Source organism: Streptomyces changchenzhani (genome assembly GCF_039766235.1).
In the GTDB taxonomy this organism is placed as follows: Bacteria; Actinomycetota; Actinomycetes; order Streptomycetales; family Streptomycetaceae; genus Streptomyces.
Genome location: NZ_JBDHNH010000005.1, coordinates 57,476 through 518,848 on the forward strand (window position 1 = coordinate 57,476; position 461,373 = coordinate 518,848).

At 69.8% G+C, this 461,373-nt stretch carries 365 protein-coding genes, 29 pseudogenes and 1 riboswitch (2 of these 395 only partly in view); of the genes and pseudogenes, 226 read left to right on the forward strand and 168 right to left on the reverse strand.

Features of this window, described 5'->3' with window-relative positions; translation table 11 throughout:
- Both ABCR94_RS17300 and ABCR94_RS17305 read right to left on the reverse strand, forming a co-directional pair.
- A pseudogene (locus tag ABCR94_RS17300) lies at positions 1–352 on the reverse strand (trypsin-like serine peptidase) (it extends 831 nt beyond the left edge of the window).
- 297 nt (positions 353–649) lie between these two features.
- Positions 650–1,873 (reverse strand): trypsin-like serine peptidase, encoded by a 1,224-nt coding sequence (locus ABCR94_RS17305; RefSeq protein WP_347120211.1) that lies wholly within the window; start codon positions 1,871–1,873, stop codon positions 650–652.
- 295 nt (positions 1,874–2,168) lie between these two features.
- On the opposite strand from ABCR94_RS17305, the gene ABCR94_RS17310 reads away from it, so the two are divergent.
- The 5 genes from ABCR94_RS17310 to ABCR94_RS17330 all read left to right on the forward strand — a co-directional run bounded on the left by ABCR94_RS17310 (position 2,169) and on the right by ABCR94_RS17330 (position 10,323).
- Positions 2,169–3,548: a diaminobutyrate--2-oxoglutarate transaminase family protein gene (locus tag ABCR94_RS17310; RefSeq protein WP_521977180.1), complete on the forward strand. Its 1,380-nt coding sequence runs from the start codon at positions 2,169–2,171 to the stop codon at positions 3,546–3,548.
- Between the two features lie 28 nt (positions 3,549–3,576).
- Positions 3,577–5,517 carry an IucA/IucC family protein gene (locus tag ABCR94_RS17315; protein ID WP_347120213.1) on the forward strand — a complete coding sequence of 647 codons (1,941 nt, stop codon included), beginning with the start codon at positions 3,577–3,579 and terminating at the stop codon, positions 5,515–5,517.
- Positions 5,518–5,556: 39 nt separating this feature from the next.
- Positions 5,557–6,348, forward strand: a complete 792-nt coding sequence (locus ABCR94_RS17320) for a GNAT family N-acetyltransferase (protein ID WP_347120214.1) — start codon at positions 5,557–5,559, stop codon at positions 6,346–6,348.
- A gap of 76 nt (positions 6,349–6,424) precedes the next feature.
- Positions 6,425–8,296 (forward strand): IucA/IucC family protein, encoded by a 1,872-nt coding sequence (locus ABCR94_RS17325; protein ID WP_347120215.1) that lies wholly within the window; start codon positions 6,425–6,427, stop codon positions 8,294–8,296.
- Positions 8,297–8,352: 56 nt separating this feature from the next.
- A complete protein-coding gene (locus tag ABCR94_RS17330) occupies positions 8,353–10,323 on the forward strand; it encodes an ATP-dependent DNA helicase (RefSeq protein ID WP_347120216.1) in 1,971 nt (656 codons plus the stop codon).
- Positions 10,324–10,430: 107 nt separating this feature from the next.
- Here ABCR94_RS17330 and lexA read toward each other — a convergent pair whose 3' ends face one another.
- Positions 10,431–11,216: a transcriptional repressor LexA gene (lexA, locus tag ABCR94_RS17335; RefSeq protein ID WP_347120217.1), complete on the reverse strand. Its 786-nt coding sequence runs from the start codon at positions 11,214–11,216 to the stop codon at positions 10,431–10,433.
- A gap of 497 nt (positions 11,217–11,713) precedes the next feature.
- On the opposite strand from lexA, the gene nrdR reads away from it, so the two are divergent.
- Both nrdR and ABCR94_RS17345 read left to right on the forward strand, forming a co-directional pair.
- Positions 11,714–12,232 carry a transcriptional regulator NrdR gene (nrdR, locus tag ABCR94_RS17340; protein WP_347120218.1) on the forward strand — a complete coding sequence of 173 codons (519 nt, stop codon included), beginning with the start codon at positions 11,714–11,716 and terminating at the stop codon, positions 12,230–12,232.
- Between the two features lie 123 nt (positions 12,233–12,355).
- Positions 12,356–15,295, forward strand: coding sequence for a vitamin B12-dependent ribonucleotide reductase (locus tag ABCR94_RS17345; protein ID WP_347120219.1), 2,940 nt, complete (start codon positions 12,356–12,358; stop codon positions 15,293–15,295).
- Positions 15,296–15,357: 62 nt separating this feature from the next.
- Here ABCR94_RS17345 and ABCR94_RS17350 read toward each other — a convergent pair whose 3' ends face one another.
- Complete coding sequence (locus ABCR94_RS17350) at positions 15,358–15,888, reverse strand: TerD family protein (protein WP_347120220.1); 531 nt, start codon at positions 15,886–15,888, stop codon at positions 15,358–15,360.
- A gap of 189 nt (positions 15,889–16,077) precedes the next feature.
- Between ABCR94_RS17350 and ABCR94_RS17355 the strand changes: the two genes are divergently transcribed.
- From ABCR94_RS17355 to ABCR94_RS17380, 6 genes and pseudogenes are all read left to right on the forward strand, one after another.
- Positions 16,078–16,683, forward strand: a complete 606-nt coding sequence (locus ABCR94_RS17355; protein WP_347120221.1) for a YdbC family protein — start codon at positions 16,078–16,080, stop codon at positions 16,681–16,683.
- A 101-nt stretch (positions 16,684–16,784) separates the two neighbouring features.
- Positions 16,785–17,444 (forward strand): histidine phosphatase family protein, encoded by a 660-nt coding sequence (locus ABCR94_RS17360; RefSeq protein ID WP_347120222.1) that lies wholly within the window; start codon positions 16,785–16,787, stop codon positions 17,442–17,444.
- Between the two features lie 12 nt (positions 17,445–17,456).
- Positions 17,457–18,365 carry an ADP-ribosylglycohydrolase family protein gene (locus ABCR94_RS17365; protein WP_347120223.1) on the forward strand — a complete coding sequence of 303 codons (909 nt, stop codon included), beginning with the start codon at positions 17,457–17,459 and terminating at the stop codon, positions 18,363–18,365.
- 759 nt (positions 18,366–19,124) lie between these two features.
- A pseudogene (locus tag ABCR94_RS17370) lies at positions 19,125–20,679 on the forward strand (DUF4153 domain-containing protein).
- A 252-nt stretch (positions 20,680–20,931) separates the two neighbouring features.
- Entirely contained in the window at positions 20,932–21,642 is a 711-nt protein-coding gene (gene rnhB / locus ABCR94_RS17375) for a ribonuclease HII (protein ID WP_347120224.1), read from the forward strand.
- Between the two features lie 95 nt (positions 21,643–21,737).
- Complete coding sequence (locus tag ABCR94_RS17380; RefSeq protein ID WP_347120716.1) at positions 21,738–22,397, forward strand: hypothetical protein; 660 nt, start codon at positions 21,738–21,740, stop codon at positions 22,395–22,397.
- Positions 22,398–22,494: 97 nt separating this feature from the next.
- Here ABCR94_RS17380 and ABCR94_RS17385 read toward each other — a convergent pair whose 3' ends face one another.
- The 3 genes and pseudogenes from ABCR94_RS17385 to ABCR94_RS17395 all read right to left on the reverse strand — a co-directional run bounded on the left by ABCR94_RS17385 (position 22,495) and on the right by ABCR94_RS17395 (position 26,650).
- Complete coding sequence (locus tag ABCR94_RS17385; protein WP_347120225.1) at positions 22,495–23,124, reverse strand: hypothetical protein; 630 nt, start codon at positions 23,122–23,124, stop codon at positions 22,495–22,497.
- Between the two features lie 217 nt (positions 23,125–23,341).
- A pseudogene (locus ABCR94_RS17390) lies at positions 23,342–24,421 on the reverse strand (phosphoribosyltransferase family protein); the annotation flags it as partial.
- Between the two features lie 57 nt (positions 24,422–24,478).
- Positions 24,479–26,650: a RecQ family ATP-dependent DNA helicase gene (locus tag ABCR94_RS17395; RefSeq protein WP_347120226.1), complete on the reverse strand. Its 2,172-nt coding sequence runs from the start codon at positions 26,648–26,650 to the stop codon at positions 24,479–24,481.
- Positions 26,651–27,342: 692 nt separating this feature from the next.
- Between ABCR94_RS17395 and ABCR94_RS17400 the strand changes: the two genes are divergently transcribed.
- The 5 genes from ABCR94_RS17400 to ABCR94_RS17420 all read left to right on the forward strand — a co-directional run bounded on the left by ABCR94_RS17400 (position 27,343) and on the right by ABCR94_RS17420 (position 37,965).
- A complete protein-coding gene (locus tag ABCR94_RS17400) occupies positions 27,343–31,029 on the forward strand; it encodes a DEAD/DEAH box helicase family protein (RefSeq protein ID WP_347120227.1) in 3,687 nt (1,228 codons plus the stop codon).
- On the forward strand, positions 31,026–32,495 hold the full coding sequence (locus ABCR94_RS17405) for a restriction endonuclease subunit S (protein WP_347120228.1): 1,470 nt from the start codon (positions 31,026–31,028) through the stop codon (positions 32,493–32,495). Before ABCR94_RS17400 ends, ABCR94_RS17405 begins: the two co-directional genes overlap by 4 nt.
- 5 nt (positions 32,496–32,500) lie before the next feature.
- Positions 32,501–34,063, forward strand: a complete 1,563-nt coding sequence (locus ABCR94_RS17410; protein WP_347120229.1) for a class I SAM-dependent DNA methyltransferase — start codon at positions 32,501–32,503, stop codon at positions 34,061–34,063.
- Between the two features lie 163 nt (positions 34,064–34,226).
- On the forward strand, positions 34,227–35,657 hold the full coding sequence (locus tag ABCR94_RS17415; protein WP_347120230.1) for an HsdM family class I SAM-dependent methyltransferase: 1,431 nt from the start codon (positions 34,227–34,229) through the stop codon (positions 35,655–35,657).
- Between the two features lie 166 nt (positions 35,658–35,823).
- Positions 35,824–37,965: an AIPR family protein gene (locus tag ABCR94_RS17420; RefSeq protein ID WP_347120231.1), complete on the forward strand. Its 2,142-nt coding sequence runs from the start codon at positions 35,824–35,826 to the stop codon at positions 37,963–37,965.
- 86 nt (positions 37,966–38,051) lie between these two features.
- Here the strand turns inward: ABCR94_RS17420 and tyrS are convergent, their stop codons facing one another.
- From tyrS to ABCR94_RS17465, 9 genes are all read right to left on the reverse strand, one after another.
- Positions 38,052–39,458, reverse strand: a complete 1,407-nt coding sequence (gene tyrS, locus ABCR94_RS17425) for a tyrosine--tRNA ligase (protein ID WP_347120232.1) — start codon at positions 39,456–39,458, stop codon at positions 38,052–38,054.
- Between the two features lie 75 nt (positions 39,459–39,533).
- Positions 39,534–40,472 (reverse strand): glycosyltransferase family 2 protein, encoded by a 939-nt coding sequence (locus ABCR94_RS17430; RefSeq protein ID WP_347120233.1) that lies wholly within the window; start codon positions 40,470–40,472, stop codon positions 39,534–39,536.
- Positions 40,469–41,569 (reverse strand): glycosyltransferase family protein, encoded by a 1,101-nt coding sequence (locus tag ABCR94_RS17435; protein WP_347120234.1) that lies wholly within the window; start codon positions 41,567–41,569, stop codon positions 40,469–40,471. The genes ABCR94_RS17430 and ABCR94_RS17435 overlap by 4 nt, the downstream gene beginning before the upstream one ends.
- Positions 41,566–42,273 carry a methyltransferase domain-containing protein gene (locus ABCR94_RS17440; protein WP_347120235.1) on the reverse strand — a complete coding sequence of 236 codons (708 nt, stop codon included), beginning with the start codon at positions 42,271–42,273 and terminating at the stop codon, positions 41,566–41,568. The genes ABCR94_RS17435 and ABCR94_RS17440 overlap by 4 nt, the downstream gene beginning before the upstream one ends.
- Positions 42,274–42,306: 33 nt before the next feature.
- Positions 42,307–43,323 carry a hypothetical protein gene (locus ABCR94_RS17445; protein WP_347120236.1) on the reverse strand — a complete coding sequence of 339 codons (1,017 nt, stop codon included), beginning with the start codon at positions 43,321–43,323 and terminating at the stop codon, positions 42,307–42,309.
- Positions 43,320–44,228: a radical SAM protein gene (locus ABCR94_RS17450; protein ID WP_347120237.1), complete on the reverse strand. Its 909-nt coding sequence runs from the start codon at positions 44,226–44,228 to the stop codon at positions 43,320–43,322. The genes ABCR94_RS17445 and ABCR94_RS17450 overlap by 4 nt, the downstream gene beginning before the upstream one ends.
- Complete coding sequence (locus ABCR94_RS17455; protein ID WP_347120238.1) at positions 44,222–45,361, reverse strand: hypothetical protein; 1,140 nt, start codon at positions 45,359–45,361, stop codon at positions 44,222–44,224. The genes ABCR94_RS17450 and ABCR94_RS17455 overlap by 7 nt, the downstream gene beginning before the upstream one ends.
- A 15-nt stretch (positions 45,362–45,376) precedes the next feature.
- On the reverse strand, positions 45,377–46,321 hold the full coding sequence (locus ABCR94_RS17460) for an alcohol dehydrogenase catalytic domain-containing protein (RefSeq protein ID WP_347120239.1): 945 nt from the start codon (positions 46,319–46,321) through the stop codon (positions 45,377–45,379).
- A gap of 65 nt (positions 46,322–46,386) precedes the next feature.
- Positions 46,387–47,190, reverse strand: coding sequence for an HAD family hydrolase (locus ABCR94_RS17465; protein ID WP_347120240.1), 804 nt, complete (start codon positions 47,188–47,190; stop codon positions 46,387–46,389).
- Between the two features lie 395 nt (positions 47,191–47,585).
- On the opposite strand from ABCR94_RS17465, the gene ABCR94_RS17470 reads away from it, so the two are divergent.
- From ABCR94_RS17470 to ABCR94_RS17590, 25 genes are all read left to right on the forward strand, one after another.
- Positions 47,586–48,824 (forward strand): helix-turn-helix domain-containing protein, encoded by a 1,239-nt coding sequence (locus ABCR94_RS17470; RefSeq protein WP_347120241.1) that lies wholly within the window; start codon positions 47,586–47,588, stop codon positions 48,822–48,824.
- Positions 48,825–48,931: 107 nt separating this feature from the next.
- The gene (locus ABCR94_RS17475; RefSeq protein WP_347120242.1) at positions 48,932–49,372 is read left to right on the forward strand and encodes a hypothetical protein; all 441 of its coding nucleotides are present in this window, start codon (positions 48,932–48,934) and stop codon (positions 49,370–49,372) included.
- A gap of 364 nt (positions 49,373–49,736) precedes the next feature.
- Positions 49,737–50,246: an ATP-binding protein gene (locus ABCR94_RS17480; protein WP_347120243.1), complete on the forward strand. Its 510-nt coding sequence runs from the start codon at positions 49,737–49,739 to the stop codon at positions 50,244–50,246.
- A 266-nt stretch (positions 50,247–50,512) separates the two neighbouring features.
- On the forward strand, positions 50,513–51,046 hold the full coding sequence (locus ABCR94_RS17485) for a hypothetical protein (RefSeq protein WP_347120244.1): 534 nt from the start codon (positions 50,513–50,515) through the stop codon (positions 51,044–51,046).
- Between the two features lie 326 nt (positions 51,047–51,372).
- Complete coding sequence (locus ABCR94_RS17490; RefSeq protein WP_347120245.1) at positions 51,373–51,930, forward strand: hypothetical protein; 558 nt, start codon at positions 51,373–51,375, stop codon at positions 51,928–51,930.
- A 220-nt stretch (positions 51,931–52,150) separates the two neighbouring features.
- On the forward strand, positions 52,151–52,774 hold the full coding sequence (locus tag ABCR94_RS17495) for an SAF domain-containing protein (RefSeq protein ID WP_347120246.1): 624 nt from the start codon (positions 52,151–52,153) through the stop codon (positions 52,772–52,774).
- Positions 52,774–53,637 (forward strand): CpaE/TadZ family protein, encoded by an 864-nt coding sequence (locus ABCR94_RS17500; protein WP_347120247.1) that lies wholly within the window; start codon positions 52,774–52,776, stop codon positions 53,635–53,637. Before ABCR94_RS17495 ends, ABCR94_RS17500 begins: the two co-directional genes overlap by 1 nt.
- Complete coding sequence (locus ABCR94_RS17505; RefSeq protein WP_347120248.1) at positions 53,634–54,968, forward strand: TadA family conjugal transfer-associated ATPase; 1,335 nt, start codon at positions 53,634–53,636, stop codon at positions 54,966–54,968. The genes ABCR94_RS17500 and ABCR94_RS17505 overlap by 4 nt, the downstream gene beginning before the upstream one ends.
- Positions 54,965–55,837 carry a type II secretion system F family protein gene (locus ABCR94_RS17510; protein WP_347120249.1) on the forward strand — a complete coding sequence of 291 codons (873 nt, stop codon included), beginning with the start codon at positions 54,965–54,967 and terminating at the stop codon, positions 55,835–55,837. Before ABCR94_RS17505 ends, ABCR94_RS17510 begins: the two co-directional genes overlap by 4 nt.
- Complete coding sequence (locus tag ABCR94_RS17515; protein WP_347120250.1) at positions 55,834–56,730, forward strand: type II secretion system F family protein; 897 nt, start codon at positions 55,834–55,836, stop codon at positions 56,728–56,730. The genes ABCR94_RS17510 and ABCR94_RS17515 overlap by 4 nt, the downstream gene beginning before the upstream one ends.
- A gap of 27 nt (positions 56,731–56,757) precedes the next feature.
- Complete coding sequence (locus tag ABCR94_RS17520) at positions 56,758–56,955, forward strand: hypothetical protein (RefSeq protein ID WP_347120251.1); 198 nt, start codon at positions 56,758–56,760, stop codon at positions 56,953–56,955.
- Between the two features lie 49 nt (positions 56,956–57,004).
- Complete coding sequence (locus tag ABCR94_RS17525) at positions 57,005–57,358, forward strand: TadE/TadG family type IV pilus assembly protein (protein WP_347120252.1); 354 nt, start codon at positions 57,005–57,007, stop codon at positions 57,356–57,358.
- Complete coding sequence (locus ABCR94_RS17530; RefSeq protein ID WP_347120253.1) at positions 57,355–57,783, forward strand: TadE/TadG family type IV pilus assembly protein; 429 nt, start codon at positions 57,355–57,357, stop codon at positions 57,781–57,783. The genes ABCR94_RS17525 and ABCR94_RS17530 overlap by 4 nt, the downstream gene beginning before the upstream one ends.
- The gene (locus ABCR94_RS17535; RefSeq protein WP_347120254.1) at positions 57,780–58,256 is read left to right on the forward strand and encodes a pilus assembly protein TadG-related protein; all 477 of its coding nucleotides are present in this window, start codon (positions 57,780–57,782) and stop codon (positions 58,254–58,256) included. The genes ABCR94_RS17530 and ABCR94_RS17535 overlap by 4 nt, the downstream gene beginning before the upstream one ends.
- Before the next feature lie 2 nt (positions 58,257–58,258).
- On the forward strand, positions 58,259–60,922 hold the full coding sequence (locus tag ABCR94_RS17540; RefSeq protein WP_347120718.1) for a BTAD domain-containing putative transcriptional regulator: 2,664 nt from the start codon (positions 58,259–58,261) through the stop codon (positions 60,920–60,922).
- A 1,102-nt stretch (positions 60,923–62,024) separates the two neighbouring features.
- The gene (locus tag ABCR94_RS17545) at positions 62,025–63,089 is read left to right on the forward strand and encodes an AAA family ATPase (protein WP_521977315.1); all 1,065 of its coding nucleotides are present in this window, start codon (positions 62,025–62,027) and stop codon (positions 63,087–63,089) included.
- Positions 63,090–63,241: 152 nt separating this feature from the next.
- Positions 63,242–65,062 (forward strand): hypothetical protein, encoded by a 1,821-nt coding sequence (locus ABCR94_RS17550; protein WP_347120255.1) that lies wholly within the window; start codon positions 63,242–63,244, stop codon positions 65,060–65,062.
- Positions 65,063–65,196: 134 nt separating this feature from the next.
- Positions 65,197–65,928: a DUF317 domain-containing protein gene (locus ABCR94_RS17555; protein WP_347120256.1), complete on the forward strand. Its 732-nt coding sequence runs from the start codon at positions 65,197–65,199 to the stop codon at positions 65,926–65,928.
- A 74-nt stretch (positions 65,929–66,002) separates the two neighbouring features.
- Entirely contained in the window at positions 66,003–66,386 is a 384-nt protein-coding gene (locus tag ABCR94_RS17560; RefSeq protein ID WP_347120257.1) for a hypothetical protein, read from the forward strand.
- 73 nt (positions 66,387–66,459) lie between these two features.
- Complete coding sequence (locus ABCR94_RS17565; protein WP_347120258.1) at positions 66,460–66,936, forward strand: hypothetical protein; 477 nt, start codon at positions 66,460–66,462, stop codon at positions 66,934–66,936.
- Between the two features lie 65 nt (positions 66,937–67,001).
- Entirely contained in the window at positions 67,002–67,433 is a 432-nt protein-coding gene (locus ABCR94_RS17570) for a hypothetical protein (protein WP_347120259.1), read from the forward strand.
- 242 nt (positions 67,434–67,675) lie between these two features.
- Positions 67,676–67,981, forward strand: coding sequence for a hypothetical protein (locus ABCR94_RS17575; RefSeq protein WP_347120260.1), 306 nt, complete (start codon positions 67,676–67,678; stop codon positions 67,979–67,981).
- On the forward strand, positions 67,978–68,151 hold the full coding sequence (locus tag ABCR94_RS17580; RefSeq protein WP_347120261.1) for a hypothetical protein: 174 nt from the start codon (positions 67,978–67,980) through the stop codon (positions 68,149–68,151). The genes ABCR94_RS17575 and ABCR94_RS17580 overlap by 4 nt, the downstream gene beginning before the upstream one ends.
- 88 nt (positions 68,152–68,239) lie before the next feature.
- Positions 68,240–69,373: an IS630 family transposase gene (locus ABCR94_RS17585; protein WP_347120262.1), complete on the forward strand. Its 1,134-nt coding sequence runs from the start codon at positions 68,240–68,242 to the stop codon at positions 69,371–69,373.
- 518 nt (positions 69,374–69,891) lie between these two features.
- Positions 69,892–70,248 (forward strand): SH3 domain-containing protein, encoded by a 357-nt coding sequence (locus tag ABCR94_RS17590; protein WP_347120263.1) that lies wholly within the window; start codon positions 69,892–69,894, stop codon positions 70,246–70,248.
- Positions 70,249–70,300: 52 nt separating this feature from the next.
- Here ABCR94_RS17590 and ABCR94_RS17595 read toward each other — a convergent pair whose 3' ends face one another.
- Positions 70,301–70,729 carry a hypothetical protein gene (locus ABCR94_RS17595; protein WP_347120264.1) on the reverse strand — a complete coding sequence of 143 codons (429 nt, stop codon included), beginning with the start codon at positions 70,727–70,729 and terminating at the stop codon, positions 70,301–70,303.
- On the opposite strand from ABCR94_RS17595, the gene ABCR94_RS17600 reads away from it, so the two are divergent.
- Entirely contained in the window at positions 70,728–70,979 is a 252-nt protein-coding gene (locus ABCR94_RS17600; RefSeq protein WP_521977199.1) for a transposase, read from the forward strand. The two genes, ABCR94_RS17595 and ABCR94_RS17600, sit on opposite strands and share 2 nt — an antisense overlap.
- Positions 70,980–71,062: 83 nt before the next feature.
- Positions 71,063–71,332, forward strand: a complete 270-nt coding sequence (locus tag ABCR94_RS17605; protein ID WP_347120265.1) for a hypothetical protein — start codon at positions 71,063–71,065, stop codon at positions 71,330–71,332.
- Positions 71,333–71,368: 36 nt separating this feature from the next.
- On the opposite strand, the gene ABCR94_RS17610 is transcribed toward ABCR94_RS17605, so the two are convergent.
- From ABCR94_RS17610 to ABCR94_RS17620, 3 genes are all read right to left on the reverse strand, one after another.
- Positions 71,369–72,606 (reverse strand): IS3 family transposase gene (locus tag ABCR94_RS17610; protein ID WP_347117015.1). Its coding sequence is split into 2 segments (ribosomal slippage): positions 71,369–72,333 and positions 72,333–72,606, totalling 1,239 coding nucleotides; the frame shifts between segments, so codons are not numbered across the junction.
- Positions 72,607–72,817: 211 nt separating this feature from the next.
- A complete protein-coding gene (locus ABCR94_RS17615) occupies positions 72,818–73,738 on the reverse strand; it encodes an IS3 family transposase (RefSeq protein ID WP_347119122.1) in 921 nt (306 codons plus the stop codon).
- Positions 73,735–74,064, reverse strand: coding sequence for a transposase (locus ABCR94_RS17620; protein ID WP_347116874.1), 330 nt, complete (start codon positions 74,062–74,064; stop codon positions 73,735–73,737). Before ABCR94_RS17620 ends, ABCR94_RS17615 begins: the two co-directional genes overlap by 4 nt.
- A 99-nt stretch (positions 74,065–74,163) precedes the next feature.
- Here ABCR94_RS17620 and ABCR94_RS17625 point away from each other — a divergent pair, with 99 nt between their 5' ends.
- Together ABCR94_RS17625 and ABCR94_RS17630 are read left to right on the forward strand one after the other, a co-directional pair.
- Positions 74,164–76,170, forward strand: coding sequence for a glycosyltransferase (locus ABCR94_RS17625; RefSeq protein ID WP_347120266.1), 2,007 nt, complete (start codon positions 74,164–74,166; stop codon positions 76,168–76,170).
- 150 nt (positions 76,171–76,320) lie between these two features.
- A pseudogene (locus ABCR94_RS17630) lies at positions 76,321–76,970 on the forward strand (IS701 family transposase); the annotation flags it as partial.
- A gap of 46 nt (positions 76,971–77,016) precedes the next feature.
- Here the strand turns inward: ABCR94_RS17630 and ABCR94_RS17635 are convergent.
- On the reverse strand, positions 77,017–77,916 hold the full coding sequence (locus tag ABCR94_RS17635) for an alpha/beta fold hydrolase (protein ID WP_347120267.1): 900 nt from the start codon (positions 77,914–77,916) through the stop codon (positions 77,017–77,019).
- 369 nt (positions 77,917–78,285) lie between these two features.
- Between ABCR94_RS17635 and ABCR94_RS17640 the strand changes: the two genes are divergently transcribed.
- The 4 genes from ABCR94_RS17640 (at position 78,286) to ABCR94_RS17655 (ending at position 91,914) form a co-directional block, all read left to right on the forward strand.
- Positions 78,286–79,797, forward strand: coding sequence for an integrin alpha (locus ABCR94_RS17640; protein ID WP_347120268.1), 1,512 nt, complete (start codon positions 78,286–78,288; stop codon positions 79,795–79,797).
- A gap of 32 nt (positions 79,798–79,829) precedes the next feature.
- On the forward strand, positions 79,830–83,537 hold the full coding sequence (locus tag ABCR94_RS17645) for a LamG-like jellyroll fold domain-containing protein (protein ID WP_347120269.1): 3,708 nt from the start codon (positions 79,830–79,832) through the stop codon (positions 83,535–83,537).
- Between the two features lie 97 nt (positions 83,538–83,634).
- Positions 83,635–90,501, forward strand: coding sequence for a polymorphic toxin-type HINT domain-containing protein (locus tag ABCR94_RS17650; protein WP_347120270.1), 6,867 nt, complete (start codon positions 83,635–83,637; stop codon positions 90,499–90,501).
- A gap of 1,092 nt (positions 90,502–91,593) precedes the next feature.
- A complete protein-coding gene (locus ABCR94_RS17655) occupies positions 91,594–91,914 on the forward strand; it encodes an Imm53 family immunity protein (protein ID WP_347120724.1) in 321 nt (106 codons plus the stop codon).
- Between the two features lie 180 nt (positions 91,915–92,094).
- Here ABCR94_RS17655 and ABCR94_RS17660 read toward each other — a convergent pair.
- Positions 92,095–92,301: pseudogene (locus ABCR94_RS17660) on the reverse strand (IS30 family transposase); the annotation flags it as partial.
- 264 nt (positions 92,302–92,565) lie between these two features.
- Here ABCR94_RS17660 and ABCR94_RS17665 point away from each other — a divergent pair.
- On the forward strand, positions 92,566–93,129 hold the full coding sequence (locus ABCR94_RS17665; protein ID WP_347120271.1) for a DinB family protein: 564 nt from the start codon (positions 92,566–92,568) through the stop codon (positions 93,127–93,129).
- An 11-nt stretch (positions 93,130–93,140) separates the two neighbouring features.
- Here the strand turns inward: ABCR94_RS17665 and ABCR94_RS17670 are convergent, their stop codons facing one another.
- The 13 genes from ABCR94_RS17670 to ABCR94_RS17730 form a co-directional block, all read right to left on the reverse strand.
- Complete coding sequence (locus tag ABCR94_RS17670; protein WP_347120272.1) at positions 93,141–93,803, reverse strand: transposase family protein; 663 nt, start codon at positions 93,801–93,803, stop codon at positions 93,141–93,143.
- 81 nt (positions 93,804–93,884) lie between these two features.
- Positions 93,885–95,125, reverse strand: a protein-coding gene (locus ABCR94_RS17675) for an IS3 family transposase (protein WP_347120273.1) whose coding sequence is annotated in 2 segments (ribosomal slippage) — positions 93,885–94,852 and positions 94,852–95,125 — 1,242 coding nt in all. Because the reading frame shifts where the segments join, the coding sequence is not laid out codon by codon here.
- A 124-nt stretch (positions 95,126–95,249) separates the two neighbouring features.
- Positions 95,250–95,708: a hypothetical protein gene (locus ABCR94_RS17680; RefSeq protein ID WP_347120274.1), complete on the reverse strand. Its 459-nt coding sequence runs from the start codon at positions 95,706–95,708 to the stop codon at positions 95,250–95,252.
- 506 nt (positions 95,709–96,214) lie between these two features.
- Complete coding sequence (locus ABCR94_RS17685) at positions 96,215–97,210, reverse strand: hypothetical protein (RefSeq protein WP_347120275.1); 996 nt, start codon at positions 97,208–97,210, stop codon at positions 96,215–96,217.
- A 216-nt stretch (positions 97,211–97,426) separates the two neighbouring features.
- Positions 97,427–98,410, reverse strand: coding sequence for an extensin (locus ABCR94_RS17690; protein WP_347120276.1), 984 nt, complete (start codon positions 98,408–98,410; stop codon positions 97,427–97,429).
- Positions 98,407–99,330, reverse strand: a complete 924-nt coding sequence (locus ABCR94_RS17695; RefSeq protein ID WP_347120277.1) for a C40 family peptidase — start codon at positions 99,328–99,330, stop codon at positions 98,407–98,409. Before ABCR94_RS17695 ends, ABCR94_RS17690 begins: the two co-directional genes overlap by 4 nt.
- Positions 99,327–100,319 carry a replication-relaxation family protein gene (locus tag ABCR94_RS17700; protein ID WP_347120278.1) on the reverse strand — a complete coding sequence of 331 codons (993 nt, stop codon included), beginning with the start codon at positions 100,317–100,319 and terminating at the stop codon, positions 99,327–99,329. Before ABCR94_RS17700 ends, ABCR94_RS17695 begins: the two co-directional genes overlap by 4 nt.
- A gap of 17 nt (positions 100,320–100,336) precedes the next feature.
- Positions 100,337–102,718 (reverse strand): type IV secretory system conjugative DNA transfer family protein, encoded by a 2,382-nt coding sequence (locus ABCR94_RS17705; RefSeq protein ID WP_347120279.1) that lies wholly within the window; start codon positions 102,716–102,718, stop codon positions 100,337–100,339.
- Entirely contained in the window at positions 102,715–104,544 is a 1,830-nt protein-coding gene (locus ABCR94_RS17710) for a VirB4 family type IV secretion system protein (RefSeq protein ID WP_347120280.1), read from the reverse strand. Before ABCR94_RS17710 ends, ABCR94_RS17705 begins: the two co-directional genes overlap by 4 nt.
- A complete protein-coding gene (locus ABCR94_RS17715; protein ID WP_347120281.1) occupies positions 104,544–105,452 on the reverse strand; it encodes a PrgI family protein in 909 nt (302 codons plus the stop codon). The genes ABCR94_RS17710 and ABCR94_RS17715 overlap by 1 nt, the downstream gene beginning before the upstream one ends.
- 23 nt (positions 105,453–105,475) lie before the next feature.
- On the reverse strand, positions 105,476–107,128 hold the full coding sequence (locus ABCR94_RS17720) for a TrbL/VirB6 family protein (RefSeq protein WP_347120282.1): 1,653 nt from the start codon (positions 107,126–107,128) through the stop codon (positions 105,476–105,478).
- 410 nt (positions 107,129–107,538) lie between these two features.
- Positions 107,539–107,838, reverse strand: coding sequence for a pilin (locus ABCR94_RS17725; protein ID WP_347120725.1), 300 nt, complete (start codon positions 107,836–107,838; stop codon positions 107,539–107,541).
- A 353-nt stretch (positions 107,839–108,191) separates the two neighbouring features.
- Positions 108,192–108,950 carry a hypothetical protein gene (locus ABCR94_RS17730; RefSeq protein WP_347120283.1) on the reverse strand — a complete coding sequence of 253 codons (759 nt, stop codon included), beginning with the start codon at positions 108,948–108,950 and terminating at the stop codon, positions 108,192–108,194.
- Between the two features lie 266 nt (positions 108,951–109,216).
- Between ABCR94_RS17730 and ABCR94_RS17735 the strand changes: the two genes are divergently transcribed.
- Together ABCR94_RS17735 and ABCR94_RS17740 are read left to right on the forward strand one after the other, a co-directional pair.
- Complete coding sequence (locus ABCR94_RS17735) at positions 109,217–109,402, forward strand: hypothetical protein (RefSeq protein WP_347120284.1); 186 nt, start codon at positions 109,217–109,219, stop codon at positions 109,400–109,402.
- A gap of 135 nt (positions 109,403–109,537) precedes the next feature.
- Positions 109,538–114,853 (forward strand): sacsin N-terminal ATP-binding-like domain-containing protein, encoded by a 5,316-nt coding sequence (locus tag ABCR94_RS17740; protein ID WP_347120285.1) that lies wholly within the window; start codon positions 109,538–109,540, stop codon positions 114,851–114,853.
- 503 nt (positions 114,854–115,356) lie between these two features.
- On the opposite strand, the gene ABCR94_RS17745 is transcribed toward ABCR94_RS17740, so the two are convergent.
- Positions 115,357–116,025: a hypothetical protein gene (locus ABCR94_RS17745; RefSeq protein WP_347120286.1), complete on the reverse strand. Its 669-nt coding sequence runs from the start codon at positions 116,023–116,025 to the stop codon at positions 115,357–115,359.
- Between the two features lie 641 nt (positions 116,026–116,666).
- The gene (locus ABCR94_RS17750) at positions 116,667–116,945 is read right to left on the reverse strand and encodes a hypothetical protein (protein ID WP_347120287.1); all 279 of its coding nucleotides are present in this window, start codon (positions 116,943–116,945) and stop codon (positions 116,667–116,669) included.
- A 56-nt stretch (positions 116,946–117,001) separates the two neighbouring features.
- On the opposite strand from ABCR94_RS17750, the gene ABCR94_RS17755 reads away from it, so the two are divergent.
- Both ABCR94_RS17755 and ABCR94_RS17760 read left to right on the forward strand, forming a co-directional pair.
- A complete protein-coding gene (locus ABCR94_RS17755; protein WP_347120288.1) occupies positions 117,002–117,961 on the forward strand; it encodes a TRM11 family SAM-dependent methyltransferase in 960 nt (319 codons plus the stop codon).
- A gap of 52 nt (positions 117,962–118,013) precedes the next feature.
- Positions 118,014–119,207, forward strand: coding sequence for a DNA cytosine methyltransferase (locus tag ABCR94_RS17760; RefSeq protein ID WP_347120726.1), 1,194 nt, complete (start codon positions 118,014–118,016; stop codon positions 119,205–119,207).
- Between the two features lie 322 nt (positions 119,208–119,529).
- On the opposite strand, the gene ABCR94_RS17765 is transcribed toward ABCR94_RS17760, so the two are convergent.
- A complete protein-coding gene (locus ABCR94_RS17765; RefSeq protein ID WP_347120289.1) occupies positions 119,530–121,164 on the reverse strand; it encodes a recombinase family protein in 1,635 nt (544 codons plus the stop codon).
- Between the two features lie 29 nt (positions 121,165–121,193).
- Positions 121,194–122,291: pseudogene (locus tag ABCR94_RS17770) on the reverse strand (RecQ family ATP-dependent DNA helicase); the annotation flags it as partial.
- A 169-nt stretch (positions 122,292–122,460) separates the two neighbouring features.
- Between ABCR94_RS17770 and ABCR94_RS17775 the strand changes: the two are divergent.
- From ABCR94_RS17775 to ABCR94_RS17815, 9 genes are all read left to right on the forward strand, one after another.
- Positions 122,461–122,946 (forward strand): phospholipase, encoded by a 486-nt coding sequence (locus tag ABCR94_RS17775; protein ID WP_347120290.1) that lies wholly within the window; start codon positions 122,461–122,463, stop codon positions 122,944–122,946.
- Between the two features lie 386 nt (positions 122,947–123,332).
- Positions 123,333–124,379: a fatty acid desaturase family protein gene (locus ABCR94_RS17780; protein WP_347120291.1), complete on the forward strand. Its 1,047-nt coding sequence runs from the start codon at positions 123,333–123,335 to the stop codon at positions 124,377–124,379.
- Positions 124,380–124,769: 390 nt separating this feature from the next.
- The gene (locus ABCR94_RS17785; RefSeq protein ID WP_347120292.1) at positions 124,770–126,113 is read left to right on the forward strand and encodes a DUF4192 domain-containing protein; all 1,344 of its coding nucleotides are present in this window, start codon (positions 124,770–124,772) and stop codon (positions 126,111–126,113) included.
- Between the two features lie 132 nt (positions 126,114–126,245).
- The gene (locus ABCR94_RS17790) at positions 126,246–128,267 is read left to right on the forward strand and encodes a glycogen debranching N-terminal domain-containing protein (protein ID WP_347120293.1); all 2,022 of its coding nucleotides are present in this window, start codon (positions 126,246–126,248) and stop codon (positions 128,265–128,267) included.
- A gap of 152 nt (positions 128,268–128,419) precedes the next feature.
- On the forward strand, positions 128,420–129,184 hold the full coding sequence (locus ABCR94_RS17795; protein ID WP_347120294.1) for an NUDIX hydrolase: 765 nt from the start codon (positions 128,420–128,422) through the stop codon (positions 129,182–129,184).
- A gap of 321 nt (positions 129,185–129,505) precedes the next feature.
- Positions 129,506–131,242, forward strand: a complete 1,737-nt coding sequence (locus tag ABCR94_RS17800) for an ATP-binding cassette domain-containing protein (RefSeq protein ID WP_347120295.1) — start codon at positions 129,506–129,508, stop codon at positions 131,240–131,242.
- Between the two features lie 160 nt (positions 131,243–131,402).
- Positions 131,403–132,287 (forward strand): FadR/GntR family transcriptional regulator, encoded by an 885-nt coding sequence (locus ABCR94_RS17805; RefSeq protein WP_347120296.1) that lies wholly within the window; start codon positions 131,403–131,405, stop codon positions 132,285–132,287.
- Positions 132,288–132,664: 377 nt separating this feature from the next.
- The gene (locus tag ABCR94_RS17810) at positions 132,665–134,245 is read left to right on the forward strand and encodes an RNA polymerase sigma factor (protein ID WP_347120297.1); all 1,581 of its coding nucleotides are present in this window, start codon (positions 132,665–132,667) and stop codon (positions 134,243–134,245) included.
- Between the two features lie 178 nt (positions 134,246–134,423).
- Positions 134,424–135,257 carry a S1 family peptidase gene (locus ABCR94_RS17815; RefSeq protein WP_347120298.1) on the forward strand — a complete coding sequence of 278 codons (834 nt, stop codon included), beginning with the start codon at positions 134,424–134,426 and terminating at the stop codon, positions 135,255–135,257.
- A 115-nt stretch (positions 135,258–135,372) separates the two neighbouring features.
- Here ABCR94_RS17815 and ABCR94_RS17820 read toward each other — a convergent pair whose 3' ends face one another.
- A complete protein-coding gene (locus ABCR94_RS17820) occupies positions 135,373–135,603 on the reverse strand; it encodes a DUF7455 domain-containing protein (protein WP_347120299.1) in 231 nt (76 codons plus the stop codon).
- A 431-nt stretch (positions 135,604–136,034) separates the two neighbouring features.
- On the opposite strand from ABCR94_RS17820, the gene ABCR94_RS17825 reads away from it, so the two are divergent.
- The 3 genes from ABCR94_RS17825 (at position 136,035) to ABCR94_RS17835 (ending at position 140,381) form a co-directional block, all read left to right on the forward strand.
- Complete coding sequence (locus ABCR94_RS17825) at positions 136,035–138,155, forward strand: DNA gyrase/topoisomerase IV subunit B (RefSeq protein WP_347120300.1); 2,121 nt, start codon at positions 136,035–136,037, stop codon at positions 138,153–138,155.
- 154 nt (positions 138,156–138,309) lie between these two features.
- On the forward strand, positions 138,310–138,792 hold the full coding sequence (locus ABCR94_RS17830) for a DUF485 domain-containing protein (protein WP_347120301.1): 483 nt from the start codon (positions 138,310–138,312) through the stop codon (positions 138,790–138,792).
- A complete protein-coding gene (locus ABCR94_RS17835; protein WP_347120302.1) occupies positions 138,789–140,381 on the forward strand; it encodes a monocarboxylic acid transporter in 1,593 nt (530 codons plus the stop codon). The genes ABCR94_RS17830 and ABCR94_RS17835 overlap by 4 nt, the downstream gene beginning before the upstream one ends.
- Before the next feature lie 67 nt (positions 140,382–140,448).
- Here the strand turns inward: ABCR94_RS17835 and ABCR94_RS17840 are convergent, their stop codons facing one another.
- The 5 genes from ABCR94_RS17840 to ABCR94_RS17860 form a co-directional block, all read right to left on the reverse strand.
- Complete coding sequence (locus ABCR94_RS17840) at positions 140,449–140,883, reverse strand: SsgA family sporulation/cell division regulator (RefSeq protein WP_347120303.1); 435 nt, start codon at positions 140,881–140,883, stop codon at positions 140,449–140,451.
- A gap of 136 nt (positions 140,884–141,019) precedes the next feature.
- On the reverse strand, positions 141,020–141,622 hold the full coding sequence (locus tag ABCR94_RS17845; protein WP_347120304.1) for a hypothetical protein: 603 nt from the start codon (positions 141,620–141,622) through the stop codon (positions 141,020–141,022).
- Complete coding sequence (locus tag ABCR94_RS17850; RefSeq protein ID WP_347120305.1) at positions 141,588–142,685, reverse strand: DUF6286 domain-containing protein; 1,098 nt, start codon at positions 142,683–142,685, stop codon at positions 141,588–141,590. Before ABCR94_RS17850 ends, ABCR94_RS17845 begins: the two co-directional genes overlap by 35 nt.
- Complete coding sequence (locus ABCR94_RS17855) at positions 142,685–142,879, reverse strand: hypothetical protein (protein WP_347120306.1); 195 nt, start codon at positions 142,877–142,879, stop codon at positions 142,685–142,687. Before ABCR94_RS17855 ends, ABCR94_RS17850 begins: the two co-directional genes overlap by 1 nt.
- Before the next feature lie 14 nt (positions 142,880–142,893).
- Positions 142,894–143,403, reverse strand: a complete 510-nt coding sequence (locus ABCR94_RS17860; RefSeq protein ID WP_347120307.1) for an Asp23/Gls24 family envelope stress response protein — start codon at positions 143,401–143,403, stop codon at positions 142,894–142,896.
- 293 nt (positions 143,404–143,696) lie between these two features.
- On the opposite strand from ABCR94_RS17860, the gene ABCR94_RS17865 reads away from it, so the two are divergent.
- From ABCR94_RS17865 to ABCR94_RS17890, 6 genes are all read left to right on the forward strand, one after another.
- Positions 143,697–144,290, forward strand: coding sequence for an RNA polymerase sigma factor (locus ABCR94_RS17865; RefSeq protein WP_347120308.1), 594 nt, complete (start codon positions 143,697–143,699; stop codon positions 144,288–144,290).
- On the forward strand, positions 144,281–144,979 hold the full coding sequence (locus ABCR94_RS17870) for a hypothetical protein (RefSeq protein WP_347120309.1): 699 nt from the start codon (positions 144,281–144,283) through the stop codon (positions 144,977–144,979). Before ABCR94_RS17865 ends, ABCR94_RS17870 begins: the two co-directional genes overlap by 10 nt.
- Positions 144,976–145,305: a hypothetical protein gene (locus ABCR94_RS17875; RefSeq protein ID WP_347120310.1), complete on the forward strand. Its 330-nt coding sequence runs from the start codon at positions 144,976–144,978 to the stop codon at positions 145,303–145,305. Before ABCR94_RS17870 ends, ABCR94_RS17875 begins: the two co-directional genes overlap by 4 nt.
- 186 nt (positions 145,306–145,491) lie before the next feature.
- Complete coding sequence (locus ABCR94_RS17880) at positions 145,492–145,728, forward strand: hypothetical protein (RefSeq protein ID WP_347120311.1); 237 nt, start codon at positions 145,492–145,494, stop codon at positions 145,726–145,728.
- 111 nt (positions 145,729–145,839) lie between these two features.
- The gene (locus ABCR94_RS17885) at positions 145,840–147,561 is read left to right on the forward strand and encodes an ATP-binding protein (RefSeq protein WP_347120312.1); all 1,722 of its coding nucleotides are present in this window, start codon (positions 145,840–145,842) and stop codon (positions 147,559–147,561) included.
- Positions 147,558–148,235, forward strand: a complete 678-nt coding sequence (locus ABCR94_RS17890) for a response regulator (protein ID WP_347120313.1) — start codon at positions 147,558–147,560, stop codon at positions 148,233–148,235. Before ABCR94_RS17885 ends, ABCR94_RS17890 begins: the two co-directional genes overlap by 4 nt.
- A 150-nt stretch (positions 148,236–148,385) precedes the next feature.
- On the opposite strand, the gene ABCR94_RS17895 is transcribed toward ABCR94_RS17890, so the two are convergent.
- From ABCR94_RS17895 to ABCR94_RS17905, 3 genes are all read right to left on the reverse strand, one after another.
- Positions 148,386–148,862 carry a DUF6082 family protein gene (locus ABCR94_RS17895; protein WP_347120314.1) on the reverse strand — a complete coding sequence of 159 codons (477 nt, stop codon included), beginning with the start codon at positions 148,860–148,862 and terminating at the stop codon, positions 148,386–148,388.
- Between the two features lie 258 nt (positions 148,863–149,120).
- A complete protein-coding gene (locus tag ABCR94_RS17900; protein ID WP_347120315.1) occupies positions 149,121–150,353 on the reverse strand; it encodes a citrate/2-methylcitrate synthase in 1,233 nt (410 codons plus the stop codon).
- Positions 150,354–150,460: 107 nt separating this feature from the next.
- Positions 150,461–150,697, reverse strand: coding sequence for a hypothetical protein (locus tag ABCR94_RS17905; protein WP_347120761.1), 237 nt, complete (start codon positions 150,695–150,697; stop codon positions 150,461–150,463).
- Here ABCR94_RS17905 and ABCR94_RS17910 point away from each other — a divergent pair.
- Positions 150,645–151,793: pseudogene (locus ABCR94_RS17910) on the forward strand (citrate synthase); the annotation flags it as partial. The gene ABCR94_RS17905 and the pseudogene ABCR94_RS17910 sit on opposite strands and share 53 nt — an antisense overlap.
- A 13-nt stretch (positions 151,794–151,806) precedes the next feature.
- The gene (locus ABCR94_RS17915; protein WP_347120316.1) at positions 151,807–152,868 is read left to right on the forward strand and encodes a CobW family GTP-binding protein; all 1,062 of its coding nucleotides are present in this window, start codon (positions 151,807–151,809) and stop codon (positions 152,866–152,868) included.
- A 32-nt stretch (positions 152,869–152,900) separates the two neighbouring features.
- On the opposite strand, the gene ABCR94_RS17920 is transcribed toward ABCR94_RS17915, so the two are convergent.
- Positions 152,901–155,354, reverse strand: a complete 2,454-nt coding sequence (locus ABCR94_RS17920; RefSeq protein WP_347120317.1) for a DNA gyrase/topoisomerase IV subunit A — start codon at positions 155,352–155,354, stop codon at positions 152,901–152,903.
- Between the two features lie 214 nt (positions 155,355–155,568).
- Here ABCR94_RS17920 and ABCR94_RS17925 point away from each other — a divergent pair, with 214 nt between their 5' ends.
- The 4 genes from ABCR94_RS17925 to ABCR94_RS17940 all read left to right on the forward strand — a co-directional run bounded on the left by ABCR94_RS17925 (position 155,569) and on the right by ABCR94_RS17940 (position 160,483).
- Entirely contained in the window at positions 155,569–156,924 is a 1,356-nt protein-coding gene (locus ABCR94_RS17925; protein WP_347120727.1) for a M16 family metallopeptidase, read from the forward strand.
- A gap of 20 nt (positions 156,925–156,944) precedes the next feature.
- Complete coding sequence (locus ABCR94_RS17930) at positions 156,945–158,327, forward strand: M16 family metallopeptidase (RefSeq protein WP_347120728.1); 1,383 nt, start codon at positions 156,945–156,947, stop codon at positions 158,325–158,327.
- 222 nt (positions 158,328–158,549) lie between these two features.
- A riboswitch (cyclic di-AMP (ydaO/yuaA leader) is annotated at positions 158,550–158,710 on the forward strand.
- Between the two features lie 13 nt (positions 158,711–158,723).
- A complete protein-coding gene (locus tag ABCR94_RS17935) occupies positions 158,724–159,542 on the forward strand; it encodes a M23 family metallopeptidase (RefSeq protein WP_347120318.1) in 819 nt (272 codons plus the stop codon).
- Positions 159,543–159,799: 257 nt separating this feature from the next.
- Positions 159,800–160,483 (forward strand): GntR family transcriptional regulator, encoded by a 684-nt coding sequence (locus tag ABCR94_RS17940; protein WP_347120319.1) that lies wholly within the window; start codon positions 159,800–159,802, stop codon positions 160,481–160,483.
- A 158-nt stretch (positions 160,484–160,641) separates the two neighbouring features.
- On the opposite strand, the gene ABCR94_RS17945 is transcribed toward ABCR94_RS17940, so the two are convergent.
- A complete protein-coding gene (locus ABCR94_RS17945; RefSeq protein ID WP_347120729.1) occupies positions 160,642–160,923 on the reverse strand; it encodes an HPr family phosphocarrier protein in 282 nt (93 codons plus the stop codon).
- A gap of 152 nt (positions 160,924–161,075) precedes the next feature.
- Between ABCR94_RS17945 and ABCR94_RS17950 the strand changes: the two genes are divergently transcribed.
- The 4 genes from ABCR94_RS17950 to ABCR94_RS17965 are packed head-to-tail and all read left to right on the forward strand — an operon-like array spanning position 161,076 to position 166,700.
- A complete protein-coding gene (locus tag ABCR94_RS17950) occupies positions 161,076–164,132 on the forward strand; it encodes a bifunctional acetate--CoA ligase family protein/GNAT family N-acetyltransferase (protein ID WP_347120320.1) in 3,057 nt (1,018 codons plus the stop codon).
- A gap of 39 nt (positions 164,133–164,171) precedes the next feature.
- The gene (locus ABCR94_RS17955; RefSeq protein ID WP_347120321.1) at positions 164,172–164,759 is read left to right on the forward strand and encodes a DUF5998 family protein; all 588 of its coding nucleotides are present in this window, start codon (positions 164,172–164,174) and stop codon (positions 164,757–164,759) included.
- Complete coding sequence (locus ABCR94_RS17960; protein ID WP_347120322.1) at positions 164,759–165,946, forward strand: alkaline phosphatase family protein; 1,188 nt, start codon at positions 164,759–164,761, stop codon at positions 165,944–165,946. Before ABCR94_RS17955 ends, ABCR94_RS17960 begins: the two co-directional genes overlap by 1 nt.
- A gap of 55 nt (positions 165,947–166,001) precedes the next feature.
- Complete coding sequence (locus ABCR94_RS17965) at positions 166,002–166,700, forward strand: thymidine kinase (protein ID WP_347120323.1); 699 nt, start codon at positions 166,002–166,004, stop codon at positions 166,698–166,700.
- On the opposite strand, the gene ABCR94_RS17970 is transcribed toward ABCR94_RS17965, so the two are convergent.
- The gene (locus ABCR94_RS17970) at positions 166,675–167,451 is read right to left on the reverse strand and encodes a VOC family protein (protein ID WP_347120324.1); all 777 of its coding nucleotides are present in this window, start codon (positions 167,449–167,451) and stop codon (positions 166,675–166,677) included. The two genes, ABCR94_RS17965 and ABCR94_RS17970, sit on opposite strands and share 26 nt — an antisense overlap.
- 225 nt (positions 167,452–167,676) lie before the next feature.
- On the opposite strand from ABCR94_RS17970, the gene ABCR94_RS17975 reads away from it, so the two are divergent.
- Positions 167,677–168,504, forward strand: a complete 828-nt coding sequence (locus ABCR94_RS17975; protein ID WP_347120325.1) for a sulfurtransferase — start codon at positions 167,677–167,679, stop codon at positions 168,502–168,504.
- Positions 168,505–168,591: 87 nt separating this feature from the next.
- Here the strand turns inward: ABCR94_RS17975 and sepH are convergent, their stop codons facing one another.
- The gene (sepH, locus tag ABCR94_RS17980) at positions 168,592–169,701 is read right to left on the reverse strand and encodes a septation protein SepH (protein WP_347120326.1); all 1,110 of its coding nucleotides are present in this window, start codon (positions 169,699–169,701) and stop codon (positions 168,592–168,594) included.
- Positions 169,702–170,190: 489 nt separating this feature from the next.
- Between sepH and ABCR94_RS17985 the strand changes: the two genes are divergently transcribed.
- Positions 170,191–171,162, forward strand: a complete 972-nt coding sequence (locus tag ABCR94_RS17985; RefSeq protein ID WP_347120327.1) for a hypothetical protein — start codon at positions 170,191–170,193, stop codon at positions 171,160–171,162.
- A 60-nt stretch (positions 171,163–171,222) separates the two neighbouring features.
- On the opposite strand, the gene ABCR94_RS17990 is transcribed toward ABCR94_RS17985, so the two are convergent.
- Both ABCR94_RS17990 and ABCR94_RS17995 read right to left on the reverse strand, forming a co-directional pair.
- Entirely contained in the window at positions 171,223–172,539 is a 1,317-nt protein-coding gene (locus ABCR94_RS17990) for an FAD-linked oxidoreductase, L-gulonolactone oxidase family (protein WP_347120328.1), read from the reverse strand.
- Positions 172,502–173,746 (reverse strand): MFS transporter, encoded by a 1,245-nt coding sequence (locus ABCR94_RS17995; protein ID WP_347120329.1) that lies wholly within the window; start codon positions 173,744–173,746, stop codon positions 172,502–172,504. The genes ABCR94_RS17990 and ABCR94_RS17995 overlap by 38 nt, the downstream gene beginning before the upstream one ends.
- A gap of 118 nt (positions 173,747–173,864) precedes the next feature.
- Here ABCR94_RS17995 and ABCR94_RS18000 point away from each other — a divergent pair, with 118 nt between their 5' ends.
- A complete protein-coding gene (locus ABCR94_RS18000) occupies positions 173,865–175,004 on the forward strand; it encodes a ferrochelatase (RefSeq protein WP_347120330.1) in 1,140 nt (379 codons plus the stop codon).
- Between the two features lie 95 nt (positions 175,005–175,099).
- Positions 175,100–175,900: an inositol monophosphatase family protein gene (locus tag ABCR94_RS18005; RefSeq protein ID WP_347120331.1), complete on the forward strand. Its 801-nt coding sequence runs from the start codon at positions 175,100–175,102 to the stop codon at positions 175,898–175,900.
- 252 nt (positions 175,901–176,152) lie between these two features.
- On the opposite strand, the gene ABCR94_RS18010 is transcribed toward ABCR94_RS18005, so the two are convergent.
- Positions 176,153–176,326, reverse strand: coding sequence for a hypothetical protein (locus ABCR94_RS18010; RefSeq protein ID WP_347120333.1), 174 nt, complete (start codon positions 176,324–176,326; stop codon positions 176,153–176,155).
- Between the two features lie 342 nt (positions 176,327–176,668).
- Here ABCR94_RS18010 and ABCR94_RS18015 point away from each other — a divergent pair, with 342 nt between their 5' ends.
- From ABCR94_RS18015 to ABCR94_RS18030, 4 genes are all read left to right on the forward strand, one after another.
- Positions 176,669–177,322 (forward strand): response regulator transcription factor, encoded by a 654-nt coding sequence (locus ABCR94_RS18015; RefSeq protein WP_283518844.1) that lies wholly within the window; start codon positions 176,669–176,671, stop codon positions 177,320–177,322.
- 6 nt (positions 177,323–177,328) lie between these two features.
- Positions 177,329–178,561 (forward strand): sensor histidine kinase, encoded by a 1,233-nt coding sequence (locus ABCR94_RS18020; RefSeq protein ID WP_347120335.1) that lies wholly within the window; start codon positions 177,329–177,331, stop codon positions 178,559–178,561.
- 399 nt (positions 178,562–178,960) lie between these two features.
- On the forward strand, positions 178,961–179,257 hold the full coding sequence (locus tag ABCR94_RS18025) for a DUF4193 domain-containing protein (protein ID WP_214929381.1): 297 nt from the start codon (positions 178,961–178,963) through the stop codon (positions 179,255–179,257).
- Positions 179,258–179,269: 12 nt separating this feature from the next.
- Positions 179,270–180,124, forward strand: a complete 855-nt coding sequence (locus ABCR94_RS18030; RefSeq protein WP_347120337.1) for a hypothetical protein — start codon at positions 179,270–179,272, stop codon at positions 180,122–180,124.
- Between the two features lie 7 nt (positions 180,125–180,131).
- Here the strand turns inward: ABCR94_RS18030 and ABCR94_RS18035 are convergent, their stop codons facing one another.
- Complete coding sequence (locus ABCR94_RS18035) at positions 180,132–180,590, reverse strand: DUF3093 domain-containing protein (protein ID WP_347120339.1); 459 nt, start codon at positions 180,588–180,590, stop codon at positions 180,132–180,134.
- Between the two features lie 136 nt (positions 180,591–180,726).
- Here ABCR94_RS18035 and ABCR94_RS18040 point away from each other — a divergent pair, with 136 nt between their 5' ends.
- The 11 genes from ABCR94_RS18040 (at position 180,727) to ABCR94_RS18090 (ending at position 192,134) form a co-directional block, all read left to right on the forward strand.
- Positions 180,727–181,269, forward strand: coding sequence for a PaaI family thioesterase (locus ABCR94_RS18040; RefSeq protein ID WP_347120730.1), 543 nt, complete (start codon positions 180,727–180,729; stop codon positions 181,267–181,269).
- Positions 181,266–181,781 (forward strand): dUTP diphosphatase, encoded by a 516-nt coding sequence (gene dut / locus ABCR94_RS18045; protein WP_347120341.1) that lies wholly within the window; start codon positions 181,266–181,268, stop codon positions 181,779–181,781. Before ABCR94_RS18040 ends, dut begins: the two co-directional genes overlap by 4 nt.
- Before the next feature lies 1 nt (position 181,782).
- Entirely contained in the window at positions 181,783–182,553 is a 771-nt protein-coding gene (locus tag ABCR94_RS18050) for a DUF3710 domain-containing protein (protein WP_347120343.1), read from the forward strand.
- Between the two features lie 311 nt (positions 182,554–182,864).
- The gene (gene kdpF / locus ABCR94_RS18055) at positions 182,865–182,954 is read left to right on the forward strand and encodes a K(+)-transporting ATPase subunit F (RefSeq protein ID WP_347120344.1); all 90 of its coding nucleotides are present in this window, start codon (positions 182,865–182,867) and stop codon (positions 182,952–182,954) included.
- A gap of 8 nt (positions 182,955–182,962) precedes the next feature.
- Positions 182,963–184,627, forward strand: a complete 1,665-nt coding sequence (gene kdpA / locus ABCR94_RS18060) for a potassium-transporting ATPase subunit KdpA (RefSeq protein WP_347120345.1) — start codon at positions 182,963–182,965, stop codon at positions 184,625–184,627.
- A complete protein-coding gene (gene kdpB / locus ABCR94_RS18065) occupies positions 184,624–186,726 on the forward strand; it encodes a potassium-transporting ATPase subunit KdpB (RefSeq protein ID WP_347120347.1) in 2,103 nt (700 codons plus the stop codon). The genes kdpA and kdpB overlap by 4 nt, the downstream gene beginning before the upstream one ends.
- Positions 186,727–186,730: 4 nt before the next feature.
- The gene (locus ABCR94_RS18070; protein WP_347120349.1) at positions 186,731–187,417 is read left to right on the forward strand and encodes a potassium-transporting ATPase subunit C; all 687 of its coding nucleotides are present in this window, start codon (positions 186,731–186,733) and stop codon (positions 187,415–187,417) included.
- Positions 187,418–187,637: 220 nt separating this feature from the next.
- The gene (locus ABCR94_RS18075) at positions 187,638–190,181 is read left to right on the forward strand and encodes a DUF4118 domain-containing protein (protein ID WP_347120351.1); all 2,544 of its coding nucleotides are present in this window, start codon (positions 187,638–187,640) and stop codon (positions 190,179–190,181) included.
- 70 nt (positions 190,182–190,251) lie between these two features.
- Positions 190,252–190,935 carry a response regulator gene (locus ABCR94_RS18080; protein WP_347120353.1) on the forward strand — a complete coding sequence of 228 codons (684 nt, stop codon included), beginning with the start codon at positions 190,252–190,254 and terminating at the stop codon, positions 190,933–190,935.
- A gap of 56 nt (positions 190,936–190,991) precedes the next feature.
- Entirely contained in the window at positions 190,992–191,390 is a 399-nt protein-coding gene (locus tag ABCR94_RS18085) for an OB-fold nucleic acid binding domain-containing protein (RefSeq protein WP_347120355.1), read from the forward strand.
- A gap of 3 nt (positions 191,391–191,393) precedes the next feature.
- Positions 191,394–192,134 (forward strand): DUF3159 domain-containing protein, encoded by a 741-nt coding sequence (locus ABCR94_RS18090; RefSeq protein ID WP_347120357.1) that lies wholly within the window; start codon positions 191,394–191,396, stop codon positions 192,132–192,134.
- A 121-nt stretch (positions 192,135–192,255) separates the two neighbouring features.
- On the opposite strand, the gene ABCR94_RS18095 is transcribed toward ABCR94_RS18090, so the two are convergent.
- Together ABCR94_RS18095 and ABCR94_RS18100 are read right to left on the reverse strand one after the other, a co-directional pair.
- Entirely contained in the window at positions 192,256–192,933 is a 678-nt protein-coding gene (locus tag ABCR94_RS18095) for a potassium channel family protein (RefSeq protein WP_347120359.1), read from the reverse strand.
- Positions 192,933–193,601, reverse strand: a complete 669-nt coding sequence (locus ABCR94_RS18100; protein WP_347120361.1) for a potassium channel family protein — start codon at positions 193,599–193,601, stop codon at positions 192,933–192,935. The genes ABCR94_RS18095 and ABCR94_RS18100 overlap by 1 nt, the downstream gene beginning before the upstream one ends.
- Positions 193,602–193,889: 288 nt before the next feature.
- On the opposite strand from ABCR94_RS18100, the gene ABCR94_RS18105 reads away from it, so the two are divergent.
- The gene (locus tag ABCR94_RS18105; RefSeq protein WP_347120362.1) at positions 193,890–195,938 is read left to right on the forward strand and encodes an APC family permease; all 2,049 of its coding nucleotides are present in this window, start codon (positions 193,890–193,892) and stop codon (positions 195,936–195,938) included.
- A gap of 115 nt (positions 195,939–196,053) precedes the next feature.
- Complete coding sequence (locus tag ABCR94_RS18110; protein WP_347120364.1) at positions 196,054–197,493, forward strand: class I SAM-dependent RNA methyltransferase; 1,440 nt, start codon at positions 196,054–196,056, stop codon at positions 197,491–197,493.
- A gap of 385 nt (positions 197,494–197,878) precedes the next feature.
- Here ABCR94_RS18110 and ABCR94_RS18115 read toward each other — a convergent pair.
- The 5 genes and pseudogenes from ABCR94_RS18115 to ABCR94_RS18135 form a co-directional block, all read right to left on the reverse strand.
- A pseudogene (locus ABCR94_RS18115) lies at positions 197,879–198,349 on the reverse strand (nucleotidyl transferase AbiEii/AbiGii toxin family protein); the annotation flags it as partial.
- Between the two features lie 49 nt (positions 198,350–198,398).
- The gene (locus ABCR94_RS18120) at positions 198,399–199,817 is read right to left on the reverse strand and encodes a serine/threonine-protein kinase (protein WP_347120365.1); all 1,419 of its coding nucleotides are present in this window, start codon (positions 199,815–199,817) and stop codon (positions 198,399–198,401) included.
- On the reverse strand, positions 199,814–200,623 hold the full coding sequence (locus tag ABCR94_RS18125) for an FHA domain-containing protein (RefSeq protein WP_347120367.1): 810 nt from the start codon (positions 200,621–200,623) through the stop codon (positions 199,814–199,816). Before ABCR94_RS18125 ends, ABCR94_RS18120 begins: the two co-directional genes overlap by 4 nt.
- 245 nt (positions 200,624–200,868) lie before the next feature.
- On the reverse strand, positions 200,869–202,902 hold the full coding sequence (locus ABCR94_RS18130; RefSeq protein ID WP_347120369.1) for a DUF8189 domain-containing protein: 2,034 nt from the start codon (positions 202,900–202,902) through the stop codon (positions 200,869–200,871).
- 17 nt (positions 202,903–202,919) lie between these two features.
- Positions 202,920–204,431, reverse strand: coding sequence for a M23 family metallopeptidase domain-containing PLL-type lectin (locus ABCR94_RS18135; protein WP_347120371.1), 1,512 nt, complete (start codon positions 204,429–204,431; stop codon positions 202,920–202,922).
- 304 nt (positions 204,432–204,735) lie between these two features.
- On the opposite strand from ABCR94_RS18135, the gene ABCR94_RS18140 reads away from it, so the two are divergent.
- Positions 204,736–207,162, forward strand: coding sequence for a penicillin acylase family protein (locus ABCR94_RS18140; protein ID WP_521977228.1), 2,427 nt, complete (start codon positions 204,736–204,738; stop codon positions 207,160–207,162).
- A gap of 72 nt (positions 207,163–207,234) precedes the next feature.
- Entirely contained in the window at positions 207,235–208,278 is a 1,044-nt protein-coding gene (locus ABCR94_RS18145; protein ID WP_347120731.1) for an alpha/beta hydrolase, read from the forward strand.
- A gap of 107 nt (positions 208,279–208,385) precedes the next feature.
- On the opposite strand, the gene ABCR94_RS18150 is transcribed toward ABCR94_RS18145, so the two are convergent.
- Positions 208,386–210,047 (reverse strand): PLL family lectin, encoded by a 1,662-nt coding sequence (locus ABCR94_RS18150; RefSeq protein WP_347120375.1) that lies wholly within the window; start codon positions 210,045–210,047, stop codon positions 208,386–208,388.
- A 156-nt stretch (positions 210,048–210,203) separates the two neighbouring features.
- On the opposite strand from ABCR94_RS18150, the gene ABCR94_RS18155 reads away from it, so the two are divergent.
- Positions 210,204–210,872 carry a cutinase family protein gene (locus ABCR94_RS18155; protein WP_347120376.1) on the forward strand — a complete coding sequence of 223 codons (669 nt, stop codon included), beginning with the start codon at positions 210,204–210,206 and terminating at the stop codon, positions 210,870–210,872.
- Here the strand turns inward: ABCR94_RS18155 and ABCR94_RS18160 are convergent, their stop codons facing one another.
- On the reverse strand, positions 210,873–211,958 hold the full coding sequence (locus ABCR94_RS18160) for a BTAD domain-containing putative transcriptional regulator (RefSeq protein ID WP_347120378.1): 1,086 nt from the start codon (positions 211,956–211,958) through the stop codon (positions 210,873–210,875).
- Positions 211,959–212,185: 227 nt separating this feature from the next.
- Between ABCR94_RS18160 and ABCR94_RS18165 the strand changes: the two genes are divergently transcribed.
- The 6 genes and pseudogenes from ABCR94_RS18165 (at position 212,186) to ABCR94_RS18195 (ending at position 217,202) form a co-directional block, all read left to right on the forward strand.
- Positions 212,186–212,698 carry an NAD(P)H-binding protein gene (locus tag ABCR94_RS18165; protein WP_521977231.1) on the forward strand — a complete coding sequence of 171 codons (513 nt, stop codon included), beginning with the start codon at positions 212,186–212,188 and terminating at the stop codon, positions 212,696–212,698.
- A 96-nt stretch (positions 212,699–212,794) separates the two neighbouring features.
- Positions 212,795–213,537, forward strand: a pseudogene (locus ABCR94_RS39125) (extracellular catalytic domain type 1 short-chain-length polyhydroxyalkanoate depolymerase); the annotation flags it as partial.
- 217 nt (positions 213,538–213,754) lie between these two features.
- Positions 213,755–215,167, forward strand: coding sequence for a tannase/feruloyl esterase family alpha/beta hydrolase (locus tag ABCR94_RS18180; RefSeq protein ID WP_347120382.1), 1,413 nt, complete (start codon positions 213,755–213,757; stop codon positions 215,165–215,167).
- Between the two features lie 197 nt (positions 215,168–215,364).
- Positions 215,365–215,837: pseudogene (locus ABCR94_RS18185) on the forward strand (SDR family oxidoreductase); the annotation flags it as partial.
- 62 nt (positions 215,838–215,899) lie between these two features.
- Positions 215,900–216,136, forward strand: a pseudogene (locus tag ABCR94_RS18190) (MFS transporter); the annotation flags it as partial.
- 280 nt (positions 216,137–216,416) lie between these two features.
- Positions 216,417–217,202 (forward strand): IS5 family transposase, encoded by a 786-nt coding sequence (locus tag ABCR94_RS18195; protein WP_347117076.1) that lies wholly within the window; start codon positions 216,417–216,419, stop codon positions 217,200–217,202.
- On the opposite strand, the gene ABCR94_RS18200 is transcribed toward ABCR94_RS18195, so the two are convergent.
- From ABCR94_RS18200 to ABCR94_RS18215, 4 genes are all read right to left on the reverse strand, one after another.
- Positions 217,165–217,683 carry a zinc ribbon domain-containing protein gene (locus ABCR94_RS18200; RefSeq protein WP_347117077.1) on the reverse strand — a complete coding sequence of 173 codons (519 nt, stop codon included), beginning with the start codon at positions 217,681–217,683 and terminating at the stop codon, positions 217,165–217,167. The genes ABCR94_RS18195 and ABCR94_RS18200 overlap by 38 nt on opposite strands.
- A gap of 495 nt (positions 217,684–218,178) precedes the next feature.
- Positions 218,179–219,264, reverse strand: coding sequence for an ABC transporter ATP-binding protein (locus ABCR94_RS18205; protein WP_347120384.1), 1,086 nt, complete (start codon positions 219,262–219,264; stop codon positions 218,179–218,181).
- Complete coding sequence (locus ABCR94_RS18210) at positions 219,261–220,850, reverse strand: ABC transporter permease (protein WP_347120386.1); 1,590 nt, start codon at positions 220,848–220,850, stop codon at positions 219,261–219,263. The genes ABCR94_RS18205 and ABCR94_RS18210 overlap by 4 nt, the downstream gene beginning before the upstream one ends.
- 6 nt (positions 220,851–220,856) lie before the next feature.
- Complete coding sequence (locus ABCR94_RS18215; RefSeq protein ID WP_347120388.1) at positions 220,857–221,876, reverse strand: iron ABC transporter substrate-binding protein; 1,020 nt, start codon at positions 221,874–221,876, stop codon at positions 220,857–220,859.
- A gap of 265 nt (positions 221,877–222,141) precedes the next feature.
- Here ABCR94_RS18215 and ABCR94_RS18220 point away from each other — a divergent pair, with 265 nt between their 5' ends.
- The gene (locus ABCR94_RS18220; protein WP_347120389.1) at positions 222,142–224,955 is read left to right on the forward strand and encodes an AMP-binding protein; all 2,814 of its coding nucleotides are present in this window, start codon (positions 222,142–222,144) and stop codon (positions 224,953–224,955) included.
- A gap of 53 nt (positions 224,956–225,008) precedes the next feature.
- Positions 225,009–225,371, forward strand: a pseudogene (locus ABCR94_RS18225) (tyrosinase family protein); the annotation flags it as partial.
- 128 nt (positions 225,372–225,499) lie between these two features.
- Here ABCR94_RS18225 and ABCR94_RS18230 read toward each other — a convergent pair.
- Together ABCR94_RS18230 and ABCR94_RS18235 are read right to left on the reverse strand one after the other, a co-directional pair.
- Positions 225,500–227,728, reverse strand: a complete 2,229-nt coding sequence (locus ABCR94_RS18230; protein WP_347120391.1) for a glycosyl hydrolase — start codon at positions 227,726–227,728, stop codon at positions 225,500–225,502.
- A 112-nt stretch (positions 227,729–227,840) separates the two neighbouring features.
- Positions 227,841–227,981 carry a hypothetical protein gene (locus ABCR94_RS18235; protein WP_347120393.1) on the reverse strand — a complete coding sequence of 47 codons (141 nt, stop codon included), beginning with the start codon at positions 227,979–227,981 and terminating at the stop codon, positions 227,841–227,843.
- A gap of 553 nt (positions 227,982–228,534) precedes the next feature.
- On the opposite strand from ABCR94_RS18235, the gene ABCR94_RS18240 reads away from it, so the two are divergent.
- A complete protein-coding gene (locus tag ABCR94_RS18240; protein WP_347120395.1) occupies positions 228,535–231,732 on the forward strand; it encodes an ATP-binding protein in 3,198 nt (1,065 codons plus the stop codon).
- On the opposite strand, the gene ABCR94_RS18245 is transcribed toward ABCR94_RS18240, so the two are convergent.
- Positions 231,687–232,478, reverse strand: a complete 792-nt coding sequence (locus ABCR94_RS18245) for an ABC transporter permease (protein WP_347120396.1) — start codon at positions 232,476–232,478, stop codon at positions 231,687–231,689. The two genes, ABCR94_RS18240 and ABCR94_RS18245, sit on opposite strands and share 46 nt — an antisense overlap.
- Positions 232,475–233,500, reverse strand: coding sequence for an ATP-binding cassette domain-containing protein (locus ABCR94_RS18250; protein ID WP_347120732.1), 1,026 nt, complete (start codon positions 233,498–233,500; stop codon positions 232,475–232,477). The genes ABCR94_RS18245 and ABCR94_RS18250 overlap by 4 nt, the downstream gene beginning before the upstream one ends.
- Here ABCR94_RS18250 and ABCR94_RS39130 point away from each other — a divergent pair.
- Positions 233,499–233,705 (forward strand): annotated as a pseudogene (locus ABCR94_RS39130) (hypothetical protein); the annotation flags it as partial. The gene ABCR94_RS18250 and the pseudogene ABCR94_RS39130 overlap by 2 nt on opposite strands.
- A gap of 127 nt (positions 233,706–233,832) precedes the next feature.
- Here ABCR94_RS39130 and ABCR94_RS18255 read toward each other — a convergent pair.
- Complete coding sequence (locus ABCR94_RS18255) at positions 233,833–234,231, reverse strand: YrdB family protein (protein WP_347120397.1); 399 nt, start codon at positions 234,229–234,231, stop codon at positions 233,833–233,835.
- 343 nt (positions 234,232–234,574) lie between these two features.
- Here ABCR94_RS18255 and ABCR94_RS18260 point away from each other — a divergent pair, with 343 nt between their 5' ends.
- Positions 234,575–235,918: a discoidin domain-containing protein gene (locus tag ABCR94_RS18260; protein ID WP_347120399.1), complete on the forward strand. Its 1,344-nt coding sequence runs from the start codon at positions 234,575–234,577 to the stop codon at positions 235,916–235,918.
- A gap of 34 nt (positions 235,919–235,952) precedes the next feature.
- Here the strand turns inward: ABCR94_RS18260 and ABCR94_RS18265 are convergent, their stop codons facing one another.
- The gene (locus ABCR94_RS18265) at positions 235,953–237,014 is read right to left on the reverse strand and encodes a TolB family protein (protein WP_347120400.1); all 1,062 of its coding nucleotides are present in this window, start codon (positions 237,012–237,014) and stop codon (positions 235,953–235,955) included.
- Positions 237,011–238,279: an MFS transporter gene (locus ABCR94_RS18270; protein ID WP_347120401.1), complete on the reverse strand. Its 1,269-nt coding sequence runs from the start codon at positions 238,277–238,279 to the stop codon at positions 237,011–237,013. The genes ABCR94_RS18265 and ABCR94_RS18270 overlap by 4 nt, the downstream gene beginning before the upstream one ends.
- A 296-nt stretch (positions 238,280–238,575) precedes the next feature.
- Between ABCR94_RS18270 and rpmF the strand changes: the two genes are divergently transcribed.
- Both rpmF and rpsR read left to right on the forward strand, forming a co-directional pair.
- Positions 238,576–238,746: a 50S ribosomal protein L32 gene (gene rpmF / locus ABCR94_RS18275; protein ID WP_347120402.1), complete on the forward strand. Its 171-nt coding sequence runs from the start codon at positions 238,576–238,578 to the stop codon at positions 238,744–238,746.
- 118 nt (positions 238,747–238,864) lie between these two features.
- Entirely contained in the window at positions 238,865–239,101 is a 237-nt protein-coding gene (gene rpsR, locus ABCR94_RS18280) for a 30S ribosomal protein S18 (RefSeq protein WP_347120404.1), read from the forward strand.
- Positions 239,102–239,119: 18 nt separating this feature from the next.
- Here rpsR and ABCR94_RS18285 read toward each other — a convergent pair.
- Positions 239,120–239,392, reverse strand: a pseudogene (locus tag ABCR94_RS18285) (LysR substrate-binding domain-containing protein); the annotation flags it as partial.
- A 229-nt stretch (positions 239,393–239,621) separates the two neighbouring features.
- Between ABCR94_RS18285 and ABCR94_RS18290 the strand changes: the two are divergent.
- From ABCR94_RS18290 to argF, 11 genes are all read left to right on the forward strand, one after another.
- Positions 239,622–240,005, forward strand: coding sequence for a cell division protein SepF (locus tag ABCR94_RS18290; protein WP_347120405.1), 384 nt, complete (start codon positions 239,622–239,624; stop codon positions 240,003–240,005).
- Between the two features lie 55 nt (positions 240,006–240,060).
- Positions 240,061–241,221: an AAA family ATPase gene (locus tag ABCR94_RS18295; RefSeq protein WP_347120407.1), complete on the forward strand. Its 1,161-nt coding sequence runs from the start codon at positions 240,061–240,063 to the stop codon at positions 241,219–241,221.
- Positions 241,218–241,568: a nucleotide pyrophosphohydrolase gene (locus ABCR94_RS18300; RefSeq protein ID WP_347120408.1), complete on the forward strand. Its 351-nt coding sequence runs from the start codon at positions 241,218–241,220 to the stop codon at positions 241,566–241,568. Before ABCR94_RS18295 ends, ABCR94_RS18300 begins: the two co-directional genes overlap by 4 nt.
- A 138-nt stretch (positions 241,569–241,706) precedes the next feature.
- Entirely contained in the window at positions 241,707–242,225 is a 519-nt protein-coding gene (locus tag ABCR94_RS18305) for a DUF6099 family protein (RefSeq protein WP_347120409.1), read from the forward strand.
- 252 nt (positions 242,226–242,477) lie between these two features.
- Entirely contained in the window at positions 242,478–243,401 is a 924-nt protein-coding gene (locus ABCR94_RS18310; protein ID WP_347120410.1) for an LLM class F420-dependent oxidoreductase, read from the forward strand.
- A gap of 65 nt (positions 243,402–243,466) precedes the next feature.
- Positions 243,467–244,378: a homocysteine S-methyltransferase gene (mmuM, locus tag ABCR94_RS18315; RefSeq protein ID WP_347120736.1), complete on the forward strand. Its 912-nt coding sequence runs from the start codon at positions 243,467–243,469 to the stop codon at positions 244,376–244,378.
- A gap of 48 nt (positions 244,379–244,426) precedes the next feature.
- Positions 244,427–244,828: a glutaredoxin domain-containing protein gene (locus ABCR94_RS18320; protein ID WP_347120412.1), complete on the forward strand. Its 402-nt coding sequence runs from the start codon at positions 244,427–244,429 to the stop codon at positions 244,826–244,828.
- Between the two features lie 98 nt (positions 244,829–244,926).
- The gene (locus tag ABCR94_RS18325) at positions 244,927–246,471 is read left to right on the forward strand and encodes a 3' terminal RNA ribose 2'-O-methyltransferase Hen1 (RefSeq protein ID WP_347120414.1); all 1,545 of its coding nucleotides are present in this window, start codon (positions 244,927–244,929) and stop codon (positions 246,469–246,471) included.
- On the forward strand, positions 246,468–249,026 hold the full coding sequence (locus ABCR94_RS18330) for a polynucleotide kinase-phosphatase (RefSeq protein WP_347120416.1): 2,559 nt from the start codon (positions 246,468–246,470) through the stop codon (positions 249,024–249,026). Before ABCR94_RS18325 ends, ABCR94_RS18330 begins: the two co-directional genes overlap by 4 nt.
- A 170-nt stretch (positions 249,027–249,196) precedes the next feature.
- Positions 249,197–250,429, forward strand: coding sequence for an arginine deiminase (locus ABCR94_RS18335; RefSeq protein ID WP_347120418.1), 1,233 nt, complete (start codon positions 249,197–249,199; stop codon positions 250,427–250,429).
- Between the two features lie 85 nt (positions 250,430–250,514).
- A complete protein-coding gene (gene argF, locus ABCR94_RS18340; protein ID WP_347120419.1) occupies positions 250,515–251,540 on the forward strand; it encodes an ornithine carbamoyltransferase in 1,026 nt (341 codons plus the stop codon).
- A 69-nt stretch (positions 251,541–251,609) separates the two neighbouring features.
- Here the strand turns inward: argF and ABCR94_RS18345 are convergent, their stop codons facing one another.
- Complete coding sequence (locus ABCR94_RS18345; protein ID WP_347120421.1) at positions 251,610–252,041, reverse strand: ATP-binding protein; 432 nt, start codon at positions 252,039–252,041, stop codon at positions 251,610–251,612.
- Between the two features lie 228 nt (positions 252,042–252,269).
- Between ABCR94_RS18345 and ABCR94_RS18350 the strand changes: the two genes are divergently transcribed.
- Both ABCR94_RS18350 and ABCR94_RS18355 read left to right on the forward strand, forming a co-directional pair.
- Positions 252,270–253,097: an enoyl-CoA hydratase family protein gene (locus ABCR94_RS18350; RefSeq protein ID WP_347120422.1), complete on the forward strand. Its 828-nt coding sequence runs from the start codon at positions 252,270–252,272 to the stop codon at positions 253,095–253,097.
- Between the two features lie 218 nt (positions 253,098–253,315).
- Positions 253,316–255,583: a bifunctional salicylyl-CoA 5-hydroxylase/oxidoreductase gene (locus tag ABCR94_RS18355; protein WP_347120424.1), complete on the forward strand. Its 2,268-nt coding sequence runs from the start codon at positions 253,316–253,318 to the stop codon at positions 255,581–255,583.
- A gap of 32 nt (positions 255,584–255,615) precedes the next feature.
- On the opposite strand, the gene ABCR94_RS18360 is transcribed toward ABCR94_RS18355, so the two are convergent.
- Together ABCR94_RS18360 and ABCR94_RS18365 are read right to left on the reverse strand one after the other, a co-directional pair.
- Positions 255,616–256,014 carry a RidA family protein gene (locus ABCR94_RS18360; RefSeq protein WP_347120426.1) on the reverse strand — a complete coding sequence of 133 codons (399 nt, stop codon included), beginning with the start codon at positions 256,012–256,014 and terminating at the stop codon, positions 255,616–255,618.
- The gene (locus ABCR94_RS18365) at positions 256,011–257,120 is read right to left on the reverse strand and encodes an acyl-CoA dehydrogenase family protein (RefSeq protein WP_347120427.1); all 1,110 of its coding nucleotides are present in this window, start codon (positions 257,118–257,120) and stop codon (positions 256,011–256,013) included. Before ABCR94_RS18365 ends, ABCR94_RS18360 begins: the two co-directional genes overlap by 4 nt.
- 86 nt (positions 257,121–257,206) lie before the next feature.
- Between ABCR94_RS18365 and ABCR94_RS18370 the strand changes: the two genes are divergently transcribed.
- Both ABCR94_RS18370 and ABCR94_RS18375 read left to right on the forward strand, forming a co-directional pair.
- The gene (locus ABCR94_RS18370; protein ID WP_347120428.1) at positions 257,207–258,841 is read left to right on the forward strand and encodes an AMP-binding protein; all 1,635 of its coding nucleotides are present in this window, start codon (positions 257,207–257,209) and stop codon (positions 258,839–258,841) included.
- Between the two features lie 4 nt (positions 258,842–258,845).
- Positions 258,846–259,799, forward strand: coding sequence for a PaaX family transcriptional regulator (locus tag ABCR94_RS18375; RefSeq protein WP_347120430.1), 954 nt, complete (start codon positions 258,846–258,848; stop codon positions 259,797–259,799).
- Positions 259,800–259,990: 191 nt separating this feature from the next.
- Here ABCR94_RS18375 and ABCR94_RS18380 read toward each other — a convergent pair whose 3' ends face one another.
- Positions 259,991–261,250, reverse strand: coding sequence for an LmeA family phospholipid-binding protein (locus tag ABCR94_RS18380; RefSeq protein ID WP_347120431.1), 1,260 nt, complete (start codon positions 261,248–261,250; stop codon positions 259,991–259,993).
- A gap of 73 nt (positions 261,251–261,323) precedes the next feature.
- Here ABCR94_RS18380 and ABCR94_RS39135 point away from each other — a divergent pair, with 73 nt between their 5' ends.
- Positions 261,324–261,617: an MOSC domain-containing protein gene (locus tag ABCR94_RS39135; protein WP_521977243.1), complete on the forward strand. Its 294-nt coding sequence runs from the start codon at positions 261,324–261,326 to the stop codon at positions 261,615–261,617.
- On the opposite strand, the gene ABCR94_RS18385 is transcribed toward ABCR94_RS39135, so the two are convergent.
- From ABCR94_RS18385 to ABCR94_RS18405, 5 genes and pseudogenes are all read right to left on the reverse strand, one after another.
- Positions 261,556–262,770 carry an MFS transporter gene (locus ABCR94_RS18385; RefSeq protein ID WP_347120433.1) on the reverse strand — a complete coding sequence of 405 codons (1,215 nt, stop codon included), beginning with the start codon at positions 262,768–262,770 and terminating at the stop codon, positions 261,556–261,558. The two genes, ABCR94_RS39135 and ABCR94_RS18385, sit on opposite strands and share 62 nt — an antisense overlap.
- Positions 262,767–263,426 carry a TetR family transcriptional regulator gene (locus ABCR94_RS18390; RefSeq protein ID WP_347120738.1) on the reverse strand — a complete coding sequence of 220 codons (660 nt, stop codon included), beginning with the start codon at positions 263,424–263,426 and terminating at the stop codon, positions 262,767–262,769. Before ABCR94_RS18390 ends, ABCR94_RS18385 begins: the two co-directional genes overlap by 4 nt.
- Positions 263,415–263,537, reverse strand: a pseudogene (locus ABCR94_RS18395) (MFS transporter); the annotation flags it as partial. The pseudogene ABCR94_RS18395 and the gene ABCR94_RS18390, both read right to left, overlap by 12 nt.
- 68 nt (positions 263,538–263,605) lie before the next feature.
- A complete protein-coding gene (relB, locus tag ABCR94_RS18400) occupies positions 263,606–265,135 on the reverse strand; it encodes a type II toxin-antitoxin system RelB family anti-toxin (protein ID WP_347120434.1) in 1,530 nt (509 codons plus the stop codon).
- A 14-nt stretch (positions 265,136–265,149) separates the two neighbouring features.
- Positions 265,150–266,595 carry an FAD-binding oxidoreductase gene (locus ABCR94_RS18405; RefSeq protein WP_347120435.1) on the reverse strand — a complete coding sequence of 482 codons (1,446 nt, stop codon included), beginning with the start codon at positions 266,593–266,595 and terminating at the stop codon, positions 265,150–265,152.
- Positions 266,596–266,752: 157 nt separating this feature from the next.
- Between ABCR94_RS18405 and murJ the strand changes: the two genes are divergently transcribed.
- The 4 genes from murJ (at position 266,753) to acnA (ending at position 273,046) form a co-directional block, all read left to right on the forward strand.
- Positions 266,753–268,321, forward strand: coding sequence for a murein biosynthesis integral membrane protein MurJ (murJ, locus tag ABCR94_RS18410; protein WP_521977319.1), 1,569 nt, complete (start codon positions 266,753–266,755; stop codon positions 268,319–268,321).
- 151 nt (positions 268,322–268,472) lie between these two features.
- Positions 268,473–268,880 carry a YciI family protein gene (locus tag ABCR94_RS18415; RefSeq protein ID WP_347120438.1) on the forward strand — a complete coding sequence of 136 codons (408 nt, stop codon included), beginning with the start codon at positions 268,473–268,475 and terminating at the stop codon, positions 268,878–268,880.
- An 8-nt stretch (positions 268,881–268,888) separates the two neighbouring features.
- Entirely contained in the window at positions 268,889–270,103 is a 1,215-nt protein-coding gene (locus ABCR94_RS18420; protein ID WP_347120739.1) for an RNA polymerase sigma factor, read from the forward strand.
- Positions 270,104–270,334: 231 nt separating this feature from the next.
- The gene (acnA, locus tag ABCR94_RS18425) at positions 270,335–273,046 is read left to right on the forward strand and encodes an aconitate hydratase AcnA (RefSeq protein WP_347120439.1); all 2,712 of its coding nucleotides are present in this window, start codon (positions 270,335–270,337) and stop codon (positions 273,044–273,046) included.
- A gap of 97 nt (positions 273,047–273,143) precedes the next feature.
- Here the strand turns inward: acnA and ABCR94_RS18430 are convergent, their stop codons facing one another.
- Complete coding sequence (locus ABCR94_RS18430; protein WP_347120441.1) at positions 273,144–276,983, reverse strand: GH92 family glycosyl hydrolase; 3,840 nt, start codon at positions 276,981–276,983, stop codon at positions 273,144–273,146.
- Between the two features lie 467 nt (positions 276,984–277,450).
- Here ABCR94_RS18430 and ngcE point away from each other — a divergent pair, with 467 nt between their 5' ends.
- The 9 genes from ngcE to ABCR94_RS18475 all read left to right on the forward strand — a co-directional run bounded on the left by ngcE (position 277,451) and on the right by ABCR94_RS18475 (position 289,575).
- A complete protein-coding gene (ngcE, locus tag ABCR94_RS18435) occupies positions 277,451–278,896 on the forward strand; it encodes an N-acetylglucosamine/diacetylchitobiose ABC transporter substrate-binding protein (protein ID WP_347120443.1) in 1,446 nt (481 codons plus the stop codon).
- Between the two features lie 49 nt (positions 278,897–278,945).
- Positions 278,946–279,869, forward strand: coding sequence for a carbohydrate ABC transporter permease (locus ABCR94_RS18440; protein ID WP_347120445.1), 924 nt, complete (start codon positions 278,946–278,948; stop codon positions 279,867–279,869).
- A complete protein-coding gene (locus ABCR94_RS18445; RefSeq protein ID WP_347120447.1) occupies positions 279,869–280,792 on the forward strand; it encodes a carbohydrate ABC transporter permease in 924 nt (307 codons plus the stop codon). Before ABCR94_RS18440 ends, ABCR94_RS18445 begins: the two co-directional genes overlap by 1 nt.
- A gap of 232 nt (positions 280,793–281,024) precedes the next feature.
- Positions 281,025–282,224, forward strand: a complete 1,200-nt coding sequence (gene rok7B7 / locus ABCR94_RS18450) for an ROK family transcriptional regulator (protein ID WP_347120448.1) — start codon at positions 281,025–281,027, stop codon at positions 282,222–282,224.
- Positions 282,225–282,357: 133 nt separating this feature from the next.
- Entirely contained in the window at positions 282,358–283,455 is a 1,098-nt protein-coding gene (locus tag ABCR94_RS18455) for a sugar ABC transporter substrate-binding protein (RefSeq protein ID WP_347120740.1), read from the forward strand.
- A gap of 191 nt (positions 283,456–283,646) precedes the next feature.
- Complete coding sequence (locus ABCR94_RS18460; RefSeq protein ID WP_347120449.1) at positions 283,647–284,435, forward strand: ATP-binding cassette domain-containing protein; 789 nt, start codon at positions 283,647–283,649, stop codon at positions 284,433–284,435.
- Entirely contained in the window at positions 284,432–285,727 is a 1,296-nt protein-coding gene (locus ABCR94_RS18465; protein ID WP_347120451.1) for a sugar ABC transporter permease, read from the forward strand. Before ABCR94_RS18460 ends, ABCR94_RS18465 begins: the two co-directional genes overlap by 4 nt.
- A gap of 190 nt (positions 285,728–285,917) precedes the next feature.
- Positions 285,918–287,837: a 1-deoxy-D-xylulose-5-phosphate synthase gene (dxs, locus tag ABCR94_RS18470; protein ID WP_347120452.1), complete on the forward strand. Its 1,920-nt coding sequence runs from the start codon at positions 285,918–285,920 to the stop codon at positions 287,835–287,837.
- A gap of 232 nt (positions 287,838–288,069) precedes the next feature.
- A complete protein-coding gene (locus ABCR94_RS18475; protein WP_347120453.1) occupies positions 288,070–289,575 on the forward strand; it encodes an amino acid permease in 1,506 nt (501 codons plus the stop codon).
- Positions 289,576–289,655: 80 nt separating this feature from the next.
- On the opposite strand, the gene ABCR94_RS18480 is transcribed toward ABCR94_RS18475, so the two are convergent.
- Positions 289,656–290,054 carry a PIN domain-containing protein gene (locus ABCR94_RS18480; RefSeq protein WP_347120455.1) on the reverse strand — a complete coding sequence of 133 codons (399 nt, stop codon included), beginning with the start codon at positions 290,052–290,054 and terminating at the stop codon, positions 289,656–289,658.
- A gap of 98 nt (positions 290,055–290,152) precedes the next feature.
- On the opposite strand from ABCR94_RS18480, the gene ABCR94_RS18485 reads away from it, so the two are divergent.
- The gene (locus tag ABCR94_RS18485) at positions 290,153–291,262 is read left to right on the forward strand and encodes a DUF8189 domain-containing protein (protein ID WP_347120742.1); all 1,110 of its coding nucleotides are present in this window, start codon (positions 290,153–290,155) and stop codon (positions 291,260–291,262) included.
- Positions 291,263–291,347: 85 nt separating this feature from the next.
- Here the strand turns inward: ABCR94_RS18485 and ABCR94_RS18490 are convergent, their stop codons facing one another.
- The 5 genes from ABCR94_RS18490 to ABCR94_RS18510 form a co-directional block, all read right to left on the reverse strand.
- On the reverse strand, positions 291,348–293,480 hold the full coding sequence (locus ABCR94_RS18490) for a 3-hydroxyacyl-CoA dehydrogenase NAD-binding domain-containing protein (RefSeq protein WP_347120456.1): 2,133 nt from the start codon (positions 293,478–293,480) through the stop codon (positions 291,348–291,350).
- Positions 293,477–294,697, reverse strand: coding sequence for a thiolase family protein (locus ABCR94_RS18495; protein ID WP_347120458.1), 1,221 nt, complete (start codon positions 294,695–294,697; stop codon positions 293,477–293,479). The genes ABCR94_RS18490 and ABCR94_RS18495 overlap by 4 nt, the downstream gene beginning before the upstream one ends.
- 199 nt (positions 294,698–294,896) lie before the next feature.
- Entirely contained in the window at positions 294,897–296,201 is a 1,305-nt protein-coding gene (locus ABCR94_RS18500) for an HRDC domain-containing protein (protein WP_347120459.1), read from the reverse strand.
- Between the two features lie 78 nt (positions 296,202–296,279).
- Positions 296,280–296,942: a helix-turn-helix transcriptional regulator gene (locus tag ABCR94_RS18505; protein ID WP_283520055.1), complete on the reverse strand. Its 663-nt coding sequence runs from the start codon at positions 296,940–296,942 to the stop codon at positions 296,280–296,282.
- A gap of 275 nt (positions 296,943–297,217) precedes the next feature.
- Entirely contained in the window at positions 297,218–297,895 is a 678-nt protein-coding gene (locus ABCR94_RS18510; RefSeq protein WP_347120461.1) for a DUF3000 domain-containing protein, read from the reverse strand.
- A 91-nt stretch (positions 297,896–297,986) separates the two neighbouring features.
- On the opposite strand from ABCR94_RS18510, the gene hemE reads away from it, so the two are divergent.
- The gene (gene hemE / locus ABCR94_RS18515) at positions 297,987–299,093 is read left to right on the forward strand and encodes a uroporphyrinogen decarboxylase (RefSeq protein WP_347120462.1); all 1,107 of its coding nucleotides are present in this window, start codon (positions 297,987–297,989) and stop codon (positions 299,091–299,093) included.
- Between the two features lie 246 nt (positions 299,094–299,339).
- On the opposite strand, the gene ABCR94_RS18520 is transcribed toward hemE, so the two are convergent.
- Both ABCR94_RS18520 and ABCR94_RS18525 read right to left on the reverse strand, forming a co-directional pair.
- Complete coding sequence (locus tag ABCR94_RS18520) at positions 299,340–300,719, reverse strand: FAD-dependent oxidoreductase (RefSeq protein ID WP_347120463.1); 1,380 nt, start codon at positions 300,717–300,719, stop codon at positions 299,340–299,342.
- Positions 300,720–300,757: 38 nt separating this feature from the next.
- Positions 300,758–301,774 carry a DUF4349 domain-containing protein gene (locus tag ABCR94_RS18525; RefSeq protein WP_347120465.1) on the reverse strand — a complete coding sequence of 339 codons (1,017 nt, stop codon included), beginning with the start codon at positions 301,772–301,774 and terminating at the stop codon, positions 300,758–300,760.
- 127 nt (positions 301,775–301,901) lie between these two features.
- Between ABCR94_RS18525 and hemG (ABCR94_RS18530) the strand changes: the two genes are divergently transcribed.
- Complete coding sequence (gene hemG, locus ABCR94_RS18530) at positions 301,902–303,344, forward strand: protoporphyrinogen oxidase (protein WP_347120467.1); 1,443 nt, start codon at positions 301,902–301,904, stop codon at positions 303,342–303,344.
- Between the two features lie 4 nt (positions 303,345–303,348).
- Positions 303,349–304,080 (forward strand): hydrogen peroxide-dependent heme synthase, encoded by a 732-nt coding sequence (gene hemQ, locus ABCR94_RS18535; protein WP_347120469.1) that lies wholly within the window; start codon positions 303,349–303,351, stop codon positions 304,078–304,080.
- 30 nt (positions 304,081–304,110) lie between these two features.
- Here the strand turns inward: hemQ and ABCR94_RS18540 are convergent, their stop codons facing one another.
- The 4 genes from ABCR94_RS18540 to ABCR94_RS18555 form a co-directional block, all read right to left on the reverse strand.
- The gene (locus ABCR94_RS18540) at positions 304,111–305,700 is read right to left on the reverse strand and encodes an alpha/beta hydrolase (protein WP_347120743.1); all 1,590 of its coding nucleotides are present in this window, start codon (positions 305,698–305,700) and stop codon (positions 304,111–304,113) included.
- A 119-nt stretch (positions 305,701–305,819) separates the two neighbouring features.
- Positions 305,820–306,623 carry a TIGR04222 domain-containing membrane protein gene (locus ABCR94_RS18545; RefSeq protein ID WP_347120470.1) on the reverse strand — a complete coding sequence of 268 codons (804 nt, stop codon included), beginning with the start codon at positions 306,621–306,623 and terminating at the stop codon, positions 305,820–305,822.
- A gap of 92 nt (positions 306,624–306,715) precedes the next feature.
- Positions 306,716–308,161, reverse strand: coding sequence for an MbnB/TglH/ChrH family RiPP precursor modification enzyme (locus tag ABCR94_RS18550; RefSeq protein WP_347120471.1), 1,446 nt, complete (start codon positions 308,159–308,161; stop codon positions 306,716–306,718).
- A 117-nt stretch (positions 308,162–308,278) separates the two neighbouring features.
- Entirely contained in the window at positions 308,279–309,064 is a 786-nt protein-coding gene (locus ABCR94_RS18555) for a DUF4142 domain-containing protein (RefSeq protein WP_347120745.1), read from the reverse strand.
- A gap of 433 nt (positions 309,065–309,497) precedes the next feature.
- Between ABCR94_RS18555 and ABCR94_RS18560 the strand changes: the two genes are divergently transcribed.
- The 8 genes from ABCR94_RS18560 to ABCR94_RS18595 all read left to right on the forward strand — a co-directional run bounded on the left by ABCR94_RS18560 (position 309,498) and on the right by ABCR94_RS18595 (position 313,185).
- The gene (locus tag ABCR94_RS18560; RefSeq protein WP_347120472.1) at positions 309,498–309,788 is read left to right on the forward strand and encodes a transposase; all 291 of its coding nucleotides are present in this window, start codon (positions 309,498–309,500) and stop codon (positions 309,786–309,788) included.
- Positions 309,776–310,498: an IS3 family transposase gene (locus tag ABCR94_RS18565; protein ID WP_347120474.1), complete on the forward strand. Its 723-nt coding sequence runs from the start codon at positions 309,776–309,778 to the stop codon at positions 310,496–310,498. The genes ABCR94_RS18560 and ABCR94_RS18565 overlap by 13 nt, the downstream gene beginning before the upstream one ends.
- Positions 310,495–310,701, forward strand: a complete 207-nt coding sequence (locus tag ABCR94_RS18570; RefSeq protein WP_347120476.1) for an integrase core domain-containing protein — start codon at positions 310,495–310,497, stop codon at positions 310,699–310,701. Before ABCR94_RS18565 ends, ABCR94_RS18570 begins: the two co-directional genes overlap by 4 nt.
- 72 nt (positions 310,702–310,773) lie before the next feature.
- On the forward strand, positions 310,774–311,103 hold the full coding sequence (locus ABCR94_RS18575; RefSeq protein ID WP_347116874.1) for a transposase: 330 nt from the start codon (positions 310,774–310,776) through the stop codon (positions 311,101–311,103).
- 50 nt (positions 311,104–311,153) lie between these two features.
- On the forward strand, positions 311,154–312,020 hold the full coding sequence (locus ABCR94_RS18580; RefSeq protein WP_347118397.1) for an IS3 family transposase: 867 nt from the start codon (positions 311,154–311,156) through the stop codon (positions 312,018–312,020).
- A gap of 204 nt (positions 312,021–312,224) precedes the next feature.
- A complete protein-coding gene (locus ABCR94_RS18585; protein WP_347120477.1) occupies positions 312,225–312,455 on the forward strand; it encodes a hypothetical protein in 231 nt (76 codons plus the stop codon).
- The gene (locus ABCR94_RS18590) at positions 312,442–312,993 is read left to right on the forward strand and encodes a hypothetical protein (protein ID WP_347120478.1); all 552 of its coding nucleotides are present in this window, start codon (positions 312,442–312,444) and stop codon (positions 312,991–312,993) included. The genes ABCR94_RS18585 and ABCR94_RS18590 overlap by 14 nt, the downstream gene beginning before the upstream one ends.
- Before the next feature lie 15 nt (positions 312,994–313,008).
- Complete coding sequence (locus ABCR94_RS18595) at positions 313,009–313,185, forward strand: hypothetical protein (RefSeq protein ID WP_347120480.1); 177 nt, start codon at positions 313,009–313,011, stop codon at positions 313,183–313,185.
- Between the two features lie 351 nt (positions 313,186–313,536).
- On the opposite strand, the gene ABCR94_RS18600 is transcribed toward ABCR94_RS18595, so the two are convergent.
- From ABCR94_RS18600 to ABCR94_RS18615, 4 genes are read right to left on the reverse strand one after another with little or no spacing between them, the layout of a single operon-like run.
- Positions 313,537–315,114 carry an amidase family protein gene (locus tag ABCR94_RS18600; RefSeq protein WP_347120481.1) on the reverse strand — a complete coding sequence of 526 codons (1,578 nt, stop codon included), beginning with the start codon at positions 315,112–315,114 and terminating at the stop codon, positions 313,537–313,539.
- Entirely contained in the window at positions 315,111–316,313 is a 1,203-nt protein-coding gene (locus ABCR94_RS18605; RefSeq protein ID WP_347120482.1) for an MAB_1171c family putative transporter, read from the reverse strand. The genes ABCR94_RS18600 and ABCR94_RS18605 overlap by 4 nt, the downstream gene beginning before the upstream one ends.
- A 12-nt stretch (positions 316,314–316,325) precedes the next feature.
- Positions 316,326–316,874 carry a hypothetical protein gene (locus ABCR94_RS18610; protein WP_347120484.1) on the reverse strand — a complete coding sequence of 183 codons (549 nt, stop codon included), beginning with the start codon at positions 316,872–316,874 and terminating at the stop codon, positions 316,326–316,328.
- A 22-nt stretch (positions 316,875–316,896) separates the two neighbouring features.
- Positions 316,897–317,529 carry a hypothetical protein gene (locus ABCR94_RS18615; RefSeq protein WP_347120485.1) on the reverse strand — a complete coding sequence of 211 codons (633 nt, stop codon included), beginning with the start codon at positions 317,527–317,529 and terminating at the stop codon, positions 316,897–316,899.
- A 266-nt stretch (positions 317,530–317,795) separates the two neighbouring features.
- Between ABCR94_RS18615 and ABCR94_RS18620 the strand changes: the two genes are divergently transcribed.
- A complete protein-coding gene (locus ABCR94_RS18620; protein WP_347120486.1) occupies positions 317,796–318,053 on the forward strand; it encodes a hypothetical protein in 258 nt (85 codons plus the stop codon).
- Between the two features lie 363 nt (positions 318,054–318,416).
- Here the strand turns inward: ABCR94_RS18620 and ABCR94_RS18625 are convergent, their stop codons facing one another.
- The 6 genes and pseudogenes from ABCR94_RS18625 to ABCR94_RS18650 all read right to left on the reverse strand — a co-directional run bounded on the left by ABCR94_RS18625 (position 318,417) and on the right by ABCR94_RS18650 (position 323,574).
- A complete protein-coding gene (locus ABCR94_RS18625; RefSeq protein ID WP_347120488.1) occupies positions 318,417–318,695 on the reverse strand; it encodes a hypothetical protein in 279 nt (92 codons plus the stop codon).
- Between the two features lie 33 nt (positions 318,696–318,728).
- Positions 318,729–318,887: a site-specific integrase gene (locus tag ABCR94_RS18630; RefSeq protein ID WP_347120490.1), complete on the reverse strand. Its 159-nt coding sequence runs from the start codon at positions 318,885–318,887 to the stop codon at positions 318,729–318,731.
- Between the two features lie 212 nt (positions 318,888–319,099).
- A pseudogene (locus tag ABCR94_RS18635) lies at positions 319,100–319,501 on the reverse strand (transposase); the annotation flags it as partial.
- A 60-nt stretch (positions 319,502–319,561) separates the two neighbouring features.
- Entirely contained in the window at positions 319,562–319,858 is a 297-nt protein-coding gene (locus tag ABCR94_RS18640; protein ID WP_347120492.1) for a hypothetical protein, read from the reverse strand.
- The gene (locus ABCR94_RS18645; RefSeq protein ID WP_347120493.1) at positions 319,855–322,467 is read right to left on the reverse strand and encodes a multicopper oxidase domain-containing protein; all 2,613 of its coding nucleotides are present in this window, start codon (positions 322,465–322,467) and stop codon (positions 319,855–319,857) included. The genes ABCR94_RS18640 and ABCR94_RS18645 overlap by 4 nt, the downstream gene beginning before the upstream one ends.
- 309 nt (positions 322,468–322,776) lie before the next feature.
- On the reverse strand, positions 322,777–323,574 hold the full coding sequence (locus ABCR94_RS18650; RefSeq protein ID WP_347120495.1) for a DUF2249 domain-containing protein: 798 nt from the start codon (positions 323,572–323,574) through the stop codon (positions 322,777–322,779).
- Between the two features lie 66 nt (positions 323,575–323,640).
- Here ABCR94_RS18650 and ABCR94_RS18655 point away from each other — a divergent pair, with 66 nt between their 5' ends.
- From ABCR94_RS18655 to ABCR94_RS18675, 5 genes are all read left to right on the forward strand, one after another.
- Positions 323,641–324,435, forward strand: coding sequence for a helix-turn-helix transcriptional regulator (locus ABCR94_RS18655; protein ID WP_347120497.1), 795 nt, complete (start codon positions 323,641–323,643; stop codon positions 324,433–324,435).
- Positions 324,432–325,580 (forward strand): DUF8744 domain-containing protein, encoded by a 1,149-nt coding sequence (locus tag ABCR94_RS18660; RefSeq protein ID WP_347120498.1) that lies wholly within the window; start codon positions 324,432–324,434, stop codon positions 325,578–325,580. The genes ABCR94_RS18655 and ABCR94_RS18660 overlap by 4 nt, the downstream gene beginning before the upstream one ends.
- Positions 325,581–326,127: 547 nt before the next feature.
- Entirely contained in the window at positions 326,128–326,358 is a 231-nt protein-coding gene (locus ABCR94_RS18665; protein ID WP_347120500.1) for a FeoA family protein, read from the forward strand.
- A complete protein-coding gene (gene feoB / locus ABCR94_RS18670) occupies positions 326,352–328,592 on the forward strand; it encodes a ferrous iron transport protein B (RefSeq protein ID WP_347120502.1) in 2,241 nt (746 codons plus the stop codon). Before ABCR94_RS18665 ends, feoB begins: the two co-directional genes overlap by 7 nt.
- Positions 328,589–328,915, forward strand: coding sequence for a FeoC-like transcriptional regulator (locus ABCR94_RS18675; RefSeq protein WP_347120504.1), 327 nt, complete (start codon positions 328,589–328,591; stop codon positions 328,913–328,915). Before feoB ends, ABCR94_RS18675 begins: the two co-directional genes overlap by 4 nt.
- 401 nt (positions 328,916–329,316) lie before the next feature.
- Here ABCR94_RS18675 and ABCR94_RS18680 read toward each other — a convergent pair whose 3' ends face one another.
- Entirely contained in the window at positions 329,317–330,585 is a 1,269-nt protein-coding gene (locus ABCR94_RS18680; RefSeq protein WP_347120506.1) for a TIGR04053 family radical SAM/SPASM domain-containing protein, read from the reverse strand.
- Between the two features lie 330 nt (positions 330,586–330,915).
- On the opposite strand from ABCR94_RS18680, the gene ABCR94_RS18685 reads away from it, so the two are divergent.
- Genes ABCR94_RS18685 through ABCR94_RS18715 form a run of 7 tightly spaced genes read left to right on the forward strand, consistent with a single transcriptional unit; the run spans position 330,916 to position 339,875 of the window.
- Complete coding sequence (locus ABCR94_RS18685; protein WP_347120507.1) at positions 330,916–334,611, forward strand: nitrate reductase subunit alpha; 3,696 nt, start codon at positions 330,916–330,918, stop codon at positions 334,609–334,611.
- Complete coding sequence (gene narH / locus ABCR94_RS18690; protein ID WP_347120508.1) at positions 334,611–336,158, forward strand: nitrate reductase subunit beta; 1,548 nt, start codon at positions 334,611–334,613, stop codon at positions 336,156–336,158. The genes ABCR94_RS18685 and narH overlap by 1 nt, the downstream gene beginning before the upstream one ends.
- Entirely contained in the window at positions 336,155–336,910 is a 756-nt protein-coding gene (gene narJ, locus ABCR94_RS18695; protein WP_347120510.1) for a nitrate reductase molybdenum cofactor assembly chaperone, read from the forward strand. Before narH ends, narJ begins: the two co-directional genes overlap by 4 nt.
- Positions 336,907–337,680 (forward strand): respiratory nitrate reductase subunit gamma, encoded by a 774-nt coding sequence (gene narI / locus ABCR94_RS18700; protein ID WP_347120511.1) that lies wholly within the window; start codon positions 336,907–336,909, stop codon positions 337,678–337,680. The genes narJ and narI overlap by 4 nt, the downstream gene beginning before the upstream one ends.
- Before the next feature lie 28 nt (positions 337,681–337,708).
- On the forward strand, positions 337,709–338,281 hold the full coding sequence (gene epsC, locus ABCR94_RS18705) for a serine O-acetyltransferase EpsC (RefSeq protein ID WP_347120513.1): 573 nt from the start codon (positions 337,709–337,711) through the stop codon (positions 338,279–338,281).
- A complete protein-coding gene (cysK, locus tag ABCR94_RS18710) occupies positions 338,278–339,204 on the forward strand; it encodes a cysteine synthase A (protein ID WP_347120515.1) in 927 nt (308 codons plus the stop codon). Before epsC ends, cysK begins: the two co-directional genes overlap by 4 nt.
- 38 nt (positions 339,205–339,242) lie before the next feature.
- On the forward strand, positions 339,243–339,875 hold the full coding sequence (locus tag ABCR94_RS18715) for a vitamin K epoxide reductase family protein (protein WP_347120517.1): 633 nt from the start codon (positions 339,243–339,245) through the stop codon (positions 339,873–339,875).
- Positions 339,876–340,281: 406 nt separating this feature from the next.
- On the opposite strand, the gene ABCR94_RS18720 is transcribed toward ABCR94_RS18715, so the two are convergent.
- Positions 340,282–340,551: a pyridoxamine 5'-phosphate oxidase family protein gene (locus ABCR94_RS18720; protein WP_521977323.1), complete on the reverse strand. Its 270-nt coding sequence runs from the start codon at positions 340,549–340,551 to the stop codon at positions 340,282–340,284.
- A 777-nt stretch (positions 340,552–341,328) separates the two neighbouring features.
- Between ABCR94_RS18720 and ABCR94_RS18725 the strand changes: the two genes are divergently transcribed.
- From ABCR94_RS18725 to ABCR94_RS18740, 4 genes are all read left to right on the forward strand, one after another.
- Positions 341,329–342,600 (forward strand): nitrate/nitrite transporter, encoded by a 1,272-nt coding sequence (locus ABCR94_RS18725; RefSeq protein WP_521977262.1) that lies wholly within the window; start codon positions 341,329–341,331, stop codon positions 342,598–342,600.
- A gap of 27 nt (positions 342,601–342,627) precedes the next feature.
- Positions 342,628–343,110 carry a hemerythrin domain-containing protein gene (locus tag ABCR94_RS18730; protein WP_347120519.1) on the forward strand — a complete coding sequence of 161 codons (483 nt, stop codon included), beginning with the start codon at positions 342,628–342,630 and terminating at the stop codon, positions 343,108–343,110.
- A 144-nt stretch (positions 343,111–343,254) separates the two neighbouring features.
- Positions 343,255–344,769: a protoporphyrinogen oxidase gene (gene hemG, locus ABCR94_RS18735; protein ID WP_347120520.1), complete on the forward strand. Its 1,515-nt coding sequence runs from the start codon at positions 343,255–343,257 to the stop codon at positions 344,767–344,769.
- Between the two features lie 239 nt (positions 344,770–345,008).
- Entirely contained in the window at positions 345,009–346,544 is a 1,536-nt protein-coding gene (locus tag ABCR94_RS18740) for an ISL3 family transposase (protein WP_347119465.1), read from the forward strand.
- A 225-nt stretch (positions 346,545–346,769) separates the two neighbouring features.
- Here ABCR94_RS18740 and ABCR94_RS18745 read toward each other — a convergent pair.
- The 4 genes and pseudogenes from ABCR94_RS18745 to ABCR94_RS18760 all read right to left on the reverse strand — a co-directional run.
- Positions 346,770–347,003: pseudogene (locus ABCR94_RS18745) on the reverse strand (nitroreductase family protein); the annotation flags it as partial.
- 15 nt (positions 347,004–347,018) lie between these two features.
- Positions 347,019–347,465 (reverse strand): hypothetical protein, encoded by a 447-nt coding sequence (locus ABCR94_RS18750; protein WP_347120521.1) that lies wholly within the window; start codon positions 347,463–347,465, stop codon positions 347,019–347,021.
- Entirely contained in the window at positions 347,466–350,066 is a 2,601-nt protein-coding gene (locus tag ABCR94_RS18755) for a multicopper oxidase domain-containing protein (RefSeq protein ID WP_347120523.1), read from the reverse strand.
- A 664-nt stretch (positions 350,067–350,730) separates the two neighbouring features.
- Positions 350,731–351,195 (reverse strand): radical SAM protein, encoded by a 465-nt coding sequence (locus ABCR94_RS18760; protein WP_347120524.1) that lies wholly within the window; start codon positions 351,193–351,195, stop codon positions 350,731–350,733.
- A 390-nt stretch (positions 351,196–351,585) separates the two neighbouring features.
- On the opposite strand from ABCR94_RS18760, the gene ABCR94_RS39140 reads away from it, so the two are divergent.
- Both ABCR94_RS39140 and ABCR94_RS18770 read left to right on the forward strand, forming a co-directional pair.
- Complete coding sequence (locus tag ABCR94_RS39140; RefSeq protein WP_521977266.1) at positions 351,586–352,089, forward strand: hypothetical protein; 504 nt, start codon at positions 351,586–351,588, stop codon at positions 352,087–352,089.
- Positions 352,090–352,707: 618 nt separating this feature from the next.
- Positions 352,708–354,153, forward strand: a complete 1,446-nt coding sequence (locus ABCR94_RS18770) for a nitronate monooxygenase (protein WP_347120526.1) — start codon at positions 352,708–352,710, stop codon at positions 354,151–354,153.
- Positions 354,154–354,494: 341 nt separating this feature from the next.
- Here the strand turns inward: ABCR94_RS18770 and ABCR94_RS18775 are convergent, their stop codons facing one another.
- Positions 354,495–355,289 (reverse strand): peptidyl-tRNA hydrolase, encoded by a 795-nt coding sequence (locus ABCR94_RS18775; RefSeq protein WP_347120528.1) that lies wholly within the window; start codon positions 355,287–355,289, stop codon positions 354,495–354,497.
- Between the two features lie 87 nt (positions 355,290–355,376).
- Between ABCR94_RS18775 and ABCR94_RS18780 the strand changes: the two genes are divergently transcribed.
- Positions 355,377–356,048, forward strand: a complete 672-nt coding sequence (locus tag ABCR94_RS18780) for an AIM24 family protein (protein ID WP_347120529.1) — start codon at positions 355,377–355,379, stop codon at positions 356,046–356,048.
- 268 nt (positions 356,049–356,316) lie between these two features.
- On the forward strand, positions 356,317–356,844 hold the full coding sequence (locus ABCR94_RS18785; RefSeq protein ID WP_347120531.1) for a GNAT family N-acetyltransferase: 528 nt from the start codon (positions 356,317–356,319) through the stop codon (positions 356,842–356,844).
- Between the two features lie 23 nt (positions 356,845–356,867).
- Here ABCR94_RS18785 and ABCR94_RS18790 read toward each other — a convergent pair whose 3' ends face one another.
- Both ABCR94_RS18790 and ABCR94_RS18795 read right to left on the reverse strand, forming a co-directional pair.
- Entirely contained in the window at positions 356,868–357,707 is an 840-nt protein-coding gene (locus ABCR94_RS18790; protein ID WP_347120532.1) for a polysaccharide deacetylase family protein, read from the reverse strand.
- Positions 357,708–357,896: 189 nt separating this feature from the next.
- Entirely contained in the window at positions 357,897–358,454 is a 558-nt protein-coding gene (locus ABCR94_RS18795) for a replication initiator (RefSeq protein ID WP_521977269.1), read from the reverse strand.
- A gap of 434 nt (positions 358,455–358,888) precedes the next feature.
- Between ABCR94_RS18795 and ABCR94_RS18800 the strand changes: the two genes are divergently transcribed.
- Both ABCR94_RS18800 and ABCR94_RS18805 read left to right on the forward strand, forming a co-directional pair.
- Complete coding sequence (locus ABCR94_RS18800) at positions 358,889–359,164, forward strand: hypothetical protein (RefSeq protein WP_334476569.1); 276 nt, start codon at positions 358,889–358,891, stop codon at positions 359,162–359,164.
- The gene (locus tag ABCR94_RS18805; RefSeq protein ID WP_189897941.1) at positions 359,161–359,571 is read left to right on the forward strand and encodes a type II toxin-antitoxin system VapC family toxin; all 411 of its coding nucleotides are present in this window, start codon (positions 359,161–359,163) and stop codon (positions 359,569–359,571) included. The genes ABCR94_RS18800 and ABCR94_RS18805 overlap by 4 nt, the downstream gene beginning before the upstream one ends.
- Before the next feature lie 62 nt (positions 359,572–359,633).
- On the opposite strand, the pseudogene ABCR94_RS18810 reads toward ABCR94_RS18805, so the two are convergent.
- From ABCR94_RS18810 to zapE, 4 genes and pseudogenes are all read right to left on the reverse strand, one after another.
- A pseudogene (locus ABCR94_RS18810) lies at positions 359,634–360,457 on the reverse strand (PPK2 family polyphosphate kinase).
- 213 nt (positions 360,458–360,670) lie between these two features.
- Positions 360,671–362,128, reverse strand: a complete 1,458-nt coding sequence (locus tag ABCR94_RS18815; RefSeq protein ID WP_347120534.1) for an alkaline phosphatase PhoX — start codon at positions 362,126–362,128, stop codon at positions 360,671–360,673.
- 140 nt (positions 362,129–362,268) lie between these two features.
- Positions 362,269–362,694: an OsmC family protein gene (locus ABCR94_RS18820; RefSeq protein WP_347120536.1), complete on the reverse strand. Its 426-nt coding sequence runs from the start codon at positions 362,692–362,694 to the stop codon at positions 362,269–362,271.
- Positions 362,695–362,738: 44 nt separating this feature from the next.
- The gene (zapE, locus tag ABCR94_RS18825; protein WP_347120538.1) at positions 362,739–363,830 is read right to left on the reverse strand and encodes a cell division protein ZapE; all 1,092 of its coding nucleotides are present in this window, start codon (positions 363,828–363,830) and stop codon (positions 362,739–362,741) included.
- 36 nt (positions 363,831–363,866) lie between these two features.
- Here zapE and ABCR94_RS18830 point away from each other — a divergent pair, with 36 nt between their 5' ends.
- From ABCR94_RS18830 to msrB, 4 genes are all read left to right on the forward strand, one after another.
- The gene (locus tag ABCR94_RS18830) at positions 363,867–364,688 is read left to right on the forward strand and encodes a pyrimidine reductase family protein (protein WP_347120539.1); all 822 of its coding nucleotides are present in this window, start codon (positions 363,867–363,869) and stop codon (positions 364,686–364,688) included.
- A gap of 151 nt (positions 364,689–364,839) precedes the next feature.
- Entirely contained in the window at positions 364,840–365,310 is a 471-nt protein-coding gene (locus tag ABCR94_RS18835; protein ID WP_347120541.1) for an indole-3-glycerol phosphate synthase, read from the forward strand.
- Between the two features lie 42 nt (positions 365,311–365,352).
- On the forward strand, positions 365,353–366,786 hold the full coding sequence (gene murC, locus ABCR94_RS18840) for a UDP-N-acetylmuramate--L-alanine ligase (protein ID WP_347120542.1): 1,434 nt from the start codon (positions 365,353–365,355) through the stop codon (positions 366,784–366,786).
- A 26-nt stretch (positions 366,787–366,812) separates the two neighbouring features.
- Positions 366,813–367,220 (forward strand): peptide-methionine (R)-S-oxide reductase MsrB, encoded by a 408-nt coding sequence (gene msrB, locus ABCR94_RS18845; protein ID WP_347120543.1) that lies wholly within the window; start codon positions 366,813–366,815, stop codon positions 367,218–367,220.
- A 62-nt stretch (positions 367,221–367,282) separates the two neighbouring features.
- Here msrB and ABCR94_RS18850 read toward each other — a convergent pair whose 3' ends face one another.
- The 5 genes from ABCR94_RS18850 to ABCR94_RS18870 all read right to left on the reverse strand — a co-directional run bounded on the left by ABCR94_RS18850 (position 367,283) and on the right by ABCR94_RS18870 (position 371,071).
- Positions 367,283–367,378 (reverse strand): DUF397 domain-containing protein, encoded by a 96-nt coding sequence (locus ABCR94_RS18850; protein WP_521977325.1) that lies wholly within the window; start codon positions 367,376–367,378, stop codon positions 367,283–367,285.
- Positions 367,375–368,073 carry a 4'-phosphopantetheinyl transferase family protein gene (locus ABCR94_RS18855; RefSeq protein WP_347120544.1) on the reverse strand — a complete coding sequence of 233 codons (699 nt, stop codon included), beginning with the start codon at positions 368,071–368,073 and terminating at the stop codon, positions 367,375–367,377. Before ABCR94_RS18855 ends, ABCR94_RS18850 begins: the two co-directional genes overlap by 4 nt.
- The gene (locus ABCR94_RS18860) at positions 368,070–368,960 is read right to left on the reverse strand and encodes a metallophosphoesterase family protein (RefSeq protein ID WP_347120750.1); all 891 of its coding nucleotides are present in this window, start codon (positions 368,958–368,960) and stop codon (positions 368,070–368,072) included. Before ABCR94_RS18860 ends, ABCR94_RS18855 begins: the two co-directional genes overlap by 4 nt.
- 135 nt (positions 368,961–369,095) lie before the next feature.
- Complete coding sequence (locus ABCR94_RS18865; protein ID WP_347120546.1) at positions 369,096–369,740, reverse strand: LuxR C-terminal-related transcriptional regulator; 645 nt, start codon at positions 369,738–369,740, stop codon at positions 369,096–369,098.
- Positions 369,728–371,071, reverse strand: a complete 1,344-nt coding sequence (locus tag ABCR94_RS18870; protein ID WP_347120547.1) for a sensor histidine kinase — start codon at positions 371,069–371,071, stop codon at positions 369,728–369,730. Before ABCR94_RS18870 ends, ABCR94_RS18865 begins: the two co-directional genes overlap by 13 nt.
- 312 nt (positions 371,072–371,383) lie before the next feature.
- On the opposite strand from ABCR94_RS18870, the gene ABCR94_RS18875 reads away from it, so the two are divergent.
- Both ABCR94_RS18875 and ABCR94_RS18880 read left to right on the forward strand, forming a co-directional pair.
- On the forward strand, positions 371,384–372,067 hold the full coding sequence (locus ABCR94_RS18875; protein WP_347120549.1) for a GntR family transcriptional regulator: 684 nt from the start codon (positions 371,384–371,386) through the stop codon (positions 372,065–372,067).
- Between the two features lie 475 nt (positions 372,068–372,542).
- A complete protein-coding gene (locus tag ABCR94_RS18880; protein ID WP_347120551.1) occupies positions 372,543–374,879 on the forward strand; it encodes a M9 family metallopeptidase in 2,337 nt (778 codons plus the stop codon).
- Between the two features lie 80 nt (positions 374,880–374,959).
- Here ABCR94_RS18880 and ABCR94_RS18885 read toward each other — a convergent pair whose 3' ends face one another.
- From ABCR94_RS18885 to ABCR94_RS18895, 3 genes are all read right to left on the reverse strand, one after another.
- Positions 374,960–375,985, reverse strand: a complete 1,026-nt coding sequence (locus ABCR94_RS18885; protein ID WP_347120553.1) for a dipeptidase — start codon at positions 375,983–375,985, stop codon at positions 374,960–374,962.
- 115 nt (positions 375,986–376,100) lie between these two features.
- On the reverse strand, positions 376,101–379,139 hold the full coding sequence (locus ABCR94_RS18890) for an alpha-mannosidase (protein WP_347120751.1): 3,039 nt from the start codon (positions 379,137–379,139) through the stop codon (positions 376,101–376,103).
- 259 nt (positions 379,140–379,398) lie between these two features.
- Complete coding sequence (locus tag ABCR94_RS18895) at positions 379,399–380,661, reverse strand: glycoside hydrolase 5 family protein (RefSeq protein WP_347120554.1); 1,263 nt, start codon at positions 380,659–380,661, stop codon at positions 379,399–379,401.
- 501 nt (positions 380,662–381,162) lie between these two features.
- On the opposite strand from ABCR94_RS18895, the gene ABCR94_RS18900 reads away from it, so the two are divergent.
- A complete protein-coding gene (locus tag ABCR94_RS18900) occupies positions 381,163–382,245 on the forward strand; it encodes a LacI family DNA-binding transcriptional regulator (RefSeq protein WP_347120555.1) in 1,083 nt (360 codons plus the stop codon).
- A 114-nt stretch (positions 382,246–382,359) separates the two neighbouring features.
- Positions 382,360–382,440: pseudogene (locus ABCR94_RS18905) on the forward strand (IS5/IS1182 family transposase); the annotation flags it as partial.
- A 273-nt stretch (positions 382,441–382,713) separates the two neighbouring features.
- Here ABCR94_RS18905 and ABCR94_RS18910 read toward each other — a convergent pair.
- Positions 382,714–383,106 carry a VOC family protein gene (locus tag ABCR94_RS18910; protein WP_347120557.1) on the reverse strand — a complete coding sequence of 131 codons (393 nt, stop codon included), beginning with the start codon at positions 383,104–383,106 and terminating at the stop codon, positions 382,714–382,716.
- Between ABCR94_RS18910 and ABCR94_RS18915 the strand changes: the two are divergent.
- Together ABCR94_RS18915 and ABCR94_RS18920 are read left to right on the forward strand one after the other, a co-directional pair.
- A pseudogene (locus ABCR94_RS18915) lies at positions 383,105–383,785 on the forward strand (nucleoside/nucleotide kinase family protein); the annotation flags it as partial. The gene ABCR94_RS18910 and the pseudogene ABCR94_RS18915 overlap by 2 nt on opposite strands.
- A gap of 75 nt (positions 383,786–383,860) precedes the next feature.
- Entirely contained in the window at positions 383,861–384,985 is a 1,125-nt protein-coding gene (locus ABCR94_RS18920; RefSeq protein WP_347120752.1) for an aminopeptidase P family protein, read from the forward strand.
- A gap of 138 nt (positions 384,986–385,123) precedes the next feature.
- Here the strand turns inward: ABCR94_RS18920 and treZ are convergent, their stop codons facing one another.
- Both treZ and ABCR94_RS18930 read right to left on the reverse strand, forming a co-directional pair.
- Complete coding sequence (gene treZ / locus ABCR94_RS18925) at positions 385,124–386,881, reverse strand: malto-oligosyltrehalose trehalohydrolase (protein ID WP_347120559.1); 1,758 nt, start codon at positions 386,879–386,881, stop codon at positions 385,124–385,126.
- A 40-nt stretch (positions 386,882–386,921) separates the two neighbouring features.
- A complete protein-coding gene (locus ABCR94_RS18930) occupies positions 386,922–387,056 on the reverse strand; it encodes a hypothetical protein (RefSeq protein ID WP_347120560.1) in 135 nt (44 codons plus the stop codon).
- A gap of 143 nt (positions 387,057–387,199) precedes the next feature.
- Here ABCR94_RS18930 and ABCR94_RS18935 point away from each other — a divergent pair.
- Together ABCR94_RS18935 and ABCR94_RS18940 are read left to right on the forward strand one after the other, a co-directional pair.
- Positions 387,200–387,791, forward strand: a pseudogene (locus ABCR94_RS18935) (DUF1707 and FHA domain-containing protein).
- A 252-nt stretch (positions 387,792–388,043) separates the two neighbouring features.
- Positions 388,044–388,946 carry a putative protein N(5)-glutamine methyltransferase gene (locus ABCR94_RS18940; protein ID WP_347120563.1) on the forward strand — a complete coding sequence of 301 codons (903 nt, stop codon included), beginning with the start codon at positions 388,044–388,046 and terminating at the stop codon, positions 388,944–388,946.
- A 100-nt stretch (positions 388,947–389,046) separates the two neighbouring features.
- On the opposite strand, the gene treY is transcribed toward ABCR94_RS18940, so the two are convergent.
- Both treY and glgX read right to left on the reverse strand, forming a co-directional pair.
- Positions 389,047–391,434, reverse strand: a complete 2,388-nt coding sequence (gene treY / locus ABCR94_RS18945) for a malto-oligosyltrehalose synthase (protein ID WP_347120564.1) — start codon at positions 391,432–391,434, stop codon at positions 389,047–389,049.
- Between the two features lie 226 nt (positions 391,435–391,660).
- Positions 391,661–393,799 carry a glycogen debranching protein GlgX gene (gene glgX / locus ABCR94_RS18950; RefSeq protein ID WP_347120566.1) on the reverse strand — a complete coding sequence of 713 codons (2,139 nt, stop codon included), beginning with the start codon at positions 393,797–393,799 and terminating at the stop codon, positions 391,661–391,663.
- 196 nt (positions 393,800–393,995) lie between these two features.
- Between glgX and ABCR94_RS18955 the strand changes: the two genes are divergently transcribed.
- From ABCR94_RS18955 to ABCR94_RS18970, 4 genes are all read left to right on the forward strand, one after another.
- Complete coding sequence (locus tag ABCR94_RS18955) at positions 393,996–394,859, forward strand: Tat pathway signal sequence domain protein (protein ID WP_347120567.1); 864 nt, start codon at positions 393,996–393,998, stop codon at positions 394,857–394,859.
- 92 nt (positions 394,860–394,951) lie between these two features.
- The gene (locus ABCR94_RS18960) at positions 394,952–396,331 is read left to right on the forward strand and encodes a copper amine oxidase (RefSeq protein WP_347120568.1); all 1,380 of its coding nucleotides are present in this window, start codon (positions 394,952–394,954) and stop codon (positions 396,329–396,331) included.
- Between the two features lie 110 nt (positions 396,332–396,441).
- Positions 396,442–397,677, forward strand: a complete 1,236-nt coding sequence (locus ABCR94_RS18965; protein WP_347120569.1) for a DUF5919 domain-containing protein — start codon at positions 396,442–396,444, stop codon at positions 397,675–397,677.
- Between the two features lie 126 nt (positions 397,678–397,803).
- On the forward strand, positions 397,804–398,526 hold the full coding sequence (locus ABCR94_RS18970; RefSeq protein WP_347120571.1) for a 3'-5' exonuclease: 723 nt from the start codon (positions 397,804–397,806) through the stop codon (positions 398,524–398,526).
- A 50-nt stretch (positions 398,527–398,576) separates the two neighbouring features.
- On the opposite strand, the gene ABCR94_RS18975 is transcribed toward ABCR94_RS18970, so the two are convergent.
- Complete coding sequence (locus ABCR94_RS18975) at positions 398,577–399,431, reverse strand: phosphotransferase enzyme family protein (protein ID WP_347120573.1); 855 nt, start codon at positions 399,429–399,431, stop codon at positions 398,577–398,579.
- Positions 399,432–399,624: 193 nt separating this feature from the next.
- Here ABCR94_RS18975 and ABCR94_RS18980 point away from each other — a divergent pair.
- Positions 399,625–399,918, forward strand: a pseudogene (locus tag ABCR94_RS18980) (sugar ABC transporter permease); the annotation flags it as partial.
- A gap of 17 nt (positions 399,919–399,935) precedes the next feature.
- Here the strand turns inward: ABCR94_RS18980 and tnpA are convergent.
- A pseudogene (gene tnpA / locus ABCR94_RS18985) lies at positions 399,936–400,196 on the reverse strand (IS200/IS605 family transposase); the annotation flags it as partial.
- Between the two features lie 78 nt (positions 400,197–400,274).
- On the opposite strand from tnpA, the gene ABCR94_RS18990 reads away from it, so the two are divergent.
- The 3 genes and pseudogenes from ABCR94_RS18990 to mgt all read left to right on the forward strand — a co-directional run bounded on the left by ABCR94_RS18990 (position 400,275) and on the right by mgt (position 403,732).
- The gene (locus tag ABCR94_RS18990; protein ID WP_347120574.1) at positions 400,275–401,555 is read left to right on the forward strand and encodes an RNA-guided endonuclease InsQ/TnpB family protein; all 1,281 of its coding nucleotides are present in this window, start codon (positions 400,275–400,277) and stop codon (positions 401,553–401,555) included.
- Between the two features lie 23 nt (positions 401,556–401,578).
- Positions 401,579–402,468, forward strand: a pseudogene (locus ABCR94_RS18995) (ABC transporter substrate-binding protein); the annotation flags it as partial.
- A gap of 17 nt (positions 402,469–402,485) precedes the next feature.
- Positions 402,486–403,732, forward strand: a pseudogene (mgt, locus tag ABCR94_RS19000) (macrolide-inactivating glycosyltransferase).
- Positions 403,733–403,758: 26 nt separating this feature from the next.
- On the opposite strand, the gene ABCR94_RS19005 reads toward mgt, so the two are convergent.
- A complete protein-coding gene (locus tag ABCR94_RS19005; RefSeq protein WP_521977334.1) occupies positions 403,759–403,926 on the reverse strand; it encodes a hypothetical protein in 168 nt (55 codons plus the stop codon).
- Positions 403,927–404,483: 557 nt separating this feature from the next.
- On the opposite strand from ABCR94_RS19005, the gene ABCR94_RS19010 reads away from it, so the two are divergent.
- The 4 genes from ABCR94_RS19010 (at position 404,484) to ABCR94_RS19025 (ending at position 407,778) form a co-directional block, all read left to right on the forward strand.
- The gene (locus tag ABCR94_RS19010; protein WP_347120577.1) at positions 404,484–405,680 is read left to right on the forward strand and encodes a S8 family peptidase; all 1,197 of its coding nucleotides are present in this window, start codon (positions 404,484–404,486) and stop codon (positions 405,678–405,680) included.
- 98 nt (positions 405,681–405,778) lie between these two features.
- Positions 405,779–406,348 carry a DUF1697 domain-containing protein gene (locus tag ABCR94_RS19015; protein ID WP_347120578.1) on the forward strand — a complete coding sequence of 190 codons (570 nt, stop codon included), beginning with the start codon at positions 405,779–405,781 and terminating at the stop codon, positions 406,346–406,348.
- The gene (locus ABCR94_RS19020) at positions 406,341–406,724 is read left to right on the forward strand and encodes a nuclear transport factor 2 family protein (RefSeq protein ID WP_347120579.1); all 384 of its coding nucleotides are present in this window, start codon (positions 406,341–406,343) and stop codon (positions 406,722–406,724) included. The genes ABCR94_RS19015 and ABCR94_RS19020 overlap by 8 nt, the downstream gene beginning before the upstream one ends.
- A gap of 28 nt (positions 406,725–406,752) precedes the next feature.
- Complete coding sequence (locus ABCR94_RS19025) at positions 406,753–407,778, forward strand: ketopantoate reductase family protein (RefSeq protein ID WP_347120580.1); 1,026 nt, start codon at positions 406,753–406,755, stop codon at positions 407,776–407,778.
- 69 nt (positions 407,779–407,847) lie between these two features.
- On the opposite strand, the gene ABCR94_RS19030 is transcribed toward ABCR94_RS19025, so the two are convergent.
- From ABCR94_RS19030 to ABCR94_RS19090, 14 genes are all read right to left on the reverse strand, one after another.
- A complete protein-coding gene (locus tag ABCR94_RS19030; RefSeq protein WP_347120581.1) occupies positions 407,848–408,594 on the reverse strand; it encodes a sirohydrochlorin chelatase in 747 nt (248 codons plus the stop codon).
- Positions 408,595–408,600: 6 nt separating this feature from the next.
- Positions 408,601–409,485 carry an ABC transporter permease gene (locus ABCR94_RS19035; RefSeq protein ID WP_347120582.1) on the reverse strand — a complete coding sequence of 295 codons (885 nt, stop codon included), beginning with the start codon at positions 409,483–409,485 and terminating at the stop codon, positions 408,601–408,603.
- A complete protein-coding gene (locus ABCR94_RS19040) occupies positions 409,472–410,266 on the reverse strand; it encodes an ABC transporter ATP-binding protein (protein ID WP_347120583.1) in 795 nt (264 codons plus the stop codon). The genes ABCR94_RS19035 and ABCR94_RS19040 overlap by 14 nt, the downstream gene beginning before the upstream one ends.
- A 33-nt stretch (positions 410,267–410,299) precedes the next feature.
- Positions 410,300–411,415 (reverse strand): ABC transporter substrate-binding protein, encoded by a 1,116-nt coding sequence (locus ABCR94_RS19045; protein WP_347120584.1) that lies wholly within the window; start codon positions 411,413–411,415, stop codon positions 410,300–410,302.
- A gap of 218 nt (positions 411,416–411,633) precedes the next feature.
- Positions 411,634–412,962 carry a sulfate adenylyltransferase subunit CysN gene (gene cysN, locus ABCR94_RS19050; protein WP_347120586.1) on the reverse strand — a complete coding sequence of 443 codons (1,329 nt, stop codon included), beginning with the start codon at positions 412,960–412,962 and terminating at the stop codon, positions 411,634–411,636.
- Positions 412,963–413,901: a sulfate adenylyltransferase subunit CysD gene (gene cysD, locus ABCR94_RS19055; protein ID WP_347120588.1), complete on the reverse strand. Its 939-nt coding sequence runs from the start codon at positions 413,899–413,901 to the stop codon at positions 412,963–412,965.
- A complete protein-coding gene (gene cysC / locus ABCR94_RS19060; RefSeq protein ID WP_347120590.1) occupies positions 413,898–414,455 on the reverse strand; it encodes an adenylyl-sulfate kinase in 558 nt (185 codons plus the stop codon). Before cysC ends, cysD begins: the two co-directional genes overlap by 4 nt.
- Entirely contained in the window at positions 414,455–415,189 is a 735-nt protein-coding gene (locus ABCR94_RS19065) for a phosphoadenylyl-sulfate reductase (protein ID WP_347120592.1), read from the reverse strand. The genes cysC and ABCR94_RS19065 overlap by 1 nt, the downstream gene beginning before the upstream one ends.
- A complete protein-coding gene (locus ABCR94_RS19070) occupies positions 415,186–415,365 on the reverse strand; it encodes a hypothetical protein (RefSeq protein WP_274563445.1) in 180 nt (59 codons plus the stop codon). Before ABCR94_RS19070 ends, ABCR94_RS19065 begins: the two co-directional genes overlap by 4 nt.
- Complete coding sequence (locus ABCR94_RS19075) at positions 415,362–417,059, reverse strand: nitrite/sulfite reductase (protein WP_347120593.1); 1,698 nt, start codon at positions 417,057–417,059, stop codon at positions 415,362–415,364. Before ABCR94_RS19075 ends, ABCR94_RS19070 begins: the two co-directional genes overlap by 4 nt.
- A 195-nt stretch (positions 417,060–417,254) precedes the next feature.
- Positions 417,255–417,338, reverse strand: coding sequence for a putative leader peptide (locus ABCR94_RS39145; protein ID WP_349362105.1), 84 nt, complete (start codon positions 417,336–417,338; stop codon positions 417,255–417,257).
- 126 nt (positions 417,339–417,464) lie between these two features.
- Positions 417,465–418,037, reverse strand: a complete 573-nt coding sequence (locus ABCR94_RS19080) for a GNAT family N-acetyltransferase (protein ID WP_347120594.1) — start codon at positions 418,035–418,037, stop codon at positions 417,465–417,467.
- Between the two features lie 51 nt (positions 418,038–418,088).
- Positions 418,089–419,411: a GAF domain-containing protein gene (locus ABCR94_RS19085; RefSeq protein ID WP_347120596.1), complete on the reverse strand. Its 1,323-nt coding sequence runs from the start codon at positions 419,409–419,411 to the stop codon at positions 418,089–418,091.
- Positions 419,412–419,662: 251 nt separating this feature from the next.
- Positions 419,663–421,309: an acyl-CoA dehydrogenase family protein gene (locus ABCR94_RS19090; protein WP_347120598.1), complete on the reverse strand. Its 1,647-nt coding sequence runs from the start codon at positions 421,307–421,309 to the stop codon at positions 419,663–419,665.
- Between the two features lie 17 nt (positions 421,310–421,326).
- Between ABCR94_RS19090 and ABCR94_RS19095 the strand changes: the two genes are divergently transcribed.
- From ABCR94_RS19095 to ABCR94_RS19105, 3 genes are all read left to right on the forward strand, one after another.
- A complete protein-coding gene (locus tag ABCR94_RS19095; RefSeq protein WP_347120599.1) occupies positions 421,327–422,553 on the forward strand; it encodes a YihY/virulence factor BrkB family protein in 1,227 nt (408 codons plus the stop codon).
- Positions 422,554–422,835: 282 nt separating this feature from the next.
- A complete protein-coding gene (locus ABCR94_RS19100) occupies positions 422,836–423,666 on the forward strand; it encodes a response regulator transcription factor (RefSeq protein WP_347120601.1) in 831 nt (276 codons plus the stop codon).
- Between the two features lie 23 nt (positions 423,667–423,689).
- On the forward strand, positions 423,690–424,793 hold the full coding sequence (locus ABCR94_RS19105) for a sensor histidine kinase (protein WP_521977329.1): 1,104 nt from the start codon (positions 423,690–423,692) through the stop codon (positions 424,791–424,793).
- A gap of 90 nt (positions 424,794–424,883) precedes the next feature.
- On the opposite strand, the gene ABCR94_RS19110 is transcribed toward ABCR94_RS19105, so the two are convergent.
- The 9 genes and pseudogenes from ABCR94_RS19110 to ABCR94_RS19150 form a co-directional block, all read right to left on the reverse strand.
- On the reverse strand, positions 424,884–425,966 hold the full coding sequence (locus ABCR94_RS19110) for an enoyl-CoA hydratase/isomerase family protein (RefSeq protein ID WP_347120754.1): 1,083 nt from the start codon (positions 425,964–425,966) through the stop codon (positions 424,884–424,886).
- Positions 425,967–426,003: 37 nt separating this feature from the next.
- Entirely contained in the window at positions 426,004–427,008 is a 1,005-nt protein-coding gene (gene meaB / locus ABCR94_RS19115; RefSeq protein ID WP_347120603.1) for a methylmalonyl Co-A mutase-associated GTPase MeaB, read from the reverse strand.
- A 4-nt stretch (positions 427,009–427,012) separates the two neighbouring features.
- A complete protein-coding gene (gene scpA, locus ABCR94_RS19120; protein WP_347120605.1) occupies positions 427,013–429,232 on the reverse strand; it encodes a methylmalonyl-CoA mutase in 2,220 nt (739 codons plus the stop codon).
- Positions 429,232–431,121, reverse strand: a complete 1,890-nt coding sequence (locus ABCR94_RS19125; protein ID WP_347120607.1) for a methylmalonyl-CoA mutase family protein — start codon at positions 431,119–431,121, stop codon at positions 429,232–429,234. The genes scpA and ABCR94_RS19125 overlap by 1 nt, the downstream gene beginning before the upstream one ends.
- A 138-nt stretch (positions 431,122–431,259) precedes the next feature.
- Positions 431,260–432,090 (reverse strand): annotated as a pseudogene (locus tag ABCR94_RS19130) (ThuA domain-containing protein); the annotation flags it as partial.
- Between the two features lie 29 nt (positions 432,091–432,119).
- Positions 432,120–432,455 (reverse strand): annotated as a pseudogene (locus tag ABCR94_RS19135) (coagulation factor 5/8 type domain-containing protein); the annotation flags it as partial.
- A gap of 17 nt (positions 432,456–432,472) precedes the next feature.
- Positions 432,473–432,769, reverse strand: a pseudogene (locus ABCR94_RS19140) (zinc ribbon domain-containing protein); the annotation flags it as partial.
- A 143-nt stretch (positions 432,770–432,912) separates the two neighbouring features.
- On the reverse strand, positions 432,913–433,962 hold the full coding sequence (locus ABCR94_RS19145) for a chitinase (RefSeq protein WP_347120608.1): 1,050 nt from the start codon (positions 433,960–433,962) through the stop codon (positions 432,913–432,915).
- Positions 433,963–434,062: 100 nt separating this feature from the next.
- Positions 434,063–434,956, reverse strand: a pseudogene (locus ABCR94_RS19150) (glycoside hydrolase family 16 protein); the annotation flags it as partial.
- 497 nt (positions 434,957–435,453) lie between these two features.
- Here ABCR94_RS19150 and ABCR94_RS19155 point away from each other — a divergent pair.
- The 4 genes from ABCR94_RS19155 to ABCR94_RS19170 all read left to right on the forward strand — a co-directional run bounded on the left by ABCR94_RS19155 (position 435,454) and on the right by ABCR94_RS19170 (position 441,789).
- Positions 435,454–436,083: an alpha-ketoglutarate-dependent dioxygenase AlkB gene (locus ABCR94_RS19155; RefSeq protein ID WP_347120610.1), complete on the forward strand. Its 630-nt coding sequence runs from the start codon at positions 435,454–435,456 to the stop codon at positions 436,081–436,083.
- Between the two features lie 116 nt (positions 436,084–436,199).
- Positions 436,200–438,704, forward strand: coding sequence for a SpoIIE family protein phosphatase (locus ABCR94_RS19160; RefSeq protein WP_347120612.1), 2,505 nt, complete (start codon positions 436,200–436,202; stop codon positions 438,702–438,704).
- 343 nt (positions 438,705–439,047) lie between these two features.
- Complete coding sequence (gene rsgA / locus ABCR94_RS19165) at positions 439,048–440,217, forward strand: ribosome small subunit-dependent GTPase A (protein ID WP_347120755.1); 1,170 nt, start codon at positions 439,048–439,050, stop codon at positions 440,215–440,217.
- 165 nt (positions 440,218–440,382) lie between these two features.
- Complete coding sequence (locus tag ABCR94_RS19170) at positions 440,383–441,789, forward strand: DNA-3-methyladenine glycosylase 2 family protein (RefSeq protein ID WP_347120614.1); 1,407 nt, start codon at positions 440,383–440,385, stop codon at positions 441,787–441,789.
- Between the two features lie 101 nt (positions 441,790–441,890).
- On the opposite strand, the gene ABCR94_RS19175 is transcribed toward ABCR94_RS19170, so the two are convergent.
- The 3 genes from ABCR94_RS19175 to ABCR94_RS19185 form a co-directional block, all read right to left on the reverse strand.
- Complete coding sequence (locus tag ABCR94_RS19175) at positions 441,891–442,262, reverse strand: PPOX class F420-dependent oxidoreductase (RefSeq protein ID WP_347120616.1); 372 nt, start codon at positions 442,260–442,262, stop codon at positions 441,891–441,893.
- Positions 442,263–442,428: 166 nt separating this feature from the next.
- Positions 442,429–442,911, reverse strand: a complete 483-nt coding sequence (locus ABCR94_RS19180) for a DUF456 domain-containing protein (RefSeq protein WP_347120617.1) — start codon at positions 442,909–442,911, stop codon at positions 442,429–442,431.
- Positions 442,912–442,980: 69 nt separating this feature from the next.
- On the reverse strand, positions 442,981–444,027 hold the full coding sequence (locus tag ABCR94_RS19185) for a helix-turn-helix transcriptional regulator (RefSeq protein WP_347120618.1): 1,047 nt from the start codon (positions 444,025–444,027) through the stop codon (positions 442,981–442,983).
- A 310-nt stretch (positions 444,028–444,337) separates the two neighbouring features.
- Between ABCR94_RS19185 and ABCR94_RS19190 the strand changes: the two genes are divergently transcribed.
- From ABCR94_RS19190 to ABCR94_RS19205, 4 genes are all read left to right on the forward strand, one after another.
- The gene (locus ABCR94_RS19190; RefSeq protein ID WP_347120620.1) at positions 444,338–444,973 is read left to right on the forward strand and encodes a hypothetical protein; all 636 of its coding nucleotides are present in this window, start codon (positions 444,338–444,340) and stop codon (positions 444,971–444,973) included.
- 4 nt (positions 444,974–444,977) lie between these two features.
- Positions 444,978–446,738, forward strand: coding sequence for a protein phosphatase 2C domain-containing protein (locus ABCR94_RS19195; protein ID WP_347120621.1), 1,761 nt, complete (start codon positions 444,978–444,980; stop codon positions 446,736–446,738).
- Positions 446,739–446,818: 80 nt separating this feature from the next.
- Positions 446,819–448,561 (forward strand): pyruvate dehydrogenase, encoded by a 1,743-nt coding sequence (locus ABCR94_RS19200; protein ID WP_347120622.1) that lies wholly within the window; start codon positions 446,819–446,821, stop codon positions 448,559–448,561.
- 192 nt (positions 448,562–448,753) lie between these two features.
- Positions 448,754–449,266, forward strand: a complete 513-nt coding sequence (locus ABCR94_RS19205; protein WP_347120624.1) for an ATP-binding protein — start codon at positions 448,754–448,756, stop codon at positions 449,264–449,266.
- A 77-nt stretch (positions 449,267–449,343) separates the two neighbouring features.
- Here ABCR94_RS19205 and ABCR94_RS19210 read toward each other — a convergent pair whose 3' ends face one another.
- Both ABCR94_RS19210 and ABCR94_RS19215 read right to left on the reverse strand, forming a co-directional pair.
- Entirely contained in the window at positions 449,344–450,414 is a 1,071-nt protein-coding gene (locus ABCR94_RS19210) for a DUF2637 domain-containing protein (protein ID WP_347120626.1), read from the reverse strand.
- Between the two features lie 192 nt (positions 450,415–450,606).
- Positions 450,607–451,467 carry a (2Fe-2S)-binding protein gene (locus ABCR94_RS19215; protein WP_347120628.1) on the reverse strand — a complete coding sequence of 287 codons (861 nt, stop codon included), beginning with the start codon at positions 451,465–451,467 and terminating at the stop codon, positions 450,607–450,609.
- A 125-nt stretch (positions 451,468–451,592) separates the two neighbouring features.
- Between ABCR94_RS19215 and ABCR94_RS19220 the strand changes: the two genes are divergently transcribed.
- Positions 451,593–452,339, forward strand: coding sequence for a GntR family transcriptional regulator (locus ABCR94_RS19220; protein WP_347120629.1), 747 nt, complete (start codon positions 451,593–451,595; stop codon positions 452,337–452,339).
- A 93-nt stretch (positions 452,340–452,432) separates the two neighbouring features.
- Here the strand turns inward: ABCR94_RS19220 and ABCR94_RS19225 are convergent, their stop codons facing one another.
- Positions 452,433–453,197, reverse strand: coding sequence for a hypothetical protein (locus ABCR94_RS19225; RefSeq protein WP_347120756.1), 765 nt, complete (start codon positions 453,195–453,197; stop codon positions 452,433–452,435).
- 199 nt (positions 453,198–453,396) lie between these two features.
- A complete protein-coding gene (locus ABCR94_RS19230) occupies positions 453,397–455,109 on the reverse strand; it encodes a PucR family transcriptional regulator (RefSeq protein ID WP_347120630.1) in 1,713 nt (570 codons plus the stop codon).
- A gap of 253 nt (positions 455,110–455,362) precedes the next feature.
- Here ABCR94_RS19230 and ABCR94_RS19235 point away from each other — a divergent pair, with 253 nt between their 5' ends.
- The 5 genes from ABCR94_RS19235 to ABCR94_RS19255 form a co-directional block, all read left to right on the forward strand.
- Positions 455,363–456,253 (forward strand): FAD binding domain-containing protein, encoded by an 891-nt coding sequence (locus ABCR94_RS19235; RefSeq protein WP_347120631.1) that lies wholly within the window; start codon positions 455,363–455,365, stop codon positions 456,251–456,253.
- A gap of 2 nt (positions 456,254–456,255) precedes the next feature.
- Positions 456,256–456,858, forward strand: a complete 603-nt coding sequence (locus ABCR94_RS19240) for a (2Fe-2S)-binding protein (protein ID WP_347120632.1) — start codon at positions 456,256–456,258, stop codon at positions 456,856–456,858.
- A gap of 5 nt (positions 456,859–456,863) precedes the next feature.
- On the forward strand, positions 456,864–459,248 hold the full coding sequence (locus tag ABCR94_RS19245) for a xanthine dehydrogenase family protein molybdopterin-binding subunit (RefSeq protein WP_347120633.1): 2,385 nt from the start codon (positions 456,864–456,866) through the stop codon (positions 459,246–459,248).
- A 291-nt stretch (positions 459,249–459,539) separates the two neighbouring features.
- Positions 459,540–461,021 (forward strand): NCS2 family permease, encoded by a 1,482-nt coding sequence (locus ABCR94_RS19250; RefSeq protein ID WP_347120635.1) that lies wholly within the window; start codon positions 459,540–459,542, stop codon positions 461,019–461,021.
- 38 nt (positions 461,022–461,059) lie between these two features.
- Positions 461,060–461,373 carry the beginning of an XdhC family protein gene (locus ABCR94_RS19255; RefSeq protein WP_347120636.1) on the forward strand. It continues 838 nt past the right edge of the window, so only the first 314 of its 1,152 coding nucleotides appear in the window; it begins with the start codon at positions 461,060–461,062; the stop codon falls past the right edge of the window.

Here is a 461,373-nt window from a genome sequence, read left to right on the forward strand (position 1 = left end):
CGGCCATCGTCTTGGCCGGGTCCTTCGCCGTGTGCTGCCGCTCGGGCTTCCAGAGGCCCTTGATGACGGGGTTGACGAAGTCGCCGGCCTCGCGGAGCCAGTCGTCCTTGCTCCAGTTCTTCCAGCCGCCGTCCTTCCACTTGTCGACGTCGAAGTCGACGCCGCGCTCCTTGAGCCTGTCGGCCAGGTCCGCGGGGATGCCGGGGCCGTCCTCACCCGCGGGGGTGGAGGCGGCGGGCTTGTCGGCGGCGGACGGGTCGGCCGGCTCCGCCTTGGGGCCGCAGGCGGTGGCCGTCAGCGCGAGGGCTGCGGCCAGGGCGGTGGCGGCCAGCAACGGGCGTATGGAGTGCATGGAAGTAATTCCCCCTGTAGTGCCGTGCGACTGTGCGTGCGGCTGTGCGTGTGCTGTGCGTGCGACTGTGCGTTCTGTGTGGTGACGCGTGCGGTTCCTGGGGCAGAAAAGATGCCTTGTGCATGTCATGTGTAGGGGTGGTCTGCGGCGACCGCCTCAATGCAGGCCCCCACTGTGCCGGTTGTGTCCGGGGAGCAAGGTGTGAGGTCTCCCCGGCCGGGCGAGGGGCCTCCGGCTGTGTGCACCGAAGGCCCCTGACGTGCTGTCACCCGCCGTACGGCAGGCTCCGTAGTGTGACTACTGGCCCGCGAACTTCTTGCTGACCGCGTCGTAGATGCCCTTGGCCTCGTCGCCGAGGCGCGGCCCGGCGAGCCAGCCGGCCGTCACAGGGCCGATCGAGGTGTTGGACACCAGCGACGGCTTGCCGTCCTGGCCCTGCGCCACCCAGCCGCCGCCGGACGAGCCGCCGGTCATGGTGCAGCCGATGCGGTACATCGTCGGGGCGCCCGCCGTGACCGACAGCCGTCCCGGCTTGTCGGCGCACTGGAGCATCTTCTGGCCGTCGTACGGCGGGGCCGCCGGGTAGCCGGTCGCCGTCATGTTCGCGATCTCCGGCACGGCCGGGGCGTTGAAGTCGACGGGGAGCGCGGAACCGACCGTCTCCTCCAGGGACTTGCCGCCGCCGCCCTTCTCCGGAGTCACATGCAGTACCGCGAAGTCGTACGGAGCGCCGGCGCCGCCGGTCGGACCGCCCTGGGCGATCCACTGCTCGGAGGCCTGTGCCCAGTCGCCCCACCACACACCGAGCGGAGCGACCTCGTTCTTGGGTACGCCCTGGAGGTCCGCGGCCGACTTGCCCGCGTCGTTGTAGGACGGGACAAAGGCGATGTTGCGGTACCAGCCGCCCTTCTTGCCGGCGTGCACACAGTGGCCGGCGGTCCACACCATGTTGGACTTCCCGGGGTGCGCCGGGTCCTGGACGACCGTGGCCGAGCAGACCATCGAGCCCTCGGGGCCGTCGAAGAAGACCTTGCCCGACGCGGGGGCACTCTTGCTGTACGGGGACGTCACCGGCTGCGCCTCGACCGGGGCGGGCGTCGGGTCGGTAACACCCTCGTCACCCGAGATGTCGTTGTCCACCGGCTGCTTGTCGGGCTGCTCCGCGTCCCGCATGCGGTCCGGGTCCCACAGGTCCTCGATGATCGGGTTGATGTAGTCCTCGGCCTCGCGGAGCCAGTCGTCCTTGCTCCAGTCCTTCCAGGCCCCGTCCTTCCACTTGTCCATGTCGAAGCCCTGCTCCTTGAGCCGCTCCTTCAGATCGTCCGGAATCACGATCTTGTCGTCGCCGCCCAGAGTCGCGCTGGCAGCGGGCTCACCAACGGCGTTGTCCTCGCTCGGCCCGCAGGCGGTGGCGGTCAGCGCGAGGGCGGCGGCGAGGCCGACGGCGGCCAGTACGGGGGAGGTCCCGCGACGTGCGCTCCTCCCACGACGTGCTGAGAAGGTCGGGCGAATGGGTCGCATGTCGTGATCCCCCTGGGACTTCGAATTCGTCTGCTGTGAACACCGCGCACTCGTCGCTCACCCCGGCGGTGGAGCTCCGGGCCCCGAGTGCGGACCCCACTATGCCGGTGTCGATGGGGACGGCGTTCGGCAGGGCTTCGGTTCCCCCGGCGCAAGGATCTTCTGCTTGCCCGTGATCCCGCGCCACCGCCGTCGTTGGTACGTACGGGGGATGCCGGGTCACTGTTCAGCCCTGCGGGGCAACGGATCCGCAACACCCCGCGATGGAGTCGTCACCGCGGGAGGATCAACAGACGTGGCCATGACCGAACCTGCTTCCGCAGCGCTGCCTGCCGTGCAGGAGGGCATTCTCAGGCGTCAGTCGCTGCGTGAATCGGCAGCTCGTACCTACGCGCGCTCGCTGCCCATCGTTCCCGTACGCGCGCGAGGGCTGACGATCGAGGGGGCCGACGGGCGGCGCTATCTGGACTGTCTCTCGGGGGCCGGGACCCTCGCACTGGGGCACAACCACCCGGTGGTCCTGGAAGCCATCAAGAAGGTCATCGACTCCGGGGCCCCCTTGCATGTGCTTGACCTCGCCACGCCCGTGAAGGACGCCTTCATCACCGAACTGTTCGCGACGCTGCCGCGCGAACTGGCCGACAACGCGCGCGTGCAGTTCTGCGGTCCGGCGGGCACCGACGCGGTCGAGGCGGCGCTCAAACTGGTCCGTACCGCGACCGGGCGCAGCGGACTCCTGGCCTTCACCGGCGCGTACCACGGCATGACGGCAGGGGCGCTCGACGCCTCGGGCGGCGCGCAGGACGTACGCGTGACCCGGCTGCCCTATCCGTACGATTACCGATGCCCCTACGGGGTGGGCGGTGAGCGCGGCGCCGAGCTGTCCGCCCGCTGGACCGAGAGCCTCCTGGACGACCCCAAGGGCGGGGTGACTTCACCGGCCGGCATGATCCTCGAACCCGTACAGGGGGAGGGCGGTGTGATCCCCGCCCCCGACACCTGGCTGCGCCGGATGCGCGAGATCACGGCAGCCCGCTCCATCCCGCTGATCGCCGACGAGGTGCAGACAGGGGTCGGCAGGACCGGCACCTTCTGGGCCGTTGAGCACAGCGGGGTGGTGCCCGACGTGATGGTGATGTCCAAGGCGATCGGCGGCAGCCTTCCGCTGGCCGTGCTGGTCTACCGGGCGGACCTCGACGTCTGGCAGCCGGGCGCCCATGCCGGGACCTTCCGCGGCAACCAGCTGGCGATGGCGGCGGGCGCGGCCACCCTGGCGTACGTGCGTGAGCACCGGCTCGCTGAGCGCGCCGGCGTCCTCGGCGCCCGCATGCTCGGCCAGTTGCAGGGACTGGCAGCCGACCACCCCTGTATCGGGGATGTACGTGGCCGGGGGCTGATGATCGGCATCGAACTTGTCGACCCGGACGCGGCGGAGCGCACCGTGTCGGGAGCTCCGCCGGCCGCCCCCGCACTGGCCGCCGCCGTCCAGCGGGAGTGCCTGGACCGCGGCCTCATCGTGGAACTCGGCGGACGCCACTCCGGCGTCGTACGCCTGCTGCCTCCGCTGACCCTCACCGACGACCAGGCCGCCGCGGTTCTCGACCGCCTGGCCGATGCCCTGTCGGCCGCCGAGCGCTCCCCGCAGCGCCGGCAGCGGACCGGGCAGTCGCACTGACCCCGGACGAGCCCACAAGGAAGACCCCGTGAATCCCACCTCTGCATCCGACGCGTCAACGGCCGACCGCCGTCCCACCGCCCACGACCGGGGGCAGGGCGCACCGGGCACGCACAACAGCCTCGCCGTCGAGCAGGCCACGGTCCCGCGGCAGGGCGGGGGAGGCCGCGGGGGCCAGCGTCCGCCCGGGCCCGACGGCCGCCCTGCCGCCGCCGACCCGTATCTCCCGGACGTCCCCGACCTCCTCGACCATCCGGACCCGCACACCGCGGCGGAGGCGGCGGCCGTCGAGAACCTGCTGCGGTGCTGGGTCCGGGAGAACGACCTCGCCAAACCCGCGGGCCCGTCCCTGCGCATCCCGCTCGACGCCAGCGCCGCCGCACTGCTCGTCCCCGTCCGCTACTGGTCGGCCACCGGCTGGCACCGCTTCGGCCTGCCGGACCTCGAAGGAGCGCCGCAGAGCGCGCCGCACGCCGACGCCGTCACGGTCGCCGCACTCCTGGGCCGCGAGGCAGCCACGAACGAGGGGGGCCGGGGCGAGGGGGCCGATCTCGTCGGCCGGGTCGCCGACTCGGTGCGACACACCGCCACCTTCATCACCGACCGGCGCCACCGACCGCAGGCCGCCGACCACGCGGACCTCTTCCTCACCGCCGAGCAGTCCCTGCTCCTCGGGCACCCGCTGCACCCCACGCCCAAGAGCCGGGAGGGACTCTCGGAGTCGGAAGCGCGGCTCTACTCACCGGAGTTGCGCGGATCCTTCCCGCTGCACTGGATGGCCGTCGACCGCTCCGTACTGGCCGAGGACTCGGCCTGGACCGAGCGCGGTCGCACCGTGCCGGCCGGCCGGCTCACCGCCCGCATCGCCGACGGGCTCCAACTGCCGCACAACACCGTGCCGTTGCCGCTGCACCCTTGGCAGGCCCGGGAGTTGACGCAGCGGCCCGCCGTCATCGCGCTCCTGGCCGCGGGCCTCCTGCACGACCTCGGTCCCTACGGTGAGCACTGGCACCCCACCTCCTCGATCCGCACCGTGCACCGCCCCGGCGCCCCCGCCATGCTCAAGCTCTCGCTCGGCGTGCGCATCACCAACTCCCGCCGGGAGAACCTCCGCAAGGAACTCCACCGCGGCATCGAGGTGCAGCGGCTGCTGCGCGGCGGGCTCTCCGCGCAGTGGCGGTCCGCCCACCCCGACTTCGACATCGTCCGCGACCCGGCCTGGCTCGCCGTCGACACGACGGACGGCGTACCGGTCCCCGGACTCGACGTCCTGTTGCGCCACAACCCGTTCGGGCCCGGCGACGACGCCGTCTGCGTCGCGGCGCTCACCGCACCGCGCCCCTGGCCGGGCCGGACCGCGATGCGCTCCCGGCTCGCGGACGCCGTCGCCGGGCTCGCCGCCCGCACCGGCCGGCACACCGGAGCCGTCGCCGCCGAGTGGTTCCTGCGCTACCTCGACCAGGTCGTACGCCCGGTTCTCTGGCTGGACGGCGTCGTGGGCATCGCCCTGGAGGCCCACCAGCAGAACACCCTGGTGCTCCTGGACCCGGACGGCTGGCCCATCGGTGGCCGCTACCGCGACAACCAGGGCTACTACTTCCGTGAGTCCCACCGGGCCGCGCTCGAACAGCGCCTGCCCGGCATCGGCACCACCAGCGACACCTTCGTCTCCGACGCCGTCGCCGACGAGCGCTTCGCCTACTACCTGGGCATCAACAACGTCCTCGGCCTGATCGGCGCATTCGGCGCCCAGGGCCTGGCCGACGAGCGTGTGCTGATCGCCGCCCTCCGCCAGTTCCTGGGGAAGAACACAGCCCTCGGCTCCTCGCTGCCCGCCCACCTTCTGGAAACCCCCGGACTGCGCTGCAAGGCCAACCTGCTGACCCGACTGCACGGCCTGGACGAGCTGGTCGGCCCGGTCGACACCCAATCCGTCTACGTCACCATCGCCAACCCCCTTCGCACCTGAAGGACATGACCCACCCGAACTGCCGAGAGGAGCGTCGCCGTGCCTCCCACCGATGCGAGCACCGACGCCGGAACCAACTCCGCTCCCCGCGCCGGATCCAGCGCCGAGGACACCCTGGACCTGAGGCTGTCCGACGAGCTCATCGCGCTCTTCGGAGATGACCAGTTGGGGACGGGCGCCCTTCCCGGACCGGACGCCTCTCCCGGCACCGGCATCGCAGCCGGGCTCCCCGCGGGCACGGGTTCCCAGCAGGCCGACGACGACCTCCTCGACAGCCCGGCCGACTGGGGCCCCGTCACCACCCCCGTCGGCGTCTTCCGGCTCGTCCCCGTACGCGTGGAGCGGGACCTGCCGATCATCGCCCGGTGGATGAACGACCCCGCCGTCGCGGCGTTCTGGGACCTGGCGGGCGAGGACGAAGCCACCGCGGCCCATCTGCGCGGGCGGCTCGACGGGGACGGGCGCAGCGTCCCCTGTCTCGGCGTACTGGACGGCGTACCCATGAGCTACTGGGAGATCTACCGCGCCGACCTCGATCCGCTGGCCCGCCACTACCCGGCCCGCCCCCACGACACCGGTATCCATCTCCTTGTCGGCCCAGTCGCCGACCGCGGGCGGGGCATCGGCACCGCACTCCTCAGAGCCGTCGCCGACCTCGTTCTCGACCAACGTCCTTCGTGCGCCCGGGTCGTGGCCGAGCCGGCCCTGCGCAACACCCCGTCCGTCGCGGCATTCCTCGGCGCAGGGTTCCGCTTCGCGGCGGAAGTCGACCTTCCCGACAAGCGGGCCGCGCTGATGGTCCGCGAACGTGCCCTGCGCAAGCAGTTGTGATCGAATCGCCTGCGAACGACTCATCACCTCGCCCGCAACGCTCGCCCCCCAAAGGGTTCCATCCCGAGGAGTCCCCGTGCCGAACCCCGCTGTCGCCCCCGACTTCGAGGAGCCGGCCCCGCTGCCGGCCCCGCCCGAACTGAACCCGGGCACCTGGGAAGTGGCCGCCCGCCGCCTCCTGGCCAAGATGCTCGGCGAGTTCGCGTACGAGGAGATCATCGAGCCCGTCCCGCACGCCGAGCAGGATTCCGCCGCGGACAGACCCGGTGATCACAGCCGGACTCTGCCGAGCCACACACTCCCGCTCGACGACGGCGGAATCCTTTCCTTCCGGGCCCGGCGCGGCTCCTACGACAGCTGGACCGTGGACCCGGACACGATCGAACTGCGCGAGTGCGCCGACGACCTCGCGGGCCACCCCTTCGGTGACCCCCTGCGCTTCCTCGTCCTCGCCCGCCGCCTCCTGGGCCTCGATGGAGCCACCCTCGGCCACCTCATCGGAGAAGTGAGCGCCACCCTCGCCGCCGACGCCCGCCTCGACCACACCGCGCTCTCCGCCGCCCGGCTCGCCGACCTCGGATACGCGGAGCTGGAGGGCCACCAGACCGGCCACCCCTGGCTCGTCCTCAACAAGGGCCGTATCGGCTTCTCCGCCACCGACTCCGCGCGCTGGTCACCCGAGGCGCGCAGGCCGGCCAAACTCCCCTGGATCGCGGTGAGTACCGCCCTCGCCGACTACCGCGGAGTGTCCTCACTCGCCACACCGGAGCAGCTCTACGCCCGCGAACTGGACGGCGCCACACTGGAGTTGTTCGCCGCCACCCTCCGGGCCCGCGGTCTGGACCCGCAGCGCTACCTCTACCTCCCCGTGCACCCCTGGCAGTGGGACGAGGTGGTCCTGTCGCTCTTCGCCCCCGCTGTCGCACAGGGCGACATCGTGCCGCTGCCCACCGACGGCGACGTACGGCTGCCACAGCAGTCCATCCGGACGTTCCTCAATACGAGCCGGCCCGACCGGCACACGGTCAAGCTGCCGCTCGCCATCCTCAACACCCTGGTCTGGCGCGGCCTGCCCACCGAGCGCACCCTGGCGGCACCCGCCGTCACCGCCTGGGTCCACTCACTGCGCGACAGCGACGCCTTCCTGCACGAGGAATGCCGCGTGATCCTCCTCGGCGAGGTCGCCTCGGTCGCCGTCGAACATCCGCTGTACGACGGCCTACCCGAAGTCCCGTACCAGTACAAGGAATTGCTGGGCGCGATCTGGCGCGAGCCGCTCACCGGCCGGCTGGCACCCGGCGAGCGCGCCCGCACGCTGGCCTCCCTGCTCCACACGGACCCGCAGGGGCGTGCCTTCACCGCGGAGCTCGTGGCCCGCTCCGGCCTCACCCCTGAGGCATGGCTGAAGCGACTCCTGTCGGCGCTGCTGCCCGCGCTGCTGCACTTCCTGTACCGCTACGGCACCGTCTTCTCCCCGCACGGCGAGAACGCCATCGTCGTCTTCGACGACCAGGACGTCCCCGTCCGGCTCGCGATCAAGGACTTCGTCGACGACGTGAACGTCAGCGCGCAGCCGCTGCCCGAGCACGACTCCATGCCGGACGACGTACGCGAGGTGCTGCTCACCGAGCCTCCCGGCTTCCTCACCCAGTTCATCCACTCCGGTCTCTTCGTGGGCGTCTTCCGCTATCTCGCGCCCCTGTTCGAGGAGCAGCTCGGCCTGCCCGAGGACCGGTTCTGGTCACTCGTACGGGCCGAGATCCTGCGGTACCAGACCCGCTTCCCGGAGCTGAAGGAGCGCTACGAGATGTTCGACCTGCTCACTCCGCGGATCGAGCGGCTCTGCCTCAACCGCAACCGCCTGCACCTCGACGGCTACCGCGACCGCCCCGAGCGCCCGCACGCGGCCGTGCACGGCACCGTTCCCAACCCCCTGCACCTCTCCTGATGCGCCGGTCCTGTGTGATCCGGGCTGTCAGTGGTGCCCCGTAGGGTGGTCGAGCTATGACGAAGCCCTCACTCCCCGAGCTCCTCCATGCCGCCGTAACCGCTGTCGGCGGTACGGAGCGGCCCGGCCAGGTCACCATGTCCGAGGCCGTTGCCGGAGCCATCGACGACCATTCCCATCTGCTGGTCCAGGCCGGCACCGGCACCGGCAAGTCCCTCGGCTACCTGGTCCCGGCCCTGGCGCACGGTGAGCGCGTGGTGGTGGCCACGGCGACACTGGCCCTGCAGCGCCAGCTCGTGGAGCGCGATCTTCCGCGTACGGTCGACGCGCTGCATCCGCTGCTGCGCCGCCGTCCCGAGTTCGCCATGCTCAAAGGCCGCTCGAACTACCTGTGTCTGCACCGGCTCCGCGAGGGTGTCCCGCAGGAGGAGGCGGACGGCCTCTTCGACCAGTTCGAGGCCGCCGCCCCCACCAGCAAGCTCGGTCAGGACCTGCTGCGCATGCGCGACTGGGCGGACGAGACCGAGACCGGGGACCGCGACGACCTGACGCCGGGCGTCTCGGACCGTGCCTGGGGCCAGATGTCGGTCTCGTCGCGCGAGTGCCTGGGCGCGACGAAGTGCGCCTACGGGGCCGAGTGCTTCGCCGAGGCCGCCCGCGAGCGCGCCAAGCTCGCCGATGTCGTGGTCACCAACCACGCCCTTCTCGCCATCGACGCCATCGAGGGCGCCCCGGTACTGCCGCAGCACGAGGTGCTGATCGTCGACGAGGCGCACGAGCTGGTCTCGCGGGTCACCGGGGTGGCCACCGGGGAGCTCACCCCGGGCCAGGTCAACCGTGCGGTGCGAAGGGCGGCCAGGCTGGTCGACGAGAAGGTCGCCGACTCCTTGCAGACCGCCGCCGAGTCCTTCGAGCGGCTGATGGAGCTGGCGCTCCCTGGCCGTCTGGAGGAGGTCCCCGAAGACCTCGGGTACGCGTTGATGGCGCTGCGTGACGCCGCCCGCAACGTCGTCTCGGCCCTCGGCAACACACGGGACAAGTCCGTCCAGGACGAGGACGCCGTACGCAAGCAGGCCCGCGCCGCCGTCGAGACGATCCACGGCGTCGCCGAGCGCATCTGCAACGGCTCGGAGTGGGACGTCGTCTGGTACGAGCGGCACGACCGCTTCGGCGCCTCGCTGCGGGTCGCCCCGCTCTCCGTTTCGGGTCTGCTGCGCGAGAAGCTCTTCACCGACCGCTCGGTCGTCCTCACCTCGGCCACGCTCAAGCTCGGCGGCGACTTCAACGGGGTGGGCGCCTCCCTCGGCCTGGCACCGGAAGGCACCGAGGGGGAGGACGTCCCGGTCTGGAAGGGGCTCGACGTCGGCTCGCCGTTCGACTACCCCAAGCAGGGAATCCTGTACGTCGCACGGCACCTGGCCACGCCGGGCCGCGAAGGTTCGCGCGGCGACATGATGGAGGAGCTCGCCGAGCTGGTGGAGGCCGCCGGCGGTCGCACGTTGGGGCTCTTCTCCTCGATGCGCGCCGCGCAGGCCGCGGCCGAGGAGCTCCGCGGCAAGCTCGACAAGCCGATCCTGCTCCAGGGCGAGGAGACGCTGGGTGAGCTGATCAAGAACTTCGCCGCCGATCCGGAGACCTGCCTGTTCGGCACGCTCTCCCTCTGGCAGGGCGTCGACGTCCCAGGCCCGAGCTGCCAGCTCGTGATCATGGACCGGATCCCGTTCCCGCGCCCGGACGACCCGCTGATGAGCGCCCGCCAGAAGGCGGTCGAGGAGGGCGGGGGCAACGGCTTCATGGCCGTCGCGGCGACCCATGCGGCGCTGCTGATGGCCCAGGGATCCGGGCGGCTCGTGCGCGCCACGGGCGACCGTGGTGTTGTCGCGGTGCTCGATCCGCGGCTGGCCAACGCCCGCTACGGCAGTTACCTCCGGGCCTCACTGCCCGATTTCTGGTACACCACGGACCGCAATCAGGTCCGCCGGTCGCTCGCCGCGATCGACGCCAAGGCCAAGGCGGAGGGCCTGTAAAGCCAAGGCGGAGGGCCTGTAAGCGGGGCAGCGCACTTTGAGGGCACAAAGCAGGGCCCCGGGACCGGCGCAGTAGGTCCCGGGGCCCGGTCTTGGCCGGCGCGGTGTCACACCCGCCGCAATACCGCCACCACCTTGCCGAGGATGGTGGCCTCGTCGCCGGGGATGGGCTCGTACGAGGCGTTGTGCGGGAGCAGCCAGACATGGCCGTCCTCGCGCTTGAACCGCTTCACGGTCGCCTCGCCGTCCAGCATGGCGGCCACGATGTCGCCGTTCTCCGCGACCGGCTGACGGCGTACCGTCACCCAGTCGCCGTCACAGATGGCGGCCTCGATCATCGAGTCTCCGACGACCTTGAGGACGAACAGCTCACCGTCACCCACCAGTTGGCGGGGGAGCGGGAAGACGTCCTCCACCGACTCCTCGGCCAGGATCGGGCCACCGGCCGCGATCCGGCCGATGAGCGGTACATAGGACGCGGCGGGCTTGCCCGCCGTGTCGGTCGGCTGGTTGCTCGGCTGGTCGGAGCCGCGCACTTCGTACGCCCGGGGGCGGTGCGGGTCCCGGCGCAGGAAGCCCTTACGTTCGAGAGCCATCAGCTGATGGGCCACGGAAGAGGTACTGGAAAGGCCCACCGCCTGACCGATCTCGCGCATGGACGGCGGGTATCCCCGCCGCTGCACCGAATCCCTGATGACCTCGATGACGCGTCGTTGCCGATCGGTGAGACCGGAGCTGTCCGCCCGGATTCCCGGAGGACGGCCTGGCAGCGAACGCGAGGGCTTTGCGCCCTCCGGATTTGTGGCTGCTTCATTCATTGCATGCACCGGCTCGAGTCGGCTCTGGGAGCGGTCCTGGGCAGTGATGGTTGCGCTGTCAGCGGTGGTGGTCACGTCGTCGGCCCCTCTTCGAGATGTTCTCTCCCTGGCTGGCACAACGGTAGTAGCTTTCGAAAGGTTGCGCCAAACACACGTTCGAGTGAAAAACCGCAGAATGCCTTACGCGATTACGCGTTCGGGTGTATATGAGGGGCCTTTTGGGTGAAAGGCAATTCGGGCATTTACGGTAACCTTCGCCGCCGGGCCGACGGGCGGCCAGGGTGGCCCCCAGTGTGCCATTGCGCGGCACCGGCCTCGGGAGCCCGGGGTGTGTCCCGTACTCTCGTGGGCGGCCCGCAGGGCCTCCGGAAGCGCAACACGCGCGACACGCGCAGACACGCTAAGTGCGACCGAACCCCAGATCTAGTGGTTGGATTGCCACAGCTGCCCACAAGTTGTGGTCCCGGGTCTCTCAGGAGCCTGGCGATCGCCTATGCTGGGAGCTGCTTCAAGAGGCTCCTCGTGGGGCTGCCGAGGCTATTCAGTCGTGCTGTGAAGGAGGCTTGGGACCCATGCATTGCCCCTTCTGCCGGCACCCCGACAGTCGCGTCGTCGACAGTCGGACCACGGATGACGGCACCTCGATCCGCCGTCGCCGCCAGTGCCCCGACTGCACCCGCCGTTTCACGACGGTGGAGACCGCGTCGCTGATGGTGGTCAAGCGCAGCGGTGTCACCGAGCCCTTCAGCCGCACCAAGGTCATCTCCGGCGTGCGCAAGGCGTGCCAGGGGCGGCCGGTCACCGAGGACGCCCTCGCCAAGCTCGGCCAGCGGGTCGAGGAGGCGGTGCGCGCCACCGGCAGCGCCGAGCTGACCACTCATGACGTGGGCCTGGCCATACTCGGGCCCCTGCAGGAGCTCGACCTCGTCGCGTACCTGCGCTTCGCGTCCGTCTACCGGGCGTTCGGCTCGCTCGAAGACTTCGAGGCCGCGATCTCGGAGCTCCGCGAGGAGCAGCCCCCGGCAAGCGACTGCGGCTGTGGTGCCGGCGTGACCCCAGAGGTCCCCGTGCCCGCCGCTGCCACCGACTGACCGAATCGGCGGCACAACACAGACCTGTCCTGGCGCCGAGCGTGACGTCAAGGACATCCAAAACATGTGACCCGGGAAGAACTGGGCACTTCAGGGCGTTTTCGTCCGTATATGGGAGGCGGCATGACAGAGACGGCGAGCGGTTCGGCACGAGGGGCCCGCACCAAGGGCCCCAAGGGTTCGACCGCCAATCGGCAGGGACTGCGCATCGAGCGCATTCACACCACCCCCGGCGTGCATCCGTACGACGAGGTGGCCTGGGAGCGCCGTGACGTCGTCCTGACCAACTGGCGCGACGGCTCGGTCAACTTCGACCAGCGCGGCGTCGAGTTCCCCGACTTCTGGTCGGTGAACGCGGTCAACATCGTCACCAGCAAGTACTTCCGCGGTGCTGTCGGTACGCCGCAGCGCGAGACCGGTCTCAGGCAGCTGATCGACCGGATCGTGAAGACGTACCGCAAGGCCGGTGAGGACTACAGCTACTTCTCCTCTCCCGCGGACGCCGAGATCTTCGAGCACGAGCTGGCGTACGCCCTCCTGCACCAGGTCTTCAGCTTCAACTCGCCGGTGTGGTTCAACGTCGGCACCCCCCAGCCGCAGCAGGTCTCCGCCTGCTTCATCCTGGCCGTCGACGACTCCATGGAGTCGATCCTCGACTGGTACAAGGAAGAGGGGATGATCTTCAAGGGCGGCTCCGGCGCCGGCCTGAACCTCTCCCGCATCCGCTCCTCCAAGGAGCTGCTGTCCTCCGGCGGCAACGCCTCGGGACCGGTCTCCTTCATGCGCGGCGCCGACGCGTCCGCCGGAACGATCAAGTCCGGTGGCGCCACCCGCCGCGCGGCCAAGATGGTCATTCTCGACGTCGACCACCCCGACATCGAGAACTTCATCGAGACCAAGGTGAAGGAAGAGGAGAAGATCCGCGCCCTGCGCGACGCGGGCTTCGACATGGACCTGGGCGGCGATGACATCACGTCCGTCCAGTACCAGAACGCCAACAACTCGGTCCGCGTGAACGACGAGTTCATGAACGCGGTCGAGGCGGGCGGCAAGTTCGGCCTGCGCGGCCGGATGACCGGCGACGTCATCGAGGAGGTCGAGGCCAAGTCCCTCTTCCGCAAGATGGCCGAGGCCGCCTGGGCCTGCGCCGACCCCGGTATTCAGTACGACGACACCATCAACAAGTGGCACACCTGCCCCGAGTCCGGCCGGATCAACGGCTCGAACCCGTGCAGTGAGTACATGCACCTGGACAACACCTCGTGCAACCTTGCCTCGCTGAACCTGATGAAGTTCCTCAAGGACGACGGCCTGGGTCACCAGTCCTTCGAGGTGGAGCGTTTCACCAAGGTCGTCGAGCTGGTCATCACGGCGATGGACATTTCCATCTGCTTCGCGGACTTCCCCACCGAGAAGATCGGTGTGAACACCCGCGCCTTCCGCCAGCTCGGCATCGGTTACGCCAACCTCGGCGCCCTCCTGATGGCGACAGGTCACGCGTACGACAGCCACGGCGGCCGTTCGCTCGCCGGCGCCATTACCTCGCTGATGACGAGCACGTCCTACCGCCGCTCCGCGGAGCTGGCCGCGGTCGTCGGCCCGTACGACGGCTACGCCCGCAACGCCGAGCCCCACAAGCGCGTCATGAAGCAGCACTCCGATGCCAACACCACAGCCCCCCGGGTGGACGACCTGGACTCGCCGATCTGGGCCGCTGCCACGGAGTCCTGGCAGGACGTGCTCCGCCTCGGTGAGAAGAACGGCTTCCGCAACGCGCAGGCCTCGGTCATCGCGCCCACCGGCACCATCGGTCTCGCGATGTCCTGCGACACCACCGGCCTGGAGCCCGACCTCGCGCTGGTCAAGTTCAAGAAGCTGGTCGGCGGCGGCTCGATGCAGATCGTCAACGGCACGGTGCCGCAGGCGCTGCGTCGTATGGGCTACCAGGAAGAGCAGATCGAGGCGGTCGTCGCCCACATCGCCGAGAACGGCAATGTGATCGACGCCCCCGGTCTCAAGGCCGAGCACTACGAGGTCTTCGACTGCGCGATGGGCGAGCGTTCCATCTCCGCGATGGGCCACGTCCGGATGATGGCGGCCATCCAGCCGTGGATCTCCGGCGCGCTCTCCAAGACGGTGAACCTGCCGGAGACGGCCACCGTCGAGGACGTCGAAGAGGTCTACTTCAAGGCGTGGAAGATGGGCGTCAAGGCGCTCGCGATCTACCGCGACAACTGCAAGGTCGGCCAGCCCCTCTCCGCCAAGACCAAGGACAAGACCAAGGACAAGGACAAGGTCAAGGCCGAGGTCACGGCGAACACCGAGGCGACGATCCGTACCGCGGTCGAGAAGGTCGTCGAGTACCGCCCGGTGCGCAAGCGCCTCCCGAAGGGCCGTCCCGGCATCACCACCTCGTTCACGGTGGGTGGCGCCGAGGGTTATATGACCGCCAATTCCTACCCGGACGACGGTCTCGGCGAGGTTTTCCTGAAAATGTCCAAGCAGGGGTCCACCCTCGCGGGCATGATGGACGCCTTCTCGATCGCCGTCTCGGTCGGTCTGCAGTACGGCGTTCCGCTGGAGACGTACGTCTCGAAGTTCACGAACATGCGCTTCGAGCCGGCCGGTATGACGGACGACCCCGATGTGCGTCTCGCGCAGTCGATCGTCGATTACATCTTCCGCCGCCTGGCGCTGGACTTCCTGCCCTTCGAGACGCGTTCGGCGCTCGGAATCCACGCGGCGGACGAGCGTCAGCGTCACCTGGAGACCGGTTCGTACGAGCCCCCCCTGGACGACGACGAGATGGACGTGGAGGGCCTGGCGCAGTCCGCTCCGCTCCAGCCCGCTCCGCGCCCGGCGGAGCCGCTGAAGGCCGTCGCCGCCCCCAAGGGGGAGAGCATCCCGGCGCCGAAGCAGGCGCACACCTCGGCGGAGCTCGTCGAGATGCAGCTCGGCATCAGCGCGGACGCGCCGCTGTGCTTCTCCTGCGGGACGAAGATGCAGCGCGCGGGCAGCTGCTACATCTGTGAGGGCTGCGGCTCGACCAGCGGCTGCAGCTAGCCGACGGTGGTAAACGCAAGGTGAGAGAGGGTGCCGGCCGGTGGCCGGCACCCTCTCTCACGTCAGGTGGGAGCATTGCCCATCTGCTGGGCGAAGGAATTCGGGTCGGTGTCGAATCCGCGCACGACCTCGAACATCTCCCATCCTCCGGTCTCGTCCCTGGTGAACTCGGCGATGGTGGCCGCTGTGGACGACGAGACGACAGCGAAGTCCTCTTCCGTCAGAACGGTGTGGCCCTCACTGATGCGGACGTTCGTATTCACTATGTCGCCGAACGTCTTTTGACCGCCGCCCTGCTGGATCGCCACGCCCACCATGACCCGGGCGTACGCGGCGGACAGCCGGTCGAACTCCAGGGTCATGACCTCGTCGTAGCCCAAGCCCAGACCGGTCCTGCTGTCCCGGTTGAGCGTGATGGTGCCGTCCGGCGCACGGCTGCCGAAGTGCACGACGTACACGGGACTGCCGTGCGGCTCTTCCACGGAGTACGTCGCGGCGATGATGTCCAGGTCATTGGCGGGGGCACCAAGGGGACTGGGGTCCCACTTGAGCGTCACTTCGACCTTCCCGATCCCCTTGTTGAGACTGCTCACCGGTCTCTCCTTCCCACAACTGTCAGGCGATTCAGGTTGATTGGCCATGCTGTCACGCACGGGCACCGGGCGGGCCGCGAATGATCACGGCAGGTCACGGCGGGTCACGGCACGGGGTACGCCGCAAGGAGACGTCAACCCGGCTCCGGAGCGTGACCGACGACACGTTCGTGGCCGTACGATGGCGCCGTGCTGGTCAAGTGGATTCGCTGCACTGTGATCGACCGTCGCGGTTTCGAGCAGGGGCAGCGGAAGTGGGCGGGGCTGCTGGGCGAACCGGGTTTTCGGGGACAGGGCGGTGGTTGGAGCCGGGGACGGCCGGGGGTGGCGCATGTCTTCACCTTCTGGGAGAGCCGCGCGTTCTACGACTCCTTCATGGCGAGCGCCCACCATCGGCTCGCATCGGCACAGTCGGGCACGTTCAAGAATCCCCAAGTTGCGCTCTTCGACCACCGGTTCGACGTGAAGACGGGCTTCGAGCCGCGGTTCGCGGACGCCGATGTGGTGCGGGTTGCGCACTGCAAGGTGCACGAGGGCCGGGTCGAGCACTTCTCGCTGATGCAGGCGAAGATCTGGAATCCTGCGATGGCCGGATCGCCGGGGATGCTGCGCGGAATGTTCGGTGAGGCGCCGGGCAACGAATTCCTGGTGCTGTCCATGTGGCAGTCCACCGCCGAGCACGGCAAGTACCGCGCCGAGCGGGTCGAGCGGCTGTCGCTCCGGGCCCAGACCGAGGCCGACGTGGCCGATGTGGCGGGCGACGTCGTCCAGCTGGAGCCGTCATGGACGGTGTGATCACCATCCGTACTATCTGCATCATCTGCATCATCCGCCGGATGGAGGTCGGGCGGCGGCCCCGTTGAGCCGCCGCGGATCTCCCGTTCTAGGGTTTCGGCATGGCCAGACCGCAGCGCATCGTCCTCGTCCGGCATGGAGAATCAGAGGGCAACGCCGATGACACGGTGTACGAACGCGAGCCCGACCATGCGTTGAGACTCACCGAGACCGGTCTTGGCCAGGCCCGGGAGGCAGGCGTGCGGCTGCGTGAACTGTTTGGCGACGAGCAGGTCAGCGCCTATGTCTCCCCGTACCGCCGGACCCACGAGACCTTCGCCGCGTTCGAGCTCGACCCGGAGCGGGTACGGGCCAGGGAGGAGCCCAGGCTGCGCGAGCAGGACTGGGGAAACTGGCAGGACAGGGACGACGTACGGCTGCAGAAGGCCTACCGGGACGCCTACGGGCACTTCTTCTACCGGTTCGCGCAGGGGGAGTCCGGCGCCGATGTGTACGACAGGGTCGGGGCGTTCCTGGAGAGCCTCTACCGCAGCTTCGAGGCGCCCGACCACCCGCCGAACGTTCTGTTGGTCACCCATGGCCTGACCATGCGGCTGTTCTGCATGCGCTGGTTCCACTGGTCGGTGGCCGAATTCGAGTCGCTGTCCAATCCGTGCAACGCCGAGGTGCGGATCCTCCAGCTCGGCGGGGACGGCCGCTACAGCCTTGACCGGCAGTTCGAACGCTGGCGGGTTCCCGAGCCGTACGGCATCACCGGATAGAGTGGCAGCGCGATGACCGTTGACTTCTCCACCGACCGGCGCTTCGAACGCGCACTGGCCAGCCTGCACGGGCTGTCCCTCGGTGACGCCCTGGGCTCCCAGTTCTTCGTCCCCGTCAACTACCCGCTGCTCAAGAGGCGCGAGCTGCCTCCGGGGCCCTGGCAGTGGACCGACGACACCGAGATGGCCTGCTCCGTGCTGGCCGTGCTCGCCGCGCACGGCCGGGTCGACCAGGACGCGCTGGCCCGCTCCTTCGCCGAGCACCACGACTTCGACCGGGGATACGGCCCTGCCGTCAACCGGATGCTCCGGCTCATCAGGGAGGGCGGCGACTGGCGCGAGCTGGCCGCGGCGCTCTTCCAGGGGCAGGGGTCCTGGGGCAATGGCGCCGCGATGCGCATCGCGCCGCTCGGGGCCTGGTACGCGGACGATCCCGAGCAGGCCACCCATCAGGCCGAAGTCTCGGCGTACACCACGCACCAGCACCGCGAGGCCGTGGTCGGCGCCATGGCGGTGGCCGCCGCCGCGGCGTTCGCCGCGAATCCGGCCGGGCCGCCGGGGCCGGCCGAACTGCTCGACGGGGTCATCGCACTCGTGCCGCGCAGCGCGGTGGGTGCGGGGCTCCGGCGTGCCAAGGACATGCTCGACTACGACGACGCGGGGACCGTGGCCGCGGTACTTGGCTGCGGTCGGCGGACGAGCGCGCACGACACGGTGCCGTTCGCGCTGTGGTCCGCGGCGCGGTCGCTGGGCGACTTCGAGCGGGCGTTCTGGGCCACCGCGCAGGTGGGCGGCGATGTCGACACGACCTGCGCGATCGTGGGCGGGGTGGTTGCCGCGGGGGCGGCGGGTGCGCCGCCGGCCGCGTGGTTGGAGCAGACCGAAGCTGTGCCGGGGTGGATGCCCTCTCGGGTCGGCTGAGGGGCGGCTGGGCGTCGGGTGCGCGAGGCCGCGGTGCGGGTGCGGCGGAGCGGGCCCGGGTGGAGGGTGCGGGCGCTGCTTCGGTGTGGGTTGTCTGCGGCGCTGTCCCCTACCCGCCCCTTCCCGCTGTGTCATTGTGCGGCTGCCGCCGCGTGGTGGGGCTCCGCCCCAGACCCCGGTCCTCAAGCTCCCCCATTGCCTTAAGGGCATAGGAGGGACCCCCTCGCCGGGCTGAATGGGCCTGGGTGGGGTTGACTGGTGGCTCGGGGCTTGCGTGCCGGCGGATGTGCTGGGGCTTGGGTGCTTGACGGGCTGGCGGTGGCGCGGGGGCTCGCGCTGTGCCTGACGGGCCGGTGGTGCCGGACGGCTCGGCCGTGCGGGGTGGGGGCTTGAGTGGTGAGCGGTGGGCCGGTGGTGTCTGACGGGCCGGCCGCGTCGTACGTGCCGCGTGGGGCGGGGACTGTCACGGTCCTGCCACATCACGGCCCTGGCCTCCCCCGGCGCGTGGGGCGGCGTTAATCTGGCGGCCACGCCGCCCGATGATCATGACGGGCGCGCGCCGACGAGACGCCGGGTCGAACGCGCAGCCTTCCAGCCGCGTGTCGTGCCCGGTCGGGAGGGGGTCCCGTGTCCGACACGCCAGCCACTACGCCATCCACACCGCCGCCCGCAGAGCCCGGTTCCGGGCAAGGCCGACGGACGCGAGCCGGAGCGGGAGCGAGTGACGCCGTTCCGCAGGCGCCCGCCATGCCTTCGTACATGCAGCAGCACCGCGCCGCGACCCAGCGGCAACCGCAATGGCCGCCGCCCAAGGCCGAGCCGCCCAAGTGGGTGACCGCGGTGCGTCCCGGCCCGCCGGCCACCATCCGCCCCGCCACCCTCTGGGCGGCCCTGGCCACCGCGCTGCTGAGCGCCCTGCTGCTCGGTGACGGGCTCGGCCCGAACCTGGTCCTCGTGGCGGTCCCGGCCGCTCTCGCCGCGTACTTCGCCGCGCAGGCCGCGGGCCGCCGGGTGCGGCCCTGGACGCTCGTCTGGGCCGTCGGCGGCCTGGCCCTGCTGGCGGTCCCCGCGCTGCGCGACGCCGGCTGGCCGACCCTCCTCGCCGTCGTCTCCGCGCTCGCGCTCGGCTCGCTCGCCCTGCACGGCAACCGGACCTGGCCCGGCGTCCTCATCGGCTGCCTGGGCATCTTCGGCTCGGTCGGCTCCGGCACCGCCTGGGCCTGGCGCGGTGTGCGCGAGCGCGCGGAGGTCTCGCGCGGCCGCTGGGCGCCCATGGTCCGTACGACCGTGGTCGCCGTCGTGCTGCTCGTCGTCTTCGGCACGCTCTTCGCGGGCGCCGACGCCGCCTTCGCCGACCTGCTCGGCGGCCTCATACCCGACGTCTCCGTGGCGGACGGCCCCTGGCGGATCTTCCTGTTCGCGCTCGGTCTCGTCGGCGCGCTCGCCGCCGCCCGCACGGCCGCCGCGCCGATGCGCTGGGACCGTATCGAGGTACGACCCGCACGCGCGCGTGGCCGTGCGGAATGGGCGCTTCCGCTCATCTTCCTCAACCTGCTCTTCGCCGCCTTCATCGCCGTCCAGCTCGCGGTCCTGTTCGGCGGCTACGAGAAGGTGCTGAGCGACACCGGGCTGACGTACTCCGCGTACGCACGCCAGGGCTTCTGGCAGCTGCTCTGGGCAACGGTCCTGACCCTGGGTGTCATCGGCCTGGCGCTGCGCTGGGCCCCGCCCGGGGGCGCCCGCGACCGCACCCTGGTCCGCTCGGTGCTCGGCACCCTGTGCGTGCTGACGCTGGTCGTCGTCGCCTCCGCGCTGCGCCGCATGAATCTGTACATGGACGAGTACGGGCTGACGCGGCTGCGGGTCTCGGTGACGGCGATGGAGCTGTGGCTCGGCCTGGTGATCGTACTGATCATGGCGGCCGGGGTGTTCGGCTCCCGCTGGCTGCCGCGCGCCGTCGCGGTGAGCGCCGCGGCGGCCGTGCTGGTCTTCGGTCTCGTCTCGCCCGACGGGCTGGTCGCCGAGCGGAACGTCGAGCGGTACCGGACCAGCGACAAGATCGACGTGCGCTACTTCCAGGACCTCTCGGCCGATGCGGTGCCGGCGCTGGACACGCTGCCCGAACCGCAGCGTTCCTGCGCTCATGGGCATCGAGAGGCGCCTCGACGACAAGCTCGGGTCCTGGTACGCGACGAGCCTCGGCGAGGCCAGGGCGCGGGAGATCCTCGACGAGCGTCCGTTGGACATCGACATTGCGGAGTGTCAGAAACTTGGTGTGCACGACGGCGGGCGCGGGATCTCCGACGAGTACTGATGCGTTGCTTCACGCATGCGACAGGACGGCGGCCAAGCGGTTTCTCGGACTGATTCCGGCCCGGAACTGCGTCGTTCGCGACGCGGTTCCGGGCCGGACGACGCACCGCTCGGCAGTGTGCGGCAGTGAATGGGCGGACCGGAGGAGAGACGGATTCGGCCGTATGATCATGGCGCCGCGGCCTCGTCCGGGTAACGGCTGGGCGCCCGGGGTGTCGCAGGGGGGTCCCGGCGGCGTAACCTGACTGGCGCCATGCCGTACGAACCTCCCACTCACGCCGTCGAGCGCTCCATGCGCGCCACCACCGGTGCCAAGATCATCGCTGGTGTCGACGAAGTCGGGCGCGGAGCATGGGCCGGACCCGTCACCGTGTGCGCGGCTGTCACCGGTCTGCGCCGCCCGCCCGACGGTCTCACCGACTCCAAACTGATCAGCCCCAAGCGCCGCACGGAGCTGGCCGGACTGCTGGAGGACTGGGTCACCTGCCATGCCCTCGGGCACTCCTCGCCCGAGGAGATCGACGAGCTCGGGATGACCGCCGCTCTTCGGCTCGCCGCCGTACGTGCCCTGGAGGCGCTGCCGGTGCGTCCGGACGCGGTGATCCTCGACGGGAAGCACGATTACCTCGGGCTGCCCTGGAAGGTCCGTACGGTGATCAAGGGCGACCAGTCCTGCATCGCCGTCGCCGCCGCCTCGGTGATCGCAAAGGTGCGGCGGGACGCGATGATGGCCGAACTGGGCGCGCAGTCACAGGATTTCACCGACTTCGCCTTCGCGGCCAACGCGGGATATCCCTCGCCCGTGCACAAGGCGGCGCTGGCGGAGCGGGGGCCCACCCCGCACCACCGGCTGTCCTGGTCGTACCTCGACGCGCTGCCCCAGTGGCGGCACCTGAAGAAGATCCGGATCTCGGCGGAGGCCGCCGCGCTGGAAAGCGGGGGCCAACTCGGCTTCGACTTCTGATCCCGAACGCACCCAAGTACCCACCCGCCGCTGTATGTCGCGGCGGCATTTGATAGACATCCACGTCTTGCACGTCATCCCCCGAGGAGTCTCAGATTCACGAGAGTGCCCAGGGTCCCCGCGCCACTCCGGCCGCCGGCCGCCCCGCGTCGACCCCCAGTCCCGTACCTGGTCCGCGTACCGCGGCCACACCGCGTCCCGGGCGTCCCGTGCCCGGTCCGCCCAAGCCGAGGCCCGTACCGGCTCCGGCCCCCGCGCCCGCTCCGGCGCCTGCCCCCGCTCCGGCGCCCGCTCCCGTGCCTCCGGCCCAGCCGGCGGCCACGGTCGTGGACCCGTCCCCGGCGGCCGGGGAGGAGAACCGTTCCGCGCCCGAGACCGAGGTCGTCCCGGTCCTCGCGTCCGGTGCGCTCGACGCCGCCGACGAGGCGGTCGACCGGCTGCTCGACTCCGGTCGTGCGCCCGGCGACATCCTGGTGCTCACCACCGGTGAGCGACACCCGTGGGCGGCGCACGAGCTGTCCTTCGGCGAAGCGGCCTACTGGGCGCAGCACGAGGCCCGTGACGACGTCTTCTACGCGGACGCGTCCGTCGCGGAGCGGGCAGCCGCCCGCCCCGTGGTGATCGTCGCGGTCAACGGCGAGGTCGGTGACGCGGTGACCCGTGCGCTGTCCGTCGCCAGGGACCGCGCCGGCGTGCTGCTCATCGTGTGCGGCGAGCAGGAGAAGGTCGACGCCGTACTCGGCGCGGGCGTCTGACCGGCTCGGACGTCCGAGCCGTACGGCGCCGCCGCCGTACGGCCGGTGCGTGCCGGCTTGCGGCCCCGCCCCGGACCTGGCGCCCGGCCGCCCGCTCTCAGCGGGCGGCCGCCCGCCGCAGTGCGTCCGCGGCCCCTCCACCCGTGCTCAACGGGGAGAGGTCGGCCTCGGAAGCGGCGTCCGCCAGACCACCGGGGCGTGATCCGGTGTTCGGGCGGCGGCCACCGCGGCCCTCGCCCAGCACCTGCCAGCCGCCGTTCGTCAGCGTGATGTACGCGCCGCAGCGCAGCCCGTGCAAGGTGCAGGCGTCGCGCAGGCCCCACATCCAGGCGCCGTCCTCCTCGGTCCAGCGCTCGTCGCCCTGGCGGCAGTAGAGCAGCACCGCGGTCCGAACCGGCGTACGGCGGCGCAGATCATGCGGGATCACCCTGCGCAGGTGCGCCAGCAGGGCGTTGCGGAACTCCCAGCCGTCGGCCGGGGCGGAGCGCCGGACGAACGAGGCGCTTGCCGTGAGCCGCTCCTCGGAGTCGAGGACGGCCAGCACGGCGGTGTCCGGCGCGGGCAGATGTCTGGCGTGCAGTCCGCTGACGACCTCACGCGGATTGCGCAGCAGTGGGATTCCCGCCGCAGCCCACTCGGCCGGTTCGAGTGTCCGGCCGAGACGATTGACGCTGTCGGCGGGCGTGGGGTTCAACGAGGCAGCGGACGGAGCGAATCCGAAGGCCACGGTCCTCCCTTCGCGTACGCGCCCACAGTGCGGGCAAGGTCGGATGGGACGCCCCGCGGCACAGCCCTTCCGGTCCACAGGAGGGGCGTGCGGGGAGCGCTTCCAATTCTCGCTGCCCCATGGGGCATGCGGCAACGAGCAATTGGCGCGGTCGACTGGAATCTACGGGTATGGCGCGGATATCCCTGCCCAGTAGGGCCGCCCGGAACGCCTGACGTTACGCCTGAATGGCGAGCACCAGTGGATACACCTCCCGCGCTCCGGCCCGGCGCAGCAGCCTGCCCGCCACCGCGAGGGTCCAGCCGGTGTCCGAGAGATCGTCGACGAGCAGCACCGGGCCACCCGCCTCCGCCAGGGCGGCGGCCAGGTCGGGCGGTACGGTCAGGGCCTGGTGGAGGGCCCGTACGCGCTGCGCACTGTTGGTCTGCGACATCCGCTCGCCCGCCGCCTCCTGCGTGTACACGACGGAACCGAGCAGCGGCATCCGGCCGACCTCGGCGATCCGGCGGCCCAGCGACTCAATTAGCACCGGCCTGCTGTGCGAGGCGACCGTGACCACGGCCACCGGCCGCGCCGAGGCGTCGGCCTCGCCGGAGGCCCAGCCGCCCGGCCCCTTCGCCCAGTCCGCCAGGACACTCACCACGGCGTCCGCCACATCGTCGGGCACCGGCCCGTCCGGCGCCGTCCGGTCGCCCAGCATGGGGCGCAGTCGGTTCCCCCAGCCGATGTCCGAAAGCCGTCCCAGCGCGCGGCCCGAGGAGACCAGATCCCCCTGGGCGATACGGCCCTTGAGGTTCACCCCGACCGCGGCGAGGCCCGTCGGCCACATCTTGCGTGGCTCCACCTCCGCGCCCGGCCTGCCCAGCTCGCCGCGGGCCGCGTCCAGGGCGCCGGTGGACACCCCGTCGCCGAACCGGCCCCCCGCGCAGTTGTCGCAACGGCCGCAGGGGGCCGCCTCCTCGTCGTCCAGCTGGAGCCGCAGGAACTCCATCCGGCAGTTCTTCGTCGTCGCGTAGTCCCGCATGGCCTGCTGCTCGGTCGCCCGCTGCCGCGCCACCCACGCGTAGCGCTCCGCCTCGTACACCCAGGGCTGCCCGGTCGTGGTCCAGCCGCCCTTGACCCGGCGCACCGCGCCGTCCACGTCCAGGACCTTGAGCATCGCCTCCAGGCGCGTACGCCTCAGGTCGACGAGCGGCTCCAGCGCGGGCAGCGACAGCGGGCGCCCCGCCTGGGCCAGCGTGTCGAGCGTGCGGCGCACCTGCTCCTCGGGCGGGAAGGCGACCGATGCGAAGTACTTGCAACTCAATCGCGGATGCAGCCTTAAGAACTTTGGAGAGCTGCAGCCCGTTCCGGGTTAACCCCGCAGGGCGAGCACCAGCGGCATTACCCCCGCGGCACCCGCCTGGCGCAGAAGTCTCGTGGCCACTGCCAGAGTCCAGCCGGTGTCCGTGAAGTCGTCGACGAGCAGCACGGGGCCGTCAGCGGCCTTGAGCGCCTCCGCCAACGCCGGTGGCACGACGAGGGCTCCGTGGAGTGCGCGCAGCCGCTGAGCGCTGTTGGAACGCGACACGTGTGTATCGACCGAATCAGCGGCGTACGCCACGGAACCGAGAAGCGGCATGCGCCCGATCTGGGAGATCCGGGCACCCAGCGACTGGATTAGTTCGGCCCTGGTGTGGGAAGCCATGGTGACCACTCCGGCCGGCCGGACGAGTGACTCGGTATCACCGGACGCCCAGCCCCCAGGGCCCTTGGCCCAGTCGCCCAGCACTCCGACCACGGCTTCGACGACGTCATCGGGAACGGGCCCGTCCAGCGCTTGTGGAGAAAACATCGGGCGCAGCCGGTTGCCCCAGCCGATGTCCGACAGCCGCCCGAGAGCGCGCCCGGAAAGGGCCTGCTGGCCCTCGGGGATACGTCCCTTCAGATTGACTCCGATGGCGGGGAGTCCGGTCGGCCACATCCGGCGCGGCTCCACGTTCACGCCCGCACGGTTCAGCTCGCCGCGCGCCGCATCCAATGCGGAAGAGGCCACCTCGGCCGAGAACCGTGCCCCGGCGCAGTTGTCGCAGCGACCACAGGGCGCGGCCTCCTCGTCGTCCAGCTGCCTGCGCAGGAACTCCATTCGGCAGCCGGTCGTCGTGGCGTACTCGCGCATGGCTTGCTGCTCGGTGGTCCGCTGTCGCGCCACCCACTCGTACCGCTCGGTGTCGTACGACCATGGCTGACCCGTGCTGGTCCATCCGCCCTTCACCCTGTGGACTGCTCCGTCCACGTCGAGGACCTTGAGCATGGTCTCCAGGCGAGAACGCCGTAGCTCTACGAGCGGTTCCAGTGCGGGCAGAGACAGCGGCTTCTCCGCGCGGGCGAGCACGTCGAGGGTACGACGGACCAGCTCCTCCGGCGGGAAGGCCAGCGAGGCGAAGTACTCCCAGATCGCTGCATCCTCGCGACCGGGCAGGAGCAGCACTTCCGCGTGCTCGACACCTCGGCCGGCACGGCCGACCTGCTGGTAGTACGCGATGGGGGAGGAGGGCGAGCCGAGGTGGATGACGAAGCCGAGGTCGGGCTTGTCGAAGCCCATGCCCAGCGCGGAGGTGGCGACCAGCGCCTTGACCTTGTTGGCCAGCAGATCTTCCTCGGCCTGCACGCGGTCGGCGTTCTCAGTCTTCCCGGTGTAGGCGGTGACGGCGTAGCCACGCTGCCGCAGGAACGTGGTGACCTCTTCGGCGGTAGCCACGGTGAGGGTGTAGATGATCCCGGACCCTGGAAGCTCGTCGAGATGGTCGGCGAGCCAGGCCAGCCGCTGGGCTGCGTCAGGGAGTTGTAGCACGTTGAGGCTGAGGCTTTCCCGGTCCAGCGGGCCGCGCAGGACCAGGGCGTCCGTCCCCGCTCCCGTACCGAGCTGCTCGGCGACGTCGGCGGTAACCCGGGAGTTGGCGGTCGCGGTGGTGGCGAGGACCGGGACGCCCGGCGGGAGTTCAGCCAACATGGTGCGCAGTCGTCGGTAGTCGGGGCGGAAGTCGTGTCCCCAGTCCGAGATGCAGTGCGCCTCGTCCACCACGAGTAGCCCGGTGGAGGCGGACAGCTTCGGCAGTACGTTGTCGCGGAAATCGGGGTTGTTGAGCCGCTCCGGACTGACGAGCAGCACATCGACCTCCCCCGCCGCCACCTCGGCCTGGACGGTCTCCCACTCCTCGACGTTGGACGAATTGATGGTGCGGGCGCTGATGCCGGCGCGCGCCGCAGCCTCGACCTGGTTACGCATCAACGCCAGCAAAGGAGACACGATCACCGTCGGTCCGCTGCCGCGCTCGCGGAGCAGAGCGGTGGCAACGAAATACACGGCGGACTTGCCCCAACCGGTCCGCTGCACGACCAGAGCCCTGCGCTTGTCCGCGACGAGCGCCTCGATGGCCCGCCACTGGTCCTCACGCAGCCGGGCCGTACCGCTCGCGTCTCCGACGAGGCGGGCGAGAACTGTGTCAGCCGCAGCGCGGAGATCCGCGTTATTCGTGTGCTCCATGCCCCAATACAACAGGACAGGACTGACAACTGGGGAGCGAGTCGTTACGGGGGGCCACATCAAGCAGGAGCGACAGCAGGCTGTGTGCCCCTGAAGGCTGCTGCCGAGGCAGAATGGCACCGGACATTGGAGTGGTCAGCTCACCACAGGTTCGAGTCCTGGGCGGGAGCCACAAAACATGGCTGGTCACGCGCGCGGCGCTGATCTGCGCATTTGTGCCACGGTGCGGGTGGAGGGGCGGGCGCGGCTGGTCCCGATGCCCGCCGACGGGGCTGCGGCGGAATGAGCGGGAACCCGGAGCAGCGAGCCGGAGTTGGGAGTCGTCGTGGGCGGCGACGTGGCTGCGTTCGATGGTTTGTCGGAGTGCCTCCATCACATAAATCGGGTGCTCTGAGGGAGCGGGTCTTGATGTCGCACGGCATGGCGAGGGACTGGCTGCCGAGGGCGATGGTTGGTGTGCTGGTCCGTTTTGGCCGAGGTGGGGCACGGCGGCTTGACGGGAGGGGGAACGGGCTGGGAGTCGGAACGGGCCGGGAATCAGTGCCCGCATGGCGTCGCCGGAATCCTTGGCGGTGTGAGGACCTGCCCCGTTAGGGTCGATGGAGGATCACGCGCGAGTTTGGTCAGAGGCGTGATCACGCTGGAGGCTCGATGAGCGGGTACGAACTACTTAGAAAAGGCGGAAGGGCCACATGAGTGCAGGCGGCGCAGTCGGTTCTACGGCGGACCCCAGACTGGTACGACTCGCCCAGCAGTCCAGGAACTTTGGATTCCTTCTGACCGACCTCCCGCTCCTCGTCGCCTATGGGGCCGCTGCCGAGAGCCACGTCTTCGACGACCCCAACACCTCGCTGATCAAGTCGCGGCAGTTCGGAGAAGCCCTCGCAGAGGATCTGGTGAGCCGGGGCCGGGTCCGGGCCGAAGGAAGTACCCACTTCGACCGACTCAGGGCCCTGGACCGGGAGGGCTATCTCCACCACGACGTCGGCAACGCCTTCCACGAGGTACGCAGACTCGGCAATGACGCCAACCACAAGGGCCACGACAGCGCCGAAGATGCTTTCCGTGCCCTGCGGACCTGTTTCCGTCTCGGTGTCTGGTATCACCGTCTGCTCACCGGTTCCCGCGTACAGCTCACCTTCGTACCGCCGAGCCCAGACCGAACGCCAGCCGCTCGGAACGCTCGCCTTGCGGACGATGTCGCCGCCGCCCGCAAGGCGCTTGAGGAGGCCCGGCTCAGCTACCGGGACCAGGCATCCCAGGCCCAGGTCGAGCAGGCTGCGCGTACCGCGGCCGAGCGTGAGCTCGCCCAGGCCCAGGCCGAGCGCGAGGAGCTGGCCCGCCAGGTTGCCGCGATGCAGGCGCAGCTGGCGGCTATCGAGACGGCGGCCGACCAGGAGCGTGCTCACCGTCGCCGTGCCGACGCCACCAGCACGGCCGCTGCCTCCGCCGCGGTCGCAGAGCGCGCTCGCCTCCTCGACAACGCGGAGCAGGCCTCTCGAGAGCCCCTCACTGAGGCCCAGGTCCGTTCCAGGCTCGACGAGATGCTGAGGCAGGCCGGCTGGGACGTCCAGAACGCCGCATCGGGTCTCAACCTTCATGTCCAGGGTGACCGGCGCGGCAGCGGTGTCGCCGTCCGTGAAGTGACCACCGCACGTGGCCGCGCCGACTACGCCTTGTACGTGGAGGCCAAGCTCGTCGGCGTCATCGAGGCCAAGCGAGAGGGCGCCGACCTCTCGGCAGCAGAGACCCAGGCCAATGGGTACGCCGACCACCTCACCGACGCACAGCAGCGCCTGGTGGCCTGGCGCACCCCGCTGCCGTTCCGGTACGTGAGCGATGGCGGCGAGACCCGCTTCCGTTCCACCCTCGATCCGGACTCCCGCACCCGTCGGATCTTCTCCTTCCACCAGCCGCGCACCCTGGCACGCTGGATGCGCCAAGCCGACCAGGACCCACAGGCCCCCAGTTACCGGGCCCGGCTGCGGCTGCGGATGCCCGAACTCGACGAGCGCCCGCTGCGCCCAGCTCAGATCACTGCCGTCCAGGGGGTGGAAAACTCCGTCGCCCTCGGCCGGGGCCAGCACGGGATGGGGCAGTCCCGCTCCCTTGTCCAGATGGCCACCGGCGCTGGCAAGACGTACACGGCCGTCACGTTCTCCTATCGCATGCTCAAGCACGCCCGCGCTGAACGGGTGCTCTTCCTCGTCGACCGCAACAACCTGGGCGCACAGGCCTTCGCGGAGTTTGAGAACTTCACCACCCCGGATACCCACCGAAAGTTCGCCGACCTCTTCAATGTGCAGCGGCTGGGCGCTGAGGGGATGCTCGCCTCGTCGAAGGTCGTCATCTCCACCGTCCAGCGCCTCTACATGGAGCTCACCGGCCGCCGGCTTCCCGACGCGGCCCCTGAAGGGGAGGGCGACGAATCCGACCTGCCGTACGACGTGCCGGGAGACATCGAGGTCGGATACAACGACACCATCCCCCCTGAAGCCTTCGACCTGATCGTCGTCGACGAGTGCCACCGCTCCATCTACGGCAAGTGGCGCTCGGTCCTGGAGTACTTCGATGCCCCGATCGTCGGCCTCACCGCCACCCCCGTCGCCCAGACCTTCGGCTACTTCAACGGCAACCTGGTCAGTGAGTACAGCTATCGGGAGGCCGTCGCCGACGGAGTCAACGTCGACTTCTCCGTGTATGAGATCGAGACGCGGATAACAGGCGAGGGCGGGGTCATCGCCAAGGGAACGGTCCCGGTCCGCGACCGTCGCACCCGCCGTGAGCGTTACGAGGACATCGCCGAGGACATCGACTATGGAGCGAAGGAAGTCGGCGTCGGCATCATCAGCAAGGACCAGTTGCGCACGGTGGTCCAGACCTTCAGAGACCGGCTCTTCACGGAGATTTTCCCGGAACGGGCCAAGCACGACCCGGATACCGGCGCGCTGTTGTGGGACGAGATGTATGTCCCCAAGACCCTGGTCTTCGCGAAGAACGACAATCATGCCGAAGAGATCGTCGAGGTCATTCGGGACGTCTTCGGCAAGGGCAACGACTTCTGCGCCAAGATCACACACGCGGCCCGGAAACCGGCCGAACGGCTCGCCGACTTCCGTAACCTTCCCCAGCTCCGCATCGCGGTCACTGTCGACATGATCGCCACCGGCACGGACGTCAAGCCCCTCGAATGTCTGATCTTCCTTCGGGACGTCAAGAGCTGGGCCTACTTCGAGCAGATGAAGGGCCGGGGCGCGCGCACGCTCTCCCTCACCGACTTCGAACGGGTGACACCCGGCGTCGGCCCCAAGACCCGCTTCGTCATGGTCGACGCGGTCGGCGTTACACGAAAGCCCAAGGTCGACGCAGCTCCCCTGGAGCGCCACAGCGACAAGCAGATCAGCTTGGAGAAGCTGCTCCGCAAGACCGCCGCGCACACGATCGAGGAGGAAGAGGTCTCCACGCTCGCTGCCCGCCTCGCCAAACTCGACCTTCAGATGACGAGCGAGGAACGTGCCGAGATCGAGCGCATCAGCGGTGGGGTACCGCTGAAGGACATCGTCCACGGCATGGTCAGGGCGGTCTCGACCGATGATCAGCTGGAGGCCAGGGAAGCCGCCGAACGTACTGGCCGAGACCCCGACCGCGCGGTCCGCGACCTCATCGAGCATGCGCTGAAGCCACTTGCCGCCGCACCGGTACTGCGCAGCAGGCTTCTGGAGATGCGTCGCGCCAAGGACATCCTGTACGACGAGAACAGCCGCGACGCGCTGGTCCGGGCGGGCGCGGCCGTCGACAATGAGGAGAGCGCACAGGCCACCGTCCGCGACTGGAAGCAGTACATCGACGACAACCGCGACGAGATTGCTGCCATGACCATCGCTTTCGGCGCCGACTCCGCCGTCCCACCCGCCGTCGCACTACGGCGCCTCCAGGACGTGGCCCGCAGCGTCGCCCGCCCGCCGCGCTCCTGGACCCCCGACATGCTCTGGAAGGCGTACGAGAATGTCGGCGAGGCGCTGGTACATAAGCGAGCCAAGCGCACCGCTGCCGACCTTCTCGCCCTCCTGCGTTACGAACTTGCCGGCGGTGCGGAACATGGAGCACCGGCGCCTCGCCCTCACGAAGAGGCTGTACGGGAGCGGTATTCGGCCTGGCTCGCCCGCCAGGAACAGTCCGGCGTCAACTTTAGTACGCGCGAACGCTGGTGGCTCGACCACATCGTCGGTGCGACCATTGAGCGTGTACGCTTCGACACCGCCGACCTTGACTACGCCCCGTTCACTACACGTAACGGAACCGACGGATTCCTCGCCGAATTCGGAGCGAACCGGGCGGAAGAAATCATTGACGAATTGGACAAGGAGCTGGGCGCGTGACGAACTCGGGCGTGGGGGATTCAGTGGCGATCGCGCCAGGGGATGGGCTGCCGGAGGGATGGGTTCGGGCGACGCTCGGGGAGCTCGGTGTCGAGGCGCAGCCGGGATTCGCCAGCGGCAAGCACAATCGCGACGGAAACGGCATCGTTCACCTCCGGCCGATGAACGTAACGCGTAACGGCGTCATGGATACATCGGATGCCCGGTATGTGGCTGATGATTCTGCTCGCCGTGTCGAATTCGGCGATGTGCTCTTCAATAACACGAACAGTCCGGCCTGGGTGGGGAAGACTGCGTGGATTAACTCGGTCGAACCCTTGGCGTACTCGAACCACATGACGCGCCTGCGAGGCCCTGAAGGGCTGGATGGAAAGTTTCTTGCGGTTCAGCTTCACCATCTGTGGGCGATCGGTCACTTCAAGACGGTGCTGAACAACCACGTGAACCAGGCGAGCGTGGCGCGGAAGGCGCTGTTGGACACCTCGATTGTGGTGCCGCCTCTCCCTGAACAGTACCGAATCGTCACCAAGCTGGACGAACAGCTCGTCCACATCGAGGCTGGCGAAGCGGCAGCGCGTACCGCACTAGCGAGTTCCGAAATCCTCCGAGACCGGATTACGGGTCAGGGTGCCTGCGGAGGCCTGGATGGTGCCGAACTTTTCCCTGCCGAACTGGAAAAGGCGGATGCCGATGACGGAGTACTTCCGAATCTCCCGTTGGGGTGGAGATGGGCTCGGCTCTGGGAGATCGCAGCAGTCGCAGGAGGCGTGACCAAGGACAGTAAGAAGCAGAGCGACCCTGACTATGTTGAGGTGCCATACCTCAGGGTTGCGAATGTCCAACGGGGCCGACTCGTGCTTGACCGCATCGAGAGGATCCGCGTCCCCGCAGTCAAGGCTGATGCATTGAGGCTTATGAAGGGTGATGTTCTCCTCAATGAGGGAGGGGACCGCGACAAGCTCGGACGCGGGTGGATCTGGGAAGAGCAGATCGAAGATTGCATTCATCAGAATCACGTATTCCGGGCAAGGGTTGTAAGTGATGTCCTCGACCCCCTTCTGTTGGCCTGGCACGCGAACAGCTTCGGGAAAGACTGGTGTGATCGAAATGGAAAGCAGACAGTCAACCTGGCGTCGATCAGCCTGCGCAAGATAAAGCTGCTTCCTGTACCTATCCCGCCACAGGAGACGCAAGCACAGCTCGTCAAGGTTATCCAGAGTCATGTTGAGGAAGCAGCTATAGCGCACCAGTTGGCGCAGGGGGCCCTTGCTCAGGCGTCGGAGCTTCGCGGCGCGCTCCTCCACGCAGCTTTTACCGGTGTGCTTGTCCCGCAGGACCCTGCCGACGAGCCCGCCTCGGTCCTGCTCGACCGCATCCGCGCGCAGCGCCTGACTGCTGCCAAGCCCGTTCGTAAACGTGTCCCCCGCAAGACGGCTCCCCCGGGCCAGGAAGAGCTTCCTCAGTGAGCACCATGAGTACCGACAAGTCGGCGATCCCGATCCAGTCCTCTGAACAGCAGGTCCCGACCTCCACCCTCGTCAACCGTCTCTGGTCGTACTGCGAGCTGCTCCGCCACTCCGGCGTCTCGACTCTCGACTACGTCGAGCAGCTCACGTACCTCCTCTTCCTGAAGATGGCCGACGAGCGCGCCAAACGCCCCGCCAAGTTCCGCCGCAACGCTCCCGAAGCCCCGCTCGTCCCCGAGGGGCGCGACTGGACGAGCCTGACCACCCGGTCCGCCGAAGCACTGGTCGACCACTACGAGTTCATCCTCAAGGACCTCGGCCAGCGTGGCGGCACCATGCTCGGCGAGGTCTTCACCAAAGCGTCGAACAAGATCCATGAGCCAGCCGTCCTGGAACGCCTGATTAAGGATCTGATCGACGCACACACTTGGACCACCGAGAACCAGGACCTCAAGGGCGACGCCTATGAAGGCCTCCTCCAGCGTGGTGCGGAAGACCGGAAGACGGGTGCGGGTCAGTACTTCACCCCCCGTCCGCTCATCGACGCCATGGTCGACTGCGTTCAGCCGAAGATCGGCGAGACGATCACCGACCCGGCTTGCGGCACCGGCGGCTTCCTCATCGCCGCGCACGCGCACATCGCCACCCGCTACGAGGACGAGCTGTACGGCGACGAGGGGCGCAAGCTCCAGACCGGTTCGATCACCGGTTACGAGCTGGTCCGCGAGACCGCCCGCCTCGCCCTGATGAACATGCTGCTGCACGGCATCGGAACCTCCGAGGCCAAGCCGCTGATTACCATTCAGGACTCGCTGGCCAAGCCGATTCACAAGCACTACGACATCGTGCTCGCCAACCCGCCGTTCGGTGTCGGCTCGGTGACCGGCGAGGCGTACACCGCCCGTACCGACTTCTGGGCGCCGACCACTAACAAGCAGCTCAACTTCGTCCAGCACATCTACAACCTGCTGAAGACCAACGGGCGCGGCGCTCTCGTCCTCCCCGACAACGTCCTCTTCGAGGGCGGCGCGGGCACCACGATCCGCCGCAATCTCCTCGACTTGTGTAACGTGCACACGCTCCTCAGGCTCCCGACCGGCATCTTCTATGCCAACGGAGTCAAAGCCAACGTCCTGTTCTTCGACAAGACCGGCCAGCGTTCCGGAGGCCGCCCAGGCACCCGTCAACTCTGGGTCTACGACTTCCGTACCGACCAGCGCTTCACGCTCAAGCAGCGCCAGTTGCGCCGCGAGCACCTCGACGACTTCGTCGCGGCCTATCACTCCGGTGGTTCCGACTATGCATCGCGAAAGCCCAGTGAACGGTTCCGTGCGTTCGATTACGATGAGTTGGTCGCTCGCGACAAGGTGAACCTGGACCTGACGGTCCTTCAATCCGCCTCGTCCTCCGACACGGTCTTCGCGTCCCCTGACGTGATCGCCCAGGAGATCGTGGACGAGCTGGAGACGGCCCTGGCCCAGTTCACCGCAGTGGCCCGTGCGCTCAAGACGGGTGTGCAGACTGCGGACGACAGCACCACCGAAGGCGAAGAAGCACAGGAGCGGTAAGCCGCCGTCACCCGAGCGGGTCGGTGGGGCCGTGAGGCCCAGGCCCGCTCGGGAGCGCGACAGAAGGTAGGGCGAGAGAATGATGGTCGGGCGGGGCAGCGGTCGGGGTGCGGTGGGGGAGCCGCGGGAAAGCGATTGGACGAGCAGGCGGATCACGGAGCGCTTGTGGAAGTTCTATCGGGAGAAGACCAGCACCAAGGCCTTGACTCGTCTTGAGTTCGTCGAGCACATCGCTTACTTGCTCTTCCTCAAGCTCGACCACGAACACACCCAGCGTCCCAGGCGGTTTGCCAATCCACCCATCGCCCCGGTCGGCACGTGGCCCAAGCTCACCGACCTCAACGGCGAGGACCTGCATACCTTCTTCGCCGGCCTGATGGACGAGCTCGGCGCCCCCAACCCCGCCGATCCGCGCAGGGCCACCGCGAGCGTCCTGTTCCACGATGCTCAGCCCTGGAACGTAGACCGGATGTCCGAGCTCAGACGGCTCATCGTCGAGGAGTTCGCCCCGTACCGGTGGACAGATATCCCGTCGGGCGTTCTCGGCGAGGCATTCTCCTCCATGCTTGCTGAGTGTCGTGAGGACTTCCTTACCAAGCGACAGACCGGCCAAATCCTCACGCCGCCGCCGCTCCTTGCCGTCGTCGTGAAGGCCCTCGCCGTCACCGGAGAAGACAGGGTGATCGACGCGGCTGGCGGCCTCGGCAGCACGCTGATTGCCGCGCACCGTGAGATGGAAGCCTCGAGTGCGTATGTCGACTCGACCGCTATTGCGGCGGCCGACATCGATGCCCAGATGTGCCGGTTCGCCACGATGAACATCTTGCTCAACACAGGACGCGTCCTCTCAGACATGCCGCCCGTTCTGCGCGCCGACTCTCTCAAGGCGAAGGGTGTCGCCGTCCACCGGTATCACCGGGACGTGGCCGCGACCGTGGCCATCTGCAACCCTCCGTTCAAGAGCGGGGACGTTGTGCCCGACACCGACCAGCGTGACGACTTCTGGGCGCAGAAGGCTGACCTGCCGACCAATTTCCTCCAGCACCTTGCCATCACCTTGCCGCAGGGAGCCCGGGCTGCCGTGTTCGTTCCCGACGGAGTCCTCTTCGGTAGCGGAGCTGCCGCCACCGTCCGCGAAGCGCTCCTCAAGAACTGCGACGTCCACACCCTGCTGCGGCTGCCCACGGGTATCTTCCACGGCACCAACTCCAAGTCGAACATCCTCTTCTTCACCAAGTCCGTCCCCCGGCCGACCGGTGAGCCCGCCACCCGCGAGCTGTGGGTGTATGACGCCCGGACCGACAACCACCACACGGACACGGGAAGGCCCCTCACCGAGGGCGATTTCGCGGACTTCCTCACCGCCTACCGCCCCGGCGAGGTCGACCACCGAGGGCGCACCACGTCCCCGCGTTTCCGTTCGTATCCGGTGAGCGAACTACTCCAAAGGCCAGGTGTCAGCCTCGACTTGAAGGCCAGCCTCGCCGCGACCGTCGACGACTTCGGCTCCCCAGGAGAGATCGCTCTGTCCATCGCAGAGCACCTTGACGAGGCGGGCAAACGATTCCGCACGGTGGCGCAGAGTCTCACGTAAGGCCGGTCCGAGCTCCCGGCGGGGAACCCCACGCGCCGCTGGGCAGTTCTCCGCCCATCCAGCCGCAACGCGTCGACGGAGCCCGCCGACGTACGGAAGATCGAGGTTTCACGCGCACATGCCCGCACCGCACCGCACCTCTCGTCCGTCCGCTCAGGATGTGCCCATGCAGGTCCGTCAGGTTGCCCGGGCCCTGGATGAGACGTATGTCGATCTCATTGATGTCAGCGACTTCGCCAATCACTCCGAAGACAGCCGGGTCAGCAACTTCCGGAGCCGGGCGCTGGCCGCGCACGCCGTACGGATTGTCACCGGCTGGAGTCCGAGTGACGCCGCGCTCACCGTCATCGACGGTGGAGCCGACCAGGGCATCGACGCGATCGCAGTGGACCACGACCGCAAGCACGTCTACCTGGTGCAGAGCAAGTGGTCCAACAAGGGGAACGCCACGGCGAAACTCCCGGTGATCCACGGCCTCTTCGCTGGCCTGCGACTGATCGACAGCGAGCAGTTCGCTCAGTTCAACCCGCGCGGACGGCTCCTCGCGGAGCAGGCGAAGCAGCTGATGGGAAGCGGTCCGGTTCCGGTTACGCAAGTCATCGTGCTAATGGGAACCGATCCGCTGTCGGCCGAACTGAACCAGGCTCTGGTCAACGGCGAACGGGAGTTCAACCACCACGGTGACCGGCTCGACCACAAGGTGATCCTCGCCCGCGAGATCTACGCCCTGGTACGCGACGACATAACAGACCAGCCCATCAACTTGGAAGCGGACCTCAGCCCCTGGTTCAAGCTTCCCAACCTGTACGAGTCCTATCAGGGCGTGGTGTCAGCGGATCAGGTCGCTTCCTGGGCGCAGACGGGCAACGGTCTCTTCGCGCGCAACATCCGCAACCCGCTTGGCCTGACCTCGATCAACAACGAACTCGTCACCACGCTCGTCGAAGAGCCCAATCACTTCTGGTACTTCAACAATGGGATCACTGTCCTGTGCGAGTCCCTGAAGGCGACGCACCGGCAGATCGGAGTGCCGGAAAGGTATCCGCTCAACCTGAAGATTCATGGAGCGAGCGTCGTCAACGGTGCCCAGACGGTCCGCTCGATCGCCGATGCCGTCGCCAAAGGCAGCAACGACGCGTACGCGGCAGACGTCGGGATCAGGGTCATCGTCACCGGTGGGGCGACAGAGTTCGCGAAGCAAGCTACCCGCGCCACCAACCGCCAGAACAGCGTGGAGGCCAGGGACTTCATCTCCCTCGACCCGGTACAGGCAGCGCTCATCGAGGAGATGGAGGCCGAGTTCGGCCTCCTCTACGGGGTGCGGCGTGGCGAACTGGAACCGATGCAGGACGCCGGCTGCTCCGTGGTGGAGGCGGCGTGTGCCCTTGCCTGCGCACATCCGGGAAGCCAGTACGCGGCCCGCATCGCGTCGAACCTGGACGTTCTGTGGGAGCGGGGTGGGCAGGGCGTGTACGACGCGCTCTTCCGCCCGCAGCCGAGCGTTTTTCTGCTGTGGAACGCGGTGAGGGTGCTGCGTGCCGTACGCGCCGGACTGGCCGAGCTCCGCAAGAGCTACTCGGGTCGGGCTGCCGCTGCCGTCGAGCACGGGACGTACCTGATCGCCCACCTGGTGTTCCGTCAGCTCCGTGACGCGGACGAGGCTAACGGGACCATCGAGGAACCCGATCCCACGCTTGCCTGGGCGGAGAACGCCATCCGGCAGGTGCCCGAGCTGCTTGCTCGTACAGTCCCCGCTCTGGTTATGGCCATGGACGCGGTCGGCGAACGCTCGCGTATCCAGTATCTGTGCGCGGATTCCGGGTCGGCGCGTGCACTGGTGACGGACGTACTCGACACCCTTGACTCGGGGGCGACCGTCGGCAGTGAGCTCCCGGAGAAGTACCGCAATCGTCCGACCAAGGAACGCAAGCGCCGTCGGCCCAATGCTGTACACGTCATCGTTGGCCAGGGTGCGTTGAAGGACGAAGCGCCGATGTTCCTGCACACCTACATCGAGCCCGAGCGCAGGGCCCTGGAGCCCTGGCTCGCCGCCAACGAACTGCGCGGGCGAGCCACGTGGGTCAATCACCACACCAAGCCGCTTCTGTGGGCCGCCGACGGCAACCGATACTCACCCTCAGGGCTCATTGCCCGTATGTGGGAACTCGCTGAATGGGAGGAGCGTCCCGTCTCCAACCAGGGCACGGCCCGTTGGGTGACTGAGAACGGAGAAACCCTCGTGGACCTCGCTCGTCGACTGCTCGAAGACACAGAGGGTGAGGGAGCGGGCGAGCAAGAGGCAAGTTGATCGGTTCAGTCTTGGCCGACGCTACGAGGGGAACCTTAGACCGGGGGCACCCCAGCACATGGTGGGGTGCCCCGACAAGCCTCCGGTCAGTCTGCGAGGCGCGCGACCTTACGACCCACCTTGAGGTAGAGGCTGGCCCCTTCGGGGACGTCGTCCTTGGTCACTACGGTGAGCAGGGCCTGCTGCACGTCGGCTTCGGACAGCGGGGCGCTGTGCTGCTCGCCGTCGCCGGTCTCCGCGATGAGGCGGAGACCGTTTTGCTGGGCGACGCGGCGGACCGCCGAGTTGCTGGTGGCGAAGCCCAGGACCTGGTTGATGAGGGTGCCCAGCAGGGTCTCGGCGTGCTCCTGGAGGGAGATCGTCGGGAGGTTCTGGGTGTCGCCGAAGGACCGCTTGGAGAAGCGGGCGGTGAACTCGGCGCGGGCCGCCTCGGCGGCCTTGAGGCCGTGGAGGGTGGCAGTGACCTCGCCGGCGAGGATGCGCTTGACGGCCATGGGGTGGGCGGTGCCGTCGGCGATGCGGGCCGTGACTACGGCGATCTCTTCGTCGGTCCACTCGGTGAGCTGCTTGAGGTAGGGCTCGATGAGATGGTCGGGGATGGACATCAGGCGGCCGTAGATGTCGTCCGGGGTGGAGGAGAGACCGACGTAGTTGCCCTTGGACTTGCTCATCTTGGAGCCGTTGCCGTCGGTGCCCTCGATGAGGGGGGTGGTGATGACTACCTCGGGGGTCTGCTCGCGGATTTCCATGACCTTGCGGCACATCTGGAGGTTGAGGAGCTGGTCGACGCCGCCGAGTTCGACGTCGGCGGTGATGGCGACCGAGTCGAGGGCCATGACGACGGAGTAGACGAACTCGGCGACCGAGAGGCCGTCACCGGCGGCCAGGCGGTTGCGGAAGTCCTCGCGCTGGAGAGTCATCGAGACCGGGACGCGGGCCAGGATCTCCACCAGTTCGGGGAGGCTGACCTTGTTGAGCCACTCGCCGTTGAAGCGGAGGTCGGCGCGTTCAAAGTCGATGAACGGCGTGACTTGCTTCTGGTAGCCGGAGAGGTTGGCCGCGATGTCGGCGTCGGTGAGCGGCGGACGGTCCGAGGTGCGTCCGGAGGGATCGCCGATCTTGGCCGTGACGTCACCGATGATGAAGACGACGTGGTGGCCCATCCGCTGGAAGCGGTTGGCGATGATGATCGGGACCGAGTGGCCGAGGTGAACGTCCGGCGAGGTCGGGTCGATGCCGTACTTCACGACGAGCTTCCGGCCCTCGGCCTGCGCGGCGGTGATCTTCTCGGCGAGCTTCGAGGCCGAGGGGATCACGTTGATGGCGCGGCCTTCGACCAGTGCGGCCTGCTCCTCGGGGGAGAGGTCGGTGAGGTCCAGGGAGCGGCGGCTATATGTCTCTTCCAGGAGCCGGGCGACCGTATAGTCCGCGGCCAGGTCCGATCCGTCGAGGATCTGCATGGCGCGGGTTACGGACTCGCTGAGGCGGCTCATGGTGCCTAATCGCTCCTGAAGTGGGGTGTTGGGCTGACCAGCAAGAATGGGAAGCCGTGATTTTAGCATCGTGCGTTATGCCGCCGTATTTGCTTGATCACTTTCCGTCTTGGTGTGTGGCGCGTGTGGGAGCGGTGCCAGGGGGTGGTTGGTCAGGGTGCTGCGGAGTGAGCGGAGCCAGCCGGAGAGTGGATCTTTGGCACGGAGGGTGTGGATCAGCATTGCGGCGAGAAAGAGAAGGCTGCGCGGGCGGGTGCCGAGTTGGAGGTGGGCTTCGACGCGGTGGCCTGCGGCGAGAGAGCGGAAGTGGCTCTCGATGTGGGGGAGGGTGCGGGGGTCGGCCCAGGGGAGCGGGGTTTGGCGCAGGGTGTGGAGGCGGTCGGCGAGGGCTGTGCATGTCTCGGCCCGGTATTGCTGGGAGATTCCGTGGTTGCGGCGGTCGGTCATGCTCAGCGGGTGCAGGCGGTAGTACGTCAGCGGGGTGCGGAGGACGTGGCCTCGGCCCGCCTCTTTGAGGGCGTGGAAGAAGATCTCGTTGGTGACGGGGAGCAGGGTGAGGGCCGCTTCGCGTTGGACGAGGAGTGTGCTGGTGTTGCCGCCGGGGTGGGGGTCGGGGAGGAACGGGTGGCCGTTCGCGTCGACGACGTACTCCCAGTGTTCGAGGTAGAGGCGGTCGTCACCCATGGCTTCGGCGCAGGTGCGGAGCTTGGCGGGGTGGAAGAAGTCGTCGGCGTCGAGCGGGGCGACCCAGTCGCCGGTGGCGAGGCGGAAGGCGTCGGTGAGGGTGGGGCCGAAGCCCTGCTGGTCGCGGCGGATCACGTGGATGCGGTCCCGGTGGCGGTCGCAGATGTCCGGGGTCTCGTCGGTGGAGCCGTCGTCGATGACCAGGATCTCGTGCAGAACGTAGTTGCCGGGTTCCTGTTGCAGGCAGCTGGTGATGGCGCGGTCGAGGTAGCGGCCGTAGTTGTGGCAGAGGATCACGCAGGAGATGCGGGGCCGGGCATCGTCGGTCATCGGTCGCCTCCGTAGACCTGGGCGTACGCGGTGAGGATCGTCTTGTGTTCCTGGACGCGGTAATCGAGGAAGGCCGGGTCAAGGTGGCGTGGGGCGGCGGTCAGGCGGGCGGTGGCGTTCTCTACGGCGGTGAGGAAGCGTTCGCCGTAGAGGTTGGGGTGGCCCGTGGACCAGTCGAACCACTCGGGCTCGGGGGCCAAACCCTGGTGCTGGCGGTGTTGTTCGGAAAAGTGGCCGGTGCGGGAGCAGACGGGGAGGAGGTTCAGGTCGAAGGCGAACTCCAGTTGGCCGGAGTGGCTGCCCCAGAGGTAGGGGAGCAGTATGACGTCGGAGGCCAGGCCGGCGTTGATGACGTCGTCGTCGGTGGGGTACGGGCGCATTGTCAGGCGGATGCGTGGGTCTTGGCGGGCTGTCTCCAGCAGGAGCGGCGTGCGGCTTTCGTTGGTGAAGTCGGCGGGGCTGAAGGCGCGGAGGAGGAGCTGGAGGGTGGCACCGGGGTCCGGAGTGCCGAGGCTCCAGTTGATGACGGGGGATATCTGGTCACGGCTGTGGCGAGCGGCTCCGTACATTAGGAAGCGGGCGGAGCCCGAGCCCTGTTCCCGTTCGCGGCGGAGGAGCTTTTCCGGGGGTGCGACGTAGCCGTGCGGGATGACTGTCGCGGGTGGGGGTGCGCCGAGGAGGTCGGTCAGCGCGGAGCGGGATGTGTCGGTGAGGCAGATCCAGTGGACGTTGGCTGCGAGGAGCAGGCGCAGACGGGCGGCGAAGTCTGCGGGAGCCCCGTGCATGGGGGTGGTGTCGTGAGCGGTGAAGACCACGCGGACGCCGGCGGTGGTGCAGGCGTCGAGTAGGCGTTCCAGAGTGGCGGGGTCTTCGGCGTCGATGTGGTGCAGGTGTAGGACGTCGAGCCAGGTGAGCGGGGTGTGGTCGAGGAGCCAGGCGGCGTTTACGGCGGCGGGGATCACTTCGCCGGTGGGGAGGGGGGTTTCGTTGAGGATGTGGAAGTCCGGGCCGTGCAGCTTGCGGGCGTACGGGGTGCGGGCCGGGACGTGGACCACGCGTAAGCCTTGAGGGTGGGCGGGGGCGTGGGCGGTGGTCATGGGGTCTCCGCCTCTTGGGCCAGACCGACGAGTACCAGTTGGGTGGACATGCCGTGGGAGACGTCGTCGCTGCGGGTGCGTTCGGCGGACAGGACGGCGAAGCCCGAGGCGCGCAGCAGGGCCTGCAACTCGTCGCTGGCCCACTCGCGGACGTGGCTGGGATTACGGGGCGGGCCGAGGGTGTCGTATCCGCTGCGGAACTCGCGGGCGGGCGTGGAGAGGACCGCGGCGGCGCAGCCCTCTTCAAGGAGACGGCGGAGGAGGGCGAGGGCCGGGCGCGGGTCGAGGAGGTGTTCCAGGACGTCGGAGCAGACGATCACGGAGCGGCTGATGAGGGCGGGGTCGAGCGGGAGACTGCGGGCGGATTCCAGGTCGGCTTCGATCCACTGGCCGAAGGCGTGGTGGTTGCTGCACCAGTCGAGGTTGGCACCGAAGTCGACACCGACGTAAGACCAGTTGGGGTGCGCGGCGGCCAGTGAAGCGAGCTTGCCTGCACGGCCGCAGCCGATGTCGATCAGGACGTCGCGGCCGTACTCCTCCATGCGGGCGGCGGTGTACGGGTAGACGTCGGGCTGCCAGACGGTGGTGTCGTCCGTGGCGTCGGCGAAGTACTCGACGGTGTCGCGGCTGCGGTAGCCGTACCGGATGAAGTGCGTGGTGAGGTCGCCGACGGGGGCGCTGGAGGGGGCGGGGGCTGTGTGCATGGGCGGGCTCCTGCGGTGGTGGAGGGCTTCTGATTACTTCGGCCAGAGCGAGAACATGGCGATCACGCGCTCGACGAGCGACTCGCGCAGCTCGTTCCACTCGGGATCACCGGAGCGACGGGCAGTGGCGGCCCGGTCGTAGGCCAGGCCGTCGACGTCGGGCAGACAGGCGTACATCTGGAGCAGGGCCGAGCCGTTGTCCTCGTGGGCGGAGTCGGTGTCCGTGGTGAGCAGGGCGCGGATGTCATCGGCGGGCATCGAGGCATCAATGCCGGAGCCGGGGATGCTCTTGCTCATCTTCGGTAGGCCGCCCAGGCCGGGGATCATCTTGGTGTAGATGCCGGAGAGGCGGTCGGCGGGCAGGCCCCAGCGTTCGGCGCCTCTGCGGGCGAGAGCCACGTACTTGTGCTCGTCGACGCCGAGCGAGACCAGGACGTGCCGGCCTTCGGACAGCAGGTGGACGAAGTCGGCGGCCATGAGGAGCGTGGCCTGTTTCATGCCGTAGTTGAGGTGGTCGAAGACGCCGTGGTTGCGATAGAGCCCCGAGAGGTCCTCCTCCGCCCACTGGAAATCCTCGTCCTCCAGGTGTCGGGAGAGGAGGAACGCGGTGGCGAGGACGTCGGTGCGGCCTTCCTGGCGGCGCAGTACTCCGAGGCGCTCATCGAAGCCGAGGAGGCGGATGAACTGCTCGTACTGTTCGGCGGTGCGGCGCACCTTTTCCAGCGGGGTGCGGCGAGCGTTGTAGGAGTCCAGGTCGCCCAGGACGATCTGGACGTCCAGCCCCTGCTGCTGGAGCTTGATCGCGCGCAGTAGCTGGAACAAGGTTCCGGCGTGGGGTGGGCCGCCGAGGCCGACTCCGGTGGTGACGGTGGCGGGCTGGCCGGCGGCGACCGCATCGGCGAACTCGCGGGCGCCGGTGTGGCACATCCACTTTGTACGCAGGTCGTCCGGGCTCATTCCGACGAGGCCGAAGTCTATGGCGCCGAGGCCGAGGCGCTCGTATCGGTGCTGGACGACGACATTCTCGTAGTACGCGGTGTCGAACTTCATGAGGTCACTTCCTGAGCAGTAGAGGTAGGGGTGTCGGCGCGAAGGGCGAAGGCTTCGCGGACCAGGGGTTCGAAGCCGTCGGCCAGGAGATTGCCGAGTACGGCGTTGCGCGGTGCGGCGACGCTGCCGAGATCGGCGGTGACCGTGCCGTCGGCCAGAACCCAGACGCGGAACGGGTAGGCGTCGTCCGGGGCGCGGGTCGGCTGGGCGTAGACGGGAAGGCCGGGGAGTAGAGCGCGTACCGAGTCCACGGCCTGGAGGAAGTCCTCACGGCCGAAGCCGTAGATCTCGGCCTTGCGGGTGCTGGCGCGACCGATAGGTCGGTATTGGGAGATCAGCCAGTACTCGGCGGGAGTCGTGGCGGCCAGATCGGCGATGAGCTGGGCGAGGCGGGGGAGCGACTCGATGGAGTGCTGGGTGGTGAAGGTATTGAAGGCCAGGTGGCGTTGGTCGGCGGCGAGCGTAGCGGTGTTGGCCTGGAAGCGTCCGAAGTAGCCCTGACCGCGGAACCAGTCGGCCGTCTCGGCGTCCGGGCCGTCGACGGCCAGGGAGTAGATGCTTACGTGGTCGCGCAGTCCCGGGTAACGGCCTTGGAGGAGCAGGCCGTTGGTGTGCAGGTTCGTCTCGAACCCGGCGGCGCGCGCATGCTGGAGCGCGGGCTCCAGGTGGTTGTCGTACGGCATGACGGGATCGCCGCCGGTGAAGACGATGCGGTACGCCTGTGACTCGTGCCGGATGCGGTCGATGACCTTCGCGGCGGTGGCTGCGTCGGTGGCGACGCGGTTGCGTTCGCGGTAACAGAAGCGGCAGACACCCGGGGAAGCGGTGGTTGGGGCCAGGTCCCAGGCGTTGCAGTCGGTGTTGAGGACCAGGTGAACGATGCCCAGTTCGTCGCGGTTCAGCACGGCGCCTTCTCCCTGTGCAGTACGTGCACGGCGACCGGCGGATGCAGGAGCGCGTCGATCGTGTGGGGAGTTCCGCCGGTGAGGCGGACGAAGCGGATGAGGGTGTCCAGAGCCGCGCCGGTACGGAGGATGGCAAGTGCGGTGTCGAGGCCGGCCTGGAAGGTCGGGACCGTGCGGGCGGCCAGCAGGAGCAATGCCGCGTTGAGGGCGACCGCATCCCGGGCAGAGGAGGCGTCGTGGCCGGCCAGGAGGCGAACTACGGCGGCGACGTTCTCGCGCGGGTCGGCGTGCTGCGCGATCGCGCGCAGGTTGCGGGGCAGGGGGGACGCGGCGCGAGTGACGTCGTCGGCCAGAGCCGGGTCCTCGTCGCCGTTGTAGATGCGGCAGGCGCGGACGGTGGTGCCGGGCAGGAGTTCGTCCACCTGGAGCGAGGATTTGATGGAGGAATTGACGACGGTGACGTCCGGGAGCCCGAGCCGGGAGAGCAACTGGGCGGATACGCGGGTCGCGGGATGCGACAGCCCGTACACGAAGGCGGAGCAGACGACAGGGCTCAGCAGGGCGGGGAAGGCCAGGCTGAGGGCGTGCACCGCCTGGAACCTCCCGCCGTAGCACCGGTCGAACTCCGGCACCCGGTGCTCGATGGAGAAGAACCCGAACCCGCACTCGGCCGCTATGGCGACCATGTCGTGGTGCGGCACAGCCTCGCCCTTCCCGCCGACCAGATCGATGAAGTCGCGGGAGCCGGTCCTGGAGGAGGCGCTGCGGGAGCCGAGCTTGGCGATGTGTGCTCCGCCGGTGGCCGCGACGAGCGCGCTGGCAGAGCTGAGGTTGATCGTCTTGAAGGTCTTCTTGCCGCTGCCGGTGTAGCCGACGAACCGAACCCCCGTTGGCGGCTGGTGGAAGTCCCAGCCGCTCCGGTCCAGGTGCGTGGCGGCGCGTATGGCGGCCTCGACTTCCGCGACCCTCGGCCCGCGTAACAACAGGCCGGTAAGGACACTTCCCAGCATGACGTCGCGGGTGTGGCCGGCGGGGAGGCCGAGGATGCGAAGGATGCCGTCGTGCACGTCCTGGGGAGCGATGTCGGAGGGGGAGTTTATGCGGTGTATCAGCAGGGGGGCTTGGGAGGTCACGGGGTGCTCCATGGGTCAGGTGTCGGAGGTGAGCAGGACTTTGGCCGGGCGGTTCGGGGAGTCGTGACGCATCGCTGCCAGGGCGCTGGGGAGTTCGAGAAGCGGGTAGCGGTCGTGGGTCAGCAGGTCGGCCCAGGCGCCACCGAGTGAGAGAAGGACGAGCGCGTCGCGGAAGTCGTCGTGGCCGTCGGCGCGGCAGTACGAGAAGGAGCCGCGCACCGTGATGGAGCGGGCGAAGAGGTCACGGAGCGGGAGGGAGAGCGCGACGTACGGGGCGTAGGCGTTCTGGACGAGAACGGTGCCACCGTCGCGGACTGCGGCCGCGGCCTGGCGTAACGGGGAGTCGTTGTGTCCGGAGGCGGCGTCGACGACTGCGTCGCAGTCAGGGAGAGTGCGGTGATGAACGTCGATGTTCAAGTTGGCCAGCGCGTCTCGGAGTTGAATGACGCGGGCGGGGGAGCGGGCGGCCAGGTGTACGTCCCAGCCCGCGTGTGCCGCCCGCACGGCGGTGCATACGCCCAGGGCCCCGGAGCCGATGACCCCCAGGCGGCCGGAACGGGCCCGGAGCCCGCAGCGCACCCCGTGTACGGCCACCGCCATGGGATCGGCGAGCACCCCGTGCGCGTGGTCACGCAGTACCGGGAGCTGCACCACGTTGGAGCTGGGCACGCGGACCGCTTCGGCGAGACCGCCGGGGAGGTCCCAACCGATGCGCTGGAGGCGGCGGCATAGGTGCGTACGCCCGTGCTCGCAGTCGGGACACGCACGACAGGAGACCAGCGGATCGACAGTGACCCAGTCGCCCGTCAGGGCGTCGAGTCCGACGATCTCGTGCCCGGGGAACCAGGGGTCGGGAACCGGGGCGTTCCAGGTCGGGTGCAGCTTGGGGAGGTCGCTGCCGCACAGGCCGGCGTACCGAACGTGGATCAGGCGGGTATCGCCATCAAGGGCGGTTGCCACGGGTGCCGTTGGGGCTGAGATGAGCCGAGGAAGGCCTTCGCGCACCGCCCAGGCGCGCGCCGCGCTCATTGGCCCCACCCGTCAGCCAGTGCGGAAGGAAGATCTTCTACGGACGCCAGCGACACTCCGGGCCACGGCTTCTCGCCGAAAGCGAGACTCTGGTTTCCGCCCCGTCGCGCAACCTTCACGGGCCGCATCCCAAAGCGCTGCGCACCGGTGAGCTCGTTTCCGCCCCCGTCACCGCAGTAGACGACCTCGTTCGACCGGACACCGAGAAGGCTCAACGCCCGTGCGTAGAGATGGGGATGGGGTTTCAGTACGCTCTCTCGGCAGCTGAACACCGCCGCTTCGAAGTGGGACGAGACGGCAGCCGTCACATCCCACTGCTCGGCGACATCCGGCGAGGCGTCACTCAGCAGCGCCAACTTCAGTCCGTTGCTTCGGAGTTCCTTCAGCGCGTGGAGGACCGAGACATCAATCCGTAGCCGTGAGGACACGAGGCGGTGTAATGCCGCCTCCACGGCGCTCGTACGGTCGGAGGGTGCATCGCACTGTTCGACGAGATGCGCGGCGACGGCTTTGGTGGAGCGGAGCGTGCCGTCGTGCCTGGGCCGCCAACTGTTAATCAGGGCGGCCTCAGCGGCCTTGGTTGTGATGCCCATGGCGGCGGCCAACTCGGCGGCAGCAGACGCGCGTTCCGCAGGGAGTGGGGCCGGGACGAGCGTCCCGAACAGATCAAGCACCACGGCCTTCGGCAGTGCCCCCGGCTCCCGCTGGAGGGGCAGTGCGGCGAGGGGACGGGCGGAAGCGGTCGGCCAGAGACGGGGCGGTGCCGTTCCGAGTGAAATGGGGGTGTGCGGGTAGCGCATTTCGAGACTCCCTCACCTGTGGAGTGGACTCGTGCGGCGGAACCGAGCGCGCTGGAGGACCGGATTTCTGTTGAGGAGTGGGGTGCGATCGGTGCGCGCTGTATACAGACGATTCCACCGGCGAGGGGATCGACAGCGGACAAATTGTCCGGAGTGCCTTTCCGTGGAACTCTTGACAGGTGAACCGAGCAGCGCGTACTGCGCGCAGACGCATGCAGCGGGCTGTCGTGCGGTGGTATGAGGGATTTCAGTCGGTTCGACGCGTCATGCGGACCGGCCGGCGGAGTTCCTTTTCGTGCCGCCCGGGAAGGCGGCTCCGGTCGAGGTTCCGCCCTGTGCTGGACAGCGAAAGTACGCTGACCGAAGTGCTCCGTCGCGAAGGGACTGTTCCACCGATGAGTGAAAACCTGACGCTGGGAGACCGTCTCCGTATCGCTCGTAAGACACGGAATCTGTCTGCCGCCCAACTGGCACAGAAAGCCGCGATCTCCCCCAGCTATGTCCAGAAGCTTGAGTCCGGCGCACGCAAGGCGCCACCGTCGCTCGTGCTGGCGCTGGCGAAGGCGCTCCACTTCGGCCCCGAAGTCCTGACCGGACAGCCGTACTACGGAGAGCCCGAGGCTGAGGACGGGGTGCACGCCGTCATCCCCGAACTGCGCAGGATCCTGCTCTGCTATGACACCCCGGACGACCTGGACATCGCACCCCGGCCCCTGCCGGTCCTCGCCTCCGAGGTCGACCAAGTGGCCACGCTGCGCCGGGACGGCCGCTACGCCCCCATGGGGCCTCTCCTCCCGGCCGTCATCACCGAGCTGTCGCACATCGCGCTGAGCGGTCGGAATGGCGAGCGGGAGGAAGCGTTCGGCCATCTCGCCCGCGCATATCGGGCCGTGAACTCCCTCGCCCACAAGATGGGGCACCACGACCTGTCAGGCACCGCACTCGAACGCGTCCGCTGGGCGGCGGACCGCTCCGGGGACCCGTTGATGCAGTTCACCGCCGGCTACCTCGTCGTCGGCGCGATGCTCCGGCAAGGCGCGTACATGTCGGCACGTCGCAAACTCTTCGCGCTGCGCGCCGAGTTGGAACGACTTCAGCCCGAACGCTCCTACACCAATGACGCGCTCGCCATGGACGGGGCGCTACTGCTCAAACTGGCCGTCCTCGAAGCCCGGGAGAACAACCCGGAGGGCGTGGACGACTGCCTGCGGGAGGCCGAGAGCGTTGCCCGCCTCGCCGGTAACCGGGACTCCCTGGCGTACGAGATGTCTTTCGGGCCGACCAACATCCGCATCCACGAAGTGCACACGCTGATCGACGTGGGTGACGTGGAACAGGCCTTGGCACGTCTCAACCAGTGGTCCACCACCCGGGGTCAGGAATGGGCACCTCCGGCCTCGACGGTGGGGGAGCGCTCCAGCCACCACTTCATCGATGTGGCCTCGGCGAAGCTCGCTGTCGGCGACCGTGCCGGCGCCTTCACCGACCTGCGCAGGGCACGCAAGGCCGCCCCGAACCACACCCGCTTCCACCCGTCCGTACGTGAGACGTCGGCTGCGCTCCTGCGTATGGATGCCCACCCGTCCAATGAACTCGCCTCCTTCGGGCGATGGGCAGGGGTTACCACAACTTAGAGCGGACGTAAGGGGGTTCGGCGAAAAGGACTCCGCACAGTCTGTCCGCCCGTGGCGGTGACCACGTGGAAGTGTCTCCTTACCGACGAGGGTGAGGAGACACTTCCATGTCCGAGGGCAGCCCCCGCTTCTCCGCGGTCCCGCCGCGCTGGATGCCGATCGGCGACGATCCAGAAGTCTGTCCCATCGGAGAGTGGTGGGACGTGGTGCGAGTGGCAGAGGACATCGGCGACCGTGCGATAGCCATCCTCCGGGCGGACGGAGAGAACGTCGGCCCGGTGGTCCTCGGCGACGAGGGGACCTCTCTGCGCATGTACTTCCTGATGCCGATCGGCACGTCCACCGCCTGGCAGGTACCCGGCACCGTGCCACTCGGAGCGAGGAGCCACCTCGTCGTCCCGCCGGTGGCAGCCATCGAGCCCCCTGGACTTCACTGGCTCGTCCTCCCGACCGGGCCACGCCTACTGACGCATCCCGTAGCGCTGCGCCGAGCGATTGGCCGGGCTCGCAGGGAGCGGGGTGTTGTCGCGGGCACCGAGGAGTCGTGATCTGACTCCGTATCTCCCTCTTCTTGTCGGGCGGAGCCGCTTTTGCGAGCCCGGAAGCAAGCGCAGAAATTCTTTAAAAGAGCTGGTGAGAGTGGGGTTCCGCTCTTCGCGGAGCCGAGGTGTGGTGGTCGCGTTCCGCAATCGCGATCACCGTGGAGGTCCTTGTCGTGGCACCGATTCTGTTCACCGCTGTGCTGTTGCTGCCGTTCGTGACGGCCGCCGGCCCGTTCGCCCTGTACGAGGCGCGCGATTGTGTACTTCCGGGGCGGGGGCGCCACCGGCTCGTTGTACGTGGGCGGCATGCTGCCCCGGTTCGGGGAGGTCGACGATGAGCGCGCGACGGTCTTCGGGTACTGCCCCGAACGTGCTTCTTCGCTGGGGGAGTTGTGCCCCCGGCGCCCCGGCTCAGGCGCGAGCCGCGCTGCGGTGCGCGTTGGATCAGCTCGGCTATGACGGCGAGACGATCAGTGATGCGGTGATGGCCGTGTCGGAGTTGGTGGCGAACGCGACGGAGCATGCGGTGGGGCCGTACGAGATGCGGCTGCGGTGCACGGCGGCCGAGGTCATCTGTGAGGTCGAGGACGGGGACCCGTGCATTCCGGAGCTTCCGGGGTTCCCGGTGGCGGCTCCGTTCGAGCCGGTGGAAGAGGGGCGTGGCGGCGGGCTGGATGCGCTTTGCGCGTTGCTGTCGGAGCGTGGGCGGGGGTTGCACATCGTGCAGGTACTCACCAAGGGGGCTTGGGGATTCACGAAGGCGCGTCGCACGAAGGCGGCCTGGGTGGCGCTTCCGCTGCCACCAGGTGGTGCGGATGGTGGGTTCGCCATCCGGCGCGGCGGCGTACGGGGCTCCGGGCGTTGCAGCGAGGGCGTGTGAGAGCGACGTGAGGGGGTCCCCGATACCCGGGCATGGAGTCGCTGAACCGCGAACTCCATGCCCGTACGGGTGATTTGGAGTGACGGCTCTCGGCTGTTCTGGCCGATATTCACACCTTAAGAGTGAAAAGGAGCTGGTCATTCCGAATTTCGTTTGAGGCGCTGGAAGTCTGGGGCATGACGGATTCGCCAGTGACCGTTTGGCCACATTCAGTGATGAGTGGCTGGTGAAGTGGGGGTTTCATGCGAAGGACTGGAGCGCGGAGGGTGGCGATGGCCCTGTCTGCGGCGGTGGCGTTGGGGCTCGGGGCGGGCGCGTGCGGAGAGAGTGCGCCCCGGGCGGAGGGCGTGAGTGCCTCGCGGGAGGCGAAGGCTCCGACGGGCAGCGCCTCGGCGCTGCCCAGTGAGGCAGAGAGTGCGGCCTTCACGGCGTACCGAGCGATGTGGGCGGACGCTGTGGAGGCGTCCCGAACCTCGGACTCGAAGCACCCGCGACTGGACGACCACGCAAAGGAGAAGGCGTTGTGGTTGCTCCAGTTCATGATGGAAGAGATCCACAAGGCGGGGGCGACGAGTACGGGTGGAGTTTCCGTGGAGCCCCGAGTGGCGAAGGCGGACAAGTCCAAGGTTGAGCTGCTGGACTGCGTTGACGGGACCAAGTGGGTTCAGGTAAAGCCGAACGGGTCTCCCGATGGGCTGCCGGGCGGTCACTACCGGACGGAGGCAACTGTCGTGCTGGCCGACGGCAAATGGACGGTCTCGGATCTCTACTGGGGGGAGGCCGGGACATGCCTGAAGTGAAGTTCCGCGGCACTTCGGTGGTGAGAGGGACGGTTGTCTTCGCGGCATCGTTGTCACTGCTGGGGCCTCTGGCCGGCACGAGTTGGGCGGAGAGCGGCGCAGGGAGCATGAACGTTGCCGCCGCGGTTGCTTGTAGCCAGTCCGGGCGCTGCGGGCTCAGTGCGAGCAGTGGGTCGCGTCCGCCGAGTCGGAGTCGTCCGGGATCCTCAGCGGCCTATGGCGCTCCGGGCGCTCCGGGCGCTTCTGGATCGGGAGCTGGCCACGGGGGTGTGCGGTACGACGGGCGGTTGCCGGGGCAGTTGTACGGGCCGCGTGGAGTGCCTCTGGTGCCGCAGGTGCCGGATACGGACGCCGTCGCTGGTGGGGAGGAGGGCGGTGGTGGGGCGGTACGGCCTGCGCCGCCGGATCCTGCGGTGGTGGCGCAGCAGGCGGTGGGGGAGTTGGTGTTGCCGAAGCCGGTGATTCGTATGAACCCCGACGAGAAGTATGCGCAGTTGGTGCGGGTGCCGACGTGGATGTGGCTCGATCCGGGGATGTGGAAGTCGGTGTCGGAGACGGTGGCGGTGCCGGGGGTGTCGGTGACGGCGAAGGCGACGCCTCGTTCGGCGACATGGGTGATAGGGGACGGCACGAGGGTGGTGTGCAAGGGGGCGGGGACGGCGTACTCGGCGAAGTTCGCGGCGGACGCGAAGTCTCCGGACTGCGGGCACACCTACCGGCGCTCGTCTGCGGGGAAGCCGGGGGAGGCGTTCGCCGTGTCGGTGACCGTGGGCTGGGACGTGGAGTGGCAGGGCGGGAGCGAGCAGGGCGTGGTGCCCGGGATGCAGACGGCGGCGCAGATGCCGTTGCGGGTGGCCGAGGCGCAGGCGCTCGTCACGTCCTGACCTGAGGGTGTGACCGCCCTGGTAGGGCGGATGTGGGGCGCCGGTGAGCGCCGTTCGTTCGGTGGGTTTCTTCGAGCAGGTGAGGTGGCGTGTGGGGACCTCTGTGTCTTCTTCCGGGTCGAAATCGGCTGGTGTGAACGGGAATATGGGTGGGCCGTGGGCGCGTTTGAGGCCGTCTCCGGCGGCTGAGGGAGGGCTTTCGGTTCCGTCTGGTGGTCCGGTGGGGGAACGGCGGTGGCGGCCGGGGCTGGTGGCGCTCGGGCTGGCCGGGGCGATTGCGTGTGCGGGTGGAGTGGCATGGGTGGTGGGCGCGTCCGGGGAGCGGCAGCCCGTGCTGACGGCGGTACGACCGGTTGCGGCAGGGGCGGTGATCGAGGCCGGGGACCTGGGCGTCGTACGGCTTGGGGTCGATGACGCCACACAGGTGGTCCGGGCCGGGGATCGGGGTGCGGTGGTGGGGCGGCGGGCCGTAGTGCCTTTGGTGGCGGGGCAGTTGCTTGCCTCCGGGCAGGTCGGGGATGCGGCGAAGTTTCCGGGGTTGGGGCAGGCGCTGGTGGTGATCGGGGCCGAGCCGGGGATGTTGCCTGCGGGGCTGGCGGCCGGGCAGCGGGTGGCCGTAGTGCCTGGACCCTCTTCCGGAGGTGCGCCGGCAGCAGAGGAGAAGGAAGGGGCGAAGGTGCCCGATCCGGTGCTCGGAGTGGTGCATGCGGTGAGCCGCCCGGAGACGACATCGGGGAAGGGCGCGGTGACTGTGCTGGTGGATGCCGGGGCGGTGCGGCGGGCGGCGCAGATGGCGGAGCCGAGGGTGGCTGTGCTCGGTGGTGGCGTGAAGGAGGTGTCGTGATGCGGAAAGTCGTGGCGTTGGGTGCGTTCAAGGGTGCGCCGGGGGTGACCACGCTGGCCATGGCGCTCGCCTCGGCCTGGCCCGCCGAGGGTTCGGAGGGCGGGGTGCGGCCGGTGGTGGTGGAGGCGGACATGGCGGGAGGTGATCTTGCGGCGCGCTTCGGGCTCTCCGACATGGAGGGGCTGCTCGCGCTGGCTGCCGGAGGCCACCGGGACGGGCAGGACGACGAGCTGGGCGGGTGCGTGCAGGAGGTGGCCGGCGGGCTGCGGGTCGTGGTCGCGCCGACCGGTGGGGATCAGGCGCTGGCCAGTGTCGGCGAGGTGGTGGCACGCCCGTCCGTACTGCGGGGCGGGGGCGACAGCGAGGGCATGGTGCTGCTGGACCTGGGGCGACTGGGAGCGCGTCCGTCGCGGGAGTTGGCGCGGGGCGCGGATCGGCTGGTGCTGGTGAGCCGGGGCAGCGTGGAGGCGCTCGCGCACGTGGCCGCGCGGGGTGAGTGGCTGGATGGGGCCTCGTACGAGCTGGTGGTGGTCGGGGTGTGCCGGTTCAGCGAGGCGGAGATCGCGGCGGCGTTGGAGATGTCCCCGGAGCGGGTGCGCAAGGTGCCCTGGGACGTACGGGCTGCTGCTGCGCTCGGCGGGGCCGGGCAGGTCGGGCGAAGGCGGTGGGTGCGTTCGCCGCTCACGCAGGCGGCCTCGGCGCTGGCACACCACCTTGACGGTGGCGGCGGGCGTGGAGGTCAGGGAGGCGCGCGGGGTCTGGGTAGTGAGCTGGCTCAGCTCCGTGCCAGGGCGCTGCCCGGTGCGGTGCGCGCACGGCTGGGTGCACCGCGCGCCCTGTCCAGCGGGGGAGGGGCACAGTGACGGCCGATGTGGGGCTTGGTGTGCAGCACACCGTGGAAGCCTTCCGGGAGGCCATCGCCGCTGAACTGACCGGGTTCGCGCATACCCGCAGCGAGGCCGGGCTGCCGGTGCAGAACGCGGCGGAGCGGCGCTCGCTGGCCAACAAGCTGCTGGCCGACGAGCTCGCCGCGTACAACCAGCAGCGGCTGCGCGCCGGGCAGATGACGCTCACCGGTGAGGAGCGGACGGAGCTGGAACGGCAGGTGATGGAGGGCCTGTTCGGGCTGGGGTCGTTGCAGGAGCTGCTGGAGGACGACCGGATCGAGAATATCCAGATCAACGGGGCCGACCAGGTTTTCGTACGGTACGCCGACGGCGCCGAGGAGCAGCGGGCTCCGGTGGCTGCCTCGGACGGCGAGCTGATTGATCTCGTACGGCAGATCGCGGCGCGCTCGGGGCTGGAGGAGCGGCGCTTCGACCGGGGGTCGCCGAGCCTGAACATCTGTCTGCCGGACGGCTCGCGGCTGTTCGCGGTGATGGCGCTCTCGCACCGGGTGGGGCTGACCATCCGCCGCCACCGCTTCAAGCGGGTCACCATGGACGACCTGGCGAACCGGCTTCAGATCTGCGACGAGCGCCTCGGCGCGTTCCTGACCGCTTTGGTGCTGGCGCGGAAGAACATCATCGTCGGCGGCGGTACGAACGTCGGCAAGACCACTCTCGCCCGGGGGCTGGCGTCGGTGATTCCCGCGCAGGAGCGGCTGGTGACCATCGAGGACACCTTCGAACTCGGCCTGCACGAGGACACCGTCGCCCACCCGAACGTCATGGCGCTCCAGGCGCGGGAAGCGAATCTGGAGGGTGAAGGGGCTGTGGATCAGGCGGAGTTGGTGCGGTGGGGGCTGCGGATGTCGCCGGAGCGGGTGATCGTCGGGGAGATCCGGGGCCCGGAGGTGGTGCCGATGTGCAACGCCATGAGCCAGGGCAACGACGGCTCGCTCTCCACCATCCACGCCTCGACCTCGCGCGGGGTGTTCACCAAGCTCGCCGCGTATGCCGCTCAGTCCCCGGAGCGTTTGTCGCTGGAGGCGACGAACCTGCTCGTCGCGTCCGCGGTGCACTTCGTCGTCCACCTCGGCTGGGACGCCGAGGGCCGGCGGGCCATCGACTCCGTACGGGAAGTAGTGGACGCAGACGGTACGCAGATCATCTCCAACGAGGTCTACCGGCCCGGCCCCGACGGCCGCGCCGTGCCCGCAGCGCCGCTGCGCACGGAAACTTTCGACGACCTGGTGGACGCCGGACTCGATGTCGCACTGCTGCGCGGCGAACGCTGGGGGACGGCGACATGACTCAGGACGTGTTGACCGGGCTGCTGCTCGGGGCGGGGCTCGCGCTGTCGGTCGGGCTCGTGGTGCTCGGTGTACGGCCACGAGCGGAGGGCGAACGGGTCGTACGGAGGCGGCAGTTGCCGTTCCGGGCGAGCGGGCGGCAGTGGGTTGTGGCTGCGGTGGTGGGCCTGCTGGTCGGGGCGGCGACCGGGTGGCCGGTCGCCGGCATCCTCACCCTCGTCGGTGTCCTGACGCTCCCGAATCTGCTGGTCGGAGACCGGCATGCGGCGGCCCGTACCGAGAAACTGGAGGCCCTCGCGCTGTGGGCGGAGATGCTCCGTGACACCCTGTCGGCTGCGGCCGGTCTGGAGCAGGCGATCCTGGCGACCGCCCCGGTCGCCCCGCAGGCGGTGCAGGCAGAGGCGGCCCGGCTGGCTGGTCGGATCGAGGACGGGCAGCCGCTCGGCGAGGCACTGCGTACCTTCGCCGAGGAAGTCGATGACGCGACCTGCGACATGGTGACCGCCGCCCTGGTGATGGCCGCCGAACGCCAGGCCCGTCAGCTGGCTCCGCTGTTGGGGCAGCTGGCGGCGGCGACGCGGGAGCAGGTGACGATGCGGCTGCGTACCGAGGCCGGACGCTCTCGGGTACGTACCTCGGTACGCGTGATCACAGTGACCACGCTGGGCATGGCGGGCGGGCTGGCCGTCCTCAACCGCGCCTATCTCGACCCGTACTCCACAGCGACGGGGCAGATCGTGCTGGCCGGGGTAGGCGGGCTGTTCGCGGTGGCCTTCTGGTGGCTGATGAAGATCGCCACCCTGGAGGAAGACCCCCGCATCCTCAAGGGCGTTCGGCCCGCTGCCGGTGTAGAGGTGGTGGTCCGATGACGGCCCTGCTGCTCGGACTCGGACTCGGCGGCTTCCTCGCGCTGGTGGCGTACGGACTCAACCCGCCGCGTCCCTCCCTCGCCGAATCGCTCGCCCGGCTCGGCCGGTCGTCGGTCGTACCGCCGCCTTCGACTGCTTTGGACGGCGAAGGGTGGGCGCGGCGCTGGGGACGCAGGGGTGTGCCCGCGCTGCGGGCGTGCGGGCTGCCGACCGCGAAACTGCGGCGGGACCTGGTCGTCGCCGAGGTGCCGGTCGAGCAGTTCCTGGCGGAGAAGGCTGCGGCCGGGGTGGTCGGCTTCCTCACGCCGAGCGTGTTCTCGTTGCTGGTGTGGGCGCTGACGGGGAGTGGACTGGACTGGCAGCTGTCCGGGATTGGTTCGCTGATCCTCGGGGCGGTGCTCTTCCTCGCCCCGGATCTGACCGTACGGGCCACTGCGGCGCGGCGGCGCAAGGAGCTGCGGCACACCCTGTCGGTGTTCCTCAACCTGGTGGTCATCGCCCTGGCCGGCGGCGCCGGAGTCCACCAGGCCCTCACCGATGCCGGAGCCAACCCGCACGGATGGGCCGCCGCCCAGCTGCGCCGGGCACTGACCGCCTCGGAAGTCGGACGCACGAACGTCTGGCAGGAACTGGGCGAACTCGGTTCCCGCACCGGTGTCCGTGAACTCGTCGAGCTCGCCGCGACGATCTCCCTGGCGGGCAGCGAGGGCGCCAAGATCCGAATCTCGCTGGAGGCCAAAGCGTCCGCCATGCGCACCCGCGCTCTCACCGAGGCAGACGGTGCCGCCCAGTCCGCGACCGAGCGGATGTCGCTTCCCGTGGTCGTCCTCTTCGGTGGCTTCCTCGTCTTCATCGGCTACCCGGCGATGCAGAACGTCCTCGCCGGACTTTGAACCCTCTGACATGAAGTGGAGCTGGACATGAACTACCGCACTCTCGCTGCCCGTACCCGCGCCTGGGGACGCAAGGTCAGGGTTCGGATGACCGAGGCCGGTGATGCGGGGTACTCCACCGAGGCGGTCATCGTTACAGCGCTGCTGGCCGTCCTCGGTCTCACCGTCATCGGCGTCATCGTCGCCAAGGTGATGGCCAAGGCGAACGGCATCGACCTTGGCTGACACCTGCCGCCGCACGCGCACGAAGAGACGCCTGCGTGACCGGGGAAGCGTGAGCACGGAAGCCGTACTCACCGTGCCGGTGCTGATGGTGCTGCTGCTGTTGATCGTGCAGTTCGCGCTCGCCATGCACGCTCAGCACATCGCCCAGACGGCCGCCTCCCGGGCGCTGGCCGCCGCCCGCGCCCAGGACGCCTCCTCGGCCACTGGGAACGCGGACGCGGCGGCGACGCTGCGCCTCGTCGGCGGCCGGGTCCTTCACGCCCCCACGGTGCAGGTCAGCCGCACTGCGGAGAGCGTGACGGCGCATGTGGAGGGCCAGGTGGTCGTGGTGGTTCCGGGGCTGCGCTTGCGGGTCTCCGGGCATGCCGCGGGGCCGGTCGAGAAGTGGAGCGTGAGCCCGTGAACCGTCGCGTACGGCATAGCGGGAAGGAGCGGGAGCGGGGATCGGCTACCACGGAACTCGTCCTGGTGACCCCGCTGTTGATCCTGCTGGCGCTGGTGGCCGTTGCCTTCGGGCGGCTGGCCGGTGCCCGACTGGACGCCGACGAAGCCGCCCACCAGGCCGCCCGCGCCGCCTCCCTGGCCCGCACCGCAGACCGGGCCCACGGTGATGCCCTTCGCGCCGCGCGGGCCAGCCTGGCCGGAGCCGGGGCCTCCTGCACCAGCCCCCGTATCGCCCCCGCACTGGGCGGACTCGTGCCCGGCGGGACGGTTCGGGTCACGGTGACCTGCCGGGCCGATCTCGACGTACCCGGCATGCGCAGCATGGACGTCACCTCGACAGCGGCCTCCGTGGTGGACCTGTACCGAGGAGGAGTGGAGACATGACACGACCAGTCCCGCCGCAGTCGCGGCGCGCGCGTGCACGGCGGCGCGAGGATACGGGGCAGGTGACCGCCGTGGTCGTGGTGTCGGTGGCCGGGCTGTTCCTCTTCGCCGGGCTCGTCATCGACGGCGGCCTCGCCCTCGCTGGGAAGGTACGAGCCGCCGATACCGCGCAGGAAGCCGCCCGCGCCGCCTGCCAGGAAGTCGACCTGGAGCATCTGCGGGCCACCCGCCGGATGCGTCTGGAGCCGGGCCCCGCGAGCGCCGCCGCTCACGCCCGGGTCGCCGCGGTCGGCGACACCGCGACGGTGGCGGTACGGGACGGCGAAGCGGAGGTGACGGTCACCCACGTCCAGCCCACCCAGGTGCTCTCCCTGGTCGGCCTCGGCTCCCTCACCACCACCGCCACGGCCACCGCGCACATCGAACGCGGCACGAGCACTCCCTGGGGCGAGGCGGGGGAGGACAGCCCGTGACCATGGTTCGTCGGGCACTGGGTGTCGTACAGTTCCTGGGCGCGGCTGGAGTTCTTGCGGTGGCGGTCGGGGGCATTCCGTACGTCCTGGTGATCGCGGTCGGGGTGCCCTGGCCCGAACAGGTCGCTTCGTTCGACGACCTGTTCACCCGGCTCTCCCAGCCGGTCAGCGACCCGTTCGTACTGAAGGCGCTCGCCCTGGTCGGCTGGGCGTGCTGGGCGTACTTTCTGGCCGCCCTGGTGCGTGAAATGTGCTGGGTGGTGGGGAAGTTGCCCGCCCTGCTGCGGGATGCGACCTTGCTGCGTCGGCACACCGCGACGTTGCCCGTGCACCGGGCTGCCGCCGCACTGCTCGTCGGCACGATCCTGCTCGGCCTGTGCGGCGTGGGGCGCCTGCCTGCCGCGCACACCGAACCGTACGCAGTGACTTCCCTGGCCCAGCCGGTGGCGGTCACCGCGCCCCAGTACGTTCCGGCCGCCACCGCCTCGCCGACGACGCAGCCCGCGCATACCTCGTACACCGTGCTGCCCGGCGACACCCTCTGGGACCTCGCCGCACGCCATCTCGGAGATCCCCTGAAATGGCCCAGGATTTACCAACTCAGCTGCACCATCCGCCAGAGCGACGGGCAGCTTCTCTCCGACCCCGACCTGCTCCTTCCTGGCTGGCAACTCCAGCTCCCCACCCACGTTGCACCGCCTCTCCCCGCACCCAGCGGCCCGCCGGCCGCACCTGCACAGCCGCCCCGTACGGCAAGCCCAAACCCCGCTCCCGTACCGACGCCTCCTCCTGCGCCGTCGCCTTCATCCTCCGGCCAAGGGGGCGCGCACGAGGTGGCGCAGCCCACCCGGCCCGTGGGTATCGGGCTCGGCCCCGCCTCCCTGATCGGTGTCACCACGGCGGCAGGCATCGCTGCCGCCCTCGGCTACGCGCGACGCCATGCCGCCCGCCGCCGTACACCGAGCCTCGACACCTTCGCCAGGCAGGTGACCGATGAGGGCCCGCTGCTGACCGAGGCGGTGCAACGCAGCAATCGGGCTCACCTCGCGGCCCGAGCTGCTCGCCACCACACTCCCGGTGACCTGCCCCGGCACACCGCCCCGGCCGACCCGCAGCCACCCGGCACCGTCACCCTGGCCGACCTCGGCGGACACGAAATCTCTGCCGATGTCCTCGCGATCCCCGGGGGAGTGCACGTCTTTGGGGGCGGCGCCCCGGACGCGCTGCGTCACCTGGTGATCGCCATTGCGGCGGCGGCTGAACGAGTACGGCCCGGAGCCCCTCACGTACGCCTGATCATTCCGGCTCCCTTCCTCGCCCAACTCCTGCCCGGACAAGTGGAGCTGGGCCCTGCGTGGGAGGTCACTGCGACGGGTGCCGCCGCGCTCGACGCTGCCGAACATGCTCTGCTGGAACACGCCCGCCACCGCCAGCACCACAGCGGACAGGCGGACGCCGGAACGGGGCCGACCCTGCACGTCCTGCTCCTCAACGGGGTGGCCGACACCGATATCCGCCGCCTGGAGGCAATCGCTGCCCGCGCCGCGCACAGCCAACTGGCCGTCGTCGCCTGCCAGGACACCGCCCCAGGAGTCCACTGGCACCGCCTGACGGTCGCCGCCGACGGAACCGCCGACACCACCCTCACTGCGCTGCGCGCGGCCACGCTGTTCCTCCTCGCCGCCGAACCCGCAGCGGACCTTCTCGCCCCCCTCATCCGCGCCCATGACCCCCACACCTCCCACTCGGAGGTCGACGGGGAACCCGACGACGAGGGCCCCGGCACGGGAGCAGCACCTGAACGAAGCACTCCTCCCGTGCCGCAACCCGCCCCTGCGCCTTCCCCCGTGCCCCTGACGGACTCGTGCGCAACGCATTCGGTGCAGACGGTCCATATCCGTCTCTTCGCCGGGTTCGCTCTCTCCGTGCGTGGAAAAGAATGTGCGCTCACCGAAACCCGCAAGGAAGAGACCCGGGAATTCCTCGCCCTTCTCGCCGCACATCCTGCAGGACTGCGCGGCGAAGAAATCGCCGAGAAGATGCAGATCTCCGGCAGTACGGCGGAAGTGCACCGGCGCGTGGCCAACCTGCGCCGCAATGCGCGTCGGATCCTGCGGGATGCCACTGGGCAGCAGGAAGTGGCCTTCCTCGTTCCCAGCGGTCAGCGCCACCGCCTCGATCCGCAGCACATCTCCACCGACGTCGCCGTGTTCACCGACGCTCTCCGCCAGGCCGTCGACGCCGGCTCCCCCTTTGGTCGCGCCGAGGCCCTTCAGCGTGCGACCGACATCTATACCGGGCCGCTGTGTGACGGCGCCGACTACCTCTGGGCCATCGACCTGCGCGAGGCCTTACACCGTCGCGCCGTCGACGCCCTGGCCCTCCTCGCCGAGCACACCGCCCAGCACTCCGCCGACCCCGAACCCGCCCTCGCCCTGCTCAACCGGGCCGCCGACCTGGACCCCACCAACGAACACCTCTACCAGCGCATCATCCAGCTCCAGCTCACCCTCGGCCGCCACGACGCAGCCCACCGCACGCTGCGCCTCCTCACCACCCGCCTCGCCGACATCGACGCCGCCCCCGACCCCGCCACCCTCGCCCTGCTCCACACCGGCTCGCCCAGGAGGCCTGCTGCTGCACGCGGAGAGACGACCCGTCACTGAGGTCAACTCCGTACAGGGAGCAGTTGTCGCTCGACTACCTGGCGAAGACCGTTCCGACGGGTTGAAGAACCGTTGGAGCCGAGTCCTGCAGCCCGTCCTGGCTGGCGTCCTTTCACGGGGGTCCCCCCCGGCGTCCTGCTTGGACCGGAGCACCCCCGCACCCGTATCACCCCAGGTCACGGCCCGGTCTGCCAGCGCGGACCGGGCCAGCCTGCATATCGGTACAGGTATGTGTCCCGATCTGCCGGCGCCCGGCCCCCACCCGGCTCACTTCCCGTACATCCCCCTGCTCACCCGTATGCCTGCTTCCCTCCTCCTCCTTTCTCCTCCTCCTTCCCTATCCCCTGCCGGCCCCGGCCCCGGCGGCCAGGGGAAGGCGGTGCCCCGGCGGTGCCCCGGCGGTGCCCCGGCGGTGCCCCGGCGGTGCCCCGGCGGAGCCGAGGGTGCCGCCGTGCCGCCGTGCCGCCGTGCCGCCGTGCCGCCGTGCCGCCGTGCCGCCGTGCCGCCGTGCCGCCGTGCCGCCGTGCCGCCGTGCCGCCGTGCCGCCGTGCCGCCGTGCCGCCGTGCCGCCGTGCCGGTGGATGTGGATTCGTGCGCGTGCTCGAATTTTGTAGGGGTGCCGGCGTTTTCGGCGGGTGCCAGGGCCTGGGATTCGGTCGTGGCCGGGCGGGCGCACGACGCTTCACGTCGCGCATTGGGGTATTCACGATAAAAGCGGTCGTGAATTCACGAGAATTCCAGCATTATCAAGCCGCAATTCATATTGAGGCGTCGTGCGGGTCGAGCTATATTTGAATTGTTCCCGGGGGAACCCGGAAATGCGAAACTCGAAAGGCATCTCCTCCCGGTAAAGGCTTACGGGTGAGGTGTGCCTAAAAGGCGGCCGGATTCCGGTGAAAGGAATTCGACGCCCCGTACGCAGAAAGGCCGTGTGATGACGACTCCTCCTGCCGCACCCCCCGGTGCCCCGCCGCCTGCCGCCACCTCCGCCGCCTCGCCGCCTTCCGTTCCGGCCCCGCACGTGTCCGTGCCGCAGGGGAGCTCTGTGTCCGCCCCGGCGGGCGGGGGCGTGAAGGCACGGCCGGGTGAACTGCGGGCCCGTATCGCCCAGGTCCTTGCCGCCGACACGCGCATGACGTTCACGGTGACCGAGCTGGCGAAGGCGCTGGGGCATTCCGGCGGGGCGGTCGGCAACGCCTGCGAAACCCTGGTGACCCGGGGCGAGGCGGAACAGATCGGGGCGAGTCCGCGCAGGTACCGGGCCACCCCCACCACCGCCCAGGCCGCCCAGCACACCCCCGCCCCACCTTCGCCGGGCACCTCCGCACCGCCCCCGGCCCGCACGGCTCCGCCCGCCGCGCAGGGCGGGCGGCCTGACCCGGTGATCCGCCCCAACGGGATGGCCTACCACCCCCGCGCCCTGGCGGAGTTGCCCGATGTGGAGGCGTTGCGGAAGCTCCGCAAGGCCGGAGTGCCCGTGTTGTTGTACGGGCCGCCGGGCACCGGGAAGACGTCGCTGATCGAGGCCGCGTTCCCGGATCTGGTCACGGTGGCGGGGGACGGTGACACCACGGTCGGGGACCTGGTGGGTGAGTACACCCAGGACCCCGGCGGCGGCTACACCTTCGTCTACGGCCCGTTGATCACCGCCATGCAGGAGGGCCGCGCCCTGTTGTTGGACGACGCGACCCTGATCTCGCCGAAGGTGCTGGCCGCGTTGTATCCGGCGATGGACGGGCGGTGTCAGATCCGGGTCAAGGCCCACAAGGGTGAGGCGATCATGGCGGCCGAGGGGTTCTACGTGATCGCGGGTCACAACCCGGGGGTGCACGGGGCGGTGCTGACCGAGGCGTTGTCTTCGCGGTTCAGTGTGCAGATCCAGGTGGGCTCCGACTACGACCTGGCCGCCGCCTTGAAGATCCAGCCGAAGGCGGTACGGATCGCCCGACGGCTGGCCACTGCGCAGGAGGCCGGGGAGGTCGGCTGGGCCCCGCAGCTCCGCGAGTTGATCGCCTTCCAGAAGATCAGCGACGTGCTCGGCATGGACGCCGCCTTCGCCAACCTGGTCGGCGTCGCCCCGCTGGAGGACCGGGACACGGTCGCCGACCTCGTCTCCAAGATCACCGGCCGCCCGGTGGTGGCCCTGGCCCTCGGCCGCCAGCTCTAACACCCCACCCCCGCAGCCGGGTTCACCCCGGTACGCCACGGCCCGGCCGGTTCCCTGCCTGCCCCCTGCGCGGGCGGCTCCGGCACCCACCCCCGCCTCTGCCGCCTCCTCGAATTCCGTACACCCCGCCCCCGTGAAGGGACTGGTCCGTCATGCCCGCATACGCCCCCGCCCACACCCCGCACGCCCCGCCCCCGCTGACCGCCACCGAGCTGGACCTCGCCCGGTGGGCGGACGACGGCGGCCCCGCCTACCTCCCCGTACGGACTCCGGTATCCGAGCACTGGATGCGGATCGGTGCCGCCCTGGGTGACCGGCTGCCGGACCTGGCCGCCCGCAACGATGTGGTGGTCACCTGCGAGGAGGTGACCCGGTCGGGGGCCCCGGCCGCGTTCTTCCCCGCCAGTGCCGAACTCGAAATGGACCGGGGCCTGTTCGGCCGGTTGCGCCCGGCCACCATCCGCCCGGAACATCCCGGGGACGAGGACCGCTACCCGGTGGCCTTCGGCGCCCTGATCCACGAGGCCGCGCACGCCGCGCACTCGAAATGGGAGACCCCGCCCCCGGTGCGGGGCACCGCCCAAGGTCAGGCGGCCGAACTCCTGGAGGAATCCCGTGCCGAGCGCGCGCACCTGGGCCGCCGCCCGCAGGACCGCCCCTATCTGCGCGCGGCCATTCACCGGGTGGTGATGGGCGACCTGGCCGAGCCCCTGGGCGGGGACCGGTGGGGGGCCGGGGTGGCGGCCGGACTGATCCTGGCCCGCCGGGACACCGGAGTCCTGGATGCGGACGAGACTGAAGTCCTCGAGCAGAAGCTGCTGCCGATCCTTGGCACCGACACCCTGACCGCCCTCGCCCACATCTGGGCCGCCGCGCACACCACGGGGGATGCCGACCAGCAGGCCATGCTCGGTCACGCCGACGCCTGGTGCCAGGTCCTGGGTGCCGACCCGGCCGGGCCGCCGCCGGACAGTCCGGGTGCGGGGGTTGGCCTGGGTGAGGTGATCGGGCGGATCGTCGGCGAGGTGGCCGTGCAGGAGGCGGATGACGCCGCCACCCGGGCCCGCACCCGGGCCGTTCGCGAGGAGCGTGCCCGCACCCAGGTGGCGCAGGCGGCTCGGCAACGGGCAGCGGCCACCACGGCGGAGCAGGTGTTCGCCCCCGGGGCGGGCGGGATTAACCCGCACCCGGACGGACGGGGCCGGGCGGGGGAGTGTGCGGTGACCGGCACCCGCCCGCCCACCCCGCAGGAGAAGGCGGCGGCGGGGCAGTTGGCGCGGGGGCTGCGGGCCGCCGCCTACCGTGAGCGCACCCCCACCGTGACCATGTCGGCGGCCCCGCCGGGCCGGTTGAACATGCGCCAGGCCCTCGCGAGGGACGCCCAGCAGGCGGCCGGGGCGACGCCGACCGCGACCCCCTGGGTGCGCACCACCCACCGCCCGAACCCCACCCCGCCGCTCAGGGTCGGGATCGCCTGCGACGTGTCGCTGTCCATGGGGGCGGCGGCAAGCCCGGTGGCCTCGGCCGCCTGGATTCTCGCCAAAGCGACCGCGCTCACCGACCCCGACTCCCGCTCCGCGACGATCGCCTACAGCGTGACCCTGAGTGCGATCACTGCCCCCGGCCGCACCCCCGCGAAGGTCACCGAGTTCGCCGCCACCGGGCGCGGACACAACCTCGCCGACACCCTCGACGCCCTGGACGCCGGACTCGGCCTGTCCCGCCCCGGCACGGGCCGCCTGCTGGTCATCGCTTCCGACGGCTACTACCGGGGACACGAAAAGGCCCAGGCAGCACCCCGCCTGACCGCATTGATGCGTGCCGGGTGCGCGGTGCTGTGGCTCGCCTTCGCCCCCGACCCCCGCCCCTTCCCCGGTACCACCCTCGTGCAACTGACCGACCCCGCCCAGGCGGTGGCCGCGATCAGCAAGGCCGCCACCACCGCGCTGGCCCGCGCCGCGACCGGCCCCTGACCGCGCCCGGCCGCCCCGGCACCCGGGGGCGGTCCCCGCCCCCGGCCCGCACCCGCCCGGCCGGGGCCCGGGCCGGTGGCACAACCCCGCCCTTGAAACCTCCTTAACCCGTGACAGTCCCAAGGGAGTTCAGCATGGCCGACCACACCCGACCGCCTTATCTGATCGTCCCCGTCTTCCTGGCGGGCCCTGACCCGCACGCGACCCCCACCGTGGCTGATGTCCTGGCCACTGCCGGGTGGCAGCCGGTCGTCGAGTTCGACTCCGGGCGCAGGCTGCCCCTGTGGCGTCACCCGGACGGGCGTCGCACCGCCCGCCAGGTGCCTTGCCCGCAGCAGTACGCCCACCTGCCCGTGAGTGATCGCATCCGGTGGGAGTTCGCCGCCCGCACCGCCCCGGGTCAACAGCCCTTGTGGCAGGCCTGGTTCGCTCCCACCACCCCACCCGAACTCACCGCCGCGTTCGCCGCCGCCCTCACCGACCCCGTGGGGGACGGCAGCCCGCAGGGCCCCCAGCCGCCCGGGGCACCCGCCGACGCCGAGACCCTCCGCCCGCTGGCCGAGGCCGGATGGACCTGGCAGGAGGAGCGGGGCGAACACGTCTGGTACAGCCCCGGCCAACTCGCCTTCCTCGCCACCGCCGTCCCCGCCGACCCGAACACCCCCGGCGACGAGGACCGCCACTGGGTCGTCGCCGCCCACCACACCACCGGACGCACCCTCCTCTGGCACGCCCTGGGCACCTCCACCACCCCCTCCCACCTGATCACCGCCCTGTGCCGGGCGCTCACCGACCCCACCCCGGTACCCCGCCACAGCCCGCCCCCTCCCGGCCACGGAGCCCGCACCGTCCCCCACCCCCGCTGACCTGCCCATACCTCATACCCCGTGCCACCCCACCCGGGGCAGAGCACCCCACACTCGAAGAAGCGAGGACTGCCATGACACACGCCACCGCCCCCTACGCTCCCGACGCCCACCTCGGCACCCGCCTGGCCCGCGAACTCCTGGGCGTCCCCGACCCGTACACCCACCTCACGACCGCCCGGCTCTGGGGCGGGGACCGGATGGGCAAGCTGACCGGCCTGGTCCTGGAACTGATCAACGAGGTCGACGCCCTCGACCAGGACGCCGAGACGGCCCACCGCACCCTGGCGGCCACGGTGACGGCCGGACGCCGTCACACCGACGGCCCGTACGCCGACGCCGTCTCCGCCCGCACCCACGCCCTGCGCCTGGAAGAGGCCTGCGCCGCCCGCGACCGCACCGCCACCTTCCTGCGCCGCCTCATCATCAGCTACCGCACCGCCGCCACCCCCGCCTGAGCCACACCCCCGGTGCCGCCCCGCCCCGGGGCGGCACCCCACCCCCGCACCACACGAAAGGGACCGATCTGTCATGACGAGTCTTGCCGAACGCGCCCACGCCGCCGCCGTGTTCATCACCCACACCGCCGCCGTCAGCCCGCACGGCCCTTACCGGGGCGAGGAACAGGCCCGCACCGCGATCCGGCTGTCCGCCGCCCTCGGCCTGGGCCTCGACCACATCACCACGACCTCCGACCGCCTTCGCCGCCGCACCACCCCCGGGGAGCCGGTCCTGGCCACCGCCACCTGCCCCGACACGAACGAGAAATTCGTGTTCCTCGCGCGGAGCCCGCTCTACGACGACGAGGCCTTCGAACTCCTCGGCCCCTGCCCCGAATGCGCCGCCCCGGTCCCGCTCGCCGAAATCCGCCACCTCGGCGACCTCGGCACCCACCTCGCCCGCGCCCCGTACCGCCCCGAGGACGTCTCACGCGCCGCCGGGCTGCCAGACACCTTCTGGCGCGACTCCGGCCACACCACCGCCTGCCGCTACGGCGAGAACCTCTGACACCCCGCCCACCCAGGCCCGGAATACGCCCCGCCCCACGCCGCCTCGCACAGAACGGACCCATCATGACGAACCCGCCCAGCCGCGTACGCGGCACTCTCAAACTCACCCCGCCCACCCCCAGGACACCGCCTGCCGCTCGCACGGCAGGCCCCGGCGAGAGCGTCCTGCGCAAGGCCCTCGGTGACGACGGCTATGCCCTCCTGCGTACCGGCCGTCACCAGTTCCCGCAAACCCCGGTCACCCTCCTCGCCGACCTCGTGTGGAGCACCGCCCGCGAAGCCGATCGCCTCCACCAGCAGTTCGATCAGGCCTCCCGTCAAGCCCGCGCCCGCCTCGACCGCGCACTCGACGACGGCCACCCCCACGTGCAGGGCGTCCTGGCCACCTTCGGCCAGCACGCCGACCTCCTCACCGCCCGCACCGCCCAGCAACTCACCCAACTCGGCGCAGTACTCGACACCTACCGCCGCGCCACCACCGCCTCGCACGCTTGATCCCCACAGCCCCGGGGGCGCCGTGCCCGCTCGGCACCCCGGCCCACCCGAAGGAGTCCTCGCATGCCCGTCCTCGACCACCGCTACCGCGGCCTCGTCCACACCACTCTGACCGCCGCCCGCCACACCACCTGGAACTGCACACCGGGCCCGAACAGCCCACCATCTTCGCCACCCTGTTGTACGGAGCAGCCTCCACCGCAGTCCGGAACTCCGGCTGGGGCCGGCCCTCTGGTACGGGCTTGCTGTGGGCCGAGGCCGCCTTCCACCTCGCGCAGGCCGCCGGATGGACCCCCTCCGGCCTTACCGACCCCGCCCTCCCGATCCTCCTGGATCGTCTCGACCAACGCCCCCACGTGGCCCGCCTGCGACTCCTCGACACGGCCGCCGCCCGCACCGGACCCACCGTCCTCCCCCTCCCCGCACCCGCCCCGGCCACGGAATACCAGGCCGCCGCCCGCCGCGCGGCGGGCAGTTGCGGGTGCGCGTGCACGGCGGGCGGGTTCTGTGGCGGCTGCGGCCACGCCGGCTGCGGCCGACGCCGATGACCCCCACCACCCCGGCCCCGCACCACACACCCGAAGGGGACCGCCCCATGCCCAACGCCGCCTACCTCGCCGACGTCGACCGTCTGGTCACCGAAACCTGGAACCAGCCCCTCGACCGCCTCCGCGCCAGCACCGCCCCCGATCCCGTCCTCACCGGCGTATTGCGCTAGTGCCGGATCAGGCAACGTTTGCCCTGTCGTGATGTGACGCGCCGTCTGGGTGCTGTGCCGGGCGGCGCGTGGCAGCCACCCTGTCCGGGTGGCGATACGAGTGCGGGTCCGTGAGATCGACGACGACGAGGGGTGGCGGCTACTGCGGATCATCCGTAGGGGCACCGGGTCGGTGGTGACCTGGCGGCGGGCCCAGATGGTGCTGCTGTCCGCGCAGGGCATGCCGGTGACAAGGATTGCCGAGGTGTCGTTCACCAGCGACGACCGTGTCAGAGACGTGCTCCACAACTTCAACACCGACGGCTTCGACTCGCTGTATCCGAAGTACTCCGGCGGTCGGCCCAAGACCTTCACGCTGCCTGAACGCCGCGAGATCAAGAAGACCGCCAAATCCAGGCCCACCGAGCACGACCTGCCGTTCTCGACCTGGAGCCTGACCAAACTGGCGGACTTCCTGGTTGCCGAGGGGGTGGTCGACGACATCAGCCACGAGGGCCTGCGCATCCTGCTCCGCGAGGAAGGCGTCTCCTTTCAACGGCTGAAGACCTGGAAAACCTCCCGCGATCCGGACTACGCGGCCAAGAAGGCCCGCGTCGAACACCTCTACGCAATCGCCGACGGCGAGGTCATGGCCGAGGACGGCGAACCCGAAGTCATCTTCTGTATGGACGAGTTCGGCCCCCTCAACCTGATGCCCCACCCGGGCCGGCAGTGGGCGGAGCGCGGAGGCAAGCACAAGGACCCCGACCGCGAGCCCCGCCGACGGCGCCGGGCAACCTACAACCGCTACGGCGGAGTGCGACACCTGTTCGCCGCCCTCGACCTGGCCAAGGACAAGCTCTACGGCCACATCAAGCCGGTCAAGAGACGAACGCAGTTCCTGGGGTTCTGCCGCTACCTCCGCAGCCTCTACCCGCCCGAGGTCCGCATCGCGATCGTCAGTGACAACTTCTCTCCGCACCTGACCACGAAGAGATGCCAGCGCGTCGGAACCTGGGCCGCAGCCAACAACGTCGAGATGGCCCACACCCCGACCAACAGCTCCTGGCTCAACCGCATCGAGGCCCAGTTCACCGCCCTGCGCTATTTCACACTCGACGGCACCGACCACGCCGACCACAAAGAGCAAGGCAGCATGATCCGCCGCTACATCATCTGGCGAAACCGCCATGCCGACGACCAGCGCCTACGTGCCGTCGTCGACAGGGCAAACGTTGCCTGATCCGGCACTAGCGACAGGCCGTCGCCAATATCACCAGCGCCCTCGCCAACCAGCAGACGGGCCTGCACCGCCTCACCGAACCCGACCTCAACCTCAACCTCAACCTCGACAACGACGGACTGCGCCGGCTGAGCCGCCTCACCGAACAACTGCGCGTCGCCCACGGCAAGGCCACCGCCTACCAGAACGCCATCGCGACCCTCCTCAACGCCTTCCCCGAGGGCTACCTCGCCGAACTCCACCTCCTGCGCACCCACCACCTCACCAATTCCCCGGCAACTGCCCCGCCGCCGGGCCCCAACCGCTGCCCCCACCCTCACCCGCTGTGTCCCGCCGGTCGCCAGGACCGGCGGGACGCAGCCGCTCCACACCCCGGTGGGCCTGGTGACCGGTGACGGGGCGGTGTTGTCACCCGGGCAGCCGGTATTCCCTCCAAGGTGTGGATCTTCAACCCGTTTGTTCGTGCGCGTCGTTGGACCGGGCACTACCCGCCCTTGATCAGCTCTCTGGAGTGCCGCATGTCATCCACCGCCGCCCGACTGGCCGCCGCCACGCTCGCCGCCGCCCTGCTGTTCGCCGCCGGAACAGCCGTCGCAGCCCCCGCCCCCGCCCAGACCCCGGACGGCGTGCACACAGTGCGCGGCGGGGACCCGTACTGCCACATCACCGGCTCCTCCGCCCTCGTCCGCGCGAAGCCGAACGCGAAGTCCGCCGCCCTGGGCGTGGTCTACCGGGGCGCGAAGTGCACCGGCTACGAATACGACCGCACCGTGAACTGGATGAAGGTCAAGATGAACAAGACCGGCCTGACGGGGTGGGTCCACCACACCCTGGTGAGCACCGCCCGCGAGGAGCTCTCGCCAACTAGCCCCTGAACGGACGGTATTGTCCTGTGCATGCCATCATGCAACTGGGATCGTGACGGGTTCAGTCGGGCACCACCTTCCTCAAGAGGTCCACTCCGTGGGTGAAGGAACGTAAGCGCCCGTGATCGCAGGTGAGGGGCAGGCAATCCTCCTGGACGATTTCATGCGCTACCTGCATCAGCGGCGGATCGAGGGCTGCCACAGCATTCCCCAGCTCCACCTCGAACTGCGCGAGCAGGGCTTCAGCGGCGACGTCCAGTGCGTCCGGCGCTACTTCCGCCCGTTCAAGCAGCCCCACAGCACCCTTCTCAAGGACCCACCAGGAGCGCCATCCGACCCGCGGCCGCCACCGCAGCCCCGCCGTGTCGTCCGCTGGATCATGACGAACCCCGAGCACCTCCCCGAGACCGACATGGCCGAGCTCAAAGAGATTCGGGCCGTCTGCCCTGCACTTGACGCCGGCGCACGGCACGTCCGCAGCTTCACCCATGATGCGCAACCTGCAGAGCGACCAGTTGCCCACCTGGATGGACCAGGTCCTCGATGATGACCTGCCCGCCCTGCACTCGCTGGTCAACGGCCTGCGCCGCGACATCGACGCCGTGACCGCGGCGTTTTCCACCTCCTGGAGCTCAGGCCAGGTCGAGGGCCACGTGGCACGCGTCAAGCTCTTCACGCGCATGGGATTCGGCCGGGCCAACCTCGTCCTCCTCCGCAGACGCGTACTCCACAGTCCCTGATCTTGCTGCCGTCACAAAATCAGCGGCAGAGCTGAAAATCGCGATCGTCGACATGTGCGAAGCCACCGCACATCGTCTTGGTCTTGGACGCCCGTGACGGCGCGATACACACGCACACCGCACTGGCCGCCCACCACCCGGCAGCCGGTCGGATCACCCTCCACCCGAGTCCGGGCACCACCAGCGACATTGCCCTCGCCCACGATCTCCTCGCCGCCTTGGGCAGGCCGCCTGTGCTTGCCGGCTGTTTCCCCTCCGGTCGGCAGCCCGCCTGGGAAGCGGCCGCTGCCTGGATCCACGTCATGCCCGCCGTCTGGCTCGCCGTTCTGCGTGCCTGTCGACACTCCCTGTAGTTACGACATTGAACCGTTCCGGATTCGGTAGAGACTCTAGATTGTGGCTGTGACCTGCAGATTTGTCTGATGTTGGTAGTGGACGGCTTCGTATTCGGCTGGCGGGACGTGGCCTATCTCACCGTGGAGTCGGCGGTGGTTGTACCAGTCGACCCATTCGGCGGTGGCCAACTCGACGTCGCTGAGGGCCTTCCAGGGCCGCTGGGGCTTGATGAGTTCGGTTTTGTACAGCCCGATGGTCGATTCCATCAGCGCGTTGTCGAGGGCGTCGCCGACGGTGCCGATGGAGGCCGCGATCTGTTCGGACGCCAGGTGAGCGGCGAGACGGAAGCTGGTGTACTGCGAACCGGCGTCAGAGTGATGGATCAACTCCCGTGCAATGACTGGGGTGTTCGCGCGGTCGCGCTGCCACAGGCCCATTTCGAGTGCGGACAGCACGAGCGGTGTCTGCTTGTTCGTCGCGGCGGACCAGCCGATGATCCGGCGGGAGAAGGTGTCGACGACGAAGGCGACGTAGACGGTGCCGGACCAGGTGGCCACGTAGGTGAAGTCTGCGACCCAGACCCGGTTCGGGGCGCTGGCCACAAACTGCCGGCCCAGCCGGTCCGGGGCCCGCTCTGCTTCCTTGTCCGCCTTGGTGGTGACGATCTTCTTCCCGCGCACCGCTCCCGTGATGCCTTCGGCCTTCATCAGGCGCTCGACGGTGCACCGGGCCACCTGATGACCTTGCCGTTTCAGTTCGGCCCAGATCTTGCGGGCTCCGTAGACGCTGTAGTTGTCCCGGAAGATCTCCACGATCAGGAGTGCCAGTTCCGCGTCCCGCATGGCACGGGCCGACGGTGGGCGCTTCTTGTGGGCGTAGTAGGTGGACGGGTGGATGCTGCAGTCGTGCTCGGTGAGCGTCCTGCAGATCGGCTCGACTCCGCCGAAGCGGTCCCGGTGCTCGTCGATGAACGCTACGAGCGTGTGTGTGGCCGGTCGAGCTCGGCCGCGAAGAAACTTGCCGCAGCCTTGAGGATCTCGTTCGCCCGCTTCAGCTCGGCGACCTCCCTCTTCAGGGCCTTGAGCTGGGCGGATTCCTCGGTTGTGGTCCCGGTCCGGGCACCGGCGTCGACTTCTGCCTGCCGCACCCAGTTCCGCAAGGACTCCGGCCCGATGTCGAGCTTCGCTCCGATCGAGCGGATCGCCGCGGACTCGGTCTTGTACTGATCACGAGTCTCCAGGACCAGACGCACGGCCCGCTCCTTGAGCTCCTTCGGATATTGCTTCGCCATAACGCACTCGATCCTTCCAAAAGATCGAGCCTCGATCAAACCCGGAACGGTTCACATCAAGGTGCCTCTGAAGTGCAGTGCTTTGTCGTGCATGTAGCTGTTTGTTTTTTCTTGATGGTCGACGCCACCTCAAGAGCACGTAAAATTCGAATACTCAGATGCGGTCGGAATGTGGGTCGCTGAGGTTCCCCCGGTGTGCGGGAGGTGCTGATCAGCTGGTCAGGATGGGTTGACGTGGTTTCAGGTTCGCTTGTTCGGTCGTCGCCTGGTTGGCGTAGTGCTTCTCCTCGAACTCGATGGGACTGAGGTAGCCGAGGCGTTTCTGGATGCGTCGGCTGTTGTAGAAGCCGTCGATGTACTCGAACAGCGCGAGGTTGGCCTCGGCCCGGGTGACGAAGACGCGTCCGCGCACGCACTCGGTCTTGATCAGCATCCACAGATTCTCCGCGAGGGCGTTGTCGTAGCTGTCGCCCACGGACCCCATCGACCCCTCAATACCCGCACGTACCAGCCGTGTTGTGAGCTTGATGGACGTGTATTGACAGCCGTGGTCGGCGTGATGGATCAAGGTGCCGGGCACGGGCTCGCGGCTGGCCAGGGCGTACTCGAGGCAGGACAGGACCAGGTCGGCGTCCGCGCGGGCGGAGGTCTCCCAGGCCACCACCCGGCGGGAGAAGGCGTCGCGGATCGCGGAGAGCCACAGCGGTCCCTCACCCGTGGGGATCATGGTGAGGTCGGTGACCCACAGCCGGTTCGGCACGGGAGCGGTGAAGTCCCGCTGCACCAGGTCCGGGGCGAGCGTGGCCGTCGGGTCGCGGCGGGTGAAGCCCTTGCCCGTGCGGCGTGGGCTGAGGCCCGCCAGATCGGCCTCGCGCATCAATCGCTCGACCCGCTTGCGGCCGATGGCCACGCCCTCGCGCTTGAGCACGGCATGCACGCGGGGCGAGCCGTAGATCCCGCCGGAGTCGGCATGGATCTCCTCGATCTTGGTCGTCAACTCCGCGTCACGGCGGCGGCGTTCACACGGCTCCTTCTCCTGCCGGCGCCAGCGGTAGTAGGTGGACGAGGGGACGTGCAGTTCCCGGAGTACGGGCTCGACACCGAGGTCACTGCGTTCGCTGAGGAACGTCAGTACCTGCGCCGGGTCGTGTCGAGTTCCTGGGCGAAAAAAGCCGAGGCCGTGCGCAGGATCTCGTTCGCCCGGCGCAGTTCCTTCACCTCCCGCCGCAGCTGGCCCAGCTCGTCCTTCTCCTCGGTGGTCAGCCGGTCGTCGCGCTCGCCGCGGTCGGCCTCGGCCTGGCGGATCCAGCCGCGCAGTGCCTCCGGGTGGACCCCCAGCTCAATGGCCAGGCGCTTGATCTGGGGCTTCGGCTCGGCGGTGCGATACATCCGCACCGCACGCTCACGCAACTCCAGCGGATATTTCCTCGGAGCGGCCATGGTCAGAGTTCCTCTCATGAGAACCATCTGACCCGCTGTCATCGCCCTCCGCATCTCGGGGGAACCTCACGCTGCCGCCTGGCCCGCCTTTGGCGTCGGCCAATCGAGGAAATGGCCATGGGCATACCTGACATCACTGTGATTATCGGGGCATACAACGCCATGCCTTACCTGACGAAAACAATGACGTCTGTCGTCGAGCAGTCCCTCGGACGCGACCGGCTTCAGGTCGTCGTCGTTGACGATGGCTCGACCGACGCTACGGGCGACGAATTGAACCGTTTCGCTGCTCTTTACCCTGAACTGCTGACTGTGATCCACCAGGATAACTCCGGCGGCCCCGCCAAGCCCCGCAACGTCGGCCTGGACCATGCGCAGGGCCGTTTTGTGTTCTTCCTGGACGCGGACGACTACCTCGGTCCCGAGGCGCTGGAGCGGATGCTCGCCGCAGCTGAAAAGAACCACACCGATGTAGTGCTGGGCAAGATGGTCGGCGTCAATGGACGCTCCGCGCCGGCCTCGATGTTCGTTCGCAATCAGCCGCGTACCGACGTCTTCTCCTCACGCGTCTACTGGGCGCTCAACCCGCTCAAGCTCATCCGCCGCGAACTCATCGAGAGACACAGTCTGCGCTTTCCCACCGGCTATCAGGTATGCGAGGACCAGGAGTTCACCGCACTGGCCTACCTGCACGCCGACGGCATCTCGGTCGTCGCCGACTACGAGTGCCTTTACATCGTCCGCCGTGACGACGGCAACAACATCACCTCCACCACCCGCGGCGCGGGACAGCGCATCCAGGTACTGCGCCTCATGGTGGACCTGGTCGAGGAACACACCGCCCCAGGACCTGAGCGAGACACGCTCATGCACCGCCACATCTCCATCGACATGACCGATGCGCTGCATCACTTCCCGCATGAGACGGACCGGATGCTGTTGGAGAAGCAATTCAGAGAGCTGCAGGAGCTCGTCGAGGGTGTGTGCACTGACACGCTCCTGAAGCGGCTCGGCGCGGTCAACCGGCTGCGCTGTGAACTGATCCGCCGCGGCCTGCTGGATGAGCTCATTGAGCTGGAGAGATCCGAGGCCGTCCGTTCCGAACAGCCCTGCATCGAACTCGTTGTGGAAGGCGGACGCGCCTTCTCCAAGCTGCCGTACTTCCGCGACCAGGACTACAACATCCCCGACGACTTCTACGACGTAACCCGAGAACTGCAGGCACGTCACAGCCTGGACGCCGTACGTCTGGACGAAGGCCGTCTCATGCTTGCGGGCCACGCCTACCTGCGCCACCTGGCCACACCGCGGAGCAGTGCCACGCTGCTCCTGCGCGAACGGGACAGCAAGACGGAACACCGCTTTCCCATGGCCACCGCTGCCACCCCAGGTCTAGGAAGCGATGAGGACGGCGAGTCGTGCACCTATGGCAACGCTGGTTTCCACGTCACCGTCGACCTCACCAAAGCGCATGAGGACAGCAGACTGCCCAACGGACTCTGGGATCTATTCGTCGTCATCGACCACGACGGTCTGACCAAAGAGATCCGGTTCGGCAACAAGCGTCTTGCGGAAATTCCCAGCAAGCCCAGGACGTACGTCGTGGAGGACGACTCAGCCTCCGTCACCCCTGCGACGCTGTACTACACCTACCCCTACAACAACCTGACCCTCGACCTGGGAGAGAACAAGCACCGCATCGACGGCAAGATTCGAGTCGACCGGATCAGTTCCACCGACGGACCTGTCGCCCTGGCCATCGGCGGAACCCACTCCCTGGCCCAGTTGCCTGCCGGCCACCTCCAGGCCTGCCTGATCGACGCACAGGGCAACGGCAGCTCGGTACCAGCCACCGCACCCAAGGACAACCACTTTGAGATCAACCTCCCGCTCGTGCGCCTGGCTGCCGGTATGTACTCCGTGAGTCTGCGTTTGGGCGGGGACGGCACTCCGGGGTGGAACATCCCGCTGGCCATCGAGCCCACGGTCAGCACCCTGCGCTGGACCCGCTTTGGGCTGCCCTGGTACGCCAAGATCCAACAGACTGCCGGAGGGCTCCACGTGCACGTGGAGCGTGTCAGCTTCACAAAAACGGTGACCCGTCACCTCAAGGGCCGCAGTTGATCACCGTCTCACCTGACCGATCTCGGGCCCCTCCCTACAGGAGGGGCCAGCAAGGTCACCTGAGCGTGGACGGCCGCTGTCCTTGAGCGTCACCCCAGGCCAGGGTGCGGACGGACTGCTGCCAGTTCAAACCGGTTCTGGAGAAGATCCGCGTCCGCAGACTTGGCCCAGACTGAATCGTTCCGGCTCGCTCTGGAAGAACGCGGTCTCGACTACGTCTTGGGCATCTCGGCCGCGACCACCGCCCAGCCCGAGGACACAACGCCGTGCACCCCGGCCTCCCCCGCCCGGGGCAGACCTCCGATTCCTGTCTACCCCGAGCTGGCCCAGAGGGTGAAGAGCCTGGTCATCGCGGCCGGCAAATCTTCCGCGCGGCCGGTGCAGAGGAGGGAGGGATCACGGCCGGGCAGTGGCCGCAGCGGGCACAAGCGCATGTACTCGCGCTTCGTGGCCCTTCGGATCCGCCCCGCCGGACGTGAGATCCGCAAGTCCACAGCCGCCACCGGGCTTCCGGTCCGCTGGCTGCTGGCCGAATGGCCCGCCGACCAGGACGAACCCGTGCAGTTCTGGCTCTCCAACCTGCCCGCAACCACCCCGTCGCCCGTCCTCGTGCGCACCACAAAGCTCCGCTGGCGCATCGAGAACGACTACCGCGAGTAAAACAGGCCCTGGGCCTGGCCCACTTCGAGGGCCGAACCTGGCCAGGCTGGCACCGCCACGTCACCCTCGCCTCGGTCGCCCACGCCTTCTGCACCCTGCAGCGACTGAACCGATTCCCCAAAGAGACGGCGTCAGCCTGAGCCTCTACCGAGTCGTCCGCGAGCTGCAGACACTCCTCGTGATCTTCTAGGCGTTGTCGACGCGCGCCGCAATCCACTTCAGCACTTTGGCCAGCATTCCGGGTTCGTCGAGGAGGGCGCCGCCGTGTGCGGCGCCGGGGACGGTCTCGACGGTGACGCCACTGGCAGGCATGTCCTGGTCGACCTCCTCGGCCTTTTCAAGGTCGGTGGAGTGGATGACCGGTATGAAGTCATCTTGTGAGTGGATCAGGTACATGGGCGCGTCGTTCGCACCGGAGGCGCGGTTCTTGGCGACCGTGTCCTTCCACGTGTCCCAGCAACTGGCGTGCAGGGAAGTGTCGGTGTCTGCCGGGTCGGGGAAACAGCGGGCCAGGACGGTGGCGTTGTCGCGAACCTTGCGTTCTTGAAAGGTGCTGGTCTCGTGGTTTCCGTCGTTCCAGGCGCGGTATGGAGAGGCGACGGGGGAGAGGCCGACGACTCCCTTAACGGTGGTGGCGCCTGATCCGTAGGTGGCTATGGCGGTGGCAATCTGCCCGCCGGCTGAGGAGCCGAGGACGACAATCCGCTCGGGGTCGAGGTTGAACCTGGCGGCGTTGTCTCTGATCCATGTGAGCGCTGCCAGTGCGTCGTTGCGTTGAGCAGGCCACTGGGCGTCGAAGTTGAGCCGGTAGTCGGCGGAGAAGGTGGCGTAGCCGGCGTCGGCGAAGAAGCGCGATTTGGTAGCCCAGCTTGCGTCTTCGTACCAGTAGCCCCCGTGCAGGATGACGACGCCGGGCTGGGGCGTGCTGGAAGGGTTCCAGTAGGCGTCGAGCTGTTGACGGGTGTGCGAGCCGTATTTGTAGGTGGCTTCGCTGCGCCCGGCGGCCTGAGTGCTTGGTGTGTCGACCATGAGGAGCGCGGCGACCAACGCAATGCAAAACGTGAGAGGGATGAGGATGCGCCGCACTGATGCCTGCCTTGTAGAGCTGTGCAGGCGCCACTGCTCGCCGCACCGACTGAGGGCGGGCGGGCAGAAGTTGGGATGGACTCGAACGCCTGCTTGTTCGAGCGAACGAACTATAGCCGGACAGGTGGTGGCATAGCCCGGGTCGAGGGTGCTTTTAGGTGTTTGTGGTCTTGATTCAATCGATATGGGTGTCTTAGTAGGGCCGTCGTGATTCAGTCAGTTTTGTAGCTCTGTTTGGGAGTTGGGTTTGACATAGAAGTTGATATTGGTCATAACTTAGCCGCCGCTTAACTCGGTCGCGGGTTGATAAATGCGCGCAAAATGGATATTTGGGGTGGGGTTGTGCGAATACGCGCAAGCGTGATCGGGGTGGCGGTGCTGTCGGCAGCGGCTGTGTCCGTGGGGGTGATACCGCTCGGGGTGTCCCCTGCTTCGGCTGCTACCTGCACGGCAGGCACGGAGTTCGATTTCAACGGCGACGGTATTCGTGACACGGCCGTCGCCGATCCGCTCGCCACTGTGAACGGTGCTGAGCGAGCCGGCCTGGTGCGGGTGGTCCTGGGCGGGGCCAAGGGTGTTACGGAAATCTCGCAGGCGACTCCGGGCATGGGCGCTGTCGCCGAGGCCGGTGATCATTTTGGTTTCTCGATGGCTACGTATGACGCAGACGCCGACGGATGCACCGACCTGGTCGTTGGGGCGCCGTATGAGGATGTCTCGAAAGATGGCGTTGTTCTGGACGACGCCGGTGCCGTGTATGTCATCCACGGCACAGTCAACGGCATCGGCGCAGGGTCCACCGTCCGTGGATACTCCCAAGAACAGTTCGACGCGAGCACGGTCAACGAGGCCTACGACTGGTTCGGTTACGCGCTGGCGGCCGGCAAGACGTCATCCGGCAAGCCGTTCCTCGCGATAGGCGTACCCGGAGAGAACGTTGGTGATGTGACCGATGCTGGCGGCATCCATTACGCACAGGGAACGGCCAAGACCACGGTCACCCAGAACAGTTCGGGCGTCCCGGGCGTAGCCGAGTCCCACGACCGGTTCGGTTACGCCCTGGCGGCGACGCCGCGCTACTTCGCCGTAGGGGTACCGGGCGAGGCGATCGGCGACAACACCTTCGCGGGCGGAGTGGGCGTTTTCAACCACACTCTCGCGGATGGTGTGCCCACGGTGCTGGCAGGCCTTGACCAGGACGCGGCCGGAGTCGGCGGTGTCGCCGAACATGGTGACGGCTTCGGCACAGCGATCGCCCTGCTGCCCTACCGGCCTTCGGGGGCGTCTGCGGAGAGCGACGCGCTGCTGGCCGTGGGCACGCCGAACGAGGACGTTGGTGCCATCGCGGATGCGGGCACGGTACAGATCCTTCAGATACCGTCCTCTGGCACCTACACCAAAGTCAACGAATTCATGCACAGCACAGCAGATGTCGAGGGCGTAGCGAAGGCCGGAGATTTCCTCGGCCAGCGCGTAGCGCTCGCGAACACGAGTCCCGGCGCCGTGGGTTCTGCCGCGAACTTGAAGCTCGCAGTCTCGGTGCCTGGCCACGACGCCACCGGTGTGACGGAGGCTGGCGCCGTGCATGTATTTCCCGCGCTTGGTGCGCCTGGGACGGGTGACAAACTCCTGACCCGCGGCAGCGGCATCCTTCCTGGCAGCGCAGGTGTCCGTGACTTCACCGGTATGGGCCTGTCTGCCTCGTCCACCCACTTGTACGTGGGTGTGCCGTACAGCAAGTCCACGGGCGAGGCCAAGGGTGGCGTCCACGTGGTGCCGTGGTCGACGGTCGGCGGCGGCACCGCTGCGGTCAAGACCCTCAAGCCCGGCGCGGACGGCATACCGGATGACGGTCAGGCCTTCGGCTCGGTAATCCAGTGAGCCGTACAGGACGAAACTTCGAGGGTGGGGCAATGAACATCACCACGGACCGACGACGAAGACATCGGTCCATAGCAGTGACCGGCGTACTGATGGCTGGGCTGACCGCCGCGCTGGTCGGTCTTCCATCCGGAGCCTCGGGCATCGTGCCGGACGCGGCGGCTGCGGCCCCCACCACCACGAAGAGCGCGCAAGGCGAGCAGGCAGCGCAAAACGCAGCAGCCAAGTCCGGCGCTCCGGTGGAGGTATTGGCTCTCCGGGATGAGCGGACAGAAACGTTCGCCAACCCTGATGGAACCTTCACCGCCAAGGAGTACGTCCAGCCGGTCCGCACCCGCAAGAACGGCAAGTGGGCCGACCTGGACACGACGCTGGCCAAGCAGATCAACGGGAGCTACGCGCCCGTCGCTGCCACCACCGGCATGGCCTTCTCAGGCGGCGGGAGCAAAATCTTCGCCACCATCGAGAGGGCAGGCAAGACGATATCTCTCGCCTGGCCGCACAAACTCCCGGTCCCCACGGTTGAGGGCAGCACCGCGACCTACGCCAACGTCTTGCCTGAAGTGGACCTCGTAGTGCGAGCCGAGAACGACGGCTTCTCGCACCTGCTCGTGGTGAAATCCGCCGAGGCTGCGGCCAATCCTGAACTGGCAAGCATCGAGCTGCCGGTCGAAACACAGGGTGTGGAGCTCAACAAGAGAGAAGACGGCGGCCTGGTCGCTGAGGACACGAATACGGGCGGTGAGGTCTTCGAGGCGCCGCAGCCCATGATGTGGGACTCCAGTCACGACACTTCCCCGGCCACGGCGCCGCAGGCGCCGCCAACACGGCCCACACCCCACGCGCCGTCAGCAAAGAGGGCCTCGCTCGTCACCGCAAAGACTGACTCGCCTTCCGCAGCTCTCTCCGACACGGCCGACCCACAGGGCGGCCCGGCGGAAGGAGCGCAGGTAGCCGACGTCGGACTGGCCATGAGCTCCGACACCATGGTGCTCACCCCTGACTCCTCGCTGCTCAAGAGCGCCGACACTGTCTACCCGGTCTATATCGACCCGGTGACCAAGACGTCGACCCGCACGGGCTGGACGATGATCTCCTCGCACTACCCGAGTGCGGAGTTCTGGAAGTTCTCCGAGCACGAGGGGCTGGGGCGCTGCCCCTCGGATGTCTCCTACCAGTGCGCGAGCACCGACGACAGGAAGCGGCATTTCTTCGCGATCCCGACCGGCTCGTACGAGGGCAAGACCATCCTTGAGGCCGAGTTCGCCGTCACGATGGTGCACACCTACGACACGTCCGGCAAATCCGTCGAGCTGGGCCGAGTCAACAGCACCAGTGGCAGCGCCATCAGCTCCGGCACCAACTGGAGCAACCAGCCCTCCTTGAAGGAGACCATCGCCTCGCAGTCGCCGACGAACCCCGCCGGTTCGTGTACGTCGACCAACCAGAACGTGCGGTTCAACGTCAAGAGCACGGTACAAAAGGCGGCAGACAGCGGTTGGGACACCACCACGTTCCGCCTCAAGGCCGGCTCCGAGGACAACTACGCCTACTGGAAGCGTTTTTGCGGCAATGCGCACCTGGAGGTGAAGTACAACCGCGCCCCGTACCAGCCCAAGATGTCCGAGCTGTCGATGAACTATGGCGGCTCCTGTGAATACGGCGCGGCCGATGAGCACTATGCCGACCAGGTCCCCACGCTGAGGGCCGTCATCCGCGACCCCGACCACAACGACGCCGGCGGCAACACGGAGAAGCTGCGCGCCAAATTCAAGATCTACTGGACATCCGGTGGCACGACGAAGACCTACTTGCCGGTCGCCGAAGCGAAACAGACCCACAACGTGCCCCGCAACGACGACGTGGGCTATGCGACCTTCTCCTACAAGGTGGGCAGCGACGTACCGGGCGACGGCGTGGGCGCCTTCTCGATCCCGCAGAACGCAGTCATCGGCTGGGAAGTCCAGGGGCTGGACGACGCCTCGGCCGGTCCGTGGAGCAGCGCCGGTGACGCGGCCACGCGCTGTCAGTTCATCTACGACTCGACCAAGCCCAAAGCACCCGTCGTCACCTCAAGCGGCTATCCGGACGACGATGTGTGGCACGACGGTGTGGGGGACTACGGCAGTTTCGTCATGGACTCCCCATCCACCGATGTGACCCAATATCGCTACCGGTTCACCGGCCAGCCCGGTTGGAAGACGGTACCGGCGCAGTCGACGGGCGGCCCGGCGACCATTCGTTTCATGCCCGACCGCGAAGGCCCCTTCACTCTTGAGGCCAAAGCCGTCGATGGGGCCGGGCACACCCAGGAGACAGCGGTGGGGCACACCTTCCTGGTGAATGACGGACGCGCGCCCAAGGCGGCCTGGTCACTGGGCGACCCCGCAGGATCTGCCCAGGCGGCGGGCTCGGCCGGTGCACCGGCGGCACGCGCCGGATCCGGTGTGAGGTTCGGCGTGCCGGTCCCGGGACGGGCCAACGAGACGTCCGTCTTGCTGGACGGGACCAAGGACGCGTACCTGGACGCGGGTAAGCCTGCCGTCGACACGTCGAAGTCCTTTTCTGTCTCGGCGTGGGTGTCCCTCTCGGAGCTACCCGATACTCCGATGGCGGTGGTCAGCCAGGACGGTACCGCCGAACCTGGCTTCACTCTTGGCTACGACGGCGAATCGCGTATGTGGTCCTTCCGGGCGCCCGCGAGTGAAATCGAGTCGTTGGGTTCGTGGAAGGTGGCGGGCGCGAAGGCCCAGAAGAACATCCCCACGCATCTCATCGGTGTCTATGACGCCGAGCACGGTCAGATGAGGATGTACGTCAACGGCTACCTCATCAAGAACGACATTGTGGCCCGCGGTACGGCGTGGAACGCCGGCGGCGCTCTGCAGATCGGGCGCGCCCTGGCCCTGGACGACTACCGCTACCCCTTCAAGGGGCAGATCGCCGATGTGGAGGTATACGACCGGGTTATCACCGAAAGCGAGGGCCGCTTCGTCGGCGGAATCCCGCCGCACCAGCTCGCCTACTGGCCTCTGGACGATGCCGTGGCGGGCAGCACACCGGAAGTTGCCGGAGGAACCGCTCTTGGCCTGGCCGGTAGTAGTTCCATTTACCAGCCGGACGAGTCGTGCGACCCGAACGTCGATCCGGAGTGCCCGCCGGTCGCCGAGCCGCTGTGGGGAGACGGGCATCTGGCACTGAACGGCAGCACCGACTACGCCTCGCGCGGCAGCGGGCTGCTGCCTGCGGAGGGAAGCTTCACGCTCACGGCGCGCGCGAGGCTGGCGTCGCCCACCGCGACGAAGGACCAGACCGTACTGTCTTTGCCCAGTACGACCAGAACCGCCGTCGTGGTTCGCTATTCCAAGACGGCTGACCGCTGGCAGCTCGCCGTGACCGACAAGGATGCCGCGGGGGCGGTGGCCACCACGGTCAGCGACACCGCCGCGCTCCCTGCCGACAGCGGCGACGGCGACCATCTCGCGCTGGTCTACGACGCCCTGTTCGGAGAGGCACGGCTGTACGTGAACGGCCAGTTCGCGGGGGCGCAGACCGCTTGGCGCAATACGTGGGACTTCTCCAAGACGAGCGTGCAGATCGGACGCAACCTCGCCGGTGCCACCGGCGGTGAGTACTTCTCCGGAGCACTGGACGAGGCGCGCGTCTACCAGGGCGCGCTGGACTCCAGCACGGTTGCGACCGTAGCGGGGCTGGGCGCCGGCTCAAGCCTGACGGAGTAGCACTCGACCCCAACCGGGGTGGGCAGGCCGCTGGCCTGCCCACCCCGACGTATCTCTCCTCACCCTTCTCCTTGATGACCAATCCCACGGAGTCTTCATGTCCATGTCAGCCTGGTTCCGGTCTGAGAGACCGTTCCAGAGCCGTTCGACCCACCGCCGTGTCATCTTCTCGGTCGGCATCGCGCTGACCATCGGTCTGTTGCCGCAGTACGCGCCAACGGCCGAAGCCCAGGGACTGGAACGTCCCGGGCTGCAAGATACGGGCGACCCGGTTCGCGGCAAGAACGCCACCTACAAGAAGCACCAGTCCAACCCGGCAGAGAAGGCACGGGTGAGGGGCCCGGCCAGAGTGGTGTGGCCCACGGCGGGCACCGATGAAATACGCATCGGGACGAAGGCGACCAAGGTAGACGGACTGCCGCTACGGATAGGCCCGGCCAAGAAGGCGGCAAAGGCCAGTTCCACCCCCGACTCGGTCCAAGTCCAGGTCATAAACCGGCAGAAGACGAAGGCCGCCGACATCGACGGGGTGCTGCTGAGCGTCACCCGCACCGATGACCAAGCGCAGCAGGGACAGGCCCAGCTGCAACTCGACTACACCGGCTTCGCCGACGCGTATGGCGGCGACTACGGCTCTCGTCTGCGGTTCGTCCAATACCCCCACTGCCTGCTCACCACCCCGGAGAAGAAGGACTGCTCCACCCCGCGTGAGCTGCGCAGCGAAAACAACGTCGGCGCCCAGAGGCTGACCGCGGACATCCCGCTTGCCGCCTCGGACGGCGGTGTGCGCACTCAGCTGGGCCAGGCCAAAGCAGGCGGCGCCGCGGCCCCGACCGTGATCGCGGCCGTCGCAGGAACCTCCGGCGACCAAGGCACCTTTGGTGCGACTCCTCTCTCGCCTTCGGCGGAGTGGAGCGTGTCGAACTCCTCGGGCGCCTTCAACTGGAGCTACCCGCTGCGTACTCCGCCGGTCCCCAGCGGGCTCGTCCCAGCTCTCTCCTTTGGCTACAACTCGCAGAGCGCAGACGGCCAGACCGCGGCCACCAATAACCAGGGCTCCTGGATCGGGACTGGATTCGGCTACGAGCCGGGCTTCATCGAACGCCGCTACAAAGGTTGCTCCGATGACGGCCACGCCGACACCAATGGCGACCAGTGCTGGGCGTACGACAACGCCACGATCCAGCTCGCCGGTGGGGCTTCAGGCGAGCTGATCAAGGACGATGACACCGGCAAGTGGCGCATCTCCAACGACGACAACTCCAAAGTTGAACACCTCACCGGCGCAGCCAACGAGGACGACAACGGCGAGCACTGGCGCATCACCACCGCCGACGGCACCCAGTACACCTTCGGCCTCGACCGGCTGCCCGGCTGGTCCACGGGCAAGGAGGAGACCAACTCCACCTGGACGGTTCCCGTTTACGGGGACGATGCAGATGAGCCCTGTTACAACGCGACCCTTGCCAACGCCCACTGCCAGCAGGCATGGCGCTGGAACCTGGACTACGTCAAGGACTCGCACGGCAACGTGATGTCGTTCGCCTACGGACGGGAATCCAACTACTACACCCAGGGCCTGAAGACCACGGAGAACGGCAAGGCGTACACCCGCGGCGGCTACCTGCGCAGGATCGACTACGGACAGCGCGACGGCAAGGTCTACACCGAGCCGGCAGCGGGCCGCGTCGTGTTCGAGGTCAACGAGCGATGCATCGGCGCAACGGCCGACTGTGAACCCGCCGACCTGACGGACACCACGGCCACCCGCTGGCCGGATGTCCCCTGGGACCGCAACTGCAAGGTCGACACCAAGTGCGAGGGCCAGAACTCTCCAACGTTTTGGACCCGCAAAAAGCTGGATAAGGTCACTACTCAGGTCCGCGCCGGGACTGGGTACAGTGACGTGGACTCCTGGAAGTTCACCCACCTCTACACCGACAACGGTGACGGCTCCAGGTCGCTGTGGCTGAACAACATCGATCACAGCGGTCACGTCGGCGGCTCCACCGCCACGATGCCCTCGGTCGAACTTCTCGGCCAGCAGCTGCCCAACCGGGTCGACAAACCCGGCGACAACATCCAGGCGATGAATCGCTTCCGGCTCTCGGCCGTCGACAACGACACCGGTGGCCAGCTGGACATCATCTACGCCGACGCCGATTGCACGGCCACCAACCTGCCCGCGGCCGACTCCTCCACCAAGCGGTGCTACCCCGTCAAATGGAACCCGCCGGGCGTGGAAGACCCGATCACCGACTGGTTCCACAAGTACGTGGTCGACCGCGTCGTCCAGACGGACCTCACCGGTGGCGCACCGGACATGGTCAACACCTATGACTACCTGGGTGGCGCAGGCTGGAAGACTCCGAAGCCGGACGGGATCAGCGACCCTGAATACCGCACGCGCAGCGACTGGCGTGGCTACGGCAAGGTGCGGGTCACCAACTCCGACGGCACCATCAACGCGTCCAACACCCGAAGCGAGCACACGTTCCTGCGGGGACTGGGCGGAACGGTCACGGACTCGGAAGGCGCATCGCACTCCGACAGCGACGAACAGTCTGGTTTCGAACTGGAAACCGCGACCTACAACGGCGCGTACACCGCCGACAAGGTCGTCACCAAAAGCATCTCCACCCTCTGGACGCACGCAACGGCAACCCGGGTCAAGAGCTGGGGCACCAGCAAGGCCTGGTACAGCCGTCCTGCGACCATGAGCACTTATACGGCGCTGGAGGGCGGCGGCTGGCAAGAACTCGCCAGCACCACACGCTACGACTCCGCCAGCGGCCGCGTCACTGAGGTGGACGACTACGGCAAGGTCGGCGACGGCAGCGACAACCAGTGCACCCGCACGGAGTACGCCGACAGCGCCACCGCGCACATCCTCACAGCTGTCGCCCGGGTGGAGAAGGTCGCCGTCGCCTGCGCCGACCCCGTCGCACGCAAGACCCAAGTCCTCTCCGACGACCGCACGTTCTACGACGGCATGGGACTCGGTGAAGCGCCCACCAAGGGCGACACCACAAAGGTCCAAAAGCTCACCTCGCACAACGGCACCACAGCCACCTACCGCACTGTTACCGAGTCCGCTCCGGCAGACTTCGACATCTACGGCCGCTTCACCAAGGTCAAGGATGCGGCGGGCAACAGCACCTCGGTCGGCTACACCGAGACCGACGGACTGACGACGCAGAAGACCGAAACCAATGCGCTGAACTGGATCTCCAAAACCGAGTACAAAACGGCATGGGGCCAGCCGTCCGCCAAGGTCGACACGAACGGCAAGCGCACCGACATCGCGTACGACGCGCTCGGCCGTCTCACCTCGGTCTGGATGCCCGACCGCCCCAAGAACGCATCCTTCACCCCCTCGATCAAGTACAGCTACCTGGTCCGCAAGAACGCCCCCGTTGCTGTCAAGACCGAGAAGATTTCCAACGACGGTTCCTACGGAACCGAATACACCCTCTACGACGGCCTGCTGCGGCCTCGCCAGGAGCAGACACAGGGCACTGGCGGTGGCCGAATGGTCGCCGACACCTTCTACGACGGCCTGGGAAGAATCGCCAAGACCTACACGGACTACTACACCTCCGGATCGGCCAGCGACCAGCTGTTCAAAGCAGTCAACGGCGACGTCGACGCACAGACGCGCACTGAATTCGACGGCGCGGGCCGCACGACGGCAAGCATCTTTCAGGTAGCGGGGGAGGAGAAGTGGCGCACCAGCTACGCCTACGGCGGTGACCGGGTGCACGTCGACCCGCCGGCGGGCCAGGCCCCGACGACGACTGTCACCGACGCGCGCGGACACACCACCGATATCCGCCGCTACAAGGGCGACAAGCCGCTGCCGACCGGCACATCCGCCGACTACGAAGCCATGCGCTACACGTACTCCCCGGCCGGCCAGCTCAAGACTGTCAAGGATGCCGCGGCCAACACCTGGTCCTACGAGTACGACCAGCTCGGCAGGAAAACCGACGCCACCGACCCGGACACCGGCAAGTCGAGCTACACCTACGACGTGTTGGACCGCGCGGTGTCTGCCACGGACGCCAAGGGGAAGACGTCAACGAAGTACGACGCCCTCGGCCGCACCCTGTCCACGTGGGAAGGCGAGCCGGACACCGGCACCAGACTCACGCTGTCGACCTACGACAAGCTTGCCAAGGGCGAGCCGCACGGCACCTACCGCTATGCCAAGGGCGCGGTACAGTCCAGCACGGTCGTTGCCGAACTGGATGACATGTACCAGCCGACCAAGGTCAACCACACCCTGGCAGGCACCTCGGCACCAGAGCTCAACGGCACCTACGAGTACACCACCCAGTACAACCGCGACGGCACAGTCCAGTCGGTGGGCATCCCTGCCGCGGGCGGTTTGCCGGCCGAGACACTCTCCTACGTCTACGACGAGCTGCAGCGGCCGACACAGCTGAAGACCTCCCTCGGCAGCACGTACGTAAACGCCGCGCGGTACTCGCCCACCAGTCTTCTCCAGCAGCTGGAGCTGAGCACGGGGGGAGCCGCGGACAAGAAGACCTGGCTGACGTACGAGTACGAACGCGGCTCCGACCGCCTCACACGCTCACGCGTCGACCGCGAAAGCGCTCCCGCCGTCACCTACGACGCGCGCTACACCTACGACGCCACCGGCAACGTCACGGCTGTCGCCGACGCGCCGACCGGCGGCCAGGCCGATGTCCAGTGCTTCGACCATGACTGGCAGCAGCGGCTGACGGACGCCTGGTCCACGGCCAACGCCTCGGACGGCGCAGTCGGTAGCGGCGCCACGAACGCGGCGTGTGCAAGTGCCCCGGCAGCGAGCGCCATCGGCGGCCCGGCCGCCTACTGGCACTCCTTCGAATACGACGCGTCAGGAAACCGCAAGAAGCAGGTCATCCACGGCATCGCCGGCGCGGGCGACACGACCAAGACGTACGCCTACGGCGATCAGGACCAGGACGGCACGGCGGGCGAAAGCGGCGACGGCGGCCCGCACATGCTCACCAAGGTGGTCCAAGACGTCCCCCAGAGTGGCCAGAGCCCAGCGGTCCACTCACAGGACACCTTCACCTATGACGGTGCGGGCAATACCGACAAGCGCATCCTCAACGGCGACACCCAGACTCTCGACTGGAACGCCGAAGGGAAACTGACCAAGTCCACGCAGGGCACGAAGGAATCCACCTTCGCCTACGACGCCGCAGGCGAGCGAGTCCTGCGGACCGAACCCGATGCCACAACCTTCTACCTGCCCGGCATGGAACTGCGACTGGACGCCGCAACCAAGGCAACCGCGGGAACCCGCTATTACAGCATGGCTTCAGAAACGGTGGCGTTGCGGACGAAGGACGGTGTGGAATTCCTCGCCTCCGATCCGCATGGCACTGCCGAGATCGCAGTCAATGCGGTCACGGGACAGATCACGCGCCGACGCATGGACCCCTTCGGCAGCGAGCGCGGTGACAATCCGACACCGTGGGTCGATGACAAGGGCTTCCTCGGCAAGTCCACCGACAAGTCGACAGGCCTCACTCACATCGGCGCTCGTGAATACGAGCCAGAAAACGGCCGCTTCATCTCGGCCGACCCCATCATCAACGTCACGAACCCACAGCAGATCAACGGATACGCGTACGCCAACAACAGCCCCATCAGCAATGCTGACCCCACTGGCCTGTGCGCAGAAGTCGGTTGCCCGAGCATAGACAGGAACGGTGTCAACCACACACCTTTGCCCCGTGGCTCTAAGCAGGCCACTCCATGGCCGCCGCCCAGGCCATCGGTTGCCCATCATCAGAGCTATGTCACCCAGGCCCACAGGGCATCGGACGGCAGCAGGCAACGAGCGGAGGCTGCCAAACAACGCGCGATAGCGGCCGCCAAGGAGCTCGTGGACATCGCAATGGACGAGTTGGGCATCACCGATGCGCTGGATTGCTTCACCACGGGCAGTCTCGGGGCCTGCGGCGCAACAGCGCTTAATGTTGCCACCAGCTTTGTAGGTGGACTCGCTGGCAAGCTCCTTACGAAATACGGCGCTCCTTGGAAATGGAACAAAGCAGCTGACCTCGTGAAGAGCGTGTGGGGTCTCCTGAAGAAGACCACCAACGGCTTCAGATCGTGGTACAAGAACAAGAAGTCAGCCGACAGGCTGGATTCAGTTGCCGTCGGGTGTATAAGCAAAAATAGTTTCCTTCCAACTACCAAAGTCTTGATGGCAGATGGCACGGCCAAGGAGATCAAGGAAATTGGAATCGGCGAGAAGGTCTTCGCCACTGATCTGGAAACTGGCAAGACTCAGACCCAAACGGTCACTGCCGAGATTAAGGGCAAGGGAGTGAAACTCCTTGTCAAGGTCACTATTGACATAGATGGAAAGAAGGGTGACAAGACCGCCTCGGTCACCGCGACGGACGGCCACCCCTTCTGGGCCCCCGAGCTCGATGAGTGGGTCAAAGCGACTGACCTGGCGCCAGGCCAGTGGCTGTACACCAGTGCTGGCAAACGTGTCCAAGCGATCTCAGTCGACCGCTTTGAGCGCCAAAGCAAGGTCTATAACCTCACGGTCGCAGAGCTCCACACGTACTATGTGCTGGCGGGCGAGACTCCGGTACTCGTTCACAATGCAACGCCAGGTCAGAAGTGCGATCTGACGCTGGGTTCTGGTCCGAATGCCCGAGAGGGAGTAGGCCTGGAGAACGGTGACATTGAAGCAGGTGGCGTTAGAGATCTGATCAATGAATCCGGAAATAAGCACGGCTGTCACACTTGCGATGCCACGACCCCTGGCACCAAGAACGGGGACTGGATTCCGGATCACCAGCCGCCGTCTAGTCTCGTCGCTCCCGGATCTCCTCAGACGGCGTATCCTCACTGTCTGTCCTGCGCTAGGCGGCAGGGTGGGGTCGTCTCGCAACTTTCACAAGGAAAGAGTAAGAAGGAATGGTAGCTAATAGCCCTGTGGTTGCATTCCTGGCAAAAATCGAACATGGATGCCTGATCTTGCGGGATGCGAGAAGTGACGATGACGTCAGCGACTGGGACCCAGCGTCGAGCAGTTGGTATCAAGAGGGCAGCTCGCTCATCTTCGGTGTCCAGGCCAGCGTCGATGGTCCTGTCGAATGCGAGGTATGGAAGTCGACCCCACCCGTGGTGCTTCCTGCGAACCTCTTTGAGGTGTCACTCCCATGTCCGTCTGGGTGGCTCGTATTGCACGACCCGAACGAATACGCCCGAATGCAATTCACGGGATTCCGTGGCTCTGTGACCTGTTCGGCAATGGTGGATGATCCGCAATTTCCGTCAAAGGTTCAGATCTTGCTGAGGGCGGAAGGCGAGTAACTCCTTGACGCTCACAGGAACGGGCGAGGTTCTATTCGGAGGTCTCGCCAGTTTCTCACATATGGCGTGAGGGCGTCTTTCTGCTGGGGGATGTCGACCTTCCCGCGCCATTCCGAACTGCAAAGTTGAAGCCCCGTCAGGTATGTCCTGGCGGGGCCTCTGCATGTGGTGACGGCAGTAGTTGACGGCAACGTCAGCGGACGATGGTTCCGCGCAGTGGCGGGTCGTTGCCGTCGTCGCGGGTCGGCTCATGGCTGGCAGGGCCGTCGAGTGCCGTGCCTGAGGATGTCGATGCCGTCGCGCTGGAACCGGAGCCTGACGTGGGCGTAGACGGTTGCGGAACTCCATACGTACTATGTGGTTGCCGGTAGTGAATCGATATTGGTTCACAATGCACGTGGCGGTGGCCAACAGCCCGATCGTCGGGCCGTTGCCGATGGCATTGGATATCCGCATACAACGATTCAGTGGCACGGCGGTACAGGCCAGGTGAAGAAGTACCAAGACTGGCGCACGCAGACTAACCCGAAGAGTCCGCACCCGTTTGAAGCAGGCCCTCGGTTTGACCTAGAAGGGCCGGCCCATAGGAACGCGGATGGGACGTCGGTGTCGACGCCTCACATGAATGAACCGGATGGTAGCGCTCGGTCGCTGGAGGACTGTGAGAAGCCGCGTGGTTGCCAGTAAACCTCAGAGCATGATGGGTTTCCTTCAATCGTGGTATCAATCTCAGTGCGATGGGGTTTGGGAGCACGAGTTTGGGATTCGGATCGAAACGCTCGACAATCCCGGTTGGAACATCGAAATTGATCTCACTGGGACCGATGCTGAGGGACTCAGACTCCCGAAGACGGATATGCGGACGAGCCCTGATGGGAGATGGCTCTGGCTATCGTCCAACGGGGAAAAATTCGAGGCATCGTGTGACCCGGTCTCCATAGATCATGCGATTCTTCGATTCAAAGAGCTAGTGGAAGGAGGCGGGAAGGAGTCGAACGATGACTCTGATCCCGATTCCTGAAGGAATTCGCCCTCCTCGAACATCGAGAAGATATGAGATTGGCGAAGCGGGTATCAGCGGTGTCCGCGTTGGACCCCTCATTTTACGAGATGGCCGACATTCCTGAATGTGCCGCTGCCCGGAGCCTGGAGGTTCCGGGCAGCGGTGTTGTCGCGGATGCGGCCGGGCCGTGCCTTAGATTCAACCGGTCAAGGCAACACTCTCGGCTGGAGTACGGAATCCCAGGCACTTGCGCGGGCGGTTGTTGAGCTTCGTCGCGATGGCGTCGACATCGGCCTGGCTGAACAGCGACAGGTTCGTTCCCTTGGGCAGGTACTGCCGGAGGAGCTTGTTCGTGTTCTCGTTGGTGCTGCGTTGCCAGGGGCTCCGCGGAGCCGCGAAGAACACTGAGTCTTCGCCATCTTCGAACATGCAGGTCGGAGGTTCTGGCGTGGCGCTCGCTCGGGATACTCATGCTGATCTAGGGCGGGAGTCTGCGGTCTTGATCATCCGTCATGTCATCGGTCGAGGCTGCGCCGCTCGCGGCGGCGCGGCCCGAAGGGCACATCAGGATCCAGCGTCACCTCCGGTGCGGTACGTCTCGCGGCCTACGGCCAGCGACGGCGTCCGCGAGGGGCGCAGCCAGGTCTCCGCCGTATGTAGTGTGCGGAAATGACAAGAAGCGAGCGACTCGCGGACCAGTTGGACTGGTACTGGAGCAAGAACCTGCGGCCACGGCTGGAGGGTCTTACCGACGAGGAGTACTTCTGGGAGCCGGTGCGCGGCTGCTGGAGCATCCGCCCACGTGGCACGTCGGCCGCACCGATGTCGGAAGGTTCGGGGGAATGGACGATGGACTTCGCGTCCCCTGCCCCGGTGCCTGCGCCGGTGACCACGATTGCCTGGCGGCTGGCGCACATCACCGTCTCCTGCCTGGGCTATCGGGTCGGATGGCACTTCGGCGGCCAGGACCTCGTGTCCCAGGCATTCGCCTACGCGGGGACCGCTGACGAGGCGCTAAAACAGCTCGATGAGATGTATGGGAGATGGAACGCGGGGGTCCGCGAGCTCTCGGACGCTGACCTGGACAATCCGCCCACGGTGGGTCCCGAGCGGTTTCCCATGGAAAACAGGGTCCTGCACGTCAACAGGGAGCTGATCCATCACGGCGCCGAGATTTCGCTGCTGCGCGACCTCTACCGCTGGCAGGACGGAGCCGTACCGCGCCGAATATGACTGATCATCTGTCAGCGTGAAAGCTCGAGGTTCGAGAGGACCAGGAGAGCGCGCAGGAGGTCGGTGGCGCGAGCGGGCTCGGTGCGGAGTTTGGTGAGGATGCGCCAGGTCTTCAGGTGCGCGAAGCCGTGTTCGACGGGAGCGCGTGCGGCGGCCAGGACGCGGTTGGCCTGCTTCTCGCCGGGGGTGAGCTTGTGGGCGCGGGTGGCCTTGAAGCCGGTGACGATCACCGGGTCGTCGCTGTCGTCGGTGAGGCCGAGGAAGCCGAGGTCGGCCAGGGCGCCGAGGCCGACCACGCGCAGGTGGGTGAGGATGTGGTCGCGGCGGGCGGCGGTGATGTCGTGGGTGCGGCCGGGGCGAGCCGCGGAGATCCAGATCAGGCGGCCGTTCTCGTCGGTGAGGGCGAGGAAGTGCAGGCCGTGACGGCGGTGCTTGCCGGAGTAGTTGGGCCGGTTCGCGGCGCCGGTGCGGCGGACGGTGGGGATCAGGGTGCCGTCGATGAGAACGACCTCGCCACCCCGTTTCGCGATCGTCTTGCATGCACGGTCCAGGCGGAGCACGGCGAGCACGATGATCACGATCCGTCCGGGCGGCAGGGCTCGCCAGCGGGATCCGATCATCTTCAGGTGGCGGCTCAGCAGATCGGTGCAGTACTCGTTGGTTCCTCGGGACACCGGCAGGCGGCACTGGTAGACAGGGAAGCCGGTGTCCCTGGCGGGCTCGCTGATTGAACCGCTCCGGGTTCGGTAGAGACTCTAGATTGTGGCTGTGACCTGCGGTTCTTGGGTGTTCTGTTGGTAGTAGGTGGTTTCGTATTCGGCTGGTGGTACGTGGCCTATTTCACCGTGGAGTCGTCGGTGGTTGTACCAGTCGACCCATTCGGCTGTGGCCAACTCGACGTTGCTGAGGGCCTTCCAGGGATGCTGCGGTTTGATCAGCTCGGTTTTGTGCAGACCGATGGTCGATTCCATCAGGGCGTTGTCGAGGGCGTCTCCGACGGTGCCGATGGACGCCGCGATCTGTTCAGATGCCAGGTGCGCGGCGAGCCGGAAGCTGGTGTATTGCGAGCCGGCATCGGAGTGGTGGATCAACTGCCGTGCGATGACGGGGGTGTTCGCGCGGTCGCGTTGCCACAGGCCCATCTCGAGTGCGGACAGCACCAGCGGGGTCTGCTTGTTCGTCGACGCCGACCAGCCGACGATCCGGCGGGAGAAGGTGTCCACGACGAAGGCGACGTAGACGGTGCCGGACCAGGTGGCCACGTAGGTGAAGTCGGCGACCCACACCCGGTTGGGGGCGCTGGCCACGAACTGCCGGCCCAGCCGGTCCGGGGCCCGGTCGGCTTCCCTGTCCGCCCTGGTGGTGATGATCTTCTTCCCGCGCACCGCCCCCGTGAGACCCTCGGCCTTCATCAGGCGCTCGACGGTGCACCGCGCCACCTGATGGCCTCGGCGCTTCAGCTCGGCCCAGATCTTGCGGGCTCCGTAGACGCTGTAGTTGTCCCGGAAGATCTCCACGATCAGGAGTGCCAGTTCCGCGTCCCGCAGGGCACGGGCCGACGGTGGGCGCTTCTTGTGGGCGTAGTAGGTGGACGGGTGGATGCTGCAGTCATGCTCGGTGAGCGTCCTGCAGATCGGCTCGACTCCGCCGAAGCGGTCCCGGTGCTCGTCGATGAACGCTACGAGCGTGTGTGTGGCCGGTCGAGCTCGGCCGCGAAGAAACTTGCCGCAGCCTTGAGGATCTCGTTCGCCCGCTTCAGCTCGGCGACCTCCCTCTTCAGGGCCTTGAGCTGGGCGGATTCCTCGGTCGTGGTCCCCATCCGGGCACCGGCGTCGACCTCGGCCCGACGCACCCAGTTCCGCAAGGACTCCGGCCCGATGTCGAGCTTCGCTCCGATCGAGCGGATCGCCGCGGACTCGGTCTTGTACTGATCACGAGTCTCCAGGACCAGACGCACGGCCCGCTCCTTGATCTCCTTCGGATACTGCTTCGCCATAACGGACTCGATCCTTCCAAAAGATCGAGCCTCGATCAAACCCGGAACGGTTCAGATCCTCTTCATGCACACGTCGAGCCAACGGCCGCCGGGGGCATGCCGGTTACGGGCGCGACCCTCGTTCCTACGCTGCGATCTGGAAGCGTCCGTCAGGCAGTTTGCGCAGCAAGCCCCGCCCGGCGAGCTTGCTCAACTTGCCGCGCAGCGGCTCCAGTCTGCCCTTCACCTCGACCTCGAGGCCAAGCTCGACGCCGACGCCCTTGACCCGGATGGGGCCACCGGCATTCCGCACGATCTTCATGAGCCGCTGGTAGTCCGGCGGCAGGACCTCCTCGCCCGCGCCCGCCTCCCGGTGCGGGACCAGCAGCACACCGCGCCCGCCCACCTGCACCGTCGCTGCCTGCGCCGACGGTCTCTCGGCGTCCAGCTGGGCGTGCATCCGTTCCCACACGCGCATCGCCACCACGAGCTCCTCGCGCTCGGCACGGACCGCATCGAGCCGCTCGGCCAGGAGCTTCTCCTCCTCATCGAGCTCCGCCCGGCGGGCCGCAACGCGTTCGGTGACCTCGTTGATCTCCGTCATCCCGCGAGCCTACGAACCCGTACGATCCCGCGACCTGGAAACGAACAGACCGGCCTTGACCGCCGCCTGACGATCAAGAGCGCAGACTGCCGCCCACGACCAGCCCGAGCATGCTCACAGGCGATCACGCCACCCCGATGACCTGCGACTTCAAGATGGCGGGGCTTCACTGATCGACTCCCCAGCCCTCCACCGCCGCCACAAGTCGGCCTTCATCTCATCCGGCATCCCCGGCCGACCCATCCTCGCCATGCCTACCGCCCTCAACCAGCACTGTTGCTCTGACACGTTGAAGCTCAGGTCTGAGTGTGAACGAATGGGCGCTCGACCACGCTGGCATAACCTCGGTGGAAGCGGGGTTCCGCAGCGTGCAGGACACGTTCACCTCCCGGAGCTGACGGCGCCCCGGCCACCCGTCACGGGAAGCCGCCGGGCCGAGCGCAACATGTGAGGGGCTGGTCGCCCGAGGTGGGCGACCAGCCCCTCAACTCACTGCCGTGCCGCGGTTACGCAGTGACCGTTCCAGCGCGCCGGTAGGTGCGGGGCCGGTCGGTGACCTGCTCGGCGAGGCCCTGCTGGGTGAGGGTGGCCAGGGCGTTCGCGATGGCTCCGGACGAGCGGTCGATCATGCGGCTGATGCCTGTGGCGGTGAAGGCTTCGGTGGGGTGGGCAGTGAGGTGGTCGATGACCATCTGGCGCAGTCCGCCCGGTGCGAGCCGTTTGCTGCCCGTGGCCGTGGCCGTAGGCACGGGCACGGGCGCGGCCGGAGTAGCTGGAGCCGGGGTGGAGGTGTTCTTTCCGGTGGCCGTGTCCGCGGCATTCGGCGTCGGTGCGGCGGGCGGGGTGGAATCCGTGGTGTCAGAGGTGTCGGTCTGCGCCTCGGCGGCAGCCGGTCCGGGGTGGGCGGCGGGGGGAGCCTCGCCGGTGTCGTCGTCGTAGGCCGGGGTGTTGGAGGGTGTGGTGGTGCCTGCCGGGGCGGGAGTTTCCACGGGGGCGATCGCCTGTTCCTGCGCGGGCGGGGTGGGGGTGACCGGGGTCGGCGGCGTCTCCTGTGCCGTGATCGCCGTTGCGCCGCTGTCCGTGTCGGGTGAGGTCTCCGCCCGCTTTTCGTCGGTGTCCGGCGCGTTGCCGGTGCCGTGGTCGGGTGTGGAGGAGGCGGGTGTTGCCGTGTCGGCTGTGCCCGGGTCTGCCGTGTCCGTGGCGGAGGCGGGGGCGGGGGTGGGCTGCCAGCGGTCGGGGGTGCGGCGGGGGCCGTCGTGGCCGCCGGGGATGCGTACGACGAGGCGCTGTTCTTCGAGCGTGACGAGGGCTTTTCCGGCGGTGGAACGGCCGATCCCGGCGGCGAGGGCGAGTTCGGCAGTGGTGGCCGGGGCGGTGAGGGCAGCAAGTTGGGTGAACAGGGCGGCGGGGGCTCCGGTGAGTCCGGTCAACGGCTCGGTGGGGGTGCCGGGTTCGGGGACGGCGTGCAGGGTGCGGTGGGTTGGGTGGGTGGTTTTGGTCATGGTGGGGCCTCGTTCTTCCCTGTGGTGCGGATGAAGGGGGTCCCCGGCCGGGGTGTGAACGCACACTTAGCGTGCTCACGGAGTGCTGGTGCGGGCGGCGTGTACGGCGCGGTATCTGCCCGTTCCAGCGACCACCATGAACGCTCCGCTTCACCACCAAGTCAAGCCCGGTGCGCGGCGGCTGCGAGACGGGCCGGTCAGACGTGTTGTGGCTGGTCAAGAGAGTGCCGCCCGGTCGGCGGGTGGGTCGGCCGGTCGGTGCCGGTCGGTTGGTTCGCGGTGGCCGGTCGGTGGATCGGTCGGGCGGTCGGTGAGGAGCTGGGTGCGGATCTGTTCGGCGCGGGCGGTGCCGATGTGCAGCGTGGTGCGCAGCCGCCACGTGCTGACCGGCCTCCCGGTCTGGGCCTGTGCTGCCGTGTTCAGCGCGCGGGCGCGGTCCCGTAGATCGGCGTCGGTCGGCCCGTCTACAGCCGGTCGGTCCCGGTCGGTCGGACGGCCGGGAGCGGGCGCGTCGGGGCCCGGGGCGGGACCGCTGCCGCCCGGGACAGGCCCGGCCGCGTCCGACCCAGTTGGCGGGCCGGATACGGCCGGGCGCGGGGGCATGCCTGGTGGGGGCGGTTCGGTCAACAGGGCGGTCGATGGCGGGGGTTTACCGGATCGGTGGGATCTGCCCGGTTCTGACCCGCACGAAGCGGGGTCGGCGCTAGGATCGGCACAGTCGATTTGCTCGAGCAGCGGGGCCACGGCGCGGCGGTATGCGGCGGTGGTTTCGGTGAGCAGGATGAGCAGGACGGTCGGTACCGCGTGCAGGAGGATGCCGGCCGGGTCGGGGTCGGTCGGCCAGCCGAACGGGCCGGTCGGCCTGGGCAGTCGGTCGGTCGGTGCGCCGGTGGGCCAGATCGATTCCCAGGTGTTCATCAGTGTTGCCGTGATGCCGGTGAACCAGCGCAGGGCTGTGGACCAGGCGGGTGGGCGGAGGTTCCAGGCGGCGAGGCGGGCGTCCGCGTACAGGATTGCGGCGAGTGCGAGGGCGACCATCGGGTCCAGGAGCAGCGCGATCGGCCAGGGGACGCCGCGACTCGTGGCGAACAGGGTGACGTTCACCGCGGTGAACACCAGCGCGAGGACGGCCACCCCGGCCAGCGCCCGGGTGAGTGCGGTCAGCAGGGCCTGGGCCTGCGCCGGAGTGGGCGTGCTCACCGCGCAGCATCCTGAGCGGACGGCCGGGTGGCGGCGAGGTAGTCCTTCCAGCGGTAGTCCTCGATGCGGACGACGGACCGCCGGTTGGGGGCGTTGATCATCTGGTTGTTGCCGATGTAGAGGCCGACGTGATGGATACGGCCGGGAGCGCCGTAGAAGACGAGGTCACCGGGCAGGAGCGGCTGCCCGGCGGGGACTTTGGGGGTTGCCTGGTACTGGGCCTGGGCGACCCGGGGCAGGGCGATCCCGGCCGCGGCGTAGGCGGCCTTGGTCAGTCCGGAGCAGTCGAAGCCGCCCTCGGCCGGCCCGTCACCGCCCCACAGATAGGGGATGCCGAGCTGGGCGCGGGCGAATGCCACCGCCTTTCCCGCGGCAGCGGTGGGCGGGGCTGCTGCTGCCTCGTACTCGTCGGCGATCTTCAGGACGTGGTTCACGTATACGTCGTCGTGGTTGTAGTGCCAGATGGCCCGGCGCAGGTTCTTGCCGTTCTTGGCCCCGTTGGCGCAGAGCAGGCGGGCGGCGGCGAACACGGCGTCGACGGGGTCCCAGGGGGTGGGTGGGTTCTTCCCGCCCGGCGGCACCGGGTACGCGTAGAGGGGGAAGGTGGTCGGCATGAATTGCATCGGCCCCACTGCTCCCGCGCTGGACACCATGGTCGGGTGCCTGCCGTGGTCCGTTTCTACCTTCCCGATGGCGGCGAGCACGGTCCAGGACAGGCCGGGGCACTCCGGTGCGGCCCGCCGGTACAGCGCCAGCATCGGGGCCGGAATGTCGGCGAGCGCGTGCGTACTCGGCGCGGCCGAAGCCCCGCCGCCGGGGAGCAGGGACGAGAGCAGCGCGGCGATGACGAGCGCGGCGAGCAGCGGCAGGGCGAGGACTGCGCAGCCGATGCCGCCCGCTGTTTTGGTGAGTGTGCTCATGCCGGGCCGGGGGTCGGTGGGCGGGGCGGTGTGGGGTGCCAGGGGAGTGCCGCGTGGCGGCCGGAGGCGGGAACGGGCAGGAGGCTGGTGTCGGTGAGGGCGGGGGAGATGTCGGGCCAGTGGGTGGCGAGTTGGGGCGGGGTGAGCCGTCCGGTGGTGGAGGAGTTCAGCGGGAGCCAGACAGGATCGGTGGGGGTGCCGAGTTGAGTGTTGCTGGTGGCAACGGGCAGGTCGAGGCGGTCGGCGGCGTCGGCGAGACGGTGACGGAGCGCGGATTCGCGGCGGGCGCCGGCCGTGTGGATGAGAAGAGGCGTGCGGGTGGCGGTAGTGGCGGCGAGGGCAGCGTAGCCGGGGAGTTTCGCTTCCAGGCGGGCGAGGTTGTAGGAGCCGGTGTCGTACTCCAGGAAGAACGGCAGGAGGTGACTGCTGTCGGGTGCGGTGGTGTGGGCGTAGCCGTCGGGGCGGACCCAGTCGCCCCACAGTCGTGTGGCGGAGCGCTCGGAGAGCCAGATGGGGAGGGTGGTGTGGGTGGCGAGGTGGGTGAGGAGGGTGTTGACGCCGAGGGTGTGCTCCAGGGTGGGGGAGAACGCGATGCGGGCGCAGTTGTCTTTGCGCCAGCCGGTGGCGGGGAGGTCGACGCCTGCTTGGGCGGCGAGGAGTTCGGCTCCGGCTTTGCCGAGGGTGTAGTGCTCGGGGGCGGAGCCCCGGGTACGCAGGGGGCGGAAGGAGTCGAGGACGCCCATGAAGTAGAGCTCGCGCAGGCGGCGGGTGGCGGAGCGGTGGCCGGTGAAGGCGAGCGTGGTGATGTGGTGCGAGGTGAGGACCTTGTGTTCGTGGAGCATGCGGATGAGCCACAGGTCGCGGGGAGTGAGGCGTGCGGCGAGCTGGGCGAGGTCGGTGCGGGCCCGGGAGGGCTGGGCGGGGCGGCGTCGGCGGGAGGCGGCCCGGGGGATGTATCCGGGGTTGGGGTGTGGACCTGTCGTGGGCATGACCTGAACTCCTCTGGTTAGAGCGGCAGGTAGGCGGAGCGGCTGGTGGTGCCGCCGACCCGGCGGGCGGCAGCGGCGCGTAGTTCGGCCGAGCGGCCGGGGACGGCGGGGGGCAGGGGCCTTGTGGTGAGGGTGAACGCGCTCGACTCCGCACCGTCGGTGAGGAGATGGGCGGCGGCCTGGTAGGGGCCGAGGTGGGCGAGGTCGTGGGCGCCCAAGGTCGGCAGGGTGTGGCGTTCCAGGGCGTTCGCGTCTTCGGGGGAGGTGTTGAAGAAGACCTTGTTGCGGGCGTTCGCGGAGATGCCTTCGCGCAGGTCGCGGGGGAGTTGGGCGAGGTGCTGGTGGGCGAGGTTCATGGAGAGGCGGTAGCCGCGGGCCTCGGCGAGCATGTCCTCCAGGGGGTAGGGGAGGGTGAGGAAGTTGTGGGCCTCGTCGACGTAGAGCGATGCGTCGATGCGGGTGTGTTCGGGGGTGCGGGCGCGGGCGGACGCGGCCTGCCAGGTCTTGGCGACGATGAACGAGCCGAGCAGGCGGGTGGTCTCCTCACCGAGCGCGCCTTTGGGGAGGCGGGCGAGGAGGATGCCGCCGTCGAGGATGTCGGGCAGGTGGAAGGTGGACTCGCCGGAGGCGATGGCCTGTCGGGCGAAGGAGCGCAGCAGGAACGCGCGGAGTTTGTTCATGATCGGGCCGACCACAGCTGCCCGGGAGGGCTCGGAGAGGGATTCGTACCAGGTCCAGAAACCGCGGAGGACGGGGTCCTTGATGGTGGGGATCATGCGGATGCGGTATGCGGATTCGCCGAGAAGTCGCGGGATGTCGGCGAGGGTGACGAGGCGGTTGGTGGCCTGGGCGTGGCGGAGGAGGGTGAGGCAGGCGGCGCGCATGATGTCGTCGGTGCGCGGGCCCCAGAACGCGGAGAAGATGCGGCGGAAGATGCCGGTGATGTTGTCGACGACCACGTCGATGTCCTCGCCGTCCAGGACGTTGAGGCAGGGCGGGGTGTGGGCGTCGTCGGGGTCGATGACCACCAGACGGTCCGCACAGCTGGCGGGGAGGCGGTGCAGGAGGTCGGTGATCAGGTCGCCCTTGGGGTCGACGACGATCGCGCCGCGCCCATGGGCGACGTCGTCCAGGACGAGGTAAGCGATCAGGGTGGACTTCCCGGAACCGGTGGCACCCATGAGGTGGAGGTGCTGGCGGGCGTCGGGGACCGCGAGACCGACCGGGCGGCGGGTGCCGGTGTCGGAGTGGCCGAGGGGTTTGATGCCGGGGCCGGGCTGCGGCACGGCTGGCGATGGGGCCACCGAGCGGGCACCGGCGCGGGCGAGGCCGGGGGCGTCCGCGTCGCAGGGCAGGTGGGCGAGAGCGGCGAGTTCGGGCACCGACAGGAGGTCGCCGCGGCCGGTGAACTGTCGTCCTGTGAGGAGTGGTTGAGGGGTACGGAGGCGGTGTCGGGCCAGCCAGTTCCGGGCTGCGTACAGCGCGAAGGCTGAGGCCAGGGCGTGCGCCCGGCCGCGCAGTCGTGCCGGGCTGCCCTCTGTTTTGGGTGGGCAGGCGACGGCGTACCGGATGGCCACATCCCATTGCGGGCCGGTGAGCTTGCCGACGCCCTGGCGTACCTCGGCCCCGTGGGAGGGGTCGGTGGGGGCAGGGGCGGCGTGTTGGGGTGCGTGGGCGAAGAGGCGGAAGAGGGCGGAGAGGCGCGGTCCGGTGTGGCCGGCCTTGTGGCGGCGGGCGCTGTGGCGAGCGCGGCGCAGCCGGGCTCCGGTGGCAGGGCGGGCGAGGACCTGGACGAGGGCGTGATCGCCGTCGGCCATGCCGGTGGCAGCCTGGAGGAGCGGGCGTAGCGGGTCCTCCTTGTGGTCGGTGCGCAGGGGCAGGACTTCGGGCCGGGCCAGGCGCATTGCCCCGGCCGTGCACGCGTAGGTGCCGGGGAACGGTTCGCCAGTGCCGGTGAGGGTGGTGTGGGCGCCGGGCCAGGCGGCTTCGACCGCGCGGCGTACGAGGGCAGTGGGCAGGGTGCCGGGGAGCCACATCCGTACCGTCATGCCGTGGGTGTTCCAGGCGTACTCGAACCCGACGTGCGGCTGGCCGTGGAGGAGGCGTTGGTGCCACGGGCGGAGCAGACCCGAGAGCTGCGCCCAGAGGACTTCACCGCCCTTGGGCGGCACAACGGGCGGGGCCAGGATCGTTACCAGCTGGGCCCCGTCGGCGAAGACCTGCTGCCGGTGGGCACGCACCTTGCCCCGCAGCAGTGCCGTCCCACCGGCACCGATCGCGACGGCCGGAACCAGCCACGGCCAGGAGCCGGAGAGGAAGCTGACCCCGCTCTCCAGCAGCCCGGCCCAGAAGCGACCGGGGTCGGTGAGGAAGCCACCGAGCAGCCCACCCGTACTCACGGCTGGAGTCCTGTCAGGTCGGGCAGCCCGTACGGATCGCCTGCCGCATCCTGCTCCGCGTCTGCGGATTCCTGAAGTTCGGCGGGATCGGTGGTGATCAGAGCGTGTTCGGCCTCGGACGCGACCGGGGTGAAGGAGATCTTCGTGCGCCCGGACAGCAGCAGCGCGCAGCCCCGCGGCGCGGACAGCAGATGATGACGCTCGCCGCGGGAGAGGTGGAAGGCGGTGGCGATGGTGTCGATGGCCTGCGGGGCCTGGCGCATGAGGAGTTGGGTGGCGGCGTTGGAGACGATCGCCCGCCCGAGATCGGTGGCGAGGACGTCGTCGCCGTCCTGGGTGACGACGGCGAGCCCGGCCCAGTGCTTGCGGGCGGCCTTGGCCATCCGGAACAGGAACTGCGCGCCGGGCCCATAGCGCATCAGTGTCCACGCCTCGTCGACCACCACCAGCCGCCTGCGCCGCACCCCACTGTGGGCGACCTGCCGCCAGATTGCGTCCAGTGCGAGCAGCATGCTTGCGGCCTTCAGCTCGTCCGGGATCTCCCGCAAGGCGAACACCACCAGATGCCCGGTCGGGCGGGTGGTGGTCGGCCCGTCGAAGAGCTGCCGGTGTGAGCCGTTCACGTACGGATCGAGGCGAACGGCCAGCGTCTGGGCGGCGTCCTCGCCCATCGCGGCGAGCTGGTCGGCGAGGCCGGCGAGCAGCGGGGCCGGACGTGCCCAGGTGACGGGGTCGGAGGTGATGCCGGCCTGCTGGTAGGTGGCCAGTACTGCCCGGTCGAGGACCGCGCGCTCCGATGCATCGAGGTCGGCGCCGAGGAGGACGGCGAGGAAGGTGTGTAGGAACAGCACCCGCCGCGTCAGCATGTCCGCCGACGCGTCGGCGTGCGCGGGCAGGTCGAACGGGTTGAGCCGTACGGTCGGGTCGCCGAGGCGGATGATGCTGCCGCCGACCGCCTCAGCGAGCGTGAGGTATTCGTCTTCCGGGTCGATGACCATTGCCTCGGTGCCGGTGAACAGCAGGCGCAGCAGTTCCAGTTTCGTCAGGTACGACTTCCCGGCACCGGAGCGGGCGAGGGTGACGGAGTTGTAGTTGTCCTGCGCAAAGCGGTCCCACAACACCAACGAGCCACTGGAGGTGTTGAGCCCGTAGAGCACCCCGCCCGCCTCCATCGCCACCTCGGCCGGTAGATCCGGGGAGGCGAACGGGAAACAGGTGGCGAGGGCTTCGGTGTCGAAGGTGCGCCGCACCTTGAGGGTATCGAGGCCGAGCGGGAGGGTGGCCAGCCAGCCGGGCAACGCCCGGTAGGTGGCCGGTGCGGTGTTGACCAGGAGGGACTCGGCGAGCGCGCGCACCGACGCGACCTCGTCCGACAGCTCCTCCTCGCTCTGCGCGTACATAGTCAGGTAGAGGCCGAGGCGGAAGAGCTTCCCCTCGCCGCGTGCGATCCGGTACGCGAGCTCGGCGGCGTCCGCCGCTGCGGCTTCGGTGTCCGGGTCGTCCAGGCGGCCCCGGTCCATTCCGCCGCGACGGGACGACTCCAGACGGGCCCGCTGCTTCTTCAACTGCTGGGCGGCCAGGGCACTGGCGACCGGTTCGATGTGCAGGGCGACATCCAGGCGCCCCGGGTAGGTGAGGAGCGGGTCGAGCCAGCCGGGCACGACCTCGGCCGGATACCCGGTGACCACCAAGGTCGCCGCGAGATGCCCGCCGATGGCGAGGGTGCGGGCGTGCACCTCGACGGCCTCGGGACCCATCGCGGCCAGTACCTTGCCCACATCCCTGGCCTGTTCGGGAGTGGTGCGGCGGCGCAGCGTACGGAACATCAGAAGGTCCCTTCCATCGGTACGGCCTCGGGATCGGCGGCCAGCCGCAGCACCTCACCGGCCGCTCGGTGGTCGAGTGCGGACACGGTGATCTCGGCGGCTTCCAGGGCGCGGGCGGCCTCGGCGAGGCGGTGGGCGGCGCGGGGTGCACCGGAGGCGCTGGGTTCGCGGGTGGCGAGCAGGACCTGGCGGGTGAGGAGGTCGCGGTCGGCGGCCAGGGTGTCGAGGAAGTCGGCGTGCGCGAGGGCGGCCTGTTCCAGGGCCGGGTGGGGGAGGGCCGGGGCGGTGGCGGTGAGGTCATCGAGGAGCGGGCCGACGTCCAGGCGGTGGGCGCGGACCAAGAGCTGGGTGGGGCCGGTGAGGGAGTTCAGCCAGCGGGCGAACGCCTCGGTCAGCGCCTGCTGTTCGCCGCCGGTGCGCAGCGCGAAGTTCAGGGTGGAGCACACCGCCAGGGCGGTCCGGCCGTCAGGGCCGAGGTCGAGGGCGCCGGTCTCGGACACTTCGCGGCACGGCAGTTGGAGAACTGCTGGTGGGCGGCCTGTCTGCGCGCACCATGTGGCGGGGACGGCGCGGGGGAGGGCGGGTACGCCTTCGGGGGCGTGGACATGGCGTTTGGGGGAGCGGTGGAAGCGGACGGCGGCCAGCAGCAGGTGGTCGAGGCCGATGCCGTCGCGCCGGCCCACCGCGACCACCGTCACCACCAGGGCCACCGGGGTGACCAGGGCGGCGTAGGCGAGCGGCTGCATCAGGGTGCGGGTGGCCCAGTAACCCCCGTACAGGACAAGGCCGCAGACGGTGAGGAAAGCGGTCTGTCGGGCCGTCAGCGAGCCCAGAATTTGGTCACTTCTCGCCACGTCGGCGGGAATCCGGGCGGGGTGGACGATCTCGTCATCGTCGGGAGCGCTCATGAGGAAGATCAGCCTCCAAGGGGTCAGGGTGAGCGGGGCGGTTCGAAGGGCAGGCGCAGCTGTACGGGGCGCGAGGGGCGGACCCGGACTCGTGGGGCGGGGATGGGCAGGGTGGTCTGGCGGCCACGAGCCGACGGCGGCATCGGGGGTGTGGGCGGTGCCGGGGCGGGTGTGGGGCGGGGGCGTCGGGTGGCGGGGACAGGCAGGTGGGTCTGGGTGGGGCGCGGGGGGCGAGTGGGGACGCGGGGTGTCTGGATGGGCAGGGCGAGTTGCTGTCGGCGGTGTGCGGCGGAGGGGTGGGGCACGGGAGTGGGTCCTGGTGGGGTGCGGCGGCGGGGTGTACCGCCGGGGGCGGAGCGGCGGGTGGCACGGGTGCCGGGCGGGGGCGGGGGCGCGGGTGCCGGTGCCCCCGCCGGGGCCGGGGCCGGTGCGGTGGTGGTGCGGGCCGCGGGCGGGGCCGGGGCCAGGCTCCGCCGTGGTGTGCTCGGGGTTCCTGCCGGGCTGCCCGTTCTGGCGGGGGTGGGGGCTCCGGTTCCGCTGCTGGGCTGGCCGGTGCGGTTGCGGCGTTGGGCGAGGAATGCCCGTCCCCGGCGTACGGCGTATCCGGCGACCCCGCCCGGCGTCGGACGCGGCAACCGCCCGCCTCCTCCGCCAGGCCGCCCTCCGCCACCGGGCCGCCTGCCGCTGCCGGGGCGTCCGCCTCCTCCGCCGGGCCGCCCTCCGCCCCGCAGCCCACCCAGCAGCCCACCTCCTCCGCCGCCTCGTCTGCCGTGGCTGCGGCCGAGGAGGGCTGCGGAGCCGGGGACGGCCCGGTTGAGCAGCCGCCACATGGCCACCGACTGGAGCATCCGCAGCGGACCGGGCAGGCCGGTGGGGATAGGGGTGGAGCGGAAGGCGACCTGCATGCACCAGCCGGGAATCTTGAACAGGATCCAGAACAGCGCAAGTCCGGCCAGCATGGTGCCGAGCTGGTTCGGTTTCGGGAAGCCGAGCAGGGTCGCGCCGGGGGCGAAGAACAGCTTCAGCGCGACGATGAACGTCATCGACTGCGCGACCTGGATCGTCAGACAGGCGGCCAGGCCCTTCCACCACAGCTTCGCAAGCGCATCGGAGACCGGGTGGGCGTGGCAGGCCAGCGCGAGCGGCCCGCTGATCGCCAGGACGGCGATGACCGCGACGCGGACGAGGTAGCCGACGAGAACCGCGAGGATCAGCACCACCATCACGGCGCAGATCAGCAGCCCGTACAGCTTCAGCCCGCCCACCCCGAACAGCGCGAACGGAATAACCCGCTCCACCAGCCCCTTCCCGGCATCGGACAGGTCGGTTCCCATGACCGCGTGGGAAAGGGCGTTGGCGAGGTCGATCGCGTAACCCATCACGGACAACGACATCGACGACGCGCACATCCCCACCACCAGACGCGGGGCGATCTGCTTGAGTGCGTAGCGGGTCTGGAGGGTTTCGTGGCCCATGACGGTCAGGCCGCCCGCGGTGACGAACAGGACGTAGATCCCGGCCGTGATCGCCATGGAGCCAGCCCAGAGCCGTTTGATGTCGGCCTGCTTCGTGACGTCGGGTGTGCCCAGGAGGGTTTCGGCGAGGAGCCACCGCACCGGCTGCATGATCTGTTCCAGGAGGGTGCCGAGGAACGAGGTGACCGCGTTCACGAGCATCGCCGGGATGTCGATCAGAGGGCTGAGGGGGCCGAGGTCGAAGCCGCCGCCATTGCCCTCATCGCAATCCGTGCCGTTGACCTCGCACGCCGGACGCGTCGGCCCGGGAGCGGGAACCGACGACGCAGGCCACGCAGGCGATGACGGTGGGGTGGGCGGGCCCGGTGTAGGGGTGGGACCAGGGGCGGGTTCCGGGCGCGGCGGGGGTGGGGAGTTAGGAACGGTCGGGGCGGGGCCTGGCCCCGGGGCAGGCGGGGGTGGTGGGGCGGCCGGGACCGTCAGCTGTGGCACGGCGGTGGCGTCCGCAGACGGGGCACCGGCGAGGACCACCAGCAGGGTCACAGCGGTCAGCAGGACCAGCAGCACCACCTGCCGAACAGCCGCCGGGGACGAAGAACGGGGTGTTCTGCTCACGCCGCCCCCACGATGGTCTTGAGTACGGTGACCAGCACGGGGGCGAGGATCGCCAGCCCGTACCCGATGGCCGCCGCCTTCAGGGCCCGCTTCGCCGACTCCACTTCCCCCGGATCCCCGCCGGCCATCAGATAGCGCAGCCCGCCGAAGGTCAGGAACAACGTCGCCAGACCGGCCAGCAGCCCCACGATCGTGTTGGTCAGATTCGTGATGACCTGCGGAATCGTGGCCACCGCCCACGCCGGCGGCGGAGCCGAGAAGAGCTGCACCCCGGCCACCGCCACCACGGTCAACAGGCGGCGCACGAGGGGAATTCGGCGAGACGGGCAGCGCGTCACAGGCACCTCCAACACAGCGGCGGGCAGGGGAGCGAAGAACGGCGGCACACCAGCACCAGCCGAGAAGGAAGGAGAGATGGACGGAGTCCCCGGGGCCGGGGCTGGCCCGCGGCGGCGCACCACCTCCTTCATCAGGAGCGGCACGCAACGCGCGTGGGGGTGGGTGTTCGGGGTGTCAGCACGAAGCGCCGTACCCCGACCCCAGGGACTGGACGGACCGAAGGGAGACGAGAACTCTCCTCAGCCGCCGGCAGCCGGAAGTGCTCTCACTGACCTAAGGAGAAAAGCGAGGCGGATCGTGCCACCCACGCTCACCAATCGCCGCTGAACAGCCCTTTGGCCAGGCGATGTTCCGCCGCCGCCCGCCGCCGGAACATCGCCCGCACACTGATCCCCGCCGCCGACGCGACCGCCTGCGCGCTGAGCCCGTCCAGCCGGGTCCCCGCGATCAGCTCCGCCTCCGCCGAAGACAGCACCCCTGCCCCCACGGCCCGCTCCAGCACCGCGTACACCTGCGCCTGCGACCCACCCGCCCACGGCTGCGGCACGACCGAACCCTCGTCCAGCGGCTGCGGACGCAACCGCCGCTCCCGCAGCGCCGCGTACACCACCCGGTGCGCCGCCCGGTCCCCGGCCCGCACCAGCCGCAGCCCTACCTGCACGGGCTTCTCGTACGGATCCAGAGCCACCAACTCCTCCGTCACCGCGGCGAGGACCTCCTGCTCCAGCTCTCCGTGCTCCATCTCCGCCAGCCGCGGCAGCCGGGCCAGCGCTCGGCGCAGCGAGGGCAACGCCATCGCGACCCCGACCGTGCCCCACGGCTCCCCGAACATCAGCCGCCGCCGCACGATCTCCCACCACACCCGATCCCGCACCACCGAAGGCGTTGACGGGTGCGCCATCCGCGCACGCACCAGATCCACCGGCCAGAACACCCCCGGCTCGCTCTCCGACATCAACTCCGACGGAAGGGACAACGGTCGAGACTCAGCGGCCAGTTGGAGAAGGGCAGCGTCGAGCTGGTCGAATGGAGAGACGACGGTGAACGACGTGACAGTGGTACGACGCATGGCGGGCTCCTTGCCTGCGAGTGACGAAGCGGACACCGCCCATCACCCCAACCACCCCTGCCACTCCTACGCCACCAGGCAGCCGTGCCTCCGCCAACAACCGACCGCGGCCCGTCCAACCCCCGCGCGGTGTCTGGCAAATTTGCCGCTGACCAGCACATTCGTCGAGCCGAACTGCCTTATGGAATTTTCAAAAGGATTTGGAGCAACCCTCGACCGCGCAATGGCGCTCTGCCAAGACAGCGCTTTGGCGATACGTGGCAAATATGCTTCTCACCAGCGCTTATGCGGCCGTCTTCGTCGCCACCGGCGGCGATGCCATCCTGTCCGTCCACACGGCCCAGCACGTCCCGGCGGCCCAGCGCTCTCTTGGGGTGTGCCTCTTTGTCGTCTGCTACCAACTCGGTGGCGCCCTCCGTCCGTCCCTCGCCACGGTGTTCGTTCTGGCCTGACGGGTCCGGTCGGCCGGTGATCCTACACATTCCAATCTGGTGGAGCCGTGAAGGGAGAGAAAGTTCTTCACGGCTCCTCGTCACTCCGTACGGTCGACGACAACACAGGGCGGGACAGCCGAAGGTGGTAGCGAGATGGCAATAGCGGGGGGTCGTCGGCCGGCGGCCGAGCGGGTGGCGGCGCGCAAGACAGCCGCGAGGCGCAAGCGGATCCAGGATCAGGCCCTCATCGAGGTGAAGGGCTGCCTGGCGGACCTGGACCTCGGCCGTCCAGCAGCGCGCAAGTCCAAGGCAGTCACAGAGAAGATCATCGCGCCCGAGTACGAGGGACGCGTGCTTATTGAGCTCTTGCAGAACGCGCACGACGCGCACCACGAGAGCGCAGCCGACGGCCTCGTCGAGATCCTGCTGGACGAGGACGAGGGGGAGCACGGGACCCTGTACGTCGCCAATGGTGGGAGGCCCTTCGCCCGAAAGGACTTCAAGGCGTTGTGCAGCCTGGCCCTGTCGAGCAAGCGCGCCGACGCCGGGATCGGCCACAAGGGGGTCGGGTTCAAGAGTGTGACGCAATTATGCGACGTGCCCGAGATCTACAGCGTGGCGAAGGAAAGGAGCCGGGTTTTCGACGGGTACACCTTCCGTTTTGCCCGGCTCGACGACTTCGATGTCCTGGCTCGGGAAGTCGCGCCTGAACGGCCCGAGCTGGCTGACTACTTGAAGGAAAACCAGCACCCGCTGGAGGTGCCGATCTTCCAGGAGTGTGAGTCCACCACCGCTCAGCTCCTTTTGCGCCGGGGCTGCGTGACCGTGGTTCGACTCCCGCTGAGGTCCGCCGACGCTCGTGCTGCGGCCGAGGAACAGGTCCGTGAACTCATGGACGAAACGGCACCGTTCGAACTCTTCCTGGACCGGCTGGCACGCGTGCGGATCGAAAGGCGGGCTGCCGGTAAGAAGCGGTTCAAGATCTACGGGCGTACGGCAGACGTCCTCTACAAGAGGGACGGGCTGACGGTGCGCCATGTTGCCCTGAGCCGGGGAATGCGATTGATCGTCGTATCGGGGAAGGTCGATACGGACAGGGCGCGGGAAGCGCTTGCCCCTTCGATCAAGCAGAACGCGGTGTGGAGCGACTGGACGGCACTGGAGAAGAAGGCAGAGGTACGGGTCGTCGTCCCGGTCGACGAACCGTTGCAGGATGGGCGGTTTTACACCTTCCTCCCGATGGGCGAGACGGTCCGGCCACCCCTCCGCGGATACGTCCACGCCCCCTTCATGGCAGACCTGAACCGCCGCGCCTTCAACGACTCAGTGCCGTGGAACGTCCTGCTCCTCGACACCGCCGCCGAACTCTGTGTCCGCGCCGTACTTGCCGCGGCAGAAGGGCGGGTCGAGATACCGGCGGGTGCGCTTGTGGACCTGATGTGCTGGCGGTCCGGGACCCTGGAACGGCTGACCAGCGCTTTCCGGGAGCGGGGACACGACACTAAGGGGGTGTCGTTCATCCCGGCGATCGCCACCGTGAGCGGGGACTCGTCCACCTCACTCGGTCGAGGCTCCCTCTGGGAGGGCAAGAGCGATGCCACGGTATTCACTCCGTACGCCGCAGCCGCAGCCGGTGTCACCGACCTTATCGACCCCGGCCTGCATCCCACACGCCGTCGGCGGCTAGCGGAGCTGGCCAAGGGCACGTACACCTCGCTGGAGCCTGCCAAGGACCAGCTGTCGACCTGGGCGGAACGCGTGGCGGAAGCCCTGGCCCGTGAGCCGTTCGACCCCGGGCAGTGGGTGGACTTCTACTACGACCTCTCCCAGACGTTCCCGGACGGCAAGGCCCTGAGCGGCAAGCGGGTCGTCATGAACTCGGCGTTGACGCTGGTCCCGGCCGGTGATCCCGGGGTCTTCCTCGACAGGGGGGCCTCCAAGGGCGGTTCACTGCCTCCGCTGCCCGAGGGGCTCTCCGATCGCCTCTGTTTCGTGCACGAGGGCATCCATCGGTCCGGCAAACGGGGCAGGCGGAAGGCGCAGGGGAGGAGTTGGCTCGGGAGCGGTGGCCTTGCGCACGAGTTCATGGCCGAGCGGGTGCTCGACGTCGTCGCTGCCGTGCTGCGGGAGAGCGAGGACGACGGGGTACGGCTCGCCTGCCTGCGTTATGCCTGTGTGCTCTCTGGGGGCTTGGGCGGCGGAAAGCCGCGCTCTCTGGCCGGGCTCCAGGTGCCGACCCGGGCGGGCTGGACCCGGGCCAACTGGGCTATGTTCGGGCCGGGCTGGCCGGGGGAGAACGCCACTGTAGACGACGTCCTGACCCGGTTCCTGGGCGGAGTGCGGGAGCTGTCGACCGTACTCCGGATCACGGAGGGACGGCTCCTGCTGCGGCCCGAGGAGATGTGCGGGGATTCCGGCATCTCGGTGGAGGCGATGCGGAGCTTCCTGGAGGGGCAAGGGGTCAAGCACGGGCTCCAACCCCGCTACGAGCCCTTTGACGTGGGGATCGAGGGGAGGCTCCTGAACCACCCCCGGCGGTTCTGGGCCTCGTCCCGGAGGAGTCTTCTGGAAGCGTGGCGCACGACAGCCACGAGCTGGGAGAACCGCCAGTCGGTCTACTACCCCACCGTCGACTACCACGCACGGAGCCGGACTGCTGCCGTCCTGCCTGGGCAGGACGACTACGACTCCTTCTCCGACGAGGACCGCAGGCTCTTCGCGGAGCTCGTCGTGCAGGGGCTCGCCACATGGCCCGAGGTCGCGCTGGAAATGGAGTTCGTGCGCTACACCGATTCCGCCGGAACCCCCTGGCCCACCCCTCTCGCAGCCTTCCTTTCCCAGGCCGCCTGGATTCCCCAGACACCTGCCGCGCACGCCCCCTCCGAGGAGGGTACGTTCGCCGCGTCCGGCACCGCCTGGTGGTGGCGCGGCACGCAGGCCCCGCCTGCCTTCGTCCCGGTGGTGCCTGCCACTCTGCGCCGTCGGCAATCAAGTCTGCTCTCGAAACGGCTCGGCCTGCTAAACATCCGCTCCTGGGACGACCCGGGCAGCGCCCTGGCCCGCCTGCGTCACCTGCCCGAACTCGTCGAGGCCCAGGTGAGTCTCCGGGTGGGGCGCCTCGCGCACGACATTGGCCGGGAGTACGAGACGGCATGGGCGCACCTGCTCGCACCGGAGGCCGGCAAGCAGAGCTACAAAGGGCAGCAACACCCCGCACCCAAGGAGTTGTTGGTCACACGGGAGGGAGCCCTGGAGGTTCTGCCCGCAGGGGAGGGTGGGGAGTCCGTGTACGTACCTGATCCGCTCGGGGCGCAGAACCGGGCACTGCTGGACAGGGTCCCCGTTCCGGTGCTCGCTGTGCGGGACGGCGCATTGGGCAGCCGGGTGCACGCGTTCCTCGACCGCGCGAAGACGTCGTACAACGTACAGACGTGTGCGAAGGCCGAGCGGGCCGTCCACGCGGACGGGTTGCCTCTGGACGAGGCGCCCCGGACACCGTTGAGCGAGTACGCGGGGCCCTGGCTGCATACTCTGCTCGCGGCGCACGTCGAATTCGACGACGAACGGACCTCCCGCACGCGCCCCGTGACAGCAGTGGACGTGGGCGGCGCGTTGCGCGTGTGCGATGTGACCGTCGCCGGTGAAGCCGTTGTCTGGATCGCCGGACACCGCCTTGCCGAGGACGGCGAGGATTGCGCGTTCCTCCACCCGGACCCCGAGCGCCCCCGCATCGTTGTGGCGCTCCGCGGCCCGCGCACCAACTGGCGGGTGATGCGGACCGCCGCTCCCGCCGTCGCCGACCTAGTCAGCGCACCCTACCTCCGGGACAGGTTGTTCGCCGCGCTGGTCAAGCTGGAGGGACGCGGCCTCAAGACTGACCACGTCCCCGACGCGGACCTTGCCGCAGTCCTGGACCTCGCGCCGCACCAACTCCGGGCCGTCCTCGCCGAACGTCCCTCTCAACGATCCGGCAGCACCCGTGTCGTACCACTGCTGGCCTGTCTCCACCTTGACCTCGCGGACGAACTCCGAGGGCGGGCAGAGGAATTCCCCGACCGCGCCGCCCTGGCGGCCTGGCTCACAGGGAAGGTCGGTGCTCAGGATGCCGCCCTGCTCATACAGCTGCTGGAGGATGACGACCAGGAGCGGCAGCTGGCCGCCCTTTCAGTCTCCCTGTCCGATGCCAACGAGGCGTGGCGCACCCTCGACCTGCGCCAGGTCGACAACAAGGACCGCCACGAAAGGCGGTTCGCGGCCTGGCTCCAGCGGCACCGTCCCGCGCTCGCCGAACGGGTCAGGGACGCCCACGCCGAAGCACACCGGGCCGGAAGCTCGCTTGTTCCGTACGTGAAACTGCGCGACCTGCCCGATCTACTGCCCGACCCCACCTGGCACTCCACCCTCTGGGACCTCTCGGACGAGCTGCTGCGACGCCACGCGGACGAATGGATGGACAAGCGACTTCCCGCCCGTGCCGCTGCGCCCAGCCTCCTCAAGCCGCTTACCGAGGTCCGTGACGCGTCCAGCGCCGCCGTGCAGAGGGAAATGAGGCGGCTGCGTCAACTGGTGGAGGACTGGCAGCAGTTTCATCGGAACGGCCAGGGCGAGACGCTCCCGGCCATCCACGACGTACTGCAGGCGATGGACGGCCAAGGGCTCCTCGACTTCGTGACCATTTCCACGAAGGTGTTGATCAACTGGCTCGACTCACACGGGCATTGGCCTGATGGCATGCCTCTGACGGACAAGCGCACCGACCTTGGGCTCACCGGGGCTCAACCTCCCGCCCCCACGGTTCCGGGGGCAAGCTCCCCACCGCCTACCCCGGGCCCCCGCATCCTACTGAACGGCAAATCGGTGCCGGCCCCACCCGACGACCTGGCCGAGCTCGCCCGCGCGGTGGTCGCCGACCTCACCCTGGAGCAGCTCGCCACCCCGGCTGGTATCGCGACGCCCCTGACGGGAGCCGTCCCTCACCCTCGCACTCCATCGTCCGGCACCCGGTCGTCGTCCGGCGGCTCGTACCGTGCGCCCTCCGCCGACTCGGACAGGAACGAGGCCATCGGCCTCGCGGGCGAGGCGGTGGTCGCCGAGTGGCTGCGCGCGCGGTACGGCGTCGAGCCGCAGGACTCCTGGAAGTCCGCGCTGCGTGTTCACGGGCTCCCCGGCGCGGAGCCAGGCGACGACCGGCTCGGCTATGACTTTCTCATCCACGACGGCGACACGACCCTCTACTACGAGGTGAAGGCCTCCGAAGGAGACAGCGGCGACTTCTTCTTCGGCGAGTCCGAACAGCGGCATGCTCGTCAACTTGGTCCGCACGAGGAGTATTTCGTCGTATACGTCTCGCACGTACTCGATCGGGAGAGGCGTGACGTGAAAGTCCTGCCGAACCCGTTCGGCGCACCCAACCTGGCCGGTTACGAATTGATCGGTACCCGGATGAGGCTCCGCTTCCGCCTCGACTGAACGAGGGCCGTCTCGGCCGTGCACAGGCGGCTCCGTTGCCTGTCGCGCGCTGGCGAACACCAGGCACTGGGTCTTCATCGATTATGTGGCCCCGTCCCGCAGGCTTTCTTTGGGCGGTACTTGGCAGTGTGAGGGCGCTGAGGCGGGGGTAGCCCTCCGCTTCTCCCTACTTCGGTGCCCGCATCCTTGTGGCGGATCCAGCTCCGCTCGGAGTGAGTTGTTGGAGGAGGTCGTTGCGGGGTGTCTCAGCGACGAACAGTGGCGCTTGCGGGTCGCTATCGGGCCCGCCCACCTGTGGCAGCGGCTCCTGTAGAACCAACGCGGCGCGGTTGTCGCCCACGCCGTCCGCTGGGACACCGACGCATCATCTCCCGACTCTCCCTCCACCGGATCTGAACCCGGGTCGGCTGCCCCGCAACAGCCACGCCAAGCCCGGCGGTGGCGTGCCTCGGTACTTCGCCGGTGACCGAGGTGACCAGGGCAACCCCCTCGGCGCCGTAGTTTCAGAGCACCGACTCCTCTCGGACCGTGTAGCCCATCGCGCGAGCCTGCACGGCTATGGCTTCGAATTCAGCGGTGGGGGAGAGAGCGGTGACCGTCTGGCGGCTGAGCGGAGCGCCCGACAGGACCGCCTGGACTGCGACGCGGTCGACGGGCCGCTCGTAGTAGTCCTCGGCGAACTCCGCATAGGCGTCCGGGCTGCCGTCTGTGAGCAGGCCGAACAGCCAGTCCGCGCCATCCGACTCGTCGGCGTCGAACTCGACCGGACCGCACTGCCAGGCGGGATCACCTGCTTCCCGCCACGCGCACACCGTGGCGTCGAAGAACTCCTCGAACTGGAGCTCCGGCGCCACAGGGTAGGGCGCGAGTGCGGTGGGCAGGCCGTCGAGCAGGCCGGGCCAGTGCGCGCGCGGCTCCTCGCGCCACGGAGTGGCATCGCACTCGTGGTCGAAGCCGTAGAGGAAGACTCCGGCCGGGTCGAAGACGACCGCGCACTGGTCGCCCGAGCCGTTCTCCATGCACGCCAGATCCACCCCTTCACGCCAACCTGAGAAGAACGAATGCATGGGAAAGGCCTTATCGAGGATGGCGTCGAGCAGCGCGAACGCCCGGCAACGGGCTCGCAGTACGTCAGGGGCGGGCAGCAGCTTCAACAGGGCGTGAACAGTCATGACGCACATTGAACAGCGCACCACTGACATCGGCGTTCGCGCGCCAAGAACAGTGAGCCGCCCCGAAACCGACGCAGCCCACCACCGTGACTGCGTACGACTGAGGGCCCTCGACTTGGAAAACTGGGCCTGCGGCCACCTCGTAAGGCTTCTCGATTTGGAGAGCTGGCCTGGATATCTCAGTGGCGGATCGGCCACTGACCAGCACCCTTGCCTTCGAACGGCACGATCGGCGGAGAGATTCTCCTTAAGGGATGTCAGCACAAGCCCCGGCCCGCAGCGGCGCACCCGCCATGCCCCACAACTCCTCCACCCCACGGCCGAGTAGCCGTTCTTCGTCCCCGCTCCCGACCACGATCTGGCTTCCCGGCCCGCTCGACTTCGTGACCGCACCCGCCGCCCCGGCGGTCCTGCCGGACTGGGCCGTCGAGAAGTTCCTCGCCGAGTTCCCCTGCCCCGGCCCTGCCCCCCGCACGTTGACGCGCCTGCAGATCGGTGACACCGCCTGCGGCATGGATGCCCGCACCCCCTGCGCCACCAGCCCCGCCGCACCCGACAACCACGGTGAAAGGCCGGGCGGACGGCCCCAGATCCTGTTGGCCGAGCTCCACCCCAACACCCTCCCCAGCCCGAACGCTCCTCTATCTGGCAGCGCCACCACTCCAGGAGCAATCGACGACGGCTGGCCCGGCTTCTTTCACCGCGCCCACCAACTCCTCTCCGAGAACGGCGTTCTGCTCATTGCCGCTCGGCAGTGCCGGGAGGACGGGTACCTCACCGATCCGCTCGGGCTGCTCATCGCGACCGCCCGCACTGCCGGGTTCGTGTATCTCCAGCACCTGATCGTCGTCCATGCCCACGCCGTCGACGACCGCCTCCAGCCCGCCCCGCCCCCGGGCGCTCCCGGCGACCTCGTTCACTCCGACCTCCTCGTTCTAACCCGTACCGCCCGCCCCGGACAGGGGAGTTGACCGCCGTGCAGTACCAGCGACTCTCGGTGTGGAACACCGCCCCCACCTCTGCCCCCGCCCAACGACGCGGGCGCTACGTCCTCGGCTCCGCCGCCCACCCCGCGAAGATGCTCCCCGTCCTCGCCGCGCACGCCATCGCCACGTACACCCGCCCCGGCGGCTTGGTCTTGGACCCGATGTGCGGCATCGGCACGACCCTTGTGGAGGCCGTCCACCTCGGCCGCCACGCCCTGGGCACCGAGTACGAACCCGCCTGGGCGTACCTCTCCGAGCAGAACCTCCGTCACGCCGACGGCCAAGGAGCGACAGGCGCAGGCGCCGTCTACTGCGGCGATGCCCGCCAGCTCACCGAGCACATTCCGCCCGCCTTCCACGGCACCGTCGACTTGGTGCTCACCTCACCGCCGTACGGCAGCACCGTCCACGGACAGGTCCGCTCCACCCGCGAATCTGGGAAACGCGGCGTGACCAAGAGGGACTACCGCTACAGCCAAGACCCGCACAACCTCGCCCACGTCGGCCTCGACCGCCTCATCGAAGCCTTTACCGAGATCCTCACCGAATGCCGCCACCTGCTGCGCCCCGGCGGCACAGTCGTCATCACCACCCGGCCCTGGCGCGAACGCGGTGAACTCGTCGACCTTCCCACCGCCGCCCTCGCCGCCGGAGAGGCCGCCGGACTCATCCCCGCCGAGCGCAACGTCGCCCTCCTCGCCGGCATCCGCGACAGTCGGCTCATCACCCGACCGTCGTTCTTCCAGATGACCAACACCCGCGAGGCGCGCACCCGCGGCATCCCCCTGCACGTGGTCCAGCACGAGGACGTACTGGTGCTCACCAAGCCCGGAAAGGCGGTGAGTTCCGGCGAACCCAAGGGTGGTCCTGAAGGGCACCCACTGAACACTGCGGCTGCCTTCCGTTCACGCACCTGCGCCCGGACTGGGGTCAGCCATGACCACCGCTGACGGGCCGAAGATCGGCAGCGCTTGCTCCGGTGTCGGCGGCCTCGATCTCGGCGTGCTCGCGGCCCTCGGCGGGCGTGTCGTCTGGCACGCCGAGAACGATTCCCGCGCAGCCCGTGTGCTCTCCAGGCACTGGCCCGGCATCCCTAACCACGGCGACGTCACCGCCCTCGACTGGGCGGACGTCGAGCCCGTGGACGTCCTCACCGCCGGGTTCCCGTGCCAGGGCCTGTCGGTCGCCGGCCCTCGTACTGGCCTGGCCCCGGGCACCCGCTCTGGGCTGTGGCACCACCTCGTGACCGGAATTGAAGCCCTCGCCCCAGCCTTGGTCGTGATCGAGAATGTGCGCGGAATCCTCTCTACCCGAACCGACCCCCTCCCCTGCACCGTTCGCGACGTGGAACCCTGCCCGCGGTGTCTGGGAGACGCCGACGGTCAACCTCGTATGCGGGCACTCGGAACCGTTCTGTCAGGCTTGGCCGACCGAGGGTACGACTGTGCATGGACGTGCGTACAGGCTGCCGACGTCGGCGCCCCGCACCGCCGCTCCCGTACCTTCCTCATCGCCTGGCCCACGACAACCAGCGCCTCCGCTACCGCTGTTGAAGACCCCGACGGCCAACCTGGGCAGCAACGGCGGCTCCCAGCACCCCACCAAACGCAAAGCGGGCGGGCACGGGCCCACTCTGGCCGACGAGGTCGAGCACCTGCTGCCCACCCCGAGAGCCAGCGACGGCACGAAGGGGTCACCGCATCAGTGCTACCGCAACGGCACCCCGACCCTCGCCTCCACCGCCGCCACGCTCACCCCACCCCCGCAAAGCCCGTCGCCCGCGTCCGGCCGTCTGCTTCCGACCCCGACCACCAGCGATTCCCACGGTGGTGCGGGCACCACCCCCAAACGCCAAGGCGGCATGAACCTCCGAACTGCCGTCACTCGCCTGCCCAGTGGTGGGCCGAGTACCTCCCCGCCATCCGCCGCTGGGAAGACGCCACCGGACACCCCGCCCCACCACCCACCGTCCCCGGAACCCGACGCCTCTCCGCCGAATTCGTCGAATGGATGATGCTCCCCAAGGGATGGGTCACCGCGACCGAAGGTCTGACCCGCGCCGCCCAACTCCACCTCCTCGGCAACAGCGTCGTCCCCCAACAAGCCACCCGCGCACTGAAGCTTCTGCTCGCCACGGATGCGCCATGCCACGCTTCTCGACTGCGTGGCGGCGTACGCCTGGGAGGCGCCGAGTGAGCACACCGCCAAGGCCTCGCGCCGTCTCACACCGTTGCCCCCAAGACGGGGCGGCAACTGCTGGTCCAGACCGAAATCGGCGGAGAGATCCGGAGGCGCGCGCCACTCCACGCACGGCAAAGACTCGCCGCCCAGCGGCTCATCGAGACATGAGCGCAGGGGAGTGCAGCGTCCGTCGCGACGATGCCGTGTGGGCATGGGCCCGGCGACTGGCACGGGCGGCTCCCATGTGGTCGGAACGAGAGTGGAGGCGGGTGAACGCGATCCTGCGCCTGAACATCGCTACCCGGGCCGGGAACACCGCCGATCCGACACGGCGCGATCAGTCCTCGCGTTGACGGAAGTGAGGCGTCAGACGTTCGTGTACGGGGCGGCGCCTTCCTAGGGACGGCGCGACAACAACCGCTGTCAGGAGCCGTTCGATGTAAGCGCGCTTCTCGATCAGTGTGAGGTCGGGCCAGTCGGAGGCTAGATCGATGGGCGCACCCTGGGCTGCAAGCTGCCTCTTGAAGGCGCGGTTCTGCTCGGCGAGGAGGGTGCGTTCCCTGGCCTCGTATTCTGCGAGGAAGGCGAAGTACCGCTCAGCGGACACCTGTCGATTCTCACGAGCCCTCTTCAAATCGGAGATGTCCTCGCGGACTCGTACGAGTTCCTCCTTGCGTGCCCACGGAGGTGAGGTCGCGACCGCGTTCCGGCGTGCGGCCTCTTCCTCGTATTTGGCGAAGACGAGGATCTTGACTGCATTGTCGGTCTCAAGCCCCGGGATACGCACTCCTCCACACCCTCCAGCAGCCGAGCTGGAACAGTGGTAGAAGAAGAATCCATCCGGCTTCTTCTGGGCCAGCGATGCCCTGAGGCCACGCAGTGGGGCGTCGCAGCCGGCCTTGCCGCAGCGCAAGGTGCCGGTGAGTAGATACTTCCGGGTGTTGTGACCGTTGCCGGGCTGCTTGTTGGCACCAATCGCCGAGATCAGAGCCTGCCATTCCTCGCCGGACAAGATGGGCTGCCACTGGCCCGCCACCGGCTGGCCGTCGGAGTCGTAAACGATTTCGTACCGGAAGTTCTCGGTCCCGGTCTCCGGATTGACATCGCGTACGCCACGAGCACGAACTCCGCACGCCCGTGGGTTGCGCAGCGCATTCTTCAGACCGGCAGTCCGCCATACCTTGCCCTTGGCGGTGAGTACGCCCTTCTGGTTCAACTGCCGCACCACCGCAGTGATCGGAGCACCTGCGATGATTCGCAAAGCCGCATCTCGCAGCACTTTTGACTCGTCCGGGTGCAGAGTGCGTCTGTCCTCCTGCCAGCCGAAGGGACGGTTCCCGCCCGCTGGCAGACCGGCGTTCTGAAGGGCTCGGTGCTTGCGTGCGACGCGTCGAGCCGTGTCTGCGGACTGCTTGCTGCTCATGGACACGATGACTCGCGCCATGGCTCTGCCGTTGTCGGTCAGGAGATCGAGGGTTCCGGTGATATCGATGATCGGCCGCCGGAAGCTCTCTACGACTTCAATGGCGTCTTCGAGATGCCGGTTGTCGCGCGTGAGGCGATCAATGTCGTAGACGATGAGCCCATCGAGGCGCTTGCCGTTCGGCGCGGTGCCCCGCTTGAGATCCTCCAAAGCGCCCTCGAATACCGGCCGGATCACGCGGTAGCCCATCTGGCCGTCTGGGAGGCGGACCCGTTTGCGCTTCCACGCCGACGTGTCCGGTTCGTCGTACGTGTAGACGTAGCTACCGCCCCGCGATTCAACGAACCCTTTGTTGTCCTTCTCCTGCTCGTCACGGCTCTTGATGTCCCGCCCGGAGAGCGGGATGGAGGCCGCTCTTCCGGTAGTTGAGAGCTTCTTCTCGGCCGGGTCGCTTTCGTCCCCGGGTTCGAAGGAGAGACGGACTAGGCTGCCCCAATTCTGCCCGGTCAGATCACCCCAATGAGCCTTCTTTACAAGGTCGTTGGTCACGCAACCAAGCTACATTCAGCGATGTGCTGTTTCCAGATCGCCTCGTCCTCGCGGCCCGGCAGCAGCAGCACCTCCGCGTGCTCCACGCCTCGGCCCGCACGGCCCACCTGCTGGTAGTAGGCGATCGGGGACGAGGGCGACCCGAGGTGCACCACGAAGCCGAGGTCCGGCTTGTCGAAGCCCATGCCCAGCGCCGAGGTGGCGACCAGTGCCTTGACCCGGTTGGCGAGCAGATCCTCCTCGGCCTGCACCCGCTCCGCGTTCTCGGTCCTGCCCGTGTAGGAGGAGACGGTGTGACCGCACTGGCGCAGGTACGCCGTGACCTCATCGGTGGCGGCGACCGTGAGGGTGTAGATGATCCCGGACCCCGGCAGCTCGTCGAGGTGGTCGGCCAGCCAGGCCAGCCGGTGCGCGGCGTCCGGCAGCTGCAGGACGCCCAGGCTGAGGCTCTCCCGGTCCAGCGGGCCGCGCAGCACCAGGGCATCGGTGTCCGCGCCGGTGCCGAGTTGCTCGGCGACGTCGGCCGTCACGCGGGAGTTCGCGGTGGCCGTGGTGGCCAGGACAGGGACGCCGGGCGGGAGCTCGGCCAGCATGGTGCGCAGCCGGCGGTAGTCGGGGCGAAAATCGTGACCCCAGTCCGAGATGCAGTGGGCCTCGTCGACCACCAGCAGACCGGTGGCGGCGGACAGCTTGGGCAGCACATTGTCGCGGAAGTCCGGATTGTTGAGCCGCTCGGGGCTGACCAGCAGGACATCCACCTCGCCCGCCGCGACCTCGGCCTGGACGGTGTCCCACTCCTCGGTGTTGGACGAGTTGATGGAGCGGGCGCGGATGCCGGCCCGCGCCGCGGCCTCGACCTGGTTGCGCATGAGCGCCAGGAGCGGCGAGACGATCACGGTGGGGCCGCTGCCGCGCTCGCGCAGCAGGGACGTGGCGACGAAGTACACCGCGGACTTGCCCCAACCGGTGCGCTGCACGACCAGGGCCCGGCGCTTGTCGGCCACAAGCGCCTCGATGGCACGCCACTGGTCCTCGCGAAGCCTGGTCTCGCCGGTGGGGTCACCGACGAGACGGGCGAGTACCTTGTCGGCCGCCGCGCGGAGATTGGGGTCGTTCGTCTGCTGCATGCACCCCATACAACAGGACGGGTCGGACAACCGGGGAACGAGCGGTTACGGCCGGGGCCGCTCGTTCGTATGAAATGTTCACGACAGGATCATGATCCTGTCGTTGTCCGGGCAGACCTCACGTCGGGAGTCTGAGCACACCGCCCGCTCCCGTCCCGGAGGTTTCGTCATGCGCAGACTTTCCGCTCTCTCCCTGGCAGCCGTCGCTCTCGCCCTGCCCGCCGCGATCCTGCCCGCCGCCACCGCGAGCGCGGCCCCGGCCGACAAGCCGCAGGTCCTCAGTGGCTGGACCCAGACCAGCGCCGCCAGCCACAACTCCTGGACCTCGGCCCGCGCCAACCAGGGCTCCTGGAGCGCGTACGGGTTCGACTGGTCCACCGACTACTGCTCCTCGTCGCCCGACAACCCCTTCGGGTTCCCCTTCCAGACCTCCTGCGCCCGCCACGACTTCGGCTACCGCAACTACAAGCAGGCCGGCGCGTTCAACGCCAACAAGGCCCGCGTCGACAGCGCCTTCCATGCCGACCTGAAGCGGGTGTGCACCGCCTACTCGGGAGCCAAGCGCGCCTCGTGCGACGCGACGGCCTGGACCTACTACCAGGCCGTCGACAAGCTCGGCTTCTCCGCCGTGGTGGACGGCTCGGCCGTCGCCTGACACCCGGCCACTCGCGCACCCGGACATGAGAACTTCATGTCCGGGTCGTGACGACCTGGCTGTCCGAGGCCCCACGGTCGGTCACATACTCGACAGAACCATCCCCGAGGAAAGGGGGTTCGCCGTGCCGATCACGGCTGGGAATCACACCGTCGATCTCTGGGCGCTGTCACCAGCGGAGGGTGAAGATTTCACATGGGGCTCCCGGGGAATTCGGTGTCCTCAACCGGGTGCACCGGGTGAGCAGACACGCCGCGTCCGGTGATCAACCGGAAGATACGGGACATCCGGTGGTGCGGGCGAGCCGCAAAGGGGGGGCTAGCCCCCCCGGGGATTGGGGGGGTAAGGGGGTTCTGACGACCGGTCCCGAAACCGAGACTTAAGGCATGACGATCGAAGCGGCGATCACGCCATCCGTTGGGCCGGCCACCAAGGCGACAGGGAGTGATTTCGCTCAACTGTCCCGAAGGATCGCCCAGGACGGTCTTCTGGACCGCCGTCCCCTCTACTACAGCATTCGGTTCGGCATCGTGGGTCTCTCGTGCCTGGCCGGTGGGGCGGCGTTCTTCGCCCTGGGGGACAGCTGGCTCCAGCTGATCCTCGCGGTCGCGATGGCCGTCCTGTTCGGCCAGCTCGCCCTGGTGTTCCACGACTTGGCGCACTGTCAGGTCTTCTCGCGGCGACGTCCCAGCGAGATCGGCGGACTGATCACGTCCAACGTCTTCGTGGGCATGAGCTACGGCTGGTGGATGAACAAGCACACCCGCCACCACGTCAATCCCAACCACGAGGAGAAGGACCCGGATGTCGCTCCGGACATCCTGGTGTGGTCGAAGCGGCAGGCGCGAGCCGCGAAGGGGCTGCCCAGGTTCATCGGGCGCCACCAGGCTCATCTCTTCATTCCGCTGCTGACGCTGGAGGGCCTCAACCTCAGCTTCAACAGCTTCAAGGCGCTGAGCAGCCCGACGATGAAGCGGCCGGTCGTCGAAGGCGCCCTTCTCGTCGCACACTTCGTCATTTACTTCGGTGCGCTGTTCACCGTTCTTTCCCCGGGTAAGGCAATTGCCTTCATCGCAGTCCACCAGGGGCTGTTCGGTATTTATCTCGGATGCATCTTCGCTCCCAATCACAAGGGAATGGCGATGATTACCGATGAGGACCAGCTCGACTTCCTGCGCCGTCAGGTACTCACCTCGCGCAATGTGAAGGGAAGCCCCTTCATGGACATCGCCATGGGCGGCCTCAACTACCAGATCGAGCACCACCTCTTCCCCAACATGCCGAGCCCGGCCCTCAAGCGGGCCCAGGTGATCACCGAGGCGTATTGCGCAGAAATCGGTGTGCCCTATCACCAGACCGGTTGGATCGCTTCCCAGGCCGAGGCGCTGAGGCACTTGCGGCGCGTGGGCGAGCCCATTCGCGAGAAGCGCTGAGCGCGGATCGTCTGAGTCTGAGTCGCTGGATGCAAGTCCGCTGAATCCTCGGATGCGGATCACCTGAATCCGTGGATTCCGACAGGCCCGGCACTGCCACCCGTTCCCCGCGCGTGCCCATCCCGCGCGGGGAAGGCCGGATGGCGGCGCCGGGCCTGATCAGTTCTCCGTACGGCTCTATGCGCGGCTCTGCGTGCGGTTCCCTCTACGGCTCTGCGTGCGACTCTGTCTGCGGTTCTCTGTACGGATAGTGCGAGGTTCGGCCAATTCGGCCTGTGGTGGGAGCGGTTCCGCGATAGGGCGGGGATTGTGTGATGAGCGCCACCGCCCTGTGGATAAAGTTGTCCACAGGGTTGGCGGAGCAGGTGGTGTCCGCGAGAACGTCTTTCCATGAACAAGCACCAGGAATCCACCGGTCCTTCCGCAGGGTCTTCCACCTGCGACCAGATCACCCTCCGCGGCCCGGCCGAGCTAGCCGACGCCCTTCCGTACCTGATGGGCTTTCACCCCACCGACAGCGTGGTGATGGTCGCCCTGCATGGCCGCCGCGGCCGGTTCGGCGGGCGGCTCAGGCTCGGAATCCCGCGCTCGCCGAGGGAGTGGCAGCCCGTCTCGGACCAGCTCGCCGACTGCCTGGTGGACGGGAGCGAGCGGCGGGGTGACCGGCCCGACGGCATCGTCATCTTCCTGTGCCAGGACCCGGCGGCGGGGGAGTCCGGCCGGCAGACGATGGAGCGGCTACGCCCCTTCGCGCAACAACTGCGGACCGCGTGCGGCGCGTTGGACGTCCCCGTGCTCGAAGCGCTGTGCATCTCCGACGGCAGGTACTGGTCGTACTGCTGCCCCGACGCTCGGTGCTGCCCGCCCGAGGGCAGCGCGCTGGCACTGCCGGGCACCTCGGTCATGGCCGCGGCCGCCGCCTACGCGGGCATCCAAGTGCGCGGATCGCTGCGGGAGATGGAGACCCGGCTTGTGTCCGGGCCGGGTCCCGGCGATGGGGAGCAGCTGAGGGCCCTGGACGTGGCCGGCCTCGCCCTGGTGCCCCGGATTCTGAGCGGGGACGAGCGCGAGCAGGTCGGCGCCGAGACGCTGGGTCTGGCCCGGCGGCTCATGGCGCGCCTGGGAGAGAGCGGGCCGTCGCCCGAGGGGCGGCCCGGCACGGACGCCGGGGACGACGCCCTCATCGCCCCCGCCGAGGCGGCCGCGGTCATCGTGGGGCTCCAGGACCGGGAGACCAGGGACCGGGCGGCGCAGTGGATGGAAGGCCCGGACGCGCAGCGGGCACTGCGGCTCTGGCGTGCGCTCGCCCGCCGCTGCGTCGGCCCGTACGAAACCCACGCCGCCGCGCCGCTCACCCTCGCCGGATGGGTCGCCTGGTCGACCGGCGACGAGCCCGGCGCGAGGGTTGCCCTCGGCCTGGCTCTGCGGGCCGACCCCGACTATCACTTCGCCCAACTCCTGCACCAGGCCTGCAACGAGGGCATCGACCCGGAGGCGCTGCGCCGCTGCCTGCGCCAGGAACGGGCGGGACACGGGACGACCGGACCGCGGGCGCCGCGCGGGCGGCCGGGACACCGCCACACCCTGTCGCCGGTCCAGGGGCGGGCCGCCGCACGGCGCTCCAAGGGCGACCGGGCCGGAGGGAACCGCCTGAGGGCACGCCCCGGCGTGGCCGGCGCGCGTGGCCGTATCCGCCGACGCGACGGGCATCGCGGCGGCAGGAGCGGTCGATGACAGCGTTGATGAGAGCGTCGATGACAGCCGTGACCCGGTCGCCTGTGAGGACGTTCACCGGTGTGGCCCCGCCACCACCACCCCGCGCCGTTCTGGTCGGCGCGGCCGTCCCTAGCGCGGAGGAGGCACCGTATGGCCGTCGTAGTCCCGTCCCCTGCCGGCGACCGAAGGGCCCTTCCTGGCAGCGTGGGAGGAGCCCCGCCGCCAGGCGAGCTGCCCTCCGTCCACGCCCTGCTGATCTGCGCCGACCTGCCGGGACTCGCCATCTCGGCGGAGCACGGGCAGCTCACCGGAAAGGGACTCGAGGGCTTCTACCAATCGGGCCGCAGGCTCATCTCCCGCTGCGAGTTGCGGGTGGCCGGCCGCGATCCGGTCGCCCTGCAGGGCAGGCTGCTCTCGGCCGACCGCGTCCGGTTCATGGCCGTGGTGCGTACGCCGGCCTGTGTGGGGCCGGACCCCGAGGTCGGGGTGGAGCGGCTCCGGCACGCCGACGGCACCGAGCGGATCACTCTGCGCAGCTCGGCGGGACGCCCTCTGCGGCTGCGTGTGGAGATCGCCCTCGGCACGGACCTCGCCGACCTGGGGGCCGTCGCGGCGGGCCGGGCGGGGCCCGAACTGCCCGCCAGCGTTCATGGCTCCGGACTGCGCTGGTCGGTCGCCGGAGCCCACTGCCAGGTCACCGCAGACCCGCCGCCCGAGGACGCGCTGGCCTCCGCCGGGCTGCTGCGCTGGGAGCTGGAGCTGCTGCCGGGGGACTCGCGCACCATCGAGCTCCTCGTCCGGACGGACCGTGCCGTGCGGCCGCTCGCGAAGGCCGGGGCGGGGCCGCTCTCCGCAGCGACGGCGGAAGGCGACGACCCTCGGGTGCACGAGCTGCTGCGCACCAGCGTCGACGATCTGCGGGCGCTGCTGGTGCGCGACCCGGGCCACCCGGCCGACGTATACCTGGCGGCAGGGGTGCCCTGGCGCTGTGGGCTCGCGCCCGCCGAGGCCCTGTGGGCGGCGCGGATGACGCTGCCTCTCGGTACCCGGCTCGCCGTGTCCACGCTACGGACGCTCGCCCGTACCCAGCTCACGGGGGCGGGGCCCGACCGCGGTCGGATTCCGGGCCCCTTCAGGGACGCCGGCCGCCACCTCCCGCCGAGCTGCACGGGTGTCGAGGCGACCCTCGCCTTCCCCGTGGTGCTCGCGGAGGCGCGGCGCTGGGGGATGGCCGAGCAGGACCTGGAGGAGTTGCTGCCGGTGGCTGAGCGTTGTCTGCACTGGTTGCGCGGTGCCGCCGGGGACGACGGCTTTCTGCGGGACCGGAGCTCCGTGGGGCTGCGGCGCGGTGAGACGCAGGCGCACGCCCACCGCGCCGCGCTCCTCGGCGCCGACCTGCTGGCGGGGTGCGGCCGGGCGGGGGCCGAGGGGTGGCGCGAGTGGGCCGGTGCGCTGCGCCGCGGCTTCCGGCGGGACTTCTGGCTCGACGATCGCGCGGGCGGCCGTCCGGCGGCTGCCCGCACGGCCGACGGGCGGCTCGTGCCGCACCTCGGGGCCGGAGCGGCGCACTTGCTGGACACCGGCCTACTGGGCGCGGGGCAGCTCGCACCAGGGCTCCTGGACAAGGTACAGACCGAACAGCTGGCGAGGTTGCTGGGCAGCCCCGCGCTGGACTCGGGGTGGGGGCTGCGCAGCCTCGGCGTCAAGGAGGCCGGGCACAGCCCGTTCGGCCACCGCGGCGGATCGGTTCGCGTCCACGAGACGGCCGTCGCCGTGGCGGGGCTGGCTGTGGCCGGACATGAGAAGGAGGCGACCTCCTTGCTGCGCGGCGTCCTGGACGCCGCGGAATCCTTCGGCCACCGGCTGCCCGAGATGTACGGGGGCGAGCAGCGCACCGCGGGCAGTGCGCCGGTGCCACACCCGGCCGCCTGCCGCCCGGCGGCCGTGGCTGCCGCCGCCGGGATCCATCTGATCGCCACGCTCGCGGGGATCCGCCCCGACGCCCCCGCGGGCACCGTCGCCCTGTCCCCGGTGCGCTGCGCCCCACTCGGCGCCGTCCGGCTCGCCGGGCTGCGCGTCGCCGGGGAGCCCTTCGCCGTACGGATCAGCAGGCTGGGTCTCGGCATGGTCGAGGAAGCCGCCGGCAACCTTCAACTGGGAGTCCGAGGATGAGGCCCGAAAGACGCGCCGACCGACACATCGACAGGCACACCGACAGGCTTTCCGCCAGCCACTTCGACGATCGTCGTGAGGGGAGTGCGACCGCCGACCGCGCACCTGGCAGAGGGACTGTTTATCGTCAGGCAGACGACTATGATCGCGGTATGTCGCCCTACGACCCGTCGGCCTTTCCTCCCTTCGCCGTCACGGTGGATCTGGTCGTTCTCACCGTCCGCCGTCACGCGCTCTGCGCACTGGTCGTACGCCGCGGCGAGCAGCCGTACCAGGGCCGGTGGGCGCTGCCCGGCGGGTTCGTCCGGGTGGACGAGGATCTCGGGATGGCGGCAGCCCGCGAGCTCGTGGAGGAGACCGGGCTGTGCGCGCACGAGCCGGGAACGCCCTCCATCGGGAACGGGGCGCACCTCGAACAACTCGGCACGTACGGAGACCCCAAGCGCGACCCCCGCATGCGAGTGGTCAGCGTGGCTCATCTGGCGCTCGCCCCAGACCTTCCCGCGCCCCGGGCCGGCGGCGACGCGAACAGCGCCCGCTGGGCCCCGGTCGAAGCTCTGCTCAGCAAGGACGGCGGATTCGACCGCGAGGGCGAGCAGCCCGCCCCGCTCGCCTTTGACCACGCGCAGATCCTCGCGGACGGCGTGGAACGGGCCAGGTCCAAGATCGAGTACTCGTCGCTGGCCACTGCGTTCTGCCCGCCGGAGTTCACCGTCGGCGAGCTGCGCCGGGTGTACGAAGCCGTGTGGGGCGTCGTACTCGACCCCCGGAACTTCCACCGTAAGGTCACCGGCACCCCTGGGTTCCTCGTCCCGTCGGGCGGGACCACGACCAGGCAGGGCGGGCGGCCCGCACAGTTGTTCAGGGCGGGTGGGGCGCCATTGCTCAACCCGCCGATGCTGCGCCCCGAGGTCTGATCAGCCCGGATCGGTCCAGATTGCATCAGATCGGTCCAGATCGGTCCAGATCGGCCAAGATTGCTCCTTATTGGCCGCGATCAGGGCTGATCGGTGCTGAATCGATGTCTGATTCAAGGGTGCGATCAAGGGTGCGATCTCGGAGGTGATCTCGGACGGGACCTCGGATATGGCATCGGGTGCGACCCGCATGCGACCGAGGGCCCGCGCGACGTCTGACACCCGCGGTATCTCCGCTCCACCAGAAGTCGGATATATCGCGTTATCTTGCTGCGGTACGTGCCCTGCCGCCGAGCGGTCTCACCTACCGCGAGAGAAGCGATGCTCCAGGCCATCGGACTCACCAGTTTCCCCCGCCGACAGCTCCCGCCCGCCGTGGACGATCTGACCTTCGAGGCCGGATCGGGCCAGGTCACGGCCCTCCTCGGAGCCTCCGGTTCCGGCAAGACCACGGCGCTGCGGCTGATGCTCGAACTCGAACCCGGCCGTGGCGTCACCTACCTCCGCGGCCGGCCCCTGCACCGGGTCGCCCACCCGGCCCGTGAGGTCGGAGTGTTGCTCGGCGACGTCCCGGGCCACCCGGCGCGCACCGCGCGCGGCCAGCTCCGGATGCTCTGCGCCGCGGCCGGAGTGCCCGCCGCCCGCGCCGACGACATGCTCGAACTGGTCGGTCTGGCCGGTCTCGGTGACCAGCGCCTCGGGATGTTCTCGCTCGGCATGGACCGCAGACTCGGCCTCGCGTCCGCCCTGCTGGGAGACCCTCACACGCTGCTGCTCGACGAGCCCGCGGAGGGCCTGTCGCCACGCGAGAACAGCTGGTTGTACGGCCTGCTGCGCGGCCACGCGGCCCAGGGCGGCACCGTGCTCTACACCACGAGCGACGCCAAGGAGGCCGCCCGTATCGCCGACCGGGTGGTCACCATCGAGGGCGGCCGGCTCGTCGCGGACCAGGCGGCGGCCGAGTTCGCCCGCACCCGCCTGCGCCCCCGGGTCGCCGTGCGGACGCCGCACGCGGCCCGTCTCGGCGCCCTCGTCAGCAAGGAGGCCCGCGCCGCCCAGCGCTCCGTCGAGGTGGTCACCGAGGACGGCAACCGCCTCTCCGTCTACGGCAGCGACTGTGCGCGGATCGGCGAGACCGCCTTCCGGCACGGCATCCTGGTCCATCAACTCGCCGACGAGATCGGCGACACCGGCCCGGCCCCCGTCGTGAAACCGTCCCCCGCTTCCGTCGGCACGCGAATGCCCGCCGCGGCCCCCGGACCACCCCCGCCGCCCCTCCACCCGGCCCGCAGCCCCCTGCGCCCCCTGCGCTACGAACTGCGCCGCCTCCTGGGCACCAGGACGACCTTCCTGATCGCGGCGGCCGTGCTGGCCGTCTCGGTCGCCCTCTCCGTGCTGCTGGCGCGCACGGTGGGCACCCCGCTGCCGAGCCTGCTGGCCGCCTGGCCGGACATCCTGCCCCTGCCGCCCGCCGCGTTCGGCGCGGGCCTGCTCGGCGCCCTCGCTTTCGGTGACGAGTTCCGCTACCCGGCGCTCGCGTCGGCCCGCGGCACGGTCCCCCGCCGCCTGGGCCTGCTCCTCGCCAAGCTGGCCGTCTCCGCCGCCACCGCGCTGCTCCTGGCGCTCCTCGTCGCGGTGGCCGACGCCCAGGCCCTCCATCTCCTGTACGGAAGCGATTTGCTGCGGGTCCCGGAAAAGTGGCCGTCGCTCGTGGCGAGTTGGGCCGGCCTCGCGGTGGGCTGCGCCTGGGCCGGGCTACTGGGCGCCGGGGTCTTCCGCGCCACGGCCGCCGGAGTGGCCGCCGTGCTCGCCGTTCCGGTCGTTGTCGCTCCCGCCGTGCAGAAGCTGGTCGTGGGTCCGTCCGCGCGTTCGGTCGCCGGACTGCCGGGCAGACTGCGCGAACTGGTGTGGTTGGAATGGCCGTACGAACTCGACCGATGGCTCGTGGCGACGATGCGGCTCATGGCTCAACCGGTCGGTGCGGCGCTGGCGTTGTCACTCTGCGCTCTGCTCTGCGCATATCTGTTCACGGGTCTCCGCCGTAGAGTCCGTTGGTGACCGGCTTCCACTCGATGGCCGGCACATCGCCCGCAACTCCCCCGAGAACGCCCATTTCTTTCCGATAAGGCGTCAATTGTGAGGGGTGCGGCGATCACCCTTTCGTGTGCTTTTCACCAAAGACCTCAAGGGTCGCGGGACTCACGCCGACAAAGGTTCCGTGAGTACCCTTGCGCACACCATGATGACCGCCGCCCGCACCGCCGAGTCCGGCCTCGCGGCCCCGGGTGAACTCGACCGATATTCCTCCCCGCAGGCGCCCGGCGCCGACCGAGTGGGCCTGCCCTCCTGGGGTGGCGACTCGGACCTGGGCCGGGCGGGCCGCCGCTCCGCGGGCAGCCGCGGCCGTGGACTCCACGGCCAACTCGTCCAGCAGCTCGGACAGATGATCGTATCCGGCGACCTCGGCGCCGACCGCCCGCTCGTCCCCGAGGAGATCGGCCAGCGCTTCGAGGTCTCCCGTACCGTCGTACGCGAGTCCCTGCGCGTCCTTGAGGCCAAGGGCCTGGTCAGCGCCCGTCCCAACGTCGGCACCCGGGTCCGCCCGGTCTGCGACTGGAACCTGCTCGACCCCGACATCATCGAATGGCGTGCCTTCGGTCCGCAGCGCGACGACCAGCGTCGCGAACTGAGCGAGCTGCGCTGGACGATCGAGCCGCTCGCCGCGCGTCTCGCCGCGGGCCACGGCCGCGAGGACGTCCAGCAGCGCCTCTGCGACATGGTGGAGATCATGGGCCACGCCCTCGCCCAGGGCGACTCCCTCACGTTCTCCCGGGCGGACGCCGAATTCCACTCCCTGCTCATCCAGCTCGCGGGCAACCGGATGCTGGAGCACCTCTCCGGCATCGTCTCCGCCGCCCTTCAGGTGTCCGGCGGCCCCGTCACCGGCTGTGACCGTCCCACCGAGGGCGCGCTCGTGCACCACTCCCGCATCATCGACGCCATCGCGGCGGGCGACGCCCTGGCCGCCGAGAACGCGATGCGTCAACTGCTCACGGTTCACCCGGAGGTGGACCGCGTGGTGCCCGCGCCGCGCGAGCACTGACAGCAGTTCGCAGCCAGGGTGGCTGTCTTGCGGCCCTGCCGCGCCGATCAACCCCGTGTCGCCGGATCCCTTCGGGTCCGGCGACACGACTTTGGGGTGACCCGACTGTGGGGTGACGCGCGTTGAAATCCCCGCTGTTCGGCCTTGCGGCGCACGGGGTGTGACTCGGGCCACGAAGATTGGGCGTAACACTCCCCGGAACTGTGCGATGACCTAAGAGGTGACAGCCGAAGAGGAATGCAGCCGCCGTTACCGGCGCTGTAACAAGTCCGAGGTTCAACCCGCGCCGTCGGTACATCCGCAGCCGACGGTCGTCGGCAGTGGCCCGTACTCAGGGCGCAGCCGGAAGCCGTTTCCATCGTTCCGAGAGGTTGTTCGTGTCGGCCAGCACATCCCGTACCCTCCCGTCGGAGATCGCCGGGTCCGAATCTGTGATGGCGCTCATTGAGCGGGGAAAGGCTGATGGGCAGATCGCCGGCGACGATGTGCGCCAGGCATTCTTGGCAGACCGGATCCCGCCGGTCCAGTGGAAGAACGTTCTGCGCAGCCTCAACCAGATCCTCGAGGAAGAGGGTGTGACGCTGATGGTCACCGCCGCGGAGCCGCCGAAGCGCCCTCGTAAGAGCGTGGCGGCGAAGAGCCCGGTCAAGCACACCGCGACCCAGTCCGTCGCGGCCAAGGCGCCCCCCGCGAAGACCGTCGCGGCCGTAGCGCTTCCGGCTGCCGAGACCGTGGACGCGGTGACCCACGAGACGGGCGAGGTCGGGTCCGGCGAGGCCGTCGCGCCCGCACCGGTGAAGAAGGCGGCCGCGAAGAAGGCGGCGAAGAAGGCGGCGGCGAAGAAGACCGCCACGAAGAAGACCGCGGCCAAGAAGACGGCAGCGAAGAAGGCCGCCGGCAAGGGCGACGACGGCGCTGACGGCGAGGAGGAGACCACCCCCGCCAAGGCAGGTGCCGAGGAGGAGGAAGAGGGCGGCGAGGCCAAGGGCTTCGTGCTGTCCGACGAGGACGAGGACGACGCACCCGCGCAGCAGGTCGCCGTCGCGGGTGCCACTGCCGACCCCGTCAAGGACTACCTCAAGCAGATCGGCAAGGTCCCCCTCCTCAACGCCGAGCAGGAGGTGGAGCTCGCCAAGCGCATCGAGGCGGGCCTGTTCGCCGAGGACAAGCTGGCCAACAGCGACAAGCTGGCGCCCAAGCTCAAGCGCGAGCTGGAGATCATCGCCCTGGACGGCGGCCGTGCGAAGAACCATCTCCTGGAGGCCAACCTCCGTCTGGTGGTCTCGCTGGCCAAGCGCTACACGGGCCGCGGCATGCTCTTCCTGGACCTCATCCAGGAGGGCAACCTCGGCTTGATCCGCGCGGTGGAGAAGTTCGACTACACCAAGGGCTACAAGTTCTCGACGTACGCGACGTGGTGGATCCGGCAGGCGATCACCCGCGCGATGGCCGACCAGGCCCGCACCATCCGTATCCCGGTGCACATGGTCGAGGTCATCAACAAGCTGGCGCGCGTACAGCGCCAGATGCTCCAGGACCTGGGCCGCGAGCCCACCCCGGAGGAGCTCGCCAAGGAGCTCGACATGACCCCCGAGAAGGTCATCGAGGTCCAGAAGTACGGCCGCGAGCCCATCTCCCTGCACACCCCCCTGGGCGAGGACGGCGACAGCGAGTTCGGTGACCTCATTGAGGACTCCGAGGCCGTCGTCCCCGCCGACGCGGTCAGCTTCACGCTCCTGCAGGAGCAGCTGCACTCGGTCCTCGACACCCTCTCCGAGCGCGAGGCCGGTGTCGTCTCGATGCGCTTCGGTCTCACCGACGGCCAGCCCAAGACGCTGGACGAGATCGGCAAGGTCTACGGCGTGACGCGCGAGCGAATCCGGCAGATCGAGTCCAAGACCATGTCCAAGCTCCGTCACCCGTCGCGCTCGCAGGTCCTGCGCGACTACCTCGACTAAAGGATCGCCTCGGCTGAAGGTCGCCTCGACCAGAAGATCGCGCAGACCGACTCGGGCCGGGGGCCCGGAGACCCGTACGAGGGACTCCGGGCCCCCGGTTTCTGTTTGCGCGGGTGCGGCGTGCCCCTGTTCGGATGACTCTGGGTGTGCCATGTACAGCACAGAGTCAGGAGGCGGTATGTGTCGCTCTTATGCCCGGTCGTTCGCGGGGGTGCTGGCGCTGGCGGCCGCGGCCGCCGTGGCACCGCAGGTCTCGGTCGCTCCCGCCGCCGCAGACAGTGTGGTGATCGGCGGTCAGGCCGTGCAGGTTGCGAAGACCCCCTGGGTCGTGGCGGTGGCCAGTCGTGACCGGTTCGGGGGTACGCGGGCGGGCCAGTTCTGCGGGGGAGTGCTGGTGGCGCCGAACAAGGTGGTGACGGCAGCGCACTGCGTGAGCCAGGACGTGCTCGGCGTGCCCCTGGGCCGGCTGCCGGACCTGCGGGTGGTCGCCGGGCGCAGCGACCTGCGGGAGACCGGCGGCCAGGAGATCCCGGTGAGCGGCGTACGGATCAATCCGGAGTACGACGTCTCGACGAACTCGGGCGACCTCGCGGTGCTGACGCTGGCCCGGGCGCTGCCCGCGGACCAAGCCGTCGCGATCGCCGGGAAGGGCGACGCGGCGTACGAGCCCGGTACGGCCGCCGTGGTCTACGGCTGGGGCGATACGACGGGGCGCGGCACGTATCCGTACGCGCTGCGGGCGGCGCCGGTGAGCGTGCTGCCGGACGCGGCCTGTGAGCGGGCCTATCCGGGCTTCACGAACGGCAGGTACACGGCGGCCACCATGCTGTGCGCCGGGGACCCGGCCGGGGGCCACGACGCGTGCCAGGGGGACAGTGGGGGGCCGCTGGTCGCCGGCGGGCGGCTGATCGGGCTGGTGTCCTGGGGGAGTGGCTGCGGCCAGGCCCAGAACCCCGGGGTCTACACGCGGATGTCCGCCGCGGCCCCTCAACTGTGGGGTGTCACGAGCTGATTCCGTCGATTACGCTTGCAGCGTACGACGGCGGACGGCCTTCCCTGCACACCCAGGGAAGGCCGTCCGCTGAACGGTCAGTGACCGGTCCGTTGCTCGTCGTGGTTGCGAGACGTCAGTGTTCCTCGTCCTTTGTGGACGCGGGTACGGCGGTCAGCCGGTCTGATTCGTCCTGTATTTCAGCGGCGATCTTCTTGAGTTCCGGCTCGAACTTGCGACCGTGGTGGGCGCAGAAGAGCAGTTCGCCGCCGCTGGCCAGGACAACGCGCAGGTAGGCCTGGGCGCCGCAGCGGTCGCATCGGTCAGCGGCCGTCAGGGGGCTCGCGGGGGTCAGAACAGTAGTCACGTCGCCTCTTCTCTAGCTCGACGAGCTGTCGTACCAGGGTCAACATCCAACCAGGCCGAAAACGTTCCCGCTCGTGGCTTTTCCTTGAAAGTACTTCCGAGGTGGCTGTCAGTTGCCGGTCAGCGGCGAAGGAGCCGTATTGCGTCGCTTTACGGTTTCGCGTCGATTGTTGGGGTTTGCCCTCCCGGCCGGCTTGCCGGTTGTTGATGAGGACGTGCCCGGAGCCTAAATGGTTCATGCGTAGATGGGAACGTGATGTGTGCGTCACCCCTTCGAGGGATCGAACATGCATACGACTCTGGACTAGCATGAGTTTTCCTGAGGGTGGCGTTACATCGGCTCTACCAGGCCTCGGTACCCTCTGACCGGTGACCGACGCCGGACCCGTACCCCATCGGGGCCCATTTCAAATTCAGCGAGGAGCGAACCGCGTGACCGCCGATACGTCCGTGCCGTCCACTGCGCTACTGACCGGTGCAGACCGAGACGGTTCCAACTACACCGCGCGGCACCTGCTCGTACTTGAGGGGCTGGAGGCGGTCCGCAAGCGCCCCGGCATGTACATCGGCTCCACCGACAGCCGCGGCCTCCTGCACTGCCTCTGGGAGATCATCGACAACTCCGTCGACGAGGCCCTGGGCGGCTACTGCGACCACATCGAGGTCATCCTCCACGACGACGACTCCGTGGAGGTCCGGGACAACGGCCGGGGCATCCCGGTCGACATCGAGCCCAAGACGGGCCTGGCCGGTGTCGAGGTCGTCATGACCAAGCTGCACGCCGGCGGGAAGTTCGGCGGCGGCTCGTACGCGGCATCCGGCGGTCTGCACGGCGTGGGCGCATCCGTCGTCAACGCCCTCTCCGCCCGTCTCGACGTCGAAGTCGACCGCAGCAGCGCCACGCACACCATCAGCTTCCGGCGCGGTGTGCCCGGCATCTTCACCGAGTCCGGCCCCGGCGCCCCCTTCGACCCGGCGAACGGGCCGCTCAGGGGCAAGAGGGTCCCCAAGAACCGCACCGGTACCCGGGTGCGTTACTGGGCGGATCGGCAGATCTTCCTCAAGGAGGCCAAGCTCAATCTGGAGACGCTGTACCAGCGCGCCCGCCAGACGGCCTTCCTGGTGCCCGGCCTGACCCTCGTCGTGCGCGACGAGCGCGCCCTGGACGGCGAGGGCAAGAGCGAGGAGACCTTCCGCTTCGACGGAGGCATCAGCGAGTTCTGCGAGTACCTCGCGCAGGACAAGGCCGTCTGCGACGTGCAGCGGCTGACCGGGACGGGCATCTTCAAGGAGACCGTGCCGGTCCTGGACGACCGCGGCCACATGACCGCCACCGAGGTCACCCGCGAGCTGGGCGTGGACATCGCGCTGCGCTGGGGCACGGGGTACGACACCACGGTCAGGTCCTTCGTCAACATCATCGCCACCCCCAAGGGCGGCACCCACATCTCCGGCTTCGAGCGGTCCGTCACCAGGACCGTCAACGAGGCACTGCGCTCCGCCAAGCTGCTGCGCGTCGCCGAGGACGACGTCGTCAAGGACGACGCCATGGAGGGCCTCACGGCCGTCGTCACCGTCCGGCTGGCCGAGCCGCAGTTCGAGGGCCAGACCAAGGAGGTCCTCGGCACGTCGGCGGCCACCCGGATCGTCGCCAATGTCGTCGCCAAGGAGCTCAAGGCCTTCCTGACCTCCACCAAGCGCGACGACAAGCAGCAGTCGCGCTCGGTCATGGAGAAGATCGTCGCCGCCGCCCGGACCCGCATCGCGGCCCGCCAGCACAAGGACGCGCAGCGCCGCAAGACCGCGCTGGAGACCTCGTCGCTGCCCGCGAAGCTGGCCGACTGCCGCAGCGACGACGTGGAGCGCAGCGAGCTCTTCATCGTCGAGGGCGACTCCGCGCTCGGTACCGCCAAGCTCGCCAGGAACTCCGAATTCCAGGCACTGCTGCCGATCCGCGGCAAGATCCTCAACGTCCAGAAGTCGTCCGTCTCGGACATGCTCAAGAACGCCGAGTGCGGCGCGATCATCCAGGTCATAGGGGCCGGGTCAGGGCGGACCTTCGACCTCGACGCCGCGCGCTACGGCAAGATCGTGCTGCTCGTCGACGCCGATGTCGACGGCGCGCACATCCGCTGCCTGCTGCTCACGCTCTTCCAGCGCTACATGCGCCCGATGGTGCAGGCGGGCCGTGTCTTCGCCGCCGTACCGCCGCTGCACCGGATCGAGCTGATCCAGCCCAAGAAGGGCCAGGACAAGTACGTCTACACGTACTCGGACAGCGAGCTTCGCCAGACGCTCCTGGAGTACGCGCGCAAGGGTGTGCGTCACAAGGACTCCATCCAGCGCTACAAGGGCCTCGGTGAGATGGACGCCGACCAGCTCGCGGAGACCACGATGGACCCGCGCCACCGCACCCTGCGCCGGATCAACATCGGGGACCTCGAATCCTCCGAGCAGGTCTTCGATCTGCTCATGGGCAACGAGGTCGCGCCCCGCAAGGAGTTCATCACCAGCTCGGCGGCGACGCTCGACCGCTCGCGCATCGACGCCTGAGCCTTTCGGGTCCCGGCGCTCGACCCGCCGGGACCCGGCACTCGCTCCGTCACCTAATGGGGTGAAGACATCGGATTGAAGAGTCCGGGATCTTCCTAGTCTGTCCATCCTTGGGCGCGCGGCCAATCCGGCCGCGGACAAGGAGAGTTGTTCGGTGGAGAAGCACGTAGGGCGCGATGCCGCGGTGGTGCGGTTCGATGACCCCTGGTACGACGCGCTCGCCTCGGGGTGGGGCGAGCTGGACGGCACAGGTGCTCCGGCCCCGGTCGCGCCGCCCGCCGCCGATGCCGTGGGCAGCGCGCACGCTCACAGTGCGGCCGAGATCTATCTGGAGGTGCAGGCCAGCGCCGCCTTCCAGGAAGTACGCAGCCGCTACCGGCGGTTCGTCGTGCCGGCCACCCTTGCCTTCTTCACCTGGTACTTCGCCTATGTCGTCGCGGCGACCACGGCCCACGACCTGATGGCCCGTCCGGTCTTCGGCGCGGTGAACGTCGCGATGCTCGCCGGACTCGGCCAGTTCCTCACCACCTTCCTGCTGACCTGGGCGTACGTACGCCATGCGCGCCTGCGCAGGGACCGGGCGGCGCTCGATCTGCGCTGGAACACCCAGGAGATGACGCGGGGGGCCCAGAGTTGACCGGCGATCACCAGACTCTGGCGCTGCTGCTGTTCAGCGCTTTCATCGCGGCGACACTGGCGATCACGACATGGGTGAGCCGCAACCGGCACGGCTCCGCGGAGGAGTTCTACGCGGGCGGCCGGCTCTTCTCGCCCATGGAGAACGGTTTCGCCATCGCCGGCGACTACATGTCCGCCGCGTCCTTCCTCGGTATCTCCGGACTGATCGCCCTGTTCGGCTACGACGGCATGCTCTACTCCGTCGGCTTCCTCGTCGCCTGGCTGGTCGTCCTGCTGCTCGTCGCCGAACTCGTCCGCAACTGCGGCCGGTTCACCCTCGCGGACGTCGTCGCCTCCCGGATGAGCGAGCGGCCGGTGCGGATCGCCTCGGGAACTTCTTCCGTCACCGTGTCCGTTCTCTATCTGGTGGCGCAGATGGTGGGCGCGGGCAGCCTGGTCGCGCTGCTGCTCGGCGGAAGCAGTGAGGCCGCGCGCTCCTGGACGGTCGTCGGCGTGGGCGCGCTGATGGTGATCTATGTGTCGCTGGGAGGGATGCGGGCCACCACCTGGATCCAGATCGTCAAGGCAGTGCTGCTGATGGCGGGTGCCGTCACGATGACCGTGCTCGTCATGGTGCGATTCCACGGCGACTTCAACCAGCTGCTAATCTCCGCCGCGGATCGCAGCGGTCACGGCAGGGACTTCCTGTCGCCCGGCCTCAAGTACGGCGGGGGCTGGATCGCCCGCTTCGACTTCATCAGCCTCGGACTGGCGCTCGTCCTGGGCACCGCGGGCCTGCCGCACATCCTGTCCCGGTTCTACACCGTGCCGACCGCGCGCGCCGCCCGCCGCTCGGTCGTCTGGTCCATCGGCCTCATCGGCAGCTTCTACCTGATGACGATCGTGCTCGGCTTCGGCGCGGCGGCGATCGTCGGCTCGGACGCCGTACGCACGTCGAACGCCGCGGGGAACACGGCGGTTCCGCTGCTCGCCCTCAACCTGGGCGGCGGCGCGGGCTCCACCGGCGGAACGGTTCTGTTCGCCGTGGTCGCCGCCATCGCCTTCGCGACGATCCTCGCGGTCGTGGCGGGCATCACGCTCGCGTCCTCCGCATCCGTGGCGCACGACCTGTACGCCTCGCTCAGGCGCAAGCACGCCAAGCAGCGCAGCGAGGTCGCGGTGGCCCGTATCGCGGCGGCCGGGATCGGAGCCGTGGCCATCGCGCTCGGCCTGCTCGCCCGCGACCTCAACGTCGCCTTCCTGGTCGGCCTCGCCTTCGCGGTGGCGGCTTCGGCCAATCTGCCGGTGCTGCTCTACTCGCTGTTCTGGCGCAACTTCACCACCCGCGGCGCGGTCTGGTCGGTGTACGGCGGCCTGATCCCGGCGGTGCTGCTCGTGCTGGTCTCGCCGGTCGTCTCCGGCCGGGCCGGAGCGCTCTTCCCCGGCGTCGACTTCCAGGTCTTCCCGCTGGAGAACCCGGGCCTTGTCTCCATCCCGCTGGGCTTCCTCGCGGGCTGGCTCGGCACGGTCCTGTCGTCGGAGCCGCCGAACAGGGCCAAGCACGCGGAGACGGAGGTCCGGTCGCTGACGGGCGCGGGGGCGGTCTGAGGGGTGCGTCCGCGACGCGGGGGAGGCCCGGCCGGTGCAGCACCCAGGACTCCGGCCGGTGCAGCCCTTAGGACTGACGGCCGCCGGAGTCGTCGGAGGAGCCCGTGGCGAGCAGGGCCTCGATCAGCGCGTCGACGTCCAGCCGCCGACTCTCCCGCGTGGGCGGTACGGCCTTGAAGGCGTGGGCGAGGAAGTGCCGCAGGCCGCGGCGGTCCAGCTCCACCAGCGCGTAGCCCAGGGGCGCGATGAGCTTCACCGCCACCCACCGCTCGTCGTGCGGCCACACCCGTACGTCACCGGCCCCGGCGGGCACGTACAGCCCCGTCGCCAGCAGGTCACGGGCGAATATCCAGGTCACCGGGTTGCCGTCGCAGGACACGGCAGAGGGGAACGACAGATGGACGGCCAGTGGGTCGTCGCCGTCGTACGTCAGTGAGACGGTCACATCGCGCCGGACGCCGAGGCGTTCGGCGTAGAGCCGGGCCGGGACGCGGTGAGTCATGCCGGTGAGCAAGGGACTGTCCTTCTCCTCGTACGGGTCCCGGTTCCGCGCACGTGTGTCGCCGCGCGTAGGGACTCCTGATCGGCCCGGACCTCGTGCGGCCCCGGGCCCGTCGCGGGACGGGATTCGAGCCGCTTCACCGGGTGCGCCTGGCGCGATGACCCCTCACCCGGAACCGGACGCTGAGCGCAAGCCGTTCGGCCCCGGCGGCCGTGCGGGCGGCACGCAGCGGTTCCCCGGAGAGCCCGGCCAGCACCGCCGCCGGCCCGGCCCCCGGCTTCAGGAGTACGTCCAGGGCCAGCCGGGAGCGCCCACGGCGGGCGTTCCCCGACAGGCGTACGTGGGCCCTCGCCACCCCGGGAACCGCCTCCGCGTCGGCGCGCACGGCCCGCGTCAGCGCCCGCGTACTCAGCCGAAGGGCCGGCCGGGGCAGCGCCAGCCGCCGGGGATGGCGGGCCGGGGCCTGGGCCGTGAGCCAGCAGAGGAACCCCACCATGACCGTGGACACCACGGCCAGGGTGACCGGCGCGTCCCAGTCGGGCGTGCCGGGCCGCAGACCGTCGCCGGGCCGCGGCCACCAGGAGGCGTCGGTGACCCACGGAGCCGGGGAAAACAACTCCCGCGTCAGGCCGGTGACGGTCAGCCAGCCGCCGCCGACCAGGACGGCGATGCCCAGGAGCGCCGCCAGCAACCGGTTGACGCCGTCACGCAGGGGCCTGCCGCGTCGCGTTCGGCTCATGGCCGTCGAGGGTTTCCTGGGCTTCATGGTGCGGTCCCGTCTCCTTCGCTTCTTGACCGGCGCCTGTGTCAGCGCTGGTGCCAGCACCTGTGGCGGTGCCTGTGTCAGCGCCTGTGCCGTCCGGCGCGCGCCAGTTCCGGTCCCCGACGACCCGGACCCGCAGCCGCCCCGGCCGGGCGGTGCCCAGCGCGAGCAGGGCCGCGTCCAGCCGCGTGGCCACCGCTGCGCGTACGGCGTCGGGGTCGCCGAACGCCACCGTGACGCGTGCGCCGACCCGCATCCGGCGACGTACCCGGACACGCGCCGCGCTGACCCCCGGCACCTCCAGCGCGGCGTCCCGCAGCAGGCTCCGCGCGCCGCCCCGGTCGAGCTCGGCCCGTACGCCCGGCGACGGCGCCGCCATCGGCAGCCGTCGCCGGGCGCCGGGTGTCAGGGCGACCACGATCAGCCACATCCCCAGAAGCGCCGCACAGGCCCCCGCAGCCGCCACCCGGGCTCCCGTGTAGCCGGTGTCCGCGAGGCGGTCCAGGGCCCCCTCCTGCAGCCTTATGGCCGTATCACCGCCGGACGTCAGGGCGTCGTACAGGAGAGCGCCGCACAGGGCGGCCCCCGCCGACGCGAGGAGCGCGGCCGGGAGCCGCCGGGCCGACCAGGCCCGCCGTCGGGCGCGGCCCACGGTCGGCCCCGGCTGTTCGGGCGGACCGCCCGGATCCGGCGCGGGCTCCTGCCTGGGGATGTCCGCCCCGGGACGCAGCCGGGTGATCCCGACCGCGGTCGTGGACACCGTCAGGCCGGTCAACTCGGCCGTCCGGGCCGACACATGGTCCTGCACCCGCGACCCGAGCCCCGTGGTGTCCGCCGGATAACTCAGACCGATGTCCAGCGAGACGCGGGCACAGGCGCCACGCCGGACCACCGCGGCGCGCTCCGTCGTCCCGCCCCGACCCAGGCTCTCCTCGGCGGCGCGCGTGACGATGCGCCGTACCGCCCGGTCCGCGATCACCGTCGCGCCCCGGTCGGCAGCCGGCCCGGCCGACGCCCCGACGTGCTCCACCTGTTCCATCAGCGCCTCCGGTCCGAAACGCCGTCCAGGAACCGCCGCAGCCCGGACCCGTCCACGCCCTGGTCCAGCGCCCGGCCGACCGCGAATCCGATCCCGCCCAGCGCCGCGACCAGCAAGAACGCCCCGAAGCCGCCGAACCAGGCGGCGAAGGCCAGCGCCATGCCGACCAGCAGTCCCAACTGGGCTCCGCTCATGCTCGTGTGGTCCTTCACTCCACGCGAGCTTCGGCGCCGGCACCACTGTCGTCGGACTCGTCGGGCAGGTGCACGTCGTCGACGGAGATGTTCACCTCGACGACCTCAAGGCCGGTGGTCCGCTCCACGGCGGAGATCACGTTCTCCCGTACGTCACGCGCGACATCCATGATCGGTACGCCGTACTCGACGACCAGGTCGATGTCGATGGCGGTCTGGCGCTCGCCGACCTCCACCTTGACCCCGCGGCCCACATTGGGGCGCCCGCCAGGCACACGGTCGCGCACCGCGCCGAAGGTGCGCGACAGACCGCCGCCCATGTCGTGCACGCCCGGCACCTCACGCGCCGCCATGCCCGCGATCTTCACCACTACGACATCGGCGATCGAGGTCTTGCCACGCGTCCCGGCGGGCTCGGCCGCACCGGTCGCGCCGGTGCCGACGGTGGTGGTGTGCCCGGTGTCCGTGCTCTTGCGCGGAGTGGAGGCGGCGGCCGACCCGGCGGAGACTGTGTTCGTTGTCATCGGTTTTCCTCTCGGAGTTCCCGGCATGTCTGCCCTGTCACTTCGTTGGACACGGCGGGCGGCGAAGTGTCACGCGAATCCGCCGACTTCCTTCCGGGCAGGCTCGTCCCGCCACGTGCGTGACACAACGGCCGCCGCCGTGTCCAAGCAGCAGAAGACGCGGGAACGCGCCAATGTGGGCGCGCACGCAGGAACGTCAGGAACGCAGTAGTGCGGGAACGCGGCAATGCGGGAACGCGGTAGTGCGACCCACGCAGTAATGCGGCAACGCAGGAACCGAGAGGAGCCGCCGAGTGCCCGGGGACGGGGATGAACCGCCACAGCGCACGCAGGACCGGTCCGGGGCGGACGACGAGGACGCCCTGCTGGCCGTGCGTGCCCGAGAGGGCGACGAAGAGGCATTCGAAGTTCTCGTACGACGGCACGGGCCGGTGCTGCTCCAGCTCGGCGTCCGTATGCTCGGTGACCGGACGGAGGCCGAGGACGCCGTGCAGGACGCCTTCGTCAGTGCCTGGCGCCGGCTGCCCGAGTACCGGAGCGAAGCGGCCTTCCGAACCTGGATGTACCGCATCGTCACCAACCGCTGTCTGAACTTGCTGCGCACGCGGCGGCCGGTGGCGGACCTGGACGCCGTCGCGGAGCAGGCCACTCCGGAGCACGCCGGCTCACCCGCGCGCGCCGCCGAGGCGGGCGCGGCCCTGGAGGAGCTGTCGGTCGCGCTGGCCCGGCTCTCGCCGGAACAGCGGGCCTGCTGGGTGCTGCGCGAGTTGCACGGCCTGGCGTACAAGGAGATCGCGGAGGCGGTCGGGATCAGCCACCAGGCGGTTCGCGGCCGGATTTTCCGCGCACGGCGCTATCTGATGGAGGCGATGGGCGCATGGCGATGAACGCGACCCCCGTGCCGCCCGACGGCATGCCGCACGACCCGGAGCAGGGGGTTTCCGCGGGTTCGGCGGACGACGAGGTGCTGCTCTGCGGGCGTTCCCTGGCCGATGTCTGGGACGGCCGGCTGTCCGGCGACGCGTCCGACGGCCACCGGGCCAACTGCCCGCACTGCGCCGCAGCCCTGGACGAGCTGCGCGTACTCGACGACTTCGTCGGCCGTGCCCGTTCGACGGACGCGGATCTGCCCGACGCCGACGCGGTCACCGCGCGCGTGATGGACATCGTGCGCCTGGAACTGCGGCCCGGCCGCACGCTTCCCCTGGGGGAGCCCGACGAGGACAGCTGGGTATTCGAATCCGCCGCGGCCAAGGCCTTCCGCGCTGCGGCGGACGCGCTGCCGGGTGTACGGGCCGGCAGTTGCCGCATCGCACCGGTCGATTCGGCGGCGCGCGTGGAGGTGTCGGTCGCGGTCGCCCTGACCTGGAACCTGCAGGAGGCGTCCGACGCGGTACGCGGCCGGATCTTTGCCGCGGCGCGGGACGTTCTGGGTATGCCGCTGCGGTCCGTCGACGTACTCGTGACCGACATCCTCGACGAGGAGCGGGTGTGGGACGGCGTGGACGAGCAGGGCAGCGGGTACCAGCGGGGCGGCCGGGGCGAAGCGAACGAGCAGGACGGAAGCGACCGATGACAACAGCGCATCCCACTCGGGTCGATCTGGAACGTCTCGCCGCCGCCGCGGCCCTCGGCGTCCCCGGTGTCGCCTACCTGCGCCCCGGCCTCGCGGGCCTCCTGCGCGGCGCCCCGGCGCAGCGGCAGCGAGGCTCGGGCGGCGTACGGGCCAGGGCCACCGACGATCCCCGGACCTGGCGGATCGAGGTGCACCTCGCGGTCGTACGCGGCCACCGCGCACTGGACGTCACCCGCGCGGTCCGCGCGGCGGTCGAGGCCGCGACCACCGGGGCGGGGGCGGGACGGCCCGCCGGGGTCACGGTGACTGTGACGGGCGTGGTCTGACGTGCTGACTGGCGTTGCCTGACGGCTCTGGTCGATGAGGTGCGGTCTCGGAGTCTCTTCTCGCTCCGCACGCCCATCATATGGCTGAAAAGCGACGCTATTGAGGGCAGCAGGCGATAACTTAAGCCACTTCTTGGTCGTTGTTCAGCGGCCAAGTTGTTGACGTCTGTGAGAAATGGGACCCCGTTGAAGATCGTGCGCAGGGTCGGCGTACCCCCTCGTGCCCGCGGCAGCATGTCCGGTCAGACATGTCCGGACATTTTTGAACTGAATGATGGAAACTTTGCGATTATCGGCACAGATGCCACAGATGCGCTCGACGGGTCCCTGCCGGCGGATGCGGGCCGTGCCGACTATGAGCGGATCGTGGTCATCACCCGCGAAACACTGATCCGGGCAAAGGCTGATATTCCAGATATGTAACTCTGCGTGCGGAAGGGGCCCGGAGCGCCGGGCCCTTCCGCACGTCAGGTGTCAGTGGTAAGTGTCACGCCGGTTCAAAATGTCGGCTCGGGCGCTCTACCGTGCGTACATATGAGTGCCGCACCGACCACCTCCGGCAGGCGACTGCGTCTGGGCTGGCCCCAGCGCGTCTTCTCTCAGGTTCTGCTGATGCAGCTGGCCATCGCCACCGGGGTGACGGTGCTTGCCACCGGCCTCTTCCTCGCACCGCTCAGCACCCAGCTCGACGACGAGGCGATGCGGCGCGCCCTAGCCATCGCGCAGACCACAGCGGCCCGGCCCCGGCTCGCCGAGGCACTGGCCGACTCGCCGCCCCGCTTCGACGGGCCCGTGCAGACCGAGGCGGACCGCATCAGGCGCTCCACCGGCGCCGAGTACGTCGTGATCATGGACAGGCGCGGGGTCCGCTGGTCCCACACCGACCGGGACCGGATCGGCCGGGTGGTGTCCACCGATCCCAGCGACGCGCTCGCCGGCCGGGAGGTCATGGAGATCGACGACGGCACTCTCGGCCGCTCCGCCCGCGGCAAGGTACCGCTGCGTGACGCGGAGGGCGAGATCGTCGGCGCGGTCTCGGTCGGCATCGAATACGACAGCGTGCGGGCCCGGCTGCTTGCGGCGATCCCCGGGCTGCTGGCGTACGCGGGGGGCGCACTCGCCGTCGGTGCGCTCGCGGCGTATCTCATTTCCCGAAGGCTCCAGCGGCAGACCCACGACCTGGCCTTCTCCGACATCTCCGCGCTGCTCACCGAACGTGAGGCGATGCTGCACGGCATCCGTGAGGGCGTCGTGGCGATCGACGCCGCGGGCAGGATCCGGCTGATGAACGACGAGGCGCAGCGGCTGCTGGGGCTCGGCACCGAGGCCACCGGGCGGCCCCTGGACGAGGCGCTGGGCGAGGGCCGTACCGCCGATGTGCTGGCGGGCCGGGTCACCGGCGACGACCTGCTGACTGTGCGCGGTCAGCGGGTGCTGGTCACCAACCGGATGCCGACCGATGACGGTGGCGCCGTCGCGACCCTGCGCGACCGCACCGAGCTGGAGCAGCTCGGCCGCGAGCTGGACTCGACCCGCGGTCTGATCGACGCCCTGCGCGCCCAGGACCACGAGCACGCCAACCGGATGCACACGCTTCTTGGGCTGCTGGAACTGGGCATGCACGAGGAGGCGGTGGAGTTCGTCACCGAGGTCGCCGGTGTGCACCGCGCCACCGCCGAGCAAGTCACCGAGAAGATCCACGATCCGCTGCTTGCCGCCCTCCTTGTCGGCAAGGCCACGGTCGCCGCGGAGCGCGGTGTCTCGCTGCGGCTCTCGGGCGCGACGCTGCTGCCCGACCGCCTGGTGGACCCTCGCGGCCTGGTCACCGTCGTCGGCAATCTCGTCGACAACGCGCTGGACGCGTCGGCGGGCTCCCCGGACGCGCGGATCGAGGTCGAGTTGCGCGCCGAGGGGCGTACGGCCGTCCTGCGGGTGACCGACAGCGGGCCCGGAGTCCCCGCCGAACAACGCGAGTTGATCTTCACCGAGGGCTGGTCGACCAAGGAACTGCCCGCACACGGCAAGCGCGGCCTCGGCCTGGCGCTGGTCCGCAGGCTCGCGGAGCGGCAGGGCGGCAGCGCGCGGGCCGGGGCCGGCGCGGACGGCGGGGCCGAATTCACCGTCGTACTGCCGGAGGAACTGACCGATGCGGAGCTGGATACAGCGGGGCCGGACACGGCGGGGCCGGACACAGCAGGTCTGAGCACGGCGGGTCTGAGCACGGCGGACCCCAACACGGCGGGAGAAGCACGATGATCGACGTACTCGTGGTCGACGACGATGTCCGAGTCGCGGAGATCAACGCCGCCTATGTGACCAAGGTGGCGGGCTTCCGCGTCGCGGGACGGGCGCATTCCGCCGCCGAGGCGCTGGAGCAGATCCGGAACCGCTCCGTCGATCTGGTCCTCCTCGATCACTATCTGCCCGACGGGAACGGTCTCGCGCTCGTACGGGAGCTTCGCGGGCTCGGATTCCAGACCGACGTGATCATGGTGACGGCGGCGCGCGACGTCGCGACGGTCCAGGCGGCGATGCGCCAGGGGGCACTCCAGTACCTGGTGAAACCGTTCAACTTCGCCGGGCTGCGCACCAAGCTGGAGGCGTACGCCGCCCTGCGCCGCACCCTGGACGGTGGCGGCGAGGCGGAGCAGGCCGAGGTGGACCGCATCTTCGGCGCGCTGTCGGTGTCCGGCTCCCCCGACCTTCCCAAGGGGCACTCGCCGACCACGGCGGAGGTGGTCAGGCAGGTGTTGCTGGCGGCGGACGGGCCGTTGTCCGCGCACGAGATCGCGGAGCGCGGCGGTATGAGCCGGCAGACCGCGCAGCGCTATCTCAAGCTGCTTGAGCGGACGGGACGGGTACGGCTGAGTCTGAAGTACGGGGAGACCGGGCGCCCGGAACACCGGTACGCGTGGGCGTCCAGTCGCTAGGAGATGCGACGCCGGGGCGATCTCGGCACCGGGGTGAACAGCGCAGCCCGGGGGCGCGCGCCCCCGGCGTCGAGGGCAAGGATGCGCGCCGAGCGGAAAGGACGGGCGCGCGTCCGTCCTTTCGAGACCTCACCCCAGAGGGCATGTGTTTCAGGCGACCCACCACTCGTCGCGCTCCTCACTCGCCCTGGCCACGATCTCGTCCACCAGCTCGGCCAGCCGTCTCTCCTGGGAGCCGGCGGGCAGGCTCTCCCGGTGGTGACGTGTGGCGTCCCAGTAGGCCCGAAAGATGCGGCTCTGGCAGATGCCCCGCAGATGGCCGAGCGTTTCCTCCCGGTCCGTGGTGCGCAGCCGGTAGGCATGCAGCAGGTTCCCGTAAAGAGCGTTGGCCAGCAGGAACTGCCGCTGCCTCTCCGGCCGCACCTCGTCCTCGTACGTATCCAGTACGGCGGCCAGTTCCGGGTCGTCCATCGCCTTGCAGAGCAGGTCGAACTGGAGCCGGTGTTTTTCGGCCAGGTCCGCGCGCCGGTGCAGATGGCGCTGCTGAAGCATCAGGGCAGCGACGGCTGCCCCGAACGCCAGCCCGGCCGCGACCCCCCGCGGTTGTCCATATCCCCGTACATCCATACCCAACCCCCGAATGACAGGCGGCCGTCACCGGCCACCGAGCAGGTGGAGCAGGTCGGACGGGCCGGGTGAGCGGTCGTTAACTGCATGCGCCACCTCCCAGGATGCCGGGCGGCTCTGACCGGCGGGAGGCGGAAGGACGGCGCACAGGAGGAACGGTTCAGCTTTGTGCCGCACGCCGTGTCAAATGTGTGCCCGGTGCGCGCCGCTAACAATCGTTCACTTCGGGTCGCTTCGGCCCGTGTCCTGAACGGGCCGCTACGGCAACGGCTGTGGGGGGCGGGGCCCCACGTACTGCCCGCTGGGGCGCATCCGCAGCGGCCGCTCCTCGTACTCCTCCAGTGCGTGCGCGATCCAGCCCGCCGTCCTGGCCACCGCGAACACCGTCTCGCCGGCCTCCGCGGGCATCCGCGCGGAGACCGAGAGCACCGCCAGCGCGAGATCCACATTGGCGTGCAGCGGGGTGTGGCGGGCCGTCGTGCGGACGATGTCACGGGCGGCCGCCAGGGCCGGGGCCGCCCGTGGAATCTCCTCCAGGAGCGCGAACAGGGCCTGGGCGCGCGGGTCTTCGGCCGTGTAGAGGCGATGCCCGAGCCCCGGGATGCGCTGCCCGTTGCGCAGGTGGTCCGCGATCACCGGGGCCGCGCCGCCCCGTTGGACGACCTCGGCGAGCATCCGGTGGGCGAGCCCGCTCGCGGCGCCGTGCAGGGGGCCCTCCAGTACCCCCAGGCCCGCGGAGATCACCGCGTACGGATGGGCCCTGGCGGAGGCCGCGACCCGTGCGGCCAGCGTGGACGCCGCCAGGTCGTGGTCGACCAGCAGGGCAAGTGCCGTGTCCAGTACGGCGAGTGACGCATCGTCGGCGGGCAGCGCGGTGAGCCGCGGCCACAGCTGCCCGGCCAGCCGGTCGCCGGCGCGATTCGGCAGCCCGGCCTCCGGCAGTGCGCCGACCAGGGTGGGGATCAGGCTGCGCGCGCTGCCGAGCACGGCCTCGGGGGAGAGGTCGAAGCGCAGCGGGTCGGTGGCCGCCGCCGCGACAGCCGCGACACGGAGCCGGTCCAACGGCCCGCTGTGCGCGGGCAGTGCGGCGACCGTACGGCGCGCGGCCTCCAGGGTCTCGCGGGGTGCGGTGAACCGGATGCCCGGTCGCAGCGCCCCGGTCCACAGCCACTCCGCGACCTCCTCGTAGCCGTACCGGCCGGCGAGTTCGACCGCGTCGACACCACGAAAGTAGTAGCGGTTCTCCTCGATGAGGGTGAGGCGGGTGCGGAAGACCGGATCGGCGGCGGTCGAGGGCTCGCGGCGGCCGGTGCGCCGCGCCAGGGCGTCGACCTCACCGGCGTCGAGCGTGCTGCCGCGCCCGCCGGGCGCGGGACGGCTGCTCAGCCGGCCGCGGCTCACGTAGGCGTACACGGTCTCCGGCTTGACGCCGAGCCGCTCGGCGGCCTCCCGAGTGGTGAGGCGCTCCCCGTCCGTGCCCTGATCCGTCATGTGATCCACCGTATCCATGTTGATTCAATCAATATTGACAGAGATTGAGTCAAGGATAGACAGTCGAATCAATATAGGCATGGGGATGCTTCACGCTTCACGACTTCTCAGACGCTCCGGGAGGAAGAAATGCCCACCAGCACCAGCACCAGCACCAGCACCAGCTCCAGCTCCAGCTCCAGCTCCAGCTCCAGCTCCAGCTCCAGCTCCAGCTCCAGCTCCAGCACCAGCACCAGCACCAGCACCAGCTCCAGCTCCAGCTCCAGCACCAGCACCAGCACCAGCACCAGCACCAGCCACGCCCCGCTCGATGTACCGCGCGGCCTCGCGGGCGTCGTCGTCACCGACACCGCACTCGGCGACGTCCGGGGCCGCGAGGGCTTCTACCACTACCGCCAGTACTCGGCCGTGGAGCTCGCGCAGAAACGCACCTTCGAGGACGTCTGGCACCTGATGTTCTACGGGGAGCTGCCCGGCGCCGACGAGCGCGCCGCCTTCACCGCCAGGACGGCGGCCCTGCGCCACCTGCCCGTCGGCGTACGGGATGTGCTGCCCGCCCTGGCCCGCGCCGGCGCCGGGTCGGGCCCGCTCGCCGGGCTGCGCACCGCGCTCTCGCTGCTCGGCGCGGCCTCGGCATACCGGCCCGTGTACGACCTCGACGCCGACCGGCGCCGCGACGACGCGCTGGCCGCCTGCGCCGCCGTACCCACGCTGCTCACCGCACTGCACCGGCTCGGCCGGGGGCTCGACCCCGTGGAGCCGCGCGACGACCTGCCGTACGCCGCCAACTACCTCTACATGCTGACCGGTTCGGAGCCGGATGCCGCCCAGGTCGAGGCCGTCGAGCCGTATCTGATCTCCACCGTCGACCACGGTTTCAACGCCTCGACCTTCACCGCCAGGGTCGTCGCGTCCACCGGCGCGGACATCGCGGCCTGCCTGGTCGCCGCGGTCGGCGCCCTCTCCGGGCCGCTGCACGGCGGGGCGCCCAGCCGCGCCCTGGACACCCTCGACGCGATCGGGACACCCGACCGCATCGACGGCTGGATCCGCGAGCGCGTCCTCGCAGGCGACCGGATCATGGGCTTCGGGCATCCCGTCTACCGCACCGAGGACCCGAGGTCGCGGATGCTGCGCGGGATCGCGGAGCGGTTCGGCGGCCCCCTGGTGGAGCTCGCGGTCCAGGTGGAGGCACGGGTGGAGAAGATCCTCGCCGAGCTCAAGCCGGGGCGTGAGCTGCACACCAACGTGGAGTTCTACGCCGGAGTGGTCATGGAGCTGTGCGGGCTGCCGCGCGAGATGTTCACGCCGACGTTCTGTGCGGCGCGGGTGGTCGGCTGGAGCGCCAATATCCTGGAGCAGGCGGCGGACTCGAAGATCATCCGCCCGGCGGCCCGCTATATCGGCCCGCCTCCGCCGCAGCCCGTGCCCGCGCTCTGAGAAAGGCCCCCCGGTGAGCAAGAAGCAGATCCCGGTCATCGTCCTCGCGGGCTTTCTGGGATCGGGCAAGACCACCTTGCTCAACCATCTGCTGGCCCGGAGCAGGGGCACCAGGATCGGCGCGATCGTCAATGACTTCGGGGCCATCGAGATCGATGCCATGGCGGTGGCCGGGCAGCTCGGGGACTCCACGGTCTCGCTCGGCAACGGCTGTCTGTGCTGCGCCGTCGACGCGAGCGAACTCGACGTCTACTTGGAGAAGTTGGCCCGGCCCGCGGTCGGTCTCGATGTGATCGTCATCGAGGCGAGCGGTCTCGCCGAGCCTCAGGAGCTGGTCCGGATGATCCTGGCCGGTGAGAACGACCGGGTGGTGTACGGCGGTCTCGCCGAGGTCGTCGACGCCGCCGAGTTCGACGCGACCCGCGAGCGGCACCCCGAGATCGACCGGCATCTCGCCATCGCCGATCTTGTTGTCCTGAACAAGACGGACCGGGTGACGAAGGAGCAGCTCGACCGCGTCCTCGCCACCATCGGCGACCTCACCGAGGGCGCGGCCGTGGTCCGTGCGGAGTACGGGCGGATCGATCCGGCGCTGCTCTTCGATCCCGCCGTGCGGCCGGACGGCGGGGAGAGGGCGCGCCAGTTGTCCTTCGAGGACCTGCGCGCCGAAGCGGACGAGGAACACGGCGATCACGCCGGTCACCTGCACGCGGCGTACGAGAGCGTTTCGTTCACCTCGCACGAGCCCATGAACCCGCGCCGCCTGATGGAGTTCCTCGACTCCAGGCCTGTGGGCCTCTACCGGATCAAGGGGTACGTCGACTTCGGTGCGGCGGATGCCCGCAACCAGTACGCGGTGCACGCCGTCGGCCGGTTCCTGCGCTTCTACCCCGCGCCCTGGGGCCGGGAGGCGCCGCGCCTCACCCAGCTCGTACTCATCGGCGCCGGGATCGATGCCGATGCGCTGGGCAAGGAACTGGCGTCCTGCCGGGAGACCGCTCCGCAGGACGCCCCACATGCTGCCGATGAGCGCAACATGTGGGGCGTCCTGCGATACGTACAGGCGGAGGACTGAGACGGGCCCGACCGGCCCGGTCGCCTCCCCCGTTACACAGGCCCTGCCAGCGCCGCGATCTCCGCCGCCAGCGGGGTGCCCGAGCCGTCCCGGCGCGGGTCCGGGGTCGGCAGCTCCACTGGTGTGCCGTTCTTCTGGGCCGCGCGCGGTGGCGCCGTGCCCGCCCAGGCCAGGATCAGGGTGTCCTCGCCCCGGAGGAAGCGCTGGCAGCGCACTCCGCCAGTGGCCCGGCCCTTGCGTGGGTACTGGTCGAACGGGGTGAGCTTGGCCGATGTCTCGGTGTCCCCGAGCAGCGTGCCGCGTGCTCCGGCGACGGTGAACACCATGGCGTCGGCCGCCGGGTCCACCGCGCTGAAGGCGATCACCTTGGCGCCGTCGGCGAGCTTGACGCCCGCCATGCCGCCGGCGGGACGGCCCTGCGGCCTGACCTGCCCGGACTGGAAGCGCAGCAGCTGGGCGTCGTCGGTGATGAAGACCAAGTCCTCCTCGCCCGTGCGCAGTTCGGCCGCACCGACCACCCGGTCACCGTCCTTGAGGGAGATGACCTCCAGCTCGTCCTTGTTGGCCGGGTAGTCCGGGACGACCCGCTTCACCACACCCTGCTCGGTGCCGATCGCCAGCCCCGGAGAGGACTCGTCGAGGGTGGTGAGACAGATCAGGGTCTCGTCCGCCTCCAGGGACAGGAATTCCGAAACCGGCGCCCCGCCCGAGAGATTGGGCGCGGACGCCGTGCCGGGCAGCTGTGGCAGGTCGATCACGCCGAGCCGCAGCAGTCGCCCGTCCGAGGTCACCGCCCCCACGTCGCCCCGCGCCGTGGCGGGCACCGCCGAGATGATCACATCGTGCTTGGCGCGCCGGGCGTCGTCCATGACCAGGGGCTCGCCATTGGCCGTACGCGCGAGCAGCCCGGTCGACGACAGGAGGACCCGACAGGGATCGTCCGCGACCTCCAGCGGCACCGCGGCGATCGGTGAACTGCCCGACTCCAGCAGGACCGTGCGCCGGTCGGTGCCGAACTTCTTGGCCACCGCGGCCAGCTCGGTCGAGACCATCTTGCGCAGCTCGGCGTCCGACTCCAGGATGCCGGTCAGCTCGTCGATCTCGCCGGTCAGCCGGTCGCGCTCGCTCTCCAGCTCGATCTTGTCGAACCTGGTGAGCCGGCGCAGCGGCGTGTCCAGGATGTACATCGTCTGGATGTCGCTCAGCGAGAACTGCTCGATGAGCCGCTGCTTGGCCTGCGCCGAGTTGTCACTTGAGCGGATGAGGCGGATGACCTCGTCGATGTCGAGCAGCGCGACGAGCAGGCCCTCGACCAGGTGCAGCCGGTCACGCCGCTTGGTGCGGCGGAACTCGCTGCGGCGGCGTACGACCTCGAAACGGTGGTCCAGATAGACCTCAAGGAGCTCCTTGAGCCCCAGCGTCAACGGCTGGCCGTCAACCAGCGCCACATTGTTGATGCCGAAGGTCTCTTCCATCGGCGTCAGCTTGTAGAGCTGCTCAAGGACGGCCTCCGGGACGAAGCCGTTCTTGATCTCGATGACCAGCCGCAGTCCGTGCATGCGGTCGGTGAGGTCCTTGACGTCCGCAATGCCCTGGAGCTTCTTCGCGCCGACCAGGTCCTTGATCTTGGCAATCACCTTCTCGGGGCCGACGGTGAACGGCAGTTCGGTGATGACCAGGCCCTTGCGGCGCGGTGTCACGTCCTCGATGGTCGCCGTCGAACGGATCTTGAAGGTACCGCGGCCGTTCTCGTACGCGTCCTTGATTCCGCCCAGGCCCACGATCCGGCCACCGGTCGGCAGGTCGGGACCCGGCACAAAACGCATCAGCGTCTCAAGGTCGGCACCCGGGTGCTTGATCAAGTGCCGGGCGGCGGCGATCACCTCGCCCAGGTTGTGCGGGGGCATGTTCGTCGCCATGCCGACGGCGATCCCGGAAGCGCCGTTGACCAGCAGGTTCGGGTAGGCCGCCGGGAGCACGACCGGCTCCCGCTCCTGCCCGTCGTAGTTCGCCGTGAAGTCGGCGGTGTCCTCGTCGATCGACTCGGTCATCAGCGACGTGGCGTCGGCCATCCGGCATTCGGTGTACCGCATGGCGGCGGGCGGGTCGTCGTTGCCGAGGGAGCCGAAGTTCCCGTGTCCGTCGACCAGCGGCAGCCGCATCGAGAAGGGCTGCGCCATCCGGACGAGCGCGTCGTAGATCGACGCGTCGCCGTGCGGGTGGAGCTTACCCATCACCTCGCCGACGACGCGGGCACATTTCACATAGCCGCGGTCGGTCCGCAGCCCCATCTCGTTCATCTGGTAGACGATGCGGCGGTGCACCGGCTTCATACCGTCGCGGGCGTCGGGCAGCGCTCGCGAGTAAATCACCGAGTACGCGTACTCAAGGAAGGAGCCCTGCATTTCGTCGACGACGTCGACATCGAGGATCTTCTCCTCGAACGCATCGTCCGGCGGCGGGGTCTTCGTGCTGCGGCGGGCCATCGCGGCTGCGGCTCCTTCGCGGTTCTGTAGGGCAAGTTCTGGGTCTTGACGCCGACCATTGTGGACCGGCGCGCTGACATCGCCGACCTCGACCCGTCCGAAGCGCCCTCCAGGACGTTCCCTGAGGGCGTATCCGGAACGGGAACTTCGCCAGGTGTCAGCACGCTTGCATACAGTGGCAGGACTTCTCCTTATCGCGATCGAAGGGACGTACATGCCCATGGGTCACACGGCCACAGTGCAGGCCGGCTCCGGCGGCCTGACAGCGACTGAGCACCGGCTGGCCAATGGCCTTCGTGTGGTGCTTTCCGAGGACCACCTGACCCCGGTTGCCGCGGTCTGCCTCTGGTACGACGTCGGTTCGCGGCACGAGGTCAAGGGCCGTACGGGCCTGGCTCACCTCTTCGAGCACCTGATGTTCCAGGGCTCGGCGCAGGTGAAGGGCAACGGCCACTTCGAGCTGGTGCAGGGTGCGGGCGGTTCGCTCAACGGCACGACCAGCTTTGAGCGCACCAACTATTTCGAGACGATGCCCACCCACCAGGTGGAGCTGGCCCTGTGGCTGGAAGCCGATCGGATGGGCTCACTGCTCGTCGCGCTCGACGAAGAGTCCATGGAGAACCAGCGCGACGTCGTCAAGAACGAGCGCCGCCAGCGGTACGACAATGTGCCCTACGGCACGGCATTCGAGAAGCTGACCGCCCTCTCGTACCCCGAGGGGCACCCGTACCACCACACGCCGATCGGTTCGATGACCGACCTGGACGCCGCGACGCTCGAAGACGCACGGGCCTTTTTCCGTACGTACTACGCGCCCAACAACGCGGTGATCTCGGTCGTCGGCGACATCGACCCCGAGCAGACGCTCGCCTGGATCGAGAAGTACTTCGGCTCGATCCCGTCCCACGACGGCAAGCAGCCCCCGCGTGACGGCTCCCTCCCCGACATCATCGGCTCGGAGCTGCGCGAGGTCATCGAGGAGGACGTCCCGGCCCGCGCGCTGATGGCCGCCTACCGGCTGCCGCAGGACGGCACCCGCGAGGCGGACGCGGCCGATCTGGCGCTCACCGTCCTCGGCGGCGGCGAGTCCTCCCGGCTGCACAACCGGCTGGTCCGGCGTGACCGCACGGCCGTCGCGGCCGGCTTCGGTCTGCTGCGCCTGTCGGGCGCGCCTTCGCTCGGCTGGCTCGACGTCAAGACGTCGGCCGGTGTGGAGATTCCCGACATCGAGCGCGCTGTCGACGAGGAGCTGGCGAAGTTCGCCGCCGAGGGCCCCACGCCCGAGGAGATGGAGTGCGCGCAGGCCCAGCTGGAGCGCGAGTGGCTCGACCGGCTCGGCACGGTCGCCGGCCGCGCCGACGAACTCTGCCGCTACGCCGTCCTGTTCGGCGACCCGCAGCTTGCACTGACCGCGGTCGGGCGCGTGCTGGACGTCACCGCGCAAGAGGTGCAGGCAGCCGCCAGGGCCAGGCTCCGCCCGGACAACAGGGTGGTCCTGGTGTACGAACCCACCCAGGCCGACGCGGACGCCGCCGACGAGACCGAAGAGCAGGAAGGGGCGGACCTGTGACCGACACCGCTGCCGTCAGCATGACGTTCCACCCGCAGCCCGGCGCGGGCACCGCCACCCCGTGGGCCTTTCCCGCCCCCGAGCGCGGCGCCCTGCCCAACGGCCTGACCGTGCTGCGGTGCCACCGCCCCGGCCAGCAGGTCATGGCCGTCGAGATCTTCCTCGCCGCCCCGCTGGAGGCCGAGCCCGAGGGCCTCGACGGCATCGCCACGATCATGGCGAGGGCCTTCTCCGAGGGCACCGACAAGCACTCCGCCGAGGAGTTCGCCGCAGAGCTGGAGCGCTGCGGCGCCACCCTCGACGCGTACGCGGACCACCCCGGCCTCCGGGTCTCCCTGGAGGTCCCGGTCTCCCGGCTGCCCAAGGCGCTCGGCCTGCTGGCCGACGCGCTGCGCGCACCGGCCTTCGCGGACGCCGAGATCGAGCGTCTGGTGGCCAACAGGCTCGACGAGATCCCGCACGAGGCGGCCAACCCGTCGCGGCGCGCCGCCAAGCAGCTCTCCAAGGAGCTGTTCCCGGCCACCTCGCGCATGTCGCGCCCCCGCCAGGGCACCGAGGAAACGGTCAAGTGCATCGACGCCGCCGGCGTCAAGGGCTTCTACGACGCGCATGTGCGCCCGGCGACGGCCACCGCCGTGGTCGTCGGTGACCTCGAAGGTGTCGACCTGGACGCCGTACTGGCCGAGACCCTCGGGGTCTGGACGGGCAACACCGCCCCGGCCCGTCCCGTGCCGCCGATCACCGCCGACGACACGGGCCGCGTCGTCATCGTGGACCGGCCGGGCGCCGTGCAGACGCAGCTGCTCATCGGCCGGATCGGCGCCGACCGGCACGACCGTGTGTGGTCGGCCCAGGTGCTCGGTACGTACTGCCTGGGCGGCACCCTCACCTCGCGTCTCGACCGCGTCCTGCGCGAGGAGAAGGGCTACACCTACGGCGTGCGCGCCTTCGGCCAGGTGCTGCGCTCCGCCGCGCCCTCCTCGGAGGGCGCGGCCACCGGCGCCGCGATGCTCGCCATCAGCGGCTCGGTGGACACCGAGTCCACCGGACCCGCGCTCGACGACCTCTGGAAGGTGCTGCGCACCCTCGCGGCCGGCGGCCTCACGGACGCCGAGCGCGATGTCGCCGTCCAGAACCTGGTGGGTGTCGCGCCGCTCAAGTACGAGACGGCCGCCGCGGTCGCCGGCACGCTGGCCGATCAGGTCGAGCAGCAGCTGCCCGACGACTTCCAGGCCCAGCTGTACGCACGCCTCGCCGAGACGGGCACGGTGGAGGCCACCGCGGCCGTCGTCAGCGCCTTCCCCGAGGACCGTCTGGTCACGGTGCTCGTCGGGGACGCGTCGCAGATCGAGGAGCCCGTCAGGGCCCTCGGTATCGGTGACGTGACGGTGGTAACGGGCTGAGTCCGTACTACCTCACTCACATAGAGGCGCATAGCGGGACGTAGAGGGACCTCGGTGGCCAACAAGCCGCCGGGGTCCTTCTCATATGTCCGTTTTGTTGTGGTGGTTGCCTGTCTGGTATGTGGGGTGCGTTACAAAACGCTCTGTCTGTTTGGTGATTGAAAGATGTGCCGTTTAGCGTCGGTCCGGCTGTCCGTCAGCATGAGCCGCAGCCGCGGCACCGGACAGTCATCGCCGAGTCCCCGTCAGGCGCGAGCCTGGGGAGCCGGGGACCCATTCAGTCCCTGGGGTGAATCGGACGCCTCCGTACCCCGGAGGGGCCCGTAGGAGACCTTCCTGCTCCGAACCCGTCAGCTAACCCGGTAGGCGAGAAGGAAGGAAAGGACCAGCCCCTCCATGGCGTTCAGCCGCACCACCGGTAAGCACCGGCGTCCCAGCCGCATGACGCGCAGAGGCGCGAACATCGCAGGCGTTGCCGCCCTCGCGACGACCGGCGTCATCGGAACGCTCGCCTCCCCGGCCGTCGCCGCCGAGGGCAAGGGCGCAGGCGCGGCCCTCTCCGTCGAGGACACCGGCCTGACCCAGGCCATCGACATCAACGACTCCCTGGCCGACCAGATAGCCGCCCAGGCCAAGGCGCAGCAGCAGGCCGCGGACAAGGCCGAGCGCAAGGCCGCGGCCGAGCGCAGGGCCGCCGCGGAGCGCAAGGCGGAAGCCGAGCGCAAGGCCGAGGCGAAGGCCAAGAAGCAGCGCGCCGAGCGCGAGGCCAAGGAGCGCGCCGCGCGTGCCGCCGAGCGCAAGCGCCTCACCTCGTACACGCTCCCGGTCTCCGGCTCCGCCGTGACCACCGGCTACAAGTCCGGCGGCTCGCTCTGGTCCTCCGGCAGCCACTCCGGCGTCGACTTCCGTGCCGCGTCCGGCAGTTCCGTCGTGGCCGTCGGCGCGGGCACCGTCGTCGAGGCCGGCTGGGGAGGCGCGTACGGCAACAACGTCGTCGTCAAGATGAACGACGGCACGTTCACGCAGTACGGCCACCTCTCGTCCATCACCGCCACCGTCGGCCAGGCCGTCACGCCCGGCCAGCAGATAGGTGTCTCGGGCTCGACCGGCAACTCGACAGGACCGCACCTGCACTTCGAGGCCCGTACGAGCGCCGAGTACGGCTCGGACATGGACCCCGTCGCGTACCTGCGCGGACACGGCGTCAACGCCTGAGACCGCCGAGCGGGCCCCTGAGGGCCGGCCCGCTGCCCGCCGCACTGAGCATTCCCGAAGGCCCCGGCTTCCCGCCGGGGCCTTCGGCGTACGCGGTGCGACCGTGCGTACCTCTGCCCGTACACAGTCCTTCGGGGATGGCCGAAAGATATCCATGAATTCAGGCTGCCCATCGGAAATTCGCGGTTGCTGCAATAGAGTCGCAGAACAGGAGTGGATCGACCGCGTTTCGCGGGGATTAAGGCGGAGGTTCGGCCATGCGCATTCCCGCGCATTCGGTATGCACGGCAATTCGTGACGACATCGTCTCCGGTGTCTTCGCGCGCGGCGGCCGGCTCACCGAGGAGCTGCTGGCGCGCCGCTACGGCGTCTCGCGCGTCCCGGTGCGCGAGGCCTTGCGCACCCTGGAGTCCGAAGGGTTCGTCACCACCCGACGGCACGCGGGCGCCTGCGTCGCCGAGCCCACCGAGCAGGAGGCCGCCGACCTCCTGGAGGTCCGGACGCTGCTGGAGCCGCTGGGCGCCGCACGGGCCGCCAGGCGGCGCACCGACGCGCACCTCAAGGTGCTGCGCGGCCTGGTCAGGCTGGGTCAGGAGCGGGCCCGCCGGGGGCAGGGCGAGGATCTGCGCTCACTCGGCGGCTGGTTCCACGAGACCCTCGCCCAGGCCTCCGGCAGCCCCGGCCTGACGGCCCTGCTCACCCAGCTCAGGCACAAGGTCACCTGGATGTACGCCGTAGAGCAGCACGCCCGTCCGGTCGAGTCCTGGGCGGAGCACGGCGCGATCGTGGACGCGGTGGCGCGCGGCGACGCGGAGCGGGCCAGGGCGCTGACCGCGCTGCATGCCGAACGCGCGGTCCCGGCGCACCGGCTGCGCCATCCGGCACCGGAACAGGTGAGGACTTCGCAACACGCCGTAAACACCGTGGGCGGCCGTAATTAACAGGCGCGCCGTATACAAAGAAAGTGAATTGGCGGGGCCATTTTCCTGCTGCCCGAATTCAGCGCCGTAGCGCTTTCGAAATTAGAAGAGCCGTGGCGCCCCCGAATTCGGGGGCGCCACGGCTCTTCTGCACGTGTCGTACGCGTCGGACAGTCGCGTCAGACGGTCTCGGGCAGCTCGTCGAGACCCTCGGCGACCAGCTTCGCCAGCCGGTCGAGTGCGGCCTCGGAACCATCGGCCTCGGAAGCGAGCAAGACCTCTTCGCCGCCCTGCGCGCCCAGACCGAGCACCGCGAGCATCGAAGCGGCGTTGACCGGCTTGCCGTCGGCCTTGGCGATCGTCACGGGGACACCCGACGCGGTCGTGGCACGGACGAAGATGGAGGCGGGCCGGGCGTGCAGGCCCTCGGCCCAGCCGACGGTGACGCGGCGCTCAACCATGGTGTAGCCCTTCATGTTCTAACGGTTGTCTAGACCAGTCTCTCACGGTGTGCGGACTGCGGTGACCCTACCTTCGCCCCCTGTGCGGGAGTTGTCCGGCCTGCCTCAGCCTGCCCCGCTCCCTGCGCGCCCGCTACCCGTAGGCTGCCTTCATGCAGCCCCCGCTGGAGCAGGCCCCGCCGGTTCAAAACGGGCACCACGCGTACCCGGCTCACTGGGAAGCCGACGTCGTGCTGCGCGACGGAGGTACGGCGCGGATCCGGCCCATCACCGCCGATGACGCACAGCGGCTGGTCAGCTTCTATGAGCAGGTCTCGGACGAGTCGAAGTACTACCGGTTCTTCGCGCCCTACCCCCGGCTGTCCGCCAAGGACGTCCACCGCTTCACCCATCACGACTACGTGGACCGGGTGGGCCTCGCGGCCACGGTGGGCGGCGAGTTCATCGCCACCGTGCGGTTCGACCGCATCAACGAGCAGGGCCGCCCGGCCTCCGGCCCCGACGCGGACGAGGCCGAGGTTGCCTTCCTCGTCCAGGACGCCCATCAGGGTCGCGGCGTCGCCTCCGCCCTCCTCGAACACATCGGGGCGGTCGCCCGCGAGCGCGGGATCCGGCGCTTCGCCGCCGAGGTACTGCCCGCCAACTCCAAGATGATCAAAGTGTTCACGGACGCGGGCTACACCCAGAAGCGCAGCTTCGAGGACGGCGTCGTACGCCTGGAATTCGACCTGGAGCCGACCGACCGCTCGCTGGCCGTGCAGCGCTCCCGCGAGCAACGCGCCGAGTCCCGCTCCGTGCAGCGCCTCCTCGCCCCCGGCGCGGTCGCCGTCATCGGCACCGGGCGCGCGCCGGGCGGCGTGGGCCGCGCGGTCCTGCGCAACCTGCTCGCCGCCGGGTTCACCGGTCGTACGTACGCCGTGAACAAGGCCTTCCCCGACGACCTCACCGAGGTGGACGGCGTGCCCGCCCACCGCTCCGTCGGCGACATCGGGGAGACCGTCGACCTCGCCGTCGTCGCCGTACCGGCCGAGCGGGTCCCCGAGGTCGTCGCGGACTGCGGCGAGCACGGGGTCCAGGGGCTGGTCGTCCTTTCCGCCGGTTACGCCGAGAGTGGCGCGGCGGGGCGCGAGAGGCAGCGGGAACTGGTGCGCCAGGCCCGTTCGTACGGCATGCGCATCATCGGCCCCAACGCCTTCGGCATCATCAACACTTCGGCCGCCGTCCGGCTCAATGCCTCGCTGGCGCCCGAGCCGCCCGCCGCGGGCCGCATCGGGCTGTTCACGCAGTCGGGCGCCATCGGCATCGCGCTGCTCGCCGGGATCCACCGGCGCGGCGCGGGCCTGTCCTCGTTCATCTCCTCCGGCAACCGCGCGGACGTCTCCGGCAACGACTTCCTCCAGTACTGGTACGAGGACCCCGACACCGATGTCGTCCTGCTCTACCTGGAGTCCATCGGCAACCCGCGCAAATTCACCCGCCTCGCCCGGCGCACGGCGGCCGTGAAGCCGGTCGTCGTCGTCAAGGGCGCCCGGCACAGCGGCAGCGCCCCGCCGGGCCACGCGGTTCCCGTCACCCGCATCCCGGACGCCACGGTTTCCGCGCTGCTGCGGCAGGCCGGGGTCATCCGCGTCGACACCGTCACCGAGCTCGTCGACGCCGGACTGCTGCTCGCCGGGCAGCCTCTCCCGGCGGGCCCCCGGGTCGCGATCCTCGGCAACTCCGAGTCGCTGGGGCTCCTTACGTACGACGCCTGCCTGACCGAGGGGCTGCGCCCGCTGCGGCCGCTCGACCTGACGACGGGCGCGACCCCGGCGGACTTCCGCGCGGCGCTCGCGGAAGCACTCGCCGACCCCGCGTGCGACGCGGTCGTCGTCACGGCCATCCCCTGGGTGGGCGACAACGGCACGACGGAATCGGGTGACGGCGAGGTCCTGGCCGGCGTCCTGCGCGAAGCCGCCGCGACGGCTCCGGCGAAGCCGGTGGCGGTGGTCCACGTGGAGATCGGCGGCCTGGCGGAGGCGTTGTCGGCGGCGACGAGCACCGCGCGCCAGACGGGCCCGGGGCGCGGGGCGGGGCCGGGCAGCCGCCCGGCGGCAAGCACCTCGCCCCCCGCAGCCACCGCATCGATCCGCCCGGCGCCGGCAGACCCGGCCCCGGCGGCAAGCACTCGGGCCCCCGTCGGCACCCCACCGCTCTCCCCGCCCCCGGTGGCCCCGACCTCGCTCCCGGCGCCGACAGCCGCTGCGGGCACCCCGCCCACCGCAGCTCCTCCGCCGGGCGCCGCGCCCGCCGACGGCCCCGGGGGAGCGGCAGCCACCGGTCAGGAGCCCGGGCGGACCCGCCGCATCCCCGCCTACCCCGCCGCCGAGCGGGCCGTCCGGGCGCTCGCCGAGGCCGTCAGGTACGCGCAGTGGCGGCGCCAGGCCGCCGAGCCGGGGCGGGTGCCGCAGTACGACGACATCGACGAGGCCGGCGCCGCCGCGCAGATCACCGCGATGCTGGGGGAGGACACCGACCCGAGGGGACTGCCCCTGACGGGCGACGACGCCCGCGTCCTGTTCGAACGGTACGGAATCCACGTACGGCCGACCCGGCCCGCCCCGGGCCCCGACGCCGCCGTCGCCGCCGCCGAGCGGCTCGGCTACCCCGTCGCGCTCAAGACCACCGCCCCGCACCTGCGCCACCGCCCCGACCTCGGCGGCGTACGCCTCGATCTCGCCACCGAGCAGGAACTGCGGCGCGCGTACGGCGAGTTGACGGACGCCCTCGGCAAGCCGGGCGAGCTCCAGCCGGTCGTCCAGGCGATGGCCCCGCGCGGCGTCGACACCGTCGTACGGGCCGCCATCGACCCGGCCGCCGGCGCGGTCCTCTCCTTCGGTCTCGCCGGAGCCGCGTCCGAGCTGCTCGGCGACACCGCGCACCGGCTCGTGCCGGCCACCGACCGCGACGCCGCCGAACTGATCAGGTCGATCCGCACCGCCCCGCTGCTCTTCGGCTGGCGCGGCTCCGCCCCCGTCGACACGGCCGCACTCGAAGAGCTGCTGCTCCGGGTCTCGCTGCTGGTCGACGACCACCCCGAAGTGATCGGCATCGCACTGGAACCCGTGGTCGTCGCCCCGCACGGCCTGTCCGTCCTCGGCGCCACCGTCCGGCTCGCGCCCCCGCCCGCCCGTGACGACCTCGGGCCCCGTCGTCTCCCCAGTTACTGACGAGCCTGTGGGTCCCCGGCGCCCCGTAGGATGGAGGGCATGGCTAAGACCGGTACGACGACTCAGGGGCTGCGCACGGCGATCGAGCGCAGCGGCTACTACCCGGCCCTTGTGGCCGAAGCGGTGGAGGCCGCTGTCGGCGGTGAGCCGGTCTCGTCGTACCTCGTGCACCAGGAGACGACCTTCGACTCCAACGAGGTGCGCCGCCATTGCACCGTCCTGGTCCTGACCGGCAAGCGCTTCATCGTCAGCCACACCGACGAGCAGGCCGCCGACACGACCTCCCCGACGCCGTACGCCACCACCTCCACCGAGTCCGTGAAGCTCGACCGGATCTCGTCCGTCGTGGTCAGCCGGGTGGTCGCCAACCCCGAGTCGTACACCCCCGGCACCCTGCCCCGCGAGGTCGTCCTGACCATCGGCTGGGGCGCAGTCTCACGTATCGACCTGGAGCCCGCCGCCTGCGGCGACCCCGACTGCGAGGCGGACCACGGCTACACCGGCAGCACCACTGCCGACGACCTGAGCCTGCGGGTCAGCGAGGCCGGCGACGGCCCGGACACCGTCCGCCAGACGCTCACGTTCGCCCAGTCGCTCTCCGAGGCGACCGCGGCGGCCGACCACTGATGGCGCTGCCCGCCTGGTCAGAACCGGTTCCGCTCGGCCTCGGCTCCGCCCCCGTCCCCGCATACGGCAGTGGCTCGCTCGCCGACCTGCTGCCCACGCTCGCGGCCGGCATGGAGGTCCCCGGCACGAGCGCCGCGATACCCGAGCTGACGCCCGCCGACCGCAACTGCGTGTTCCTGATCGACGGGCTCGGCTGGGAGCAGATCAAGGCCCACCCGGAAGAGGCGCCGTATCTCACCTCGCTCCTCGCCACCTCCCGCGGCGGCACCGGCCGTCCGATCACCGCGGGCTTCCCCGCCACCACCGCGACCTCGCTCGCCTCGGTCGGCACGGGCCTGCCGCCCGGCGCGCACGGCCTGACCGGCTACACCGTCCGCAACCCGGACACGGGCGCGCTGATGAACCAGCTCCGCTGGAAGCCGTGGGTCGACCCGCACATCTGGCAGCCGTACCCCACGGTCTTCCAGCTCGCCGACGCCGCTGGTGTGCACACCGCCCAGGTGTCCGCCCCGGACTTCCAGCACACCCCACTGACCAAGGTCGCGCTGAGCGGCGGCACCTTCCGCGGCAAGCTCAGCGGCGAGGACCGGATGGACCTCGCCGCAGCCCAACTGGCCGAGGGCGACCGCTCGTTGGTCTACACGTACTACAGCGAGGTCGACGGCAAGGGCCACCGCTTCGGCATCGACTCCGACGCCTGGCGCGGTCAGCTGATGTACGTCGACGGGCTCGTCCGGCGCCTCGCCGAGCAACTGCCGCCCCGCGCCGCCCTCTACGTCACCTCCGACCACGGCATGATCGACATCGCCTTCGACGAGGAGTCGCGCATCGACTTCGACGAGGACTGGGAGCTGAGCGCCGGCGTCGCGCTGCTCGGCGGCGAGGGCAGGGCCCGGCATGTGTACGCCGTCCAGGGCGCCGAGGCGGATGTGCTCGCCGTCTGGCGCGAGGTGCTCGGCGAGCAGTTCTGGGTGGCGAGCAGGGACGAGGCGATCGCGGCGGGCTGGTTCGGTCCGCGGATCGACGAGCGGGTGTACGGGCGGATCGGCGACGTCGTCGCGGCGGCCCACGACGACGTGGTGATCACCGCGTCGCGCAAGGAGCCGCGGGAGTCCGTGATGGTGGGCATGCATGGCTCGATGACCCCCGCCGAGCAGCTCGTCCCGCTCCTCGAAGTACGTTCGTAACCCGCCCCGCCGGCGGAGACCCCACCTGCACAGATCTGAAAGGCCTCAACTCCCCATGCCCGAGCTGGTGTTCTTCTCCGGAACGATGGACTGCGGAAAGAGCACCCTCGCTCTTCAGATCGAGCACAACCGCTCCGCGCGCGGCCTGGCCGGCATGATCTTCACGCGGGACGACCGCGCGGGCGCGGGCAAGCTCTCCTCACGCCTGGGTCTGGTCACCGACGCCGTCGAGGCGGGGGACGGCTTCGACTTCTACGCGTACCTCGTTGCCCAGCTGTCCCAGGGCAGTCGCGCCGACTACCTGATCGTGGACGAGGCGCAGTTCCTCGCCCCCGACCAGATCGACCAGCTCGCCCGCGTCGTCGACGACCTGGACATCGACGTCTTCGCCTTCGGCATCACCACCGACTTCCGCTCCAAGCTCTTCCCGGGCTCGCAGCGCCTGGTAGAGCTGGCCGACCGGGTGGAGGTGCTGCAGGTCGAGGCGCTGTGCTGGTGCGGCGCGCGGGCCACGCACAACGCGCGGACGATCGGCGGCGAGATGGTCGTCGAGGGCGCCCAGGTCGTCGTCGGTGACGTCGACCACCGGCCGGACGAGATCGGCTACGAGGTGCTGTGCCGACGCCACCACAGGCGCCGGCTGACGTCCGCGGCCGCACGGGCCGGGGCCCTGTCACCCGATGTACTGCCCGTGGACCCGGTGGCCGGGGCCACCGGGCACACCCTGGTCAACGGGGCGTCCGTACGATCGTGAAGACCGCGCCCTCCGGGTCCGCCACGGTCGCCACCCGGCCGCTGGAGCCGTCCTGGGGCGGTTTCAGTACATGCCCGCCGAGCTCCACCACCAGGTGGGCCGCCGCGTCGGTGTCCTCGACCTCGAAGTACGTCATCCAGTGCGCGCCCCTGTCCCGCGGCAGGGCATGGCCCACACCGTGCACGGAGGCCACCGGGCGGCCTTCCGCGTGCAGGGTCAGATAGTCGAAGTCGGCTGAGACCACCGCCTCCACCTCGTAGCCGAAGACCGCCTGGTAGAACTTGCCGACCGTGGCGGTGTCGCGGGTCACCAACTCGTTCCAGGTCGGCGTGCCGTGCGTTCCTGCGAGCGCCGTGCCCAGGTGCGCCGCGGCCTGCCAGACCCCGAAGACCGCGCCCGCGGGGTCCGACGCGAGGACCAGTCGGCCTGCCTCGCCGGCGTCGAGCGGGCCCACCGCGACCGTCCCGCCGTAACTCCTGATCGCCTCGGCCGTGGCATCCACGTCCTGGGTCGCGAGATAGGGCGTCCACGCTATGGGCAGGTGCCGGTCGCGTGGCAGCTGCCCGATGCCCGCGATCTCCTTGCCGTCGAGCAGCGCACGGACATACGGGCCGAGCTGCTGCGGACCGGGCCGGAACTCCCAGCCGAACAGCTTTCCGTAGAACTCCTGGGTCGTCGCCAGGCCGTGCACCATCAGGCTCACCCAGCAGGGCGCTCCGGGTGTGCGCCACCGGGTCGCTGCCTCGGTCATCGTCATTCTCCTCGGACCATTGGAGTGGTCGTGCGGGGACACGGGCGTGCCGCTGTGGGCGCTCACCCGTGCAGATGCTTGCATCACCTGTCGCGCGACGCGCCCCGGCCGCGCCGTTTTCCGCTGCTTCCCGCAGGAGAATGGCCGATTTGCCATTTCGCGTCCATTGCGGCGCCAATGCCGCGCGGTGTCGCACTCCATGGGGGCTGCGCGAGGATGGCACCCATGAATGCCATCATCACCGCATCCGAACTCGCGAGCGACTTGGCGGCCAGCCGGCCGCCGGTCCTCCTGGACGTCCGCTACCAGCTGGGCGGGGAGCACGGCCTCCCCGCGTACGAGGCCGGGCACATCCCGGGCGCCGCCTTCGTCGACCTCGACAAGGAGCTCGCCGGGCCGCCCGGAGCAGGTGGGCGCCACCCGCTCCCCGACGTCGAGGCCTTTGGCGCGGCGATGCGACGCTCCGGCGTCCGCTCGGACACCCCCGTGGTCGTATACGACGGCGGGCAGGGCTGGGCCGCCGCGCGCGCGTGGTGGCTGTTGCGCTGGACGGGCCACCAGGACGTCCGGGTCCTGGACGGCGGTCTCGCCACCTGGACGGGCCCGGTCGACTCCGAGGTCCCGGCTCCCGGAGCGGGCGACTTCGTCCCGGCGCCGGGCTCGATGCCGCTGCTCGACGCCGACGGCGCCGCCGGATTGGCTCGAAGTGGCCTGCTGCTCGACGCGCGGGCCGCCGAGCGCTACCGGGGCGATGTGGAACCGATCGACCGGGTCGGCGGGCACATCCCGGGCGCGGTCTCGGCCCCGACGTCGGAGAACGTGGCCCCGGACGGCCGGCTGCTGCCCGCCGGGGCGTTGGCCGACCGCTTCGGGGCGCTGGGCGCGGGCAAGGCCGCCGCGGTCGGCGTGTACTGCGGCTCGGGCGTCTCGGGAGCCCACGAGGTGCTGGCCCTGGAGGTCGCGGGCATCCCGGCGGCGTTGTATGCCGGGTCCTGGTCGCATTGGTCCGCCGACGGATCGCGCCCGGTGGCCACAGGACCCGACCCGCAGTAGGACGTCTCCGGCCGACCGGAGACGGACCGTCACCCCGCATGACGAGGTCCCCGTGCGCGATGCGTACGGGGACCTCGTCAGGAGCGTCTAGTCCTGCTTCTTGCGCCGCGTACCGAAGACGATCTCGTCCCAGCTCGGCACGGCCGCCCGCCGGCCGGGGCGCACCCCGTCCGCCTCCGCCTGACGGTCCGTCGTACCGGTGAGCCGGTCGCGGTGCCCGGCCACGGCTCGCGGCATGAGCACATCGGCGTACGCCGACCCCGCCCCGGCGGAGGCCGCGGGCGCGGCGGGCTCCGCCTCGGGCTCCTGGGCGGACGAGGGCTCGTCCCTGGGCGGCTCCGGCGGCGGCGCGGGCCGCTCCGGCACAACCATGTCGCCCCGGAAGCTCGGCACGGCCTCCAGCAGGCTGGTCAGCGAGTCCCGCTCACTGGCGGTGATCTCCTCGGGCTCGGCGGCCGAGGGCGGTGCGGGGGCGCTCGGCCGCTCCAACTGCCGCTCCAGCTGGCGGTCGAGTGCGCGGTCCAGCGGCCGGTCGAGCGAACGGTCCAACGGCCGGTCGCGCGGCAGCCTGGCGATGCGCGGGACGAACGGGAAGCTCGGCTCCGGCGCGGCAGCCATCGCCGAGTCGTCCGCCTCACCGATCAGCGCGCGCGCCTCACCGTCCACCGCCTGGACGAGGCGTCGCGGCGGGTCGTACGTCCAGCTCGCGGAGTGCGGCTCGCCCGCGACCCGGTAGACAAGGAGGACTTCCCACGTACCGTCGTCGCGCCGCCAGGAGTCCCACAGGACGGTCTCCTTGTCGGCGCCGCGCAGCAGCAGTCGTTCCTGCACCGCCTCGCCGAGCTGGGGTCCGGTGTTCTCGCCGGGGCGGCGGACGGGCGTCTTGCGGGCGCGCTCGGCCATGAACGCGCGCTCGGCGAGCACGGGCCCCTCGAAGCGGCGGACCCGGTCGACGGGGATGCCGGCCTGCTGGGCGACTTCCTCGGCGGAGGCACCCGCACGTATCCGTGCCTGGATGTCGCGAGGGCGAAGGTGGCTCTCGACCTCGATCTCGATCTGGCCGAGACGGGCGCGGTCGTTGCGCACCGCGGCACGCAGCCGCTCATCGATCGGAAGCGTGTACTCCGTGCTGTCAGCAGCCTTCAGCACCAGTCGTGTGCCGTCATTGGAGACGGCCACGACACGCAGTTCGGGCATGGGGACCTCCCGGGTGGTGCCTGCCGACGTCACGTGCGTCGCTGCTTCCGCTAGTCGAGTGTGGCCTGCCCGGGTGCAGCCTGCCACAACCTTGCCGAGTTGCCCGGCGTGTCGGGCATCAGCCCTGGACCGCCGTTATGGCACGGTTACCTATTTGCGACACAAAGTGACCGACTCGTCACTCTGCGCAGCAGGCGCCCGTACGGAACCGCGGCGCCGCCGGATCGAGTGCCGCTTTTCGGCCCCCTACCGTAGGTCCCGGACGCCCAAGCGGGAGACCGGCCCCAGGGCTCGCCACAGTACTCCATTCGGGCCACTGGGGTGGACCGGCGCGCCATCGAAGTTCTTCCGGAGCGCGGGAGTTGAGCGAATCGATCCATCTTTCCGTGGGGCCGTCGCGAGCCCCATGAGTGTCCTGCTTCACAGAATCACCTGAAACGGAACTATTCGCTTCGCCGAAATGTCGTTCTCTGATGCAAGGTGCAACAGATGGGCAAGCAGAGGCTGGGCATGGGCGGTAAGCCGGAAACCGACATAGACGATCAGAAAAAGACGCGGCTCGATCTGAGCGTGCCGCAGGTGGCGGGCAGCGCACTGGCCGCGGTCGCGGCGGCGGTGCTGGCGTCGACACTCGGGGTGTACGGGACGATGATTGGCGCCGGAGTGGTGAGCGTCGTGGCGACCTGTGGCGGCACGATCTTCCAGCATCTGTTCCGGCGTACCGGGGAGCAGATCCGCGAGGTGACGGTCCAAGTGAAGCCGAAGGGCCGTCAGGTCCCGGTCCGTGACCCGCACGACCCGCACGACGGACGTGACCCGCACGACCCGCGGGCGTTCGACGACGCGACGCGGGTGATGCGCACGGTGGGCCTGCCCCGGGACATCGGGGGCGCGCCGGACCGTACACAGCTGCTGTGGAAGGCGGACCTGCCGGACGAGACGGCCGAGGAGTTCACCGACGGCACCACCCACGGCACGCGGGTCCGGGGCTGGAAGCGCTCCGTGATCGCTGCCGTCGTCGTCTTCGTGGTGGCGATGGGCGGGATCACGACGTACGAACTGATCTCGGGCGGCGACCTCAGCGGCGGCAAGGGCACGACGTTCTCGAACGTCGTGCAGGGCGGGGAGCAGAAGAAGGACGCGCCGTCCGACGTGCCGTCGGACACCCCCGACACCGGTTCGCCAAGCCCGGGAACAGGCTCGGACGGGGAACCGACGCCGGACAAGAGCGCCGGGACCGGCGGCGACTCCTCGCCCGACCCCACCCCGACAGCTTCGGGCTCCGGCGGCGATCCGTCGAAGCCCGCCACGCCGACACCCACGCCGACCCCGTCCGGCTCCACCGACGGCGACACGGGCGGCGACACGGGCGACACGAGCGACTCGGACAAGGGCACCGGCAGCACGGCGGACAGCGGCAGCGAGCGGGACGCGCAGAACGACGCCACGCCCGCCCCGTGACGGACCATCCGGTGACGCACCGTCCCGTGACGGACCGTCCGGTGAGCGGCCCGAGCGGCGTCAGTCGCCCAGGACCCGCCGCAGATAGTCGTTGGCGAAGAGCCGCTGCGGGTCAAGCCGGTCGCGCAGGGCCGTGAACTCGCCGAAGCGCGGATAGACCCCGGCCAGGTACTCGGCGTCGCGCGTGTGGACCTTGCCCCAGTGCGGCCGGCCACCGTGCGCGGTCATGATCCGCTCCACCGCGGTGAAGTACGCGCGGTGCGGGGTGCCCTTGTACAGATGCACCGCGATGTACGCCGTCTCCCGGCCGGACGCCGTGGAGAGCGTCACGTCGTCCGCCGGGGCGGTCCTGACCTCCACCGGGAAGCTGACGCGCAGCGGCGAGCGTTCGATCATCGCCTTCACCTCGCGCAGCGCCGTGACCGCGGCCTCCAGGGGTAGCGCGTACTCCATCTCCACGAAGCGCACGCGGCGCGGGCTGGTGAAGACCTTGTACGGGATGTCCGTGTACGTACGGGCGGACAGGGCCCGGCTGGAGAGCCTGGCGACCGCGGGCACGACGGGCGGCACGGCCCGGCCCAGCGAGCAGGCCACCTGGAAGAGGCCGTTGGAGAGCAGCTCGTCCTCGACCCAGCCGCTGACCCGGCCGGGCGGGGCCGCGGGGCCCGCGCTGCGGTTGTTGCGCTTGGTGGTGCAGTTCCCGGTGTGCGGGAACCAGTAGAACTCGAAGTGCTCGTTCTCAGCGAAGTGCTCGTCGAACTCGGCGGTGACCCGGTCGAAGGTCATCGGCTCCTCGCGGGCGGTCAGCAGGAACACCGGCTCCACGGCGAAGGTGATCGCCGTGACCACGCCCAGCGCACCGAGCCCGAGCCTGGCGGCCGCGAAGACCTCCGGGTTCTCCCTCTCCGAGCAGACCAGCAGCGAGCCGTCCGCGGTGACCAGCTCCAGGGCACGGATCTGCGCGGCGGTCGACGCCGAGTCGCGGCCGGTGCCGTGCGTGCCGGTGCTCGTCGCGCCTGCGACCGTCTGCTCCATGATGTCGCCCATGTTCGTGAGCGACAGGCCCTCCCGGGCCAAGGCCACGTTCAGGCGCTTGAGCGGGGTGCCCGCCTCCACCGTCACGGTTCCGGCCGCACGGTCGATGTCGCGAATGCCGGTCAGCAGGTCGGGGCGTATGAGCACACCGTCGGTCGCGGCGACCGCGGTGAAGGAGTGGCCGGTGCCGACGGCCTTGACCTTCAGCCCGTCCTCGGCGGCCCTGCGGACCGCCTCGACAAGCTCATCGACCGAAGCCGGGGTCACTTCCCTTACCGGGCGGGCGGTGACATTCCCCGCCCAGTTACGCCACGTGCTCGCCGTCCTGGATGTGGTGGCCATCTGCCCCATGCCCTCCCCGAGTCGGTACCGGCCTGCGGAGCCGGCGGTAGCCGAGAACCGCCACCACGGCCGCGAGAGCTCCCGCCACGGCGGGCACCGCGTACCCCGCTTCCGCTCCCACCGCGTCGACCACCCAGCCGGCGGCCGAGGAACCGAGAGCGACTCCGACGGCGAGCCCGGTACTGGTCCAGGTCATGCCCTCGGTCAGCTTGGAGCGCGGTACGTGCTGCTCGACGAGGGCCATGGTGGTCACCATCGTCGGTGCGATGGAAAGGCCCGCGACAAAGAGCGCCACGGCCAGAAAGGGAAGGTTCCCGGCCAGTTGGAGGGGGATCATACTCACGGCCATCGCGCAGACACCCACCAGCCACCTCGTCGAGGCGGCGCCCTTGAGGTGCAGCAGGCCGAAAACGGCTCCCGCGAGACACGAGCCGAGCGCGTAGACCGCGAGGACGAGGCTGGCGGCGGCCTTGTGGCCCTCCTCATCGGCGAAGGCCACCGTGACGACATCGACCGCCCCGAAGATCGCGCCGGTCGCCACGAAGGTGGCCACCAGTACCTGGAGTCCGGGGGAGCGCAGCGCCGAGGCGCTCGTGTGCTGCTCACGCGGCTGGGGGACGGGCTCGGTCGCGCGCTGCGAGGTCAGCCAGAACACGCCGGTCAGCAGGAAGAGGGCGGCGATCAGGGGGCCGGCCTCGGGGAACCAGGCCGTCGAAAGACCGATGGAGATGATCGGGCCGAAGATGAAGCAGAGCTCGTCGGCGATCGACTCCCAGGAGTACGCAGTGTGCAACTGGCGCGGGGACCCGCGGTAGATCTCCGCCCAGCGCGCCCTGACCATCGAACCGACACTCGGCACACAGCCGGCGCCCGCCGCGAAGACGAACAAGGTCCAGTCCGGCAGCCCCTGCTGGGCGCAGATCAGCAGGCCCGCGACCGCCGCGACCGCGACCAGGGTGACCGGCCGCAGCACCCGCCGCTGCCCGTACCGGTCGACGTACTTGGAGATCCGCGGACCGACCACGGCCGCCGCCATCGCCAGGGTCGCAGCGAGGGCGCCCGCGAGCCCGTATCTGCCGGTGAGCTGGGAGATCATCGTCACGATGCCGATGCCCATCATGGACAGCGGCATCCGGCCGAAGAAACCGGCCGCGGAGAAACCAAGGGCGCCGGGGGCCGCGAAAATCGCGCGGTAGGGACTGGGCAAGAGGCGCTCCGGTAAGGCATGGAGATGGGCCCTACAGCTTACGACCGCACAACGGTGCGCCGCGCCGTGACCGGTGTCGGGTGCGGGTCCGTCAGACGCGGGTGGCAGGATCGGTCACATGCCCGATCAGTCTGACGCAGCCCCTTACGACGCCCTGTTGCTGCTTTCCTTCGGCGGCCCCGAAGGCCCGGACGACGTGGTCCCGTTCCTGGAGAACGTCACCCGCGGCCGGGGCATCCCCAAGGAGAGGCTCAAGGAGGTGGGACAGCACTACTTCCTTTTCGGCGGGGTCAGCCCGATCAACGAGCTGAACCGCGCCCTGCTCGACACCCTCCGCAAGGACTTCGCCGAGCACGGCCTGGACGGCCCCGACGGGGTGCCGATCTACTGGGGCAACCGCAACTGGGCGCCCTATCTGACCGACACCCTGCGCGAGATGGTCGCCGACGGCCGCCGCCGCATTGCCGTCCTCACCACGAGCGCGTACGCCTCGTACTCCGGCTGCCGTCAGTACCGGGAGAACCTCGCCGACGCGCTCGCGACGCTGGACGCGGAGGGCCTGGAGCTGCCGCGCGTCGACAAGCTGCGGCACTACTTCAACCACCCGGGATTCGTACGGCCGATGGTCGACGGGGTCCTGAAATCACTGGCGGAGCTGGACGAAGGGGTACGGGCGGGGGCGCACCTCGCCTTCACGACGCACTCCATCCCGACCGCGGCCGCCGACACCTCGGGCCCGGCCGACGGGCACGGGGACGGCGGCGCGTACGTCGCACAGCATCTGGACATCGCCCGGCTCATCGCCGACACGGTCCGCGAACAGACGGGCACCGAGCACCCCTGGCAGCTCGTCTACCAGTCGCGCAGTGGCGCCCCGCACATCCCGTGGCTGGAGCCCGACATCTGCGACCACCTGGAGGAACTGCACGGCGCGGGCGCGCCCGCCGTCGTCATGGTGCCCATCGGCTTCGTATCGGACCACATGGAGGTCCTGTACGACCTGGACACCGAGGCCACCGCGAAGGCCGCCGAACTGGGCCTGCCCGTCGCCAGATCCGCGACCGTCGGTTCCGACCCGCGCTTCGCGGTGGCCGTCCGCGATCTGCTGCTGGAGCGCGCGGCGGCCGAGCGGGGGCGCGCGGTGGAGCGCTGCGCGCTGGGAGCGCTCGCGGCGAGCCACGACGTGTGCCCGGTCGGCTGCTGCCCGGCCAGGGCCCCCAGACCCGCCGCTGCGGGCGCCGACAGCCCGTACGTCTAAGCCGGCAGCCGGCAGCCGGCAGTCCGTGCGCCTGGGCCGACAGCCCGTAGGCGCAAGCAGACCCCCAGGCGCCCGTCCGTACCCCGAGGAGAGCCGTGACCGCCCCGCTCCTGCCCGAGCTGCTCGAACTCGCCCTGGAGGCCGCACGCCGGGCCGGGGCGCTGCTGCGTGACGGCCGACCCGCCGATCTGGGCGTGGCCGCCACCAAATCGAGTCCCATCGACATCGTCACCGAGATGGACATCGCCGCCGAGAAGCTGATCACCGGCTTTCTCGCCGAACACCGGCCCGACGACGGGATCCTGGGGGAGGAGGGCGCGGCCACCGAGGGCAGCAGCGGGATCCGCTGGGTCATCGACCCGCTCGATGGCACGGTCAACTACCTCTACGGGCTGCCGACCTGGGCCGTTTCCATCGCCGCCGAGCGGGACGGCGAGACGGTGGTGGGTGTCGTCGAGGCGCCGATGCGCCGTGAGACGTTCCGCGCTGTGCTCGGCGGTGGGGCGTACGTGAACGACGTATCCCTGCGGTGCCGGCCCGCGCCGCCGCTCGATGAGGCGCTGGTCTCGACGGGCTTCAACTACGTCGCCGCGGTGCGCAGGCACCAGGCGGATGTCGCTCAGCGGCTGATTCCCCTGCTGCGGGACATCCGGCGCAGCGGCTCGGCGGCGATCGACCTGAGTGATGTCGCTGCGGGGCGGCTGGATGGCTACTACGAGCGGGGGCTCAGCCCCTGGGACCTGGCGGCGGGGGATCTGATCGCCCGGGAGGCGGGGGCGGTGACGGGGGGCCGGCCGGGGCGGGTGCCTTCGGGCGAGCTGACGATCGCGGCCTCGCCCGGGGTCTTCGAGCCGCTCCAGGCGCTGCTTGAGGACTTCGGGGCGTGGCACGACTAGGGCGGGGCGCCTGCGGCGGGCTTGTTCCCCACCCCGCCCCTTCCCGAAGTCCTCAATCGCCGGACGGGCTGAAATGTGCGCAGCATCCGGAACCTCTCAGCCCGTCCGGCGATTGAGGACACGCCCGTAGGGCGTCCGGGGGTCTGGGGGCTTGCCCCCAGTTCTGGGAAGGGGCGGGTAGGGGAACAGCCCCGCAGGGCGCGAAAAGACCCCGCACCTTTACTCCGGCGCGGGGTCTCTCGTAGTGCTGGGTCAGGCTGTCGCGGCGCCGACCTGCACGCCGTGCTCCGCCGCCAGGCGGTGCAGATCGTCCAGCTCTGCCTGCTCGACCTCCGCCAGGAAGTCGTCGCCCGCCTCGCGAGCCAGCGTGAGGTCGGATTCCGTGGCCCTTATGCGCTGCAGAAGGCCTGCGGTGAAAGCGTCCATGAGTGCGCCCCCTCGTCATGGGTCGGTGGCACGGGGGTGTGCCGAGGGTGGTGGATCACATGCGCCCTCCGCCACTCCCTCTGGGGGACAGAGCGGATTGTGGCGTGCCAGGTACAGGGCGTGATCGCGGGGTGTGCAGTCGTCCTCCCCATGGCTCGCCTCAGGAAAACCTCAACTGCCCGGGGAATCGTGTGAGCCCCGTCAGGGCCCGCCAGGGGCCTGCCGGGGCTCCGTCCCGACCTCTTGCCTTACCGCCGGTTTATGGCCGAAAGGGGCAGGATGGCAGCGCACAGCCAATGGCACAGACCTGCCCCGCAAGGGGCTCAGAGAAAGGACAGCGACGTGCGCGTACTCGTCGTCGAGGACGAGCAACTGCTCGCCGATGCGGTGGCCACCGGACTTCGCCGGGAGGCTATGGCCGTCGACGTCGTGTACGACGGGGCGGCCGCTCTGGAGCGTATCGGGGTCAACGACTACGACGTCGTCGTACTCGACCGGGACCTCCCGCTCGTGCACGGTGACGACGTCTGCCGGAAGATCGTCGAGCTGGGCATGCCCACCCGCGTCCTGATGCTCACCGCCTCCGGTGACGTCAGCGACCGTGTGGAGGGCCTGGAGATCGGCGCGGACGACTATCTGCCCAAGCCCTTCGCCTTCAGCGAGCTGACCGCGCGAGTACGGGCCCTCGGGCGCCGTACGACCGTCGCGCTGCCGCCCGTCCTGGAGCGCTCCGGCATCAAGCTCGACCCCAACCGTCGCGAGATCCACCGCGACGGTCATGAGATCCAGCTGGCGCCGAAGGAATTCGCGGTGCTCGAAGTGCTGATGCGCAGCGAGGGCGCCGTGGTCTCCGCCGAGCAGCTCCTGGAGAAGGCCTGGGACGAGAACACCGACCCGTTCACCAACGTCGTGCGCGTCACGGTGATGACGCTGCGCCGCAAGCTCGGTGAGCCGCCCGTCATCGTCACCGTGCCCGGCTCCGGCTACCGGATCTGACGCCCGATGGCCGCGAGCCCGGCGCCTCCGGCAGCGCCGCCGAAACCGACCTGGGACCCCAGGGGGCAGGACCCTGCCTTCCCCTGGGTGCGCCCGACCATCCGGATACGGCTCACGCTGCTCTACGGCGGCATGTTCCTGATCGCCGGCATCCTGCTGCTCTCGATCATCTATCTGCTCGCCGCGCAGGCCCTCGCGGTGGGCAGCGACCTGCCCTTCAAGATCGTGAGCGGCCAGGTCAAGAGCACGGTGTGCGACCTGCCCGACAGTGCGACGCCCGACCAGTTCAACGCGGCGATGAACGCCTGCGTCAACGACCAGCGCCAGCACGCGCTCGACCAGCTGCTCACCCGCTCGCTGCTGGCCCTCCTCGGGCTCAGCATCATCGCCTTCGCCTTCGGGTACGCGATGGCGGGCCGTGTCCTGTCGCCGCTCGGCAGGATCACCCGTACGGCCCGCAGGGTCGCGGGTACCGACCTGTCCCGCCGTATCGAGCTGGACGGCCCCGACGACGAGCTCAAGGAGCTCTCCGACACCTTTGACGAGATGCTCGACCGCCTGGAGCGGGCGTTCACCGCCCAGCAGCGGTTCGTCGGGAACGCCTCGCACGAGCTGCGTACGCCGCTCGCGATCAACCGGACCCTGCTGGAGGTCCACCTCTCCGACCCGGGGGCGCCCGCGGAGCTCAAGCAGCTCGGCAAGACGCTCCTGGCCACCAACGAGCGCAGTGAGCAGCTCGTGGAGGGCCTGCTGCTGCTCGCCCGCAGCGAGAACCAGATCGTCGAGCGCAAGCCCGTGGATCTCGCCGAGGTCGCTTCGCGCGCCATCGACCAGGCGCGCGGCGAGGCGGAGACCAAGGGCGTGGAGATCCGCGGGGAGCGCGCGCCCGCCGTGGTCCAGGGCAACGGCGTCCTGCTGGAGCGGATCGCGCTGAACCTGGTGCAGAACGCCGTGCGCTACAACATTCCCGGGGAAGGCTGGGTCGAGGTGATCACCGAGATCGAGCACGGCCAGGCACTCCTGGTCGTGTCGAACACGGGTCCAGTGGTTCCCGCGTACGAGATCGACAACCTCTTCGAGCCGTTCACGCGCCTGCGTACGGAGCGGACCGGCAGTGACAAGGGTGTGGGCCTGGGCCTGTCCATCGCGCGCAGCGTCGCGAGGGCTCACGGAGGCCGTATCATCGCGGAGCCCCGCGAGGGCGGCGGCCTAGTCATGCGTGTCACCCTTCCGGTCTGACTTCCGGTCTGAGACGTTCACGAAGCTGTCGGCTGTTCGCTTTGCGCGGAATTTTCGGGATGTGATCCCGGACGTTCCGTGTGTGATCGATCACAGGGCAAATTTCGGACCATCTACTCTCCGTGATCACGAAATCCTGGGAAAACCCGGAAAAGTCCGGGTTTCCTAGGGGTGGGATCACGGGAAGTACACGGGGTGGCACTCGTGGAGTGCGACATTCGGACCGTGTACGGTCCCGATCGCCATCCAAACCGATCACTCAGCACGAGCTCGGTTGGGTGTCGATTGAGTAACAGACCTTGATGTGAGGCAAAATCTCCGCCTCAGGTCGGGCACAAGTCCGGCCTCTCACGCGTTACGGCGCTGAGACACCGCAACCACCCAGAGGGGGAGAGCGACATGGCAACGGATTACGACACCCCACGCAAGACCGATGACGACGTCGACCAGGACAGCCTTGAAGAGCTCAAGGCTCGTCGTAGCGACAAGACCGCATCGGCCGTTGACGTGGATGAATTCGAGGCGGCGGAAGGGCTTGAACTGCCCGGTGCCGACCTCTCCAATGAAGAGCTCGCCGTGCGGGTCCTGCCCAAGCAGGCCGACGAGTTCACCTGCATGAGCTGCTTCCTCGTGCATCACCGCAGCCAGTTGGCCAGGGAGAAGAACGGCCAGCCGATCTGCCGCGACTGCGACTAGGTCGGGTCGGCCATGGCAGGCGCGACACCGTCCTGGAAAAAGCGCTTCCGGCGGAAGGATTCCCCGGAGGCGCCGCACGGCGTGAGCGCGGCCGTCGGCGCACGTGACGACGAGCGGGGCCTGCCGGCCTCGCTCGAAGAAGCGGAAGGGCCCTCAGCACGGGCCCGGCGCCTGGCGGCGGTCAGGAAAGGCATACGGAAGGGCGGTGAGAGCGCGAAGGCCGGGATCGGCCATCTCGCCGACCGGCTCATCGAACTCGCGCCGCGCGTTCCCGTACGCGACCTGGCGACCCTGCGGAAGCACTTTCCGGGCCTCGGCCCGGAGCAGCTCGCCGACAAGCTGGTGGCCGGTGCGGCCAACGGCACCTCCACGGTGGGCGCAGGCGTCGGAGCGGCCGCGATGCTGCCCGTGCCACCCGCGATGCCGGCCGAGCTGGCAGCCGAGATCACCGGCGTCGCCGCGATCGAGCTCAAGCTCATCGCGGAGCTGCACGAGGTCTACGGCATGCGCCCGCCCGGCAATCTCAAGGACCGCACCACCGCCTATCTGAACTCCTGGTCCGAGGAGCGCGGCATCGACGTGACGAAACCGTCCACGTTGAATGTGGCGATGGGCGGCCAGCTGAAGCGCCAGCTGCGCCAGCAGATCATGAAGCGCATGGTCCGCAACCTGCCGAACCTGATGCCCTTCATGGTGGGTGCGGCCGTCGGCGCCGTGATGAACCGGCGCGACACCAGAAAGCTCGCCGACCGGATCCGCGCAGACCTGCGCAGAACGCAGATCCCTTGGGACGCCCTGCGCGAGCTGCCCCCGCTGGAGCAGCCCGCGGTCGAGCAGCAGCCCGACCGCAAGGCGCTGGAGGGCTAGGCGCGGGCTAGGCCGCCCGGACGGCCGTGAGAGCCGCAGCCAGGGCCTCGGGGTCGCGCGTCGAGAGGTACAGATACGGCGTCGGGTCCTGCGGGTCGGTGACCTCGACGCGCAGCGCCGTCGGGATGTAGCTGCGCAGCAGCATGTGGGCGCGCGTATCGGCCTTGTACGACCGCCAGGCGCGGGCCTCTTCGGGGTCGAGCACCTGAGCCTCGCCCAGGGCGGAGAGCGGGATACGGGCGTCGCCCGCGATCAGCGCGTCCGCGACCACCCGGATGCGCGGGGAGCCGTACGAGCTCACCGCGACCGCGGCCAGCGCGCTGCCGCCGATCAGACCCGCGAGCAGCGGCAGGGGGCCGAGCGGCAGCAGCATCAGCGCGAACGCGACCCCGACCAGTGCGGCGATGCCCCACCACGAACGGGGGGCGGTCAGACGTTCGGTGTACTGCGGGGCGGAAGGCTGCATGAATCCAAGCTTGGCACGGCGCGACCTGCCGGTAGCCGCGCGGGTAAGGTCAGCGCCTGTGAGTACTGAGAACTCCCGGGGGAAGGCCCCCGGATCCCGGGCCGGGTCTGCGGCGCTGAAGCCGCCGGCCGACGCCATAGCCCCGGTCAGGCATCCTGACGCACCACCGCCCGGAGAGCTGCTCGGCGCGCACTACGAGCACTGTTTCGGCTGTGGCGAGGGCCAGCCGCACGGACTGCACCTCCAGGCGCGGGCGGCACAAGGCGTGCGCGTCACGGCCGAGTTCGTGGTCAAGGCCGCCCACCAGGGCGCGCCGGGCCTGGCGCACGGCGGGGTGCTGGCCACCGCGCTCGACGAGACGCTCGGCTCGCTGAACTGGCTGCTGCGGGTGATCGCGGTGACCGGCAGGCTGGAGACCGACTTCGTACGCCCGGTACCGGTGGACACCGTGCTGCATTTCGACGCCGAGGTGACCGCGGTGCACGGCCGCAAAATCTACTCCACGGCGACCGGCAGGATCGGCGGCCCGGACGGGCCCGTCGCGGTCCGCGCCGACGCCCTTTTCATCGAAGTCAAGGTCGACCATTTCATCGACAACGGACGCCCGGAGGAGATCCGGGCGGCGATGGCCGATCCCGACCAGGTCAGGCGCGCTCGCGCCTTCGAGGTGAACCCATGACCCGTAATCCCGTCGATGTACTGATCCGCCTGGTCGACCCCGAGGTGCCGATCCCTTCGTACGGACATCCGGGCGACGCCGGCGCCGATCTGGTCACCACCGAGGCGGTCGAACTGGCTCCGGGGGAAAGAGTGGTACTGCCCACCGGGGTGTCTGTCGCGCTCCCCGACGGGTACGCGGCCTTCGTGCACCCGCGATCCGGTCTTGCCGCCCGCTGCGGAGTCGCCCTCGTGAATGCCCCGGGGACGGTGGATGCCGGGTACCGTGGGGAAATCAAGGTGATCGTGGTCAATCTCGACCCGCGCGAAAGCGTGCGGTTCGAGCGCTTCGACCGGATTGCCCAACTGGTCGTCCAGCAGGTCGAGAAGGTGCGCTTCCATGAGGTCGCGGAGCTTCCCGGCTCGGCGCGGGCCGAGGGGGGCTTCGGGTCCACCGGTGGCCATGCCGCGGTGGACGGCTCAACGGGTGGGAATCGATACGCATCGGTCGTATCCGACCGGGAAGGACAGTGACGTGTTCGGACGTCGCAAGAAGAGCGAATCCGCCGATGGCACGGCGGGCGAGGCCGAGCAGGTCGTCGACGGCGTCGAGACCGCTGAGGTCGCGGACGGCGAAGGCGGGACGCGCAGGGTGAACCTGCCGCCGAAGCCCCGCCCCGACGGTCCCTGGGACGTGTCGGAGGTCCACGAGCCCGGCGATGGCCGGGTGGACCTGGGCGGCATTTTCGTGCCCGGAGTCGAGGGCATGGAGCTGCGGGTCGAGGTCGTGGGTGACGCGATCGTCGCGGCGACGGTCGTGCTGAGCGACAGCGCGGTGCAGCTGCAGGCCTTCGCCGCACCCAAGAAGGAAGGCATCTGGGGCGAGGTCCGCGAGGAGATCGCCTCGGGCATCACCCAGCAGGGCGGTGTCATCGACGAGGTCGAGGGCCCGCTGGGCTGGGAGCTGCGGGCCCAGGTGCCCGTGCAGCTTCCGGACGGCACCGGCGGTGTGCAGCTGGTGCGGTTCATCGGGGTGGACGGGCCGCGCTGGTTCCTGCGCGGAGTGATCTCCGGGCAGGGTGCCGTGCAGCCCCAGGCGGCCGGTGTGCTGGAGCAGATCTTCCGGGACACCGTGGTCGTTCGGGGCGAGGGGCCGATGGCGCCGCGCGACCCGATCGTCCTCAAGCTGCCCGAGGACGCCCAGATGGTGCCCGAGGGCGTACAGCAGGAGGAGCAGGAGGGGTCCCGCTTCTCCGGTGGCATGGGACAGCTGCAGCGCGGTCCTGAGATCACCGAGGTGCGCTGAGGCGCTGAGCGTTGACCTGAAATCGCTGTTGCCGGTGGGTCGTACTCCCTTGTTCGGAGTACGACCCACCGGCATTTTCGCAGGTCGGCGCTGGTCAGGCCTGGCAGTCGTAAGGAAGCCGTCAAGGGGATACCAATGGCCGTAAAGGAGGTGTCAACGGAAGGCGAATCGGCTCTGTGACAAGGTTCCCTCAAGAGGTCCGCACGTCCAGATCTCTTCTAGGAGCACACGGTGGCCGACCTGGCCTTCGTCGTCACCACGATCGCGGTTTTCGCGCTGGTGGCTCTTGTCGCCAAGGGGGTGGCAAAGCTGTGACCGCCGAAAACATCGTCGGCCTCGTGGTGGCCGCCGGCCTCCTGGGCTATCTGATCCTCGCCCTTGTGTACCCGGAGAGGTTCTGAGCCCTGTGATGAGCCCCGTCCTCGCCGGTGTGCTCCAGCTGCTCGCGCTGATCGTGGCGCTGGGTCTGGCATACCGTCCGCTCGGCGACTACATGGCCGGTGTCTACAGCTCGACGAAGCATCTGCGCGTCGAGAAGTGGATCTACAAGGTCATTGGCGCCAACCCGACCGCGGAGATGCGCTGGACCGCGTATCTGCGCGGGGTCCTCGCCTTCTCCGCGGTGAGCGTCCTCTTCCTCTACTTGCTGCAGCGGGTCCAGGGCAGCCTGCCCGGCTCGCTCGGCTTCGCGTCCATCGACCCGGACCAGGCGTTCAACACCGCCGCGTCGTTCGTCGCGAACACCAACTGGCAGTCGTACTACGGCGAGCAGGCCATGGGCCACGTCGTACAGACCGGCGGTCTGGCGGTACAGAACTTCGTCTCCGCCGCCGTCGGCATCGCCGTCGCCATCGCGCTGGTACGGGGCTTCGCCCGCTCCCGCACCGGTGAGCTCGGCAACTTCTGGTCCGACCTGGTGCGCGGTACGGTCCGCATCCTGATCCCGATCTCGGTGATCGGCGCGATCCTGCTGGTCGCCTGCGGTGCCATCCAGAACTTCGCCGGCATCCATGAAGTCGGGCAGTTCACGGGCGGTACGCAGCAGTGGAACGGCGGCGCAGTCGCCTCCCAGGAGGTCATCAAGGAGCTGGGTACCAACGGCGGCGGTTACTTCAACGCCAACTCGGCCCACCCCTTCGAGAACCCCAACTCGCTGTCGAACCTCCTTGAGATCTTCCTGATCCTCGTCATCCCGTTCGCGCTGACCCGCACCTTCGGCCGCATGGTCGGCAGCGTCCGGCAGGGCTACGCGATCCTCGGCACGATGGTGACCATCTGGCTCGGCTTCACCGCCCTGATGATGTGGACCGAGTTCCACCACGGCGGCGCGGCCCTCGACCTCGCGGGCGGGGCGATGGAGGGCAAGGAGACCCGCTTCGGCATCGGCGGCTCGTCGATCTTCGCGGTGGCCACCACGCTCACCTCGACCGGCGCCGTCAACTCCTTCCACTCCTCGTACACCGGCTTCGGCGGCGGCATCACCATGCTGGGCATGCAGCTCGGCGAGATCGCGCCGGGCGGTGTCGGCTCCGGCCTCTACGGCATGCTGATCATGGCGGTCATCGCGGTGTTCATCGCGGGTCTCATGGTCGGCCGTACGCCCGAGTACCTCGGCAAGAAGATCGGCACCCGCCAGATCAAGTTCGCCGCGTGCTACATCCTGATCACCCCGGCGCTGGTGCTCTGCTTCACCGCCGCGGCGATGGCCCTGGACACTCCGGGCAACTCGATGACCAACACGGGCGCGCACGGCTTCTCCGAGATCCTGTACGCGTACACCTCGGGGGCCAACAACAACGGCTCGGCCTTCGCGGGACTGAACGCGGACACGCAGTGGTTCAACAGCACCATCGGCCTGGCGATGCTGCTCGGCCGTTTCCTCCCGATGGTCTTCGTCCTGGCACTCGCCGGGTCGCTCGCCGAACAGACGCCGGTACCCGCGACCGCGGGGACCCTGCGCACCGAGAAGCCGCTGTTCACCGGGCTGCTGGCCGGCACGATCATGATCATCGCCGGTCTGACCTACTTCCCGGCGCTCGCGCTGGGACCGCTCGCCGAAGGGCTCGCGTCATGAGCACCAACACAGTGACCCGGGCACCGCACCCGGACCTGCCCACCGGGCACAAGCCGGAGGCCGACGGCCGCGTCGGCGCGGGGCTCTTCGACCCCAAGCAGCTGGTCAAGTCCTTCCCGGACGCAATACGCAAGCTCCATCCACGGGTGATGATCAAGTCGCCGGTGATGTTCGTGGTGCTGATCGGCTCCGTGCTGACCACGGTCTACGCGATCCTGGATCCCACCGACTGGTTCGGCTGGGCGATCACCGCCTGGCTGTGGCTGACCACCATCTTCGCCAACCTCGCGGAGGCGGTGGCCGAGGGCCGCGGCAAGGCGCAGGCCGAGACGCTGCGCAAGGCCAAGACCGACACGGTCGCGCGACGCGTCGTCGGGGTGAACGAGGAGCGGGTGCCCGGCGCCGAGCTGCGCATCGGCGACCTGGTCGTCTGCGAGGCCGGCGACATCATTCCCGGCGACGGTGACGTCGTCGAGGGTGTCGCTTCGGTCGACGAGTCGGCGATCACCGGCGAATCGGCCCCTGTCATCCGCGAGTCCGGCGGCGACCGCTCGGCGGTCACCGGCGGTACGAAGGTGCTCTCCGACCGCATCGTCATCAAGATCATGACGAAGCCCGGCGAGACCTTCATCGACCGGATGATCAGCCTGGTCGAGGGCGCGGCCCGGCAGAAGACGCCCAACGAGATCGCGCTGAACATCCTGCTCGCCTCGCTGACCATCATCTTCCTGCTCGCCGTCGTCACGCTCCAGCCGTTCGCGATCTACGCGAACGCCGAGCAGCCGATGATCGTGCTGGTCGCGCTGCTGGTCTGTCTGATCCCGACGACCATCGGGGCCCTGCTCTCCGCGATCGGGATCGCCGGCATGGACCGGCTGGTGCAGCGCAATGTGCTGGCGATGTCCGGCCGCGCCGTCGAGGCCGCCGGAGACGTCTCCACGCTGCTGCTCGACAAGACCGGCACCATCACCCTCGGCAACCGGCAGGCCGCCGAGTTCCTCCCGGTCCAGGGCGTCACGGACGCCGAACTCGCGGACGCCGCCCAGCTGTCCTCGCTGGCCGACGAGACGCCCGAGGGGCGCTCGATCGTCGTACTGGCGAAGGAGAAGTACCAGCTGCGCGAGCGCTCCCAGGGCGAGCTGTCGGACGCCGAGTGGGTCGCCTTCACCGCCCAGACCCGGATGTCGGGCGTGGACGTGGCCGGGCGCAAGGTCCGCAAGGGCGCGACCGGTTCGGTCGTGGCCTGGGTCAAGGAGCGGAGTGGCGACGTCTCCGGGGACGCGCAGACACTCACCGACCGGATCTCGCAGGCCGGTGGCACGCCGCTGCTGGTGGCGCTGGAGGACGAGCGCGGAGCGCGCGTCCTGGGCGTCATCCACCTCAAGGACGTCGTCAAGGAGGGCATGCGGGAGCGGTTCGACGAGCTGCGCCGCATGGGCATCAAGACGGTCATGATCACGGGTGACAATCCGCTGACCGCCAAGGCGATCGCGGAAGAGGCCGGGGTCGACGACTTCCTCGCGGAGGCCACCCCCGAGGACAAGATGGCGCTCATCAAGCGCGAGCAGGCCGGCGGCAAGCTGGTGGCGATGACGGGCGACGGTACGAACGACGCCCCCGCGCTGGCGCAGGCGGACGTCGGCGTGGCCATGAACACCGGCACCTCGGCCGCGAAGGAGGCCGGGAACATGGTGGACCTGGACTCCAACCCGACCAAGCTCATCGAGATCGTCGAGATCGGCAAGCAGCTCCTGATCACCCGAGGGGCGCTGACGACCTTCTCGATCGCCAACGACGTCGCGAAGTACTTCGCGATCATCCCGGCGATGTTCGCGGTGGTGTACCCGGGCCTGGACAAGCTCAACATCATGGACCTGTCCTCGCCCAGATCCGCGATCCTGTCCGCCGTCATCTTCAACGCGCTGATCATCGTTGCGCTCGTACCGCTGGCCCTCAAGGGCGTGCGCTACCGGCCGATGAGCGCGGACCGGATGCTCCGCCGCAACCTCGCGGTGTACGGACTGGGCGGGCTGATCGCCCCGTTCGTCGGCATCAAGATCATCGACCTGCTCATCTCCCTCATTCCTGGCATCGGGTGACGTCATGAACAACCAACTGGGCAACACCGCACGGCTGCTCGGAGCAGCACTGCGTGCCCTTCTCGTCCTGACCGTCGTCTGCGGAGTCGTCTACCCGCTCGCCGTCACCGGTGTCGCGCAGGCCCTCTTTCCCGGCAAGGCGAATGGGTCCGAGATCAAGAGTGAGGGCAAGGTCGTCGGCTCCGAGCTGATCGGACAGCGCTACGACCTGCCGCTGAAGAAGGGGCAGGAGACACCGGACCCCGACCTCAAGTGGTTCCAGCCGCGCCCGTCCAACGGCCTGGGCTCCAACAGCGTCAACCCCCAGTACAAGCTCATCCTGTCCGGCGCGACCAACCGGTCCGCGGACAACGGCGTCAGCGAAGCGGAGGACGGCCTGTACGACTGGGTCAAGGCGGCCCAGGCCGCCGTCGTCAAGGACAACTCTGTCGGGGACTACAACGTCAAGCCGTCCGACGTCCCCGCCGAGGCCGTCACCTCATCGGGCTCCGGCCTCGACCCGCACATCTCGCCCGAGTACGCACAGATCCAGGTGCACCGCGTGGCCGAGAAGAACGGCCTCGACGTCAAGCGGGTCGACAAGCTGGTCGAGGAACACACCGACAACCGGATCCTCGGCTTCGTCGGTGAGCCCCGGGTCAACGTCCTGGAGCTCAACATCGCCCTCAAGGAGCTCACGGCCAAGGGCTGAAAACCTCGGCCCTGCTTCCTCGCGGCCCGCAGTGATTCGTCTCGTACGGACCATTGCGGGACGTTTGTCCTGTACCCGCCCAGTGGCGGTGGCGCCCATCAGAATCACGTCAAGGTGCTGCTCAGAGACCACCCCCGCCCGTTTTGCCGGATTCCGGGGCTGTAGCTTCGAAGCAGCTGCCTCATCGGGCCGCAGTGGATTTCTGGAAGACAATGGGGCCATGGGACGCGGCAAGCTTCGGATCTACCTCGGTGCAGCACCCGGCGTGGGCAAGACGTACGCCATGCTCTCCGAGGCCCATCGGCGCGTCGAGCGGGGCACCGACTGCGTCGTCGCCTTCGTCGAGCACCACGACCGCCCGCGCACCGAAGTGATGCTGCACGGCCTGGAACAGGTGCGGCGCCGCGAGATCGAGCACCGGGGCGCCGCCTTCACCGAAATGGACGTCGACGCCGTCCTGGAGCGCCGCCCCGTCGTCGCCCTCGTGGACGAGCTGGCCCACACCAACATCCCCGGATCGCGCAACGCCAAGCGCTGGCAGGACATCGAAGAGCTGCTCCAGGCCGGCATCGACGTCGTCTCCACGGTCAACATCCAGCACCTGGAGTCCCTCGGTGACGTCGTCGAGTCGATAACCGGCGTACGGCAGCGGGAGACCGTCCCCGACGAGGTCGTCCGGCGCGCCGACCAGATCGAACTGGTCGACATGTCGCCCCAGGCCCTGCGCCGCCGCATGGCCCACGGCAACATCTACAAGCCCGACAAGCTCGACGCCGCCCTGTCGAACTACTTCCGCCCCGGCAACCTCACCGCGCTGCGCGAACTCGCCCTCCTGTGGGTCGCCGACCGGGTCGACGAATACCTCCAGCAGTACCGGGGCGAGCACAACATCCGCTCCACCTGGCAGGCCCGCGAGCGTATCGTCGTCGGCCTCACCGGCGGACCCGAGGGCCGCACCCTTATCCGCCGCGCGTCACGGATGGCCGCCAAGGGCTCGGGCAGCGAGATCCTCGCCGTCTACATCGCCCGCAGCGACGGCCTCACCTCGGCCTCGCCCAAGGAACTGGCCGTACAGCGAACCCTCGTCGAGGACCTCGGCGGTACCTTCCACCACGTCATAGGCGACGACGTACCGAACGCGCTGCTTGAGTTCGCGCGCGGTGTCAACGCCAGCCAGATCGTGCTCGGCTCCAGCCGCCGCAAGACCTGGCAGTACATGTTCGGCCCCGGCGTCGGTGTCACCGTCGCCCGCGATTCAGGGTCCGACCTCGACGTGCACATCGTCACCCACGACGAGGTCGCCAAGGGCCGCGGACTGCCCGTCGCCCGCGGCGCACGCCTGGGCCGCGTCCGGATCATCTGGGGCTGGCTGGTCGGCGTGGCCGCCCCCGTGCTGCTCTCGCTGCTGCTCACCGGCCTGGAGAACGGCCCGGGCCTGGCCAACGACGTACTGCTCTTCCTCTTCCTGACGGTCGTGGCGGCGCTGCTGGGCGGCCTGCTGCCCGCGCTGGCATCCGCAGCCGTCGGCTCCCTGCTGCTGAACTACTACTTCACGCCGCCCATCCACAACCTGACGATCAGCGACCCGAAGAACATCGTCGCCATCGTGGTCTTCTTCGCCGTGGCCGTCGCGGTCGCCTCCGTGGTGGACCTGGCCGCCCGGCGCACCCACCAGGCCGCCAGGCTGCGCGCCGAGTCCGAGATCCTCTCGTTCCTCGCCGGAAACGTGCTGCGCGGCGAGACGACCCTGGACGCCCTCCTGGAGCGGGTGCGCGAGACCTTCGCCATGGACTCCGTGGCGCTCCTTGAGCGCGCCAGCGACATCGACCCCTGGACGTGCGCGGGCAGCGTCGGCCCCAAGCCGCTGGGCCGCCCCGAGGACGCCGACGTGGACGTGCCCGTCGGCGACAACCTGGCGCTCGCCCTCTCCGGCCGTGTGCTGCCCGCCGAGGACCGCCGGGTGCTCGCCGCGTTCGCCGCCCAGGCCGCCGTCGTACTCGACCGCCAACGCCTGGTCGGGCAGGCGGAGGAGGCCCGCAGATCCTCCGAGGGCAACCGCATCCGCACGGCCCTGCTCGCCGCGGTCAGCCACGATCTGCGCACCCCGCTCGCTTCCATCAAGGCCGCCGTGACGTCCCTGCGATCCGACGACGTCGCCTGGTCCGACGAGGACGAGGCCGAGTTGCTCGCGAGCATCGAGGAGGGCGCCGACCGGCTCGACGCCCTCGTCGGCAACCTCCTCGACATGTCCCGCCTCCAGACCGGCACCGTCACCCCGCTGATCCGCGAGACCGACCTCGACGAGGTGGTCCCGATGGCGCTCGTCGGCGTACCCGCCGAAAGCGTCTACCTGGACATCCCCGAGTCGCTGCCGATGGTGGCCGTCGACCGGGGGCTGCTGGAGCGCGCCGTCGCCAACATCGTCGAGAACGCCGTCAAGTACAGCCCGGACGCCACCCCCGTCAGCGTCGCCGCGAGCGCCCTGGGGGCACGCGTCGAGCTGCGGGTGACCGACCGCGGTCCCGGTGTCCCCGACGACGGCAAGGAGCGGATATTCGAAGCCTTCCAGCGCTACGGCGACGCCCCGCGCGGCTCCGGAGTGGGCCTCGGCCTCGCGGTCGCCCGCGGCTTCGTCGAGTCCATGGGCGGCACCCTCACCGCCGAGGACACCCCCGGCGGCGGCATGACCATGGTCCTCACCCTCAAGGCGGTCGCCGGACACGCTCCGGCACGCCCCGACCTCCCCGCCCAGGTGACCTCGTGACCGTGACCGTCCCCCGTATGCCGTGCGGATCCCCGACAGCCCTTACGCCCCGCAGAAAGGCAGGCCCCCGATGACCCGGGTGCTGGTGGTCGACGACGAGCCGCAGATCGTACGTGCCCTCGTGATCAATCTGAAGGCACGCAAGTACGAGGTGGACGCGGCCCACGACGGAGCGACCGCGCTCCAGCTCGCCGCCTCCCGCCACCCCGACGTGATCGTCCTCGACCTCGGCCTGCCCGACATGGACGGCGTCGACGTGATCAAGGGACTGCGCGGCTGGACCCGCGTACCGATACTCGTGCTGTCCGCCCGCCACACCTCCGACGAGAAGGTCGAGGCACTGGACGCCGGGGCCGACGACTACGTCACCAAGCCCTTCGGCATGGACGAACTGCTGGCCAGGCTGCGCGCCTCGGTCCGCAGGGCCGAGCCGGTCGGCTCGGCCGAGGGCGACGTGATCATCGAAATGGACGACTTCACCGTCGACCTGGCCGCGAAGAAGGTCCACCGCGACGGCCGCGACGTGCGGCTGACGCCCACCGAGTGGCACCTCCTGGAAGTCCTCGTACGCAATACCGGCCGCCTGGTCAGCCAGAAACAGCTCCTCCAGGAGGTCTGGGGCCCCTCCTATGGCACGGAGACCAACTATCTGCGGGTCTACATGGCCCAGCTGCGCCGCAAGCTGGAGGCGGACCCCTCGCACCCTAGACACTTCGTCACCGAGCCCGGGATGGGATACCGCTTCGAGCGGTGACGGGATACCGCTTCGAGCGGTGATCCGTGCGGCCCACTCCCCGGTACGCTTCTGGTATGAGTGCCGTACCTCGTTCGGAGAAGCCTGCCGGCCGGTTCCGCCGCATGCTCGACCGGCTGTCCACCTCGCAAGCCGATCTGCACTCCGCGGAGCTGGAGGAGGACGCCCAGGCCGCGGGGTGTTCACGCATCTGCGACTGCGACGACCGCCAGATCGTCAAAGTGACTGGTACCTTGCGCACGGTCACCCTGCGCCCGCGGTCCGGCGTGCCGGCCCTGGAGGCGGAGCTGTTCGACGGCACCGCGCCCCTGGACGTGGTGTGGCTGGGCCGGCGGTCCATCGTGGGGATAGAACCGGGACGCAGGCTCATAGCCTCGGGCCGGATATCCATGAGTCACGGACGTCGTGTGCTGTTCAACCCCAAATATGAACTCCGACCGCTCGGACAGGAGTAGCCGGTGACGTCTCTCGACAAGCCGACCACCACGGATCAAGACAGCAATGAGGCCGACACGGCGAAAGCCGTCACGGAGGCCGCACTGTTCGAGGCCTTCGGCGGGGTCAGGGGCATGGTGGAAACCGTGCTTCCCGGCCTGTTGTTCGTGACCATCTTCACGATCAACAAGGACCTGCACGTCTCGGCCATCGCCGCCCTCGGGGTGTCCCTGCTGCTCGTCGCCGTACGGCTGATCCGCCGGGACACCGTCAAGCACGCCTTCAGCGGCGTCTTCGGCGTCGCCTTCGGTGTCGTCTTCGCGATGATGACCGGCAACGCCAAGGACTTCTACCTGCCCGGCATGATCTACACGCTGGGCCTGGCCGTCGCGTACATCGGGACCACGCTCGCCGGTGTCCCGCTGATCGGCCTGATCCTCGGCCCGGTCTTCAAGGAGAACCTCTCCTGGCGCACCAGGAACCCGGGCCGCAAGAAGGCGTACGCCAAGGCGAGTTACGCCTGGGGCCTGATCCTGCTGGCCAAGTGCGCGATCCTCTTCCCGCTCTACTGGTGGGCCGACACCACGCAGCTCGGCTGGGTGCTGGTCTCGCTGAAGATCCCGCCGTTCCTGCTCGCGGTCTATCTGACCTGGGTCTTCCTGGCGAAGGCGCCGGCGCCGATCGACGTGTTCGCCGAGATGGAGGCCAAGGAGCAGGCGGAGAAGGACCGCAAGGCGGGCCAGACGCGGAGCAGCGAGGCCTGACCGTACGTATGCAGAGAGGTGGGGCCCGGAACCAGGTCGGTTCCGGGCCCCACCCGCGTATCTACGTACAAGAGCTGTACGTACGGGAGCTGTACGTACGGGAGCTGTACGTGCGGGAATATCAGCCCGACGCGTCCTGCTTGCGGACCGAAAGCAGGTCCTCCAGCTGCTCCTCGCGCGCCTGCGCCGCCACGAACAGCAGCTCGTCGCCCGGCTCCAGGGTCTCCTCCGGGGTCGGAGTGAGCACGCGCGTACCGCGGATGATGGTGACCAGCGAGGTGTCCTCGGGCCACGCCACATCGCTGACCTGCGTGCCTGCCAGCGCCGACTCGGGCGGCAGGGTCAGCTCGACGAGGTTGGCGTCGCCGTGGCTGAAGCGCAGCAGCCGTACGAGATCGCCGACGCTCACCGCCTCCTCGACCAGGGCCGACATCAGACGCGGTGTGGAGACCGCGACATCGACGCCCCAGGACTCGTTGAACAGCCACTCGTTCTTGGGGTTGTTGACGCGGGCGACGACCCGCGGCACCCCGTACTCGGTCTTCGCGAGCAGCGAGACGACCAGGTTGACCTTGTCGTCACCGGTCGCTGCGATCACCACGTTGCAGTGCTGGAGCGCCGCCTCGTCCAGCGAGGTGATCTCGCAGGCGTCGGCCAGCAGCCATTCGGCCATCGGCACCCGCTCCACCGAGATGGCGGTCGGCGCCTTGTCGATCAGGAGCACCTCGTGCCCGTTCTCCAACAGCTCGGCCGCGATGGAACGTCCCACCGCGCCGGCCCCGGCAATAGCGACCCGCATCAGTGACCGCCTTCTTCGGGACCCTGCGCGCAGGCGCCCTCGACCTTCGCGATGTCCTCCGTGTGCATCATGACGTGCACCAGATCACCCTCCTGCAGCACGGTCTGAGAGGTCGGCAGAATCGCCTCGCCCAGCCGGGTGAGGAACGCGACGCGTACGCCGGTCTCCTCCTGCAACTTGCTGATCTTGTGCCCGATCCAGGCGGTCGAGGTGTGCACCTCGGCGAGCTGCACCCCGCCGCTCGGGTCGCGCCACAGCGGCTCGGCCCCGGACGGCAGCAGCCGCCGCAGCATCTGGTCGGCCGTCCAGCGGACCGTGGCCACGGTGGGGATGCCCAGGCGCTGGTAGACCTCGGCGCGACGCGGATCGTAGATACGGGCCGCGACGTTCTCGATCGCGAACATCTCGCGCGCCACCCGGGCGGCGATGATATTGGAGTTGTCACCGCTGCTCACCGCGGCGAACGCACCGGCTTCCTCGATGCCCGCCTCGCGGAGGGTGTCCTGGTCGAAGCCGACCCCGTTGACCCGGCGGCCACCGAACCCGGAGCCCAGACGGCGGAAGGCCGTGGGGTCCTGGTCGATCACGGCGACCGTGTGCCCCTGTTTCTCCAGGGTCTGCGCGAGTGCGGCTCCCACTCGTCCGCAGCCCATGATGACGACGTGCATCGTCCCGTTACCCCGCACTCCTGGTCGCCCGGCTGACCTGCACAAACACCCTGTTCACATCTTCCTTCTCGGCTCACCGGGGTGGTGCGGGGCAGAAGTGCCCAACAGCGCCCCGCCCCTGTCTCGGTCCACCGTAGCGGCAACTCCGAACGGGCCATCGGCCATGCCGTCCATCCCGGTGGCATTGGGGGGCGACGGACGGCGGGAGAAGGACAGTGACAGGAGATTCCGTGTCCGAGGGGGGTGGTGGATGAGCGGTGTCCATACGGAACGCTTACGATCCTCTGCGTGTCCAAACTGACCGACGTGCCCAAACGGATCCTGATCGGCCGGGCGCTGCGCAGCGACAAGCTGGGAGAGACCCTTCTCCCCAAGCGCATCGCACTGCCCGTCTTCGCCTCCGACCCGCTCTCCTCCGTTGCATACGCACCCGGGGAAGTGCTCCTGGTGCTGTCCATCGCGGGCGTGTCGGCCTACCACTTCAGCCCGTGGATCGCGGCCGCTGTCGTGGTGCTGATGTTCACCGTGGTCGCCTCCTACCGGCAGAACGTGCGCGCGTATCCGAGCGGCGGCGGTGACTACGAGGTCGCCAACACCAACCTCGGCCCCCGCGCCGGTCTGACCGTCGCCAGCGCCCTGCTCGTCGACTACGTCCTCACCGTCGCCGTGTCGATCTCCTCGGGCATCGAGAACCTCGGCTCCGCGGTCCCCTTCGTCATCGAGAACAAGGTGCTGTGCGCAGTCGGCGTCATCGTGCTGCTGACGGTCATGAACCTGCGCGGCGTACGGGAGTCGGGATCGCTCTTCGCGATCCCGACGTACGTGTTCGTCGCGGGAGTGTTCCTCATGATCGCCTGGGGCGCCTTCCGCGGTTTCGCGCTGGGCGACACCATGCACGCCCCGACCTCCGACTACGAGATCAAGCCCGAGCAGCAGGGCATCGCGGGCTTCGCGCTCGTCTTCCTGCTGCTGCGCGCCTTCTCCTCCGGCTGCGCGGCGCTCACCGGCGTCGAGGCGATCAGCAACGGAGTCCCCGCGTTCCGCAAGCCCAAGAGCAAGAACGCCGCGACCACGCTCGCCCTCATGGGCGGCCTGGCCGTCACCATGTTCTGCGGCATCATCGGCCTGGCCATGGCCACCGATGTCAAGATGGCCGAGTTCCCGGCGAAGGACCTGATCCACAACGGCGTCGCGGTCGGCGCGGGCTATGTCCAGGATCCGGTGATCTCGCAGGTCGCCGCCGCGGTATTCGGCGACGGCACGTTCCTGTTCATCGTGCTCGCCGCCGCCACCGCGCTCGTCCTGTTCCTGGCCGCGAACACGGCGTACAACGGCTTCCCGCTGCTCGGCTCGATCCTCGCGCAGGACCGCTACCTGCCGCGCCAGCTGCACACCCGCGGCGACCGCCTCGCCTTCTCCAACGGCATCGTGCTGCTCGCGGGCGCCGCGATCCTGCTCGTGTGGGTCTACGGCGCCGACTCGACCAAGCTGATCCAGCTCTACATCGTCGGTGTCTTCGTCTCCTTCACGCTCAGCCAGATCGGCATGGTGCGGCACTGGAACCGACACCTGCGGACCGAGAAGAAGCAGGCCGAGCGCCGCCGCATGATGCGCTCGCGCGCGATCAACACCTTCGGCGCCTTCTTCACAGGCATGGTGCTCGTCGTCGTCCTGGCGACCAAGTTCATCCACGGCGCCTGGGTCGCGCTGCTCGGCATGGTGATCTTCTACGGGACGATGAGCGCGATCCGTAGGCACTACGACCGGGTCGCCGAGGAGATCGCGGCCGACGAGGGCCCGTCCGACGACAGTGTCCGCCCGTCGCGGGTCCACTCCATCGTCCTGGTCTCCAAGGTGCACAAGCCGACGCTGCGCGCACTCGCGTTCGCCAAGCTGACGCGCTCCGACACCCTGGAGGCGCTCAGTATCAGCGTCGACCCGATCGAGACCAAGGCGCTCAAGGACGAGTGGGAGCGACGCGGCATCAATGTGCCGCTGAAGATCCTCGACTCGCCGTACCGCGAGATCACCCGGCCGATCATCGAGTACGTGAAGGGCCTGCGCCGCGAGAGCCCGCGCGACGCGGTCAGCGTCTACATCCCCGAGTACGTGGTGGGGCACTGGTACGAGCATCTGCTGCACAACCAGAGCGCCCTGCGGCTCAAGGGGCGACTGCTCTTCACACCGGGCGTGATGGTCACCTCGGTTCCGTACCAGCTGGTGTCCTCCGAGGCCGCGAAGAAGCGGGCGAAGCGGCACCAGAACTGGAGCGCGCCGGGCGCGGTGCGGCGCGGCCCGGTGGACCGCCGGCCCAAGGAGCCCTCGGGCAAGAGCTGACCGGCGGGGGCCTCGCCGGCGCCGCTTCGCTGTGGTGAACGGCAGGACCACACCCACGTAGACTGGTGGGCTGTAGTCCTGCCGTTCCCCCTTGATCCTCTGGAGTCACCCCGTCATGCAGTCAGAATCCAAGGAAACCAAGGAAACGCAGGACGTGGCGGGGGCCCCGGACGTGGACACCGCCGACGTGACGGAAGCGCCGGACGTTTCGACTCCGGCGGAGGCCAAGGCGCCGTTCGTCCCGGACTCGCTGGTCGGCACGGAGTACGAGGTCGAGGTCGGCCCCGTCGCCCACGGCGGCCACTGCATCGCCCGTACGGCCGCGGGCCGGGTGCTGTTCGTACGGCACGCGCTGCCCGGTGAGAAGGTCCGCGCCCGTGTGACGGACGGCGACGAGACCTCCCGCTACCTGCGCGCCGACGCGGTCGAGGTCATCGAGGCCTCCAAGGACCGCATCGAGGCGCCCTGCCCCTACTCGGGGCCCGGCATGTGCGGCGGCTGCGACTGGCAGCACGCGAAGCCCGGCGCGCAGCGGCGGCTCAAGGGCGAGGTCATCACCGAGCAGCTCCAGCGGCTCGCGGGCCTCACGCCGGAGGAGGCGGGCTGGGACGGGACGGTCATGCCGGCCCCCGGCGACAAGCTGCCCCAGGGCGAGGTGCCCGCGTGGCGCACCCGCGTCCAGTACGCCATCGACGCCGACGGCCACGCCGGACTGCGCAAGCACCGCTCACACGAGATCCAGCCGATCGACGCCTGCCTGATCGCCGCCCCCGGCGTCAGCGAGCTGGGCATCGAGAAGCACAAGTGGCCGCAGCTGGCCTCGGTGGAAGCCATCTCCGCCACCGGCTCCAGTGACCGTCAGGTCATCCTCACCCCGGAGAAGGGCGGCCGGCTGCCGCTGGTCGAGCTCGACAAGCCCGTTTCGGTCCTGCGCGTGGAAGAGCACGACGGCGGAGTGCACCGGGTGCACGGCCGCGCCTTCGTGCGCGAGCGGGCCGACGAGCGCACGTACCGCGTGGGCATGGGCGGCTTCTGGCAGACCCACCCGCAGGCACCGGACATCCTGCTCAAGGCCGTCATGCAGGGCCTGATGCCGCGCAAGGGCGAGTCCGCCCTCGACCTGTACTGCGGCGTCGGCCTGTTCGCGGGCGGCATCGCGGAGCGCATCGGCGACAAGGGCGCGGTGCTCGGCATCGAGACCAGCAAGCGCGCCGTCGAGGACGCCAGGCACAACCTCCAGGACATGGACTACGTACGCATCGAGCAGGGCAAGGTCGAGCAGGTCCTACCGCGCACGGGCATCGCCAAGACCGACCTGATCGTCCTGGACCCGCCGCGCGCGGGAGCGGGCAAGCAGACGGTCAAGCTCCTGTCGGCCCTGAGCGCCCGCCGTATCGCCTACGTCGCCTGCGACCCGGCGGCGCTGGCACGCGACCTGGCGTACTTCCGCGAGGGCGGCTACAAGCCGCGCACGATGCGGGCGTTCGACCTGTTCCCGATGACGCATCACGTGGAGTGCGTCGTGATCCTTGAGCCCATCAAGAAGGATGCCTGACCTGCGGGTTTGTTGCCCGGGTGGGTCGCTCGACCTGTTTTCCTCCGTGCAACGGGTCGAGTGGGGAGTTCATCCACCGGAGATGACCTGACCTGCGGTTTTATGCGGGCAACGGCTATGGCGGCGAGAGTGTCAGGGCATCGTTCAGCGTCCTTGACGCTCATATGACGCTCACCTGAGGGTCTGGGGCAGTCTCAGGGCTCTGGCTGACAGTGGTGATCATTGAGTGGCCAGACGATCTCGTCGCGCTGGTGGAAGGCCAGGCCACGGCGGGTGCCTCAGGGCGCGGGGGAGAGAGTTCCGGAGGATGCCGTCCGACCCGCCGGTTTCCCTGCCTCTGGCCGACACGATCGGTAGCCCGGAGCTCCGGGCTCACCAGACCCAATCAGTCGGCATCCGGTTCGTCGGACTCATTGAGAAGACGGGCCGCGAGGTCGTCGGCCCACACCACGGCCCAGGCGCGCAGCGCGGTGATGGTGGCAGCGTCGAGGCCGTAGGCGGCGAGTGCCTCGTCGTCGGTCCACTCGGCGCCCGCGAGGTTGGCCTGCAGATCCTCGCGCTCAAAGCGGCCGCGGGCATGGCGGCGGCCGAACTCCTCGAGCCCGGGATTGGTCCAGCGGCGGGCTGCAGCGAATACGTCGATCAGGTCACGGGGCGCTCCGCGGTCGGCGAGGGCGCGGACCTTTGTCCCGATCACGTCCTCCTCTGCGAGGACGGGCCTATACGCGCTCTGTGTGATGGGACGCCAGAAGATCTCTTTGAGGATGTCGACCTCGCAGTCCTGCCCGGTGAGCGGGTCGGACACGATGAAGCGGGCGGACAACGGGGCAGTCTCCAGCGCATGCACCTGCCAGCCTTACGCTTCCATCGACGATCGTACGAGCGTGCGTGTGGTCGTCGGCACACTAGAGGCACTCCGGCAGCGCCGGGCGCTCCTCGGTGCGTACGGCGGAGAGCCAGGCAGTAGGGGGCTTGGAGCCGGCCGGGAGGCGGACGCGGAACCAGCGGGTGGACCGCTGGTCCTCCTCGTTGATGATGGGCTCCCCGTCGGGCACCTGGCAGTCGGCGGTGAGAACATCGCCGTGCCAGACCCTTGTCGGTACGACGTTCTCCGCAATGTAGGGCTGCACGGGATCGATCGCCAGACCCAAGCTGCACCGCGGATCCCGGTCGACCTGCTCCCGGCAGCCCCGCTCCGCGTTGTACACCCGGATCGTGCCGGGCGTCGTGACGCCCGCACGGTCGGGCGGCGCGGCCGAGGTCGCCCGCACCGCGTCTGAGCACAGGGTCGCGCCGATGATCGCGCACAGCGCGGTGGCCAGGACGGCGGCGCGGGCCCGGCCGCCCAGCCGTCCCACCCCTGCCTCGGGTGTCTCCTGGTGGGCGGCGATGCGGGCGAGCAGGCTCTCGGCGGTGTGGGGGGCACGGGCCTCGTGGGTCGGGGCGAGGCAGTCGGCGGCCAGAGCGCGCCAGAACGGCGGCACGGCGTGGTCCATGCGCAGCGGCGCACGCCCCGCGCCGTACTCCTGGACCGCGGCGCCCCGCGCCACGGGTGTGGCCCCGGCGAACGGTGAGCCGCCGGACGCGAACACCTCGTGGATGACGATGCCCAGCGCCCAGATGTCCGCGGTCGGACGGACCCGCACGCCGAGTTCGCCTAGGGGCGCCCTCCAGCGCTCGGGCGGGAAGTAGTCCAGGGTGCCCATGGGAGGCACGTACCCGTGTGTCCCCGTCAGCTCGGTGGCGAGGCCGAAGTCCGAGAGCTTCACGGAGCGGTCCCTGCCCAACAGGACGTTCTCCGGCTTGAGATCCGCGTGGACCCAGCCCGACCGGTGGAGATGGGCGAGTCCCTCGCAGATGCCCGCGATCAGCCGGCCGCGATCGGCCTCGGGCACCCCCGCGTCGACCAGTTCCCGCAGACTGCCGGCGGCCCGCTCCATGACCAGCACGATCGCGCCCTCCAGGGAGGGGCGGTCGGGTGCGGCGAGAACGAACGACTTCAGGAGGCCGATCAGCCGGGGATGCCCGGCCCTGCGCCCGAGTTCGACCTCGCGGCGGGCGGATTCCACGATCCTGCGAGCCTGGCGCGGCGCGAGCCCGGCGGTCGGCATGATCTTGAGTGCGACGTCGATAGGGCCCGGAGGCGTGGCGGTCCCGCCGGTTCGGTCCGGGTGCCCGTCGGCCGGTCGCGCCGCGTACACCGTGGACCAGCCCCCGGAACCGATCAGTTGGGTGACCACCCAGTTTCCGACCTGATAGCCGGGTGGGAGCAGGTCCGTCCGGTCGCATTCCGTTGTGCCCCCCAGGCCGTGCGGCGGTCTCATCGTGCGGCCTGCCGCTCCCGCCCGCCGGCCCTTGCCAGGGGCGGCAACAGCGCGAGGTGCTCCTCCCGTACGAGCCCGAACCGCAGCGCCAGCCCGACGATCTCCTCCCGCTTGCCGTTGCGGCGGTCGCCCTTGCCGGGCTCGTGGGCGTCCAGGACGCCGATGCGCAGCTTCTCCTCGGCGAGGTAGTCGATGTGCGAGCTGACCGCCCGCGCGGTCAGCTCGCCACAGGTGAGGTGCCCCCTGAGCCGCTCGACGATCTGGGGAGTGGTGGGGACCGCCACGCGCGACTGGTCGCGCAGGCGCGGTTCGCAGAGCGCGACCAGGACGAGGAAGTACGCGGCCGTCTCGTTCAGGGAGTACGCGGTGACCGTGCTGGTCCCCCAGGGGACACCCATGGCCTCCGGGTCCAGATAGACGTGGTCGGGAGCGAACACCTGGAAGGAGATCGTGACGTCACCGCGCACGGGCAGCACGACGCGCGAGAACTCGAACGGGATCGGCGCCCCGACCCGTCGCGGCGGAACCCTCAGGTATTCCCCCGCTCCCTCCGGGTTCTCCACGAGATAGCTGTGGGTGGTGCTGTGGTTCGTCAACTGCCAGTGGTCGTCGGTCACACGAATCTCCCCGGCGAGCCGGGAGATCGCCGGGTCGTCGAGGCGCAGCTCGACGGGGATCGTCGTGGAGCCCCGTCCGAAGCGGGCGACCTCGCCGGGACCCAGCCGTAACGTCACCGTGTCACCGTGCGGTTTGCCGCCGAGGGCGCCACCGCTTCCCTGCGGTAGATGGACGACTACGCCGCTCACCGCTCCCCCGTTCCACGCGTCGCTTGTCGGACCAGCGGAACGATACTCATCTCTCAGGGGAGTTCACCGGCGTACTTCGGCCACATATCTGGAACCGGCCGCCCGGAGCCGTGGATGCCTCGTTCCAGACCATGCACAGTGGGGAAAGTCACCGTACGGGGAGGGCAGGAGCCAGGGTCAGGGGGAGGGGCGGCGCGAACGAAGCACCGAAGCCCCGTTCACATGGCGAGATCCGCACGCCCCGCTCAGAGAGCGGGGCTGCCCGACACGAGGGGCGCGACCGTGCGATCCCCGAAGGCCGTCCACGGCTGCCACCCGCCGCTCGGCCGGGCCTGGACGCGGGTCCGCATCCGGCTCGCGACGGTGATGGCGAAGACGTGCAGCCGCCCGGCGGCGTCGAGCGCCGCCGTGGGCGTGGCGACGAGCCGGATGCCGGGCTCGCCGAACTCCCCGCCGGGATGCGCGTCCCCGCCAGGAGCGACCTGCCAGCGGTGGCCGAGTCGGGCTCCGCCGGGCGTCAGGGAGAACGTCTCCAGCCGGCCGTCGGCGTTCACGGCGAATGCCGGGGCGGCGGCGCTCCAGCCGAACAGCGGCAGCCACTCGTCCCAGCCGCCGCTCGGCACGGCCTGCCGCCGGACGAAGGTTGCCACGCCCGACGGTCCGATTGCGGCGATGGTGAGCCGGCCGCTGCCGTCCCTGGCCACCCGAGGCGCGGCGCCGGCCGCGGTGCCGAATCGGTGCCATGACGCGGTCCAGGGGCCACCGGCGGCTTCCTGCCAACGGTGGTCGATGCCCGAGCCGCCGGGGGCGAGGGCGAACACCTCCAACCGGCCGTCGGCGTTCGACGCGACAACCGGTGGCGCGCCCGCTGCCCCGCCGAATCCGGGCTCCCACGGGTCCCAGGCCAGGGACCCGGCCGACCTCTGCCGTCGCCGCGCGACGGAGGCGCCGCCGGGGCTCAGGGCGAAGACCTCCAGCCGGCCGTAGGCGTCGCGGGCGACGGCGGGGGCGGCACCAGCCGGGCCGCCGAACTCCTCCCAGTCGTGCCAGCCGCCGTCCGGCCGCTGCACCCGGTGGTGCAGGTTGGCGCCGCCAGGGGCGAGTGAGAACACCTCGAGCCTGCCGTCGGTGGTGCGTCCGAGCGTGGGAACCGCGCCGGCCGGTCCTCCGAAGGGCTCCCATTGCGACCAGCTGTCCGTGTGCGGGTCGAGCTGGACGCGCCGCAGCATCGCGCGGTCGGTGGCGTCGAGTGCGAACACCGTCAGGCGGCCGTCCACGTCGAGGCCGGCCACCGGGTTGTCGGGGCTTTGCCACGGCGGTGGCGTGTCCCGCCATGACAGGGGCGCCACGTACAGCCCGTTCCGGAACCAGCCCGCGGCGCTGGCGTACCAGGTCTCCCCGTCGCGGACCACCTCCACGGCGTGACCGGGCACATGCCCCACCCACCCGGCGAGCTCGAAATGGAACGGGTCCCGCGACGCGAGGACGTCGGTGCCCTCGTAGCCGTTGCGCGGACCGATGAACAGGTAGTACCAGCCGTCTCGTTCGACAATGCACGGCGACTCGGTGACCGAGACGGTCGCGTCCGTGCTCGCATCGGTGAACGCGACGCCAGGCTCGCCCCAGCGCAGCAGATCGGCGGAACGCCGGTAGGCCACGACATGCCGGCCGCCCGGGCCGGAGAGTTCGGTGTAGTACATGACCCACTCGCCGCCGACCCGCAGCACCATCGGGTCACGCGCCGCGAACCCCCGGAACAGCGGGCCGGACGGTTCGCGGGTCCAGGTGAACAGGTCGGTCGACGTGGCGAGGTTGATCGCCGCGCCACTCGCACCGCCCGCGGCGTAGAACATCCAGAACCTGCCGCCCGCCTCGACGACGTGCGGCGCCCACAGGTGATCCTCACCGAAATAGGACGGGTCGACGATGAGCGCGTCGGGGTGCCTGGTCCACGGTCCGTGCGGGCTCGGCGCTGAGGCGTGGGCGAAGGAGATCTCCGCCGCGCTGTCCGGAGATTCGCCGCGCGGCGCACTGTTCCCGACGATGCCGAACAGATGCCAACGGCCCTGAGCCTCGATCAGCGTGTGATCGTTGAGATAGCGCGGGCCTGCGGAGGTGGACGGGTCGTAGACGTACGTGAAGGGTCCCACGCCGACCCGGTGAGGAGGCGGGACGTCCTCGGAGGCCGCTGCGGCGACGGCCGGGTCGGCGCCCAGGAACGGGAGGGCGCCGGCGCCGGCCGCACCGCGCAACAGGCTCCGTCTGCTGATCGGAAGCATGAGTTCCTTCAGAGGCGTCAGTCGACGGCGGGGCCGGCGGAGTTGTTGAGCCAGAGCCAGCCGGACCAGGTGGCGAAGCCCGTCTGCCATCTGTGGAAGGTACCGTCGTGGTTGGTACCGAAGACCTCGATGCGGCCGTCGGCGTTGGTGGCGGCGGTGACTTCGGTGCCGCCGGTGCCGAAGGACTCCCAGTCGCTGTAGGGGGCGTTCACGGCGGTCTGCCAGACGTGCATGGCGGTGGTGCCGTTCATGGCGAAGACTTCGACGCGGCCGTCGGGGGTGCGTTCGCTGGTGAGCTGTGAGTCGGCGGGGCCGCCCATGGGTTCCCATTCGGACCAACTCGTGGGGCCTGTCTGGTACTTGTGGAATACGCCGTCCGGGCCGGAGGCGAAGACCTCCAGGCGGCCGTCGGCGTTGTGGTCGACCGTCAGGTCGTGGCCGCCTTCGCCGAACCCGGCCCACGAGGACCAGCCGCCGTTGGGGGCGGTCTGGTACCGGTGCTGGAAGGTCGTGCCGTTGAGAGCGAAGACCTCCAGACGTCCGTCGGGTGCCTTCTCCATCTCCACCCGGCTGTCGGCGGGGCCGCCCGCAGGCTCCCATTGCGACCAGCCGCCGTTCGGGGCGACTTGATACCGGTGGAAGAGCCCTTCTGGGCCTGACGCGTAGACCTCGATGCGGCCGTCGACGTTGACACCGGCCGCGGTGTCCCGGCCGCCACCGCCGAAGGTCTCCCATCCCGACCAGCCGCCGGACGGGCTCAATTGCCAGCGGTGCTGGAAGGTGTTCCCGTTGATGGCGAGCAGTTCCAGGCGGCCGTCGGCGTTCGGCGCGAGGGCGAGTTCGGCGTTGCCGGGCCCGCCGAGCGATTCCCATTCCGACCAGCTGCCGTTGACCTCCTGCTGCCAGGCGTGGTGGATGCCATCGGCTCCGGCGGCGAACAGTTCCAGGCGCCCGTCCGCCGTCCGCGCCGACACGACCCGGCCCGACTCCGCCGGATACACCAACGGTTCGGGCCGCGGACCGCTGCCCGGGGTGCAGGGCAGCACCACGCCGCGCTCCGCGAGGTAGACCTCGGGGTCGATACCGTAGGAGGTGGACCGGTCTCCCCAGATCCGCAGATGGAGGTGGGGTCCGGTGGAGTTTCCCTCGGCGCCCATCAGGGCGATCTGCTGGCCGGCCACGACGCGGTCGCCGACGGAGACATCCCGCCGGACCATGTGCCCGTACTCGGAGATCCTCCCGTCGGGGTGCAGGACCCGGATCCACTGGCCGTAGTCGCCGGTGTACCCGGAGATGGTCACCTCGCCGTCGCCCACGGCGTAGATCGGTGTCCCGACGGCGTTGGCGATGTCGACGCCGTTGTGGCCGCTGTGGAAGTGCTGGGACACGAAACCGGCGGCCGGGCAGGCCGCGGCGGCGGCGGTCCGGGCGGCTGCGGCCGGAGTCGCGGGCAGCAGCGTCGGCAGCAGCAGGGCGGCTGTTGACGCGAGAACCCAGATCAGTGCGCGCCTGGAAAGCCCTGGAAGCACGAGTTCTCCTCCCCTTGGCAGTCTCGGGGTGAGTGGGATGGACGGTTGGGGCCGTGCGGACGGACGGTACGGAAGCTAGCAACAGCGCGGGCCCGGGAGACCCCGGAAGGTTACGGACTGACAGGCGGGAGCACGTCGGCTAAGGGCTGTCCCGCCAGGTAGTGCGGGACAGCCCTTAGCCACCTGTTGTCGCTGGTCATCGAGATTTCATCGGTCCTCCTTAGGGTGGCCGCGTTCAGACGACGGCCCGTACGACAGGGGAAGGACGGCGATGGCACGGAGGAGATACAGAGCGAGGCTGCCGATGGTGGTCATGGCCGCGATGGCGGTGATGAGCTCGCTGGCGGCCACCGGGACGACGGTCGCGGGGGCGGCCGCCCCCGAACCGGGGCCGGACAAGCCGACGATTCGCTACACCGAGTACGGAATCCCGCACATCATCGCCTCGAACTGGGAGGGGCTGGGAACGGGCTACGGATACGCGGCGGCCAAGGACAACATCTGCACCCTGGCCGACACCTATCTGATGGTCAACGCCGAGAGGTCCCGCCACCTGGGGCCCGAGGGCAGGACGAGCCCCGGCCAGAACCAGAACACCACCACCAACCTCAACAGCGACCTGTACTTCCAGCGGATCAAGGACAACCGGGTGGTGCAGCGGCTCCTCGACAAGCCCGCCCCCGACGGGCCGGAGCCGGAGGTCAGAAAAGCCATTCGCGGTTATGTCCAGGGATACAACAGGTACCTGGCCGAGACCGGCGTGAACAACATTTCCGACCCGGCCTGCCGCGGTGCGGCCTGGGTGCGGCCGCTCACGGAGCTGGACGTCTACCGGCACGCGCATGCCGAGATCATCATGGGCAGCGCCGACGCGCTGCTGGACGGCCAGGTGAACGCCGCACCCCTGGGGGCCTCGGCCGCCGCGCAGCCGGCGTCCTCACCCGCGAGGACTGCGGCGAAGATCCGCGAAGCGATGGCGGTGAGCCGCCAACAGAGCATGGGCAGCAACGCGTTGGCGGTCGGCTCGCAGGGCGTGTCCGGTGGCACCAGCATGCTGCTGGCCAACCCGCACTTCCCGTGGCAGGGCAAGAACCGGATGTGGCAGAGCCAGCTGACGATCCCGGGCGAGATCAACGTCTCCGGGGCCAGCCTGCTGGGATTCCCCGCGGTGAACATCGGCTACAACGAGAACGTGGCCTGGAGCCATACGGTCGCCACGGTGGCCCCGTTCGGGCTGTTCGACGTACAGGTGGATCCGCTGAACCCCACCAAGTATCTGGTGGACGGCGTCTGGGAGCAGATGACCTCGCAGCGGGTCGGGGTCGACGTGCTGAAGCCGGACGGCTCGCTCTCCAAGGTCACCAGGACGTTGTGGTCCACCCGCTACGGCCCGATCACCACATCGATGCAGGGCGTCGCGCTGCCCTGGGTGGTCAGCGCGCACGCGGTACGCGACGTGAACATGGACAACCTGCGGGCGCTGAACACCTGGTTCCGCCTCGACCAGGCCAAGGACGTCCATGACGTGGTGAACACCCTGGAGACCACGCAGGGCATCCCCTTCTTCAACACCGTCGCCTCCGACCGCAAGGGCAACGCGCTGTACGCGGACATCCAAGCCACCCCGAACATCACCGACGAGCACGCGCGATCGTGCCTCACACAGACCGGTCAGCTGCTGTTCAACCAGTCACTACGGCTGCCGAACGTGCCGCCGATCTCCATCTTCGACGGCAAACGCAGCGCGTGCGACTGGCCCGAAGACCCGAACGCGGTCGCGCCGGGACTGCTGGACCCGCACAAGCAACCACGCCTGATCCGGTCCGACTTCGTGGGCAACGCCAACGACAGCGCCTGGCTGGCCAACCCCGAGCAACCGCTGACCTTCCCCCGGGTGATGGGCGACACCTCGGCGCCCCGATCGCTGCGTACCCAGGAACTCATCCTGACCGCGCAGAACCGGATCAACGGCACCGACGGCCTGCCTGGCAAGGGCTTCACACCGGAGACCATGGGGCAGTTGCTGTTCGCCGACAACAGCAGGGCGGCCGACCTGGCCCTCAACGCCACGGTGACGATGTGCCAGAACGTCCCCTTCGGGCTCATCCTGGTGGACGGCAACCTGGTCAACGTGAGCGAGGCCTGTCCGATCCTGGCCGCCTGGAAGAACCACGACTACACCACGGACAGCCGGGGATCCTGGCTCTTCGCGAACTACTGGTCCCTCCTGCTCAATGGACAGGGAGTCGAGAAGCTGCCGTGGAAGGTTCCTTTCGACTCCAAGGACCCGGTGCACACACCCAATTCGCTGGACTCCGGGAGCTCCGCCGTCCGTGACGCGTTCGGTCGTGCCGTGCTCGCACTGCGCAAGGCGAACATTCCACTGAACGCCCCGCTGTCGGGCATCCAGACGGTCACCCGCGGTGGTGAGCAGATCCCGATCCACGGCTCGATCAGCCAACTGGGTGTGCTGAACGTGGTCACTCCCGGCCAAGTCGATGGAAAACCGGACATCACCTACGGGTCCAGTTTCATCCAGCAGGTGCGGTTCACCGCCGCCGGTCCGCCGCAGGCGTTGTCCGTCATGGCCTACTCCCAGTCGGCCAACGCGAATTCGCCGCACTACGCCGACCAGACCAAGCTCTTCTCGGCCGGCAAGTGGGTGACCGAGCGGTTCACGGAGGATCAGATCGCGGCTTCACCGGAATTGCAGATCAAGGTTTTGAACTGAGAATGCCGACAACCCACAAGGAGGAACGTAGTGACCAAAAGAGCGCATTGGCGGCGGCTGGTGGTGGCGTGGATGCTCGCCGCCGTAACCGTGGTCGCGCCGGCGGGTTCGGTACAGGCCGCTGATGGAGGCACCGCGCCGCCGCCGATGGCGAACGGTTTCGGCCTGACCCAGATCGGTGCGGCGACCGGGAGCGCCACCAACTTCTACCTCACCGTGACCACACCCGAGGTCGCGGGCGAGCAGCACATCAAGATCATTCTGCCGAGCGGTTACTACGACGCCCCGGACCGGCGCTACCCGGTGCTGTACTTCCTGCACGGTTCACCCGACGATCCGGTCCAGCAGACGTATCCGGCGCTGTCGATGTCGGACCAGATGATCACCGTCATCCCGGACGGCGGCGCTCGGGGCTGGTATGCCAACTGGCTCAACCAAAAGACCGCGGCCGGTGCCCAGAACTGGGAGAACTTCCACCTCAAGCAAGTGGTTCCGTTCATCGATGCGAACCTGCGGACCATCGCCACCAAGAAGGCCAGGGCCATCGCCGGCGTCTCCATGGGTGGGTTCGGCGCCTTCCACTACGCCCAGGTCCGTCCCGACCTGTTCAGCCACACCGCGTCCCTGTCCGGAGACATCGACATGTCGGCCAGGTCCATGGACCTCCGGCTGGCCGTCGTCGCCTCCCTCATCGACGCGACGGGCGCGATCTGCGCATCGGCATCCGGAGCCTGCGACCCCAACAACTCTCCCTACAAGCCCGGTGTGGACAGTGACGCCGCGTTCGGCTCGCCCTACCCGGTGTTCAACGCCGACTGGCGGTGGAACGAGGTCGACCCCTCACAGCACATGGACAGACTGGCCAAGGCCAACGTCGGGGTCTCCGTCTACACGGGCGACGGAGGCGGCTCACCCCTCGAACCGGAGTTCTGGATCGCGGGGGCGGCCAAGAACGCCAAGGCGGCCATGGACGCTCTGGGCATGTCCTACTCCTACGTCAACTACGGCGACGGGGCCGCCTGGGGCACCCAGTGCAACGGCGGCCACAACGCCGGCTGCTGGGAACAGGATCTTCGGGACCTGGTCCCCAGGCTGGAAAGGGAATTCGCCGCCTGACGGCAGCGCCCGCCGTCGTCCCGCCAGCCGCTGGTGCGGTCTGCGGGACGACGGCGGGCGTGTGTTGCGGAGCTCGTTTCCGGATCGGGACCCGAGCCGGACACCTCCTAGCTGATCGCGGGGCCGGAATCGTTCAGCCAGGCCCATTCCGACCAGGCGGCGAAGCCGGTCTGCCACCGGTGATAGACGCCGGCGTGGCTGGTGCCGAACACTTCGATGCGACCGTCGGCGTTGTTGACCGCACCGATCGACGTGCCACCGCCACCGAAGTTCTCCCACTGCGAGAACGCCGCGTTCGGGCCGGTCTGCCAGGCATGGCTCGCGGTGGTGGCGTTGATCGCGAACACCTCGATCCGCCCGTCGGCCGACCGAGACGTGGCCAGCTCGGCGTTGGGGATCCCGCCGGTGCCGGTCCACGCCGACCACGAGGTCGGGCCGGTCTGCCAGCGACGGAATACACCGTCGGCGTTGGAGGCGAACACCTCGAGCCTGCCGTCCTGGTTGTAGCTGGCGGTGACGGCGCGTCCTCCGGTGCCGAAGTTCTCCCAGGCGGACCACCCGCCGTTGACGCCGGTCTGGTAGAGGTGCTCGAACGTCGAGTCGGACAGCGCGAACACCTCGAGTCGCCCATCAGGCGCGTTTTCCATGGCCAGTCGCGCGTTGGCCGGGCCGCCGTGGGTGCCTTCCCAGCCGGCCCAACCGCCGCTGGGCGCGGTCTGCCAGCGGTGGAACACACCGTCGGCGTTGGATGCGACCACCTCTATCCGGCCGTCTGCGTTGTTGCCCGCCGCCAGTCGGTGGCCCCCGGCGCCGAAGTTCTCCCAGGCGGACCACCCGGCACTGGACCCGGTCTGCCACATGTGGTCGAACGTACTGTCCGACAGCGCGAACAGCTCCAGCCGTCCGTCCGCATTGGACGCCACCGCCAGCTGGGCGTTGCGCGGACCACCCGCGAATTGCCACGGCGACCAAGCGCCGTTCACCGAAGTCTGCCACGCGTGATACACACCGTCGGCACCGGCGGCGAACGCCTCAAGGCGTCCGTCCGCGGACCGCCCGGACACGACCCGACCGGAGGCGTACGGGTGCTTGGGGCCGGCGCTCGTAGCGGACCACAACGCGTTGGCGATCAGCGTGGCGTCGCCCGCCTCGACCCCGTACAGGTAGCGCAGGTCCTCTCTCGGCTGCTGCACACGCCAGCACACCTCACCGATCGGCGCGTCGTTCCACGAGCCGCCCGAATACAGCTCTTCCATCGCGTCGAGGAAGGCGTTGGTGGCGTAGGCCGGGTCCAGACGCTGCTCCCGGCTGCCCCACCAGTCCTGCTGCTGGAACAGCCCGATGCTGGTGTAGTCAACGGCCTGGGCGTAGTTGTTCATGCTGGATTCCACGATGATCGTGGCGATGGCGATCGCCGCGGCCCTCGGGTTGAGCCCCCGGTCCTTCACCGCCTGCGTAACCATCCGCGCGCAGGACACCTTGTACGCGTTCAGATAGCCGGCCATCTTCGCGTTGAGCTGCGGGTTGAGCTGGTCGGCCATGACGCCGTCGGTGGCCGACGGACCGGCTGGATCGCACGGCGCGGTCGGAATGGCCAGGCCCTGTGGGCCACTGAAATACCGGGAGACACCGGACCGGTCGTCGCCAGGCCCCGGATCAGGTGCGGGCTGGGCGACGGCGACCGAGGCGGTCATCCCGATCACCAACGCCCACAGACTGGCCACCAAGGACAGTCTGGTGAATATGCGGTACAAGCCGCGTCTTTCCATGGTGTGCCTTCCGTCGTGAACTCCGGTCGTTGGCGGCCGACAGTAGGAAGCAGCTATGAAACACCCATGGAATCGCCCTCCCCGCGCGTTTCATCGGGATGTCATCGGCCACTGCCAATGTCGTGAGGCGTAGGCAGACCAACTGGGGAGGATCGAATGCGAGCAAAGAGGATTACGGCCGCGTTGGCTGGACTACTGCTGACGGCAGGGCTGTCGGTGGCACAGGCGTCCACGGCGCAAGCGGCAGCGGCAGCGGCTTCGTGCGAGGGGACCTACACGATCGTCGTCGGCGGTACGGGAAGTTCGTGGAACAACGACGGCTTCAGCGGCAACATCCAGCAGCACGTCGGGTACCCCACTCAGATTCCCAACGGCGCGAGCGCCCGGGCAGGCGTCAATGAGCTGAACCGGCTGGTGCGCGACCAACGTGCCGCGTGCCCGGGCCAGCACGTCAAGATGGGCGGGTACTCCCTGGGCGCCGCGGTGGTGCACACCTGGGTCACCGAGAACTGGCAGACCTTCGGCAACGTCAACGCCATTCTCATCGCGGATCCCAAGCGCCAGGGGGACCCCGGCGCCAACGGGGGATCCGTGCCGTTCGGCGGAATCATCGGCGCTCCGCTCGCAGGCGCGGACAGGTTTTTCGGCGACGTACCGGTCAAGACGATCTGCCACTGGGACTACGTCTGCGACGAATCCGCCGGCATCTGGACGTACCCGGACAACCACATCAGGAACTACCCCAACGACTTCAACATGGATCACCACAACGACGGCTCCAACGAGCAGTGGTACAACGGCGCCTGGTACCCCGCCGCCTGGTGATCACGGGCCGGTGGTGGAACCGGCCAAGGGGGTGAGGCCGAGGCCGGCTTCGTCACCGCGCAAAATCATCTGGTGCGCCCGCCGCAGCATGCGGCTCGGATGAACCCCGAGGTCGTCAGCGAGAAGGCGGCGGGCGCGCTCGAACACCGTCAAGGCGTCGGCCTGGCGTCCGTTCCGGTAAAGCGCCCGCATCAGCATCGCGGCCAACGGCTCGTTGAGGGGGTGCGCCACCGACAGGGCGAACAGCTCGGCGATCGCCTCCGAATCCTGGCCAAGGCGCAGCTGCCACTCCAACTTCCGCTGCACGATGGCGTTCCTGCGCTCCGTGAGCCGCAGCCGCTCCAGTTCGGCGAGCGGCCCCGGCAAACCGGCCAGGGGCTCTTCGTGAAACAGTTCCAGCGCCTGGGCACAGAGGCGGACCGCCTCAAGCGGTTCGCCCGCTCGATCGGCCTTCCCGATGCCGGTGACCAGCTCCTCCATGCGTGCCACGTCCAGGTCGACCGCGCCGGAGACCAACTGGTAACCACGGAGTCCGCGCTCGATGACCGAGTCCGGACCGCCCCCGACGCGCAGGGCCTTGCGTAATCGGTAGATGTACACCGGCACCACGTTCGCGACCGGCGGCTCCATCCCCCATACGTCATCGAGCAGTTCCTGCTGACTGAGGGACCGCCCCGCGCCCAGCGCCAGGGCCGCCAGGATGGCTTGCTGGCGCAGATGCCCCAGGTTCAGGGGCCGCCCGTCCCGCCATGCCTGCAGCGGCCCGAGCAGGGAGATCCGTACCTTCGGTCCCGCCGCTCGCACGGTGATGGTCCGTGGAACCGGTCTCACCGACCGCGTGCGGGGGCCACGTCCGGGGACGACCAGACCGCAGTCGAAGGCGTGGACGATGGCGGCGGCCCGGTCGCGCAGACCGAGCTTCACCAGGATCCGCGCGAGGTGCTCGGCCACGGCGTCCTCGGGGATGCCGAGGGCGGCGGCGATCTCGTCGTCCCGCAGGCCGCAGCCGACCGCGGAGAGCATCTGGCGCTCCTGATGCCTGAGCACGGTGGCGATAGGGCGGTCGGTCGTGACGGTCGTCGGCATCGCTGCTCCCCGGGCTCCGGACGCGTCGGTCTTGCGGGCGCCGTCGACAAGGTAGTGGGGGGAGCATCGGGCAAGGCATCCGGAACGATCCGGAGTGACACGCACGGCCGCATGTCATCCTCAAGCGCGCGTCGGCTGGTGGCGGGACTGGGGCGTTCGCACAGTGGGTGAGTGTGAGAGCGCGTGAGACGACGCCGCATCCGGCCGGACCAGGGGAGTGACTGTCCATGGGGACACACGCGCGGACCGAGTCCCCCGGCGAGCGGTGCCTGGTCACCGGGCCTGGTGGCTACATCGGCGGCTGGCTCGTGCCCGAACTGCTCGACGCCAGGTACGCCGTCCGCTGCCTGGCCCGCACCCCCTCCCACCTGCGCGACCACCCGTGGGCGGACCGCGTCGAGGTGGTGCGCGGCGACGTCACGGAGGTCGACAGCCTGTGCCCCGCCCTGCGCGAAGTAGAGGACGCGTACTACCTGGTGCACTCGATGACCTCCGGGCGGGACTTCGAGGAGAAGGACCGCCGCGCCGCTCGTACCTTCGCCTCGGAGGCCCGGGCGGCCGGGGTCCGCCCACTTGACGAAGTCGGGTGCGCCCGGCCGCTTCCCTGGCCTGGTCAGCCCGCCTCGGCGTCTGACCACCCGGGCGACGAGGCCGAGTTCGGCCTTCAGCTTCGCTCGGTGTTCACCGAGATGCGCCAGCCCTTGTGGACCAGCAGGATGAAGATCTTCAGTGATCCGTAGGTGCCACCCGACTCGGCGAAGGTCTCCTCGATATCGTCGGCCAGCCGCTGCCTGCGTAGTTCACGCCCGGTGGGCCGCCGGTCGCGCCACTTGTGGAAGAACGCGGTGGAACTGCGTGACCAGCGGACTGCCGTCCACGGCCTGGACCAGACCCCCGACCGCACCTCCACGATCGGGCCCAACCAGACCCGCCGAGACCAGTACCTCGCGGCCGGCGGGACGGTCGCCGTCGAGGTCAACATGGTGCCCTCCATAGCGCACGGCACCCCAGTGGAGCCGGGTAGCGGCGCCCAACAATGCGGGGCCACCGGGACCGCGAACTTCATTCGCTCGATCTGCTCCAGCTACTGGATCACCGGGTTCTTCGGCCTGGACGGTTCCGCCCCGGCCCCCGGAGGGCTCCCTGCCCCGGGCGGCCTGGCCACCACCGGCATCACCGACACCGCTGTCACCCTCAACTGGAACAGCGTGAGCGGCGCCGCGTCGTACGCGGTGTACCGGGACGGCGCCCGCGTCGCCACACCCACCGCTGCCCATTCACCGACACGGGCCTGAGCCCGGGCAGCAGCCACACCTACGCCGTGGCCGCCCGTGACAGCGCCGGAGTCGAGGGCGCCCGCTCGGCGGACATCAGCGCCACCACCACGGGCGCCGCCGCGAAGTGCTGGACCGCTAACAACTACCAGCAGGTCCAGGCCGGACGGGCCACGACCGACGGCAGCTACGTGTATGCCAAGGGCTCGAACCAGAACATGGGCCTCTGCAACACCTTCGCCACGCACACCCTGAAGGAGTCCCCGGCGGGCTACTACGTCATCGCCGACGGCACCCGTCCCTGACCTTAACCGCGCCCGAACTGCGGGGCGAGACATGCAGTCTCGCCCCGCAGCTGTGGTGTACGGCCCCACTCCCTAGGTCGGGGCTGTGGGGACCCTACCCCTGCCTGGAGTGGCTTCGTGCGGCATAGCGTCCCGCTTGCCCGCAGAAGCCACTCCACCGGAGGTACCTGTGCCCCTTGTGCTCACATCAGCATCACAGCCTGAAAGGCCGCGGCCGATGTCGCCTATCAGAATGCTGAGGCGGGCCGTCGCAGCGGCTGCGGCGCTGGTGACCCTTGCCGCCGTCCCTGCAACCGCCCAGGCCTTAAGCGGGGCGGCCTTGGGCGAATCCGGCCATTGCGCGACGATGTCCTGGCTGAGAGTGCCCGGCGCCGAACGCCAGGACAAATCCTGCCTGGACGAGCTGACCACGGCAGGGACCGTTGCCTCCGGGCATACCGACAAGGCCGACTGGGCGGGACTGACCCCGGCCGCCCTGGAAGTGCCGAGCGGCGTCCCCGGTATCCAGATCGACGGGTACTTCCCGGACACCTCGGCCAGCAACACCAACCACGGCTGGCAGCACGACGCACAGTTCGTTATCCGCCTGCCCGACCGGTGGAACGGCGGCCTGGTCATCGCCGGCTCCCCAGGAGTGCGCGAGCAGTACGCCAACGACCGAGCCATCGGAGACTGGGTACTGTCCCGCGGATACGCGTTCGCGGCAACGGACAAGGGCAACAACGGAGTCGCCTTCCACCGCGACGGCGCCGCGCCCGGTGACGCCATCGCCGAATGGAACACCCGGGTCACCCAGCTCACCCGCGCCGCCCGAACGGTGGTCGCGCAGCGATACCACCGGCCCCCGGCACGCACCCTGGCCACCGGCATGTCCAACGGCGGCTACCTCGTGCGCTGGCAGTTGGAGAACCATCCAGAGCTCTACGACGGAGGCGTCGACTGGGAGGGCACGCTCTGGCGCGAAGACGGGCCGAACCTGCTGACCTTCCTGCCGCCCGCACTCGCCGCCTACCCCGCATACGCGGCGGGAGGCGAAGGCGCCGACCGCGCCCACCAGCAGATGACCACCGCGGGCTTCCCGGCCGGCTCGGAGTTCCTGTGGCCCTTCCACCACCAGTACTACTGGGACCTCACCCAACGAATCTACCGCGAGGAACTCGACCCGGACTACGACGGCGCACAAGAGGCAGGAACCCCGTTCTGCACCCCGGGCACCCCTGCCTGCGACAGCGACTACGACTACGGCACCCGGCCTGCAGGTGTCCACGGCGCGGTGTCGAAGATCGCCCTGACCGGCCGGATCGGGAAACCCCTGATCACGGTGCACGGCACCCTGGACGTGCTGCTGCCGATCAGCCAGGACTCCGACGTATACGCCCGCATGGTCAACGACGCCGGCCGGAGCCACCTCTTCCGTTATTACCGCGTCGAGGGAGGAACGCACGTCGACTCGCTGTTCGATGCCTTCCCCGACAAGCTGCGGCCGCTGGTGGCGTGCCATCGCTCCGCCTTCACGGCGCTGGAGGGCTGGCTCGGCCGCAGCGTACAGCCGCCGACCAGCGCCACGCTGCCCCGCCCAGCCTCGGCCGGTCCCCAAACCCTGCTGACGAGCTGCCCGCTCACCCCGTAGAACCCTGCACTTCAGCAGGTCCGGAGCGGGGGTCCCCGGCCGGGGGACCCCCGCTCTTCCGCGTCCGCTAACCGCCGTCATGTCCGTCGTATGACGCCCGCAGCCACTCCCACTGGTGAAATCGCCACAGCGGTAATCGCGACTATGGCGGGCTCACACATGGGAGTGACACCCGGATGTCCCGCATGATTCCGGCCATGACAAGCGGAATCACTTCCCCGTTCGACGATCCTTCAGGTGTCGACCTGGCGGTCCGTACAGCCATGGTGACCGGCGCCGGCAGCGGCATCGGACGGGCCTGCGCTCAGGAGCTCGCCGCCGCCGGCGCCCCCGTCCACGTCGTGGACCTCGACGCGGAGGCGGCCAAGTCCGTCGCCGAAGAGATTGGCGGCCTGGCCCACGTGGTGGACTTGGCCCAGGCAGAGCTTGTGGGGGAACGTGCGGCAGGCTCTGGCGGAGCAGGAGGAACGGCCCGTGGACCATCACCTTCTGGATGGCCCACGGCATCGACCCGGAGCAGGTGGTCAGCGAAGTGATGCTCAGCCGCTCCGCGATCAAGCGAATGATCGAACCGCAGGAAGTCGCAGCCGTAGCCGTATGGCTCTGCGGACCGAACACCGGATACATCACCGGCGCCTCCATCCCCGTGGACGGCGGCTGGAGGCGCCGCCTGACCGGCCCGCCCCGCACACCCTCGCTAGACCGCTCCCAGCCGAAAAGTGTTACCCCGCCATGGCAACCCAGGCAACCCAGGCAACCCAGGGATCCAGAGGCGGCATCGGCCGCGTCATCAGCGTCAGCCTCATAGGCACCACCATCGAGTGGTACGACTTCTTCCTCTACGGCTCCGCCGCCGCCCTCGTGTTCAACAAGCTGTTCTTCCCCAGCAGTGAGCCCCTGGTCGGGACCCTCCTCGCCTTCCTCACCCACGCCATCGGCTTCGCGGCCCGCCCGATCGGCGGCATGGTCTTAGAAGCCGTAGTTCAATCGATCATGTGGCCTGGCGGTCGATCTGATGTTCCTCGCGTCGATCCCGGATAGGTGATCTTCATGGGGCGGGGCATGAAAGCAGGGCCTCTTGGAAGCGAGTGGTTGTCGAGATCACCGTTTCCAGGAGGCCCTGTTGTTCCAGTTCACCGCATCGATGGGGCCGGTGGCCAGTGGTTCGGCGCGGTCGTGTGACTGTCTCGCGCACGTGTACGGAAACGCGGCCGATCAGCCCGGCCGTGAGCGTCGGTACCCGACGGACATGACGGACGCGGAGTGGGCGCGGGTGCGCCCGTTGCTGCCGGTCCCGGCGTGGCTGGGCAAGCAGGCGGGCCGGCCGGAGTCTTATTGCCACCGGCAGATGGTCGACGCGGTGCGCTACGTCGTCGACAACGGTGTCAAGTGGCGGGCGATGCCCGCAGACTTCCCCTGCTGGGAGCGGGTGTACGCGTTCTTCCGCCGGTGGCGGGAGCAGGGGTTGATCGCGGAGTTCCACGACCGGCTGCGCGAGCAGGTGAGGGCGCGGGCGGGCAGGAACGTGGAGCCGAGCGCGGGAATCGTGGACTCACAGTCGGTGAAGGCCGCCGCCAACGTTCCGGCCGCCTCACGGGGTTACGACGGAAACAAGAAGATCAACGGGAGGCGTCGGCACATTGTGACCGACGTCCTGGGTCTGCTGCTGAGCGTCCACGTCGCCCCTGCTGACATCGGTGACCGTGACGCGTTCCAGGCCCTCCTGCCCTTCCTGAGCAAGAGATTTCACCGGCTCCGTCTCATCTGGGCCGACGGCGGCTATACCGGCCCTGTCCTCGCCGGTGCGGCGAAGGCGCTGAACATCGTGCTGGAGGTCGTCAAGCGCAGTGACGACACCAAGGGCTTCAAGATCCTTCCCCGCCGCTGGGTGGTGGAACGGTCTTTCGGCTGGCTGATGCGCTCGCGCCGTCTGGCCCGCGACTTCGAGACCACGACCGTCAGCGCCGAAGCGATGATCCTGTGGTCGATGACCATGGTCATGAGCCGTCGCCTCGCTGGCCGTCCGCGAGCGTGAACCGTCCCGCCCGCACCTCGGTCAGCCATCCACGGGCCACCATCTTCTTCGCCTTCGACCGCACCCCCTCCACCTTCGCCGGCACCAACTCCAGGCCCAGCCCACCGGCGATCTCCCTGCAGATCATCGACCGGTCACCATCCGCCCCGCCGGCCTCCCGGCCGACCAGAACACCGATGATGCGCTGATAGTCCGGCGGGAGCGCGGAGGCCGACAGGTCCGCCCGCCATTGCGGCACCATCGAACCCGACACCGTCACCGACGGGTCGGGCCGCGACTCCCCTCCCACCTCGACCGCCACGGACCCGTGGTCCACGCTCAAGGCGTCATCGAGCTCTTCCAACGCGACGACCTTCCGTTCCCAGAACGTCTCGGCCTCCCGCAGCGCGGCCAGGACCCGCTCGGCCTCCTCGCGCAGCAGTTCCACCCGCTGCCTCGCCGCACGTTCCCGCTCCTCGAACAGCCCTTTCACCGACGGCATCCCCGCACCTCCACGCTCGGACAATCATGACGCCCGAACCCTTCCGCGCTCAGCCCACTTCATACCTGACCAGCGGAAACGCAACCCTCAAGACCCTTTTAGCAACAGCTTCTTACGCCTGACGAGGGCGAGCGATCGTGACGCTCATTTGACGCACGGAGCCCCGCTTGGAACCTCTCTATGGCATCTGACCTGGGGTTTCTTTAGCTGGATATCATTTCCGCCACTTCTCGATGACGCATCACGTGGAGCTTCCGCGCTCGGGTACCTTGGCGGCTGTCTTAACGGGAGGTTGGCGGACACCAACAAGGACAACCCCGACCGTCAGGTGCGGCTGAACTCCTGGGCTGACACGGCGCGGCCGGTGGGGTTCGACCGGCGATTGGGGCCGCGCGCCTCGCGCCTCCGGCTCCCTCACGGCCACGATCGTGGACAGACCGTGTGCGCAGTAACTGGTCCAGCCGGTTTGGCGGTTGAGCCGTTCCAGCTGGTCCACTAGGTGGCCGGTGAAGTGTCCAGGTGCCTCGCGGAAGGTGCCTCGTGCAGTGTCGCCTCGCCCGTGATGCGGACGCCGGTGCGCTGACCAGGACGCACGGACACGGGACCGGTGACACGGATGCCGACCGGGTCGCCCAGGCCGTCGACGGAGACGGTGACCATCGCATCGTGGCCGTAGAAGACCACATCGGTCACGGTGCCCTGGACCGCTCCGGCGCTTTCGGTGAGCCGCAGCTGCTCGGGCCGCAGCAGCACCGTGCCGTCGCGGCGGCCCCCGGAGGGCGTTGCGAGGGGGAGACGTCCCAGCGCGGTCGAGGCAGTGCCGTCGTCGGTGGTGCAGGCCAGCAGCACGGTGTCACCGACGAAGCGGGCCACCCAGGGGTCGGCGGGGTGGTGGTAGACCTCCTGGGGCGTGCCGCACTGGGCGACGCGTCCGTCCCGTACGACCGCGACGAGGTCCGCCGTGGAGAGGGCCTCCTGCTGATCGTGGGTGACCAGGACGCCGGTGGCGCCGGTGGCGCGCAGCGCGGCTCGGACGTCCGCCCGGACCCCTGCGCGCAGGGCGCTGTCCAGCGCGTTGAACGGCTCGTCCAGCAGCACCAGGGCTGGCTCCGGCGCCAGGGCGCGGGCCAGGGCGATGCGTTGCTGCTGGCCGCCGGACAGTTCGTGCGGCATCCGGTCGCCGTATCCGCGCAGGCCGACGAGTTCGAGCATTTGCTCCATACGGTCGCGCCGCTTGCCGCGATCGAGGCCGGACAAGCCGAAGGCGATGTTGCGGGCGACGCTCAAGTGCGGGAAGAGCGCGCCCTCCTGGGGCACGATGCCGATACGCCGGCTCTCCGGGGGCAGGTGAACCCCGGGGGCCGTCAGGGTGCGCCCGCCCACCCTGACGGTGCCCGCGTCGGCCCGCAGGAAGCCGGCGATGATGCGCAGCAGGGTGGTCTTGCCGCAGCCGGACGGGCCCAGTACGGCCGCCAGGGCGCCGCCGGGAACGGTCAGGTCGAGGCCGTCGAGGACAGGTGCCCGGTCCGGGTTGCCCCGGCCGTAGGCCTTGGACACTCCGGTGATCCGCAGATCGTTCATGTGCGGTGCCTCCCAAGGAGGTAGGAGGGGATGGCGGCAAGCAGGATCAGTGCCGCGGCGTACGGTGCGGCGGCCGCGAACGACCCCGTTCCGGTCTCCGTCCAGAGCCGGGTGGCGAGAGTGTCCATGCCGGTGGGGCGCAGCAGCAGGGTGGCGGGCAGTTCCTTCATGCACACCACGAAGGTGAGTGCGGCGCCGGCGGCGACCCCCGGCGCGGCCAGCGGCATGGTGATCTCCCGCAGCACACGTAGCGGCCCGCGGCCGAGCGAGCGGGCGACGTCCTCCAGCACCGGCGGGGACTGAAGCACGGCGGCCCGGGTGGCGGCGACCGCGACCGGCAGGAAGAGCACGGCGTACGCGCAGACCAGCAACGGGTATGCCTGGTAGAGCGGTTCGGCGTAGCGGACTGCGAAGAAGACCAGCGACAGGGCGACGGTGATGCCCGGAAGCGCGTGGCCCGCGTAGGCGGACTGCTCCAGCAGATGCGCGGCCCGGCCCCGGTGGCGGGCCGCGATCACTCCCACGGGCAGGGCGAGCACTGTGGTGAGGGCGGCGCCCGCGGCGGCGACGCCGAGGGTCGTGCCGGCGATGTCCAGCAGCCCGGCCGGGTCCCAGGTCGCGGAGTTGCCGACGGCGAGCCAGTAGCCGAGGGTGCCCAGCGGAATGAGGACGGCGACCGCCGTGACCGCCGCACACCAGGCCACCGCGGGGGCCCGCCACCGGCCCAGCGTTGCGGGGACGGCGGGGCGCGCGGTGCCGGTGCCCGTCCTGGCGTGCCCCGCGCGGCCGCGGGTGCGCGCCTCGGCGGCGACCAGGGCGATGGTCATCACGACCAGGACGACGCTGAGCGCGGCGGCCGGGGTCCGGTCGAAGCTGGCCCGGTAGGAGGTGTAGATGCCGCGGGTGAAGGTGTCGTACCGCATCAGGGACACCGCCCCGAAGTCGGAGAGTACGTACAGCGCGACCAGCACCGCGCCCCCGGCCGCGGCGGGGCGTGCCTGCGGCAGCGTGACGCGCAGAAAGGTGCGCAACGGGCCGGTGCCGAGCGAGCGGGAGACCTCCTCCTGCGCCGGATCCGCGCCGCGCAGCGAGGCCGTGACGGGCAGATAGACGTAGGGGAAGCTCACCAGGGTCAGTGCGAGCGCCGACCCGGTGAAGCCCGCCAGCTGCGGGAAGGCGGACAGCCAGGCGAAGGCCGCGACATAACTGGGCACCGCCAGCGGCAGCGTTACCAGCACCGACCAGGCCCTGGCGCCGGGCAGGGCGGTCCGCACGGTCAGCCAGGCCAGCGAAATGCCGAGCAACAGGCTGGCCGTGACGACCACGGCAGCCAGTCCCAGGCTGCGGCCGAGCAGCTCGACCGTGCGCTCGTTGGCGACGACGTCCCACGCGAAAGCGGGGCCGCGCTCCAGGGAGCGGACCGCGAGATAGCCGAGCGGCAGCAGCGCGAGCACCGCCGCTGCGACGGCGGGCACGACCAGGACGAGCGGCGGGCGGCGCTCGGCGCGCAACCGCCCGGCCGGCACGGGAGGGCCGGGCGGGCGGGCGGCGGGTCCCGCCTGCACAACGGGATCCGGGATCTGCATGACGGCTCAGACCATCCCGACGTCCTGCAGCATCTTCAGGGTCTCCTGAAGCGATTCGAGCCTGCCGAGGTTGATCTTGGGGGTGTCGAGAGAGTCCAGCGGGGGCAGGCCCTCGACCGTGCTGGTGACGCCGGCGGCCAGGGGGTATTCCTTGGTGTCGTCGGCGAAGTATGTCTGCGCCTTCTTGGAGAGCAGGAAGTCGACGGCCTTCTGCGCCGCCGGGGCCTGGTCGCTGCCCTTGAGGATGCCGACACCGGCCGCGTTGACGAGCGAACCCGGGTCCCCGCCGGGCAGGAAGTGGATCTTCGCGCCGACCTTGTCCGCGCCCTTCTCGGCGACCTGCTCGTACCAGTAGTAGTGGTTGACCAGTCCGAGGGAGACCTCTCCCTGGCCGACCGCGTCCAGCACCTTGAGGTTGTTCTCGTACACCTTGGGGTCATTGGCCTTGAGGCCCCTGAGCCAGGTGCGCGTGGCGTCGTCGCCCTCAAGAACGCGCATACCGGTGACGAAGGCCTGGAAGGAAGCGTTGGTCGGGACGTAACCGACCTTGCCCTTCCACTCCGGCTTCGTCAGCTCGTGCACACTGTCCGGCACTTCGGTGACCTGGCCGGGGTGGTACGCGAGGACGCGGACGCGCCCCGAGGTGCCGACCCAGTCGCCCGCGCCGCCGCGGAACGACGGCGTCACCCGGTCCAGTGACGACTGCGGGAGCTTCTTGAGCAGGCCCTTCGTGGAGAGGGCCCCGAGGGCGCCGGCGTCCTGGGAGAAGAATAGGCCGGCTTTGGTCTTGTCGCCCTCCTCCTGGATCTGGGCGGCCAGTTCGGCACTGTCGCCGTATCGGACGGCGACAGTGGTGCCGATGGCCTTCTCCAGATCGTCCAGGAGCGGCTTGACGAGGTTCTCGTTGCGGCCGGAGTAGATGACGAGCCCGGCGTCGTCCTCGGCGTTGCTGCAGCCCGCAGCGGTGGCGACAAGGGTCGCTGCCGCGCACAGCGCGGTCAGACGTCGGGCCAAGGGGCGTCGCATGCGAAGCCTTTCTGCATGGCTCACTGCCGCCGCGCGTCGCGTCGTCAGGGAGCGAGCGGCGTAGCGGGCCGCGGAGGAACCTGGGAACGCCCAATAAATAAGGTAAAGCTAACCTAAACGTCAAGGGTGACGTATGTAACGTTCCGGCGGCGTCGCGCGGGCGGCGGAGCCGACCCTACCTGTTCTTTGCCTGTGCACGCGCAGTGGCTCGGCCGTGACGCTTCTGTGACTACCCAATCAGGTAAGGCTTTCCTAAGATGCGATCGTGAAAGCCCCTTCCGGCCTGCTCCCAGGCACCAGGACCGTCCCGTTCGCCCGCGGCCTCGCGGCCCATGGCGACCGCACGGCCGTCATCACCGCCGACGGCCCGGTGTCGTACCGCGAGCTTGCCGTACGGGTGGAAGCGACGGCCCGCCGCCTCGGCCGCGACCGCCGCCTGGTCCTGCTCGTCGCCGCCCACACCGTCGACGCTCTCGTCGTGCATCTCGCGGCCCTGACGGCGGGACATCCCGTCCTGCTGGTGCCGGGCGACCACCCCGAGGCCGTGCGGGCGTTGACCGACGCGTACGACCCGGATGTCGTGGCGCACACGGTCGGCGGGACGTGGGTGCTCGAAGAGCGGCGCGCGGTGTCCGCGCACACCCTGCACCCCGACCTCGCCCTGCTGCTGAGCACCTCCGGCTCGACCGGATCCCCGAAGCTCGTCCGGCTCTCGCACGACAATCTGCAGGCCAACGCCGAATCCATCGCCGAGTACCTGAGCATCCGGGACACCGACCGCGCCGCGACCACGCTGCCGATGCACTACTGCTACGGCCTTTCCGTCATCCACAGCAACTTGCTGCGCGGCGCCGGGGTGATCCTCACCGGCCTCTCGGTCGCCGATCCCTGCTTCTGGGAGCTGTTCCGCACCGCCCGCGGGTCCGGCCTCGCCGGAGTCCCGTACACCTTCGACCTGCTCGACCGGGTCGGCTTCGCCGGGATGGAACTGCCTCACCTGCGTTACGTCACCCAGGCGGGCGGACGCCTGGCGCCCGACCGGGTCGCGCGCTACGCCGCCCTGGGCCGCGCCTCGGGGTGGGACCTGTTCGTGATGTACGGCCAGACCGAGGCGACGGCCCGCATGGCCTACCTGCCGCCGGACCTCGCAGAAACCCGCCCCGAAGCGGCGGGGATCGCGATCCCGGACGGCTCCTTCCGGCTCCAACCGCTGCCCGAATGGCCCGGGGAGGCCACCGGCGAGCTGGTGTACGCGGGGCCCAACGTGATGCTCGGCTACGCCGAGAACGCGGAGGACCTCCGGCTGGGCCGGACAGTCGACGAGCTGCACACCGGGGACATCGCCCGGCGTGCCCCCGACGGTCTGTACGAACTGGTCGGGCGCCGCAGCCGGTTCGCGAAGATCCTGGGCCTGCGGATCGACCCCCAGCAGGTGGAGGTGATGCTGGAAGAACGCGGCATCACCTCGTGCTGCGCCGGTGCCGACGACGCACTGGCCGTGATCGTCACGGGCGATCCTGACACGGTCGACGCCGCTCGGGTGCGGAGACTGGTGAGCGGCGAATGCGGTCTGCCGCCACGCGCCGTACACGTCCGTGTCCTCCCCGCATCCGAACTGCCCCGGCTCGCCACGGGCAAGCCCGACTACCGGGCGATACGTGAGCTGGCCCGGCCCGAAGCCCCGGCCGGCGCGGCGATACCCGCGCCCGGCCCTGGGACATCACCCCGTGAACCCGTCGACCTGCGCGGGCTGTACGCGCGGATCCTCGACCGGGACGACGTCACTGCGGACAGCAGCTTCGTGGGGCTGGGAGGCGATTCGCTGTCGTACGTCGAGATGTCACTGAACCTCGAAGAGGTACTGGGGCGCCTGCCCGATCATTGGCACACGCTCCCCATCCGTGAACTCCAGCGTCCGCCCCGGCAGCCGGCCGCCGAGCGGCGCGGCACCCGCCGCCGCACCCTGGAGACCGGCGTCGCCCTGCGGGCCGTCGCCATCGTGCTCATCGTCGGCTCCCACGTCCACCTCTTCACGGTCAAGGGCGGCGCACATGTGCTGCTGGGCGTCGCCGGGTACAACTTCGCCCGCTTCCACCTCGGTTCCGCCGGCCGTCGCTTGCGACTGCGGAACATGGGACGGAGCATCGCGAGGATCGCCGTGCCGAGCATGGCCTGGCTCGCGTTGATGATGCTCGTCACCGACGACTACCGCTGGACCGGCGTCCTGATGCTCACCAGCCTCCTCGGCCCCAACGACGGCTTCTGGTTTATCGAGGCCCTGCTCTACATGCTGGTCGTCGTGGCCGCGCTGCTGGCCGTGCCATGGGCGGACCGAACCGAGCGGCGATTCCCGTTCGCCCTTCCCACGGCCCTGATGGCGCTGGGACTGATCGGCCGCTACGACCTCTTGGGCCTCGACGCCCGGGGGCACGTTCCCCTGGTGGTCACCGTCTGCTGGCTGTTCGCCATGGGCTGGGCTGCCGCGAAGGCGGCCACCGCGGGGCAGCGGTTGCTGCTGAACGCGACGGCCCTGGCCACCGTGCCGGGCCTGTTCAGCGGGGAGCCCGCTCGGGAAGTGGTCGTCATCGTCGGTCTGACCCTGCTGATCTGGGTCAGGAACGTACCGAGCGTGGCCTTCGTCAATCGCGTCGCGGGCGTACTCGCCGGAAGTTCGCTCTACATCTATGTCACGCACTGGCAGGTCTTCCCGCGCCTGGAGGACCAGTACGCGGTGGTCGCGACGGCCGCCTCGCTCCTCGTTGGCATCACGTACGCCGCCCTGGCAACCCGCGTGATGCGGTGGCGGCCCTCCCTGCGGGGCTGGGGTACGGCGCCGCGGAGATCGACCGGATACCCCCCAGCCGCGCAGTACGACCGTGAAGCTGCGCCCGTACGCGTGACGGGTGTCGAAGTCCGGCCGGGTTCCGCCGGGGACCCGGCTCACCCGTACCTTGCCGTCCGAGGTGAACTTCCGGAGCGACCGGCCGCGGATCAGGACGCTCAGCCTGTCCCGGCCCATGGTCGGGTCCGACACGGCGACGGCGGTCGGGCCGCGCCGCACACGCTGCACGATCGCTGACGCCGGCACCTGGACGCGCGTCCCGGCGGCCTCGTGGCGGCCGGGCGTGAAGGTCCGTGAGGGTCGACGGGCGCGGTTTTCTCCGCAGGGCTCTCGGATCGGGTGTGCCGCAGCTGCCGACGCGCGCGGAGGTCGACTCCGTGCTCGCCATGCCCACGTACGACACCGCGCCCTGGAACAGCGCGTCGGACGGGTTCCGCAACCACCTGGAGGGCTGGCGCGGCGTCAACCTGCACAACCGGGTGCACGTCTGGGTGGGCGGTCAGATGGCCACCGGCGTCTCGCCCAACGACCTGCCGGCCGCGGGGACGTCCAACGTCGTGGACCTCCATGACGTCATGCGCCCCTGGAACGGCGTGACGCCGGCCGACATGCTGGATCACACCAAGCACTACACCTTCGACACCGCGGCGTAACTCCGACCGCCCGGGCCTTCGTCGGGGCGATCCTCCGGGGGCTCGGAGGGGCTGCCCCGACGAAGGCGGGCGGCAGGACGTAGGCGCGGCAGGGCGTCACCGCCAGGGGGTACCACCGCCGCTGCGGCTCAGAGGGTGGTCAGTTCGTAGAAGCCCCTGCCGAAGGTGGCCGCGACCAGCCGGTGGTGCCCGGCGTCGTACTCGATGTCGTCCACCGGGACCGCGGGCATGCCCCGGCCCAGGCGCAGCCAGTGCCGCCCGTGCGACGTGGAGGCGAACACGCCCTGGTCGGTGCCGACGTACAGAAGGCCGCCGCGCGCGACGACGAGGTCGTTGACGGGTGCGTCCGGCAGGTTGCCGGACAGGTCGTTCCAGTGCTTGCCGCCGTCCGTGCTGCCGTACACATGAGCCAGGTTGGACCCGGCGCGGTAGGCGGAGTGTGTCGTGTAGACGCGGTCCCGGTCGCGCGGGTCGACCACGACGCGGGTCACCCAGGGGCGGCCTTCCGCCAGCTTCGTCCAGGTCGTACCCAGGTCCCGGGTGACCCAGACGCGTCCGTCGTCGGTGCCGGCGTAGACGGTGCGGCCGTCGGACGCCGGGGCGATCGAGGTGATCGTCCCGTAGTTGGTGTAAAGCGGGTCGGGGCCCGGGCCGCCGGACAGATCGGGGCTGATGGGCTGCCAGGTCTCGCCGCCGTCCGTGGAGCGGTTGAGTACCTCGGAGCCGTAGTAGAGGATCTTCGGATCGCGTGGGTCGAAGACAACGGGGGTGAACCAGTTGCGGCGTTTGAACGTGGTCCGGTCGGCGAAGTAGGCGAGGGTGTCACCGCCGTCGGTGGACCGGAAGCAGTTGCCGTACTGGTAGCAGGCGAACACATTACTGACGTCGGTGGGGTTGATGAGGTTCTCCTCGCCGTCCCCGCCGAGGTATTCGTTGAATCCGTTCCCGCCCCAGGAGCGCAGCGAGCCGTTGTCCTGGGAGCCGCCGGATATCCGTGAGGTGTCCTGCGGGCTGATCGCCGCGCTGTAGAGCTGGGTGTACGGCTCGTGGCGGGCCTTGACCCACCCGCCGTCCCCGTTTGCGTCGGAGCGGTAGACGCCGCCGTCATTGCCCAGGTAGACGCGGCCGGGCCGGCGTGGGTCCCAGACCATCGCGTGCTGGTCGACATGGATGGTGGTGTCGTCGTACGTCCAGGTCGCGCCGGCGTCCTTCGAGGCCAGCAGCGGTACCCCGGCGACCTGCACATGGTCGGCGTCCTTGGGGTCGGCCCATACCTTGCCGAACCACCAGCCGAAGGTCGACTGGGAGTTGGTGAGGTTCTTGTCGGCCGGTTTCCGGATCCAGTTGTCGCCCCCGTTGGTGGAGGTGTAGAAGCCCTCGAAGGGGCCGCTGGTCCTGTTGACGATGGCGTAGACCCGGTCGCCCGCGACGGCGAGGCCGATCCGCCCGATGTCCGGGCTCTGTGCGGGCAGGCCGCCGCCGAGCCGCTGCCAGGTACTGCCGCCGTCGCCGCTGCGGAAGACGCCGGAGCCCACGCCGCCGTAGGTGCGCAGTTCGGGCGTCCGGCGGTGGTCCCACATGACGGCGTACAGCTCTTGGCCCTGGACGATCACTTCGGTGGCGCCGGTGAACTCGTTCGCCCCGGTGAGGATGCGCTGCCAGGTGTTCCCGCCGTCCTCGGAACGGTAGACGCCGCGGTCACCTCCGCCGTTGTAGAGCGACCCGGCCGCGGCTACGTAGATGCGACGCGGGTCGCCGGGGTCCACCGTGATCGCGCTGATCGCACCGGAGTCGCGCAGCCCGATCGGGCGCCAGTGGGCCCCGCCGTCGGTGCTGCGGTAGAGCCCAGTTCCCTCGTAAGTGATGCTGCCGCCACCGGGGTTGGGCTCGCCGGTTCCGGCGTACAGGGCGCCGTCGGGCCCCGTGGCGACCGCTCCCATCGCCTGGGTCCAGCTGTCCGGCCACGCGGACTCGAAGGTCTGCCCGGCGTCCGTGCTGCGCCATATCCCGCCGCTGGCCGCGGCGGCGTACACGGTGTCGGCACGCTTGGGGTCGAGCGCCAGCGAGACGATGCGCCCGCCGATGTTGGTCGGCCCGACCGACTTCCACCGTCCGCCGACGGTGGGCAGCCGGTCGGCCTGCGCTGCGGCGTTCTCGTGGGCGTGGCGCGGGATCGGCTGTCCCGGCATCGTCTTCTGCAGATACCGGTACTCGGCCGGCGCGGCGGGTCCGCGAACGGGCCGGTACACCTCGGGCGGGCCGGGAGGTGCGGCGGTCGCCGGCGCCGTGACCATCAAGGCGATCGTCAGGACGCACGTGAGCGGGGCGAGGAGCAGGTGAAGCAGACGTCTTCGCACGGGCACCCTCTTCTTCGTCATGGGCATTTCAAGCCGTGCTGACGTTATGGGAGGGAGCGGTGCAACAGAAGGCCACTAATTGGACGTTGTGGCGGACGGGGAGAGGTGCATGTCAGGGGAGCTGGGGAGTTGACGGGGCGGGCGCCGGCCGGCGGAGCCAGTCGTACGCCGCCCGCGCGGTGAACTCGTCCTGCCCGCCGGGGAAGATCAGCTCGGCGGCGGGAAACGCCGGGTCGCCCTGGGTGCCGCGCATCGCAGGGGGATAGAGATGGCGATCCGGTCACTCGACGGCCGCTTCTGCGCATTTGCCGACGATTTCCGGCCAGCGGCTGCTGAGGTTTCACGTCGGATGAAGGCGATGCCGTGGACATGAGCTGCGCGATTTCCCCCGACGGCAGCGCTCTGATCGTGGGAGGTCGTCCACCGTGCTTGTGAGCGCCCGATCCAAATGAGGCAGGCGGATATCGGGCATCTCGTCAGGTACGGGCACAGATCCGGAACCGTGGATCGACGGTGACCTCCCAGACCTACCAGACGTCCCACCCCGTCGGCCCGCACAATGCCGACTACGTCCCCTTCGACCAACTCACCTTCCTTCAAAGCCCATCTCTACCGGCAAGTGATGCGCACTGGCGGCCGAGGAGCGTCTCACGGTGCCACTGCGGTCGGAGGACGTGTGCGTCGCCTTGGAGGCCCGGAGCCGGTCCGTCGATATCGAGGCAGTGGAGTAGGTGCTGGACTGTCTCGTCACCTGGGGCAATCTGCGGGCCGATCCGGGTGCTACGGGCGCTGGCTAGTCTGCGCACGTGACCTCTGAGCTGACCTTGCTGCCCCGCATCGCCTACCGCGGGCAGGAGATGACCGCGCCCCGGCTGCGCGGGCTCCTTGCGCTGCTCGCCGTCGACCTGCGGGCCGGGTGCAGCACGGGGCGGCTCGTGGAAGGCCTGTGGCCGGACGCGCAGCCGGAGCGGCCGGGCAAGGCGGTGCAGGTGCTGGTCTCCCGGGTGCGGTCGCAGCTGGACGCCGAGCTGATCGTGAGCACGCCGACGGGGTACCGGCTGGCGCTGGGCGAGACGCAGGTCGACAGCTCCGCACTGCTGCTGCACGAGGCAGCCGGCGCGGAGCGGTCCCGCAAGGGTGACCACCGAGGCGCTCTGGAGGAAGCCGAGGCGGGCCTGGCCTTCTGGGACGGGGTGGTCGCCGCGGGTGCCGGTGAGGATCTGCGCGACCCGGTGGTCGCGCTGCGTACCGCGCGGGCCGGGACCCACCGCGCGCTGATCCGTACCCGCGCACTCGCCCTTGCCCGGGTGGGGCGACGGGATGAGGCGGCAAGGCCGCTGGCCGAACTGGCCGATGAACTGCCGCGGGACGAGGAGGTCCTGGCGGAACTGCTGCGCTGCGAGGCGGCCCAGGCAGGACCGGCCGCGGCGCTGAGCCGGTACGACACCTACCGGCGAGAGCTGCGGGACGAGCTCGGCACCGACCCCGGGGCCGGACTCAGGGCCGTACACCAGGAGCTGCTGCGAGCCGAGGCGCCGGAGGTCCGGAACGGCGTACCGCATGAGCCGAATCCGCTGCTCGGCCGGGAGGCCGACATCGCCGCCGTGACCGGGCTGTTGCGCACCGGGCGGGTCGTCACTGCCATCGGCCCCGGCGGTCTCGGCAAGACCCGGCTCGCGTACGCCGTCGGCCGGGCCGCCGAACAGCGGGTGGTGCACTGCGTGCCGCTCGCCGGTGTCACCGCTGATGACGATGTGGCGGGGGAGGTGGCATCGGCGATCGGCGTCGGGGAGAGCCGGAACTTCGCCGGGGCCGGGGATCTGGTCAACGCCATCGTCGGAGCACTGGGCCCCGGCCCCGTACTGCTGATACTCGACAACTGCGAGCATGTCGTCCACGGCGCCGCCGACCTGGTACAGGCTCTGGTGTCGCGGTCGAAGGAGCTGCGGGTGCTTGCCACCAGCAGGGCACCCCTCGGGCTGACTTCGGAATCCCTGTACGCGCTGCCGGTGCTGACCCTCGCCACCTCCGTCGAACTCTTCGAGCAGCGGGCCCGGTCCGCCCGCCCCGGCGTGGAGCTGCCCGCCGCTCACGTGGCCGACCTCTGCCGTCATCTGGACGGTCTGCCGCTGGCCGTGGAGCTGGCCGCCGCCAGGGTGAGAGTGCTGCCTGTGGCGGAGATCGGCCGCCGCCTGCGGGACCGTTTCGCTCTGCTGCGCGGCGGAGCACGGGACACACCGGAGCGGCATCGCACCCTGCACGCCGTCGTCGAGTGGAGCTGGAACCTGCTTGAGCCCGAAGGGCGGGCGGCGCTGCGTGCGCTCTCGGTGTTCCCGGGAGGTTTCACCGAGGACGCGGCGGCGCGTGTGCTCGGCGGCGGTGGTGGTGGGGACGCGCTCTTCCTGGTCGAGCAGCTGGCCGATCAGTCCTTGATCAAGGCAGGTGACACTGCCTCTGGGATGCGCTTCCACATGCTGGAGACCGTACGGGAGTTCAGCGCCGCCCGGCGCGCGCAAGCCGGCGAGGAGGAGGCCGTCACCGTCGGGTTCCTCGCCTGGGCACGGGACTTCGGCCGCACCCACCACGATGTCCTCTTCAGCAGTGACCCCTTGCCTTCCTGGGGCCGGATCCGGGCCGAGCAGGACAACCTCGTCCTGGCCCTGAGGCACGCGCTGGCACGCACCGACGGCCCCACCACCGCGGCCCTCACGGCAGTGCTCTCCTCGCTGTGGGCCACCGACTCCAACCACACCCGGCTCGCCGCCCTCGCCGCCGAGACCGGTGGGCCGCTCTCCCACTTCCACCCCGGGCCCGAGGACGTCGAGGCGGCCCGGAGCGCGGCGGCTGTGTGCACGGCGGCCCTTTTTATGAGCCACGGACCGCAGGCCGTGCGCCAGCTCGTCACGCTGCGCCGACTGCCGCCCGCCGCGCCCGACACCCTGCTGAGAGCCCTGGCCGTCGTACTGTGCGCCACGTCCGACGTGCGCCCACCGGACTACACGCGCCTGCGGGAGCTGTGCGCCGCGGACGAACCCCTGGTGGTGGGCCTCGCCGAATTCGTCGCCGGCTACGTGTGGGAGTACGAGAACGAGGTGGAACGGGCGCTGGACTCCGCCCGCCGGACGCTCGCCGCTCTGGGGCCACTGAGGAATCCGGCGATGCTGCTACTGAGCCACGGCCGGATCAGCGACCTGTGTCTGCAGACCGAGCGGAGCACGGAGGCGCACCACCATCTGCGGGCCGCACTGGGCGCGCTCGACCAGTTCGAGGGCCTGTCGGACACAGTCGGTATCCGCTGGGGTTTGGTGCTTGCGTGCTTGCAGCGCGGGGATGTCGACGAAGCGGAGTACTGGTTGGAGCGGGCAGTCCTCGACCAACAGCCGGAGGCGAGCGAGATCTTCTTCACCCCGGACCTGGCGGCACGGGCGGAGATCGCGCTGGCCCGTGGTCTGACCGAGGCCGGGCTCGATCTGTGGCGGCAGGCCGTGAAACGGATGCGGGAGGGACGCCCGCCGCAGGCCACCGATTCGTTCGTTGATCCGTGGTCGCTGGAAGTGCAGTCGGCGGCACTGGCCGCGCATGCCCAGCACGGCCGGCTGGAGCTGATCGGGGAGCTGGCCGGGCAACTCCGTGAGCAGCTGCGGACGTTGCTGTCCGACGGGCCAGGGGCGGGGTTCCCCGAGCAGCTTCCGGTGTACGGCACGGTTCTGCGGGGGCTCGGTCTGGCCGGTCTTTGTCAGGGCGACACCTCGGCCGTACGGCTGATGGCGTTGGCGGAACGGATGCGCGTACTGCGGGAGTTCCCGACCCTGTCCGCCGCCCGGGCCCGGCAGGCCGCCGAGGACGCCGACAGGGCGGCGTACGCCGATGCGGTGTCGGAGTACGCCGCCCTGGAGAAAGCGGAGTTGAGGGCGGCGGCGCTGCGCGCGATCAGCGCACCGGGTCACGATGGACGGGATCAGCGTACCGGGTCGCGATTGAACTGCGCCTTCGACCAGAGGTAGCCGAGCACGGTCAGGCCCAGGCACCAGACGACGGCGAGCCACCCGTTGTGGCCGATCTCGCTGCCGAGCAGCAGACCGCGCAGGGTCTCGATGGCGGGGGTGAAGGGCTGGTACTCGGCGAACCAGCGGAACCAGCCCGGCATGGCGTCCACCGGCACGAACGCGCTGGACAGAAGCGGCAGCATCATCAGCGGCAGCCCGTTGTTGCTCGCGCCCTCGGGCGTCGGGCTGGCCAGGCCGAGACCGACGGCGATCCAGGTCAGCGCCAGGCTGAAAAGCGCCAGCAGACCGGCCGCCGCGATCCACTCCACCACGGTGGCCTCCGGCAGGAACCCGATGGCAAGACCGATGCCCAGGACCAGCACCAGGGCCGCCAATGTCTGCACCACGCTTCCGGCGACGTGGCCGATCAGTATGGAAGAACGGGAGATCGCCATGGTGCGGAAGCGCGCGATGATGCCCTCGGTCATGTCCATGCAGACGGACACGGCGGTTCCGACGGAGTTTCCGCCGATGGTCATCAACAGGATGCCGGGGACCAAGTAGGCGATGTAGTCGGCTCGGTTGGCGCCGGTGCCCGTGATGCCCGCGCTCATGACGTCGCCGAACACGTACACGAAGAGCAGCAGCAGGACGATCGGCGTCAGCAGGACGTTGAGGGTGAGGGAGGGGTAGCGCCGCGCGTGCAGGAGGTTGCGACGCAGCATCGTGGACGAGTCGCGGACGGTGAGAGACAGGGTGCTCATCGGACGGTCTCCTTGGCGGCGGGCGCGGCGGGCGCGGTGGACCCGGCGGGGTGGTTGGTCGCGGACGTGGGGGACTCGGTGGACTCGGTGGGGTGGCCGGTCAGGGCGAAGAACACGTCGTCGAGGTCGGGGGTGTGCACGGTCAGTTCGTCGGCCTCGACACCGGCCGCGTCGAGCCAGTCGAGGATGGCGCGCAGCTCGCGTTGGCTGCCGCCGCTGGGGATGGTCAAGGAGAGCGATTCCACGTCCCGGGTGGCGTCGTGCAAGGCGCCGGCCGCGTGCTCGTACGCCTGAGGCTCGGCGAACCGGAGGCGGATGTGCCCGCCAGGGACGAGCCGCTTGAGCTCCCCGGCAGTGCCCTGGGCGACGATCTTGCCGCCGTTGAGGACCGCGATGCGGTCGGCGAGCTGGTCGGCCTCCTCCAGGTGCTGCGTGGTGAGGAAGACGGTGACGCCCCCGGCGACGAGTTCTCGGATGATGTTCCACATGCTGTGCCGGCTGCGCGGGTCGAGCCCGGTGGTCGGCTCGTCGAGGAAGATGATCCGCGGGCTGCCGACCAGGGTCATGGCGAGGTCGAGACGTCGGCGCATACCGCCGGAGTAGGTGACAGCGGGCCTCTTCGCGGCCTCGGTCAGATCGAATCGCTCAAGCAACTCGGCTGCGAACCGGCGGCCTTCACTGCGGGGGAGATGATGCAGATCCGCCATGAGGAGCATGTTCTCCTCGCCGGTGATCATGTTGTCCACCGCGGAGAACTGCCCGGTGACGCCGATCGCGGCGCGCACCGCTTGGGGATCGGCGGCGAGGTCGTGCCCGGCTACCCGCAGCTCGCCGCCGTCGGCGGCGATGAGGGTGGAGAGGACCTGAACAGCGGCTGTCTTGCCGGCGCCGTTCGGCCCGAGGAGGGAGAAGACCGTGCCTACGGGAACGTGGAGGTCGACGCCGTCGAGGACGGTCTTCTCGCCGTAGGACTTGCGCAACCCGGTTGCTGAGATGGCGAGTTCGCCGGTCGTTGTTGTCATGCCGCAGAGCTTGGCGCCGAGCCGGTTCAGTACGGTTTCAGCGCGGTTGCAGCCGTCTCCACACACCGGAACCGCCCGGGGGCTCGACCTGCTCCCGCGGCTCAGGGCGCGCGGGCCGAGGCGTTGCGGTGAGAAGAGGTGCGGCTCGCGGTCCTCGCACGCACTCGAAGTCTTCCGTCGGCTGCGCGAGTCCTGCGTCCAGGAACTGGGCATCGAGCCCTCGCGGGGGTTGCGGGAACTGCACCGGTCCGTGCTCGCGTGCGATCCGGCGTTGGACTCGCCGGTGCCCACCTTGACCGCCTTTTGGTGGCTCTTGCCTTCGGGGCGGCGGGTCACTTCGTCAGCAGCCACCAGATCCGGTCGTACGAGAGGATGTGGAAGACCACGAGCACGATCAGCGCCCACTTCGCGGTCTTGCGGATCCCCAGGTCGTAGAGGGCCCAAACAGCCCCGAAGAACACCGCCAGTTCAAGCAGCAGCCGCAGCGGTCCCGGGGTCTCGACCTCGGTCTCGCCCGAGCGCGACTCGTCGCCGGACACCGCGAAAGTGCCCCACGCCCAGCCGATCGCGACCGGCAGCGCCACCACCGTGATCCAGCGCCAGGGGCTGGGGGTCTTGCGCCAGGCCCAGAGCGCGAAGCAGCCGAGGGCGGCCAGCTCGAAGAGGAAACGCAGAGCGAGCATCGCCGGGTTGTAGGCAAGTGCAAGAGTGTTCAACTCGGTGGGGTTCAACTCTGCTCCTTGAACGTGGTCTTGAGCGTTGCGCGGTGTCGCCACAGTGACCCATGCCGCTCAAGAATCAGGGAAGAAGCGCTGGAGCCCGTCAGTACGCCCGGGCCACCGGGTGGAGTAGCCGGATCGGTGACAGTTAGGAAAGTTTCCTATTATCCATTGACAGGGACACGCCCCGTTGCCAGGCTGCCCGGCAGCGGCTCGGCGCGGCGCCCGACTCTTCGTGGGCGTGACGCGCTCAGCGAGAGCTCTGACCCGGCCGCCGCACGCCATGCCCACCCTGAGGGGGCATGGCGGCAAGCAAGTTGTCCAGCTCTCGCTGTCTCAGCCAGGGAGTCCAGGCATGCGCCTGACCACCGCCCCACCACCACTCCGCACCAGGACCACCGTCCTGGCGACTGCCTTCGCCGCCGTTCTCCTCCTCATCGGCGGCCTGCTGCTGATGAATCCGGACCGGGCCGACGCCGCGGCCGATCCGCTGATCTCGGGCGGCAAGTCCGCCACCGCGTCCTCCGCGGAGGACTCCGCACTCGGCGCCGCCCAGGCCTTCGACGGCGACCCGGCCACCCGCTGGGCCAGCGTCGAGGGCAAGGACCCGCAATGGCTCCAGGTCGACCTGGGGGCCGCCGCCACCGTCTCGCGGGTCACGCTGGCCTGGGAGGCGGCGTACGCGAAGGCATATCGCATCGAGGTTTCCGACGACGCCACCACCTGGACCCGAATCGCCAACGAGGCGGCGGGCAACGGGGGTTCGGACGACTGGGCGGGCCTGTCCGGCAAGGGCCGCTATCTGCGGGTGTTCGGGACAGCGCGTGGCACCGCGTACGGCTACTCGCTCCATGAGGTCCAGGTCTACGGCAGCCTGGCCGGCGGTCCGCCGCCGACCGGGGCCTTCACAGTCGTCGCCGCCGGGGACATCGCGGCGCAGTGCACCGCGTCCTCCAGCTCCTGCGCACACCCGAAGACCGCCGCGCAGGCGCAGCGGATCGACCCGAAGTTCTATCTGACCATGGGCGACAACCAGTACGACGACGCCATGATCTCCGACTTCCGCGCCTACTACGACACGTCGTGGGGGAAGTTCAAGGCGAAGACCCGCCCGGTGCCCGGCAACCACGAGACCTATGACCCGGCCGGGTCACTCGCGGGCTACAAGAGCTACTTCGGCTCGATCGCCTACCCGCAGGGCAAGTCCTACTACAGCTACGACGAGGGCAATTGGCACTTTGTCGCCCTCGACTCCAACGCCTTCGACCAGGCCGCGCAGATCCAGTGGCTGAAGGACGATCTTGCGCGCAACAAGAAGGGCTGCATCGCCGCGTACTTCCACCACCCCCTCTACAGCTCGGGCGGGCACGGCAACGATCCGGTCGGCAAGCCGGTGTGGAAGATCCTCTACGGCGCCAAGGCCGATCTCATACTGAACGGCCACGACCACCACTACGAGCGCTTCGCCCCGCAGAACGCCGACGGGCAGGCCAAGGCCGACGGGATCGTGGAGATCGTCGGCGGTATGGGCGGCGCCGAGCCCTACCCGATCGAGGAGGTTCAGCCCAACAGTGAGAAGCGCATCAGCGGCCCGTACGGCGTCCTGAAGCTCAACTTCACCGACACCAGCTTCGGTTGGCAGTACGTCGACACCGCGGGCCAGGTGAAGGACACCGGCCCCACGCGCACCTGCCACTGACACCGAGGCAGCCATGCCGGTCCCGGCGCCCTCGTCACCCTCCGGACACCCCGGACGGTGACGAGGCGCCGGGCACCGTCAGTTCGGCCCGGCCCGAGCCGTCGGCGGGCACCGTCCAGATGGCCGAGGACCGTGCGGCGCGGCCGGGGACGGCATACGCGAGGGTCCGGTTGTCCAGCCAGGCCACCTGGTCGTCGACGGAGCGGGTCTCGGCCAGCGGCGTCTCACGCATCGTCCTGAGGTCGAGGACATGCAGGCGCCAGGGTGCCGAACCGCCGCCCGACACCCGCTTCTTGAAGGCGATGCGGGTGTTGTCGGGGGAGAGCGAGGGGCATTCGACGTTCTCGCGGACGGTGTGCGCGCTCCACTTCTTGATGTTGCCTTCGACCAGGTAGGTCTTTCCCCGGCTTGCCATCGTCGCAAAGAAGCGGTTGTCGTCGCGGGCGAAGGTGACGCCCCAGAAGTTCACGTCCGACGAGTGGTACCGCTTTCCGCCGAGGTAGACCTGGATGGTCTCCATGTTCTTGATCAGGTAGCCGGTGCGGGTGTCGAGAATGCCGCTGCGGGTCGAGAAGGACGACGAGGAGTAGGAGTCCCCGGTCACGAAGACGGTCCAGGCGACCATCCGTCCGGAGGCGGAGACCCTGGCCCGGTTGGGCACACCGGGAAGCAGGACGCTGCGCTTCTCCTTGAGGTCCCGGTCGAGGATCACCGCCTTGGTCCTGGGCGGGATGCCGGGCCTGGACGCCAGACAGACCGCCGTGGCGCCCCCGGCGTAGAACCGGTGACAGGGCATGGCGGACTCCTTCGCCTCCCGCCGGCTCCCGCCCTGGCCGACGGCCGGTGGTCGGGAGACCGACGCGAGCCTGCCCTTGTCGGTCCGGAAGAACAGCGCGGGGCCGTCCGCCAGCGACAGGACGCTCTTCGCGCCGCCGGCGGGCTCGGTGCGATGCGCGCTGTTCACGGTGTACACAACGCCCAGCGTCGTGAGCAACACGGTGGCCGCGCCCACGGCGACGAATCTGGCCCGCAGACTCATGGCGCCCATGGGGCCCATAGGGCTCTTGGTGTGGGTGGGGTCTTCGGGTGAGTTCACGGCGTCGGCTCCTGCTGTGTGGGAAGGAGGAAGAGACAGATCGGCAGAGTGAGGGCGAGACCGGCGGCAGCGAGGGCGAGGGCCGGCTGTGTGCCCCAGGTCGTCCAGGCCGCGCCGAAGAGTACGGAGGCCAGCAGGCGGCCGACGGCTTGACCGGTCTGCAGAATGGCCAGCCCGCCTGCCCGCTGGGTTCCCGGCAGAGAGGGCCCGGCGAGGGCCATGAGTACGCCGTCGGTGGCCGCGTAGAAGGTGCCGTGCAGCACCAGGGCGGCGATCAGGAGGGCCGGGCCGCCGAGTGGGGTGAGCAGCACCGCGTACACGGCCAACAGGGCGGTGTGGCCCAGGAGATAGAGCCCTCGGCGGCCGTGGCGGTCGGCGATCCTGCCGAACGGTACGGCGAGCGTCAGGTACACCAGGGCGGTCCCGAGCGGCAGCAGGGGAAGGTAGCCGGCGGTGAAGTCGAGGCGGCTCTGCAGGAGCAGGAAGATGAAGCCGTCCCCGACGGTGACCAGGCCGAGCGCCGAAGCGGTGATCAGCATCCGGCGGAAACCCGGCTCGCGCACCAGCCCCACGGTGTCCCGCAGCCTCGGCGCGGCGGCCTTGCGGTCCGCGGTGTGGCGGTGGCCGGGGACGAAGGCGAGCAGGATGAGCACGCCCAGGACGCCGAAGCAGAAGCTGACGACGAAGACGCTCTCGTACGCGTCCATGGTCACCCACAGCAGGGCGAACGCGGCAAGTGGTCCCAGGAGTGCGCCGGTTGTGTCCATCGCGCGGTGTACGCCGAAGGCGCGGCCGAGGTCGCGCGGGTCGCAGCTGAGCGTGATGAGCGCGTCGCGGGGGCCGGTGCGAATGCCCTTGCCCACCCGGTCGGCGGCCAGGGCGGTGGAGAGGGCGGGCGTCGACGTGCCGGCGAAGAGCAGGCCGAGCTTGCAGAGCGCGGAGAGCGCGTACCCCGCGCCGGCTACCGCCTTGTAGCGCTGCCGACGGTCGGCGATGTGCCCTCCGGCGAGCCGGACGAACGCGCTGATCCCGTTGTAGATGCCGTCGAGAAAGCCGAACTGGAGAGGGCTCATCCCCAGGCCGAGGACGAAGTAGAGAGGCATCACCGCGGTGACCATCTCGGAAGAGATGTCACTGACGAGGCTGACCGCGCCCAGTGCGACGACCGTCCCTGCCATGCCCTTGCGGGCGGGACCCGATCCGGGTGACCGGCCGGTGGCCGGGCCGTCGGGGACGTCCGTGGATCTGCTGGAGGCGAGATACATAGGGGCTCCGCGGCCGTGGGGGACAGGCAGGGGCCGGACACGGCTGTGCCCGGGGAGGGGGTGGAACGGAAGGTCCGACTGTTAGGAACCTTTCCTTATATTTGACTGCGCTTGTCGTGTCTCGCACAAGAGGTGTGACGGGAGGTGTGGCGGAGGTGTGGCGGAGGTGTGGCGGGAGGTTGGCGGCGGAGCGAACCGAGGACCTGTATTGATAATGGGATCCATGTTCATATAGCGTCGGTGGTGTCCGCGTAGCCCGTCCGCGCAATGCAGTGCGTAACAACAGGAGGACCGGCATGGCCGTGCCCAAGCGCAAAATGTCCCGCAGCAACACCCGCCACCGTCGCGCTCAGTGGAAGGCGGTCACGCCGCAGCTGGTGCCCATCACGGTCGACGGCTCCGCCTTTCTGGTGCCGCAACGGCTGGCCAAGGCCTACAAGCGCGGGCTGTTGGCTCCGGAGAGCTGATGGCCAGTACGTGCACGGGGGCGACGCACTGAGGCTCGCCCCCGGGGCCGACTGAGCCGTACGCCCGCCCCCACTCCATGCATCGCACGCACTGCCCCGCCCAAGCCAAGGAGGAACCGTGGCTCGTCGCAGCGACCCCCGCCAGCCCGCCAAGTCCCGCCCCAATCCGCTGAATCAAGCGCGGATCACGTACATCGACTACAAGGACACCGACCTGCTGCGGAAGTTCATCTCGGACCGGGGGAAGATCCGCAGCCGCAGGGTGACCCGGGTCAGCGCCCAGCAGCAGCGAAGGTTGGCCCGCGCCATCAAGAACGCCCGGGAGATGGCCCTGCTGCCGTATGTCTCGCGGTGAGACACCCTCTAGCCGCCTCTAGCCGCCCGCCAGCAGGGTCTGGCGGAACTCGGCGACCAGCGGCCTGAGATCGACCCGGTGCCAGGCGGCCCACAGTTGCGTTGAGGGCGTGTACCAGGGCAGTTCGCGCACCACCACGCCCTCCGTCGCGCCGCGCAGCATGCTCTTCTGGATCATCGCCGCGCCGAGCCCCGAGGCCACCAGGCGCAGGGCGGCCAGTGGTTCGGCCGCCTCCCAGCGGGCCTCGGAGGTGAAGCCCGCCGCGACGCACGAGGCGAGGAACGCGTCGCGGATACTCGTGGTGTATCACGCCGCTTCTCTCGACCGGGTGGCCTGGCTGCTCCGCCACTGACCGCGCCGGCTCCGCGCCGGCTCCGCGCCGGCCTCGCGCCGTCCCGCGTCGTCCCGCGTCGTCCCGTTTTCGGACGAGTCGCGACTGGCCCGTGTCGGTGTTGGGCCGAACGGGTGAGGCGGGTGAGAATGGCTCAATGCAGACACAGTGCGCGGGCGAGGTGGTCCGGTGAGCAGGTACGACGCCACCGACGAGCAGTGGGCCGGGCTCGCCCAGGTCGTGCCGCTGCGCGGCCGGGACCAGTGGCCGTCGCGGGTCGATCACCACACGATGCCGCAGGAGTACGCCGCCGAGCAACGGCGCATGATCGTGCTGCGCGTACAGGTCTTCGCCGACGCGCGTGAGGTCGCGGAGTACCTCGTCGCGCAGATCCCGGTCCTGCTCGATCTGACCGCCGCCGACAGTGATGTGGCGAAGCGGATCCTGGACTTCAGCAGCGGTGTCGTCTTCGGGCTCGGCAGCGGAATGCACCGGGTCGACCGCAATGTCTTCCTGCTGGCTCCGGAGGGCATGGAGGTCGAAGGGGCCGAGGCCGCCGTCCCTCGATCGTAGGAAGATCCACCAGGCGGAACGGTTCGCCGGGGCTGGCCCTGGCTACCGTCCGGCCATGACTGTGCTTCCCGGGGCGAAAGACCCCATCTCCGCTGCCGGCCCCCACCGGCAGCCCACCGTCGTCGAACTGCGGCTGTCCGCCTTCAAGTCGCACCGCGGGACAGCCGTCCCGCTCGGCCCGGTCACCCTCGTCGCGGGGGCGAGCGGCAGCGGCAAGTCGAGTGTCCTTCAGGTGTACGAGGCGCTGGCCCGGCTGGGTGGCGGCGCGGAGTTGGCCGAGGTCTTCCCCCGGCCGGTTGAGTGCGTGCCGGAACGGGCGAGGCCCGATGCGCAGGGGCGGCGCGGCTTCCGGATCGGCTGCACCGTGGACGGGCCCGTCGGACCCGTCCGGCTCGATCTCGCCGTGCAGGTCGAGCCGGAGCTGCGGATCGCCGGTGAACGGCTGACGTGCGACGGGCGGACGCTGCTGACCACCGCGTTGCGCGATCCGGCGCGGCGCTCCGTGCAGGCGGCCTGGCACACGGCGGGCGCCGCGCCGGTAACGCGCGCACCCATGCCCGACGACCGGCTGGGCACCGCCCTGCTGCCGCTGCGCGTCGCGGGCCGGACGCCGGGGCAACTGCAGGTGCTGGCCGCGGCCGAGCAGGTGATCCTCGCGCTGCGCTCGGTGTTCGCGTGCGACCCGCGACCGCCGCGGATGCGACAGCCAGTGCCGACGGGCGAGGGGCGGCTGCGGACCGGTTGCGACAACCTCGCCGAGGTGCTGTGGCGCACGCGCAGCCAGTGCGCGAAACGCCATGCGCGGCTGACCGCCATGGTGCGCGCCGGATGCGCCGGGCCGGTGGCTGAGCTGACCGTCGAGGAGCTGGTGAACGGCACGGTACGGGCGGTGCTGGCCCGCGGTGAACGCTGGTCCACCCCCGTCGAGCGGCTGGGGGACGGGGAGTTGCGCTACCTGGCACTCGCCCTGGTGCTGCTGACCGGGCCCGGAGTGCTGGCCATGGACACCGTCGCCGAGGTGCCTCCGGCGATGCAGGCGCTCACGGTCCTGGCGGACGGCTTCGACCGGTCCCTGGACGGCACGCAGGCGCGGCAGCTGCTGGGGCTGGCCGCGGCCGTCTGCGGGGAGAGGCACATGCGGCTGGTGGGGGCGGTCACGGATGCGCCGTACGCGCGCGGAGTGGACGGGGTGACGGTGGTAGACCTGGGGCTGTGACGGAACTGGATGTGCAGGGACTGCAGCGCAGGCTGGCCGAATTCGCGACGGCGCGGGGGTGGGAGCCCTACCACACGCCGAAGAACCTCGCGGTGGCGCTGAGCGTGGAGGCGGCCGAACTGGTCGAGATCTTCCAGTGGTTGACGCCCGAGGAGTCGGCTCGGGTGATGGAGGATTCGCGCTCCGCGCACCGGGTGGCGGACGAGGTCGCGGACGTTCTGGCGTATCTGCTGCAGTTCTGCGAGGTGTTGGGGGTTGATGTGCTGGCGGCGCTGGCAGCCAAGATCGATCGGAACGAACACCGTTTCCCGGTGCCGAAAACCAAGGATCGTCACTCTTCGGAGTGAGTGACATATCCACAACTGTCGATTAGTGCACAGATTTCGCCATAGCCCTGGCTTTCCGGGCCCTGAAACCTCACTCTGGGTAGTGGGTAGGAGAACGTGCGAGAAAGAAGCGGGCCATCGTAGGGACGGGGGCGGTGTATGGACGCGATGCGGCTCATCGGAGTCAGTCGGCATGCACTGGCGGAGAGCCGGGCGGCGCTGGACATTCTGGCGGAGGCCTGGCAGGCGCAGACACTGGCTCAGGCGATCGGCGGCCGACTGGCGCTGAACGGGCCGCCTGAGCTGAGAGGCGAGGCCCGAGGCCTGAGTGAGGTGGGTGGGCGGGGCTCCGGGGTGCTGGACAGTGCGGTGCTGCGCACGGGCGAGTCGTGCTTAGCGGGCGGGGTCCCTCCCGTTACCCGGCCGCGCGCCGCGCAGCTGTCCGAAGTGGCGGACGCGCATGGGACTTTGACCGGCCTGGGCAGGCTGCTCGGGGAAGTGGGGATAGCGCTCGTCGGGGTCGCATGCGCCACCGACGAGGAGGCGCTCTACTGGCAGTGCATCGAGGGGATCGACGCCGCCGACGAGTCGAGCGACCGGGTGCGCGGGATGCTGCGCCGGCTCACCGTGCGGGAGAAGGGGAGGTCGCGGAGCGCCGACCGGGACCCGGCGGCGTAGCCGCCTTGGGCCGGCTCTGCCCGGAGGGCCGTTGGGTGGGCCGTTGGGCGGGGCGTTGGGTGGGCCGTCGGGATCCGTCCGAGCGGACGACCGCCTCGGGCGGTGGTCGTCGGGGGGCGGGCGGTCACGGAGGGAGGGGCGGTATGCGGGTGATGTGAGTGGCGCGGGTGGCGAAATTTCACCCGACCGAGCAGGAGGGGGCCTGGTGGGGGAGGCAGAGTAGCCGGCAGTTCGACGGTGCAGGATGGAGTCATGGATCTTCGAATCTTCACCGAGCCCCAGCAAGGGGCGAGCTACGACACCCTGCTGACCGTGGCCAAAGCCACCGAGGACCTCGGCTTCGACGCCTTCTACCGCTCCGATCACTATCTGCACATGGGGTCGGGCGACGGCCTGCCCGGACCGACCGATGCCTGGATCACCCTGGCCGGCCTTGCCCGCGAGACCAAGAGGATCCGGCTGGGCACCTTGATGACCGCGGGCACCTTCCGGCTGCCGGGCGTGCTGGCCATCCAGGTGGCGCAGGTCGACCAGATGTCGGGCGGACGGGTCGAGCTCGGTCTGGGGGCGGGCTGGTTCGAGGACGAGCACCGGGCGTACGGGATTCCGTTCCCAAAGGAGAAGTTCGGCCGGCTGGAGGAGCAGCTGGCGATCATCACCGGTCTATGGGCGACGAAGACCGGTGAGAAGTTCAGCTATGACGGCACGTACTACCAGCTGACCGACTCGCCGGCCCTGCCCAAGCCCGCCCAGTCCAAGGTGCCGGTGCTGATCGGCGGACACGGCGCGAGCCGTACGCCGCGGCTGGCCGCGCAGTACGCCGACGAGTTCAACATCCCGTTCGCCTCGCTGGAGGACAGCGAGAGGCAGTTCGGCCGGGTGCGGGCCGCCGCCGAGAAGGCCGGGCGCAAGGCGGACGACCTGGTGTACTCCAACGCGCTGGTGGCGTGCGTGGGCAAGGACGACGCAGAGGTGGCGCGCCGGGCGGCGGTCATCGGCAGGGAGGTGGAGGAGCTCAAGGCGAACGGTGTTGCGGGCTCGCCCGCGGAGGTGGTGGACAAGATCGGCCGGTTCGGGGCGATCGGTGCCTCCCGGATCTACCTCCAGATGCTGGATCTGGACGACCTCGACCACCTTGAGCTGATCTCCTCGCAGGTCCAGTCCCAGCTGAGCTGACGGGGTAGTAGGGGCCCAGGAAGAGCTGGATCGTGCACGATCAAGAGGAAGAGCGAAGAGTCGCTGTGAAGCCGGTGCGTCCGTTGGCTGCCGCCCTCGCCGAGGGGGCAGTCGTCCTCGACGGCGGTCTGTCGAACCAACTGGAGGCGCAGGGCTGCGATCTGTCCGACGCGCTCTGGTCGGCGCGGCTCCTCGCCGATGCCCCGCAGCAGATCGCGGCGGCACACGCGGCGTATGTACGGGCGGGCGCGCAGGTGCTGATCACCGCCAGCTACCAGGCGACCTTCGAGGGCTTCGCGCAGCGCGGTGTCGCGCCGCGCGAAGCCTCGGAGTTGCTGGCACACAGTGTTGAACTGGCGCGTGCTGCCGCGGAGTTCACCGACCGGGAGGTCTGGGTGGCCGCCTCGGTCGGGCCGTACGGGGCCATGCTCGCCGACGGCAGCGAGTACCGAGGGCGGTACGGGCTGTCCGTGCGGGAGCTGGAGCGCTTCCACCGGCCCCGGATCGAGGCCCTCGTCGCCGCGGAGCCCGATGTGCTCGCGCTGGAAACGGTGCCGGACAGCGACGAGGCGGAGGCGCTGCTGCGGGTGGTGGCCGGGTGCGGGGTGCCCGTCTGGCTCTCGTACAGCATCGACGGGGACCGCACCCGGGCCGGTCAGCGACTGGACGCCGCTTTCGCGCTCGCCGCGGGGAACGAGCAGGTGATCGCCGTGGGGGTCAACTGCTGCGAACCGCAATACGCGGACCGGGCCGTGGAGTGCGCCGCTTCGGTGACCGGCAAGCCGGTCGTCGTCTATCCGAACAGCGGGGAGAAGTGGGACGCGGAAGGCAGGGTGTGGCGGGGTGGGCGTACCTACGATCCGGCGCGGGTGCGCGAGTGGCGGGCGGCCGGGGCACGGCTGGTCGGCGGCTGCTGCCGGATCGGGCCGGAGCAGATCGAGGAGCTGGCCGGGCTGCTGCGGCCGCAGGCGCGCTGACCCCGGCGCACCCACCCGTCGTTCCTCCGCCACTACCCTGGGGTCCATATGCGCAATGCACAGGAGCGGGGGACTCATGGCCGGGATTCGATTCGTGACGGTGGCAGCGACGGTGGCAGCGACGGTGGCAGTGGCAGCGACGGTGGCAGTGGCAGTGACGGTGACGGTGCCCGTGGGGGCGAGAGTGACGGTGTGGTCGTCTACTGGCGGCCCGGCTGCCCGTACTGCATGAAGCTACGGCTGAGGCTTCGCCTCGCGCGGCTGCGGCGCACCGAGGTGAACATCTGGCAGGACCCGGAGGCCGCGGCGTATGTCCGCTCGGTCGCCGACGGGAACGAGACGGTGCCCACGGTGACCGTGGCCGGGCGGGCGATGGTGAACCCGTCGATGCGGCAGCTGCGGCAGGCGGTCCGGGAGCACGCGCCGTACTTGCTGCGCAAGGCCCGCTGAGCCGCCGCGGTCAGGTGTCCGGGTGCGACCGGTCCGGACCGGTCCTGACCGGTTAAAGTCCCTGGCCGGAAAGTGTTGATCCGGCGATACTCAGACGTGTGTTTATGACGATCAGCACCACAGGAACGGATCTGCGCCCCGCCACCGACCTCGGGTTCTTGCTGCACAAGCATCCCGAGAAGGCGCAGGTGTACAAGACCTCCCACGGCACGGCGCACGTCTTCTACCCCGAGGCGTCCGCCGAGCGGTGCACGGCCGCGCTGCTGCTGGAGGTCGATCCGGTGGCGCTGGTGCGGCGGGGCAAGGGCAAGGACCGCGGGAACTCGCCCGACTCCGCGCTCGCGCAGTACGTCAACGACCGGCCGTACGCCGCGTCGTCGCTGCTCGCCGTCGCGCTGAGCACCGTCTTCAGAACCGCCCTGCAGGGCCTGTGCAAAGCGCTTCCCGAGCGTGCCGAGTCCCCACTGCCGTTGCGCATCGAGCTGCCCGCACTGCCTGCCCGGGGCGGCGCGGAGCTGGTGACGAAGCTGTTCGCACCGCTGGGCTGGACGTCGGTGGTGGCCGAGCCCGTGCAGCTGGACGAGGAGTTCCCGCAGTGGGGCGACTCGCGGTACGTACAGCTTGTGCTGGAAGGCGAGCTGCGGCTCGCCGACGCGCTGCGTCAGCTGTATGTCCTGCTGCCGGTTCTGGACGACGCCAAGCACTACTGGGTCGCACCCGACGAGGTCGACAAGCTGCTGCGGGCCGGTGAGGGCTGGCTGGCCGAGCACCCGGAGCAGAAGCTGATCACCAGCCGCTATCTGTCGCGCCGCTGGGGCCTGACCCGGCAGGCGATGGAGCGTCTTGAGCTGGTGCGGCTGGCCGAGGCCGACGACCTCGTGGTCGAGGACGTGGACAACGCCGTCGACGAGTCGGCGGACACCGAGGACAAGCCGGTCCCGCTCGCGGTGCAGCGCCGCGACGCGATCCTGGCGGCGCTGGGCGAGGCCGGGGCGAGCCGGGTGCTCGACCTGGGCTGCGGGCAGGGCCAGTTGGTGCAGGAGCTGCTCAAGGACGTGAAGTTCACCGAGATCGTCGGTGTCGATGTGTCGATGCGCGCCCTGACCGTCGCATCGCGCCGACTCCACCTGGACAAGATGGGCGAGCGGCAGGCCGCCCGCGTGAAGCTGATGCAGGGCTCCCTCGCGTACACCGACAAGCGGCTCAAGGGGTACGACGCCGCGGTGCTCAGCGAGGTCATCGAACACGTCGACCTGCCCAGGCTGCCCGCCCTGGAGTACGCGGTGTTCGGCTCGGCGCGGCCGCGGACCGTGCTCGTGACGACGCCGAACGTCGAGTACAACGTGCGGTGGGAAACCCTGCCCGCCGGGCATGTGCGGCACGGCGACCACCGCTTCGAATGGACCCGCGAGGAGTTCCGTAGCTGGGCCGCCGGAGTGGCCGAACGGCACGGTTACACCGTGGAGTTCGCCCCGGTCGGGCCCGACGACCCCGAAGTGGGGCCGCCCACCCAGATGGCCGTGTTCAGCAGGACCGCCGAGCCGAAGAGCCCGACGAGAACCGGCACCAGGACCTCAAGGGACTCAGGGGACTCAGGGGAATCGCAGAACTCGCAGAACTCGAAGGAGGAGAAGGCAGCATGACCGAAACCAAGCGCACTCTCGCCGTGCCCGACCTCTCCCTCGTGGTCCTGATCGGCGCCACCGGCTCCGGCAAGTCCACCTTCGCCAAGGCCCACTTCAAGCCCACCGAGGTCATCTCCTCCGACTTCTGCCGCGGCCTCGTCGCCGACGACGAGAACGACCAGAGCGCGAGCGCCGACGCCTTCGCCGTACTGCACTTCATCGCGGGCAAGCGGCTCGCGGCCGGGCGGCTGACCGTCGTCGACGCGACCAATGTGCAGTCCGAGAGCCGCAAGGAGCTGGTGAGGCTGGCCCGCGAGTACGACGTACTGCCCATCGCGATCGTCCTCGATGTGCCGGAGGCCGTCTGCGCCGAGCGCAACGCCACCCGCCCCGACCGGGCCGGAATGCCCCGCCATGTCATCCAGCGCCACCAGCGCGAACTGCGGCGCTCGCTGCGGGGCCTGGAGCGCGAGGGCTTCCGCAAGGTGCACATCCTGCGCGGTGTCGAGGAGATCGGGAACGTCGAGATCTCGCTGGAGAAGCGGTTCAACGACCTGCGGCACCTCACCGGACCCTTCGACATCATCGGCGACATTCACGGCTGCCGCTCCGAGCTGGAGACCCTGCTCGGCAAGCTCGGATACGTCGACGGGGCGCACCCCGACGGCCGCACGGCCGTCTTTGTCGGCGACCTCGTCGACCGCGGGCCTGACAGCCCCGGCGTACTGCGCCTGGTGATGGACATGGTCGGTTCCGGCAACGCGCTGTGCGTGCCCGGGAACCACGAGAACAAGCTCGGCCGTTATCTCAAGGGACGCAACGTCCAGCACACGCACGGACTCGCCGAGACCGTCGAGCAGTTGGAGAAGGAGGACGACGCCTTCAAGGAGAAGGTGCGGGAGTTCATCGACGGGCTCGTCAGCCACTACGTCCTTGACGGCGGTGAGCTGGTCGTCTGCCACGCGGGGCTGCCCGAGAAGTACCACGGCCGCACCTCGGGCCGGGTCCGCTCGCACGCGCTGTACGGCGACACGACCGGCGAGACCGACGAGTTCGGTCTGCCCGTGCGCTACCCGTGGGCCGAGGACTACCGGGGCCGCGCGGCCGTCGTCTACGGCCACACGCCCGTGCCCAACACCTCGTGGATCAACAACACCATCTGCCTGGACACCGGTGCGGTCTTCGGCGGGAAGATGACCGCGCTGCGCTGGCCGGAGCGCGAGCTGGTCGACGTACCGGCCGAGCAGGTCTGGTACGAGCCGGTCAAGCCGCTCAGCACCGAGGCGCCCGGCGGTCACGACGGCCGCCCGCTGGACCTCGCGGACGTGCACGGCCGGCGCATCGTGGAGACCCGGCACCTGGGACGGGTCGCCGTACGCGAGGAGAACGCGGCGGCGGCGCTCGAAGTCATGAGCCGCTTCGCGGTCGACCCGCGCCTCGTGCCGTACCTCCCCCCGACCATGTCGCCGACCGGGACCTCGGAGCGCGAGGGATATCTGGAGCACCCGGCCGAGGCCTTCGCCCAGTACAGGTCGGACGGTGTCGCCAGGGTGGTGTGCGAGGAGAAGCACATGGGTTCGCGCGCCGTGGCCCTGGTCTGCCGCGACGCGGACGCGGCGCGCGAGCGCTTCGGTGTCGACGGCCCGACCGGCTCGCTGTGCACCCGTACCGGCCGCCCCTTCTTCACTGATTCCCACAGCGGCTCCGCCGCGGGCCCCGAAGTCACCGAGGAGATCCTGGCCCGGCTGCGCGAGGCGGCCACCGAGGCGGGTCTCTGGGCGGAGCTGGAGACGGACTGGCTGCTGCTCGACGCGGAGCTGATGCCGTGGTCGCTCAAGGCCACCGGCCTGCTGCGTTCGCAGTACGCGGCGGTGGGCGCCGCGTCCCGCGCGGTTTTCCCTGTCGCGATCGACGCCCTCGAAGCGGCTCGGGCCCGTGGCGTCGAGGTGGACGGGCTGCTGGTCAAGCAGCGTGAGAGGGCCGTCGACGCGGCCGCGTTCACCCGGGCGTACCGGCGTTACTGCTGGGCGACCGACGGCCTGGAGGGCGTGCGTCTCGCGCCCTTCCAGATCCTGGCCGCGCAGGGCCGCAGCCTCGCCGGGCTGCCGCACGACGAGCAGCTCGCGCTGATCGACCGGCTGATCGAGCACGACCAGTCGGGCCTGCTGCAGACCACCCGCCGCCTGATCGTCGACACCGGTGACGAGTCCGACGTACAGGCGGGCATCGACTGGTGGCTGGAGATGACCAGCCGCGGTGGCGAGGGCATGGTGGTCAAGCCGCTCCAGGCGCTCGCGCGCGACGCGAAGAACAGGCTGGTGCAGCCGGGCATCAAGGTGCGCGGCCGGGAGTACCTGCGGATCATCTACGGTCCCGAGTACACCCGTCCGGAGAACCTGCAGCGGCTGCGCGGCCGGTCCCTCGGCCACAAGCGCTCGCTCGCGCTGCGCGAGTACGCGCTCGGTCTTGAGGCCCTGGACCGGCTGGCGGACAGCGAACCGCTGTGGCGCGTCCACGAGGCGGTCTTCGCGGTCCTCGCGCTGGAGTCGGAGCCGGTCGACCCGCGGCTCTGACGCCCGGCTCCGACCCGCTGCTCTGATGCCCGAAGGAGCCTCCTGGCCCCGGCCGTGGGGCGGCAGCCTCTCCAGCTGCCGTCCCACGGCCGGGGGCTCGCGTCCCGCAGTCCCGGGAACGAGTCGGCATTCGCCGAGTGAAGGGCGGTCCGTGTGGTGAGGATGGGGACATGGGATTCCATGTCGACTCCGAGACCGGACGGCTACGCCGTGTCATTCTCCACCGGCCCGATCTGGAGCTGAAGCGCCTCACGCCCAGCAATAAGGACGCTCTTCTCTTCGACGACGTCCTGTGGGTACGTCGGGCGAGACAGGAGCACGACGGCTTCGCTGATGTGCTGCGCGACCGTGGGGTGGAGGTGCATCTCTTCGGTGATCTGCTCTGCGAAGCGCTCCAGGTTCCGGCCGCCAGGAATCTGGTGCTCGACCGGGTCTTCGACGAGAAGGAGTATGGACCACTCGCCACCGACCATCTGCGGGAAGCCTTCGACGAACTGCCCGTGACCGATCTGGTCGAGGCGCTCGTCGGCGGCATGACCAAGCGGGAGTTCCTCGCGCGCCACCCCGAGCCGACGTCCGTGCGCTTCCACGTCATGGACCGGGACGATTTCCTGCTCGGCCCCCTCCCGAACCACCTCTTCACCCGGGACACCTCGGCCTGGATCTACGACGGGGTGTCCATCAACGCGATGCGCTGGCCCGCCCGGCAGCGCGAGACCGTCCACTTCGAGGCCATCTACAAGCACCACCCGCTCTTCAAGAGCCCCGAGGCGGGCTCCTTCCACACCTGGTCGGAGGGGCAGGTCGACTACCCGTCCACCATCGAGGGCGGCGACGTCCTGGTCATCGGCAACGGCGCGGTGCTGATCGGGATGAGCGAGCGCACCACCCCGCAGGCCGTGGAAATGCTGGCCCGCGGCCTCTTCGCGGCCGGATCAGCCACCACGATCGTGGCGCTCGACATGCCCAAACGCCGCGCGTTCATGCATCTGGACACCGTGATGACGATGGTCGACGGCGACACCTTCACCCAGTACGCCGGGCTGGGCATGCTCCGTTCGTACACCATCGAACCGGGCGCGGGGGAGCGTGATCTGAAGGTCACCGACCATCCGCCCGAGCACATGCACCGCGCCATCGCCGCAGCCCTGGGCCTGAGTGAGATCCGGGTGCTCACCGCCACCCAGGACGTGCACTCGGCGCAGCGCGAGCAGTGGGACGACGGCTGCAATGTGCTGGCGGTCGAGCCGGGCGTGGTCGTCGCCTACGACCGCAACGTCACCACCAACACCCATCTGCGCAAGGAGGGCATCGAGGTCATCGAGATCCGCGGCAGCGAGCTGGGCCGCGGAAGGGGCGGCCCCCGCTGCATGAGCTGCCCTGTCGAACGCGATTCTGTATAGTGATGCGGTCCGTCGTATAGACTTCCAGTCCTATTCCATCCGCGACCTTCCATCCGCGACCTCTCGCGCCCCAGGAGCAGCCACCATGGCGATAGACCTCGCAGGCCGTCACTTCCTCAAGGAGCTGGACTTCACAGCCGACGAGTTCCGCGGCCTGATCGATCTCGCCGCCAGACTCAAGGCGGCGAAGAAGGCGGGCACGGAGGTGCAGCGGCTGCGCGGCAGGAACATCGCTCTGATCTTCGAGAAGACCTCCACCCGCACCCGCTGCGCCTTCGAGGTCGCCGCCGCGGACCAGGGGGCGTCGACGACGTTTCTCGACCCCTCCGGTTCCCAGATCGGGCACAAGGAGTCGGTGAAGGACACGGCGCGGGTGCTGGGCCGGATGTTCGACGGCATCGAGTACCGCGGGGACAGCCAGGCCGCCGTCGAGGAGCTGGGTGCGTACGCGGGGGTCCCCGTCTTCAACGGGCTCACCAACGACTGGCACCCCACCCAGATGCTCGCCGACATGCTCACCATGACCGAGCACAGCGACAAGCCGCTGGAGCGGATCGCCTTCGCCTACCTGGGCGACGCCCGCCTCAACATGGGAAATTCCTACCTGGTCACCGGCGCGCTGCTCGGCATGGATGTACGGATCGTCGCGCCCAGGGCCTACTGGCCGGCCGAGGAGGTCCTCGCGCGGGCCCGCGAGGCCGCCGAGGCGAGCGGCGCCCGTGTCACCCTCACCGAGGATCTCGCCGAAGGGGTGCTGGGCGTGGACTTCGTCGCCACCGACGTGTGGGTGTCGATGGGTGAGTCCAAGGAGGTCTGGGGCGAGCGCATCAAGGCACTCTCGCCGTACGCCGTGACCATGGACGTGCTGCGTGCCACCGGCAAGGCGGAGGTGAAGTTCATGCACTGCCTGCCCGCCTTGCACAACCTGGGGACCAAGGTCGGGCGCGACATCCACGAGCAGTACGGCCTTGCCGAGCTGGAAGTCACCGACGAGGTCTTCGAATCCGCGCACTCCGTCGTCTTCGACCAGGCCGAGAACCGGATGCACACCATCAAGGCCGTGCTGGTCGCCACGATGGCCGGGGCCGAGGCCGGGGCCGAGTCCGAGTAGCTGTACGCCCGAGGCGGAGACGTGTGGGCACTGTGTACGCGCTCTACGGCCGCCGTCACTCGCGGCTGGTCAGCCGGGGCGGCCGGGAGCGGCGGGAAGGGTGAACCAGACCGCCTTGCCGTGCGCGGTGGGGCGGTGCCCGCAGGCGGAGCTGAGCGTACGGATGAGCAGCAGCCCGCGCCCGTGCTCCTGCCAGGGGTCGGGGGACCGGTCGGCCACCGTCCGGTCCAGATTGCCGGGCGGGGACGGGTCGCCGTCGTGCACCTCGACCTGGCAGCCGGTCGCGAGCAGCTCCACCACCAGCTCGATCGGCTCGTCCGGGCCGGTGTGCTCCACGGCGTTCGCGACGAGCTCGGCCGTCAGCAGCTCCGCCGTGTCGCTGTCCGCGGGCGCCTCGATGTCCGCGAGTGCGGTGCGTATCAGGGCGCGGGCTATCGGCACGGCGGCCGCCGTGTGCGGCAGCGCGATGCGCCAACAAGCGGGCCCGGCGGATTCGAGCAAGGCAGGATGCCCCTTTCGGGGAGTAAGAGGTCGCGCTTTCAACGATACGAAAGTGTCATGCGATACGCGTAGAGCCGCTCGGCCGCGAGGGGTGGGACCTCCGCCACACCGGAGCAGGACTTTCGCTGCGGTGCGCATCGGATATCGCGCACTCGTGACGGCAGTCACGGACAGGTGATAACTTCGCAGGGCAGGCATCGGCCCCCAGGTTGAAGGAGGGCGCAGCCCATGAGCCCCTTTCCCAGCTCAGCGTCCCGCACGGAACAGTGGCACCATCTGCGGCTGACCGTCGATGACGGAGTCGCCACCGTCACGCTTGCCCGGCCCGAGAAACTCAACGCGCTGACCTTCGGTGCGTACGCCGATCTGCGCGATCTCCTGGCCGAGCTGGCCCGTGAGCGCACGGTACGCGCACTGGTACTGGGTGGAGAAGGCCGGGGTTTTTGCTCGGGCGGCGACGTCGACGAGATCATCGGCGCCACCCTCGCCATGGACACCGCGCAGCTCCTCGACTTCAACCGGATGACCGGGCAGGTCGTACGGGCTCTGCGCGAATGCCCCTTCCCGGTGATCGCGGCCGTGCACGGGGTGGCCGCGGGCGCGGGAGCCGTGCTCGCCCTCGCCGCCGACTTCCGGATCGCCGACCCGTCGGCCCGTTTCGCCTTCCTCTTCACCAAGGTCGGTCTGTCGGGCGGCGACATGGGAGCGGCGTATCTGCTGCCCCGCGTCATCGGGCTCGGGCACGCGACCCGGCTGCTGATGCTCGGCGACGCGGTGCGCGCGCCCGAGGCGGAGCGGATCGGCCTGATCAGCGAAATGGTGGACGAGGGGCAGGCGGACCTGCGCGCGGCCGAGCTGGCACGGCGCCTCGCGGACGGCCCGGCTCTGGCGTACGCGCAGACCAAGGCGCTGCTCACCGCGGAGCTCGACATGCCGCTCGCCGCCGCGGTCGAAATGGACGCCGCGACGCAGGCGCTGCTGATGAACGGCGAGGACTACGCCGAATTCCACGCGGCGTTCACCGAGAAGCGACCGCCGAAGTGGCAGGGGCGCTAGCGATGCCGGGCCGTACGGCAGCGGACGGGGCCGGGGCGGGCGCCGGTGGCGGCCCTGCGGCGGGGCGCACAGCAGTGAGCGGCGATGCGGCTGCGACCGGCCGCACAGCGATGGCCGGGGACCCTGCGGCAACGGGGCATGGGCCTGTGGCGACGGGCTCTGGGCCCGCGACGAGCGCCGCGAGCGCGGGCGCGAGCGCGGGCGCGGACGGTCGTGTCATGCGAATCGCCGTGGTCGGTGGCGGGCCCGGCGGGCTGTACGCGGCAGCCCTCCTCAAGCGGCTCGACCCCGCCCGCTCCGTCACCGTCTGGGAGCGGGGCGGCCCCGACGACACCTTCGGCTTCGGCGTTGTCCTGTCCGACGAGACCCTCGGCGGCATCCAGCACGCCGACCCGGTCGTCTACCGGGCGCTGCAGGCCGAGTTCGTGCGCTGGGACGACATAGACGTCGTCCACCGCGGCCACCGGCTGACCTCCGGCGGCCACGGCTTCGCCGCCCTCGGGCGCCGCCGGCTCCTTGAGATCCTGTACGAGCGCTGCCGCTCGCTCGGCGTCGACCTGCGCTTCCGCGAGGAGGCGCCGCCCGCCGCCGAGCTCTCCACGGCGTACGACCTGGTGATCGCCGCGGACGGCGTGCACAGCCTCACCCGGGCGGCGCACGCCGACGTCTTCGCGCCCCGCATCACCACCCACCGCTGCCGCTACATCTGGCTCGCCGCCGACTTCGCCTTCGACGCCTTCCGCTTCGAGATCGCCGAGACCGAACACGGCGTGATGCAGCTGCACGGCTACCCGTATGCGAAGGACGCCTCCACCGTCATCGTCGAGATGCGCGAGGAGGTCTGGCGGGCGGCCGGACTCGACCGGTGCGACGAGGCCGAATCCACCGAGCGGTGCGCCAAGATCTTCACCGACGCGCTCGGTGGCCGGCCACTGCGCGGCAACAAGTCCGCGTGGATACCCTTCCGCACTGTCGTCAACGACCGCTGGTCGCACGGCAATACGGTGCTCATCGGCGATGCCGCGCACACCGCGCACTTCTCCATCGGCTCCGGCACCAAACTCGCCGTCGAGGACGCCCTCGCCCTGGCCGCCTGCATCGAGGAGCAGCCCGATCGGGCGGCGGCCCTCGCCGCGTACGAGACCGAGCGGCGCCCCGTCGTCGAGTCCACGCAGCGCGCGGCAGCCGCCAGCCTGCGCTGGTTCGAGGAGGTGGGCACGTATCTCGACCAGCCCCCGCGCCAGTTCGCCTTCAATCTGCTCACCCGCAGCCGCCGTGTCACCCACGACAATCTGCGGCTGCGCGACGCCGGTTTCACCCGGGACGTGGAGGCCGGCTTCGGCTGCCCCCCGGACACCCCGCCGATGTTCACCCCCTTCCGGCTGCGCGGTCTGACCCTGCGCAACCGGGTCGTCGTCTCACCCATGGACATGTACAAGGCGGTGGACGGCGTCCCCGGCGACTTCCACCTCGTCCACCTCGGCTCGCGCGCCCTCGGGGGAGCGGGCCTGGTCATGACCGAGATGGTGTGCGTCAGCCCCGAGGGCCGCATCACCCCCGGCTGCACCGGCCTTTACACCCCCGAACAGGCCGCATCCTGGCGCCGGATCACCGACTTCGTGCACCAGCAGTCGCCCGGCACCGCGATCGGCGTCCAGCTCGGCCACGCGGGCCGCAAGGGCTCGACACGGCTGATGTGGGACGGCATCGACCAGCCCCTGCCGGAAGGCAACTGGCCCCTGTCCGCGGCCTCCCCGCTCCCGTACCGCGCGGGCGTCAACCAGGTCCCGCATGAGCTCGACCGGGCCGGACTCACCGACATCCGCGAGCAGTTCGCCTCGGCGGCCTGGCGCGCCGCACGCTGCGGATTCGATCTCCTTGAACTCCACTGCGCGCACGGCTACCTGCTGTCCGGCTTTCTGTCCCCACTCACCAATCAACGCACCGACGCCTACGGCGGTTCCCTCGACCGCCGGCTGCGGTTCCCCCTCGAAATCTTCGACGTGGTGCGCGGCATCTGGCCCGACGACCAGCCGATGACGGTCCGGATCTCCGCCACGGACTGGGCGCGGGGCGGCACCACGGCCGAGGACGCGGTCGAGATCGCCCGCGCTTTCACCGCGCACGGGGCCGACGCCATCGACGTCTCCACCGGCCAGGTCGTCTCCGACGAGGCGCCCGAGTACGGCCGTTCGTACCAGACCCCGTTCGCGGACCGCATCCGTAACGAGCTGGGTGTCCCCGTCCTCACGGTCGGCGCGATCTCCTCGTGGGACGACGTCAATTCCCTGCTGCTCGCCGGCCGCGCGGACCTGTGCGCGCTGGCCCGCCCGCACCTGTACGACCCGCACTGGACGCTGCACGCGGCGGCCGAGCAGGACTACACCGGCCCCGGCGCGCCATGGCCCCTCCCGTACCGGGCGGGCAGCCGCAAACCCCCGACGGGCCGCACGGACGGGCCGAAGCCGCGGCTCAGCCTGACGTGAGGTGAGAGCGGGCCGGGGGAGCGGGGTGGCGCTCAGGGCAGTACGGCGATGCCGTCCAGCTCCACCAGCGCCTGCTCGTCCCACAGCCTGGCCGCCCCGATGACGGCCATCGCCGGATAGTCACGGCCCGCCAACCGCCGCCAGATGCGGCCCAGTTCGGCGGCGTTGGCCCGGTAGTCGGCGACATCGGTGGCGTAGACGGTGACCCTGGCCAGGTCGGCGGGCGCGCCCCCGGCGGCGTGCAGGGCCGTCAGAAGATTGGCGAGGGCCGTCTCGAACTGCTCGGGGAGCCCGGCGCCGACCACCTTGCCGTCCCCGTCCAGAGCGGTCTGCCCAGCCAGGAACACCAGCCGGGAGCCGGTGGCGGTGACCGCGTGGGAGAACCCGGTCGGCGGGGAGAGCTCGGCCGGATTGATGCGGTGCAGGGTCATCGGTACAGCTCCTTGGCGATGATCGTGCGCTGGACCTCGGTGGCGCCTTCGTAGATGCGGGGAGCGCGTACCTCGCGGTAGAGGTGCTCCAGGAGGTGGCCGCGCTCCAGGGCGCGGGCCCCGTGCAGTTGGACCGCGGCGTCCACCACGTACTGGGCGGTCTCGGTGGCGAACAGCTTGGCCATGGCGGCGCGCCGGGGGACGCCGGGCGCGCCCGCGTCGTAGGCCGAGGCGGCGGCGTACACCAGGAGCCGCGCGGCCTCCGTGCGGGTGGCCATCTCGGCGACCTGGTGGGCGACGGACTGGAGGTCCTTCAGGGGGCCCCCGAAAGCCGTGCGCCGGGCCGTGTGGTCGATGGTCGCGTCGAGTGCGGCCTGGGCCATGCCGACGGCGAAGGCGCCGACGCTGGGGCGGAAGAGGTTGAGCGTGTCCATGGCGACGCGGAACCCCCGGTCCACCTCGCCGATCACATCCGCGGGGGTGACGGGGACCGCGTCGAAGGTCAGGGCGCCAATGGGGTGCGGCGAGAGCATGTCGAGCGAGGTCCCGGTCAGCCCCGGCCGGTCGGCGGGGACGAGGAACGCGGTGACACCGCGGGCTCCGGCGCCCTCGGTCGTACGCGCGAACACGGTGTAGAAATCGGCGTACGGCGCGTTGGAAATCCAGCATTTCTCACCGGACAGGCGCCACCCGTCCCCCTCCGGTACGGTCATGAGCGAGAGGGCTGCGGCGTCGGAACCGGCGCCGGGCTCGCTCAGCGCGAAGGCGGCGACCGCCCGGCCCGCGATCACTTCGGGCAGCCAGCGCGCACGCTGCTCCGCGGTGCCGAACCGGGCGACGGGAGAGGCTCCGAGCCCTTGCAGGGCAAGGGCTGTCTCGGCCTCGGTGCAGGAGCGGGCGAGCGACTCACGCATCAGGCAGAGGTCGAGGGCACCGGAGGTGAACAGTCGCTCCAGGAGCCCCGACGCACCCAGTGCCTCGACCAGAGGACGGTTGATCCGGCCCGGTTCCCCCTTCTCGGCGAGGGGGCGCAGCCGGTCGGTGGCCAGCGCGCGCAGCTCCTCGCACCACCCCTGCTGTTCAGGTTCGAGCGCGAATCCCGGCATAGAGCGGCACCCCACTTTTATCGCGGACCGTTGACTGTCGTCACCCAAACGATACGCTCCAGAGGCGACAAGGGGGCGATCCCGTCATGGAGCTGAATACCTCAGCGCACATCGATACCTTTCCGCGCGACCAACTGCCGCCCACCGACCAGTGGCCGGAACTCGTCTTCGACGCACCGGATCCACCCGGTGACGCACCCGGCCCGCCCTACCCGGACCGGCTCAACTGCGGGGCCGAGCTGCTCGACCGCACCGTCGAGCGCTTCGGCGCCGAGCGGCCCGTCTTCCGGACGGCCGGCGGTGAGGTGTGGACATACGGCGAGCTCCACGACCGGGTCGACCGGATCGCCCACGTCCTGACCGACGAACTCGGCGTCGTACCCGGCAACCGCGTCCTGCTGCGCGGCCCCACCACGCCCTGGCTGGCCGCCTGCTGGCTCGCGGTGATGAAGGCGGGCGCCGTGGCCGTGACGGTGCTCGCGCAGCAGCGACCGGCCGAGCTGGCGACGATGTGCGAGATCGCCCGGGTCGGCCACGCCCTGTGCGACGTGCGGTCCGTCGACGACCTGGTGAAGGCGGAGGTGCCCGGGCTGCGCATCACGGCGTACGGCGGAGACGCGCCCGACGATCTGGTACGGCTGGCGGCCGTCAAACCCGCGCGGTACACCGCCGTCGAGACGTCCGCCGACGATGTCGCGCTGATCGCCTTCACCTCGGGGACGACCGGGCGGCCCAAGGGGTGCATGCACTTCCACCGGGACGTGCTGGCCATCGCCGACACCTTCTCGCGCCATGTGCTCAAGCCGGAGCCCGACGACATCTTCACGGGCAGCCCACCGCTCGGCTTCACCTTCGGCCTCGGCGGGCTGGTGATCTTCCCGATGCGAGCGGGCGCCTCCGCGCTGCTGCTCGAACAGGCGGGCCCCAAGCAGTTGCTGCCCGCACTCGACCGGCACCGGGTCTCGGTCCTGTTCACCGCGCCCACCGCGTACCGGGCGATGCTGGACGACATCGGCTCGTACGATCTGAGCGCCCTGCGCCGCTGCGTCTCGGCCGGCGAGAACCTGCCCGCCGCGACCTGGCAGGCCTGGTACGAGCGCACCGGGGTGCGCATCATCAACGGCATCGGCGCGACCGAGCTGCTGCACATCTTCATCTCGGCGGCGGACGAGGCGATCAGGCCGGGTACGACGGGGGTCGCCGTACCGGGGTGGCGCGCGCGCGTGGTGGACGCCGCCGGTCGGCCGGTTGCCGACGGTGAGCCGGGGCTGCTGGCGGTGCGCGGACCCGTGGGCTGCCGCTACCTCGCGGACGAGCGCCAGCGCGAGTACGTCAAGGACGGCTGGAACCTCACCGGCGACACCTATGTGCGCGACCCCGACGGCTACTTCCGCTATGTCGCCCGCGCGGACGACATGATCATTTCCGCCGGGTACAACATCGCGGGCCCGGAGGTCGAGGACGCGCTGCTGCGCCACCCCGATGTGGTGGAGGCCGCGGTCGTCGCACGGGCCGACGAACGGCGCGGCCAGGTCGTCGTCGCGTACGCCGTACTGCGCGAAGGCGTCTCGCGCGGCGAGGGCACGGCAGCCCTGCTGCGCGACTTCGCCAAGGCCGAGCTCGCGCCGTACAAATGCCCGCGCGAGATCGTCTTCCTGGACGCCCTCCCGCGCACCCCGACCGGCAAGCTCCAGCGCTTCCGGCTCCGGGCCGTAGAGTGATCGCGTGGCCGACCAGCACACTCCCCGCTCCCTGATCGTCACCCTTTACGGTGCGTACGGCCGCTCCCCGGGCGGGGGCGGCGAGCCGATGCCCGTGGCCTCGCTCATCCGGCTGCTGGCCGCGGTCGGCGTCGACGCGCCGTCCGTGCGCTCATCGGTCTCGCGCCTCAAGCGCCGGGGCCTGCTCGTGGCCGCGCGCACGACGCGGGGAGCGGCCGGCTACACGCTGTCCGACGATGCCCGCCAGCTCCTGGACGACGGGGACCGCCGCATCTACGAGCACCCGAAGCCCCGGCTGTCCGACGGCTGGGTGCTCGCCGTCTTCTCGGTCCCGGAGGCCGAGCGCAGCAAGCGCCACCTGCTGCGCTCCCGCCTGGCCCGCCTCGGTTTCGGCACGGCCGCACCGGGCGTGTGGATCGCCCCCGCGCGGCTGTACGAGGAGACGCGCCACACCCTGGAGCGGCTGCAACTGGCGCCCTACGTCGACCTGTTCCGCGGGGACCATCTCGGGTTCGCCGCGACGGCGGAGGCGGTGGCGCGCTGGTGGGACCTGCCAGCCATCGCGAAGCAGCACGAGGAGTTCCTGGACCGGCACGAGCCGGTGCTGCGGGCCTGGACGAAGGTGGGTGGCGCGTCCCCGTCCCGGCGCACGTCCCCGTCCATGTCCGCGTCCGCGTCCGAGTCCGCGCCTGTGCCTATGCCTGTGCCCGTGCGCGTATCCGCGGAGGACGCGTACCGGGACTATCTGCCGGCCCTGGACTCCTGGCGCCGCCTGCCGTACGCGGACCCGGGCCTGCCCGCGGAACTCCTGCCCAAGGACTGGCCGGGCGCCCGGTCGGCGGAGGTTTTCGCCGCGCTGCACGCGCGACTGCGGGACGCGGGGGCGGAGTTCGTGCGGGGCGAGGATACGGAATGGGTGCGGGGTGAGGGAGCGGAGTCGGTACGGGGCGAGGGATGAGCCGGGGCGACATTCGGGGCCGCGCTTGGTTGGGGGAGGGGCCCGCTCCGGGTGGGAGCGGGCCCGCTCTGGGTGGGAGGGGCCTCCTCTGGGTGGGGAAGGGGTCCTCGCCCGAGTCCCGAGTGGGGAAGGGGCCGGCTTCCGAGTCCCGAGTAGGGACGGGGCCCCCTTCGACCTTTCCCCGACGCCCGCTACTTCTTGCCTGCCGCCACCTTGCCGAAGGTCAGACCCGTGCCTGCCAGGTCCGCCCTGATGCCTTCGCTCTCCACCGTGATGTCCCGCAGTCGGAGATCGCCGGGCGTCTTCGGCAGCCGGAAGGACAGCGAGAGCTGTTCGGAGAGTTCCGGCGGCCGCAGGCTCAGCAGCGCCGCGACCAGCTTGGGATCGATGCCGACCTTCTTCAGCAGCCAGGGGTTTTCCATGACCACATCGACGAGGTTGACCTTCATCAGCTGTTCGACGAAGCGCGGTGAGCCGGTGAGCCTGCTCAGCTCCTTCTCGCTGCGCAACGCCTGATCGACCCGCGCCTTGGGCACACCGAGCCGGTCCACGACCGCCGGCACTGCCAGCATCGCCTTGATGCGCGCGCCCTCGCGGCTGATCCGTTCGGCGGCCTCGGGATGCAGTCGCAGGCCCGAGGACTTGGGGTCCTTGCCCGGCCGGTAGATCACGAGCCCGGGAATATCGAGCTGCATGTGGTCGACCGTGGTGGAGACCGCCTGGTCGCCCTCGCGCCGTACATGGGCCTCGGCTTCGATGCGCACCTCGTGCCCCGCGACGGGCAGCGAACCGTCCACCCGGACCCGGTTGGCGCCGTCCTTGGTGAACTTGGCCTGCGAGGAACCGAGTTCACGGTTCAGGTCGTCGAAGGACAGCAGTACGTCGCCGTCCACGCTGCCGATGACCGCGCCCTCGATCGAGGTCGGGAGGCTGCCGACGATGCTGATGTCCTTGGCGGTGGCCCGTACTTCCGCGAGTGAGACCCGGTTGGCGGCCACGTCGGGGACCGCGACGTCGACCTTGTCCAGTCGCTGGTCCAGGACCTGGGTGAGGAAGGGGAAGCCGTGGATGTTGACATCGGGCGCGGTCGCGAGCCCGAGTGACTCCTGGAGCTTGTCCTCGGCCTTGCCCTGCGCGTACATCACGGCGAACCGGTCGGAGAGCAGCAGGAATGAGACGCAGACCAGCCCGGTGAGGACCAGCTTGAGCGCGACGGGGACAGCCGCGAGACGGCTCTTGCCGCGGTGGTTGGGCGGTGCCCAGTCCTCGTCCTTGTCGTCCGGGGCGAGCCCCAGGCCGAGCGGGTCGTCGTGGCTGCTGCCGTCGCTCCTGGGGTGTTCGCTGCCGAGTTCCTGGTGGTCGTCGGTGGGGTCCGGCTCCGGTGGGGCCAGTTGTGCGAGCTCGTCGTAGGGGTTGGGCGGGTGTCCGGCTATGCGTGTGGGGGGTCGCATCGGCTCATCCCACCATGCGTGCCTCCCTCGAACGCAAACTCGATCGGCATTACCTCCGGTTTTGGTCAGATTCATGCCCCGTAAACGGCCTGTTCACGCTCCCGTATCGTGGCCTCGGCCGATCAGCTCTCGTTCGCGTCCACAGGGTCTTCGGCGACGCTTCCGGCCCAACCTCCTGGTGGAGGGCCCGGCTTCACCGGGCTGGGTGGGGCGCGGGATGCGCGTCGGCTCGGCGGTGCTGCGCATCGAGGCCAACTGCCCACGCTGCGTGCTGCTTTCCCAGCCCCAGCACGGGCTGCCCGCCCTCAGGCCTCGACGCGCGGTGGCTCGGCGGCCAGGGTGCCGCCCACCTTCTGTCTGCGCGTGAACATGACTACCGCGACCAGCGCGGCCAGTGCGGCGGCGACCACCGTGGTCGTCGGTACGCCCAGGGCGTTCGCGGTGGAGCCCGCGGCCAGCGGAGCCACCGCGAGGCCGCCGGTGTACGCCAGGTTGTAGATGGCGTACGCGGCGCCGTAGGCGGCGGGCCGGGTGTGCTCGGCGAGCGCGCCGATCAGTACCAGGGTGGGCGCGAGGACGAATTGGGCGCCGAAGCCGACCACGACCAGACCGGTGACCGACCAGACCGTGGAGTCGCGCCCCGAGAGCAGGAACCCGATGGCGGTGACGGCGGCCCCGATGCCCGCGACCCGCGATGCCCCCGTGCGGTCGGTGAGCAGCCCCGCGATCGGAGCGGCGAGGCTGCCGCCCAGCGCCGCCGCGGCGAAGGCGAGGCCGATGCCGGTGGTGCCGAGGCCGAGGCCGTCCAGGTGCAGCGGGAGCACCGGTTCGGGAAAGGCGATGGCCGCGGCGCCGGTCGCGGTGAGCGCGACCAGCAGCCCGATGCGGGGTCCACGCAGGATCACGCGGTAGGGGGTCCGTACGTCGAGGGTCGCCGTTCCCTTGATCAGCACGATGCGCGCGACGGCGTCGGCCGCGGCCAGCACCGCGATGACCAGGAACGGCGCGTGCCGGCCGAACGCGTCGCTGAGGAGGCCGCTCACGGCGGGGCCCAGCAGGATGCCCGCGCCGACGGCGGACAGAGCAAGGCCCATGACACGGCCGCGCCGTTCGGGCTCATGGGTGGCGGCGATCAGCGCGAGCCCCGAGGTCCAGGACGCGGCGGCTGCGATGCCCTGGGCGGCCCGTGCGAGCAGCAGCAGGGTCAGTCCGGTCGCGCCCGCGACATCGATCGAGGCGGCGAACAGCACGGTCGCCGCGGCGAGCCCCACGAGGCCGGCCAGCATGGGGGCGCGGGGACCTGAGCGGTCCACCCAGACGCCGATGAAGGGCGTCGCGCCGAGCAGAGCCACGGCGTAGACGGCGAAGAGGGCTCCCGCGATGAACGGTGAGCCGTGAACGGCCGGGAGGCCGGGCAGCAGCGGCACGATGCTGCCGTAGAGGAACATGTCGACGCCGAGCGCGATCGCCGTGACAGCGACGGCCGCGCCGGGCCTGGTGGCAGTGACTGTTTGTATCATGGCAGTGCTCCTCGAAGCAGAAGAGCGACACCCCGGGCATCGCTCGGGGGAAGAAGGTCCGGATCGGTGGCGGCGAGCAGCGCGGTCCCGCAGAGCCAGGCGAGGACGCCCGCCGCGGCGCCGTGCGGGTCGGCGGCGCGCGCACGGCCGTTGCCGCCCCGCTCCTCGGCGAGGAAGGCTTCGAGCCGCTGCTGCCAGTCGATGAGGCCGTACGCCTTGCTGGCCCGCCCGTCGGAGATGCCCTCGGGCTGGTCGGAACCGTAGGAGGCGTTGAGCGTGATCGTGAGCAGCGCCCGGAAGTGCTTGTCCTCGCGCAGCCGGCGCAGCCAGGTGATGAGGAAATCGCGCAGCCGGTCCTCGACCGGCGCGTCGGAGTCGAGCACGGCCCAGACCGGCGCGGTGACGGAATCCCAGGAATCAGCGATGACAGCCGCGTACAGAGCGGTCTTGTCGGTGAAATGGTGGTAGACCGCGCCACGTGTCAGTCCCGCGCGCTGGGCGATGTCCGCCAGTTTCGTCGAAGCCACCCCGTGCTCGGCGAATTGGAACAGGGCGGCTTCCAACAGGGCTGCACGGGTCTGGGCGGCTTCCTCGGCGGTTCGGCGCATATTTCCTACATGCATGCACGTATGAAAGCAATCCCCGATCACGCGCATCCGCCCGTACGCGTACACGCACCCGGCGAGCGCCAGGTCGGACAGCAGCATCAAGCCGATCGAGTACGAGCCCTTCGCGCTGTAGATCGCGCCCATCACCAGCGGAGGCACGCACGAGCGCCGGGCGGCCCCGGGTCCGAGAGCCGGCCGCCGCCCCTACGCGAGCCGCATCCCTCCAGCTAGATGTCCCGGAAGATCTCGATCTGCGCCCCGATCGAGTTGAGGCGCTCGGCCAGGTCCTCGTAACCACGGTTGATGACATACACGTTGCGCAGTACGGAGGTGCCTTCCGCCGCCATCATCGCGAGCAGCACGACCACGGCTGGCCGCAGCGCGGGCGGGCACATCATCTCGGCGGCGCGCCAGCGCGTCGGGCCCTCGACCAGGACGCGGTGCGGATCGAGCAGCTGGAGGCGTGCGCCGAGACGGTTGAGGTCCGTCAGATAGATGGCGCGGTTGTCGTATACCCAGTCGTGGATGAGGGTCTTGCCCTGGGCGACGGCCGCGATGGCCGCGAAGAACGGCACATTGTCGATGTTGAGCCCGGGGAACGGCATCGGGTGGATCTTGTCGATCGGCGCCTCCAGCTTGGAAGGCCGGACGGTGAGATCCACCAGGCGCGTACGGCCGTTGTCGGCGGTGTACTCGGTGGAGCGGTCGTGGTCGAGGCCCATCTCCTCCAGCACTGCGAGCTCGATCTCCAGGAACTCGATCGGCACCCGACGGATGGTCAGCTCCGACTCCGTCACCACGGCTGCCGCGAGCAGGCTCATCGCCTCGACCGGGTCCTCGGAGGGTGAGTAGTCCACGTCCACGTCGATGTTCGGCACGCCGTGCACGGTCAGGGTGGTCGTCCCGACGCCGTCGACCTGTACGCCGAGCGCCTCCAGGAAGAAGCACAGGTCCTGGACCATGTAGTTCGACGACGCGTTGCGGATCACGGTCGTGCCGTCGTAACGGGAGGCCGCGAGCAGGGCGTTCTCGGTCACCGTGTCACCGCGCTCGGTCAGCACGATCGGGCGGTCCGGCCCCGTCGAACGCTCCACCACCGCGTGGTAGATGCCCTCGGTCGCGGTGATCTCCAGGCCGAAGCGGCGCAGCGCGATCATGTGCGGCTCGATGGTCCGGGTGCCGAGGTCGCAGCCGCCCGCGTACGGCAGCGTGAAACGGTCCATCCGGTGCAGCAGCGGACCGAGGAACATGATGATGCTCCGAGTCCTGCGCGCCGCCTCCTCGTCGATGGCCGCCATGTCGAGATGGGCGGGCGGGACGATCTCCAGATCCTTCCCGTCGTTGATCCAGCGCGCCCGGACACCGATGGAGCTCAGCACCTCCAGGAGGCGGTAGACCTCCTCGATGCGCGCCACCCGGCGAAGCACCGTGCGCCCCTTGTTGAGCAACGAGGCGCAGAGCAGCGCCACGCAGGCGTTCTTGCTCGTCTTGACGTCGATGGAGCCCGAGAGGCGCCGTCCGCCCACCACACGCAGATGCATGGGCCCCGAGTACCCCAGTGAGACGATTTCACTGTCGAGCGCCTCGCCGATACGCGCGATCATCTCAAGGCTGATGTTCTGGTTGCCGCGTTCGATGCGGTTCACGGCGCTCTGGCTGGTGCCGAGAGCATCGGCGAGCTGGGTCTGTGTCCAGCCCCGGTGCTGACGGGCGTCACGGATGAGCTTGCCGATGCGTACGAGGTAGTCGTCTGCCATGGGGGCAGGTTATCTCAGATATGAGATGACGCCTCCTTGTGGTGGGCCACCGGGGTGACGGGGAGAATGTTCCGGTTGTACCGGAAAAGGTTGGCGGGGTCGAGAGCTGTTTTGAGCGCAGCCAGCCGACGGTAGGTCTCCTCGCTGTACCCGGTGCGGGTCTGCGCCTCGGTCGCCCGTTCCCCGTCGCCGTACAGGAAGGGCAGCGAGCTGCCGGTGGCCGCGCCCGCGAGCGCCTCCGTGACCAGGTCGTGCACCTCCCTGGCCGCCTCGGTGGCGCCCGGACCCTCCAGCATCGAGACGACCCGCAGGATGTACCGCGCCTCGCGGTTGCCGACCGCGCTCGCCCCGGCCGGCTCGCGCGACAGCGCGCCGCCGAGCTGCCGCAGATCCACCACGTGCATCAACGGCGCGCCGGGACCGGTCAGTTCGAGCACGGCGCGCAGCGCGGCCGGATCGAGCGCACGCACCATGGTGTTGTTGCCGCTGTACGCGTGCGGGAACGGCGGGTCCTGATAGATCGACGCGCCTTCGCTGTACGGGAGTTCCCGCAGGTCGTCGATCAGCCGGGGCCCGACCGCCCGCAGCGGCGCCACCAGCCGCTCGCCGTCGTCCGGCGTCCCGTTGAACGCGATCCGCACATGCGCGACGTACCGGCCGCGGAGCGGCCCGGGCAGCTGCGGAAGGTCCGGGTAGGGGATCAGGCCGACCGAGGACGTAACCTCGTCGGGTGCGGTCGCGGTCCAGTCGGCGTACGCACGCAGTACGTCATCGGCCCGGCCGCCGTCGAAGTACATCCCGCCGCCGTACACCGAGCCGACCGGCACCAGACCCACGGCGATCCCGGTCACCACCCCGAAGTTGTGCCCCGCCCCACGTAGCGCCCACAGCAGCTCGGGATCGCCCGCCGCGTCGACCTGCCTCAACCGCCCGTCCGCCGTGACGATTTCGGCGCAGCGCAGTTGATCGGCGGCGTACCCGAACTGCCTGGCCAGCAGCCCGATCCCGCCGCCCAGGGTGTACGAGACGGCGCCCACGCCCGGCGCCGATCCGCTCAACGGCGCCAGCCCGTACGGCGCCGCCGCCTCGACCACCTGCTCCCAGCGCGCCCCCGCCCCGATCCAGGCAGTCCGCGCCCCGGCATCGATCCGGACCCCGTCCATCCGGCGGGTACTGATCAGCACCCCGCCGTCCGCCGCCACCGAGAGCCCGTGCCCGGTGGCCTGCACGGCGACGGGAAGCCCGTACGCCGCCGCGAACCGCACGGCCGCCCGCACGTCCTCGGCCGACTCCGCCCCGACGACCACGGCGGGCCGATGCCGGTACGCCGTCTGGAACCCGGCCCGTTCCTCGTCGAATCCGCCGTCGCCCGGCACCAGGACGGGGCCGCGCGTGCGGTCGTTCAGGGCCTTGACCTCATGGGCCGGGAGGTGCGTCGTGCTCGTCACGGAGTTCGTCATGGCGGAGATCGTTCCGCAATAACCTGACACCTGCCGTCAGGTTTTTCCCCGGGCCGTGGCCGGGCCGTAGATTGCCCTCATGGTGGGGACAAAGATCAAGAAAACCAAGGGGCCGACGAAGTCTGAACCGGGGGGTCTCGCGCGTTCGTCCATGGTCATGGCCCTGGGCACGGTGGTGTCCAGGGCAACGGGCCTGATCAGGCAGGTGCTTCAGGCCGGCGCGCTCGGCACCGGGCTGCTCGCCAGCACGTACAACACCGCGAACACCGTGCCGACGAGCCTGTACACGCTGCTGATCGGCGGCGCGCTCAATGCGGTCCTGGTGCCGCAGCTCGTACGGGCCAGAGTGGAGCAGCCGGACGGCGGCCGGGCGTACGAACAACGCCTGGTGACCCTCGTGCTGTGTGTACTCGCGGTCGGCACCGCGCTCGCGGTGTGGGCTGCTCCGCAGATCGTCGGCATCTACATGCCCGAAACCCCGGACAACCACGAGGCGTTCGAGCTGACCGTGATCTTCGCCCGCTTCCTGCTGCCACAGATCTTCTTCTACGGCATGTTCGGCATGCTGGGCCAAGTCCTCAACGCCCGGCAGAAGTTCGGCGCGATGATGTGGACGCCGATCCTGAACAACGTCGTCCTGATCGCGATGTTCGGCGCGTATCTGGGCCTGATGACCGTCCCGAGCCGCGTCGAGGACATCACCGGCACCCAGGTGCAGTTGCTCGGCCTCGGCACCACCTTGGGCATCGCGCTCCAGGCCGTCGCCCTCGTCCCCTTCGTCCGCGCCGCGGGCTTCCGCTTCCGGCCGCGCTTCGACTGGCGCGGCGCCGGCCTGCGCAAGAGCGTCCAGGCCGCGCGCTGGACCCTGCTGTTCGTGCTGGCCAACCAGGTGGCCCTGGCCGTCGTCACCAACTACGCCAACGCCGCCGACCTGGCCCTGCCGCACGCCGGCGCGGGCTACTCGGCGTACACCTACGCACAGGTCATCTGGCTGCTGCCGCAGTCCATCGTCACCGTCTCGCTGGTCACCGCGCTGCTGCCGCGGATGAGCCGCGCGGCGGCCGAGCACCGCATCGCCGACCTGCGCGGCGACCTCTCCCGGGCGGTACGGGTCAGCGGTGTCGTCATCGTCCCCGCCGCCTTCTTCTTCCTCGCCTTCGGCCCGCAGCTCGCGAACCTGCTCTTCGCCCACGGCACCGCGACCGCGGCCTCGGTCGAGCCGCTGGGCCAGATGCTCCAGGCCTTCGGCCTCGGGCTGATCCCGTTCTCCGCGCAGTACCTGCTCCTGCGCGGCTTCTACGCCTTCGAGGACACCCGCACCCCGTTCTGGGTGGCCGCCGCGGCGGCCGGCGTGAACATCGCCCTGGCCACCGCCTGTCACCTGCTGCTGCCCGCCCGTTGGGCGGTCACCGGCATGGCCGCCGGTTACACGCTCTCCTGCACGGCCGGCCTGCTCCTCACCGTCCTGCTGCTGCGCCGCCGCCTCGACGGGCGCATGGACGGCCGCGAGATTTCCCGTACGTACGGGAAGCTCACGGCGGCCGCGACGCTCGCCGCACTGCTCGGCTGGGCCACGGCCCGCGCGATCGGCTCGTGGGCGGCGCCTGGCACCTGGACGATGGGCCTGATGCTGGTGGCGGGTGGGGTCGTCATGATCGCGGTCTTCCTCCTGCTGGCCCGCCTGCTGCGCGTGACCGAGCTGCGGAGTCTGCCCGGTCTGCGCTGAGGGCGCCCCGGCGCTCGCGGCGGGGCTGCGTTGATGCGGCGCAATCGGGTGTCCAGAAAATTCGGACAGCGATGTCGAGAATCCGTGGCCGGCTCCGTCCCCGCATTGAACGCGACCACAATGGGTCGCACCAGCTCCGAGGAGAAACACGATGGCCAAGTACCTGCTGCTGAAGCACTACCGCGGCGCCCCGGCTGCGGTCAATGACGTGTCCATGGACAAGTGGACGCCGGAGGAGATCTCGGCGCATGTGCAGTACATGAGCGACTTCGCGACCCGGCTTGAGGGGACCGGCGAGTTCGTCGACGGTCAGGCGCTCGCCCCCGAGGGGACGTTCGTGCGGTACGACGGCGAGGGCCGCCCGCCGGTCACCGACGGCCCGTTCGCCGAGACCAAGGACCTCATCGCCGGCTGGATGGTGATCGACGTCGACAGCTACGAGCGCGCCATCGAGCTGGCCGGGGACCTGTCGGCCGCCCCCGGGGCAGGCGGGAAGCCGATCCACGAGTGGCTTGAGGTGCGCCCGTTCCTGGCCGCGCCGCCCACCATCACGGAGTGACCTCCGAGGTGAACCAGTTCCTGCTCCGGAGCCTCACGCCGAGCGTGCTCGGGATCCTCGTCCGCCGCGGAGCCGACTTCGCGGCGGCCGAGGACGCCGTGCAGGACGCGCTGGTCGAGGCGGTCCGCGTCTGGCCGGCCGACCAGCCACGGGACCCGAAGGGCTGGCTGGTCACCGTGGCCTGGCGCCGGTTCCTCGACGCGACCCGGGCGGACGCCGCCCGCCGCCGGCGTGAGAACCTCGTCGACGAGGAGCCGGCGCCCGGGCTCGCACCAGCGGTGGACGACACGCTCCAGCTCTACTTCCTGTGCGCCCACCCGTCACTGACGCCGTCGTCCGCGGTCGCGCTCACGCTGCGCGCCGTCGGCGGGCTGACCACCCGCCAGATCGCCCAGGCCTACCTGGTGCCCGAGGCGACCATGGCGCAGGGGGTACCCCCTGCTCGAAGAGCTTGGGGGAGCATCAGCCGGGCCAAGCGCACCGTCTCCGGCGTGCGGTTCGACCAGCCCGGCGACGTCGCCACCGTGCTGCGCGTCCTCTACTTGGTCTTCAACGAGGGCTACTCCGGCGACGTCGACCTAGCCGCCGAGGCCATCCGGCTCACCCGGCAGCTCGCGACCGCGATCGACCACCCCGAGGTGGCGGGGCTGCTTGCCCTCATGCTGCTCCACCACGCCCGGCGCGCCGCCCGGACCACGCCCGACGGCAGCCTGGTGCCGCTCGCCGAGCAGGACCGCGGCCGGTGGGACACCGAGTCGATCACCGAGGGCGTCGAGATCCTGCAGGCGGCGCTCGCCCGCGACCGGCTGGGTGAGTTCCAGGCCCAGGCCGCCATCGCGGCACTCCACGCCGACGCGCCCACCGCCGCGGAGACCGACTGGGTGCAGATCGTCGAGTGGTACGACGAGCTCGCGCGCCTGACCGACAGCCCGGTCGTCCGGCTCAACCGCGCGGTGGCCGTCGGCGAGGCCGACGGACCGCGCGCCGGCCTGGCGGCGCTCCTGGCGCTGGACGACTCTTCCCCAAGCTCTCGGCTTCGCTCGAGCAGGGGATACCCCATCCCCCGCCACGCCGCGGTGGCGGCGTACCTCCACGAGCGCGACGGCGACCTGGCGACGGCGGCACGGCTCTACGCCGAGGCGGCCGAAAAGGCACCCAACCTCGCCGAGCGCGACCACCTGACGCGCCAGGCCGCCCGGCTCAACGCCCGCCGGGGTCGCTGACGGGGCGTGCTCGGCCTACGGTGATGCGGTCCAACCGGGTCCGGGCATGACCGATCCGCGGTCATGTACTAGAGTTATCTCGACATCGAGATATCTGCCGAAGGCGTACCGCAGCCGCCGACCGATAAGGGTGACCTTAGTAAGTCTTACCTTAGCGGATGGGCCAGGGGTCACGGCGGCAGGATGCGGTAGAAGGCGCGTAGAAAGCGCACATTGAAGAAGGAGACTGTCGTGTCGGCGAACAGCTTCGACGCCCGCAGCACGCTGCGCGTGGGCGACGAGTCGTACGAGATCTTCAAGCTGGACAAGGTCGAGGGCTCCGCGCGCCTCCCTTACAGCCTGAAGGTTCTGCTGGAGAACCTGCTCCGCACCGAGGACGGCGCGAACATCACCGCCGACCACATTCGGTCGATCGGGAACTGGGACTCGCAGGCTCAGCCCCGTGAGGAGATCCAGTTCACCCCGGCTCGCGTGATCATGCAGGACTTCACGGGCGTCCCCTGCGTGGTGGACCTCGCGACCATGCGTGAGGCCGTGAAGGAGCTCGGCGGCGACCCGGCGAAGATCAACCCGCTGGCCCCGGCCGAGCTGGTCATCGATCACTCCGTCATCGCCGACAAGTTCGGCACGGCCGACGCCTTCCAGCAGAACGTCGAGCTGGAGTACGGCCGCAACAAGGAGCGCTACCAGTTCCTGCGCTGGGGCCAGACCGCCTTCGACGAGTTCAAGGTCGTCCCCCCGGGCACCGGCATCGTCCACCAGGTCAACATCGAGCACCTGGCCCGTACGGTCATGGTCCGCAACGGCCAGGCCTACCCCGACACGCTCGTCGGCACCGACTCGCACACCACCATGGTCAACGGCCTGGGCGTGCTGGGCTGGGGCGTCGGCGGCATCGAGGCCGAGGCCGCGATGCTCGGCCAGCCCGTCTCCATGCTCATCCCGCGCGTCGTCGGCTTCAAGCTGACCGGTGAGCTGCCCGCCGGCACCACTGCCACCGACCTGGTGCTGACCATCACCGAGATGCTGCGCAAGCACGGTGTCGTCGGCAAGTTCGTCGAGTTCTACGGACAGGGCGTCGGCGCGACCTCCCTCGCGAACCGCGCCACCATCGGCAACATGTCGCCGGAGTTCGGCTCCACCGCCGCGATCTTCCCGATCGACGACGAGACGCTGAACTATCTGCGCCTGACCGGCCGCGACGCCCAGCAGGTCGCGCTCGTCGAGGCGTACGCCAAGGCGCAGGGCCTCTGGCTGGACCCGGCCGCCGAGCCCGACTTCTCCGAGAAGCTGGAGCTCGACCTCTCCACGGTCGTCCCGTCCATCGCAGGACCGAAGCGTCCGCAGGACCGTATCGTCCTGGCCAACGCCAAGGAGCAGTTCGCCCGCGACGTACGCAACTACGTCAACGACGACGAGGAGGCGGGCAAGGAGTCCTTCCCGGCCTCCGACTCCCCGGCCACCAGCAACGGCGTCCCGACCAAGCCGACCCTGGTCACGGCCCCCGACGGTTCGACGTACGAGATCGACCACGGCGCCGTCACCGTCGCCGCGATCACCTCCTGCACCAACACCTCGAACCCGTACGTCATGGTCGCCGCCGCGCTGGTGGCCAAGAAGGCGGTCGAGAAGGGCCTGACCCGCAAGCCGTGGGTCAAGACCACGCTCGCCCCCGGCTCCAAGGTCGTCACGGACTACTTCGACAAGGCCGGGCTCACCCCTTACCTCGACAAAATGGGCTTCAACCTCGTCGGCTACGGCTGCACCACCTGCATCGGCAACTCGGGCCCGCTGCTCGACGAGGTCTCCAAGGCCATCAACGACAACGACCTGGCCGTCACCTCGGTGCTCTCCGGCAACCGCAACTTCGAGGGCCGGATCAACCCCGACGTCAAGATGAACTACCTGGCCTCCCCGCCGCTGGTCGTCGCGTACGCCATCGCCGGCTCCATGAAGGTGGACATCACCACCGAGGCGCTGGGCACCGACACCGAGGGCAACCCGGTCTACCTCAAGGACATCTGGCCCTCCGAGGCCGAGGTCAACGAGGTCGTCGCCGCCTCCATCGGCCAGGAGATGTTCAACGACTCCTACAAGGACGTCTTCGCGGGCGACGCCCAGTGGCAGGCGCTGTCCATCCCGACGGGCGACACCTTCGAGTGGGACGCCGAGTCGACGTACGTCCGCAAGCCCCCGTACTTCGACGGCATGACGATGGAGACGACCCCGGTCGAGGACATCGCCGGTGCGCGCGTGCTCGCCAAGCTGGGCGACTCGGTCACCACCGACCACATCTCCCCGGCCGGTGCGATCAAGGCCGACACCCCGGCCGGCCAGTACCTCACGGAGCACGGCGTCGAGCGCCGCGAGTTCAACAGCTACGGCTCGCGTCGCGGCAACCACGAGGTCATGATCCGCGGCACCTTCGCCAACATCCGCCTGCGCAACCAGATCGCGCCGGGCACCGAGGGCGGCTTCACCCGCGACTTCACCGTCGAGGGCGGCCCCGTGTCGTACATCTACGACGCCTCGCAGAACTACCAGGCCGCCGGCACCCCGCTGGTCATCCTGGCGGGCAAGGAGTACGGCTCGGGCTCGTCCCGCGACTGGGCGGCCAAGGGCACCGCGCTCCTCGGCGTCAAGGCCGTCGTCGCCGAGTCCTACGAGCGCATCCACCGCTCGAACCTGATCGGCATGGGCGTCCTGCCGCTCCAGTACCCGGAGGGCGCCACGGCGCTGTCCCTCGGTCTGACCGGCGAGGAGACCTTCTCGATCACGGGCGTCACCGGCCTCAACGACGGTGGCATCCCGGACACCCTCCATGTGGTGGCGGGTGACGTCGAGTTCGACGCGAAGCTGCGCATCGACACCCCCGGCGAGGCGGACTACTACCGCAACGGCGGCATCCTCCAGTACGTGCTGCGCAGCCTGATCCGCAGCTAGTCGGTACCTGTACTACGCGAGAAGGGTCGCATCCCCGTCACCGGGGATGCGACCCTTCTCGTATGTCTGTCGGAGGCGAACGCCTGCCGGACGTACGCTACTTGGCGAGCAGCTCCACCTCCGCGAGCGTCGCGGTCCCGGTGCTCACCAGCCGGTAGTGCCGGTACGTGCCCGGGGCGTCCACCGTGAACACCCGGGTCTGCTGGTCCCAGCCGAAGGCCTCGCCCGACCGCTTGTCGATCCCGGTCCACTTCGCACCGTCGTCGGAGCCCTCAAGCACCCAGCCCGTGGGGGCCTTTGCGTGCTCCGAGGAGGTGAGGGTGTACTGGACCGCGCGGGTCGCGGACTTGACCGGCAGCTCCACCGACTCGAACTCCGCCTTCGTGGCGGAGGTGTTGTCGAAGAGCGGGCCGGTCGCGCTGATCGCGTCCGACTGCGGGGCGGGCACCTTGTCGTCCTTGGTGATGGAGACCGGCGCGGCGTCCTTGCCGGTGCCCCAGGCGGACGGCTGGGAGCCCATGTCGAACTCCAGCGTGCCGCCGCGTGCCATCAGGTCGTGCGGCAGAGCCGTGGACTTCCAGGACTTGCCGTTGACCTTCAGCCCCTGCACGTAGATGTTCTTCGCGCTGTTCTTCGGAGCCTTGACGACCAGCTTGCGGCCGTTGTCCATACGCACGGTCGTCTTGGTGAACAGGGGGGAGCCGACGGCGTATTCACCACTGCCCATGACCAGCGGGTAGAAGCCGAGCGAGGAGAACAGGTACCAGGCCGACTGCTCGCCGTTGTCCTCGTCGCCGTGGTAGCCCTGGCCGATCTCGCTGCCGGTGTAGAGACGCGAGAGGACCTCGCGGACCTTCTCCTGCGTCTTCCACGGCTGCGCGGCTGCGTTGTACATGTACGTGGCGTGGTGGGCGACCTGGTTGCTGTGCCCGTACATGCCCATCCGTACGTCACGCGCCTCCGTCATCTCATGGATGACGCCGCCGTACGAACCGGCGAAATCGGGGCTCGCCGTCTCGGGGGTGGTGAAGTAGCTGTCGAGCTTCTTGCCGAGGCCCGGGCGGCCGCCGTAAAGGTTCGCCAGACCGCGGGAGTCCTGGGGCGCGGTGAAGGCGTAACCCCAGCCGTTGGTCTCGGTGTAGTCGTAGCCCCACATGCGGGGGTCGAACTTGTCCGACGGGACGCGCCAGTCGCCCTTGAGGTCGCGGCCCTGGAAGAAGCCCGCCTTGTCGTCGAAGAGCTTGACGTACTCCTGGGCGCGGTTGCGGAAGTAGTCCGCCTCCGCCTTGTAGCGCTGCTTCTTGGTCTTCTTGTACAGCGCCTCCGCCATCTTGGAGATGCCGAAGTCGTTGTTGTAGCCCTCCAGCGACCAGGAGAGACCCTCATGGGTCTCGGTGGAGGCGTACCCGGTGAAGGGGGAGGTCTCCATGCCCTTGCGGCCGACACCCGAGGCGGGCGGCACCACGGTGGCGTTCTTCAGCGCCGCTTCGTACGCCGCCTCGGCGTCGAATTTCACGCCCTTGACGTAGGCGTCCGCGAAGGCGACGTCCGAGCTGGTGCCCGTCATCAGGTCCGCGTAGCCGGGCGAGGACCAGCGGGAGATCCAGCCGCCGTCCTTGTACTGCTGGACGAAGCCGTCGACCAGCTTGCCGGCCTTCTTCGGGGTGAAGAAGGAGTACGCCGGCCACGTCGTCCGGTAGGTGTCCCAGAAGCCGTTGTTGACGTATACCTCACCGTCGACGATCTTCGCGCCGGTGTGGGTGGGGGTGTCGGGCCCGGTCTGCTTGGAGAACGGACTCGCGTACTGCTGCTTGGGACGGGACGTGGTGCCGGTGTTCTCGAAGCCGGAGTTCGGGTACAGGTACAGCCGGTAGAGGCTGGAGTAGAGGGTCGTCAGCTGGTCGCGGTTCGCGCCCTCGACCTCGACCCGGCCCAGGATGTCGTCCCAGGCGTCCTGCGCCCGGTCCTTTATCCGCTCGAAGCGGGAGCCTGCCGGGATCTCGTCGGCGAGGTTCTTCTTCGCCTGGTCCAGGCTGATGAGCGAGGTGGCCAGGCGCAGGTTCACGGTGCGGTCGGCGCCGGCGTCGAAGCGCAGGTAGCCGGTCACGTCGCTTCCGCCGCCACCGCTGAGCTTGCCGCCCTGGGTGACCGGCGCGTCGAAGACGCCGTACACGAAGAGCCGGGTGGCTCCGGTGGACAGGCCGCTCTTGACGTCGGAGAAGCCGGTGAAGGAGCGGGTCTGCGGGTCGAGGGTCAGACCGCCGGCGTTCGACACATTGTCGAAGATCATGCTTGCGTCGTCACCCGGGTAGGTGAACCGCATCATCGCCGCGTGGTCCGTCGGGGTCATCTCGGCCTTCAGGCCGTTCTCGAAGGTGACGCCGTAGTGGTGCGGCTTTGCGCTTTCCTTCTCGTGCCGGAAGGGCAGCGCGCGCTTGGTACGGGCAGCGTCCGGGGTGCCCGCCACGGCCGACGGCATCATTTGGAAGGTCTGCCGGTCGCCCATCCAGGGGCTCGGCTCGTGGCTCGCGCTGAACGCCTGCATCGTCGGCAGGTTGTCCGCGTTGTTGCCGCGCGCGTAGTCGTAGAGCCAGCTGGTGGATCCGGCGTTGGTCACCGGCGTCCAGAAGTTGAAGCCATGGGGGACCGCGGTGGCCGGAATGTTGTTGCCGCGCGAGAAGGAACTGCTCGAATTGGTGCCGCGGGTGGTCGACGCGTAGTCCGAGAGATGCGCCAGGCGCTTCTCGGGTGCCTTGGGGGCGATGGTGACGTCGTCGATCCAGCCGCTGAACTTCGCCGGGCCCTTGGGGGAGTCGTACGCCACCAGCACCCGGTCGACGGTTTTACCCGCCGCGACCGAGCCGATCCGCGACTCCTTGTGGTTCCACTGGTTGACGTACAGCGTCTTGGAGGCTCCCTGACCCTGCGGCGAGACCACGGCTCCGTGCTGGTCGAGGGCGCGGAGGTCACTCAGATAGGTGCCGTCGGTGAAGGCCAGGTCCACCGACACATTGGTCGCCGGATAGTTGAGGTCGGTCTCCGGGAGGGAGGGGAAGACCCGGTACGACAGCTCGGTGTCCTTGGTGACGCGCGTATTGACGTCGAAGACCTTGTTGTACGAGAACGCACGGCCGTCCGGCTTGTGCGTACCCGCGTAGCGCAGCGCCCGCTTGCCCGTGAAGCCCGCGCCGGCCTTGGCGGTGGGGGAGCCCGAGGGGCCGCGGTCGACCTGGCTGCGCATGTCCTCGGGGACGGGGGTGCTGGTGTCACCGTTCGAGAATTGAACGTCCGCGAGCTGAGTGGCGTCCGAGGCACCGTTGTTCTTGCTGATCTCAAGACGGTAGTGCGCGTACGCCTGGGTGCTCTCGAAGTCGAAGGTCTTCGTCTGGTGGCGCTTCTCGAAGGCCTGCCCCTCGCGGGAGTCCAGGGACGTCCACTCCTTGCCGTCGGCGGAGCCCTTGAGAACCCAGTCCCTGGGGTCGCGCTCGGCGTGGTCATTGGCCGATGTGAGGGCGTATGTGACCAGCTTGGCCGGTTCGTCCAGGTCGAACTCGAGCCAGGCGGTGGACTGGAAGGCGAGCCATTTGGTGGAGGGCTGGACGTCGACGAGGTTTTCCTTGGTCTCGCCGCCGCCCGCGTTCTCGCTGCTGGCCCGGACCTCGACGACCCGGTCGGTCACATTGCCCGGGATTCCGGCGCCGAAGCCGCCATCGACTCCGGATGTGCGCTTCGTCCCGTCAGATCCGACTTCGACGGTGTTGCGCCAATCGGGCTGCGGCTCGTCCTCCTCGAAGGAGGAGCTGAACGACCGCGGAGCGGGCGCGGGTTGCGAGGGCTGGGCGACGGCCACGGAAGGGGCCGTCACGGCGAGAAGTGAGGCGGCCGTTACGAGAGCGGCTGCCGTGTGGCCTTGTCTGGAGCGAGGTCTGCGTGGCATCCCGGGCTGTTCCTCCCCTTGGACAACGTTGTCATAGGTGGTGCGCAGCACCTAGTAGGGAGCCAAGTGGTCGACAGTGTCAAGGGTGTTGTAAGTGTCGGGTGAGACAAAGAGGGCGCGCCGGGTTGCGCGGAGCGATGCGGGCGGCTACGTGCGCGTTCCCCAGATATCCGCGAGGTCTCAAATCGGGAAAGACTGCTGCCCAAACTTGCTTTCGATCTTGCTCAGTTGGCGGGAAGTGGACTATACCTGTCGGCGTCTGCACCACATTTTCTGGCCGCGGACCAGGGGGCGGGAAACGGTGGGGGAGCCTTGATTGTCGGCTGCCGCGTGCCGTGCCCGTATCTTCTGTAACCCAGTACGACCCAGCGTCATTTGACCGCGGTGGCGGGGCCCCTTCGCCTGAGGCGAATATGAACGGGCGACCGGTACACCGCCTGAGTCCTGTAGAAGGCGAGGACTTGAGCATGGGATCCACCTCCGCCCAGAACAATGAGGGCCTTGGCCGTCGCGACCTGATCAAGCGGTCGGCCGCTCTCGGCCTGATCGCAGTTCCGACGATGAGCTTCCTGTCCGCCTGCGCGAGCGGCGACAGCGGCGACGGCGACAAGGTCGACAAGGGCAAGAAGACCGCCAAGAATCCCCTTGGCGTCAATGAGAGCGCGGCTCTCGAGATCGTGATCTTCGACGGTGGGTTCGGCGCGAAGTACGCCGAGGACGCCAAGAAGATCTACGAGAAGAACTTCCCCAAGGCGAAGGTCAAGTTCGCTTCGACGCAGAAGATCCGCTCGCAGCTCCAGCCGCGCTTCAACGGTGGCTCGCCGCCCGACCTGATCGACAACTCGGGTGCCGAGCAGATGGACATGGGTGTCCTGGTCGGCAAGAAGCAGCTGACCGACCTGACCCCGCTTCTCGACTCGCCGTCCGTCGACGACCCGAGCAAGAAGGTCCGCGACACCCTGCGCCCCGGCATCGTCGAGATGGGCCAGTTCGACGGCGACCCGGTCTGGATCATGTACTACGCGTACACGGTCTACGGCGTCTGGTACTCCCAGACCGCGCTGGAGAAGCTGGACGTGACGTACCCGGAGAACTGGGACGACATGCTCGCGGTCTGTGCGAAGGCGAAGAAGAAGGGCATCGCCGGCTGGACGTACGCGGGCAAGCACCCGTACTACCTGCCGTTCTCGCTGTACCCGATGATCGCGAAGATCGGTGGCCGCGAGGTCCTCGACAAGATCGACAACCTGGAGCCGAACGCCTGGGGCGACCCGGCCGTCAAGGCCGCCTTCGAGGCGTACTACGAGCTCTTCAAGAAGGGCTACATCCTCAAGGGCACCCCGGGCATCGACCACATCCAGTCGCAGACCGCCTGGACCAAGGGGCAGGCGCTCTTCATCCCGAACGGCTCCTGGGTGGAGAACGAGGCCGCCAAGACGATGCCGGCGGACTTCAAGCTGTCCGTGGGCGCGCCGACCGGCCTCGACGGCTCGGACAAGATGCCCTTCGGCACCATCTGGGCGTCCGGCGGTGAGCCGTTCATCGTTCCGAAGTCGGCGAAGAACCCCGACGGCGGCATGGAGCAGCTGCGCATCATGCTCAGCGAGGCGTCGTCGAAGAACTTCACCACCAGCGTGAAGTCGCTGACCGCCCTCAACGGCGGCACGGAAGGCATCGAGCTGACCCCGGGCCTCACCTCCGCCACCGCGGCGCTGGAGAAGGCCGGGGAGAACGTGGTGAACCCCCGCCTGCAGGACTGGTACGTGAAGCTCCAGAAGGAGCAGATCGGTGTCGCCGGCCTCGGCGAGATGATGGCCGGCCGAGCGACCCCGGCCGAGACCATCAAGAAGATCCAGGCCTTCGCGGACGCGACGGCCAAGGATCAGTCCATCAAGCACTACAAGCACCAGTGAGTAAGCGTCACCAGCGGCGGCGCACGCCGGAAGATCGGGGTCGGTAACCATGCAACACGGCAAGTACCGGTTCATTGTGGGGTTCTTGGCAGCCCCACTGGCGTTGTATGCAATCTTCGTCATTTGGCCGTTCATCCAGTCCATCTACTACTCGTTCACGGACTGGACCGGCCTGAGCCCGGACTTCAAGATGGTCGGCTTCGACAATTACAGCAAGATGTTGAAGGACGACATCTTCTGGGATTCGCTGTGGAACAGCCTGCTGTTCGCGCTGTTGCTGCCGCTGGTGACGCTCGGCCTCGCACTCTTCTTCGCCTTCATGCTCAATGTGGGCGGGCGGCGCCGTAAGGGCGCCGCCATCGGGGGAGTGCGCGGCTCGTCCTTCTACAAGATCGCCTACTTCTTCCCGCAGGTGCTCTCGATCGCGATCGTCGCGGTGCTGTTCGCCTTCGCGTACAACCCGAACGAGGGCGCGATCAACGGGGCGCTGCGGGCCATCGGCCTCGACAGCTTCCAGCCGCAGTGGCTGGGCGACCCGAACTACGCGCTCTGGGCCGTCATGGCGGTGCTCGTCTGGAGCACCGTGGGCTTCTTCGTGGTGCTCTTCTCCGCCGGAATGGCGTCCATTCCCAAGGACTTCTACGAGGCGGCGCTGCTCGACGGCGCGAGCCGGTTCACCACCTTCTTCCGAATCACCATCCCGCTGCTCTGGGACACCGTGCAGTCTGGCTGGGTCTATATGGGAATCCTCGCGCTGGGCGCGGAGTCCTTCGCGGTCGTCCAGATCATGACCGTGGGCCCCGGCGGCCCCGACTACTCGACGACCGTTCTGGTGCTGTACGTCTACCAAACGGCGTTCAGGGACGGCCAGGCAGGTTATGCGACAACGATCGGTGTGGCGCTGCTCGTCATCACTCTGGCCCTCGCGGCCCTGGTGATGCGGGTGGGCCGGCGTGAGCGGCTGGAGTTCTGATGAAGACCACTGACACCCCGCCCACCGGCGCGCCCGAAGACGCCCGTCCCGTGTCGAAGACCGCGGTACAGGGACCCGCCAAGCCCAAGAAGGACGTGAGAGGCAGTACGCTCAACGTCTTCTCGCACGGCATCCTGATCCTCTGGGCCTTCATGGTCGTCATGCCGCTCCTTTGGGCGGTGATGACGTCCTTCAAGGACGACGCGTCGATCTTCGAATCGCCCTGGTCACTGCCGGACCGGCTGCACTTCGAGAACTGGTCACGGGCCTGGTCCGAAGCGCACATGAGCGAGTACTTCCTCAACACGATCATCGTGGTGGGCTTCTCGCTCGTCGGCACGCTGCTGCTGGGCTCCATGGCGGCGTACGTCCTCGCGCGCTTCGATTTCCCCGGCAACCGCCTCATCTACTTCCTCTTCGTCGGAGGAATGAGCTTCCCGATCATGCTGGCGCTGGTCCCGCTGTTCTACGTACTGAAGAACATGGGTCTGCTTGAGACCATCCCCGGGCTGATCCTGGTCTACATCGCGTACTCGCTGCCCTTCACCGTCTTCTTCCTCACCTCGTTCTTCCGCACGCTGCCCAGCTCGGTGGCGGAAGCAGCGATGATCGACGGGGCGTCGCACACCCGGACGTTCTTCCAGGTGATGATCCCGATGGCCAAGCCCGGCCTGATCAGTGTCGGCATCTTCAACTTCCTGGGGCAGTGGAACCAGTACATGCTGCCGACGGTGCTCAACAACGACCCGGAGCACCGGGTGCTCTCCCAGGGCCTGGTCGAGCTCGCGGCCAGCCAGGGTTACAAGGGCGACTGGTCGGGCCTCTTCGCCGGCCTGGTGATGGCGATGCTGCCGGTCCTGGCGGCGTACATCATCTTCCAGCGCCAGGTCGTCGCGGGCCTGACCGCTGGAGCCATCAAGTAGCGCATCCGGCGGGGAGTGTTTCCGCCTCACCCGAACCGCCCGTCGGCAGCATGCCGACGGGCGGTTCGGTGTGGTCTGCAGCTGTCTTGCAATGCTCAAGGTCTTGACGGGGGACAACCCGAAAGGCTCAGCTTAGAGTTCATATGTTGGAGGAAGGGCGGGGTCCTCACCGATGCGGCCCCGACCGGGACAGCCCTCGGGCCGTCCGCCAAGGGCAGGAGTGGATGGGTCAATGGAGACTCCGGGGTCGCAGACGTCTTTGCACCGGGCCAACCTCGAACGGGTCGTACGCGCCGTTCGCATGGCGGGTTCCCTCACTCAGGCAGAGATCGCCAGGACCACAGGGCTTTCCGCAGCCACGGTCTCCAATATCGTTCGTGAGTTGAAGGATGGCGGGACCGTCGAGGTCATCTCCACCTCCGCGGGTGGCCGCCGGGCGCGCAGCGTCTCGCTGAGCGGTGACGCCGGCATCGTCATCGGCGTCGATTTCGGTCATACGCACCTCCGCGTCGCCGTCGGCAACCTGGCCCACCAGGTGCTCGCCGAAGAGGCCGAGCCGCTGGACGTCGACGCCTCGTCCGCCGAGGGCTTCGACCGGGCGGAACACCTGGTCAAGCGGCTGGTCGCGGCCAGTGGCATCAGCCAGGACAAGGTCATCGGCGTCGGTCTCGGCGTGCCGGGCCCCATCGACGTCGAGTCGGGCACGCTCGGCTCCACCTCGATCCTGCCGGGCTGGAAGGGCATCAACCCCAGCCAGGAGCTCGCCGGGCGCCTGGGGGTGCCCGTGTACGTCGACAATGACGCCAACCTCGGCGCGCTGGGTGAGCTGGTTTGGGGGAGCGGGCGCGGGGTCAAGGACCTGGCGTACATCAAGGTCGCCAGCGGCGTCGGCGCCGGCCTGGTGATAAGCGGACAGATCTACCGCGGCCCCGGCGGCACGGCCGGCGAGATCGGGCACATCACGCTCGACGAATCGGGCCCCGTGTGCCGCTGCGGCAACCGTGGCTGCCTGGAGACCTTCACGGCCGCCCGGTACGTCCTGCCTCTGCTCCAGTCAAGCCACGCGCCCGGTCTGACCATGGAGAAGGTGGTGCAGCTGGCCCGCGAGGGCGATCCCGGCTGCCGCCGCGTCATCGTGGACGTGGGCCGCCACATCGGCAGCGGTGTCGCGACCCTGTGCAATCTGCTCAACCCCAGCAGGGTCGTCCTCGGCGGCGACCTCGCCGAAGCGGGGGAGCTGGTCCTCGGTCCGATCCGCGATTCGGTGTCCCGTTACGCCATTCCGAGTGCGGCGCGGCAACTTTCTGTGTTGCCCGGAGCGCTCGGCGGCCGGGCGGAAGTGCTCGGCGCGCTGGCTCTGGTACTCAATGAAATGGGCGATTCGACCCTTCTGGACAGTGCCTTGCCCGCCAGTACACCTGCCTTCACTTAGATAACGAATGGCACCGTTGTCATCTCGTTAAGGATTTACTCCTTGACGCTGGCAGCGGGGCCGAGTTGACTTCCAGCCACCTCGGCCGCAACGTCGCGGCCTCGTCAGGGAGGTTTCTGAAGTGAACACGCAGATGCGTCGTGCCGCCGTGGCCGTGGCCGCCACCGCTATGGCCGTTTCTCTTGCCGCTTGTGGCAGTGCCAAGGAGTCCGGCGACAAGACCAAGGACTCCGGGGAGAAGAAGGGCGACAATCTCAAGATTGGTCTGCTCCTCCCGGAGAACGAGACGGCGCGGTACGAGAAGTTCGACAAGCCGCAGATCGAGAAGAAGGTCAAGGAACTGACCGGCGGCAAGGGCGAGGTCGTCTACGCCAACGCCAAGCAGGACGCGTCGACCCAGAACCAGCAGGTCGACACCATGATCACGAACAAGGTCGACGCGCTCATCGTGGACGCGGTGGACGCCAAGGCCATCAAGAACTCGGTGCAGAAGGCCAAGGACGCGAACATTCCGGTCGTCGCCTTCGACCGCCTCGCCGAGGGCCCGATCGACGCGTACACCTCCTTCGACAACGAAGAGGTCGGCCGCGTGCAGGGCAAGGCGCTGCTGGAGGCGCTGGGCGGTAAGAAGGACGCCCAGATCGTCATGATGAATGGCGCCATCACCGACCCGAACGCCGCCTTCTTCAAGAAGGGCGCGCTGTCCGAGCTCAACGGCAAGGTCAAGATCGGCAAGAGCTACGACACCAAGGAATGGAAGCCGGTCAACGCCAACGCCAACATGGACGGTGCGATCACCGCCCTGGGCAAGGACAAGATCGACGGTGTCTACTCGGCGAACGACGGCATGGCGGGCGGCATCATCACCGCCCTCAAGGCCGCCGGCATCACCAAGCTCCCGCCGGTCACCGGCCAGGACGCCGAGCTGGCCGGCGTGCAGCGCATCATCGCCGGTGAGCAGTTCATGAGCGTCTACAAGCCGTACGCGATCGAGGCCACCGCCGCCGCCGAGATGGCTGTCAAGCTGGCCAGGGGCGAGAAGCTCGACTCCTTCGCCTCGGACAAGGTCGACAGCGCTTCGGCCAAGGCCGTCCCGAGCAAGATCATCCCGGTGGTCTCGCTCACCAAGGACAACATCCAGGACACCGTCCTCAAGGACGGCATCTACACGCTCGCCGAGATCTGCACGCCGAAGTACAAGGCCGCGTGCGACAAGCTCGGCCTGAAGTAACCGACTGGTCGTAAGTCCCCTGCCCCGCAAGGGACTTACGCACCGTTCAAGCCTGTCCGGTGCCCCGCCTTCAACTGCCCCGCCGCACTGGCGGGGCACCGGACAGAACACCTTGCCCGTATTGTTCGTTTCTGCTCAGCCTCCGCGCCCCACCCCGGCGCGGCATCCCCGCCGGTCAGGCGGCGAAGGAGATGGTTCAAGTGTCCGCTACGCCCGTAATGGCGTTGCGAGGGGTCTCCAAGCGGTTCGGTGCCGTCCAGGCGCTCACCGACGTAGAGCTTGAGGTCCACGCCGGCGAAGTGGTCGCCCTTGTCGGCGACAACGGCGCTGGAAAATCCACACTGGTCAAGACCATTGCCGGTGTGCACCCCATCGATGACGGAGTCATCGAGTGGGAAGGCAAGTCCGTGGCGATCAACAAGCCGCACGACGCCCAGGGCCTTGGCATTGCGACCGTCTACCAGGACCTCTCGCTCTGCGACAACCTCGACGTCGTCGGCAACCTCTACCTCGGCCGGGAGCTGCGCAAGCGCGGCGTCCTCAACGAGGTCGAGATGGAGCGTCGCGCCCGAGAGCTGCTGACCACGCTCTCGATCCGTATCCCCAGCGTGCGCATCCCGATCGCCTCGCTCTCCGGTGGCCAGCGCCAGACGGTGGCCATCGCGCGTTCGATGCTCGGTGAGCCCAAGCTCGTCATCCTCGACGAGCCCACCGCCGCCCTCGGCGTCGAGCAGACCGCCCAGGTCCTCGACCTCGTCGAGCGGCTGCGCGAGCGCAACCACGCGGTCATCCTCGTCAGCCACAACATGGCCGATGTGAAGGCCGTCGCGGACAAGGTGGCCGTGCTCCGGCTGGGCCGGAACAACGGTGTCTTCGATGTGAAGACCACCTCGCAGGAAGAGATCATCTCCGCCATCACAGGTGCCACGGAGAACGCCGTGACCCGTCGTGCGGCGCGCAATGGGGAGGCCCAGAAGTGAGCACCAAGAAGACCACGGGCCCCGAGGATGCACCGGGCCCCGTCGACGCACCGGCCCCCGCGGCCGACGCGCTCACCGCCGTCGACCCGCGACTGCTCGTCCGCGAGCAGGGCTTCGCCGGCTATCTGTCGGAGTTCAAGCGCAAGATGCGCGCGGGTGACCTCGGCTCGATCCCCGTGGTCGTCGGCCTGATCATCATCTGCGCGATCTTCCAGGGACTGAACTCCAACTTCCTGACCGCGCAGAACCTCAACAACATCTCGGTGACCATGGTCGCCACCGGCATGATGGCCGTCGGCGTCATCTTTGTGCTGCTGCTCGGCGAGATCGACCTCTCGGTCGGCGCGGTCAGTGGTGTGTCCGGCGCGATCGTCGCGGTGCTCAGCGTCACCAACGGCGTCAACGAGTGGCTCGCGCTGCTCGCCGCCATTGCCGGCGGTGCGCTCATCGGCGCGATCCACGGCTTCTTCTTCGCCAAGATCGGCGCCCCCGCGTTCGCCGTCACCCTGGCCGGCCTGCTGTTCTGGCAGGGCTTCATGCTCCAGATCCTCGGTGAGAACGGCACGATCAACCTGGACGGCGATGGCCTGATCGGCCAGCTGACCACGTACTACTTCACCGATGTGGCGGCCGGCTACGGCCTCGCTGTCGTCGCGGTGGCGGCGTTCTTCTTCTCGTCGTACACCGACAGCCGCCGCCGCAACGCGGCCGGTATCCCGTCCCGGCCGCTCAGCGAGATCGTGCTGCGCACGGTCCTGCTCGCGATCGTGGCCTTCGCCGCCGCGATCATGTTCAACCAGTACAAGGGCACCCCGCTGGCCGTCGTGCTCTTCCTGGTCGTGCTGGTCCTTACGGACTTCGTGCTCCGCCGCACCACTTACGGCCGCAAGGTCTTCGCACTCGGCGGCAGCGTCGAGGCGTCCCGCCGTGCCGGTATCAACGTCGAGATGGTCCGGATCTCGGTCTTCGCCATCGCCGGCATGTTCGCGGCCATCGGCGGCCTGTTCTGGGCCTCCAAGATCGCCGCGGCCAACCAGGGCGCCGGCGCCGGTGACCTGCTGATGAACGTCATCGCCGCGGCCGTCATCGGCGGCACCAGCCTCTTCGGTGGCCGCGGTCGCACCTGGAACGCGCTCCTCGGCGTCATGGTGATCACGTCCATCCAGTACGGGCTGGCGCTCGAAGGCATCGCCACCCCCGTCCAGTACATGATCACTGGTGGCGTACTGCTGGCCACCGTTGTGATCGACTCCGTCACGCGCAAGACCCAGAAGACCGCGGGCCGCGCCTGAACCGCGAAACCGCAGGCGTGCCCGGCACCGAACACCGGTGCCGGGCACGCCTGCGTGTACGGCCGCTTGTATGACCGCTTGTAGGCCGCCCGAGTGACACAGAACGCACCGCCCGCCGTCCGCGGTCGCGAGCGGAACATTAGACTCGGCAGACCGGCAAGCCAGACAGTTCAACTGCAAGGAGGCACGGGTGGCTCTGCTGACCCGCATCACGGGACCGCGCGATCTGGACAGGCTCGGCCCGGAGCAGCTGGAACAGCTGGCCGCAGAGATCCGGTCCTTTCTGGTCGACGCGGTCGCCAAGACCGGCGGACACCTGGGCCCCAACCTCGGCGTCGTCGAGCTGACGATCGCGCTGCACCGGGTCTTCGACTCCCCGAAGGACAAGGTCCTCTTCGACACCGGGCACCAGTCGTACGTGCACAAGCTGCTCACCGGCCGTCAGGACTTCGTCGGCCTGCGCACCAAGGGCGGCCTGTCCGGCTACCCCTCGCGCGCCGAGTCCGAGCACGACGTCATCGAGAACTCGCACGCCTCCACGGTCCTGGGCTGGGCCGACGGCCTCGCCAAGGCCAATGAGGTGCTGGCGAAGGAGGACCACGTCGTCGCGGTCATCGGCGACGGCGCGCTCACCGGCGGCATGGCCTGGGAGGCGCTGAACAACATCGCCGCCGCCAAGGACCGCCCGCTCGTCATCGTGGTCAACGACAACGAGCGCTCGTACGCCCCGACCATCGGCGGCCTCGCCAATCACCTGGCCACCCTGCGCACCACCGACGGCTACGAGCGTTTCCTGGCCCGAGGCAAGGACTTCCTGGAGCGCACCCCGGTCGTCGGCCGCCCGCTCTACGAGACCCTGCACGGCGCCAAGAAGGGCCTCAAGGACTTCATCGCCCCGCAGGGCATGTTCGAGGACCTCGGCCTGAAGTACGTCGGCCCGATCGACGGCCACGACCTGGAGGCCCTGGAGTCGGCGCTGCTGCGCGCCAAGCGCTTCGGCGGCCCGGTCATCGTGCACTGCCTCACCGAGAAGGGCCGCGGCTACAAGCCCGCCGTCCAGGACGAGGCCGACCGCTTCCACGCCGTCGGCCCCATCCACCCCGACACCGGCCTGCCCATCGCCGCCTCCGGCATGGACTGGACCTCGGTCTTCGGCGAGGAAATGCTCAAGCTCGGCCACGAGCGCAAGGACATCGTGGCGATCACCGCGGCGATGCTCCAGCCCGTCGGCCTGCACAAGTTCCAGCAGGCCTTCCCCGAGCGCATCTACGACGTCGGGATCGCCGAGCAGCACGCGGCGGTGTCCGCGGCGGGCCTGGCCACCGGCGGTCTGCACCCGGTCTTCGCGGTGTACGCCACCTTCCTCAACCGCGCCTTCGACCAGGTCCTTATGGACGTGGCCCTGCACAAGTGCGGAGTCACCTTCGTCCTCGACCGGGCCGGCGTCACCGGCACCGACGGCGCTTCGCACAACGGCATGTGGGACATGTCGATCCTGCAGTGCGTCCCGACCCTGCGGATCGCGGCCCCGCGCGACGCCGACCAGCTCCGCGCCCAGCTGCGCGAGGCCGTCGCCGTCGACGACGCCCCGACCGTGGTGCGCTTCTCCAAGGGCGCGGTCGGCCCCGCCGTGCAGGCCGTCGGCCGGGTCGGCGGCATGGACGTCCTGCGCAACGCGGACGCCGGCGCCGAGCGGCCCGATGTATTGCTGGTCTCCATCGGCGCGCTCGCGCCCATGTGCCTGGAGATCGCCGCCCTGCTCGACGCCCAGGGCATCTCGACGACCGTCGTCGACCCGCGCTGGGTCAAGCCGGTCGACGAGGCGCTGGCGCCGCTCGCCGAGCAGCACCGCGTCGTCGTCACCGTCGAGGACAACAGCAGGGCCGGCGGTGTCGGCTCCGCCGTCGCCCAGGCGCTGCGCGACGCGGGAGTCGACGTACCGCTGCGCGACTTCGGCATCCCGTCGCGCTTCCTCGACCACGCCACCCGCAAGGAGGTCATGGCCGAGATCGGGCTCACCGCGCCGGACATCGCCCGTCAGGTGACGGGTCTGGTGGCCAAGCTGGACGGCCGCCTGGCGGACGCGACGGCCGAGGTCGCGCGCGACTGACGCGCGAAGCGGCAACACGTACCGAGAGGGCCGGGCCCGGAGCAGCACGCTCCGGGCCCGGCCTCTCTTTTCTGCCTCTCCTGTGCCAGGTGTGCCGTTCTGGGTCCCCCGAAAGGGTCAACTGTGGAGTGGTACCGGGCGGCGGCACGCGTGGGCGCCCCGATTCGCTCCGATCATGGGTGGAACTCGCTCATTTCAGGTTGGGCGGGGGTCGATACGCGGAGGTACGCCGGTGAGTACGCAGCAGGACCCGGGCCCAGCCGGAGACGGCGTGTTCCGGACCAAGACGGTCGAACAGTCGATCCTCGACACGGAGGAACCCGAGCACGGGCTCAAGAAAACCCTTTCCGCTCTCGACCTGACGGTCTTCGGCGTCGGGGTCATCATCGGCACCGGCATCTTCGTCCTCACGGGCAAGGTGGCCAAGGAGACCGCGGGCCCCGCGACGGCCCTGGCCTTCGTCGCCGCGGGCATCGTCTGCGCCCTCGCGGCCCTGTGCTACGCCGAGTTCGCCTCCACCGTCCCGGTGGCCGGCTCCGCGTACACCTTCTCGTACGCCTCGCTCGGTGAGCTGGTCGCCTGGACCATCGGCTGGGACCTGGTCCTCGAATTCGCGCTGGGCACGGCCGTGGTGGCGGTCGGCTGGTCGGGTTACGTCCGCTCGCTGATGGACAACATCGGCTGGCAGATGCCCGAAGTGCTCTCCGGGACCGACGTGGCGGACGGCTTCGGCTTCGACATCCTGGCCTTCGTGCTGGTGCTGCTGCTCACGGTCGTCCTGGTCATCGGCATGAAGCTGTCCGCCCGGATCACCGCGATCGTGGTCGCCATCAAGGTGACCGTGGTGCTGATCGTGATCATCGCGGGCTCCTTCTTCATCGACACGAAGAACTACACGCCTTTCATCCCCGACGCCGTGAAGCAGCCCGCCGGAGCGGGCATGGACGCGCCCATGGTCCAGCTGCTGTTCGGCTACGAGCCCACCAACTTCGGCGTCATGGGCATCTTCACCGCCGCGTCCGTCGTCTTCTTCGCCTTCATCGGCTTCGACGTCGTCGCCACCGCCGCCGAGGAGACGAAGCTGCCGCAGCGGGACATGCCGCGCGGCATCCTCGGCTCGCTGGTGATCTGCACCGTGCTCTACGTCGCGGTGTCCATCGTGGTCACCGGCATGCAGCACTACAGCGAACTGTCGGTGAGCGCCCCGCTGGCCGACGCCTTCAAGGCCACCGGGCATCCCTTCTACGCCGGTGTCATCAGCTTCGGCGCCGCGATCGGCCTGACCACGGTGTGCCTGATCCTGCTGCTCGGGCAGACCCGGGTGTTCTTCGCGATGAGCCGCGACGGGCTCCTGCCGCGGTTCTTCTCCGTCACGCACCCGCGGTTCGGCACGCCCTACCGCCCGACCATCCTGCTCGGCGTGATCATCGCGATCGTCGCGGGTTTCACCAGCATCGACGAACTCGCGACGCTGGTGAACATCGGCACGCTCTTCGCATTCGTCGTGGTCGCCCTCGGCGTGATCGTGCTGCGCCGGACCAGGCCCGAGCTGCACCGCTCCTTCCGCACCCCGTGGGTGCCGCTGGTCCCGATCCTCTCGGTGGCCTCCTCGGTCTGGCTGATGCTCAACCTTCCCGCCGAGACCTGGCTGCGGTTCGCCATCTGGATGCTGCTCGGCTTCGTGATCTATTTCGCGTACGGGCGCAGCCACAGCCGGATGAGCCGCAAGTCCCGCTGACAGCAGCTGATTTGCCCGGAGTGCACCCGGCCCCGCAGGTCCCGCTCGATGCGGACAGCGGGGCCGGATGCCGTGCGCGGCTACGTACGCCCGTCGCCCTCGTCGCCCCTCACGGGCCGCACGGTGCGCGGCCCGGCGCACTGTGCGCCGTACACCTCCACCCGTCGTCTGAGCTCCCGGTCGGCGGTGACGACGAGAACAGGCCTCGCCCCCGTCTCCACCACCACCTCGACGATCCGGTCGTCCCCGCTGCCGGGCGCGGACTCGACCCGCACCCCGGGCACGGAGTCGATGCCGCGGGCCGCGCCCTCGACGACGAGGACGATGTCGAGGGGGCCCGGGTGGCCCGGGACGCCCTGCTCGGCGTACGTCCGGAGGTGGTCCCGCAGTCGTTCGGCCGCCCCGCGCCGGTCGCGCCACCAGCCGTCCGGGACGGACCCGACGACATTCGCCGCGTCCACGATCACCAGAGTTCTCATACCATCAGCGTGGCATGCGTAGCGGCCGCTACCAGCCAAAACGCTATGCTTGTTCGAAAGCAGAAAGCGTCGATGTACGGAAGGCTGGCGTGACGCCAATGAGGCCGCGGGCCGCAGGCAAGTCCGAGCGAGAGCTTCCGCCGCCACAGTCCGGCACCCCGGCGGCGACCGGTCCCCGGTCCGCGCGCTGGCTGCTGCGCGGCAAGGACGACAGGCTCACGGCGTACGCGCCCACCCCGGGCGGGGTGCTGCGCTGGACGGAGACCGATCCGGGCGGCCCCGACTGGTCGGGCCCCGACTTCTTCCCGGCCCCCGGCATCGAGCATCTGGTCCTGGCCCAGGGCCCGGACGGCTATGTGCACCTCATCGGCCGCCGCCGGAAGGGGAAGGCCGTTCAGAAGGGTCCTGCCGTCGACATCGTGCACGCGATCCAGTACCAGACGGGCCGCCCACTGACCGCCTGGTTCTCCCTCGGCAACCCGTACACGGACGCGGACCGCGTTCCGCGCATAGGCGTCCCGGCCGTCACTGTCAACGCGGCGGGTTCGGTCCATGTCTTCGTCCGCAACGCGGGCGGCGGCGTGCAGATGCGCAGGCAGGCCGCGAACGGCAAGTGGGAGAGCTGGAAGGACCTGCGCGGCAGCAAGACCCAGGACGCCCCGGCGGCGGTGGCCACGGCCACCGGCACGGTGGAGGTGCTGGCCGCCGCGGACGGCAGGGCGCTGCGCTGGACGCAGGAGAAGCCGGGCGGTGAGCTGAAGCAGGCCGAGGACATCGTGCTCGGCCCGGTGGCGGGCACCGTCACGGGTCTGGGGACCGCCGATGGCGCGGTCACGTACTACTGGAACGACGCGGCCTCCAAGGGCATCACCGCACACCGCCCCGGCGCGGACACCGTCCCGCTGGGGGGCACGCCGTCCGACGGCCCTCTCGCGGCCCTGCGCACCGCGATCGACGGCCACGACTGCACGGTCCTGGCCCACCGAGGCAGCGACGACCGCCCCGTCCTGGCGGCCTGCGTCACGCAGGCCGAGGCCGAGGGCGTGTGGTGGACGGAAACGGGCGACGAGTGCCTGGGCGCCCCGGCGCTTGCGGTGGACGCGAAGGGCCGCGTGGTCATGGCGGTGATCGGCGCGGACGGCGGGCTCCAGGTGGCCCGTCAGAAGCCCGAGACGGGCCTGGCCCTGGCGGCCTGGACCCGCGTCTGAGAGCAAGGTGCCGTAGACCGGCGGAACATACGAACGGGCCGTACGGAGAGAATCCGTACGGCCCGTTCCGCATGTCCGTCAGGCGTTACGCGGGGACGCTCGCCACGCCCTGCGCCAGGAACTTCTTGCCGTACACACGCTCCGAGTAACCCTCACGGTCCAGGTACGGCGTGATGCCGCCCAGGTGGAAGGGCCAGCCGGCGCCCGTGATCAGGCACAGGTCGATGTCCTGGGCCTCGGCCACGACACCCTCGTCGAGCATCAGGCCGATCTCCTGCGCCACCGCGTCCAGGACGCGGGTGCGGACCTGGTCCGCGGTCAGGACCTTGTCGCCCTGCTTGAGCAGCGCCGCGACCTCGGGGTCCAGCACGGGCGCGCCCGTGTCGTACTGGTAGAAGCCGCGCTTGCCGGCCTTGACCACAGCGGCCAGGTTCTCGGAGACCGTGAAGCGCTCCGGGAAGGCGCGGTTCAGGGTCTCGGAGACATGCAGACCGATGGCAGGGCCGACCAGCTCAAGCAGCACCAGCGGGGACATCGGCAGACCGAGGGGCTCGATGCCCTTCTCGGCGACCTCGACCGGGGTGCCCTCGTCGATGATGTTCTGGATCTCGCCCATGAAGCGGGTGAGGATGCGGTTGACGACGAACGCCGGGGCGTCCTTCACCAGGACCGCGGTCTTCTTCAGCTTGCGGGCCACACCGAAGGCCGTGGCCAGCGCGGCGTCGTCGGTCTGCTCGCCGCGGACGATCTCCAGGAGCGGGAGGATCGCGACCGGGTTGAAGAAGTGGAAGCCGACGACCCGCTCGGGGTGCTTGAGCTTCGACGCCATCTCGGTGACCGAGAGCGAGGAGGTGTTGGTGGCGAAGATCGCGTGCGCCGGGGCGACGGCCTCGACCTCGGCGAACACCTGCTGCTTGACGCCGATCTCCTCGAAGACCGCCTCGATGACGAAGTCGGCGTCGGAGAAGCCGTCGGCCTTGTCCAGCACACCGGTGACCAGGGCCTTGTAGCGGTTGGCCTTGTCCTGGTTGATGCGGCGCTTGCCGAGCAGCTTGTCGATCTCGGCGTGGACGTAGCCCACACCCTTGTCGACGCGCTCCTGGTCGATGTCCGTCAGGACGACCGGGACCTCAAGGCGGCGCAGGAAGAGCAGCGCCAGCTGCGAGGCCATCAGGCCCGCGCCGACGACGCCGACCTTGGTGACCGGGCGGGCCAGCGCCTTGTCCGGCGCACCGGCCGGGCGCTTGGCGCGCTTCTGGACCAGGTTGAAGGCGTAGATGCCGCTGCGCAGCTCGCCGCCCATGATCAGGTCCGCCAGGGCAGCGTCCTCGGCGTCGAAGCCGGCGCTCAGGTCGCCATCCTTCGCCGCCGCGATGATCTCCAGTGCGCGGTACGCCGCCGGGGCCGCGCCGTGCACCTTGGAGTCGGCGATGGCCTTGCCGCGCGCGACGGCCTGGTCCCAGGCGTCGCCGCGGTCGATTTCCGGCCGTGCGACCTGGAGCTCGCCGCGCAGTACCGCGGACGTCCAGATCAGCGACTGCTCCAGGAAGTCCGCGCCCTCGAAGATCGCGTCCGCGATCCCGAGCTCGAAGACCTGCTTGCCCTTGAGCTGCCTGTTCTGGTTGAGCGAGTTCTCGATGATGACCGAAACCGCGCGGTCCGCGCCGATCAGATTCGGCAGCAGCGCGCAGCCGCCCCAGCCCGGAACCAGCCCGAGGAAGACCTCGGGGAGGGAGAAGGCGGGGAGCGCGGAGGACACCGTACGGTACGAGCAGTGCAGGCCGACCTCGACGCCGCCGCCCATCGCCGCACCGTTGTAGTACGTGAAGGTGGGGACGGCCAGGCCGGACAGGCGGCGGAAGACGTCGTGGCCGCCCTTGCCGATGGCCAGCGCGTCCTCGTGGCGCTTCAGCAGCTCCACGCCCTTGAGGTCGGCGCCGACCGCGAAGATGAACGGCTTGCCGGTGATGCCGATGCCGACGATCGTGCCCTCGGACGCCTCCTTCTCGACCTGGTCGATGGCGCGGTCGAGGTTGCCCAGCGACTGCGGCCCGAAGGTGGTCGGCTTGGTGTGGTCCAGGCCGTTGTCCAACGTGATGAGCGCGAAGCGCCCGCCGTTGGAGGGCAGGTCGATGTGGCGCACGTGCGCCTGCGTGACGACCTCGCCGGGGAACAGCTCGGCCGCGCCCTTCAGAAGCTCAGCGGTAGTGGTGCTCACTTGTTGCCTCCGTCAAAATGCGGGTTCTCCCAGATGACCGATCCACCCATGCCGAAACCGACGCACATGGTGGTGAGGCCGTACCGGACGTGCGGCTGCTCCTCGAACTGCCGCGCAAGCTGCGTCATCAGGCGTACGCCCGACGAGGCCAGCGGGTGGCCGAACGCGATCGCGCCGCCGTACTGGTTGACGCGCGGGTCGTCCTCCGCGATGCCGTAGTGGTCGAGGAAGGCCAACACCTGTACGGCGAAGGCCTCGTTGACCTCGAACAGCCCGATGTCGGAGATGGACAGACCGGCCTTGGCCAGTGCCTTCTCGGTCGACGGGACCGGGCCGATGCCCATGACCTCGGGCTCGACGCCCGCGAAGGCGTAGGAGGTCAGGCGCATCTTGACCGGCAGTCCCAGCTCGCGCGCCACGTCCTCGGCGGCGATCAGGGAGGCGGTCGCACCGTCGTTCAGACCCGCGGCGTTGCCCGGGGTGACCCGGCCGTGCGGGCGGAACGGCGTCTTGAGTCCGGCCAGGTTCTCCAGCGTGGTGCCGGGGCGCATCGGCTCGTCGGACACCGCCAGACCCCAGCCGGTCTCGCCGACGTCCGGGTTGGTGCGGCGTACGGAGACGGGCACCAGGTCGGCCTGGATCTTGCCGTCGGCGTAGGCCTTGGCGGCCTTCTCCTGGGAGCGGACGGCGTACTCGTCGGAGCGCTGCTTGGTGATGGCAGGGAACCGGTCGTGCAGGTTCTCGGCGGTCATGCCCATGAAGAGGGCGGACTCGTCGACGAGCTTCTCCGACACGAACCGCGGGTTCGGGTCGACGCCCTCACCCATGGGGTGGCGGCCCATGTGCTCGACACCGCCGGCGACGGCGATGTCGTACGCACCGAAGGCCACGCCGCCCGCGATGGCGGTCACGGCGGTCATCGCGCCCGCACACATGCGGTCGATGGAGTAGCCGGGGACGGTGGTGGGCAGGCCCGCGAGAATGCCGGCGGTACGGCCCAGCGTCAGACCCTGGTCGCCGATCTGCGTGGTCGCGGCGAGGGCGACCTCGTCGATGAGGGCGGGGTCGAGATCCGGGTTGCGGCGCAGCAGCTCCCGGATGCACTTGACGACGAGGTCGTCCGCGCGGGTCTCGTGGTAGATGCCCTTCGGGCCCGCCTTGCCGAACGGGGTGCGGACGCCGTCGACGAAGACGACGTCCCTGACGGTACGAGGCACGATGGCTCTCCTCCAGGGAACGGGGTGGCACTGCTGCACGCACGGCACGCCGCGAAGGCGTGCTGCGTACCGCCATGCTACTTGCGGGTAACCAGGCTGCCCACCCCCCACGGCGGGAGCGTCGAACGTCACACGCGGAAAACCCCACGGGCCGCCTCCGGGGAGGCGGCCCGTGGGGCTCAGAGCGGTCGGGGCGCGGTCAGGCGGCGGCGGCGGCGAGCGCCGTCGTCAGCAGCGGCGTGACCAGGTCGATCTGCCACTGCCGTGCGCCGTACGAGGCCAGCGAGGCCGCGACGGCTTCCGGCGCCGGGTCCGCCGGCGGCTCCCAGCACACCCGGCGCACCGTGTCCGGGGTGATCAGATTCTCCTGGGGCATGTTCAGCTCCTCGGCGAGAGCCGTGACCGCCGCCCGCGCCGCCGCGAGGCGGGCCGCGGCGGCCGGGTCCTTGTCCGCCCAGGAACGCGGCGGGGGCGGGCCCGTCATGGCTTGCCCCGGCTGCGGGAGCTCCAGGTCCGGCAGCGCCCTGGCCCGGTCGACCACGGCCTGCCACTGATCGAGCTGCCGGCGGCCCATGCGGTGGCCGAAGCCGGGCAGCGCGGTCAGGGTCTGGGTGTCCAGCGGCACGGCGAGGGCGGCCTCGACGATCGCGGTGTCACTGAGGACCTTGCCCGGCGACACGTCGCGGCGCTGGGCGATCTTGTCCCGGGCGTTCCACAGCTCGCGCACGATCGCCATCTGACGGCGGCGCCGCACCTTGTGCATCCCCGAGGTGCGCCGCCAGGGGTCCTTGCGGGGAGGGGCGGGTGGGGCCGAAGCGATCGCGTCGAACTCCTGGTGGGCCCAGTCCAGCTTGCCCTGCCGGTCGAGCTCCTTCTCCAGCGCGTCCCGCAGGTCGACGAGGAGCTCGACATCGAGCGCCGCATAGCGCAGCCAGGGCTCGGGAAGGGGGCGGGTGGACCAGTCGACCGCGGAGTGGCCCTTCTCCAGGGCGTATCCGAGGACGGACTCGACCATCGCGCCCAGGCCCACGCGAGGGAAGCCCGCGAGCCGGCCGGCGAGTTCAGTGTCGAACAGCCGGGACGGAACCATGCCTATTTCACGCAGGCACGGGAGATCCTGGGTGGCCGCGTGGAGGATCCACTCGGTGTCGGCGAGGGCGTCGCCGAGGGTGGAGAGGTCGGGGCAGCCGACCGGATCGATGAGCGCACTGCCCGCGCCTTCACGGCGCAGCTGTACGAGATAGGCCCGCTGGCCATAGCGGTAGCCGGACGCCCGTTCGGCGTCGACGGCGACAGGTCCGGTGCCCGCGGCGAACGCCGCGACCACTTCGGCAAGTGCTTCGGCGGTGGTCACCACCGGGGGGATGCCTTCGCGGGGCTCCAACAAGGGAATCGGCGCCGGTTCGACGTCGACCGGGGGCTGCGACGCCGGCGGCAGCGGCCGCTGGTCCCCGGGGGTTCGCAGGTCTGGCTCTGCTGCGGTCGTCTCTTGGGCGTCGGTCACGTGTAAAGGGTATCTGTGTATGGACAGCGCCCGCCGACGGAACGTTCCGTCGGCGGGCGCTGGAGGGTTGCGAACCGGTCAGTGGATGATTCCGGTCCGCAGAGCCACCGCGACCATGCCGGCGCGGTCGCCCGTGCCGAGCTTGCGCGCGATGCGGGCGAGGTGGCTCTTGACGGTCAGTGCGGACAGTCCCATCGAGACGCCGATGGCCTTGTTGGACTGGCCTTCCGCGACCAGCCGCAGCACCTCGACCTCACGGCCGGAGAGCTCGCGATAGCCGCCCGGGTGGCTCGGGGACCCCGGGGGGCGACGGTGCATCCGTGCTGCCGCGGCGCCGATGGGGGCGGCGCCGGGGCGGTTGGGGTGCCCGATGTTCGTGCGGGTACCGGTGACGACATAGCCCTTCACGCCGCCCGCGAGGGCGTTGCGTACGGCGCCGATGTCATCGGCGGCGGAGAGGGCGAGGCCGTTGGGCCAGCCCGCCGCCCGGGTCTCGGACAGCAGGGTCAGCCCGGAACCGTCGGGCAGGTGGACATCGGCGACACAGATGTCGCGCGGGTTGCCGATGCGAGGGCGTGCCTCCGCGATGGACGAAGCCTCGATGACGTCGCGCACTCCAAGGGCCCACAGGTGGCGGGTGACGGTGGAGCGGACGCGCGGGTCGGCTACGACGACCATGGCCGTCGGCTTGTTCGGGCGGTAGGCGACCAGGCTTGCGGGCTGCTCGAGGAGAACGGACACCAGGCCTCCTGGGGGGAGTGGCGGACGGGCCGGCTCGGGGATGAAGCCGGGGCGAACCGTGCTGGAAGGGTCAATGACCTCTTCGGCAGCAGTGCCGCTCTCCTTTAGGGGAAGATCACGATTTAGTGAGTAACAATTCGGGCAATTCAGACGCGTGATCGATCATGTGAAGAAATGGGAACGCGATGCGAACGCGGCGGAAGCGTCCCGGAAGTGCTTCGGGCACGGATAAGGGCGCGCCCGAAGGCGCGCCCCGACACCCTCCAGTGTGTCTGTCAGGACGTCTGTGGCCCGCGTCGCTGCGGCAGCGACACCACGCCCGCACCCGCGTCCACCGAACCGGAACCCGGCCCGCCGACGGGCGCCGGCGGCAGCCCCGCGAGCTGGCACAGCAGATCGCACCAGGCCGCCAGATGGGCCGCGGTGTCCGGCACTCCGCCGCGACCCTCGCGCGGGGTCCACGACGCACGGATCTCGATCTGTGTCGCGGGGCGGCGGTCCGCGAGGCCGCCGAAGTAGTGCGACCCTGCCCGGGTGACGGTGCCGCTCGCCTCCCCGTACGACAGGTCCCGCGCCTCCAGGGCGCCGGTCAGCCAGGACCAGCACACCTCGGGCAGCAGCGGGTCGGCCGCCATCTCCGGCTCCAGTTCCGCCCGTACGAGCGTCACCAGCCGGAACGAACCCTGCCAGGCGTCGTGCCCCGACGGGTCGTGCAGGAGTACGAGTCTGCCGTCCGCGAGATCGTCATCGCCGTCGACGACCGCCGCCTCCAGGGCATACGCGTGCGGCGCGAGTCGTTTGGGCGGTCTGGTGGGATCGACCTCGATCCCTGGGCGCAGCCGCGCTGTGCGCAGGGCGTCGACCGCCTGACGGAACGCGGGCGGGGCGGAGTTGTCCTCCGTGCCACCCGTGTCGTCAGCATCATCCGAAAGTCGTCCCTGAGCCGGAGCCATGCGGGGAAGAGTAGGCGGAACGGGGTCTTCGCGCAGGGACAGACACCCGGCCGGGGACAACGGCTTAGGCGCGCATGCGAAGATTCTGGGCGTGAGTGCCAACGACGTTCCCCAAACTCTCAGGTCCCTTCGAGCAGGGGAGACCTCATCCTCGGGCCGACCGCAGAGTCAGACGTACGACTCCACCTTCCTCAAGGCATGCAGGCGCGAGCCCGTGCCGCACACGCCGGTGTGGTTCATGCGGCAGGCGGGGCGCTCACTTCCTGAGTACCTGAAGTTGCGCGAGGGCATCGCGATGCTCGACTCGTGCATGCGGCCCGACCTGGTCGCCGAGATCACCATGCAGCCCGTACGACGTCACAAGGTCGACGCGGCGATCTACTTCAGCGACATCGTGGTGCCGCTCAAGGCCATCGGGATCGACCTGGACATCAAGCCGGGCGTCGGCCCGGTCGTCGCCCAGCCGATCCGCAGCCGCGCCGATCTCGCACAGCTGCGCGACCTCACGCCGGACGACGTCGCGTATGTGACCGAGGCGATCGGCATCCTCATGGGGGAGCTCGGGTCCACTCCGCTCATCGGATTCGCGGGCGCGCCATTCACTCTCGCGAGTTACCTCGTGGAGGGCGGCCCCTCGCGCAACCACGAGCACACCAAGGCCCTGATGTACGGCGACCCGCAGCTGTGGGCCGATCTGCTCGACCGGCTCGCGGAGATCACCTCGGCGTTCCTGAAGGTGCAGATCGAGGCGGGCGCGTCCGCCGTGCAGCTCTTCGACTCCTGGGTCGGCGCGCTCTCGCCCGCGGACTACCGGCGCTCGGTGATGCCCGCTTCGGTCAAAGTTTTCGACGCGGTCGCCGGGTACGGCGTCCCGCGCATCCACTTCGGTGTCGGTACGGGCGAGCTGCTCGGCCTGATGGGTGAGGCCGGCGCGGACGTCATGGGCGTCGACTGGCGGGTCCCGATGGACGAGGCGGTGCGCCGGGTCGGACCCGGCAAGGCGCTGCAGGGCAACCTCGACCCGGCCGTCCTCTTCTCCACGACCGAGGCGGTCAGGACCAAGACCCGCGAGGTGCTGGATGCGGCGGCGGGTCTCGACGGGCACATCTTCAACCTCGGTCACGGGGTCCTGCCGACGACGAACCCGGACGCGCTGACCCGCCTGGTCGAGGACGTCCACGAGCAGACGGCGCGGTAGGGGGCGGGGGCGCCTGCGGCGGGCTTGTCCCCACCCCGCCCCTTCCCACAACTGGGGCTCCGCCCCAGACCCCGGTCCTCAAGCGCCGGACGGCTGGAATGGTTGCCGCAAGCGGCAACATCCAGCCGTCCGGCGCTTGAGGACACGCCCGAAGGGGCGTCCGGGGGTCCGGGGGCTTGCCCCCGGTTTCGGGAAGGGGCGGGGTGGGGGACAAGCCCGCCGCAGGCGGCCCGCCCGCCCCGCCCCCTACGCCCCCGCCTTCCGCACCGCGGTCACCGCCTTGCGCGCCGCCACCAGGACCGGGTCCCAGACCGGGGAGAACGGTGGCGCGTATCCCAGGTCCAGGGCCGTCATCTGGTCCACCGTCATCCGCGCGGTGAGCGCGACCGCCGCCACGTCCACCCGCTTCGCCGCACCCTCCCGGCCGACGATCTGCACGCCGAGCAGCCGCCCCGTACGCCGCTCCGCCGTCATCTTCACCGTCATCAGCGACGCGCCCGGGTAGTAACCGGCGCGGCTCGTCGACTCGATGGTCACCGTCACGAATTGCAGGCCCTCCGCCCGCGCGTCCTTCTCCCGCAGCCCGGTACGGGCGATCTCCAGGTCGCAGACTTTGCTGACCGCCGTGCCCACGACCCCCGGGAACGTGGCGTAGCCGCCGCCCGCGTTCGACCCGATGACCTGGCCGTGCTTGTTCGCGTGGGTGCCGAGCGCGATATGGCGCAGCCGGCCCGAGACCAGGTCGAGCACCTCCACGCAGTCGCCGCCCGCCCAGATGTTGTCGTGCCCCCGTACCCGCATCGACAGATCGGTGACCAGCCCGCCGGATCCGCCGAGCGGCAGTCCCGCCGCGCGGGCCAGGGCCGTCTCCGGCTCGACACCGATGCCGAGGACCACGACATCCGCCGGATACCGCGCGTCCTTCGTCGCGACCGCGGTGACCTGGCCGTCGGCGCCGGTGAGGACCTCGGTGACCTCGGCGCCCGCGACGGTGGTGATGCCCATGCCGTTCATCGCGTCGTGCACCAGGCGGCCCATGTCCGGGTCGAGGGTCGCCATCGGCTGCTCACCGCGGTTGAGCACCGTCACGTCGTAGCCCCGCCGGATCAGCGCCTCGGCCATCTCGACACCGATGTAACCGGCGCCGACGACCACCGCCCGGCGGCCCTTCGTCTTCTCCAGGGTGTCGATCAGCGCCTGGCCGTCGTCGAGGGTCTGCACGCCGTGCACCCCGGGCGCGTTGATGCCGGGCAGTGACGGCCGGACCGGACGGGCGCCCGTCGCGACGATCAGCTTGTCGAAGCCGGTCCAGGACTCCGCACCCGATTCGACGTCGCGGGAGCGGACCCGCTGCCCGGCGACGTCGATCTCGGTGACCTCGGTTCTGACGCGCAGATCGATGTCGCGCTCGCGGTGCTCCTCGGGCGTACGGGCGATGAGGGCGTCGGGGCCCGCCACTTCGCCGCCCACCCAGTACGGGATGCCGCACGCCGAGTACGAGGTGAAGTGGCCGCGCTCGAAGGCGACGATCTCCAGCTCGTTCCTGCCCTTGAGCCGGCGGGCCTGCGATGCGGCGGACATGCCCGCCGCATCGCCCCCGATGACCACCAGTCGCTCCGCCGCCATGGCGTGTCCTCCTCAGTGTGTGAACCCTGAGAACAGTCTCACTCCTGCGGCTTCTCCCCGGCGGGCGGTCCGGCCGGGGTGGCCGCCGCGACAGCAGGGACGGGGGTCCGCCGCTGCGGCAGCCGGTCGCGCAGCAGACGCCAGAGCACATAGACCACGGCGAGCGCGGCGGCGAACGGAGCGACCGCGCCGAGCGCCATGGCGACCCACTTCAGGGTCGTGATGAACGCGTCCCAGCCGCCCCCGAGCGCGTCCAGGAAACCGGGGTCGTCGGCCTTGGGGTCCTTCTTCGGCTCGGTCTCGGAGAGTTCGAGGGTGATCGTCGCCATGGTCGTGCGGTCCTTCAGCGACTCCTGCTGTGCGAGCAGCGCCTCAAGATCTGCCTGACGAGTCGTCAATTCGCTCTCGGTCATGACCAGATCGCTGATCTTCGTCGCCTTGTCCATCATCACGCGGATGCGCGCGATGCTGGTCCGCTGCGACGTGATGCGGCTCTCGACGTCCACCACCTCACCGGTGACGTCCTTGGCCTCGGCCTTGCGGCTCAACAGCTTGCCGGTGCCCGCCAGTTCCTTGAGCACCGAGTCGTACGCGTCCTGCGGGACCCGCAGGACGACGCGCGAGAACACATGGTCGTCCTCGGTCCGTTCGGTGCTCTCGTTCCCGACGATGCCGCCCGCCTTCTCGGCCGCCGCCCGCGCCTTGGCGAGCGCCTTGGGGGCGCTGTCGACCTGTACGTCGAGCGACGCGGTGCGGACCATGTGGGTCGCGGCCCGGGGGAGTTTCTGCTGCCCCGCGCGGTCGGCGGCCTTGTCGGAGCCGGACCCGGATCCGCTCCCGTTGTCCGGCGCCTTCGCCCCCGCGTCCTCGTCCGGGCCGTCGGCGACGCCGCGGTCACCGTTCTGCTCCGCGGGCGCGGCGGCCTCCTGGCCGGCGGCCTTGTTGTCGCCCCCGCGATCGCCCGCTCCGCATCCCCCGAGTGCCAGCGAAGCGGTGAGCAGGGCGGCCGCGAGGACCTTGAGAGAACGATGCCTGGGCGTACGTACTGCACGCATGTCGGCTCCCCCGAATGTCGTGATGGATGTTGCCGGTTCGACGCGGGAGGCACTGGAACGGGTTGCCCCTTTCCGGTCCCGAAGCGGTCACGGTCGGGACTCGTTCAGGGTTTGAGAGAGTGGACCCATGCAGCGTTCTTCGCACCACGTGGACACCCATGCGCCCCATGTCGTCGTCATCGGCGGCGGCATCTCCGGTCTGGCCGCCGCGCACCGGCTCACCGGCACCGGCGTGCGCGTGACCCTGCTCGAAGCCACCCATGGGCTCGGCGGCAAGCTGCTGGCGGGCGAGATCGCGGGCACGGCCGTCGACCTGGGCGCCGAGTCGATGCTCGCCCGACGGCCCGAAGCGGTCGATCTCGCCCGCGCGGTGGGGCTCGGCGACCGGCTTCAGCCGCCCGCCACCGCCACCGCTTCCCTGTGGAACCGGGGCACGCTCCAGCCGATGCCCAAGGGGCACATCATGGGTGTGCCCGGCGACCCCTCGGTGCTCGGCGGAGTCATCTCCGAGAGCGGCCTCGCCCGCATGGGGCAGGACCACGAGCTGCCCCGCACCGAGGTCGGCGAGGACATCGCGATCGGCGATTACGTCGCGGCCCGCCTCGGCCGCGAAGTCGTCGACCGGCTCGTGGAGCCGCTGCTCGGCGGGGTGTACGCGGGAGACGTGTACCGGACCTCGATGCGGGCCGCCGTACCGGCGCTCTTCGAGGCGGCCAGGACGTACGACTCGCTTCTCGACGGCGTACGCGACATTCAGCGACGGGCCGACGAGAAGCAGCAGACAGGCCCCGTCTTCATGGGCATCGAAGGGGGCGTGGGCACGCTGCCGCACGCCGTCGCCGACGCCGTGCGCGCCCGGGGCGGCGAGATCCTCCTGGACGCTCCGGTGATCGGCCTGACCCGTGCCGCCACCGGCTGGCACGTGCGTACCGACGCGCTGCTGATCGAGGCGGACGCCGTGGTCCTCGCGTCGCCCGCCTGGGCCGCCTCCGCGCTCCTCGCCGCCGAGTCACCGGCCGCGGCCACCGAGCTGTCCACCGTCGAGTACGCCTCGATGGCCCTGGTGACCATGGCGTTCCGGCGGGAGGACATGGCGGGGATGCCCCAGGGGTCCGGCTTCCTGGTGCCGCCCGTCGACGGGCACACCATCAAGGCCGCCACCTTCTCGACCCGCAAGTGGAGCTGGGTGGACGCGGGCGCCCCGGACCTCTTCGTGCTGCGCACCTCCATCGGGCGCTACGGCGAGGAGGAGCACCTGCACAAGGAGGACGCCGAGCTCGTCGGTGTGTCGCTGCGCGATCTCGGCGCGGCGACAGGGCTCGCGGCCCGGCCGGTGGCCACCGAGGTCACCCGCTGGATCGGCGGCCTCCCGCAGTACCCCGTCGGGCACCTCGCCCGCACCGCACGCGTGCGTGAAGAGGTGGCGAAGCTTCCCGGGCTGCGGGTCTGCGGGGCGGCGTACGACGGAGTCGGCATTCCCGCCTGTGTCGCGAGCGGCACGCGGGCCGCCGACGAGATCATGGTCACCCTGGCCCCGGCGCGGGGCACGGATCACGGCGCGGGAGAATAGCCCTATGACTGATGCCCCGGAGACTGCGACATCCCCCCGAGGTCCGAACGCCGGCAAGAAGGCCAAGGACCTCAACGACGTCATCCGATACACGCTGTGGTCCGTCTTCAAGCTGCGCGACGTGCTGCCCGAGAACCGCGCCGGATACGCGGACGAGGTGCAGGAGCTGTTCGACAAGCTCGCTGCGAAGGACGTCACCGTGCGCGGCACGTACGACGTGTCCGGCCTGCGCGCCGACGCGGACGTCATGATCTGGTGGCACGCGGAGACCTCGGACGAGCTCCAGGAGGCGTACAACCTCTTCCGCCGCACCAAGCTGGGCCGCGCGCTGGAGCCGGTCTGGTCGAACATGGCGCTGCACCGCCCCGCCGAGTTCAACAAGTCGCACATCCCGGCGTTCCTGGCCGACGAGACGCCGCGCGACTACATCAGCGTGTACCCCTTCGTGCGCAGTTACGACTGGTATCTGCTGCCCGACGAGGACCGCCGCCGGATGCTCGCCGAGCACGGCAAGATGGCCCGCGGTTACCCCGATGTGCGCGCCAACACCGTCGCTTCCTTCTCGCTGGGCGACTATGAGTGGCTGCTGGCCTTCGAGGCCGACGAGCTCTACCGCATCGTCGACCTCATGCGGCACCTCCGCGCGTCCGAGACCCGGATGTACGTACGCGAAGAGGTGCCCTTCTACACCGGACGTCGCAAGGACGTCGCGGACTTGGTGGCGGGGCTCGCCTGACCGGCGGTTCCGTCATCCTGGCCCGGAAGATCAGACGGCGGGCGCAGGCCTTCTGGCCACTGCCCGTTCGTCCAGCGACACCGGGTTCGGCTCCCGGTGCGGCGCGCATTGTGCGCGCCGCACCGGCGTCCGGCCGGTCAGCAGATACCTCTCCAGGTGGCCGTTGACACACGCGTTGTCGCCACCGCCGATGCCGTGCGTACCGGCGTCCCGCTCCGTGACCAGCGCGGCTCCCGGCAGCCGCCGTTGCAGCTCCAGAGCGCCCGGGTACGGCGTCGCCGCGTCCCGCTCGGCGGCCAGGATCAGCGTCGGGGGCAGTGCGCCCGGCTTCACCCGCACCTCCAGGGGCACCTGGCGCGGCGCGCTCCAGTAGGCGCACGGCAGATTCATCCAGGCGTTGGCCCAGGTCTCGAAGGGCGCACGCCGCGCCAGCTTCGTGTTGTCGCGGTTCCACACCCGCCAGTCGGTCGGCCAGGGCGCGTCGTTGCACTCGACGGCGGTGTACACGGCGTTGCCGTTCTCGTCGTCCCACGCGGCCTCGGGCTTGGGCGAGGCCTGGTCGATCAGCGGCCTCGGATTGCCCTTGAGGTACTCACTGAGCGCGGTGGCCCGCATGGCCCAGTAGTCGTCGTAGTAACCCGCCCTGAGGAACGCCGACTGGAGCTCACCGGCCCCCACAGTGCCGTCCGCCGGCTTCTTGACGAGCGCGGCGCGCACCTTCTCGTAACTGGCCAGCACCTTCCGCGGTGTATCGCCGAGCCGGTAGGTCCTGTGGTGCTTGGCGACCCAGGTGCGGAAGTCCGCCCAGCGGCCCTCGAAGGCCAGTGACTGGTCGAGGTTGTTGCGGTACCAGATCTGCCCCGGGGCCGGGTTGACCGCCGAGTCGAAGACCATACGGCGCACATGGGTGGGGAAGAGCGTCGCGAACAGGGCGCCGAAGTAGGTGCCGTACGAGGCTCCCATGAAGGTGAGCCTCCGCTCGCCGAGCGCCGCCCGCAGGACGTCCAGGTCGCGGGCGTTGTTGAGGGACGTGTAGTGGCGCAGCGCGTCGCCCGCGTTGCGGGCGCACCCCGCCGCGTACGCCTTGGCCGCGTCGATCCGTTTCTGCCGGTACGCCGCCGAAGGATCGGCCGGGTCCTGGGTCGGCGCCTTCGTGAAGTCCTTGGGGCTCTGGCAGGAGAGCGTGGCGGAGCGGCCGACGCCGCGCGGCGCGTAGCCGACGAAGTCGTACGCGGCGCCGATGCGCTTCCACTCGGGCAGCTGGGCGGCCATCGGGAAGTACATGCTGGAGGCGCCGGGGCCGCCGGGGTTGTAGACGAGCACGCCCTGGCGCTCCACGGGCTTGCCGGACGCCTTGACGCGGCTGACGGTCAGGGTGATCAGCCGGCCCGAGGGGTCGGCGTAGTCGAGCGGGACCTTCACCGTGCCGCACCGGACCGGGGCGGGCAGATCCTCGGCCTTGGGGCAGGCACCGAAGGTGATACCGGCGGTGGCCGCGCGCCGGGCGGCCACCGCGGTGCCGAGGGTCTCGGCGGCCCGTGGTTCGGCGCCGCCCGCTGGGGGGACGGCGACGAGGGCCGTCAGGACCAGGGAACCGAGGGAGGCCACCGTCCCGTACATCACAACTGCTCTCACCGCTGTCGTCCCTTCGTACGATTAGCTGACAAAGGGGATCCTGGTGAGGTGCCCGGCGATGTAAAGCACCTGGGCACGGTGTCGGGATCAATGACCCCGATGCGTCATACGGATGTCTCGTGACCGCTGTCGGTGCTGGTCAGAGCGGCCCGCAGATCGGGATCCGCGACGGCGTGGGCGCCGTGCAGGGCGACGGCGGTGAGGAACTCGACATCGGCGCCGTCATGGTCGCCGACCGGCCGGGGCGCGAGCGTGCCGAGCAGCCACAGGCCGGTGGGGGAGGCCCAGCGGGTGTTCGCGCCGACCTCGATCCGGGCCACCAGGAGACAGCCCAGACTGAGGACGAGCGGGAGCGCGAACCAGGCCACGATGTGCATCCGTACCGACTGCTCCTGATCGGGCATCAGCAGGGACACGGCGCCCAGCGCGAGCACGAGCAGCGTCGCGCCCCGCACGGTGCGCACCGCGGTGGCGAGGGACGTCCGGGTGGCGTCGGGGACGGCGAGGCCCGCGGCGACCAGGCGGTCGGCCACGCCCCGTACGGCGCCCGCGGCAGCCGTGGCGGTCCGTACGGCCGCCGTCCTGGCCTGCCCTCCTGAGCCGATCGCGCGGATGACGGAGCACTCCAGGTCGTCACGGCCCGCCGGATCCACGACGGTCGCCCAGCCGGTGTGCGCGAGCAGCAGCATGCGGTGGTGATGCATCGACAGCAGCGTCAGATCCGCGACCCTGGCCGGGCCGCCGGTGAGGAACGCGGCCTCGGGCAGGCTCAGTCCGCGCTCCGTGGCGGTGGCCTCCGCGGGCGCCGCGAAGTCGGTGGCGGCGGTCGCGGTGGCGGCGAGGCAGAGCCTGGCGCAGGCGGTCACCGCTGCCGCGCAGGCCACGACGAGGAAGAGGACCCAGAACATGGCGGATGTCTACGCGAAGGGTTCGGCGGGGCGCCATGGGCTGTCCAGCATGTGGACTGCCCGCTGTGGGTCCGGGGACCTGTCATGTCCGGTCACTTCGTCCCCTTTCGCTTGGTCCCCTTTCGCTTGGTCTCCCTTCGCTTGGTTTCCCTGGTGATCGCGGCACGCGCCGCCCGCACGATGCGGGTCGCCCGGCGGGTCGGGCGCGGCCCGGAGTGGTCCTGCCACCAGTGGGTCAGCCTGCGCCGTACGGCGGCGTCCGACGGCGGGTCGGTGACCAGCAGCCGCTCGGCGAAGTCCAGGGCGTCACGGCGGTAGCCGTCCGACATCGGAAGGGACCTGGCGTAGGCGAGGAACGCGGGCCGGTAGCCGTCGCCGAGGATCTCCGCCAGCTCCGGAGCGACCTTGGCGACGACGTCGGCCCGCTTGCCGGCGAGCGCGCGGCTCTGGACGCGCAGTCGCGTCGAGTCGAAGCCCTCGGGGGCGGGCGTACCGGCGACGAGGGCGGACAGGAGGGCGGTCTGGGTGAGGGCGACGCGCGTGCGGGTGTCGGCGGTGGTGGCGTTCGCCCCCTGGCCCGCCTCTTCGCGCAGCCGGGAGCCGGACCCAGGATTTCTCGCGGTGCGCGGCGCGGCCGGGGGTGCGGGGAGCAGGGCCGTCCCCTCGCGGTCTGTCGCGCCGGGGCGTTGGGTCTCACCGGTCGTGGGCTGTGATCGATGGGCGGTCAGTGTGGTCCGTATCTCCGTCAGCTCCGCCGCCAGTTCCTCGTGCGGGGGAAAGTTCTCGTCCCGCTCCAGGAGCACTCCCGGCGGGTCCGTGCGGGAGCGGAGTTCGGCCAGGATGTCCAGGATCGGGCGCGTCACCGGGTGCCCGTGGGTGTCGTGCCAGACACCGTCCTTCTCCATGCCGCCCGCGACATGGACGTACGCGATCGCCTCCACCGGGAGTTCGTCCAGCGCCGCGGCCGGGTCCTCGCCGCGGTTCACATGGTTCGTGTGCAGGTTGGCCACGTCGATCAGCAGCCGCACGCCGGTGCGCTCCACCAGCTCGGCAAGGAACTGGCCCTCCGTCATCTCCTCGCCGGGCCAGTTGATCAGCGCGGCGATGTTCTCCAGGGCGAGCGGCACCGGCAGCGAGCCCTGCGCGATGCGGACGTTCTCGCACAGCACACGCAGGGCCTCCCACGTGCGGGGGACCGGCAGCAGATGCCCCGCCTCCAGCCGCGGCGATGCGGTGAGCGGGCCGCCCGCCCGTACGAACGCGATGTGCTCGGTGACCAGGGGAGCGCCCAGCGCCTCCACGCGGGCCGCCAGGTCGGCCAGCCGGTCCGCGTCGGGGCGGTCCGCGCCGCCCAGGCCCAGCGAGACCCCGTGCGGGATCACCTTCGTGCCGCGGGCGCGCAGGCGCAGCAGGGATTCGGGGATGTGGCCGGGGCAGATGTTCTCCGCGACCGCCTCGACCCAGTCGATGCCGGGCAGCCGCTCCACCGTGTCCGCGATCTCGGGACGCCAGCCGATTCCTATTCCCAGACGCTCCATGTGTGTGTCCCCCTCCTGCGCTTCGTACAGGGGTAATGGCCCCGGCGCGCGGCATCGAACCCGCAGGAGGGGACGTTCAGAGGTTGATTTGAGGTTCCTGCCGCGGTGCGGTTCCTCCTACGGCGAGGGCTCGGGGCGGTTCGTATTGACCGCGGGCTTGCCGATTTCCTCCGTCGGTTGCGCGGAGGGCTTCGATGTGGCGCTCTGGCCCCCGGTCGGCCGCACGGCCGGCGCCGAGGGCACGGTGACCCCGCCGTTGGGCGGCGGCGGCCCCGAGGGGCTCGCGGTGGCGCCACCCGCTGCCTCGTTGGCCATGGCGTCGAAGTCGACGAGCCCGGTGGCCTCCAGCATGGTGATGTGGTCGAGGACCGTCTGGTTGGCGTCGGTCGCCAGCTGCCGGATCAGGGAGTTGCGGGTGGTGTGCCGCACCTCGGCGACCGCCGAGAAGACCTTGCCGTGCGCGTTGCGCAGGAGGTTGGCGAACTTACGCTCGTACTCCTGGCCGTTGGCCGCCGACAGCTCCCTGAGCCAGCCCTGCTGCTGCTCCGTGGGCTGATTCGGCAGCGGTACGTTGAGCTGCGCGGCCACCAGACGGGCCCGCTTGTCGAGGTCCGAGTGACCGACGATCAGATGGTCGCCCGCCTCCTTGATGGCCTCGCTGGGCGCCCGCTCGATCGCCTGCTGGCCCGCGGGCAGCTCCCACAGGCCCGCCAGCCGCACCTTCACCAGCAGATCGCGGTCGGCGGCGGACAGTGGGCCCCACTGGGTCCCGACGGACGAGGCGTTGAGATTGGCCTCACCGGTTCCCGAGCGGTCCGCGTAGGACCACACTGGGAAAGCGAGCGCGCCGAGAGTGGCGACAAGTGCCGCGATGATGAGCGCTGTTCCGTTGATACGTCGCAACAAAATGTGTCTCCCGAGCCGATGCGTTACCACCGTCGAACCAACCGCCTACTGAACGGCCGGACAACCCAATCACAGGTATTCCTAGGTACGTGTGACGCAGTCGACGTGTTCAACGGGACTCAGGAGGAAGGTGTTTCAGACGGGTCGCAAAGGGCGGAGCGCGGGGTGGTCGGCGACCACCGTGCAGGAGCCCGGCGCGATCTCACTGACCATCAATGTAACTCATGCACTATTCTTCGGCATATGAACGTCCTCATACCTCAGCGACCAGTCCTGTACTGCCGATTGTCCTACGCGCCCGACGGGTCACTGGAAAAGGTGGAGCGGCAGGAGGCCGATGGTCGAGCGATGGGCGCCCGCCTGTCGTGGCCCGACTTCTGAGGTTCCCCTCGTAGCGTGGAGTCCGTGGCTGCAGGGGAAGTTGAGAGTCATGGCGGAGAAGCGACGGGTGTTCAAGCCGGAGTGCCGTGAGGGGGCTGTACGGATCGTGACGGAGACGGGGAAGTCGATCCCCGTGTTTGCGCAGGACCTCGGCATCAACCAGACGACGCTGGCGAGTTGGGTGTCGCGGGTGAATCGTGCCGGCGGAGGCCAAGCGGCGGACGAAGCCGAGGAGAACGCCCGGCTGCGGCGGGAGAACGCCCAGTTGAAGAAGGACAACAAGGAGCTGGCCATGGAGCGTGATGTCCTCAAACGCTGCATGGTCCTGTGGGTGAAGTAGCTGTGGCGGACCCGGTCGTGGTGGCCGGGGTGATCAGCGACCAGAGGACCGAGCACGGCATCCCGCACACCGTCTCGTGCCGTGCGCTGGGGGTGCGCGAGTCGTGGTTCTACAAGTGGCGCATGGCCGAACCCACCGGGCGTGAGCTGCGGCGGCGGCAGCTGGAGGAAGCGATCGCGGGCGTCTTCGAGAAGTCCGGCGGCACCTACGGCTCCCCGAAGGTGTTCATCGAGCTGGTCCGCACGGGCTGGCGGATCTCGGTGAACACGGTCGCGAAGGTCATGGCCGATCTCGGCCTGGCCGGACGCAAGATCAGGCGTCGTCGGTGCCTGACCAGGCAGGGGAAACGGCCGGCCGCACCGGACTTCGTGAAACGCGACTTCACCGCGGAGGAACCCGATCTTGTCTGGGTGGGTGACATGACCGAGATCGTTACTGGAGAGGGCAAGCTGTATCTCGCCACGGTCATCGACCTGTACTCCCGGCGCCTGCTCGGCTACGCGATGGGTACCTTCCACGACGCCGACCTGGTCGTGGCCGCGCTGAACATGGCCGCGGCGACCCGCGGCGGTGACGTACGGGGCGTGATCTTTCATAACGACCCCTTGAACCTGAGGAATACACCTCACGGAAGTTCGGCCGGGCCTGCCGGAAGCTGGGCGTGTTTCAGTCGATGGGCCGAGTCGGATCCTGCTTCGACAACGCCGTGAGCGAGGCATTCAACAGCGTCCTCAAGGTCGAGTACGTCTACCGGCACACCTTCACCACCCGGGCCGAGGCCCGGATCAGGATCGCCACCTGGATCACCGACTTCTACAACACCCGTCGGCTACACAGTGTGTGCGACTACAAGAGCCCGATCGACTACAAACGCGAGTACCGGGCCGGCCTCAGCGTGGGGCTGGCTGCATAGCAAGGGCTCCACACTTCGAGGTGAGGTTCCCCCGAGATGCGGAGGGCGATGACAGCGGGTCAGATGGTTCTCATGAGAGGAACTCTGACCATGGCCGCTCCGAGGAAATATCCGCTGGAGTTGCGTGAGCGTGCGGTGCGGATGTATCGCACCGCCGAGCCGAAGCCCCAGATCAAGCGCCTGGCCATTGAGCTGGGGGTCCACCCGGAGGCACTGCGCGGCTGGATCCGCCAGGCCGAGGCCGACCGCGGCGAGCGCGACGACCGGCTGACCACCGAGGAGAAGGACGAGCTGGGCCAGCTGCGGCGGGAGGTGAAGGAACTGCGCCGGGCGAACGAGATCCTGCGCACGGCCTCGGCTTTTTTCGCCCAGGAACTCGACACGACCCGGCGCAGGTACTGACGTTCCTCAGCGAACGCAGTGACCTCGGTGTCGAGCCCGTACTCCGGGAACTGCACGTCCCCTCGTCCACCTACTACCGCTGGCGCCGGCAGGAGAAGGAGCCGTGTGAACGCCGCCGCCGTGACGCGGAGTTGACGACCAAGATCGAGGAGATCCATGCCGACTCCGGCGGGATCTACGGCTCGCCCCGCGTGCATGCCGTGCTCAAGCGCGAGGGCGTGGCCATCGGCCGCAAGCGGGTCGAGCGATTGATGCGCGAGGCCGATCTGGCGGGCCTCAGCCCACGCCGCACGGGCAAGGGCTTCACCCGCCGCGACCCGACGGCCACGCTCGCCCCGGACCTGGTGCAGCGGGACTTCACCGCTCCCGTGCCGAACCGGCTGTGGGTCACCGACCTCACCATGATCCCCACGGGTGAGGGACCGCTGTGGCTCTCCGCGATCCGCGACGCCTTCTCCCGCCGGGTGGTGGCCTGGGAGACCTCCGCCCGCGCGGACGCCGACCTGGTCCTGTCCTGCCTCGAGTACGCCCTGGCCAGCCGCGAGCCCGTGCCCGGCACCTTGATCCATCACGCCGACCACGGCTGTCAATACACGTCCATCAAGCTCACAACACGGCTGGTACGTGCGGGTATTGAGGGGTCGATGGGGTCCGTGGGCGACAGCTACGACAACGCCCTCGCGGAGAATCTGTGGATGCTGATCAAGACCGAGTGCGTGCGCGGACGCGTCTTCGTCACCCGGGCCGAGGCCAACCTCGCGCTGTTCGAGTACATCGACGGCTTCTACAACAGCCGACGCATCCAGAAACGCCTCGGCTACCTCAGTCCCATCGAGTTCGAGGAGAAGCACTACGCCAACCAGGCGACGACCGAACAAGCGAACCTGAAACCACGTCAACCCATCCTGACCAGCTGATCAGCACCTCCCGCACACCGGGGGAACCTCAAGGGGATTGACAATGGCCTCTCACGTCTGCGACCAGGCGGCCACACCGCGGCTGGCGTTGGGTGGACGCCGGCCACCGCACCACCACTTTCGAGTACGGCGCCCGCCTCGGCGTCGACGTCCACCCGGTCTACCGCGAACCTAACGTCAGGGGCTTCAAGTCATCCCGAGGCGGTGACGATCGAGCAGAGTATCGGGTGGCTCATGCGCCACCGCAGACTTGCCCGCGACTACGAGAGACACCCGCGCCGCTCCGAAGCCATGGTCCGCCTCGCGATGATCAATCTCATGACCCGCCGCCTCACCGGCGAAGCCACCCTCGACTGGCGCGGCACCTGGCCCGGGATCAAATGCCGGCCACCGGACCAAACGCTCAGGGAGTGCTTGCTATATGTACAACATTGAACCGGTGGGTTTGTTTCCTAACGCGGCCGAGACGGTGATTGGCTCAAGTTTCCCTCAACTCTGTTTCATTCCCAACGATCTTGAGGCTAGTGTCATGCCTGACCGGAGGGCGTCATTCCTGACCAGAACCGTCCTTCAAGAAAAAACGAATCGGGGATATTCGAATATGAAGCGCGCTATATCCACTCTGCTGTCCGCAACCCTGCTCGGTGGTGCTTTGTTCGTCGGTGTCGGAACTGCATCCGCCGACACGGGCCCGCGGACCGCCGCTGTAAGTGCGGCACCGCCGATCGCGATGGTCGACCCCATCGGTGAGCAGCGCTCAATGTGTACCGTCTACAAGAGCAAGAACGCTTGCAAGTCCCTCTTGATGACGAAGAAGATGAAGAAGGCAGTGAAAGACTGCCTGGTCAAGGCCGGTATCGGTGGGGCAGCTGCGCTCATCGTCGGCCGGTTCGTCAGCAAGGATCTCGCTAGCGACATCGCCAAGAAGACCATCGTCGCAGGATCTGCAGGCTGCCTCGCAGCGCTTGCTTAAGAAGGCTGGTACACCGTGATAGCCAAGATCATTGTCACCCTCGTGTGGGCGGCCTGCCTCATCCTGCTGAACAGGGCACTCGTCGATATCACCTGGGCGCAGTACGTTGCCACATTCGTGATGGCCGGTATTTACAGCCTCGTGCTGAGCAAAATGACCAGCACTGGCAGCCGCATCCAGCACGAAGGCTGACACAAACTCGATAAACCCTGGCTTCAGGCAACTGGGGGTTGCGGCGAGAATTCACTGCAACCCCTGGCAGGAACCTCGGACAATGAGCATTGAATGTTTCCCTTGTTTCGAGTCTGTCCGAGGATCTCGGACAGACTCGAAACACGTGGTGGGCGCTGCCGACGGAACCGACCAAGGGCTCCGAGCGCGGGCCGTGACGGAGCGAACGGGCAGCGTACGCGGTGCTGATCACGCGGCCAATCGCTCAGTGACAGCGAAGAGGGGACCCAGCGCAGGTTCTGTGCTGGGTCCCCTCTTCTCGTGCAGGCCCGCCCCGCCTCACCCCCGCGAGGGCAGGACGAGCCCGGTCCATCAGGCCGTCAGGGCGGGAGCCTGAGGCGGGGTGGGGAGCACCTTGGACAGGAGCTTCGCCACGGCGATAACGGTGCGGTCGGAGAGGTAGGGGCCGACGATCTGGATGGCGAGCGGACGGCCGTCGCTGGTCTGGCCGGTAGGCATCACCACAGCCGGCAGACCGACGGGGGACGCAAGGTTGACCCAGCTCGTCTGGTCGAAGAAGCCGCGCTTCTCGCCGTCCACAGTGATGTATCGGTCCTGCAAGGGCACAGAGGTCTGGTCGAGGACGGCGGCGGTCGGCGCAGCCGGGGTGATCAGCACATCGTGCTCGGCGAAGTAGTCGGCCCACTGCGCGCGCAGCTTCTGCCGGTCCTCGTCGGCGCGCGCCCAGTCGCGGTGCCGCATGGTGCGGGACTTCAGGTAGCGCGCGGACGGCGCGTCATCAGCGACGGACTCGGCGGCCTTCACCTCTTCGGCGAACGCCTCGTCGGTTGCCGTAGCCGCAGAAGTGGCGTACATCAGCCGCTCGAACAATGTGTTGCTCGCGGCGAAGTCCACGGGGCGCGTGGCGTTGTCGACGTGGGCGCCGGAGGTGCGCAGTGCGTTGGCCACCTGGCCCATCAGATTGCGCGTTGAGGCGTCCACGCGGCAGAAATCATCGTCGGCCCACAGGCCCACCCGGTACTGGCCAAGTCGAGCCTTCGTCGGGGCGGGCAGGTCGATCTTCCAGGCGTCGGCATCGGCGCCGGCCGGGGCGGCGAGGACATCCAAGAGCAGGTCGAGGTCATCGGCGTCTCGCGCGATCGGGCCGAGGGTGAGCATGTCGCTGGAGGTGAGCCAGCCAGGCGGCCGGGGGATGTGTCCGCGGGTGGGGATGATCGGTGAGGCGCCGCGTGAGGTGCGCAGGGCGAACACACCGCAGTACGCGGCGGGCAGCCTTAGTGACCCGGCGAGGTCCGAGCCGACTTCCAGGGCGCTGAGGCCGGTAGCGACGGCGACGGACGGGCCGCCTGAGGAACCACCAGCGGTGTGCGCCGGTGAGTGAGGGTTGTTCGTCCCACCGAAGATCGGGTTTGCCGTCTGGATGTCCTGGCACATCGCCGGCACGTTTGTCTTGCCGATGATGATGGCCCCGGCTTGGCGGAGCAGGGCCACGATGTCGGCGTCCGTGCTGGGGATGTGGTCGCTGAGGTCGGGGGAGCCGCACGTGGTGCGCATCCCTTTGGTCTCCAGGGAGTCCTTGATGGTGATGGGCAGGCCGTGCAGCGGACCCATAGTGCGGCCGGTCCTTGCGAGGTATGCATCGGCCTTGTCGGCGGCGGCGCGGGCGGCGTCAGCGTCGAGGGTTACGACGGCGTTGAGGCCGGGGTTGACCTTGGCGTGGTGGGTGAGGACCTGGTCCAGGAGGTCGCGGGCGGTGATGGTGCCGCGCCGCAGGGCGGAGAGCTGGGCGCGCGCGGTGGATCGGTACGGGGCGGTGCTGTTCATGGCGTCCTTGGTTGCTGCGGCTGTGGTTGCCGCGAAGGCCGTCTTCGGCAGAATGACGGCGCCCGCCGTGGTAGCGGCTGCGGCGAGGAGTGTTCTGCGGTTCAAGTGCGGACTCCAGGCGCGCAGTCGGCCTCTGATTTCGGCGCCGGTGCCGTGAAGTAGCGGGCGACTCGGACGAGGTGACGGAGGTCCTTCTGCGGGGTCGGGGTGTTCAAGGCCGCGTCAGCGTAGGAGGCCGGTTTGCTTACCGGCCCGTGCTGGCGCTGGAGGAGTGCGGCACGGATCTGGTCGGCGGTAACGGCGGCGGCCTGGTCCTTGCTCGACCGCCACCAGGTGGCGCGGCCGGTCTCGGCAAGAGCACGTGCATCGGGAGAAAGGTAGGGGCGCAGTTCGATCTGGGCGTCTCGGATCTCGACGACGTGCCGGTACAGGTCGAATGACACGTCGCGGGAGCCCTTGGCAGGCTCGACGAAGACGATGCTCGGCTCCGCAGCCGAGACGGCCTGCCAGAGCTGTTCGAGCTGCTGGTACTGCTGGCGCTCACGGCGTCCGTGGCGGGCGCCCAACAGGCGCGCGGCCACGATGGGCATGAAGTAGCCGATCTGGGTCAGGGTCGCTCCGACGTCGCCGCAGATCCAGGCGTAGGGCTCGGCGGGCCGCACGCTGAAACCGAACTCGGCCCCGAGGATGGCGCACAGGCGGATGCCGCTGTAGCCGAGGGTGATGACGGCGCCGACGGCGATCAAGCGCAGACCGCGGCTGATCCACGGGTCCGCGATCTCACCGGCGTACTTCCAGCACACACGGGCGAGGTAGATCTCGGCTGCCGTGTACGTGCACATGTAGAGCAGCAGGTACGCCTGGAACGCCGGGTCGTGCGCGTAGTACAGGGTGAAGTCAGTGGGGCGCTGTGAGACGGGCGTCAGCAGCACGAACAGCGCTGCCATCATCACGATGACCGAGAGCGCGCCGGCCATCAGCCGCTTCGCGCGGCGCGCAGCCTGCTCAGGCTCCTTCGTCCAGAACGCGAGGACGCTGGCCTGGAGGCCGAAGACGAGCATGACGCAGCCTTGCGCCAAGGGCACGGCGATGTTGGGCACGCCGAACACGCCGTCGATGCGTACCCACACCCAGGTCAGGGAGATGGCGTAGCTCAGTGCGGAGAAGAGGTACGTGAAGGCAAGCGCGACCAGTGCAGGGTCGCGCTGCTGGGGCTTGCGCCAGGCCGTGCGCAGGTCGCGTAGGAGTAGGAGGAAGCCGGAACCCGCGATGATCAAGCACAGCGGGTGAAGTATGTCTTTCATGTTTCCGTCTGGTCAGTCGTCGCGCCGCAAGAGCGTGCGCGTGATGCGGTCAGCCGACTCGCTCTGTGATGCGGGGCGGCTGGTGATGACGTGCGCCTGGAGGAAGGAGCCGACGGCTTCCGCCTCCCGCTCGATCGTCTCGGCGTAGTTCGTCCGGCCGAGCACGGTGGCCCACAGGTCCATCTCGACGTCGCCGAGAATGATCCCGTCCTGGGAGGCCGGGTCCACACGGCTGCCGCTATGGCCCATGAGGAGGTGACCGAACTCGTGGGCAATGATGTGATCTTGATGGGCGGGGCTGGTGTCAGGGTCGTACCTGACGTAGTGCACCCCGCCGCTCTTGACCACCATGCCGCAGGGGGTATCCCCGTCGGCAGCGCTGCCAGCCGCGATCTCGATGGGCTCACCGATCAGGGTCTCGATGTAGCCGCGCAGGTCGCGCACACTCGACACACGGGGGAGATCCAGGGACTGAACGAAGCTGCGGCTCTCGTCGAGAACAGGGTCCACCGGTATCGAAGGCTCAGCCTTGCCGGTGCGGCGTGAGCGGCGGCGCCTCATGGATCGCTCCTCGTGCTGGTGGTCAGGTTTTCCTCTGACTGGTGTCGGTTTCGTCCGATGGCTCGGCTGGTAGACCTTCGAGCCGTCGGACCTGTTCGATCATCGCGGCGGCGGCGGAGAGTCCTTGGTCGGATAGGCCGACCGCCCGCATGGCGATGCTGGTCACGCGAGCGTCCTGCAAGCGTTTCAGCGTGCTTGCGGTCACTCCCTGCTGGTTCATCCGGGCCAGCTCATCCAACTGTGCGACGAGAGCTTCGGGGGCGGCTCCTTCGCTCATCCGCTTCGTGAAGCTGACGAGCTGCCGTTGCAGCTGCTCCGGGGTCGCACCGTTCCCTTTGAACCCGTTGAGGCGAGCGATCAGGCGGTTGATGACCTGAGCCGTAGCGCGGCTCGACCAGTAGTCCTCCGGCACACCGAACAATGCCGCGAGTGCATCCATGTGCTTCTTGGTCGGGTTGTCGGCCCGGCCGGTGCGCAACTGCCACATGTAGGTATTGGAGAAGCTAGGCAACCCCTGCTTCTCCAGCATCTTTACGACCGTCGGGTTGGTGAACGGCCCCCGTGGGTCGTTGGAACACAAAAAATCAAGACGCTCCGCGAAGCTGCCCACATCGGGCTCCTCCTGCGGAGTCTGCGTCCCGTGGTCATGGGTCACGGTGGCGCTCCCTCCCTCCATTCATTTGAGTTGACCTAGATGAGCGTGTCGGTCAACCATCCGCTTAGAATGTTAACTCAGGTTGCTCGACCGGCTGGAGCTGGGTCGCTCGCGCGCCGCGAGCGGGGGCTCCCTGCCTGCAACAGCAGGAGCCGTCGAACTAGTACTCGAACATGGCTCAAGTGACGGGATTCCCAAACGTGACCCTTTCTCCCACTGAACGACGCCTGCAGACCCTGCCGTCGACGATGTGGCAGCACCTCACGATGGACCGCGACATCACCTTCACCATCGGCCCAGAGACGAAGCCGATCGACGCCATGAAGCGGGCCGCGGCGTTCGTCCGGCGGACGCTGCCCATGCTCCTGAAGGGCGAGCAGAGCGCCGGTGTCCTCAGCCAAGACGTCTTGGCGGTGGTCACTGAACTCGTCGACATCACCGCTCGGCACCGGTGCGGCACTGACGTCCTTGGGCGAGTCGTTTTTTTGACGGCGCGCACGTCACCGTGTCGGTGGGGGAGATGAACGGAATCCTGCCCGCGCCAGAAGACGAGCCTGGCCTGTACCTCGTGCACCGCCTTGCCGATGACCTCGGGCAGCACCCTGGTGACGCGGGCGGCTATGTCGCCTGGGCGTCCGTACCGATTCGCCCGGAGACCCGATAGCACCTCGCACCTTGTCGGCGCACCTGCTCACGCGAGCGGTTGCCCCTGCCGTTGCAGGCGTTCCTCCGCGTGGGACAGCCTCATTCAGCTGTCGGGGCAGTGGTAGTCAGTAGTGAAGTCTGGGGGGAAGGGTCTGAAGTCCCACGTGCCGATGGTGCGTCTGTCCCAGTGCACGACTCCACCGAGGTCAGGCCGGACACGTACACCCCGGTCACGAACCTCTTTATCCTCCTGGGGGTGTGCTGCCAGGCGAAAATGTCAAGGCGGGCAGCGCCAGGGAAGTCCATGGCGGGGACAAAGAGCTGGATGCTGTGGCCCGCACGTACGGCTTGTAGGAGGTGGCCGCCGACCGGTGGCGACCCGCCGGACGCATCGTCACCAGCAGGTCGGCAACCTCGATGCCGCTGCGGGCGTGGAACTCGTAGAACGTGCTGACGGCGGCGAGCTTGCGGTTCACGCTGGACGCCGTGCAGTGGTGCTCGACCGTCGGCAGCACCGCCACCGTCCCGTTCCGGGCCAGTGGCGGCAGGCGCAGTCAGGCCACGAAGGCAGCCACGACCTCCAGGTCCACCAACTTCCAGTCCAGACCGCGGCCGTCGAGGTAACTCCACCAGTCCTTCAGGTCGTGGGTGTACGCCTTGACCGTGTTCGGCGACCGCTCGATCGCCGTCAAGTAGGCCAGGAACGACTCCACCGGACCGACCGGCCGCAGATCATCCCCCAACAGCGTCCACGACTCCGTCGCCGACCCGGGTGCCAGCACCCTCTGTACGCGCATCGCGCCTCCAACCCCTCCGTGATGGACAACGGCAGATAACCGCATCCACCAAGGGAGTTGGGGGACTTTCCACGTGCTTCACGCACATGAACGACACGCTCGCGCGGGCTCAAGGTAACGGCCCGGTACTTTTTTGCCGCATCGCGCCCCGTCGACTGCGCGGGCGCTCCGGCCGCGGCGTGCACGCTCTGGGTATCGAGCACCACCAGGCTCGGGTCCGCCTTCCGACGCGCCATTTCCCGCACCTGCCAGCGCAGCAGGTCGTGAATGGTCTGGTCGATGCCGTCGTCACGCCAGGTGTAGAAGTAGTACTTCACCGCGCCGGGTGGCGGAAAGTCGTGTGGGAGCAGCTCCCACTGGCAACCCGTCCGACCCTGGTAGAGCAGCGCGTTGACGATCTCCCGCATCCCGTACCGGCCCTGATGGCCGCTGACCGAGGGATGCGCGGCCTTCCACGCGGCGATCACAGGCTCGACCAGCGCCCGCTGCTCGTCGCTCACGTCGGTCTTGTAGGGCTTGCGCTCGCTCACGGTGCCCAGCCCAACATGCCTATGGCCGCCGACCGGCCGGGATGCCGCACCGCCACACGTTCAGGTGACGACAAAACTCCTATGCACTCTCATTCCGCCCTCTGAGGCCCAGGTCACGCCCTTGTGCCAGGCCATGGCGACACCGGTGGTCAGCTGGACCGGCAGGAAGACCGCCGCGGTGAGCAGCCCGAAGCGGCGGCCGGCCTGCTGGGTGAAGCCGCTTCGGGCCTCCGGGGTGAGCATGCGCCGTGCCAGCGGCAGGACCACGAGTGACAGTGCCAGTTGTCCGCCGACCCACAGGGCCGCGCCGGTGACGTGGGCGAAGCGTACGAAGGCCCATCCGTCCACGCCGTTCACTGCCCCACTCGTACGGTGCCGTGGGCGCCGGATTCGGCGTGCCGCATGTCGTGGTCGACGAAGGGGTAGTTCCCGGCACCCGGGAAGCGGGTTTCCACGAATCCGCCCTGGGCCGGGGCCAGATCGAGCGCCTGGGCGCCGCCGCGGTCCGGATTGTCGGGGCGCAGCAGGTAGGCGCCTTCCTTGTAGACGGTGTCGAAGACGGTGCCGACCAGGTGGAAGGCGATGCCGTCGCTGGGACCGGCGGCGATGATCCAGAAGCGGGCTCGTTCTCCGGCGCGGGCGGTGAGGGGAGCCTTCGCGTACTGGGCGGCGATGCCGTTGAACACCCAGGCGTCGGGGCGGGCGTTGTTCATCTTGGCCACCTGGCCGCTGCTCCCGGGTTTGCCGAGGTACAGCTGGGAGCTGACGAGTACGTACTCGCGGTCGACGGGGGGCAGATCGGGCGGGTCGATGATGACGGCCCCGAACATGCCGTTGCCCATGTGCTGGAGCATGGGGGCGGTGCTGCAGTGGTACAGCCAGGCCCCGGCGTGTTCGGCGCGGAAGCGGTAGACGAGTTCTTCGCCCTGTTCGATGGTGCGCATGGGGCGGTCGGGTGCCAGGGCTCCGGCGTGGAAGTCGATGCCGTGTCCCATGCGGGTGTCGTTGACGAGGGTGATCTCGAAGGTGTCGCCGACCTTGCCGCGCAGGACGGGTCCGGGCGCGGTGCCGCCGAAGGTCCACATGCGCTGGCGTACTCCGGGTGCGACTTCGATGTCTTTCTCGACCGCGTTCAGGCGTACTTTGTGGACGCGCTCCGGGCTTGCGGGCGCGAGGGTGGCGGGGCGGGGTTTCCATCCTCGGGTGAAGTCGGCGCCGAGGTTCAGCTGGGCGCCGGGCGTGCCGGGAGCCGCGGTGTGGCCGTCGTGGCCGCCAGTGGCGGGGGCTGCGGCCGTATCGGTCTTCTGGACCATGATGCGCATGCTCATGCCCGCGGCGCGGTGGCCGGGCACGGTGCACCACGCGTCGCGGTCGGCGGTGACCGTGCCCACGTCCAGGCGGGCCTCGGCGTGGTGGCCGAGCAGGGGTGTGCCCGGCCCGTCCTGGACGCGCAGGTCGTGCCGCATGCTGTCCTTGTTGGTGACCTCGAGCACCAGTCGTGTACCGGCGGGGACCGTGATGGTTGCCGGGCTGACGCGCATCGCGGAGAGCGTTACTTCGACGGTGCGTGTCCCGGTAGCGGCCGTGTCGGCTGTCCCGCCCCGGGCCGGCGGCGTGCTGCCCGGCGTCATGGCCAGGACGACTGCGATGACGGTGATCAGGACACCGGCCGCGCCGCCGAGCAGGGGTGCCCCGCCCGGGAGGGTGCGCGGATTCGGCTTGTCGCTGGTGGAGCGCTGTTTGTACAGGACACCGACGCACAGCACGGCGAACGACGCCACGGAGGCGCCGGCCAGCAGCCATCCGACAAGGGCGGCCGGGTGGGGCAGGGACAGTACGAGCAGTGGCACGGCGATATTGAGGGCAGCCAGGCGGGCGGGCCATGCCCGGTCGAGTCCCGCCTGGACGGTGGCGCGGCCGGCCGGTCCTTTGCCCAGGACGACGGGCAGGAGGTGAGTCATCGCTCCGATGAGCACTTGGGCCACCGTGCCGACCAGGAGCAGCCACGTCACCGGTTCCAGGTCGGTGTGCAGATGGTGCAGGGTGCGGGTGCTCACCAGTACCAGGTCGGCCAGGACCGCGACGATGAACCAGCCGGTCGCCGTGGCGAGCATGAGGGCGGCCGGGGAGCGGGGGGCGCGGCGCCGTGCCGTGGTGACGAACAGGACGGCCGCGTCGATCAGACCGGCGGCGTAGAGAGCCAGTCCGGCCGCGGCCGGCAGTGGCGTACCTGCCAGCAGGCCGGCGGTGATCAGTGCCAGTCCGGCCAGCAGGAGTCCCAGGGTCCGTCGGGCCACCCGTACGGTGCGGTCCTCCATGCGCAGGCGCAGCACGGTGGGCCACAGCATGAACAGGGTTCCGATGACCGGCAGTCCGACCCAGCCGAGGAGGTTGACGTGGATGTGGGCGAGCATGATCTCGGTGTGCCGGCCGGCGCCCCATCCGGTGGCCAGCAGCCCGCCGAGTACGGCTCCCACGGCCAGGGCGAGTGCGGCGGCCTTGTAGTAGTGGGTGATCAGGGTCAGCCTGCCGCCGAGCGCGCGGCGGCCCATGCGCACCAGGGCCGTCAGATGCGCGAGGACGGCGGCCGTGAACGCGGCAGCCCCGGCACCTGTCAGAACGGGGATGTCAGCGGCTATGCCACCGAGTACCGCGAGGATGGCGAGGTTGAGCCCGGCCAGGCGGGTGTTGCTCCACCGGACGTCGGGTTCGGGGGCGTGGAGGAGGGCGACAGTGAAGTGCTCGCTCCATACGACGATGGCGTTGGTGACCGCCCCGAGCAGGAACATGTGCAGGGTCAGCCACCGTGCGGGAGGGAAGCTCTGGCCGACAGCGGCGGTCAGCAGCGCGGCCGCGAGCCAGCCGACGACGACAAGGTGCCGGCGCGCGTGGCTCGAACGGAGACTCGAACCGTCACCGGGCCGGTGCGGTGCGGTGGATCCGGTCGGGGAAGAGAGGGTGACCACGCGTGCTCCTTGGGAGTCCCACTTCTCGACGGGGACGTTATGGGCCTGATTCTCACCGCGGGTGACTGTCCTGGCGGGTTGGCATTGGTCCCGGTGACAGGGCTCTTCGGCCCTTTGGGGGCGGGTCTTCCGGACCCGGCCGGACGGTGAAGCATCCTCCCGTTGGCCGTGTCGCCCCGATACGCTCCGGCCGGGGCGCCGTGCGCGGCGTCCGGATGGAGGCCGGTCAGGGGCAGGGTGCCGCTGTGAAGCACCCTGCCCCTGACCGGCCCTGCGCGGGCCGGCCCGGGACCTTCGGTGCCTGCCGGGTCAGCGGTGGGTTAGCTGCAGCCGCCAGGCCTCGGGGCCGCGTTCGGCGTAACTCACCGAGAAAACGCCGGGGTTGCGGTCCTCGATCTGTCCGAGCAGAGGCAGCGGGTCGTGCGGCGCGACCAGCATCATGGCACCGCCCGAGGAGATGGCTTCGAGGGCGCCGAAGACTGTGGCGTGACGCAGGGCGTGCGGCACCTCGCGAACGTCGAGGACGGGGATGTCCTCGTCGTCGGCGTCTCCGCAGGCGCAGGTGCCTCCGCACCCGCCGCCCTCGCTGTCGGCGCCCTCCGCGACCGCCTCGTCGTGCGCCGGAGCACCGAGCAACTCATGCATGCCGTTCAGCAGTTCGGCCAGTGAGACATTGCGGGCCGAGGCGAGCAGCGGGAGTACGAGGGTGTTCTCCTTCCACAGGTGCTCCTCGAAGAGCACCTGCAGGGCGCGGGCTTCGGCTGCCGCGTGGACGGCGGAGGGAGCGGTGCGCATCGCCTCGACGAGTGCGTGGATGCGGCGGTGCTCGGCCAGCATGCCGTCGACGAGCAGCCGTGCCTCGTCGGTGCGACGGGCCGTGGGATAGAGGGCGGCCTCCTCGGCCGAAGCGTGCGGGAGGAGTTCACGGTCGCAGAAGGCGACCAGGCCGACGCGGATGTCGTCGGCTGTGCCCGGGCTGCGGTCGGCGGAGTCGAGCAGCATCGTGACGCGGCCGGCCAGTTCTCCGGCCAAGTGGGCGTGGTGTGCCTCGACAGCTTCGACTGCTGCGGCGTCCTCGGAAGTCGAGGCCAAAGTGAGACGGTTCATGGGTGTCTCCAGCGATTCGCGGCCGGGCAGACCCGCCCGGGCCGATACTCGCAATATACTACGGACATGTCCGTGGAAAATGATGGTCCCCTTCCCGGTGACGGGCCGGCCAGCCGACCGGCCCTCTCCCGGCAGCGCCGGACGGTTCTGCAGCACCTGCGGGGCCGGCCGCGTCCTGTGACGGCCACCGCGCTCACTGACCTGTGCGGATTGCACGTCAACACCGTCCGGGAACATCTGGATGCGCTGGTGGACGCCGGTCTGGCGGTGCGTGAGCGCGCCCCTGCCGCCGGGCGCGGGCGCCCGGCCTGGCTCTATCGCGCCGTGCCGCCGCAAGCGTCGGCCGCCCGCGACTACGCCGGGCTGGCAGCCGTGCTGGCCGGGCAGATCGCCCGGTTCAGCACCGATCCGCAGCGCGACGCGCTGGCTGCAGGGCAGGAGTGGGGGCGTGCCCTGGTCGCCGGACAGGAACCGGCGACCAGCGCGCGGGAGGCGCGCGGGCGGATGCTGGCCCTTCTGGGCGACATCGGCTTCGCCCCGGAGTCCGACGACGAGGGGCTCGGCGCACGGCTTCCGCAGTGCCCCTTCATCGAGGTCGCCCGCGAGTACCCAGGCGTGATCTGCGGGGTCCACGCCGGGCTGGTCACCGCTGCTACGGCCGCCCTGGGAGGCGAGGCGGAGCGGGTGGCCCTGCATCCGTTCGCGGAGCCGGGCGCCTGCCTGCTGCGGTTCGACGCCGGTCCGCAGGAAGGTTTCCCCAGGACCGGCCGTCCCGAGTCCGCGGGAGCGGACAGCGGCCGGGCAGGGGACGGCCCGGCAGACGGGCGCGAGGGGCACGCGCCCGTCGGAGATCGTCGGTGACCGCGCCCGGTGGTCTCCGCCCGCAGCGCCGGACCCGTCGAGGGCTGCTCATGCTGCCTGCCGCGTTCGCCCTGCTGTCCGGCCTCGACGCGGCACTGATGCTGCTCGGCCTGCCCAGCCCGGTGACGGCCCGGCGGCTGCCCGAGGTCCACGGGGCGCTGCTGGTGCTCGGCTTCGCAGGGACGCTGGTGGCACTGGAGCGGGCCGTCGCCCTGCGCAGCAGATGGGCCTACCTCTCGCCCGCCCTGCTGGGCGCCGGCGCAGTCCTGCTGGTGACCCCCCTCCCAAAGCGCGCCGGGCAACTGCTGTTCGTCGGGGGCACCGCCGTCCTTCTGGCGCTCTACGCGCGCTTCTGGCGCCGCCAGCGGAGCGCTGCCCTCCTCACCCAGGCCGCGGGAGCGGTGGCCGCGCTCGGCGCAGCGCTGCTGTGGCTGGGAGGGATGGACATACCCCTGCTCCTTCCATGGTTTGCCGGCTTCTTGGTGCTGACCATCGCCGGGGAGCGCCTGGAGCTGTCCCGTGTCACGGTTGTGAGCCCGCGTGCGGAACACGTGTTCCTGGGCTGTGCGGGTGCCCTCCTGGCCGGCGCGGCCACCACACTGCTGTGGCCCGCGGCCGGCAGTCTGCTGCTCGGGGCGGCGGTGCTCGCGCTCGTCGGCTGGCTCGCCGAGCACGATGTCGCCCGCCGGCTGCTGCGCTCCTCGGGACAGTCCCGTTTCACCGCCGCCTGCCTGCTCGCCGGATACGCCTGGCTGGCGCTTGCCGGAGTGTTGTGGCTCGTCATCGGGCCGATCACCGGCGGCCGGTACTACGACGCCCTGGTGCACGCTGTCTTCCTGGGGTTCGTCATGTCGATGATCATGGCGCACGCACCGGTGATCCTTCCCGCGGTGCTGCGCCGCCCCCTGCCGTATCACCCCTTGCTGGCGCTTCCGGCCTGGCTGCTGCACACCTCGCTGGCCTTGCGTGTGCTCATCGGTGACCTGCGGGACATCGAGTGGGCGTGGCGTCTGGGCGGCGCGTTGAACATAGCGGCCGTGCTCTGGTTCGTCATCGCGGCGGCGAGCCTGTCCGCGGCCGCCTCGCGCCGCCCGAGCGGCGGCACCGCGGCAGGCAGGGCAGTCCGCAAGGCGCCGGCGCCGTGAGAGAACCGTCCCGCCCGGGCGAAGGACGGGCACCGTTCGGTGAGCGGCGGCTGTCAGGGCGCTGTGCGGTACGGGAGACCGTGCACGCACTGCCGCAGGGCGCCGGAGTGGTCGTGGTGTTCGCGCGCCGCCGGCCTGTGGCGTCCCGTCAGCCTCCTCGCCACAACCGCGATGTCGAAGACGTCGGCCCGGTCGGCTTCCTTGGCCGGGGTGAGGAGGCCGAGGAGCAGGGTGCCCAGGCCCGTCCGGTCAGGACCATCGCAGTGGACCGGTTGCGCGGCTCCGACATCGGCATCGACCGCCGCGGCGGCCCGCAGCGCGGCCGCCGATCCCCACGGCCCCGGCCGCCTCCGAGCAGCGAAACCGTGCGGCTCCGGTTGATTGCGCCGGCCCCGTCAACGGGGCGCCGCCACCGGCCCGGCAGGACTCTCACGGGCCGGCCGGCCCACACGGCAGGGCCGAACGGCACTGCCCGACGTGCTGTCACGAACCTTAGATTGCAAGCAAGTCAGGTTAGCCTAACCACAGTACGAAAAGGGCAGGGCGCATGGTGCTCGGGGAGTGTCCGGCAGGTTCGCACGTTGTGCTGCGAGGGGTCGAGACACATCGGCGTGACAGGCTGCGGATGGCGGAGCTGGGCTTCGTCGTTGGCGCGCGTCTTCATGTGATCAGCCGTGATGTCACCGGCCGGATCGTCGTCGCGGTGAACGAGACCCGGCTGGGCCTGGACGGCGCGACCGGCTCGGCGCTCGTCGTGGAAGCGGAACCGAAATGGTGAGGACATCCGGCGTCCGCGGCGCGCCCCAGGCGCGGCGGACGCCGCAGTCCACCGCGTCGTGCTGCTCGCCGGCACAGAAGAAGCTTCCGGCGGACGGTCCCACATCCTTCAGGATCGCTCTGGTGGGCAATCCCAACGTCGGTAAGTCGACCCTCTTCAACGCCCTGACCGGGGCACGTCGGCGTACCGGCAACTGGCCCGGCACCACGGTCGAAGTGGCGAGCGGCTCATGGTCCGCCGCCGGCACCGTCATGGAGGTCCTCGATCTCCCCGGTACGTACAGTCTGACGCCGCGATCGCCGGACGAGGCCCTGGTGCGCGACGTGCTGGACCACCGGGCCGATCCGCAGGCCCCCGACCTGGTGGTCGCCGTGCTGGACGCGGCGAACCTGGCCCGCAACCTGTATCTGCTGGCCCAGGTGCTGGACACCGGGGTGCGGGTCGTCGTCGCCCTGACCATGCTCGACCTGGCACGCGCGCGCGGCCGCACGGTGGACGAGGAGGAGCTGTCCCGGGTCCTTGGTACCCCGGTCGTCGCGGTCGGCTCGCGATCGCGCGACGGCCTGGACCCGCTCGCCACCGAGATCCGACGCGCCCTTCATGCGCCTCCACCACTTCCGCCCCGGCTGAGCGAGCCCGTGGAGGCCGCCGTCGAGGAGCTGATCTCACGCCTCACGGCCGAACCGGCCACCTGCGATCACAACGTCGCCGGGGTCCCCGCTCGCCGGCTTGCCCTGCACCTGCTCACCGGCAGCGACAGTGACCCGGTCAAGGACACCGCGCCGCCCCCGGCCACTACCGTCACCGACGCGCTCGAGCACCATCTGGACCGCCTGCGGGCCGACATCGTCGCTCCGGGCGAGCCGCCCGGGGAAACCGGTCCGGACGAGGACCTCGACCTCGAGACGCTGCTCGCCGAGCAGCGGTACGCATGGGTGCGGCGCGTCATGGCCTCCTGTGTGCGGGACGCCGCGGAGTCCACACGTACGCTCTCGGACCGCCTGGACCGGTTCGCCACCTCCACCTGGCTGGGCATGCCGCTGTTCCTGGCCGTCATGTGGGGTGTGTTCACCGCCACGACCACACTGTCGGCCCCACTGCAGGGCGCCCTGACCGCACTGTTCGACGGGCCGGTCTCGGACGGGGTGCGCCACCTGCTGGCTGCTGGCCGGCTGGACGGCACATGGTGCGCCCGGTTCCTCCTGGGAGGGCTGATCCCCGGCGTCGGAGCGGTACTGGCCTTCGTGCCCCTCATGGCCATCATGTTCGTGCTGCTGGCGTTGCTCGAGGGCTCCGGCTATCTGGCACGGGCGGCCTTCGTCGCGGACCGGATGCTTCGTCTGATCGGACTGCCCGGCCGAGCTTTCCTGCCGCTCATCGTGGGCTTCGGCTGCAATGTTCCCGCCGTCGCCGCCACCCGGGTGCTCTCCGACGCACGCCACCGGTTGATGACCGGCCTGCTGGTCCCCTTCGTCACCTGCAGTGCCCGTCTGACCGTCTACCTGATGCTGGCCGACGTGTTCTTCCAGCGTCATGCGGGCACTGTCGTCTTCGCCATGTATGTGCTGTCCATCGTGCTGGTCGTCGTCGTCGGGCTGGCACTGCGCCACACACTCTTTCGCCACCAGCCCCGCGAAGCGATGATCCTCGAACTGCCGCCCTACCGGCTGCCGACTGTGAGGGTCGTCGCCGCGCAGTCCTGGCAGCGGCTCGCCGGCTTCCTGCGCACCGCCGCGGGCATCATCGTCGCCGCCACTGCCGCGGTGTGGCTGCTCACGGCGATTCCCGCGCAGGACGGCTCCTTTGCCGAGGTGCCGGTCTCCGAGAGCTTGTACGGCAAAGCCGGCGAAGCCGTCTCGGTTGTCTTCGAGCCCGCCGGATTCGGCGACTGGCACGCCACCGGTGCGCTGATCACCGGGTTCGTCGCCAAGGAAGCGGTGGTCTCCACCTTCGCCCAGAGCTACAGCACGGACGAACCGGACGATGTACGGCAAGCCGGTGATCTGGGCGCACGTCTGAAGGAAACGTTCGATGGCGCCTCCGGTGGGCACCCCCTGCCGGCGGTCCTGGCGTTCATGGTCTTCCTGCTGGCCTATACGCCGTGCGTGGCGACCGTGGCCGCCCAACGGGTTGAATTCGGCACCCGCTGGGCGGTGCTGGGGACGGTGGGCCAGCTCGCGATCGCCTACGTCCTTGCCGTCGCCGTGTTCCAGATCGGAAGTCTGCTGTCGTGAACCCCTTGCGTGACGTCCTCGCCGCGGTCGAGACAGCCCCTGCGGGCAGCACCCTCGCGGGTATCGCCCGTGATCTCGGGATCAGCCGGGACGAGGTCGAGGCCATCGTGGAGTACTGGGCCGGCCGCGGCCGGCTGCGGGTCAGCGCGATGGCTCCGTGCCCGCCGACGGGATGCTCCGGCTGCCGTCTGCGCTCCGCGGACAGCGGTTGTCCATCCGGTACCGGCGACGCCCCCGCTTCTTCGGTTCCGGCCCTCTCCGTCACAACCCCCGGAGCGGTGATCACCATTTCCGCCCGCCCGACGGGCCGGCATCGCACCTGACGCCGGATCAAGCGGGTCACCGGGCACCGGTGTGGGGTCTTCGATGACCGGACGACGGCCGCGCTGCGAGGCGGTCGCGGTCTCGCGGGACGGTCCACAGCCTCGGAGGTGCGGCTCCCGCTGCCCGCTGCCCAGGGGCACGTACACGGGCCGGATCAGCCGGCCCGGCGCACGCGCCGGGTCCTGCGGCGGCGCACCGCCGAGCGGCGTCGAGGGACGCGTCGAGAACCGGAAGCGTCCCGTCCGAGCATCCGAGCATCGGAGCGCGGACGCGAGGACCTGCGACGCTCCGTGCCCCGGGCCAAGGAATCGCGGGGGAGCCCGGCCCGGAGGCCGGGCTCCCCCGCGTACGTCGAGGGCGGTCCGTCGTCCCCGCCACCCGTGGTGACAGGTGGCAGGTGTCAGGGACGCGGCGCCAGTGGTGAGGCGTCGACCGAGCCGGGGCGCCCGGGGCGGTCAGCCGATGGCGATGTCGGCGCGGGCACGGTCAGCAGATCTGCCAGCTCGCTCTGGTACGGGAAGGATCCGGGCTCGTAGCCGCACCACGGCTCTTCGGCGTAGGGGTCTCCGGTGACGGCGTAGGCGCGGGAGCGCGAACCCCCGCATACGCGGCGGAACTCGCAGCGGCCGCACCGGCCGCCGAGACGCTCGGGATCGCGCAGCCCTGTGAAGAGTTCGGATTCGCGGTAGATCTCGGTCAGCGGCCGGGTGCGCACGTTCTCCGCGCCGAGAGGGAGGAAGCCGCTGGGATGCACGGTCCCGGTGTGGGACACGAAGACGAAGCCGCGGCCGGCGTTGACGTCCAGCGGCGGACGGCGGGCCCGGCGCTGCCCGTCGTTCAGGCCCAGCTCCTGCGAGCGCTGACGCAGCTGGAGGTAGAGCGGTCCGAGGCCCAGTGTCTCGACATGGTCCTCGCCCTTCGCGGTCAGCACCGCGCGCTGCAGGGCGACCCGGCGGAAGTGGTGCGCCTCGGTGGTCTTGGCCGGCAGCGACAGACCGACGTCGTAGACGAAGTTGAGCACGTCCTCCGTCTCCTGGGCGCTGAGCGAGGCCAGTTGGCGGCCCCGACCGGTGGGCACGAGGAAGAACGCGCTCCACAGCATGACCCCGTGTTCGCGCACCAGGGCGGCGATCTCCGGCAGGTCGTGGAGGTTGTGCCGGGTGACGGTGGTGTTGATCTGCACCCTCATACCCAGTCGGCGGGCGGTGTCCCACGCGTCCAGGGTCCACCGGTAGACGCCCTTGACGCCGCGGAAGCCGTCATGGAGTTCGGCGGTGGATCCGTCGAGGCTGAGGGAGAGGCCCGCTGCCCCCGCCTCGTGCACGGCACGAAGGTTGTCCGCCGTGAGGGTGGGGGTCCCAGAGGGGGACACCGCGACGCGTACGCCGGCCAGTGTGCCGTAGGCGATCAGTTCCAGCAGGTCGGGGCGCTGGAAGGGATCGCCGCCGGTGATCACGAAGAGGGGGGCGGGACGGCCGAAGGCGGCGATCTGGTCGATCAGATCCTTGGCTGCCCGGGTGTCCAGCTCGCGGGGGTCACGGTCGGGGACCGCATGGGCCCGGCAATGCAAACAGGCCAGTGGACAGGCCCGAGTCGATTCCCAGATGACGATGAAGGGCTTTTCCCCCACGTCCTGGTGTTGCCGGCGGACCGGTCGGGCGCCGCTCATCGGGGACGGGGAAAGCGCTGGGCCGCCCGCCTGACGGGGGCCGCGGGAGGGGTGGAGCAGCGGCAACCGGCCGCGGCCGCGTGCCTGGAGGGCGGCGGACACGGGGCGGGGCAGCCACTCGCGTACCAGGAGCGGTCGTACATGATCAGTACCTCCGAGTCGGTCACCCACAGCATGCGGTGGCGAAGGCGCGCATCGCGTGGGTCGGCCAGCACTCGGAGCAGGGCCATTGGTCCCTCCCGGCCGAATCGTTTGAGGGCCGTCCGGCCACTGACTGCAGGACGCTTCGGCCCCGGCCACCTGTACTGGTGGGGAACTAGCGTTCCGACCATGGAGAACGACGAAGACACGGGTGCCTCGGATATCCGTGGCGAGCAAGGCTGGCCGCTGGCCGGACGAAGGCTTTTGACGCGTCGCGAGGTGTCCGCAGACGGCCGCGCCGTGTTCGGCACAGGCGATCCGAAATGGGAGAGTTTCTACCGCGACCGCTGGTCCCACGACAAGGTGGTGCGCTCCACTCACGGGGTCAACTGCACCGGTTCCTGTTCCTGGATGGTTTATGTCAAGGAAGGAATCATCACCTGGGAGCACCAGGCCACCGACTACCCGTCGATCGGTACCGACTGCCCCGAGTACGAGCCCCGCGGCTGCCCGCGCGGTGCGTCCTTCTCCTGGTACACCTACTCACCCAGCCGGGTCCGCTACCCCTATGTACGCGGCAAGTTGCTGACGATGTGGCGGGAGGCCCGCCGCCGGCTGGGCGACCCGGTCGCCGCGTGGGCGGAGATCACCGGCGACCCGGCCAAGGCCCGTGCGTACAAGCGGGCCCGGGGCAAGGGCGGCCTGGTGCGCGCCGACTGGGACGAGGTGTCCGAGCTGGTCGCCGCGGCCCATGTGCATACCGTCAAGACCTACGGTCCGGACCGGGTGGCCGGATTCTCACCCATCCCCGCGATGTCGATGGCCTCGTTCGCCGCGGGCACGCGGTTCCTGTCGCTGATCGGCGGGACTCTGCTGTCGTTCTACGACTGGTACGCCGACCTGCCCATCGCCTCGCCGCAGGTCTTCGGCGACCAGACGGATGTGCCGGAGGCCGCCGACTGGTGGAACGCCGGCTACTTGATCATGTGGGGGTCCAATATCCCCGTCACGCGTACCCCGGACGCCCACTTCCTGACCGAGACCCGGTACAACGGCACCAAGGTCGTCGCCGTGAGCCCGGACTACGCCGACAACGTCAAGCACGCCGACGAGTGGATGGCCCCTCACCCGGGGACCGACGGGGCACTGGCCATGGCGATGGGCCACGTCATCCTGCGCGAGTTCCTGGTCGACCGCTCCACGCCCTACTTCGAGGGCTACCTGCGCCGGTTCACCGACGCCCCGTTCCTGATCACGCTGCGCGAGCGGGACGGCGACATGGTGCCGGATCGTTTCCTCAATGCGGCCGACCTCGGTGACGAGAGTGAGAACGCACAGTTCAAGACCGTCCTGTTCGACGGCGGGAGCGGTGAGCCGGTCATTCCCAACGGCTCCCTCGGATTCCGCTGGGGCGAGGAGGGCGAGGGCCGGTGGAACCTCGAACTCGGTGACGCCGAACCGGAGCTGAGCCTGCTGGAGCACGCCGAGGACACGGTCACGGTGGCCCTGCCGCGCTTCGACGAGGGCCCCACCGAGGGCGGCTCCATCATGGTGCGCGGCGTCCCGGTGCGCCGGATCGCCGGCAAGCAGGTCACCACGGTCTTCGATCTGATGCTCGCCCAGTACGGGGTGCACCGGCCCGGACTCCCCGGCGCCTGGCCCTCCTCGTACGAAGACGCCTCCCAGCCGTACACGCCCGCCTGGCAGGAGACCATCACCTCCGTCCCGGCCGTCCAGGCGGCCCGTATCGCCCGGGAGTTCGCCCGCAACGCGGAGCGCACCGAGGGCAAGTCCATGATCGCCATGGGGGCGGGCACCAACCACTGGTTCCACTCGGACACCATCTACCGGGCGTTCCTCGCGCTCACCACCATGACCGGCTGCCAGGGCGTCAACGGCGGCGGCTGGGCCCACTACGTCGGACAGGAGAAGGTCCGCCCGATCACCGGCCTGCAGCATCTGGCGTTCGCTTTCGACTGGCAGCGGCCCACCCGCCACATGGCGGGTACCTCGTACTGGTACCTCAACACCGACCAGTGGCGCTACGAGGCGTTCGGCCCGGACGAGCTGGCCAGCCCGCTGGGCGAGGGACGGTTCAAGAACCGCTCCACCGCGGACTGCCTGGCCCAGGCGATCCGGATGGGCTGGACACCCGGCCACCCGGGTTTCAACCGCAACCCGCTGGACCTGACGGACGAGGCGGCGGCCAAGGGCCGCAATGTCTCTGATCACATCGTGGAGGAGCTCAAGTCCGGCGATCTGCGCTTCGCGGCGGAGGACCCGGACGACCCGGCGAACTTCCCGCGCGTCCTGACCGTGTGGCGTGCCAACCTGCTGGGATCCTCCGGCAAGGGCAACGAGTACTTCCTGCGTCACCTGCTGGGCGCCGACGCGGCTATCCGCGGGGAGGAAACCCCGCCCGAGGGGCGTCCCGAGGAGGTCGTCTGGCGGGACGAGGCCCCGGAGGGCAAGCTCGACCTGCTGGTCGCGATGGACTTCCGGATGACATCGACCGGTCTGTTCGCCGACGTGGTGCTGCCGGCCGCCACCTGGTACGAGAAGGACGACCTGTCCAGCACGGACATGCACCCCTTCGTCCACGCGTTCACCCCGGCCATCCCGCCGCCGTGGCAGGCCCGCACGGACTACGACACGTTCATGACCATCGCCGACCGGTTCAGCGAGCTGGCCAAGGACCACCTGGGCACCCGTACCGACGTGCTGGCCGTGCCACTGCTGCACGACACCCCCGACGAGCTCGCCCAGCCCGGCGGTGTGGTCCGCGACTGGAAGACCGGCGAGTGCGAACCCATTCCGGGCCGGACCATGCCCAAGCTGGTGACCATCGAGCGAGACTACGGGGCGGTGGCGGACAAGATGCGCGCCGTCGGACCTCTGCTCGACTCGCTCGGCACCACGACCAAGGGCGTCACCGTCCACCCCGACCAGGAACTGGAGCAGCTGCGGCACAGCAACGGTGTGCGGCGGGGCGGGGTGGCCGACGGGCGGCCGTCGCTGGCCACGGCGAGCGACATGTGCGAGGCGATCCTCGCCCTGTCCGGCACCACGAACGGCCGGCTGGCCACCGAGGGGTTCAGGGCGCTGGAGAAGCGTACCGGCACGGCGCTGGCGGAGTTGTCGGCCGAGCGGGAGGCGGAGCGCATCACCTTCGCCGACACCAGGGTTCAGCCCCGGGCCGTGATCACGTCCTACGAGTGGTCGGGCAGCGAGACCGGCGGGCGGCGCTACTCGCCCTTCGTCATCAACGTCGAGCACCGCAAGCCCTGGCACACCCTCACCGGCCGGCAGCACTTCTTCGTCGACCACGACTGGATGACCGAGATCGGTGAACAGCTGCCGGTCTTCCGGCCTCCGCTGAACGCTCTGCGGCACTACGGCAATGAGCACCTCGGTGAGGACGGGCGTGCCGAGGTGACGGTCCGTTACCTCACCCCGCACTCCAAGTGGTCGATCCACTCCGAGTACCAGGACAACGCCTACATGCTCGCCCTGTCGCGCGGCGGCCCGGAGATCTGGATGAGCAACGCCGACGCCGAGAAGATCGGCGTCAAGGACAACGAGTGGATCGAGGCGTACAACCGCAACGGTGTCGTCGCCGCCCGTGCCGTGGTCACCCACCGGATGCCCGAGGGCACCGTGTACATGTACCACGCCAAGGACCGCACGGTGAACGTGCCGAAGACCGAGGTCAGCGGTAAACGCGGCGGTACCAACAACTCCCTGACCCGTCTGTTGCTCAAGCCGTCGCACATGGTGGGCGGATACGCACAGTTCACCTACGGCTTCAACTACTACGGGCCCACCGGCAATCAGCGCGACGAGGTCACTGTCATCCGTCGCCGCTCCCAGGAAGTGGACTACTGATGCGCGTCATGGCTCAAGTGGCGATGGTGATGAACCTCGACAAGTGCATCGGCTGCCACACGTGCTCCGTCACCTGCAAACAGACCTGGACCAACCGCCCCGGCGTGGAGTACGCCTGGTTCAACAACGTCGAGACGAAGCCCGGTGTGGGCTATCCGAGGCGCTACGAGGACCAGGAGCACTGGAAGGGCGGCTGGATGCTCGACCGGCGCGGCCGTCTGGTGCTGCGCTCCGGCGGCCGCCTCAAGCGGCTGGCCTCGCTGTTCTCCAACCCCGACCTCCCCACCATCGACGACTACGCCGAGCCCGTCACCTACGACTACGACAACCTGGTCAACGCGCCCGCCGGCCAGGACGTGCCCGTCGCCCGCCCCCGTTCCGTGCTCACCGGGAAGCCGGTGTCCATCACCTGGGGCGCGAACTGGGAGGACGGCCTGGGAGGTGCGTCGGAGACCGCCGCCGGCGACCCCAACCTCCGTGGCGAACTGGCCGAGAAGGTCAAGTTCGAGTTCGAGCAGACCTTCATGTTCCACCTGCCGCGGCTGTGCGAACACTGCCTCAACCCGGCCTGTGTCTCGGCCTGTCCGTCCGGCGCCATGTACAAGCGTGTCGAGGACGGCATCGTCCTGGTCGACCAGGACGCCTGCCGCGGCTGGCGGATGTGCGTCACCGCATGCCCGTACAAGAAGGTCTACATCAACCACGCCACCGGCAAGGCCGAGAAGTGCACCTTCTGCTTCCCGCGCATCGAGGCCGGGCAGCCCACCGTCTGCTCCGAGACCTGCGTGGGACGGCTGCGCTATCTCGGTCTCGTCCTCTACGACGCCGACCGTGTCGGCGAAGCCGCCGCGGTCCCGGACGAGAAGGACCTGCTCGACGCCCAGCGCAACGTCTTCCTCGACCCCGATGACCCCGAGGTCCGCGCGGCCGCACGGGCCTCGGGCATAGCCGAGGACTGGATCGACGCCGCCCGCCGCTCCCCGGTACGCGCACTGATCAGCGAGTACAAGGTGGCGCTGCCCCTGCACCCGGAGTACCGCACGCTGCCCATGGTCTGGTACGTACCGCCGCTGTCCCCCGTCCTGGACGCCGTGGGCGAGGCGGGCGGCAACGCGGACAATCCCGATCACGTCTTCGCCGCGGTCACCCGCCTGCGCATCCCCCTGGACTACCTGGCCAGCCTGTTCGCCGCCGGCGACACCGACGTGGTCGCGGGGGTCCTGATGAAGCTGACCGCGCTGCGCAGCTACATGCGCTCCAAGACGCTCGGCGAGGAAGGTGACGAGGCCGCCCTCAAGGCGGTGGGACTCACCCCGACCCAGGCCGAGGACATGCACCGGCTGCTGGCCATCGCCAAGTACTCCGACCGGTATGTGATCCCCGCCGCTCACAAGGAGGACGCCGCCGCACTCAGTGCGATGGAGAACCGCTGCCCCGTCGAGACCTCCGGTGACCAGCCCGCCTCGGAGCGCAAGGTCATGCTCGGTCTTCCCACCTTCCGGCGCCGGGCCGCCACCTCTGACAGCCCCGCAGGAGAAACCGCATGAGCGCGCTGCGTACCCTCATCCGCCCCTCCGGGCGCCGCGTTCGTCTCAGCGCCAAAGAGAGCGAAGAGCGCGCGTTCCTGCTGCGGCTGCTGTCGCTCCTGCTGCAGTACCCGGACGCCGAACTGGCCGCGGCGCGGCCCGCGCTGACCGCGGCGGTCGACGCGCTGGCGCCCTCGCCCGCTGCGGAGCACCTGGCCTCGTTCACCACCTGGTTCGCCGCCGAGCCCTCCGACGCGCTGGAGAGCCACTACGTCGAGGTCTTCGACCTGCGGCGCAAGAGCAGCCTGTACCTGACCTACTACCTCCACGGTGACACGCGGCGCCGCGGCATGGCGCTGCTCACCCTGGCCCAGACCTACCGGGCCGCGGGCTGGAGCGCCGACAGCGGGGAGCTCCCCGATCACCTGCCGGTCGCCCTGGAGTTCGCCGCCCTGGCCGGGCCCCGCGCCGGGGAGGCGCCGCTGCGCCGGCACCGGCGAGGTCTGGAACTCATCCACCACGCCCTGACGGACATCGAGTCGCCCTACCGTCATCTCACGGCGGCGCTGCTGTCGCTCCTGCCGCCGGCCACCGGCGCGGACCGGGAAGCGGTGGCGAAGCTGGCGGCCGAGGGGCCGCCCGCCGAGGAAGTCGGCATGGACCCGTACAGCGGCACGGGCTTCGCGCCGCCCGACACATTTGTCCCGCCGCATCGGGCCGAACCCACCCTGATGCCGCCGCTTACATCCATGGATTCGGAGATCCGCCGATGAGCGCGTCCAGCGGCCCGGTGGCCGCCGTGAACGGTGCCGACCTGTTGCTGTGGGTCGCCGTCCCCTACATCTGCCTCGCGGTGTTCGTCGTCGGACACGTCTGGCGCTACCGTAAGGACCAGTTCGGCTGGACGAGTCACACCAGCCAGCTGCTGGAACGCCGCTGGCTGCGCTGGGGCAGCCCGCTCTTCCACCTGGGAGCGTTGGCCGTGATCGGCGGGCACGTCGTCGGCCTCGCCGTCCCCGCGTCCTGGACCCGGGCTGTCGGTATCGACGAACACGCCTACCACACCGTCGCGGTGACCCTCGGTTCGGTGGCCGGCATCGCCATGGTGACCGGGCTCGGCATGCTCAGCGCCCGCCGTCTGCTGACCCGCCGGATCCGCCCCACCACCAGCGGCAGCGACAAGCTGCTCTTCCCCCTGCTGTCGGCGACCGTTCTCATCGGTGTGGCCGCCACGTTCGTCCACAACATCGCCGGTGGCGGATACGACTACCGGTCCACTGTCTCGGTGTGGTTCCGCGGGCTGTTCACGCTCCAGCCCCAGCCCGAGGCCATCGCCGGTGCCCCGCTGCTGTTCCAGCTGCACGCGCTCACCGCGTGTCTGCTCTTCGCCGTATGGCCCTTCACCCGCCTCGTCCACGTATGGAGCGCGCCGGTCGGCTATCTGCGCCGCCCCTACCTGGTCTACCGGCGCCAGGAGCCGGCCCCCGCGTACGGCCGGCGTCCCGCTCGGCGCAGGCCGGACGCGCGGAAGGTCATCCGGTGACCTCCGGCCGGGAAGGAAGAGCTCGGAAATGATCCTGGAAGACCTTCGCACCGCGCGGCACAAGGACCCGGCACTGCGGGGATGGAGCTGTGCCGAGGTCGTGCTCTATCCGGGATTGTGGGCAGTCTGGTCGCACCGGATCGCCCACCGGCTGCACCGGTGGCAGGTGCCGCTGCTGCCACGGGTGCTTTCCCAGCTGACCCGCTTCCTCACGGGCATCGAGATCCACCCGGGAGCCGTGATCGGCCGTCGGTGCTTCATCGACCACGGCATGGGAGTGGTGATCGGCCAGACCGCCGTGCTCGGCGACGACGTCATGCTCTACCACGGCGTGACCCTGGGCGGCACCGGGTGGTGGCACGGACCCACGGCAGCCAGACGGCATCCCGCGATCGGTGACCGGACGGTACTCGGTGTCGGCGCGACCGTGCTGGGACCTGTCTCCATAGGTCATGACACGGTCATCGGCGCGCAGTCCCTAGTACTGCACGACGTTCCCGCTCACAGTTCCGTACGGGCCACCGTCGGCACCGCCGTCCACACACCCGGGAGCACCACGCGGCCTACCCCCTTCCCGCACGAGGAGAAACAACGGACATGACAGGCATATATCCCTCGATCACGGCGCTCATCGGCCGGACCCCACTGGTGGAGCTTTCCCGCTACGGTGACGGACTTCCGGTGCGGCTGGTCGCCAAGCTGGAGTCGGCCAACCCGGGCGGCAGCGTCAAGGACCGCATCGCTCTGGCGCTGATCGAACGCGCCGAAGCCTCCGGCGAGTTGCGGCCCGGCCGGCGCATCGTCGAGCCCACCAGTGGGAACACCGGCGTCGGTCTGGCGATGGTGGCCGCGGCCAAGGGCTACGAGGTCACCTTCACCATGCCGGAGAGCATGAGCACCGAGCGACGCGCGCTGCTGCGCGCTTACGGCGCCGAGCTCATCCTCACTCCGGCCGCCGAGGGCATGAAGGGAGCCATCGCACGCGCCGAGGAACTCGCCGAGCGCGATGGGGCTTACATGCCGGGGCAGTTCACCAACCCCGCCAACCCCGATGCCCACCGCCTCACCACGGCCCAGGAGATCTGGGCAGACACGGACGGCCGGATCGACGTTCTGGTGGCCGGTGTCGGCACCGGCGGCACGATCACCGGGGTGGGACAGGTACTCAAGGCGAAGAAGCCCGGCATCACCGTGGTCGCCGTGGAACCGGCCGAGTCCCCCGTACTCTCCGGCGGATCCGCCGGCCCCCACGGCATCCAGGGTCTGGGCGCCGGATTCGTACCCGCCATTCTGGACACCGGCGTGTACGACACGGTGTGTACGGTACCTACCGCCGACGCGCGGGAGGAGGCCAGGCGGCTGGCCCGTACGGAGGGAATCCTGACCGGAGTATCGGGCGGAGCGGCGCTGTACGCCGCCGCCACCGTGGCCCGCGACCCGCGACACGCGGGCGCGCTCGTGGTGGTCGTACTTCCCGACACCGGTGAGCGCTACCTCAGCACCCCGTTGTTCGCCGGTCCGTGATCGGCCGCACACCCATCCCTGGCCAGAGGAGCACGACTGTGACTGCCGCACAGGTCGACACCGGCCCCCTTCACCGATCGACCGCCACAGGGGGCCGGCGCATCGGCGTGCTCCTGGCCTGTCTCGGCGTCATCGGCTGGCTGGCCTCCTTCCAGCTCACCGTTGAGCACTGGAACGTCCTGAAGAATCCCGGCTATGAGCCCGGGTGCAACATCAGTCCGGTGGTGGGATGCGGCAGCGTGATCTCCGGCTGGCAGGGAAACCTCCTCGGCTTCCCGAACACGCTCCTGGGCCTGGGCGCGTTCGCGGCCGTCACCGCGCTGGGCGCCGTCCTGATGACCGGCGGCCGCCTGCACCGTTCCCTCTGGCTCGCCCTGAACGCCGCCACGCTGGCAGGCGTGGTGATGGCCCACTGGCTGATCCAGCAGTCGCTCTACGAACTGGGCAGGCTGTGCCCGTACTGCGCCGTCGTGTGGGTCGTTACGATCGCCCTGTTCTGGTACGTCACGCTTCACAGCCTCAAGCACGGGGTCATCCCGGTGACAGGCCGCGGGCGAGCCGTTGTGTCGGCGCTGAGCGTCTCTCACTGGATCGTCCTGCTCACCTGGTACGGGACGATCGTCTTCTTCGTCCTCGTACGTTTCTGGAGCTACTGGACCACGCTGATCTGACGTCGGCACAGTGCGGCCAACGGCCGGGCCGCAGTGGCCGCGAGAGGGTCCGTGCAGCACGGGCACACGCAGAGTGCGGGAGACGTCGACGCGTCTCCCGCACTCTGCGTGTGCCCGTACTTTCGCGGCCATCGCGGGAAGCGCGGCGGCACTGCTCACGGATCCGTACGCGCCCCGGCGGGGAGCATCCGGCGGGATCCCTGGGGAACCCCCCCGAGAGTTGAGGACCCTGCCGCTCACGCTTTCGTCGGTATTGATGTGCGGACGGGCACGAAGTGGCGCCATCGAAGTGGCGCCACGGATCGCGCCCACCCCGGCAAGGAGAAGACAACGGTCCGCGCGGGCGGGGCCCGAGCGGGCAACGGGGCAGGCCGTGCGGGCCCGGCCGGGCCGGGGGAGTTGCGCGTCAGGCGATGCGGTAGCCGGTCACCATGTCGATGCTGATGCTGATCATCTGGTCCTTCGTCCCGGCGACCCAGTGCTGGAGAGAAGCCGCGTAGCGTTCTTGCTGGGCTGCGTCCTTGACCAGACGCGCCACTCCGGTGACGACGACGCTCGAGCCGGTGCGCATGACCGGATCGAGCGCGTCCGTTTCGTAGGCGACGACCGCGCCGTCCTGTGCGGGGCTGAGCAGCGCGGCTCCGGTGTGTGTCTGGATGATGATCCGGTCGTCCAGAGGACGTGGTTGACCGGCCGGATGGCGGGGAGCGCGTCGTGGGTGAAGACCACGCGGCCCATCGGCACACTCCTGAGAAGGGAGAGCGCCTCGAACCGGGTCAGCTCGCTCGCCAGGGCGGGCGGCCGGAATCGGTGTGTGCGGTCATGACAGGGCTTCTTCCGGACGCGGACAGAGAACGGCGGTACATCGCTCCCGCCTTTGACGGCGGGCAGGGGGAGTGCGTCTCATAGCCCAAGTGAGGCAGGCCGGACCCCGGCAGCCTAGGGCTGACCGTCCCTGATCGGCCGGCAAAGAAACCATGGCACCTTCATCGTGGACCACGCAGGGCCGCTGGTCCCGGCTCCGGGGACGGGAACCGGACCGGGCGGCCCCGGGTGTCGGGACCTTGGCCCCGGGTATCGGGACCTAGGTCCCGGGTGTCGGGACCTTGGTCCCGGGTGTCGGGTGCGCGAGGTGAGGGCGGCCTCAAGGCGGCTGAACCAGGCTGTGCATGGCTGCCGTTGGGCTGTTTCGACGCCGCGATGTCGCGGCCGCCACCCGGGGACGAGGTCCGCCGGCTGAGGGCCGGCGCGGTCGATGTCCGTCCCCGGGCGGCCTTCGGTGTACCGGCCCTGTGATGACGGCCGGTCGGCCGGGGCGGCGGGACGAATGGCCCCATGCAATCGCGGACAGGTTCAACGAATCTGGTGGTTGGGAGCCGCTGGGGCGGTGCCGGGACACCACGGTCCCGCATCCGGGCGGCGCTCCCATAACGACTCGACCGAGAGGTACACGATGCGCCCGCTTGAGGACACCGCCGACATGGCACCATCGACGGCAGGAGGCCGAACCTCCCCGGCCGGCAGTCCGTGGATGATGCTGATGCTGGCCACGCTGGGGTTCGCGGTCAACTTCTGGGCGTGGGCACTGCTGAGCCCGCTGGGTCCGCGTTTCAGGGAGACTCTGGAGCTCAGCTCGTTCGAGCAGTCGCTGCTGGTGGCGGTGCCGGTCGTGGTCGGCTCCCTGGGGCGGATCCCGGTGGGGGCCCTCACCGACCGGTTCGGGGGCCGGGTGATGTTCCCCCTGGTGTCGGCCGCGACGATCATCCCCGTGCTCTACCTGGGACTGGCCGGGCACTCCTCGCTGCCGGCCCTGCTCGTGGGCGGTTTCTTCCTCGGTATCGGTGGGACGGCCTTCGCCGTCGGAGTGCCGTTCGTCAGCGGCTGGTTCCCGCCGGAGCGGCGCGGTCTCGCGATCGGCATCTTCGGAGCCGGCATGGGCGGTACCGCGATCAGCGCGCTCACGACCGTCAAGCTGGTCGACGCCTACGGCATGGCCAACCCCTTCCTCATCACCGCCGCGGGCCTCGCCCTGTACGCCGTGCTGGCTGCGGTACTGCTGCGTGACGCCCCGGGTCGCACCGTACCCAGCGAACCGCTCTCGCGTCGGCTGGCGGACACCGTACGGCTGCCCGTCACGTGGCAGGCGTCCGCCCTGTACGCGGTGGCGTTCGGCGGTTACGTCGCCTTCTCGGTCTACCTGCCGACGTATCTGAAGACCGGTTACGGACTGGGACAGGCCGATGCGGCGAACCGGATGGCCGGCTTCGTCCTGCTGGCGGTGGCCATGCGTCCGATCGGCGGCTGGCTGTCGGACCGGTGGGATCCCACCCGGGTCCTGGCCGGCGCTCTGTCGGTCGTGGTCGTGGGCGCGGCCGTGCAGTCGGTCACTCCGTCCCTCGCCCCGGTGGGCACGATCGCCTTCCTGTCGATGGCAGCCGCTCTCGGTGCGGGCAGTGGCGCCACCTTCGCACTGGTCGCCCTCATGGCGCCGGCGAACAAGGTCGGTTCCGTCACCGGTGTGGTGGGGGCCGCGGGCGGCCTGGGCGGCTTCGTCCCGCCGCTGGCCATGGGAGTCATCTTCAGCACGTCGGGGACCTACTCCCTGGGACTGCTGCTGCTGGTTGTGGTCGCCGCCGCCGCGCTCGTCTTCACCCTCACCCGGGTGCGACGGGCCGCCGCCGGCCCCGGCCCGGGCGGGCTGCCGGGCACCGCGAACCCGGCATGACAGCCCACCTACTACGAGGACCACGCCATGTGTGAGTACTGCGGCTGCCAAGCGATCGCGGCCATCGAGGAACTGACCCGTGAACACGACGCCGTAGTCGAGCTGATCGGCGCTGTGCACACCGCCCATCACGACGGGAACACCACCCGGATGGCAGAACTGGCCCGGCAGATCACCACCGTCCTGGCCCCACACACCGAAGTCGAGGAGCACGGCCTCTTCCCCGCCATGGCCGAGGAGTTCCCCGACCACATCGCGACGCTGGAAGCGGAACACCGGCGGATCGAGTCCGTCCTTGTCCAGGCGGCCGACGGGGTGCCGGCCGATCCCGGTTGGCCCTCGGCGCTGATACAGGCCCTGGCGACACTGCGGGAGCACATCCTCAAGGAACAGGACGGGCTCTTCCCCGCCGCCCTGACGTTCCTGAGCCCCGAGCAGTGGACCGTGCTGGACACCGTCCGCGCCCAGTACACCGGTACCCCGGTACCGGGGGTGCGCGGAGCGGTGTGACCACCTGAGCACCGTGATCGAAACGCCGTCCGTGCCCGTCCCCCGGTGTGCCGGGGGACGGGTGGCACCGGACGGCGTCGACCGGCACCCCCGGTACGGGGAGAAGCGCGGTCGTAGCGCAGTCAGAAAGGCAGTGATTCCCAGATGAACGCACCCGCCGTCCGATACCGTTCTCCCTCCGCCGGCCCGGGTCCGGGCGACACGCCGCCTCACGTCGTGGTCGTGGGGGGCGGCATCGCCGGTCTCACCGCGGCTGCCCATCTCAGCGGCGCGGCGGGCGCCGGCGGCCCGCGGGCCCGCGTGACGCTGCTGGAGTCCGGGCAGCGGCTCGGCGGCAAACTGCTGTGCGGGGAGGTGGGCGGCGTCCCGGTGGACCTGGGAGCGGAGGCGGTGTTCGTCCGGCAGCCGGCGGCTGTCGAGCTGGCCCGGGAAGTCGGTCTGGGCCACGACCTGGAGCCGCCGGCCACGATGCGTGCCTCGCTGTGGACGCGCGGCACGCTACGGCCCATGCCCCGGGGCCACATGATGGGCATCCCCGGAGATCTCGACGCGCTGGCCGCCAGTGGGGTGCTGTCGGCGGACGGTCTCGCCCGGGCCGGCCGGGATAGGCAACTTCCCCGTACGGACGTGGGCGAGGACATCACGATCGGCCGGTACGTGGCGGCCCGGATGGGTCGTGAGGTTGTCGACCGGCTGGTCGAGCCCCTGCTCGGCGGCGTCTACGCCGGACACGCCGACCTTCTCTCCCTGCGTGCCACCATGCCCGCTCTGTTGGCCGTCGCCCGTGAGGAACGCTCCCTCCTCGAAGGCATCCGCCGGATGCAGCCGCCCGCGCCCGGTGCGCCGGCGGCCGGGGAGCGGACGCCCGGCGTCTCCCCTCCTCCGTTCCGCAGTATCCGGGGCGGTCTCGGCCGGCTCCCCCTCGCGGTCGCGCGGGCCTGCCGCTCCGCGGGCGTGGACATACGCACGGGCGCCGCGGCCCGGGCCATGCGGCGTACGGACAGCGGGTGGCGGCTCACCGTCGAGAGCAACGGGGGGGAGTGGGAGATCGAGGCCGATGCCGTGGTGCTCGCCGTGCCGGCACCCGCCGCCGCCCGGCTGCTGGCCCACGAGGCGGGCGTCGCCGCCGCCGGGCTGCGGGACGTCGAATACGCGGACATGGCCCTGGTCACCCTGGTGTTCGACCGGGCGGACCTGTCGGAAAAGCTACCGGGCAGCGGCTTCCTGGTCCCGCAGGTGGACGGCCACGTCATCAAGGCGTCCACGTTCCTCAGTAACAAGTGGAGGTGGCTGGAGCAGTACGCCCCCGGCAAGGTCGTCGTACGCACCTCGGTGGGCCGGCACGGGGAGAGCACCGCCATGGACCTCGACGACGGGGAGCTGGTGGCCGCTTCCCGCACGGAGCTCGCGGAAGCGGCCGGTCTGACCGCTGTCCCGTCCGACAGCGCCGTCACCCGCTGGACCACCGGGCTGCCGCAGTACACGCTCGGGCATGCCGGCCGTATGGCGGCCGTTCACGAACAGGTCCGCAAGTCCGGCACGTTGGCGGTCTGCGGGGCCGCGTACGACGGAGTGGGTATCACCAGTTGCATCGAGGGCGCCCAGCGGGCGTCCGAGGAGATCGCGGCATCGCTCCGGGACCGCGCCCCGCGTCGCTGACGGTGCTTTCCTGCTCCGTGACCGGCAGGCGGCACGGTGCACCTCGGGTACGTGCGCCGGCCGTGTGAGGGCAGACGCCCGTACACGGCCGGCCACGGCAACACCGGCATGGCCAACCACACCTCGGCGCCCGCCGGTCTCCCGTGGGCAGGAACGCGCCCAGGCGTGGGTCTGTGTAGCGAACGGATCTGGCTCACTTTCGGTGGTGACTCAGTGTGCTGGCGGGTCGTTGGCATGGCATGCGTGACGTCAACGAGCTTGTAGCCATGGTGTTTTCGGGTCTGGCCCCGCTGGTCATCGAGGACGTGGTCGATGAAGGTGAGCGGATTGTGGTGCGGGCGCAGACACCGCGCGACTCGGTGCCGTGCCCGGGCTGCGGGGCGGCGTCCGGCCGCGTGCACGGCTATCACCTGCGGACGGTGGCCGATGTGTCGGTGGACGGGCGGCGAGTGGTGGTGCGTGTGCGGGTGCGGCGCCTGGTGTGTCCCACGCGCGGCTGCCGCCACACCTTCCGCGAGCAGGTGCCCGGGGTGCTGGAGCGATACCAGCGCCGCACTGCCCGTCTGACCAGGCAAGTCAGGTCTGTGGTGAAGGAGTTAGCGGGCCGGGCGGGTGCGCGTCTGCTGACGGCGCTGGCTATGCGCCTGTCGCGTCACACCGCTCTGCGCACCCTCCTGCGCATTCCGCTGCCCAGATCGCGGGTGCCCCGTGTGATCGGTGTCGATGACTTCGCCCTGCGCCGGCGTCACCGCTACGCGACCGTGATCATCGACGCCGAAACTCACGAGCGGATCGACGTGCTGCCCGACCGTACGGCCGACACCCTGGAGGCTTGGCTGCGGACCCATCCGGGCGCCGAGATCGTGTGCCGCGACGGCTCGGCCACCTATGCCGAAGCTATCCGCCGCGCTCTGCCCGATGCCATTCAAGTCTCCGACCGCTGGCACCTGTGGCACAACCTGTGCGAAGTCACCCTCAGTGAGGTCAAAGCACACAGCAGCTGCTGGGCCACCGTGCTGGACGCACCCCTGTCCGACGGGCCCCGCGCACAGACCACCCTCGAACGCTGGCACCAGGTCCACGCCCTTCTCGACAAGGGTGTAGGTCTGCTCGAATGCGCCCGGCGTCTGGAACTGGCCCTCAATACCGTCAAGCGTTACGCCCGGGCAGACCGGCCCGAACGCATGCTCCGTGTCCCCAAGTACCGCACCAGTCTTGTCGATCCCTACCGCGAACACCTGCGCAAACGCCGGGCCGAAGACCCTGCCGTCCCCGTCCAGCACCTCTTCGAAGAGATCAAAGCCCTCGGATTCACCGGCTGCCTCAACCTCCTGCACAAGTACATCCACCAAGGCCGCGCGGACGCCGAGCGAAGCCACATCTCGCCCCGCCGCCTCGCCCGGATGCTTCTGAGCAGGCCCGAAGGCCTCAAGGCCGAGCAGCAGAACCTCCTGGACCGGCTCACCGCGGCCTGCCCGGAGATGACCCGGCTCGCTGACCATGTCCGCACCTTCGCCTCGATCCTGGTGCCCAAGCCGGGCAACACCGCCGCCCTCAGCCGCTGGGCCACCGATGCCCGCGCAGCCGACCTGCCTCACCTGCATGCCTTCGTCCGCGGCCTCGAACGAGACCACGACGCGGTCGTCGCCGCTCTCACGCTCCCGTTTCATAACGGAGGCACCGAGGGCGTGAACAACAAGACCAAGCTGATCAAGCGGCAAATGTACGGGCGAGCGGGCTTCCAACTCCTCCGCCACCGCATCCTGCTGGGCTGACCTCACCCACCGTTACCACCGAAAGTGAGACAGAGCCTAGCGAACGGTGGAACTCGCTTGGTTGATTGCTATCGGCGTCCGGAGGTGAGCCGACCGTCGAAGGCGATGTCGAAGGCGTTGAGTGAATCGCCCCGGGTTTGATGGAGACATCGAAGACCCGGAAGGATGCCGATCATGGCTGCTCCCCGTAAGTACCCCGACGAACTGCGTGAACGCGCGACGCTGCCAGCCCAGGTGCGCGGCGGCCACGCGCAGGTTGAACACGGCCGCGCCGACCGACAGAGACTGTGCTCGCCGCGCCGGATCGGCCAATGGCAGTGACCGCCGGGCCACCGCACGGACCCGGTCCAGGCCGAAGCGCCAGGGCTGGGTGTTGTGGATGGAAGGTGCCGCCATCGCCGCGCTCAGCAGCGTCTCCAGGGCCGTGGCGTCGATTTCCGGTGTTTCTGGTGTACGCATCACATCCCCCTTGTTTCAGGTGGCGGGCAGGGCGGTGGCCAGCAGAACGACACCCAGCGACCCGACCAGTGAGGCTACGGCCAGTGCGCGTGCCAGTTCGGGGCGTCCTTTGGAGTGGGCCCAGCCGTGGGCGGCCGCGGCCAGCATCACCGCGGCGAACAGGCCGAGTTTGGCGGCCATAGTGCGCCCGTAGCCCGGCTCTGCGAGCGAGGCCCAGGTGACGCCTTTGTGCCAGGCCAGGGTCCAGCCGGTGCCCAGCTGGACCGGCAGGAACAGCGCGCCGGTGAGGATCCCGAAGCGGCGGCCCGCAGCGGCCGCGAAATCAGCCCGCGCCTCCTTGGCGAGCATGCGCCGGGCCAGTGGCAGAACCACCAGGGACAGGGCCAGTTGGCCACCGACCCACAGCACGGCACCGGTGACGTGCGCGAACCGCACCAGGGTCCACAGTCCGACGGCGTCCACTCAGCTCACCTCGACGATGCCGTGCGCCCCGGCTTCTGCGTGGCGCATGTCGTGATCGACGAAGGAGTAGTGGCCGGCGTCGGGGAAGACCGTCTCGACGAAGCCGCCCTGGGCGGGTGCCAGGTCCAGCACCTGGGCGCCACCGGGCTGATCCGGCTTCAGGAGGTATGCGCCCTCCTTGTATACGGTGTCGAAGACGGTGCCGACGATGTGGAAGGCGATCCCGTCACCGGGTCCGGCGGCGATCACCCAGAAGCGCGCCCGCTCCCCGGCCCGTACCTTCAGTGGAGCCTTGGCGTACTGGGCCGCCGCGCCGTTGAACGCCCAGGCGTCCGGGGTCCCCTCGCGCATCTTGGCGACTTGGTCCTCGCTGCCGGGCATACCGCGGTAGAGCTCGGAGGAGACCAGGGCGTACTCGTGGTCGACCTCGGGAAGCCCGGGCGGGTCGATGATCACGGCTCCGTACATGCCGTTGCCCATGTGCTGAAGCATCGGCGCGGTGCTGCAGTGGTACAGCCACGCTCCGGCCCTCTCGGCACGGAACCGGTAGACGAGCCGCTCGCCCCGGTCGAGGGTGCGCATGGGGCCGTCCGGGGCGAGGGCGCCGGCGTGGAAGTCGATGCCGTGGCCCATGTCCTGGTCGTCGTTGACGAGAGTCACTTCGAAGATGTCCCCGATCTTGCCGCGCAGGGTGGGGCCGGGTGCGGTACGGCCGAAGGTCCACATCTGCTGCTTCGCTCCGGGCGCCACCTCGGCCTCGGTGTGGCCGGCGTGCAGTTCGATCCGGTGCACCTTCGCGTCAGTGGCGGGTGGCAGCGCGGCGGAGCGCGGCTTCCAGCCGCTGGAGAAGTCCTCGCCGAGGTCCAACCCGTCGCCGGCCGTCGTGGTGGTACCCGTGGAGTGCCCGCCGTGACCGCCGGCGTCTTGGGCATTCACCACGATGTCGAGGGTCATCCCGGCCGCCCGGTGGCCCGGCACGGTGCACCAGGCCTGGCGGTCGGCAGTGATGTGCCCCAGGTCGAGGGTGCGGCTCTGCCCGCCTGCGAGCAATGGGGTGGCGGGGCCGCCGTCAACCTTGAGGTCGTGGCGCTGGGCGTCCTGGTTGGTGACCTTCAGCCGCAGGGAGGTGCCGTCGGTGACCTCGATCCGGTCCGGGCTGACGCGCATGTTCCGCAGGGAGACCTCGACGGTACGAGTACTGGCGGTGGAGCCGGAAGCCGTGGCGGCGGCCCGGTCCTCCGTCGTTCCCTGGCCTCCGTTCGCCACCAGTACGGCCAGCACGGTGAGGACGGCCCCGGCGGCGGTGCCGAGCAGCAGGGGCCGCCGGGAAGCCGCGGCCGGTTCGTGGCGGCGGCCGAGCACGGACACGACGAGGACGAGGAACGCGGCCCCGGCCGCCGCGGCCAGCACCATGCCCGCCGTGCCGAAGACGCCGGGCAGCGGAAGCGCCAGCAGCGTCACCGCGAGGTTGAGGGCCAGCAGGCGGGGCAGCCAGGCCCGCTCCAGGACGGCCCGTACCGCTGCCCGGTCCTTGGGGCCGCTGCTCAGCACGATCGGCAGCAGATAGGTGAGGGCACCGACCAGGACCTGGGCGACGAAACCGATGAGGAACACCGGGACGAGCGACTCGATGTCGGCCGCCATCTCCGAGGGCGCCCGGGTCGTCATGAGCGCCAGGTCCACGGTCACGCCCGCCAGCAGCCAGCCGGTGGCCGCCGCGAGCATCCAGGCCGCCGCCGCCGAAACCGGCGGCCGCTTGCGTACGGTACGGGCGAGCAGCTGCACGGCGACGGCCACACCGGTGGCGTAGACGGCGACTCCGGCCGAGGCGGGCCATCGCCACCCGGCCGACAGTCCCGCGACCGCCACCAGCAGCCCGCCGCCGGTCAGCCACAGCACAGGCCGGGCCACCCGGGTGGTGCGTTCCTGCATCCGTACGCCCAGCACGGTGGGCCAGAGCATGAACAGGGTGCCCAGCACGGGCAGCCCGATCCAGCCGAGCAGGGTGACGTGGATGTGGGCCAGTCGCAGTCCGGTGTGCCGACCCGGGCCGGCCGTTCCGGAGGCCAGCAGCCAGCCCAGCACCGCCCCGGCGATCAATGCCGCCGCGGCCGCCCGGTAGTACGCGGCGATCGGCTGCAGCCGCCCGCCCAGGGCGCCCCGGCCCATGCGGACCAGCACCACCAGGTGCGCGGTGACCGCAGTGACCAGCAGCAGGCAGCTGGCGCCCGTCAGTACCGGGACCTCTACCCATACGCCGGCGAGGATCCCCGCCACGGCGAGATTGACGCCCGCGAGCCGGGCGTCGCTCCACCGCTCATCGGGGAGCCGGGCGTGCAGCATCGCCACGGCGAAGTGCTCGCTCCAGACCACAATGGCGGTGGTGACGGCACCGAGCAGGAACAGATGGATCGCCAGCCAGCGGGCCACCGGCGGCGTCTGCTGGGCGGTGGCCGCGAACAGGGCCAGGCCCAGCCATGCCACGACGAAGATGTGGGCGCGCAGATGGCGGGCGCGCGGCCCGGACCGCTTGAATCTGCTGGGCGGGCTGTTGGGTGGCGGGGCACTGGTCTCTTCGGGGCCGCCCCGGACGCTGGTCATGTCGCTCCTTGCGCTCGTGGCTGTGGTGGCTGCAGTGGCTCTCGTACCGGCGCCGCGTCGGCAGATAGCCGCACCACGGTTCCTCGGCGTACGGGTCGCCGGTGAGCCGTAGGCGCGGGAGCGGGAGCCGCCGCAGACGCGGCGGAATTCGCAGCTGCCGCACTTGCCGCCGAGGCGGTCGGCATCCCGCAGTCCGGTGAACAACTCGGAGGACCTGTAGATCTCGGCCAGCGGCTGCTCGCGCACACTGCCCGCGCCCAGCGGCAGGAATCCGCTGGGGTGGACGGTGCCGGTGTGGGAGACGAAGACGAAGCCGCGGCCCGCGTTGACGTCCAGCGGGGGGCGGCGGGCCCGCCAAGCGGCCCGAGGGCAAGCGCTGCCACTGGGTCTTCACCCAAGTCGGCGAGCACCTGCCGCTGGAGGGCGACGCGGCGGAAGTGGTGCGCCTCGGTCGTCTTCGCGGGCACGGTCAGCCCGACGTCGTACACGAAGTTCAGTACGTCCTCCGCCTCGGCCGGGGTCAGGACACCGAGCTGCCGGCCGCGCCCGACGGGCACCAGGAAGAAGGCGCTCCACAGCATGGCCCCGTGGTCGCGGACCAGGCGGACGATATCGGGCAGATCATGCAGATTGTGGCGGGTGACCGCGGTGTTGATCTGCACCTTCATGCCGAACACACGGGCGGCGTCCCAGGCGTCGAGCGTCCATCGGTAGACCCCGGAACCCCGCGGAATCCGTCGTGGAGTTCGGCGGTGGACCCGTCCAGGCTGAGGGAGAGGCCTGTCGCGCCCGCCTCGTGCACGGCGAGGAGCCACTCCGGGGTGAGGGTGGGGGTGCCGGAGGGGGAGACGGCGACCCGGATGCCCGAGAGGGCGCCGTAGGCGATCAGTTCCAGCAGGTCGGGGCGTTGGAAGGGGTCGCCGCCGGTGATGACGAAGAGGGGTGCGGGGTGCCCGAAGGCGACCACCTGGTCCATCAGGTCCTTGGCGGCTGCGGTGTCGAGCTCATGCGGGTCGCGGTCGGGTACCGCCTCGGCGCGGCAGTGCAGGCAGGCCAACGGGCAGGCCCGGGTCGACTCCCAGATGACGATGAACGGCTTGTCCGCGACATCCTGGTGCTGCCTGGGCACCGCGCGCACCCGTGTCACTGGTCCCGCCCTCGGTAGCGGCACCCGGGTATCGAGGGGCCGGCAGTCCGGTGTCCGGCTCCGGCCGCCTGGATGTCAGGGCAGACGTGACAGGCGGCCGGACGGTGACCGAACCGGTATGTACGCCGGGCTTGCCACGGCACTCGACGGGGGATCTGGCCGGGCGGTCGCCCCTTGCGGTCGTACACGTCGTACCTCCGGTTCGGTCACCGACAGTGTGCAACGCCGTCCGCGGCCGGCGCCTGCGCCGACCGGCCCTCGATCGCCTGCCGAAAGGCCCTGGCCAGACCGTGAGAGGTGGCCGCGCAGCCACCTCGGCAGGGCCGTTCGGCCCAGAGTGCGGGGTGAGGGCCGGGCTTAGCGTTCCGTGCAATGGAGAACGAGAACATCGCGCAGCCTTCGGGGCCGGGCGCCGAACACAGCTGGCCGCTCGCCGCCCGCAGACTACTGACCCGCCGCGAGGTGTCCGCCGACGGCCGCGCGGTGTTCGGCGAGGGCGACCCGAAGTGGGAGAGCCTGCTGGACCGGGCCACCGGCGAACCCGTCGTCCCGAACGGCTCGCTCGGCTTCCGCTGGGGCAAGGAGGGTGAGGGATGCTGGAACCTTGAACTTGGTGACATCGAGCCGGAGTTGAGTCTTCTGGAGCGGGCCGAGGACCTGGTCGAGGTCTCTCTGCCCCGCTTCGACGAGGGCGCACTGTTCTGGTACGTGACCCTGCACTGCCTGGAACGGGGGATCATGCCGCTGTCTCGGGGAGGCAGGCGTGTCCTGGCCGTCGTCCTTAACACCCGGGCGATTCTCCTCACTGCCTGGTACGCGGCGATCGGGCTGCTGGTGCTCACCCGCTTCTGGCCGTACTGGAGCAGCCTGCTTTAGCACGGGCCGTCCGGCCCTCGAAGAAGGGACCATCGGCCCACCACTCCGGCGGAGCCGGGAAGTTGGGTGCACCAAATAAGTTCGTTGGTGAACACGCCGTACCTGTCTGGCTGGGCAGGGTCATCCCCGCCCCGGTGGAGGGAGCGACCCGTGACGGGGAGGAGAAGCCGTGGAGATCCCCGTCGCACTCGGTTGCCGCTCGCCTCGAAGCCGGCCCTGGCGGTCAACCGTAGGATCGTCCGGGCCGCGCACCGCACCGCACCGCACCCGCGAGTTGGACGTCCGGCTCGACGGCCTCATGGGCCGCGACCTGCGCGGCTCTGCGCGGCCGGACCGCTGGAGTGGTCGCAGAACCTGCGAGATCGGCACCGTGCTCGGGGAGCCGCTCTCCGGCTCCGGCGGCCGCACCGCAGCCGCATGGCGTCGTGCGCCACGAGCAGCGCGTCAGTATCGCATCGGGCATATCGGCCCGATCGGCCCCGGGCGACAGGGCCAATCGGCCCTTCCGCCCAGTCGGCGGCCGGGATTTGCTAACGGCGCGCAGCGCATAGTTACGGCACCGTAGGTTACGGAGCCGTAGGTGTGCATCCCGATTTCATCGATTTGAAGCGAGGCCCCATGAGCACATCCCAGACGGTGACCAGCCAGCCATGGCTGATCCAGGGCGGAATGGGTGTAGGGGTGTCCGGATGGCGGCTCGCCCGGGCCGTCGCGCGCACCGGGCAGCTGGGTGTCGTCTCGGGTACCGCGCTGGACACCCTGGTGATCCGGGTGCTGCAGAGCGGGGACCCCGGCGGGCACGTCCGGCGGGCACTGGCCGCATTCCCCGTTCCGGAACTCGCCGAAGCCGTCCGGCAGCGGTATTTCGTCGAGGGAGGCATCGGGGACAACGAGCGGTTCCTCGCCACGCCCCGGATGAGGGCCGACGAAACATGCCCCGCTCGGCTGCTGACCGTCGTCAGTAACTTCTGCGAAGTGTGGCTCGCCAAAGAAGGCCATAGTGGGCCTGTCGGCGTCAACTACCTGGAGAAGGTCCAACTCGCCACCGTTCCGGCCATGTTCGGGGCAATCATGGCGGGCGTGGACTACGTCCTGGTCGGCGCGGGCATTCCCGCGCAGATTCCCGCTCTGGCCACCGGGCTGGCCCGGCGGCAACACGTCACCGCGCAGATATCCGTGGAAGGGGATGACCAGCCCTGGCAGCAGCACTTCGATCCGGCCTCGGTGCTGCGCGGGTCCGAGGTGGGCGAGCTGCGCCGTCCCGACGTGCTGGCCATTGTCTCGCTGCCGGCCCTGGCTTCGTATCTCAACCGCTCCGAGGAGATCCGGCCGGACGGATTCGTCGTCGAAGGCCACCGCGCCGGCGGCCACAGCGCCCCACCCCGTGGGCCGCTGAGCCTCGACACGAGCGGCGATCCCGTTTACGGCCCCCGCGACAACCCCGACTTCGCGAAGATGACAGCCCTGGGCCTGCCGTTCTGGATCGCCGGTGGCCAGTGCGGCCCCGAGTTGCTTGCGCAGGCACGGGCAGCAGGCGCAGCGGGAGTCCAGCTCGGCAGTATCTTCGCGCTCTGTGAGGAGTCGGGTCTCGATCCGCAGCTGCGGCGGGAGCTGATCGAGCGCCGGCTTCGCTCTGAGCTGACCGTGCGCAACGACCCGGCGGCCTCCCCGACGGCATTCCCCTTCAAGGTCGCCGATCTGCCCGGCACCCTCTCCGACCCCGCCGTGAGCGCCGCCCGCAGGCGGGTCTGTGACCTTGGATACCTTCGCACTCCGTACCGGACCGAGCGCGGTGCCATCGGCTACCGATGCCCGGCGGAACCCAGCCAGGCGTACGTCCGCAAGGGCGGATCCCTCGCACAGACAGAAGCCAAGCAATGCCTGTGCAACGGGCTGCTGGCCACCATCGGGCTCGGGCAGCGACGGCCCCGCTCCACTGTGGAACTCCCCATCGTCACCATCGGCCAGGACCTGGACTTCCTGCCGCGGATCTCCCCGGACGGAGTGCTGTACTCGGCAGCTTCGGTGGTGCGGTGGATGTCGACTGGCCTGGTGCCTGGCTGACGCGGTGCGGGAGGGGCGTCGGGAGGTTTGGCTCAGCCTGCCTCCCATCCTCCGGCGGCTCGGGGCAGGGGCCCGGGGGCCAGGAGCCCATTGCGGGGTATTGGAGAGGCAGTTGATGAAGCTGTAGGTGCAGTCACGGGTCCGTGTCCGTATGACCCGTCCCCCCTTGACGTGCGATGCCGGTAACGGCGTGGTGCGAAGCTCAGGGGAAAGCCCAAGGACTTCCGTTCCATCCGGGAGTTACCGGCAAGGGGAAGACCGGGCGGGTGAAGTACATGAACTCCCGATGATGCCTCGTGATCCCAAGCCCCGCCGATGGAATGCGTGAGCGGGGTGCATGCCTACGGCCGTCGTCTACGTGGGAGGGGGCAGTAGCGACTTCCGCCTTCGACTGCAAGAGTTTCCCCGGGGGCGATCTCCGTGAACCCCGCGTCCCGGACGACCGGCAGCCCGCTCGCGGTGAGCTCCCGCCACCTGTCGGCCGGAGGGGTACGTACGGACAACGGGAACCCGGCGTCCCGCCAGGCCGCGCGCTCCATCTCTGACAGTTCCCACCAGGCCAGTTGCGCCCCGTGCCCGGCCTGCGCCATCGCCTTGCCCGCCGACATGCCCAGGTCAGGGTTCAGCCACAGCACCGGGGCTGCCGGGTCGGCGGCGGGCGGCGGCTCTGGGTCGTCCAGGTCCGTCCCCGACACCTGGAGCTTCGCCAGCTCCTTGGGCCAGCCGTCCAGCGGCACGGGCGGGAAGACCCGCACCTCGACGGCGTTCGCGGCGTTCGTCGCCACCTCGGCCGCGTCCGCCGTTCCCGTTCCGCCTCCGCCTCCGCCTCCGGTGACGGTGATGCCGGGCAGCGCGGACGCCTTGCGCCACTCCGCGCCGCGTGCCCGCCGCACCACCTTGCGGATCCGGGCGTCCTGCCAGTCCCGTACGGCCTCGGCCCACTCGCCCTCACCCAGCGAGCGCTCGTCCGAGAGCATCACCAGCACCGCGCGCGCCGCGGCCTCCAGGGCGTCCGTACGGGCCGGGGGCTCGGTCTTCTCGATGTGGACGACGAGGGGCAGCACGTACTGCGGTGCCTCGTCGCGTGCCGTCGGCTCGTGCCGGAAGGGACTGTCGGGGGTGTCGTCGGTGCTCACTCGCCCCAGTCTGCCAGCCGGATCCCCTGCAGCCGGATTCCCCTTGCGTCTTGGCGGAGGGAGGCAGTCCGGGTGAGGATGCTCCCCATGAAGAGCGATCTTTTTGCCACAGAGAACATGGCGCAGCAGGCCACCGTCCCCGGGATGACCCTCCAGAACGCCAAGTCGGTCAAGTACGCCGTCAACGGCGAGATGCACGCGCGGCAGGGCTCGATGATCGCCTTCCGCGGCAATCTCCAGTTCGAGCGCAAGGGACAGGGCATCGGCGGCATGCTCAAGCGTGCCGTCACCGGTGAGGGCCTGGCCCTCATGGCGGTCACCGGACAGGGCGAGGCGTGGTTCGCGCACGAGGCGCAGAACTGTTTCATCGTCGACATCGACCAGGGCGACGCGCTCACCGTCAACGGCCGCAACGTGCTGTGTTTCGACGCGACCCTCTCGTACGAGATCAAGACGGTGAAGGGCGCCGGCATGACCGGCGGCGGGCTCTTCAACAGCCTCTTCACCGGATACGGCAAGCTCGCCGTGATCTGTGAGGGCAACCCCATCGTGATCCCCGTGACCCAGCAGCAGCCCGTGTACGTCGACACCGACGCGGTGGTCGGCTGGAGCGCCCAGCTCAACACGAGCCTGCACCGCTCGCAGTCCGTCGGGTCGATGGTGCGCGGCGGTTCCGGCGAGGCGGTCCAGCTGATGCTCCAGGGCGATGGCTTCGTGATCATCCGGCCCAGCGAGCTCACCGCGAAGCCGGCCGCCTGAGGCCTCGTAGGGGTGGGCCGCCGGTACGGCCTCGGCGGTCCGTGGGTACTGCGCGGGGTCGACCTCGGCCGCCGGCTGCCTCGGTCACCGCATCCGCATCCGCATCCGCATCCGCATCCGCATCCGCGGCCTCGGCCGGAGCGCGGCGCCGAGTCGGTCAAGGGCGTGGTGTACTGCCCGGTCTGCGAGTGGCAGGAGGCGCAGCGCACGGCCTGCTCCGGGTGAAATCCGGTGGACACCCCTCCGGTGCCCGACGATGATCCGCACGATGACAAATCACCCCGCAACCCCCCTTCGCTTCGTCGAGCTGCCCGCCGCGGCCATGACCGCTCTCCTGGGCAAGGACCTGGTGAAAGCCAGTGCGCTGGCCGGGGTCGAGCTGACCGACTACTTCCTGAACGACAGCGCGATGTGGCTGTGGCGTTACCGGCTCGGCCAGCTGTCCGACCACCCCGACGGCGCACCGTGGATCCTGCGGACCCTCGCCTGCGAGCCGGCCGGCGCCGTCGTCGGGCACGCCGGGTTCCACGGCCCGCCCGACGAGGTGGGCATGGTCGAGGTCGGCTACGCCGTGCTGCCGGAGTTCCGCCGCCGGGGACACGCCCGCGCCATGCTCGTGGAACTGCTGCGCAGGGCGGCGGCCGACCCCGGCGCCACCACCGTGCGGGCCTCGATCAGCCCCGGGAACGTGGCCTCGGAGGCCACCATCGCCGGCTTCGGCTTCCAGGAGGTCGGAGAGCTGTGGGACGAGGAGGACGGTATGGAGACGCTGTACGAGCGCCCCGCCCGCCCCTGAGGGGTCACACGCGTTTCATGGGGTCACGTGCGTTTCATGAGGTCGGAGACCTTGACGAAGCGATAGCCGCGCTCGCGCAGCTCCGGCACGATGCGCCTGACGGCCGCGTCCGTGACCGGCGCTGCGCTGCGCGTGCAGTGCATGACCACCAGCGATCCTGGCCGCACACCGGCCAGCACCTGCTCGGCGACGGCGTCCGCGTCCCGCGCGAACGCGTCGCCGCTGACGACGTCCCACTGGACCGCCGTCACCTTCGCCGGGCCCAGTGCGCGCAGCGCGCGGTCGTCGTAACAGCCGCCGGGGAACCGGAAGTACGGCACGATGTGCCGCGCGCCGGCCTTGCGGAAGGCGGCGAAGGCGCGCTCCACGTCGGCGCGCATCCGCTGCCTGGAGACCGTCGGGAGTCCGTAGCAGGGGGACGCGAAGGCGTAGTGGCTGTACGAGTGGTTGGCGATCTCGAAGAGCGGGTCCCGGCCGATGGAGCGGGCCTGCCGCGGATACTCCTCGGCCCACCGGCCCGTCATGAAGACCGTCGAAGGAACCTTGAGCCTGCGCAGCGAGGAGATCAGGGCGGGATTGTCGAACCGCTCACCGCCCGCCGCACGCGGTCCCTGACCGGCGGTCATGTCGGCGTCGAAGGTGAGAGCCACGGTCTTCGCCGCCTTCGCCCCGGTGGCGCGGCCGCGCTTGAAGACGGGGGTGAGCCCACGGGGACCGGGCGCGAGGGTCGGCGGCGCGGGCAGCCCGGGACGGGCCTCGCGGGGGAAGGAAGGGGCGGGGACGGGAGCGGCCCCGGAGCTGTCGGTGTTGTTGCTGCTGCTGCCACAGCCCGCGAGCAGCGCGCCCAGGGCAGCCGCAGTCACCAGTCTTCGCGCAGAAATGATCACTGACGGAAACTAACCGATTAGTCGGACAATCTCCGTCTACGGCGCTCCGGCGGTAACTCGGCGCACGGATCAGTCTCGGATCGATACAGCGAACTGTCAGTCCGTCTTTGGCGGCACGCTCCGTGAACGTGGCGGCCTGCCGAACCGCGCTATCACGCGAGTTGGTCATTCAAGGCCTTCTGGCTGTTGCCGGCGACCACTGTGCCGAGAGTGATACGACGATACCCTGCGCCCCGTCTCCCCTCTTGGCGACGGCTTCCAAGCCGACATAATCCATTCGCTAGCCGACGCCTCCCGCCCGAGGTGTTCGAGTTCGGGTAGGAGGCCGGTTCCGGCGTACTGCCAGTGGGAGATGACCAGCGTCGTGTCCGAGTCCACGCGTTGACCGGCGCTGTTGCGGTGACCGGGACGGTGACCGGCGGCCGGGTCAGTGGATTGCTGGGCCTGGTCACCGATCGGACTGCCGCCTGTCTGACCGGCCTGCGTCTCCGCCGACGCCGACGCCGGGGCGGGGGTCTGGGTGTCGGGTCGGCTGGTTCGCCAGGCGGTGCGTTCGGCTCGGAGGTGGGCGAGGGTGGTGGAGTAGTGGCGGGTGCGGGTGGAGAAGTGGCCGCGGAAGCCGAGCATGTGGGCCCATTGGCGCAGGCGGAGGTGGGCGTGCTGGGGTTGGGTGGCGAGGTGCCCCTGTAGCCGGGGCGTGATCCAGGGCTGCGAGGGCGGCAACCGGGCAGATCGCCGGGCTGACCTGAATTGGGCTCCTGGCAGAGCAAGTTGTCGCCTGCGACCGTCCTACGGCCGGATCGCAGGCAAGGGCCGACCAGGGGGCCGACCCTCAACGTGCGCCGCGCAGACTCACCGAGGGCGGTGGCCGGCCCCGCCTCCAGCCGGGAGCGATGCTTCCGGCGGCCCGCTGTCGGCGGACCCCTCCCCACCCGGCGCCTCCGCGCTGCCGCACTGGCGGGGGCACCAGCACCGCCCCGACGCCCGAGGACCGCCCTCCCCGGCGAACGGGCCGTCGGGGGAAGTACCAGACAGGACACACGCGGGGACAACGACCAAGTTCCTGGCAATCGTCGGGCGGCTGCCCGCAAGCCAGCGGGGGTGAACCTCTGCCGATCCAGCTGTCCGAAGCCGCGGGACCGTCCTACACTGCTGACGTGACCGCTGCATACGACTACGAGGACATGCATCACCTGGTGGACCGGCTCACCCCGACCCAGGTGCGACGCCTGCGCCTGCTCGTCACCCAGGATGAGGAATTGTCCCAGGTTGCCCAGTCGCTGCCGGCAGTCGACGCGAACGAGGCCGAGGAGTCGGTCCCGGCCGGGCTGCTGGCCCTGATCGGCAGCGTGAACGGCCCAGAGGATCTGGCTGAACGGCACGACGACTACATCCGCGAGCGGATGCGCGAGCGCTTCGGCGACTCGGCGTGATCGCCACGGTCCTGGACACCGGACCCCTGGCTGCGGCGTTCAACGCGGCCGACCGGCGTCACCCGGAGTGCGCCTCCCTACTGACCTCGCTGACCGGCCGCCGTCTGCTGCCCAGCCCGGTCATGACCGAGGTCTGCTGGCTGCTGGAGCGCTGGCCCCAGGTCGAAGCGGCGTTCCTCGCCGAGGTCGCACGGGGAACATTCGAGCTGGTGCACCTCACTCCCACCGACCTGACGCGCATGGGTGAGCTGGTCCTCCAGTACGCCGACTTCCCGCTCGGCGGGGTCGACGCCTCGGTCATCGCGGTGGCCGAGCGCTTCGGCGTGGACCGGGTAGCCACCCTCGACCGGCGGCACTTCAGCGTCGTCAAGCCCGCCCACGTCCCCGCGCTGACACTCCTGCCATAGCCCGACCAGTGGTCTGTACCTCTGACGGCAGCGCTGACGGAGCGGTGGGTATGCCCCAGGTGTCAGGCCATCTCCAGCAGCCGCGCGCGGCTCTCCGGGACGTCGAAGTCCGCCTTCGGGTACTGCGGATCCAGCGCTTCCAGGTGTTCGAGCAGCAGCTTGCTGATCGCCCAGTTGCGGTACCACTTGCGGTCGGACGGGACCAGAACCCAGGGGGCGGCCGGGGTCGAGCAGCGTTCCAGGGCCAGTTCGTAGGCCTCCTGGTAGGCCGGCCACAGGGCGCGCTCCTCGATGTCGCCCGGGTTGAACTTCCAGTGCTTCTGCGGGTTGTCGAGACGTTCGAGCAGCCGCCTGCGCTGCTGTTCGTAACTGATGTGCAGGAAGACCTTGACCACGGTCACGCCGTCGTCGGCGAGGGACTTCTCGAAGCGGTTGATCTGGCCGTAGCGGCGGCCGAGTTGGCTGCGGGTCGCCAGTTCGCGGACCCGGGCGATCAGGACGTCCTCGTAGTGCGAGCGGTCGAAGATGCCGATCTCGCCCGGCTGCGGCAGCCCCTGCGTGATCCGCCAGAGGGAGGGGTGGTTCCGCTCCTCCGCCGTCGGTGCCTTGAAGGCCTTGATCCGGCAGCCGGACGGGTTGAAGAGGCCGATGACGTGCTTGACCGTGCCGCCCTTGCCGCTGGTGTCCATGCCCTGGAGTACGAGCAGCAGGCGCGCCGGCCGTCGCCCGCGGTGCTGGCCGCGTACAGGCGCTCCTGGAGACTCGCGAGGCGTTCGCCCATCAGGGTGGTCGCGGCCAGGCCCGCGGCCTTGTCGGGCGGGCCGCCGGGGGTGGCCTTGGCGTCGTACGCGGAGAGGTCCACGTGTTCGCCCCCGGGGATGTGCAGGAGGTCGGTGAGCGCGGTCGGCGACGGGCTCTGCCGTGTCCGCTCCGGTGCCTTCTTCGGCGGTACCGGCCGGTCTCGCTGCTTGGGCTTCTTCTTGGCCACTGCGCCCCTCTACGGACCTCCGCGGTCCTCTGCCGGCCTTGTGCGGTCCCCTCGATCCTGCGACGGGACCGCACAATCCGCGAGTGCGGACGGACGGCGGAACGGGTTCGCTCAGTGGTTCCAGGGGCCCGTCACGGCGAACGTGGTCCCGGGCGTGTAGCAGTTCACGTACATCGTCTCGCAGTCCGGCGAGAAGGTGACCCCGGCGAACTCACCCCACTCCGGAACCTCCGGCGTGCCGATGTTCTGCCGGCCGCGCGCCATGGCGTACACCTCGCCGCGCTTCGTCAGCCCGTACACATGCTGCGTGCCGCTGCCGTCCTCGCACACCATCAGGCCGCCGCGGGGCGCCAGGCAGATGTTGTCGGGGGACTCACCGGGCAGCTGGATGTCCGTGCTCGGGCCGAAGACCACGACCAGTGTCAGGCGCCGCTGGTGCGGCTCGTACTTCCACACCTGGCCGAAGTGGGTGGCCGCCGAGCCCTCCGCGCTCTTCGCGAAGCTGGAGACGAAGTAGACGGCCTTGTCGCCCCAGTAGCAGCCCTCCAGCTTCTGGGCGTGCGTGATGCCCTTCTTGCCGAAGTCCTGCAGCCGGATCGGCGTCTCCTTCGCCAGCGGGTCGGGTACGTCCACCCACTCGACCCCGGCGAACGTCGCGCCGGTCTCCTGGATCGCGGACAGGTCGGGTACGCCGGGAACGCGCATCGCCTGCAGTTCGCCGCCCGCGCGCAGTGAGCCCCTGCCCCCCTGCGGCTTCTTCGGCAGGAAGCGGTAGAAGAGGCCGAAGGGCTTCAGGAACGCGTCCTCGGTCTCGTAGACGACCCCGCTCCTGGGGTCGACCGCGATGGCCTCGTGCTGGAAGCGGCCCATCGCGGTGAGCGGGACGGCGCCGGTGCGGTGCGGGTCCACGGGGTCGACCTCGAAGATGAAACCGTGGTCCTTGGTGTAGCCGTTGGTGCCGGCCTTGTCCTCGTTCTCCTCGCAGGTGAGCCAGGTGCCCCAAGGGGTCGGCCCGCCCGCGCAGTTGACGGCGGTGCCGGCGATGGCGACGCGTTCACCGAGGACGTTGTTGCGGCCGTCCAGGGCGATAGCCGTACAGCCGCCCTTGGCCCCCGGGTCGTACGTCAGGCCTTCGACCGTCGGGACGCCGATCGCGGCGTTGGGCCGGTTCTCATGGTTGCGGACGAGATTGACGCGGCCCCGATGGCCTCTGAACGCGGCCATGCCGTCGTGGTTGCTGGGCACTCTGCCCTCGCCCGAACGGAGCGGTTCGCCCTCCCGGGAGAGGACCTTGTAGCGGAAGCCCTTGGGTAGATCGAGCAGTCCGGCGGGGTCGGGCACGAGCGGTCCGTAACCACTGCGGCCGAGCCCCTGCGCTGCTGCGGTGCCCGCGAAGATCTCCGATACGGACCCGGCGAACGCGATACCGACGCCCAGGGCGCCGGTGCGGGCCAGGACCTGTCGCCGTGAGGCGGACGGGACCGACGGGGTGGTTGAGGCGGGTGTGGTGGGCGGTCCGGATGCTCCGGACGGTGTGGATGATGCTGCGGATGCGGACGATGTGGGCATGAGGTAACTCCCTGTTGGCGGACAGGAATGTGACCCGCACGTGTGTACCACGCAATGAGTGGTACGTGAACCATGCGGGCCACAATGCCTTCTTCGGCGCGCCGTGGTGCGTGGTGCCGTGCGTCAGCCGATGCCGGGCGTCAGGCGAGCGACGCGGTCAGCGTGATCGTCGTACCCGTGAGCGCCTGGCTCACCGGGCAGTTCGCCTTGGCGTCCTCGGCGGCCTTCACGAAGTCCGCCTCGTCCATGCCGGGGATCTCGCCCTGCACGGTGATGTGGATGCCGGTGATGCCTTCGCCGGGCTGGAAGGTCACATCGGCCTGCGTGTTGAGCCTGGTCGGCGGGGTGCCGGCCTTGGCGAGCCCGCCGGACAGCGCCATGGAGAAGCAGCTGGAGTGGGCGGCGGCGATCAGCTCCTCGGGGCTGGTCTTGCCGTTCGCCTTCTCGGCGCGCGCCGGCCAGGAGACCGGGTAGTCGCCGATGCCGGACGAATCGAAGGTCACGGTGCCCGTGCCCTTCAGCAGGTCGCCCTCCCAGACGGTGTGTGCCTGACGCGTGGTGGCCATGTGGAACCCTTCTCGCGGTAAGTTGGAGCGGAACTGCCCCAAACCTACTGGGTGACCAGGCCCTTCGCGTCGCGGGCCAGAGCGGTCAGCCGGGAGATCGCCCGGAAGTACTTCTTCCGGTACCCGCCGTTCAGCATCTCGTCACTGAACAGCCGGTCGAAGGGCAGCCCGGACGCCAGCACCGGGACCTCCCGGTCGTACAGCCGGTCGGCGAGTACGACCAGGCGCAGCGCCGTCGACTGGTCGGCTACCGGCCGCACATCGGTGAGGCAGACGGCCCGCACGCCGTCCGTGAGCGCCCCGTACCGGCTCGGGTGGATCTTGGCGAGATGGTCGAGCAGATGCGGGAAGTCGTCGAGGCTGGCTCCCTCGGTGGCGTACGCCGCCTTGGTGACCTGCTCCTCGGAGTACGGCGCGGGGGCCGCAGGCAGCCCCCGGTGCCGGTAGTCCTCGCCGTCGATCCGCAGGGGGCGGAAGTGGGCCGACAGGCCCTGGATCTCCCGCAGGAAGTCGACGGAGGCGAACCGGCCCTCGCCGAGCTTGCCCGGCAGCGTGTTGGAGGTGGCGGCGAGGGCGACGCCCGCCTCGACCAGCCTGCGCAGCAGCGAGGACACCAGGACCGTGTCGCCCGGGTCATCGAGCTCGAACTCGTCGATGCACAGCAGTCGGTGACCGCTGAGCGTCTGCACGGTCTGCTGGAAGCCGAGCGCGCCGACCAGGTTCGTCAGCTCGACGAAAGTGCCGAAGGCCTTCTGCTCGCGGGCCGCGGGCGTGGCGTGCCAGAGGGAGGCCAGGAGGTGCGTCTTGCCGACCCCGTAGCCGCCGTCCAGGTAGACGCCGCGCGGCCCGGCCGGGGTGGCGGGGTTCTTCGCGAACCAGCGCCGCTTGCCCCCACCGACCGCGGACGCCCCGCCGAGACCCGCCGCGAAGGCGCCGAGCACCTGGACGGCCTCGGTCTGGCTGGGCTGATTCGGGTCGGGCACGTACGTCGAGAAGCGCACCGAGTCGAAGCGCGGCGGCGGCACCATCTCGGCGACCAGCCGGTCGGCGTGGACGTGCGGCGCGCGTGCGCACAGGGACTGGGGGGCCGCTTCGGCTATGGGGCTCTGCCCCTGAGCGGCGATGGAGGATGACACAACAGTCCACTCTAGGGCCGTGGCACACTGCACGACATGCGACGCCTGTTCCCTGTGACCGATGAGACAGTCTCCGCCCCGGTCCCTGTCACGGCTCCTGCCTCGGCTCCTGCCCCGGTTTCCGCCGCTGACCGCGAGTGGAGCCTCGACGAACTGGCCGACGCCTACGCGTATCCGAAGGCGGTCGGCGCACGGGGGGCCTGGCTGCGGGCCAACATGGTCTCCTCGCTCGACGGCGCGGCCCACCACGAGGGCCGCTCGCAGCCGATCTCCTCCAGCACGGACATGCGGATCTTCGGCACCCTGCGGGGCCTCGCCGATGTGGTGATCGTCGGTGCGGAAACGGTACGGCTGGAGGGCTACCGACCCGCACGCGCGCGTGCGGCCTTCGCGGCCCGCAGGGCGGCGGCCGGACAGGGCCCCGCGCCCGCCGTCGCCGTGGTCAGCGCGAGCCTCGACCTGGACTTCTCCCTGCCGCTCTTCACCTCCCCGCTCGTCCCGACCCTGCTGCTCACCGGAGCCACCGCGCCCCCGGACAGGGTCCGCGCGGCCCGTGAGGCCGGGGTCGAGATCGTCGTCGCCGGGGACGAGGCTGCGGTGGAGCCTTCGCTGGCGGTGGCGGCGCTGGCGGAGCGTGGGCTCACCCGGTTGCTGACCGAGGGCGGGCCGAGGCTGCTCGCGCAGTTCATCACCGGCGGCGTACTCGACGAGCTGTGCCTGACCGTCTCGCCCACCCTCGTCGCGGGCCGCGCGCAGCGGATCGCGGACGGGCCGGGGGTGGCGGTTCCGGAGTGGTTCACGCTGGCGTCGCTACTGGAGGAGGCCGGGTTCCTTTTCACCCAGTACCGTCGGAATTGACAACCGGCAGCGGAATTTACCGTTCCGGTTTGCTCACGTTGGGCACACTTGCTCTCGCAGACCCCGTGCGGACACGGGGAAGGATGGTTTCCGCAGGACCGGCCGCGCTACCCAAGTGCACCGGCCCTCGAAGAAGAGAAGGGCGCCCGTCGTGTTCACGAGCGTATTGATGATCGAGAAGCCCCTGACTCCCGTAGACGTGGAATTCGTCACCACCCTGCACGGAGACGAGACCGTCTCCTTCGTCGTGCTGATGCAGCCCCGCGGAGACCAGGCGGACCGGTTGCTGCGCAGCATCGACGACGTTGCGCTGGGTGAGCTCGACGAGGTGGCCCGGGAGGGCGACGAGCCCGAGGGCGAGGACGCGCGGGTGCCCGCGGAACGCGCCCTGGCGGAGTCCTTGGCGTCCTTGCGGGCGTCGGGCAGCGAGGCGGTGGGCCAGGTCGTTGAGGACCACCCGCTGGAACTGCTCAAGTCCGTGGTGACCGAGACGGGCGCCGACGAGGTGATCGTGCTGACCGCACCCCATTACGTCGAGGAGTTCTTCCACCGCGACTGGGCGTCCCGCGCGCGCCACAAGGTCGGTGTACCGGTGCTCAAGCTCTTCTCCCACAACGAATAGGCTGGGGCACCGCTCACACGCCGCACCTTGGGAGACACACGTATGGCACCCGGCCTGCCCACTTCGATGGACCGACCGCACTTCATCGGCATCGGCGGCGCCGGAATGTCGGGCATCGCGAAGATCCTCGCCCAGCGTGGCGCCGAGGTCGCGGGCAGCGACGCGCGGGAATCCACCGCCGTCGCTGCCCTGCGCGACCTCGGCGTCACGGTGCACATCGGCCACGCCGCGGCGCACCTGGCCACCGACGCGACCTGCGTCGTCGTCTCCAGCGCGATCCGCGCCGACAACCCGGAGCTGGTCCGCGCCGCCGAGCTGGACATCCCCGTGGTGCACCGCGCGGACGCGCTGGCCTCGCTGATGGACGGCCTGCGGGCGATTGCCGTCGCGGGCACGCACGGCAAGACGACCACGACCTCGATGCTCGCGGTCGCCCTGACCGAGCTGGGCAGCGACCCGTCGTACGCCATCGGCGGCGACCTCGCCGGGCCCGGCACCAACGCGCGCCACGGCGGCGGCGAGATCTTCGTCGCCGAGGCGGACGAAAGCGACCGCAGCTTCCACAAGTACGACCCCGAGGTCGCGATCGTCCTCAACGCCGAGCTCGACCACCACGCGAACTACGCGTCGATGGACGAGATCTACGACTCCTTCGAGACCTTCGTCGGCAAGGTCGTCCCCGGCGGCACACTCGTCATCTCCGCGGACCAGGCAGGCGCCGTCGAACTGACGTCGCGGCTGCGTGATCTCTCCACCCTGAAGGTCGTCACCTACGGCGAGGCGCCCTCGGCCGACGTCCGCGTCCACAAGGTCACCCCGCGCGGCCTGGCGAGTGAGGTGACCGTCGTACTCGGCGGCAAGTTCCTCACCTTCACGGTGTCGGTCCCCGGCAGCCACTACGCCCACAACGCGGTCGCCGCACTGGCCGCGGGCGTGGCTCTGGGCATCCCGGCGCACAACCTGGCGTCGGCCCTCGGCAAGTACACGGGCGTCAAGCGCCGCCTCCAGCTCAAGGGCGAGGAGGGCGGCGTACAGGTCATCGACTCGTACGCGCACCACCCGACCGAGATGACCGCGGACCTGGCAGCCATGCGCGGCGCGGCAGGCGCGGGCGACTCGCCCTCCGGCCGCATCCTCGTCGTTTTCCAGCCCCATCTCTTCTCCCGCACCCAGGAGCTGGCCACCGAGATGGGCCAGGCACTGGCGCTCGCCGACGCCTCGGTGGTCCTCGACATCTACCCGGCCCGCGAGGACCCGATCCCGGGCGTCACCAGCGCCCTGATCGTCGACGCGGCCCGCACGGCCGGCGCCGATGTGACCGCCGTCTCCGACAAGGAAGCCGTCCCGGATGTGATCGCGGGAATGGCCAAGCCGGGCGATCTCGTTCTCACGATGGGAGCGGGCGACGTCACGGACCTCGGTCCGGCCATCCTGGCCCGCCTGTCGGCCGGTCCGTCGGCCGGTCCGTCGAGCTGAAGTCGAACTGAAAGGGGACGCATCACATGTCGTACGACGTAGAGAAGCCCGACGAGCAGTGGCGCGCGGAGCTGACCCCCGCCGAGTACACCGTGCTGCGCAAGGCCGGCACCGAGCCCGCCTTCGTCGGTGAGTACACGGACACCAAGACCACCGGTGCCTACGACTGCCGGGCGTGCGGCGCCGAGCTGTTCCGCTCCGACACGAAGTTCGAGTCGCACTGCGGCTGGCCGTCCTTCTACGACCCGAAGGACACGGACGCGGTCGAACTGATCGAGGACCGCACCATGGGCATGGCCCGCACCGAGGTCCGCTGCGCGAAGTGCGGCTCGCACCTGGGCCACGTCTTCGAGGGCGAGGGCTACGCGACGCCGACCGACCAGCGGTACTGCATCAACTCGATCTCGCTGCGGCTGACGCCCGACGAGGGCTGACCGGCTGAACGAGAGCGTCCCGCACCGGAGTTGATCCGGTGCGGGCGCGATCGCGAGCAGGGTCAGATCTGGGCGGCGTACACGACGAAGCCGGTCCACGCGGTGGGGGAGAGCGTGAGCTGCGGGCCCTGCTCGACCTTGGAGTCCCGGACGGTCAGGGGGTGGAGGGTCGGCCTTGGTGTCGCTCATGGGTATGCCGTGCCTCCAGGGTGATGGCGGTGAGCCCCAGCCCGGCCTCGACCAGCCAGCGCCCGGAGAGCAGACCGACCCGGCCGCCGTTCACCCGTAGGCCCTCGGGCACCAGGAGGCGGGCCGTGAATGTTCCGTCGAGGGCCAGGTCGATGTCCGCCTGCTCGAAGTCGAGCCAGCTGCGGTTCAGTGGGAACCACACCTTGTACACGGACTCCTTGGCGCTGAACAGCAGCCGGTCCCAGTGGATTTCGGGCCGCTGCGCCTCCCGCTCGGCCAGCATCCCGCGCTCCTGGGGCAGGGACACCACGTCCAGTACGCCGTCCGGCAGCGGCTGGTGCGGTTCGGCGTCGATGCCGAGAGCGAGCACGTCACCGGCGGTGGCGAGCACCGCGCCGCGGTATCCGGTGCAGTGGGTCATACTGCCGACCGTGCCGGCGGGCCATAGCGGTTCGCCCCGCTCGCCCGGCAGCACCGGCGCGGCCGGCAGGCCCAGTTGGGCCATGGCGATCCTGGCGCAGTGCCGCGCGGTGTGGAAAGAACGCCGGCGCTCGTCCACGGCGCGGGCGACCACCGCCTCCTCCTGCGGGAACGGCGACACGGGGTCCGTGTCGTCGAACCGGTCGGCGCAGGCGACCGAGGCGGGCACGATCTTCTCGATCACCGCTGCTCCCAGTCCGGAAAGATCTCACGCAGAGTGCCGCGGACCAGACCCCGGGCGCGCCACTCGCGAGGATATCCGATGGAGACTTCTTCGAACCTGACGCCGTCGTACCAGGTGGTCCGCGGGATATGCAGATGACCGTAGACAACGGCCGCCGTGGAAAATCTGCGGTGCCAGTCGCCGGTCAGCTCCGTGCCGCACCACTGGGCGAACTCCGGATAATGCAGCACATGAGTGGGTTCCGGCACCAGGGGATAGTGATTCACCAGGATAAGAGGCACCCCGGGGTCGACTTCGGCCAGGCGCTTTTCGGTGTACGTGACTCGGGCCCGGCACCATTCGTCCATGCTGGAATAAGGTGTCGGATCGAGCATGTATTCATCGGTGCAGACAATTCCGGCATCATTTGCCCGAGCCAGTGATTCCTCTTTGGTCAGCGTCGGATCCGTACGGAAACTGTAGTCGTAGTGCACAAAGAGCGGAGCGATGGTCAAGGGCCCTTCCGGGCCTTCCCAGACGGGATACGGATCCTCCGGAGTCACCACGCCCAGGCTCCGCAGGAGCTCCACGAGATAGCGGTACCGCGGCTCTCCGCGCAGCTGGACGGGGTCCTTCGGGACCGTCCACAATTCGTGATTGCCCGGCGCCCAGACCACCTTGGCGAAACGGTCGGCGAGGAGCCCGAGCGTCTGCTCGATGTCTGTGCTGATCTCGCCGACGTCACCTGCGACAAGCAGCCAGTCGTCATCGGACTGTGGATGTATGCCCGCTACGATGTCCCGGTTGGCGGATATCCCGGCATGGAGGTCGCTGACGGCGAGGAGCTTCCCCGAGCGCTTGCCGTGCGATTCTCCTTCCGTATCCCGTGAGGAATTGTATTCCGGCAAGGTGCTTTCATCCTTCGAGTCGTTGTCACACACCTCGGCCCGGGTGGGCGCAGAAGAAGTGGAAAGACAAGCAAGGTATGCGACGCACCGCCCCCAGTGGTACCCCTATTGTCTCCCGACAGGGGCCCCGGAGCCTCAGAGGTTGAGCGAGGCGAGTACGGCCAGCACCCGCCTGTTGTCGTCGCACGAGGGCGCGAGACCGAGCTTCGCGAAGATGCTGTTGGTGTGCTTGCCGACCGACTTCTCCGAGATGTAGAGCTGCCTGGCGATCGCCGCGTTGGTCCGCCCCTCCGCCATCAGCCCAAGCACCTCGCGCTCCCGCGCCGTCAGCGACTGCATCGGCTCCCGCGCCGAGCTCTTGGCCAGCAGCTGGGAGACCACCGAGGTGTCCATCGCCGTACCGCCTGCCGCCACCCGCCGTACGGAGTCGACGAATTCGCTCACCTCGAAGACACGGTCCTTGAGCAGATAGCCGATGCCCCCACGGTGGTCGGAGAGCAACTCCCGTGCGTACAGGTGCTCCACGTGCTGGGACAGCACCAGCACCGGCAGCCCCGGGACCTCCAGGCGGGCCTTGCTGACCGCCTGGAGCCCCTCGTCGGTGAAGGTCGGCGGCAGCCGTACGTCGACGACCGCGACGTCGGGCCGGTGGTGGAGCAGCGCCCGCAGCAGGTCGGGGCCGTTGTCCACGGCCTCCACGACCTCGAAGTCGTTGATCGTCAGCAGTTGGGTAATGCCCTCCCGGAGGAGAGCCAGATCTTCGGCAATCACAACACGCATGGCAACTCCATCGTCACGGCGGTGGGTCCGCCCACCGGGCTGTTGAGTTCGAGCGTTCCGTCGAAGGTCGCGAGCCGGCGCTGCAACCCGTGCAGCCCCCCGGCGGCCTGGAACACCGCACCGCCCTTCCCGCTGTCGCCGACCGTCATGCTCAGTTTCCCGTTGGTGTGGCGCAGCCGTACCCACGCCGAGGTGGCGCCGCTGTGCTTCACCACATTCGTGAGGGCCTCGGCAACGGCGAAGTACCCCGCGGACTCCACGGGGGCCTGTGGCCGTCCTGGCAGGACGATGTCGACCTCCACCGGGATCGGAAGGTCCAGGGCCAGCGCCCGGATGGCGCCGTCGAGGCCCCGCTCCGCGAGCACCGGCGGATGGATGCCGCGGACCAGGTCCCGCAGCTCGACCAGGGCCTGGCCGCTGGCCTTCCGCGCGTCCGTCAGCAGCCGGTAGGCGGTTTCGGGGTCCTTCCTGAACACCTGGTCCGCGAGACCGAGCTTCAGACCGACTGCCACCAGTCTGGCCTGGGCGCCGTCATGCAGATCCCGCTCGATCCGGCGCAGCTCGGCGGCCTGCGCGTCCACGGCCTCCGAGCGGGTCTCGGTCAGCTGCGCTATGCGGAGGGACAGCCGGGTCTTCTCGGTCGGTGCCAGCAGCTTGTACGTGAACCGGGAGTGCAGCCGCAGCAGCCGCGTCCCCGACCAGAAACCGAAGAACAGGAACACCAGGCCCTGGAAGAAGGCGAGCACCGCGGTGTACGGGCTGTGGACCGGCCAGGTCAGCGCGTACCCATAGGTGTCGTCCATCCAGGGCCAGAACAGGGGAGTCGCCACCACCCCGTGAATGCCGTAGACGATCATCCATCCCGGCAGCAGACCGGCCACCAGGCCGAAGGGTATGTTGATCGTCATCCACAGCAGATCGCGCCAGGTCGCCGGGTCGGCGAGCAGCGATCTTGAACGCCGCAGACTGCTGGGCAGATCAAGCGGCTCGAAATTCTCGTCCTTGTGCGGGCGGTAGGGCGTGGCAATGGCGATCGAGCACCACTCACCCGCGAAGCGCCGGTGCAGATCGGCCAGATTCCGGACGGCGACACTGATGATCGGCAGCGTGAAGATCCCGACGCCCAGCGGGAGCAGCGGCAGGGACACGACCGACAGGATGACGAGCGGGTAGCAGCCCAGCTGCGAGGTTATCGAGAGGGCCAGGCCGCGCCTGGCGGCCACCAGGCCGGTGCTCAGCCAGGGAAGGAACTCCGCGCGCAGCCAGGGGCGCACTTCCCGGCGACGGTCGTGGACCGTACGTATCGCGCCCAACCAGTGAGTAGCCCTCACGTACAAGTCCCGCTCTCCAGGGCCCCGGTGGGTGCTCTCGGCAGAACACCGAACGCGGCAATCGTACGGGTGGCCGGGGGACCGGTTCAAACCCCCGGCCTTGGGTGATGAAGGGGCGGGCCCTGCGGACAGCGTAGTCGCGGCGGGCGCCGCCCGGCACCGATAACGGCATCGATCCACCCCTGAGCGCGCCCTCGCCCCACGCCTCGCCCTACCCCTCGTTCCACCGCTCGTTCCTGTGGGGAACGGCGAGGCCGAATCAAAACGTCACATTGTACTGTTGGGGCCCCGCCCGGTCCTGGAGGAACAGACATGGCCCGCCTGACCTCGCTCAACGTGATCTCGGCGCAGGAGCATCTTCGTGACCAGGTGGCGCACGCGTTGCGGGCCGCGTTGATCGCCGGGGAGCTCCGGCCGGGGATGATCTACTCCGCTCCGGCGCTCGCCGCGGAGTTCGGCGTATCCGCGACGCCTGTCCGCGAGGCCATGCTCGACCTGGTCCGGGAGGGGCTCGTCGAGGCGGTACGCAACAAGGGCTTCCGGATCACCGAGCTGACCGAGCAGGACCTCGACGACTTCACCGAACTCCGCGCGATGATCGAAGTACCCACCGTCGGCCGGATCGCGCGGCTGGCCAGGACCGAGCAGCTGGAAGTGTTGCGCCCGATCGCGCTGGAGATCGTTGAAGCCGCGCGCAATCACGACATCCTGGGCTATCTGGAGGCCGACCGCCGGTTCCACCTCGGCCTGCTCGCGCTGGCCGGCAACCGCCGGCTGGTCGAAGAGGTGGGGAACCTGCGCAAGCGCTCCCGACTCTTCGGCCTGAACCGGCTCGCCGAAACGGGCCAGCTGACGGCCTCGGCCGAGGAACACATCGAGCTGCTGGACCTGCTGGTCGCCGGGGACGCCGAGGGCGCCGAGGCGTGCATGCTCGCCCATATGTCACATGTCCGCTCGCTGTGGGCCGACGGACAGCAGCGCCCCGGCGGGTGCTGAGCTTCGGCCGGTCCCTGGGCGCACGGCGTAGCGCGCGGCCCAGATCGCCGGGTCCGGGGGGCGGTGCCGCGCCGGGGCGTCTCCTCGGATGCCGAACGTTCGGGTACTGCTGCGTGAGGTTCGCGGTGGTTGCGTTCGACACCCTGCGGGGAGCGCCCCGCCACGTCCCCACCTGGCACCGCAAGTAGTGCCCCCGGGCCTCATTTCACCCCGGCCGACGGACGGCGCCGCGCCACAGTCCGGCCGACGAATGTGCGTGCTGCGTCTTCCGGAGCCATGTGACATGTGCCATTGTACTGCCGCGAGAGGCGGTCGTGCTCATGCCACAGCGTGGCGCCGACGGCCGCACCAGAGGCCGGCCGGAATCCGCTCCGCGACTCTCCCCAGTGCGGACGGATCACCGCCCCGCTCTCACTCCCGCGAGATCCCCCACGGCCGCGCGCCGCGCGGCCTCCACCCCGCTGGGAGGCGGCACGTGAAGAACCGAACCGTTCGACAGAGACTCACCGGCTTAGCCACGCTCGTTCTGGCGGCCTGCCTGGGCACCGGAATGCTCGCCGCACCGAGCCGCGCCGCCGAGCTGCGCCCCAGTGCGCCCGTGACGGCGCCCGCGGCCAAGATCCTCGACGCCGAGAAGCCGGGCGGCCCCGCCGCGCAGGCGCTCACCGCACCCGCCGGGGACGCCGGCCACGCGGACCGCAAGTCACTGAAGCCGACGGACCGCCCGCCGCTGAGCGCCTCCAAGGACGCGCTCAAGAGGGACTACGACGACCCCGGCGCCGCCGACCCGAGCCACCCGGCACCTTCGATGAAGGCCCCCGGAGCCGCCGCGGCCGAGTGCCGGGTCGAGGACTTCACCGGCCGCACCGGCAGCGCCCTGGTCGAGCAGGTCAAGTCGTCGACCACCGACTGCGTCAACACCCTGTTCGGCATCAAGGGCAACAACGCGTACCTCGCCTTCCGCGAAGCCCAGATGGTCAGCATCGCCAACGCCCTGCGCGACGGCTCGGCCGCCTACCCCGGGAACAGCAGCACCGGCATGCCGCACCTGGTCCTGTTCCTGCGGGCCGGCTACTTCGTTCAGTACTACAACCCCGACGTGGTGGGCAGTTACGGGCCCACTCTGCGCACCGCCATCCAGGGCGGACTCGACGCCTTCTTCGCCTCCTCGCACTCCTCCGACGTCACCGATGCCAACGGCGAGACCCTGGCCGAGGCCGTCACGCTGATCGACAGTGCCGAGCAGAACGCCCGCTACCTCTACGTGGTCAAGCGGCTGCTCGCCGGGTACAACGCCTCGTACAACAGCTCCTGGTACATGCTCAATGCCGTCAACAACGTGTACACCGTGACCTTCCGCGGGCACCAACTGCCCGAGTTCGTAAGGGCCGTGGAGGCCGACCCCAGCCTGATCGACTCGCTCCACGCCTTTGCCTCGGGCCACTTGGACCTGCTGGGCACGGCCCAGTCGTATCTGACCTCCAACGCGGGCCGCGAACTGGCCCGTTTCCTCCAGGAGACGTCACTGCGCGCCAAGGCCAGTCCGTTGGCGGCAGCGCTGCTCAAGCAGAGCTCCATGACCGGCCGTACCGCCCCTCTGTGGGTCGGCGTCGCCGAGATGGCCGACTACTTCGACCGGGCCAACTGCGCCTACTACGACATCTGCGGTCTGGCCGACCGGCTCAAGCGCGCCGTGCTGCCGGTCAGCCACACGTGCAGCCCCAGCATTCGCATCCTGGCCCAGCAGATGTCCGCCGCCGAACTCGCCGCCAGCTGCACCAGCCTGCGCGACCAGGACGCGTACTTCCACGACGTGGCCCGGGACAACGGCCCGGTGGCTGGGGACAACAACACCACCATCGAGGTGGTCGCGTTCGACTCCAGTGCCAACTACCAGACGTACGCTGGGGCGATCTACGGGATCGACACCAACAACGGTGGCATGTACCTGGAGGGCGACCCCGCCGCCGCGGGCAACCAGCCGCGGTTCATCGCCTACGAGGCCGAGTGGGTCAGGCCCGCGTTCCAGGTCTGGAACCTCAACCACGAGTACACGCACTACCTCGACGGCCGGTTCAACATGTCCGGTGACTTCGCCGCCGGCGTCAGCACCCCGACCATCTGGTGGGTCGAGGGCTTCGCCGAGTACATCTCCTACTCGTACCGCCAGGTCGTGTACGAGGCCGCCATCGCCCAGGCCGGTAAGCACACCCACGCCCTGCGGACCCTCTTCGACACGACCTACGAGAACGCCGACCAGACCAGGGTCTACAACTGGGGCTATCTCGCAGTCCGTTACCTGCTCCAGTCGCACCGCGCGGACGTCGACACCGTGCTCGGCCACTACCGCACCGGCAACTGGGCAGCGGCCCGCACCCACTTGACGTCCACCATCGGCAGTCGCTACGACGCCGGTTTCAACACCTGGCTGGCGGCGTGCGCGGCGGGCGACTGCGGTTCCACCGGCACACCGCCCGCCCTGCCCGAGTGCACCGGCAGTGACGCCAGGCTGCTCGACAAGGACTGCGGACGCAGCGCACTGAGGGCCACCACGGGCAACTACGCCTACCTGTACCTCTACATACCGGCAGGCACCACCCAGCTGAAGATCACCACGACCGGCGGCACGGGCAATGCCGACCTCTACTACAGCGCCACCGGCTGGGCGACCACCACGAGCCACACCAGCAGGTCGACCGGCGCGGGGAACAGTCACACCCTGACCGTCAACAACCCCAGGGCCGGGGCGCGTTACGTCAGTCTGCACGCGGCCCAGGGCTTCGCGGGCGCGACCGTCTCCACGCGGTACTGACGCGGCAGTGACCCCGTCCGTGTGGGTGGTGCGCTCCGGGTGAGCGCCCCACCCACACGGCAGACCGAGGGGAACAACTCCTAGGCAGAGCGGCCCAGTTCCTTGCGGAACAGGTCGAGGACGTTGCCGCCGATGATCCTGCGTACGTCGTCCTCGGGCAGGCCCCGCCGGATCAGCGCCCCGGTGACCAGGGGCAGCCCGCGCGGGCCCTCGATGCCGGGCAGGGACCAGGGGAACCCATAGTCCTTCTCGCAGCACGGCGGGGTGGTGTCGCCGATGACTTCCTCGATGAAGTCCGGTCCCAGGCCTACGTGTTCGACGCCGGCGACCTCGGTGATGTGCAGGATGTGGTCGGCCAGCCGGTCCACCGTGCAGTCGGCCGGGTCCGCGGCGAGGAACTCCGGGAGGAAGTTCACGCACACCGTGCCGCCGGTCGCGGCGACCCCGCGGAGCTGGGCGTCGGTCAGATTGCGGTGGTGGTCGCGCAGGGCGCGCGCCGAGGAGTGCGTGGCGATGACGGGACGGGTGGCCAGCTCCAGGACGTGCCCGACCCCGGCGGCGCCGAGGTGGGACACGTCGAAGAGGATGCCCAGGCGCTCCATCTCGGCGAGTGCCTCGACCCCGGCACCGGTGAGACGGCTGCCGGTGACGTCCTCCCCGCTGCCGTCGGCCAGCGGCGTACGGCCCCAGTGGGCGATGGACGCGACCCGCACGCCGAGCCGGTGCAGGGTGGCGAAGAGCTCCACGTTGGCGTCGACACCCGGCGCGCTCTCCAGGGCGAGGACGAGGGCGATCTTCCCCGCGGCCAGCGCGGCGTCGATATCGGACCCGTCGAGGCACAGCGCTACCTCGTCGGCGTTGCCCTCGGCCAGCGTGTGCGCGCACTCGATCATGCGCAGGGTCTCGCGCAGCGCGCCCTCGGGCCGGTACTGGTCGTCGATGAAGACCGGCAGCACCTGGAGGTTCACCCCGCCGCCGCGCAGCTGTGGCAGCCACTGCTCCCGGAAGAATCCCGCCCACTTCCGGGGCTCCCGGGCGGTGACCGCCATCAGCAGGTCGTTGTGGGTATCGGCTACGACGGCGCGGTCGTGAAGTTCGTAGGACACGTGGGCGGATGCTACGGGCAGCGAACGGTCCTGTACATCGCACTCATGACATCGCCCAGCCCCCGCCGGCCGCACCGGACGGTCCCGCCGAGGGACCGCCCCGTACCGTCGCTGCCTACCCGCCCGCCCCCAGCCGCAACGTGAGGATCTGGAACGGCCGCAGGGACAGCTCCACCGTCCCGTCGTCCGTCAGGACGTACGCCGCCGCGTCCGCCAACGGGCGCTCCAGCAGGTCCGTCTCCACCACCGACGTGATGGGGAAGCCCGCGCCGAGCGTCGCCGTGCCGCGGCCACCGCCCGACTCGTAGATACGGACGACCACATCGCCGCCGCGGTCCTCGGCCAGCTTCACCGCCTCCACCACGATCCGGTCGTTGTCGACGGACACCAGCGGGGCGACCGGGCTGCTGCCGTCGCCCGGGACCGTGCGCTCCGGGAGGTTGATCCAGTGGCTCTCGCGGACCGCGTCGGTGACCGTGGCGCCCGGGGCGAGCGCGAAGCGCAGCCGGTGGCTGCCCTGGTCGGTCTCCGGGTCCGGGTAGCGCGGGGCGCGCAGCAGGGAGAGGCGGACCGTCGTGGTCTGCCCGCCGTCCTCCCGCATGTCGCGGGTGACGTCATGGCCGTACGTCGAGTCGTTGACGACCGCCGCGCCCCAGCCGGACTCCTCGACCTGAATCCAGCGGTGGGCGCAGATCTCGAACTTGGCAGCCTCCCATGAGGTGTTGGTGTGCGTGGCGCGAAACACATGGCCGAACTGGGTCTCGGCCGCAGACCGGTCGGCCTTCACATCGAGCGGGAAGGCCGCCTTCAGGAACTTCTCCGTCTCGTGCCACTCCACGTCCGTCTCGATGTCGAGGGCCTTCGCGCCCGAGCGCAGCGTCAGCCGCTGCACGACCGTCGACCCGCCGAAGGACCGGGCGACGGTGAGCACCGCGTGGTCGCCGGTCGACTCGGTGAGGGCGAGCGTGTCGACGTCCACCAGGTCGGTGACCTTGTGCCGGTAGAACTCGTCGATGTCCCAGGCGTCCCACATGTTCGGGAAGTCCGGGTGGATCTGGAGCAGGTTGGCCGCGAGGCCGGGTGCCACCGCCTCCCGCCGCGCCGCCACGTCGTACGCCGAGACCACCAGGCCGCGCGCGTCGACCGTGATGCGCAGCAGACCGTTGTCGAGGTCGAAGCCGCCGTCCGTACGGGTGGAGGCCGTGACCGTGTCGGCCGTCGGGGACGGGTCGGCGACCGCCGCGCCGCCGGCCGGGACCGAACCGCGGGCGTGCGGGGCCGCGTTGAAGGTCAGCGTGTCTGAGCCCTCGCCCGCAAGCGCCGTCTGCGCGGCGGCCGTGATCGCCTCCAGCTCCGCGCGCACCCGCGCGTACGTCTCCCGCGTCTCCCGGTGCACCCAGGCGATCGAGGAGCCCGGCAGGATGTCGTGGAACTGGTGCAGCAGCACCGTCTTCCAGATCCGCTCCAGGTCGTCGTACGGATAGCCGAAGCCCGCGACCCGCACCGCCGCCGTCGCCGACCACAGCTCCGCCTCCCGCAGCAGCGACTCGCTGTGCCGGTTGCCCTGCTTGGTCTTCGCCTGCGAGGTGTACGTACCGCGGTGCAGTTCCAGATACAGCTCGCCCGCCCACACCGGCGCGTCCGGGTACTCCGCCTCGGCCTTCGCGAAGAACGCCGACGGTTTCTCGACCGTGACCTTCGGCGAGCCCTCCAGGTCCCGCAGCCGCTCCGCCCGCACCAGCATCTCGCGGGTCGGCCCGCCGCCGCCGTCACCCCAGCCGAAGGGGGCCATGGAACGTGAACCCCGGCCCTTTTCCTGGTAGTTGCGTGCGGCGTGCGCCATCTGCTCGCCGCCGAGGTCGGAGTTGTACGTGTCGACCGGCGGGAAGTGGGTGAAGACGCGGGTGCCGTCGATGCCCTCCCACCAGAAGGTGTGGTGCGGGAACTTGTTGACCTGGCTCCAGGAGATCTTCTGCGTCAGGAAGTACTTCGACCCGGACAGCTTCACCAGTTGAGGCATCGCCGCCGTGTAGCCGAAGGAGTCCGGCAGCCAGACCTCGTTGGTCTCGATGCCGAATTCGTCCATGAAGAACTTCTTGCCGTACAGGAACTGACGGGCCATCGCCTCGCCGCCGACCATGTTCGTGTCGGACTCCACCCACATGCCGCCGACCGGCACGAACTGCCCGTCCGCGATCTTCTTCTTGACCTTGGCGAAGACCTCAGGACGGTGCTCCTTGATCCAGGCGAGCTGCTGCGCCTGCGACATCGCGAAGACGAACTCCGGGTGATCGTCCATGAGGTTGACCATGTTGGACGACGTACGCGCCACCTTGCGCACCGTCTCACGCAGCGGCCACAGCCACGCCGAGTCGATGTGCGCGTGCCCGATCGCGCTGATGCGGTGCGCCGATGCGTTCGCGGGGGAGGCCAGCACCCCGGCCAGCTCAGCGCGGGCTGCCGCCGCCGTGCCCGGCACGTCCGTCAGGTCGACGGCGTCCAGACAGCGCTCGATCGCCCGCAGGATCTCCCAGCGGCGGGCGTCGCCCTGCGACAGCTCCGTCATCAGGGAGCCGAGCACCTCCAGATCCTGGACCAGCTCCCACACCTCGGTCTCGAAGACCGTGAGGTCCATCCGCTCGACGCGATAGAGCGGCTCGTCGCCCGCGGTGAGCCTGTCGCCCTCGTACGTCGGCGCGTGGTCGACCAGGACGGGGTTGGACGAGGCCTCGACGTACAGCAGGATCTCCTCGCCGCCGACGGCCGGTTCACCGATCCGCACCCAGTCGTTGCGCGGGTTGAGGGCCTTGACCGCCTCCCCGTCCTGCCGGTAGATCAGGCCCTCGCACTGGAAGCCGGGCATCTGCCGGTCGAAGCCGAGGTCGATGACGGCCTCGACGGTGCGCCCGCGCCACTCGGCCGGGACCCGCCCGGTGACCTTGAACCAGGTGGTGCCCCAGGCCGGGCCCCAGGGGTCGCCTGCGGCGGCCGGAACGTACGTGGCGGCCAGGCCCTCCGCGACCGGGACGGGCTCGCCCGGCGCCTCCCACCGCTCGATGGTCAGCGGGACGGGCGTGGAGTGGACGGCGGGCTGGATACGGTCCTTGAGCACTCGGCGCAGGCGGTGTTCGACGATGCTTCGGTCGTCGTGCATGAGGGTGGCTCCGATGTTCTGGGACGAGAAAGTGGGGGTGACTACCAGGTGGGGGGTGACCGGGGCGGGACGCGAGGAGGCCGGCAGCTGACCGACGGCGCGCACTTCGAGCGAGGTGGCAGGCTCGTTCGACGTACGGCGCAGCGAGGCTGCGTAGTACGCGATGCCCGCCGTGCCGCCGAGGAAACGCCGCCCGCCGCCTGGGAGCACCTTGTGCACCTTGTGCACCTTGTGCACCTCGTAGTCGTCGTTCGAAGGGTCACTTGACGTCGAGCGGGCTGATCAGCTCCGTGATGCCCCGGGCCGCCAGATGCCCGGTGTCCTCCGCGCGCCCCGCCAGCACGGCCGTCGCCCGCACCCCGTCGGCGGCGAGCCGCGCCCACGCCTCGTAGAACTCACCGCCGGGGGCGCAGGTCGGCCTGCCCGGCGCGGTCTCCTCGTCCCCGACTTCGAGCAGTAGGCCGGTGCTGCGGCGTACCGGCTCGGGTCGGCCCGCGGTCCGCAGCCGCGCTGCCGTCTCCGCGACGGTCTGCCCGGCCGGTTTCACCTCACGGTCCGAGGTCAGCAGCCCCAGGCTGTACTCAAGCTCGGGAAAGTCGGCCAGCTCCCGCGACACGTCGTGCGAGCACCACCAGGTGATGCCGTACAGGCCCTCGCAGGTCAGGGCGTTCTCCATGGTGGCGTTGGTGAACTCGGCGGCGTACTCGCCCGGAATCAGCGGCGCGGGCGCGCCCACCTCCTGGAGCCACACCGGCCGGCCGGGCTCCGCCCAGGCCCGTGACAGCTCGATCAGATACTCGGCGTGGTGCTCGGTCGCCGCACCCGCTCTGCCGTACCGCTGCGCCGTCCCGTTGAAGACCCAGGAGTGGATGGTCGTCGCACCGCCGAGCCGCGACGCGTGCGCGGGGGTGAAGGGGTGGCCGCCCTGGAACCACACCGCGTCGTACTCGGAATGTGTGTGCAGCCGTCCGGGCGCCGCCCGTTCGCACACCGCGAGCAGCCGCTCCAGCCAGCGCCCAGCCTGCTCGTACGTGCACGGGTGCGGGTCCGGGTGCGGGCGGTCCGAGAACTGGTTGACCTCATTGCCTAGCGTCATACCGATGAAGTTCGGCCGGTCGGCGAGCGACGCGGCGAGCGTCTCGATGTAGCGGGCCTCGCCCTCCATGACGTCGGGGTCGGTGAACATGTTGCGGCGGTGCCAGGTGGTCAGCCACGACGGCAGGAAGTCGAAGCTCGACAGGTGCCCCTGGAGGGCGTCCACGGCCACATCGAGGCCGCGTTCGGCTGCTGCGTCGACGATGTGGCCGAGCTGCTCGATGGCGCGCGGCCGGATCAGGGTGCGGTTCGGCTGGAAGAGCGGCCACAGCGCGAAGACCCGGACATGGTCGAGGCCGAGCGCGGCGAGCGAGTCGAAGTCACGTCGTACGTCGTCGATCTCGAAGTCGAGCCAGTGGTGGAACCAGCCGACTGAGGGCGTGTAGTTCGCGCCGAGGCGCAGCGGCGGCAGGGGGGTGAAGTTCATGGCTGCGGCTTCCTGGCTTCCTGGAGCGGTCCGTTGAGGGCGATCACCACTTCACGTCGTCCTCCTTGGGAGCTTGCCCGACTTCCGCGGCTGCTTGGCATCGTTGTCATCGGAGCCGCCGCTGACGCCGCACGCGGCGGTCGACAACAGTGGCGCTGTCACGGCGGCGGCGATGGAAATGCAGGTCGGGCGTCCACGGTTCATCGAGGTTCCTCCTCCTTCACCGGCCGCACCACCGGATTTCGAGAGACACCATGTGCCGGAGAGGGGCATGGCGTCAACAGGTGCTCGGGAGAAGGCTTATGGAGTGGACTAATGCGGTTCAGTAGTCTGTTGACACCGTGCAGGTACGCGGCAATGCTGAGCTGCGCTAATGCGATTTAGCTGAGGAAACCCCGGCGGTTTATCCCGAAGCGTTGAGATCGAGGCGACCGCACCCGACGGCCCGTGAAGCAGGTACAAGCAGGTACAAGCAGCACGAGGAGAGGACCGCGCACCGAGATGACCACTTCCGGTGACAGTGTTCGGCCCAGGCCGGCGCGCAGACCCACCATCAAGGACATCGCGCGCCGCGCGGGCGTCTCGGAGAGCGCCGTCTCCTTCGCGCTCAACGACCGTCCCGGGGTGTCCCCGGACACCCGCGCGCGCGTCCGGCGCGTCGCGCAGGAACTGGGCTGGCAGGCCAACAGCGCCGCCCGCGCGCTCTCCGGCGAACGGTCCGGCTGCGTGGGACTGGTCCTGGCCCGGCCCGCGCACACCCTCGGTGTGGAGTCGTTCTTCCTGCAACTGGTCTCCGGGATCCAGGAGGTGCTCTCCGCCCGGCAGGTCGCCCTGCTCTTCCAGGTGGTCGAGGACGTCGACGCGGAGATGGCGGTGCTGCGCCGCTGGTGGGCGGAGCGCAGGGTCGACGGCGTCCTCGTCGTGGACCCCCGCGTCGGCGACCCGCGACCGGCACTGCTCGCCTCCCTGGGGCTGCCCGCCGTGATCATCGGCGGCATCGAGGCCGACGAGCAGCACGCCACGACGCCGCTGCCCGTGTCCAACGTCTGGGCGGACGACTCCGGCGCGATGGCCGCCGTGCTCGACCACCTCTACGCTCTCGGGCACCGGCGCATCGTCCATGTCGCGGGCATGCGCGGGCTCGCGCACACCGAGCGGCGCATTCGGTCGCTGCGTGCCGAGGCCACTCGCCGCGAACTCGACGAGCAGCAGGTCAGGTCGGTCGCCACCGACTACTCCGACGCGGAGGGCGCGGAGGCCACCCGCCGCATCCTCGACGAGCCGGTGCCGCCGACTGCGATCATCTACGACAATGATGTGATGGCGGTCGCCGGAGCGTCGGTGGCGGCGCAGCGCGGTGTGCGGGTCCCCATCGACCTGTCGATCGTGGCCTGGGACGACTCGGCCCTGTGCCGGGTCACCCACCCCCGACTCACGGCCCTGGTCCGGGACACCTCGGGCTTCGGCCGCCTGGCCGCACAGGAACTACTGGCCCTGATCGACGGCGGCCCGGTCCGCAGCCTCCAGGGCGAACTCCCGCACCTGGAGCAGAGGGAGAGCACGAGGGCGCCGCGCTGGCAGTAGGGGTGCGGGTGCGGGGTTGCGGGGCGCTGCGGTGGGCTTGTCCCCTCCCCGCCCCTTCCCAGCTGTGACATTGTGCGGCTGCCGCCGTGTGGGGGCTCCGCCCCAGACCGCGGTGATTGCCGGCTCAGAGGTGACGGCGTCCACTACGCGGTACTCGGCATCGCGCGTCTGCACAACCTGGCTGTCGTCGGGTAGGCGGACCGCTGTGTCGTGTTCTGATGCCACCGAGCTCATGACGTCAACCTACATTGACAGGATGAGTTGCGTCCAACTTAGTTCTGGTTCCGCTGCCGGTGTGCTCAGTGGGGACTCAGGGCACCGGGAGCGGACAGGTGCCGCCGCTCCCGTGCTGACGGCGGATCGCACGAGAGGGGTGGTGACACTCCCGCTGCCTCCACGGCGGGGCATCGGCCCGAGCCGCCCGCCTCCCGCAACCGATCCGCACCCCGCACCGCATCCCCCGCCCCCTCACACCGCCGGCTCCAGCAGATCCCACCGGTTCCCGTACAGGTCCTCGAACACCGCGACCGACCCGTACGTCTCATGCCGAGGCTCCTCCACGAACCGGACCCCCGCCGCGACCATCCGCGCATGGTCACCCGCGAAGTCCTCGGTATACAGAAAGAATCCGACCCGGCCACCCGTCTGATCGCCCACGCGCGCGTGCTGCGCGTCCCCCTTCGCCCGAGCGAGCAGCAGCCCCGTCCCGGCCCCCGCGCCGCCCGGCCGGACGACGACCCACCGGGACCCGTCACCCCGGTCGGTGTCCTCGACCAGTTCGAATCCGAGTGCGCCGGTGTAGAAGGCGATGGCCTCGTCGTAGTCACGGACGACAAGGGCGGTCAGGGCGATGTGCGACATGGGCGGGACCACTTCCGATCGAAGGACGGAGGTCATACGTACCACCTCGGCCCGCCGCCACCACAATGCCCTCATGGAACCGCAGCACCTGGTCGATCGCGCCCGCCGGCTCATCGCCCCCGGCCGTCGCCGCATCCTCGGCATCGCGGGCGCTCCGGGCGCCGGGAAGTCCACCCTCGCCGCGTACCTTGCGGGCCGCCTCGGCCCGGATGCCGTACTCGTCCCGATGGACGGCTTCCATCTGGCGGGAGCGGAGCTTGAGCGCCTGGGACGCACGGACCGCAAGGGCGCCCCCGACACCTTCGACGCCGCCGGATTCACCGCGTTGCTCACCCGGCTGCGCACTCCCCAGCCACCGGGCACCGTCGTCTACGCGCCCGCCTTCGACCGGTCGCTGGAGGAGCCGGTGGCGGGCAGCATCCCGGTCCCCGCACCACTGGACGCCCCGCTCGTCATCACCGAGGGCAACTATCTGCTGCTCGACGAGGGCCCCTGGGCGGCCGTACGTGACCTGCTCGACGAGGTCTGGTTCCTGGAGCTCGACCAGGACGAGCGGATGCGCAGGCTCATCGACCGGCATGAACGTTTCGGCAAGCCCCGGCAGAGCGCCGAACGCTTCGCCCGTGCCTCGGACGAGGCCAACGCCCGTCTGGTGCGGCAGGGCCGCGACCGCGCCGACCTTATGGTGTCCTTCGCGCCGGACACCGTCCTGCCACGGGTGGTGGGGACCCGCTGCGCCGGGCAGGATGAGGCCATGTCAGATGCCCCCGCCCCCTTCACCGCCGACGACTACCGGGCCCGCATGGCCCGCGCCGTCGAGTCCGCCGCCGACGCCGGGCTGGCCGGTGTGCTCGTCGCCCCCGGCCCGGACCTGGTCCACCTCACCGGCTACCGGCCGACCGCGATCACCGAGCGGCTGACGCTCCTGGTCCTTGCCGTGGGACAGGACCCCGTCCTGGTGGTCCCGACGCTGGAGGCGGCGGACGCCGAACGGGCCGCCGGAGCCGCCGCGTTCACCCTGCGCGACTGGACCGACGGCAAGGACCCGTACGACGTCACCGCGCCGCTCCTCGACGCGCACGGGCGCTTCGGCATCAGCGACAACGCCTGGGCGATGCATCTCCTGGGCCTCCAGCGGGAACTGCCCAACTCCTCGTACGTATCGCTGACCACGGCCCTGCCCCTGCTGCGGGCGGTCAAGGACGCGTCCGAGCTGGCCCGCCTCGAAGCGGCGGGCGCGGCTGCGGACGCCACGTACGAGGAGATCGTCAAGGTCCGCTTCTCGGGTCGTCGCGAAAGCGAGGTGGCCGCCGAACTGGCCCACCTCCTTACGCAGTTCGGGCACGAGCAGGTGGACTTCACGGTCGTCGGCAGCGGCCCGAACGGTGCCAGCCCGCACCACGAGGCGGGCCCGCGCGTCATCGAGGAGGGCGACATGGTTGTCCTCGACTTCGGCGGCCTCAAGCACGGTTACGGCTCCGACACCTCTCGCACGGTCCACGTCGGCGCCCCGAGCGCCGAGGAGCAGCGCGTCCATGACGTCGTACGGGAGGCGCAGCAGGCGGCGTTCGACGCGGTACGTCCAGGGATCGCGTGCCAGGAGGTGGACCGGGTGGCGCGCGGGATCATCACCGATGCGGGGTACGGAGAGCGGTTCATCCACCGCACCGGGCACGGAATCGGCGTGACCACGCACGAGCCGCCGTACATGATCGAAGGGGAGCTGCGGGCGCTGGTGCCGGGCATGTGCTTCTCGATCGAGCCCGGCATTTACCTCCCCGGGCGCTTCGGGGTGCGGATCGAGGACATCGTCACGGTCACCGAGACGGGGGGCCGACGCCTCAACACAACGGCACGGGAAATGGCGATCGTCGGCTGAGGGGCGGGGCGCCTGCGGCGGGCTTGTCCCCTACCCGCCCCTTCCCGCTGTGACATTGTGCGGCTGCCGCCCGGGGGCTGGGGGCGTGTCCCCAGCCCCCGGGACGCCCTGCGGGCGTGTCCTCGAACGCCGGATGGGCTAGGGCGCCACATCCGGCCCCAGCACCACGCACGACTCGCCCGGCAGCACCAGCAGCCCGTCCGCGCCCGGTGCCTCCGTCGGCTCCCACGCCGCCAGTACGCGGCTGCGCCCGTTGCGGCCCAGGCTGATCGTGGCCTGCTCCTTCGAGAGGTTCACCGCGACGCGGATGTCACCGCGGCGGTACGCGAGCCAGCGCGCGTTCTCGTCGTACGCGACCTTCACCGCCGCCAGATCCGGGTCGGCCAGGTCGGGCCGCGTGTGGCGCAGCGCGATCAACTCGCGGTACCAGGCCAGCACGCGCGCGTGGGGCTCGCTCGCGGGCTCCGACCAGTCCAGGCAGGAGCGCTCCCTGGTCCGCGGGTCCTGCGGATCGGGAATGTCCTCCTCCGCCCACCCGTGCGCCGCGAACTCCCGGCGCCTGCCGTTGCGTACGGCCTCGGCGAGCTCCGGGTCGGTGTGGTCGGTGAAGAACTGCCACGGCGTGCGCGCCGCCCATTCCTCGCCCATGAACAGCATCGGGGTGAAGGGCCCGGTGAGCACGAGCGCGGCGGCGCAGGCCAGCAGCCCGGGGGAGAGGGAAGCGGAGAGCCGGTCGCCGAGTGCCCGGTTGCCGATCTGGTCGTGGGTCTGGGCGTAGCCGAGGAAGCGGTGCGCCGCGGTCCTCGTGCGGTCCACCGGACGGCCGTGCGCGCGGCCCCGGAAGGTCGAGTACGTACCGTCGTGGAAGAAGGCGTGGCCCAGCGTCTTGGCGAGCGCGCCGAGCGGTGCGCGGGCGAAGTCGGCGTAATAGCCCTGGGATTCGCCGGTGAGGGCGGTGTGCAGGGCGTGGTGGAAGTCGTCGTTCCACTGGGCGTGCAGGCCAAGTCCCCCCGACTCGCGCGGTGTTGTCGTCCGCGGATCGCCCAGGTCGGATTCGGCGATCAGGAAGAGCGGCCTGTTCGTCTCGGCGGACAGCGCGTCGACGGACGTGGACAGTTCTTCGAGGAAGGTCAGCGCGCGGGTGTCGGCGAGGGCGTGCACCGCGTCGAGCCGCAGCCCGTCGATGCGGTAGTCGCGCAGCCAGGACAGCGCGCTGCCCAGCAGGAACGCGCGCACCTCGTCGGAGCCGGGGGCGTCGAGGTTGACGGCCGAACCCCAGGGCGTGTGGTGGGTGTCGGTGAAGTACGGCCCGAAGTCGGGCAGGTGGTTGCCGGAGGGGCCGAGGTGGTTGTGGACCACGTCGAGTACGACACCCAGACCGAGCCCGTGCGCCGTGTCGACAAAGCGCTTCAGCCCTTCGGGGCCGCCGTACGGCTCGTGCACGGCCCACAGCGACACCCCCTCGTACCCCCATCCGTGGACGCCGGGGAACGGGCAGACCGGCATCAGTTCGACATGGGTGATGCCCAGCTCCACCAGATGCCCGAGCCGCTCGGCGGCGGCGTCGAAGGTGCCCTCCGGGGTGTACGTACCGACGTGCAGCTCGTACAGGACCGCACCCGGCAGTGGGCGCCCCGCCCATTCGGCCCGCCAGTCGAACACGTTGTGGTCCACGACGGCGCTGAGGCCGTCGGGCCCGTCCGGCTGGCGGCGCGAACGCGGGTCGGGCCGGACCGGGCCCTCGTCCAGCGCGAAGCCGTAGCGGGCGCCTTCCTCCGCGTCCGCCTCCACGGTCCACCAGCCGACCCGCGCCGGATCGCGCCGCATCGCCGGCGCGGTGCCCGCCAACTGGAGCGTGACCCGGTCCGCATGTGGTGCCCACACCTCGAAAAGCACTGGCGGCCCCTCTCGTCGTCGATGCCGACACCATCGTGCTTCAGACGACGTGGATCCGCTCCTGAATCACCGGATGTCCAGCCTTGGTGAATACGGCGGCCATCGGCCGGAAAGTCAGTGCGGGGTCCGGTGCCGGCTGCGGCTGCGGGCCCAAGTCCTTTGGTGTGGCCGTCAAGCCGTCTCCTTGTGGTGGGTGAGGCGGCAGACACTGGCAACGTTCTCCGGGATCCCGAATGGGTCTAAAACACACAGGTCAGGTCCTACGAGATGTCATGTTCTTCTGGACACCTCAGGCGGGTCGGCCCGACAATCAGCTCTGTGACGTCCTCCTTCGAGTTCCCCACCTATCCCGCGCGGCTGTCCGACGCCGAGCGGGACCGTGCTCTCGGGATGCTCAGAGAGGGCGCGGCCGACGGCAAGCTGTCCCACGACACCTTCATGCGCCGGATGGAACTGGCCCTGGTCGCCCGCAGGTCCGACGAGCTGGCTGTGCTCACCGCCGACCTGGAGACCGAGGGACGCTGGTCGCGCGGGCTGTTCACGGCGGTAGGCCGGGCGTCGGCGTTCACGGTGCGGCTGCGCAGGGCATGGCAGTCGGAGCGGCTGCCGAAGCTGCTGTTCCCCCAGCCCGGCCCGTACCCGCTGCGGATCGGCCGCGACCCGGGGAACGGGCTGCGGCTCAGCCACGAGACGGTTTCGCGCGTGCATGCCGAACTGTCCCTGCGAGGCGGTCGCTGGATCCTGCGTGATCTCGGCTCGACCAACGGCACTTCGGTCAACGGGCGCCGGGTGACCGGGGCGGTGCTGGTGCACGACGGGGACCAGGTGAGCTTCGGCCGGATGAGCTTCCGGCTCTCCTCGGGCTGAGCCCGCACCACCTGCGCCCTTCCCGACCGTCCGCGCGCGGTGACGGCCGCCGGGGCGCCTGATACGGGAGTGACGAGAGGGAACGCGATGCCCGATGTCGGGTGGAACAGGCGCGGGAAAGTCCTGTAGCGCCCGGCGTCCGGCTCGGGTAATGTCGGCATCTCGGACACAAACGATCAAGGAGGTGGGACCCATTACCGCTGTATCAGGTCGGGTGCTCCCCTCTCGCGACCGTGCGGTCCAACGCTGACACTGGTGACCGCGGGAGTGCCCAGAGGCATCCCGAAAGGCTCCCATGTCGGCTCTCCCTTCATCTCCCGCTGTTTCCGCTGTTTCCGCTGCTTCCGTCATCGTCACCAGGCTCCGCGCCGCCGGCTGTGTATTCGCCGAGGACGAGGCGGAGCTGCTCATTTCCACGGCCCGTACGCCCGCTGATCTCGCCGCCATGGTGGACCGGCGTGTCGACGGCCTCCCCCTCGAACACGTCCTTGGCTGGGCGGAGTTCTGCGGACTGAGAGTGGCGGTGGACCCCGGGGTCTTCGTGCCGCGCCGCCGAACCGAGTTCCTGGTCGGCGAGGCCGCCGCGCTCGTCCGCCGGGCGGCCGGCGCGACCGCCCCCGCCCGGCCGGGCCCCGGCCCGGTCGCCCTGGCCGTCGCCCGGCCCCGGCCCGTTGTCGTCGACCTGTGCTGCGGCTCGGGCGCGGTGGGCGCGGCCCTGGCCTCGATCCTGGACGGGATCGAGCTGCACGCCGCGGACGTCGAACCCGCCGCGGTGCGGTGCGCCCGCCGCAATGTCACCGCCGCGGGGGGCCGGGTCTACGAGGGTGATCTCTACGCGCCGCTGCCCGCGGAGCTGCGGGGCCGCGTCGACGTCCTGGTCGCCAATGCGCCGTACGTCCCCACCGAGGCCATCGGGCTGCTGCCCCCGGAGGCCCGGATACACGAGCCGCGGGTCGCGCTCGACGGCGGCTCGGACGGGCTCGACGTCCAGCGCCGGGTGACCGCCGAGGCCCGGCGTTGGCTGGCGCCGGGCGGGCATCTGCTGATCGAGACGAGCGAGCGGCAGGCGACGCGCACGATGGAGGCGTTCATCCGCAATGGGCTGATCCCACGGGTGGCCAGGTGCGAGGACCTAGAGGCCACGGTTGTCATCGGTACGCGGCCCGACCCGGGAGCAGGGGCGTCCGGCGCTCGATGACAACCCTGTGGGGCCGCGCGGACAGGGCTCATGGGACGGCGGGTCCTTCCCCTCTCTGCTGAGGCGGGCCCGGCAGCGGTCGTCCGAGGCTCTGTCCGCCTCACTCGGCCCGATCACCGGCAGGCACCAGCAGCGCCACCGGCGCCTCCGCGAACAGCTCGGCGATCCGTACCGACCCCGTGAACTCCCGGCCGGGCGCCAGCAGTTCGGCCCACTCTCCCGGCGGCAGCGCCAGCTCCGTGTCCCGCCAGCCGCCCGACTCCGCGAGCCGCAGCGACAGCCGGGTGACGGCCGTGACCGCCCGGCCCGTCCGGCAGAACGCCATACAGTGCCCGGCCGCCGGGCCCGTGACGGTCAGTGGCTGGTACGTCCCCGACTCGCCGAAGACCTCCGGGCGGCGGCGCCGCAGCCTCAGGGCCGCCTTCGTGAGGGCGTACTTCTCACCGGACAGGCCCTCGGCCTTGCCCCCGTCGCCGTCCCCGTCCCCATCGCCGTCGAACCGGACGGGCCGCCGGTTGTCGGGGTCCACCAGGGCGAGGGACTCGTGCTCCGTACCCTGGTAGACATCGGGCACCCCCGGCATCGTCAGGTGTACGAGCGCGGCCCCGAGCACGTTGGCCCGTACGTACGGATCGATCTCCCGCGAGAACGCCACCACCGCTTCGAACGGTGGCCCCCCGGGTCCCGCCGCCACGAAGTCGGCCACCGCCTGCTCGTACGCCGGGTCCTGCTCGGTCCAACTGGTATGCAGCCCCGCCTCCCGGACGGCCTTGAGCAGCGCGGGCGTCAGCCGCTGCGCGTCGGGGGCGCCGAGACCGAGCGCGGTCTGCCAGGCCACCCACGCCAGATGCGGATCGGGGGCGGACACGCCCGCCAGCTCCGCCAGCAGCCCGGCCCACCGCTGCGGGCACTCGGACAGCACCGCGATGCGGGCCCGTACGTCCGCGCTGCGCTTCGTGTCGTGGGTGGAGAGCACCGTGCCGGTGGCCGGCCAGTCGCGGGCCAGGCGGGTGCAGAAGTCGTGGAAGTCCGCCGGGGGCACGGCGGGGAATCCGGGATCGCCGCCCACCTCCGTTGCCGAGAGCAGCGGCACGTACCGGTAGAAGGCGGTGTCCTCGACGGACTTGGCACGCAGCGCCGACGACGTCTGGGCGAAGCGCGCGCAGAACGCCGCGTGGTCGGGGCCCGATCCCAGCCTGCCCAGCGCGAGGTCGCGCACCACATCGACGACCGCCGCCTCCTCGGCCACCGTGAACACGGCCTTCGCCCGCCGCACCGCCGCCGCCGGAACGGCGGCCTCCGCGCTCTCCGGGCAGGGGCCGCCCGCCGTCACGTACGGCCGGTAGACGGGGACCCGCACCAGCAGCTCCCGCACCGCGGTCCGCAGTGCCCAGGGCGCGTGGTCGCGCAGGGCGGGGTCCGCCGCGCAGATCCGTTCGGCCGTACGGACCAGGAAACGGGTCTCGGCGGCCAGTTCATGGGTGATGACCCGGTACGCGGCCCGGCGCACCGTCGCGTCCCAGTAGCCGCCGCGGTCGCCGGAGGGGCCCGCGAAGTCCCGGTAGTGATCGATGAGTTGGTCGACGCCCGCCGGGTCGGTGAACAGACCGCCGATCCGGTGGAGCGCGTCGTACCCCGTCGTCCCGGCGACCGGCCACTCCGCGGGCAGCCGCTCCTGCCCGGTGAGGATCTTCTCCACGACGGTCCACAGCCCACCGCCGGTCGCCTCCGCGAGCCGGGTCAGGTACGCCTCGGGGTCCGCGAGACCGTCCGGGTGGTCGATGCGCAGCCCCTCCACCACCCCGTCCCGTACCAGCTCGATGATCTTCGTATGGGAGGCGGCGAAGACCTCGGGGTCCTCCACCCGGACCCCGATCAGATCCGAAATGGTGAAGAAGCGGCGGTAGTTGAGCTCGGTCCTGGCCAGCCGCCACCAGGTGAGGCGGTACCACTGGGCGTCGAGCAGCTCGGGCAGCGGCAGCCCGGCGGTGCCCTTGCGCAGCGGGAACTCGTGCTCGTAGTAGCGCAGCACATCGCCGTCGACCCGCAGCGCGGCCAGCTCGTCACCGATCGGGTGTCCGAGGACGGGCAGCAGCATCTTGCCGCCGCCCGCCTCCCAGTCGATGTCGAACCAGCGGGCGCAGGGGGAGTCGGGCCCCTCCCTGAGCACCTCCCACAGCGGACGGTTGAGGCTCTCCGGGGCCGGTACGGCCATATGGTTCGGCACGATGTCGATGACCAGGCCCAGCCCGTGCGCCCGCGCGGTGCGGGACAGCGCGCGCAACCCCTCCTCACCGCCCAGTTCGGCCCGCACGCGTGTGTGGTCCACGACGTCGTACCCGTGCTGCGAGCCGGGTACGGCCTCCAGGACCGGTGACAGATGCAGATGGGAGACCCCGAGGGCGGCCAGCTGAGGCACCGCGTCCTCGGCGGCCGAGAAGGGGAATCCGGAATGGAGCTGGAGGCGATAGGTGGCGGTCGGCGTCATGCGAACGTACGTACCCGCATTCCAGGCTTCTGTGTCATCGACCCATGCGTCGGTCTCCGGAAGGAGGCATACGGTCGGCCGATGTCCGGAACTTCCCGGCCCGGGGTTCAGGCCCGGACGCCGGGACCCGGACGCCGAGCGGGCCGAAAAGCGCCGGACGGCCCGAAAAGCGCCGGGCGGGCCCAGGGCGTCCGAGCCCGTCCGGCGATGGCGAACCGGGATCTCCCTACGCGGGCCGCTGCAACACCACCAGGCTGCGCCCGATCATCGTGACCTGCTCGCCCCCGGCCACCTTCGGCCCCGTACCCGGCGGCACCCCGTCCGGCCGTGCCGTGTCGACCACGACCTCCCACTGCTTGCCGTGATTCACCGGCACCACGAACTCCAGCGTCTTGGCACTCGCGTTGAACATCAGCAGGAAGGAGTCGTCCGAGATCCGCTCACCCCGCGGCCCCGGCTCCGAGATCGCATGGCCGTTGAGGAAGACCGTCAGCGCCTTGGCGTGCGCCGCCTGCCAGTCCGGCTGGGCCATCTCCTCGCCCTCCGGGGTGAACCACGCGATGTCCGTCAGGTCGTCGTGCGTACCCTCCACCGGCCGGCCGTGGAAGAACCGCCTGCGCCGGAAGACCGGGTGGTCCCGCCGCAGCCACACCATCGCGCGGGTGAAGGCGAGCAGCGTGTTGTCCTCCCCGTCCTCCTCCCCGGCAGCCGCGTCCGGGTTCGGCCACTTGACCCACGACACCTCGTTGTCCTGGCAGTACGCGTTGTTGTTGCCCTGCTGGGTCCGGGCGAACTCGTCGCCGTGCGAGAGCATCGGCACGCCCTGCGACAGCATCAGCGTGGCGATGAAGTTCCGCATCTGCCGGGCGCGCAGCTCAAGGATCGCCGGGTCGTCCGTGTCGCCCTCCGCCCCGCTGTTCCACGACCGGTTGTGACTCTCGCCGTCCTGGTTGTCCTCGCCGTTGTCGAGGTTGTGCTTCTCGTTGTACGAGACCAGGTCGTGCAGCGTGAATCCGTCGTGGCAGGTGGTGAAGTTGATGGAGGCGAGCGGCCGTCGTCCGTCGTCCTGGTACAGGTCCGACGACCCTGTCAGCCGCCCCGCGAACTCGGCGATCGTCCGCGGCTCGCCCCGCCACATATCCCGCACGGTGTCGCGGTACTTGCCGTTCCACTCGGTCCACAGCGGCGGGAAGTTCCCCACCTGATAGCCGCCCTCGCCCACGTCCCACGGCTCGGCGATCAGCTTGACCTGGCTGACCACCGGATCCTGCTGGACCAGGTCGAAGAAGGACGACAGCCGGTCCACCTCGTGGAACTGGCGGGCCAGTGTCGCCGCGAGGTCGAAGCGGAAGCCGTCGACGTGCATCTCGGTGACCCAGTACCGCAGTGAGTCCATGATCAGCTGAAGCACGTGCGGCGAGCGCATCAGCAGGGAGTTCCCGGTCCCCGTGGTGTCCATGTAGTAGCGGGGATCGTCGGCGAGCCGGTAGTACGAGGCGTTGTCGAGGCCGCGGAAGGACAGCGTGGGGCCGAGGTGGTTGCCCTCCGCCGTGTGGTTGTAGACGACATCGAGGATGACTTCGATGCCGGCCTTGTGCAGCGCCCGCACCGCGGACTTGAACTCCAGGACCTGCTGCCCCCGGTCGCCCCACGACGCGTAGGCGTTGTGCGGCGCGAAGAAGCCGATGGTGTTGTAGCCCCAGTAGTTGCTCAGGTTCGCGTCGGCGAGCCTGTGGTCGTTGACGAACTGATGCACCGGCATCAACTCCAGCGCGGTGACGCCCAGTTGCGTCAGATGCTCGATGACTGCCGGATGCGCCAGTGCGGCGTACGTACCGCGCAGTTCGTCCGGGAGGTCGGGGTGCAGCATCGTGAGGCCCTTCACATGGGCCTCGTAGAGGATCGTGCGGTGGTAGGCGGTGCGCGGCGGGCGGTCGTCGCCCCAGTCGAAGTACGGGTTGACGACGACGGAAGTCATCGTGTGCGGCGCCGAGTCCAGGTCGTTGCGCGAGTCCGGCTTGCCGAAGTGGTAGCCGTACACCGCCTCGCCCCAGTCGATCTTGCCGCTGATGGCGCGCGCGTAGGGATCGAGGAGCAGCTTGGCCGAGTTGCACCGCTGGCCGTACTGCGGGTCGTACGGGCCGTGGATCCGGTACCCGTACCGCTGGCCCGGCATGATGCCGGGCAGGAAAGCGTGACGCACGAAGGCGTCGGCCTCGCGCAGTTCCACCGCCGTTTCCGAACCGTCGTCGTGCAGCAGGCACAACTCGATTCGCTCTGCGGCCTCTGAGTAGACCGCGAAATTCGTGCCGGCGCCGTCGTACGTGGCGCCGAGTGGGTATGCCTCTCCCGGCCAGACCTGCATAGACAAGACTCTTCCACTTCTGATCCGGCTGATGCGGGGCACTTGGCTCAGATCTTCCCGGAAAGTGGGGCAACCTCCTAGGACTTCGACCCGTCCTACCGGGTGACCACGCATACCCGGTATGCCAGTTGTCGTCGGAAGTGGCCGACGCGACCAGCGTGGCGGCAGGGCGCCGGGGGGAGCAGCAGGGGGGAATGTGCACAAGACAGTGCGCCGTCATCTGGGGAAAGTGCTGGCAGGAGCCGCAATCGCGGTCACCGGCACGGCAGTGATGATCGGGATTACGCTGCCGAATTCGGCCGGAGCCGATGACGCGGCGGGTGCGAGCGGCACCGGACAGGCGGCGGCCTCGGGCTCCGCCCAGGGCGGACAGAACGGCAAGGGCGGGCAGAGCGGACAAGGCGGACAGGGGGTCGCGGCCGGAGCACCTGAGCCCGGCATCGTCGAGGGCGCCGCGGCGGACGGCGAGAAGGGCATAGGCCGCGACCCGCTCACCGACGACGAGCTGGAGCGGGTGGAGAAGCTCGCGATGACACCCGCACAGTTCGCGGGCGGGCAGAACGTCGAGGGGGACCGCGGCCCTCAGCATCTCGCCACGAATCTGAGTGAACCCGAGCCGTCGGAGGTCGACGCCGCCGCGCCGCCGCGCCGCGCGGAGGTCTCGTACTACGACTACAAGACCGACGAACTGGTCACGAAGACCGTCAACCTCGCCACCGGCAAGGTCGAGCGGTCCTCCACCGTCCGGGGCGTCCAGCCCTCACCCAACCCGCGGGAGGTCCGCGAAGCGGCCGAGCTGATCCTTGCGAGCCCGCTCGGCGAGGGGCTGAAGAAGGACTACCGGGACGCCACCGGCAAGGCCCTCACCTCCGTGGACCAGCTGCAGGTGAACGGCGGGGTCTACCGGCAGGAGCGCGAGTCGCAGGTGCCCGCGGCGCTCGGCAAATGCGGTGAGCACCGGTGCGTCCGCATCACGTCCAAGGTCAAGAACGGGCCGTGGATCGACACTCAGCATCTCGTCGTCGATCTGAGCGCGAGGACCGTCGGCCGCACCGACTGACCCGCTCGCCCGTCCGTTTCGTATCTGCATCTGCATCCGTATCTGCGTCCGCATCCCGCATCTCGCACTTCCGCACGAGGGAGTCCCTTTACATGCACTTCGACAGAGCTTCGCGCGTCCGTAGGCGCGCCGCGGCGGCCTTCGCCGTGGCCGCCCTGCTCGGCAGCCTGGCAGCCGCCACCGGGACCACCGCCACGGCGGCGGCCCCCAAGGCCCCCAAGGCCCCCAAGGCCCCCAAGGCCCCCAAGGCCCCCAAGGCCCCCAAGGAAACAGTCCGGTCCGCGCCCAAGGCGCCGACCCCGCCGCCGGCCGACTGCAGCGCCGCGTACCGCATCGAACAGAAGCTCGACGGCGGCACCACCTGGCGCATGTGCTGGAGTTACGACAGTGACGCCGGCCTCGTCCTCGAAAGGGTCTCGTACCAGCCCAAGGGTGAGACCAAGCCGATCCGCGTCCTGACGACCGGCAAGCTCGCGCAGGTCCACGTGCCGTACGACAACGGCAAGGCGGAGTACGACGACCTCACCGGCTTCGGCTTCGGCTACGGCCTGCAGAACCTGAAGCCGGCCGAGTGCCCCGGCGGCACCATCAGGACCGTCAAGGTCCGCGATGTGGGCAACATCAAGGGGCTGTGCACCACCACGCGTGCGCGCGGGCACGCGTACCGGCTCGCCAACGACATGGGCACGAAGGTCTGGCAGGCCCAGGGCAAGGACCTGCTCGTCTACACCGTCAACAAGGTGTCCTGGTACGAGTACATCACCGAGTGGCGCTTCTCCTCCGACGGCACGATCTCGGCCAACGTCGGTGCCACCGGCAGCCTTTCGCCCGGCGACTACGACGCGGCCGACGGCCGCGGCTGGCCGATCGGCAAGGGCGCCCGCGACTACGCCACCAGCCACAGCCACAACGTCTTCTGGCGGCTGAACTTCGGCCTCGACGGCAACTCCAAGAACCGCGTCGAGCAGTACGACTCGAAGGTCACCGTGCCGCCGGGCAACGGCACGCCCAAGACCAAGACCACCCGCACCCCGGTCACCAAGGAACTCGCGGGCGACGCGAAGAACATGCGGTGGTGGCGGATGGTCAGCGCCACCGGGAAGAACAAGGACGGACACGCGCGCAGCTACGAGATCGTCCCCGGCTCCTCCAACAAGTACCCGGGCCGCGGCTTCACCCAGCACGACGTGTACTTCACCCAGCACCGCGCCTGCGAGCAGTTCGCGAGCAACAACATCCGTGACTGCGGAGGCGCGAACGCGCCCAAGAGCGTCGACAAATGGGTGAGCGGCGAGACGCTCAAGACCCCGATCGCCTGGGTCAACATCGGGTTCCATCACATCGCCAGGGACGAGGACCAGCAGCCCATGCCCGTCCACTGGCAGGGGTTCCACCTCGCACCCCGGGACGTAACCGCTATGAATCCGCTCACTCCGGCCGATCTCGCCGGACAGAACGGACAGCACGACTAGGGGAGTTGAGAAAAGAGCCTGTGGATCCTGCTGCACCGCCTCCCGCTCCCGGAGTACCCTTCCTTGATCGTTGAAGACGGGGGTTTCCAGGAGCTGAAGGTGGTGCGTGGGTGAGCTCGGGAGGGCTGGAACTGCCCCCCGGTGACGCGAGTCACGAGGGGGGTTCCACAGACGTCCCACCCGGAGCGGTCTCGCTCGCGCGGCCGGTGGAGATCGGAGCGGAACTGGACTGGGGCGCGGACGCGTGGAGCGAGGTGCGTACGCGCGCCCAGCGGGCGGGGCGTGCCTATATCTGGCTGAACCTCGTGGAGCAGCGGCTGCGCGCTGTCGTGGCCGCGGTGCTCCGCCCCATCTACGAGCCGGTGCACGGCGAGGAGGACTGGGTCGTCGCGGCCGCAGGACCGGCGGGCCAGGAGTGGGTACAGCGCGCGGTGGCCGTACGTGAGGTGAGCCGGCGCAAGGGGTATCTGCTCGACCCGGCCGACGACAACGTCCTGAGCTTCCTCACGCTCCCGCAGCTGCGGGAGCTCATGGTCCAGCACTGGCCGTGCTTCGAGCCGTACTTCGACGACCGGCGTGATGTCGAGCTGGCCCTGGACGAGTTGGAGGTCACGCGCAACGTCGTCTCGCGCAACCGCGCGCTGTCCGAGGCGGTGCTCGCCCAGGCGGAGCGGGCGTCGGCCAGGCTGCTCGAAATCCTGGGCAGCGGGTCCGGTGTGCCGTCCGCCGACCGGCTGCGCGTCGACGCGGTCGAGGACCTGGTGGGGGACCGGTACGCGGACGTGGTCAGCGTCCACCCGGACCGGGTCCGCCTGCAGCGCCAGCTGCCGGCCGAGGACCTCTTCGGCGGGGCCAGGCGCCTCGACGCGATCGGGATAGGCCTGAATCTCCTCGTCCAGAACTTCTCGGGCCGGCGTCTGGTGCGGCTCGCCGAGTCGGGCTGCCGGGTCCGGCTGCTCTTCCTCAATCCGGCCAGCAGCGCGGTCAAGCGGCGCGAGCGTGAACTGGGTCTGAAAAAGGGCGAGATGAGCCGCTCGGTGGAGATGAACATCATGCATATGCGCCGGGTGCGCTCCAAGCTGCGCGACCCGGGGGCCTTCGAAATCCAGGTCTTCGACGAGACACCGCGCTTCACCGCGTACCTGGTGGACGGGGACGGCTCGGACGGCCTCGCCGTCGTCCAGTCGTATCTGCGCAGGGCGCGCGGAATGGAGGCGCCGGTGCTGGTCCTGCGGGGCGGCGGGCGCGGAGTGGTCCGGCACGGGCAGGACGCCGAGCATGGCCTTTTCGAGACGTACCGGGAGGAATTCGAGTCCGTGTGGACGGACTCGCGGCCGGTCTCCTGAGTGTCACGCGGGCGGTCCGCCGAGTGTCGCGCGGCCGGTCCGCCGACTGTCAGTGGTGCGTGCGAGGGTTATTTCCAGCCGGGGAAAACCACGGGGGAAGCACACGCATCATGAAGGAGGGTCACCATGGGCTGGCACCGGGAGACGCTGGTCGGCTTCGACCTGGAGACGACGGGCACCGATCCGCGCGAGGCGCGGATCGTGACGGCCGCGGTCGTCGAAGTGAAGGACGGCGAGTCGATTCGGCACCGGGGCTGGCTGGCCGATCCGGGCATCCGCATCCCGGCGCAGGCGTCTGCGATCCACGGGATAAGCAGCGAACGGGCGGTGGCTGAGGGCCGGTCCGCGCGTGAGGTGGCCGACGAGATCGCCCAGGTACTCACGGAGTACTGGGCGCGGGGCGTGCCGGTCGTCGCGTACAACGCGGCGTTCGACCTGACGATGCTCGCCGCGGAGCTGCGCAGACACGCTCTGCCCTCGCTCGCCGAGCGCCTCGGCGGCGCGGCGGCGGGCCCGGTCGTCGACCCGTACACGATCGATCGCGCCGTCGACCGCTACCGCAAGGGCAAGCGGACGCTGGAAGCGGTCTGCGTCGAGTACGGCGTGGTGCTCAACAGCGCGCACGAGGCTGCCGCGGACGCCCTGGCGGCGGTCCGGGTCGCCTGCGCGATAGCCGAGCGCCACCCGGAGGTGGCGGCACTCGCTCCGCCGGAGCTGCACCGGCGCCAGATTGAGTGGTACGCCCAGTGGGCGGCGAGCTTCCAGGAGTTCCTCCGCAAGAAGGGCACCCCGGACGCGGTGGTCGAGGCGGACTGGCCCCTGCGCGAGCTGGCCCCGGCAGCGGGCTGAGCGGCCTCGCCGGTCGTCCGGATCCCGTAGCCGCAGCATGTCCCGCCCGTTCAGAACGGGTACCAGCGCACCTCGGGGTCCTCATCGCGCAGTGAGGAGACCCGCCGCCGGAATTCCGTCAGCGCCGCGGGATTGGACGGGGCGTGCTGGGCCACCCAGGCGCAGCTGGCCGTTTCGCGGGCGCCGCGCAGCACCGTACAGCCGGACCACTCACGAACGTCCCAGCCGTAGGTGGAAGTGAAACCGTCGTACGCCTCGGGCGTCAGGCCGTAGCGGTCCCGCGACAGGGCCATGACCACCAGGTCGTGCTCGCGGAAATCGGCGGAGAAGGTCTCCAGGTCCACCAGCACAGGACCTTCCGGGCCGACATGGACATTGCGGGGGAGCGCGTCGCCGTGGATGGGGCCCGGCGGCAGGTACGGGGTGAGCGCGGCGGCGGCGGTGGCGAAACCGTCGCGCCGCTCGCGCAGATACGCCGCGTCCGCCGGTTCGATCGCGTCGCCCGCGAGCCGCAGCCACCGCTCGACCCCGCCGAGCAGTTCGCGCCGGGGGAGTGTGAAAGGGGGCTCGGGCAGGGCGTGGACCAGGCGCAGCAGCTCGGCCACGTCACGCGGCTCGGCCGGCCGTACGGGCTCGGGCAGCCGGTGCCAGAACGTCACCGGGTGGCCGTCCACCCAACGTGGCGCGGGCTCGGCGGCCCGTACCGCCGGGACGCCCGATGAGGCGAGCCAGCGCGCGACGGCCAGTTCGCGCTCGGCCCGCGCCAGCAGCTCGATGTCCCGGCGGCCGACCTTGACGACCAGCCCGTCCACCGCGAACACCGCGTTCTCGCCCAGGGCCAGCAGTTCCGCACGGGACCCCGGCCGCACCGCGGCCAGCACCTCACGCGCCCGTGCCTCGTCCATCAACATCTCCTAGCGATATCTCCCGATGATCCAAGAGCCGACCCAAGAGCCGATCCAAGACCCGATCCAAGATCCCCGGACCGAAGTCTCGCATCCTCGCAGGTTGGCTTGACGAACCAACGGCCCGTCAGCACGATGACGGGGGCCGCCAGGGCGGCCAGACCAGGATGAGCCGCCCGAAGGAGTTGAATCAGTGACATTGGAGACCGCAAGGGCGCGGTCCAGGAAGAGGCCGGGCAGCACGGCGGATCACGGTGCCTGGTTCCTGGTACTGCCCGCGCTGATCCCGATCCTGATCCTCAGCGTCGGCCCACTGCTCTACGGCATCGCGCTCGCCTTCACCGACTCCCAGTCGGGCCGCACCGCACCCACTCAGTAGGTCGGCGCGCTGAACTTTCAGGACCTGCTGCACGACACACTCTTCTGGGACTCGTTCCGGATCGGCCTGCTGTGGGCGGTCGGGGTGAGCGTGCCGCAGTTCCTGCTCGAGTAGGAGCTGGATCAGAAGTGTCCGCCCCACAGGTGCCGGCGGACGTGGCTGTCGTACTCCTGGCGGAGCCTGCGGGAGCTGACGTCCTTGAGGGAGTTGACCAGCTTGGAGAGCTGGACCTTGGGCGGGTAGTGCATGAGCAGGTGGACGTGGTCCTGTTCGCCGTTGAGCTGTTTCAGCTCGGCCTCGAAGTCGGCGCAGACCTCTCGCATGATCTCTTCGGTGCGGGTCGGAATGGCGTCGGTGAACGCTTCACGCCGGTACTTCGTGACGAAATTGCTTGGTGACTCGTACGAATGTACGGATTTGGATTCCGCTGCGGTGACGTAAATCAGAGTTATATAGTCCAGTGTATGAGTGAACGCGGTCTGGAGAAGCGGCAGTTCGGGCACCGTGCCCGGCTGGCGCTCGCTCCTGCCGGGGTTCGCGCGGCGGATGATCAGGCGCACGCGGCCCGTACCCTGTGGAACCTTCTCCACGCGTGGTGGCAGATGATGCCGAAGGACAAGCGAACATTGGCGAACGCGGACGCCGCTATCCGCCAGGCCCGCAAGGACATCGACTTCCTGGCCGTCCTCCCCGCCCAGGCCGCGCAAGCGGTACTCAAGACGTACGTCCAGGCGTGGAAGAACTGCTGGGAGGGCCGCGCCGACGCCCCGAACTTCAAGGGCCGGCTGCGCACGGTGATGTCCGTGGACATCCCGCAGGGCCGGGATCTGAACATCAGCCGCGTGCACCGGCGCTGGGGCATGGCCAATATCCCCAAGGTGGGCCGGGTCCGCTTCCGTTGGACCAAAGACCTGCCCGTGGGCAAGCGTGCAGGCGCGGAGAACAGGATCACCGGGGCACGACTGATCAAGGACGCGCTCGGCTGGCACATCGCCTTCCGTGCCCAGACCCTGGAAGTCAAGCCCGAGCCCCACCAGGGACCGGACGTCGGCATCGACGTGGGCGTCACCGTGCCCCTTGCCCTGTCGGACGGCCAGACGTACGAGCACGGCGCATGGCTGACGGAGAAGGAAAAGGCCAAGCTCCTGCACTTGGAGCAGCGCGCCGCGCAGCGCAAGCAGCGCCGCAAGCCTGGCGAGCGCACCAGCCGCCGACTGCACCACACCTATGACCAGATCGCAGGACTGCGCGCGAAAGCCAAGCGCCGGGCCCTGGACTGGCAGCACCAGACGACCACCGCCATCGCCCGCACCTACGGCACGGTCGTGGTCGAGGCGCTCACCATCACGAACATGGTCAAGTCCGGCAGGGGAACCATCGAGGAGCCGGGGAAGAACGTGGCCCAGAAGTCCGGGCTGAACCGCGCCATCAGCGGGGAAGCGTGGGGCCGGACGGTCACCATGCTGACGTACAAGACCGCCCAGCTCGGCGGCGCCCTGCACAAGGTCCCTGCCCCCCACACTTCCCAACGCTGCTCCGCGTGTGGCTTCATCACGCCCGGCAGCCGGGAGAGTCAGGCCGTGTTCGTGTGCAAGAACCCGGACTGCGGATGGTCGGGCAACGCCGACCACAACGCGGCCCAAAACGTCTTGCACCTGTACCGGATGGGCCTCGCGCTCATCCCGGCTGCCGGGAGGGCAGTCGTCAGGCGTGCCAAGCGCGTCAAACCCGCTGCCGCAAGGTAAGCAGGAATCTCCCGGCTCCAGCCGGGAGAGCACTTCAAGGCGTCCCATTCCTCCAGGAGCCGCGCGTCCTGATCGCCAACGAGAAGCTCCTCAAGGCCTCCGGAGTCCGCATCCCCACCGCGGAGAAGCCGTGGAGCTGGGAGGAGTTCCGGCAGGTCACCAAGAAGCTGACCGGGAAGGGCAGGTTCGGCGTGGCCTGGCCGCTGAAGGAACCGGTCTCCGCCACCCTCAACCTCGGACTCTCGGCCGGCGGCGAGCTCTTCCACCGGGGCGACGACGGCAAGGTGAAGGTGCGCTTCACCGACGGCGACGCGGTGGTGCCCCGCACGATCCATGACCAGGTCAACACCGATGGCAGCGCGTCCAGTTCGACTCTGGGCATGGGCGGCTCAGACACCCTGCCCGGTCTTTTTCGGCGGCAAGTACGCGATGGTGCCGCTGGGCTTCTCGTTCCGTCAGCAGATCGTCCAGCAGGCCCCCCGAGGGCTTCGACTGGAAGGTGCTGCCCGCCCCGGCCGGCAGCGAGGGCCCGACCCAGGGCGTGAGCCCGCAGACCCTCTCGGTGGCCGAGGACAGCCCGTACAAGAAGGAGGCGGTGGAGTTCATCGACTTCCTGCTCCAGCCGGAGAACATGGTGCGGCTGGCCAAGGGCGACTGGATGCTGCCGACCGGTACCCGGGCGCTCAAGGATCCGTCGCTGCGTACCGAAAAGGACGACTGGGCCACCGGCACCGCCCTCGCTGAGCAGCTGCGCTCGGCGCCCGCCCAGTCGGTGCGCGGCTACCCGGAGTGGAAGGACAAGGTCGCCACCCCTGCCTACGAGGAGTACTACAGCGGTGCGATCGATCTCGATGAGCTGGAGAAACGCTTGGTCAAGGACGGGAATCTCGTGCTGGCCCGCTATCAGCGCTGATCGGGGACGCTCAAAACATGTTGCACGAGACGTCTCGTCTCGTTAAAGTGACGGCATGACTTCATCGAAGCGTGCGCGCAGCCATATCGCCATGTTCTCCATCGCCGCTCCGGGGCACGTCAACCCGAGCATCGAAGTGGTCCGCGAGCTTGTCGCGCGTGGACACCGCGTCACCTACGCGATCCCCGCGTCCTTCGCCGGCAAGGTCGCCGAGACCGGCGCCGAGCCCGTCGTCTATACCTCGGTCCTCCCCACCGACGACGACCCCGAGGCGTGGGGCACCGAGCTGATCGACAACATCGAGCCATTCCTCGCCGACGCCGTCCAGACGCTGCCGCAGCTGATCGAGGTGTACGAGGGCGACGAGCCGGACCTTGTCATCCACGACATCACCGCCTACCCGGCGCCCGTCCTCGCCCACCGCTGGGGCGTGCCCGCCCTCTCGCTCTCCCCGAACCTGGTGGCCTGGGAGGGGTACGAGGAGGAGTTCGCCGAACCGCTGTTCCGCGAGCTCAGGCAGTCCGAGCGCGGCAAGGCGTACTTCGACCGCTTCCGGGCCTGGCTCGAAAGCAACGGCCTGCCCGACACGGACCCCGACCGGTTCGTGGGCCGCCCCCGCCGCAGTATTGTGCTGATCCCCGAGGTGCTCCAGCCCCATGCCGACCGGGTCGACGCGTCCGTGTACACCTTCGTCGGCGCCTGCCAGGGCAAGCGTGCCGGGCAGGGGGAGTGGCGGCGCCCGGCCGGGGTCGAAAAGGTACTGCTGGTCTCGCTCGGCTCGACGTTCACCAAGCAGCCCGCCTTCTACCGTGCCTGCATCGAGGCCTTCGGCTCCCTGCCCCGCTGGCACGTCGTACTCCAGATCGGCAAGCACGTCGACGCGGCCGACCTCGGCGACATCCCCGAAAGCGTCGAAGTTCACAGCTGGGTACCGCAGTTGGGCATCCTTGAGCAGGCCGACGTCTTCATCACGCATGCGGGCGCCGGCGGCAGCCGCGAGGGGCTCGCCACCGGCACCCCGATGGTCGCGGTGCCGCAGGCCGTCGACCAGTTCGGCAACGCCGACATGCTCGTGTCGCTGGGTGTCGCCCGCCGCATCGACGCCGAGGAAGCCACCGCCGAGGCGCTCAGGACGGCGGTTCTCGGCCTGCTGGCGGACCCCGAAGTGGCCCGCAGGGCCGAGGAGATCCGCCTCGGCATGGGATCCGAGGGCGGCATCGAGCGGGCAGCCGACCTCATCGAGGCCGAACTGCCCGCCCGGTGACGCACGTTCTCGGCACAGCGTGACCGTCAGACCCGCACCCGCTCGGACTCCACCGAAGGCGCGGGCGGCGGTGGCGAGGCCACCACCGACTCGTCGTGTGTCAGGTCCGGCAGCCACCGCAGCCACTTGGGCAGATACCAGTTGCGGTCGTCGAGCAGCGCCTGCATTGACAGGGTGCCGAAGATGGCGAACACCGCCACCATGATGATCGCCGCACCGAGCCGTCCTCGGCCTGGATCAGCACTGTCTCGCCCGCCGGCTCCTCAAGCCCCGCGTCCTCGACGATCCGCATCGCCTGCCCGACCTCGCCGGACAGTTGCTGGCCTTCCTTCACGTCGACGCGGCCGTCCCGTCCCGCGCTCTGCCTTGCCCATGCCCCGTCGCCCCCTCGTCAGCGGTGGCGGCACCGCGCCGCGACCTCCGCTTCGAAGCTATGGCGGTGGGTGGCCCGTCTCGTCGTGCGTGCAGGGGAGGCGTAGATCGCCCGTCTCCTCCCTGCGCGTCGGCGGGCTCCTCATCAAGGCGGAAGAGGTGGATGAACGCCCCTTACACGTAAAGGAGTTGCAAGGTGTGTGTCCGACTTGGGGAGGCCTGCCCCGATTTTTATTACGAAAGCCTGTTTAGTAAGTGACAGGCTCATATAGCTCTTGATCTGAGCGCGTCAATCAGTAAGTGTTTCGACCCAGTCGCCGGAGATCTTCCGGGCCGGTGACTGATCCCCCCACAAATCTGCACGAGGAGACCCCTCTTCATGGCAATTCACAAGCGCACGAACAAGATCAGGCTCACCGCGGCGATAACCGCCGTCGCGGCCGCGGCCGGTGTCACCCTGCTCAACTCGCCCTTCGCCGGCGCGGCTCCGGCCCAGGGAATCGTGTACGGGGCCGACGCCAAGGGCGCGGTGTCCGGCAGCTACATCGTGATGCTGGACCAGAAGGCCGACAAGCAGGACCTGGCCAAGGAGTACGGCGGCACGCTCAAGCGCAACTACAAGTCCGCCATCAACGGCTTCTCGGCCAACGGCCTTTCGGAGACCGAGGCCAAGCGCCTGGCCGCCGACCCGGCCGTCGCCAAGGTCGTGCAGAACAAGAAGTTCAGCATCGACGCCACCCAGGACAACCCGCCGTCCTGGGGCATCGACCGGATCGACCAGGCCGACACGGCCGGCGACAGCAAGTACACCTACCCGGACAGCGCGGGCGAGGGTGTCACGGCGTACGTCATCGACACCGGTGTCCGCATCACGCACAAGGACCTCGCGGGCCGCGCCACCCACGGCTTCGACGCCGTGGACAACGACACCTCCGCCGACGACGGCAACGGCCACGGCACACACGTCGCCGGAACCATCGGCGGATCCGCCCACGGGGTGGCCAAGAAGGCGAAGATCGTGGCCGTCAGGGTCCTCGACGACAACGGCTCCGGCACGACCGAAGGCGTCGTCGCGGGCATCGACTGGGTCACCACGAACCACAAGGGCCCGTCCGTCGCCAACATGAGCCTCGGCGGCGGCGCCGACGAGGCCCTCGACGAGGCCGTACGCAAGTCCATCGCCTCCGGCGTCACCTACGGCGTCGCCGCGGGCAATGACTCCAGCGACGCGAGCGGCAGCTCCCCGGCCCGGGTGAAGGAGGCCATCACGGTCGCCTCCAGCACCAAGGACGACGCGCAGTCCGACTTCTCCAACTTCGGCGAGATCGTGGACATCTACGCGCCGGGCTCGGACATCACCTCCTCGTGGAACGACAGCGACGAGGGCACGAAGACCATCTCCGGTACGTCCATGGCGACCCCCCACGTCGTGGGCGCCGCCGCGGTCTACCTGGCGGGCCACCAGGACGCCACTCCGGAGCAGGTCGCCACCGCGCTGACGGGCGGTGCGACCGCGGACAAGATCAGCAACCCGAGCGCAGGCACGCCGAACAAGCTACTGAAGGTCGTTGAGTAGGAATCACCTCGCAGCACTGAGCCGGCGGTCACCGTGCCCTCCCCCACGGGGTGCGGCGACCGCCTCTCTTTTTGCTGCGTACGCCTATCTTTCTGTACATGACCACGACATACGCGGCGCTGCTGCGTGGCATCAATGTGAGCGGGCACCGGAAGGTCCCGATGGCGGAATTGCGCGCCCTGATGACCGACCTGGGCCACGCGAACGTCTCCACCTACCTCCAGAGCGGCAACGCGGTCTTCACCAGTGAAGCCGACGAGGCGGACGACGCGGACGACGCCGAGGACGTGCTCGCCGCGGGCCTGGGGCGGGCCGTCGAGGCGCACTTCGGGTTCACCGTCGACATCCTGGTCCGCAGCGCCGCGTATCTGAGCGCCGTCGCCGACGCCTGCCCCTTCCCGGCCGCGGAGCTTGAGGGCAAACAGCTGCACGTCACCTACTGCTCGGAGCCACTCACCCCCGAGCGGTTCGCCCGGATCGACCCGGCGGCGTATCTGCCCGAGGAGTTCAGGCTCGGCGACCGGGCCCTGTATCTGTACGCCCCGAACGGTCTCGGCCGCTCGAAGCTCGGCGAGGCACTGGCCAGACCCGCCCTCCTCAAGGGCGTGATCGCCACCTCCCGCAACTGGAACACCGTCGTCAAGCTGGCGGAGATGACCCGTGACTGAGCCGTCCCCCGCCGTCGAAGCGGGCGTCGAAGCGACCATCGAGGGCGAACTGCGGCTCCTCGACCCGGCCGTCCGTGCCTCCGCCGAACTCCTCGCGGAACTCCTCCACCCGGAATTCAGCGAGTTCGGGGCCTCGGGCCGCCACTGGGACCGGGACTCGATCGTCGCCGCGCTCACCGCCGAGGGTGCGTCGGCGCCCAGCCCGATCACCGCCTCCCGGATGCGAGGCGTCCAACTCGCCCCCGACCTGGTGCACCTCACCTTCGACATCCGGTCGGGCGACCGCCACTCCCACCGCAGTTCCCTGTGGCGTCTTACGGACAGGGGCTGGCTCCTGTACTTCCACCAAGGCACTCCGTGCAGTGCCACCGCATAGCCTCCACCCGTATGGCAGGCTCGCACGCATGCGCTACATCATCATTGGAGCAGGAGCGGTCGGCGGCACCATCGGCGGAAGGCTCGCCGAGAGCGGATACGACGTGGTGCTCGTCGCACGCGGCGCGCATTACGAGGCCCTGCGCGCCGGAGGGCTGCGGCTGACCACCCCCGAAGGCACCCAGGTCCACCAACTGCCCGTTGTCCAGGGCCCGGACGATCTCGCGCCGCTGCGCAGCGACGACGTACTCGTCCTGGCCGTGAAGACCCAGGACAGCACGGCGGCGCTCGACGCCTGGAGCGCCTGCCCGGTCACCGGCGGCGGCACAGCGGGCGAACTGCTGCCCCTGGTCTGCGCACAGAACGGCGTCGAGAGCGAACGCCTCGCGTTGCGCCGCTTCCGCCGCGTCCACGCCATGTGCGTCTGGCTGCCCGCCACCCACATCGAGCCGGGTGCCGTCTCCGCCGCGGGCACCCCGCAGTCCGGCATGCTGCACCTCGGCCGCTACCCCACGGGCACCGACGAGACCGCCCGGCACATCGCCGCCGACCTGGAGAAGTCCCGCTTCCTCGCCCCGGTCGTACCGGACGTGATGCGCTGGAAGTACGCCAAGCTGCTGAGCAACCTGGCCAACGCGATCGAGGCCGTCTCCGGCCTGCTCACCAGCGACGGGGGCCGGGCCCTGTTCGCACGCGCCCTCGCCGAGGGGCAGGCCGTGCTCGCCGCCGCGGGCATCGAGGCCGCGGGCAGGGAGGAGCAGGCCGAGGCGCGCGACGGCCGGATCATGTTCGACCCCTTTGACGGCTCGGAGCGCGTCGGCGGCTCCTCCTGGCAGAGCCTCGACCGCGGCACGGGCACGATCGAGGCGGACTACCTCAACGGTGAGATCGCCCTGCTCGGCCGGCTCCACGGCGTCCCCACACCGGTCAACGACACCCTGCAGCGTCTCGCCAACTCCTTCGCCCGCGAGCGCCGGGCAGCCAGCTCCATGACCGTGGGCGAACTGGTGCAAGTCGTCGACGCCGCAGCAGGAACGACCGAAGTGGCCCACTGATGCCTCGCCCGAATGGCCCGGGGGGCTAGGGCATTTCGTCGCCGGCCTCGTCCGTATGACCAGGGCCGGTCACGCCGACAAGGACGGTGCGAGCTGCTCCCGGTGCGCGTGGAAGCGCGTGAGGATCAGCCGCGCCAGCTCGGGTGCGTCTCCGAGTACGTCGGCGCACACATCGGCGGCCTGCGCGCCGTTCACGATGCGGTCGGGCAGCCGGCCCGGCGCGATGACGTACGGCGCGACGGCCACCCGCTCGCAGCCGGCCGCGCGGAGTTCCCGTACCGCGTCCTCGGTGCGGGGGAGTGATGCGGAGGCGAACGCAGGCCGCACGGCGCACCAACCGGTGTGCCGCAGCTCCCGCGCGATTTCAGCGATCACTGCGATCGCCTCCGGGTCTGTGGAGCCCGCCGAGGCCAGGACCAGCCCGGTCGAGCGCTTGTCGCCGGGGGTGAGCCCGGCCTCGTACAGCCGCCGCTCCACGGCGCTGAGCAGCAGTGGCGACGGGCCGAGCACCTCGGCCTGCTGGATACGCAGCTGCGGCAGTCGCGCCGAGGCCTCGTGCAGCACGGCGGGGATGTCGGACTTGGCGTGGAAGGCGCGGGTCAGCAGCAGGGGTACAGCCACCACGTCCCGTACGCCCTGCGCCGCCAGCCGCTCCAGGACGCGTGGGACGGCGGGAGCGTTGAAGTCCAGGAAGGCGGTCTCCACCCGCAGGCCCGGCCGCAGCCACCGCACGCGCTCGCTGAGCGCGTGGACGGTGGCCGCGTGCCGCGGGTCGCGGCTGCCGTGGGCGATGAGGAGAAGCACGGGAGGAGGCATGAGGGATCAGCTCTTGACGAGGAGACCGCGGCCGCGCAGTACGCGCCGCTCCAGCGGGGAGAATATGAGCAGGTCGATGGCGATGCCGACGAACAGGATCAGTAGGATGGCGAGGAAGACGCCCGGCATGTCGAAGTTGCTCCGGCCGTTCTCCAGCAACTGGCCCAGTCCCAGGCCGAGTTCGGGTGAGGACGCGATGATCTCGGCTGCCATCAGCGACCGCCAGGAGAACGCCCAGCCCTGCTTCAGGCCCGCCAGATAGCCGGGCAGCGCGGCCGGCATCACAATGTGCCAGGCGCCCCGCAGGCCCGTCGCGCCCAGGGTGCGACCCGCTCGCAGATAGAGCGGGGATATCTGGTCGACGCCCGCGACCAGGCCGTTGGCGATGGAAGGCACCGCGCCGAGCAGGATCACGGCGTACATCATCGAGTTGTTGAGGCCGAGCCAGATCACGGCCGGCGGCACCCAGGCCACCGAGGGCAGCGACTGGAGGCCGGACAGCAGCGGGCCGATCGCGGCCCGGACGAACTTCACCCGGGCGACCAGCAGGCCGAGGGGCGTGCCGATCGCCAGCGCCAGCAGAAAGCCGAGCAGACCGCGCGAAACGCTCGTCCAGACGACTTCGAGCAGCGTGCCCTGCAGCCACAGCTCGGACACGCTGTCCCATACGAGGCCGGGTCCCGGCAGCTTCGACTCGTCGGTGACCTTCGCCCAGACAAGGCCTTGCCACACGACGATGACCAGGGCGATGGCCGTCAGCGGCGGCAGCGCCTTCTGGAGCAGCACCTGGCGCACCGGAGTGCGGTGCACCTGTACGGCGTCCAGTGCGTCCAGCCCGGCTTCGAGCCCGGCGAGGTCGCTGCGGTCGGCCTTGGTCTCAGTGCTGGCCATGGCGGCGGATCTCCCCACGCAGTTCTTCAGTGATCTCGACGGACAGCTCCGCCACGGCGGGATCCTCGATACGGCGCGGCTGCGGAATGTCCACCTGCCACTCGTGGGCGACCCGCCCCGGGCGTGAGGACAGCAGGACGACGCGCTGGGCGAGCCGAACGGCCTCGCGGACGTTGTGGGTGACGAACAGGACGGAGACGTTCGTCTCGCGCCAGATCCGGGTCAGTTCGTCGTGCAGGACATCACGCGTGATGGCGTCCAGGGCCGCGAACGGCTCGTCCATCAGCAGCAGTTGGCTGTCCTGGGCGAACGCGCGGGCCATCGCGACCCGCTGCCGCATGCCCCCGGAGAGCTCGTGCACGCGCTTGCCGTGCGCGCCCTGGAGCCGTACCAGCTCCAGCAGCCGCTCGGCCTCACCGCGCCGTTCCGCCTTCGGTACGCCGCGCATCCGCAGCGCCAGTTCGATGTTCTTGCCCGCGGTCAGCCACGGGAACAGGGCGTGCTCCTGGAACATCAGGGCCGGCCGTCCGCCGGGGGTCTCGATGGACCCCGCGGTCGGGCGGTCGAGTCCCGCGACCAGATTGAGCAGCGTCGACTTCCCGCACCCGGAGGCTCCCAGGAGGGTGACGAACTCACCCGGCGCGACATCGAGGGTGATGTCGTCCAGGACGAGCTGCTGTCCGGCGGGGCCGCCGAACGACTTCGAGACGTGCTCGATACGCGCGGCATGCGTCACCGCAGCACCTGCGTCGGTCGCGGCCTTGGCGAGAGCAGTGGTCATGGTCGTCACCTCCTGGGAACTTGTGCGGATGGGCTACTTGACGCCGAGACCGGCGTCGGAGACCTCGGGCTTGCCGTCGGCCTTGAGGATCTTGTTCAGCAGCGTCAGGTCGTAGATGCCGCCGAGCTCGGGCTCCTTGAGCAGGCCGGCCTTCACCGCGTGCTCGGCCTGGGACTCCAGGGTGGACGCCAGCGGGTCGTTGGTGATCTGGATCGACTTCCACGCCGGGTCGATGATCCCGGGCTTCAACGCCTTGCCGGAGAGCTCCTTCAGCTTTGCGTTGGCGGCGGCCTTGGCCTCGGTCGGGTTGGCGTTGATCCAGGTGTTGGTCTTCACCGAACCGCGCAGCACGGCCTCGACCACGTCCGGGTGCTCCTTGAGGAACTTCTGCGACACGATGAGGTTCGTGATCACGAACTTCTTGTCCGGCCACAGGTCGGACTCGTCGAGCAGTACCTTGGCGCCCTCGGAGACCAGCTTCGACGCGGTCGGCTCAGGTACCCAAGCGCCGTCGATGGAGCCGGACTTGTAGGCATCCGGGGTGATCTTGTTGTCCGTACGGACCACGCTGACGTCGCCCTTGCCGCTCTGCGCGTCGACCTTCCAGCCCTTGCTCGCGGCCCAGTTGAGGAAGGCCACATCCTGGGTGTTGCCGATCTGCGGGGTGGCGATCTTCTTGCCCTTGACGTCGTCCAGGGTCTTGATCTTCTTCGGATTGACCACGAGCTTCACGCCGCCCGCCGCCGAACCGCCGATGATGCGCAGGCTCTTGCCCTGGGACTTGACGTACGCGTTGATGGAAGGCGAGGGGCCGATCCAGCCGATGTCGATCGATCCGGCGTTGAGCGCCTCGATTTCCGACGGGCCCGCGTTGAACGTCGCCGACGTGAGCTGGGTGCCGCCCAGTTCCTTCTGGATGATGCCCTGCTTGTCGCCGACCAGAGCGGTGGCGTGCGTGAGATTGGGGAAGTAGCCGATCCGTACGGTGTCGACGGAGAGCTTCTTGCCCTCGGCGGCGGCATTGGCCTTCTCCGAGCCGTCGTCCTTGGCGTCGGAGCCATAACCGCACGCGCCGAGCGCGCCGATCAGCAGGGGCAGTGCGGCGGCGGCAGCGATACTGCGGCGCAGGGAGGGTCGGTTGGCACGCACGGGAGGTGTTCCTCTCGTTGGCCCGGTGCTACGTCACTGGTGACGCGACCGGGAAGTCGGCAGGTTTTCGTCTGTACGGCTTGTGGGGGGTGCGGGCGCGCATGCGGTGCGCGTACGTCATCACGCACATCGCGCCACCCCGCCCGTTCCCGCGCCGAGCCTGCCGCTGCCGATGCGTCCGCCCTCTTTCGCGAACGTCGCGTAGATGTCGATGCTCATCAGAAGTCCCAGCCCTCGTCGTCGGCCACGGCCACCACGTCGGGGGCGGCGAACGAGTCGCCCGCCATGCCGGCCGCCAGCGTCGTACCGTCGGCCGGGTCGATCAGCAGGAAGGAACCGGTGCGCCGCGAGTCGGCGTACGCGTCGAGCGCCAGCGGCTCGGCGGTACGGACCACCACCCGGCCGATGTCGTTGGTGACCAGCTGCCCGGGGGCCGGGTGCTGGGACAGGTCGTCCAGGGTGAGCCGGGACGGGATGTCCTTGACGATCGCCTTGACCGTGCGGGTGGTGTGCTTGAGCAGGACCCGCTGCCCGACGACGAGCGGCTGGTCGGCCACATGGCAGACCGTCGCCTCGACGTCCCGGGTGGTGCGCGGGGCCGTCGCGCTCGGCGCGATCATGTCGCCGCGCGAGATGTCCAGGTCGTCGGCGAGGGTGACCGTCACCGATTGCGGGGCCCAGGCGATGTCCGTCGGGTTGCCCAGTGCATCGATCCCGGTGACCGTGCTCGTACGGCCCGAAGGCAGCACGGTCACGGCCTCGCCGACGCGCAGCGCGCCGGAGGCGATCTGGCCTGCGTAACCGCGGTAGTCGGGCAGCTCGGCGGTCTGCGGGCGGATGACGTACTGCACCGGGAAGCGGCCGGGGCAGTCGGCCATGTCGTGGCTGACCGGCACCGACTCCAGGTGCTCCAGGACGGTGGGGCCGCCGTACCAGTCCATGTGCGCGGAGGGCTCCACCACGTTGTCACCGGCCAGCGCCGAGATTGGGATGGCGGTGATCTCGGGGACGCCGAGGGAGGCGGCGTACGCCGTGAACTCCTCGGCGATCGCGGCGAATACGGGCTCCGCGTACTCGACGAGGTCCATCTTGTTGACGGCGAGCACGACGTGCGGGACACGCAGCAGCGCCGCGACCGCCGCGTGCCGTCGGGTCTGCTCGACGACGCCGTTGCGGGCGTCGACCAGGACGACGGCCAGCTCGGCGGTGGAGGCGCCGGTGACCATGTTGCGGGTGTACTGCACATGCCCGGGGGTGTCGGCCAGGATGAAACGCCTGCGGGCCGTCGCGAAGTACCGGTAGGCGACATCGATGGTGATGCCCTGCTCGCGCTCGGCGCGCAGCCCGTCGGTGAGCAGCGCCAGGTCGGGCGCCGCCTGACCGCGCTTGAGTGACGCCGCCTCGACGGCCTCCAACTGGTCGGTGAGGATCGACTTCGAGTCGTGCAGCAGCCGGCCCACCAGGGTGGACTTGCCGTCGTCGACGGAGCCGGCGGTGGCGAAGCGCAGCAGGGTGGTGGTGCTCAACTGCTCGTTGATGGTGGTCATTTAGAAGTACCCCTCGCGCTTGCGGTCTTCCATCGCGGCCTCGGACATCTTGTCGTCGGCGCGGGTCGCGCCGCGCTCGGTGAGCCGGGAGGCGGCAATCTCGGTGATCACGGCGTCGAGCGTGGTGGCGTCGGAGTCGACGGCGCCGGTGCAGGACATGTCACCGACGGTGCGGTAGCGGATCAGGCGCGTCTCGACCTGCTCGTGCTCCTTGGGGCCGCCCCACTCACCCGCGGTCAGCCACATGCCCGCACGCTGGAATACCTCGCGCTCGTGGGCGTAGTAGATGGCCGGGAGTTCGATCTTCTCGCGGGCGATGTACTGCCACACGTCCAGCTCGGTCCAGTTGGAGAGCGGGAAGACCCGGACGTGCTCGCCGGGTGCGTGCCGGCCGTTGTAGAGCTGCCACAGCTCGGGGCGCTGCCGGCGCGGGTCCCACGCGGAGAACTCGTCGCGCAGCGAGAAGACCCGCTCCTTGGCGCGCGCCTTCTCCTCGTCCCGGCGCCCGCCGCCGAACACCGCGTCGAACCGCTCGGCCTGGATCTTCTCGGTCAGCGGCACGGTCTGCAGCGGATTGCGGACGCCGTCGGGGCGCTCGCGGAGCTTCCCGGCGTCGATGTACTCCTGTACGGAGGCGACATGCAGCCGCAGCCCGTGTTCGGCCACCGTGCGGTCGCGGTACTCAAGGACCTCCGGGAAGTTGTGCCCGGTGTCGACGTGCAGCAGGGTGAAGGGGACCTGCGCGGGCGCGAACGCCTTGAGCGCCAGGTGCAGCATGACGATCGAGTCCTTGCCGCCGGAGAAGAGAATCACCGGCCGCTCGAACTCACCCGCCACCTCGCGGAAGATGTGCACGGCCTCGGACTCCAGGGAGTCCAGGTGGCTGAGCGCGTAGGGGCTTTCCAGGCCCTCGGTGGCAGCGCCGGCGGTCGTCGTCATGCCAGACCCCTTTCGGTGAGCAGTACGTACAGGGCGTCCGCGGACTCCTGCACGGTCTGCTGGTGCGACTCGATCCGCAGGTCGGGCGACCGGGGTTCCTCGTAGGGGTCGTCGACCCCGGTGAGTCCCGATATCTCGCCGGCCGCCTGCTTGGCGTACAGACCCTTCACATCGCGTACGGAGCACACGTCCACCGGCGTGGCGACATGCACCTCCAGGTACGCGCTGCCCTCGGCCTGGTGGCGCTTGCGGACGGCCTCGCGGCTGTCGGCGTACGGCGCGATGACCGGCACGAGGGCCTTCACGCCGTTGGACGCCAGCAGCTCGGCGACAAAGCCGATGCGCTGGACATTGGTGTGCCGGTCCTCGCGGCTGAAGCCGAGGCCCGCCGAGAGGAACTCGCGGATCTCGTCCCCGTCGAGCACCTCGACCCGGTGGCCCTCGCCGCGCAGCCGGTCGGCCAGTGCGTGGGCGATGGTGGTCTTGCCGGCGCTCGGCAGACCCGTGAGCCAGATGGTGGCCCCAGTCACGTGGTTCTCCTGATCATTGGTCATCAGCCGTGCAGCCCGCATTCGGTCTTGTTGCGGCCGGCCCAGCGGCCGGCCCGGGCGTCCTCGCCCGCTTCCACCCGTCGGGTGCAGGGGGCGCAGCCCACCGACGCGTAGCCGTCCATCAGCAGCGGGTTGGTGAGGATACCGTGTTCGGCGACGTACGCGTCCACGTCGTTCTGCGTCCAGCGGGCGATCGGGGCGATCTTGACCTTCTGGCGCTTCTCGTCCCAGCTGACCACCGGGGTGTTCGCCCGGGTCGGGGACTCGTCGCGGCGCAGGCCCGTCGCCCAGGCCCGGTAGCCCTTCAGCCCGTCTTCGAGGGGCGCGACCTTGCGCAGCGCGCAGCACAGGTCGGGGTCGCGGTCATGGAGCTTCGGCCCGTACTCGGCGTCCTGCTCATCGACGGACTGCCACGGCAGCAGCGTGATGACGTTGACGTCCATCACGGCCTCGACCGCGTCCCGCGTCCCGATGGTCTCCGGGAAGTGGTAGCCCGTGTCGAGGAAGACGACGTCGACCCCGGGCCTGGCGCGTGAGGCGAGGTGCGCGACGACCGCGTCCTCCATGGAGGACGTCACGCAGAAGCGGTCACCGAAGGTCTCGGCGGCCCACTTGAGGATGTCCAGGGCTGAGGCGTCTTCGAGGTCCCGCCCGGCCTGTTCGGCCAGCGACTTGAGGCTTTCCTGCGTCTTCTTGTGGCTTTCCTGCGACTTGAGGTTTCCCTGAACAAGCGTCATATCTCGTCCCCTCCACCGTCGTTGCGCTGAACTCCCCGGCTGAGCAGCCCGAGGAACTTCAACTGGAAAGCGCGATTGCACGCCGCGCATTCCCAGGCGCCGTGACCCGTCTCGTTGGGACGCAGGTCCTCGTCGCCGCAGTACGGGCAGTAGAACGGCGCCGCTCGCTCGCTCATGCCAGGTCCTTGTCTTCGGCCCGCAGCGCCCAGGTCGCGAAGCGCTCGCCGTTCGCGCGTTGGTCCTGGAAGCGCAGCAGCACCCGCTCGATGTAGTCGGGCAGTTCGGTCGAAGTGACCTTCAGGCCACGGACCTTGCGGCCGAACCCGGCTTCGAGGCCGAGCGCGCCGCCCAGGTGGACCTGGAAGCCCTCGACCTGGTTGCCGGCGGCGTCCAGCATCAGCTGGCCCTTGAGTCCGATGTCGGCGACCTGGATGCGGGCGCAGGCGTTCGGGCAGCCGTTGAGGTTGATGGTGATGGGCTGGTCGAACGCCGGGATGCGCCGCTCCAGTTCGTCGATCAGCGAGGCGCCGCGCGCCTTGGTCTCGACGATCGCCAGCTTGCAGAACTCGATGCCGGTGCAGGCCATCGTGCCCCGCCGGAACGGCGAGGGAGTGACCCGTAGGTCCAGTGCTTCCAGCCCCGCGACGAGCGAATCGACCTGTGCCTCTTCGACGTCGAGCACGATCATCTTCTGCTCGGCGGTGGTCCGCAGCCGGCCCGAGCCATGGGCCCCGGCCAGGTCGGCGATCTTCGTCAGCTTTGTGCCGTCCACGCGTCCGACACGCGGTGCGAAGCCGACGTAGAAGCGGCCGTCCTTCTGCTTGTGCACCCCGAGGTGGTCGCGCCACGTCCCGGTGGGCTGCTCGGGCGCGGGGCCGTCGACCAGCTTGTACTTGAGGTACTCGTCCTCCAGGATCCGGCGGAACTTCTCGGGACCCCAGTCGGCGACGAGGAACTTCAGACGGGCGCGGGTGCGCAGCCGCCGGTAGCCGTAGTCGCGGAAGATGCCGATGACACCGCCGTAGACGTCCGGCACCTCGTCGAGCGGCACCCAGGCGCCGAGCCTGACGCCCAGCTTGGGGTTGGTGGACAGGCCGCCGCCGACCCACAGGTCGAAGCCGGGGCCGTGCTCGGGGTGCTCGACGCCGACGAAGGCGATGTCGTTGATCTCGTGCGCCACATCGAGCTGCGGGGAGCCCGAGATCGCGGACTTGAACTTCCGCGGCAGGTTGGAGAAGTCGGGGTTGCCGATGAAGCGGCGCTGGATCTCGTCGATGGCGGACGAACCGTCGATGATCTCGTTCTCGGCGACGCCCGCCACGGGGGAGCCGAGGATCACCCGGGGAGTGTCACCGCAGGCCTCGGTGGTGGACAGGCCCACGCCCTCCAGGCGGCGCCAGATCTCCGGGACGTCCTCGATCCTGATCCAGTGGTACTGGACGTTCTGCCGGTCGGTGAGGTCGGCGGTCCCGCGCGCGAACTCCTCGGAGACCTCGCCGATGACCCGCAGCTGCTCGGTGGTCAGCCGCCCGCCGTCGATACGGACCCGGAGCATGAAGTACTCGTCGTCCAGCTCCTCCGGCTCCAGGATCGCGGTCTTGCCGCCGTCGATGCCGGGCCTGCGCTGGGTGTAGAGACCCCACCAGCGCATACGTCCGCGCAGGTCATTGGGGTCGATCGAGTCGAATCCGCGCTTCGAGTAGATCGTCTCAATGCGTGTCCGCACATTGAGACCGTCGTCGTCCTTCTTGAACTGCTCATTGCCGTTGAGGGGAGTGAAGTGACCCACGGCCCACTGACCTTCGCCACGGTGGCGTCCGGCCTTGCGGCGGGGCGCGGGGGCGGCGGGCTGTTCGGGAGTGGCGGCCATGGTGGTTCGTCCTTCTCTGGCGGCTCGAAGAGGTGCGGAACGATGGCGACCGTACCTCTGCGACCTGCGTGAACGCGGTCAGGCGCGACATGGCGAGATAGTCCGGCAGGCACCCGGAGATCACATGCGCGACAGGGGGGGATTAGCTCGTCCGCGACTGCGGGGACGGCGGAGAACTCGACAGTGCTGGTGCTGTCAGCCCGCCGGACAGATGGCGCTGGACATGCGGCCGAGGTCGACGTGCCGCCGACTCACCAAGGCAACTCCAGCTGAAGACATGACGGAAGCGTGTCACGCGCATCTCGGACCAGTCCACCACTGACCAACATGTGGACAACACTGTCTCGAAGAATGAGACGGTGTGTTGTCGGTCACTCGGGGAGGGAGGGCGGAGGGGGCGGCCGGTCAGGCATTTTCCTCCGGCCACAGGCCCTCGGATGTGACATCGGGCTCCTCGGTCGTCTTCGTTTCGAACAGCCGGAAACCGCGGCTCTGGTAGTTGTCCATCGCGTGCGGCCCGTCCTTGCTGCACGTGTGCACCCACACCCGCTTCGTCTCCGGCCGGTCCGGCCAACGCTCCGCGAGGTCCCAGGCCCGTGCGACGCCGTACGCCAGCAGATGCCCACCGATCCGCCGCCCCCTGAAGGCCGGGATCAGACCGAAGTACATGACCTCGACAACGCCCTCGTCCTGCGCAACCAGCTCGACGTAACCCGCCGGGGTGCCCTTCTCGTACGCCACCCAGGTCTCGGTCCCGGGCTGCTCCACCGTCTCCCGCCACTGCGCGTAGGTCAGGGCGAGCCGGTCCGTCCATCGGATGTCGCCGCCCACCGCGGTGTAGAGGAAGCGGCTGAACTCCGGAGAGGGGATCTCGGCCCGTACGATCCGGACGTCACCCGCGGGCTCCTTGGCCGGCCGCAGATCGGCGGGCGAGGTCTGTTCCAGGGACCAGGTGGTCACCGTGATGCTGCTGCTCATGCGAGCCAGAGAACCATGCGCCGCCGCTCCGGCCAAAGTGGAACCCCGCCCTCAGTCATCGGACGCACCCCGGGGTGCGACATCCGGCTGCCTGCGCCGCGCACGCACGATCGCCGGGGCCGTGGAGCGCGGCAGCAGATCCGCCGGGTGCTCCGGGAGAACGACCTCCACCTCCATCTCGTCCACGAAGCGGTACGGACGGTGCGCGAGGACCTCCGCGAGATGCCGCCGCAGCCGCGACATCTCCGCGCGCACGGTCACCGTGCGCGTCGGATCCCCGAACAGCTCGGCCGCCAGCTCCGCCGCGCTGCGCCCCTCGCGGTGCACGCTCAGCAGATACAGCAGCTCGGCATGGCGGGGGGAGAGCGTCTGGGTCCACTGCCCCGCCGCGCCGGACACGGTCACCGTCGACTGCCGCCGCCCGCTCAGATCCAGCACGACCCGGTTCGCCGCTTCCTCGTCCGGGGCCGACGAGGTCTCGTCGACCCGAATCAGCCAGCCGCCCGGCAGCGGCTCCACCGTGCACATGCCCAGCGACGCCAGCCATCTGCGGCCCGCGCCGAAGGACTTGGTCAGCGGCAGCCGGTCGACCGGCGGCATCCCGGTCACCGCGGCGAGCCAGCCGTGCGAGTCCACCGCCAGCGCCCGGCCGCCCAGTCGGCACAGGATGGGCGCGGCCACCGCACGCAGCCGCTCGATCGTCACGAGATGCCGGTCGCGCAGCTCACCGACGGCCAGCCGCGCCACCGAGTCGACCAGGGCGAGCATCGCCGGGTGGAACGTGGAGTCGGGCCCGCTCACATCGATGATGCCAAGGAGCCGCCCGTCCCTGGGGTCGTGCACCGGCGCCGCCGCGCACGTCCAGTGGTGCAGCGTACGGACGAAGTGCTCGGCCGAGTGCACCTGTACGGGCACCCGCGACTCCAGGGCGGTGCCGATCGCGTTGGTGCCCGTGGAGTCCTCGCTCCACGCGGCGCCCTCCTCCAGACAGATGCCGTTGGCCCGGCGCAGGACACCGCGGTTGCCATCACGCCACAGCACCCGGCCCTCCGCGTCCGTGACGACCATGATCTGCTGCGACGCGTCGGTGATCGCGGCGAGCCCCTTGCTGAGCGCGGGCAGCAGCTCGCCGAGCGCGGTGGTCCTGCGGCGCCGCTCCATCTCGTCGGCCGGCAGCAGCAGACTGCTGGTGGACTGCTCGGGATTGATCCCGATACGCAGCATCCGCTGCCACGAGGCGTCGATGACGGGGCGCGGCGCGATGCGCGAAGGCTCGCCGGAGAGCACGGCGTCCCGTATCCCGTGCAGCGCGCGAACAGTCTCGGCGGTATGCCGGGAGCCCTGCAGGGCGCTGTCGGGTGGGCGGAACTTCAATGGATACTCCCCGACGGGCACGGACACGGGCACTCGACGTCAGACGCTCAGACGCTCAAGGGCCATCGTGCCTCGCCGTCGGACGCCGCGTGGTGCACTCCGTGCAACCCGGTGCAACCGGTGCAACCGGTGCAACGCTATGCAACTCCATGCAACCCTCGCGCGCCCCGGCCCGGTTGTACGAGGGTGGCTTGTGCTCGGCCGGGCTGATGCCGCGTCGGCGCAGCATCAACCCGGCCGAGCCGCGGCGTCTACGGGACGTCCGGCACCTTCGCGCGCGCCCGCTCCACGACGGACCCCAGGTCGAGGGTGTGCGGCAGCGTCCCGAAGGCCGTGCCCCAGTCCCCGCCGAGCCTCGAAGCGCAGAACGCGTCCGCGACCTCCGGCGGCGCCCAGCGCACCAGCAGCGAGCCCTGCAGCACCAGCGCCATCCGCTCCACCAGCCGACGCGCCCGCCCTTCCATGCCGTCCAGGTCGGCGAGTTCGGTCAGCAGCCCCTTGATCGCCCCGTCCAGCCGGTGATCGGCCCCGCGCGCCTGGCCGACCTCGGTGAGGAAGGCGTTGAGCGCCTGCGGCTCACGCTGCAACGCCCGCAGAACGTCCAGGGCCTGTACGTTCCCCGAGCCCTCCCAGATCGAGTTGAGCGGCGACTCGCGCAGCAGCCGGGGCATGCCCGACTCCTCGACGTAGCCGTTGCCGCCCAGACACTCCAGGGCCTCCGCCGTGACCGGCGTGCACCGCTTCGTCACCCAGTACTTGGCGGCCGGCACCGCGAGCCGCAGCAGGGCCCGGTCCTGCTCGGTGTCGCTGTCGTAGGCCGCGGCGAGCCGCAGCGCGAGCGTCGTCGCCGCCTCCGACTCCAGGGCCAGGTCGGCCAGCACATTGCGCATCAGCGGCTTGTCGATGAGCTTGCCGCCGAACGCGCCCCGGTACGCCGCGTGGTGCGTGGCCTGCGCCACGGCCTGGCGCATCAGCGCCGCCGAGCCGATCACACAGTCGAGCCGGGTGGCCGCCACCATCTCGATGATGGTGCGCACCCCGCGCCCCTCCTCACCGACCAGCCGCGCCCAGGTCCCGTCGAACTCCACCTCGCTCGACGCATTGGACCTATTGCCCAGTTTGTCCTTGAGGCGCTGGATCTGGAACACATTGCGCGTCCCGTCCGCCAGCACCCGGGGCACCAGGAAGCAGCTCAGGCCGCCCGGTGCCTGCGCCAGCACCAGGAAGCCGTCGCACATCGGCGCCGAGCAGAACCACTTGTGCCCGGTGAGCAGATACTCGCCCTCACCTGCCAGCGGCTGGGCGCTCGTCGTGTTCGCCCGGACGTCGCTGCCGCCCTGCTTCTCCGTCATACCCATGCCGAAGAGCGCCCCGGCCTTGAGCGGCCCGGCCCGCAGATCCTGCTCGTACACATGAGAGGTGAGCCGGGGCTCCCACTCGGCGGCGAGCACCGGGTCCGTGCGCAGCGCGGGGACCGCCGCGTGTGTCATGGACAGCGGGCAGCCATGACCGGCCTCGGCCTGCGTCCACACCAGGAAACCGGCCGCGCGCCGGACATGCCCGCCCGGCCTGCCCCAGGCGTCCGTAAGACCCGCCGCGACCGCGTGCCCGAGGAGGCGGTGCCAGGACGGGTGGAAGTCGACCTCGTCGATCCGGTTCCCGTAGCGGTCGTGCGTCCGCAGAACCGGTGGGTTCTCATTGGCCCGCGCCCCCCATTCCTGGGCCTGCACGGATCCGGCGCTCCGGCCGAGCTCCGACAGTTCGCTCTGTACTTCGTCGAGGATCGAGGGGTCCGTATGCCGTTCAACTGCCTCGGACAGGGTCCGGTCGGCGGTGAAGACGTCGTACCCCACCAGGGGCGGAGCCTGATTGGTCACTGTGTGGGTGCTGGCTGCCATGCCGCTACGGTAAGGAGGTGCAGGCAGCAAAAGAAACACCCGAACGGCCCGAGGGCCGACTCCGCCGGGCCCGAGTGCACTACCGCAACGTCTCCAAGCGCAAGTTGGCCTGGTTGCTGCTGAAGGACACGGTCAACTCGTGCATCGAGTACCGCATCCTGGGTCTCGCCGCCGAGGCCGCGTTCTTCACCCTGCTGTCCCTGCCGCCCCTGCTGCTCGGCATGATCGGTCTGCTCGGCTACGTCGACGCGTGGACCAGCGCCGAGTCGGTCGCCTCCATCGAGAAGAACATCCTGACCGCCGCCGAGGCCGTCCTGTCCGACCGCGGTGTCAACGACTTCGCCAAACCGCTCCTCGCGGACGTCACCAAGGGCGCCAGCCCCGACATCATCTCGATCGGCTTCGCGATCGCCCTGTGGTCCGGCTCCCGGGCCGTCAACGTCTTCATCGACACCATCACGGTGATGTACGGCCTCGACGGCCACCGCGGCATCGTCAAGACCCGGCTGCTCGCCTTCCTGCTGTACATCGTCGCGCTGATCATCGGCGCGGTGGTGCTGCCGCTGATGGTGGTGGGTCCCGACCGGGTGGTGGACCTCGTCCCGTTCGGCACGGAAGTCGTCAGTGTCCTGTACTGGCCCGTGGTGATACTGCTGTCCGTCATCTTCCTCACCACGCTCTACCACGTCTCGGTGCCCGTCCGTTCGCCCTGGATCGAGGATGTACCCGGCGCACTGGTTGCCCTGGGCATGTGGGTGCTCGGCAGCTTCCTGCTCCGTATCTACCTGACCAGGACCGTCGAGGGCCTCACCATCTACGGCTCCCTCGCGGCTCCCATCGCCGTGCTCCTGTGGATCGGCATCTCCGCCTTCGCCGTCCTGGTGGGCGCCGCGGTCAACGCCGCCATCGACGGCGTCTGGCCCTCGGTCGCCACCGCAGCGGCCCGCGAGGCCAATGACCGGGTCCGTACGGCGCAGGCGGCGGCGGTGATCGCGCGTGCCGAGGCGGTGCGCGCGGCGGGCGAGAGCGACGACTACGACGCGTCCGACCCGGACATGCCATCGGAGTTCCCGGAGCGCTGGTCGAGGTTCCTGCCCCCGGACGATCTGAAGTCCCGGCTGCACACCGGCCGGGACAAGGAGACCCGGGAGGCGCGCGCGGCGCGCGAGGCACGGGAGGCGCGCGAGGCAGCGGAGAACCAGGAGCCCCGGGAGCCTCAGAAGCCCCGTGAGCAGCGCCCCTAGCGGGCCGGTGGAACGGCCGGTGCGCCGTCCGCCGACGAGGCGCTCATCGCGGGCTGCGCCGACCCCCACAGGACGCGTATGCCGCCGGGCAGGGTCGCCTCGACGTGCGGCTGGGAATCGGCCTCGGCCGGGACATCGAGGCCGAGCTTGCGGTTGGATGCACCGTAGGCCGGGAGGTGCGCGCGGCTCTTGAAGAAATCGGACGTCCGGACGACGGGGCGTCATGGATTCGTAAGGTGCCAGAAGCGCGGTCGTCCCTGGTGGGCGGCTTACGGTGGTGGGATGGAGAACCAGCGGCACGGCAGTGAGGTGCATGTCCTGGTCGTCGACGACGACCCGACGGTGTCCGAGGTCGTCGCCCGCTATCTCGACCGGGCCGGCTTCGCCGTGGACCGGGCCGCCGACGGGCCCGCCGCGCTGCGGGCGGCTGCGGAGCGCTGGCCCGACCTGGTGGTCCTGGACCTGATGCTCCCCGGCATGGACGGCCTTGAGGTGTGCCGTGCACTGCGCGCCAAGGGACCCGTGCCGGTGATCATGCCGACCGCGCGGGGGGACGAGGATGACCGGATCCTCGGCCTGGAAATAGGCGCGGACGACTACGTGACCAAGCCGTTCAGCCCGCGCGAACTGGTGCTGCGGGTCGAATCCGTGCTGCGCCGCGCCCGGTCGGCCGACGGCCGGCCGGGACCGCACCTGCGGGCCGCCGGGCTCCACCTGGACCCGCGGGCCCGCCGCGTCACCCGCGACGGCCACGACCTGGCGCTGACCCTGCGGGAGTTCGACCTGCTCGCGTATCTGCTGCGGCGCCCGGGACAGGTGTGCGGGCGCGAGCAGCTGATGCGGGAGGTGTGGGGCTGGGAGTTCGGCGATTTGTCCACCGTGACCGTCCATGTGCGGCGGCTGCGCAGCAAGATCGAGGACGATCCGGCGAGGCCGCGGCTGATCCGGACGGTGTGGGGCGTGGGCTACCGGTTCGACGTACCTGCGGATTCTGGTGGGGCGCTGGAAGAGGCGCTTGACGGGGGTTCGGAGGACGGGTCCCGGATGGGGGACGGGTCTCGGGCGGACGACGCCCCCCGGACCGATGACGCACCCCGGACGGAAGAAGGCTGAGCGCCGTGCGCGAACTGCTGATCATGGCCGCCTTCGCCTTCCTCGGCGCCGCGGCCGCCGGACTCCTCGGGGCGCTCGTGCTGCGCCTGCTGCGGCACCGCTCGGTGGCCGTCTCGCTGACCGTCATCGCCGCCGTCGCGGTCACCGCCATGCTCGCCGGGACCCTCTCCGTCGCCCAGGCGATGTTCCTCAACCCGCACGACCTCGGCGTGGTCACCACGGTCATCGCGATGGCCGCGGTCGTCTCCCTCGCCACCGCGCTGATCCTCGGCCGCTGGGTGGTGGCCCGCAGCAACGCCCTCACCTTGGCGGCCCGTTCGTTCGGCGACGGCGGAAGCTTCGCCGCGCCTGCTCGCGCGGCCACCGCCGAACTAGACGCGCTGGGAAGGGAGTTGGCTGCTACGAGCGCGAAGCTGGGCGTTTCCAGGGAGCGGGAGCGGGCGCTGGAGACCTCGCGGCGGGAGCTGGTCGCGTGGATCTCGCACGATCTGCGTACGCCGCTGGCCGGCCTGCGCGCCATGTCCGAGGCGCTCGAAGACGGCCTGGTCGCCGACCCCGAGCGCTACTACCGGCAGATCCGCACCGAGGTCGACCGGATGAACTCCATGGTCGGCGACCTCTTCGAGCTGTCCCGCATCCACGCGGGCGCGCTCGCCCTCAGCCCGAGCCGGATGTCCCTGTACGACCTGGTGGGCGACGCGCTCGCGGGCGCGGATCCGCTGGCGCGCGAGCTCGGTGTGCGCCTTGTCGGTGACGGCGTCGAGCCGCTGCCCGTCGAGGTGGACGGCAAGGAAATGACCCGCGTCCTGGCGAACCTGCTGGTCAACGCGATCCGCAGAACCCCGGCCGATGGGACGGTCGCGGTCGCCGCGCGGCGCGGGGAGCCGGGGACGGACACGGTCGTGCTCTCCGTCACCGACGGCTGCGGGGGGATCCCGGAACAGGACCTGCCGAGGGTCTTCGACACGGGCTGGCGCGGCACACAGGCGCGGACACCGCCGGCCGGGGCGGGGTTGGGGCTGGCCATTGTGCGCGGCATCGTGGAGGCGCATGCGGGGCGGGCGGATGTCCGGAACGTGCCGGGGGGCTGCCGGTTCGAGGTGACGCTGCCGGCGGCGGAAGGCTGAGCCGGGGCGGGGGCCTTTGCCCGTACCTCTGCCGAGACCGCCGGTATCAGGGGCGGGTGGGGGACCGCGCTCGTGCCGAGGCCCCGGCTGTCAGCGCCGGGGAACCGCGCCCGGCCCGAGCCCCAGCTCCCCGTCGCCCGCAGGCTCGAAGAACCGGGCCACGTCCGCGTCCGTCACCCGCGCGAGCTCCGCGGGCGACCAGCGCGGGCTGCGGTCCTTGTCGATGACCTGCGCACGGATGCCCTCCACGAGGTCGGGCGAGGACAGGGCGGCGTACGAGACCCGGTACTCCTGGTCCAGTACGTCCTCCAGTGAGCCCAGCGTCCGCGCGCCGCGCACCGCCGCGAGGGTCACCTTGAGAGCGGTCGGCGACTTGGTGAGGATCACATCGGCGGCCTCCTTCGCCGCGCAAATGCCGCTGTCGAGCAGCCGCTCGACGATCTCCTCGACCGAAGCGGCGGTGTAACAGGCGTCGATCCACTCCCGGTGCCCCGCCAGCTCACCCTCGGGCGCGGCCGAGGAGTACCGGCCCACCGCGTCCGCGACCTCCGTCCCGGACAAGGCGTCGGCGAACTCCGCCAGTCGCCCGGCCGGTACGAAGTGGTCGGCGAGCCCGCACAGCAGTGCGTCCGCCGTGCCCACCGGCGCCCCGGTGAGGGCGAGATGGGTGCCCAGCTCGCCCGGCGCGCGCCCCAGCAGATACGTGCCGCCGACATCGGGGACGAAGCCGATGCCGGTCTCGGGCATCGCGACCTTCGAGCGTTCGGTGACGATCCGCACGTCGCCGTGCGCCGATACACCCACTCCGCCGCCCATGACAATGCCGTCCATGAGGGCGACGTACGGCTTGGGGAAGCGGGCGATCCGGGCGTTGAGGCGGTACTCGTCGCGCCAGAAAGCCGCCGACGCGGTGCCGCCGGTGCGCGCGTCCTCGTAGATCGCGCGGATGTCGCCGCCCGCGCACAGTCCACGCTCGCCGGCCCCGGAGATGACCACGGTCCGTACGTCGTCGTCCTGTTCCCACCGCGTGAGTGCCGCGTCGATCCGGCGGACCATGGCGTGGGTGAGGGCGTTGAGGGCGCGCGGGCGGTTCAGGGTGATGCGGCCCGCGCGGCCCCGGGTGTCCAGCAGCACCGTGTCGTCGGGCGGACTGGGGGCGGCGTCGACGTGCATGATCTCGTGGGTCCCTTCCGGTGTCTGCGCCCGCACCCTAGCCCGCCTCCGTCCCCCGCCGCCCCTGAAACGCCTCCAGGATCCGTTCCGCCGCCAGCGTCGCCGTCAACTCGCCGTCGCGGACGCGGCGTTCCAGGTCCGGGGTTACCTCGCGTACCTCCGGATGGGTGCGCAGCCGGTCCAGGAGCTCGTCGCGGACCATCGCCCACACCCAGTCGACCTGCTGATTCCGCCGCTTCGCCGCGAGCCGGCCCGTCGTGTCCAGCAGCGTCCGGTGCTGTTCGAGGCTCTCCCAGAGCGCGTCGAGCCCGGTGCCTTCGCGCGCGCTGCAGCACAGCACCGGCGGGGTCCACGCGGCGTCCACGGGGCGCATCAGGCGTAGTGCGCCCGCCAGTTCGCGCGCCGCGGACCGCGCGTCGCGCTCGTGCGGGCCGTCCGCCTTGTTGACCGTGATGACGTCGGCGAGTTCGAGGACGCCCTTCTTGATGCCCTGGAGCTGGTCGCCGGTGCGGGCGAGGGTCAGCAGCAGGAAGGTGTCCACCATGTTGGCCACCGCCGTCTCCGACTGGCCCACCCCGACCGTCTCCACCAGCACCACGTCGTACCCCGCGGCCTCCGCCACGATCATGGACTCGCGGGTCGCCTTGGCCACCCCGCCCAGCGTGCCCGAGGTGGGCGACGGCCGTACGAAGGCCGCCGGGTCCACCGCGAGGCGTTCCATCCGGGTCTTGTCGCCCAGGATGGAACCGCCCGTACGGCTGGACGACGGGTCCACGGCGAGCACCGCGACCCGGTGGCCGAGGCCCGTGAGCCGGGTGCCGAGCGCGTCGATGAAGGTGGACTTGCCGACGCCGGGCACCCCGCTGATGCCGATCCGGCGGGCCGCACCGGCGTACGGCAGCAGCTCGGTCAGCAGCCGCTGGGCGAGCACCCGGTGGTCGGGCCGGTTGGACTCGACGAGCGTGATGGCGCGGGCGATGTACGCCCGCGACCCGTCGCGCACGCCCTTGACGTAGGTGTCGATGTCGATCGTGGGTGCCATCGGCTCACAGCTCGTGACCGAGTGCGGCGGCGAGCTTCCTCACCAGGTCCTGCGCGGCATCCGGGATCACGGTGCCGGGCGGGAAGACGGCTGCGGCGCCGGCCTGGTGCAGGGTCTCGATGTCCTGCGGGGGGATCACCCCACCGACGACGATCATGATGTCCGCGCGTCCCTCCGCGGCCAGTTCGTCCCGCAGCGCGGGCACCAGCGTGAGGTGCCCGGCGGCCAGTGAGGAGACCCCGACGATGTGCACGTCGGCCTCGACCGCCTGGCGCGCGACCTCGCCCGGCGTCTGGAACAGCGGGCCGACATCCACGTCGAAGCCCAGGTCGGCGAAGGCCGTGGCGATCACCTTCTGGCCGCGGTCATGCCCGTCCTGGCCCATCTTGGCGACCAGGATGCGCGGGCGGCGGCCCTCTGCCCGGTCGAATTCCTCGACCAGGACGCGGGTGGCCTCCACCGCCGGGGAAGTGCCTGCCTCGGTTCGGTACACACCGGAGATGGTACGGATCTGGCCCGAGTGGCGCCCGTAGACCTCCTCCAGCGCGTCGGAGATCTCACCGACGGTCGCCATGGCGCGCGCCGCGTTCACCGCCAGCGCGAGGAGATTGCCGTCCAGGCCGTTGGTCTGATCCGCGCCCACCCGCGCCGATGCGGTCAGGGCGCGCAGCGCGTCCTGACAGGCGTCCTCGTCGCGCTCGGCCCGCAGCCGCCGCAGCTTCTCGACCTGCTGGGTGCGCACCGAGGAGTTGTCGACCTTGTGCACGTCGATCCGCTCGTCGGTCTCCACCCGGTACTTGTTCACCCCGATGACCGGCTGGCGCCCGGAGTCGATACGGGCCTGGGTGCGGGCCGCCGCCTCCTCGACGCGCAGCTTGGGGATACCGGCGTCGATGGCCTGCGCCATGCCGCCGGCCGCCTCGACCTCCTCGATGTGCTCCCAGGCGCGCCGGGCGAGGTCGTGGGTGAGCTTCTCGACGTACGCGCTGCCGCCCCACGGGTCGATGACCCGGCAGGTCCCCGACTCCTGCTGGAGCAGCAGCTGGGTGTTGCGGGCGATGCGCGCGGAGAAGTCGGTGGGCAGGGCGAGTGCCTCGTCCAGCGCGTTGGTGTGCAGCGACTGGGTGTGCCCCTGGGTGGCGGCCATCGCCTCCACACAGGTGCGGGTGACGTTGTTGAAGACGTCCTGCGCGGTCAGCGACCAGCCCGAGGTCTGGCAATGGGTGCGCAGCGAAAGGGACTTGGGGTTCTTCGGGCCGAAGGTCTTGACCATCCTGGCCCACAGGAGGCGCGCCGCGCGGAGCTTGGCAATCTCCATGTAGAAGTTCATGCCGATGGCCCAGAAGAACGAAAGCCGGGGCGCGAACGCGTCCACGTCGAGGCCCGCGCCGAGGCCCGCCCGCAGGTACTCCATGCCGTCGGCGAGGGTGTACGCCAGCTCCAGGTCGGCCGTGGCTCCGGCCTCCTGGATGTGGTAGCCGGAGATGGAGATGGAGTTGTAGCGGGGCATCTTCTGCGAGGTGTACGCGAAGATGTCCGAGATGATCCGCATCGAGGGCGTGGGCGGATAGATGTAGGTGTTGCGGACCATGAACTCTTTGAGGATGTCGTTCTGGATGGTCCCGGCCAGCTTCTCGGGCGGTACGCCCTGCTCCTCCGCGGCCACGATGTACAGCGCGAGCACCGGCAGCACGGCGCCGTTCATCGTCATCGACACGCTCATTTTGTCCAGCGGGATGCCGTCGAAGAGCTGACGCATGTCGTAGATCGAGTCGATGGCGACGCCCGCCATGCCGACATCGCCCGTCACCCTCGGGTGGTCGCTGTCGTAGCCGCGGTGCGTCGGCAGGTCGAAAGCGACCGAAAGGCCCTTCTGCCCGGCGGCGAGATTGCGCCGGTAGAAGGCGTTGGACTCCTCCGCGGTGGAGAATCCGGCGTACTGCCGGATCGTCCACGGCTGGTTGACGTACATCGTCGGGTACGGGCCGCGCAGATACGGTGCGATACCCGGGTACGTACCGAGGAAGTCGAGCCCGGTCAGGTCCTGCGAGGTGTACAGCGGCTTGACGGGGATGCCCTCGGGCGTGTTCCACACCAGGTCGCCGTCGTCCTTGCCGGTGGCCTCCTTGACGGCCGTGCGCCACTGGTCATCGGAGACACCGGCGGCGGCCGCGGCCTCGCCCGGGTCTCCGAGCTCGACCTGTGTGAAGTCCGGGATCCGCATCACGCCACTCCGATTCGGTCGAGGGCGGAGGTGAGGACGGCGACCACGTCGCCGCCCGCGACGACGAACTCGTCGACCCCGGCCCGCTCAAACGTCTCACGCTGCTCGCCGGGACGTCCCGCGAGGTATACCCGCCGGGCGCCGGCCGACTTGAGCGCCTCGGCCACCCCGGCGGCGTGCTCGGCGTACAGGGCGTCGCTGGAGCAGATGCACGCCACCGTGGCCCCGCTCGCCGTGAACGCCGCGGCGGCCGACGCGGCGTCGACCGACACCGGGTCGTGGACCGGTTCGATGCCGCCGCTCTGGAAGAGGTTGGCGGCGAAGGACGCGCGCGCCGTGTGCGCGGCGGCCGGGCCGATGGCGGCCAGGAAAACCAGGGGCCGGGCGCCGGTCGCGGCGATGTGCGCGTCCGAGCGGGCCCGCAGTGCCTCGAAGTCCTCGTCGCGGCGCACCTTCGGCAGACCGCCCGCCGGCGCGGCTGGCCGCGGGTCGCGCTCCACCGGTGCCTGGGCGAGCAGTGGGAACTCGCTCACGCCGGTGATCGGCTCGCGCCGCTTCGCCAGCTGCTTCTTGCGGCTCTGCCAGGTGGCGCCGATCCGCTCGGCCACCAGGCCGGAGCGCAGGGCCGCCGCCTGGCCGCCGGCCCGCTCGATCTCCTGGAACCAGGCCCAGGCGGCCTGCGCCAGCTCGTCGGTGAGCTGCTCGACGTACCAGGAGCCGCCCGCCGGGTCGATGACCCGGGCCACGTGCGACTCCTCGACCAGGATCGTCGACGTATTGCGGGCGATGCGGCGGGCGAAGGCGTCCGGGAGGCCGAGCGCGTGATCGAAGGGGAGCACGGTCACGGCGTCGGCGCCGCCCACGCCCGCGGCGAGCGAGGCGACCGTGGTGCGCAGCATGTTCACCCACGGGTCGCGGCGGCTCATCATCACCGCGGAGGTCACCGCGTGCTGGCGCTGCGCCCCGGCGGCGGATTGCGCGCCGCACGCCTCGGCGACGCGGGCCCACACCCGGCGGGCGGCGCGCAGCTTGGCGATCGTCAGGAATTGGTCGGCGGTGGCCGCGTACCGGAATTCCAGCTGGCCGCAGGCCGCTTCCACGGACAGCCCGGCCGCGGTGAGGTCACGCAGCAGCGACACGCCGGTGGCGAGCGAGCAGCCCAGCTCCTGGGCTGCCGACGCGCCGGCCTCGTGGTACGGCAGCGCGTCCACGGTCAGCGCCCGCAGCCCCGGGTACGTCTCGTGGCAGAGCGCGGCAAGGGCGGCAGCGGCGGCGGTGTGGGCGGCGAGGCCGCTGTGGTCGCCGGAGCGTGCGGCGTGGCCCAGCGGGTCGGCGCCGAGGTTGCCGAGCGCGGCCTCGGGGGCGACGCCCCGCTCCTCGTACAGGCGCAGCAACTCTCTGGCGGCCTCGTCGAATTCGGCGCCCGCGTCCAGCACGACGGGAGCCAGGTCGAGATAGACGCCGGTCAGGGCCGTGCCGATGCCGGAAACCGGCACGCCGGCCGCACCGACGCTCAGCCAGACGGAGGCGACGCCGTTCTCCAGGTCCGCGAGCACGGCCTCATTGGTACGGGCCGGATCGGGCCGGTCGTGGCGCTGGCGCACGTCCCAGCCGGCGACCGCGCCGCCTGCCGGTGTGCCGCCGCGGACGAAGGGCGCGGAGCCCGGATAGCCGGAGCTGTCCGCGTACGCGCCGTCGTCGGCGGTATAGAGGGGGCGGGCCGTGAGCCCGTCGTCGAAAGCTGTGGACAGCAGGCTTTCGGCCGCCGTGTCCGGGACATCCTTACCCGTTTTGCGCAGTACGCCGGCCACCAGGCTCTGCCACTGCTCATGGGTCGCGTCCGGGAACTCGGCGGCCAGCGAAAACCCGTCATCGGGGAGGACCGTCATGCTCAGATGTTAGGGGAACCGTGCAAAGGTGCAGGAGAGGGAAGGCCTGTGACCTTGCCCTCTCCCGCTCACCCTTGATCCTTTGGGCGCTGTGGCCTATCCAGGTCAATCCGCGACCCGGGCGTGTCAGGGGCGCTGCCCCAGCCACTTCAGGCTGTTCACCAGGAAGCGGTTCTGGGTCTCGCTGGCGAACGTGGACGACAGCGGCTTGTTCGCCGCGTAGTCCATGGCGTTGTGTCCGAAGTTGGCGTACAGCATCTTGTACTGGGTGTTGGTCCACATGATCGGATAGTCACCGCTGCGCCAGGACTGGTTGGGGTCCGTACCCAGCGGGAAGCTCACCGGGTCCACCGAGGCCAGGACCTTGATGGACGGATTCTTCCGCAGGTCGTTGGACCAGCTGTACCACTCGCTGACGGACGAGGTGAAGGTCGCGGGTATCCCCGCGTTCGACGGGTGGGTCCTGTTCTCGCTGCGCAGCACCGCGGTCGTCGGCCCCCAGGTGTTGGAGCGGAAGTTGCCGCTGCCGAGGAACTGATCGTGGTACCAGGGCCACTTGTGCGCCTCGGTGGTGAACGCGGCGACATGGAAGCCCAGCCAGCCACCGCCGGCCCGCATGTACCGCTCGAAGCCCGAGCGTTGAGCGGGCGTCTGCGGCATGTCGTCGAGGAACACGACCACTTGGTACTGGTCGACGGCGCTGCCTGTGAGCAGGTTCCAGTTGTTGCTTGAGGTGTACGAGAAGTTGTTCTGGGCGGCGGCGCCCGGGAACCACTTGTTGGCGTCCTTGACGAAGTCGATGTGCGCCGCGTCCCAGGTGCCGCTGTACAAGGCGAGCACCTTGAAGGCGGGGGCGCGCGGTGCCTGGGTTTCCGCCGCCGCGGGGGCGGCGTACAGGCCGAGCAGTGTGGCCAGCAGTACGAGGATCCGCACTCCGACTCGCGTGGCGCCGGTCTTGACCATGGTCATCGACAGGTCCCTTTCAGCTGGAGGTTCGGCTACGGATGGCTGACGAGGTTCGCCACATTGGTCGAGGAGTTCGAAGGCCCGCCGCTGTTGTTGATGACATGGCGGATCGTTCCGGTGCCGCCGAGCGAGACGGTCACCATGCTCCGGAAGCGCACATTCGCGTTGTCCGGCGCCTGGGAGGCCCGTTCGGCCGCTACGCTCGGGTTCGCGTTGAAGAAGCAGTAGCTTCCGAGGCCGAAGGCCTGATGGCTGGTCACATTGTTGGCGACCTTGTACGCCGTGTAGCCCTGGGTCGAACCGTCCATCCAGGCAGCCTGGTTGGGCGGGTCGTAGGGCATCTCGTTCTGTTGAAGTGCTCTCCCTCCAAGGGAAAGGTTCCTGCCTACCTTGCGGTGGCGGGCTTGACGCGGTGGGCGCGCCTGGCGACTGCCCTCCCGGCAGCCGGGATGAGCGCGTGGCCCATCCGGTACAGGTGCAAGACGTTCCTGGCTGCGTTGTGGTCGGCGTTGCCCGACCAGCCGCAGTCCGGGTTCTTGCACACGAACACGGTCTGGCTCTCCCGGTTGCCGGGCGTGATGAAGCCACACGCGGAGCAGCGTTGGGAGGTGTGTGGGGCGGGGACCTTGTGCAGGGTGCCGCCGAGCCGGGCGGTTTTGTACGTCAGCATGGTGACCGTCCGGGACGTTTTGTACGTTTCTTGTGTACGCGGATCGGAGCACGGTTTCTCCTGTGCGGGGGTGCCGTGATCACGGTGTCCCGGTGTGGGACACCGTGATCACGGCGTGGGGGTGGAACGGCCGAACCGGTGCGGGGAGGCGCTGGTCAGCCGTTGTACTGGGCGAAGACCCGGGTGAAGTCCCAGGGCTGCTGCGCTACGCCCGAGCAGGTGTCCGCGCCGCCGCCGGTGCACGGCCGGTCACGGTTGACCGACCAGAACGTCAGCCGGGCGAGGTGCCGCTGCTGCGCGTAGGCGAGGATCGTGCGGAAGTCGGCCACCGTGATGGTCTCGTTGACATCGGTGATGCCGTTCATCGACGAGATACCGGTGTGGCGGTAGGCCTGGTCGTCGGTGTACCCGTAGGCGCTCTTGACGGTGTTCTTCAGGCCCTCGGCGGCGCGGACGGTGAGCGTGCCCATGTTCTGGCCGTTTCCACCGAAGTTGAACGGCATGATCGTCCAGCTGTCCACGGTCAGCCCGGCGGTCGCGGCCCTGCGGATGAGGCCGCCGTCGGGGCCGTTCTGGGCGGTGCCGAAGGTGACGAACACCTTGATGCCGGGGTTTTTGGCCTTGACGGTCTTCAGTGCGTCGACCGTGCGCTGCTGGACGGTCGGACTGTCGTACGCCGCCGCCTCGATGTCGATGTCGATGGCCTTCAGCCCGTACGCGTTGATCACCTTCTGGTACGCGGCGGCCAGCTCATCGGCGCTGCCGCAGGAGCTTTCCAGCTTGTTGCCGCTCCAGCCGCCGAAGGACGGGATGATGTCGCCGCCCGCCGCGCGGACCGTGTTGACCGTCCGCTGGTCCACACCGCCGACGAGCGGCCGGCCACCGTCCCACTGCGGGTTGCAGTACCCGTTGCTGAGCACGAAGGCGAGGGTGAACCACTTCACGCCGGTGGCATTCATGACGGTGGTCGGGCTGGGCGGGCTGCCCCAGCCGTTGTAGATGTACGGCGCCACCGCTATCGGGGCTGCGGCCTGCAGCGGTGCTCCGCCTCCGGTGGGTGCACCTCCGGTGGGCGCGGCCGACTTCTGGTGCGCGGCGCCGGTGCTGTTGATCTGCGCGTTCGCCGCGACCGTGCCGGTGGCCGGGGTGCTGGTCAGGCCCAGGACAAGAGCCGCGGCGGCTCCGGCGCCCAGCACACCGCGCATCGCGGGTGTGCGCAGGAGGGGCTGCGGGATGCGTTCGACTGTTGCTTCGCGTTGCGGTTCATCTGGCTGCCACCGTTCACTTCTGGTTGGCGACGGTGCCGGTGCGGACCCGGACGTGGTCGACGACGAGTTGCTGGGGGAAGACGGTGCTGCCGTTGGGGTCGCCGGGCCAGTAGCCGCCGACCGCGAGGTTGAGGATCAGGAAGAACGGCTTGTTGAACACCCAGGCGCGTCCGCCCAGGTCGGCGGGGGTGCGCCGCTGGTAGACCTGGCCGTCGACCGACCAGGTCACCGCGTTGGGGGACCAGTCGATGGCGAAGGTGTGGAACGCGTCGGCGAACTGCTGGCCGCCGGGCAGTGTGAACGCGGAGCCGATGCCGCCGGAGCCGGAGTAGCCGGGCCCGTGCAGGGTGCCGTGCACGGTGGACGGCTCGAAGCCCACGTTCTCCATGATGTCGATCTCGCCGGAGTTGGGCCAGCCGACCTGGCCGATGTCGTTTCCGAGCATCCAGAACGCGGGCCACATGCCCTGGCCGCGCGGCACCTTCACGCGCGCCTCGACGTGTCCGTAGGTCTGGGTGAACTTGCCCGCGGTGTTCAGCCGGGCCGAGGTGTACTCACAACGCCCGTACCAGCACTGGTAGTTGCCCGGGTTTTCCTTGCGGGCGGTGATGACCAGCTGGCCCTGGCCGTTGAGGGCGGCGTTGCGGTTGCCGGCCGTGTACCACTGCCGTTCGTGGTTGTTGACGTTGTCGCCGGTCTCGATCTGCCACTTGCCGCTGTTGACGGCGGAGCCGGCCGGGCCGTCGAAGTTGTCGGTGAACGTGTCGGCGGCCGGCGCGGCCGGCGCGGGGACTGCTTCTGCTGCGGCCGGAGCGGCCGTGGACCTTTCGGGGGCGGGGTGGCCGCTCGCAGGGCCGGTGGCGATTGAGGTGAGGGCAAGCACGGACAGAACAGACACGAGGATGCGTCGTGTTGAGCGTGGGGAGTCCATGACTTTTCCTTCCGGAGTATGTAAGGAGGAAGGGGGAAAGGTGCTGTCATGTATATGACAGGTGAAGGCTCGATGCGGCTGCGCCTGGATGCGCCGAGTGGGGGGTGGGGGGACTTACTTCACTACGTGATTTAAGAAGTGAACTAATGCGCTGTCAATACTTTGGTCCGGACCACTGGTTCTCATCCGTGTCCGACGTTCCCGTCCATGGCTGTCCATGGCTGTCCATGGCTGTCCATGGCTGTCCATGGCTGTACGTGGCTATTCATTGACCTCTGTGGCGGTCCGTGGCGGGTGGGGCGCGGGAGAGTCGTCCGGACGGTCGGCCCGTTTTCCACCATGGAGGCGAATGTGCGCCCGCATACGAACTCGCGCAGGAGTATCAGCCAGGCGGGCAGCCCGGCAGCCTGGTCGTCCGCCGCCGGGGCTGGTTTGCGGCGGGTGGGGTGCCGAGCCTCGGATTCGTACAGGTGTTTGATTCGAGGTACGCTCTTTCCATGGCCGTACACCTGCAGAGCTCACTCTTCGACCAGGAGGACGAGGTCGGGCTGCGCCCCCTGGACGGGCTGCGCCGCACCGATCTGGGTCACGGCGCCTGGATCGACGTACTGCCCCAGTGGCTCACCGGGGCGGACGCGCTCTTCGAGGAACTCGCGCGCGGCGTCGAGTGGCGGGCCGAGCAGCGCGTCATGTACGAGCGGGTGGTGGAGGTGCCGCGGCTGCTGTCCTTCTTCGGCGCCCACGACCCCCTGCCGCACCCGAAGCTCGACGAGGCCCGCTCGGCGCTCAGCGCGTACTACGCGGCCGAACTCGGCGAGCCGTTCACCACGGCGGGGCTCTGCTACTACCGGGACGGGCAGGACAGCGTCGCCTGGCACGGGGACGCGATCGGCCGGGGCAGGAGGGAGGACACCATGGTCGCGATCATCTCCCTCGGGGCGCCCAGGCACCTGGCGCTGAGACCCCGCAGACCGGGCCCGACCCCGGTGCACAAGCCACTCGGCCACGGTGACCTCATCGTCATGGGCGGCAGCTGCCAGCGCTCCTGGGAGCATGCGATTCCCAAGACGGCGCGACCGGTGGGACCACGTATCAGCGTGCAGTTCCGCCCCCACGACGTGCGCTGAGCGGATACCGCGTCGGGCGCCGAGCGAATACCGCACCCTCCGTCTTGCGCATCGCGGTTGTGCCGGTCCCCGCGAGGGCTGATTCTGTAGGTAATGAACCGGGCTGGTGTGGCGCCGTGAACGCGTGGGACGCGGCAGAGAGTGCCGACTTCCGTGGTCCCCTCGACGTCACCAGGGCGGCCACGGCGGTACTCGACGCCCGGAACACGATCGTCGGATGGAGCCCCGCGGCGCAGGCGCTCCTCGGCTACCGGCCCGACGACATCGTCGGGCGACCCGTGGACACGTTCCTGCCGTCCCGGCCCATGTCCGCGCTCCCGCCCCCCGAGAAGCCCGTCCTGCCCCTCGGCCCCCCGTTCGGAGGCAGCGAGATCCGGGTCGCGCGGCACCGGGACGGCCATGAGCTGCTGGTCGCAACCGCGGTGTGCCTCCTGCCGGGCGCCGAGGGCGTAGAGGGCGCCGATACCCGTACCGGCACGCCCGAGCGCATCCTCGTCGCGGCGGAGCTGGAGGGGCTGCGGCTGTGGGAATCCCGGCTGTCCATGCTGCACGGGCTGGCCACCCAGTCGCCCGTCGGCCTGGGCCTCTACGACACCGACCTGCGACTGACCTGGTGCAACGCCGCGTATGAACGCGAGATCGGACGCCCGTTCGCCGAATTTCGCGGCATGCGGGCCGATGAGCTGTACCCCGGTGGCACCTTTGTGACCAAGGGGTACCCGCGGACCCTCGACGCGGTGATGCGCCAGGTGATCGACACCGGCGAACCGGTCCTGGACCTGCACTTCCGCGCCGAGCAGCCCAGTGATCCGGGTCCTGACCACCTCTGGTCCTGCTCCTACTACCGGCTCCAGAACGCCGACGGGCATGTGCTCGGAGTGTGCGAGGACGCCTTCGACATCACCGATCGCTACCAGGCGCAGAATCGATTGGCCCTGCTCGTGGAGGCGGGCCGCGGGGTCGGCACCACGCTGGACGCGATCGTCACCGCCGAGGAGATCGCGGAGGTGGCGGTGCCGGACTTTGCCAGTCTGGTGACCGTCGACCTCGGGAGGGCGGTCCTTGACGGCGAGGTGCCGGCCACCGGCGGTTCGGTGGAGATGGGTCTCGTACGCGTCGCCTGCCGTTCGGACGGTTCGCAGGACGCGGAGGGGGACGCAGGGGAGGGCGCGAAGGAGTGCGCGGGGGAGTCCGGTGAACCGGGGGAGTCGGCGGAGTCCCTGGAGCCGTCGCCGCACGACCCGGTGCCGGTGGACTACCTGCCCGGCTCGCCCCAGGACCGCAGCCTCGCCTCGGGAGGGCTCGTACTCGACGAGAACACCCTGGTCGTGCCCTTGCGCGGCGGAGGCAGCACCCTGGGGCTCGTCACCTTCGTCCGTGGTCCGCACGCCGCCGCCTTCGACAGCGGCGAAGTCGCCCTGGCCGACGAGCTGGTGACCCGTACCTCCGTGTCCGTCGACAACGCCCGCCGCTTCACCCGCGAACGCACCGCGGCCCTCGCTCTGCAACGCCAACTGCTGCCGCAGCACGTGCCGCAGCAGTCGGCGGTCGACCTCGCCTACCGCTATCTCCCCGCGGACGACCAGACCGGGGTGGGCGGTGACTGGTTCGACGTGATCCCGCTGTCCGGGACCCGGGTCGGTCTGGTGGTGGGGGATGTGGTCGGTCACGGTCTGCAGGCCGCCGCCACCATGGGACGCCTGCGTACGACCGTGCGCGCCTTCGCCCAAATGGACATGTCCCCGGACGAGTTGCTCACCCGGCTCGACGATCTGGTGGGGCAGGCGGCGGAGGAACAGCCGGATGTCTCCGGCAAGGTGGCCGACTCGTACGCCGATGTGACCACCGGGGCGACCTGTCTCTACGCGGTCTACGACCCGGTCTCGCGCCGCTGCGTGATGGCCCGCGCCGGACATCTGCCGCCCGCGATCGTGCACCCCGACGGCCGGCTGACCTTCCCGGACCTCCCGGCCGGTCCGCCGCTGGGACTGGGTGGCCTGCCATTCGAGTCCATGGAGATCGAGCTGCCGGTGGGCAGCCTGATGGCCCTCTTCACCGACGGTCTTGTCGAGGCCCGTGACCGCGACATCGATGTGGGACTCGACGCGCTGGGGCGGGTTCTGAGTGACCGTCAGGCCTCGCTGGAGGAGCTGTGCGACCGGGCGGTCGCCGAACTCCTGCCCGACGGCACGACCGCCGACGACACGGCTCTGCTGCTCGTCCGTACCCGCGAACTCGACCCCCGGCAAGTCGTCGACTGGGAGCTGCCCGCGGAGCGCGTCGCGGTGAGCCACGCCCGCGAGCTGGCCACCGGACAGCTGCGCGACTGGGGTCTTGAAGACCTGACGTTCACCACTCAGCTCGTCGTCAGCGAGCTGGTCACCAACGCGATCAGGTACGCCGACGGGCCGTTGCACCTGCGCCTCATCCGAGACCGCACCCTGCTGTGCGAGGTCGCGGACACCGGCCACACCTCACCGCACCTGCGGCACAGCGCCGAGGACGACGAGGGCGGCCGGGGGCTGTTCATCGTCGCGCAACTCGTCCAGAGGTGGGGCACGCGGTACACCCGGTCGGGGAAGACCATCTGGACCGAGCAGTCGTTCCCCTCGGCGGGCTGACCCCGGGTCCGCCGGTCGTTCCCCACGATGGGCTGACCCCGGGTCCGTACAGCGACCGATAAATGGCTGGCACCCGGCGCCGGCGCAGGGCTAGGGTTCTCGGTGTTGCCGGGCGACGCTGTGCGTCGTCCCGGGGTGTGCCGGTTCGTTGAAGAAGCAGGAGGTGAGGACATTGATGGCTGTCACGGTGACGGGTGCTGCCCGCATTCAGGAGTTCATCATCGTTTCCACCCCTGTGGTCTCCGGCTGACACCCACCCGCTTTCCGCGCGCCGAGCGCGCTGCCGGGGCCACCCTCCGAAGGGTCCCCCTTGTCCAGCTCGTTCAACGCTTCGCTCAACACGCTGTCCACGTCCGGTACTTCTGACGCCTCCGACCCGTCCGACGCTCGGAGCGCCCTCGCCTCCTACGGCTGGGACGAAGGCTGGGCCGCCGAATTCTCCCCGTACGCCGCGCAGGGCCTGTTGCCCGGCCGGGTCGTACGGGTCGACCGCGGTCAGTGCGACATCGTCACTCCGGTCGGCACCGTCCGGGCCGACACCGAATTCGTGGTGCCGCGCGACCCGATGAAGGTCGTGTGCACCGGTGACTGGGTGGCCGTCGACCCGGTCGGCGGCGATCCGCAGTACGTACGGACGCTTCTGCCGCGGCGTACCGCCTTCGTGAGGTCCACCTCGTCCAAGCGCTCCGAGGGCCAGGTACTGGCCACCAATATCGACCACATCGTCATCTGTGTGTCCCTCGCGGCCGAACTCGACCTCGGGCGCATCGAGCGGTTCCTCGCCCTCGCGATGTCCAGCTCCAGCGGCGACGCGCTGTTGCGCGGTGCGAAGCCCTCGTGGGGGAGCCATGCCCAGCCGATCGTCGTGCTCACCAAGGCCGACGTGATGCCGGACGTCACCGGGCTCTCGTACCTTGTCGAGGATGTCGCGGCCACCGCGCCCGGTGTGCAGGTGCTGCCCGTCAGCGCCGCGACGGGCGACGGCATCGACGTGCTCGCCGCCATGGTCTCGGGCGGTACGAGCGTGCTGCTCGGCGTGTCGGGCGCGGGCAAGTCGACCCTCGCCAACGCGCTGCTCGGCGAGGACCTGATGGATGTGCAGGGCATCCGTGACGTGGACGGCAAGGGCCGGCACACCACCACCACCCGCAACCTGCTGGCGCTGCCCGGCGGCGGAACACTCATCGACACGCCGGGACTGCGCGGGGTCGGCCTGTGGGACGCCGAGGCGGGCGTCGGGCAGGTCTTCTCGGAGATCGAGGAACTGGGCGAATCGTGCAGGTTCCACGACTGCGCCCACGAGGCGGAGCCGGGCTGCGCGGTGCTCGCCGCCCTGGCCGACGGCTCGCTGCCGGAACGCCGGCTGGAGAGCTACCGCAAGCTGCTGCGGGAGAACCGCCACATCGCCGCCAAGACCGACATCAGGATGCGCGCCGAGATCGGCCGTGAGTGGCGGATGAAGTCCGCGCAGGGCCGGGCCGCGATGGAGGCCAAGCGGGGCCGGACCCGTTGACCCGTTCTGATTGACCCGCGTCAAGCGCCGGACGGGCCGGATTCCGGGCCCCGTCCGGCGCTTGAAGCTCAGCGATGAGGATCCCGCCGGGCGCCCGGCATGCCCGCACGCGGTGTCCGAATCCCGCGAGCCCGGAGCCCGTATCCGGCGCACACTGAGGGAGTGATGGACGAAGAGACCAGGTATGAGGCGGTCAGCAGCCGCGACGCGCGCTTCGACGGCCAGTTCTTCTTCGCCGTCAAAACCACCGGCATCTACTGCCGCCCGAGCTGCCCCGCCGTCACACCGAAGCGCAAGAACGTCCGCTTCTACCCGACGGCGGCCGCCGCCCAGGGCAACGGCTTCCGGGCCTGCCGCCGCTGCCGCCCCGACGCCGTACCCGGCTCCGCCGACTGGAACGCACGCGCCGATGTCGTCGGCCGCGCCATGCGGATGATCGGCGACGGAATCGTGGACCGCGAGGGCGTGCCCGGCCTGGCCGGCCGGCTCGGCTACAGCACCCGGCAGGTGCAGCGCCAGCTCACCGGCGAGCTGGGGGCCGGGCCCGTCGCGCTGGCCCGCGCGCAGCGCTCGCACACCGCCCGTGTGCTGCTCCAGACCACCGGGCTGCCCGTCACGGAGATCGCGTTCGCCTCGGGCTTCGCGAGCGTGCGGCAGTTCAACGACACCATCCGGCAGATCTACGCCCGCACCCCCAGCGAGCTGCGCGTGGAGGCGGGCACCGGGACGGGCGGCAGCGCGGGGGAAAGGGCGGCCGGCCGCACCGGCGCGCCCGCCCGCGCGGCCGGGATCCCGCTGCGGCTTGCGTACCGGGGTGCGTACGCCGCCGGGGAGGTCTTCGGCCTCCTCGCGCGCGAGGCGCTGCCCCGCGTCGAGGAGGTCATCGGCGAGCCCGGCGCCCGCACCTACCGGCGCACCCTGCGGCTGCCCTACGGCACCGGCCTGGCCGCCGTCGACGAAGCACCGCACAGCGGCTGGCTGGAGGCCCGGATCCACCTCACCGACCTGCGCGACCTCACCACCGCCGTGCAGCGGCTGCGCGGACTCTTCGACCTGGACGCCGACCCGTACGCCGTCGACGAGCGGCTCGGCGCCGACCCCCGCCTCGCACCCCTCGTCACCGCCCGCCCCGGGCTGCGCTCACCCGGCGCCGCCGACCCGGACGAACTGGCGGTACGGACCCTGGTCGGCCGGGAGCGCGCCGAACGGCTCGTCGAGACGTACGGGAAGGCCCTGGACCTGCCGTGCGGCGGGCTCACCCACCTCTTCCCCGAGCCCGGCGCCCTCACCGGCGCCGACGATCCCGTGCTGCGCGCCCTGGCGACCGCGCTCGCCGACGGCGCCGTACGCCTCGACCCGGGCGCCGACCGCGAGGAGGCCGAACAGGCGCTGCTGGCGCTGCCCGGCATCACCGCCAGGACCGCGGGCCTGATCCGGATGCGGGCGCTCGGCGACCCCGATGTGGCACCGGCCGGGGAACCGGACGCGGAGTCGGACGCGGAAGCCTGGCGCCCCTGGCGCTCGTACGCGATGCGCCACCTGTGGGCGGGGGAACTGCGGAGCACGGCTTAAGGACGAGCGGCGGCCGAGCAGCCCCGGCCCCGGAGGCTGCCGCGCCGCCCCTCGGCCGCCGGGGAACAGTGCGTCAGGCACCGGATCGCCCAATCACCGCGTCACGGCGTGTCGAGGCCCCAGCTGTGGATCTTGTTCGGGTGGATCCGGATGATCTCGTCACTGAAGTGCGGGCCCAGCTCGTGCGGCCCGGTCAGCAGCTCTGCCTCACCCCGGATGTCCACCCCGCGCACCGCCCACGGCTGGAAGCTCACGATGTCGTCGATCACCAGGGCGACCTTGGAGTTCGCCTGGAGGTTGCGCCACTTCTTCGTTGTGCCCAGGGCATGGCCGCCGACCAGGATCGTGCCGTCGTCCTGCGGAAAGAAGCCGACCGGGTTGGCCTGCGGCTGGCCCTTGGCGTCGACCGTTGCCATCCGTCCCAGGCGCTGGGTCTTGAGATACGCGCGTTCTGTTTCGCTGAAAGCGGTCATGGGGCCACCCTCACACGCCCGTTGACCACCCCACATCGGGCCGAGGGCCCAGGGGATGTCGTTTGGATCAGCCCCAGGCCCCGCGCGTACGTCGCTTCCCTCAGCCGCGGGCTCGTGTGTACGTCGCTTCCCTCAGCCCCGGCCCCGCGCGTACGTCGCCCCCCCCTCAGCCCCAGAGCACCGCGCCCAGCCACGCCCCGACCACCAGCAGGCAGGCGAACAGCTCCACCAGCACCGGAAGGCCGATGGCGCGCATGACCGTACGCGTCGAGGCCCAGCCGCCCCGGTGGCTGCCGAGCCGCGCCCGCTCCGACCCGTAGATCCCACCGACGAACCCCACGATGCCGCCCAGCACCGGCACCAGGAAGAAGCCGGCGATCCCGGTGATCCCGCCTACGAACAGCGTCCGCGGGGGCGCCCCCGACTCATGGCGTCGGCGGCTCGGCAGCAGTGGTTTCAGCGCCTGGTTCAACAGCAGCACGGCCGTCGCGCCGATCAGGACGCCCCAGGCGAGGCTCGTCGGTGCGGCCAGCGACCACCACAGCACGGCCGCCCACACGATCGCCTGACCCGGCACTCCGGGGACGAGCACACCGAGCAGGCCCAGCATCATCACCAGGCCGACCGCGACAAGCTGCCACGCACCCATCTGCCAAGCGTGCAGGAGCCGGAGCGTTCTCGCAGGTCAAGCGTGCAGGAGCCGGAGCGTCCTCGCAGGTCAAGCGAGCCGGGGTGGGCCGCTGCCGGCCGTCCGCGCGCCGCCGCGGCCGTCCCCGCCCGGCCGGTCCCGCGCCACCCAGCCCCGCTCGTACGCGTGCCAGCCCAGTTGCAGCCGGGTCGTCACACCCGCCAGCTCCATCAGCCCCTTCACCCGCCGCTGCACGGTCCGCAGCCCCAGTTCCAGCTGCTTGGCCACGCTCGCGTCCGTCATCCCGGCGAGCAGCAGTGAAAGCACCTGGAGGTCGGTGGCGTCGGGTCCCCGACCCGGTTCCTCCGCCACGCCGCCGCCCTCCCCGAGCCGCAGCGGCAGCGCCTCGCGCCAGACCGCCTCGAAGAGACCCATCAGGGACTCAAACAGCCCGCTGGCATGGACGACGAGCGCCGAGGGCTCCGCGCCGCGCCCGGTCAGCGGCACCATCGCCAGGGTGCGGTCCGCGACGACCAGCTTGGTCGGCACCTTCTCCACCACCCGGACCCGCTCCTCGCGCCCCAGCGCGGCGGCCAGCTCGCTGATGCCCGCGGGCAGCGCCAGCACCTCGCGCTCGATGACCACGCGATACGTCACCCCGCGCGCCGCCGCCCGCTCCTCGGCCTCGTTGTCCCGCCCGGCCACCACGTTCGGCCGCCCGGTCACCAGCGCGCACACCTCGCTCGACGCGCCGAGCTGAAGCTGAAGGAAGCGGTGGGCGACCGCGCTCGCGCCCGTCACCACCTCGACCAGATCGTGCACGGCGGGCTCGGCCGCCTCCGAGCGGTACTCCTCGGCGAGCAGCGCCGCCGCCATCTCGGCCTGCTCCAGCTCATGCCGCTGCTGGGTGAGCAGCGCACCGAGGGCGACCCCGGGCGGCGCCGCCACCCAGCGCCCCGCACGGGCGGAGGACTGGGCGGCGAGCCCGTGGCGCTCCAGGCGGCGCAGCGCACGCTCCGTATCGGCCTCGGGCAGCGCAAGCCGGTGGGCGAGGTCGGGCACCTCCCCGGCGCCGACGGCGACGAGTGCGCGGTACGTCGACTCCTGTGCCTCATCAAGACCTATGGCTCCCAGCACTCCTGGACTCCTCCCCGGACGCGGATCTGGCAGGTCGCGGCGGTCGTGGCGGAAATCGGCCACGGCACAAACCCGCCGCACACATCATCCCTGCACCGCCCGTCCCTCTGCCAATGTGGCGCCACCGCAGCACCAACACCCTCCACTGGTACGGCGGCGTACTCGCCCCCCGCGGCTCCGCGCGACGCGAAGGGCGGCCCGGCCTCGCCGCCGAACGGCAGGGCAACCGGATTGGAGTCGCCCCGCGTTCTGGGGCGACAGCGAACATGCCGGTCTGGCCGGTTCCTTCGGTGACGTCGGAGGGATGCAGTTGAGCCGCGACGGTGAGATGATCGGTGAATCTCCTTACCCATTCGGAGTCTTCGACGTACCGTCGAAGGAAGCCGAGTACGAACTGGCGCTGTCCACCACCAAGTTCGGGCAGCCCGCGGCAGTCTGGAAGCGCTCCACCGAGACGCGGACGGCCTGGAAGTTCCGTTCGAAGCTCGATGAGAGCGCCTACTCCCAAGGTGTGCCGCTGCTCGTCCCGGACTACCAACTCCCGGCGGACGGCCGTAAGACGCTCCGCGCGCAGGACGGTCAGAAGATCGACCTCAGCGTGAGCGGCCACGCGGGTTGCACACCTGGAGCCCTGACGGCAGCGAAGCTGTCGTACTCCTACTCCTACGACGACGGAAACACCTGGACCGAGGCCGAGGTCGGGCAGCAGTCAGGTACCTGGACCGCGACCGTGAATCACACGGGCGCGACGGGCAAGCCGGTCACACTGAAGACCGAACTGACGGACGCCAAGGGCAACTCCGTCACTCAGCTCGTGGTGCGTGCGTACGACGTGCGTCAGCCACGATCCGTCCGCCGGGCGTCCTTCCCGTGGGGGGTGGGGCCGCCCGGCGGACGTCTTTTTCCTGATGACCCGTTTTCGTACGGCCTCAGCGGTGGACAATAGGGGCATGAGCCAGCAGGGGGAGAGGCGCACCACGCACGAGGACGAGTGGTGGAGTCGGCTGTACGACGAAACCGCTCCGGACACGGGCCCCGCGCCGGCGGGCGACACTCTGGACGACCGATTCGACTCCGCGGTGGACACGGTGGGACCACCGGGACCGGAGCCACCGCCCCCGCCCGTACCGGCGGCGCTGAAGCCACCGGCACCGGAGCCACCGCCCCTGACGGCACCGGCTCCGCCGGTCATGCCGCGCCAGCGCGCCCCGTGGGAGCCCCCGGAGCCCCCGCTGGCACCGGCACCGCCCGGCGCACCGGCGCGGCCCGCGGCACCCGCCCCGCCCCCGCCCCCGCCCCCGCCCGCCCCGCCCCCGCCGTCCGACGCCCCCGCCGGTCCCCCGCCGGGAGCCGCGCCCCCGGAGGCCTGGCGCCCGGTGCCGGGCCCGGCTCCGTACCACCCGGCCGAGGGCCGCGCCGCCTGGGACGCGACCGCGCCCCCGGAGGCCTGGCGCCCGACGCCCCCGGGCCCACGCCGGCCGTCCGGCGTCCCCCCGGTCCCGGAAGCACGCGAGACCGGATCCCCGGATCGCCCGCACCTGCCCCCCGTCCCCACACTCCCGGACGCCTGGCAACCGGCGTCCCCCGAGACGCCCCCGCGGTCCGACGCCCCAAGGCCGGCTCCGGGGGAGCGCCGGCCGCCGACCGGCACGCCCACCACGCCCGACCCCCGCCCCGCCACCGGGCCGCCGACGCTCCCCGTGGGCGCCGCGACGCGCGGTGCCCCTGGACGGCGGCCCCGGGGCGACTACGTCGGGGACGGTCCGCCCACCTACGACGCCGAGCCCACCGCGTTGCCCTCCGCCGACCCGCGCGGACTGGACACCCTCGTCGCGGACACCGTGCTCGACGGGGCCCAGTACGGCACGTACACCCTGCGCGGCGCCTCCGTGCGCGGTGACTCCGCCCGCTACCGGGGCGAGCCGCGGCGCGACGCCCTGCTCACCGCCCGCTTCGGCCGCGGTGAGGGCGCGCTCGTCCTGGTGGCGGTGGCCAGTGGGGCCCGTGCGTCGGAGAGCGCGCATCTGGCCGCCGCCGACGCGTGCCGGTCGATCGGTGAGGCCGTCGGCCGCAGCCATGCCCGGCTCTCCGACGACATAAGGGCCGGCCGCAGAGGCGACCTCAAGTCAGGTCTGCACCGCCTCACCGACCGCAGCTACGGCCGGCTCCGTGCCCAGGCCGGCGACCTCGGCCTGGAGCCCGAGGAGTACACCGCGAGCCTGCGCTGCCTGCTGCTCTCCGCCGACCCGCAGTGCCGGACGAGGGTCTTCTTCGGCGTCGGCGGCGGTGGCCTCTTCCGGCTGCGCGACGGCGTCTGGCAGGACATCGAGCCCCTCGCACCCGAGCCCGCAGCCGTTGTCGGCGAGCCCGTCGTCGGCTTCGGCTCGGTCCCGGCCGAGAGCCCCGGTGGCGACCGCCTGACCATGGACCTGGGCATTACGACGAGCCCGTCCCCGTACGTCGAGAGCAGGCCGCCGCCCACCGAGCCCTTCCGCTTCCGGGCCTCGGTGGCCCGCCCGGGTGACACGCTCCTGCTGTGCAGCGGCGGTCTCGCCGAGCCGCTGCGGGGTGAGGCCGCACTGGCCGATGAGCTTGCCGAGCGCTGGGCGAGCGCCGATCCGCCCGGCCTCGCGGAGTACCTCGCGGACATCAGGCTCAGGGTCAAGGGGTACGCGGACGACCGGACGGCGGTGGCGGTCTGGGAGGCGTAACGGCGCCCGTCATGGGTTGATGTGGTGGGTGGCCGCGCCGCGCCGAACCCGCCGACGTCCCGAGAGGGTGTGCGCATTCCATGGCCAAGCAGAAGGTGGCGGAGCAGTTCGTCGACATCCTCGTGCGCGCGGGGGTGCAGCGCCTGTACGGCGTGGTCGGGGACAGTCTCAACCCGGTCGTCGACGCGATTCGCCGTACCCCCGCGATCGACTGGGTCCAGGTCAGGCACGAGGAGGTCGGAGCCTTCGCGGCCGGCGCCGAGGCCCAGGTCACCGGCAAGCTCGCGGCCTGCGCAGGCTCCTGCGGCCCCGGCAATGTGCACCTGATCAACGGCCTCTACGACGCCCACCGCTCGATGGCCCCGGTCATCGCCCTCGCCTCGCACATCCCCTCCGGCGAGATCGGCCTGGGCTTCTTCCAGGAGACCCACCCCGATCAGCTGTTCCGCGAGTGCAGCCACTACAGCGAGCTGATCTCCAGCACCCAGCAGATGCCGCGCGTCCTGCAGACCGCGATCCAGCACGCGATCGGCCGCAGCGGGGTCAGCGTGGTGGCGCTGCCCGGTGATGTCGCGTCCGCCGAGGTCTCCGAGCGGGCCATCGAGCACGCGCTGGTCACCACGCGCCCGACGGTGCGCCCCGGCGAGGCGGAGATCGAGAAGTTCGCCCGGATGATCGACGAGGCGAAGCGGGTGACGCTGTTCTGCGGCAGTGGGACCGCGGGCGCGCACGCGGAGGTCATGGAGTTCGCCGAGCGGGTCAAGTCCCCGGTCGGGCACGCCCTGCGCGGCAAGCAGTGGATCCAGTACGACAACCCGTACGACGTCGGCATGAGCGGACTGCTCGGCTACGGCGCCGCCTACGAGGCCACGCACGAGTGCGATCTGCTGATCCTGCTGGGCACCGACTTCCCGTACTACGACTTCCTGCCCGACGACGTGTTGATCGTCCAGGTGGATGTGCGGCCCGAGCACCTGGGGCGCCGCTCCAAACTCGACCTGGCGATCTGGGGCGACGTACGCGAAACGCTGCGCTGTCTGACACCGCGGGTGAAGGCCAAACCCGACCGGAAGTTCCTTGACCGCATGCTGAAGAAGCACGCGGACGCGCTCGAAGGCGTCGTGAAGGCGTACACCCGCAAGGTCGACAAGCAGGTCCCGATCCACCCCGAGTTCGTCGCGTCGGTCCTCGACGAACTGGCCGACGACGACGCCGTGTTCACGGTCGACACCGGCATGTGCAATGTGTGGGCTGCCCGGTACATCACGCCCAACGGGCGTCGCAACGTGATCGGTTCGTTCACCCACGGCTCGATGGCCAACGCCATGCCGCAGGCCATCGGCGCCCAGTTCACCGACCTCAACCGGCAGGTGATCTCCATGTCGGGCGACGGCGGATTCACCATGCTGATGGGCGACTTCCTCACCCTCGTGCAGTACGACCTGCCGGTGAAGGTGATCGTCTTCAACAACTCCGCCCTCGGCATGGTCGAGCTGGAGATGATGGTCGACGGCCTGCCGTCGTACGGAACGACCAACAAGAACCCGGACTTCGCGGCGGTCGCCCGAGCCTGCGGCGCCTACGGTGTGCGCGTCGAGAAGCCCAAGCAGTTGGCGGGCGCGCTCAAGGGCGCCTTCAAGCATAAGGGCCCGGCCCTGGTGGACGTGGTCACCGACCCGAACGCGCTCTCCATCCCGCCCAAGATCCGGGCGGAGATGGTCACGGGGTTCGCGCTGTCCGCCGGCAAGGTCGTCCTGGACGGCGGGGTGGGACGGATGCTCCAGATGGCCCGCTCCAACCTGCGCAACGTGCCGAGGCCGTAGGGGTGTTGTGTGGATCTCACCGGGCCCGCCCAAAGGGCACCCCATGGGTCCGGAGCGTCCACGGCCGGGTAATCCCGGGCCATCTCTGACAACTTGTTGATAAAAGCACATGCGTGCCTCTTCCGCCCGCGGGGCATGCATCCGGTGAACCTGTTCGAGAGAGAGGACCGATCCAGCGTGCGGGTGGGGGCTATGACAGGGCACCAGGCGAGCGGACGAAGGGCAGTTACGCACGGGTCGCCGGACGCACCGGAGGCGACGGAGGTACCGGAGGGGAAGGCGGACGGCAAGCTGGGTCAGCTACGACGCCGACTGGGGCACGCGGATCTCGCGGCGGTGCCCGAAGTGCGGTGCGCACTGCGCGAGTTACTGAGACTCCGGGGCGACGCGGGCCGGGCCGAGACGGCCGAGTTGCTCACCACCGAGCTGGTGACCAACGCTCTTGTGCACACGGAGCACGACGCCGAGCTGACGGTCACCCTCACCGCCTTCAAACTGCGCGTGGAAGTACGGGACTTCGTGGCCCGGCACCCCACCATGCATGTGGCGGTCGGCGACGACGGCACGCACGGCAGAGGGCTGATGCTGGTGCAGGCGCTCGCGGATGCATGGGGGGTCCGCGGGCAAGGTGTGGGCAAGGTCGTCTGGTTCGAACTGGACCTCAACGGCGGCGGACTCGACCTGAAAGGTGGCGGACCGGCGTAGACGGGCCGGTCCGCCACCGGGCGGGTACGCGCAGCCCGGGACTGCTCGCTGCCCGGGACTGCTCACTGAGCCTCGGCTCAGCCGAATTGCTGTTCCAGATCCTTCAGCTTCTGCTCCAGGGAATCGAGTCGCGGCAGGGTCTGCGTGTCGTCCTCGGCGGTGAGGTCGACGGTCGCCATGTCAGTTCCCTTCACTGCCTGAAGGGAGGGCCTTGAACGAAGCGGCAGTTGTCCTGGCTCTGCTATGACAGGCTCCGCGACGGCCTGCGGCGCGGAGCCAGTGCTCGGGACGGCACTGCCGCTGGTGATCTCGACCTGCCGGCCGCCGCCGCCACCACCGCCGCGACCGCGGCCCCAGGCCCTGTGCTGTCGGTTGATGGCCTTCAACTGGGCACGCTCCAGCTTCTGGTGCTCCCGTCGGCGGATACGGTTCTGCTCCTTGTCGCGCCGGTCCTCACGGACCTCCTCGACCGCCTCGTCCAGCGTGCGTACGCCCTCCAGGAGCATCAGCGACCAGGCGCCGAAGGTCTCCCTGGGCGCCCTCAGCCACCGTACGATCCGGATCTGCGGCAGTGGGCGGGGCACCAGGCCCTGCTCACGCAGCGCGGCCCTGCGGGTCTGCTTGAGCGCGCGGTCGAAGAGCACCGCGGCCGAGAGTGACATCCCGGCGAAGAACTGCGGGGCGCCCGCGTGCTCCAACCCCCTTGGCGCGTGTACCCAGTTGAACCAGGCTGCCGCTCCCGCGAACGTCCACACCAGCAGGCGCGAACCGAGCGCCGCGTCGCCGTGGCTGGCCTCGCGGACAGCGAGCACCGAGCAGAACATGGCCGCGCCGTCGAGGCCGAACGGGACGAGGTACTCCCAGCCGCCGGAGAGGCTGAGGTTTTGCCGGCCGAAGCCGACCAGGCCGTGGAAGGAGAGTGCGGCGGCGACCGCCGCACAGCAGAAGAGAAGGAGGTACGAGGCGGTGCCGTAGACCGCTTCCTTGCGCCTGCGCCGCTCCTCGGTGCGTTCCCAGGTGTCGTCGGCCGCGGCGGCCTTGCCACCGGCGCGCTTGCCGCGCGCGAGCACCGCGACCGCCGCCAGGACCCCCACGAGCAGTACGCCGCCCGGAAGCAGCCAGTCCAGCGATATGTCGGTCAGTCTCATGCGGTGTCCCTTGCATCGCGGTAGGGCGTTTCGGCGCCATATTGGCAAAACCGCGGTGACGCAAAGGGGCTTTCGGTGCAAGAGGACGCCAAGGGAGTCCCCTGGCATACGAATGAGGGCGATCCGGTCGAACTGCCGTACGGGAAAAGAGGGTTGGGTTCGATTTAGACCGACCGATCGAGGGGCGTGCCGTCAGGCGGTTGCCGCTGCCGTCTCGCTCAGCTTCCGCACCCGCTCCGCGTCGCACGTCCGGGGGCAGGTTACGCAGGTGTCCTCGGGGCGCAGGGTGTAGAAGAGGCAGCAGCTCGCCCGGTCCCGGGTCGGCAGCGATTCACCGTTCGGCCCGGTCAGTTCACGGAAGCCGGCGGTGCCCGCGTACGGCTTGGTCGTACCCGGCAGCAGCAGCTCCAGCTCCGACATTGCGCGGCGCTCCTCGCCGACGAGATGCGCGATGTACCAGAGACCCTCGACGATCTCGTCCGTCGCCATGCCCCACAGCGCGCGCTTCCCGCGCCGCATCCGCGGACCGAAGCCGTCGAGCACCGGCCCGAGATGCTCGGCGACGGACGCCCTGACCTCGGCGCGCAGCGCCTCTTCGTCCGGGACCACGCGGGCGCCGGGGAGGCAGGCCGCGGGGTCGTCGGGCAGACAGGCGAATTCCCTTACCCGTACGGTCATCCGGCCCAACGCGCGATGGAAGGCGACGTCCTCGACGGGGACGCGGGGCACCCGGCGGTGCAGGAACCACGGCACGGTGATCAGCAGACAGGCGGGCCAGGCGTACCGGTGGAGGCCGAAGCTGGCGATCACATCGGGGCGGGCCTGTTGGCCGTAGTCACGCAGAACCTGTGCGTTGTCCCAGGCCAGGAAGGCGTCCAGGGCGGCGCCACCGGCCGCGAGATCCTTCGCGCCCACCCAGCCGGCGCCGCTGGGGACCTGCTCGATGTCGGTGAGCTCGCTGATCCGAAGGCCGGAGAAGACCTCGCCGAGGCGTGCGTAGGAGTCCGCGACGGGGGACGCGGCGACGCCGGGGAAGAGCGTGTGGACGGTCATGCAGGGACCACCGAATCGCGATCGTTAGCAGGTAAGCCTTACCTTACCCGATCAATTCCAGGTTTGAACTGTGCCCCTGCCCGCCTATCGTGCATATGGGACAACGTCACCGGAGGAGGACCCGGATGGAGCAGGGCAGACCGTGGAGCGTCGCACCCCCGCACGTTCCCGCCGCCGGCTACGCCACCCGGGTCCCGGAGCAGGCGCGCGGCGAGCACACGCACAGCGAGCCGGCCGCCCCCCGGACCGTGCAGCGCCACTCCGTCCGCGGCCAGATTCTCGACGCCCTGCGCGCGGCCCTGGTCAGCGGCGAGCTCGTACCCGGCGAGGTCTACTCGGGCCCCGGGCTCGGCGCCCGCTTCGGGGTCTCGGCGACCCCCGTGCGCGAGGCCATGCAGCAGCTGGCCCTGGAGGGCGCGGTCGAGGTCGTACCCAACCGCGGCTTCCGCGTCACCGTGCGCAGCGCCCTGGAGCTGGCCGAGCTGGCGGAAGTACGGGCCCTGATCGAGGTTCCCGTCATGCTCCGGCTGGCTCGTACGGTCCCGGCCGCCCACTGGCACGCCCTGCGCCCGCTGGCCGAGGCCACCACGGCGGCGGCCGCCACCGGGGACCGTGGGGCGTACGCCGAGTCGGACCGCGCCTTCCACCGGGCGGTGCTCAGGTTCGCGGGCAACCGCCAGTTGGTCACGGTCGCCGACGAGCTGCACCGACGCTCCCAGTGGCCCCTGGCCACCGGCGACCCGTTGAGCCGCCGGGCGGACCTCGTCGCGGACGCCTCGGAGCATCTGGCGCTCCTCGACGCGCTGGTCGCCCAGGATCTGACGGTGGTTCAGTCACTCGTACGGGAGCACTTCGCGGGCGCGGACCGCTGACACGGCGCGGACCGCTGAGGCGGCGCGGACCGCTGAGACGGCGCCGACCGTTCCGAGAGGCGGCGCGGACCGCTGTCTGCCGCCCCGTCGCCGCTACGCCGCTGTCGGAGGGGTCAGTTGGGCCGCCAGCCAGGTCGGGACGCCGTCCAGCAGGCGGAACAGGCGACCGGCCTCCGCGCGCAGCCGGGTCGCCTCCGGCTCCGGCTCCGCCCCGGCGAGGGCCGCGAGCGCGGGCGCCGTGCCCACCAGGTATCCCAGCTCCTCCCGGATGCGCAGGGACTCCGCGAAGCCGTGCCTGGCGTCCGCCAACTCGCCGTCGCGCAGGGAGAGTCCGGCCAGGTGGCGCCAGGTGAAGGAGAGCAGCAGGGGCTGGCCGTGGGCGGTGGCTCCGGCGTGCGCGCGGCGGTAGGCGGCGCGGGCCGACTGCGGGGAGTCGGATATGTGCTCGGCGATCAGGCCGCGGCGGAAATCGAGCAGCGGCCTGGCCGCAGCGGTCGGGGCCAGCAGCGCCGCCGCCCTGCCGAGCGCGGCGCGCGCCTCGTCGGCGCGGTCGCGGGTGCCGAGCACGGTGGAGGCGTACGCGAGGTGACCGCGTTCGCAGGCCGCGGCGCCGCGTTCGTCGTCCTCCCGGGCGACGGCCTCCGCGGTACGCAGGGCGTCCTCCGCCTGGGCCCAGCCCTGCTCGGTGAACAGGCACCGCTCGACGAGCAGGGCGGCGCGCTGGAGTGCGGCGGCCGGCGTGGCCGCATGTGGTTCGAGCAACGCCGCGGCGTCCGTCCAGCAGCCGCGCGAGCGCAGCCGCCATACAGCGGTCTGGAGTGGGCTTCCGTCCCCTGCGGTCATTCCGGAACCAGACATGACGGACTGCGCCACATTGCCCTCCCCGAGCACACCATTGAGCTGTGAGTAGTGGGCGAATCTCAGCACGGATTGGCACCCCGGGCCAAGGGATCTGGTGAACGGATTCACAAAGGGTGGGCGGAAGTACCCGGTATGGGGCATCCGGTCGGCCGACCGGGGCCCCTGGAGGTGTCCGGCCGACCAGCAGGGACAGCCCTCAGCTCATCCTCAGCGCGAGGAAGAAGTCCAACTTGTCCTCAAGACGCGACAGGTCACGGCCCGTCAGCTGCTCGATCCGACCCACCCGATACCGCAGGGTGTTCACGTGCAGATGCAGCCGGGCCGCACAGCGCGTCCACGAACCGTCGCAGTCGAGGAACGCCTCAAGGGTGGGCACCAGCTCCGCGCGGTGCCGCCGGTCGTAGTCGCGCAGCGGATCGAGCAGCCGCGCGGTGAAGGCGCGCCGCACGTCGTCCGGCACGAACGGCAGCAGCAGGACGTGCGACGCCAGCTCGTGGTGGCCCGCAGCGCACACCCTGCCGGGCCGCGCCGCCGCCACCCGGCGGGCGTGCCGGGCCTCCTCCAGCGCCCCGCGCAGCCCCTCCGCCGAGTTCACGGCGGCGCTGACACCCAGGGTCAGCCGGCCGTCGTCGGCCAGGCCGCCCGACAGCGGCGCACGCACCGCCTCAAGCAGCACGTCGGCGTGCAGCCCGAGCAGCCGGGCCTCGCTCTCGCCTTCGCTGTCCACATCACCGCCGTCGCTCCCGATCGACGACACGGCTGCCAGCGGTACGAGCGCGACCGCCTCGTCGCCCGCATGCGCCACCGCGATCCGGTCGGAGGTGTCGGACCCCACCACCATCGGGTCGACCAGGATCTCCTCCAGGAGCGACTGCGCGACCGGACCGGCCGGGATCTCCCCGCCCTCCTGCCAGTCGACCCGCGCCACCACGACCTGCCAGTGCGGCGCGGAGCCGAGCCCCGGCAGCAGCACCGGCGCGGCCACCCGCAGCCGCGCCGCGATCTCCGCGGGGGGCGCGCCTGCCTGCACCAGCTCCAGCACCTCCTGGGCGAGCCTGCGCCGTACCGTACGGGCCGCGTCGCGCCGGTCGCGCTCCACGGCGATCAGCTGTGTCACGCCCTGGAGCAGGTCCAGCCGGGCGGCGGGCCAGTCGCCCGCGTCCGCCTCCACGGCCAGCAGCCAGTCGGAAAGCACGGTCTCGCGCACATCGCGGGAGGCCGCCACCGGGCTCGCGCCACGCCCGGCGGCGCGGATCGGGAACAGCGAGTACGTCACGCCCTGGACGGCGGTCCGGTGCGGGCCGCGGCGTCCGGTCCTGACCGCGGCCAGGTGCTCGCCCGCGAGCGCCGCGCTCACGGCGGCCGGCAGCGGCGCACCCGCGCCCGCGATCTGTCGGCCGGTGGGGGACAGCACCCAGGCCCGCAGGTCGAGGTCGGAGGTGAGCAGGTCGAGCACCATCTCCGGGCCGCCGCCCGCCGGGCCCGAGGTCATCAGCCTGCGGTGCCGGTCGACGACCGCCGCCAGGTCACCGGCCCGCTCGCCGGACACCTGGCGCACCACATGCTCGGTGATGGTCGCGAAGGCAACAGCCTCGGTGACCGCGAACAGCGGCAGCCGATGGCGCATACACGCCTCCACGAGATCGCTGGGGATCGCGCCCATCTCGGCCTCGCCCGCCGCGAGCCCCGCGACGCCCGCGCCCGCCAGGATTCGTACGAAAGGCTCGGAATCCGCGGCGTCACGCCGCCAGGCGAGTCCGGTAAGCACCAGTTCGCCCCCTGTGAGATAACGGCTGGGATCCCGTAGGTCGGTGGTCATGACCCCACGCACCGTGCGGTCGAGCTCGTCCTCGCCGCCCAGCAGCCGCAGGCCCAGCGCATCGGTTTCCAGCAGTGCGCGCAGCCGCATGGTGTCGCCGCCGATCTGTCTCGTTGTTGCCGGTGGAAAACGGTGAGGTTACTGAGCCCCGCCTTTCATATGAATCTACAAGACATCAGAGGCGACCAGCCAACTCCTTCATGGTTTCGGTGACTGCACCAGGCGGAGCACGGCTTGTGTACTGGGGCCACACCGCGTTAACAGCACGTGAACGATCAGTCGAGAGGCCCATCGGCCCATTGGCTTGAACTGAACGACCCGAATACCGAGAAGAGAGCCGCTCATGGACTTCCTTCGCCCCGCCAGCTGGGAGGAGGCGCTCGCCGCTAAGGCAGCGCACCCCTCCGCTGCGCCGATCGCGGGTGGCACCGACATCATGGTCGAGATCAACTTCGATCACCGTCGGCCGGAGTACCTCCTGGACCTGAACCGCATCGGCCTGCTGCGGGAGTGGGAGGTCGGCGAGGAGAGTGTCCGGCTCGGCGCCTCCGTCCCGTACGCGCAGATCATGGAGCACCTCAGGCCCGAACTGCCCGGCCTGGCGCTGGCCTCGCACACCGTGGCCTCGCCGCAGATCCGCAACCGCGGCGGCGTCGGTGGCAACCTGGGCACCGCGTCCCCGGCCGGCGACGCCCACCCGGCGCTCCTCGCCGCGGGCGCCGAGGTCGAAGTCGAGTCGGTACGCGGCAGCCGCCGCATCCCGATCGACGACTTCTACACCGGCGTCAAGCGCAACGCGATGGAGCCGGACGAGCTCATCAAGTGGGTGCACATCACGAAGGCCGACGGGCCGCAGCAGTACTCCAAGGTCGGCACGCGCAACGCGATGGTCATCGCCGTCTGCGCCTTCGGCCTGGCGCTGCACCCGGAGACCCGCACGGTGAAGACCGGTATCGGCTCCGCGGCCCCCACTCCGGTGCGCGCCCGCGCCGCCGAGGACTTCCTGAACGCCGCGCTCGAAGAGGGCGGCTTCTGGGAGAGCGGCAAGATCATCACGCCGTCCATCGCCAAGCAGTTCTCGGAGCTCGCCTCCGCTTCCTGTAACCCGATCGACGATGTGCGCGGCACCGCGAAGTACCGCAGGCACGCGGTCGGCATCATGGCCCGCCGCACGCTGGGCTGGACCTGGGAGCAGTACCGCGGCGCCGGCCGCACGCTGGAAGGAGCTGCGTAACCATGCGAGTAAATTTCACGGTCAACGGCCGTAAGCACGAGGCCGACGACGTCTGGGAGGGCGAGTCCCTCCTCTACGTCCTGCGCGAGCGCATGGGGCTCCCCGGCTCCAAGAACGCCTGCGAGCAGGGCGAGTGCGGCTCCTGTACGGTCCGCCTCGACGGCGTCCCGGTCTGTTCCTGCCTCGTCGCCGCCGGCCAGGTCGAGGGCCGCGAGGTCGTCACCGTCGAGGGCCTGGCGGACTACGCCGGGCACCGCGCGGCCGAGCACCCCGGCGGCGGCTGCGTCTCCGGTGCCTCCGGCGCCTGCGGCACCACCGTCGACCAGGCCAAGCGCTGGCAGGCCAAGCCCTCCGACGGCCGGGCCGGTGAGGGCGGCGACCTGTCGCCGATCCAGCAGGCGTTCATCGACGCGGGCGCCGTGCAGTGCGGTTTCTGCACCCCCGGTCTGCTCGTCATGGCCGACGAGATGCTGGAGAAGAACCCTTCCCCGTCCGACCAGGACATCCGCGAGGCGCTCTCCGGCAACCTGTGCCGCTGCACGGGTTACGAGAAGATCCTCGACGCGGTCCGCCTCGCGGCCGCCCGTCAGGAAGAGACGGTCTGAGCGAGATGGCCACCACCGGTACACCCACGAACATCACCCAGGGTTCCAAGACCAAGGGCGGCATCGGCGAGTCGACGCTGCGCCCCGACGGCACCCTCAAGGTCACCGGCGAGTTCGCCTACTCGTCGGACATGTGGCACGAGGACATGCTCTGGGGTCACACCCTGCGCAGTACCGTCGCGCACGCCGAGATCAAGTCGATCAACACCGCCGAGGCGCTGGCGATGCCCGGCGTCTACGCCGTGCTGACGTACGACGACCTGCCCACCGCGGTAAAGAACTACGGCCTGGAGATCCAGGACACCCCGGTTCTCGCCCACGGCAAGGTCCGCCACCACGGGGAGCCGGTGGCGATCGTCGCCGCCGACCACCCGGAGACCGCGCGCCGCGCCGCCGCGAAGATCCGGATCGAGTACGTCGACCTGCCGGTCATCACCAACGAGGCAGCCGCGACCGCCCCCGACGCGATCCTGATCCACGAGGGCCGCGACGACCACCACATCGGTCATGTCGCGCACCCCAACATCGTGCACCGCCAGCCGATCGTGCGCGGCGACGCCGACGAGGCCGCCAAGCGCGCCGACGTCATCGTCTCCGGCGACTACGTCTTCGGCATGCAGGACCAGGCGTTCCTCGGCCCGGAGTCCGGCCTCGCCGTGCCCGGCGAGGACGGCGGCGTCGACCTCTATGTCGCCACCCAGTGGCTGCACTCGGACCTCAAGCAGATCGCCCCCGTCCTGGGCCTGCCCGAGGACAAGGTCCGTATGACGCTCTCCGGCGTCGGCGGTGCCTTCGGTGGCCGTGAGGACCTGTCGATGCAGATCCACGCGAGCCTCCTGGCACTGCGCACCGGCAAGCCCGTCAAGATCGTCTACAACCGGTTCGAGTCCTTCTTCGGCCATGTGCACCGCCACCCGGCGAAGCTCTGGTACGAGCACGGGGCCACCAAGGACGGCAAGATCACGCACATGAAGTGCCGGATCGTGCTGGACGGCGGCGCCTACGCCTCGGCCTCCCCGGCCGTCGTCGGCAACGCCTCGTCCCTCGCGGTGGGCCCGTACGTCATCGAGGACGTCGACATCGAGGCCCTCGCGCTCTACACCAACAACCCACCCTGCGGCGCCATGCGCGGCTTCGGCGCGGTCCAGGCGTGCTTCGCCTACGAGGCACAGATGGACAAGCTCGCGGCGAAGCTGGACATGGATCCGGTGGAGTTCCGCCAGCTCAACGCCATGGAGCAGGGCACCCTGCTGCCGACAGGACAGCCGTGCGACTCCCCGGCCCCGGTGGCCGAGCTGCTGCGCCGCATCAAGGCCAGGCCGCTGCCGCCCGAGCAGCAGTGGCTCGCGGCCGGCGAGCAGCCGGACGTCCGCGCCCTGCCCGGCGGACTGTCCAACACCACGCACGGCGAAGGCGTCGTACGGGGCATCGGCTACGCGGTCGGCATCAAGAACGTCGGCTTCTCCGAGGGCTTCGACGACTACTCCACCGCCCGGGTGCGGATGGAGGTCATCAACGGCGAGCCGGTCGCGACCGTGCACACCGCGATGGCCGAGGTCGGCCAGGGCGGCGTCACCGTCCACGCGCAGATCGCCCGCACCGAGCTCGGCGTCACCCAGGTGACCATCCACCCGGCCGACACCCAGGTCGGCTCGGCGGGCTCCACCTCGGCGTCCCGTCAGACGTACGTCACGGGCGGTGCGGTGAAGAACACCTGCGAGAACGTCCGCGAGAAGGTCCTGGAGATCGGCCGCGCCAAGTTCGGCTCGTACCACCCCGCCTGGGCCACCGCCGAGCTGCTGCTCGAAGGCGGCAAGGTCGTCACCGACGGCGGCGAAGTCCTCGCCGACCTGGTCGACGTACTCGAAGGCGAGTCGGTCGACCTGGAGCTGGAGTGGCGCCACCGGCCCACCGAGGCCTTCGACCTGCGTACGGGCCAGGGCAACGGCCACGTCCAGTACTCGTTCGCCGCGCACCGCGCGGTCGTCGAGGTGGACACCGAGCTCGGCCTGGTCAAGGTCATCGAGCTGTCCTGCGCGCAGGATGTCGGCAAGGCGCTCAACCCGCTGTCCGTCGTCGGCCAGATCCAGGGTGGCACCACCCAGGGCCTGGGCATGGCGGTCATGGAGGAGATCATCGTCGACCCGGTGACCGCGAAGGTGAAGAACCCTTCCTTCACGGACTATCTGATCCCCACCATCCTCGACACTCCGACGATCCCCGTCGACGTACTCGAACTGGCCGACGAGAACGCGCCGTACGGACTGCGCGGCGTCGGCGAGGCCCCGACCCTCTCGTCCACCCCGGCCGTCCTCGCGGCGATCCGGAACGCGACCGGTCTGGAACTCAACAGGACGCCGGTACGACCCGAGCACCTCACGGGCACCTGAGTCCACCCAAGCTCCCCGGGCAGCGCAAAGCCTCCAGGAACGTCACACTTCCGCCGCCTGCGCCGCCCGGGGCCCAAGTACCGCACCGCTCGCGGTTCTTAGCACCACGCACCACCGCAACACACGCACCACAGAGCACTGAACACAGAGCACTGAAGAGCAGAACCGCAGTAACACTCACCCAGTTCGTCTCGGGCCGTCCCCCGGGTCGTGCAGCCATCGGCAGCATCCCAAATCCCGTATCTCCAGTCTCCACGCGGGTGCCCCTTTGAACCTTGGGAGACAGGCATCATGACCCAGCAGTCCACAGAGCCGAAGACGACGGCGGAGGACGCCGGTGCGGGAACGCGCCAGCCCGCCGGCCGGTCCTGGCTCGACCGGTACTTCCACATAACGCACCGGGGGTCCACGGTCGCCCGCGAGGTGCGGGGCGGCATCACCACCTTCATGGCGATGGCCTACATCATCCTGCTGAACCCGGTCATCCTCTCGGTGCCCGACGCCACCGGCGCCAGGCTCGACGGTGACCAGCTCACCACCGCGACGGTCTTCGCCGCCGCCGCGACCACCCTTGTGATGGGCTTCATCGGCAATGTGCCGCTGGCCCTCGCGGCGGGACTCAGCGTCTCGGCCGTCATGGCCTTCCAGGTCGCCCCGCAGATGACCTGGGGCAACGCGATGGCCATGTGCGTCATCTACGGCCTCGTGATCATCCTGCTGGTCGTCACCGGCCTGCGGGAATTGATCATGAACGCCATTCCGCTGGCGCTCAAGCACGCCATCACCATGGGCATCGGCCTCTTCGTCTGCCTCATCGGTCTGGTGCAGGCCGGCTTTGTCACCTCCATGCCCGGCGACGGCGGCATCGCCGGCGCCAAGCCGATCCAGCTCGGCACGGCCGACATGCTGACCGGCTGGCCGGTGCTGTGCTTCGCCTTCACCGTCGTACTGATCTTCCTGCTCCAGGTGCGCAAGGTGCCCGGCGCGATCCTCATCGGGATCATCGGCGGCACCGTGTTCGCGGCGCTGGTCCACCAGTTCGCGGGCCTCGACAAGAAGGCCTGGGGCGGTCTGAACGCCCCCGAGATCACCGGCTCCATCGTCAGCAGCCCCGACTTCGGCCTCTTCGGCAAGGTCTCCTTCGACGGCATCGGCAACGTCGGCGGCATCACCGTCGGCGTGATCGTCTTCACCTTGGTCCTTGCCGGCTTCTTCGACGCCATGGGCACCATCATCGGCATCGGCCAGCAGGCCGGCCTCGCCGACAAGAACGGCAAGATGCCCGGCCTCAACAAGGCCCTGGCCATCGACGGTGCGGGCGGCGCGATCGGCGGCCTCGCCGGAGCCTCAGGACAGACGGTGTTCGTCGAGTCGACCGCGGGCGTCGGCGACGGTGCGCGCACCGGCTTCGCCAGTGTGATCACCGGCCTCGCGTTCACGCTCTGCCTCTTCTTCACCCCGCTCGCCCAGGTCATCCCGACGCAGGTCGCCGCCGCCGCGCTGGTCGTCATCGGCGCGATGATGCTGACCAACGCCAAGCACATCGACTGGGACGACTTGGCGACCTCCATCCCGGTCTTCCTGACCACCGTGCTGATGCCGTTCACGTACTCCATCACCGCGGGTATCGCGGCCGGCGTCATCGCCCACGTGCTGATCAAGGTCACACAGGGCAAGGTTCGTGAGGTGGGCTGGCTGATGTGGGTGCTGGCCGTCGTCTTCCTCGCCTACTTCGCACTCCATCCCATCGAGGGCTGGCTGGGCGTCAAGTAGCGACCCGCCTGCTTTCCACACCCCGTAAGGAGACAGCCATGCTGGACATCGCCGAAGAACTCAACCGGTGGGTCGAGCAGGGACGCGACTTCGCCGTCGCCACGGTCGTGGCGACAAACGGAAGCTCGCCCCGGCAGCCCGGCGCCGCCCTGGCCGTCGACAGCGACGGCACGGCGATCGGGTCGGTCTCCGGCGGGTGTGTGGAAGGCGCGGTCTACGAGCTGTGCCAGCAGGCGCTCCAGGACGGCGAGACCGTCCTGGAACGCTTCGGCTACAGCGACGAGGACGCCTTCGCCGTGGGTCTGACCTGCGGCGGAGTCATCGACATACTCATCACGCGGGTACGTGTGGA

What these genes read in the sequence shown, in the direction of transcription:
- ABCR94_RS19205 (WP_347120624.1), top strand. Translation starts at nt 448,754, where the DNA reads ATGACAGGGCACCAGGCGAGCGGACGAAGGGCAGTTACGCACGGGTCG.
- ABCR94_RS19110 (WP_347120754.1), bottom strand. Translation starts at nt 425,966, where the DNA reads ATGCACGTCGACGCCGCCCCCAGTCCGCCCGACGACACGGTGCTGCTG.
- ABCR94_RS18605 (WP_347120482.1), bottom strand. Translation starts at nt 316,313, where the DNA reads ATGAAAGACATACTTCACCCGCTGTGCTTGATCATCGCGGGTTCCGGC.
- ABCR94_RS18250 (WP_347120732.1), bottom strand. Translation starts at nt 233,500, where the DNA reads ATGACAACAACGACCGGCGAACTCGCCATCTCAGCAACCGGGTTGCGC.
- ABCR94_RS17780 (WP_347120291.1), top strand. Translation starts at nt 123,333, where the DNA reads ATGACGATCGAAGCGGCGATCACGCCATCCGTTGGGCCGGCCACCAAG.
- ABCR94_RS18560 (WP_347120472.1), top strand. Translation starts at nt 309,498, where the DNA reads ATGGCGGAGAAGCGACGGGTGTTCAAGCCGGAGTGCCGTGAGGGGGCT.
- ABCR94_RS17535 (WP_347120254.1), top strand. Translation starts at nt 57,780, where the DNA reads ATGACACGACCAGTCCCGCCGCAGTCGCGGCGCGCGCGTGCACGGCGG.
- murJ (WP_521977319.1), top strand. Translation starts at nt 266,753, where the DNA reads ATGGCCCTGGGCACGGTGGTGTCCAGGGCAACGGGCCTGATCAGGCAG.
- ABCR94_RS19220 (WP_347120629.1), top strand. Translation starts at nt 451,593, where the DNA reads ATGGAGCAGGGCAGACCGTGGAGCGTCGCACCCCCGCACGTTCCCGCC.
- ABCR94_RS18680 (WP_347120506.1), bottom strand. Translation starts at nt 330,585, where the DNA reads ATGAGCGGCGCCCGACCGGTCCGCCGGCAACACCAGGACGTGGGGGAA.
- narH (WP_347120508.1), top strand. Translation starts at nt 334,611, where the DNA reads ATGCGCGTCATGGCTCAAGTGGCGATGGTGATGAACCTCGACAAGTGC.
- ABCR94_RS19030 (WP_347120581.1), bottom strand. Translation starts at nt 408,594, where the DNA reads ATGCCTCCTCCCGTGCTTCTCCTCATCGCCCACGGCAGCCGCGACCCG.
- hemG (WP_347120520.1), top strand. Translation starts at nt 343,255, where the DNA reads ATGAACGCACCCGCCGTCCGATACCGTTCTCCCTCCGCCGGCCCGGGT.
- ABCR94_RS18785 (WP_347120531.1), top strand. Translation starts at nt 356,317, where the DNA reads ATGACAAATCACCCCGCAACCCCCCTTCGCTTCGTCGAGCTGCCCGCC.
- ABCR94_RS17795 (WP_347120294.1), top strand. Translation starts at nt 128,420, where the DNA reads ATGTCGCCCTACGACCCGTCGGCCTTTCCTCCCTTCGCCGTCACGGTG.
- ABCR94_RS17920 (WP_347120317.1), bottom strand. Translation starts at nt 155,354, where the DNA reads ATGGCCCGCCGCAGCACGAAGACCCCGCCGCCGGACGATGCGTTCGAG.
- ABCR94_RS17620 (WP_347116874.1), bottom strand. Translation starts at nt 74,064, where the DNA reads ATGAGAGGAACTCTGACCATGGCCGCTCCGAGGAAATATCCGCTGGAG.
- ABCR94_RS17305 (WP_347120211.1), bottom strand. Translation starts at nt 1,873, where the DNA reads ATGCGACCCATTCGCCCGACCTTCTCAGCACGTCGTGGGAGGAGCGCA.
- ABCR94_RS18525 (WP_347120465.1), bottom strand. Translation starts at nt 301,774, where the DNA reads ATGCGTGCAGTACGTACGCCCAGGCATCGTTCTCTCAAGGTCCTCGCG.
- ABCR94_RS18025 (WP_214929381.1), top strand. Translation starts at nt 178,961, where the DNA reads ATGGCAACGGATTACGACACCCCACGCAAGACCGATGACGACGTCGAC.
- ABCR94_RS18590 (WP_347120478.1), top strand. Translation starts at nt 312,442, where the DNA reads ATGTACAACATTGAACCGGTGGGTTTGTTTCCTAACGCGGCCGAGACG.
- ABCR94_RS19075 (WP_347120593.1), bottom strand. Translation starts at nt 417,059, where the DNA reads ATGGCCGCCACTCCCGAACAGCCCGCCGCCCCCGCGCCCCGCCGCAAG.
- ABCR94_RS17595 (WP_347120264.1), bottom strand. Translation starts at nt 70,729, where the DNA reads ATGGGTGAAGCTGCGGACGTGCCGTGCGCCGGCGTCAAGTGCAGGGCA.
- ABCR94_RS18730 (WP_347120519.1), top strand. Translation starts at nt 342,628, where the DNA reads ATGTGTGAGTACTGCGGCTGCCAAGCGATCGCGGCCATCGAGGAACTG.
- ABCR94_RS18095 (WP_347120359.1), bottom strand. Translation starts at nt 192,933, where the DNA reads ATGCGGGTCGCTATTGCCGGGGCCGGCGCGGTGGGACGTTCCATCGCG.
- ABCR94_RS18020 (WP_347120335.1), top strand. Translation starts at nt 177,329, where the DNA reads ATGGCCGCGAGCCCGGCGCCTCCGGCAGCGCCGCCGAAACCGACCTGG.
- ABCR94_RS17445 (WP_347120236.1), bottom strand. Translation starts at nt 43,323, where the DNA reads ATGAAGTTCGACACCGCGTACTACGAGAATGTCGTCGTCCAGCACCGA.
- ABCR94_RS18260 (WP_347120399.1), top strand. Translation starts at nt 234,575, where the DNA reads ATGCGCCTGACCACCGCCCCACCACCACTCCGCACCAGGACCACCGTC.
- ABCR94_RS18270 (WP_347120401.1), bottom strand. Translation starts at nt 238,279, where the DNA reads ATGTATCTCGCCTCCAGCAGATCCACGGACGTCCCCGACGGCCCGGCC.
- ABCR94_RS18385 (WP_347120433.1), bottom strand. Translation starts at nt 262,770, where the DNA reads ATGATACAAACAGTCACTGCCACCAGGCCCGGCGCGGCCGTCGCTGTC.
- ABCR94_RS19145 (WP_347120608.1), bottom strand. Translation starts at nt 433,962, where the DNA reads ATGCGCGGTGTGCTGGGCGCCGGAGCCGCCGCGGCTCTTGTCCTGGGC.
- ABCR94_RS19240 (WP_347120632.1), top strand. Translation starts at nt 456,256, where the DNA reads ATGCGAGTAAATTTCACGGTCAACGGCCGTAAGCACGAGGCCGACGAC.
- ABCR94_RS18365 (WP_347120427.1), bottom strand. Translation starts at nt 257,120, where the DNA reads ATGCCGGGATTCGCGCTCGAACCTGAACAGCAGGGGTGGTGCGAGGAG.
- ABCR94_RS18940 (WP_347120563.1), top strand. Translation starts at nt 388,044, where the DNA reads ATGTCGGCTCTCCCTTCATCTCCCGCTGTTTCCGCTGTTTCCGCTGCT.
- ABCR94_RS18820 (WP_347120536.1), bottom strand. Translation starts at nt 362,694, where the DNA reads ATGGCCACCACGCGTCAGGCACACACCGTCTGGGAGGGCGACCTGCTG.
- ABCR94_RS17520 (WP_347120251.1), top strand. Translation starts at nt 56,758, where the DNA reads ATGAACTACCGCACTCTCGCTGCCCGTACCCGCGCCTGGGGACGCAAG.
- ABCR94_RS18335 (WP_347120418.1), top strand. Translation starts at nt 249,197, where the DNA reads ATGGGATTCCATGTCGACTCCGAGACCGGACGGCTACGCCGTGTCATT.
- ABCR94_RS17600 (WP_521977199.1), top strand. Translation starts at nt 70,728, where the DNA reads ATGATGCGCAACCTGCAGAGCGACCAGTTGCCCACCTGGATGGACCAG.
- ABCR94_RS18350 (WP_347120422.1), top strand. Translation starts at nt 252,270, where the DNA reads ATGAGCCCCTTTCCCAGCTCAGCGTCCCGCACGGAACAGTGGCACCAT.
- ABCR94_RS17790 (WP_347120293.1), top strand. Translation starts at nt 126,246, where the DNA reads ATGGCCGTCGTAGTCCCGTCCCCTGCCGGCGACCGAAGGGCCCTTCCT.
- ABCR94_RS17540 (WP_347120718.1), top strand. Translation starts at nt 58,259, where the DNA reads ATGGTTCGTCGGGCACTGGGTGTCGTACAGTTCCTGGGCGCGGCTGGA.
- ABCR94_RS18035 (WP_347120339.1), bottom strand. Translation starts at nt 180,590, where the DNA reads ATGCAGCCTTCCGCCCCGCAGTACACCGAACGTCTGACCGCCCCCCGT.
- ABCR94_RS18070 (WP_347120349.1), top strand. Translation starts at nt 186,731, where the DNA reads ATGAACAACCAACTGGGCAACACCGCACGGCTGCTCGGAGCAGCACTG.
- ABCR94_RS17855 (WP_347120306.1), bottom strand. Translation starts at nt 142,879, where the DNA reads ATGAGCGGAGCCCAGTTGGGACTGCTGGTCGGCATGGCGCTGGCCTTC.
- murC (WP_347120542.1), top strand. Translation starts at nt 365,353, where the DNA reads ATGGCACCCGGCCTGCCCACTTCGATGGACCGACCGCACTTCATCGGC.
- ABCR94_RS17900 (WP_347120315.1), bottom strand. Translation starts at nt 150,353, where the DNA reads ATGACGGATCAGGGCACGGACGGGGAGCGCCTCACCACTCGGGAGGCC.
- ABCR94_RS17710 (WP_347120280.1), bottom strand. Translation starts at nt 104,544, where the DNA reads ATGTTCCGTACGCTGCGCCGCCGCACCACTCCCGAACAGGCCAGGGAT.
- ABCR94_RS18235 (WP_347120393.1), bottom strand. Translation starts at nt 227,981, where the DNA reads ATGCGCGGCACCCAGGGCGACCCGGCGTTTCCCGCCGCCGAGCTGATC.
- cysD (WP_347120588.1), bottom strand. Translation starts at nt 413,901, where the DNA reads ATGACGACGACCGCCGGCGCTGCCACCGAGGGCCTGGAAAGCCCCTAC.
- ABCR94_RS18195 (WP_347117076.1), top strand. Translation starts at nt 216,417, where the DNA reads ATGACGGACGCGGAGTGGGCGCGGGTGCGCCCGTTGCTGCCGGTCCCG.
- ABCR94_RS18380 (WP_347120431.1), bottom strand. Translation starts at nt 261,250, where the DNA reads ATGCGACCCCCCACACGCATAGCCGGACACCCGCCCAACCCCTACGAC.
- ABCR94_RS18650 (WP_347120495.1), bottom strand. Translation starts at nt 323,574, where the DNA reads ATGAACCGTCTCACTTTGGCCTCGACTTCCGAGGACGCCGCAGCAGTC.
- ngcE (WP_347120443.1), top strand. Translation starts at nt 277,451, where the DNA reads ATGGGATCCACCTCCGCCCAGAACAATGAGGGCCTTGGCCGTCGCGAC.
- ABCR94_RS18725 (WP_521977262.1), top strand. Translation starts at nt 341,329, where the DNA reads ATGCGCCCGCTTGAGGACACCGCCGACATGGCACCATCGACGGCAGGA.
- ABCR94_RS18165 (WP_521977231.1), top strand. Translation starts at nt 212,186, where the DNA reads ATGGGGACACACGCGCGGACCGAGTCCCCCGGCGAGCGGTGCCTGGTC.
- ABCR94_RS17475 (WP_347120242.1), top strand. Translation starts at nt 48,932, where the DNA reads ATGTCCGAGGGCAGCCCCCGCTTCTCCGCGGTCCCGCCGCGCTGGATG.
- ABCR94_RS18405 (WP_347120435.1), bottom strand. Translation starts at nt 266,595, where the DNA reads ATGACGAACTCCGTGACGAGCACGACGCACCTCCCGGCCCATGAGGTC.
- argF (WP_347120419.1), top strand. Translation starts at nt 250,515, where the DNA reads ATGGCGATAGACCTCGCAGGCCGTCACTTCCTCAAGGAGCTGGACTTC.
- ABCR94_RS17665 (WP_347120271.1), top strand. Translation starts at nt 92,566, where the DNA reads ATGACAAGAAGCGAGCGACTCGCGGACCAGTTGGACTGGTACTGGAGC.
- ABCR94_RS19040 (WP_347120583.1), bottom strand. Translation starts at nt 410,266, where the DNA reads ATGACCACTGCTCTCGCCAAGGCCGCGACCGACGCAGGTGCTGCGGTG.
- cysK (WP_347120515.1), top strand. Translation starts at nt 338,278, where the DNA reads ATGACAGGCATATATCCCTCGATCACGGCGCTCATCGGCCGGACCCCA.
- ABCR94_RS17960 (WP_347120322.1), top strand. Translation starts at nt 164,759, where the DNA reads ATGGCGCTGCCCGCCTGGTCAGAACCGGTTCCGCTCGGCCTCGGCTCC.
- ABCR94_RS18510 (WP_347120461.1), bottom strand. Translation starts at nt 297,895, where the DNA reads ATGGCTCCGGCTCAGGGACGACTTTCGGATGATGCTGACGACACGGGT.
- ABCR94_RS17720 (WP_347120282.1), bottom strand. Translation starts at nt 107,128, where the DNA reads ATGCTCGTGAACGCGGTCACCTCGTTCCTCGGCACCCTCCTGGAACAG.
- ABCR94_RS18620 (WP_347120486.1), top strand. Translation starts at nt 317,796, where the DNA reads ATGGACCGCGACATCACCTTCACCATCGGCCCAGAGACGAAGCCGATC.
- relB (WP_347120434.1), bottom strand. Translation starts at nt 265,135, where the DNA reads ATGGCAGACGACTACCTCGTACGCATCGGCAAGCTCATCCGTGACGCC.
- ABCR94_RS18445 (WP_347120447.1), top strand. Translation starts at nt 279,869, where the DNA reads ATGAAGACCACTGACACCCCGCCCACCGGCGCGCCCGAAGACGCCCGT.
- ABCR94_RS39135 (WP_521977243.1), top strand. Translation starts at nt 261,324, where the DNA reads ATGCCCCGTAAACGGCCTGTTCACGCTCCCGTATCGTGGCCTCGGCCG.
- ABCR94_RS17975 (WP_347120325.1), top strand. Translation starts at nt 167,677, where the DNA reads ATGAATGCCATCATCACCGCATCCGAACTCGCGAGCGACTTGGCGGCC.
- ABCR94_RS18245 (WP_347120396.1), bottom strand. Translation starts at nt 232,478, where the DNA reads ATGAGCACCCTGTCTCTCACCGTCCGCGACTCGTCCACGATGCTGCGT.
- ABCR94_RS17945 (WP_347120729.1), bottom strand. Translation starts at nt 160,923, where the DNA reads ATGGTTGAGCGCCGCGTCACCGTCGGCTGGGCCGAGGGCCTGCACGCC.
- ABCR94_RS18430 (WP_347120441.1), bottom strand. Translation starts at nt 276,983, where the DNA reads ATGCCACGCAGACCTCGCTCCAGACAAGGCCACACGGCAGCCGCTCTC.
- ABCR94_RS18010 (WP_347120333.1), bottom strand. Translation starts at nt 176,326, where the DNA reads ATGGACGCTTTCACCGCAGGCCTTCTGCAGCGCATAAGGGCCACGGAA.
- ABCR94_RS18000 (WP_347120330.1), top strand. Translation starts at nt 173,865, where the DNA reads ATGCCCGATCAGTCTGACGCAGCCCCTTACGACGCCCTGTTGCTGCTT.
- ABCR94_RS19025 (WP_347120580.1), top strand. Translation starts at nt 406,753, where the DNA reads ATGCGCTACATCATCATTGGAGCAGGAGCGGTCGGCGGCACCATCGGC.
- ABCR94_RS17730 (WP_347120283.1), bottom strand. Translation starts at nt 108,950, where the DNA reads ATGCGTCGTACCACTGTCACGTCGTTCACCGTCGTCTCTCCATTCGAC.
- ABCR94_RS18370 (WP_347120428.1), top strand. Translation starts at nt 257,207, where the DNA reads ATGGAGCTGAATACCTCAGCGCACATCGATACCTTTCCGCGCGACCAA.
- ABCR94_RS17885 (WP_347120312.1), top strand. Translation starts at nt 145,840, where the DNA reads ATGAGTGCCGCACCGACCACCTCCGGCAGGCGACTGCGTCTGGGCTGG.
- ABCR94_RS17745 (WP_347120286.1), bottom strand. Translation starts at nt 116,025, where the DNA reads ATGACTGTTCACGCCCTGTTGAAGCTGCTGCCCGCCCCTGACGTACTG.
- ABCR94_RS17700 (WP_347120278.1), bottom strand. Translation starts at nt 100,319, where the DNA reads ATGCCCACGACAGGTCCACACCCCAACCCCGGATACATCCCCCGGGCC.
- ABCR94_RS18110 (WP_347120364.1), top strand. Translation starts at nt 196,054, where the DNA reads ATGCAGTCAGAATCCAAGGAAACCAAGGAAACGCAGGACGTGGCGGGG.
- ABCR94_RS19235 (WP_347120631.1), top strand. Translation starts at nt 455,363, where the DNA reads ATGGACTTCCTTCGCCCCGCCAGCTGGGAGGAGGCGCTCGCCGCTAAG.
- ABCR94_RS18030 (WP_347120337.1), top strand. Translation starts at nt 179,270, where the DNA reads ATGGCAGGCGCGACACCGTCCTGGAAAAAGCGCTTCCGGCGGAAGGAT.
- ABCR94_RS17580 (WP_347120261.1), top strand. Translation starts at nt 67,978, where the DNA reads ATGACCCCCACCACCCCGGCCCCGCACCACACACCCGAAGGGGACCGC.
- ABCR94_RS18075 (WP_347120351.1), top strand. Translation starts at nt 187,638, where the DNA reads ATGGGACGCGGCAAGCTTCGGATCTACCTCGGTGCAGCACCCGGCGTG.
- ABCR94_RS17410 (WP_347120229.1), top strand. Translation starts at nt 32,501, where the DNA reads ATGAGTACCGACAAGTCGGCGATCCCGATCCAGTCCTCTGAACAGCAG.
- ABCR94_RS18865 (WP_347120546.1), bottom strand. Translation starts at nt 369,740, where the DNA reads ATGCGTGTTGTGATTGCCGAAGATCTGGCTCTCCTCCGGGAGGGCATT.
- ABCR94_RS17510 (WP_347120249.1), top strand. Translation starts at nt 54,965, where the DNA reads ATGACTCAGGACGTGTTGACCGGGCTGCTGCTCGGGGCGGGGCTCGCG.
- ABCR94_RS18215 (WP_347120388.1), bottom strand. Translation starts at nt 221,876, where the DNA reads ATGCGACGCCCCTTGGCCCGACGTCTGACCGCGCTGTGCGCGGCAGCG.
- ABCR94_RS18970 (WP_347120571.1), top strand. Translation starts at nt 397,804, where the DNA reads ATGGGCTGGCACCGGGAGACGCTGGTCGGCTTCGACCTGGAGACGACG.
- hemQ (WP_347120469.1), top strand. Translation starts at nt 303,349, where the DNA reads ATGACTGATGCCCCGGAGACTGCGACATCCCCCCGAGGTCCGAACGCC.
- hemG (WP_347120467.1), top strand. Translation starts at nt 301,902, where the DNA reads ATGCAGCGTTCTTCGCACCACGTGGACACCCATGCGCCCCATGTCGTC.
- ABCR94_RS18355 (WP_347120424.1), top strand. Translation starts at nt 253,316, where the DNA reads ATGCGAATCGCCGTGGTCGGTGGCGGGCCCGGCGGGCTGTACGCGGCA.
- tyrS (WP_347120232.1), bottom strand. Translation starts at nt 39,458, where the DNA reads ATGAGCCGCCTCAGCGAGTCCGTAACCCGCGCCATGCAGATCCTCGAC.
- ABCR94_RS17360 (WP_347120222.1), top strand. Translation starts at nt 16,785, where the DNA reads ATGGCCAGACCGCAGCGCATCGTCCTCGTCCGGCATGGAGAATCAGAG.
- ABCR94_RS19215 (WP_347120628.1), bottom strand. Translation starts at nt 451,467, where the DNA reads ATGACCGTCCACACGCTCTTCCCCGGCGTCGCCGCGTCCCCCGTCGCG.
- ABCR94_RS18740 (WP_347119465.1), top strand. Translation starts at nt 345,009, where the DNA reads ATGCGTGACGTCAACGAGCTTGTAGCCATGGTGTTTTCGGGTCTGGCC.
- ABCR94_RS19070 (WP_274563445.1), bottom strand. Translation starts at nt 415,365, where the DNA reads ATGAGCGAGCGAGCGGCGCCGTTCTACTGCCCGTACTGCGGCGACGAG.
- ABCR94_RS18780 (WP_347120529.1), top strand. Translation starts at nt 355,377, where the DNA reads ATGAAGAGCGATCTTTTTGCCACAGAGAACATGGCGCAGCAGGCCACC.
- ABCR94_RS17895 (WP_347120314.1), bottom strand. Translation starts at nt 148,862, where the DNA reads ATGGATGTACGGGGATATGGACAACCGCGGGGGGTCGCGGCCGGGCTG.
- ABCR94_RS18120 (WP_347120365.1), bottom strand. Translation starts at nt 199,817, where the DNA reads ATGAGACCGCCGCACGGCCTGGGGGGCACAACGGAATGCGACCGGACG.
- ABCR94_RS17985 (WP_347120327.1), top strand. Translation starts at nt 170,191, where the DNA reads ATGGGCAAGCAGAGGCTGGGCATGGGCGGTAAGCCGGAAACCGACATA.
- scpA (WP_347120605.1), bottom strand. Translation starts at nt 429,232, where the DNA reads ATGCGGATCCCGGACTTCACACAGGTCGAGCTCGGAGACCCGGGCGAG.
- ABCR94_RS19080 (WP_347120594.1), bottom strand. Translation starts at nt 418,037, where the DNA reads ATGAGCAGCAGCATCACGGTGACCACCTGGTCCCTGGAACAGACCTCG.
- meaB (WP_347120603.1), bottom strand. Translation starts at nt 427,008, where the DNA reads ATGGCACCCACGATCGACATCGACACCTACGTCAAGGGCGTGCGCGAC.
- ABCR94_RS18665 (WP_347120500.1), top strand. Translation starts at nt 326,128, where the DNA reads ATGGTGCTCGGGGAGTGTCCGGCAGGTTCGCACGTTGTGCTGCGAGGG.
- ABCR94_RS17850 (WP_347120305.1), bottom strand. Translation starts at nt 142,685, where the DNA reads ATGGAACAGGTGGAGCACGTCGGGGCGTCGGCCGGGCCGGCTGCCGAC.
- ABCR94_RS18310 (WP_347120410.1), top strand. Translation starts at nt 242,478, where the DNA reads ATGGATCTTCGAATCTTCACCGAGCCCCAGCAAGGGGCGAGCTACGAC.
- ABCR94_RS17345 (WP_347120219.1), top strand. Translation starts at nt 12,356, where the DNA reads ATGACAGAGACGGCGAGCGGTTCGGCACGAGGGGCCCGCACCAAGGGC.
- kdpB (WP_347120347.1), top strand. Translation starts at nt 184,624, where the DNA reads ATGAGCACCAACACAGTGACCCGGGCACCGCACCCGGACCTGCCCACC.
- ABCR94_RS17685 (WP_347120275.1), bottom strand. Translation starts at nt 97,210, where the DNA reads ATGACCAAAACCACCCACCCAACCCACCGCACCCTGCACGCCGTCCCC.
- sepH (WP_347120326.1), bottom strand. Translation starts at nt 169,701, where the DNA reads ATGCCCGAACTGCGTGTCGTGGCCGTCTCCAATGACGGCACACGACTG.
- ABCR94_RS18685 (WP_347120507.1), top strand. Translation starts at nt 330,916, where the DNA reads ATGGAGAACGACGAAGACACGGGTGCCTCGGATATCCGTGGCGAGCAA.
- ABCR94_RS18155 (WP_347120376.1), top strand. Translation starts at nt 210,204, where the DNA reads ATGCGAGCAAAGAGGATTACGGCCGCGTTGGCTGGACTACTGCTGACG.
- ABCR94_RS18330 (WP_347120416.1), top strand. Translation starts at nt 246,468, where the DNA reads ATGACCGAAACCAAGCGCACTCTCGCCGTGCCCGACCTCTCCCTCGTG.
- ABCR94_RS18200 (WP_347117077.1), bottom strand. Translation starts at nt 217,683, where the DNA reads ATGCCGTCGGTGAAAGGGCTGTTCGAGGAGCGGGAACGTGCGGCGAGG.
- ABCR94_RS17990 (WP_347120328.1), bottom strand. Translation starts at nt 172,539, where the DNA reads ATGGCCACCACATCCAGGACGGCGAGCACGTGGCGTAACTGGGCGGGG.
- ABCR94_RS17845 (WP_347120304.1), bottom strand. Translation starts at nt 141,622, where the DNA reads ATGAGCCGAACGCGACGCGGCAGGCCCCTGCGTGACGGCGTCAACCGG.
- ABCR94_RS19155 (WP_347120610.1), top strand. Translation starts at nt 435,454, where the DNA reads ATGGCCGTACACCTGCAGAGCTCACTCTTCGACCAGGAGGACGAGGTC.
- cysN (WP_347120586.1), bottom strand. Translation starts at nt 412,962, where the DNA reads ATGACCACCATCAACGAGCAGTTGAGCACCACCACCCTGCTGCGCTTC.
- treY (WP_347120564.1), bottom strand. Translation starts at nt 391,434, where the DNA reads ATGACGCCGACCGCCACCTATCGCCTCCAGCTCCATTCCGGATTCCCC.
- ABCR94_RS18890 (WP_347120751.1), bottom strand. Translation starts at nt 379,139, where the DNA reads ATGCACGACGACCGAAGCATCGTCGAACACCGCCTGCGCCGAGTGCTC.
- ABCR94_RS17815 (WP_347120298.1), top strand. Translation starts at nt 134,424, where the DNA reads ATGTGTCGCTCTTATGCCCGGTCGTTCGCGGGGGTGCTGGCGCTGGCG.
- ABCR94_RS17870 (WP_347120309.1), top strand. Translation starts at nt 144,281, where the DNA reads ATGGCGATGAACGCGACCCCCGTGCCGCCCGACGGCATGCCGCACGAC.
- ABCR94_RS17465 (WP_347120240.1), bottom strand. Translation starts at nt 47,190, where the DNA reads ATGCGCTACCCGCACACCCCCATTTCACTCGGAACGGCACCGCCCCGT.
- ABCR94_RS39140 (WP_521977266.1), top strand. Translation starts at nt 351,586, where the DNA reads ATGGAGAACGAGAACATCGCGCAGCCTTCGGGGCCGGGCGCCGAACAC.
- ABCR94_RS19010 (WP_347120577.1), top strand. Translation starts at nt 404,484, where the DNA reads ATGGCAATTCACAAGCGCACGAACAAGATCAGGCTCACCGCGGCGATA.
- ABCR94_RS18895 (WP_347120554.1), bottom strand. Translation starts at nt 380,661, where the DNA reads ATGAACTTCACCCCCCTGCCGCCGCTGCGCCTCGGCGCGAACTACACG.
- ABCR94_RS18830 (WP_347120539.1), top strand. Translation starts at nt 363,867, where the DNA reads ATGCGACGCCTGTTCCCTGTGACCGATGAGACAGTCTCCGCCCCGGTC.
- rnhB (WP_347120224.1), top strand. Translation starts at nt 20,932, where the DNA reads ATGCCGTACGAACCTCCCACTCACGCCGTCGAGCGCTCCATGCGCGCC.
- ABCR94_RS18320 (WP_347120412.1), top strand. Translation starts at nt 244,427, where the DNA reads ATGCGCAATGCACAGGAGCGGGGGACTCATGGCCGGGATTCGATTCGT.
- ABCR94_RS18080 (WP_347120353.1), top strand. Translation starts at nt 190,252, where the DNA reads ATGACCCGGGTGCTGGTGGTCGACGACGAGCCGCAGATCGTACGTGCC.
- ABCR94_RS17800 (WP_347120295.1), top strand. Translation starts at nt 129,506, where the DNA reads ATGCTCCAGGCCATCGGACTCACCAGTTTCCCCCGCCGACAGCTCCCG.
- ABCR94_RS18305 (WP_347120409.1), top strand. Translation starts at nt 241,707, where the DNA reads ATGGACGCGATGCGGCTCATCGGAGTCAGTCGGCATGCACTGGCGGAG.
- ABCR94_RS17470 (WP_347120241.1), top strand. Translation starts at nt 47,586, where the DNA reads ATGAGTGAAAACCTGACGCTGGGAGACCGTCTCCGTATCGCTCGTAAG.
- ABCR94_RS18160 (WP_347120378.1), bottom strand. Translation starts at nt 211,958, where the DNA reads ATGCCGACGACCGTCACGACCGACCGCCCTATCGCCACCGTGCTCAGG.
- ABCR94_RS18150 (WP_347120375.1), bottom strand. Translation starts at nt 210,047, where the DNA reads ATGGAAAGACGCGGCTTGTACCGCATATTCACCAGACTGTCCTTGGTG.
- ABCR94_RS17860 (WP_347120307.1), bottom strand. Translation starts at nt 143,403, where the DNA reads ATGACAACGAACACAGTCTCCGCCGGGTCGGCCGCCGCCTCCACTCCG.
- ABCR94_RS19180 (WP_347120617.1), bottom strand. Translation starts at nt 442,911, where the DNA reads ATGGGTGCGTGGCAGCTTGTCGCGGTCGGCCTGGTGATGATGCTGGGC.
- narI (WP_347120511.1), top strand. Translation starts at nt 336,907, where the DNA reads ATGAGCGCGTCCAGCGGCCCGGTGGCCGCCGTGAACGGTGCCGACCTG.
- glgX (WP_347120566.1), bottom strand. Translation starts at nt 393,799, where the DNA reads ATGCAGGTCTGGCCGGGAGAGGCATACCCACTCGGCGCCACGTACGAC.
- ABCR94_RS18130 (WP_347120369.1), bottom strand. Translation starts at nt 202,902, where the DNA reads ATGCTTCCGATCAGCAGACGGAGCCTGTTGCGCGGTGCGGCCGGCGCC.
- ABCR94_RS17740 (WP_347120285.1), top strand. Translation starts at nt 109,538, where the DNA reads ATGGCAATAGCGGGGGGTCGTCGGCCGGCGGCCGAGCGGGTGGCGGCG.
- ABCR94_RS19200 (WP_347120622.1), top strand. Translation starts at nt 446,819, where the DNA reads ATGGCCAAGCAGAAGGTGGCGGAGCAGTTCGTCGACATCCTCGTGCGC.
- ABCR94_RS17570 (WP_347120259.1), top strand. Translation starts at nt 67,002, where the DNA reads ATGACGAACCCGCCCAGCCGCGTACGCGGCACTCTCAAACTCACCCCG.
- ABCR94_RS19015 (WP_347120578.1), top strand. Translation starts at nt 405,779, where the DNA reads ATGACCACGACATACGCGGCGCTGCTGCGTGGCATCAATGTGAGCGGG.
- ABCR94_RS18610 (WP_347120484.1), bottom strand. Translation starts at nt 316,874, where the DNA reads ATGAGGCGCCGCCGCTCACGCCGCACCGGCAAGGCTGAGCCTTCGATA.
- ABCR94_RS19245 (WP_347120633.1), top strand. Translation starts at nt 456,864, where the DNA reads ATGGCCACCACCGGTACACCCACGAACATCACCCAGGGTTCCAAGACC.
- ABCR94_RS18295 (WP_347120407.1), top strand. Translation starts at nt 240,061, where the DNA reads ATGACTGTGCTTCCCGGGGCGAAAGACCCCATCTCCGCTGCCGGCCCC.
- ABCR94_RS18755 (WP_347120523.1), bottom strand. Translation starts at nt 350,066, where the DNA reads ATGACCAGCGTCCGGGGCGGCCCCGAAGAGACCAGTGCCCCGCCACCC.
- ABCR94_RS18145 (WP_347120731.1), top strand. Translation starts at nt 207,235, where the DNA reads ATGCTCGCCGCCGTAACCGTGGTCGCGCCGGCGGGTTCGGTACAGGCC.
- ABCR94_RS19100 (WP_347120601.1), top strand. Translation starts at nt 422,836, where the DNA reads ATGGAGAACCAGCGGCACGGCAGTGAGGTGCATGTCCTGGTCGTCGAC.
- feoB (WP_347120502.1), top strand. Translation starts at nt 326,352, where the DNA reads ATGGTGAGGACATCCGGCGTCCGCGGCGCGCCCCAGGCGCGGCGGACG.
- ABCR94_RS19065 (WP_347120592.1), bottom strand. Translation starts at nt 415,189, where the DNA reads ATGACGCTTGTTCAGGGAAACCTCAAGTCGCAGGAAAGCCACAAGAAG.
- ABCR94_RS17590 (WP_347120263.1), top strand. Translation starts at nt 69,892, where the DNA reads ATGTCATCCACCGCCGCCCGACTGGCCGCCGCCACGCTCGCCGCCGCC.
- ABCR94_RS19090 (WP_347120598.1), bottom strand. Translation starts at nt 421,309, where the DNA reads ATGGCAGCCAGCACCCACACAGTGACCAATCAGGCTCCGCCCCTGGTG.
- ABCR94_RS17840 (WP_347120303.1), bottom strand. Translation starts at nt 140,883, where the DNA reads ATGACTCACCGCGTCCCGGCCCGGCTCTACGCCGAACGCCTCGGCGTC.
- ABCR94_RS17625 (WP_347120266.1), top strand. Translation starts at nt 74,164, where the DNA reads ATGGGCATACCTGACATCACTGTGATTATCGGGGCATACAACGCCATG.
- ABCR94_RS17655 (WP_347120724.1), top strand. Translation starts at nt 91,594, where the DNA reads ATGGGTTTCCTTCAATCGTGGTATCAATCTCAGTGCGATGGGGTTTGG.
- ABCR94_RS18180 (WP_347120382.1), top strand. Translation starts at nt 213,755, where the DNA reads ATGTCGCCTATCAGAATGCTGAGGCGGGCCGTCGCAGCGGCTGCGGCG.
- ABCR94_RS17680 (WP_347120274.1), bottom strand. Translation starts at nt 95,708, where the DNA reads ATGACGGAGATCAACGAGGTCACCGAACGCGTTGCGGCCCGCCGGGCG.
- ABCR94_RS18360 (WP_347120426.1), bottom strand. Translation starts at nt 256,014, where the DNA reads ATGACCCTGCACCGCATCAATCCGGCCGAGCTCTCCCCGCCGACCGGG.
- ABCR94_RS18520 (WP_347120463.1), bottom strand. Translation starts at nt 300,719, where the DNA reads ATGGCGGCGGAGCGACTGGTGGTCATCGGGGGCGATGCGGCGGGCATG.
- rok7B7 (WP_347120448.1), top strand. Translation starts at nt 281,025, where the DNA reads ATGGAGACTCCGGGGTCGCAGACGTCTTTGCACCGGGCCAACCTCGAA.
- ABCR94_RS18875 (WP_347120549.1), top strand. Translation starts at nt 371,384, where the DNA reads ATGGCCCGCCTGACCTCGCTCAACGTGATCTCGGCGCAGGAGCATCTT.
- ABCR94_RS39145 (WP_349362105.1), bottom strand. Translation starts at nt 417,338, where the DNA reads ATGTCTTCAGCTGGAGTTGCCTTGGTGAGTCGGCGGCACGTCGACCTC.
- ABCR94_RS17735 (WP_347120284.1), top strand. Translation starts at nt 109,217, where the DNA reads ATGCTTCTCACCAGCGCTTATGCGGCCGTCTTCGTCGCCACCGGCGGC.
- ABCR94_RS18415 (WP_347120438.1), top strand. Translation starts at nt 268,473, where the DNA reads ATGGCCAAGTACCTGCTGCTGAAGCACTACCGCGGCGCCCCGGCTGCG.
- ABCR94_RS17650 (WP_347120270.1), top strand. Translation starts at nt 83,635, where the DNA reads ATGTCCATGTCAGCCTGGTTCCGGTCTGAGAGACCGTTCCAGAGCCGT.
- ABCR94_RS17695 (WP_347120277.1), bottom strand. Translation starts at nt 99,330, where the DNA reads ATGAGCACACTCACCAAAACAGCGGGCGGCATCGGCTGCGCAGTCCTC.
- msrB (WP_347120543.1), top strand. Translation starts at nt 366,813, where the DNA reads ATGTCGTACGACGTAGAGAAGCCCGACGAGCAGTGGCGCGCGGAGCTG.
- ABCR94_RS18655 (WP_347120497.1), top strand. Translation starts at nt 323,641, where the DNA reads ATGTCCGTGGAAAATGATGGTCCCCTTCCCGGTGACGGGCCGGCCAGC.
- ABCR94_RS17715 (WP_347120281.1), bottom strand. Translation starts at nt 105,452, where the DNA reads ATGAGCGCTCCCGACGATGACGAGATCGTCCACCCCGCCCGGATTCCC.
- kdpA (WP_347120345.1), top strand. Translation starts at nt 182,963, where the DNA reads ATGAGCCCCGTCCTCGCCGGTGTGCTCCAGCTGCTCGCGCTGATCGTG.
- ABCR94_RS19210 (WP_347120626.1), bottom strand. Translation starts at nt 450,414, where the DNA reads ATGAGACTGACCGACATATCGCTGGACTGGCTGCTTCCGGGCGGCGTA.
- cysC (WP_347120590.1), bottom strand. Translation starts at nt 414,455, where the DNA reads ATGACCAATGATCAGGAGAACCACGTGACTGGGGCCACCATCTGGCTC.
- ABCR94_RS18545 (WP_347120470.1), bottom strand. Translation starts at nt 306,623, where the DNA reads ATGTTCTGGGTCCTCTTCCTCGTCGTGGCCTGCGCGGCAGCGGTGACC.
- ABCR94_RS19175 (WP_347120616.1), bottom strand. Translation starts at nt 442,262, where the DNA reads ATGACCGCTTTCAGCGAAACAGAACGCGCGTATCTCAAGACCCAGCGC.
- ABCR94_RS17955 (WP_347120321.1), top strand. Translation starts at nt 164,172, where the DNA reads ATGGCTAAGACCGGTACGACGACTCAGGGGCTGCGCACGGCGATCGAG.
- ABCR94_RS17435 (WP_347120234.1), bottom strand. Translation starts at nt 41,569, where the DNA reads ATGACCACCGCCCACGCCCCCGCCCACCCTCAAGGCTTACGCGTGGTC.
- ABCR94_RS18900 (WP_347120555.1), top strand. Translation starts at nt 381,163, where the DNA reads ATGACCACTTCCGGTGACAGTGTTCGGCCCAGGCCGGCGCGCAGACCC.
- ABCR94_RS17950 (WP_347120320.1), top strand. Translation starts at nt 161,076, where the DNA reads ATGCAGCCCCCGCTGGAGCAGGCCCCGCCGGTTCAAAACGGGCACCAC.
- ABCR94_RS18770 (WP_347120526.1), top strand. Translation starts at nt 352,708, where the DNA reads ATGAGCACATCCCAGACGGTGACCAGCCAGCCATGGCTGATCCAGGGC.
- ABCR94_RS18910 (WP_347120557.1), bottom strand. Translation starts at nt 383,106, where the DNA reads ATGTCGCACATCGCCCTGACCGCCCTTGTCGTCCGTGACTACGACGAG.
- ABCR94_RS18455 (WP_347120740.1), top strand. Translation starts at nt 282,358, where the DNA reads ATGCGTCGTGCCGCCGTGGCCGTGGCCGCCACCGCTATGGCCGTTTCT.
- ABCR94_RS18920 (WP_347120752.1), top strand. Translation starts at nt 383,861, where the DNA reads ATGTCAGATGCCCCCGCCCCCTTCACCGCCGACGACTACCGGGCCCGC.
- ABCR94_RS18575 (WP_347116874.1), top strand. Translation starts at nt 310,774, where the DNA reads ATGAGAGGAACTCTGACCATGGCCGCTCCGAGGAAATATCCGCTGGAG.
- ABCR94_RS17420 (WP_347120231.1), top strand. Translation starts at nt 35,824, where the DNA reads ATGCAGGTCCGTCAGGTTGCCCGGGCCCTGGATGAGACGTATGTCGAT.
- ABCR94_RS18485 (WP_347120742.1), top strand. Translation starts at nt 290,153, where the DNA reads ATGAGGCCGCGGGCCGCAGGCAAGTCCGAGCGAGAGCTTCCGCCGCCA.
- ABCR94_RS18960 (WP_347120568.1), top strand. Translation starts at nt 394,952, where the DNA reads ATGCACTTCGACAGAGCTTCGCGCGTCCGTAGGCGCGCCGCGGCGGCC.
- ABCR94_RS19170 (WP_347120614.1), top strand. Translation starts at nt 440,383, where the DNA reads ATGGACGAAGAGACCAGGTATGAGGCGGTCAGCAGCCGCGACGCGCGC.
- ABCR94_RS17970 (WP_347120324.1), bottom strand. Translation starts at nt 167,451, where the DNA reads ATGACCGAGGCAGCGACCCGGTGGCGCACACCCGGAGCGCCCTGCTGG.
- ABCR94_RS18390 (WP_347120738.1), bottom strand. Translation starts at nt 263,426, where the DNA reads ATGCGCGTGATCGGGGATTGCTTTCATACGTGCATGCATGTAGGAAAT.
- ABCR94_RS19250 (WP_347120635.1), top strand. Translation starts at nt 459,540, where the DNA reads ATGACCCAGCAGTCCACAGAGCCGAAGACGACGGCGGAGGACGCCGGT.
- ABCR94_RS17400 (WP_347120227.1), top strand. Translation starts at nt 27,343, where the DNA reads ATGAGTGCAGGCGGCGCAGTCGGTTCTACGGCGGACCCCAGACTGGTA.
- ABCR94_RS18085 (WP_347120355.1), top strand. Translation starts at nt 190,992, where the DNA reads ATGAGTGCCGTACCTCGTTCGGAGAAGCCTGCCGGCCGGTTCCGCCGC.
- nrdR (WP_347120218.1), top strand. Translation starts at nt 11,714, where the DNA reads ATGCATTGCCCCTTCTGCCGGCACCCCGACAGTCGCGTCGTCGACAGT.
- ABCR94_RS18975 (WP_347120573.1), bottom strand. Translation starts at nt 399,431, where the DNA reads ATGGACGAGGCACGGGCGCGTGAGGTGCTGGCCGCGGTGCGGCCGGGG.
- ABCR94_RS17330 (WP_347120216.1), top strand. Translation starts at nt 8,353, where the DNA reads ATGACGAAGCCCTCACTCCCCGAGCTCCTCCATGCCGCCGTAACCGCT.
- ABCR94_RS17930 (WP_347120728.1), top strand. Translation starts at nt 156,945, where the DNA reads ATGACGTTCCACCCGCAGCCCGGCGCGGGCACCGCCACCCCGTGGGCC.
- ABCR94_RS17940 (WP_347120319.1), top strand. Translation starts at nt 159,800, where the DNA reads ATGCGCATTCCCGCGCATTCGGTATGCACGGCAATTCGTGACGACATC.
- ABCR94_RS19035 (WP_347120582.1), bottom strand. Translation starts at nt 409,485, where the DNA reads ATGGCCAGCACTGAGACCAAGGCCGACCGCAGCGACCTCGCCGGGCTC.
- ABCR94_RS18205 (WP_347120384.1), bottom strand. Translation starts at nt 219,264, where the DNA reads ATGAACGATCTGCGGATCACCGGAGTGTCCAAGGCCTACGGCCGGGGC.
- ABCR94_RS18140 (WP_521977228.1), top strand. Translation starts at nt 204,736, where the DNA reads ATGGTGGTCATGGCCGCGATGGCGGTGATGAGCTCGCTGGCGGCCACC.
- ABCR94_RS17785 (WP_347120292.1), top strand. Translation starts at nt 124,770, where the DNA reads ATGAACAAGCACCAGGAATCCACCGGTCCTTCCGCAGGGTCTTCCACC.
- narJ (WP_347120510.1), top strand. Translation starts at nt 336,155, where the DNA reads ATGAGCGCGCTGCGTACCCTCATCCGCCCCTCCGGGCGCCGCGTTCGT.
- ABCR94_RS17890 (WP_347120313.1), top strand. Translation starts at nt 147,558, where the DNA reads ATGATCGACGTACTCGTGGTCGACGACGATGTCCGAGTCGCGGAGATC.
- ABCR94_RS17395 (WP_347120226.1), bottom strand. Translation starts at nt 26,650, where the DNA reads ATGGAGCACACGAATAACGCGGATCTCCGCGCTGCGGCTGACACAGTT.
- ABCR94_RS17565 (WP_347120258.1), top strand. Translation starts at nt 66,460, where the DNA reads ATGACGAGTCTTGCCGAACGCGCCCACGCCGCCGCCGTGTTCATCACC.
- ABCR94_RS19125 (WP_347120607.1), bottom strand. Translation starts at nt 431,121, where the DNA reads ATGACGGTCCTCCCCGATGACGGGTTTTCGCTGGCCGCCGAGTTCCCG.
- ABCR94_RS17560 (WP_347120257.1), top strand. Translation starts at nt 66,003, where the DNA reads ATGACACACGCCACCGCCCCCTACGCTCCCGACGCCCACCTCGGCACC.
- ABCR94_RS17365 (WP_347120223.1), top strand. Translation starts at nt 17,457, where the DNA reads ATGACCGTTGACTTCTCCACCGACCGGCGCTTCGAACGCGCACTGGCC.
- ABCR94_RS17440 (WP_347120235.1), bottom strand. Translation starts at nt 42,273, where the DNA reads ATGCACACAGCCCCCGCCCCCTCCAGCGCCCCCGTCGGCGACCTCACC.
- ABCR94_RS17645 (WP_347120269.1), top strand. Translation starts at nt 79,830, where the DNA reads ATGAACATCACCACGGACCGACGACGAAGACATCGGTCCATAGCAGTG.
- ABCR94_RS19225 (WP_347120756.1), bottom strand. Translation starts at nt 453,197, where the DNA reads ATGTCTGGTTCCGGAATGACCGCAGGGGACGGAAGCCCACTCCAGACC.
- ABCR94_RS18460 (WP_347120449.1), top strand. Translation starts at nt 283,647, where the DNA reads ATGGTTCAAGTGTCCGCTACGCCCGTAATGGCGTTGCGAGGGGTCTCC.
- ABCR94_RS18100 (WP_347120361.1), bottom strand. Translation starts at nt 193,601, where the DNA reads ATGCACGTCGTCATCATGGGCTGCGGACGAGTGGGAGCCGCACTCGCG.
- ABCR94_RS17550 (WP_347120255.1), top strand. Translation starts at nt 63,242, where the DNA reads ATGCCCGCATACGCCCCCGCCCACACCCCGCACGCCCCGCCCCCGCTG.
- rpmF (WP_347120402.1), top strand. Translation starts at nt 238,576, where the DNA reads ATGGCCGTGCCCAAGCGCAAAATGTCCCGCAGCAACACCCGCCACCGT.
- ABCR94_RS19195 (WP_347120621.1), top strand. Translation starts at nt 444,978, where the DNA reads ATGAGCCAGCAGGGGGAGAGGCGCACCACGCACGAGGACGAGTGGTGG.
- epsC (WP_347120513.1), top strand. Translation starts at nt 337,709, where the DNA reads ATGATCCTGGAAGACCTTCGCACCGCGCGGCACAAGGACCCGGCACTG.
- ABCR94_RS17875 (WP_347120310.1), top strand. Translation starts at nt 144,976, where the DNA reads ATGACAACAGCGCATCCCACTCGGGTCGATCTGGAACGTCTCGCCGCC.
- ABCR94_RS17965 (WP_347120323.1), top strand. Translation starts at nt 166,002, where the DNA reads ATGCCCGAGCTGGTGTTCTTCTCCGGAACGATGGACTGCGGAAAGAGC.
- ABCR94_RS18550 (WP_347120471.1), bottom strand. Translation starts at nt 308,161, where the DNA reads ATGGAGCGTCTGGGAATAGGAATCGGCTGGCGTCCCGAGATCGCGGAC.
- ABCR94_RS18480 (WP_347120455.1), bottom strand. Translation starts at nt 290,054, where the DNA reads ATGAGAACTCTGGTGATCGTGGACGCGGCGAATGTCGTCGGGTCCGTC.
- ABCR94_RS18990 (WP_347120574.1), top strand. Translation starts at nt 400,275, where the DNA reads ATGAGTGAACGCGGTCTGGAGAAGCGGCAGTTCGGGCACCGTGCCCGG.
- ABCR94_RS18210 (WP_347120386.1), bottom strand. Translation starts at nt 220,850, where the DNA reads ATGCAGATCCCGGATCCCGTTGTGCAGGCGGGACCCGCCGCCCGCCCG.
- ABCR94_RS17500 (WP_347120247.1), top strand. Translation starts at nt 52,774, where the DNA reads ATGCGGAAAGTCGTGGCGTTGGGTGCGTTCAAGGGTGCGCCGGGGGTG.
- ABCR94_RS18540 (WP_347120743.1), bottom strand. Translation starts at nt 305,700, where the DNA reads ATGTACGGGACGGTGGCCTCCCTCGGTTCCCTGGTCCTGACGGCCCTC.
- ABCR94_RS19105 (WP_521977329.1), top strand. Translation starts at nt 423,690, where the DNA reads ATGGCCGCCTTCGCCTTCCTCGGCGCCGCGGCCGCCGGACTCCTCGGG.
- ABCR94_RS17925 (WP_347120727.1), top strand. Translation starts at nt 155,569, where the DNA reads ATGCCCATGGGTCACACGGCCACAGTGCAGGCCGGCTCCGGCGGCCTG.
- ABCR94_RS18440 (WP_347120445.1), top strand. Translation starts at nt 278,946, where the DNA reads ATGCAACACGGCAAGTACCGGTTCATTGTGGGGTTCTTGGCAGCCCCA.
- ABCR94_RS17935 (WP_347120318.1), top strand. Translation starts at nt 158,724, where the DNA reads ATGGCGTTCAGCCGCACCACCGGTAAGCACCGGCGTCCCAGCCGCATG.
- ABCR94_RS17555 (WP_347120256.1), top strand. Translation starts at nt 65,197, where the DNA reads ATGGCCGACCACACCCGACCGCCTTATCTGATCGTCCCCGTCTTCCTG.
- ABCR94_RS17430 (WP_347120233.1), bottom strand. Translation starts at nt 40,472, where the DNA reads ATGACCGACGATGCCCGGCCCCGCATCTCCTGCGTGATCCTCTGCCAC.
- dut (WP_347120341.1), top strand. Translation starts at nt 181,266, where the DNA reads ATGACCCGTAATCCCGTCGATGTACTGATCCGCCTGGTCGACCCCGAG.
- ABCR94_RS18815 (WP_347120534.1), bottom strand. Translation starts at nt 362,128, where the DNA reads ATGCCCACATCGTCCGCATCCGCAGCATCATCCACACCGTCCGGAGCA.
- ABCR94_RS19230 (WP_347120630.1), bottom strand. Translation starts at nt 455,109, where the DNA reads ATGCGGCTGCGCGCACTGCTGGAAACCGATGCGCTGGGCCTGCGGCTG.
- ABCR94_RS17515 (WP_347120250.1), top strand. Translation starts at nt 55,834, where the DNA reads ATGACGGCCCTGCTGCTCGGACTCGGACTCGGCGGCTTCCTCGCGCTG.
- ABCR94_RS17775 (WP_347120290.1), top strand. Translation starts at nt 122,461, where the DNA reads ATGCGCAGACTTTCCGCTCTCTCCCTGGCAGCCGTCGCTCTCGCCCTG.